Annotated in this window: 428 protein-coding genes, 2 pseudogenes, 1 riboswitch and 3 other annotated features (1 of these 434 only partly in view); of the genes and pseudogenes, 349 read left to right on the plus strand and 81 right to left on the minus strand. The window is 44.7% G+C overall.

Going from position 1 to position 461,373, the window contains the following annotated elements; genetic code table 11:
- From dnaA to IGI73_RS00070, 14 genes are all read left to right on the plus strand, one after another.
- On the plus strand, nucleotides 1-1,338 hold the full coding sequence (gene dnaA, locus IGI73_RS00005; RefSeq protein ID WP_015508676.1) for a chromosomal replication initiator protein DnaA: 1,338 nt from the start codon (nucleotides 1-3) through the stop codon (nucleotides 1,336-1,338).
- Between the two features lie 159 nt (nucleotides 1,339-1,497).
- On the plus strand, nucleotides 1,498-2,628 hold the full coding sequence (dnaN, locus tag IGI73_RS00010) for a DNA polymerase III subunit beta (RefSeq protein WP_142973396.1): 1,131 nt from the start codon (nucleotides 1,498-1,500) through the stop codon (nucleotides 2,626-2,628).
- 222 nt (nucleotides 2,629-2,850) lie between these two features.
- Complete coding sequence (gene yaaA / locus IGI73_RS00015) at nucleotides 2,851-3,090, plus strand: S4 domain-containing protein YaaA (RefSeq protein WP_008376781.1); 240 nt, start codon at nucleotides 2,851-2,853, stop codon at nucleotides 3,088-3,090.
- Entirely contained in the window at nucleotides 3,077-4,189 is a 1,113-nt protein-coding gene (gene recF, locus IGI73_RS00020) for a DNA replication/repair protein RecF (RefSeq protein WP_010748471.1), read from the plus strand. The genes yaaA and recF overlap by 14 nt, the downstream gene beginning before the upstream one ends.
- Before the next feature lie 5 nt (nucleotides 4,190-4,194).
- Nucleotides 4,195-6,144 (plus strand): DNA topoisomerase (ATP-hydrolyzing) subunit B, encoded by a 1,950-nt coding sequence (gene gyrB / locus IGI73_RS00025; protein ID WP_438758999.1) that lies wholly within the window; start codon nucleotides 4,195-4,197, stop codon nucleotides 6,142-6,144.
- Nucleotides 6,145-6,167: 23 nt separating this feature from the next.
- A complete protein-coding gene (gene gyrA, locus IGI73_RS00030; protein ID WP_010748472.1) occupies nucleotides 6,168-8,693 on the plus strand; it encodes a DNA gyrase subunit A in 2,526 nt (841 codons plus the stop codon).
- A gap of 264 nt (nucleotides 8,694-8,957) precedes the next feature.
- Nucleotides 8,958-9,257: a 30S ribosomal protein S6 gene (gene rpsF / locus IGI73_RS00035; RefSeq protein ID WP_005226363.1), complete on the plus strand. Its 300-nt coding sequence runs from the start codon at nucleotides 8,958-8,960 to the stop codon at nucleotides 9,255-9,257.
- Nucleotides 9,258-9,300: 43 nt separating this feature from the next.
- Nucleotides 9,301-9,825: a single-stranded DNA-binding protein gene (ssb, locus tag IGI73_RS00040; protein ID WP_005226365.1), complete on the plus strand. Its 525-nt coding sequence runs from the start codon at nucleotides 9,301-9,303 to the stop codon at nucleotides 9,823-9,825.
- Between the two features lie 23 nt (nucleotides 9,826-9,848).
- Nucleotides 9,849-10,085, plus strand: coding sequence for a 30S ribosomal protein S18 (gene rpsR / locus IGI73_RS00045; protein ID WP_005226367.1), 237 nt, complete (start codon nucleotides 9,849-9,851; stop codon nucleotides 10,083-10,085).
- A 240-nt stretch (nucleotides 10,086-10,325) separates the two neighbouring features.
- Entirely contained in the window at nucleotides 10,326-11,774 is a 1,449-nt protein-coding gene (locus tag IGI73_RS00050) for a DHH family phosphoesterase (RefSeq protein ID WP_015508681.1), read from the plus strand.
- A 15-nt stretch (nucleotides 11,775-11,789) separates the two neighbouring features.
- The gene (rplI, locus tag IGI73_RS00055) at nucleotides 11,790-12,242 is read left to right on the plus strand and encodes a 50S ribosomal protein L9 (RefSeq protein ID WP_005226371.1); all 453 of its coding nucleotides are present in this window, start codon (nucleotides 11,790-11,792) and stop codon (nucleotides 12,240-12,242) included.
- Between the two features lie 108 nt (nucleotides 12,243-12,350).
- On the plus strand, nucleotides 12,351-13,721 hold the full coding sequence (dnaB, locus tag IGI73_RS00060) for a replicative DNA helicase (RefSeq protein WP_005226374.1): 1,371 nt from the start codon (nucleotides 12,351-12,353) through the stop codon (nucleotides 13,719-13,721).
- Nucleotides 13,722-13,968: 247 nt separating this feature from the next.
- Nucleotides 13,969-15,261 (plus strand): adenylosuccinate synthase, encoded by a 1,293-nt coding sequence (locus tag IGI73_RS00065; RefSeq protein ID WP_005232916.1) that lies wholly within the window; start codon nucleotides 13,969-13,971, stop codon nucleotides 15,259-15,261.
- 140 nt (nucleotides 15,262-15,401) lie between these two features.
- Nucleotides 15,402-16,277 (plus strand): DegV family protein, encoded by an 876-nt coding sequence (locus IGI73_RS00070; protein WP_005226378.1) that lies wholly within the window; start codon nucleotides 15,402-15,404, stop codon nucleotides 16,275-16,277.
- A 100-nt stretch (nucleotides 16,278-16,377) separates the two neighbouring features.
- Here IGI73_RS00070 and IGI73_RS00075 read toward each other — a convergent pair whose 3' ends face one another.
- Entirely contained in the window at nucleotides 16,378-18,000 is a 1,623-nt protein-coding gene (locus tag IGI73_RS00075) for an ABC-F family ATP-binding cassette domain-containing protein (RefSeq protein WP_005226380.1), read from the minus strand.
- A gap of 208 nt (nucleotides 18,001-18,208) precedes the next feature.
- Between IGI73_RS00075 and IGI73_RS00080 the strand changes: the two genes are divergently transcribed.
- Nucleotides 18,209-19,027, plus strand: coding sequence for a ZIP family metal transporter (locus IGI73_RS00080; protein WP_016608938.1), 819 nt, complete (start codon nucleotides 18,209-18,211; stop codon nucleotides 19,025-19,027).
- Nucleotides 19,028-19,082: 55 nt separating this feature from the next.
- Here IGI73_RS00080 and IGI73_RS00085 read toward each other — a convergent pair whose 3' ends face one another.
- Complete coding sequence (locus tag IGI73_RS00085; RefSeq protein ID WP_010748476.1) at nucleotides 19,083-19,286, minus strand: hypothetical protein; 204 nt, start codon at nucleotides 19,284-19,286, stop codon at nucleotides 19,083-19,085.
- A 150-nt stretch (nucleotides 19,287-19,436) separates the two neighbouring features.
- Between IGI73_RS00085 and IGI73_RS00090 the strand changes: the two genes are divergently transcribed.
- Nucleotides 19,437-19,838, plus strand: a complete 402-nt coding sequence (locus IGI73_RS00090; protein ID WP_010748477.1) for a DUF4809 family protein — start codon at nucleotides 19,437-19,439, stop codon at nucleotides 19,836-19,838.
- 103 nt (nucleotides 19,839-19,941) lie between these two features.
- Here IGI73_RS00090 and IGI73_RS00095 read toward each other — a convergent pair whose 3' ends face one another.
- A complete protein-coding gene (locus IGI73_RS00095; protein ID WP_005226389.1) occupies nucleotides 19,942-21,186 on the minus strand; it encodes a glutamate-5-semialdehyde dehydrogenase in 1,245 nt (414 codons plus the stop codon).
- Nucleotides 21,183-21,998 (minus strand): glutamate 5-kinase, encoded by an 816-nt coding sequence (gene proB / locus IGI73_RS00100; protein ID WP_005226390.1) that lies wholly within the window; start codon nucleotides 21,996-21,998, stop codon nucleotides 21,183-21,185. The genes IGI73_RS00095 and proB overlap by 4 nt, the downstream gene beginning before the upstream one ends.
- Nucleotides 21,999-22,187: 189 nt before the next feature.
- On the opposite strand from proB, the gene IGI73_RS00105 reads away from it, so the two are divergent.
- The 12 genes from IGI73_RS00105 (at nucleotide 22,188) to IGI73_RS00160 (ending at nucleotide 32,481) form a co-directional block, all read left to right on the plus strand.
- Entirely contained in the window at nucleotides 22,188-22,697 is a 510-nt protein-coding gene (locus tag IGI73_RS00105; protein WP_010748479.1) for a hypothetical protein, read from the plus strand.
- A 44-nt stretch (nucleotides 22,698-22,741) separates the two neighbouring features.
- A complete protein-coding gene (gene radA / locus IGI73_RS00110) occupies nucleotides 22,742-24,112 on the plus strand; it encodes a DNA repair protein RadA (protein WP_005226394.1) in 1,371 nt (456 codons plus the stop codon).
- Between the two features lie 155 nt (nucleotides 24,113-24,267).
- Entirely contained in the window at nucleotides 24,268-25,407 is a 1,140-nt protein-coding gene (locus IGI73_RS00115) for a PIN/TRAM domain-containing protein (protein WP_428207044.1), read from the plus strand.
- 169 nt (nucleotides 25,408-25,576) lie between these two features.
- Nucleotides 25,577-27,034 carry a glutamate--tRNA ligase gene (gene gltX / locus IGI73_RS00120; RefSeq protein ID WP_016608945.1) on the plus strand — a complete coding sequence of 486 codons (1,458 nt, stop codon included), beginning with the start codon at nucleotides 25,577-25,579 and terminating at the stop codon, nucleotides 27,032-27,034.
- Nucleotides 27,031-27,229: a binding site (T-box leader), on the plus strand. It overlaps the preceding gene by 4 nt.
- A gap of 65 nt (nucleotides 27,230-27,294) precedes the next feature.
- A complete protein-coding gene (epsC, locus tag IGI73_RS00125; protein WP_026008130.1) occupies nucleotides 27,295-27,831 on the plus strand; it encodes a serine O-acetyltransferase EpsC in 537 nt (178 codons plus the stop codon).
- On the plus strand, nucleotides 27,824-29,236 hold the full coding sequence (gene cysS, locus IGI73_RS00130) for a cysteine--tRNA ligase (protein ID WP_128488539.1): 1,413 nt from the start codon (nucleotides 27,824-27,826) through the stop codon (nucleotides 29,234-29,236). The genes epsC and cysS overlap by 8 nt, the downstream gene beginning before the upstream one ends.
- Nucleotides 29,233-29,655 (plus strand): Mini-ribonuclease 3, encoded by a 423-nt coding sequence (locus IGI73_RS00135; RefSeq protein ID WP_428207043.1) that lies wholly within the window; start codon nucleotides 29,233-29,235, stop codon nucleotides 29,653-29,655. Before cysS ends, IGI73_RS00135 begins: the two co-directional genes overlap by 4 nt.
- Nucleotides 29,621-30,460 (plus strand): 23S rRNA (guanosine(2251)-2'-O)-methyltransferase RlmB, encoded by an 840-nt coding sequence (gene rlmB / locus IGI73_RS00140; RefSeq protein WP_081116706.1) that lies wholly within the window; start codon nucleotides 29,621-29,623, stop codon nucleotides 30,458-30,460. The genes IGI73_RS00135 and rlmB overlap by 35 nt, the downstream gene beginning before the upstream one ends.
- Nucleotides 30,457-30,975, plus strand: a complete 519-nt coding sequence (locus IGI73_RS00145; protein WP_010748486.1) for an NYN domain-containing protein — start codon at nucleotides 30,457-30,459, stop codon at nucleotides 30,973-30,975. Before rlmB ends, IGI73_RS00145 begins: the two co-directional genes overlap by 4 nt.
- A 95-nt stretch (nucleotides 30,976-31,070) precedes the next feature.
- The gene (locus IGI73_RS00150; RefSeq protein WP_015508689.1) at nucleotides 31,071-31,634 is read left to right on the plus strand and encodes a sigma-70 family RNA polymerase sigma factor; all 564 of its coding nucleotides are present in this window, start codon (nucleotides 31,071-31,073) and stop codon (nucleotides 31,632-31,634) included.
- An 87-nt stretch (nucleotides 31,635-31,721) separates the two neighbouring features.
- Nucleotides 31,722-31,967, plus strand: a complete 246-nt coding sequence (locus tag IGI73_RS00155) for a Veg family protein (protein WP_005226417.1) — start codon at nucleotides 31,722-31,724, stop codon at nucleotides 31,965-31,967.
- Nucleotides 31,968-32,028: 61 nt separating this feature from the next.
- Nucleotides 32,029-32,481, plus strand: a complete 453-nt coding sequence (locus IGI73_RS00160) for a GNAT family N-acetyltransferase (protein ID WP_010748489.1) — start codon at nucleotides 32,029-32,031, stop codon at nucleotides 32,479-32,481.
- A 95-nt stretch (nucleotides 32,482-32,576) separates the two neighbouring features.
- On the opposite strand, the gene mscL is transcribed toward IGI73_RS00160, so the two are convergent.
- Entirely contained in the window at nucleotides 32,577-33,023 is a 447-nt protein-coding gene (mscL, locus tag IGI73_RS00165; RefSeq protein ID WP_005226421.1) for a large conductance mechanosensitive channel protein MscL, read from the minus strand.
- A gap of 161 nt (nucleotides 33,024-33,184) precedes the next feature.
- Between mscL and yfmF the strand changes: the two genes are divergently transcribed.
- The 7 genes from yfmF to rny all read left to right on the plus strand — a co-directional run bounded on the left by yfmF (nucleotide 33,185) and on the right by rny (nucleotide 42,154).
- Nucleotides 33,185-34,453 carry an EF-P 5-aminopentanol modification-associated protein YfmF gene (gene yfmF, locus IGI73_RS00170; RefSeq protein WP_438759000.1) on the plus strand — a complete coding sequence of 423 codons (1,269 nt, stop codon included), beginning with the start codon at nucleotides 33,185-33,187 and terminating at the stop codon, nucleotides 34,451-34,453.
- Nucleotides 34,446-35,744, plus strand: coding sequence for an EF-P 5-aminopentanol modification-associated protein YfmH (gene yfmH / locus IGI73_RS00175; RefSeq protein WP_428207041.1), 1,299 nt, complete (start codon nucleotides 34,446-34,448; stop codon nucleotides 35,742-35,744). Before yfmF ends, yfmH begins: the two co-directional genes overlap by 8 nt.
- Before the next feature lie 463 nt (nucleotides 35,745-36,207).
- Nucleotides 36,208-37,110 (plus strand): helix-turn-helix domain-containing protein, encoded by a 903-nt coding sequence (locus IGI73_RS00180; RefSeq protein ID WP_142973402.1) that lies wholly within the window; start codon nucleotides 36,208-36,210, stop codon nucleotides 37,108-37,110.
- 132 nt (nucleotides 37,111-37,242) lie between these two features.
- Nucleotides 37,243-37,824, plus strand: coding sequence for a CDP-diacylglycerol--glycerol-3-phosphate 3-phosphatidyltransferase (gene pgsA / locus IGI73_RS00185; protein WP_005226440.1), 582 nt, complete (start codon nucleotides 37,243-37,245; stop codon nucleotides 37,822-37,824).
- A 127-nt stretch (nucleotides 37,825-37,951) separates the two neighbouring features.
- Complete coding sequence (locus IGI73_RS00190) at nucleotides 37,952-39,190, plus strand: competence/damage-inducible protein A (RefSeq protein WP_428207040.1); 1,239 nt, start codon at nucleotides 37,952-37,954, stop codon at nucleotides 39,188-39,190.
- 102 nt (nucleotides 39,191-39,292) lie between these two features.
- Nucleotides 39,293-40,336 (plus strand): recombinase RecA, encoded by a 1,044-nt coding sequence (gene recA / locus IGI73_RS00195; RefSeq protein WP_005226448.1) that lies wholly within the window; start codon nucleotides 39,293-39,295, stop codon nucleotides 40,334-40,336.
- Between the two features lie 243 nt (nucleotides 40,337-40,579).
- A complete protein-coding gene (gene rny, locus IGI73_RS00200) occupies nucleotides 40,580-42,154 on the plus strand; it encodes a ribonuclease Y (protein WP_005232891.1) in 1,575 nt (524 codons plus the stop codon).
- Nucleotides 42,155-42,451: 297 nt separating this feature from the next.
- Here rny and treR read toward each other — a convergent pair whose 3' ends face one another.
- From treR to IGI73_RS00215, 3 genes are read right to left on the minus strand one after another with little or no spacing between them, the layout of a single operon-like run.
- Nucleotides 42,452-43,168: a trehalose operon repressor gene (treR, locus tag IGI73_RS00205; protein WP_005226457.1), complete on the minus strand. Its 717-nt coding sequence runs from the start codon at nucleotides 43,166-43,168 to the stop codon at nucleotides 42,452-42,454.
- Between the two features lie 54 nt (nucleotides 43,169-43,222).
- The gene (pgmB, locus tag IGI73_RS00210) at nucleotides 43,223-43,873 is read right to left on the minus strand and encodes a beta-phosphoglucomutase (RefSeq protein ID WP_005232889.1); all 651 of its coding nucleotides are present in this window, start codon (nucleotides 43,871-43,873) and stop codon (nucleotides 43,223-43,225) included.
- A gap of 14 nt (nucleotides 43,874-43,887) precedes the next feature.
- A complete protein-coding gene (locus IGI73_RS00215; RefSeq protein WP_128488535.1) occupies nucleotides 43,888-46,515 on the minus strand; it encodes a glycoside hydrolase family 65 protein in 2,628 nt (875 codons plus the stop codon).
- A gap of 336 nt (nucleotides 46,516-46,851) precedes the next feature.
- Here IGI73_RS00215 and treP point away from each other — a divergent pair, with 336 nt between their 5' ends.
- On the plus strand, nucleotides 46,852-48,831 hold the full coding sequence (gene treP / locus IGI73_RS00220) for a PTS system trehalose-specific EIIBC component (RefSeq protein ID WP_016608959.1): 1,980 nt from the start codon (nucleotides 46,852-46,854) through the stop codon (nucleotides 48,829-48,831).
- Between the two features lie 120 nt (nucleotides 48,832-48,951).
- Here the strand turns inward: treP and IGI73_RS00225 are convergent, their stop codons facing one another.
- Nucleotides 48,952-50,325, minus strand: coding sequence for an MFS transporter (locus IGI73_RS00225; protein ID WP_428207039.1), 1,374 nt, complete (start codon nucleotides 50,323-50,325; stop codon nucleotides 48,952-48,954).
- A gap of 258 nt (nucleotides 50,326-50,583) precedes the next feature.
- On the opposite strand from IGI73_RS00225, the gene IGI73_RS00230 reads away from it, so the two are divergent.
- A complete protein-coding gene (locus tag IGI73_RS00230) occupies nucleotides 50,584-51,069 on the plus strand; it encodes a hypothetical protein (protein ID WP_005226468.1) in 486 nt (161 codons plus the stop codon).
- A gap of 292 nt (nucleotides 51,070-51,361) precedes the next feature.
- Here the strand turns inward: IGI73_RS00230 and IGI73_RS00235 are convergent, their stop codons facing one another.
- Genes IGI73_RS00235 through IGI73_RS00245 form a run of 3 tightly spaced genes read right to left on the minus strand, consistent with a single transcriptional unit; the run spans nucleotide 51,362 to nucleotide 52,426 of the window.
- Nucleotides 51,362-51,526, minus strand: a complete 165-nt coding sequence (locus IGI73_RS00235; protein WP_005226470.1) for a hypothetical protein — start codon at nucleotides 51,524-51,526, stop codon at nucleotides 51,362-51,364.
- Complete coding sequence (locus tag IGI73_RS00240; RefSeq protein ID WP_010748498.1) at nucleotides 51,523-52,113, minus strand: DUF1700 domain-containing protein; 591 nt, start codon at nucleotides 52,111-52,113, stop codon at nucleotides 51,523-51,525. Before IGI73_RS00240 ends, IGI73_RS00235 begins: the two co-directional genes overlap by 4 nt.
- The gene (locus tag IGI73_RS00245; protein ID WP_005226473.1) at nucleotides 52,100-52,426 is read right to left on the minus strand and encodes a PadR family transcriptional regulator; all 327 of its coding nucleotides are present in this window, start codon (nucleotides 52,424-52,426) and stop codon (nucleotides 52,100-52,102) included. Before IGI73_RS00245 ends, IGI73_RS00240 begins: the two co-directional genes overlap by 14 nt.
- 319 nt (nucleotides 52,427-52,745) lie before the next feature.
- Here IGI73_RS00245 and IGI73_RS00250 point away from each other — a divergent pair, with 319 nt between their 5' ends.
- On the plus strand, nucleotides 52,746-53,360 hold the full coding sequence (locus tag IGI73_RS00250; RefSeq protein ID WP_271809320.1) for a TetR/AcrR family transcriptional regulator: 615 nt from the start codon (nucleotides 52,746-52,748) through the stop codon (nucleotides 53,358-53,360).
- Between the two features lie 63 nt (nucleotides 53,361-53,423).
- Here the strand turns inward: IGI73_RS00250 and IGI73_RS00255 are convergent, their stop codons facing one another.
- Together IGI73_RS00255 and IGI73_RS00260 are read right to left on the minus strand one after the other, a co-directional pair.
- Entirely contained in the window at nucleotides 53,424-55,139 is a 1,716-nt protein-coding gene (locus IGI73_RS00255; RefSeq protein ID WP_123833473.1) for a sensor histidine kinase, read from the minus strand.
- A complete protein-coding gene (locus IGI73_RS00260) occupies nucleotides 55,133-56,638 on the minus strand; it encodes a response regulator transcription factor (RefSeq protein WP_428207038.1) in 1,506 nt (501 codons plus the stop codon). Before IGI73_RS00260 ends, IGI73_RS00255 begins: the two co-directional genes overlap by 7 nt.
- A gap of 204 nt (nucleotides 56,639-56,842) precedes the next feature.
- Between IGI73_RS00260 and IGI73_RS00265 the strand changes: the two genes are divergently transcribed.
- The 16 genes from IGI73_RS00265 (at nucleotide 56,843) to IGI73_RS00340 (ending at nucleotide 76,417) form a co-directional block, all read left to right on the plus strand.
- Entirely contained in the window at nucleotides 56,843-58,513 is a 1,671-nt protein-coding gene (locus IGI73_RS00265) for an extracellular solute-binding protein (RefSeq protein ID WP_015508703.1), read from the plus strand.
- Nucleotides 58,514-58,661: 148 nt separating this feature from the next.
- Complete coding sequence (locus IGI73_RS00270; protein ID WP_428207037.1) at nucleotides 58,662-59,594, plus strand: ABC transporter permease; 933 nt, start codon at nucleotides 58,662-58,664, stop codon at nucleotides 59,592-59,594.
- A 16-nt stretch (nucleotides 59,595-59,610) separates the two neighbouring features.
- Nucleotides 59,611-60,498: a carbohydrate ABC transporter permease gene (locus IGI73_RS00275; protein WP_015508704.1), complete on the plus strand. Its 888-nt coding sequence runs from the start codon at nucleotides 59,611-59,613 to the stop codon at nucleotides 60,496-60,498.
- A 6-nt stretch (nucleotides 60,499-60,504) separates the two neighbouring features.
- Nucleotides 60,505-61,143, plus strand: a complete 639-nt coding sequence (locus IGI73_RS00280) for a DUF624 domain-containing protein (RefSeq protein ID WP_428207036.1) — start codon at nucleotides 60,505-60,507, stop codon at nucleotides 61,141-61,143.
- A 40-nt stretch (nucleotides 61,144-61,183) separates the two neighbouring features.
- Nucleotides 61,184-63,205 (plus strand): type I pullulanase, encoded by a 2,022-nt coding sequence (gene pulA, locus IGI73_RS00285; RefSeq protein WP_428207035.1) that lies wholly within the window; start codon nucleotides 61,184-61,186, stop codon nucleotides 63,203-63,205.
- A gap of 117 nt (nucleotides 63,206-63,322) precedes the next feature.
- On the plus strand, nucleotides 63,323-64,330 hold the full coding sequence (locus tag IGI73_RS00290; protein ID WP_428207034.1) for a LacI family DNA-binding transcriptional regulator: 1,008 nt from the start codon (nucleotides 63,323-63,325) through the stop codon (nucleotides 64,328-64,330).
- A gap of 169 nt (nucleotides 64,331-64,499) precedes the next feature.
- Entirely contained in the window at nucleotides 64,500-64,787 is a 288-nt protein-coding gene (locus IGI73_RS00295; RefSeq protein ID WP_428207033.1) for a PTS cellbiose transporter subunit IIB, read from the plus strand.
- Between the two features lie 31 nt (nucleotides 64,788-64,818).
- Nucleotides 64,819-66,237 (plus strand): L-fucose/L-arabinose isomerase family protein, encoded by a 1,419-nt coding sequence (locus tag IGI73_RS00300; RefSeq protein WP_010748503.1) that lies wholly within the window; start codon nucleotides 64,819-64,821, stop codon nucleotides 66,235-66,237.
- A complete protein-coding gene (locus IGI73_RS00305; RefSeq protein ID WP_428207031.1) occupies nucleotides 66,228-67,064 on the plus strand; it encodes a transketolase in 837 nt (278 codons plus the stop codon). The genes IGI73_RS00300 and IGI73_RS00305 overlap by 10 nt, the downstream gene beginning before the upstream one ends.
- Nucleotides 67,051-67,992 (plus strand): transketolase family protein, encoded by a 942-nt coding sequence (locus IGI73_RS00310; protein WP_123833481.1) that lies wholly within the window; start codon nucleotides 67,051-67,053, stop codon nucleotides 67,990-67,992. The genes IGI73_RS00305 and IGI73_RS00310 overlap by 14 nt, the downstream gene beginning before the upstream one ends.
- A 1-nt stretch (nucleotide 67,993) precedes the next feature.
- The gene (locus IGI73_RS00315; RefSeq protein ID WP_438759001.1) at nucleotides 67,994-69,442 is read left to right on the plus strand and encodes an FGGY-family carbohydrate kinase; all 1,449 of its coding nucleotides are present in this window, start codon (nucleotides 67,994-67,996) and stop codon (nucleotides 69,440-69,442) included.
- A 12-nt stretch (nucleotides 69,443-69,454) separates the two neighbouring features.
- Nucleotides 69,455-70,312, plus strand: coding sequence for an alpha/beta hydrolase (locus IGI73_RS00320; RefSeq protein WP_428207029.1), 858 nt, complete (start codon nucleotides 69,455-69,457; stop codon nucleotides 70,310-70,312).
- Between the two features lie 46 nt (nucleotides 70,313-70,358).
- Nucleotides 70,359-71,639, plus strand: a complete 1,281-nt coding sequence (locus tag IGI73_RS00325; RefSeq protein WP_010748509.1) for an apiosidase-like domain-containing protein — start codon at nucleotides 70,359-70,361, stop codon at nucleotides 71,637-71,639.
- 7 nt (nucleotides 71,640-71,646) lie between these two features.
- On the plus strand, nucleotides 71,647-72,960 hold the full coding sequence (locus tag IGI73_RS00330; protein ID WP_086338869.1) for a PTS sugar transporter subunit IIC: 1,314 nt from the start codon (nucleotides 71,647-71,649) through the stop codon (nucleotides 72,958-72,960).
- 326 nt (nucleotides 72,961-73,286) lie between these two features.
- Nucleotides 73,287-74,594 carry a PTS sugar transporter subunit IIC gene (locus tag IGI73_RS00335; RefSeq protein WP_123833485.1) on the plus strand — a complete coding sequence of 436 codons (1,308 nt, stop codon included), beginning with the start codon at nucleotides 73,287-73,289 and terminating at the stop codon, nucleotides 74,592-74,594.
- 380 nt (nucleotides 74,595-74,974) lie between these two features.
- Complete coding sequence (locus IGI73_RS00340; protein ID WP_428207027.1) at nucleotides 74,975-76,417, plus strand: glycoside hydrolase family 1 protein; 1,443 nt, start codon at nucleotides 74,975-74,977, stop codon at nucleotides 76,415-76,417.
- A gap of 108 nt (nucleotides 76,418-76,525) precedes the next feature.
- Here the strand turns inward: IGI73_RS00340 and IGI73_RS00345 are convergent, their stop codons facing one another.
- Genes IGI73_RS00345 through IGI73_RS00355 form a run of 3 tightly spaced genes read right to left on the minus strand, consistent with a single transcriptional unit; the run spans nucleotide 76,526 to nucleotide 78,633 of the window.
- Nucleotides 76,526-76,882: an MmcQ/YjbR family DNA-binding protein gene (locus IGI73_RS00345; RefSeq protein WP_115231505.1), complete on the minus strand. Its 357-nt coding sequence runs from the start codon at nucleotides 76,880-76,882 to the stop codon at nucleotides 76,526-76,528.
- A 60-nt stretch (nucleotides 76,883-76,942) separates the two neighbouring features.
- Nucleotides 76,943-77,695 carry an ABC transporter permease gene (locus IGI73_RS00350; protein WP_142973414.1) on the minus strand — a complete coding sequence of 251 codons (753 nt, stop codon included), beginning with the start codon at nucleotides 77,693-77,695 and terminating at the stop codon, nucleotides 76,943-76,945.
- Nucleotides 77,692-78,633 (minus strand): ABC transporter ATP-binding protein, encoded by a 942-nt coding sequence (locus IGI73_RS00355; protein ID WP_081117629.1) that lies wholly within the window; start codon nucleotides 78,631-78,633, stop codon nucleotides 77,692-77,694. The genes IGI73_RS00350 and IGI73_RS00355 overlap by 4 nt, the downstream gene beginning before the upstream one ends.
- Nucleotides 78,634-78,728: 95 nt before the next feature.
- Here IGI73_RS00355 and IGI73_RS00360 point away from each other — a divergent pair, with 95 nt between their 5' ends.
- The 5 genes from IGI73_RS00360 to cydC all read left to right on the plus strand — a co-directional run bounded on the left by IGI73_RS00360 (nucleotide 78,729) and on the right by cydC (nucleotide 85,790).
- Nucleotides 78,729-79,688, plus strand: coding sequence for a helix-turn-helix domain-containing protein (locus IGI73_RS00360; RefSeq protein ID WP_428207026.1), 960 nt, complete (start codon nucleotides 78,729-78,731; stop codon nucleotides 79,686-79,688).
- A 187-nt stretch (nucleotides 79,689-79,875) separates the two neighbouring features.
- Nucleotides 79,876-81,306, plus strand: coding sequence for a cytochrome ubiquinol oxidase subunit I (locus tag IGI73_RS00365; RefSeq protein WP_015508715.1), 1,431 nt, complete (start codon nucleotides 79,876-79,878; stop codon nucleotides 81,304-81,306).
- Nucleotides 81,303-82,322, plus strand: a complete 1,020-nt coding sequence (gene cydB, locus IGI73_RS00370; protein WP_005226530.1) for a cytochrome d ubiquinol oxidase subunit II — start codon at nucleotides 81,303-81,305, stop codon at nucleotides 82,320-82,322. Before IGI73_RS00365 ends, cydB begins: the two co-directional genes overlap by 4 nt.
- Nucleotides 82,319-84,040, plus strand: a complete 1,722-nt coding sequence (gene cydD / locus IGI73_RS00375; protein ID WP_015508716.1) for a thiol reductant ABC exporter subunit CydD — start codon at nucleotides 82,319-82,321, stop codon at nucleotides 84,038-84,040. The genes cydB and cydD overlap by 4 nt, the downstream gene beginning before the upstream one ends.
- A complete protein-coding gene (gene cydC / locus IGI73_RS00380; RefSeq protein WP_010748518.1) occupies nucleotides 84,033-85,790 on the plus strand; it encodes a thiol reductant ABC exporter subunit CydC in 1,758 nt (585 codons plus the stop codon). Before cydD ends, cydC begins: the two co-directional genes overlap by 8 nt.
- Before the next feature lie 54 nt (nucleotides 85,791-85,844).
- On the opposite strand, the gene IGI73_RS00385 is transcribed toward cydC, so the two are convergent.
- Nucleotides 85,845-86,825 carry a polyprenyl synthetase family protein gene (locus IGI73_RS00385; RefSeq protein WP_005226544.1) on the minus strand — a complete coding sequence of 327 codons (981 nt, stop codon included), beginning with the start codon at nucleotides 86,823-86,825 and terminating at the stop codon, nucleotides 85,845-85,847.
- A 93-nt stretch (nucleotides 86,826-86,918) separates the two neighbouring features.
- On the opposite strand from IGI73_RS00385, the gene IGI73_RS00390 reads away from it, so the two are divergent.
- The 3 genes from IGI73_RS00390 (at nucleotide 86,919) to IGI73_RS00400 (ending at nucleotide 90,139) form a co-directional block, all read left to right on the plus strand.
- A complete protein-coding gene (locus IGI73_RS00390; RefSeq protein ID WP_005226546.1) occupies nucleotides 86,919-87,821 on the plus strand; it encodes a prenyltransferase in 903 nt (300 codons plus the stop codon).
- Between the two features lie 31 nt (nucleotides 87,822-87,852).
- Nucleotides 87,853-89,061: an NAD(P)/FAD-dependent oxidoreductase gene (locus IGI73_RS00395; protein WP_015508719.1), complete on the plus strand. Its 1,209-nt coding sequence runs from the start codon at nucleotides 87,853-87,855 to the stop codon at nucleotides 89,059-89,061.
- A gap of 136 nt (nucleotides 89,062-89,197) precedes the next feature.
- The gene (locus IGI73_RS00400; RefSeq protein ID WP_428207022.1) at nucleotides 89,198-90,139 is read left to right on the plus strand and encodes an FAD:protein FMN transferase; all 942 of its coding nucleotides are present in this window, start codon (nucleotides 89,198-89,200) and stop codon (nucleotides 90,137-90,139) included.
- Nucleotides 90,140-90,201: 62 nt separating this feature from the next.
- Here IGI73_RS00400 and IGI73_RS00405 read toward each other — a convergent pair whose 3' ends face one another.
- Nucleotides 90,202-91,116 carry a LysR family transcriptional regulator gene (locus IGI73_RS00405; protein ID WP_428207021.1) on the minus strand — a complete coding sequence of 305 codons (915 nt, stop codon included), beginning with the start codon at nucleotides 91,114-91,116 and terminating at the stop codon, nucleotides 90,202-90,204.
- Between the two features lie 263 nt (nucleotides 91,117-91,379).
- On the opposite strand from IGI73_RS00405, the gene IGI73_RS00410 reads away from it, so the two are divergent.
- The 7 genes from IGI73_RS00410 (at nucleotide 91,380) to IGI73_RS00440 (ending at nucleotide 100,358) form a co-directional block, all read left to right on the plus strand.
- A complete protein-coding gene (locus IGI73_RS00410; protein WP_005226550.1) occupies nucleotides 91,380-91,985 on the plus strand; it encodes an NADPH-dependent FMN reductase in 606 nt (201 codons plus the stop codon).
- A gap of 18 nt (nucleotides 91,986-92,003) precedes the next feature.
- A complete protein-coding gene (locus IGI73_RS00415) occupies nucleotides 92,004-94,430 on the plus strand; it encodes a flavocytochrome c (protein ID WP_086338876.1) in 2,427 nt (808 codons plus the stop codon).
- 90 nt (nucleotides 94,431-94,520) lie between these two features.
- Entirely contained in the window at nucleotides 94,521-95,750 is a 1,230-nt protein-coding gene (locus IGI73_RS00420) for an L-lactate MFS transporter (protein ID WP_428207020.1), read from the plus strand.
- A 221-nt stretch (nucleotides 95,751-95,971) separates the two neighbouring features.
- Entirely contained in the window at nucleotides 95,972-98,074 is a 2,103-nt protein-coding gene (locus IGI73_RS00425; RefSeq protein WP_074934316.1) for an SH3 domain-containing protein, read from the plus strand.
- A gap of 241 nt (nucleotides 98,075-98,315) precedes the next feature.
- On the plus strand, nucleotides 98,316-98,819 hold the full coding sequence (locus IGI73_RS00430; RefSeq protein WP_005226556.1) for a general stress protein: 504 nt from the start codon (nucleotides 98,316-98,318) through the stop codon (nucleotides 98,817-98,819).
- Between the two features lie 268 nt (nucleotides 98,820-99,087).
- Entirely contained in the window at nucleotides 99,088-99,654 is a 567-nt protein-coding gene (locus IGI73_RS00435) for a hypothetical protein (protein ID WP_015508723.1), read from the plus strand.
- A gap of 290 nt (nucleotides 99,655-99,944) precedes the next feature.
- Entirely contained in the window at nucleotides 99,945-100,358 is a 414-nt protein-coding gene (locus tag IGI73_RS00440; protein ID WP_010748527.1) for a phosphate-starvation-inducible PsiE family protein, read from the plus strand.
- Nucleotides 100,359-100,391: 33 nt separating this feature from the next.
- On the opposite strand, the gene IGI73_RS00445 is transcribed toward IGI73_RS00440, so the two are convergent.
- Genes IGI73_RS00445 through IGI73_RS00455 form a run of 3 tightly spaced genes read right to left on the minus strand, consistent with a single transcriptional unit; the run spans nucleotide 100,392 to nucleotide 103,719 of the window.
- The gene (locus IGI73_RS00445; protein ID WP_428207019.1) at nucleotides 100,392-102,263 is read right to left on the minus strand and encodes a fructose-1,6-bisphosphatase; all 1,872 of its coding nucleotides are present in this window, start codon (nucleotides 102,261-102,263) and stop codon (nucleotides 100,392-100,394) included.
- Nucleotides 102,253-103,071, minus strand: coding sequence for a pyruvate, water dikinase regulatory protein (locus IGI73_RS00450; protein ID WP_325816154.1), 819 nt, complete (start codon nucleotides 103,069-103,071; stop codon nucleotides 102,253-102,255). Before IGI73_RS00450 ends, IGI73_RS00445 begins: the two co-directional genes overlap by 11 nt.
- A 12-nt stretch (nucleotides 103,072-103,083) precedes the next feature.
- Nucleotides 103,084-103,719 carry a helix-turn-helix transcriptional regulator gene (locus tag IGI73_RS00455; protein ID WP_005232817.1) on the minus strand — a complete coding sequence of 212 codons (636 nt, stop codon included), beginning with the start codon at nucleotides 103,717-103,719 and terminating at the stop codon, nucleotides 103,084-103,086.
- Nucleotides 103,720-103,909: 190 nt separating this feature from the next.
- Between IGI73_RS00455 and ppdK the strand changes: the two genes are divergently transcribed.
- Complete coding sequence (ppdK, locus tag IGI73_RS00460; RefSeq protein ID WP_428207018.1) at nucleotides 103,910-106,543, plus strand: pyruvate, phosphate dikinase; 2,634 nt, start codon at nucleotides 103,910-103,912, stop codon at nucleotides 106,541-106,543.
- A gap of 82 nt (nucleotides 106,544-106,625) precedes the next feature.
- Here the strand turns inward: ppdK and IGI73_RS00465 are convergent, their stop codons facing one another.
- On the minus strand, nucleotides 106,626-107,018 hold the full coding sequence (locus IGI73_RS00465; RefSeq protein ID WP_005226569.1) for a YbaN family protein: 393 nt from the start codon (nucleotides 107,016-107,018) through the stop codon (nucleotides 106,626-106,628).
- 173 nt (nucleotides 107,019-107,191) lie between these two features.
- Between IGI73_RS00465 and IGI73_RS00470 the strand changes: the two genes are divergently transcribed.
- From IGI73_RS00470 to IGI73_RS00480, 3 genes are all read left to right on the plus strand, one after another.
- Complete coding sequence (locus IGI73_RS00470) at nucleotides 107,192-108,001, plus strand: aldo/keto reductase family protein (RefSeq protein ID WP_428207017.1); 810 nt, start codon at nucleotides 107,192-107,194, stop codon at nucleotides 107,999-108,001.
- 285 nt (nucleotides 108,002-108,286) lie between these two features.
- Complete coding sequence (locus IGI73_RS00475) at nucleotides 108,287-110,332, plus strand: methyl-accepting chemotaxis protein (RefSeq protein ID WP_438759002.1); 2,046 nt, start codon at nucleotides 108,287-108,289, stop codon at nucleotides 110,330-110,332.
- Between the two features lie 272 nt (nucleotides 110,333-110,604).
- Nucleotides 110,605-110,814, plus strand: a complete 210-nt coding sequence (locus tag IGI73_RS00480) for a hypothetical protein (protein WP_005226572.1) — start codon at nucleotides 110,605-110,607, stop codon at nucleotides 110,812-110,814.
- 33 nt (nucleotides 110,815-110,847) lie between these two features.
- On the opposite strand, the gene IGI73_RS00485 is transcribed toward IGI73_RS00480, so the two are convergent.
- Together IGI73_RS00485 and motA are read right to left on the minus strand one after the other, a co-directional pair.
- Nucleotides 110,848-111,618 (minus strand): OmpA family protein, encoded by a 771-nt coding sequence (locus tag IGI73_RS00485; protein ID WP_428207016.1) that lies wholly within the window; start codon nucleotides 111,616-111,618, stop codon nucleotides 110,848-110,850.
- A gap of 13 nt (nucleotides 111,619-111,631) precedes the next feature.
- Nucleotides 111,632-112,396, minus strand: a complete 765-nt coding sequence (gene motA, locus IGI73_RS00490; protein ID WP_005232810.1) for a flagellar motor stator protein MotA — start codon at nucleotides 112,394-112,396, stop codon at nucleotides 111,632-111,634.
- 620 nt (nucleotides 112,397-113,016) lie between these two features.
- Here motA and flgB point away from each other — a divergent pair.
- From flgB to IGI73_RS00740, 50 genes are all read left to right on the plus strand, one after another.
- The gene (gene flgB, locus IGI73_RS00495) at nucleotides 113,017-113,376 is read left to right on the plus strand and encodes a flagellar basal body rod protein FlgB (RefSeq protein ID WP_017144455.1); all 360 of its coding nucleotides are present in this window, start codon (nucleotides 113,017-113,019) and stop codon (nucleotides 113,374-113,376) included.
- A 21-nt stretch (nucleotides 113,377-113,397) separates the two neighbouring features.
- Nucleotides 113,398-113,814 (plus strand): flagellar basal body rod protein FlgC, encoded by a 417-nt coding sequence (gene flgC / locus IGI73_RS00500; protein WP_003129038.1) that lies wholly within the window; start codon nucleotides 113,398-113,400, stop codon nucleotides 113,812-113,814.
- Between the two features lie 7 nt (nucleotides 113,815-113,821).
- Nucleotides 113,822-114,145: a flagellar hook-basal body complex protein FliE gene (fliE, locus tag IGI73_RS00505; RefSeq protein ID WP_016608997.1), complete on the plus strand. Its 324-nt coding sequence runs from the start codon at nucleotides 113,822-113,824 to the stop codon at nucleotides 114,143-114,145.
- Nucleotides 114,146-114,172: 27 nt separating this feature from the next.
- A complete protein-coding gene (gene fliF, locus IGI73_RS00510; RefSeq protein ID WP_373192323.1) occupies nucleotides 114,173-115,795 on the plus strand; it encodes a flagellar basal-body MS-ring/collar protein FliF in 1,623 nt (540 codons plus the stop codon).
- Between the two features lie 10 nt (nucleotides 115,796-115,805).
- A complete protein-coding gene (gene fliG, locus IGI73_RS00515) occupies nucleotides 115,806-116,810 on the plus strand; it encodes a flagellar motor switch protein FliG (protein ID WP_005226586.1) in 1,005 nt (334 codons plus the stop codon).
- Nucleotides 116,794-117,552, plus strand: coding sequence for a FliH/SctL family protein (locus IGI73_RS00520; protein WP_413159071.1), 759 nt, complete (start codon nucleotides 116,794-116,796; stop codon nucleotides 117,550-117,552). Before fliG ends, IGI73_RS00520 begins: the two co-directional genes overlap by 17 nt.
- Entirely contained in the window at nucleotides 117,549-118,901 is a 1,353-nt protein-coding gene (gene fliI, locus IGI73_RS00525) for a flagellar protein export ATPase FliI (RefSeq protein WP_086294347.1), read from the plus strand. Before IGI73_RS00520 ends, fliI begins: the two co-directional genes overlap by 4 nt.
- Before the next feature lie 22 nt (nucleotides 118,902-118,923).
- A complete protein-coding gene (gene fliJ, locus IGI73_RS00530; RefSeq protein WP_428207015.1) occupies nucleotides 118,924-119,343 on the plus strand; it encodes a flagellar export protein FliJ in 420 nt (139 codons plus the stop codon).
- A gap of 65 nt (nucleotides 119,344-119,408) precedes the next feature.
- Complete coding sequence (locus IGI73_RS00535; RefSeq protein ID WP_428207013.1) at nucleotides 119,409-120,782, plus strand: flagellar hook-length control protein FliK; 1,374 nt, start codon at nucleotides 119,409-119,411, stop codon at nucleotides 120,780-120,782.
- A 12-nt stretch (nucleotides 120,783-120,794) separates the two neighbouring features.
- Nucleotides 120,795-121,226: a flagellar hook capping FlgD N-terminal domain-containing protein gene (locus IGI73_RS00540; protein ID WP_003129052.1), complete on the plus strand. Its 432-nt coding sequence runs from the start codon at nucleotides 120,795-120,797 to the stop codon at nucleotides 121,224-121,226.
- On the plus strand, nucleotides 121,223-121,585 hold the full coding sequence (locus IGI73_RS00545) for a flagellar protein (protein ID WP_015508733.1): 363 nt from the start codon (nucleotides 121,223-121,225) through the stop codon (nucleotides 121,583-121,585). The genes IGI73_RS00540 and IGI73_RS00545 overlap by 4 nt, the downstream gene beginning before the upstream one ends.
- 78 nt (nucleotides 121,586-121,663) lie before the next feature.
- On the plus strand, nucleotides 121,664-122,560 hold the full coding sequence (locus tag IGI73_RS00550) for a flagellar hook-basal body complex protein (protein ID WP_010748537.1): 897 nt from the start codon (nucleotides 121,664-121,666) through the stop codon (nucleotides 122,558-122,560).
- A 35-nt stretch (nucleotides 122,561-122,595) separates the two neighbouring features.
- Entirely contained in the window at nucleotides 122,596-122,793 is a 198-nt protein-coding gene (locus IGI73_RS00555; RefSeq protein WP_005226609.1) for a flagellar FlbD family protein, read from the plus strand.
- 11 nt (nucleotides 122,794-122,804) lie between these two features.
- Entirely contained in the window at nucleotides 122,805-123,308 is a 504-nt protein-coding gene (locus IGI73_RS00560; protein ID WP_438759003.1) for a flagellar basal body-associated FliL family protein, read from the plus strand.
- Nucleotides 123,309-123,322: 14 nt separating this feature from the next.
- On the plus strand, nucleotides 123,323-123,688 hold the full coding sequence (locus IGI73_RS00565) for a flagellar biosynthetic protein FliO (protein ID WP_015508734.1): 366 nt from the start codon (nucleotides 123,323-123,325) through the stop codon (nucleotides 123,686-123,688).
- Nucleotides 123,685-124,449, plus strand: a complete 765-nt coding sequence (fliP, locus tag IGI73_RS00570) for a flagellar type III secretion system pore protein FliP (protein WP_005232783.1) — start codon at nucleotides 123,685-123,687, stop codon at nucleotides 124,447-124,449. The genes IGI73_RS00565 and fliP overlap by 4 nt, the downstream gene beginning before the upstream one ends.
- Before the next feature lie 25 nt (nucleotides 124,450-124,474).
- Nucleotides 124,475-124,738, plus strand: coding sequence for a flagellar biosynthesis protein FliQ (gene fliQ / locus IGI73_RS00575; protein WP_005226613.1), 264 nt, complete (start codon nucleotides 124,475-124,477; stop codon nucleotides 124,736-124,738).
- Between the two features lie 12 nt (nucleotides 124,739-124,750).
- Nucleotides 124,751-125,500: a flagellar biosynthetic protein FliR gene (fliR, locus tag IGI73_RS00580; protein WP_005232781.1), complete on the plus strand. Its 750-nt coding sequence runs from the start codon at nucleotides 124,751-124,753 to the stop codon at nucleotides 125,498-125,500.
- Between the two features lie 30 nt (nucleotides 125,501-125,530).
- Nucleotides 125,531-126,598: an EscU/YscU/HrcU family type III secretion system export apparatus switch protein gene (locus tag IGI73_RS00585; RefSeq protein WP_428207008.1), complete on the plus strand. Its 1,068-nt coding sequence runs from the start codon at nucleotides 125,531-125,533 to the stop codon at nucleotides 126,596-126,598.
- Between the two features lie 19 nt (nucleotides 126,599-126,617).
- Nucleotides 126,618-128,693: a flagellar biosynthesis protein FlhA gene (gene flhA / locus IGI73_RS00590; RefSeq protein WP_005232779.1), complete on the plus strand. Its 2,076-nt coding sequence runs from the start codon at nucleotides 126,618-126,620 to the stop codon at nucleotides 128,691-128,693.
- 30 nt (nucleotides 128,694-128,723) lie between these two features.
- On the plus strand, nucleotides 128,724-129,431 hold the full coding sequence (locus tag IGI73_RS00595; protein WP_015508736.1) for a sigma-70 family RNA polymerase sigma factor: 708 nt from the start codon (nucleotides 128,724-128,726) through the stop codon (nucleotides 129,429-129,431).
- Nucleotides 129,428-130,129 (plus strand): flagellar hook-basal body protein, encoded by a 702-nt coding sequence (locus IGI73_RS00600; RefSeq protein ID WP_061053556.1) that lies wholly within the window; start codon nucleotides 129,428-129,430, stop codon nucleotides 130,127-130,129. The genes IGI73_RS00595 and IGI73_RS00600 overlap by 4 nt, the downstream gene beginning before the upstream one ends.
- Before the next feature lie 10 nt (nucleotides 130,130-130,139).
- A complete protein-coding gene (locus IGI73_RS00605) occupies nucleotides 130,140-130,922 on the plus strand; it encodes a flagellar hook-basal body protein (RefSeq protein WP_015508738.1) in 783 nt (260 codons plus the stop codon).
- A gap of 12 nt (nucleotides 130,923-130,934) precedes the next feature.
- Nucleotides 130,935-131,645 carry a cell division ATP-binding protein FtsE gene (locus tag IGI73_RS00610; protein ID WP_428207004.1) on the plus strand — a complete coding sequence of 237 codons (711 nt, stop codon included), beginning with the start codon at nucleotides 130,935-130,937 and terminating at the stop codon, nucleotides 131,643-131,645.
- Nucleotides 131,646-131,799: 154 nt separating this feature from the next.
- Complete coding sequence (locus IGI73_RS00615) at nucleotides 131,800-133,095, plus strand: methyl-accepting chemotaxis protein (RefSeq protein ID WP_005226627.1); 1,296 nt, start codon at nucleotides 131,800-131,802, stop codon at nucleotides 133,093-133,095.
- Between the two features lie 18 nt (nucleotides 133,096-133,113).
- The gene (locus IGI73_RS00620; RefSeq protein WP_074535612.1) at nucleotides 133,114-133,617 is read left to right on the plus strand and encodes a chemotaxis protein CheW; all 504 of its coding nucleotides are present in this window, start codon (nucleotides 133,114-133,116) and stop codon (nucleotides 133,615-133,617) included.
- A complete protein-coding gene (locus IGI73_RS00625; protein ID WP_005226629.1) occupies nucleotides 133,589-134,098 on the plus strand; it encodes a chemotaxis protein CheD in 510 nt (169 codons plus the stop codon). The genes IGI73_RS00620 and IGI73_RS00625 overlap by 29 nt, the downstream gene beginning before the upstream one ends.
- Nucleotides 134,099-134,113: 15 nt before the next feature.
- On the plus strand, nucleotides 134,114-135,124 hold the full coding sequence (locus IGI73_RS00630; RefSeq protein ID WP_016609024.1) for a protein-glutamate methylesterase/protein-glutamine glutaminase: 1,011 nt from the start codon (nucleotides 134,114-134,116) through the stop codon (nucleotides 135,122-135,124).
- Between the two features lie 5 nt (nucleotides 135,125-135,129).
- Nucleotides 135,130-135,903, plus strand: coding sequence for a CheR family methyltransferase (locus IGI73_RS00635; protein WP_128488763.1), 774 nt, complete (start codon nucleotides 135,130-135,132; stop codon nucleotides 135,901-135,903).
- Between the two features lie 21 nt (nucleotides 135,904-135,924).
- Nucleotides 135,925-137,976: a chemotaxis protein CheA gene (locus IGI73_RS00640; protein WP_010748546.1), complete on the plus strand. Its 2,052-nt coding sequence runs from the start codon at nucleotides 135,925-135,927 to the stop codon at nucleotides 137,974-137,976.
- A complete protein-coding gene (locus IGI73_RS00645) occupies nucleotides 137,973-138,560 on the plus strand; it encodes a chemotaxis protein CheC (RefSeq protein WP_005226634.1) in 588 nt (195 codons plus the stop codon). The genes IGI73_RS00640 and IGI73_RS00645 overlap by 4 nt, the downstream gene beginning before the upstream one ends.
- Before the next feature lie 14 nt (nucleotides 138,561-138,574).
- Complete coding sequence (locus IGI73_RS00650; RefSeq protein ID WP_003129084.1) at nucleotides 138,575-138,937, plus strand: response regulator; 363 nt, start codon at nucleotides 138,575-138,577, stop codon at nucleotides 138,935-138,937.
- A 19-nt stretch (nucleotides 138,938-138,956) separates the two neighbouring features.
- The gene (locus IGI73_RS00655) at nucleotides 138,957-139,346 is read left to right on the plus strand and encodes a chemotaxis protein CheW (protein ID WP_005226635.1); all 390 of its coding nucleotides are present in this window, start codon (nucleotides 138,957-138,959) and stop codon (nucleotides 139,344-139,346) included.
- Nucleotides 139,347-139,363: 17 nt separating this feature from the next.
- On the plus strand, nucleotides 139,364-140,374 hold the full coding sequence (gene fliM / locus IGI73_RS00660; protein ID WP_005232756.1) for a flagellar motor switch protein FliM: 1,011 nt from the start codon (nucleotides 139,364-139,366) through the stop codon (nucleotides 140,372-140,374).
- Nucleotides 140,371-141,429 (plus strand): flagellar motor switch phosphatase FliY, encoded by a 1,059-nt coding sequence (fliY, locus tag IGI73_RS00665; RefSeq protein WP_005226637.1) that lies wholly within the window; start codon nucleotides 140,371-140,373, stop codon nucleotides 141,427-141,429. Before fliM ends, fliY begins: the two co-directional genes overlap by 4 nt.
- 95 nt (nucleotides 141,430-141,524) lie before the next feature.
- Nucleotides 141,525-141,800, plus strand: a complete 276-nt coding sequence (gene flgM / locus IGI73_RS00670; RefSeq protein ID WP_005226638.1) for a flagellar biosynthesis anti-sigma factor FlgM — start codon at nucleotides 141,525-141,527, stop codon at nucleotides 141,798-141,800.
- Nucleotides 141,801-142,157, plus strand: coding sequence for a hypothetical protein (locus tag IGI73_RS00675; protein WP_005232752.1), 357 nt, complete (start codon nucleotides 141,801-141,803; stop codon nucleotides 142,155-142,157). It begins immediately after the preceding gene.
- A gap of 11 nt (nucleotides 142,158-142,168) precedes the next feature.
- On the plus strand, nucleotides 142,169-143,692 hold the full coding sequence (gene flgK / locus IGI73_RS00680; RefSeq protein WP_438759004.1) for a flagellar hook-associated protein FlgK: 1,524 nt from the start codon (nucleotides 142,169-142,171) through the stop codon (nucleotides 143,690-143,692).
- 3 nt (nucleotides 143,693-143,695) lie between these two features.
- Nucleotides 143,696-144,616 (plus strand): flagellar hook-associated protein FlgL, encoded by a 921-nt coding sequence (gene flgL / locus IGI73_RS00685; protein ID WP_428206998.1) that lies wholly within the window; start codon nucleotides 143,696-143,698, stop codon nucleotides 144,614-144,616.
- 136 nt (nucleotides 144,617-144,752) lie between these two features.
- On the plus strand, nucleotides 144,753-145,835 hold the full coding sequence (locus IGI73_RS00690) for a flagellin (protein ID WP_428206996.1): 1,083 nt from the start codon (nucleotides 144,753-144,755) through the stop codon (nucleotides 145,833-145,835).
- Nucleotides 145,836-145,937: 102 nt separating this feature from the next.
- Nucleotides 145,938-146,351: a flagellar protein FlaG gene (locus IGI73_RS00695; RefSeq protein ID WP_438759005.1), complete on the plus strand. Its 414-nt coding sequence runs from the start codon at nucleotides 145,938-145,940 to the stop codon at nucleotides 146,349-146,351.
- Nucleotides 146,352-146,355: 4 nt separating this feature from the next.
- Entirely contained in the window at nucleotides 146,356-147,777 is a 1,422-nt protein-coding gene (gene fliD / locus IGI73_RS00700) for a flagellar filament capping protein FliD (protein ID WP_195961410.1), read from the plus strand.
- Nucleotides 147,778-147,850: 73 nt separating this feature from the next.
- Nucleotides 147,851-148,180: a hypothetical protein gene (locus IGI73_RS00705; RefSeq protein WP_005232745.1), complete on the plus strand. Its 330-nt coding sequence runs from the start codon at nucleotides 147,851-147,853 to the stop codon at nucleotides 148,178-148,180.
- Nucleotides 148,181-148,193: 13 nt separating this feature from the next.
- A complete protein-coding gene (fliS, locus tag IGI73_RS00710; protein ID WP_008376567.1) occupies nucleotides 148,194-148,562 on the plus strand; it encodes a flagellar export chaperone FliS in 369 nt (122 codons plus the stop codon).
- Between the two features lie 165 nt (nucleotides 148,563-148,727).
- A complete protein-coding gene (locus IGI73_RS00715) occupies nucleotides 148,728-150,479 on the plus strand; it encodes a hypothetical protein (protein ID WP_428206993.1) in 1,752 nt (583 codons plus the stop codon).
- A gap of 166 nt (nucleotides 150,480-150,645) precedes the next feature.
- Entirely contained in the window at nucleotides 150,646-151,086 is a 441-nt protein-coding gene (locus IGI73_RS00720; protein WP_010748552.1) for a MarR family winged helix-turn-helix transcriptional regulator, read from the plus strand.
- Nucleotides 151,083-152,825 (plus strand): ABC transporter ATP-binding protein, encoded by a 1,743-nt coding sequence (locus tag IGI73_RS00725; RefSeq protein ID WP_005226665.1) that lies wholly within the window; start codon nucleotides 151,083-151,085, stop codon nucleotides 152,823-152,825. The genes IGI73_RS00720 and IGI73_RS00725 overlap by 4 nt, the downstream gene beginning before the upstream one ends.
- The gene (locus tag IGI73_RS00730) at nucleotides 152,791-154,557 is read left to right on the plus strand and encodes an ABC transporter ATP-binding protein (RefSeq protein ID WP_428206991.1); all 1,767 of its coding nucleotides are present in this window, start codon (nucleotides 152,791-152,793) and stop codon (nucleotides 154,555-154,557) included. The genes IGI73_RS00725 and IGI73_RS00730 overlap by 35 nt, the downstream gene beginning before the upstream one ends.
- A 167-nt stretch (nucleotides 154,558-154,724) precedes the next feature.
- Nucleotides 154,725-156,161, plus strand: coding sequence for a glycoside hydrolase family 1 protein (locus IGI73_RS00735; RefSeq protein WP_005226667.1), 1,437 nt, complete (start codon nucleotides 154,725-154,727; stop codon nucleotides 156,159-156,161).
- Between the two features lie 262 nt (nucleotides 156,162-156,423).
- On the plus strand, nucleotides 156,424-158,886 hold the full coding sequence (locus IGI73_RS00740; RefSeq protein WP_438759006.1) for a heavy metal translocating P-type ATPase: 2,463 nt from the start codon (nucleotides 156,424-156,426) through the stop codon (nucleotides 158,884-158,886).
- Nucleotides 158,887-158,959: 73 nt separating this feature from the next.
- On the opposite strand, the gene IGI73_RS00745 is transcribed toward IGI73_RS00740, so the two are convergent.
- A complete protein-coding gene (locus IGI73_RS00745) occupies nucleotides 158,960-159,676 on the minus strand; it encodes a GntR family transcriptional regulator (protein WP_005226669.1) in 717 nt (238 codons plus the stop codon).
- 108 nt (nucleotides 159,677-159,784) lie between these two features.
- Complete coding sequence (celB, locus tag IGI73_RS00750) at nucleotides 159,785-161,056, minus strand: PTS cellobiose transporter subunit IIC (RefSeq protein ID WP_005226670.1); 1,272 nt, start codon at nucleotides 161,054-161,056, stop codon at nucleotides 159,785-159,787.
- A 159-nt stretch (nucleotides 161,057-161,215) separates the two neighbouring features.
- On the opposite strand from celB, the gene IGI73_RS00755 reads away from it, so the two are divergent.
- The 3 genes from IGI73_RS00755 (at nucleotide 161,216) to IGI73_RS00765 (ending at nucleotide 165,064) form a co-directional block, all read left to right on the plus strand.
- Nucleotides 161,216-162,604, plus strand: coding sequence for a glycoside hydrolase family 1 protein (locus tag IGI73_RS00755; RefSeq protein WP_428206989.1), 1,389 nt, complete (start codon nucleotides 161,216-161,218; stop codon nucleotides 162,602-162,604).
- A 247-nt stretch (nucleotides 162,605-162,851) separates the two neighbouring features.
- A complete protein-coding gene (locus IGI73_RS00760) occupies nucleotides 162,852-164,132 on the plus strand; it encodes a PTS sugar transporter subunit IIC (protein WP_005232725.1) in 1,281 nt (426 codons plus the stop codon).
- Between the two features lie 191 nt (nucleotides 164,133-164,323).
- Nucleotides 164,324-165,064 carry a GntR family transcriptional regulator gene (locus IGI73_RS00765; RefSeq protein WP_008376546.1) on the plus strand — a complete coding sequence of 247 codons (741 nt, stop codon included), beginning with the start codon at nucleotides 164,324-164,326 and terminating at the stop codon, nucleotides 165,062-165,064.
- A 74-nt stretch (nucleotides 165,065-165,138) separates the two neighbouring features.
- Here the strand turns inward: IGI73_RS00765 and uvrC are convergent, their stop codons facing one another.
- Both uvrC and IGI73_RS00775 read right to left on the minus strand, forming a co-directional pair.
- Nucleotides 165,139-166,929, minus strand: coding sequence for an excinuclease ABC subunit UvrC (gene uvrC, locus IGI73_RS00770; protein WP_005226686.1), 1,791 nt, complete (start codon nucleotides 166,927-166,929; stop codon nucleotides 165,139-165,141).
- Between the two features lie 231 nt (nucleotides 166,930-167,160).
- Nucleotides 167,161-168,012, minus strand: a complete 852-nt coding sequence (locus IGI73_RS00775; protein ID WP_428206986.1) for a LysR substrate-binding domain-containing protein — start codon at nucleotides 168,010-168,012, stop codon at nucleotides 167,161-167,163.
- Nucleotides 168,013-168,077: 65 nt separating this feature from the next.
- On the opposite strand from IGI73_RS00775, the gene IGI73_RS00780 reads away from it, so the two are divergent.
- On the plus strand, nucleotides 168,078-169,100 hold the full coding sequence (locus tag IGI73_RS00780; protein ID WP_428206985.1) for a YeiH family protein: 1,023 nt from the start codon (nucleotides 168,078-168,080) through the stop codon (nucleotides 169,098-169,100).
- On the opposite strand, the gene IGI73_RS00785 is transcribed toward IGI73_RS00780, so the two are convergent.
- The 6 genes from IGI73_RS00785 to IGI73_RS00810 all read right to left on the minus strand — a co-directional run bounded on the left by IGI73_RS00785 (nucleotide 169,026) and on the right by IGI73_RS00810 (nucleotide 175,101).
- Nucleotides 169,026-169,583 carry a GNAT family N-acetyltransferase gene (locus tag IGI73_RS00785; RefSeq protein WP_428206983.1) on the minus strand — a complete coding sequence of 186 codons (558 nt, stop codon included), beginning with the start codon at nucleotides 169,581-169,583 and terminating at the stop codon, nucleotides 169,026-169,028. The two genes, IGI73_RS00780 and IGI73_RS00785, sit on opposite strands and share 75 nt — an antisense overlap.
- Before the next feature lie 206 nt (nucleotides 169,584-169,789).
- The gene (locus IGI73_RS00790) at nucleotides 169,790-171,229 is read right to left on the minus strand and encodes a 6-phospho-beta-glucosidase (RefSeq protein WP_140965211.1); all 1,440 of its coding nucleotides are present in this window, start codon (nucleotides 171,227-171,229) and stop codon (nucleotides 169,790-169,792) included.
- Nucleotides 171,230-171,261: 32 nt separating this feature from the next.
- The gene (locus tag IGI73_RS00795) at nucleotides 171,262-172,572 is read right to left on the minus strand and encodes a PTS sugar transporter subunit IIC (RefSeq protein WP_008376519.1); all 1,311 of its coding nucleotides are present in this window, start codon (nucleotides 172,570-172,572) and stop codon (nucleotides 171,262-171,264) included.
- A gap of 159 nt (nucleotides 172,573-172,731) precedes the next feature.
- Nucleotides 172,732-173,490, minus strand: a complete 759-nt coding sequence (locus tag IGI73_RS00800; RefSeq protein ID WP_428206981.1) for a MurR/RpiR family transcriptional regulator — start codon at nucleotides 173,488-173,490, stop codon at nucleotides 172,732-172,734.
- Nucleotides 173,491-173,547: 57 nt separating this feature from the next.
- Nucleotides 173,548-174,474: an ROK family protein gene (locus IGI73_RS00805; RefSeq protein ID WP_074535622.1), complete on the minus strand. Its 927-nt coding sequence runs from the start codon at nucleotides 174,472-174,474 to the stop codon at nucleotides 173,548-173,550.
- 75 nt (nucleotides 174,475-174,549) lie between these two features.
- Entirely contained in the window at nucleotides 174,550-175,101 is a 552-nt protein-coding gene (locus tag IGI73_RS00810) for a GNAT family N-acetyltransferase (protein WP_428206979.1), read from the minus strand.
- Between the two features lie 335 nt (nucleotides 175,102-175,436).
- Between IGI73_RS00810 and IGI73_RS00815 the strand changes: the two genes are divergently transcribed.
- Nucleotides 175,437-176,717, plus strand: a complete 1,281-nt coding sequence (locus IGI73_RS00815) for a PTS sugar transporter subunit IIC (RefSeq protein ID WP_016609065.1) — start codon at nucleotides 175,437-175,439, stop codon at nucleotides 176,715-176,717.
- Between the two features lie 43 nt (nucleotides 176,718-176,760).
- Here IGI73_RS00815 and IGI73_RS00820 read toward each other — a convergent pair whose 3' ends face one another.
- Nucleotides 176,761-177,807: an AraC family transcriptional regulator gene (locus IGI73_RS00820; protein WP_142973444.1), complete on the minus strand. Its 1,047-nt coding sequence runs from the start codon at nucleotides 177,805-177,807 to the stop codon at nucleotides 176,761-176,763.
- Between the two features lie 38 nt (nucleotides 177,808-177,845).
- Here IGI73_RS00820 and IGI73_RS00825 point away from each other — a divergent pair, with 38 nt between their 5' ends.
- The 5 genes from IGI73_RS00825 (at nucleotide 177,846) to IGI73_RS00845 (ending at nucleotide 184,318) form a co-directional block, all read left to right on the plus strand.
- Nucleotides 177,846-180,644 carry a family 78 glycoside hydrolase catalytic domain gene (locus tag IGI73_RS00825; protein WP_428206977.1) on the plus strand — a complete coding sequence of 933 codons (2,799 nt, stop codon included), beginning with the start codon at nucleotides 177,846-177,848 and terminating at the stop codon, nucleotides 180,642-180,644.
- 385 nt (nucleotides 180,645-181,029) lie between these two features.
- Nucleotides 181,030-181,398: a YxeA family protein gene (locus IGI73_RS00830; protein ID WP_016609076.1), complete on the plus strand. Its 369-nt coding sequence runs from the start codon at nucleotides 181,030-181,032 to the stop codon at nucleotides 181,396-181,398.
- Between the two features lie 326 nt (nucleotides 181,399-181,724).
- Nucleotides 181,725-183,041, plus strand: a complete 1,317-nt coding sequence (locus IGI73_RS00835; RefSeq protein WP_428206976.1) for an amino acid permease — start codon at nucleotides 181,725-181,727, stop codon at nucleotides 183,039-183,041.
- 107 nt (nucleotides 183,042-183,148) lie between these two features.
- Nucleotides 183,149-183,577 carry a DUF1761 domain-containing protein gene (locus tag IGI73_RS00840; RefSeq protein ID WP_005226702.1) on the plus strand — a complete coding sequence of 143 codons (429 nt, stop codon included), beginning with the start codon at nucleotides 183,149-183,151 and terminating at the stop codon, nucleotides 183,575-183,577.
- Nucleotides 183,578-183,817: 240 nt separating this feature from the next.
- Complete coding sequence (locus tag IGI73_RS00845; protein ID WP_428206975.1) at nucleotides 183,818-184,318, plus strand: hypothetical protein; 501 nt, start codon at nucleotides 183,818-183,820, stop codon at nucleotides 184,316-184,318.
- A gap of 109 nt (nucleotides 184,319-184,427) precedes the next feature.
- Here IGI73_RS00845 and IGI73_RS00850 read toward each other — a convergent pair whose 3' ends face one another.
- Nucleotides 184,428-185,564, minus strand: coding sequence for a serine protease (locus IGI73_RS00850; RefSeq protein WP_428206974.1), 1,137 nt, complete (start codon nucleotides 185,562-185,564; stop codon nucleotides 184,428-184,430).
- Between the two features lie 425 nt (nucleotides 185,565-185,989).
- On the opposite strand from IGI73_RS00850, the gene IGI73_RS00855 reads away from it, so the two are divergent.
- Genes IGI73_RS00855 through IGI73_RS00865 form a run of 3 tightly spaced genes read left to right on the plus strand, consistent with a single transcriptional unit; the run spans nucleotide 185,990 to nucleotide 189,503 of the window.
- On the plus strand, nucleotides 185,990-187,294 hold the full coding sequence (locus tag IGI73_RS00855) for a hypothetical protein (RefSeq protein WP_428206973.1): 1,305 nt from the start codon (nucleotides 185,990-185,992) through the stop codon (nucleotides 187,292-187,294).
- Nucleotides 187,295-187,339: 45 nt separating this feature from the next.
- Entirely contained in the window at nucleotides 187,340-188,725 is a 1,386-nt protein-coding gene (locus IGI73_RS00860; protein ID WP_428206972.1) for a hypothetical protein, read from the plus strand.
- Nucleotides 188,726-188,729: 4 nt separating this feature from the next.
- Nucleotides 188,730-189,503 (plus strand): hypothetical protein, encoded by a 774-nt coding sequence (locus IGI73_RS00865; protein ID WP_428206971.1) that lies wholly within the window; start codon nucleotides 188,730-188,732, stop codon nucleotides 189,501-189,503.
- Between the two features lie 90 nt (nucleotides 189,504-189,593).
- Here IGI73_RS00865 and IGI73_RS00870 read toward each other — a convergent pair whose 3' ends face one another.
- On the minus strand, nucleotides 189,594-190,523 hold the full coding sequence (locus IGI73_RS00870; RefSeq protein ID WP_086338913.1) for a methyl-accepting chemotaxis protein: 930 nt from the start codon (nucleotides 190,521-190,523) through the stop codon (nucleotides 189,594-189,596).
- 218 nt (nucleotides 190,524-190,741) lie between these two features.
- Between IGI73_RS00870 and IGI73_RS00875 the strand changes: the two genes are divergently transcribed.
- The 5 genes from IGI73_RS00875 (at nucleotide 190,742) to IGI73_RS00895 (ending at nucleotide 196,355) form a co-directional block, all read left to right on the plus strand.
- Nucleotides 190,742-191,701: an alpha/beta hydrolase gene (locus IGI73_RS00875; RefSeq protein ID WP_151195398.1), complete on the plus strand. Its 960-nt coding sequence runs from the start codon at nucleotides 190,742-190,744 to the stop codon at nucleotides 191,699-191,701.
- 254 nt (nucleotides 191,702-191,955) lie between these two features.
- The gene (gene alsS / locus IGI73_RS00880; protein ID WP_081116132.1) at nucleotides 191,956-193,608 is read left to right on the plus strand and encodes an acetolactate synthase AlsS; all 1,653 of its coding nucleotides are present in this window, start codon (nucleotides 191,956-191,958) and stop codon (nucleotides 193,606-193,608) included.
- An 18-nt stretch (nucleotides 193,609-193,626) separates the two neighbouring features.
- Entirely contained in the window at nucleotides 193,627-194,343 is a 717-nt protein-coding gene (gene budA, locus IGI73_RS00885) for an acetolactate decarboxylase (RefSeq protein WP_153883965.1), read from the plus strand.
- A 301-nt stretch (nucleotides 194,344-194,644) separates the two neighbouring features.
- The gene (locus tag IGI73_RS00890; protein ID WP_325844818.1) at nucleotides 194,645-196,075 is read left to right on the plus strand and encodes a catalase; all 1,431 of its coding nucleotides are present in this window, start codon (nucleotides 194,645-194,647) and stop codon (nucleotides 196,073-196,075) included.
- 16 nt (nucleotides 196,076-196,091) lie between these two features.
- The gene (locus tag IGI73_RS00895) at nucleotides 196,092-196,355 is read left to right on the plus strand and encodes a hypothetical protein (RefSeq protein ID WP_194193598.1); all 264 of its coding nucleotides are present in this window, start codon (nucleotides 196,092-196,094) and stop codon (nucleotides 196,353-196,355) included.
- Between the two features lie 169 nt (nucleotides 196,356-196,524).
- Here IGI73_RS00895 and IGI73_RS00900 read toward each other — a convergent pair whose 3' ends face one another.
- A complete protein-coding gene (locus IGI73_RS00900; protein WP_325844816.1) occupies nucleotides 196,525-198,018 on the minus strand; it encodes a helix-turn-helix domain-containing protein in 1,494 nt (497 codons plus the stop codon).
- A gap of 211 nt (nucleotides 198,019-198,229) precedes the next feature.
- Between IGI73_RS00900 and IGI73_RS00905 the strand changes: the two genes are divergently transcribed.
- From IGI73_RS00905 to IGI73_RS00940, 8 genes are all read left to right on the plus strand, one after another.
- The gene (locus IGI73_RS00905; RefSeq protein WP_428206969.1) at nucleotides 198,230-198,658 is read left to right on the plus strand and encodes a hypothetical protein; all 429 of its coding nucleotides are present in this window, start codon (nucleotides 198,230-198,232) and stop codon (nucleotides 198,656-198,658) included.
- Nucleotides 198,636-200,075, plus strand: coding sequence for a helix-turn-helix domain-containing protein (locus IGI73_RS00910; RefSeq protein ID WP_428206968.1), 1,440 nt, complete (start codon nucleotides 198,636-198,638; stop codon nucleotides 200,073-200,075). Before IGI73_RS00905 ends, IGI73_RS00910 begins: the two co-directional genes overlap by 23 nt.
- A gap of 371 nt (nucleotides 200,076-200,446) precedes the next feature.
- On the plus strand, nucleotides 200,447-201,979 hold the full coding sequence (locus IGI73_RS00915) for a peptidoglycan DD-metalloendopeptidase family protein (protein ID WP_438759007.1): 1,533 nt from the start codon (nucleotides 200,447-200,449) through the stop codon (nucleotides 201,977-201,979).
- 386 nt (nucleotides 201,980-202,365) lie between these two features.
- Nucleotides 202,366-206,895, plus strand: coding sequence for a hypothetical protein (locus IGI73_RS00920; protein ID WP_438759008.1), 4,530 nt, complete (start codon nucleotides 202,366-202,368; stop codon nucleotides 206,893-206,895).
- An 18-nt stretch (nucleotides 206,896-206,913) separates the two neighbouring features.
- Entirely contained in the window at nucleotides 206,914-207,420 is a 507-nt protein-coding gene (locus tag IGI73_RS00925; RefSeq protein WP_428206961.1) for a hypothetical protein, read from the plus strand.
- 24 nt (nucleotides 207,421-207,444) lie between these two features.
- A complete protein-coding gene (locus tag IGI73_RS00930; protein ID WP_325844810.1) occupies nucleotides 207,445-207,999 on the plus strand; it encodes a hypothetical protein in 555 nt (184 codons plus the stop codon).
- Nucleotides 208,000-208,028: 29 nt separating this feature from the next.
- Nucleotides 208,029-208,376 carry an LPXTG cell wall anchor domain-containing protein gene (locus IGI73_RS00935; RefSeq protein ID WP_428206960.1) on the plus strand — a complete coding sequence of 116 codons (348 nt, stop codon included), beginning with the start codon at nucleotides 208,029-208,031 and terminating at the stop codon, nucleotides 208,374-208,376.
- 449 nt (nucleotides 208,377-208,825) lie between these two features.
- Nucleotides 208,826-210,319: a helix-turn-helix domain-containing protein gene (locus tag IGI73_RS00940; protein ID WP_428206959.1), complete on the plus strand. Its 1,494-nt coding sequence runs from the start codon at nucleotides 208,826-208,828 to the stop codon at nucleotides 210,317-210,319.
- 232 nt (nucleotides 210,320-210,551) lie between these two features.
- Here the strand turns inward: IGI73_RS00940 and IGI73_RS00945 are convergent, their stop codons facing one another.
- Entirely contained in the window at nucleotides 210,552-210,929 is a 378-nt protein-coding gene (locus IGI73_RS00945) for a DUF7006 family protein (RefSeq protein ID WP_015508783.1), read from the minus strand.
- 555 nt (nucleotides 210,930-211,484) lie between these two features.
- Here IGI73_RS00945 and IGI73_RS00950 point away from each other — a divergent pair.
- The 21 genes from IGI73_RS00950 to IGI73_RS01050 all read left to right on the plus strand — a co-directional run bounded on the left by IGI73_RS00950 (nucleotide 211,485) and on the right by IGI73_RS01050 (nucleotide 233,094).
- A complete protein-coding gene (locus IGI73_RS00950; protein WP_016609100.1) occupies nucleotides 211,485-212,972 on the plus strand; it encodes a phytoene desaturase family protein in 1,488 nt (495 codons plus the stop codon).
- Between the two features lie 11 nt (nucleotides 212,973-212,983).
- Nucleotides 212,984-214,090 carry a glycosyltransferase gene (locus IGI73_RS00955; protein ID WP_428206956.1) on the plus strand — a complete coding sequence of 369 codons (1,107 nt, stop codon included), beginning with the start codon at nucleotides 212,984-212,986 and terminating at the stop codon, nucleotides 214,088-214,090.
- A gap of 12 nt (nucleotides 214,091-214,102) precedes the next feature.
- Nucleotides 214,103-214,615 carry a glycosyl-4,4'-diaponeurosporenoate acyltransferase gene (locus IGI73_RS00960; RefSeq protein WP_236550361.1) on the plus strand — a complete coding sequence of 171 codons (513 nt, stop codon included), beginning with the start codon at nucleotides 214,103-214,105 and terminating at the stop codon, nucleotides 214,613-214,615.
- Between the two features lie 295 nt (nucleotides 214,616-214,910).
- Complete coding sequence (locus tag IGI73_RS00965; protein ID WP_074934350.1) at nucleotides 214,911-215,975, plus strand: bifunctional transcriptional activator/DNA repair enzyme AdaA; 1,065 nt, start codon at nucleotides 214,911-214,913, stop codon at nucleotides 215,973-215,975.
- A 298-nt stretch (nucleotides 215,976-216,273) separates the two neighbouring features.
- On the plus strand, nucleotides 216,274-216,702 hold the full coding sequence (locus IGI73_RS00970; RefSeq protein WP_010748593.1) for a MarR family winged helix-turn-helix transcriptional regulator: 429 nt from the start codon (nucleotides 216,274-216,276) through the stop codon (nucleotides 216,700-216,702).
- 10 nt (nucleotides 216,703-216,712) lie between these two features.
- Nucleotides 216,713-217,675, plus strand: a complete 963-nt coding sequence (locus IGI73_RS00975; RefSeq protein ID WP_428206953.1) for a ring-cleaving dioxygenase — start codon at nucleotides 216,713-216,715, stop codon at nucleotides 217,673-217,675.
- 13 nt (nucleotides 217,676-217,688) lie between these two features.
- A complete protein-coding gene (locus tag IGI73_RS00980) occupies nucleotides 217,689-218,582 on the plus strand; it encodes a VOC family protein (RefSeq protein ID WP_438759009.1) in 894 nt (297 codons plus the stop codon).
- A gap of 15 nt (nucleotides 218,583-218,597) precedes the next feature.
- Nucleotides 218,598-219,206, plus strand: a complete 609-nt coding sequence (locus IGI73_RS00985) for a flavin reductase family protein (RefSeq protein WP_159161122.1) — start codon at nucleotides 218,598-218,600, stop codon at nucleotides 219,204-219,206.
- A gap of 13 nt (nucleotides 219,207-219,219) precedes the next feature.
- On the plus strand, nucleotides 219,220-219,816 hold the full coding sequence (locus IGI73_RS00990) for an alpha/beta hydrolase (RefSeq protein ID WP_428206951.1): 597 nt from the start codon (nucleotides 219,220-219,222) through the stop codon (nucleotides 219,814-219,816).
- Nucleotides 219,817-220,463: 647 nt separating this feature from the next.
- A complete protein-coding gene (locus tag IGI73_RS00995; RefSeq protein WP_115231572.1) occupies nucleotides 220,464-220,895 on the plus strand; it encodes a PTS sugar transporter subunit IIA in 432 nt (143 codons plus the stop codon).
- A gap of 2 nt (nucleotides 220,896-220,897) precedes the next feature.
- Nucleotides 220,898-221,173 (plus strand): preprotein translocase subunit YajC, encoded by a 276-nt coding sequence (gene yajC / locus IGI73_RS01000; protein WP_413153926.1) that lies wholly within the window; start codon nucleotides 220,898-220,900, stop codon nucleotides 221,171-221,173.
- 19 nt (nucleotides 221,174-221,192) lie between these two features.
- A complete protein-coding gene (gene agaV / locus IGI73_RS01005) occupies nucleotides 221,193-221,675 on the plus strand; it encodes a PTS N-acetylgalactosamine transporter subunit IIB (RefSeq protein ID WP_005226769.1) in 483 nt (160 codons plus the stop codon).
- Between the two features lie 26 nt (nucleotides 221,676-221,701).
- Entirely contained in the window at nucleotides 221,702-222,508 is an 807-nt protein-coding gene (locus tag IGI73_RS01010; protein WP_128488841.1) for a PTS mannose/fructose/sorbose/N-acetylgalactosamine transporter subunit IIC, read from the plus strand.
- The gene (locus IGI73_RS01015) at nucleotides 222,498-223,526 is read left to right on the plus strand and encodes a PTS system mannose/fructose/sorbose family transporter subunit IID (protein WP_005226771.1); all 1,029 of its coding nucleotides are present in this window, start codon (nucleotides 222,498-222,500) and stop codon (nucleotides 223,524-223,526) included. The genes IGI73_RS01010 and IGI73_RS01015 overlap by 11 nt, the downstream gene beginning before the upstream one ends.
- A 214-nt stretch (nucleotides 223,527-223,740) precedes the next feature.
- Nucleotides 223,741-224,475, plus strand: coding sequence for a GntR family transcriptional regulator (locus IGI73_RS01020; protein WP_005226773.1), 735 nt, complete (start codon nucleotides 223,741-223,743; stop codon nucleotides 224,473-224,475).
- A gap of 179 nt (nucleotides 224,476-224,654) precedes the next feature.
- On the plus strand, nucleotides 224,655-225,824 hold the full coding sequence (locus IGI73_RS01025; RefSeq protein WP_074536648.1) for an SIS domain-containing protein: 1,170 nt from the start codon (nucleotides 224,655-224,657) through the stop codon (nucleotides 225,822-225,824).
- A 185-nt stretch (nucleotides 225,825-226,009) separates the two neighbouring features.
- The gene (lacD, locus tag IGI73_RS01030; protein WP_428206947.1) at nucleotides 226,010-227,005 is read left to right on the plus strand and encodes a tagatose-bisphosphate aldolase; all 996 of its coding nucleotides are present in this window, start codon (nucleotides 226,010-226,012) and stop codon (nucleotides 227,003-227,005) included.
- 417 nt (nucleotides 227,006-227,422) lie between these two features.
- Nucleotides 227,423-229,189: a DUF2264 domain-containing protein gene (locus tag IGI73_RS01035; protein WP_428206946.1), complete on the plus strand. Its 1,767-nt coding sequence runs from the start codon at nucleotides 227,423-227,425 to the stop codon at nucleotides 229,187-229,189.
- Nucleotides 229,164-229,991, plus strand: a complete 828-nt coding sequence (locus tag IGI73_RS01040; RefSeq protein WP_087626764.1) for a DUF7402 domain-containing protein — start codon at nucleotides 229,164-229,166, stop codon at nucleotides 229,989-229,991. Before IGI73_RS01035 ends, IGI73_RS01040 begins: the two co-directional genes overlap by 26 nt.
- A 150-nt stretch (nucleotides 229,992-230,141) precedes the next feature.
- The gene (locus IGI73_RS01045) at nucleotides 230,142-231,305 is read left to right on the plus strand and encodes a glycoside hydrolase family 88 protein (protein ID WP_428206945.1); all 1,164 of its coding nucleotides are present in this window, start codon (nucleotides 230,142-230,144) and stop codon (nucleotides 231,303-231,305) included.
- A gap of 13 nt (nucleotides 231,306-231,318) precedes the next feature.
- Nucleotides 231,319-233,094 (plus strand): glycoside hydrolase family 35 protein, encoded by a 1,776-nt coding sequence (locus IGI73_RS01050; protein WP_438759010.1) that lies wholly within the window; start codon nucleotides 231,319-231,321, stop codon nucleotides 233,092-233,094.
- A gap of 24 nt (nucleotides 233,095-233,118) precedes the next feature.
- Here IGI73_RS01050 and IGI73_RS01055 read toward each other — a convergent pair whose 3' ends face one another.
- Nucleotides 233,119-233,826: a GntR family transcriptional regulator gene (locus IGI73_RS01055; RefSeq protein WP_060791605.1), complete on the minus strand. Its 708-nt coding sequence runs from the start codon at nucleotides 233,824-233,826 to the stop codon at nucleotides 233,119-233,121.
- A 190-nt stretch (nucleotides 233,827-234,016) separates the two neighbouring features.
- Between IGI73_RS01055 and IGI73_RS01060 the strand changes: the two genes are divergently transcribed.
- From IGI73_RS01060 to IGI73_RS01075, 4 genes are all read left to right on the plus strand, one after another.
- Nucleotides 234,017-234,979: a PTS mannose/fructose/sorbose transporter subunit IIAB gene (locus IGI73_RS01060; protein WP_010748603.1), complete on the plus strand. Its 963-nt coding sequence runs from the start codon at nucleotides 234,017-234,019 to the stop codon at nucleotides 234,977-234,979.
- 140 nt (nucleotides 234,980-235,119) lie between these two features.
- A complete protein-coding gene (locus IGI73_RS01065; protein ID WP_005226797.1) occupies nucleotides 235,120-235,908 on the plus strand; it encodes a PTS mannose/fructose/sorbose/N-acetylgalactosamine transporter subunit IIC in 789 nt (262 codons plus the stop codon).
- Nucleotides 235,892-236,701: a PTS system mannose/fructose/sorbose family transporter subunit IID gene (locus IGI73_RS01070; protein WP_428206943.1), complete on the plus strand. Its 810-nt coding sequence runs from the start codon at nucleotides 235,892-235,894 to the stop codon at nucleotides 236,699-236,701. The genes IGI73_RS01065 and IGI73_RS01070 overlap by 17 nt, the downstream gene beginning before the upstream one ends.
- A gap of 354 nt (nucleotides 236,702-237,055) precedes the next feature.
- Entirely contained in the window at nucleotides 237,056-237,565 is a 510-nt protein-coding gene (locus IGI73_RS01075; protein ID WP_428206942.1) for a class I SAM-dependent methyltransferase, read from the plus strand.
- Nucleotides 237,566-237,724: 159 nt separating this feature from the next.
- Here IGI73_RS01075 and IGI73_RS01080 read toward each other — a convergent pair whose 3' ends face one another.
- Nucleotides 237,725-237,886, minus strand: a complete 162-nt coding sequence (locus IGI73_RS01080; protein WP_428206941.1) for a hypothetical protein — start codon at nucleotides 237,884-237,886, stop codon at nucleotides 237,725-237,727.
- 53 nt (nucleotides 237,887-237,939) lie between these two features.
- Between IGI73_RS01080 and IGI73_RS01085 the strand changes: the two are divergent.
- Nucleotides 237,940-238,092 (plus strand): annotated as a pseudogene (locus IGI73_RS01085) (helix-turn-helix domain-containing protein); the annotation flags it as partial.
- 37 nt (nucleotides 238,093-238,129) lie between these two features.
- On the opposite strand, the gene IGI73_RS01090 reads toward IGI73_RS01085, so the two are convergent.
- On the minus strand, nucleotides 238,130-238,999 hold the full coding sequence (locus IGI73_RS01090; protein WP_428206940.1) for a bacteriophage abortive infection AbiH family protein: 870 nt from the start codon (nucleotides 238,997-238,999) through the stop codon (nucleotides 238,130-238,132).
- Nucleotides 239,000-239,246: 247 nt separating this feature from the next.
- Here IGI73_RS01090 and IGI73_RS01095 point away from each other — a divergent pair, with 247 nt between their 5' ends.
- Nucleotides 239,247-240,608 (plus strand): SIR2 family protein, encoded by a 1,362-nt coding sequence (locus IGI73_RS01095; protein WP_428206938.1) that lies wholly within the window; start codon nucleotides 239,247-239,249, stop codon nucleotides 240,606-240,608.
- A 75-nt stretch (nucleotides 240,609-240,683) separates the two neighbouring features.
- Here the strand turns inward: IGI73_RS01095 and guaA are convergent, their stop codons facing one another.
- Together guaA and coaA are read right to left on the minus strand one after the other, a co-directional pair.
- Nucleotides 240,684-242,249, minus strand: coding sequence for a glutamine-hydrolyzing GMP synthase (guaA, locus tag IGI73_RS01100; protein WP_008376418.1), 1,566 nt, complete (start codon nucleotides 242,247-242,249; stop codon nucleotides 240,684-240,686).
- 80 nt (nucleotides 242,250-242,329) lie between these two features.
- The gene (coaA, locus tag IGI73_RS01105) at nucleotides 242,330-243,253 is read right to left on the minus strand and encodes a type I pantothenate kinase (protein WP_005226828.1); all 924 of its coding nucleotides are present in this window, start codon (nucleotides 243,251-243,253) and stop codon (nucleotides 242,330-242,332) included.
- Between the two features lie 336 nt (nucleotides 243,254-243,589).
- On the opposite strand from coaA, the gene IGI73_RS01110 reads away from it, so the two are divergent.
- From IGI73_RS01110 to IGI73_RS01170, 13 genes are all read left to right on the plus strand, one after another.
- Complete coding sequence (locus IGI73_RS01110) at nucleotides 243,590-244,195, plus strand: class I SAM-dependent methyltransferase (RefSeq protein WP_272016913.1); 606 nt, start codon at nucleotides 243,590-243,592, stop codon at nucleotides 244,193-244,195.
- 250 nt (nucleotides 244,196-244,445) lie between these two features.
- Nucleotides 244,446-245,465, plus strand: coding sequence for a LacI family DNA-binding transcriptional regulator (locus IGI73_RS01115; protein ID WP_428206935.1), 1,020 nt, complete (start codon nucleotides 244,446-244,448; stop codon nucleotides 245,463-245,465).
- 123 nt (nucleotides 245,466-245,588) lie between these two features.
- Nucleotides 245,589-246,890 (plus strand): pyrimidine-nucleoside phosphorylase, encoded by a 1,302-nt coding sequence (locus IGI73_RS01120; RefSeq protein ID WP_005226834.1) that lies wholly within the window; start codon nucleotides 245,589-245,591, stop codon nucleotides 246,888-246,890.
- Between the two features lie 13 nt (nucleotides 246,891-246,903).
- Complete coding sequence (gene deoC, locus IGI73_RS01125) at nucleotides 246,904-247,566, plus strand: deoxyribose-phosphate aldolase (RefSeq protein WP_005226835.1); 663 nt, start codon at nucleotides 246,904-246,906, stop codon at nucleotides 247,564-247,566.
- A gap of 46 nt (nucleotides 247,567-247,612) precedes the next feature.
- The gene (locus tag IGI73_RS01130; protein WP_005226837.1) at nucleotides 247,613-248,011 is read left to right on the plus strand and encodes a cytidine deaminase; all 399 of its coding nucleotides are present in this window, start codon (nucleotides 247,613-247,615) and stop codon (nucleotides 248,009-248,011) included.
- Nucleotides 248,012-248,074: 63 nt separating this feature from the next.
- Nucleotides 248,075-249,193, plus strand: coding sequence for a BMP family lipoprotein (locus tag IGI73_RS01135; protein WP_015508805.1), 1,119 nt, complete (start codon nucleotides 248,075-248,077; stop codon nucleotides 249,191-249,193).
- A 137-nt stretch (nucleotides 249,194-249,330) separates the two neighbouring features.
- Nucleotides 249,331-250,941: an ABC transporter ATP-binding protein gene (locus tag IGI73_RS01140; RefSeq protein ID WP_005232559.1), complete on the plus strand. Its 1,611-nt coding sequence runs from the start codon at nucleotides 249,331-249,333 to the stop codon at nucleotides 250,939-250,941.
- Nucleotides 250,934-252,085 carry an ABC transporter permease gene (locus tag IGI73_RS01145; protein WP_005226844.1) on the plus strand — a complete coding sequence of 384 codons (1,152 nt, stop codon included), beginning with the start codon at nucleotides 250,934-250,936 and terminating at the stop codon, nucleotides 252,083-252,085. The genes IGI73_RS01140 and IGI73_RS01145 overlap by 8 nt, the downstream gene beginning before the upstream one ends.
- Nucleotides 252,085-253,038, plus strand: a complete 954-nt coding sequence (locus IGI73_RS01150) for an ABC transporter permease (RefSeq protein ID WP_005232556.1) — start codon at nucleotides 252,085-252,087, stop codon at nucleotides 253,036-253,038. Before IGI73_RS01145 ends, IGI73_RS01150 begins: the two co-directional genes overlap by 1 nt.
- A 194-nt stretch (nucleotides 253,039-253,232) precedes the next feature.
- Nucleotides 253,233-254,399, plus strand: coding sequence for a phosphopentomutase (gene deoB / locus IGI73_RS01155; RefSeq protein WP_081116110.1), 1,167 nt, complete (start codon nucleotides 253,233-253,235; stop codon nucleotides 254,397-254,399).
- 10 nt (nucleotides 254,400-254,409) lie between these two features.
- Entirely contained in the window at nucleotides 254,410-255,228 is an 819-nt protein-coding gene (locus IGI73_RS01160; RefSeq protein ID WP_005226849.1) for a purine-nucleoside phosphorylase, read from the plus strand.
- Between the two features lie 25 nt (nucleotides 255,229-255,253).
- Entirely contained in the window at nucleotides 255,254-255,958 is a 705-nt protein-coding gene (gene deoD, locus IGI73_RS01165) for a purine-nucleoside phosphorylase (protein WP_428206932.1), read from the plus strand.
- Nucleotides 255,959-256,156: 198 nt separating this feature from the next.
- Nucleotides 256,157-257,344 carry an iron-containing alcohol dehydrogenase gene (locus IGI73_RS01170; RefSeq protein WP_010748609.1) on the plus strand — a complete coding sequence of 396 codons (1,188 nt, stop codon included), beginning with the start codon at nucleotides 256,157-256,159 and terminating at the stop codon, nucleotides 257,342-257,344.
- A gap of 52 nt (nucleotides 257,345-257,396) precedes the next feature.
- Here the strand turns inward: IGI73_RS01170 and IGI73_RS01175 are convergent, their stop codons facing one another.
- The 4 genes from IGI73_RS01175 to rpiA form a co-directional block, all read right to left on the minus strand.
- Nucleotides 257,397-258,044: an SGNH/GDSL hydrolase family protein gene (locus tag IGI73_RS01175; RefSeq protein ID WP_428206930.1), complete on the minus strand. Its 648-nt coding sequence runs from the start codon at nucleotides 258,042-258,044 to the stop codon at nucleotides 257,397-257,399.
- A 101-nt stretch (nucleotides 258,045-258,145) separates the two neighbouring features.
- Nucleotides 258,146-258,832: a 2,3-diphosphoglycerate-dependent phosphoglycerate mutase gene (gene gpmA / locus IGI73_RS01180; RefSeq protein ID WP_005226871.1), complete on the minus strand. Its 687-nt coding sequence runs from the start codon at nucleotides 258,830-258,832 to the stop codon at nucleotides 258,146-258,148.
- Nucleotides 258,833-259,026: 194 nt separating this feature from the next.
- Nucleotides 259,027-259,608, minus strand: coding sequence for a recombinase family protein (locus IGI73_RS01185; protein WP_005226873.1), 582 nt, complete (start codon nucleotides 259,606-259,608; stop codon nucleotides 259,027-259,029).
- Between the two features lie 150 nt (nucleotides 259,609-259,758).
- A complete protein-coding gene (gene rpiA, locus IGI73_RS01190; RefSeq protein ID WP_428206928.1) occupies nucleotides 259,759-260,433 on the minus strand; it encodes a ribose-5-phosphate isomerase RpiA in 675 nt (224 codons plus the stop codon).
- A gap of 304 nt (nucleotides 260,434-260,737) precedes the next feature.
- Between rpiA and rpsL the strand changes: the two genes are divergently transcribed.
- The 4 genes from rpsL to tuf all read left to right on the plus strand — a co-directional run bounded on the left by rpsL (nucleotide 260,738) and on the right by tuf (nucleotide 265,193).
- Nucleotides 260,738-261,151 (plus strand): 30S ribosomal protein S12, encoded by a 414-nt coding sequence (gene rpsL, locus IGI73_RS01195; RefSeq protein ID WP_003127956.1) that lies wholly within the window; start codon nucleotides 260,738-260,740, stop codon nucleotides 261,149-261,151.
- 70 nt (nucleotides 261,152-261,221) lie between these two features.
- The gene (gene rpsG, locus IGI73_RS01200; protein ID WP_003127957.1) at nucleotides 261,222-261,692 is read left to right on the plus strand and encodes a 30S ribosomal protein S7; all 471 of its coding nucleotides are present in this window, start codon (nucleotides 261,222-261,224) and stop codon (nucleotides 261,690-261,692) included.
- Nucleotides 261,693-261,772: 80 nt separating this feature from the next.
- The gene (gene fusA, locus IGI73_RS01205; protein ID WP_005226900.1) at nucleotides 261,773-263,857 is read left to right on the plus strand and encodes an elongation factor G; all 2,085 of its coding nucleotides are present in this window, start codon (nucleotides 261,773-261,775) and stop codon (nucleotides 263,855-263,857) included.
- A 148-nt stretch (nucleotides 263,858-264,005) separates the two neighbouring features.
- Nucleotides 264,006-265,193, plus strand: coding sequence for an elongation factor Tu (gene tuf, locus IGI73_RS01210; protein ID WP_005226902.1), 1,188 nt, complete (start codon nucleotides 264,006-264,008; stop codon nucleotides 265,191-265,193).
- A 128-nt stretch (nucleotides 265,194-265,321) separates the two neighbouring features.
- Here tuf and IGI73_RS01215 read toward each other — a convergent pair whose 3' ends face one another.
- Nucleotides 265,322-266,047, minus strand: coding sequence for a nitroreductase family protein (locus IGI73_RS01215; RefSeq protein ID WP_015508810.1), 726 nt, complete (start codon nucleotides 266,045-266,047; stop codon nucleotides 265,322-265,324).
- On the minus strand, nucleotides 266,031-267,476 hold the full coding sequence (locus IGI73_RS01220) for a PLP-dependent aminotransferase family protein (protein WP_428206926.1): 1,446 nt from the start codon (nucleotides 267,474-267,476) through the stop codon (nucleotides 266,031-266,033). The genes IGI73_RS01215 and IGI73_RS01220 overlap by 17 nt, the downstream gene beginning before the upstream one ends.
- Before the next feature lie 107 nt (nucleotides 267,477-267,583).
- Here IGI73_RS01220 and thiD point away from each other — a divergent pair, with 107 nt between their 5' ends.
- From thiD to truA, 34 genes are all read left to right on the plus strand, one after another.
- Entirely contained in the window at nucleotides 267,584-268,414 is an 831-nt protein-coding gene (thiD, locus tag IGI73_RS01225) for a bifunctional hydroxymethylpyrimidine kinase/phosphomethylpyrimidine kinase (protein ID WP_428206924.1), read from the plus strand.
- Nucleotides 268,415-268,754: 340 nt separating this feature from the next.
- Nucleotides 268,755-269,063: a 30S ribosomal protein S10 gene (rpsJ, locus tag IGI73_RS01230; RefSeq protein WP_003127966.1), complete on the plus strand. Its 309-nt coding sequence runs from the start codon at nucleotides 268,755-268,757 to the stop codon at nucleotides 269,061-269,063.
- 22 nt (nucleotides 269,064-269,085) lie between these two features.
- Entirely contained in the window at nucleotides 269,086-269,715 is a 630-nt protein-coding gene (rplC, locus tag IGI73_RS01235; protein ID WP_003127967.1) for a 50S ribosomal protein L3, read from the plus strand.
- Nucleotides 269,716-269,744: 29 nt separating this feature from the next.
- Nucleotides 269,745-270,368: a 50S ribosomal protein L4 gene (gene rplD, locus IGI73_RS01240; protein WP_428206923.1), complete on the plus strand. Its 624-nt coding sequence runs from the start codon at nucleotides 269,745-269,747 to the stop codon at nucleotides 270,366-270,368.
- The gene (locus tag IGI73_RS01245; protein WP_005226911.1) at nucleotides 270,368-270,661 is read left to right on the plus strand and encodes a 50S ribosomal protein L23; all 294 of its coding nucleotides are present in this window, start codon (nucleotides 270,368-270,370) and stop codon (nucleotides 270,659-270,661) included. Before rplD ends, IGI73_RS01245 begins: the two co-directional genes overlap by 1 nt.
- Before the next feature lie 39 nt (nucleotides 270,662-270,700).
- Nucleotides 270,701-271,534 carry a 50S ribosomal protein L2 gene (gene rplB, locus IGI73_RS01250; RefSeq protein WP_005226912.1) on the plus strand — a complete coding sequence of 278 codons (834 nt, stop codon included), beginning with the start codon at nucleotides 270,701-270,703 and terminating at the stop codon, nucleotides 271,532-271,534.
- Nucleotides 271,535-271,576: 42 nt separating this feature from the next.
- On the plus strand, nucleotides 271,577-271,855 hold the full coding sequence (gene rpsS / locus IGI73_RS01255) for a 30S ribosomal protein S19 (RefSeq protein WP_005226914.1): 279 nt from the start codon (nucleotides 271,577-271,579) through the stop codon (nucleotides 271,853-271,855).
- Between the two features lie 23 nt (nucleotides 271,856-271,878).
- Complete coding sequence (gene rplV / locus IGI73_RS01260) at nucleotides 271,879-272,226, plus strand: 50S ribosomal protein L22 (protein WP_003127973.1); 348 nt, start codon at nucleotides 271,879-271,881, stop codon at nucleotides 272,224-272,226.
- 13 nt (nucleotides 272,227-272,239) lie between these two features.
- Nucleotides 272,240-272,896 carry a 30S ribosomal protein S3 gene (gene rpsC, locus IGI73_RS01265; RefSeq protein WP_005226916.1) on the plus strand — a complete coding sequence of 219 codons (657 nt, stop codon included), beginning with the start codon at nucleotides 272,240-272,242 and terminating at the stop codon, nucleotides 272,894-272,896.
- Between the two features lie 2 nt (nucleotides 272,897-272,898).
- Complete coding sequence (rplP, locus tag IGI73_RS01270) at nucleotides 272,899-273,333, plus strand: 50S ribosomal protein L16 (protein WP_005226918.1); 435 nt, start codon at nucleotides 272,899-272,901, stop codon at nucleotides 273,331-273,333.
- Nucleotides 273,323-273,511, plus strand: coding sequence for a 50S ribosomal protein L29 (gene rpmC, locus IGI73_RS01275; RefSeq protein WP_002288664.1), 189 nt, complete (start codon nucleotides 273,323-273,325; stop codon nucleotides 273,509-273,511). Before rplP ends, rpmC begins: the two co-directional genes overlap by 11 nt.
- Before the next feature lie 24 nt (nucleotides 273,512-273,535).
- Nucleotides 273,536-273,802, plus strand: coding sequence for a 30S ribosomal protein S17 (gene rpsQ, locus IGI73_RS01280; protein WP_003128005.1), 267 nt, complete (start codon nucleotides 273,536-273,538; stop codon nucleotides 273,800-273,802).
- 60 nt (nucleotides 273,803-273,862) lie between these two features.
- Entirely contained in the window at nucleotides 273,863-274,231 is a 369-nt protein-coding gene (gene rplN, locus IGI73_RS01285) for a 50S ribosomal protein L14 (RefSeq protein WP_003128006.1), read from the plus strand.
- 35 nt (nucleotides 274,232-274,266) lie between these two features.
- Nucleotides 274,267-274,578 (plus strand): 50S ribosomal protein L24, encoded by a 312-nt coding sequence (gene rplX / locus IGI73_RS01290; RefSeq protein ID WP_003128007.1) that lies wholly within the window; start codon nucleotides 274,267-274,269, stop codon nucleotides 274,576-274,578.
- 27 nt (nucleotides 274,579-274,605) lie between these two features.
- Complete coding sequence (gene rplE, locus IGI73_RS01295; RefSeq protein ID WP_005227088.1) at nucleotides 274,606-275,145, plus strand: 50S ribosomal protein L5; 540 nt, start codon at nucleotides 274,606-274,608, stop codon at nucleotides 275,143-275,145.
- 18 nt (nucleotides 275,146-275,163) lie between these two features.
- Nucleotides 275,164-275,349, plus strand: coding sequence for a type Z 30S ribosomal protein S14 (locus tag IGI73_RS01300; RefSeq protein WP_003128010.1), 186 nt, complete (start codon nucleotides 275,164-275,166; stop codon nucleotides 275,347-275,349).
- 32 nt (nucleotides 275,350-275,381) lie between these two features.
- On the plus strand, nucleotides 275,382-275,780 hold the full coding sequence (gene rpsH, locus IGI73_RS01305) for a 30S ribosomal protein S8 (protein WP_005227093.1): 399 nt from the start codon (nucleotides 275,382-275,384) through the stop codon (nucleotides 275,778-275,780).
- 31 nt (nucleotides 275,781-275,811) lie between these two features.
- Nucleotides 275,812-276,348 (plus strand): 50S ribosomal protein L6, encoded by a 537-nt coding sequence (rplF, locus tag IGI73_RS01310; protein ID WP_005227095.1) that lies wholly within the window; start codon nucleotides 275,812-275,814, stop codon nucleotides 276,346-276,348.
- A gap of 57 nt (nucleotides 276,349-276,405) precedes the next feature.
- Nucleotides 276,406-276,762: a 50S ribosomal protein L18 gene (gene rplR, locus IGI73_RS01315; protein ID WP_005227097.1), complete on the plus strand. Its 357-nt coding sequence runs from the start codon at nucleotides 276,406-276,408 to the stop codon at nucleotides 276,760-276,762.
- Nucleotides 276,763-276,782: 20 nt separating this feature from the next.
- Nucleotides 276,783-277,283, plus strand: coding sequence for a 30S ribosomal protein S5 (gene rpsE, locus IGI73_RS01320; RefSeq protein WP_003128014.1), 501 nt, complete (start codon nucleotides 276,783-276,785; stop codon nucleotides 277,281-277,283).
- A gap of 13 nt (nucleotides 277,284-277,296) precedes the next feature.
- On the plus strand, nucleotides 277,297-277,476 hold the full coding sequence (rpmD, locus tag IGI73_RS01325) for a 50S ribosomal protein L30 (RefSeq protein ID WP_003128015.1): 180 nt from the start codon (nucleotides 277,297-277,299) through the stop codon (nucleotides 277,474-277,476).
- A 40-nt stretch (nucleotides 277,477-277,516) separates the two neighbouring features.
- Nucleotides 277,517-277,957, plus strand: a complete 441-nt coding sequence (gene rplO, locus IGI73_RS01330; protein WP_003128016.1) for a 50S ribosomal protein L15 — start codon at nucleotides 277,517-277,519, stop codon at nucleotides 277,955-277,957.
- Complete coding sequence (gene secY, locus IGI73_RS01335) at nucleotides 277,957-279,252, plus strand: preprotein translocase subunit SecY (protein WP_428206920.1); 1,296 nt, start codon at nucleotides 277,957-277,959, stop codon at nucleotides 279,250-279,252. The genes rplO and secY overlap by 1 nt, the downstream gene beginning before the upstream one ends.
- A 60-nt stretch (nucleotides 279,253-279,312) precedes the next feature.
- Nucleotides 279,313-279,957 carry an adenylate kinase gene (locus IGI73_RS01340; protein WP_005227100.1) on the plus strand — a complete coding sequence of 215 codons (645 nt, stop codon included), beginning with the start codon at nucleotides 279,313-279,315 and terminating at the stop codon, nucleotides 279,955-279,957.
- A 188-nt stretch (nucleotides 279,958-280,145) separates the two neighbouring features.
- Nucleotides 280,146-280,364: a translation initiation factor IF-1 gene (gene infA / locus IGI73_RS01345; RefSeq protein WP_002288695.1), complete on the plus strand. Its 219-nt coding sequence runs from the start codon at nucleotides 280,146-280,148 to the stop codon at nucleotides 280,362-280,364.
- Between the two features lie 32 nt (nucleotides 280,365-280,396).
- Nucleotides 280,397-280,513 (plus strand): 50S ribosomal protein L36, encoded by a 117-nt coding sequence (rpmJ, locus tag IGI73_RS01350; RefSeq protein ID WP_002288710.1) that lies wholly within the window; start codon nucleotides 280,397-280,399, stop codon nucleotides 280,511-280,513.
- Nucleotides 280,514-280,530: 17 nt separating this feature from the next.
- Nucleotides 280,531-280,896: a 30S ribosomal protein S13 gene (gene rpsM / locus IGI73_RS01355; protein WP_005227102.1), complete on the plus strand. Its 366-nt coding sequence runs from the start codon at nucleotides 280,531-280,533 to the stop codon at nucleotides 280,894-280,896.
- A 27-nt stretch (nucleotides 280,897-280,923) separates the two neighbouring features.
- Nucleotides 280,924-281,313, plus strand: a complete 390-nt coding sequence (gene rpsK, locus IGI73_RS01360) for a 30S ribosomal protein S11 (protein WP_005227104.1) — start codon at nucleotides 280,924-280,926, stop codon at nucleotides 281,311-281,313.
- A gap of 79 nt (nucleotides 281,314-281,392) precedes the next feature.
- On the plus strand, nucleotides 281,393-282,331 hold the full coding sequence (locus IGI73_RS01365) for a DNA-directed RNA polymerase subunit alpha (protein ID WP_008376367.1): 939 nt from the start codon (nucleotides 281,393-281,395) through the stop codon (nucleotides 282,329-282,331).
- Between the two features lie 70 nt (nucleotides 282,332-282,401).
- Nucleotides 282,402-282,782 carry a 50S ribosomal protein L17 gene (rplQ, locus tag IGI73_RS01370; protein ID WP_003128038.1) on the plus strand — a complete coding sequence of 127 codons (381 nt, stop codon included), beginning with the start codon at nucleotides 282,402-282,404 and terminating at the stop codon, nucleotides 282,780-282,782.
- A 271-nt stretch (nucleotides 282,783-283,053) separates the two neighbouring features.
- The gene (locus IGI73_RS01375; protein ID WP_005227109.1) at nucleotides 283,054-283,890 is read left to right on the plus strand and encodes an energy-coupling factor ABC transporter ATP-binding protein; all 837 of its coding nucleotides are present in this window, start codon (nucleotides 283,054-283,056) and stop codon (nucleotides 283,888-283,890) included.
- The gene (locus tag IGI73_RS01380) at nucleotides 283,866-284,732 is read left to right on the plus strand and encodes an energy-coupling factor ABC transporter ATP-binding protein (protein ID WP_005232516.1); all 867 of its coding nucleotides are present in this window, start codon (nucleotides 283,866-283,868) and stop codon (nucleotides 284,730-284,732) included. The genes IGI73_RS01375 and IGI73_RS01380 overlap by 25 nt, the downstream gene beginning before the upstream one ends.
- On the plus strand, nucleotides 284,722-285,519 hold the full coding sequence (locus tag IGI73_RS01385; protein WP_005227113.1) for an energy-coupling factor transporter transmembrane component T family protein: 798 nt from the start codon (nucleotides 284,722-284,724) through the stop codon (nucleotides 285,517-285,519). Before IGI73_RS01380 ends, IGI73_RS01385 begins: the two co-directional genes overlap by 11 nt.
- A gap of 154 nt (nucleotides 285,520-285,673) precedes the next feature.
- Nucleotides 285,674-286,420: a tRNA pseudouridine(38-40) synthase TruA gene (gene truA / locus IGI73_RS01390; protein WP_428206919.1), complete on the plus strand. Its 747-nt coding sequence runs from the start codon at nucleotides 285,674-285,676 to the stop codon at nucleotides 286,418-286,420.
- 57 nt (nucleotides 286,421-286,477) lie between these two features.
- On the opposite strand, the gene IGI73_RS01395 is transcribed toward truA, so the two are convergent.
- Nucleotides 286,478-287,791 (minus strand): MFS transporter, encoded by a 1,314-nt coding sequence (locus IGI73_RS01395; protein WP_142973162.1) that lies wholly within the window; start codon nucleotides 287,789-287,791, stop codon nucleotides 286,478-286,480.
- 299 nt (nucleotides 287,792-288,090) lie between these two features.
- Here IGI73_RS01395 and IGI73_RS01400 point away from each other — a divergent pair, with 299 nt between their 5' ends.
- Entirely contained in the window at nucleotides 288,091-289,077 is a 987-nt protein-coding gene (locus IGI73_RS01400) for an Rgg/GadR/MutR family transcriptional regulator (protein ID WP_015508815.1), read from the plus strand.
- Nucleotides 289,078-289,283: 206 nt separating this feature from the next.
- On the opposite strand, the gene IGI73_RS01405 is transcribed toward IGI73_RS01400, so the two are convergent.
- Both IGI73_RS01405 and rpmB read right to left on the minus strand, forming a co-directional pair.
- A complete protein-coding gene (locus tag IGI73_RS01405; protein ID WP_428206917.1) occupies nucleotides 289,284-291,932 on the minus strand; it encodes a YfhO family protein in 2,649 nt (882 codons plus the stop codon).
- A gap of 162 nt (nucleotides 291,933-292,094) precedes the next feature.
- Entirely contained in the window at nucleotides 292,095-292,283 is a 189-nt protein-coding gene (gene rpmB, locus IGI73_RS01410; RefSeq protein WP_003128045.1) for a 50S ribosomal protein L28, read from the minus strand.
- A gap of 266 nt (nucleotides 292,284-292,549) precedes the next feature.
- Here rpmB and IGI73_RS01415 point away from each other — a divergent pair, with 266 nt between their 5' ends.
- From IGI73_RS01415 to ftsY, 14 genes are all read left to right on the plus strand, one after another.
- Nucleotides 292,550-292,912 (plus strand): Asp23/Gls24 family envelope stress response protein, encoded by a 363-nt coding sequence (locus IGI73_RS01415; RefSeq protein ID WP_005227125.1) that lies wholly within the window; start codon nucleotides 292,550-292,552, stop codon nucleotides 292,910-292,912.
- Nucleotides 292,913-292,958: 46 nt separating this feature from the next.
- On the plus strand, nucleotides 292,959-294,641 hold the full coding sequence (locus IGI73_RS01420; protein ID WP_005227126.1) for a DAK2 domain-containing protein: 1,683 nt from the start codon (nucleotides 292,959-292,961) through the stop codon (nucleotides 294,639-294,641).
- Between the two features lie 111 nt (nucleotides 294,642-294,752).
- Entirely contained in the window at nucleotides 294,753-296,783 is a 2,031-nt protein-coding gene (recG, locus tag IGI73_RS01425) for an ATP-dependent DNA helicase RecG (protein WP_428206916.1), read from the plus strand.
- A gap of 45 nt (nucleotides 296,784-296,828) precedes the next feature.
- Nucleotides 296,829-297,848, plus strand: a complete 1,020-nt coding sequence (gene plsX, locus IGI73_RS01430) for a phosphate acyltransferase PlsX (RefSeq protein ID WP_016609182.1) — start codon at nucleotides 296,829-296,831, stop codon at nucleotides 297,846-297,848.
- Between the two features lie 110 nt (nucleotides 297,849-297,958).
- Nucleotides 297,959-298,201 carry an acyl carrier protein gene (acpP, locus tag IGI73_RS01435; RefSeq protein ID WP_005227129.1) on the plus strand — a complete coding sequence of 81 codons (243 nt, stop codon included), beginning with the start codon at nucleotides 297,959-297,961 and terminating at the stop codon, nucleotides 298,199-298,201.
- Between the two features lie 324 nt (nucleotides 298,202-298,525).
- Nucleotides 298,526-299,533 (plus strand): ABC transporter ATP-binding protein, encoded by a 1,008-nt coding sequence (locus IGI73_RS01440; protein WP_005227130.1) that lies wholly within the window; start codon nucleotides 298,526-298,528, stop codon nucleotides 299,531-299,533.
- The gene (locus IGI73_RS01445) at nucleotides 299,534-300,478 is read left to right on the plus strand and encodes an ABC transporter ATP-binding protein (protein WP_005227131.1); all 945 of its coding nucleotides are present in this window, start codon (nucleotides 299,534-299,536) and stop codon (nucleotides 300,476-300,478) included.
- The gene (gene opp4B / locus IGI73_RS01450; protein ID WP_005227132.1) at nucleotides 300,478-301,434 is read left to right on the plus strand and encodes an oligopeptide ABC transporter permease; all 957 of its coding nucleotides are present in this window, start codon (nucleotides 300,478-300,480) and stop codon (nucleotides 301,432-301,434) included. The genes IGI73_RS01445 and opp4B overlap by 1 nt, the downstream gene beginning before the upstream one ends.
- Before the next feature lie 63 nt (nucleotides 301,435-301,497).
- Nucleotides 301,498-302,367 carry an ABC transporter permease gene (locus IGI73_RS01455; protein WP_153883525.1) on the plus strand — a complete coding sequence of 290 codons (870 nt, stop codon included), beginning with the start codon at nucleotides 301,498-301,500 and terminating at the stop codon, nucleotides 302,365-302,367.
- A 16-nt stretch (nucleotides 302,368-302,383) separates the two neighbouring features.
- Nucleotides 302,384-304,171: an oligopeptide ABC transporter substrate-binding protein gene (locus tag IGI73_RS01460; protein WP_016611487.1), complete on the plus strand. Its 1,788-nt coding sequence runs from the start codon at nucleotides 302,384-302,386 to the stop codon at nucleotides 304,169-304,171.
- Nucleotides 304,172-304,384: 213 nt separating this feature from the next.
- Nucleotides 304,385-305,077 (plus strand): ribonuclease III, encoded by a 693-nt coding sequence (rnc, locus tag IGI73_RS01465; protein ID WP_005227136.1) that lies wholly within the window; start codon nucleotides 304,385-304,387, stop codon nucleotides 305,075-305,077.
- Nucleotides 305,078-305,092: 15 nt separating this feature from the next.
- Nucleotides 305,093-308,671, plus strand: coding sequence for a chromosome segregation protein SMC (gene smc, locus IGI73_RS01470; RefSeq protein WP_438759015.1), 3,579 nt, complete (start codon nucleotides 305,093-305,095; stop codon nucleotides 308,669-308,671).
- 12 nt (nucleotides 308,672-308,683) lie between these two features.
- Nucleotides 308,684-309,502 (plus strand): Cof-type HAD-IIB family hydrolase, encoded by an 819-nt coding sequence (locus tag IGI73_RS01475; protein ID WP_015508820.1) that lies wholly within the window; start codon nucleotides 308,684-308,686, stop codon nucleotides 309,500-309,502.
- A 1-nt stretch (nucleotide 309,503) separates the two neighbouring features.
- Nucleotides 309,504-310,796, plus strand: coding sequence for a signal recognition particle-docking protein FtsY (gene ftsY, locus IGI73_RS01480; RefSeq protein WP_015508821.1), 1,293 nt, complete (start codon nucleotides 309,504-309,506; stop codon nucleotides 310,794-310,796).
- 282 nt (nucleotides 310,797-311,078) lie between these two features.
- Here ftsY and IGI73_RS01485 read toward each other — a convergent pair whose 3' ends face one another.
- Nucleotides 311,079-311,447, minus strand: coding sequence for a BlaI/MecI/CopY family transcriptional regulator (locus IGI73_RS01485; RefSeq protein ID WP_005227140.1), 369 nt, complete (start codon nucleotides 311,445-311,447; stop codon nucleotides 311,079-311,081).
- A gap of 246 nt (nucleotides 311,448-311,693) precedes the next feature.
- On the opposite strand from IGI73_RS01485, the gene gshAB reads away from it, so the two are divergent.
- The gene (gshAB, locus tag IGI73_RS01490; protein WP_428206912.1) at nucleotides 311,694-313,958 is read left to right on the plus strand and encodes a bifunctional glutamate--cysteine ligase GshA/glutathione synthetase GshB; all 2,265 of its coding nucleotides are present in this window, start codon (nucleotides 311,694-311,696) and stop codon (nucleotides 313,956-313,958) included.
- A 71-nt stretch (nucleotides 313,959-314,029) separates the two neighbouring features.
- On the opposite strand, the gene IGI73_RS01495 is transcribed toward gshAB, so the two are convergent.
- Both IGI73_RS01495 and IGI73_RS01500 read right to left on the minus strand, forming a co-directional pair.
- The gene (locus IGI73_RS01495; RefSeq protein ID WP_005227142.1) at nucleotides 314,030-314,449 is read right to left on the minus strand and encodes a hypothetical protein; all 420 of its coding nucleotides are present in this window, start codon (nucleotides 314,447-314,449) and stop codon (nucleotides 314,030-314,032) included.
- Nucleotides 314,450-314,463: 14 nt separating this feature from the next.
- Nucleotides 314,464-314,916 (minus strand): YueI family protein, encoded by a 453-nt coding sequence (locus tag IGI73_RS01500; RefSeq protein ID WP_010748630.1) that lies wholly within the window; start codon nucleotides 314,914-314,916, stop codon nucleotides 314,464-314,466.
- Nucleotides 314,917-315,023: 107 nt separating this feature from the next.
- Here IGI73_RS01500 and IGI73_RS01505 point away from each other — a divergent pair, with 107 nt between their 5' ends.
- From IGI73_RS01505 to IGI73_RS01530, 6 genes are all read left to right on the plus strand, one after another.
- Complete coding sequence (locus IGI73_RS01505) at nucleotides 315,024-315,593, plus strand: GNAT family N-acetyltransferase (protein WP_005227144.1); 570 nt, start codon at nucleotides 315,024-315,026, stop codon at nucleotides 315,591-315,593.
- Nucleotides 315,594-315,608: 15 nt separating this feature from the next.
- Complete coding sequence (locus IGI73_RS01510) at nucleotides 315,609-315,986, plus strand: iron-sulfur cluster biosynthesis family protein (RefSeq protein ID WP_005227145.1); 378 nt, start codon at nucleotides 315,609-315,611, stop codon at nucleotides 315,984-315,986.
- A gap of 1 nt (nucleotide 315,987) precedes the next feature.
- Complete coding sequence (locus IGI73_RS01515; protein ID WP_151195762.1) at nucleotides 315,988-316,881, plus strand: metallophosphoesterase; 894 nt, start codon at nucleotides 315,988-315,990, stop codon at nucleotides 316,879-316,881.
- Nucleotides 316,882-316,966: 85 nt separating this feature from the next.
- Nucleotides 316,967-317,188: a DUF2829 domain-containing protein gene (locus IGI73_RS01520; protein WP_005227147.1), complete on the plus strand. Its 222-nt coding sequence runs from the start codon at nucleotides 316,967-316,969 to the stop codon at nucleotides 317,186-317,188.
- The gene (locus IGI73_RS01525; RefSeq protein WP_151195761.1) at nucleotides 317,185-317,934 is read left to right on the plus strand and encodes a 3-oxoacyl-ACP reductase; all 750 of its coding nucleotides are present in this window, start codon (nucleotides 317,185-317,187) and stop codon (nucleotides 317,932-317,934) included. The genes IGI73_RS01520 and IGI73_RS01525 overlap by 4 nt, the downstream gene beginning before the upstream one ends.
- Nucleotides 317,935-317,964: 30 nt before the next feature.
- The gene (locus tag IGI73_RS01530) at nucleotides 317,965-318,531 is read left to right on the plus strand and encodes a nucleotidyltransferase family protein (protein ID WP_159161093.1); all 567 of its coding nucleotides are present in this window, start codon (nucleotides 317,965-317,967) and stop codon (nucleotides 318,529-318,531) included.
- Between the two features lie 90 nt (nucleotides 318,532-318,621).
- Here the strand turns inward: IGI73_RS01530 and IGI73_RS01535 are convergent, their stop codons facing one another.
- The 4 genes from IGI73_RS01535 to acnA form a co-directional block, all read right to left on the minus strand.
- A complete protein-coding gene (locus IGI73_RS01535; RefSeq protein WP_428206911.1) occupies nucleotides 318,622-319,161 on the minus strand; it encodes a biotin transporter BioY in 540 nt (179 codons plus the stop codon).
- A gap of 105 nt (nucleotides 319,162-319,266) precedes the next feature.
- Nucleotides 319,267-320,121, minus strand: coding sequence for a helix-turn-helix domain-containing protein (locus IGI73_RS01540; protein WP_428206910.1), 855 nt, complete (start codon nucleotides 320,119-320,121; stop codon nucleotides 319,267-319,269).
- A gap of 104 nt (nucleotides 320,122-320,225) precedes the next feature.
- Complete coding sequence (gene icd, locus IGI73_RS01545) at nucleotides 320,226-321,476, minus strand: NADP-dependent isocitrate dehydrogenase (protein WP_428206909.1); 1,251 nt, start codon at nucleotides 321,474-321,476, stop codon at nucleotides 320,226-320,228.
- Nucleotides 321,469-324,165 carry an aconitate hydratase AcnA gene (gene acnA / locus IGI73_RS01550; protein ID WP_413157028.1) on the minus strand — a complete coding sequence of 899 codons (2,697 nt, stop codon included), beginning with the start codon at nucleotides 324,163-324,165 and terminating at the stop codon, nucleotides 321,469-321,471. Before acnA ends, icd begins: the two co-directional genes overlap by 8 nt.
- A 235-nt stretch (nucleotides 324,166-324,400) precedes the next feature.
- Here acnA and IGI73_RS01555 point away from each other — a divergent pair, with 235 nt between their 5' ends.
- From IGI73_RS01555 to spx, 10 genes are all read left to right on the plus strand, one after another.
- Complete coding sequence (locus IGI73_RS01555) at nucleotides 324,401-325,762, plus strand: citrate/2-methylcitrate synthase (protein ID WP_428206907.1); 1,362 nt, start codon at nucleotides 324,401-324,403, stop codon at nucleotides 325,760-325,762.
- Between the two features lie 315 nt (nucleotides 325,763-326,077).
- Nucleotides 326,078-327,037 (plus strand): ABC transporter permease, encoded by a 960-nt coding sequence (locus IGI73_RS01560; RefSeq protein WP_087626793.1) that lies wholly within the window; start codon nucleotides 326,078-326,080, stop codon nucleotides 327,035-327,037.
- Nucleotides 327,038-327,046: 9 nt separating this feature from the next.
- Nucleotides 327,047-327,934, plus strand: coding sequence for a carbohydrate ABC transporter permease (locus IGI73_RS01565; protein ID WP_016609205.1), 888 nt, complete (start codon nucleotides 327,047-327,049; stop codon nucleotides 327,932-327,934).
- A gap of 11 nt (nucleotides 327,935-327,945) precedes the next feature.
- Entirely contained in the window at nucleotides 327,946-329,511 is a 1,566-nt protein-coding gene (locus tag IGI73_RS01570; protein WP_428206906.1) for a sugar ABC transporter substrate-binding protein, read from the plus strand.
- A gap of 62 nt (nucleotides 329,512-329,573) precedes the next feature.
- A complete protein-coding gene (locus IGI73_RS01575) occupies nucleotides 329,574-330,221 on the plus strand; it encodes a DUF624 domain-containing protein (protein WP_087626795.1) in 648 nt (215 codons plus the stop codon).
- 219 nt (nucleotides 330,222-330,440) lie between these two features.
- The gene (locus IGI73_RS01580) at nucleotides 330,441-331,454 is read left to right on the plus strand and encodes a LacI family DNA-binding transcriptional regulator (protein WP_016609209.1); all 1,014 of its coding nucleotides are present in this window, start codon (nucleotides 330,441-330,443) and stop codon (nucleotides 331,452-331,454) included.
- A 13-nt stretch (nucleotides 331,455-331,467) separates the two neighbouring features.
- Nucleotides 331,468-333,762 carry a glycoside hydrolase family 65 protein gene (locus IGI73_RS01585; RefSeq protein WP_428206905.1) on the plus strand — a complete coding sequence of 765 codons (2,295 nt, stop codon included), beginning with the start codon at nucleotides 331,468-331,470 and terminating at the stop codon, nucleotides 333,760-333,762.
- 223 nt (nucleotides 333,763-333,985) lie between these two features.
- Nucleotides 333,986-335,461, plus strand: coding sequence for a peptidoglycan DD-metalloendopeptidase family protein (locus tag IGI73_RS01590; protein WP_438759016.1), 1,476 nt, complete (start codon nucleotides 333,986-333,988; stop codon nucleotides 335,459-335,461).
- A 286-nt stretch (nucleotides 335,462-335,747) separates the two neighbouring features.
- On the plus strand, nucleotides 335,748-336,149 hold the full coding sequence (locus IGI73_RS01595; RefSeq protein WP_005227156.1) for an Asp23/Gls24 family envelope stress response protein: 402 nt from the start codon (nucleotides 335,748-335,750) through the stop codon (nucleotides 336,147-336,149).
- Between the two features lie 50 nt (nucleotides 336,150-336,199).
- A complete protein-coding gene (spx, locus tag IGI73_RS01600) occupies nucleotides 336,200-336,649 on the plus strand; it encodes a transcriptional regulator Spx (protein WP_010748641.1) in 450 nt (149 codons plus the stop codon).
- Between the two features lie 148 nt (nucleotides 336,650-336,797).
- On the opposite strand, the gene rpsD is transcribed toward spx, so the two are convergent.
- Entirely contained in the window at nucleotides 336,798-337,409 is a 612-nt protein-coding gene (gene rpsD / locus IGI73_RS01605; protein WP_005227158.1) for a 30S ribosomal protein S4, read from the minus strand.
- Nucleotides 337,410-337,776: 367 nt separating this feature from the next.
- On the opposite strand from rpsD, the gene IGI73_RS01610 reads away from it, so the two are divergent.
- The 34 genes from IGI73_RS01610 to IGI73_RS01775 all read left to right on the plus strand — a co-directional run bounded on the left by IGI73_RS01610 (nucleotide 337,777) and on the right by IGI73_RS01775 (nucleotide 377,501).
- The gene (locus tag IGI73_RS01610; protein ID WP_005227159.1) at nucleotides 337,777-338,574 is read left to right on the plus strand and encodes a formate/nitrite transporter family protein; all 798 of its coding nucleotides are present in this window, start codon (nucleotides 337,777-337,779) and stop codon (nucleotides 338,572-338,574) included.
- A gap of 217 nt (nucleotides 338,575-338,791) precedes the next feature.
- A complete protein-coding gene (locus IGI73_RS01615) occupies nucleotides 338,792-339,568 on the plus strand; it encodes a Cof-type HAD-IIB family hydrolase (RefSeq protein WP_005227160.1) in 777 nt (258 codons plus the stop codon).
- Nucleotides 339,569-339,686: 118 nt separating this feature from the next.
- A complete protein-coding gene (locus tag IGI73_RS01620) occupies nucleotides 339,687-340,109 on the plus strand; it encodes a methylglyoxal synthase (protein ID WP_008376307.1) in 423 nt (140 codons plus the stop codon).
- Between the two features lie 37 nt (nucleotides 340,110-340,146).
- A complete protein-coding gene (gene pepT / locus IGI73_RS01625; RefSeq protein ID WP_428206902.1) occupies nucleotides 340,147-341,382 on the plus strand; it encodes a peptidase T in 1,236 nt (411 codons plus the stop codon).
- A gap of 150 nt (nucleotides 341,383-341,532) precedes the next feature.
- Entirely contained in the window at nucleotides 341,533-342,330 is a 798-nt protein-coding gene (locus tag IGI73_RS01630; RefSeq protein ID WP_010748642.1) for a TIGR00282 family metallophosphoesterase, read from the plus strand.
- A 7-nt stretch (nucleotides 342,331-342,337) separates the two neighbouring features.
- Nucleotides 342,338-342,727 carry a YlbF family regulator gene (locus IGI73_RS01635; protein ID WP_010748643.1) on the plus strand — a complete coding sequence of 130 codons (390 nt, stop codon included), beginning with the start codon at nucleotides 342,338-342,340 and terminating at the stop codon, nucleotides 342,725-342,727.
- The gene (gene mutS / locus IGI73_RS01640; protein WP_332281823.1) at nucleotides 342,711-345,263 is read left to right on the plus strand and encodes a DNA mismatch repair protein MutS; all 2,553 of its coding nucleotides are present in this window, start codon (nucleotides 342,711-342,713) and stop codon (nucleotides 345,261-345,263) included. The genes IGI73_RS01635 and mutS overlap by 17 nt, the downstream gene beginning before the upstream one ends.
- A gap of 15 nt (nucleotides 345,264-345,278) precedes the next feature.
- Complete coding sequence (mutL, locus tag IGI73_RS01645; protein ID WP_428206899.1) at nucleotides 345,279-347,387, plus strand: DNA mismatch repair endonuclease MutL; 2,109 nt, start codon at nucleotides 345,279-345,281, stop codon at nucleotides 347,385-347,387.
- On the plus strand, nucleotides 347,384-347,944 hold the full coding sequence (locus tag IGI73_RS01650) for a Maf family protein (RefSeq protein ID WP_015508832.1): 561 nt from the start codon (nucleotides 347,384-347,386) through the stop codon (nucleotides 347,942-347,944). Before mutL ends, IGI73_RS01650 begins: the two co-directional genes overlap by 4 nt.
- A gap of 2 nt (nucleotides 347,945-347,946) precedes the next feature.
- Nucleotides 347,947-348,345 (plus strand): GFA family protein, encoded by a 399-nt coding sequence (locus IGI73_RS01655; protein ID WP_270287894.1) that lies wholly within the window; start codon nucleotides 347,947-347,949, stop codon nucleotides 348,343-348,345.
- 88 nt (nucleotides 348,346-348,433) lie between these two features.
- Nucleotides 348,434-348,865: a peptide-methionine (R)-S-oxide reductase MsrB gene (gene msrB, locus IGI73_RS01660; RefSeq protein ID WP_008376288.1), complete on the plus strand. Its 432-nt coding sequence runs from the start codon at nucleotides 348,434-348,436 to the stop codon at nucleotides 348,863-348,865.
- A gap of 181 nt (nucleotides 348,866-349,046) precedes the next feature.
- The gene (gene ruvA, locus IGI73_RS01665) at nucleotides 349,047-349,637 is read left to right on the plus strand and encodes a Holliday junction branch migration protein RuvA (RefSeq protein ID WP_005232405.1); all 591 of its coding nucleotides are present in this window, start codon (nucleotides 349,047-349,049) and stop codon (nucleotides 349,635-349,637) included.
- A 14-nt stretch (nucleotides 349,638-349,651) separates the two neighbouring features.
- Nucleotides 349,652-350,653 (plus strand): Holliday junction branch migration DNA helicase RuvB, encoded by a 1,002-nt coding sequence (gene ruvB, locus IGI73_RS01670; protein WP_142966933.1) that lies wholly within the window; start codon nucleotides 349,652-349,654, stop codon nucleotides 350,651-350,653.
- Between the two features lie 352 nt (nucleotides 350,654-351,005).
- Nucleotides 351,006-351,917, plus strand: coding sequence for an ABC transporter permease (locus IGI73_RS01675; RefSeq protein WP_005232388.1), 912 nt, complete (start codon nucleotides 351,006-351,008; stop codon nucleotides 351,915-351,917).
- A gap of 11 nt (nucleotides 351,918-351,928) precedes the next feature.
- Nucleotides 351,929-352,810 (plus strand): carbohydrate ABC transporter permease, encoded by an 882-nt coding sequence (locus IGI73_RS01680; RefSeq protein WP_005227173.1) that lies wholly within the window; start codon nucleotides 351,929-351,931, stop codon nucleotides 352,808-352,810.
- 14 nt (nucleotides 352,811-352,824) lie between these two features.
- Nucleotides 352,825-354,426: a sugar ABC transporter substrate-binding protein gene (locus IGI73_RS01685; RefSeq protein ID WP_005227174.1), complete on the plus strand. Its 1,602-nt coding sequence runs from the start codon at nucleotides 352,825-352,827 to the stop codon at nucleotides 354,424-354,426.
- A 607-nt stretch (nucleotides 354,427-355,033) separates the two neighbouring features.
- A complete protein-coding gene (locus IGI73_RS01690) occupies nucleotides 355,034-355,636 on the plus strand; it encodes a DUF624 domain-containing protein (protein ID WP_015508834.1) in 603 nt (200 codons plus the stop codon).
- On the plus strand, nucleotides 355,629-356,549 hold the full coding sequence (locus tag IGI73_RS01695) for an acetylxylan esterase (protein ID WP_428206897.1): 921 nt from the start codon (nucleotides 355,629-355,631) through the stop codon (nucleotides 356,547-356,549). Before IGI73_RS01690 ends, IGI73_RS01695 begins: the two co-directional genes overlap by 8 nt.
- Nucleotides 356,540-357,319, plus strand: coding sequence for an endonuclease/exonuclease/phosphatase family protein (locus tag IGI73_RS01700; protein WP_142424761.1), 780 nt, complete (start codon nucleotides 356,540-356,542; stop codon nucleotides 357,317-357,319). Before IGI73_RS01695 ends, IGI73_RS01700 begins: the two co-directional genes overlap by 10 nt.
- A 6-nt stretch (nucleotides 357,320-357,325) precedes the next feature.
- On the plus strand, nucleotides 357,326-359,476 hold the full coding sequence (locus tag IGI73_RS01705; RefSeq protein ID WP_373192408.1) for a glycoside hydrolase family 3 N-terminal domain-containing protein: 2,151 nt from the start codon (nucleotides 357,326-357,328) through the stop codon (nucleotides 359,474-359,476).
- A 15-nt stretch (nucleotides 359,477-359,491) separates the two neighbouring features.
- Nucleotides 359,492-362,782 carry a GH36-type glycosyl hydrolase domain-containing protein gene (locus IGI73_RS01710; RefSeq protein ID WP_428206896.1) on the plus strand — a complete coding sequence of 1,097 codons (3,291 nt, stop codon included), beginning with the start codon at nucleotides 359,492-359,494 and terminating at the stop codon, nucleotides 362,780-362,782.
- Between the two features lie 13 nt (nucleotides 362,783-362,795).
- A complete protein-coding gene (locus IGI73_RS01715) occupies nucleotides 362,796-363,755 on the plus strand; it encodes a LacI family DNA-binding transcriptional regulator (protein ID WP_428206895.1) in 960 nt (319 codons plus the stop codon).
- Between the two features lie 634 nt (nucleotides 363,756-364,389).
- A complete protein-coding gene (locus tag IGI73_RS01720) occupies nucleotides 364,390-369,258 on the plus strand; it encodes a hypothetical protein (protein WP_438759018.1) in 4,869 nt (1,622 codons plus the stop codon).
- Between the two features lie 14 nt (nucleotides 369,259-369,272).
- A complete protein-coding gene (locus tag IGI73_RS01725; RefSeq protein WP_010748658.1) occupies nucleotides 369,273-369,641 on the plus strand; it encodes an LPXTG cell wall anchor domain-containing protein in 369 nt (122 codons plus the stop codon).
- Nucleotides 369,574-370,287, plus strand: coding sequence for a WxL domain-containing protein (locus IGI73_RS01730; protein ID WP_016609549.1), 714 nt, complete (start codon nucleotides 369,574-369,576; stop codon nucleotides 370,285-370,287). Before IGI73_RS01725 ends, IGI73_RS01730 begins: the two co-directional genes overlap by 68 nt.
- 45 nt (nucleotides 370,288-370,332) lie before the next feature.
- Entirely contained in the window at nucleotides 370,333-371,133 is an 801-nt protein-coding gene (locus tag IGI73_RS01735; protein ID WP_428206893.1) for a WxL domain-containing protein, read from the plus strand.
- Between the two features lie 11 nt (nucleotides 371,134-371,144).
- Nucleotides 371,145-371,885, plus strand: a complete 741-nt coding sequence (locus tag IGI73_RS01740; RefSeq protein WP_060792398.1) for a WxL domain-containing protein — start codon at nucleotides 371,145-371,147, stop codon at nucleotides 371,883-371,885.
- Nucleotides 371,886-371,952: 67 nt separating this feature from the next.
- On the plus strand, nucleotides 371,953-373,035 hold the full coding sequence (locus IGI73_RS01745; RefSeq protein WP_016609552.1) for a DUF916 and DUF3324 domain-containing protein: 1,083 nt from the start codon (nucleotides 371,953-371,955) through the stop codon (nucleotides 373,033-373,035).
- Complete coding sequence (locus tag IGI73_RS01750) at nucleotides 373,025-373,825, plus strand: class A sortase (RefSeq protein ID WP_428207051.1); 801 nt, start codon at nucleotides 373,025-373,027, stop codon at nucleotides 373,823-373,825. Before IGI73_RS01745 ends, IGI73_RS01750 begins: the two co-directional genes overlap by 11 nt.
- Nucleotides 373,826-373,869: 44 nt before the next feature.
- Entirely contained in the window at nucleotides 373,870-374,361 is a 492-nt protein-coding gene (locus IGI73_RS01755; RefSeq protein ID WP_015508844.1) for a hypothetical protein, read from the plus strand.
- A complete protein-coding gene (locus IGI73_RS01760) occupies nucleotides 374,339-375,799 on the plus strand; it encodes a helix-turn-helix domain-containing protein (protein WP_438759019.1) in 1,461 nt (486 codons plus the stop codon). The genes IGI73_RS01755 and IGI73_RS01760 overlap by 23 nt, the downstream gene beginning before the upstream one ends.
- Before the next feature lie 208 nt (nucleotides 375,800-376,007).
- Nucleotides 376,008-376,577, plus strand: coding sequence for a TetR/AcrR family transcriptional regulator (locus tag IGI73_RS01765; RefSeq protein ID WP_005227190.1), 570 nt, complete (start codon nucleotides 376,008-376,010; stop codon nucleotides 376,575-376,577).
- Nucleotides 376,578-376,580: 3 nt separating this feature from the next.
- Complete coding sequence (locus IGI73_RS01770) at nucleotides 376,581-377,039, plus strand: low molecular weight protein-tyrosine-phosphatase (RefSeq protein ID WP_015508845.1); 459 nt, start codon at nucleotides 376,581-376,583, stop codon at nucleotides 377,037-377,039.
- Nucleotides 377,040-377,147: 108 nt separating this feature from the next.
- Nucleotides 377,148-377,501, plus strand: coding sequence for a hypothetical protein (locus IGI73_RS01775; protein ID WP_005227192.1), 354 nt, complete (start codon nucleotides 377,148-377,150; stop codon nucleotides 377,499-377,501).
- Between the two features lie 63 nt (nucleotides 377,502-377,564).
- Here the strand turns inward: IGI73_RS01775 and IGI73_RS01780 are convergent, their stop codons facing one another.
- The 6 genes from IGI73_RS01780 to IGI73_RS01805 form a co-directional block, all read right to left on the minus strand.
- Nucleotides 377,565-377,924 carry an iron chaperone gene (locus IGI73_RS01780; protein ID WP_074934419.1) on the minus strand — a complete coding sequence of 120 codons (360 nt, stop codon included), beginning with the start codon at nucleotides 377,922-377,924 and terminating at the stop codon, nucleotides 377,565-377,567.
- A 360-nt stretch (nucleotides 377,925-378,284) separates the two neighbouring features.
- Nucleotides 378,285-379,790, minus strand: a complete 1,506-nt coding sequence (locus tag IGI73_RS01785) for a helix-turn-helix domain-containing protein (protein WP_005227194.1) — start codon at nucleotides 379,788-379,790, stop codon at nucleotides 378,285-378,287.
- A 118-nt stretch (nucleotides 379,791-379,908) separates the two neighbouring features.
- Complete coding sequence (gene brnQ, locus IGI73_RS01790; protein ID WP_086338985.1) at nucleotides 379,909-381,261, minus strand: branched-chain amino acid transport system II carrier protein; 1,353 nt, start codon at nucleotides 381,259-381,261, stop codon at nucleotides 379,909-379,911.
- Nucleotides 381,262-381,465: 204 nt separating this feature from the next.
- Nucleotides 381,466-382,200, minus strand: coding sequence for an amino acid ABC transporter ATP-binding protein (locus tag IGI73_RS01795; RefSeq protein WP_005227196.1), 735 nt, complete (start codon nucleotides 382,198-382,200; stop codon nucleotides 381,466-381,468).
- A gap of 11 nt (nucleotides 382,201-382,211) precedes the next feature.
- On the minus strand, nucleotides 382,212-383,801 hold the full coding sequence (locus tag IGI73_RS01800) for an ABC transporter permease subunit (RefSeq protein ID WP_016609561.1): 1,590 nt from the start codon (nucleotides 383,799-383,801) through the stop codon (nucleotides 382,212-382,214).
- 115 nt (nucleotides 383,802-383,916) lie between these two features.
- Nucleotides 383,917-384,090, minus strand: a riboswitch (Lysine riboswitch).
- A 147-nt stretch (nucleotides 384,091-384,237) separates the two neighbouring features.
- Nucleotides 384,238-384,540, minus strand: coding sequence for a hypothetical protein (locus IGI73_RS01805; protein WP_005227198.1), 303 nt, complete (start codon nucleotides 384,538-384,540; stop codon nucleotides 384,238-384,240).
- Between the two features lie 315 nt (nucleotides 384,541-384,855).
- On the opposite strand from IGI73_RS01805, the pseudogene IGI73_RS01810 reads away from it, so the two are divergent.
- Together IGI73_RS01810 and IGI73_RS01815 are read left to right on the plus strand one after the other, a co-directional pair.
- Nucleotides 384,856-385,773 (plus strand): annotated as a pseudogene (locus tag IGI73_RS01810) (ABC transporter ATP-binding protein).
- A 1-nt stretch (nucleotide 385,774) separates the two neighbouring features.
- Nucleotides 385,775-386,536: an ABC transporter permease gene (locus IGI73_RS01815; RefSeq protein ID WP_010748673.1), complete on the plus strand. Its 762-nt coding sequence runs from the start codon at nucleotides 385,775-385,777 to the stop codon at nucleotides 386,534-386,536.
- Nucleotides 386,537-386,611: 75 nt separating this feature from the next.
- Here the strand turns inward: IGI73_RS01815 and IGI73_RS01820 are convergent, their stop codons facing one another.
- Entirely contained in the window at nucleotides 386,612-387,517 is a 906-nt protein-coding gene (locus tag IGI73_RS01820; RefSeq protein ID WP_375819098.1) for a sensor histidine kinase, read from the minus strand.
- A 14-nt stretch (nucleotides 387,518-387,531) separates the two neighbouring features.
- Entirely contained in the window at nucleotides 387,532-388,200 is a 669-nt protein-coding gene (locus IGI73_RS01825; RefSeq protein WP_015508850.1) for a response regulator transcription factor, read from the minus strand.
- A gap of 157 nt (nucleotides 388,201-388,357) precedes the next feature.
- On the opposite strand from IGI73_RS01825, the gene IGI73_RS01830 reads away from it, so the two are divergent.
- From IGI73_RS01830 to IGI73_RS01865, 8 genes are all read left to right on the plus strand, one after another.
- Entirely contained in the window at nucleotides 388,358-389,050 is a 693-nt protein-coding gene (locus tag IGI73_RS01830) for an NAD-dependent protein deacylase (RefSeq protein WP_428206887.1), read from the plus strand.
- Nucleotides 389,051-389,063: 13 nt separating this feature from the next.
- Entirely contained in the window at nucleotides 389,064-389,912 is an 849-nt protein-coding gene (locus IGI73_RS01835) for a chorismate mutase (RefSeq protein WP_005227205.1), read from the plus strand.
- Nucleotides 389,909-390,433: a transcription repressor NadR gene (locus IGI73_RS01840; RefSeq protein ID WP_428206884.1), complete on the plus strand. Its 525-nt coding sequence runs from the start codon at nucleotides 389,909-389,911 to the stop codon at nucleotides 390,431-390,433. The genes IGI73_RS01835 and IGI73_RS01840 overlap by 4 nt, the downstream gene beginning before the upstream one ends.
- A gap of 11 nt (nucleotides 390,434-390,444) precedes the next feature.
- Nucleotides 390,445-390,963, plus strand: a complete 519-nt coding sequence (locus IGI73_RS01845) for a cysteine hydrolase family protein (RefSeq protein WP_086293862.1) — start codon at nucleotides 390,445-390,447, stop codon at nucleotides 390,961-390,963.
- A gap of 53 nt (nucleotides 390,964-391,016) precedes the next feature.
- Nucleotides 391,017-391,255 (plus strand) — a binding site (T-box leader).
- Nucleotides 391,256-391,614: 359 nt separating this feature from the next.
- The gene (locus IGI73_RS01850) at nucleotides 391,615-392,691 is read left to right on the plus strand and encodes a methionine ABC transporter ATP-binding protein (RefSeq protein WP_010748679.1); all 1,077 of its coding nucleotides are present in this window, start codon (nucleotides 391,615-391,617) and stop codon (nucleotides 392,689-392,691) included.
- The gene (locus tag IGI73_RS01855) at nucleotides 392,692-393,372 is read left to right on the plus strand and encodes a methionine ABC transporter permease (RefSeq protein ID WP_438759020.1); all 681 of its coding nucleotides are present in this window, start codon (nucleotides 392,692-392,694) and stop codon (nucleotides 393,370-393,372) included.
- Between the two features lie 52 nt (nucleotides 393,373-393,424).
- On the plus strand, nucleotides 393,425-394,264 hold the full coding sequence (locus tag IGI73_RS01860) for a MetQ/NlpA family ABC transporter substrate-binding protein (RefSeq protein ID WP_005227209.1): 840 nt from the start codon (nucleotides 393,425-393,427) through the stop codon (nucleotides 394,262-394,264).
- 59 nt (nucleotides 394,265-394,323) lie between these two features.
- A complete protein-coding gene (locus IGI73_RS01865) occupies nucleotides 394,324-395,532 on the plus strand; it encodes a M20 family metallopeptidase (RefSeq protein ID WP_015508853.1) in 1,209 nt (402 codons plus the stop codon).
- Between the two features lie 79 nt (nucleotides 395,533-395,611).
- Here IGI73_RS01865 and def read toward each other — a convergent pair whose 3' ends face one another.
- Nucleotides 395,612-396,175 (minus strand): peptide deformylase, encoded by a 564-nt coding sequence (def, locus tag IGI73_RS01870; protein ID WP_005227211.1) that lies wholly within the window; start codon nucleotides 396,173-396,175, stop codon nucleotides 395,612-395,614.
- A gap of 246 nt (nucleotides 396,176-396,421) precedes the next feature.
- Between def and IGI73_RS01875 the strand changes: the two genes are divergently transcribed.
- The 21 genes from IGI73_RS01875 to IGI73_RS01975 all read left to right on the plus strand — a co-directional run bounded on the left by IGI73_RS01875 (nucleotide 396,422) and on the right by IGI73_RS01975 (nucleotide 418,858).
- Entirely contained in the window at nucleotides 396,422-397,486 is a 1,065-nt protein-coding gene (locus tag IGI73_RS01875) for a DUF871 domain-containing protein (protein ID WP_428206882.1), read from the plus strand.
- Nucleotides 397,479-398,387 (plus strand): N-acetylmuramic acid 6-phosphate etherase, encoded by a 909-nt coding sequence (gene murQ / locus IGI73_RS01880; protein ID WP_005227213.1) that lies wholly within the window; start codon nucleotides 397,479-397,481, stop codon nucleotides 398,385-398,387. The genes IGI73_RS01875 and murQ overlap by 8 nt, the downstream gene beginning before the upstream one ends.
- Nucleotides 398,387-400,399 (plus strand): glucose PTS transporter subunit IIA, encoded by a 2,013-nt coding sequence (locus IGI73_RS01885; protein ID WP_086339051.1) that lies wholly within the window; start codon nucleotides 398,387-398,389, stop codon nucleotides 400,397-400,399. The genes murQ and IGI73_RS01885 overlap by 1 nt, the downstream gene beginning before the upstream one ends.
- Nucleotides 400,400-400,527: 128 nt before the next feature.
- A complete protein-coding gene (locus tag IGI73_RS01890; RefSeq protein ID WP_086294464.1) occupies nucleotides 400,528-401,559 on the plus strand; it encodes an LPXTG cell wall anchor domain-containing protein in 1,032 nt (343 codons plus the stop codon).
- Between the two features lie 267 nt (nucleotides 401,560-401,826).
- Complete coding sequence (locus tag IGI73_RS01895; protein WP_005227217.1) at nucleotides 401,827-402,495, plus strand: TetR/AcrR family transcriptional regulator; 669 nt, start codon at nucleotides 401,827-401,829, stop codon at nucleotides 402,493-402,495.
- Nucleotides 402,488-404,215, plus strand: coding sequence for an ABC transporter ATP-binding protein (locus tag IGI73_RS01900; protein ID WP_428206881.1), 1,728 nt, complete (start codon nucleotides 402,488-402,490; stop codon nucleotides 404,213-404,215). The genes IGI73_RS01895 and IGI73_RS01900 overlap by 8 nt, the downstream gene beginning before the upstream one ends.
- Entirely contained in the window at nucleotides 404,212-406,092 is a 1,881-nt protein-coding gene (locus IGI73_RS01905; protein WP_428206879.1) for an ABC transporter ATP-binding protein, read from the plus strand. The genes IGI73_RS01900 and IGI73_RS01905 overlap by 4 nt, the downstream gene beginning before the upstream one ends.
- A 204-nt stretch (nucleotides 406,093-406,296) precedes the next feature.
- A complete protein-coding gene (locus IGI73_RS01910) occupies nucleotides 406,297-407,442 on the plus strand; it encodes an acetylornithine transaminase (protein ID WP_428206878.1) in 1,146 nt (381 codons plus the stop codon).
- A 146-nt stretch (nucleotides 407,443-407,588) separates the two neighbouring features.
- Nucleotides 407,589-408,611, plus strand: a complete 1,023-nt coding sequence (gene argC, locus IGI73_RS01915) for an N-acetyl-gamma-glutamyl-phosphate reductase (RefSeq protein ID WP_016609579.1) — start codon at nucleotides 407,589-407,591, stop codon at nucleotides 408,609-408,611.
- Between the two features lie 78 nt (nucleotides 408,612-408,689).
- A complete protein-coding gene (gene argJ, locus IGI73_RS01920; RefSeq protein WP_034857838.1) occupies nucleotides 408,690-409,880 on the plus strand; it encodes a bifunctional glutamate N-acetyltransferase/amino-acid acetyltransferase ArgJ in 1,191 nt (396 codons plus the stop codon).
- A 35-nt stretch (nucleotides 409,881-409,915) separates the two neighbouring features.
- Nucleotides 409,916-410,677 (plus strand): acetylglutamate kinase, encoded by a 762-nt coding sequence (gene argB / locus IGI73_RS01925; protein ID WP_015508861.1) that lies wholly within the window; start codon nucleotides 409,916-409,918, stop codon nucleotides 410,675-410,677.
- A 175-nt stretch (nucleotides 410,678-410,852) separates the two neighbouring features.
- Nucleotides 410,853-411,674: a VOC family protein gene (locus IGI73_RS01930; RefSeq protein WP_428206877.1), complete on the plus strand. Its 822-nt coding sequence runs from the start codon at nucleotides 410,853-410,855 to the stop codon at nucleotides 411,672-411,674.
- A gap of 199 nt (nucleotides 411,675-411,873) precedes the next feature.
- A complete protein-coding gene (locus tag IGI73_RS01935) occupies nucleotides 411,874-412,890 on the plus strand; it encodes a serine hydrolase domain-containing protein (protein ID WP_438759022.1) in 1,017 nt (338 codons plus the stop codon).
- 45 nt (nucleotides 412,891-412,935) lie between these two features.
- Nucleotides 412,936-413,889, plus strand: coding sequence for a mannose-6-phosphate isomerase, class I (manA, locus tag IGI73_RS01940; protein WP_170920124.1), 954 nt, complete (start codon nucleotides 412,936-412,938; stop codon nucleotides 413,887-413,889).
- Between the two features lie 199 nt (nucleotides 413,890-414,088).
- Entirely contained in the window at nucleotides 414,089-415,228 is a 1,140-nt protein-coding gene (locus IGI73_RS01945) for a cysteine desulfurase family protein (protein ID WP_015508865.1), read from the plus strand.
- Nucleotides 415,229-415,296: 68 nt separating this feature from the next.
- Entirely contained in the window at nucleotides 415,297-415,638 is a 342-nt protein-coding gene (locus IGI73_RS01950; RefSeq protein WP_005232263.1) for a DUF1831 domain-containing protein, read from the plus strand.
- Between the two features lie 177 nt (nucleotides 415,639-415,815).
- Nucleotides 415,816-416,661 (plus strand): aldo/keto reductase, encoded by an 846-nt coding sequence (locus tag IGI73_RS01955; protein ID WP_086294474.1) that lies wholly within the window; start codon nucleotides 415,816-415,818, stop codon nucleotides 416,659-416,661.
- A 41-nt stretch (nucleotides 416,662-416,702) separates the two neighbouring features.
- Entirely contained in the window at nucleotides 416,703-417,308 is a 606-nt protein-coding gene (locus tag IGI73_RS01960) for a metallophosphoesterase (RefSeq protein WP_142966922.1), read from the plus strand.
- 205 nt (nucleotides 417,309-417,513) lie between these two features.
- Nucleotides 417,514-418,077 carry an alkaline shock response membrane anchor protein AmaP gene (gene amaP, locus IGI73_RS01965; RefSeq protein ID WP_060792382.1) on the plus strand — a complete coding sequence of 188 codons (564 nt, stop codon included), beginning with the start codon at nucleotides 417,514-417,516 and terminating at the stop codon, nucleotides 418,075-418,077.
- A gap of 11 nt (nucleotides 418,078-418,088) precedes the next feature.
- The gene (locus IGI73_RS01970) at nucleotides 418,089-418,283 is read left to right on the plus strand and encodes a DUF2273 domain-containing protein (protein WP_005227236.1); all 195 of its coding nucleotides are present in this window, start codon (nucleotides 418,089-418,091) and stop codon (nucleotides 418,281-418,283) included.
- A 56-nt stretch (nucleotides 418,284-418,339) separates the two neighbouring features.
- Nucleotides 418,340-418,858 (plus strand): Asp23/Gls24 family envelope stress response protein, encoded by a 519-nt coding sequence (locus IGI73_RS01975; RefSeq protein WP_005227237.1) that lies wholly within the window; start codon nucleotides 418,340-418,342, stop codon nucleotides 418,856-418,858.
- Between the two features lie 86 nt (nucleotides 418,859-418,944).
- Here the strand turns inward: IGI73_RS01975 and IGI73_RS01980 are convergent, their stop codons facing one another.
- Nucleotides 418,945-419,658 carry a C39 family peptidase gene (locus IGI73_RS01980; protein ID WP_060792381.1) on the minus strand — a complete coding sequence of 238 codons (714 nt, stop codon included), beginning with the start codon at nucleotides 419,656-419,658 and terminating at the stop codon, nucleotides 418,945-418,947.
- A gap of 412 nt (nucleotides 419,659-420,070) precedes the next feature.
- Here IGI73_RS01980 and mnmA point away from each other — a divergent pair, with 412 nt between their 5' ends.
- On the plus strand, nucleotides 420,071-421,189 hold the full coding sequence (gene mnmA, locus IGI73_RS01985) for a tRNA 2-thiouridine(34) synthase MnmA (RefSeq protein WP_026008140.1): 1,119 nt from the start codon (nucleotides 420,071-420,073) through the stop codon (nucleotides 421,187-421,189).
- Between the two features lie 198 nt (nucleotides 421,190-421,387).
- The gene (locus IGI73_RS01990) at nucleotides 421,388-421,678 is read left to right on the plus strand and encodes a hypothetical protein (RefSeq protein ID WP_258317235.1); all 291 of its coding nucleotides are present in this window, start codon (nucleotides 421,388-421,390) and stop codon (nucleotides 421,676-421,678) included.
- 58 nt (nucleotides 421,679-421,736) lie between these two features.
- On the opposite strand, the gene IGI73_RS01995 is transcribed toward IGI73_RS01990, so the two are convergent.
- Nucleotides 421,737-422,597 (minus strand): AAA family ATPase, encoded by an 861-nt coding sequence (locus IGI73_RS01995; protein WP_142968007.1) that lies wholly within the window; start codon nucleotides 422,595-422,597, stop codon nucleotides 421,737-421,739.
- Nucleotides 422,598-422,908: 311 nt separating this feature from the next.
- Here IGI73_RS01995 and IGI73_RS02000 point away from each other — a divergent pair, with 311 nt between their 5' ends.
- Entirely contained in the window at nucleotides 422,909-423,286 is a 378-nt protein-coding gene (locus tag IGI73_RS02000) for a DUF1033 family protein (protein WP_005227251.1), read from the plus strand.
- On the plus strand, nucleotides 423,219-425,291 hold the full coding sequence (locus tag IGI73_RS02005; RefSeq protein ID WP_005227252.1) for a DNA topoisomerase III: 2,073 nt from the start codon (nucleotides 423,219-423,221) through the stop codon (nucleotides 425,289-425,291). The genes IGI73_RS02000 and IGI73_RS02005 overlap by 68 nt, the downstream gene beginning before the upstream one ends.
- Nucleotides 425,292-425,368: 77 nt before the next feature.
- Here the strand turns inward: IGI73_RS02005 and IGI73_RS02010 are convergent, their stop codons facing one another.
- Genes IGI73_RS02010 through IGI73_RS02020 form a run of 3 tightly spaced genes read right to left on the minus strand, consistent with a single transcriptional unit; the run spans nucleotide 425,369 to nucleotide 429,363 of the window.
- Nucleotides 425,369-426,922 (minus strand): response regulator, encoded by a 1,554-nt coding sequence (locus IGI73_RS02010; RefSeq protein ID WP_060792376.1) that lies wholly within the window; start codon nucleotides 426,920-426,922, stop codon nucleotides 425,369-425,371.
- Nucleotides 426,900-428,348, minus strand: coding sequence for a sensor histidine kinase (locus tag IGI73_RS02015; RefSeq protein WP_428206874.1), 1,449 nt, complete (start codon nucleotides 428,346-428,348; stop codon nucleotides 426,900-426,902). The genes IGI73_RS02010 and IGI73_RS02015 overlap by 23 nt, the downstream gene beginning before the upstream one ends.
- Nucleotides 428,349-428,358: 10 nt before the next feature.
- Nucleotides 428,359-429,363, minus strand: coding sequence for an ABC transporter substrate-binding protein (locus tag IGI73_RS02020; RefSeq protein ID WP_428206872.1), 1,005 nt, complete (start codon nucleotides 429,361-429,363; stop codon nucleotides 428,359-428,361).
- 232 nt (nucleotides 429,364-429,595) lie between these two features.
- Between IGI73_RS02020 and chvE the strand changes: the two genes are divergently transcribed.
- The 4 genes from chvE to IGI73_RS02040 all read left to right on the plus strand — a co-directional run bounded on the left by chvE (nucleotide 429,596) and on the right by IGI73_RS02040 (nucleotide 433,918).
- Nucleotides 429,596-430,696 (plus strand): multiple monosaccharide ABC transporter substrate-binding protein, encoded by a 1,101-nt coding sequence (gene chvE / locus IGI73_RS02025; protein ID WP_005231478.1) that lies wholly within the window; start codon nucleotides 429,596-429,598, stop codon nucleotides 430,694-430,696.
- Nucleotides 430,697-430,842: 146 nt separating this feature from the next.
- The gene (mmsA, locus tag IGI73_RS02030; protein WP_005231476.1) at nucleotides 430,843-432,372 is read left to right on the plus strand and encodes a multiple monosaccharide ABC transporter ATP-binding protein; all 1,530 of its coding nucleotides are present in this window, start codon (nucleotides 430,843-430,845) and stop codon (nucleotides 432,370-432,372) included.
- A gap of 1 nt (nucleotide 432,373) precedes the next feature.
- A complete protein-coding gene (gene mmsB / locus IGI73_RS02035; protein WP_005227258.1) occupies nucleotides 432,374-433,570 on the plus strand; it encodes a multiple monosaccharide ABC transporter permease in 1,197 nt (398 codons plus the stop codon).
- Nucleotides 433,571-433,582: 12 nt separating this feature from the next.
- Nucleotides 433,583-433,918 (plus strand): PTS sugar transporter subunit IIB, encoded by a 336-nt coding sequence (locus tag IGI73_RS02040; protein WP_010748708.1) that lies wholly within the window; start codon nucleotides 433,583-433,585, stop codon nucleotides 433,916-433,918.
- Nucleotides 433,919-434,430: 512 nt separating this feature from the next.
- Here the strand turns inward: IGI73_RS02040 and IGI73_RS02045 are convergent.
- From IGI73_RS02045 to IGI73_RS02055, 3 genes are all read right to left on the minus strand, one after another.
- Nucleotides 434,431-435,540, minus strand: a complete 1,110-nt coding sequence (locus IGI73_RS02045) for an ABC transporter ATP-binding protein (protein ID WP_005227260.1) — start codon at nucleotides 435,538-435,540, stop codon at nucleotides 434,431-434,433.
- Nucleotides 435,541-435,647: 107 nt separating this feature from the next.
- On the minus strand, nucleotides 435,648-436,478 hold the full coding sequence (locus tag IGI73_RS02050) for a helix-turn-helix domain-containing protein (protein WP_074934403.1): 831 nt from the start codon (nucleotides 436,476-436,478) through the stop codon (nucleotides 435,648-435,650).
- A gap of 205 nt (nucleotides 436,479-436,683) precedes the next feature.
- Nucleotides 436,684-437,550 carry an SHOCT domain-containing protein gene (locus tag IGI73_RS02055; protein WP_438759023.1) on the minus strand — a complete coding sequence of 289 codons (867 nt, stop codon included), beginning with the start codon at nucleotides 437,548-437,550 and terminating at the stop codon, nucleotides 436,684-436,686.
- A gap of 148 nt (nucleotides 437,551-437,698) precedes the next feature.
- Here IGI73_RS02055 and IGI73_RS02060 point away from each other — a divergent pair, with 148 nt between their 5' ends.
- The 5 genes from IGI73_RS02060 (at nucleotide 437,699) to IGI73_RS02080 (ending at nucleotide 445,128) form a co-directional block, all read left to right on the plus strand.
- Nucleotides 437,699-438,805 carry a GntR family transcriptional regulator gene (locus IGI73_RS02060; protein ID WP_081091733.1) on the plus strand — a complete coding sequence of 369 codons (1,107 nt, stop codon included), beginning with the start codon at nucleotides 437,699-437,701 and terminating at the stop codon, nucleotides 438,803-438,805.
- A 4-nt stretch (nucleotides 438,806-438,809) separates the two neighbouring features.
- Nucleotides 438,810-440,405, plus strand: coding sequence for a xylulokinase (locus IGI73_RS02065; RefSeq protein WP_428206870.1), 1,596 nt, complete (start codon nucleotides 438,810-438,812; stop codon nucleotides 440,403-440,405).
- 19 nt (nucleotides 440,406-440,424) lie between these two features.
- Nucleotides 440,425-441,120, plus strand: a complete 696-nt coding sequence (locus IGI73_RS02070) for an L-ribulose-5-phosphate 4-epimerase (RefSeq protein ID WP_010748713.1) — start codon at nucleotides 440,425-440,427, stop codon at nucleotides 441,118-441,120.
- Between the two features lie 19 nt (nucleotides 441,121-441,139).
- Nucleotides 441,140-442,564, plus strand: coding sequence for an L-arabinose isomerase (gene araA / locus IGI73_RS02075; protein WP_005227266.1), 1,425 nt, complete (start codon nucleotides 441,140-441,142; stop codon nucleotides 442,562-442,564).
- Between the two features lie 197 nt (nucleotides 442,565-442,761).
- Nucleotides 442,762-445,128 carry a phosphoketolase family protein gene (locus IGI73_RS02080; protein ID WP_428206868.1) on the plus strand — a complete coding sequence of 789 codons (2,367 nt, stop codon included), beginning with the start codon at nucleotides 442,762-442,764 and terminating at the stop codon, nucleotides 445,126-445,128.
- Nucleotides 445,129-445,257: 129 nt separating this feature from the next.
- Here IGI73_RS02080 and IGI73_RS02085 read toward each other — a convergent pair whose 3' ends face one another.
- On the minus strand, nucleotides 445,258-446,178 hold the full coding sequence (locus tag IGI73_RS02085; protein WP_005227268.1) for a LysR family transcriptional regulator: 921 nt from the start codon (nucleotides 446,176-446,178) through the stop codon (nucleotides 445,258-445,260).
- 126 nt (nucleotides 446,179-446,304) lie between these two features.
- On the opposite strand from IGI73_RS02085, the gene IGI73_RS02090 reads away from it, so the two are divergent.
- The 12 genes from IGI73_RS02090 to IGI73_RS02145 all read left to right on the plus strand — a co-directional run bounded on the left by IGI73_RS02090 (nucleotide 446,305) and on the right by IGI73_RS02145 (nucleotide 461,104).
- Nucleotides 446,305-447,459, plus strand: a complete 1,155-nt coding sequence (locus IGI73_RS02090; RefSeq protein WP_179190613.1) for a cobalamin-independent methionine synthase II family protein — start codon at nucleotides 446,305-446,307, stop codon at nucleotides 447,457-447,459.
- Nucleotides 447,460-447,585: 126 nt separating this feature from the next.
- Nucleotides 447,586-447,820 (plus strand) — a binding site (T-box leader).
- Nucleotides 447,821-448,128: 308 nt separating this feature from the next.
- On the plus strand, nucleotides 448,129-448,773 hold the full coding sequence (locus IGI73_RS02095) for an amino acid ABC transporter permease (RefSeq protein WP_010748717.1): 645 nt from the start codon (nucleotides 448,129-448,131) through the stop codon (nucleotides 448,771-448,773).
- 12 nt (nucleotides 448,774-448,785) lie between these two features.
- Nucleotides 448,786-449,418 carry an amino acid ABC transporter ATP-binding protein gene (locus IGI73_RS02100; RefSeq protein ID WP_016611403.1) on the plus strand — a complete coding sequence of 211 codons (633 nt, stop codon included), beginning with the start codon at nucleotides 448,786-448,788 and terminating at the stop codon, nucleotides 449,416-449,418.
- A gap of 13 nt (nucleotides 449,419-449,431) precedes the next feature.
- A complete protein-coding gene (locus IGI73_RS02105; RefSeq protein ID WP_005227273.1) occupies nucleotides 449,432-450,235 on the plus strand; it encodes an amino acid ABC transporter substrate-binding protein in 804 nt (267 codons plus the stop codon).
- Nucleotides 450,236-450,409: 174 nt separating this feature from the next.
- Entirely contained in the window at nucleotides 450,410-450,727 is a 318-nt protein-coding gene (locus IGI73_RS02110; RefSeq protein ID WP_015508880.1) for an AbrB/MazE/SpoVT family DNA-binding domain-containing protein, read from the plus strand.
- A gap of 7 nt (nucleotides 450,728-450,734) precedes the next feature.
- The gene (locus IGI73_RS02115) at nucleotides 450,735-451,172 is read left to right on the plus strand and encodes a PIN domain-containing protein (RefSeq protein ID WP_086294490.1); all 438 of its coding nucleotides are present in this window, start codon (nucleotides 450,735-450,737) and stop codon (nucleotides 451,170-451,172) included.
- Between the two features lie 130 nt (nucleotides 451,173-451,302).
- A complete protein-coding gene (locus IGI73_RS02120; RefSeq protein ID WP_005231469.1) occupies nucleotides 451,303-453,741 on the plus strand; it encodes an FtsK/SpoIIIE family DNA translocase in 2,439 nt (812 codons plus the stop codon).
- 41 nt (nucleotides 453,742-453,782) lie between these two features.
- Nucleotides 453,783-454,484 carry a GntR family transcriptional regulator gene (locus IGI73_RS02125; protein ID WP_005232219.1) on the plus strand — a complete coding sequence of 234 codons (702 nt, stop codon included), beginning with the start codon at nucleotides 453,783-453,785 and terminating at the stop codon, nucleotides 454,482-454,484.
- A 61-nt stretch (nucleotides 454,485-454,545) separates the two neighbouring features.
- Nucleotides 454,546-455,346 (plus strand): pyrroline-5-carboxylate reductase, encoded by an 801-nt coding sequence (proC, locus tag IGI73_RS02130; protein WP_438759024.1) that lies wholly within the window; start codon nucleotides 454,546-454,548, stop codon nucleotides 455,344-455,346.
- Between the two features lie 46 nt (nucleotides 455,347-455,392).
- The gene (locus IGI73_RS02135; protein WP_159161055.1) at nucleotides 455,393-456,067 is read left to right on the plus strand and encodes an HAD family hydrolase; all 675 of its coding nucleotides are present in this window, start codon (nucleotides 455,393-455,395) and stop codon (nucleotides 456,065-456,067) included.
- A gap of 287 nt (nucleotides 456,068-456,354) precedes the next feature.
- Nucleotides 456,355-459,063, plus strand: a complete 2,709-nt coding sequence (locus IGI73_RS02140) for a YhgE/Pip family protein (RefSeq protein WP_428206863.1) — start codon at nucleotides 456,355-456,357, stop codon at nucleotides 459,061-459,063.
- Between the two features lie 217 nt (nucleotides 459,064-459,280).
- Complete coding sequence (locus IGI73_RS02145) at nucleotides 459,281-461,104, plus strand: APC family permease (protein ID WP_005227281.1); 1,824 nt, start codon at nucleotides 459,281-459,283, stop codon at nucleotides 461,102-461,104.
- A 73-nt stretch (nucleotides 461,105-461,177) separates the two neighbouring features.
- Here IGI73_RS02145 and IGI73_RS02150 read toward each other — a convergent pair whose 3' ends face one another.
- Nucleotides 461,178-461,373: the 3' end of an ArsR/SmtB family transcription factor gene (locus IGI73_RS02150; protein WP_005227282.1), read on the minus strand. The gene runs 695 nt beyond the window's last position; 196 of the gene's 891 nt are visible here — the last part of the coding sequence; its start codon lies beyond the right edge, outside the window; the stop codon is at nucleotides 461,178-461,180.

The following is a 461,373-nucleotide window of genomic DNA, read 5'->3' on the forward strand; positions in this document are numbered from 1 at the left end:
ATGCCATCTGCTGATTCTATTTGGCAAGATCTTCAACGTTCCTTTAAAGAAGAGCTGAATCCGGCCAGTTATAGTGCTTGGATCGAGACTGCCAATGTCTTGTCGTTTGAAAAAAATCAGCTGCTGATCGAAGTACCCAGCGATCTTCATAAATCTTATTGGGAAAAAAATCTAGCTGCCAAAATTGTTGAAATGGGATTTATGAAAACTGGTGAAGAATTGATTCCTAGTTTTGTGACTGTCGAAGAAGCAGAAGCTTTAAAAACAGCCCCTTCTACTATTCAAACAGCTGCAGAAGAAAACGAGCGGCCGCCGAAATCGATCTTAAATGAAAAATACACATTTGATACCTTTGTCATCGGGAAAGGCAATCAGATGGCCCACGCTGCTGCTTTAGTTGTTGCAGAAGATCCTGGGTCTATTTATAATCCGCTGTTCTTCTATGGTGGCGTTGGTTTAGGGAAAACCCACTTGATGCACGCGATCGGTCATCAAATGTTGCTGAAACGTCCCAATGCCAAAATCAAGTATGTTAGTAGTGAAAATTTCACCAATGATTTCATTACTTCTATTCAAAAGAACAAAATGGAAGATTTTCGAAACGAATACCGCAATGTTGATCTTTTGCTGGTGGATGATATTCAATTCTTAGTCAATAAAGAAGGAACCCAAGAAGAATTCTTTAATACCTTCGAAGAACTGTATCGCAATAATAAACAGATCGTCCTGACAAGTGATCGTTTGCCAAATGAGATCCCGACTTTGCCGGAACGTTTGGTTTCCCGTTTTGCTTGGGGCTTATCCGTTGATATCACCCCGCCGGATCTAGAGACGCGGACTGCAATTTTGCGGAAAAAAGCCGAAGCCGAACGCTTGGAGATCCCCGACGATACCTTAAGTTATATCGCTGGGCAGATCGATTCGAATATCCGAGAACTTGAAGGAGCACTCGTGCGGGTGCAAGCTTTTGCTACGATGCAAAACTCAGACATTACAACGAGCTTGGCAGCTGAAGCCATCAAAGCCTTGAAATCAAGCCATGGCTCGACCCAAGTTTCGATTTTGCAGATCCAAGAGGAAGTCGCAAAATACTATCACATTCATGTCAATGATCTAAAAGGGAAAAAACGGGTCAAAGGCATCGTTGTCCCACGCCAGATCGCGATGTATCTCTCTCGAGAATTGACCGATAGTTCTTTACCAAAAATCGGCGGCGAATTTGGCGGCAAAGACCATACAACGGTCATTCATGCCCATGAAAAAATTCAGCACTTAGTCGAAACAGATCCCACGATCAAAAATGAGATCGCTGAAATCAAACAAATCCTCTTCAGCTGATCTGTGGATAATAAATAAAAAACCAAAAAAGTTGTCCACAAGTTATTCACAGGCATTTTCGTTAGTCTAATCACTCTTTTCTCGAGTTATCCACATTACTAACAAGCCTATTACTACTATTACTTTTATTTAATAACTATAAATTAAAGGAGTATCGCTATGAAGCTAACTTTAAACCGAACAGAGTTCATGCAAGAATTACAAACTGTCCAACGGGCGATTTCAACCAAAACCACCATCCCGATCTTAACTGGAGTAAAATTGTCCCTTTCAGAAAAAGGATTGACCATGACTGGGAGCAACGCCGATATTTCCATTGAAACTTTTTTAAGTGTGGAAAACGAAAAAGCGCAAATGCAAATCGAAAAAGCAGGAGCGATCGTGTTACAAGCACGTTTCTTCAGCGAAATTGTTCGTCGTTTGCCTGAAAGTACCTTAACGTTAGAAGTTTTAGACAATAATCAAGTAGCGATCACTTCTGGAAAAGCCAACTTTACCGTCAACGGCTTGGATGCCGATAGTTATCCACATTTACCAGTTGTCGAAAGTCAAGATTCGATCGAGATTCCAGCGCACGTATTAAATAAGGTCGTTAGTGAAACAGTCTTTGCGGTTTCGCAACACGAAAGCCGTCCGATCTTGACTGGGGTCCACTTTGTCTTAGAAAATCAAAGATTATTAGCTGTTGCGACCGACTCACACCGTCTGAGCCAACGGGTGATTCCATTGGAAAGCGGAGAAACAGCCTTCAACATCGTAATTCCTGGCAAAAGCTTAACGGAACTTTCTCGTTCCTTAACAGATGAAGAAGAAGCGATCCAAATCAGCATTATGGATAACCAAGTGTTGTTCCAAACGAAAACCATGAAATTCTATTCTCGTTTATTGGAAGGAACTTACCCAGATACCAACCGTCTGATTCCTTCAAGCTTCAATACTGAGATTGAATTTTCTGTCCCAGAATTGTTACAAGCCATCGAACGGGCGTCATTGCTTTCTCATGAAGGCCGTAACAACATCGTTCGTTTGGCAATCTCCGAGGAAGCCGTTGTCTTATATGGAAACTCACCAGAAATCGGGAAAGTGGAAGAAGATCTTTCTTTTGAAAAAGTGACCGGCGACCCACTAGAGATCTCTTTCAACCCTGACTATATGAAAGCAGCCCTACGAGCATTTGGTGACACCAGCATCGTGATCCGCTTTATCTCAGCGATCCGTCCATTTACGTTGGAGCCAACAGAGAGCAAAGGCAGCTTTATCCAGCTGATCACACCGGTGCGAACCAACTAGTTTTTCATGTCTTTTGAAAAAAGTTGAAACAATCATCTGAAAATGAATAAATGAGTTAAAAGGGCTTAAAATCGTTTTTAAGCCCTTTTTTCTATTTTGGCTTCTTTTTTGTCTAAAAGCAGTAAGTCTTCTGAGAATGAAAAATATGCCGATGAATTTGTTTTCTTGGCAAAAAAAGAGTATAATAGAGCTAAACGCTCTTTGATAGAATTGAGGGGAATTATGAAAATGCAAATACCGTTAGAAACGGAATACATGACACTTGGACAAATGCTCAAAGAAGTCAGTGTGATCAGCAGCGGCGGCCAAGCGAAATGGTACCTTGCAGAGCACACCGTTTTTGTCGACGGCGAGCCAGAAAATCGACGAGGGCGCAAATTGTATGCGGGAATGCGTGTTGAGCTACCTGATGAAGGTACTTTTTTTATGGTGAAGAAGGAAGACGCCGATGCGGCTGAATGAGTTGCATTTAAGCAATTATCGGAACTATGATTCGCTGACACTGACTTTTGAGAAAGGTCTGGTCATTTTTTTAGGCGAAAACGCGCAAGGAAAAACCAATATTTTAGAAAGCATCTATGTATTGGCGATGACCAAAAGCCACCGCACCTCCAGCGAGCAAGAGCTTATCCGCTGGGACACAGAAGGGGCGCGGATCTCTGGCAGTGTCAGTCGGGGACGCTCAACGATCCCGTTAGAACTGTTTTTGTCAAAAAAAGGACGAAAAACGAAAGTAAACCACATTGAGCAAAAAAAGCTCAGTAGTTACATAGGGCAGTTGAATGTCATTTTATTTGCTCCAGAAGACCTCTCCCTTGTAAAAGGAAGTCCCCAAGTCCGCCGCAAATTTCTCGATATGGAAATAGGGCAGATCGATCCAATCTATCTTTATGATCTCGTTCAATACCAATCCGTTTTGAAACAGCGCAATCAATACTTAAAACAGCTGAATGAAAAAAAACAGACCGATGAGATCTATTTAGATGTTTTAACAGAACAGCTGGTGGCTTTCGGCAGTAAAATCATTTTAGCCAGACAACGGTTTGTTCAGCGCTTGGCGTATTGGGCAAATCAGCTGCACCAAAAGATCAGCCAAGGAAAAGAAACCTTGCAGATCGACTACTTATCGAATGTGCCCGGTGAGGCGAGTACGCTGGAGGAGATCCAACAGCAATTTGTCAAAGCCTTGGCACTAGTCAAAGACCGTGAACGATTTCGGCAAGTCACGTTGGCAGGTCCGCATCGAGACGATCTGGATTTTTTGATCAATGAGAAAAATGTTCAGACCTTTGGTTCGCAAGGACAGCAGCGAACGACCGCCTTAAGTGTTAAATTGGCAGAAATCGATTTGATGAAAGAAGAAACGGGGGAATATCCCGTCCTTTTATTAGATGACGTCATGAGTGAGCTGGATGATTCCCGACAACTGCATTTATTGGAGACCATTGAAGGAAAAGTTCAGACCTTTCTGACAACGACGACATTAGAACATGTGAAAGACAAAATGTCTGTGGAAGCAGAGATTTTTTATGTAGAGCAAGGACATATTAAAGGAGAATAGACTGAATGACAGAAGAAGAAAAAAGCTTAGTTGAACGTGCGAAAGCCTATGATGCCAGTCAGATCCAAGTGTTGGAAGGACTAGAAGCCGTCCGCAAACGACCTGGGATGTACATTGGTTCTACCAGTTCAGAAGGTTTGCACCACTTAGTATGGGAAATCGTCGATAACTCGATCGATGAAGCACTAGCAGGCTTTGCCTCAAGTATTCAAGTGATCATTGAACCAGATAATAGTATTACGGTCGTCGATGACGGTCGGGGGATCCCCGTTGATATCCAAGCCAAGACAGGCCGTCCAGCGGTAGAAACCGTCTTTACGATCCTGCATGCCGGCGGGAAATTCGGCGGTGGCGGCTACAAAGTATCTGGTGGACTGCACGGGGTAGGTTCCTCCGTCGTTAATGCGTTATCCACGACTTTAGACGTAAAAGTCTATAAAGAAGGCAAAGTGTATTATCAAGAATACCATCGTGGGGCAGTCGTTGATGACTTGAAAGTGATCGATGAAACCGACCGCCACGGAACGACCGTCCACTTTGTTCCAGATCCAAAGATCTTTACGGAAACAACCGTATTCAATTTTGATAAATTAGCGACACGGGTTCGGGAATTAGCCTTCTTGAACCGTGGCTTAAAAATCTCGATCGAAGACAAACGGGAAGAAAAACCCGTCTTGAAAGAATATCATTACGATGGCGGGATCAAGAGCTATGTGGAGCATTTGAATGCAAGTAAGACAGTGATTTTCCCAGATCCGATCTACTTAGAAGGAGAACAACAAGGAATCACGGTTGAAGTTTCCATGCAATATACCGATAGCTACCACAGCAACCTGTTGAGTTTTGCCAACAACATCCATACCTATGAAGGCGGAACCCATGAATTCGGGTTTAAGACTGCCTTGACACGGGTGATCAACGATTACGCCCGCAAGTCAAAATTGATGAAAGAAAACGACGAAAACCTGACCGGAGAAGATGTTCGGGAAGGATTGACGGCAGTTATCTCTATCAAGCATCCAGATCCTCAGTTTGAGGGACAAACGAAAACCAAATTAGGAAATTCGGAAGTGCGGACAGTCACTGATCGTCTCTTTTCCGAACATTTCACGAAATTCTTGATGGAAAACCCGAATGTGGGTCGTCAAGTCGTGGAAAAAGGACTTTTGGCATCAAAAGCCCGTCAAGCAGCCAAACGTGCCCGAGAAATGACTCGCCGAAAAGGTGCGTTAGAAATCAGTAACTTACCTGGGAAATTAGCCGACTGTTCCAGTAATGATCCAGAAAAATGCGAATTGTTTATCGTCGAAGGAGATTCTGCCGGCGGTTCAGCAAAACAAGGCCGCAGTCGCGAATTCCAAGCGATCTTACCGATCCGTGGGAAAATTTTAAATGTCGAAAAAGCCAGCATGGACAAAATCTTAGCAAACGAAGAGATCCGTTCATTGTTTACGGCAATGGGAACTGGGTTTGGTGCTGATTTTGATGTAGCAAAAGCCCGTTACCACAAGCTAGTTATCATGACCGATGCCGATGTCGATGGTGCCCATATCCGGACCCTACTTTTGACGTTGTTCTATCGTTATATGCGTCCAATCGTTGAAGCTGGTTATGTCTATATCGCACAACCGCCATTGTACGGTGTCAAACAAGGGAAAAATATCCACTATATCCAACCCGGCAAGAATGCCGAACAAGATTTGAAAAATACGATTGAATCACTGCCTGCGACACCAAAACCAACGGTTCAACGCTACAAAGGTCTAGGGGAAATGGATGACCACCAGTTATGGGAAACCACGATGGACCCTGAAAACCGGATGATGCTGCGGGTCAGCGTAGATGATGCCATAGAAGCCGATCAAATTTTTGAAATGCTGATGGGGGATCGCGTCGAACCAAGACGGGCCTTTATCGAAGAAAACGCGCACTACGTGAAAAATCTTGACATCTAGCCAATCGTAGAGGAGGAAACAGCTTGAGTGAAGAAGCAAAACAAAATATTCATGACGTCAATCTGACCAGTGAAATGCGCGAGTCCTTTATCGATTATGCAATGAGTGTAATTGTTGCTAGGGCTTTACCAGATGTGCGGGATGGCTTAAAGCCGGTTCACCGCCGAATTTTATATGGAATGAATGAATTAGGGGTCACACCAGACAAGCCCCATAAAAAATCAGCCCGGATCGTCGGCGATGTCATGGGGAAATACCATCCCCATGGTGACAGTGCGATCTATGAATCAATGGTGCGGATGGCACAGCCCTTTAGCTATCGCTACATGCTAGTCGATGGCCACGGAAACTTTGGTTCAGTCGATGGTGACGGTGCCGCTGCGATGCGGTATACCGAAGCCCGCATGAGTAAACTGGCGATGGAGATGCTGCGGGACATCAACAAAGATACCGTTGATTTCCAAAGCAACTATGATGATACAGAACGAGAACCAGCGGTATTACCTGCCCGCTTCCCGAACCTTTTGGTCAACGGGACGACTGGGATCGCTGTTGGGATGGCGACCAATATCCCGCCTCATAACTTGAATGAAGTCATTGCCGCCATCGATCTATTGATGGAAAATCCAGAAGTCACAACGAGTGAATTGATGGAAGTCCTACCAGGACCAGACTTCCCAACTGGCGGGATCGTGATGGGAAAATCCGGTATTCGCCGTGCCTATGAAACAGGGAAAGGGTCGATCACTGTTCGCGGAAAAGTCGAAGTGACTGAAATGCCCAACGGCAAAGAACGGATCTTAGTGACTGAATTGCCATATATGGTCAATAAAGCGAAGTTGATCGAACGGATCTCTGAGCTGCACCGTGACAAGCGGATCGAAGGAATCACCGATCTGCGGGATGAATCATCTCGTGAAGGCATGCGGATCGTGATCGACGTTCGTCGCGACGTCAGTGCGTCGGTGATCTTAAACAATCTCTACAAAATGACTGCACTGCAATCTTCTTTTGGCTTTAATATGTTAGCCATTGAAAAAGGCGTGCCGAAGATTTTGAGCTTGAAACGAATTTTAGAAAACTACATCGAGCACCAACAAGAAGTGGTGACTCGTCGGACACAGTTTGATAAAAACAAAGCAGAAGCTCGTGCCCACATCTTGGAAGGATTACGGATCGCATTGGATCATATCGATGAGATCATTGCTTTGATCCGGGCATCAAATTCTGATGATGAAGCGAAAAATAGCATGATGGAGCGCTTCAAATTGTCCGATCGCCAAGCGCAAGCGATTTTAGATATGCGTTTGCGTCGCTTGACTGGTTTGGAACGTGACAAGATCGAAAACGAGTACCAAGGCTTGTTAGAATTTATCGCTGATTTGACAGACATTTTAGCAAATCCACAACGAGTCCTAGAGATCATCCAAACGGAGTTGCAAGAATTAGGCCAACGCTTTGGTGATGATCGCCGGACTGAATTATTGGTTGGGGAAGTCTTAAGTCTTGAAGATGAAGATTTGATCGAAGAAGAAGAAATCGTCATTACCTTGACGAACAATGGGTACATCAAACGAGTAGCTAAGTCTGAATTCCGTGCACAACGCCGCGGCGGACGTGGCGTTCAAGGAATGGGGATCCACGATGAAGACTTCGTGAAGACGTTGGTTTCTTGTTCGACTCATGACACATTACTGTTCTTCACCAATAAAGGGAAAGTTTATAAAGCCAAAGGCTATGAAATTCCTGAGTATGGTCGGGCAGCCAAAGGGATCCCTGTGATCAATCTCCTAGGGATCGATTCTAGCGAACGGATCGAAGCGATCATTTCGGCTTCTGGTGGGCCTCAAGAAGGACGCTACTTGTTCTTCACGACGCGTCTAGGTGTGGTCAAACGGACCTCAGTGACGGCCTTTTCAAATATCCGTGCCAATGGTCTGATTGCGATCGGTCTTCGGGAAAATGATGAGTTGGTCAACGTGATCGAAACCCATGGCGAAGATGTCGTGATCATTGGAACCCACGATGGCTACTCTGTGACCTTCAAAGAAGCGCTTGTGCGGGATATGGGTCGGACAGCTGCTGGTGTGCGAGGCATTCGTCTAAGAGACGGAGACTACGTGGTAGGCGCTGCAGTGATCACAGAAGACAGTGAAGTCTTGGTCATCACTGAGAACGGCTATGGCAAGCGTACCAAAGGCTCTGAATACCCAATCAAAGGTCGGGGCGGAAAAGGGATCAAAACAGCCAACATTACGGCGAAAAACGGTCCATTAGCCGGCTTGACGACGGTCAGCGGTGAGGAAGACATCATGGTGATCACCGATAAAGGCGTCTTGATTCGTTTCAATGTAGCGACTGTTTCCCAAACTGGTCGGGCAACCTTAGGGGTTCGTTTGATGAAGATGGAAAACAATGCCAAAGTAGTGACGATGGCAACGGTTGAACCAGAAGTCGAAGAAGAACTAGCGACTGCTGAAGAAACAGCGGTACAAGACGTACCAGTTGTGGAAGAAGCAACGGAAGACACCACGGATACACAAGAATAAGCAATACGTTTTTCTAGGAAGACAGCAAGCTGCGAACCTGCAGCTTGCTGTCTTCTTACTCTTTTTCAAAAAATCGGCAGCAGCTGACGTATTTATCAGTGTAAGCGATTGTTTGCGGTGATGGGTAGATGCAGGGACGCAAAAAAACAGCTTGCAGTAAGGACGAAAAAAGTGTATAATAATTATTTGTGAGTAGTCTAATTAGACCACTCTCTCTGCTCCTAGAAAACTAGGGGCCAAAGTCCACAGGGAGGTGAAAAATCAATGGAAAACACGAAATATGAGATTTTATATATCATTCGTCCAAACATTGATGAAGAAGCAAAAGCCGCATTGATCGCTCGTTTTGACTCAATCTTAACTGATAACGGCGCTGAAGTTATCGAATCAAAAGATTGGCAAAAACGCCGTCTAGCGTATGAAATGGATGGATTCCGTGAGGGTATCTATCACATCGTTAAAGTTTCTTCTTCAACAACTGCAAGTGCAATCAACGAGTTTGACCGTCTTGCGAAAATCAATGATGACATTATCCGTCACATGATTGTCAAAGAAGAAGCATAATATTGTTTCACATGAAACAAAAGCGATGAGGAGATGATGAACTTTGATTAATAATGTTGTACTAGTAGGAAGACTAACCAAAGATCCTGATTTACGTTACACTTCTAATGGCACTGGTGTCGCAACCTTTACCTTGGCGGTAAACCGCAATTTTACCAACCAAAGTGGAGAGCGCGAAGCTGATTTCATCAACTGTGTTATTTGGAGAAAACCAGCGGAAACATTAGCAAACTATGCACGCAAAGGAACTTTATTAGGGGTTACTGGACGTATTCAAACCCGTTCATACGACAACCAACAAGGCCAACGTGTTTATGTAACAGAAGTCGTTGCTGACAACTTCCAATTATTAGAGTCGCGGAATGCTTCCGAGCAAAGACGCACAACTGATAGCGGATCTGGCAGTAACAATACGTATAACTCAAACAGTTCTTCTGGATTTGGTAACAATAACTCAAATCAAACTCAATCCTCTCAACCATCAGGAATGCCTAATTTTGATCGAGACAACTCCGATCCATTCGGAAACTCATCAATCGACATTTCAGACGATGATTTACCATTCTAAGAAATTGATAGGAGGGAAATAGGATGGCACAACAAAGAAGAGGCGGACGCAAACGTCGTAAAGTAGACTACATTGCTGCAAACCATATTGAACATATCGATTATAAAGATATTGAATTACTAAAACGTTTCATTTCAGAACGCGGTAAAATCTTACCACGTCGTGTAACTGGTACTGGTGCGAAAAACCAACGCAAACTTACCATTGCAATCAAACGTGCGCGTATCATGGGATTACTTCCATTCGTAGGCGAAGAATAAATCGAATGATTTTCATTGACAAGTTTCTTTTGAAGCTTGTCAATTTTTTTATCCAGCGAAGAGTAACTTGTTATTTTATATATAGATAGAATAACGAATGATAGAAATTTTTTCCTGGTTGGTTCACCAAAAAAGTTTCACGTGGAACTTTTTTGCATCAATCGCCTATTTGATTGTTTTGTGGTAAAATAAGGAACAAAGCTTCAAAAAAATGGGATGATACATTGAGGGGTAAAAAAGATGGCAGCAATTGGGTTGATTTCAATTGATAATTACGATGATTTGATTGAGAAAAAAGACGACAAACAAGTTTCTTATTTGAACTCGCTGATCACGACATTGATTTCTGATTGGGCAAGTGAGAATCATGTTTTTTACAAACGAATCAATTCCGAGCGGTTTCTTTTCGTCGCGAAGTATTCAGATATTGAGCGGATGAAGGAAGAAAAATTCCAATTTTTGACTAGAGTACGGCAAGTTGCGGAAAAAAATGATCTGCCATTAACGATCAGTATGGGGATCTCCTATGGGGAAGAGTCTTTTGAAGAGATCGGGGAAGTGGCACAAAACAATCTCGACATTGCGTTAGTTCGCGGCGGTGATCAAGTCGTTTTAAAAGAAGCCAAAGAAGAAGCGAAACCGCAATTCTTTGGTGGCAATACAGACGGCACACCCAAGAGAACGCGTGTTCGTTCTCGTGCCATGAGTACGGCGTTGAGAAAGATTTTTGCTGAAAACCAGCGGATCTTTATCATGGGTCATCGTTACCCAGACATGGATGCCTTAGGTTCGGCTTTTGGGGTGGCTTACATGGCGATGATGAGCGACAAAGAATGCTACATCATTTTAAATCCAAAAGAGATCACCGCAGACATTCAACGGGCGTTGGAAGAATTGAAAAAATACCCCGAGCTGGAACGATTTGTGATCACTGGGGAAGAAGCAGTTAATTTATCAAATGAAGAAAGTGTGCTAGTGATGGTAGATTACCATAAGCCGTCGATGTCGATCTCGCAAGCGGTCTATGATGAATTTGACAAAATCGCAGTGATCGATCACCATCGTCGCGGGGATGAGTTTCCCGATAAGCCACTATTGACGTATATTGAATCTTCCGCGTCTTCGGCATCGGAACTGGTAGCAGAATTGATCCAGTATCGTGCTTCTCGCAGATCGCAAGTCCCGAAATTTATTACGACTTCCTTATTAGCGGGCATCTACGTGGATACGAAGAACTTCACGGTGCGAACCACTGGTCGGACCTTTGATATTGCTGGCTATTTGAAAAACCAAGGCGCAGATACGTCATTGGTTCAATACATGTTGAGTACGGATCTCGATTCCTATTTGATGATCAGTGAACTGGTTTCTCGCAGCCAGCATTTCCGAGAAGATATCGTGATTGCTGCAGCGGATGAAGATCGGGTGTACGATAGTGTCACCGTTGCGAAAGCGGCCGATACTCTGCTATCGATCAACGGGATCCATGCCGCATTTGTCATTACGAAACAACCAGGAGATTTGATCGGTATCAGTGCTAGAAGCACTGGTAAAGTCAATGTACAAACCTTGATGGAGGCATTAGGCGGCGGCGGACATTTTACCAACGCAGCCACGCAAATAAAGAACAGCAGCATTGGTGATGTAGAAAACCAGCTGCGAGCGGAATTAACGAAAAATGAACAATAACAAGGAGTGACCAAGATGAAAGTTATTTTCTTACAAGATGTCAAAGGCAAAGGCAAAAAAGGCGATATTAAGGAAGTCCCTAATGGCTACGCACAAAACTTTCTGATCAAAAACAACTTAGCCAAACCTGCCAACAATGAAAGCATGGCAGAATTAAAAGGCAAACAAAAAGCCAAAGAAAAACAAGACGCAGAAGTCTTAGCAGAAGCGAAAGAGTTAAAAGCACTTCTTGAAAAGGAAGAAACCGTTGTGAAGATCAATGCCAAAGCAGGGGAAGATGGCCGCTTGTTCGGTTCGATCCCATCAAAACAAATCGCAGATGCCTTGAACAAGCAATACAAAATCAAGATCGACAAACGCAAAATCGAATTGGATCAGCCGATCCGTGCATTAGGCTTTACACAAGTACCTGTAAAATTGCACCCACAAGTAACAGCAACGATCAATGTTCATACCATCCAAGAATAAGCATTACTCCCAACAGTCACATGTTGGGGTTTTTTTCGGCAAACGTCCAAGCAATCTTGTACTTTGGATGGGAATCTTGTAGAATGAATGGACGAAGGAGCGAATGGCATGAATGAAGTTTGGCAAAATCAAGTTCCCCCACAAGATATTGAAGCGGAACAAGCGGTCCTAGGGGCAGTCTTTTTAGATGCCGATGCGATCATCGATGCAATGGAAGTAATCGCCCCAGAAGATTTTTATCGCCGCAGCCATCAAATAATTTTTCAAGCAATGATCCAGTTGAACGACCGTAGTGAATCGATCGACTTGATTACGTTGAAAGCAGAAATTGAAAAAAGCAACAGTCTTGAAGATGTTGGCGGCCTGACGTATCTGACTGAACTGAGTCAAGCTTCACCATCAGCAGCAAGTATTGCTTATTATGCGAAGATCGTTGACGACAAAGCCACGTTACGCAATCTGATCCAAACAGCGAGCCGCATCGTAACCAAAGGTTTTGAACAAGATGAAGATGTGCAGTCGATCATTGATCAAGCAGAAAAAAGTATTTTAGAAGTATCCGAAAAGCGCAATAGCAATGGCTTCCAATCGATAGCGGAAGTCTTGAATCGGACGATCGAAACGATCGATCAGTTGGCGCAAAACAATGAAGAAATCACCGGATTACCTACGGGTTATGCGGCTTTAGACAAAATGACGGCGGGGCTGCAAAAAGAAGAGCTGATTATTCTCGCTGCCCGCCCCGCGGTAGGGAAAACCGCGTTTGCCTTGAATATCGCGCAAAATGTCGGAACGAAAACCGATCGTTCCGTAGCAATCTTTAGTCTGGAAATGGGGGCTGAATCATTGGTCAACCGGATGCTTTGTGCGGAAGGCTCGATTGAGGCCAGTCACTTGCGGACGGGGCAGCTCTCAGAAGAAGAGTGGCGCAATTTGATCGTTGCCATGGGCAGTCTTTCTAACGCCAATATCTATATCGATGATACCCCTGGGATCAAGATCTCTGAGATTCGGGCACGTTGTCGGAAACTGGCGCAAGAAAAAGGCAATCTCGGCTTGATTTTGATCGACTATTTGCAGCTGATTGAAGGAACGGGTCGCGAAAACCGCCAACAAGAAGTCTCTGAGATCTCTCGCCAATTAAAGAAACTGGCGAAGGAATTAAAAGTGCCAGTGATCGCACTGTCTCAGCTTTCTCGGGGTGTGGAACAACGACAAGACAAGCGTCCTGTTTTAAGTGATATTCGGGAATCAGGATCGATCGAGCAGGATGCCGATATCGTTGCTTTCTTGTACCGAGATGACTACTACCGCAGCGAAGGCGACGATGACGATGAACCAGAAGAACAACAAAACAACAATGTGATCGAAGTCATTATCGAGAAAAACCGGAGTGGTGCCCGAGGGACCGTCGAACTTCTATTTATCAAAGAATACAATAAGTTCTCCTCGGTCTCGCCGCGAGAAGAGTTCGGGTAAGACACCAACGATGTGAGAAACCAAGGCTCCTGCTGCCGTCTGCATTGCGCTGATGGCAGCAGGGCTTTTTTTATGTGCTGACTTTATTCGTTTTTACGTGTATAAATAATTATTGAGAAGAAAATAGTTCGTTTTTTACCCCTGAAAAATGAGAATTTAAAACGATTATTCGATTTTAGATTGAAAGAGCTTGCGAATCTTGTTACAATACTTAAGGAATGCACTAATTAAAGAAAGAGGTCATTATATGTCATCTGTAGTAGTAGTAGGTACACAATGGGGCGATGAAGGTAAAGGAAAGATTACGGACTTTTTGAGTGAAAACGCGGAAGTCATTGCACGTTATCAAGGTGGAGACAATGCCGGCCATACGATTAAATTTGACGGTGTGACCTATAAACTGCATTTGATTCCTTCTGGGATCTTTTATGCAGATAAAATCAGTGTCATTGGAAACGGGGTCGTTGTGAACCCGAAATCATTAGTTAAAGAATTAGCATACTTGAAAGAAAACAATATAATAACAGAAAACTTAAAGATTTCTGATCGTGCACATGTTATTTTACCTTACCATATCCATTTGGATCAGCTGCAAGAAGATGCCAAAGGTGACAACAAGATCGGTACCACGATCAAAGGGATCGGACCAGCCTATATGGATAAAGCTGCCAGAGTCGGCATTCGGATCGCTGATCTTTTAGACAAAGAAATTTTTGAAGAACGTCTGCGTATCAACTTAGAAGAAAAAAATCGTCAATTCGTGAAAATGTTTGACGCAGAGCCAATCGCTTTTGAAGACATTTTTGAAGAGTATTACGAATATGGCCAACAAATCAAAAAATATGTGACGGATACTTCGGTGATCCTTAACGATGCCTTAGATGAAGGCAAACGGGTTTTATTTGAAGGGGCACAAGGCGTGATGCTGGATATCGACCAAGGAACCTATCCTTTCGTGACATCATCCAACCCCGTTGCTGGAGGTGTCACCATCGGTAGTGGTGTGGGTCCTTCAAAAATCAACAAAGTCGTTGGTGTCTGCAAAGCTTACACCTCTCGGGTAGGAGATGGTCCTTTCCCAACGGAACTGTTTGATGAAACAGGTGAACAAATTCGTAAGATCGGTCGTGAATACGGAACAACGACAGGACGTCCTCGCCGTGTGGGCTGGTTTGATACCGTCGTGATGCGCCATTCAAAACGTGTTTCAGGGATCACGAACCTATCCCTTAACTCGATCGATGTCTTGAGCGGCTTAGAAACCGTGAAGATCTGTACGGCTTATGAACTAGACGGCGAATTGATCTATCATTACCCAGCAAGCTTGAAAGAGTTGAACCGCTGCAAACCAGTCTACGAAGAACTTCCTGGCTGGTCTGAAGACATTACTGGCTGCAAAACATTAGCAGATCTGCCAGAAAATGCACGCAATTACGTTCACCGCATCTCTGAATTAGTCGGTGTCCGCATTTCGACCTTCTCGGTAGGACCAGACCGCAGCCAAACCAACATTTTAGAAAGTGTTTGGGCGCAAATCTAATCTGACGCAAAAGCTTCAGAACAAGACGAAGAACTCCTGTGTCAAAAGCAGTCAACGATAAGTTTGGCTGCTTTTGATGAGAATTTCTTCTGTCTTGTTCTTTTTTTGCTATAATAGGGGGTAACGAGAGGGGTGAAACCATGTTTCAAATCATGACAGATTCCTGCTGTGATTTACCAGCAGCAAGATTAGCGGAGCTAGATGTTGCGTATATTCCGATGCTGATCGAATTAGACGGCAAAGAATATATCGATGATATGGGCAAAGAATTTGATACGGAATGGTTTTTAGGAAAACTAAAAGAACATGCGCAGCCGACAACTTCTCAAATCAATGTCGGACGTTATATGGAGTATTTTCGGCCGTATGTCGAAGCGGGCACACCGGTCCTTTATTTAGGTTTTTCTTCAGGAATGAGCGGCTCATTCCAAAGTGCCGTCCAAGCCGTAGCCTTACTAAAAGAAGAATACAAAGAAGTTGCGATCACCTTGATCGATACGCGCTCTGCGAGTTTAGGCGAAGGCTTCTTAGTGGCTGAAGCAGCCCAACAAAAAGCCCAAGGACGTTCGTTGCTAGAAGTCAGCCAATGGGTAGAAGAAAACAAACTGCGTTTAGATTCATGGGTCACCGTCGACGATTTAAAACAATTGGAACGCGGCGGCAGAATCTCTAAAACGGCGGCAGCGATCGGCGGATTGCTGAACGTGAAACCAATCATTACCGTCGATACTGCGGGAAAATTACGCAGCGTTGATCGAGTGCGGGGACGCAACAAAGCGATCCAAAAAATCGTGGATCAAACCATCGCCAATCTTCACGAATCAAAAACCAATACGGTTTATTTTGCCAATGCTGGCGATGCCGAAGCGGCGGAGAAAGTCATCAAACGTTTGACCGAAAAAATTCCTGACATTATTATTCATCATTATCCATTAGGTCCAACGATCTCCAGTCATACCGGCTACGGCTGCTTGGCGCTGTTTTCATTCGGCAAAGCCCGTTTAGAACAAGCGTAACCTGCCAAAAATACCCGAAGCACCTAGGAAAAATAAAAGAAACGCTCCAGTTGCAGCCTTGGTGGCGGGCAACTGGAGCGTTCTTTTTTTCAAAAGCAGCTTATTGATTCATTTCTGCTACGCGTTTTTGGACATCTTTGTTTTCTAAGAATTCATCGTAGGTCGTTTCGGCACGATCCACCACGCCTTTGCTAGAGACCGCAATGATACGGTTCGCAAGGGTTTGAATAAATTGGTGGTCATGAGAAGCAAACAACAATGAGCCGGTGAAGGCCATCAAGCCATCGTTTAATGCGGTGATCGATTCTAAGTCCAAGTGATTGGTTGGATCATCCAATACCAATACGTTGGCTTTTGAAAGCATCATTTTCGACAACATGCAGCGAACTTTTTCGCCCCCGGAAAGAACATTGACGGGTTTTAATACTTCGTCACCAGAGAATAACATGCGACCTAGGAAGCTGCGCAAGAAGGTATTGTCGTCTTCTTCTTTGCTTGCGTATTGACGCAACCAATCAACGATCGGGGTATCCGTATCAAATTCGCTGGTCGTATCTTTTGGCAAGTAGGCATGCTGCGTGGTCACGCCCCAACGAACACTACCTGTATCAGGAGTGATTTCCCCCATGATGACTTTGAATAGCGTCGTGGTGGTGATATCGCTATTGGCAACAAAAGCGACTTTGTCGTCTTTATTCAAGGTGAAAGAGATATTGTCTAAAATCTTTTTGCCGTCGATCGTCACACTGACATTGTCGACTTGCAGCAAGTCATTCCCGATTTCACGTTCTGGTTTAAAACCGACAAACGGGTAACGGCGAGACGAAGGTTGAATATCATCAAGAGTGATTTTATCCAACATTTTTTTCCGAGATGTTGCTTGTTTGGATTTTGATGCATTGGCACTAAAGCGTGCGATAAAGTCTTGCAGTTCTTTGATCTGCTCTTCTTTTTTGGCATTTGATTGGGATTGTAATTTCGCAGCTAATTGGCTTGATTCCAACCAGAAATCATAGTTGCCGACAAACAATTTGATTTTGCCGAAGTCTAGATCGGCCATATGGGTACAAACTTTATTTAAGAAGTGGCGGTCATGGGAAACAACGATGACGGTGTTGTCAAAGTTGATCAGAAACTCTTCTAACCAGTTGATAGATTGGATATCCAATCCGTTGGTAGGCTCATCTAGGAGCAAGACGTCTGGCTTACCGAAAAGGGCTTGTGCCAGTAAGACTTTCACCCGTTGACCAGCAGTTAGATCTTTCATCAAGACATGATGCAATTCATCGGGAATGTTCAAGCCTTGCAAAAGAACAGCTGCTTCGGGCTCTGCTTCCCAGCCATCAAGTTCCGCAAATTCGCCTTCTAGTTCGGCGGCACGAATCCCATCTTCATCAGAAAAGTCTTCCTTCATGTAGATCGCGTCTTTTTCTTTCATCACTTCGTAGAGACGTTTATGGCCCATGATGACCGTTTCGATCACTGGAAACTCTTCGTAATCATAGTGGTTCTGCTTCAAGACAGCCATCCGTTCATCAGGACCTAAAGACACATTCCCGGTTGAAGGTTGGATCTCACCAGATAAAATTTTTAAAAAAGTTGATTTACCAGCACCATTTGCACCAATCAAACCATAACAATTACCAGGCGTAAACTTAATATTAACATCATCAAACAGTTTGCGGTCTGAAAAATGCAAACTTACATCACTTACTGTAATCAATTCTTTTCCTCACTTTATATAAATTGACATGGAGTCTCCTAGCATTATAGCGATGAATGTTGAAACTTTCAAGTAAAGCCGAGGATTTCATCAGGAAAGGCTTAGGGCTGGTGAAAGAAAAATTTTGGCTGCTGCTGCCTTCCTAGTAGAACCTGACGGCTTCCTATGCTAGAGTATTGGTAGAATAGTTAGACAAAGGAGCAGACGAATGGTGGATTGGTTGGTTGGATTGTCGCCATGGCAGCAAGCGTTGGCGGGGACGATCTTTACGTATGGTATGACGGCGCTTGGGGCAGCGCTAGTCTTTTTCTTCAAAGAAATCAATAAAAATGTCCTGAATACGATGCTGGGGTTTGCCTCTGGCGTGATGATCGCTGCTAGTTTCTGGTCGTTATTAGATCCTGCGATCGCACGAGCCGAAGAAAATGGCGACATTCCGTGGCTTGTGGTCAGCATCGGGTTTGGTTTGGGTGGTTTGTTTCTATATGCAGCAGATAAGACGCTCCCGCATATGCATTTTGGTCCGAATCATGAAACAGAAGGTTTGCCCAGTCATTTGAAGCGAACGATCTTGCTGGTCTTTTCCATCACGCTGCATAATATCCCAGAAGGCTTGGCGGTAGGGGTAGCGTTTGGGGCGGCGGCTAGTGCCGATGATCCGCGAGCAGCGATCTTAGCGGCGCTTTCGGTAGCGATCGGGATCGGGATCCAAAATTTTCCAGAAGGCGCAGCCGTTTCGATCCCCTTGCGCCAAGAAGGGTTAAGCCGAACCAAAGCCTTTATGTACGGGCAAGCGTCAGGGATCGTAGAACCGATCGCCGGTGTGATCGGAGCTTTGCTAGTAACGAGTATGTCCGCTGTCTTGCCGTATGCGTTGGCTTTTGCAGCGGGTGCTATGATCTATGTAGTGGTGGAAGAATTGATTCCAGAAGCGCAGCAAACCTTGTCTAGTCGCCGCCATTTTGCGGTCTTTGGCGTCATGCTAGGCTTTATCTTAATGATGGTTTTAGATGTAGCATTAGGCTGATCGATAAAAAAACACCTGACTTTCCAAACGTCAGGTGTTTTTGATTTACTTGTAATTAACGATAATATTTTCTTGGCTTTTGGCGAATCGATGTTAACCAGCGAACGATCAAAACGGCTAGCAGCAAAGGAATCCCGAAACGGAAGACCAATCCGATCAACCCACCAATAATGCCTAATACAACGGATAAAACAAGGGATGCTGCGATTAAAACTGCCACGACAGTAACGATTCTTCCTAATAAACTTTCTGTATTCATTGTGACTCCTCCTAGACTTTTTTTCTTATCCCTAGCATAACAAGAAAGAAAAAGAAACACATCCAACTTAAGACGGAATAATTGCTCCGCCGTGCGCCATAGGTTTGTGATAAACTAAACATGAATGAATCATGAAAGGAGTCAAAAAGAATGAATGCAGAAATTCTCACGAGCCAAGTCATCACAGAAGGAGGGTGCAATGCCTGTTTGCCTTATGAACTCAATACCTTCACGCTGCAGCTGCCGGATGGTCGTAGTTTTTCGTTAGAAAACTTGGATGCTGCTGCATTGGTGATGCCAATTGCCCAGATCAATCAGTGGCAGACGCGCTTATTATTAGAAGAAGACGAAGGATTGATCTATCAAAAAGGAACGCAAGAAGTAATTTTCGTAGAGGGCAGCCGTCAGGATACGTTTTCCAGCAAAGGACAGACGATTTCTTGTCCGAAAAAGAGTTGCGAAGCTGACGTCTTTGCCACAACCAATCGAGTGCTGACAGAATTGTTTGGCATCGAACCGATTTCCTTCGTTCTGCGGGCTGCACAAGCATAAGAGGACGAAAAAAAGCCGCTTGCGCATGTACCGACCTTTTAAAGTTAGCTTTTTAGTCTAACTATTGGAAGTCATGACAGCAAGTGGCTGTTTTTTCGTATCGTTACTTACGGATCTGGCCTTCGCCATAAATAATGTATTTGGTAGAAGTCAGTGCTTCTAACCCCATTGGCCCACGGGCATGGAGTTTTTGCGTCGAGATGCCGATCTCGGCACCAAAGCCAAACATAAAGCCATCGGTGAAACGGGTCGAGGCATTGACGTAAACCGCCGCCGCATCAACTTCTTTCAAGAAGCGTTGGGAAGCGAAATAATCATCGGTGATGATCGCTTCGGAGTGCTTCGTATTGTAGCGATTGATGTGAGCAATGGCTTCTTCTAGCGAAGCCACCACTTTGATCGCTAAGATATAGTCTAAAAACTCGGTTGCCCAGTCCTCTTCAGTGGCAAGCTGTGCATTGTTCAAAAACGCCAATGCTTTTTGATCCCCTCGCAATTCGACTTGATCGGCAAACTGCTTTTCTACCATAGGCAAAAACTCCGCTGCCACTGCTTCATGGACGAGGATCGTTTCGATGGCATTGCAGACAGAAGGGCGTTGAGTCTTTGCATTCGTGACGATCGCCAGTGCCATCGGCAGCTGGGCTGCTTGGTCGATGTAGATATGATTGTTGCCGGTGCCGGTTTCGATCACTGGCACCGTGGCGGTCTCTTTGACACGACGAATCAAGCCGGCGCCTCCCCGAGGGATCAAAACATCCAAGTAATCTGTCAGCCGCATCAGCTCAGCCGCTGTTTCGTGGCTCGTGTCTTCGATAAACTGGATCGCATGGCGGGAGTGTCCATTGGCAGCTAAAGCCTCTTGTAAAATAGTCACGAGGACTTGATTGGAGTGGAAGGCTTCCTTTCCACCACGCAAAATCACGGCATTTCCTGATTTGAAACACAGACTAGCTGCGTCAGTGGTGACATTAGGGCGGGCTTCGTAGATGATGCCGATGACCCCTAAAGGCACTCGTTGTTGACCAATCAAAAGATCGTCAGCATTGCGCCACATTTTATCCACGGCACCGATTGGGTCGGGCAATTGGGCGACTTCTCGGATGCCGTTAGCCATCTCGGTGATCCGTTGTTCTGTCAGCAACAGTCGATCCAGCATCGTCTGGCTGGTTCCTTTGGCTTTTGCGGCGGCTAGATCTTGTTGATTAGCAGCTAAAATCGTCTCGGCAGCTTTTTCTAAAGCATCGGCCATCGCTGCCAGTAGGTGGTTTTTTTCACTGGCACTCAGTAAGCTTAATGTCTGGGCGCTTGCTTGAGCTTGTTGACCGATCGTTTGCAAGTTGCTCATTGCTCATCCTCCGTTCGTTGATAAAAGTGGGTGCCGACAGGTTCCCCTGCGAGCAAGTCAAAAATAATTTTCGGCTGCTTGCCGTTAGCCAGCAGCATGTGACTGTTCAAGTCTAAGATACGTTGGGCGGCTTTTAGTTTACTGGTCATACCGCCGGTTCCATAAGGACTGCCTTTTCCCGTAGCTTGTTCTAAAAGTTCTGGGGTGATTTCATTGATCTCGGAATACAAAACGGCCTCAGGATCATTCAGCGGATTGGCGGAATAAAAGCCGTCGATATCAGAAAGCATGATCAAAAGCTCGGCTTTCGTCAACTGAGCGACGATCGCTGACAGCTGGTCATTGTCGCCGAATTTGGTGAGATGATCCAATTCATCCACTGCTACCGTGTCGTTTTCATTAATGATCGGGATGATCCCCATCGTAAGTAATTGCTCTAAGGTGTTGCTAACGTTTTGACGGCTTTGGGGAAATTCGATGATGTCTCTGGTCAGCAGGATCTGTGCAGTCTGCTGGCTATAGCTTTGAAAACGCTGGTTGTAGATCGTCATCAGTTCCGATTGGCCAACGGCGGCCACGGCTTGCTGCTGCGGGATCTCCACGGGTCGTTCTTTCAAATTCAACTTGTTCATGCCAACACCGATCGCACCAGAAGAAACTAAGATGATTTCTTTGCCTTGGTTTTGCAAAGCTGCTAAGACAAAGGCTAATTCATCGATGCCAGCTAGATTGATGGCACCATTGGGATAAATCAACGAGCTGGTGCCGATTTTTACAACGATTCGGTTTTTGTTTGAAAGATCTGCGCGCATATGCCACCGCCTATTTTTTGATATTTTTTCTATTGTACTCGCAAACGGGCGTTTCGTCATGTCCTTTTTTCTTTTTGGTCTATTTTTAAACGAAGAAATTGTAAAGACTTTTCGATAATTGTGTTTTCCATGAAGAAAATAGTTCTTCCTATGCTAAAATAGCTATATGTTTTATTATTGGAGGAACCCATGAAATTACGAGGATTTGAAATTATTACAGCATATAAAGAAAAAAGCATCACCTTGCCTCAACGTGCCACCCATCATGCGGCTGGTTACGACTTTGAAGCAGCGGAAGAAATCGTGGTGCCAAGCATTTGGAAAGCGGGCGTGATCGACGGGGTCAAAGCGCTTTTTGCGAAAGAGACCGCAAAACAGTTGAAGCCAACCTTGATTCCCACGGGGATCAAAGCCTATATGGGGGAAGACGAGTATTTGCAGCTGACAAATCGTTCCAGCAATCCTTTGAAACGTTTCTTAGTCTTGACGAATGGTGTCGGCGTCATCGACAGCGATTACTATGACAATCCAGATAATGAAGGGCATATCATGTTTCAGTTTACCAATTTCGGCCCCACAGATGTCGTCATTAAAAAAGGCGAACGGATCGGCCAAGGAATTTTCTTGCCGTTCTTAAAAGCTGATCAAGATACAACCACTGCCAGCCGAACCGGCGGCTTTGGCTCCTCGAATCAGTAAATCCTGCCTGGGGGTCTGTTTGATAGAAGTAGTGGAGGAGATCAATGGCAAAAAAAGCAAAAAGTCAATTTGTCTGTCAAAATTGTGGGTATAGTTCCCCTAAATATTTAGGGAAATGCCCCAATTGCGGCAGCTGGAATTCAATGGTGGAAGAAGTGATCCAAGAAACCGCCGATCGTCGAGTGCGTACGACATTGACGGGGCAAAAGATGCAGCCGACGAAAATCGCCGATGTCGTACCGAAAAAAGAACCGCGAGTCCAAACGAAACTCGCTGAGTTGAATCGCGTCTTAGGCGGCGGCGTGGTCCCAGGCTCCTTGATTTTGATCGGTGGGGATCCAGGGATCGGAAAATCGACGCTGCTCTTGCAAGTTTCCCAGCAATTAGCAGCGATCGGCGGGACGGTCTTGTATGTGTCAGGAGAAGAAAGTGCCGAACAAATCAAAATGCGGGCGCAGCGCTTAGGCGCCATCGACACAGAATTTTATCTCTATGGGGAAACGGACATGTCAGAGATCAGTAAAGCGATCGAAAACATCCGCCCAGATTATGTGATCATCGATTCGATCCAAACCATGACCCAACCGGATATCACCAGCGTGGCAGGCAGTGTCAGCCAAGTGCGAGAAACGACCGCAGAATTGCTGAAAATCGCCAAAACCAATGGCATCGCCATCTTTATCGTTGGCCACGTGACGAAGGAAGGCTCGATCGCAGGACCGCGGATGTTGGAGCATATGGTGGATACCGTCTTGTATTTCGAAGGCGAAAAGCACCACAGTTTTCGAATTTTGCGAGCCGTCAAAAACCGCTTTGGGTCCACCAATGAGATCGGGATTTTTGAAATGGAAGAAGGCGGGTTGAAAGAAGTCGCCAATCCGTCACAAGTCTTTTTGGAAGAACGCTTAGAAGGCGCAACTGGATCGGCGATCGTAGTGGCAATGGAAGGCAGTCGGCCAATCTTGGTGGAGATCCAAGCACTGGTCACGCCAACGATGTTCGGCAATGCCAAACGCACGACGACGGGGCTAGACTTCAACCGCGTCTCACTGATCATGGCGGTTTTAGAAAAACGGGCAGGCTTGCTGCTGCAAAATCAAGATGCCTACTTAAAAGCAGCCGGCGGGGTCAAATTAAATGAACCTGCGATCGATCTAGCGATCGCTGTTAGTATCGCGTCTAGCTACAAAGAAAAAGGCACCAGCCCGACGGAGTGTTTTATCGGTGAAATTGGCTTGACGGGTGAGATTCGCCGAGTCAACGCGATCGAGCAACGGGTCAAAGAGGTGCAAAAACTAGGTTTTACGAAAGTTTATTTGCCGAAAAATAATCTGACTGGCTGGCAGCCGCCCAAAGGCATCGAAGTCGAAGGCGTGTCTACCTTAGCCGAAACCTTGCGGAAAGTCTTCCGTTAAAGTGGAGTCAATGCAAGAGCAAGGGGCAATCGCCTCTCCTCGTGCCCTGACGCTGCTGATTCATTCGTTTGAACCAACCGACCGACAGCCGTTGACTGGCGGAAGGAGCCGGATTTTTGAACAAAAGAAACTTACTGGAGTATGGAGGAACATGTATGCAGAAACGAGTCATTACCGCACTAATGGTACTTGCCGGAGCAAGTCTGGGGATCTCACTGATGCCTATCGCATGGCAAGCCATTGGGCAAACCCAAAATGAATGGCTGAATAATAACATCACTAATAGTTTGCTTGGAGCCCTTATTTTCTTTTTATTATCTTTACTATTAGCGAAATATATTGCAGCCGGTATTCGCAAAATTGAAGAAAAACTAAGTGAATTGAGCTTAACGTATCTCTTGTTTGGCGCAATTGGTTCGATCATCGGTCTGATGATCGGTGTGATCGTGTCGATTCCTTTTTACAATTGGGATATTCCTTTTATCAACGGGATCGCCCCAATCTTAGTGATGGTCCTGTTAGGGTATCTCGGTTTTCAGATCGGGACGACACGGATCGATGAATGGAAAAAAGTCTTTGCCCCGAAAAACAAAAAGGCAGAGCTCCAAGAGCAAGATGAACAGCAGATGCTGGAAAGAAAGATCGCGGACCACTTCCACAAATACAAAATTTTGGATACCAGCGTGATCATTGATGGTCGGATCTATGACATTGCTAAAACAGGCTTTTTAGAAGGCGTCTTGCTGATCCCGAATTTTGTCTTGTACGAATTGCAATACATCGCAGATTCTGGCGATAGTTTGAAACGGGTTCGGGGCCGCCGCGGCTTGGATATTTTGAATGCTTTGCAAAAAGAAGAAGGCATCGCAGTTGAGATGTATGAAGGCGATTTTGAAGACATTTCCGAAGTTGATAGCAAGCTGATCAAGTTAGCGAAGATGCTGGATGGTGTCGTCGTGACCAATGATTACAATCTAAACAAAGTTTCTGAATTTCAAAATGTGCCTGTCTTGAATATCAATGCGTTGGCCAATGCGGTCAAACCAGTGGTGATTCCAGGAGAAAGCATGCACGTCTTAGTGGTGAAAGCTGGCACGGAGCGCCAGCAAGGGGTCGCTTATCTAGATGACGGGACGATGGTCGTGGTGGAAGATGGCCAGCATTACATGAATGAACACATCGAAGTGATCGTCACCAGCGCCTTGCAAACGGCAGCTGGGCGGATGATTTTTGCCAAACCAGCCCATTCTGGTCGCGGCATCGACAACAAAGAAGGATCGAAATCAGAGAAATAATCCTAGGCAGCTGGCGTAAAATATGCCAGCTGCCTTTACTAATTGGGTTATTGATTGTACAATTCAACTTGAGGGTTCTGTTTTTTACGCGGGTCTTTCCCACTAAACTGAACAATAAGCCCCAAGCAGCTTGGCTGGCTTGGAAATCAGATGAAGGAAGAGGAAAACAATGACAAAAGTACGTGTACGTTACGCGCCAAGTCCAACAGGACATTTACACATCGGGAATGCTCGGACGGCTTTATTCAATTATTTGTTTGCTCGTCATAATGACGGTGAATTTATTATCCGAATCGAAGACACCGATCAAAAAAGAAACATTGAAGATGGTGAAAAAAGCCAGCTTGAAAACTTGCAATGGTTAGGAATGGATTGGGACGAATCACCTGAAAATCCAGGAGAATACGGTCCGTATCGTCAATCAGAACGCGGCGATATCTACCAACCACTGATCGATCAATTGCTTGCAAGCAATCGTGCGTATAAGTGTTATTGTACGGAAGAAGAATTGGAAGCCGAACGTGAAGGCCAAAGAGCTCGTGGCGAAATGCCCCATTATGCAGGGAAATGTGCCAACTTAACACCAGAAGAGCAAGCCGAAAAAGAAGCACAAGGCTTGAAACCAGTGATTCGTTTCCGTGTCTCTCGCAATACTGAATACAAATTCCACGACATGGTCAAAGGCGAGATCGTTTTTGAATCAGATAATGTCGGTGGCGATTTTGTCATCCAAAAACGTGACGGTATGCCGACTTACAACTTTGCAGTAGCAGTCGATGACCATCATATGAAAATCACCCATGTGCTGCGTGGAGATGACCACATCGCCAACACACCAAAACAGTTGATGATCTATGAAGCATTTGGCTGGCAAGCACCAGAATTCGGGCATATGACGTTGATCATCAATAGCGAAACCGGGAAAAAATTAAGCAAACGGGACGAATCGATTCTCCAATTCATCGAGCAATATCGTGAGTTGGGTTATCTACCAGACGCTATGTTCAACTTCATTGCACTTTTAGGCTGGTCACCAGTAGGGGAAGAAGAAATCTTCTCTCAAGAAGAATTGATCAAAATCTTTGATCCTGAACGGTTGAGCAAATCACCAGCTGCCTTCGATGCCAAGAAGTTGGAATGGGTCAATAACCAATACATGAAACAAATGGATCTGGATGAATTGACGGCAATGTGCGTCCCTTACTTGGTAAAAGCCGGTCGTATCGAAGAAACATTGACCGAAGAAAAAGCTGCCTGGTTGAAAAAAATCGTTTCCTTGTATCAACCGCAAATGAGTTTTGCGGCACAAATCGTCGACCTTTCGGAATTGTTCTTCGAAGAACACCCTGAATTAGATGATGCAGCCAAAGAAGTCTTAGCAGGAGAAACTGTACCGACGGTTTTAACAGCCTTTAAAGAAAAATTACAGGCGATGCCAGTCGTTGAGGCTGCGGCAGTCAAAGCAGCCATCAAAGAGATCCAAAAAGAAACAGGCATCAAAGGCAAGAATTTATTCATGCCGATCCGCGTGGCGGTCTCAGGCCAAACCCACGGACCAGAACTACCAGATACCGTTGAATTATTAGGGAAAGAAAAAGCCCTTGATCATTTGAATAACGTGTTATAAACACAGCGAATAGACGAAGTACTAGCCGATTTTTTTCAGAGAGACCACGGAAGGTGAGAGTGGTCAAAAAAGGCTAGGAAATGCACCTAGGAGTGGCTTTGGCGCAAGTCAAAGACGAAGCAGCGGACGTTACCCGCTTGAAGGCAGTGCCGAACTGCGAACAAAAGTGGGACCACGCAAAAAAGCGTCTTTTGAATAAGGAAACTTATTTGAAAGACGCTTTTTTCGTATCAAGAAGTTTGGATAAAGTAGGTGAGAAGATGACTTGGTTCAAAAAAGCAATTGCGGCAACAAAAAAACATGATCCATCGGTACGATCAACGTTGGAGATCATCATCACATACCCAGGATTTCATGCCTTGTTTTGGCATCGTTGGTCGCATTTTTTGTTTCAGCATCGCTGGTATTTTTTGGCAAAACTGACGGCCCAGTTTTGGCGTTTCTTGACTGGGATCGAGATTCATCCTGGTGCGCAGATCGGCCAAGGGGTCTTTATCGATCATGGGATGGGCGTCGTGATCGGGGAAACGGCGATCATTGAAGATGATGTCGTCTTGTTTCACGGGGTCACCTTAGGGGGAACCGGTAAAGAGCGGGGCAAGCGTCATCCCACGGTCAAAACCGGTGCGTTTCTCTCAGCCCATGCGCAGATCTTAGGCCCTGTCACGATCGGTGAGCGTGCAAAGATCGGCGCCAATGCAGTGGTTTTGAAGGATATCCCCGCAGAAGCAACTGCTGTCGGAATCCCAGCAAAGATCGTTCGAATCAAAGGAAAGAAGGTTACCCACGATGATTAAAATCTATAATACGCTGACACGAGAAAAAGAAGTGTTTCAGCCATTAGAAGAAAAAAAAGTAAAAATGTACGTTTGCGGACCCACCGTCTATAACTACATCCATATCGGGAATGGCCGCAGTACTGTGTCGTTTGATACCGTACGCCGTTATTTTGAATACCGCGGCTATACAGTGGACTATTTGATGAATTTTACCGATGTCGATGATAAAATCATTCGTGCGGCAAAAGAATTAGGCACGACGGCCCCAGAAGTGGCAGAGCGTTTTATCAACGCCTTCAATGAAGATACCGCAGCGCTGAACGTCAAACCTGCTACGATGAATCCTCGTGTGATGGATCATATCGAAGACATCATTGCCTTTATTGCTGCTCTTGTAGAAAAAGGCTATGCCTATCCAGTCAATGGCGATGTTTATTACCGTACCCGCAAATTTGCTCACTATGGGCAATTAAGCGACCAATCCATCGATGAGCTGGAAGTCGGCGCAAGCCAGCGGACCGGTGAAGAACAAAAAATCAAGGAAGATCCGTTGGATTTTGCTTTGTGGAAAGCGGCAAAAGGCGATGAGATCGCTTGGGAATCTCCTTGGGGAGCCGGTCGTCCTGGCTGGCATATCGAATGCTCGGTGATGGCGACCAAACACCTAGGCGAGACCATCGATATTCATGGAGGCGGACAAGACTTGACCTTCCCGCATCATGAAAATGAGATCGCCCAAAGCGAGGCGAAAACTGGCAAGACCTTTGCCAACTATTGGATGCATAACGGCTATGTGACGATCGGTGAAGACGAAGAAAAAATGAGTAAGTCACTGGGCAACTTCGTCACGGTGCATGAGATGGTCAAAAAAGTTGATCCGCAGGTGCTGCGTTTCTTTTTGGCAACGACCCAATATCGCCGACCAATCAAATACAGTGAGACTACCTTGCATGAAGCACAAACCAACCTGCAAAAATTGCGGACGACCTATGAAAATGCCAAATTCCGCTTGAATAGCAGTCATTATCAAGCCAGCGATGAGGAAGTCCATGCAGCGGTTCTGGAAAAATTTGAAGAACGTTTCGTCAAAGAAATGGACGACGATTTCAACGCGGCTAACGGGATCACTGTGGTCTATGAATTGGCGAAGTGGCTGAACTTAGCTAGCGAAGACCCAGAAACAGATTTGGCTTTATTAGCGGCTGGATTAGCCAAATTCAGCGAATGGCTGACGATTTTCGGGATTTATTTTGTATCCGAAGAATTGCTGGATGAAGAAATCGAACAGCTGATCAATGAACGGATCGCCGCCCGCAAAGCCAAAGATTTTGCCCGCAGCGACCAAATCCGTGATGAGTTGAAAGAACAAGGGATCATCTTAGAAGATACCCCGCAAGGAACCCGATGGAGACGAGAAGCATGAGAGATTATAAACAATTGAATGGTTTGGCATTGGCCTATGTGGGGGATGCGGTCTATGAAGTCTATATTCGCGATTATTTAGTCGCCCAAGGCCAAACCCGCCCGAACCAACTGCACCATATGGCGACCCACTATGTGTCGGCCAAAGCCCAAGCGGCATTGATCCAAAAGATGTTGGATGAAGAGATCCTGTCCGAAGAAGAACATAATTTTTACCGCCGCGGCCGCAATAGTAAAAGCCATACGGGCGCCAAAAATGCCGATGTCACGACGTATCGTATCGCTACTGGCTTTGAATCGCTGATCGGGTATTTGCACCTCACGCAGCAAAAAGAACGCTTAGACGAGCTAATAGACTGGTGTATAAAGAAAGTAGGAGAAGAAGATGCGAGAAAAACCGCAAAGAAAGCGTCCAAATAAAAAAACAGCTGGCCGATCAGAAGCCAGACAAGAAAATAGACCGGATCGCCGCAAAGAAGCCGCTGGAGAAGCCATCGAAGATAATTTTGTCTTCGGCTATCATGCGGTTGCTGAAGCCTTGAAAGAAGGGCGAGGCAACAAGCTGTTTCTTTCCGAAGAAGCACGGGGAGAAAAAATCGATCGTTTGAAAGAAATGGCGCGGGAACAGGCAGTTCCAGTCAAATGGGTGCCAAAACAAAAGCTGGATACGATGAGTGACCAAGGGGTCCATCAAGGCATGATCTTGGCGATCACCCCTTATCAGTATTTGACCTTGGATGAATTGTTGGCCCAAACGAAAGAACAGCCGCTGTATCTGATTTTAGATAATCTAGAAGATCCCCATAATTTCGGCTCCATCATGCGAACCGCTGATGCCAGCGGCGTAGACGGGATCATCATTCCAAAACACCGTGCGGTGGGGATCACGCCGATCGTGGTGAAAACGTCGACCGGCGCAGTGGAACATATCCCTGTGGCCCGCGTGACCAACTTGACCCAAGCAGTCCAGCAGCTGAAAAAAGCTGGTTTTTGGATCTTCGGTACTGATATGAGTGGCAGTGATTACCGCACATGGAATGCCAAAGGGGCGGTCGGTTTGATCATCGGCAACGAAGGTCGCGGCATGGGGGAAGGTTTGAAAAAAGAAGTGGATCAAATGCTGACGATCCCAATGACCGGGCACGTGCAGAGCTTAAATGCCAGTGTGGCGGCAGGATTGTTGATGTATCAGGCCTTTACTAGCCGAAATGGGGCGTCCCAATGAAAACCCCTTTGCTGATCGTGGATGGCTACAATATGATTGGCGCTTGGCCGGAGCTGGTTCTTTTGAAAAATCAGGACCGTTTAGAAGATGCCCGAGAAGCCTTACTGAATCGGCTGTCGAATTATGCAAAATATGAAGGGTTGAAAATCATCGTTGTTTTTGATGCCCAACTGGTGCCTGGTGTGACCCAAAGTTACACCAAATATCAGCTGGAAGTTATTTTTACCGAAGAAGGAGAGACCGCCGACAGCTACATCGAACGAATCGCTGGTGAATTAAACAATCGATTGACCCAAGTCACCGTCGCTACCAGCGATTTAGCCGAACAGTGGGTGATCTTCTCTCAAGGTGCTTTGCGAACTTCGGCACGGGAATTGTACAAAAGCGTGGAAAAAACGGAAAAAGACATCCACGAGCATCAAACCGACTTGCGGTTTGAAAATTTCCGACGCAATTCCCCTTGGTCACCTGAACAATTAGCCGAACTTGAAAAGAAATTGCAAGACCTTAGTTAGGGACAAAGTTGGTCTGGTAAATTAGAAGATGTCCCAGCCATTTATGATACGCTCCTTTTGTAGCAAATGAACCAAAAACAAAAGGAGTGATCTCGATGCGCACAAAGGAAAGACAAGTATCGCACCGTTCAGATAGATTTGAAGAGTTGTTCAGAAAATATCGACCGATCGTTGAGATTTTGCATAAAAAATATTATCTGCGGGATTATGACTTAGACGATTGGCTGCAAGAAGGCAGGATCGTTTTTAATAAGTGTCTAAAGACTTACGATAAGGACAAAGGAACGACCATCGGTATCTTGTTTAAGCGTTCCTTTGAGAACCGTATCTGCAGCCTGTTGCGGGCGCAACATGCCCAAAAACGCAAAGCCCAAGTCGATGCCTGCTCGCTGGAAGAAAAGCTTTTACAAGAAGGCAATCGGTTTTTGACCGATCATAATCGCTGTGCGGAAACTGCAGAGACCTACTTGTTCGTTAATGAATCGTTGGCAGAGTATCCGAAAAGTTTATCGTCTTTAGAACGAATGGTTATAATGAATTATTTAAAAGGATTAGAACTTGATCAGATTGCCGCTCAAGAAAAGCTGCCTTATGAAAAAATAAAAAGCGCTTTCAGTCGCGGTCGGACAAAGTTGATAGCGCTTATCAAGGGTGTTTAACAAAAATCTTATTGAAAGTAGAATTATTTTATGGTAAACTTGAAATTTTCTGCTTTTCGTGGTATGATGATGCTCGAGGTGAATGCGATGCCAACAACTTTAGCTACGATCAAGAAAGATTTAGAAGGCCGTATCGGTAGTGAGATTATGCTAGTTGCTCAGACTGGACGTAAGCGTCAAACTGAACGTCGCGGCGTTTTGACAGAAACTTATCCTTCAGTTTTTGTTGTAGATTTGGATCCAAATGAGAATTCATTCGAGCGGGTTTCTTATAGTTATTCAGATATTTTAACTAGAACTGTTGAGATTGAATTTTTATCAGAAGCTGTTTGAAACAAGAAGAGTTGACACTTTGTTGACTCTTTTTTGGTTCAATAAGATAAGGAGTGATGGGATGGCGTTTTTTCTAAAAGAGTTAGGGGAAATGACTGGGGTGGAGTTTTATCAGCTTGCCCGTTTGCGTACAGCGGTTTTTGTGGTGGAACAAGCGTGTGCGTATCAAGAGATCGATGCGATCGATGCACAAGCCAAACATTTATGGGCCCTTGATGAGGAAGGGCAGATCGTTTCGTACGCCCGTATTTTCCAGCAGGAACAAACGGTGCATTTTGGTCGGGTCATTGTGGCACCAGCATACCGGGGGCAAAAAGAAGGCCATCGTCTGATCAAAGAAGTTTTGCATCGCATTGAGCAGTGTTATCCAGCTTTGCCTATTGAGATCGAAGCACAAGCCCACTTAGAAAAATTCTACGGCCAGTATGGCTTTAAAACCATTACACCGCCTTTTTATGAAGACGGGATCCTGCATGTCGGGATGAAAAAAGAAGCAAGCACAGCGACTCTCTAGCGAGGTTCGCGTGCTTGCTTCTTTTAGCGCTATGATTGATGGATCGGATGAATCCGAATCGCTTCTTTCGACCTTATTGACTAAGAGCCGTTTTTTTATCGGATCGTATCATCCAATGATGTTGGACGTGGATCCACAGTGTTGGCAGGAGGCGTTTGCGCTTTTAGAAGGTCACGAATCTCTTCTAAATAATCCTCTGCAGTGACTTCTGGTACTTCTTCTTCCTCAGGTTGTTGTTTCAGATTGCGTAGTTTGTTGACTGCTTTGACAATCAAGAACAAGACAAATGCGGTAATCAAGAACGTAATAATGGCAGTAATTACGCGGCCGAAATCAAAGACCACATTTTTGGCTGGTTCAAAGACCAAGCCAGAAAAGGCATCTGCGTTACCAAAGAGTGATAAGATCCATGAAACCAATGGTGTCAGCAATCCTTCAACTAAACTAGTGACGATTGCGGTGAAGGCACTCCCGATCACGACCCCGATCGCCAAGTCAATGACGTTTCCTCGTAAAATAAATTCTTTAAATTCTTTAATCATCCTGTATCCTCCCTTCTAAATCTTACTGACAGTATAGCGAAAAACGCGGGATTTATAAAAAAAAACGCTCGCTGCAACAGGTTTGATCAGCGAGCCGAGGAGAAAGTTTGTCAGCTATGCTATAATTGAAGAGATAATTTTGCTTCTAGAAGGGGTGTCACATGTCTATTGAATTAAAAAAAGGTGTTCGGTTAACGGTGCTACCGACCAAAAAGTATAAAACGATCCGTTTTTTCGTTCGATTTACTGCACCATTGCAGGCTGAAATGACCGCCAAACGGACCTTATTGACCAGTTTATTAGAAACGACTAGTTTGGCTTATCCGACACAGACCGCATTTAGCAGTCAGCTGGCAGAGCTTTACGGTGCCAGCTTTGGTATGAATGTCAACAAACGGGGCAATCTGCATCAAATCAATGCAGCGATGTCCTTTGTCAACGGGAAGTACGTGTCAGATGAAGCAGTATTGCCGCAAGCAGCTGCTTTTTTAGCAGAAGTTTTGTTCCATCCGAATGCCCACGAGGAGCAATTTGAAGAAAAGAACTTCACCATCGAAAAGCACAACTTGATCGCCTATATGAACAGCGTGGCAGAAGATAAGCAAGCATTGGCTTCTTTAGGACTGCAAGAGTTGTATTTCGAAAACGATCAGAATCAGAAGTATCCGAGCTTTGGCCGTCCCCAAGACTTAGAAGCTGTGACCGAAAAAGAGCTTTACCAAACCTATCGCTCAATGATGGACAATGATCAAATCGATATTTTCGTGATCGGCGATGTGGTTGAAGCAGAAGTTGCGGCGCTCTTCCAAAACATGGCCTTTACCGATCGGCCAGACCAAGCAATGCCAATCTTTTATCAGCAAGCGGCGGAAAACATCATTCGCGAGAAAATCTTGCGAGAACCAATCATCCAAGCCAAATTGAACTTAGGCTATCATACTGGCGTGTATTATGACCAAGCCGAGCGGATCGCCTTTATGGTCTTCAACGGGTTGTTTGGCGGATTCCCTCATTCAAAACTGTTTATGAATGTCCGAGAGAAAGAAAGTTTGGCGTATTATGCTTCCAGCAGTATCGATACGTTTCGTGGGTATTTGTCGGTCCAAACGGGGATCGATGGCAAAAACCGCGACAAGGTTTTCAAATTGATCGAACAGCAGTTGCAAAGCTTGCAGCGTGGTGAAGTCACCGCGGAAGAACTGGCACAAACAAAAGCGATGTTGAAAAACCAGTACTTGCTTTCATTGGATAACCCACAAGCACTGATCGAAACAGCCTATCTGAATCAGTGGGTACCGAATACGAAAATGACGGAAGATGAATTTATGCAGAAATTGGCACAAGTGACCGTGGCAGATGTCCAAGCATTGGCTCAAAACGTGTCCTTGCAAGCTGTATTCTTCCTGGATAAGGAGACGACCCATGAATAAAAAAGTCTATCAGCAAATCAATGAGACCCTTTATGAAGAAGTATTGCCAAACGGCTTGAAAGTTTATTTGCTGCCAAAAGCCGATTTCCACAAAACTTACGGACTTTTCAGTACGAACTATGGCTCTGTCGACAATCATTTTGGGTTTTCACCCGAAGCATTGCATCGAGTCCCTGATGGCATTGCCCATTTTCTAGAGCACAAACTGTTTGAAAAAGAAGACGGCGATGTCTTTCAAACCTTTGGTCAGCAGGGGGCGTCTGCCAATGCCTTTACTAGTTTCACGAAAACCAGCTACCTTTTTTCGGCAACCGATCAAATCAAGCTGAACCTTGAAACGTTGATCGATTTCGTTCAAGCCCCGTATTTCACAGAAGAAACCGTCGAAAAAGAAAAAGGGATCATTGGTCAAGAAATCCAAATGTATGATGACGATCCAAACTGGCAGCAGTTTTTTGGCATCATCAAAAATCTGTATCCGAAGCACCCCTTGCATATCGATATCGCTGGTACGGTGGAAAGCATTGCGCAGATCACCGCAGAAGACTTGTATCTTTGCTACAATACCTTCTATCACCCAAGCAACATGACGCTTTTTGTGGTAGGCAATATCGATCCTGAAGAAACGATGGCGTGGATTCGGACCAATCAAGCGGCCAAGACCTTTCCAGAAACGCAGGCGATCATTCGTCAGTTTCCTGAAGAAACCTTTGCCGATATTCAAGCAGAATCAAGTCTTACCATGCCAGTAACACGTGCCAAAGGCGTATTAGGGATCAAAGGAGACTTGAACAAACTGCCGAAATCAGGAAGAGAGCTCTTGCGCTTCAAAAATGCGTTGAATCTTTTCTGCCAATTGGTTTTAGGCAATACTTCCGCCAATTATTTGCGTTTGTATGATCAAGGCATCATCGACGACACATTTGGGTTTGAAGTGAACTTGGATCGCGGCTTTTACTTTGCCGACTTCTCGGGGGATTCTGAAGAGCCAGAAAAAATGTTGGCAGAGATCGAAGCGATCGTAATGAATTTCCAGCAAGATCCAGAGATCAATGAAGAAAACTTGACGCTATTGAAGAAGAAAATGCTAGGGAAATATTTCCAATCACTGAACTCATTGGAGTTTATCGCAAACCAGTTTACCCAAAGTTTATTCGGTGAAACGACGCTCTTTGATCTGCCAGAGGTGATCCAATCGATCACTTTGGAAGATGTCCAGCAAGCGGCTCGTTCCTTTATCGATCCCAAAGCGTTTAGTCGTTTTTACATGTATCCAACGGAAAAAGCCTAAGCGAAGGCTAGTTTTGTCAAGCAGCTGTCATCTAAGCGACACTGACTGATTCAAGGAGGAACGCCCAACAGAACAAGGGCTGGCCAACTCCTGAGTCATTCAGTGTTTTCTTTTTGCGTCAAAAGGTGGTTTTTTCTTGCAATTTGATGCCAATTTGGCGAAAAGTATTAAAATTTGTTTGCGAGTTGTGGTTAGGCTATCCTCAGACTTTTTCTTTTATGGTATTCTTTAATTATTGAAGCAAAATCTTTTTTTGTTTTTTTACAAAAAATCACGGAAAAAATGTTATATTTAGTAGACGGCGCGCTCAGATGGCAATCGGCGTGACGGAGTTTTTTTTATTGACGTATACAGGGAACCCTTTTTTAAAATGATAGAGCAGCTTTGCTGACCTTACGACAAGCAGCGAAGCGATTTTAGGGCTTTTTTTAAAGATGAATAAAAGACTGGAGTAGATGATCGAGTGGCCAACGAAACAACGATTGGAGCAAAATTACGGCAAGCCCGTTTAGATAAAAACATTTCATTGATTGAATTACAACAAATGACAAAGATCCAAAAACGCTATTTAGAAGCAATTGAAGCAGAGCGTTTTGATCAATTGCCAGGCACTTTTTATGTCCGTGCGTTTATTCGCCAATATGCAGCAGCGGTTGGAGAAGACGGCGACAAATTGGTAGCCGTTTTTGATGGCAAAGATACGTTAGACGCCCCCTTACCAAAAAGACCGCAGCCTGAAACCGTCAGCGGCTCACGAAAAGCACAGCACGTAGAAGAAAAAAGCGGCTCATTTGTCGTCCGCTATTTGCCGATGATTCTATTAGGCCTGGTGGCCATTACGATCGTGAGTATCGTGGGCTACATGGCTTGGCAAGACCGGAATACAACGCCGATGATCCAAGGAAGCTCTTCTCTTGTGGTAGAAAATTCAGCGTCTACCGCTTCCACCACGTCAAGTACGGAAGAAACCAGTACTTCGAGTGAAGCGACTGAGTCTTCAAGTACGACGGAATCCAGCGAAGCGAAAATGACGATGACTGCCAGTGATTCGACGCAATCGTCGATCACGATCACGATGAAAGATGCGGAAAATCCTATTGAATTAGCATTTACTGGGCTAGATGCTTCTTGTTGGGTCGGTGTACAAGTCGACAACGCTTATGTGTACCAATACACTGTTCAAGCGGGGGAAACGCAATCGATGACGTTGCCAGAAGGCGCCACGAATGCGACTTTGACCCTGGGCGCAAGCCAAAATATCTCCATCACTGCCAATGGTCAGGACGTGGACTTTTCTGATCCGCAATTTGAATTGTTACAAAAGACAGTCCGCCTCGTGATTGAATACCAAGACGATGCGGCATAAATCTGACAAATGCGCCTTATTGAGGTATCATTAGCTAAAAAGTTATCTGTTGCATCCGACCATTGAAAAGCAGAAGTAGTGGCATGATTTGCCGTTATTTCGTACAATAGTCGGCAGAGAGGAGTCTATTTCGTGAATTTACCCAATCAATTAACTGTATTACGGATCATTATGATCCCCATCTTTATTTTGGTCTTGGTTTTGCCAATCGATCTTGGCACGCTGACCGTTGGTACGACACAATTAGAAAACACGCACCTTATTGCAGCGATCCTTTTTGCGGCGGCCAGCATTACAGACTGGCTAGATGGCAAGATCGCTCGTTCCAGAGGCCTTGTTACCAACTTCGGGAAGTTTGCTGACCCGTTAGCAGATAAAATGCTCGTCATGACGGCTTTTATCATGCTGGTTGAATTAGACAAAGCCCCAGGCTGGGTAGTTTCGATCATCGTTTGCCGCGAGTTGGCAGTGACAGGTTTACGCTTGTTGTTAGTGGAACAAAGCGGGGAAGTCATGGCTGCTGCGTGGCCAGGAAAAATCAAAACCGCGACACAAATGGTTGCGATCATTTTCTTGTTCTTGAACAACATTCCCTTTTCAATGATCGGTTTGCCTATCGATCAAATCATGTTGTATCTATGTTTGATCTTCACGATCTATTCCGGGGTCGATTATTTCATAAAAAATACGAATGTTTTTAAAGATTCTATGTAAAATTTCTAGATCTAGATAAAGAAGCGATAAAAACAAGGATACAAGTCACGAAAGTTCAGAAGTTTTCTGGACTTTTTTTGTCAATATGAAAGACTTTTACGTATCTGATAAATGAAGGAGTAAACGAATGAAAGCAGAAATTATTGCAGTCGGGACCGAATTACTTTTAGGACAGGTGGTGAATACAAACGCGACCTTCTTGTCAGAAGAACTGGCAAGTCTTGGGATCGATGTTTTTTATCATAGTGTTGTCGGGGACAACCCCAATCGCTTAGAAGAATTGCTGACGATCGCCGACAAACGCAGCGACTTGATCGTATTGTGTGGCGGCTTAGGGCCCACCGACGATGACTTGACGAAACAAGTCACTGCCCGTCATGTGAGACAAGAGTTAGTCAGAGATGAACCAGGTTATCACCAATTGAAAGCCTTCTTTGAAAACAGTCAACGGAGGATGACGGAAAACAATTTGCGGCAGACCCTCGTTTTTAAGGACGGTGTGTCTTTGCCAAATCCCAATGGACTAGCGATCGGGATCTTTTATCAGACAGCCGCTACCAGTTATTTGCTGCTGCCAGGACCACCAAGTGAACTACAGGCGATGTTTCTTACCCACGCAAAACCACTTCTGTTAGAGCAGTTTCCCCAAGAAGAGGTCTTGCTGTCTCGCGTTTTGCGCTATTACGGGATCGGGGAATCGGCATTGGTCACAGAATTGGCCGATTTGATCGAGAATCAAGTCAATCCCACCATCGCTCCTTATGCCAAACCCAATGAGGTCACGCTGCGTCTGACGGTCAAAACCGCAGACGAGGCGCAAGGGATCAAACAATTGGATGCGTTAGAAGAAACCGTCCAAGCACGGGTCGGTGCGTATTTCTATGGGTATGGGGAACAAAATTCGCTGGCAGAAACAGTCGTCGAGCGACTGATCGAGAAAAAGAAAACCGTCACCGCAGCGGAAAGTTTGACCGCTGGTTTGTTCCAAGCGACCCTAGGAGGGATTCCTGGCGTCTCTGAGGTGTTTCCCGGTGGGTTCGTGACATATTCTGCTGCAACAAAAAGCAAGCTCTTAGGCATCGATCCAGGGCTTTTGGAAAGTTATGGAACTGTTAGCCAGGAATGTGCAGAAGCAATGGCCGTCTATGCCCGCAAACAAGCCGAGACTGATTATGCGGTGGCGTTTACTGGTGTTGCTGGTCCAGACGAGTTAGAAGGTCAGCCTAAAGGCACCGTTTGGATCGCCTTAGCTTCTGACAAAGGCGTCTCGAGCCAGCTGTATCACTTCAACCGCGACCGCGCCTATATTCGGCATAGTGCCGTCATGGCGGGCTTAAATCAAATACGTAAGGAATTATTAAATTAATGCGAATGTTTGTTCGTTTTTTCTTGCAATTTCCCGTCAGAAGGACTATTATTATCTTATGAACGACACACGAAAGTGATGAATATAAGGAGGATTATCCGTTTGGCAGATGATCGTAAAGCAGCCTTAGATGCTGCACTAAAGAAGATTGAAAAGAACTATGGTAAAGGTGCCATCATGAAGCTTGGCGAAAAAGTTGATCAACAAATTTCAACGATCCCAAGTGGTTCATTGGCCTTGGATGTTGCATTAGGTGTAGGTGGTTACCCACGAGGACGGATCGTAGAAGTTTACGGCCCAGAAAGTTCTGGTAAAACGACAGTTGCTTTACATGCCATTGCGGAAGTCCAAAAAAATGGCGGAACAGCAGCATTTATCGATGCCGAACATGCGTTAGATCCTCAATATGCGCAAAAATTAGGTGTAAATATCGATGATCTTTTGTTATCACAACCAGATACAGGGGAACAAGGATTAGAGATCGCTGACGCCTTAGTTTCAAGTGGTGCGGTTGATATCGTGGTCATTGACTCGGTAGCAGCTTTAGTCCCACGGGCGGAGATCGACGGTGAAATGGGTGATACCCACGTTGGTTTGCAAGCACGTTTGATGTCACAAGCATTACGGAAACTTTCTGGTTCCATCAACAAAACGAAAACGATCGCGATCTTTATCAACCAAATTCGGGAAAAAGTTGGGATCATGTTCGGGAATCCAGAAACGACGCCTGGTGGCCGTGCGTTGAAATTCTATTCAACCATCCGTTTGGAAGTACGTCGTGCTGAGCAATTGAAATCCGGTACAGATATCATCGGGAACCGCACGAAGATCAAAGTAGTCAAAAACAAAGTAGCGCCACCATTTAAAGTAGCAGAAGTCGACATGATGTATGGTCAAGGGATTTCCCAAGAAGGCGAATTGCTGGATATGGCCGTGGAACAAGACATCGTCGATAAAAGCGGTGCGTGGTATGCCTATAAAGGGGATCGTATCGGTCAAGGTCGTGAAAACGCCAAAAACTACATGCGTGAACACCAAGAAATGATGTTAGAAGTTTCTGCTCGCGTCCGCGATGCTTACGGGATTGGAACAGGAGAGACCGTAACCCTTGAGGAAGCGCAAGAAGAATTACCATTAGACGACTAAGTCTTGAAAAAGCCAAACAACCTCGTTGTTTGGCTTTTTTGTGGCTTTTTGCTAGATTCGTCCATTGTTGAAAAAACATCCGTAAAAAGGAAGGGTTGCGAAAGTTTACTTTATTATTTAAAGTTGACACTCTTGGGTTCAAACATTAGAATAAACGTATGTGGATTTCCACATAAGAAGTAGCGAATTGATAATTTTGTTATCCTTTGTTAATCAAAATTACAAAATATTTAAAAAGATAGTATGGAGGTGGATTCATTGGAACTACTTTACATTCTCCTCGCTATCATCGGTTTAATTGTCGGTCTTGGATTAGGAGTTTATGTGACGAAATCTCGTCATGAGAAAGAAATCAACGGCGCCCAAAATTCTGCAGCTGGAATTATCGAAAGCGCTAAGAAAGAAGCAGAAACTCTTAAAAAAGAAGCATTGTTAGAAGCTAAGGAAGAAAATCAGAAGTATCGGTCAGAGATTGAAAGTGAGTTGAAAGAAAGCAAACTTGATTTAAAATCACAAGAAAATCGTTTACTCCAAAGAGAACAAGTTCTTGATCGTAAGGACGATTCTTTGGAAAAACGAGAACGCTCACTTGAAGATAAAGAAGGCAGACTTAGTGAGAAACAACAATTAATTGACGAGCGAGAAAAAGAAGTAGAAAACTTAATCGATGGACAACAGAAAGAATTAGAGCGCATCGCTGCGCTGTCTAGAGATGAAGCAAAAGAGTTGATCATGAAATCAACGGAAGAGGAATTGAACCATGAATTAACGATCATGGTCAAAGAATCTGAACAGCGTGCGAAGGAAGAAGCAGATCGAAAAGCAAAAAATCTCTTGTCCCTAGCAATCCAACGTTGTGCCGCAGACCAAGTGTCTGAAACCACGGTATCGGTCGTATCATTACCAAACGATGAGATGAAAGGTCGAATCATCGGAAGAGAAGGTCGGAACATTCGCACCCTTGAAACATTGACAGGGATCGATTTGATCATTGATGACACGCCAGAAGCAGTCGTCTTATCAGGATTTGATCCGATTCGCCGTGAAATTGCTCGTATGACCCTTGAAAAACTGATTCAAGACGGTCGGATCCATCCAGCTCGAATTGAAGAAATGGTCGAAAAATCTCGGAAAGAAATGGATGAGCATATTCGTGAATATGGGGAACAAGCAGCCTTTGAAGTCGGCGCCCACACCCTTCATCCAGACTTGATCAAGATTTTAGGTCGTTTGCGTTTCCGTACCAGCTACGGACAAAACGTCTTGAACCACTCGATCGAAGTCGCAAAACTAACCGGTGTTCTTGCCGCAGAATTAGGCGAAGATATCCAGTTAGCCAAACGTGCTGGACTCTTGCATGATATCGGGAAAGCCCTTGACCATGAAATTGAAGGCTCTCACGTTGAGATCGGGGCTGAGTTAGCTGCCAAATACAAAGAAAATGGTGTGGTGATCAATGCGATCGCTTCTCACCATGGAGATGTTGAAGCAACATCGGTTATCTCTGTTTTAGTTGCAGCCGCAGATGCCTTGTCAGCAGCCCGTCCAGGTGCCCGCAGCGAATCATTGGAAAATTATATTCGCCGCTTGCAAAACCTAGAAAATATCGCCAACGGCTTCAAAGGGGTCGATTCCAGTTTTGCAGTCCAAGCCGGACGTGAAGTCCGTGTAATGGTCAAACCAGAAGAGATTTCTGATTTGGATGCTGTACGATTGGTTCGCGACATCCGCAAGAAGATCGAAGACGATTTGGATTACCCAGGTCATATCAAAGTAACCGTTATTCGCGAGACCCGCGCAACGGATTACGCCAAATAGCAAGCAAAAGCAGTATCCTCTCAGAGGGTACTGCTTTTTGTGTAGCTGATTGTCAATAAGGACGGCTGAGTTGTGCAAAATCGACTCTATTTCATCAGTCCCATAAATGATCGTGCCTTTTTTATTCGTCGGCAACAGAACAACGAACAAGCAAAAGGATGGCTCGATAGCGACAGAGGCGAAAAATGGGAGGATCGATCCAGTATTATCGATTGGGGGGCTATTGAAAAACAAAACAGACCCAGACTTCTCGGGGAAGTCCAGGTCTGATTCATGTGTTTCACGTCTATACGTCCATCAAATCTTGCGTCGGCGGGCAAAGTCCACAAAGCGGAATTTATCCAGTCGGTGGATCGATTCGGTGTATTCAAAACAGCGCGTGTCTTCTAGATACACGAGGCTGCGAACCGTAACGACATGCTGATCTTCAGGACGCAGATCCATTAGATCCCGCAATTCTTTGTTGACGGGGTCAACAGTGATTTCTTTTTGTGCATAAGCGATCTCAAGGCCAAGATCATTTTCAAAGTAATCAAAGATCGATACTTTCGCTCGGTTTTCTGGCAACTCTTCGATGATAGAAGCATCAAGGTAATCTTTATCCAAAATCACCACTTCTCCATCGATTCTCCGCTGACGGATCAGTTTCCATGCCTCAGAGGCGACAGGCCAACCAGTAGTCTCGTGCAGCTTTGGCGAAACGGCGATCTTACGGATCTCGACAACCTTAGTTTCACTAGGAATGCGTTGGGTATCTTGCAGCTCTCGAAAACTCGTCAAGCCAGAAATCGGGAAATCAAAGCGATTCAAGTCTAAAACGATCGAACCTTTCCCTTGTTTCTTTTGGATATAACCAGCATCCCGCAATAAATTCAATGCCTTACGGACAGTCTCGCGGGAGACACCATAAGTTTTGATCAATTGGTTTTCGCTAGGCAGCAAAGAATGCGGAGGGTATTCGTTTGCTAGAATTTTTTGTTCTAAATCTAAAAATATTTCTTTGAACTTGTTCATCGGATTGCCCCCTCTTTGGCTATTATAGCGAGGCCAATTTGGAAATGCAATCGACTATTTCGCCAAAAGTTCGTCAATGTTTAGGTCCGTCAATTTTTCAACGATCACATCTGCACCGTGTAATTCTTCTCCTGAATAAACGCCTACCGCATACATACCAGCAGCTTTGATGCCGTCGATCCCTGCTTGAGCATCTTCAAAGCCAACTGCTTCTGCCGGTTCAATGCCTAGTGCCAGCGCTGCTTGGATAAAGATTTCTGGATCTGGTTTGCCTTTTTTCAAGGTTGCTGGGTCAACGATCGTATCAAAGTCTTGCATGACCCCAAGTTTGTCCAAAATAAACGGTGCATTTTTGGATGCCGAAGCGATCGCACAAGGAATGTTTTTTGCTTTGGCTTCATCAAGGAATGTCTTCACCCCTGGCAATAGATCATCAGGAGTCAAGCTTTGTAACAATTGTACATAGTGGGTATTTTTCTTCGTCGCTAACGCTTCTTTTTCGACTTCTGTGTAGGCATCATTTTTGTTGCCTAGGGTTAAGATTCGCTCTAAAGAGTCCATGCGGCTGATGCCTTTTAACTGCTCGTTGAACTTCAAATCGATCTCGATCCCGATCTCCGCAGCTAATTCTTTCCATGCAATGTAGTGGTATTTGGCCGTATCCGTGATAACGCCGTCTAAATCAAAAACAAATCCTTTTTTCATGTGTAACACTCCTTTTAGTAAGTAATCGTTGCTTCTTTCTTTGCTTCTAGAGAAACTTGTTGCCCATTCACTAAGATCGTGACTGGCTGATCAGCGGTAATCGTCAATGTTTCATGTGTAACATTCATTGCAAAGCGGGTGCCGCGAACTTCTAGCTGAAAGGCTAAGCTGTCCCAAGCTTTCGGCAAGTTTGGCGTGATCTGCAGCTGCTCTTCTCGAATATCGATCCCAGCAAAAGTGGTTAATGGAATAAACAACGTAGCAGCCATGACACCGGCGTGAATGCCTTCTGCTGTAGTCCCGCCTTGGATATCACGGTAATCAGAAGAGAGGGCTTCTTGGTATAATGACCAAGCCAACTCCTGATCATCTACCATTGCCGCCAACTGGGCATGAACGATGCGTGACAACGTCGAGCCGTGGGAGGTACGAGCCAAGTAATAATGGAGATTTTTTTCAATATAGTCTGTTGGCAGCTGGTAAGAAAGATCTGCCAAAATCTGATTGACTTGCTCTTTTGAGAAATTGTAGAAAATCATCAAACTATCCGCTTGTTTCGCGACTTTGTAGCTGTCAGCACTCTTGCCTTCAGCGTTCAAGATGCGGTCCATCCGATAGATGTTGCCATATTTCTCTTTGTAGTGAGCCCAATCCAGATCTTCCAGCTGGAAGTACCCTTCAAATTGTGCAATGATGCCTTCTGGATCGATCTCTAAGCCCAGCTTGGTACGAATATCTGCCATAGCAGCAATATCTGCAGGGGTTAAAGCCGTTTTCTCTAATACCGCTTGGAAGCTCTCTGCTGAAAGTTGTTGTTGAAGGTTCTCGATCTCTTCAAACAACCATACTACCATCATATTGGTATAGGCGTTGTTTTTCAAGCCGCCTTGTTCACTATTTGGGTAGCTTTCATGAAATTCATCTGGTCCCATGACTTTATCGATAAAGTAACGTTGAGCAGCATCATCCCAGGTAGCAGCACTTTGCCAGAAATGAGCGACTTCTAACATCAATTCTAACCCATATTGTTCCATGAAGACTCGATCTTGCGTGTTGTGCCAGTATTGCCAAATGTTATAAGCGATCGCTAAGGAGACATGGCGTTGCAAGCGACTGTGATCTTCTTTCCATTCACCGCTGATAGGGTTCAAATGCAGTTCTTGGGATTGCTCACTGCCATCCAATCCTGATTGCCATGGGAACATGGCGCCTTGGTAACCAGCTTTTTGGGCATCTTTTTTGGCAGCAGCTAAGCGGCGGTAGCGATACAGCAAAATTTCTTTGGCGGTGTCAGGAAAATGTAGAATGTAAAACGGTAAGATAAACAGTTCATCCCAGAAAATATGACCGCGATAGGCTTCACCATGTAGGCCACGGGCAGTGATACTGGCATCTAAGGACTCCTGATAAGCATTCGGTGCTGCGGAGACCAGCAGATGATACGTATGCAGGTTCAGCATTTTTTGCGACATCAAGTCACCAGTGACTTCGATGGCCGCTTTTGCCCATAATTCAGCCCAGGCTTGTTTTGAGGCGGTATACATCGTCGCAAAATCAGGTAATGCTAAGGAAGAAAACGTAAATGCCGGTTGCGGCTCTTCTTGGCGATAAGCGGCAACAGTAACTGATTTTTCGACCCGATAAGTTTGTCCTTCCGTCACCTCAAGGGTTACTTGCTGACGGACGAGCTGGTCGTTTGTTTCAGCTTGCAGCTCAGCCAATGGCAGGTCCTGTGAAAACAGTTCAGAGGATTGGACAACGGTAATCTGTGATTGGTTAGTGGTGACCACTAAATGCGCTTTGTTTTGTTCAGCTGCTGCCTCTTTCACGGTCAAGTGCTGGTTGGTTAAACTACGGTAACGAGCGACGTTATAGTTATAGACCGATCCGTCGGCTTCACTGACGAAGGTAACGACGCCAGAAAAGTTCAGCGGGGTAAACTGATAGACCAAGCTGTATTGGTGAACGTCTTGCATATTGGCGATTTTCTTCGTTTCGATTCGCAGACGCTTTTGTTTTTTGGTTTCAATTTCTGCCACTGATTGGAACAAGCCGGTCTTCAAATCCAATGTCCGTTTAAAGGAGAGGAGCTGATTGTTGGCGATATCGATCACTTCATCATCGATCTTTACGTACATTTTTTGCAGATTCGGTGCATTGACGAAGTCTTCATTGCTGATGGTATGACCAGAAACATCCGATTCCACCGTATTGTAAAGACTTGCTAAATACAGTCCTGGATAGTTCGCTTCACAAATGGTCATCTCAGGCGTTGTGCCTCGCAGGCCTAAATAGCCGTTACCGACGGTTAAAAGTGACTCCACCGAGTATTCATCTTTACCAGGGGTGTAGCCATAGTATTCGAGGCGCCAAGGAATTTCAGTACTTTTTTCTTCATACTGTTCTTTCGTAGTGCAAACAAAGGGACGATTTAATTTTTCTGTCAACCATTGGTCCAGTGAAAAAGTCCCTTCTTCATTCGTAAACACCAGCGATTCAGAGACGATCCCGCCACCTTCCATTTGCTGCAGCTGCGCGGTCAGTGCGGCAACGCGTTCACTGTCAGTCCCAGAAAACGGATAGGTCGTACCAGTTTGATCCGTTAACAGCCATTGTTCCTTAGACAATATAATCGTATTCACAGTAGTTGTCCTCCTTTAAACTTGTCTATACATGCAAAATGATTATAACGTAAATTGTAAGCTATTTCAATTTATCTAGCCTGTTTTTTTATTCTTTTTTGTCAAATAAACTGTAAATAAAGTTGTTGGCAATATTATTTTATATTAATGAAACATTTTAAAAAACGTTTATTTATCAAGGTTTTTATATGGTACCTTTGCTATTTGCTTGTATTGTTTATAGAAAAAGTGAAAAAAAATGGTTTGAAACGCTTGCAATATCAAAATTATCAAGTTATGATTAGTGCGTAATCAAAACATATATATACAAGTGGATATGAAAGGGGTTTATTAATTATGGGAAAGTATCGTGATGATGCTGAGAAGCTGCTGGAATATGTTGGCGGCAAAGAAAATATCGCTGCAGTAACACATTGCGCGACACGGATGCGTTTTGTTTTGAACGATCAGTCAAAAGCAAACGAAAAGGCAATTGAAGAAATTCCAAGTGTCAAAGGAATGTTTACCAATGCGGGACAATTCCAAGTCATTATCGGCAATGATGTCTCAACGTTTTACAATGATTTTACCGATGTATCAGGAATAGAAGGTGTTTCTAAAGAACAAAGTAAAGCGATTGCAAAAAACAATCAAAATATCGTGCAACGAGCGATCGCTACGTTAGCTGAGATCTTTACCCCGTTATTACCAGCGATTATTGTCGGTGGTTTGATGCTAGGGCTGAGAAATTTCTTAGAAGGTGTACCGCTAGAAGCTCTAGGTGGACAAACCATTACACAAGCTTCTACTTTTTGGAACGGTGTCAACGGCTTTTTATGGCTGCCCTGTGAAGCCATCTTTCACTTTCTACCAGTAGGGATTACTTGGAGTATTACACGTAAGATGGGAACCACGCAAATATTAGGGATTGTTTTAGGGATTACATTGGTTTCACCGCAATTATTAAATGCTTATTCAGTAAGTTCAACTTCTGCTGCAGAAATTGCTCAAAATTATACGTGGGACTTCGGGTTCTTCACTATTGATAAAATTGGGTATCAAGCACAAGTGATCCCAGCAATGCTGGCAGGTTTCTTATTGGTTTATCTTGAAAGATTCTTCCGGAAATGGATTCCAGAAGCGGTTTCAATGATCTTCGTTCCATTGTTCTCATTGCTGCCAACTATTTTAGCAGCCCACATGGTGTTAGGTCCAATCGGTTGGCAAATCGGATCAGGCATTTCTTGGGTCGTAAATGCTGGCTTGACCTCACCATTAAACTGGTTATTTGGTTTCATTTTCGGTGGCTTGTATGCGCCTTTGGTTATTACCGGATTGCATCATACAACGCTAGCGATCGACTCTCAATTAGTAGCGGATTTTGGGACAACCAACCTTTGGCCAATGATCATGCTGTCAAATATTGCGCAAGGTACGGCAGTATTGGCGATTTGGTTCCTTCACCGTGGCAATAAAAAAGAAGAACAAGTCTCTGTTCCAGCAACGATTTCTGCTTACATGGGGGTTACTGAACCAGCGATGTTCGGGATCAATTTGAAATATGTTTACCCATTTGTCGCAGCAATGGTAGGTTCTGCCTTTGGTGGTATGCTGATCACTGCAACGAATACCCGTGCATTAGGTATTGGTGTAGGGGGACTACCTGGCTTCTTATCATTTAAAATTGAAAACTATCCAATGGTCTTCATCTCAATGGCGGTGACGATTGCGATCACGTTTGTTTGCACCATCATCTTTAGAAAAGTTACCTTCTTAAATAAATTAGAACCGCAATTGGCTGCTGATACAGCTGCAGCAGCGGCTGTTGCACCAACGACGGCTGCACCGACAACTGCAGCCCCAGAAGCGGCACAAGTTTCAGAGGAAACCCTTTATGCTCCAGCTGATGGGAAAGTAGTTGCCATCACTGAAGTTTCTGATCCTGTCTTTTCTCAAAAAATGATGGGTGACGGCTTTGCTGTTCAGCCAACGAATGGAACGATTTATGCTCCTGTTGCAGGTACGATCTCTAGCATTTTTGAAACAAAGCATGCAATTGGGATTTTAACGCCTGGTGGCGCGGAAGTTCTTGTTCATATGGGCTTAGATACTGTGGAATTAAAAGGTGCGCCATTTGAGGTCCTTGTTTCTGAAGGTGACACGGTCACACCAGAAACGAAGATTGCAGTGATGGATCTAGACGCAGTGACCGCAGCTGGCAAACAGACAGATGTTTTGACGGTCATCACGAATGCCGAAAAAGTGCGTCAGCTTTCATTGACGACTACAGGCACAGTGACAGCCAAAACAGCGGTTGGTTCCGCTGAATTAAACTAAAAAAATAATCCGTTTCCGAGAGCACCCTTTGACTAAGAAGGGGGATCGGAAGCGGATTTTTTTATGGCCGCCCTCAAGGGAGAGCGGCTTTTTCTTGGTTTTCAATGGGTAAAGCCGCAGTTAGCTGACGGCTTTTTTGTCGGTGCTTTTGCGGAAGTAGTTGATCGTTAATAGGAAAGTCAGTAAGACTAAGGCCCACAAAAAGAATAAGGCGATTTGAGAGCCGATGACCGTCCCTAGGGTGTAATCGGTCGCCGCATTTTGTGCCAAATTGATAATGGTCGCCACCACAGCCGTCGCCACTGCACCAGAAAATTGCTGCAGCGTATTAAAGATCGCATTACCGTCCGCGTACAACGCAGGAGTCAGCTTGTTTAAGCCGGTGGTCATCATATTGCTGTAGGCTAAGCCGATCCCGATCATGTAAAAGACATGTCCAGCAACTAGGCTCCAAATGAAAGGCGAACGCAAAACGAGGGCTAAGGCAAGCCAACCGATGGCAATCAACGTCAAACCAGACAGGATCGGTTTTTTCGGTCCAACTTTATCCAGCAACCGACCAGAGATCGGCGCAAGGATCGCCCCGATCGCCGCCCCAGGAAGCATAACTAATCCTGCAGTAAAGGCATCTTTTCCCAAGACGAGTTGGACAAAGTTCGGCAAGACAAAGGAAATGCCCAGTAAAAGGAACTGACAAACAAGAAAGCCAAACAGAAACAAACTGAAGCTGCGGTTTTTCAAAACAGCCAAACGAATCAAAGGGTTCGGGCCTTTTGAGCGTTGATAAAACAAGCCAGCACCAATGAAACCGAAAATCAGCGGCAGTAGACTCGCTAAGGTGCCTACTTGATTCAAGAACAATAAGAAGCCGCTGAACATCAAGACGATTCCTAATACACTCAGTAAATCCAGGGAAGTGTCTTTTGCCCCAGCCGTTTTAGGGATCGAGTAAAGGCCGAGTACTAGGGAGATCAGCAAGACTGGGATCAAGAAAAGAAAGATCGCATTCCAAGACCAATGGGCGGTCAATAAGCCCCCATATGTCGGTCCGATCGCTGGAGCGATGGAAGTGGTCAAATTCCCTAAGCCGATTGCCGCTCCCCGTTTTTCAAAGGGGGAGTAAGTCAAAATGATGTGGAACATCAAAGGCAGTGCGATCCCTGTGCTGGCACCTTGGAAAAAGCGGCCAATCAGCAAAATGGCAAACGTCGGCGATAAAAAGTCGATCACCAAGCCAACAAGGAAAAAGGCGTTGGCAGCTAGAAACAAGGTTCTCAATGAGAAGCGTTTCAAAAGGTAGGTCGATATTGGGACAATGATGGAGATGACCAGTAAGTAGATGGTCGTCACCCATTGAACATCGGATGTTGAAAGCGTAAATTGATCGATCAATGTCGGAAACGTTACATTCATGGCTGTTTCAATCAGCACACCTGCAAATGACATCAATCCGGTTGCGAGGATCGCCCCCACGAGTTTTTTGTTGTTTTCCATATTCTCACCTCTAAAAATTCGCAAAAAAAGAGACCGTTTCTATTCTCATAGAAACCGCCTCTCTCTCGACAAGCGAACCCGCTTGTTATCTGTACGATTTAATCTATCGCTATTCTACTGACTTCATAAGAAAGTGTCAAGAGAAGTGGATAAAAAAATAGCAAAAAACTTTTTTGAAAGTTTTCAAACTTTTACTTACACGAAAAATTTTCTTCTGCTAGAATAGTCGAGTACGAAAAAGAGAAAGGAAGTTGTTACATGCCCATCAATAAAAAAGAAAGTTTGATCTATACGACACTTATGTGTATTTTCATGGTGTATTTTATGAGTGTTTATAACCTCATGTTTCAAGTCGGTGTTTCGGCATTGGCATTCCAATTGGCGTGGAATGAATTGCCATTAGCCCTTTGTGTCGCCTTTATTTTGGATTGGTTCATTGTTTCTGGTCCGGCAAAAGGTTTGGCGTTTCGATTTTTGGACCATCAATCAGCTACTTGGAAAAAAATCGGTTTGATTTCTTCATTGATGATCGCCGGCATGGTGATCTGTATGTCACTCTTTGGTGCGTTGATGCACCCAAACCCTGATCACTCGGTGTTCGTCAATTGGCTAAGCAACATTGGGAAAAATGTGATCGTCGCATTGCCGTTGCAATTGTTCATTGCAGGTCCAATCGTTCGCCGAGTGTTTCGCGCCTTGTTTCCTATTGGCACTGTGCAAGAACAGCCAGTACTAGGGGAATAATCGATCATTAGAAAAAACGTACTGCAGACAGGTTCTGCCAAGGTTAGCTAAAACAGCTGGCTTGGCGATACCTGGACTTGCGGCACGTTTTTTTGCTTTTATAGACAGCAAAAAAACCCATAGGATGGTATGGGTTTTTCTGGTTACCCTATGAAATAGGATACAGGATGTACCTATATAGTAATATGGTTCCGTCAAAAAGAGAAGTTCAATTTTTTCACCGATACATGAAATTAATGCAAATTGCTAGTTTTTCTGACGAAAAAATCAACTTATAATTATTTTCCGTCTGTTATTCCGTATAGAAACCAACGAGTTGATACCAGCGGCGATGCTCAATATGGTAGGCATCAGGTGAGTAGCCTGACATTGAAAAACCGATAAAGGTGATGACCAGTCCGAGAATAATAAACAACAGACTGAGAAAAACGAAAAAGCGCTTATTGATTTTGATCATAGGACTGCCTTCTTTCGATAGTTTTGAACAAATGATTTCGGCCAAACGACAAGGGAGTGGGTAAGACGTGAAAAAGGTCGGCTCATACTATAAGTGGCGATCAGGCAAAGCAGTCCTAAACCAAATAAGAAAATCCCCATGCCTAATTGACTTAAAAAGAGATAGAAACCATCCGCCATCAGCATGGGACTTAAGACAACGCTGGCGATCCCACCGATAAACGTAGTGACACCAATCATGCCAGTGGTGAAAGGCACACACCAGATGATTATTAAAAAGCTTAGGATCAGCAAAGCGGCACTTAACAAGAGGCTGCCCCACAATGGGAAGCCCAGTACTAAAATCAAGAGCAAGAAGGGATGAAAGCGGCGGGGAATCTCTACTACGACCTCTTCCGTTTCGGTGACTGCTTGGATCAGTTCTTTTGGGGAGCCAAGGCGTGCCACGGCTTCTTCTTCGGTGTATCCTTCTTCCATCAAATCTTCGATCATCTCGTCATAATAGTTGATCAGCTGATGAATCTCGCTAGGTCTGACTTTTTCAGATAATTCCGCAGCCAATGCCTTGATAAAATCAACTCTGTTCATCTAATGTTCCTCCTTTAATAAATCGCTGGATCAATGTCAATTGGGGCCAGTCGTTGGTTAAAAAATCGTCGATCCGCTGTTTTCCGATTTTGGTCAAGCGGTAATATTTTCGGGTCCGTCCTTGATGGCTTTTATTATAAGTCTCAACCGCTCGGCTGGCTTCTAAGCGCTTCAAGATAGGATAGAGCGTTGATTCTGAGATTGGCAGTAAAGGAGATATGTTTTTGACTAATTCATAGCCGTAAGAGTCACCATGCTGCAAATAAGCCAAAACACAAATTTCCAATAATCCTTTCTTTAATTGGGCATCCAAAGGCTCTCCTCCTGTTCATACTCATACTATACATTACATAGTATCATTCCACAAGCAGCACCAGTCAAAATCAGCCTTAAGTCTGAGCACCATAAGATAACAAGAGTTTCTTTAATAAAATGGTCAAAAATAAAAAATAAAATTAAGAAAATCGGCGGAAAGTATAGGTTAACGTGCTCTTTTTTGTTAAAGTAGAAGTATAAAGATTACTTTCAGTAAGAAAATGGGCGTTGGTTGTGCTTCTAAAAGCTGCAAGTAGTCAAAGTGAATGAGACGAACATCAGCAAGAATTGGTGACGTCCAGAAAGGAAGGGGTATTATGAGAAAAGCAACGATTACGAAAAAATATTTGATCAATTGCTTAAAAAAATATCTGGTGGAATATCTTTATCGACCAATCACTGTCCGCGACATTGCTAAATATGCACGAACATCGACCCAACCGATCTATTTAAATTTTTCAAACATGCAAAATTATAAACAGGCGATGGTTGATGATGTGTTTCGCGACATTCACGAAACAAAAAAAGAGTCAGAAGAGACACTCGATTCCTTATACAGCTTTTGGCAGGACTATTACGTATTTGCCAGCCGCAATCGCAACCTCTTTTTCGCACTTTTTTTAAATGATATTGGCTGTGGTCCTTACATAAAAGAGCGTTCTTTTGCTTATTTTCAAGAAGCAATTGCTGAATCAGCTGTTTTTCAAGGTGCGCATAAAAGCGATCTGAGAAAATATCATGAAGAAGCCTTGATCTTTTTTAGTGGGTTGGTATTGCTGTTTATTCGTGAAGGGTGTAGTGACAGCAAGAATGATTTTATGAAAGATACCATTGAGTATTGGGAACGAATGTTAAAGGAACCAAAAAGCGCGCCACGTGATCGGGGACCGCAAGCATTGTTAGAGGCTGGTGCGTTTGCTGTAGAAGAATAGGTACTTGAAATCAAGCATTAAAACAAATATCTGAATATTTCGACACCAAAAAACCGTTAGTGATCAAACATTCTTCACTAACGGTTTTTTTTGAGGAGGCAAGTCTTGCGGTATGAGTAGAACAATTGTGGTTTTTTCACCTTTTACTGATTGAATCGCTAAGGAAGCTTGCGTGCCATAGTATAATGCTAGCCGCTGGCGTACATTGTTGATACCATAATGTTGATCAGAAGGTTGCTCCAGTTGTTTTAGCTGTTCAGGATCAATCCCGGGACCATTGTCTTGAATCTCAAACCGCAGCCATTGTCCTTCTTTGAGGCAGCGGATCGTCAATACACCTCTGCGGTCATCTTCAATATGATCCAGCCCATGAAAGACGGCATTTTCGACAAACGGCTGCAAGAGTAGATTGATCATCGGATATTCATCGATATTTGAGTCAATTTCGAGGACTAAATCAAAGGAATGGTGATGCATTTTTTGCTGAATTTTAGCATAGGTGATCGTCAGATCGAGTTCTTTGCTGACGGATAACCGATTGGATCCTTGGTTTAGGCTGAGACGGTAGAATCGAGACAGCAGCTGAGCCATCTCACGGATTTCGTGATTGCCGTTTAGTGTGGCAGTATTGCTGATCAATGCTAAGGAATTATAAAAGAAATGCGGATTGATCTGGGCTTGCAGAACCCGCAATTCGTATTCTTTTTGTTTCAGTTCGGCTTCATATACTTCATTGATCAGCTCAGCGATTTTATCTAGCATTTTTTGAAAATTGGTGTATAACTGTCCAACTTCATCTTCTGAAGAATAACTATGCTCGATTTTGAATTGATCCATTGATAAAGAAGCCATTTGCTGGGCCAAAGAATTGATCGGCTGTACCACTGTTTTTGCTAGCCACCAGCTGGATAAAACCAATATCACTAATACAAAACCAAAGATAATGAGTGCCGCACCAACTAGATACAGTAGACTGCTGAAAAATGACTGTGCGGTTTTAACAAAAACGATTTGCCAATGATTATCCAGCAGTACAGGGGCTTCTTCAATAACTGCGCTTCCAACCAACCACTGTTTTTGAGTACGCTGCTGCTTCGTCAAATAATCAATGCGGTAAAGCGTCTGCCCGGTCTCTGACTGGATCGTCAAATCGTAAGGTTCCTCAGTGACTGCATCAAGATTCGTGAACAATGCTGCTCGATCGATGGTCAAAACGATGTAGTTTAGGGAATCTGCGGTATGGCCTTTTAAAAAAAGGTTGGTATAAAAAGAAAGTTCCTCCCGTTCTTTGTCAAAATACGTGCGAATTTCAGTCGAGGGTTTCTCTTTGAGAAAAGGTAGCGCCGTGTCAGCAGTAATTTTTTTGACATATTGCCCATGATCATAAAGATCGATCGTGGTGTATAGTGTGATGCCTTTAATATCTGCTTGCGGAAAACGAACACTGTGAAACAAAGGCACGATCGTATTTTGAAAGAGATTGTATTGATCAAAGTTTGAGAAGCGTTGACTAGAAAGTTCTTGCGTCAAGGCGGTATTGTTGGCTAAGAAAAGCAGGCTGTCCCGATAGGTATGGATCTTGCTTTCTAACTGATAGCTGATACTTTTGAGATTATCGGAGTAAGCACTTTTTTCCTGCTGTTGGATAAAGGCTCGGATGATAGATACCCCGACAAAGGTCAAAACGATCAGAGGAACAATGCTTGAAAGAATCGAAATAAGGGCGATCTTTTTTTGAAAACGAAAATTTTTAAAACAATCGTGGACTTTTCTTAACAAGAGGGACCTCTCTTTCTATAGGCATCCGGCGTCATTCCGACAATTTCTCGGAACGTTTTGCAAAAATAGGAATAATGATTAAAGCCAACTTGTTTGGAGATAGTTCGAATGCTGCAGTTCGAGTTCTTTAAACGCTTCTGAGCCTGTTTGATACGGTAAGACTTGATGTATTTGGTGATACCCATGCCTTCAGAAGTACTGAATAATTCGCTTAGGTAGTTAGGATTGATATTGACTTCCTTTGCTAAGCGCTCCAAGCTCAACTCTTGGTGAAAATGAGCGAATATATAGGATTTTACTTGGCACACATAGTCATTTGACTGACTCCCGTTGATTTGAAGCAGTGCATCATGGATATAACGGAAGAGGGCATCAAAAATATCCGCAATTAATTGTAGACTTGGCGCTTCCAGTATTTTTCCGATCTGATTAGCGCCATGCTCCGCATCAAAGGCGATCGTGCACTGATCGATGATGGTTTGATAAAAGGTCGCAAAATAAAATTTGGTATTGGTTGGTTCCTCACGTCCATTTGTTTCAAAGCAGTCGAAAACTGTTTTCACAAGCGCGTGTGCTTTTTTACTTTCGTATTGATTCACATACGAAACGGTTTTTTCAAAAAGAGCTTTCTTGACGATGTAGTGATCTCCCGGAAGCAGCTGGCAGATTTTCCCTTTGTTTTGCTGATAAAAAGACCGCTGACTGGTCTTTAGTAAGTCATGATAGGTGCCGTACACCCCGGAATGATGGGGAACTGGTCCGCTGTCAAAAAGTGTTATTTTTTGCTGAAACTGCTCGGAAAAATAGGTAGTCAAGTTGTTTTTTCGCTCCTCGATTTCCCTTTTTGGCAAAGGTTCGTTAAAAAAGAGCAGTTGTGCTGGAGCTAAAAATAAACTGAACATTTCAGGAAATGCAGCAGACAGTGAAGGGACGAAATCCGGCGCATTCCAAGAATCCAGCGGCCAAGTAACGAGAAAAAAAGAGGGATGAGTCTTAAAAAAATCTTGTGCAACCGATTGCTCTTCCTTCGGTAGTGAATGCCAAGGATAGCCATAAAAAAGTTTACTCAAAATCTCTTTCAAATAATGGGTTTGTGCGATTGTTTTTGTGTAAGAGCGCTGCTTTTGTTGATCGATAAAAAGAATGATTTTATTTATTTGTTCATAAAAATCATCAGGGTCGATTGGTTTTAAGAGGTAGTCAACCGCTTGTAACTGTATGGCTTTTTTTACATAATGAAAATCTTCAAAGCCGCTGATAAACATCACAGGAATTTCAGGAACTGCTTCTTTGATTCTCGCTACGAGGGCATGTCCATCCATAAAGGGCATCTTTACGTCGGTAATTATCAAGTCAAAGGGCTGTTTCTGAAAAAGTTGCCAGGCTTCGCGGCCATTTTTGGCTTCTTCGATCCGCCATTCTTTTTCATGCTGACTCAAGAAGTATTTGATCACTTCTCTTTGATCGTAGCTGTCATCAGCAAGCAGCAGTCGGTACATGGTTTTCGCCGTCCTTTCGTATAGAGAAAATTACACAGTCGCTTCTTCTTTCTATAGTAAGCGATAAACAAAAAAAGCAACAGAGCAAATTTGTAAACGTTTTATTTTCTGGAAATCGTGCTATAAATCTGAAAAAAGTGCTATATTTTCTATGGAAGCGATTGCGTATAATAAGGATATCAAAAAAGTTTGAGGAGGAAAACAATGAAATTCAGGCGGGGAACAGCAATTTTAACAGCCATGGCTTCAGCACTTATTATGACAGGATGCAGTTCAGAAGAAGCAAAGACCAATGAAAATGGGGATACCGTGATTACGATCGGACGCCAAACCGCACCGAACTCAAAACTGCCGGAGGGGGACTCTTACAGCAACAACGCGTATACTCGATTGATTCAAGAACGCTTGGGCATCGAACTGGAGAGTGCCTTTGAAGCTCACGGGGAAGATTACGATCGGCAAGTATCGCTAGCGATCGCTTCAGGGGAACTACCGGATACAATGATCGTCGGATCAAGAGATGAATTGGAAGAATTAGTTAACAATGATTTAGTGGAAGACTTGACCGAAGTATTTGAGGAGCATGCCGACGATTTTCTAAAAGACATCTATGATTCGTTTGATGGGATTCAGTTAGAAGCAGCTACGTTTGATGATCGCTTGATGGCGATCCCATCTACTAGCGATGACTTCGGGCCCAATCTTGTCTGGTTGCGCCAGGACTGGCTAGATGAGCTGGGGATTGAACTGGATAAAGATGGCAATCGCTCAATTACATTGGATGAGTTGAAGGAAACAGCGATTGCTTTTCAAGAAAATGATTTAGCCAACACCGGAAAAGCGGTTGGTTTGCCATTGGCCTTCTGGTTGTCCTCGCCAAATCATGGCGGCACGGCATATACAGGGACAGCCATTATGAATGCGTTTGGAGCCTACCCAAAATCGTATCTCCAAGATGAGAATGGACAGATGTTTTATGGATCCAATACGCCAGAAATGAAAGAAGCACTAACGCTGCTGAAGGAATGGCAAGATGAAGGGTTCATGGATCCGCAATTTGGTACCCGGACGTATGACGATATCCATGCCATGATGGTTAATGGAGAAACGGGCATCGCTTTTGGTCCTTGGCACATGCCTGACTGGGGGTTAGTACAAGCTAAACAAAATGATCCGAATGCTGAATTTGTTCCTTATGCGCTTGAAAATGCTAACGGCGATGGCGAGGTCAATGCCGTGGCTAACCGTGGCACTGGGCAATACATCGTGGTGCGCAAAGGTTTTTCTGAGCCGGAAAAAATCATGGAGATGATCAATCTGATTTATGGTGAAGTTGCCAACTCGGAAGATATTGAAACCGAGTTTCCGGAAATTTATGACTATGCGAAAGTGGATGTCGATGGGACGGTTCGTCCATGGAATGTTGTTTTCTTAAAAGCCTATAGTGAGATTGATGATGCTGTAGAAGCTTCCAAGGCGGCGGTTGGTGAAACATCTATCGATGATATCTCTAACTTCTTCATCAAAGAAAATGCCGAAAAAATCAAGCAATATCTGGATAGCCCTGAAGAAACCGATCCGGTGGACTGGACCCGCTATGCTTCCCGCTATTTAGCCGTCAATAATGTGATGGGCGGTATCAGAGAGCAAGGACGTTTGAATGAAGTGAAACCACCGCGTTTTGATTCGATCAAAGCCAATGAACGAAACGGCGCACAAGTAGGGAAACTGGAGGAAGAGACCTTCATTAAGTTTATCACTGGAGAAGAACCCCTGGAAAACTTCGACAACTATGTTGAGACCTGGAATAGCCAAGGTGGGACAGCCATACTTGAAGAAATGCAAGAAGTAGTAGATCAGCGAGCAGATAATTAAGCGGCCACTCCAGCGGTTCTGACACTCATCTTTCGAACAAAGAAAAGCAAGGTTGTATGCAGGAAAATCGACTGCAGGTGCCTTTTCTTTGTTCGAATTTTTTCATCAAGCGGCTGGTGAGGCAAAAATTTTATGGAGGAGTAAGTAAATGGAACTTTCTGTTGAAAAAGAAAGCAAAAAAGAAAAGAAAAAGTGGTTTTCTCGAGACCAGCTTTTCTTTTTAGGGATGATTTTACCAGGCATCATTTTTATTTTGATTTTTTCTTATGGTCCTATGTTTGGGCTGTTGATGGCATTTCAAGATTATGTGCCAGCGAAAGGTGTATTAGGTTCTGAATTTGTGGGATTCGAGCACTTTCGTTATTTGTTCAGTTTACCGGATATTTTCTTAGTGACTAAAAACACGATTTTTATCGCTTTTTGGAAAATTATCTTTAATACGATCGTACCGATTCTTTTTGCGATTCTATTAAATGAAGTACGTATAAAGTGGATGAAACGCTCCATTCAGACCATCGTTTATTTGCCCCATTTTCTTTCATGGGTCATACTGGCTTCAGTAGTGGTCAATTTATTCAGCCTTGATGGAACGGTGAATCAGATTTTACAAAACTTTGGTGTAGAACCATTAAACTTTTTGGGTAGTAATCAGCTATTTCCGCGTTTGCTGATCGGGACCGATGTTTGGAAAAGTTTCGGTTACAGTTCGATCGTGTACCTTGCTGCCATTACCTCGATTGATCCAGGGTTATATGAAGCAGCAACGATGGATGGTGCTTCTTGGTCAAAAAAAGTCTGGCACGTAACCCTGCCGGGGATGATGCCTTTTATTTTGCTGATGACGATTTTGTCGCTGCCTAATATCTTAAATGCCGGCTTCGACCAAATTTATAACCTGTATTCTCCGGTTGTGTATCAAAGCGGTGATATTATCGATACCTATGTCTACCGAATCGGTCTGATCGGTAGAGACTACAGCTTAGGGACTGCCGTTGGTCTGGTCAAATCGGTGATTGGTCTATTCTTGATTTGGTCTTCCAACAAAATTGCGGAGAAGAAGACTGACAGAGTGATGTTTTAAGGAAAGGAAAAAAGAGATGAAAGAAAAATTTAGTATACGGCATGCAGTAATTTATTTGATCGTCATTGTTTTAGCTCTTTCTTGTTTAGTACCGATGTTGAATGTCGTGGCACTTTCTTTAAGCAGCAGCAGTGCGGTCGCGGCAAATGCTGTGGGGCTATGGCCAGTGGATCTGACCTTAGCAGCTTATGAGCGCATCATGAGCGATCAGCAATTTTGGCGTTCCTTTGGGATCTCGGTCATTCGTGTGATCGTTTCGCTGCTGTTGAACCTCTTGATGATCGTAACGATGGCTTACCCGCTGTCTAAATCAAAAAAAGTATTTCGAACGAGAAAATTATTCATGGGCGTGATGGTTTTTGCTATGCTCTTCAGCGGCGGCATGATCCCAACGTATTTAGTCGTTCGCAATCTAGGGTTATTGAATACGATTTGGTCCCTGATTTTACCTAGTGCAGTCCCTATCGGCAGTGTGATCTTGGTGATGAATTTCTTTCGGGGAATCCCCAAATCATTGGAAGAATCTGCTCGGATCGATGGTGCCAACCCACTGCAGATTTTGGGACGAATCTATATCCCAATGTCATTGCCTTGTTTGGCAACAGTTTCTCTATTCAGTATTGTCGGCAGTTGGAATGATTTTTTCAGTGGACTGATCTATATGACCAAGACTGAAAACTATCCTTTAATGACCTATATCCAAACACTATCAGTCAACATTGCTGAAACAATGCAACAAGCCGGAAATTTGACTTCCGAGCAGCTACAAAGTCTACTAGCGGTCTCTGATCGAAACTTGAATGCAGCGAAGATCGTGGTGGCAGTGGTGCCGTTATTGATTATTTATCCGCTTCTACAAAAATATTTCGTTCAAGGAATCGTTGTCGGATCAGTAAAGGAGTAAACCCACATGATACACTTTTTTCATTCAGAAAACTTCTTCGCACGAATCGCTTGGAAATTCAGCCAGTTGCTCCTATTGAATGTACTGCTCTTGTTTTTTAGTTTGCCGCTCTTCACGATCGGCGCAGCCATCACTGCGGGTTCTAAAGTGGCGACTGATCTGACAGAAGGAAAAGCACCGACTGTTGTTCAGCAGTTTTGGTCGGTCTTTTGCCAAAGCTTTCGAAAGAGCACTCTCATCTGGCTTAGTCTACTTTTTTCTTTGTGGCTTTTGACTGCTGATTGGTTGTATTATTTCCAACTAAAAGGGACTCCTGATCTTTTTACCGTAGGCTTAGTAATTTGTACGTTCATGTGGCTTCAGTTTTTCCAAGTTCCGTTTTTCTTACTCGCACGTTACGATAGCGAAATCAAAACGATCCTTTTGAACAGCATCAAAGTCGCTGCAAAGCACCCTTTTAAAATACTTAGTCTTCATCTTCTGACTGCAGCCCCTATTGTCATCATGCTTCTTTCACCCTATGCGCTGGTTTTCAGCATGTACATTGCCTGCTTTTTTGGTCTTAGCTGTTTTTTGTATGTACGCTGTCAGTTATTGTTGGCAATTTTCAAGAAATATGAGAAGGTAGAAATAGCAGAAAAGTAACTGGGTTTTATAGTTAGCAACGTTGAATGGAGGAATTTTGATGGGACAAAACACGCAGTATGGAGAAAAAAAGATTGCGATCGATCGCAGGATCGGTTTTTTAGAAGAACATACGTACCACGGGAATGATCTTGGTGTGACTTTTCAAGGACAGCAAACCACGTTCAAATGCTGGTCACCAGAAGCAGAGGCCGTTTCAGTATTGATTTATCAAAGCGGTGTCGCTGGGACTGACGATCGCCTGCTGACACTGCCAATGGTCCAAGAAGACAACTGTTGGCAAGTCACGACGGAAGAAACCGTCAAAGAGCTGTTTTATACGTTTGAATTTCAACGAGACGGTCAAAAAGTCGAAGCGGTGGATCTTTATGCCAAGGCAGTAGGGATCAACGGGAACCGTGGGGCCATCATTGATTTAAAGGAAACAGATCCTGAAGGCTGGCAGGAGACTCACGGCGTCGGTCAGCAATCGATCACAGATGCCTATATTTGGGAATTGCATGTCGAAGATTTCAGTGGCGCCGAAAACAGCGGGATTTCACCAGAAAATCGCGGGAAATATTTAGCCTTTACTGAAAAAAAGACCCATCTGGTGGGGGATGAAAGTCAACCAACTGGCATGGCTTATTTAAAAGAGCTGGGGATCAATTATGTTCATCTGCTGCCGATCTTCGATTTTGACAATGATGAAACTTCGTCTGCCTACAACTGGGGCTATGATCCGAAAAATTACAATGTCCCTGAAGGACGATACGCTTCTGATCCTAGTGATCCCAAGGCGCGGATTCGTGAATGCAAGCAAATGATCCAATCGCTGCATGAAGAAGCCATCGGCGTTGTAATGGATGTGGTCTTCAATCACACTGCGATCACAGAAGAATCATGGTTTAATTTGACGGTGCCTGATTATTACTACCGCCAAGATGATGCGGGGAATTTTGCGGACGGTTCTGCTTGCGGCAATGAAGTGGCTTCTGAACGGAAAATGATGCGCAAATTTATCATTGATTCAGTTTTATATTGGGCGCAAGAATACAAAATCGACGGCTTTCGTTTTGATTTGATGGGCTTGATCGATGTGGAAACCATGAACCAGTTGCGGCAACGCCTAGATGATGCCGGCTTCAGCCATGTGATTTTATACGGCGAGCCATGGGATGCCGGCAGCAATCAAATTATTCAGCCGAATATCCCAGCGAACAAAAGCAATGTTTGGGCACTGTCAGAAGGCGTTGCGGTTTTTAGCAATGATTTAAGAGACAGTATCAAAGGCGATGTCTTTGAAGAAACAGACGGCGCGTTTATTCAAGGAATGAATGGTCAACCGCAAGTCAAGCAAACCTTTTATGCAGCAAATTTGGCAACGGCGATTCAAGGAAATACGAAAGTTGCTGGGCAAGAAGGCGCCGAGCGTTGGGCAAAATCGCCCCGCCAAGTGATCGCCTATGCGTCAGTCCATGATAATTTGACCTTATGGGACAAACTGGTGGCAACCATGCAGGCTTCAGCGAAGGAAAGAAATTATGATTTTGATCCTGAGCTTTTAGCCCGTAACAAACTAGCAGCAGCCATTTTGTTTACTAGCCAAGGAGCCGTGCTAACCCAAGCTGGGGAAGAATTTGGCCGTACCAAAGAAGGCGATGAAAACTCCTTCCGTTCGCCACTGACAGTCAATCAGCTGGATTGGGCACGTGCCAAAACCTTCAAAGAATTGCGTGAGCTGTATCGGGGCTTGTGGGCATTGCGGCAGTCCTATGCACCATTGAGAGATGCCACGACCCAAACGGCTGAAAGCATGGTCTTTTATGAGACAAAGGATGAAAATCGCTTGGCGTATCAAGTACCCAATCGTGACGAACAGCATCCATGGCGTTCCTTGTTCGTTTTACTCAACAGCACGGAAGAAAGCTGGTCCTTTGGCTTACCGACGGCAACAGAAAATACTTCTTGGCACCTCGTTGCTGACCCCAAAGGAGCTGGGATCGCTTCTCGCGGCGTAGCAGCGCCAAGGATAACCATCGACCCATTGTCCTTCTACATTTTGGCAGAACAAAGTAACTAATCAAAGTAGAAGCTAAAACAAACTAAAAATTTTAGTTTGTTTTAGCTTTTTTGGTAGTAAAAAAACAATTCTTTTGCTATACTTTTAACAGAATGAGAAGCAGAAAGCGGTGAGCAAATGAAAGTTGTGATCTCTGATATTGCCCGAAAAGCTGGCGTTTCCAGCGGAACAGTCTCTAATGCGATCAACAATCGTAAGGGGATCAGTGAACAAAAACGGCAAGCGATCTTGAAGATCGCTCGTGAGATGGGGTATTTTGATCAGCGAGAAATTAAAAAAACGGAAAGCCAAAAAATCAAATTTGTCGTAATGAACAAACAAGGAAATGTCGTAGGGGATACGCCTTTCTTTTCTGAATTGATCCGAGGAATCGAAATGGAGTGCAGTGCGTTAGGCTATGAACTGGTCATTTCCCATATCACACTGGCACCAGAAGAAGACCCGATCGAAAAGATCCGTCCAGAATTAGCAGATGGTTTGCTATTGTTAGGAACGGAATTGGAAAAACAAGATTTAGCAGTCTTTCGCCATTTGGAAGTACCGTTAGTGATTTTAGATACGGTGTTTAATTCGCAGGACTTTGATTTTGTCGCCATCAATAATCGTGACAGTGCCTATGAGATCGTTGAAAAGATGATCGAAAAAGGCCACCGTGACATCGGCATCATCAATTCAACCTTTCAAATCAACAACTTCCGTGAACGCAAGCAAGGGTTCATCCAATCGATCCAAGAGCATGATCTGATCCATTATGAAGAGACGGAAGCCTTAGTAGAACCCACCTTGGAAGGCTCCTATCAAGACATGAAGGTCTATTTGGAATCCTTGCGTGCCGATCAGCGACCGTTACCAAGCGCTTTTTTTGCGGTCAATGACAATATCGCCATCGGTGCCATGAAAGCCATTCGCGAAGTGTTTCCCGATCATCCGTTGACCATTGTTGGGTTCGATGATATTCCTTTGGCGGAATTTTGCAACCCACCACTGACCACCGTAAAAGTAGATAAAGTGTACCTTGGTCGCCAAGCCGTGCGACGCTTGATCGAGAAAATCACGAGTGAAGATGAAAACCATCTGAAAATGCTGGTCGCCACGACGATCGTCGAACGCGAAAGCATCAATTAAGAATAAAAATAATATGAAAAATAAGAAGAAGGACAAAACGTTTAGCAAGCGTTTTGCCCTTTTTTAGTTATTTAACAAAAATATTTATCTAAAACTATTGCAAAATATTTAGCTTGTGCTATATTTAAGGTGTAAAAAGTAAGGGGTTACATTTTGAGGAAGTGAATAGATGACACAGATCGGTCTCTTTTGTGCCACTGGGCTCTCCAGCGCACTGCTCGTCAAAGCGATTAAAGAACAACTAGCGGATGATCAGCATTACCAAGTCAATTCCGCGCCTTTTTCAGAAATATTTATGGTGGGGAATGACTATGATTTTTTGATTTTAGCTCCTCAAACCCGCTTCAATCAAGCGAAAGTCGCAGCAGCCTTTCCTGATAAAAAAATCGTTTTACTGACGGATGAGGAATTTCTAAGTAAAAATGTAGCACGAATCGTCGGAGAAATAAAAATTTAGCTAAATATACTAAAACGCAAAGGGTGGTTTTATGGATAAAGTAACCATCGGGTTCGCCCCGACTAGAAGAAATTTGTTTAGTGCAGAAGCAGCCATTGAGTACGCCAATCTGACACGACAAAAAATGGACGAACTCGCCATTGATTATGTAGATATTTTAGATATCAACGAAGACGGCTTACTATACGATGATGAAGGGGTTGAAAAAATCGCCGAAAAATTCAAAGCAGCAAAAATCGACGGTCTTTTTCTAGCCAATGAAAACTTTGGTACGGAATATGCCTGTGCTCGTCTAGCCAAAAAACTAGACGTCCCCGTCTTACTATGGGGACCCAAAGACGAGACACCAGCCGCCGACGGTTCACGTTTGCGGGATACGCAATGCGGTCTTTTCGCTATCGGGAAAGTCTTGCGCCGTTTCAAGGTACCTTTCACCTATGTCAAAAATTCTGATATTGATTCACCAGAATTTGCCCGCGGCTTGCAAGACTTTATCAAAGTCTGCAATGTCGTCAAGACCTTCAAACAAACACGAATCTTGCAAGTTGGCCCACGCCCCTTTGATTTTTGGACCGTGATCTGCAACGAAGGCGAACTATTGGAGCGTTTCAATATTTCGCTATCACCAGTACCGATCCAAGAAGTAGTGCAAGAAATCAAGAAAGTCAAAGAACAGCAGCCAGATAAAGTGCAAGCAGTCATTGATTATTTTGAAACCAATACGGAAGTCCAAATTTCGGCGAAAGATTTGGAGATGGTGGCAGCCCTTAAAGTGGCTTTGCAAAACTTATGTGAAAGCTACGGCTGCAATGCAGGAGTCATCCAGTGTTGGACGGCCTTACAAGACGAAATCGGTATTTTACCGTATGCCTCCTTGTCGCTGCTACAAGAAGAAGGCTTGCCTTTTGTCTGTGAGACGGATGTCCATGGGGCGATCTCGGAACTGTTGGTCGAAGCCGCTTCGTTGGGGGAACACCGTGCGATCTTTGCGGATGTCAACTGCCGCCATCCAGAAAACGAGAATGGCGAATTGCTGCAGCACTTAGGAGTTTTTGCTTATTCCACCGCAGAGACCAAACCGATCTTGCCGCAACGACATTTTGTTTTTGACTATCCAGGATCAGTCGCTTTTCGGGCAATCAAAGACGAGTATACGCTGTGTCGCTTTGATGGGGACAACGGCGAGTACTCCCTACTGATGGGTACTGGTAAAGGGATCGATGGCCCATACAATCAAGGGACCTATCTCTATCTGGAATTTGCGAATTTGAATCGCTTGGAATTCAAACTCGTTGAGGGCCCTTATATTCATCATGTTGCGGCGGTCAGAAAAAATGTGGTGCCGATCTTGTACGAAGCGTGCAAATACATCGGCGTGCAGCCAGATTTTTATGATCCAATCGAAGAAGACGTCAAAGCATACTTGAGAGGGGATCAATCATGGAAATAAACGAGCTGGAGATGAAGGCTTTAACGATTCGAAAATCCGTGTTAGAGCTGATCTATCAAGCAAAAACGGGTCATACTGGTTCGGATCTTTCTTGTACCGATATTTTAGTGGCCTTGTATTATCGGATAATGAATGTCGATGCGAAAGATCCTCAAAAGCAAGATCGTGACCAGTATATCCAAAGTAAAGGACATGCGGCAGAAGTATTATGGGCCGTTTTAGCGGACAAAGGTTTTTTGCCGAAAGAAGAATTAGCCACCTTTTCGCAATTTGGTTCAAGACTGATCGGTCATCCAAACAATAAAGTAGCTGGTGTTGAGATGAATACTGGTTCACTAGGTCACGGTTTACCTGTCGCAGTAGGGATCGCTTTGGCAGGCAAACTGGATCACCGCACGTATCAAACCTATACGTTGTTGGGAGATGGCGAATTAGCAGAAGGCTCGGTATGGGAAGGAGCCATGGCGGCTGCCAACTACCAGCTGGACAATTTGACCGCCATCATTGATCGCAACGGCTTGCAGATCACTGGAGCCTCGGAAGATGTGATGGCAGTGGAGCCGCTAGATGAAAAATGGAGTGCCTTTGGTTGGGATGTGCATATCGTTGATGGCAATGATATGGCTGCCTTGGTGGCTGCATTAGAAAAACCGCATCAGCCCAATCAACCGAAGCTGATCATTGCCAAAACCATCAAAGGCAAAGGCTATTCTGCAGCCGAAAATCAAGCGCAATGGCATCATAAAGTGCCAACGGCAGAAGAGCTTGCACAAGCCATTGCCGAACTTGATCAGCAAATGGAGGTTTTGACTCATGGGAAAAAATAATATTGCCAATCGCCAAGCAATGTGCGACGTATTGATTGAAGAAGGAAAAAAGAATCCTGCGATCACGGTGTTGACCAGTGATTCTCGTGGTTCCGCTTCGTTAGCACCTTTTGCCAAGGAATTACCGACACAATTGGTGGAAGTAGGGATCGCAGAGCAAAACATCGTCAGTATTGCGGCTGGCTTAGCCCATATGGGCAAACGCCCTTTCGTTGCCTCTCCAGCTTGTTTTCTCAGCATGCGCAGTATCGAGCAGATCAAAGTCGATGTCGCGTATTCGAATAAGAATGTCAAACTCGTAGGCATCAGCGGTGGTGTCAGTTATGGGGCATTAGGCATGAGTCATCATTCCTTGCAAGACATCGCAGTGGCACGAGCGATCCCTAATTTGCAAGTGCTGTTGCCAGCAGATCGCTTTGAAACGATCCAAATGTTTAAAGCCTTAGCGGCATCAAATGAACCAGCCTATATCCGTCTCGGTCGCAATCCTGTTGAAGATTGTTATGATTCTGCAGATTATCCTTTTGAGATCGGCAAAGCCATTGAGCTGAGAAGCGGCCAAGATGTCGCATTGATCGCCACCGGCGAAACCGTGCGCCAAGCGTTGGATGCTGCGGAGCTATTGGAAAAACAAGGTATCACTGCTACCGTTTTAAATGTTCATTCCTTGAAGCCCTTTGATTCAGAAACGGTCAAACGAGTGGCGAAAGAAACAGGCACCGTGATCACTGTGGAAGAACACAGCCAATACAACGGCTTAGGAGCTGCCGTGGCGGAAACACTGACAGAAGAAACGGACATTCGACAAAAAATCATTGCTTTTCCGGATGAAGCCTTGATTACTGGTTCTTCGTCAGAACTGTTTGCCCATTATGGCTTAGACGGTGCCTCCATAGCGAAAACAGCGGTTGCGTTTCTAGGAGCTTAAGATGGACAAGACCTATCAGCTGGTTTTAGATCAGAGTACATCCGGTACCAAGCTCTTACTGTTTCAAGAAGGGAAAATCCTGCAACGTTACGATAAAAAACACCGCCAAATTTATCCAAAAGTCGGGTGGGTCGAACATGATCCCCTCGAGATTTGGCAAAATGTCCAAGAATTGCTGGCACAAGTGTTTCAAGAACAAGCGATCACTGCAGATCAAATCGTTTCCTTGTCATTGACCAATCAGCGAGAAACGATCGTTGCATGGGACCGATTGACTGGCAATCCCTTGTACAATGCGATCGTGTGGCAATGCAACCGCAGCGCCGCGATTTGTGAAGAATTGACGGCACAAGGCTGGGAAAGGACGATCAATCAAAAGACCGGTTTACGCTTAGACCCGTATTTTTCTGGCACCAAAGTGAAATGGCTGGCACAAGAATTATCGGCCATCAAGGAAAAGTCGGGAACTGGCGAGTTGGCGATCGGTACGATGGACAGCTGGCTGTTGTGGAATTTAACGCAAGGGACAGTATTTGCGACCGAAGCCAGCAACGCTTGCCGAACATTGTTTTACAATATTGAAGAGGGCCGTTGGGATGCAGAGCTCGTCAAACTTTTTGGCATCCATCTAGCAGACTTGCCAGCGATCAAACCTGCTGATACGGTTTTCGGTAACTATCACGGAATCCCTATCAAAGGAATCTTAGCCGATTCACAAGCGGCATTATTCGGGGAAGGTTGTCAAAGCCTTGGGGATGTAAAAATCACGATGGGTACCGGTTGTTCGATCATGATGCAAGTGCAGCAGGAGCAGACGTTGCGAGATCGCCGCATTTTGACGACGGTCGGCTGGCAAACTAGCCAGAAAACAGCGTTTGCGCTAGAAGGCATCATCCGTTCCTGTGGTGACGCCATCAACTGGTTCAGTGAGCAAGTGGCTCCGCTGCCAGATGTAGCTGAGATCTGTCAAGAAGTGCTGACCAATGACAGTCAAGAAGACATCTATTTTATCCCAGCATTGCAAGGAATGGGTGCCCCTTTTTGGGATAATACGATGACTGCCAGCTTTGTCGGCATGAAACGCACGACGACGACTCATGAGCTGTTGAAAGCCGTTTTAGAAAGCATCATTTTTCAAATCAAAGCAGTGATCGATGTGATGGAAGAAGTCGCTGAACGACTGATCAATCAGGTAATGATCGATGGCGGTGTTTCGAAAAACCGCGCCTTGATGAGCTTATTAGCGACTTTGATCAATAAACCCGTCATCGTCAGCGAAGTCGAAGAATTTTCAGCCATCGGCACGATGCTTGTTGCCAATCCAACCATGAATGAACCAGCTATTCAGCAAACCACGATCGTTCCGCAAGCCGAACAGGCCGTGATCCGTTTGAAATATGAAAAATGGAAACGGTTCATTGAGAAATCAGCTGCTTTTAGTGAAGGATAAAGGAGGAACTATATGGAGACCCAACGAATCCAATTGAATCAAACGGCTTACGTGGATACCTATTTATTGCACCAATCCAAAGAGTACAATATCGGCAAGAAACGACCGCTAGTGATCGTCTGTCCAGGCGGCGGCTACGCATTTACCAGTGATCGAGAGGCGGAAGTCATTGCCTTGAAATTCAATAGTATCGGGCTAAATAGTGTTGTTTTATGGTACACCACCGGTGACCAAGTGAAAAACGTTCCCCACAATGCCTTGATGGAAGCCGCCCAAACCGTCAAAACCATTCGTGCGCATGCTCAAGAATGGTTGGTGGATGAGGAGCAAATCATCGTTTGCGGTTTTTCAGCAGGCGGACATCTAGCGTTGCAGTTAGCGACGCGCTGGCACGATGCTGAGCTGGCAGAAGCGTTGGGCGTTAGCAGTGACTTACTGAAAGTGAATTTGGCGATCGCCGGCTACCCATTGGTTTATCAAGAGCATGCCTTCCCAATCGATGAGCTAGGCTTTGCTGCTAGTCTGATCGAAAAATCTTTAACTGCCAACGAACGCTTTTTTGGGAGTAAACAACCGACGGAAGAAGCCATTCAATCCATGAACATTTTGCATCATGTCGATCAGTGGACACCTCCGATGTTTCTCTGGCATACGACGGAAGACGTCTTAGTCGATGTGGCGCACTCGTTGAAGCTGGCGGTCAAATTAAGAGAAGCCGAGATTCCATTCGAACTGCATATTTTTGAAAAAGGCGAACACGGACTGGCATTAGCGAATCGAACAACGGCACGCAAGCCAAGTCACCACAATGCCCATGTCGCTAAATGGTTTGAGCTGTGCGAAGGCTGGCTCAGTAGTTATATTGATTAAAAAACCGTCGGTGCACAACTTGTGCCGATGAAAGGAGAGCACCACTGTGAAAATCACCGTAAGCCAAAACAAACGCACCTTATTGCGAGACGGACAGCATTTCTTTTATTTAGCTGACACTTGTTGGAGTGCCTTTACTAGTATTCAAGAAAATGACTGGATCACTTACTTAGACAAACGCAAAGAGCAGGGCTTCAATACCCTTCAAATCAATGTGTTACCGCAATGGGATCGCAGCCGTGGTCAATTTGACTGCTTGCCGTTTCCTCTTGATGCGGGCGTCTTTGATTTTACTGTTTGGGAGGATGCCTATTTCGAACGGGCTCAGCGTCTTTGTAAAATTGCCGACGAGAAAGGCTTTACTTTAGCGTTGGTCGTCTTGTGGTCAAACTATGTCGCAGGCACGTGGGCTAGCCAGTTGGACAAAGAACGCAACGTGTTGCCGGAGGATTGCCGCCAGGCCTACTATCAAAAAGTGATTGCGACTTTTGATGCCTTCCATCCGATCTACTTTATTGGTGGCGATACGGATTTCCCAACACAGCCAACCATCGATACGTATCTAGAAGCCTTTGCTTTCTTTGAAAAGCATTCGCCCAATACTCTGAAAACGATTCATATCAAGGGACGTTTTGAAGAGATTCCCGCAACGATCGTCGAACATTTGGACTTATTTTTATACCAATCAGGTCATAACAGCGCCTTTTTGAATATGCCTTATTATTTGGCAGAGCGTTTTTATCAAAGACAACCGCAGCTGCCGATCATCAACTCAGAACCTTGCTATGAACAAATGGGCTATGCCCGTCACGTATACGGCCGATTTGGTCAAAAGGATGTCCGCAAAGCGGCATGGCAATCACTGTTAGCCGGCGGCGCGGCTGGGATCACGTACGGTGCCCACGGCATCTGGAGTTGGCAAACCCCGACGGCGACTTTTGCGGAAGAAATCGGGGAAGCGTTTGATCGTCCGATGATTTGGCCAGAAGCTTTATCTTTTCCTGGGGCAGATGACTATGGCTTTATCAAGCAATTATTCGAATTATTAAATATTCAGGAGCTTGTGCCTTGCCAAGAGCGCTTGATCGATGCAGATGAACAGATTCGTATGGCAGCCATCGCAGGATCGAAGGATGCGTTGCTTTACTTGCCAAGCAATACAACAGTTCGTCTGCAAGGAGATCTTTCTACAGCGACCGTCACATTGATCGATTTGAATACCAATCGTTTCTTGAAACCAAAACTGACAGTTACCGATGGTATCACTGTTTTCCATCCCCACAATTGTCATGAAGATGTATTGTTTGTCATCCAAATAAAGGAGTGAAAAGAAAATGGATAAGTATATGGATAAGGTGTTAGTATTTGCAGATAAAATCTCCAACAATCGGTATTTAAAGGCAATTTCAAACGGGTTGATGGCGACGCTGCCGATCAACATTATTGGTTCGATCGCCTTATTGTTAGCAGTTTTGCCGATTCAAGGATGGACAGACTTTATCAATTCGATCAATATTGGCGGCTATTTTTCCGTCGGTTACAGTATGACCGTCGGGGTTATCTCAGTGTACGCTTCCTTTCTGGTCGGTCACCGTTTAGCGACAGAATTTAAGCAATCGGCGGTTCCTGCCGGCATCGTTTCACTGTTTGCCTTTTTGATGATGACGCCAATGGTTACCTTAGAGGAAACAACGACCCTCGACATGAGCAAACTCGGTGCTCAAGGCTTGTTTACCGCTATGATCTGTGGCTTAGTCTTTGCTCGTTTGTACTGCTTTATTTTAGAAAAAAATATCGCCATCAAAATGCCAGCAGGCGTGCCGCAATTTGTGACGGATACCTTCGCCGGTTTGATTCCAGCAATTATTTCTGGGTTTACCGCGATCGTCATTAGCTGGGCATTCAGTTTTACTTCTTATGGCTCATTCTCAGATTTCATCTATCAAATCTTGGCAATGCCGCTGCAAAGCTTGTCTTCTAGTGTAGGTTCGTTGTTATTTATTGTACTGATCCAAATGGTGCTATGGTTCTTCGGTATCCATGGTTCGTTGGTGGTGGGTAGCTTTGTCACCGCTTTGTACTTACCAATGGATGTGGAAAATATGGATGCTTTAGCTAGCGGCGTTGCGCGTTCCGAGCTGCCGAATATTTTGAGCAAGTCGTTTTATGATTTGTTTGCTGGTATTGGTGGGGCTGGAGGAACATTGTCATTGATTATCGTTATTTTGCTGTTGGCGAAATCCAAACAATCACGGACAGTCGCTAACCTGAGTGCCGTTCCTGGATTGTTCACCATTAATGAGCCGGTGATTTTTGGCTTACCGCTGATTTTGAATCCAATCATGGCGATTCCGTTCATATTAACACCATTGGTTCAAGTGCTTGTGGCGTACCTAGCGATCTGGAGTGGGATCGTCCCACGACTTAGTGGCGTACAAGTTCCCTTTGGCACACCGATTTTTCTAAATGGGTTTCTAGCTGGAGGCTGGCAGGTCGCAGTTCTACAAGTCGTTTGCGTTTTGGCAGGCTGCTTGCTGTACATTCCTTTTGTCAAAATATTAGATAAAGGAAAATTAAAAACAGAAGCAGAAGCAGCGCAAGCAGAGGTTCAAACTGAAAGTATCGATCCAGCTGGAGAAACCGTCTGACTTCAGGGGAACAATGCGTAAAAGGCAGGACCTTGTTCTTCTTCAACAAGGGACAAGGTGAATTTTTGCACACTTGATTTCTTAAGACGGTGAATCCAGTCAATGATCGGCCATTCCCGAAAGCAGATAGGCTTTGATTGATCTACTTAGTAATCGAATGGTTCGGGGAAACGCCGATGATCCTAATGCAAATGTGACACAAATAGATTTTCTGATTTTTGATTTTACTCAGTGTGGGTCTTTTTAAAAAAGATACTAGCTGCTCCCCCACAATTGCTATCAAGACGTTTTGTTTCTCGGACAAAGATCAAAAAGGAGTGTATTATATGACTTTCGCAGAGAAGTTCACCGAAAAAGGCCAGTACTACGCAAGTAAGATTCAGCAAAATAAGTATATGCAAGCAATCTCTAATGGATTGATGTCGCTATTGCCGATCATGATCATCGGCGCATTCAGTACACTGTTGTCTTCCATGCAAATCGAAGTCTATCAATCAATGATTGCCCCGTTTCGCGATATTATCGCCTTACCGGCTCAATTTACGACAAATGCATTGGCTATTTATGCCGCTTTTTCCATCGCTTACAAATTGGCAGGCTTGTATGGAAAAGAAGGCTTGATCCCTGGTTTTGTTTCCTTGTTCTCCTTTTTAGTCTTAACACCAATCAGTGTTTTTGAAGATGGAGAGCTTGTGATCAATGCCTTGACCTTTGACTGGCTGGGGGCTAGAGGGTTGTTTGCGGCGATGATCGTGGGTGTCTTAACTGCCCGTTTGTATGTGTTTTTTGTCGATAAAAACTTGGTTATCACGATGCCGGAGGGTGTACCACCAACGATTGCCAAAACATTTTCGGGACTGGTTCCAGCAGTGTTAGTAGCAGTCTTATTTACGATAACAGCCGGTTTGTGGAAGATGACGGAATTCGGTAGTTTCCATCAATTTGTATACACGATTCTACAAATTCCACTGCAAAGTCTTGGAGGTTCGATTTGGTCGATTTGTATCGCCTTATTGATCATGCAGTTGTTGTGGGTCTTTGGGATTCACGGAGCAATCGTTGTATTAGCGGTTATTCGTCCAATAATGACTGCTCTGGATCTTGAGAATTTGGCTGCTTATCAAGCAGGAGAACCGATGCCTAACTTAGTGACTGGTTCTTTTTGGAGTATTTATGCTAATTTTTCCGCCATGCTTGGTCTAGTAGTAGTTTTACTCTTTTTATCAAAGAGTAAACAATTCAAAATTATCGGGAAGCTGGGAGCACCAGGAGCACTTTTCGGGATTCATGAACCGCTGATCTTCGGATTACCGATCGTAATGAACCCGATTCTGGCGATTCCCTACATTTTAAGCCCAGTTGTTTGCGTGGTGATTGGCTATATCTTAACCATCACGAATATTTTACCAATTCCTATCGGGATGCAAGTGCCTTTTGGTGCCCCGATCGTTCTCTCAGGTATTCTGCAAGGAAGTTGGAAACTCGGGGTAGCTCAATTACTGATGATTCCTTTGTGTGCCTTGATCTATTACCCATTTGTCCGCATTTTGGATAAGAAAAATGCCGAACAAGAATTGGCGCAAGAAACGCAAGAAAAAGCAGCAGAACAAAGCATGGATCGAGTGATTTCTTGATGGTTGAAGATCAAAGGGAGTTGCTTAAACGTATAGAAAGGGTCAACAGTAATTGTTAGGAAATTGTTTAATGGCTACTCATAAAAAACTCTTTAAAAGAAGCTAATTTGACAGGGTTTACTGGTTAAATTTCCCCTTTTTTCAAAAGATCGCTGGTTAAAAGAAACCGATTTTATGATGACAAGCCAACGAGTTAGTGCTATAGTTAAAGAAAGAAAACCCACGTGGATTGTTACTGACTCGATCAGGCAAGACCTAAATAAGAAAGCGCTCTTCTCGTTTTAGCAGCGGCTCTTATTTAGGTTTTTTGTTTTTATCGGGGATTTTTCAGTAACCAGCTAGGTAGGTTTATCAAAAGAAAACAAAAGGAGAACGAGCAAATGGCAAAATTTCCAGAAAATTTCTTATGGGGCGGCGCGACCGCAGCGAATCAATTAGAAGGGGCGTTCGATCGCGATGGCAAAGGCTTGTCAGTGGCGGATGCAATGCCTGGCGGCAAACAGCGTTTAGCGATTTTAGGCAGTGATACATTTGATTGGACGATCGATGAGGACAAATACACCTACCCAAATCATCGCGGGATCGACCATTATGACCGTTTCAAAGAAGACATTGCGTTGTTTGCAGAAATGGGCTTCAAGAGCTATCGTTTTTCCATCGCATGGACACGTATCTTTCCAAAAGGCGATGAAACGACACCAAACGAAGCTGGACTGGCATTTTACGATGCGCTGATCGATGAATGTTTGAAATACGGGATCGAGCCAGTGGTTACGATCTCTCACTATGAAATGCCCTTGCATTTAGCCAAAGAATACGGTGGCTGGAAAAATCGAGCATTGATCGATTTCTATGAACGTTTTGCAAAAGTTGTCTTGGAACGGTTCCACAGCAAAGTCAAATACTGGATGACCTTCAATGAGATCAACTCTGCTTTCCATTTCTCCGCATTGAGTCAAGGGATGGTCAACAGCACGGGTGCCAGCGACTTTACAAACGTGATCCAAGCGTGGCACAACCAATTTGTTGCCAGCAGTAAAGCTGTCAAAATCGGCCATGAATTAAACCCAGAGTTACAGATCGGTTGTATGATCATTTATGCAACGACTTACAGCATTGATGCGAACCCAGTCAACCAAGTGGCGACGATGATCCATAATCAAGCCTTCAACTACTACTGTGCCGACGTGCAAGTACGTGGAAAATACCCATCCTTTACGGATCGTTTGTACAAAGAACACGGCGTCAATAAAGAGGATCTTGAGATTACCGAAGAAGACTTAGCCTTGATCGCTGAACATACTGTTGACTATGTTGGCTTCAGCTACTACATGTCTTCTGCCGTGGATATGACCACAGAAGAAGCCGATGAAGTACAAGGAAACTTGTTGGGCGGCGTCCGCAATCCATTCTTAGAAGCAAGTGAATGGGGCTGGCAAATCGACCCAGAAGGGCTGCGCATCGCGTTGAATGAACTGTATGATCGTTACCAAAAACCGTTGTTTATCGTGGAAAACGGCTTAGGAGCCATTGATACCTTTAACGAAGAAGGAAAGATCGAAGACGATTATCGTATCGATTACTTGCGCCGCCACATTGAAGCAATGGGGGAAGCGATCGCTGATGGCGTAGACTTGATCGGTTACACCCCATGGGGCTGTATCGACCTTGTCAGTGCTTCAACAGGCGAAATGAGCAAACGCTATGGCTTTATCTATGTTGACTTTGATGACGAAGGCAACGGCACGATGGATCGTTCTAAGAAAAAATCCTTCGATTGGTACAAACAAGTCATTGCAACAAACGGAGAAGAGTTGGCCTAAGTGTTTCGTTAGACTCACGGATGACACAGGATCCGTTATAAAAGAAAACCGATCAACGGTGCTCCTATAGAGGCGCATCGTTGATCGGTTTTTTGGTGATATTTGGGTTTAACGGGTACGTTCATAGCTGTCTCGTAACAAAGATTGGAGTTGTTTTTCTGATACAGAGCCATCTAGTAATGCGGTGAGCCAATGGTTTTTATTCATGTGATAAGCGGGTAAATAGCCGCGGCTTTGATTGATGATCGAAACCATTTCGGGCGCTGCTTTGACATCTAAAATTCCGATCATTTCCGTTCCTTCCAAGCCTAATTTTTGCTTTTCTACAGTCATCAGCAAGCCAAACCATTTGCCGCTTTTACGGTGCCGCAAGACTTGGTACTCGGGAAACTTTGCAAATGGATGGTCGACCTGAACATCATTGAAGGTCTGAGCGAAGGCGATCAGACGGTTTTTAAGATCCATGGGTATCCCTGCCTTTTTATAATAGAAAACTACTTATATTATACCACTGATTCCTTTTACCTAGCGTAACCGTTTCTGATAAAGCATTCGTGCCAAGAACCAGCTCACCACTACGATACCGCCGCACCAGCTAAAGGCACTGATCAAGGTGGTATCTTTCAAGTTTAACAAAAGCCCTCGCAAAGAATGGATGATCGGCGACATTGGTTGGTATTCAGCAAAAATGGCTAACGGACGCGGCATGGTTTCCGTAGGGACGAAACCAGAGCTTAAGTAGGGCAAAAGGGTGATCAAGACAGTAAACAAGGTCGCTGTCTCGGGGCTTTTGGCGATGAGACCAACCAGAACGGAGACCCAAGTAAAGGCGAAGGTGAAGCAAAAGATCAATAGGAAAGCGAGTCCCCAGCCAGCAACTGTGGCTTGGGGGCGAAAACCGATGATCATGGCGACGATCAACACGACCAAGGTGCTGATCAAGCTCCGAAGGGTCGCGGCGAAGACATGGCCGTTTAAAAAGGCTGAGTTAGAGATGTTCAAGGTCATCAGCCGTTCCACCATGCCGGATTTCAAATCTTCCGTCACCGTTACCCCAACGGAGGAGGCGCTTTGGGCGATACATTGGACGAGAACACCAGGAACGACAAAATCGACATAAGAGGTATCGCCGACGTTCATGGCTCCCCCAAAAACATAGACGAAGAGGATCATTAAAATCGCTGGGGTCAAAATCCCACTTAGCAAAGTCTCCATACTGCGAATCGATAGCAAGAGATTGCGTTTGAATAAGGTGTTGGTTTCTATAATTGCTTTCATTGGTTTCCTCCTTGGACAAGTGTTAGAAAAATATCTTCTAACGAAGCATTCTTTTGATTAAAACTGGTGATGGTGATCGGTAGTTGATTGAGTTCCTGCAACAGCGTGAAGGAATGCTGGAAGTCTTGACTGACGGGAAATGCCAGAGAGAGACTGGACTCATTGACTTGCAGCGGAAAGTCAGACAGATGCTGTCGCACGGTCTGCAAGTGTTCTTTCGTCAATACGCTGATTTCCATCGTTTGTGAAGGATGCAGTGCTTTGACTTCCGTTGGTGTTCCTTGCAAGATGATTTTCCCTTCATGCAAGATGGCGACTTGGTCTGCTAAAAATTCAGCTTCTTCGAGGTATTGAGTCGTCAGGAAAATCGTTCGTCCTTGAGCGGCGATCTCTTTGATCATGTGCCATGTGGCTAAGCGGTTTTGCGGGTCTAACCCGGTCGTTGGTTCATCCAAAAAGAGCAGGTCAGGTTCGCCGATAAAACTCATGGCGATGTCTAAGCGTCGTCGCATGCCACCAGAATAATTTTTGACTAGTCGGTTGCTGGCATCCACCAAATCAAAACGCTCTAACAAATGTTGGACGATAAACTGTTTGTTTTTGACATGGCGCAAGGCAGCAATCATCAGCAAGTTTTCTCGTCCGGTCAGTTCTTGATCGACGGCGGAAAATTGCCCTGTCAGACTGATTTTTTCGCGAATCGCTGCTGGATCTTTGGTCAAGTCGATCCCATCGATCCGCGCGGTTCCTTGGTCAAAAGGTAGGATAGTGGACAAAATTTTGACTAAAGTGGTTTTTCCAGCGCCGTTTGATCCTAGTAAGACAAATACTTCGCCAGGAGTGACGTCAAAAGTGACCTCTTTCAAAACGGTTTTGTCTTTGAAGCTTTTTTGTAAATGTTTCACGTGAAGCATTTTCTTTTTTATATGGGTATCCATAGCTTTTCCCTCGTTTCTATAAGATAATTCAACTATAAAGGCTCTTCGGGAAAAGCAACTGCTTATTTCAATATATTGAAAAAGAAGGTGAAAAAATGAACAATTATGGTGCGACAGTGAAAGAGCTTCGCAAAAGCAAAGGCTTGTTGTTGAAGGAATTAGTGGATGAACAATTGTCGATGTCTTTGTTATCGCAATTTGAAAATGGCAAAACGACGATTTCCTGCGAACGATTTCATCGTTTGCTAGATAAACTAGAAGTGAGTTTTTCCGAATTTCAGCTGCTACATACGGGGGAGCATCATTCGGAGGCTCAAAAGCTAATGGTTGACTATGTCCGTTCGATGGGGATCGAATCCATTGATGAAGTACCTAAATTAAAAAAGAAATATCAAAAGCTGACCACGTACTTTCAACAGCATTACTCCTTGGAGCTGGACCACTTCTTACAACTGATCCGTTTTGACTACTTGATGAAAGAGGAGCTTTTTAAAGGGGTGCCCATCGAGGAGGCTTACCTGAAACACAATTACTGTTTGGACTCTGCCAAGCATTACTTGCTGAATACCGATACATGGGGTGTTTATGAGCTGCGGCTGTTTGCCCGCGTAGCAATTTCGATGGAGCCAGCTTTGCTTTGGCGCTGCTTGACGATCGCCATCAAAAAGAGTCAGCGCTTTGCAAAAATTCCTGGCAATGAAGATATTTTGTACAACACGTTTGAGACGGTATTTTCTGTCTTTGCTGTTTTCGACGAGGCGAATTATGCGGAAAAGACCTTTCATTTATGGCGAGATCATGTTTATGAAAAAGAGCACATTGAACAAGCGATCTTTATGCCGTTTTTTGAAGGCTGGACGCATCTATTAAAACAAAATAAGGCACAAGCAGCGGACTTGATGCAGCAAACGTTAGATCAGCTGGAAAGATTAGGGATGAAGACCACGTTTGCTATGTATCAATTATTAAGCACATCTGTATTGAAAGAAGAGTTTCCAGGGATTTTATTGAGTGATCCATTGCTTTCTGAAGGAACCCGTTTTGGCTGGGACTAGCTAGAATAAGCTGTATTCCGCCGATGAAAGCGCCTTATGTTTAAGAATCGGAGAGGAAGTGATTAAAAAACAGTAAATGCAAGCAATTTGCTTCTTTTTTACTGATTAGAGGAGTATATTCGAAGTTGGAATTTTTCTTTATTTAGAATTATTTTAATGTACTTTTTATGAAATAGGAGGATGTAGGATGGATATTGTGACACTAGCGCGAATCCAGTTTGCGATGACGACGATTTTTCACTTTTTCTTTGTACCGTTTTCGATCGGAACTGGTGTCGTCGTTGCAATTATGGAGACACTTTATGTGATCAAAAAAGATGAAAAATATCGCCGGATGACGAAGTTTTGGGGGAATATTTTTCTATTGAGTTTTGCTGTCGGGGTCGTGACAGGGATCATTCAAGAATTTCAATTTGGAATGAACTGGTCTGACTATTCTCGTTTTGTCGGGGATATTTTTGGTGCGCCCTTGGCTTTAGAAGCTTTGTTGGCGTTCTTCTTAGAGTCGACGTTCTTAGGACTGTGGATCTTTACATGGGATCGGGTCAGTCCCAAGCTGCACGCCACCTTTTTCTGGTTGGTGACGCTAGGTTCGATGCTATCGGCGTTTTGGATCTTAGCTGCCAATAGTTTTATGCAGCATCCAGTGGGGTATACCTTGAACAATGGCCGGGCAGAAATGACTGACTTCGGTGCATTATTGGCAAATCCACAGGTGTGGTATGAGTTTTTACACGTGATCACCGCTGCCATCACGATGGGTGGGATCATTGTTGCTGGTTTATCTGCCTTTCGTCTATTGAAGAAAGACAAAGACATTGAACGTGATTTCTTCAAAAAATCAATGCGGATCGGTTTTGCGGTGGCATTGTTCGGTTCATTCACCGTCTTGCTAGCTGGGGATGAACAAATGAAATACTTGGTTGAAGAACAACCAATGAAATTTGCCGCAATGGAAGGGGCGTATGAAGATACTGGGAGTCCTGCGGCTTGGACCGTCGTTGCTTGGGCGAATGAAGCAGAACATCACCAAGTCTTCGGTGTTTCGATTCCCTATATGTTGAGTATCTTAGCCTTCAATGAACCCTTCGGCTCCATCGACGGGATGGATACGGTCAATCAGCAATTGATTGAAACCTACGGCGATCGTAATTACTACCCGCCGGTCAACACACTCTTTTGGAGCTTCCGGATCATGGCTGGTTTTGGTGCCTTGATGCTGTTGGTTTCTGGTCTGGGGTTGTATTTTACGCGTAAGAAGAAACCGTGGCTCTTTGAAAAACGCTGGCTGCTTTGGGTAGTGGCGATCACTTTGTTCACCCCATTTATTGCCAATACAGCTGGTTGGCTGATCACGGAGTTAGGACGTTACCCATGGACGGTTTACGGCTTGTTTACGATCGAAGATAGTGTGTCACCAAACGTTTCCGTGACCTCACTCTTGATCTCAAACATCGTTTACTTCCTCTTGTTCTCTGGCTTAGGCGGAACGATGGTCTATCTGGTGAAACGGGAAATGGATCATGGACCTGAAAAAGAAGCCTTCGGCGAAATCAGCCAAGGAGACAACCAAGAAGGGTACGAAGACCCATTTGATAAGGAGGCGTTTGAAGGATGACCGGTCTGCAATTACTATGGTTCACGTTGATTGGGCTTTTATTTTCTGGCTTCTTCTTCTTAGAAGGGTTTGACTTTGGTGTGGGGATGTCTGTGCAGACATTGGCCCACAATGAAGAGGAAAAAGACCAGATCGTTAAAACGATCGGGCCTGTCTGGGATGGCAATGAAGTGTGGCTATTGACCGCTGGCGGAGCGATGTTCGCCTCGTTTCCATACTGGTATGCTTCTTTGTTCAGCGGTTTTTATTTGATTTTGTTATTGATCTTAGTCGGGTTGATCATTCGCGGTGTTTCCTTTGAGTTTCGAGCAAACTTCCCGAAAGAACACAAAAACATTTGGAACTGGACGTTGACGATCGGCAGTACGATCGTACCGTTTTTCTTCGGTCTGATGTTTGTCAGCATGATCCAAGGAATGCCTTTGGGTGAAGATGGCAACATGACGGCAACCTTTACGGATTACGTCAATCCCTTTTCAATCGTTGGCGGGATCGCGTTGACTTTGTTGTGCTACTTGCACGGATTAAACTATATCGCTTTGAAAACGGAAGGTCCGATTCGGGCACGGGCACGCAACTATGCAAGTATTTTTTATGGCATCTTATATGCAGGCTTAGTCGTCTTTGCTGTGATGCTTTACTTCCAAACGGATTTCTTCGAAAATCATTTTGCGACAACGCTTGGTTTGTTGCTCGTGATCGTTGTACTGACACTGATTGCAAATATCGGCGTCTTTAAAGGCAAAGAAATGATGGCTTTCATTGCGAGCGGCTTGACGTTGATCGCTTTGGTGGCATTGATCTTCACAGGGTTATTCCCAAGAGTCTTGATCAGTTCGATCGATTCAAGCTATGACCTGTTGATCGCTGATGCGTCTTCAAGCCGCTACACATTGAAGATCATGAGTTATCTTTCACTGACGATCTTGCCTTTCGTCTTGGCCTATACGGCTTGGAGTTACTATATCTTCCGTAAACGGATCAGTCATACGGAGGCGTTGGAGGGGTATAAATGATTGATAAACAAATCATGAAGCTCCCAGGAATGAAACAACTTTTAGGGCTGCTTGCGGGACTTTCGTTCCTGCAGGCGCTCTTCATTATTGGGCAGGCGTATGGATTGGCACGTGCCATCACTGGCTTATGGGAAGGACGACCATTAGAGGAACAGTGGGGCTGGATTCTGCTGTTCTTTTGTTCGTTTATCGCCCGACAAGCCGTTATCTATTTCCGTTCCAAAAGACTTGATGATTACAGTTACCAGCAAGCCGCCGATCTGCGGGATCAATTGTTGGAGAAATTGTTTCGGGTCGGTCCTCAGATCGCACAACAGCAAGGGACGGGGAATGTAACAACGATGGTCTTGGAAGGGATCAACCAAGTCGAAAACTACTTGAAATTGATTCTTGCCAAAATCATGAATATGTCGATCATTCCTTGGGTCATTTTGGCACTCGTTTTTTATCTGGATTGGGAGTCGGGCTTGGTCTTGCTGTTGGTGTTCCCCTTGATCATCATTTTTATGATCATCTTGGGCTATGCCGCGCAAAGCAAAGCGGAAAAACAATACCGAACGTTTCAATTACTGTCCAATCATTTCATCGACTCCCTGCGAGGGATCGACACGCTGAAATTGTTTGGGGTCAGTAAAAAATATGGCAAGAGTATCTTTGCTTCCAGCGAACGGTTTCGGAAAGCGACGATGGCTTCATTAAAAGTCGGTATTTTATCGACCTTCGCCTTAGACTTTTTCACGACCTTATCGATTGCCGTCGTGGCAGTCTTGCTGGGCTTGCGGCTGATCAATGAAGGAATCTTGCTGTTTCCAGCGTTAACCATCTTGATTTTAGCACCAGAATACTTCTTGCCGATCCGCGACTTTTCCAGTGATTACCATGCAACCTTAGACGGAAAAAATGCGATGACTGCGGTGACGGAGATCTTGCATCAGCCCGAAGCCCAAGTACCGGCAGTAACGGTGCCTCGTTGGCAGGAAGACGCCCAGTTAACGATCGATCAGCTGGCGTTTTCCTACGAGGAAAAAGCGGCTTTGACGGATATCAACTTGAACGTGACTGGCTTCAAAAAGATCGGGATCATCGGTTTGAGCGGTTCTGGCAAGTCTACCTTGATCAATACCTTGAGTGGCTTTCTCGTGCCAGACAGTGGCGAGATTTCTCTTGGAGGGGCGAAGACCACGGCCTTTCGCCAAGCAAGCTGGCAAGAACAGCTGATCTATATTCCGCAAAATCCTTATATCTATCGGTTGACCTTGCAGGAAAATGTCGCGTTTTATCAGCCGACAGCTACCAAAGAAGCCGTACTGAAAGCCATTGAAGTGGCAGGCTTGACTGAGCTTTTAGCAGAGCTGCCGCAAGGGTTGGACACGATGTTAGGAGAAGGGGAACGGCATCTAAGTGGCGGACAAGCCCAACGGATCGCTCTAGCCCGTGCCTTTTTAGACCAGCAACGAAAGATTCTTTTGTTTGATGAACCAACGGCTCATTTGGATATTGAAACCGAAGTTGCTTTAAAGGAACGGATGCTACCGCTGATGGAAAACCGTTTAGTCTTTTTTGCAACCCATCGCTTGCACTGGATGGAAGAAATGGATGAAATCATCGTGATGGATCAAGGAAGAATCGTGGAACAAGGAACCTTGGCACAACTGCAGCAAAAGCAAGGTGCTTTTACAGAACTAGTCAATGGAATGAGGAGGGAACAGCTTGAATAAAATCGGCTTATTGCGCTCATTGAAAACTGATACGTGGGTCAAGCCTTTCTTGTCAAAATACAAAAACGTTTTGGCGCTGGCCTTATTCCTAGGCTTCTTGACCTTTTTCTGTGGTGGGGCACTGATGTTTAATTCTGGGTACCTGATCAGCCGCTCGGCATCGATCCCAGAAAACATTCTATTGGTTTACATCCCCATCGTACTGACCCGAGCGTTTGGGATCGGCCGTCCAGTCTTTCGCTATTTGGAACGGTTGACCAGTCATAGCTGGGTCTTGCGCATGACCTCTAATTTGCGATTGAAATTGTACAACGTAGTAGAAAAAGATGCGATCTTCTTTAAGCAAGCGCATCGCACGGGGGATATCTTGGGCTTATTGGCAGAAGATATCAACCATATTCAAAACCTGTATTTGCGGACGATCTTTCCTACCGTGATCGCTTGGATCTTGTATGCGTTCTTGATCATTGGACTCGGCTATTTTTCTTGGTGGTTTGCTTTGGTGATGCTGCTGCTATTAGGGATCATCGTCTTTGTCTTGCCGCTTTGGTCGGTGATCATCAACGGCGCGCGGCAAGAAAAGCAAAAACACATGAAAAACAACTTGTATACGACACTGACGGATAATGTATTAGGGGTTTCTGATTGGGTCTTCTCTCAAAGAGGCAGCGAGTACGTGGCTGCCCATAAGGAACTGGAAACGCAGTTGCGGGCGGTGGATGAACAGATGCTGTCCTTTGATCGCCGGCGTGATTTTCTTTTACAAAGCATCTTTGGAGTGATCGCTGTCGCATTGCTGCTTTGGACCAGCATTCGCTTTCCAGGTAACCACGGAGGAGCAGCCAACTGGATCGCTGCCTTTGTCCTGTGTGTCTTTCCTTTAGTTGATGCATTTGCGCCATTACCGTCAGCTGCTCAAGAAACCAATCGCTACAAAGACTCCATCGATCGCTTCAATGCACTGCCAGAAGAAAATCGCCAAGTCTCCATGGAGCAACCGTCAGTACCTGAAGTGACGGGCCTCGTGTCGATCACAGTCAAGGACTTGCATTTTCAGTATCCTGAAGGCAAAGAAGTGCTTCATGGGTTGGATCTAACGATTCCTGCGCATCAAAAACTAGCGATCCTTGGTCGCAGCGGTTCTGGGAAAAGTACATTTGCCTCCTTGTTGCGAGGCGATCTGCAACCGACGCAAGGGTCGATCACCTTAAACGACGTGCCTGTGACGGCATTGAGTGAGTCGATCAGTGACTTGATCGGTGTCATCAATCAAAGTCCCTATCTTTTCCATACGACCGTCTTGAATAATATTCGGCTAGGCAATGAGTCGGCTTCGGAAGAAGAAGTCTGGCGCGTACTGGAGCAAGTCGGGTTGAAAGAAATGGTGGCAGCTTTGCCTAACGGCTTGGCGACGATGGTGGATGAAGCCGGCTTGCGTTTTTCTGGTGGAGAACGGCATCGTTTGGCCTTGGCGCGGATCTTGCTAAAAGATACTCCGATCATCTTATTGGATGAGCCAACCGTCGGCTTAGATCCGATCACGGAGCAAGGCGTACTTGAAACCTTTTTCCAAGTGCTGGAGAACAAAACGATCATTTGGATCACCCACCACTTGCAAGGAATTTCGATGATGGACCGTGTGCTCTTTATTGAAGATGGTCAGTTGACCATGAGCGGAACACCTGCCGAATTGGCAGCAGAAAACAAACATTTTCAACACTTATTGGCCATTGACCAAGGACGACGATAAAAAAGAGCGTCCATCAAACAGTGATGGACGATTTTCTTCTCATTGCTCTATGGGTCAGTAATTGCGCTGCAAGAGCAGTTCAGTTAATGAACGAATTTTGGCTTTGCTAGGTGCTTCGGGCAGCAGATCGATGTCGTCTAAGGCTTTTTGCGTGTAGGTGACCGCGAAAGCGCGCGCTTTTTCAACACCGCCGTAACGGACGACAAGATCCGCAACTTCTTGGGCTTCTGCCAAGGAGAGTGCTGCTTTTTTATTCAAATAAGGAGCGAATGCTGCAGGTGCCTGTTCTTTGGCAAATAGCAGCGGTAAGGTATAGACTCCTTGTGCCAAATCTTCTAGAATCGGTTTTTTCAAAGTGCCGCTATCAGAGGTGTAGTCGAGAATATCGTCGAATACTTGAAAGGCGATCCCGATGTTGCGACCGATCTCACCCGCCCGCTCTTGGTTTTCTGTGTCGAGGCCGCCAAAATGAGCGCCTTCGAGACAAGCGAGCCAAAACAGTTCAGCGGTTTTGCCGTTGATGCTTTGCAGATAGTCGTCAATCGATTCATGGATGTTGTAGCGAGTGTGCATTTGATCAAGTTCACCTAAAAGGAGTCGTTTCATGGCTTGTGCGTTGGTTTTTAAAAACGGGGAGCCATTCATACTTTCGATCAAAAGCTCAAAAAATTGGGTGAACAAAAGATCACCCGTGTAGACCGCGATATCCTTGCCGTATTTGGCTTGAACAGTGACTTGACTGCGCCGCAGCGGCGAATCGTCAATGATGTCGTCGTGGATCAAAGTGGCCATGTGTAAAATTTCTAGAGAAGCAGCAATTTTTGTTAATTGGTCGGTTTTTTTATAATGGGGATCGCCTAAGTCAGCAAACAAAAAAAAGAGCGCTGGCCGCAGCATTTTTCCACCTGAATAAGTAAAGTCGATCAAAACATCTTGTATCTCTTTGTTACGAACAGTAACGTGTTCTTCAATGATGGAACATACGGTTTTCAATCGTTGTTCGATCGTCGGATAATCGATCCAAAAGTCAAACATAGTATAACCCTTTCTAACAGTCATTCAGCCCTTATTCTAGCGTAAAGGGGCGTGATTGACTAGTTTAATGCACTCACTAAAGGAGGTGAAGTTGTGACGCTACCTGTATTTTTAGAACTTGTCGAATTTAAAGCAAAAACCGCCAGTATTTTGCCATTTTTCATTGGTGTCTGCTACAGCTGGTACAATTATCAAACGATTCATCTTGGCTATGTCCTATTGTATTTCATTGCCATGCTGATCTTCAATATGGCGGTGGATATTTTAGATAACTACAACGATTACCATCATGCCACAGAAGGGCATGATTACAAAGAAAAGACCAATATCATTGGTCGGGAACAGTTGTCTGTCAAATTGGTTTTTTGGTTGATGGTCTCCATGATCATCGTTTCCGCCGCCATGGGAATCGCCTTGGCAATGGTGGTTGGTTGGCCGCTCTTTTGGATGGGACTGTATTGTTACCTAGTCGGGATCTTTTATTCCTCTGGTCCACGGCCGCTTTCTAGTTTGCCTTTAGGCGAGTTCTTTTCTGGCTTTACGATGGGCTTTATGATCTCACTGATCTGTGTCTACCTTAATGCCTATCAAACCTTTGAATGGAACATTGCCACGATTGGCAGTATTTTCTTGATCTCATTACCCAACACATTATGGATCGCCAACTTGATGCTGGCAAACAACATTTGTGATCTGGAAGAGGATGAAAAAAATGAGCGCTATACGCTGGTGCATTACCTTGGTAAAGCCCGTGCGTTGAAATTATTTATCACAATGAACGTCTTGGCGTTTGTTGCGATCATTGCCTCAGTTGCCCTCAACATTGCGCCTTGGTCACTGGTTCTGACCTTTTTCGCGGCGCCCTTTGTCTGGCAACAGACAAAACGATTTATGCAAAAACAAATCAAAAGAGAGACCTTCATTTGTGCCGTTCGGATCCTTGCGGTCGGAGCATGCGTACAAGTGCTGAGTTTTGCGATTGGTTTGATTTTATAATTTTTACAGCAAAGAAAGGAAGTAAGGAAACATGAAGGAAGTTGTCATTTTAGGAGCAGGGTATGCTGGATTGCGAGCATTGCACGTATTGCAAGGAGCAAAAGAAGCGTTTCACATCACATTGATCGACAAAAACGATTATCATTATGAGGCAACCGATCTTCATGAAGTTGCGGCCGGTACGCAACCAAGAGACCGCATTTGCTATCCCATCAATGATGTCGTTCGTCCCCAAAAGACGAGCTTTGTTCAAAAGGAAGTGGCGTCGATCGATCGTAACCAGCAAGTGATCGTTTTTAAAGATCAATCCACGTGCACCTATGATTATTTGATCGTGGCATTAGGCTTTGAATCAGAATCATTTGGGATCCCTGGTGTCGAGGAGCATGCGTTGGAAATGGTGGATGTCGACTCCGCAGAAAACATCTATCATCATTTGTTGAAACAAATGAAGGCATACAAAGAAACACAAAATCCTGACTACCTAAAAATCGTTGTCTGCGGTGCTGGTTTCACTGGAATCGAATTGCTAGGTTCATTGGTGGAAAACCGTAAAACCTTTGCGAAAGCAGCAGGTGTCAAACCAGAAGACATCAAACTGTACTGTGTCGAAGCAGTGACTCGTTTATTACCGATGTTTGATGAAAAACTATCGGATTACGGGATCAAAAATCTCGTTAAATGGGGCGTAAACTTCCTGACTGGTAAACCCATCAAAGCAATCAAACCAGGTGTCGTTGTCTATCAAAATGATGCCGATACAGGAGCAACAGCAGAATTATCAGCCAAAACCATCGTTTGGACCACAGGCGTCAGCGGCAGCCATGTGATGGCTGAATCAGACTTTTCTGCTCGTCGTGGTCGCGTGATGGTCAATCAAGACCTAACAGACCCTGATCATAGTAACGTCTATGTTGTCGGTGATGTTTCAGCAGTCATGGACCCAGCGACCAATCGCCCGTATCCAACAACGGCTCAAATCGCTTTGAAGATGGGGCAGCATGCGGGTAAAAACATCTTACGTCAAATGAACGGGGAAAAACCAGCAGATTTCCACTTTGAATCATTAGGTTCAGTGGCATCGATCGGCAATACCCATGCCTTTGGCTTAGTAGGGAAAATGGGCATCAAAGGCTATCCCGCTTCCGTGGTGAAAAAAGCCATTATGGACCGTTCCTTGTACCAAACCGGTGGGGTCAAAGAAGTATTGGCGAAAGGCCGCTTCGACTTTTATCATTGAGCAATAGAAACAGGAGACTGCGAGGGTGACCTCGCAGTTTTTTTTCAAAAAAAGCAGCAGCGGTATCCCGCAGACTACTTTTTTCTCCCAGAAACTGCTATGATAGCCAAAAGAACAGAACAAAGGAGCAAGGACAATGCCAGAAGGCCAACGAGTGTTACAGGGAATGGGAACGGTGATCACGATTTGGGTGCAGCATGAAACCCCAGAAGCGATCTTAGAGGAAGCAGCCAAAAGAGCTGCGGCCTTTGAACAGCGTTTTAGTGCCAATGACCCGACGTCTGAGTTGATGCAGATCAATCAGCAGGCAGGACAAGGAGCGATCGCTGCCACACAGGAATTGTTTGAATTGATCGCACTAGGGAAAGCCCATAGCGTACCCAAAGATAGCTACTTAAATATTGCCATCGGTCCTTTGGTGCAGGAATGGCGGATCGGGTTCCAAGATGCTCATCTACCAACGCCTGAGAAAATCGCGGAGCTGCTGCCAAAGACTGATCCTGCCAAGATCATTTTGGATGAAACGCTGCAGACCGTCGGGTTAGCTGCTGGCATGAAGCTTGATCTAGGGGCTGTGGCAAAAGGATATTTTGCTGATTTGTTGATGACCTATTTCAAACAGGTTGGTGTCACAGCCGCTTTGATCGATCTTGGAGGCAATGTGGTGACTTACGGCGATGCCCCGAGCCATCAAGATGGCTATTGGCGGATCGGGATCCAAAACCCTTTCTTACCAAGAGGGAATTTTGTCGCAGCGTTGAAGGTTCGTAATCAATCAGTCGTTACATCAGGGATCTATGAACGAACCTATCAGGTAGCGGGCAAGACCTATCATCATATTTTTGATCGAGATACGGGCTATCCGTTAGAGTCAGCCATTGCCAGTGTCACGATTCTCTCCGACCAATCGGTTGATGGAGAGATTTGGACGACCCGCTTGTTCGGCAAAGAGCCACAAGCCATCTTGCAGGAGCTGGCGCCGTTAGAAGGAATCACTGGGTTAGTCATTACCAAACATGGAGAGTTGATCTATCCGCAAGAATTAGCCCGTTTGATCGAAACGCCAACAGCAGAATGAAAACAAGCAGCGATCACCTAGGAATATAGGTGGTGGCTGCTTGTTTTTTTGTAAAAAGAAAGCTAGACGTGTTGCAAAAAGGTCTCGATCAAGTCGGCTTCGCTGTTTGACAATGCCCGTTCGGCTTGATGGGCAATAAAATAGGTGAGGGACAAGAGTTCCTCTGGCATCGGATAAAGATTAAAAGGAGTCGCAGTCGCTGCTTGCAGCACGCTTTCGGGTACGATCGCAATCCCAAGGTTGTTTTCTGCCAATGCTGCTGCTGTATAAATATTGCTGCTTTCTATGAGCACGGTCGCCTCTACTTTGTATTTTTGCAGCAATTGATCGATTTGGCGCCGAATCGCCGAGCCGCTGGCAGTCAAAATCAACGGACTTTGCAGCAAGTCTTTGACGGCCAATGAATCAGGTACTAAATACCGCTTCTCTGGTTGATATAGGGGAGAACAAGGCGGAATGATCGCTAGATACCGTTCTTGATTGGTACTGTGGACTGTTAGATTCGGTGCGATCGTCTCAGGATTTTGTCCGATAAAAAAGTCCAGCTGCCCATTCAACAGTCGTTTTTCATTGTGTTTGGGCAGGTCTTCCCGCAAGAAAAAGTGCACGTTGGGATAGTGTTCATAATATGCAGGCAAAAAGAGTGGCAGCAGATAGGAACCAAGGCTGGGCAAGATGCCTAAGCGCAAAGAACGCTTCTCGGTCGCGGTATACCAAGACAGCCGACTTTTCAATTTGGCAGACTCTGTTTCCAAGGTTTCCAGATATTGATAATAGATTTTACCAGCTTCCGTCAGTTGAAAATGACCCGGCTGCCGATTGATGATGGGGGTCCCTAGCTCTTGTTCGGCACGTTTTACGGTTTGTGTCAAGTAAGGCTGTGAGATGTAGAGGTCTTTGGCGGCTTTGGTATAGTTGCTATGCTTTAACAAGGTATCGAGGTATTGCAGCATCAGATGGGAATCTTTAAGTGCCATTGCGTGGTCCTCCTAGTCATTTTTTTCATTATAACAAATTTGTTATCGATAGATAGTTAAATAAATATTTCACAAATAAAGAATTCAGTCGTACACTAAATGGGTACTTGGGGAAGATTTTTTTGTTTAGGAAGAAGCCTTTCATCTCAGTAGGTCTTAAAAACCAACTTGAGAAACGATTGAAAAAAGAAATCAAAGCCAATGGTCAAAAACTTTTTATTTATTGTTAAATGTTAAATTATTCACAATTAGGAGAGATGATAATGAAATTGATTGGAATCGTAGGAACCAACTCGACGCGTTCGACCAACCGTCGCTTACTGCAATTTATTCAAAGCCATTTTAGTGACCAAGCGGAGATCGAACTTTGCGAAATCAGTGATCTGCCAGCATTTAATGAACCAGAAGATCGGACGGCACCAGCGGCAGTTCAAGCCTTGTCAGAGAAGATCGAAGCAGCCGATGGGGTGATCATCAGTACACCAGAATACGATCACTCGATCCCAGCGGTGCTAAAAAGCATGATTGAATGGCTTTCTTATACGACGCGGCCTTTGATCGATAAACCAGTGATGATCACGGGTGCTTCTCTTGGTGCATTAGGTTCATCGAGAGCCCAAGCCCATTTGCGTCAGATCTTAGATGCACCAGAAGTAAAAGCTCGAATCATGCCGAGTGCGGAATTTTTATTAGGGCACTCCATGCAAGCCTTCGATGAACAAGGAAACTTGATCGATAGCGAAAAAGTTGCCGAACTAGAAGATTGTTTCAATGAATTTGTCTTGTTTGTCGAAATCACGAACCGTCTGGTCAGTGAATATTCAACGGCTAAAGAACGAGCAAAGAAATTTTCGTGGGAACAAGCATAAGAAAGAGAGGAACCAGTCATGAAATTTGTCGGCCTAATCGGAACGAACGCCAAAAAATCCACCAATCGCCAATTAGTGGCGTTTATGCAGCGAGAATTTGCTGCCCTAGCAGAAATTGAACTACTGGAAATCAAGGATGTTCCAATGTTCAATGAAACACAAGATCAAACCAATAGTGAAGTGATTCAACGGTTAAATAGCAAGATTTTAGCAGCCGATGGGGTGATCATTGCGACACCAGAGCATAACCATTCGATTCCTTCCGCATTGAAAAGCGTCTTGGAATGGCTCTCCTTCAATCTCCATCCCTTTGATGGCAAACCAGTGATGATCGTCGGTGCATCCTACGATGTACAAGGCTCTTCGCGAGCACAGCTTCATTTGCGCCAAATCCTTGATGCACCGGGTGTCAATGCGACAGTCATGCCAGGAAATGAGTTCTTGTTGGGACGTGCGCATCAAGCCTTTGATGAACAAGGCAATTTAAAAGATCAACGAACGGTCGATTTTTTGGAAAGCTGTTTCCGCAAGTTTGTTCGGTTTACGGAAGTCGCTAATTTGTTGAACGTACCAGAAGAAGTCGTTTATGAGCCTGGCGAATACACCGTCACAGCACCAGGACATAACGGGGATCTACCAATGGTCGTCAAATTGAGTGAAGAACGGATCGAAGCTATCGATATCGATACTTCTGGTGAATCCGAAGGGATCGCTGATGTCGTTTTCGTACGGATTCCTCAAGAGATCATTGAAGGGCAAACCTTAAATGTCGATGCGATCTCTGGTGCTTCGGTTACTAGTAACGGTGTCGTTGATGGCGTAGCAAAAGCCGTGAAAATGGCTGGTGCGAACCCAGATGTCTTGCGCAAACGGCCAAAAGCCGCCAGTGCTTTGCAAACAGAAGATGAAACGTATACCACCGATGTCGTTGTCGTAGGTGGTGGCGGCGCGGGTCTGAGTGCGGCTGCCAGTGTGCTGCAAGCCAATAAAGACGTGATCTTAGTAGAAAAATTCCCAGCGATCGGTGGCAATACTGTACGTACTGGCGGACCGATGAATGCCGCGGATCCAAAATGGCAAAACGGCTTTTCCGCATTGCCTGGCGAACGCAGTGCTTTAGAAGAAGTGCTGACGATCGATGAGCAAGAGATCGATGCAGAATACTTACCAGACTTCAAAGCTTTGAAGGCACAAATCACTGCGTATCTTTCAGAAACGACGCCAGAAAAAGAATACTTGTTTGATTCTGCTTTGTGGCATCGAATTCAAACCTATTTAGGCGGAAAACGCAAAGATTTGAATGGTCAACCGATCTATGGGAAATACGAGCTAGTGAAGATCTTGACGGATCAAGCATTGGACTCAGTGAAATGGCTAGAAGAAATCGGCGTAGAATTTGATATGAACAATGTCGATATGCCAGTAGGAGCGAAATGGCGCCGAGGACATAAACCAGTCAAAAACGAAGGGTATGCCTTTGTCTCTGCTTTGCATCAATTCGTGAAAGAACATGGGGGAACGATCTTAACCGATACGCCTGTCAAAGAATTATTGATCGAAGATGGCAAGGTTACTGGAATCATCGGGGAAGGCCGTAACGGTCAAAAAGTCACGATCCATGCCAAAGCAGTGATTTTAGCTTCTGGTGGGTTCGGAGCGAATACGAAAATGTTGAAACAATACAATACCTATTGGACAGAGATCGAAGACGATATCAAAACGTCAAATTCACCAGCGATCACTGGTGACGGGATCAAACTAGGGGAAAGTGCTGGCGCGGACCTTGTTGGCATGGGCTTTTCGCAAATGATGCCCGTATCTGATCCAAACACAGGGGCTTTGTTCAGTGGCCTGCAAGTGCCACCTGCTAACTTTGTGATGGTCAATCAAAAGGGTGAACGCTTTGTCAATGAATACGAAAGCCGCGATGTATTGACCCAAGCGGCGATCGATAATGGCGGATTGTTCTATTTGATCGCGGATGAAGAGATCAAGAAAACCGCTTATAACACGAGCCAAGAAAAAATCGATAAGCAAGTAGCTGCTGGTACGCTGTTCCGCAGTGAGACCTTGGCTGGCCTGGCAGAGCAGATCAATGTTGATCCAGCCGTCTTAGAGGCGACCGTTGCGAAATACAACAGCTATGTGGATGCTGGGAAGGACCCAGAGTTTGGCAAAGATGTCTTCGACTTGAAAGTGGAAAAAGCACCTTTCTATGCCACACCAAGAAAACCAGCGGTTCACCACACGATGGGGGGATTGAAGATCGATCCGCAAACCCATGTGTTGACGAAGGAAGATCAAATCATTGAAGGGCTGTATGCAGCGGGGGAAGTTGCTGGGGGGATTCATGCTGGCAATCGCTTAGGCGGCAACTCGTTGACAGACATCTTTACTTTTGGCCGAATTGCTGGAAAAACAGCAGTCGCAGAACATCTCGAATAAAAAGCCTTGCGCGTTGTGTCTCGACACGCGCGCTAGCTTTTGAAAAAACATGTGAATAAAGTAACATGCTTAAAGCAAAGGAGAGAAAAAATGGAAACAAAAATCAATCGCTGGCTGATTCTGATCGCTTCGACCGCGGTATTGCTGTGTACGGGCGCCGTTTACGCCTTTAGTGTTTTTGCAGGACCTCTTAGTCAATTAAAAGGCTGGTCCATGGAAGAGATCATGTTAGCCTTTACCATCAATGCCGCAGTTGGCCCGATTACCATGATTTTGGGTGGTTTGCTGACAGACCGAGGAGCCGCTAGATGGGTCATCGCTGGTGGAGGCGTGTTGTTCGGAGCGGGCTTCTTCCTGACGGGATTGGTCAACTCACCCGCCATGCTTTACCTGACTTATGGAGTCTTTGCTGGTTTAGGGCAAGGCTTTGCCTATTCGGCTTGTTTAAGCAATACGATTCGGCTATTCCCAGATAAACGGGGACTGGCTTCTGGCTTGATCACAGCAGGTATGGGTGGGGCAGCGATTATTGCCGCACCGATTGCGAATCGTTTGATCGAATCACAAGATGTACTAGCAGCGTTTCGGACTTTAGGGATCGCCTATATCGTGATCGTCTTAGTGGCTAGTCTGTTTATTCGCAAGGCACCAGAAGATTATCGCCCAGCAGGTTGGCAACCAGCGGCGCAAGGAAAAAATGGCCCACAAATCAATCTGAATTGGTTGGACATGCTAAAGACACCAACCTTCTACTTGATTATCGTTATGTTAGGTGCAGGGGCTTTCTCAGGTTTGATGATTGCTTCTAACGCATCAGTGATCGGGCAAAGTATGTTCGGTTTGACGGCAGCCGCCGCTGCTTTTTATGTCAGCTTGTACTCATTGAGCAACTGTTTTGGTCGTGTCCTTTGGGGCACCGTTTCTGATAAAATTGGTCGAACGAATACGTTGATGATCATCTATGGCGTGGTGGCATTGTCCTTATTCTTATTAACGCTTGGTCAAACAACCGTGATCTTCACTGTCGGGATCATCGGTTTAGGACTGTGCTTCGGGGGCGTGATGGGGGTTTTCCCATCGATCGTTATGGAAAATTACGGACCGATCAATCAAGGAGTCAACTATGGAATCGTCTTTATTGGTTATTCTACGGCGGCATTCTTTGGGCCTAGAGTGGCAGCAGCAATCGCTGAAAGCAACCAAGGAGATTATACAAAAGCCTTTTATACGGCAATTTTCTTGGCGGTTTTTGGGCTCGTTCTCAACATTGGCTATGCGATGCTGAAAAAAGCCAAAAAGCCTGCACCTGTTATTAAATAACAATTCAACCAAAGCAGTCTTTTTGATAAAGGCTGCTTTTTTGGTGCCAAAACCACTCTTTTTTCTTTTTTTAAAACAGAGGATTGGCGGATGAAGCAAAAGAGAGAACTGTTTCATAGCAAGAAATTATCTCGTTGATTTCACTGTTTTTTCATCTTAACCCCCCATTTTTTAATAAATCGTGTTACAATAAAAAAAGGCTAATACGACGGAGGGATTAAATGACAATTCGTAAAGAACGACGCCGCTTAGAAAAGCGCTTGAAGCGCACACAATATACCCAAAAAAGTATTACGATGGCTACTACTTTAGTAGCGGGATCAACGTTTATCCCGACCTTAGGGCATGCGGCTGAAACGGCAACGACAGAAACTAGCAATGACCTCAAGGTCGTTGAACAAACAACAAACACTACACCAGAAACCGACAGCACACCGGTTGAGGAAACGACAGCATCGACGACAGCACCTGTTGTGACCGAAGAAACTTCGGAAACGACGGAGGAGTCAGGGACTAAAGCAGTCACTGAGGGATCAGAAACAGCGACGACAGAAAGCACAACAGTCGCTAGTGATGAAGTCTTAGAAGCAGATGAAGTACCATCAGCCCTTTCGGATTTGACCAGTCGGGCATTATTTTCACGGGCAACGATCGATCCGGCTGCCTTTATCAGTCAGATTTGCGGCTATGCAACGGAAGTAGCGGCAGCAAACGATCTGTATGCCTCTGTTATGATGGCACAAGCGATTTTGGAATCTGGCTGGGGCGCATCAACTTTGACGACCACGGCCAACAATATGTTTGGGATCAAAGGTAGCTATAATGGCCAATACGTGACAATGGATACGTATGAAGATGATGGTTCAGGCAATTATTATTTGATCAGCGCCAAGTTTCGGAAATACCCATCATTAAAAGAGTCTTTTGAAGACAATGCGTATGTGTTGCGCAACACGAGTTTTTCTAGCGGCAACTACTATTACAGCGGTGCGTGGAAAAGCAATACGACCTCTTACACGCAAGCGACCGCTTGGCTGCAAGGGCGGTATGCAACCGATACTTCTTATGCCAGCAAATTAAACAATTTGATCAGTACGTATAATTTAACGCAATATGACACTGGCAGCTCAAATGCAGGCGGCGGCAATAGCAATGAAACGATCGTCAGTGATGAAACAGCGATCAATCAGCAAATGAAAACCACGTCATCCATGAATATTCGTTCGGATGCCTCCACCAGTGCCTCTATTACTGGTTCGTTAGCAGCCAATACGACGTTTACGGCAACGGCGACCAAAACGGGCACCAGCGTCAACGGCAACACCACGTGGTATAAAATTTCTGGCAAAGGCTGGGTCAGCGGTGCATATTTGACGAAGGTTTCGACCGATTCTTCAAATAACAATAGCGGATCAGGCAACACCGGTTCTGACAATAGCAATTCTGGCACGACGATCAACAAAAAAATGAAGACGACGGAAGCGATGAATATTCGTTCCAGCGCTTCTACTAGCGGATCAGTGGTAGGATCACTTAGCAAAGGCACGACCTTTACAGCCACTTCTATGAAAACCGGCACATCAGTCAACGGCAACAAAAATTGGTACTATGTCTCTGGCAAAGGTTGGGTCAGCGGTGCCTACCTTACTGAAGTGACCAACAATAATGCTTCTGAAGCAGAAAAAGAAGACAACAGTTCAAGCATCAATCAAAAAATGAAGACGACGGCCGCATTGAATGTCCGCTCGGATGCTTCTACCAGCAGCCGTGTCGTGACGACGCTTGGTCAAGGGGTGACCGTTACCGTGACAGCGAAAAAGAACGGTACTTCAGTGGAAGGCAATAAAACGTGGTACTACGTTTCTGGCAAAGGTTGGGTCAGTGGTGCCTACTTGACAACAACCAGCAGCTCTTCCAATAACAGCGGTTCAACGACGACAAATCAGAAAATGAAAACCACCGAGATTTTAAATGTTCGTTCCGATGCTTCTACCAGCAGCAGTATTACTGGTTCTTTAAGTAAAGGGGCAACCGTCACGGTTACCGCAACAAAAACCGGGACGACCGTCAATGGCACGAACAAATGGTATTATGTTTCTGGCAAAGGCTGGGTCAGCGGTGCCTACTTGACAGCTGCTAGCAGTGGGTCTTCTAATACGAATACCAGCAGTAGTTCAACGAAGACGCACACGGTGAAATCAGGTGACAGCCTATGGTCACTGGCACAAAAATACAATACCAGCATCAGCCAAATCGCATCATGGAACAAGATCAACAGCAGCTATACGATCTATGTCGGGCAAAAGTTGATCGTTTCCAAATAATAAGCAAAAGCAACCGCGTGTATGCCATTGGCTCACGCGGTTTTTTATGCTGGATCAAGCGTTCACTAAGCTGCTGGCGGTTTATCAAGAAACTACTTGTTTTTCGTAAGCGCAATCAAACTATTTGGTTAATCAGGGAACCCTGCGTTAGAATGAAAGAAGCAATAGAAATTGCTAGTTTTAAAAGAATTGCTTCAGAACCAGAACAATCGAAGCGTACACAAAATAAGGAGGATTTCACATGCACAACAGAAACCTAACGATTATTGGCAGTTACGACACTCGAACAGAAGTATTACCGGTTATTGAGCAATTGACAAACGAAGGCTATGGCAAAGACGATATCGTGCTGTATGCGAATCAAACAGTCATCGATCAATTTGGGTTAGAATCCATCGATGATGTGGAAGTGGAGCATGCTGCTAGTGAAGACGAAGATCGTTCGCTTTGGGAAAAAATCAAAGATGCGTTTTCTTTTGGCGATTCAGATCACAGAGACGATGAACATGATCCATTATACGGCTACCGAGATGACATCGAACGAGACAAACTCGTTGTCGGCGTCTACGATTATCAGCCGATGGACAAAATAACGGATCGTGATGCAGATACTGAGCCAATCATCGATCAACCGTTACCAGGTGAAACAGCGATGCCCGATGAGTCCGTTCATCCAACACCGCGCATGGGAGACAGTGATATTGAAGCACCGATCCATGACCCGAATCATCTGCGAAACTTATAAGTAAAAGAATTTCTTAAGTAAAGGAACTATTAAAGCCAGAGGAACGAGCATCCGTCGCACCTGCCAACCCTTAGTGAAGGGATGGGCCCGCAGGTGATCGACCGTCGCCCTCGGGCTTTTTTTGTTGCGCAACGGGCATTCATGTCTTTGTCATCTTTGAAAATAAAACTTAATTTGTTGACGATTGCTTTTTTTTGTATAATATAAGAATGAGATAGATCATTGACGGAAGGTCCAACCATATTTTTGGGAAAGGATGGGGAGTGCGATGAAATTCAAGTTCAATATGCAGTCGGCATTAGTCAGTTGTTTTGTTGCGGTTTTTTTGAGTGTGGCGATCAATCAAGATGCCAATGCCTTTGTTGCCGCGCCCTTTGTTCGAGATTCTTCCAGTAGTTCCTCCGAGCCACCTTACCAGACCGCAAGCAGCAGTATCGAAGAAACCTCTGATTCCAGTCAGATTTTTTATGAAGCCAGTGTTAGTTCGTATACACCGTCTTCAACGACTAGTCGCTCGATCGAAGCGTCGACAAATGAAGGCACGTCTGTTTCTGTAAGCGAAGTAGAGACAGAGCCTAGCGTCAGTACTTCTGCAAGTAGCGAAAGCAGTTCGAGTACCGCGCCGAGTGGCGGCTCAACGACCACCAGCGATACCTCCAGCAGTAGCGCTAGCAGCAGTTCTTCAAGCTCTTCGTCTACGAGTTCGACCAGTACTACAACAAGCAGCTCCAGCAGTGAAACGACTGAACCGTCTTCGGAAACCTCCAATAGCGATGACGAAGCTGCGGAAGATACGAGTGAAAACGTTGATCTAACAGTCGAAGGGGTCAACTGATCCCAGTTTATAAGGAAAACCAGTCCAATCCAAAGGCACCATTTCAGCTAGGCTTTATGCCTAGCTTTTTTATTTGCTTGTGTGAAGGAGTCACGCCTGGCCATTGCCATAAACAGGCTTTTTCGTGGCTGCGTCCCCATAAAGCAGCTATCCCTTTTGACTAGTGAAAAAAGCGACTACCCTCAGTCCTGCGTGTTTATTTCCTTCCTTCCTAAAAAAAGCTGCACTTGCAAGCATATCGTAAAGTGATTTTGAACAGTTTCGCTATAATAAGTGCGAGGAGGGGTGTTATGGGAAAGTATTTTAAGCACTTCGAAAAAATGATTAGTGTGATTGTTGATATTATGTTAGGACTGTTGGTTCTGTTGGTTTTGGTGGTGATGGCGGAAGCGATCTACAAAATCGTTGTCCATGTGATCCCGCTGCATGAAGTCAGTGATCTTTCCTTATTGATCGAAGAGATCGCGACATTGTTTATTTTACTGGAAATTATTTTGATGTTATTGCGTTACGTAAAAGAAGGTCACCATATTCCGGTGCGTTACTTGATTTTGATCAGTATTACAGCAATTTTAAGAGAGCTGCTTTTGGCACAAGGAAAAGGGTTAGAAACGCTCTTTTTGGCCTTAGCGATCTTGGTCTTGATCATTGTGCTGCAGGCGTTGGAAAAACTCAAAGCCTTTCATAGTTCTAAAGGACTGTAAAAAAAATCATCCGATTGGTTGACGAATGACTCGTCAAGGGATCGGATGATTTTTTAATTCTTCAAAAAGCACTCGGCTTTCTTGCTGCAGCCGCTTGCCGATATCTGTTTGCCCTACCGTTGTTCTTTCCGTTTGCCGCACGACGATTTTTTTCTGAGTGACGATGTCACGTCGCTGCTGGATGGCTTGCTGGCGATCTGTAAAGGGTTGATGGGCTGCTAAGGTCATGCCGAAGGAATTTGACAACAGCGTGTAACCAGCAATGCCTGTGACGGATTGATAGGAGCGAGAGAGTCCGCCATCGATCACCAATAAACGACCATTTGCCTTGATGGGCGTCTCGCCTTTACGCACTTTCACAGGGGTATGGCCATTGATGATGTGACCTGTCGGCGGCAGACCGAAGGCAGCTAGGACACGGCAGCAGAAGTCTTCGTTTTCCCTTAAAGAATAATAGGCATTTTTTTGTTCCGTATGGGTGTTGCGATCTGCTATAAAGTAGCGCTCAAAGGTTTTCATGGCTTTTTTGCCGAAGAGGGAAGAGCCTTCGCCGCACCAAAGATACCAGATCATATCGGTGGCAAGGTCTGTTTGCTTTTCTGGTTGGGCAAAGCTTTCCTGCAAACATTGCTGAAAAAAGTCCATCAACGCTTTGCCTGCTAAGGGCTGCTGCTGGAAAGTAAAGGCCAGGAAATCGCCGTTTTCCTGACAAGGCAGGCAGCCGTGATACAGCAGGTTGTCGTTGAAGCGCTGGTACAATGTGCCATGCTCAACTAAAAAGCGCATATGCGCAGCTAAGCGGGGCGAGCGTTGAAATTGGCTCAGCAAATCTTGCAGTACCTCATGTTCTTCTGCTGTCAAACGGTAAGGATCATCGGGAGCTACTAGTTGAAAACAGCCGTTGATCAAAGGATAGGTCTGGTCTAGCTGGATTTGTTGCCGATCTTGAGACAAGCGATGCAACAAGCAGCGCTCTGCCATCGCAAATGCTGGTCGCCGCTGGATCACGGCTGCTTCGACTTTGAATTGGATGATGGCAAACGCCTGTTGCAAAAGCATGGCTGCTTTTTTTTGCTGGTTTGATAAAGGGTCCACTGTTTTTTGCGGATAAAAGCCTTCATTTTCTGTGTAATATTTTTGGCTAAAAGCCAGTGCTTTTGATAGATCGATGCCATAACCATCTTGTAATAATGCCAGATTGCCGTAGCGTGCAGCGATGCGGATCGTATTGGCCAAACAGGGCAGCGAGCCGCAAAAGCTGCCGATCCACAAAATATCATGGTTGCCTAGCTGAATATCCAGTGAGGGCAAAGTCATCAAGCGATCGACGATTTTGTCTGGCGCTGGTCCGCGATCATAAATATCGCCTAAGACGTGGAGATGATCCACTACGAAGCGCTGAATCAAGTACGCCAGTTCTTGGCAAAAAAGCGGGGCTGCCTCTAATTCAATGATCTTATCAAAAATCGCCCGATAGTAAGCTTCTTTATTGAAGTCAGCATCATATTGGTACAACAGTTCTTCTAAGATATAAGCAAAAGAAGACGGCAGTGCTTTGCGTACCTTGGAGCGTGTGTATTTACTGGAAGTAAAGCGGGCAACTTTTACTAGCTGTGCCATCTTTAAGCGCCAATCGGCAGGGGTCCAGGCCTGTTCTTGTAATAGCTCCTCTGGATAATAAATGACAAAACAAAGTTCAGTCTGTTCTTCTTTCGTCAAGACGCCAGTATACAAAATCTCGACTTTTTCTCGGATACTGCCAGAACCATTCCGCAAAATATGGTCAAAGGCATCGTATTCGCCATGCAGATCGCTGACAAAGTGCTCGGTGGCTTTCGGCAGCTGCTGGATGGCTTCCAAGTTGATGATCTCGGTCAGGTTTGCCAAGGTGTCTTTATTGAACATGGGCCTGTTCTTTGGCTTGTTCTTCAATCAGCATCGCGCTTTCTTCAATGGAACGTTTGCTGACATCGATCACCGGAATGTTCAGCTTTTTGAACCATTCATTCGCGTAAGCTAATTCTGCTTCGATTCGTTCACAATTGGTGTAATGGGTCTCTTCTTTTAAGCCCAATGAATGCATTCGGGATCGCCGAATCTCGGTCAGAGATTCTGGATTCGTGGTCAAACCGACCATTTTTCGCGGGTCGACTTGGTGCACTTCGGCTGGCAAAGCAACTTCAGGAATCAAAGGCAGATTTGCCACTTTGTAGCCGCGGTTTGCCATGTATAAACTCAATGGTGTCTTCGAGGTTCGCGAAACCCCTAAGAGGACAAAGTCTGCATCGAGAAATCCCCGTGGGTCTTTGCCGTCGTCGTATTTCACCGCAAATTCCATCGCTGCCACCCGGCTGAAATATGCTTGGTTCAAGCGATGCAAGGCACCAGGCTCTTGGACGGCTTCTACACCGAATGTTTTTTCCAGCATCGTGGTCAAGGGCGACATAAAGTCGACATACTGCAAACCAGTCCGCTTGGCAAAGGTATCAACAAAGGCGACTAACTCTTTATTGACTAAGGTGGTAACGACGATCGATTTGTCTAGCAAGGCATCTTTGAGGATCTCGCCTAAGCTCTCTTCATCATTAGTAAAGGGAAAGAGCTGGATGTCTGAAAGGTCGATCGTGGGAAACTGCGCGGAAACGGCTGCGATCAGCTTTTGTGCCGTTTCGCCTACGGAATCTGAAATCAAATATATTCGAACGTTCTTCATTGTTTTTGCCCCCTAAAAGTGTGTGTTGTCACTGTCATTGCCTGCTTGAATAAAGTAATTCATCAGCCGTGTCTTCGTGATTTTGCCGATGACTTTTTTTGGTTCCTGCGGATCGACCACAGGCAAGGTATCGACTTCATGTCGCCCTAACAACGTACCAGCCGTCAAAATCGTTTCTTCGGGTGTGATGGTCACGATGTTTGGCATGCGAGTCATGATCATCGCTACAGGTGTTTTTTCTGGTGCGGCATTGCTGATCGCAAAGCGCAGTAGGTCTTTGCGGGAGAGGACCCCAATCAGCTCGTCTTGGTCATTTTTGACATAGAGGGAACCGACATCGTACATAAACAAAGTCGTGACCGCTTCATAAACGGAGACCGTTTGTGAGATCAGCAACGGCGGGATCATGACTTCTGCAACTTTGGTATGATAGAGTTTTTCGAAAAGCAAAGGCTCAACGGTTTGTCCTGTATAGAAATAGCCGACTTTCGGTCGGGCGTCTAATAAACCGGTCATGGTCAAAATCGATAAGTCATTCCGCAAGGTTGCGCGGCTCAAGCCCAACTGCTTCGCAATGGTCTCCCCACTGATCGGCTGATGCTCTTTGACGATCTCAATGATTTTCATTTGTCTTTGGCTTAATTCCAATGTGTCACCTTCTTTCTTTTATGTGCTATGCTATTGATTATATGATTTTCCGAATAAAAAGGCAATCCTTCTCTTTTAAAAAGGATAAATCCCTTAAAAGTTTTCTTTTTTCAGCTTGACGATTAAATGTGTCATACTATATACTGCTAATTAATCGAAATAGTATATAACATTTAAAAGGAGGAACATGATGGAAAAAGCAGTCGTATGGTTTTCAGAAGGCACAAAAGAGCAAAAAGCACTATTAGGCGGGAAAGGGGCAAATCTTGCGGAGATGACCAATTTGGGTTTGCCTGTTCCCCAGGGATTTATCGTCCCTGCGACTATTTGCCTGACCTATTTAGAAGAACAGGTTCTTCCTGAGGCGATCATCAAGCAAGTCAAAGCTGCCATCGAAGAATTGGCAGTCCGCAGGAACAAAACATTTGGCGGACTGCAGTCGCCGTTGTTGGTTTCTGTCCGCAGTGGGGCTAAGTTTTCCATGCCAGGGATGATGGATACGATCTTAAACCTTGGGTTGAATGATGAAACCGTCCAAGGCTTGGCTCAGCAGACGGGGGACCCCGTTTTTGCTTATGATTGTTACCGCCGCTTGATCCAGATGTATGGGGATGTGGTGAAAGGTGTAGCAAAAGAGCACTTTGAAGCCTACTTGACAGATTATAAGAAACAGCAGAATTATGCGTCAGACCAAATGATGACCGGCAATGATTGGCAAATGATCTGCCGCGTGTTTCAAAGTATTTATATGGAACATACTCAAGAAGCGTTTCCGCAAGACCCGTTTCAGCAATTGTTGGCAGCCATCACGGCGGTTTTTCGCTCATGGAACAACCCACGGGCAAAGACCTACCGATCTCTCCATCGCATCCCTGACGATCTAGGGACTGCCGTAACGATTCAAGAAATGGTTTTTGGTAACAGCGGGATAAATAGCGGGACGGGTGTCGCCTTCACCCGCAATCCAGCAACCGGGGAACCGGGACTTTTCGGCGAATTTTTAGTGTGTGCCCAAGGGGAAGATGTGGTTGCAGGGATTCGTACACCGCAACCGATCCAAGCGTTGGCACAGCAGCATCCCATGATCTATCAGGAATTAAAGCAACTGGCTGAGCGTTTGGAGGATCACTATCAAGACATGCAAGACATTGAGTTTACCATCGATGACGGCCAGCTGTTTGTCTTGCAAACGAGAAACGGCAAACGAACCGCCGCTGCCGCAGCGCAAATCGCAACGGATATGGTCGCAGAAGGTCGGATCACTATCAGGCAAGCACTAGATCGCATCACACCAGAAATGATCGATCAATTGCTGCACCCGTTATTTGCCCCCGAAGCCTTACAGCAAGCCAAAGCCTTTGCGCAGGGCTTGCCGGCTAGTCCAGGAGCAGCTTCAGGACATGTCTATTTCACTGCAGAGGCGGCGGAAAAAGCCAGCCGCGCAGGAGAAAAAGTCCTGCTGCTGCGGCAGGAAACCTCACCTGAAGATATTGAAGGCATGGTGGTGAGTGAAGCGATCATTACCGCTCGTGGGGGGATGACTTCGCATGCGGCGGTGGTCGCCCGTGGTCTGGGGGTCTGCTGTGTGGTAGGGTGCGAGGCATTAAGTGTCGATGTATTTTTGAAGCAGGCTCGCTGCGGCGAGCTGCTGATTGAAGAAGGTGACGTGCTTTCGGTAGACGGCAGCACTGGCAAACTGTATCAAGGGCAGCTGCCTATGACCAGTGTCCAGGAGCGGGTCTTGCTGGATCAGCTTTTGACGTGGGCACAAGCCCAGGCAGATCTAAAGGTTTACGCAAATGCGGAAACGAAAAATGACATTGAGGCTGCGCTGGCCTTTGGGGCAGCGGGCATCGGTCTGGCACGGACGGAGCATATGTTTTTTGGGGAAGAGCGTTTGTGGAAAATGCGGGAAGTCATTTTGGCGGAAACGAAGGCGGAACGATTGAAGGCGTTGGCTGAGATCAAGGCTTATCAAAAAGCCGATTTCCAAGAAATGCTGCAGGCCGCGCAAGGAAAGAAGTGTACGATTCGTTTATTAGATCCACCACTTCATGAATTTTTGCCCCATGAGCATGAACGCCTTGAAATGGCTCGCCGTAGTCAAAAATCATTGGCAGTGATCGAGCGGCGAATTGACGAGCTGCAAGAGGTCAATCCCATGATGGGGCATCGCGGCAGCCGTTTAGGACTGAGCTATCCAGAAATTTATGAAATGCAAACAGCGGCGATTTGTGAAGCGGCTGTGGAATTGCGGCAGCAAGGAGTCGAGGTAGAGGCGGCGATCTTATTGCCCCTGATCAGTTTGCCCGCAGAGCTGCAGGTGTTGAAAGCGACGTTGACACAGGTGATCGCTCAAGCAGAAGCAACCCTGCAGCAACCATTGCACATCGAGATCGGCATGATGATCGAGACACCTAGAGCGTGCTTGATCGCTGGGGAGTGTGCTGAAGATGCTGCGTTCTTTAGTTTTGGTACCAATGACTTGACCCAAATGACGTTTGGCTTTTCGCGGGATGATGCAGGCAGCTTTATTCAAGCCTATTTGCAGTCGGGGATCTTACAAGAAGATCCTTACCAGCACTTAGATCAGGCGGGTGTTGGCACCTTGATGCGCCAAGCGATCACTGGCGTAAGAGATCGTCAGCCAGAGCACTCGATCGGTGTTTGTGGCGAAGTCGGCAGCGATCCCTATTCCATTGCATTTTTGCGAGAGATCGGCATCGACTATGTTTCTTGCTCCCCATACCGAATCCCTGCTGCCTGGTTAGCGATCGCCCAATCCGCCCCCATCATCGAAGAGGCGTCAGTGGGCGATCGCTAAAATAGGAGAAAAAAATACACCGCAGTCCACTAGCAAGGCTCGCCTGCTTGGTGGATTACGGTGTGTTCGTGCAGCGTCGTTCTTACAGGGGCTGATCCGTTTTTTGAATCGCGGGTTTGCGTCCTTTTAAATACCAAGTGATCCCAATAACATGGGCGAGGTAGATGGCAGCGAGGACGAAACGTACCAGCAGATTAGGGATCAATAGTGCAGGAATTGCAAAGACTACCAGCATCATGGCAAACATCCGAACCATTCCCTTGGTACTCAGCTGTTTTTGTACGAGTGGTTTTTCAATGTATTTTTGATAATTTTCTGATTGAACCAAGCGTTGATAATAGGTATCGGAACTCCGCAGCCAGAAATAAGCCGTCAGCAAGTAAAAGACCGTTGTGGGTAAGAAAGGTAAAAAGATTCCTAAAGTACCTAGACCGAATGTCAGTGATCCACAAAGAAAAAATAGTGTTTTTTTCAAAAGTAACCCTCCTTATTTGGGTGTTTCGTGTCTTACCCTCAGTATAATGGAGGAGGGGCAGCTTGAACATGCGTTTTGTGTTTTTCCCCGTTTTTTAGCGACAATAAGAGTTTTTCTTCCCCATACTCCTGCTTTTTTGATAGACTAGAAACAACACAAAGGGGGGAAGCAGCATGGAAACGATTGAATTGAATACCGGCATTCAGATTCCAGTGATCGGCAGTGGGACGAATACATTTGGGAAAGAAAACCGAGAATACCAAGGTGCGATCAATGATGATACGACAGAGCTGTTGACTGCCATCAAGCTTGGGTATCGGCATTTTGATACGGCGATTTCTTACCGCAACGAAGCCGTGGTAGGCAAAGCCATCAAGGAAAGCGGGATCGACCGCAGCGAATTTTTCCTGACTTCTAAGATTCCTGGCAAACCAGAGCATACGCAAGATGCAGCTGCCGTGAAAGTGTCTGTCGAAGCGAGTTTAGCAGCCTTGCAGACGGAATCGATCGATCTTTATTTGATCCATCATCCGTGGGACAACTTGGCAGAGATCGCCGCTGTCTGGGCGGTTCTTGAGGCTTATGTCGATAAAGGAGTCTTAAAAGCGATCGGGGTGTCCAATTTCCAAGAAGAAGAACTTAGCTATTTATTGGCAAACAGTCGGATCAAACCAGCGGTCAATCAAATCGAATCGCATCCAGGCAAGTGGAACGATGCGATCATCGCCTATTCCTTAGCCAATCAGGTAGTTCCAGAAGCCTGGGGGCCACTTTCACGGATTTCAGAAGCGGCTCGGGAAACCTTGACCCAAATCGGTGAAGCGTATCAAAAAACCTGGAGCCAAGTGGTCTTGCGTTACCAAATCGAGCGTGGGGTGATCGTGATTCCGAAATCCCATTCAGAAAAACATCAAGCCGAAAATTTAGCGCTCTTTGATTTCGCTTTGACTGCGGAAGAAAAAGCCGTCATCAAAGAATTATAGGCAATAAAAAGCAGTCCCATTAAAGGGGCCCCTACAGCCAGTGCGGAAACTTCCGTGCTGGCTATTTTTATGCAGTCGCAACGCTCCTTCATGACTGAGGAGCTTTTCTATTCGTTAGATCAGCAACCGTAAGCCTTAGCAAAAAAGAAAATGCGCTTGCAGCCGTTTCTACCAATGAACCCTCTTAATCATTCAAAGAAATAACCGATTATCCTTACTAAGGGTCGTCTACGGACGAGTCTTCATTGGATCGTGTGAAATTGGAAATGAAGGAGTGGCACAGTTGTGAAAAAAAGAAAAAAGACGATAGGAATTTATGTGATGATCACCTTGATGCTGGTTGCGGGGATCCCGATCATTGTCATGCTGACAAGTTCCTATTTAACCACCAAGAACTTATTGATTGAACGAAATGATTTGAACAAAGAAAGTGCCGTCAATTTGATCTTGGCGGAAGAAAAGAGTTTGCGCCGATCGACGGAAAGCAAATTGAAATCAATGGCTGAACTGCCAGCGATGAAAACAGAATTCAGCATGGGACGCATCCGTTCAGATCTTTCTTTAGCGATTGCTGGAAGCAACAGCTTCTTAGCGGTGACTTTTGGAACAGAAGATGATGAATATGTAACCTTCAATCCCTTACCAGATGATTATAAGCCTACGATTCGGCCATGGTACAAAGGGGCCGTAAAAGCCGAAGGAGAAGTGTATTGGACAGCACCTTATTTAGATACAGTGTCGAATCAATTTGTGACGTCGGCTTCGATCAGGGTCAAAAATTCCCATAATCAAGTGGGGGTTTTAAGCGTCGATGTTTCCTATGAAAGCATTCAAAACATCTTGTCTTCCTTTACCGTAGGGCGGACTGGGAATGTCACCTTAGTTTCAGAATCTGGGGTCATCGTGACCTCAAAAAACACCAAACAAATCGGTAAGAATATCAAAGAAGAAGAAGTATTCCAAAAAATCAAAGAAGCTAAAAACCCGACAGGCATGGTTGGTTTAGGCGACTCGAATAAAGTCAACGATGTGTTGTATGACAAGTCTGCTAATTCCAATGTTTGGGCGTACTCCGAAGTCAAAGCTAGTGATCTAGACAAAGAGTTAGGGGCGTTAGTCCGCACCACCATTATCGTTACGATCTTGATGCTGCTCTTTGTAGGACTGGTTTCTTATGCCGCGATCAAAGTAGTCGCAGCAATCATCGATTGCTTCAATCGTTACTTTAGAAAAGTCGGTGAAGGCAAACTAGAGAAGATGAGCAAAACCAAAAGAGCCAAAGGCGAAAAATGGACATGGGAGCAATTGGCACGCCGAGTTGTATATCCAGACAAAGCAGGCAATGAGATCCAGCAAATGGCGGACAATTACAATGTGATGATCGAAGGCACGGGTGCATTGATCCAAAAAGTACAAAAAGAAAGCAACAGTGTCGCAGGAATGTCGGATTCTTTATTAGAATTGTCAAAACAAACCAATATTGCGACAGAAGAAGTCTCTCAAACCATTACGGGTATTGCTGAAGTGACCGGTGCGCAAGCCCAAGAAACAGAATACAGCGTGTCACAAATGCAAAATCTGTCGCAAGTCGTGAAAGAATTACGAGAAAATGTTGGCGGCATGAGCAGCAAGTCACAAGAATCTACGAAGATCAATCAAGAAAACTTAACGATCATGGATCAAGTCGATGACAGCTGGCGACAAGAGTTGGCACAGATGGAGCGTTTGATGTCGAACATGACGGGAATGAATGATAGTATCCAAAACATCAACTCGATCATTGGGGTCATCAACGATATTTCTTACCAAACCAACTTGCTAGCCTTGAATGCATCGATCGAAGCCGCAAGTGCAGGTGAGTCGGGCAAAGGCTTTGCCGTCGTGGCTGCTGAGATCCGTAAATTGGCGGAACAAAGCAAGGCTTCTACCAAAGAGATCGAAGCGATCATTGAAGAAATTCGTGAGCAGTCTAGTCAAATGGTCAAACAAACGTCGGCGTCTGTCAAAGGCGGCGTTCGCCAAACCAACTTGATCAAAGAAGCGATCTCGTCTTCAAAAGAAGTTTTCCAACGCAGCAGCTATATGATCGAAGGCATCCATCATATTGAAGCAGCCAGTGCCCGTATCGAAAACATTCAAAACAGTGTACTGGAAAACTTAGAAAACATTTCCGCATCAACGGAAGAAAATGCCGCTGGTACACAAGAAGTTTCCGCAAATGCAGAAGAAGTCTTGGCAACCATGGATGAATTTACCAACCATGTGGCCGATCTCAGAGACATTGCAGAAGAGTTGAAGCGATTGACCAATCGGTTTGAAGTGGAAAAATAAATGATTGACTAGCGAAAGCTGATCATCCCCCCATTCCCAATAAATTCGTTGGTAATGGGGGTTTTTTGATGTGTATGGTTAAATCAGAATTGTCCAACTGCAAAAAAAGAAGGTCAGTTAGGAAACCGTAGGGTGAGGCATGAAGCATCTGTTATAATGAGAAGAAGCAACCAATGGCTGTCGACTTTTGCCAAGCAGCAACATCAGACAGGTGAACTGTGATTGCTCATTAAGAAAGCGTACACTTTAAGTTGAGAAAAGGAGGGGTACGGTTGCTGAAGATTTTTGGAAAAGAATACCAATTGATTCGTCTCGCCTCTTGGCTGATGCTAGTTATGGGTATCATCATTTTAGGCTTAAAAGGGTTGCTTTTTATGGTTTTTGAGATTCCTTTTATTGACCGTTCCACATTGGTGGGCATTGTCATCATTTGTTACGGCTACTACAATTTATTTATAGATAAAAAAAACGATCGCCTTTGAAAGGGGATCGTTTTTTTAATTGGAAAAGGTTATTTATTGAGCAGCTGCCGTTTCAGTCCGCTGAATGATCATCTCCACGCGGCGGTTTTCCGAGCGGCCTTGGGGGGTGTTGTTATCGGCCTTCGGTTCGGTATCGGCAAAGGCTTGGATGGCAGCATTTTTTTCTAAAACGGCGCCTTTGCTGATGAAGTACTCCATAACGGTAATGGCCCGAGCGGAACTAAGATCCCAGTTAGATTGGTAGCGGCCATTGCCTTTTTCAGGTACGTTATCGGTATGCCCAGCGATCACGATTTTGTTGGTTTTTAATTTTTTCAGTGAGTCCGATAGCAGATCCAGTGACTGACGAGTGGTGTCCGTGATCTCGGCGCTGCCAGAGGCAAACAAGATGCTGCTGGCAAGCGTGATATGCAAGCCATCGGATTCCAAGCGGACTTCTGTCTGCTCTTTTAAGCCAGAAGCTGCCAGCTCTTGTGCCAGCTGGTCGCTCATTTTTTCTAGTTGCTGATTTTCCAGTTGGGTCCGAACCGCTGCTTCTTGCGCTTGTGCTTCGGCAGAAGTGGCGGCTTTTTTTCGCGGCGTGGTCTCGCCCATATCGATCACCGACCCAATCACAGATGAATTGCTGTGGTGGCTGGAAAGGATGGTGCCAAATTCGCTTTTGATTTCTTGGAACTTCTCATCATCGACTTTCGCCATGGCAAACATGACGATGAACAAAGCCAGCAGCAAGGTCAACATATCCGAGTAAGGCAAAAGCCACGCTTCGTCTACATGTTCTTCATGTTTCTTTTTTCGCTTCATGTCGCTTCACCCTTTATAATTGTTCTTGCCGTTTTTTCGGATCGATCAAGCTGTATAATTTTTTCTCAATGCTTTTCGGCGATTGCCCGGCTTGGATCGCTAAGACCCCTTCCACGATGATCGACATCATTTGGACCTCTTGCTCCGATTTCAAGGTCAGGCGTGAGCTAAAGGGAATGAACAGGACATAGCCGAAGAAAATACCATAAAGGGTCGCCACGAAGGCCGCCGAGATCATGTGCCCCAGTGCCTCTACATCCTCTAAATTACCTAGCGCCCCAATCAGCCCGATCACGGCTCCTAACACCCCTAAGGTCGGGGAACTCGTGCCGGCGGTTTTAAAAATAGCCGAGCCGATGCGATGCCGTTCTTCGATCCCATAGATCTCATTCTCCATGATTTCTTGGATCTGTTCGGCAGCGATGCCATCAACCACCATTTCCAAGCCCTTTTTTAAAAAAGGATCTTCTAAGTTTTGGATGGCACCTTCAAGAGATAACAAACCGTCGCGCCGGGCTTGGTTGGCTAATTCAACGATGGTATTGATGGTTGTTTTTAAGTCGTATTCTTTATTTTTCAGCAGAACGCCGAAGATCTTCGGGATTTTTTTGATATCACTGCTGGGAAATGAATTGATAACGGCTGCGATCACACCAACGAAAATGATGATCGCGGCTGCCGGATTGATCAAAACGGCCACATTGGCACCTTTTACAATCATCCCAACCACCACAGATATCAATCCTAAAATAATACCGATCAGCAAGAAAAAATCCATTTGTTGCGTCCTCCTAAATTCTATTTCCAGGTTTTAAACCCTCATTTATTTTATCGGTGAATTAAAATCATTCTTAATAGCAAAAAAAAATAATCCTAAAAATAACTAAAATAAATTTTCAGCTTCTTCTTTTTTTGTTGTTTTTTGGGCAAGTGGCGGCAAATTTTTGAAATGGTACAGCTTGCAATTTTTGTGAATATTTATAGATGGTACCGTTTTTTTTAGTGAAGCGTTTCTCAGGGTTTGTCATGTCATTCATCACAAATGAAAATGTTTTAATCAATTTTTCGAATAATGCTTGTTTTTTTATCAAAAATCATCTTTTGATCAAAAAGCATAGATATGCTTGTAAAACGCTTTATATCGATCGTTTACTTTTTATAACTGGGGACGAAATTGCGATGAAACAGTGTTTAACAAATAACATAACATGGTTGTAACTTAAATGTCATATCCGTAAAGTTGCAAAAATCAAATTGTAAAATAAAAATAATTCTACTATAATGACATCACGTCTTCTTGTTTTTTTAATCTATAACAAAAAAATAAATAAATATATTTGTTTCTGTTCCATCGCTGAAAAAAACGTTTGGTACAGAAGGTGGAAGGAGCAATTATTGTTGGATACCTATGATTTATTAAAAACAGCCATGAACGTTTCTGCCCAACGCGCAGAATTGATTTCGTCTAATATCGCCAATGTCAACACGGATGGGTACAAAGCCAAACGCATCGTGTTTGAAAGCGAATTAAAGCAGGCACTCGCTTCATCAGGGACGGACGCTGCAACCGAAGCGTCAGTTTCTCAAGTAAAACCGAAAATCACTGAAAATGCAACTACCAGCATCAAAGACAACGGCAATAACGTGGATCTTGAAGTGGAGATGTTGGATCAAGCAGCCAATGGGTTATATTACAGTGCATTGACCGCACAAGTCAACGGTCGCTTGCAAATGATGAACCTTGTATTGAGTAATTGATAGAAAGCGCAGGAAAAACAAATGGGTATGTTTAATGGACTAACGATCAACGCCAGCGGCCTAGCATTGGAACGGTTAAAACTAGATACGATCTCCAGCAATATCGCAAATGTAAATACGAATCAAACACAAACAACCGCGGCTTATCAAAAAAAGAGTATTCTTTTTTCAGAAAATTTAAAAAATAGTCGCGAAGGAACGCCGGCTACATACGGTGTCAAAGTGACGGGGATCGCTGCCGATGAAACGGAAAAACTGACCTATGATCCTACGAATCCCGCTGCCAACGATGAGGGATATGTCGGTCAATCAAATGTGGATATTGCCGATGAAATGGTGGCAATGTTGCAAGCGGTTCGAACGTACGAAGCCAATGTTTCTGCTTCAGAAATGAATAAAACGATCTTGAAAAAAGCATTAGAAATATCAAAGGGGTAACGAGAAAATGGATGGACTTTTAACGACAGGATTAACGGACTACCAAAACGTTTTGCGGACACTAGGCACGGGGGCTGCTTCAAACGAGACCAGTGTTGCAGGCGCCGAGGAAAATCAGTTTTCTTCTTACTTGACCCATGCGGTCGATCAGTTGAATCAAAAAACGGCGGTCATGGATCAAGATACTGTAAATTTGATCACCGGCGATGAAAGCGATCTAGGGAATGTGATGATTCGCATGACGGAGGCGCAATTGGCGCTACAAACAGCCGTTCAAGTACGAAACAAGTGTTTAGAAGCTTACAATGACGTGAAAAATATGCAGTTTTAGCAGTGGGTGAGGGAATAAGGATAAATGATGGATAAAGTGAAAGAATGGACAGAACAACTCAAAGACCGTTGGCAAATGCAAAGCTCTTTAAAGAAAATGATCGTTGTTCTTTCCGTTATCAGCGTTCTCGGAATCACAGCAGCTGTGTATTATTTAAATACGCGAATTGAATACGGTATCTTGTTTACGGATCTAAGCGATGCCGATGCGGGAACGATTAGCAAGGATTTGGAGGAACAGCAGATCGCCTACAAATTAGCCGACAATGGGACGACTATTTTGATCGACAAGGACCAAGTCGATGAATACCGCATCAATCTTGCCGTGGACAATAAATTACCAAATACCAGTACAGGCTTTGAATTATTTGATGATGCCAACATGATGACAACCGACGAAGACCGCAAGATCATGTATCAGCGAGCAGTAACGGGCGAACTGCAACGGGCGATCGAGTCGATCGATGCGGTCAAATCCGCCAAAGTTTTACTCGTGATGCCAGAAGAAAGTGTCTTTTCTTCTGAGGAAAGTGCGCCAACTGCTTCTATCGTGTTGACCTTAAAAAATCAGCAGATTGCAGACGAGTCCGTGCAAGGGATCGTTACCTTGACTTCAGGGGCAGTGGAAAAGCTGAAGCCAGAAAATGTAAAAGTCGTTGATAGTGCGGGCAATACCTTGACGAGAACCGAAGATGAAGCCAGTCAATTAAGTGGACTGAACAATAAATACATTGCCATCAAAGATTCCTATGAAAAAACGCTAGAAGAAAAAGTAGCGAAGTTGCTGACACCGATCTATGGTGCAGACAAATTCCAAGTGTCGATCAATTTAGACTTGAATTTTGACTCGATCGAGCGGAAGAAAGTTACTTATGATGACCCAGAGATCAAGAGTGAGACAGTGCAGGCTGCTGGTTCGCAAGGGACCGTCCAGGAAGCCCAAACAGGGACGGTGGATGACAATGTCTCCAATGTGACGGGTACGGATGGAGAGGGAAACAATTCCTATAGCCGTTCGGTGGAAAACGAATTGGATACCGAGACCACCACGACCATTACGGCCCCTGGCATGATCGAACGAATGACCAGCTCGATCGTGATCAATGCGAACCTTTCGCAAGCGGATCAAGCAGAATTGCAGCAGTTGATTGCTAGTGCCGTCGGCTATGACAATGACCGTGGTGATCAAATCGCGATCCAAGGATTTGACTTTGCCCAAGCAGAGGTTGATCCAGCCGTTGATCCGCAAGGGAATGAACCGATTGCAGCTGCCAAAGGTTATCTCAAGTATGCCATCATCGGCGGCATCGTGTTGACCTTGTTCTTAGTGATTTTAATGATCGTTGGCGTGATCCGACGTCGTCGTAAAGAAGACGAGCTGGAAGTCGATGTGACGGAGGAAATGGTCACTTTTGCACAACCGTCCGCAGTTAGCACTGGAGCAAGTCCGTCAGTTGCACAAGAAGTCGTTTTTGGCGGTGTCGGCAATCGGTCTGCTGAAACGAAACCAGCGGTGCCAGAAGCATCCACACAAGAAGCCGCAGCAGAACATTCAGGAGAACCAACATTGGATCAAACGGCTAGAAATTATGCCGAAAGCAATCCTGAAGTAGCGGCGGAATTGATCAAAGCTTGGATGAAAGAAAAATAAGGGGGCAGCCATGGATACAATAGACGGGGTAAAAAAAGCAGCGATTCTTCTGATCTCTCTAGGATCAGATACCTCTGCAAAGATCATGAAGCTGCTGCCAGAATCATTTATACAAAAAGTGAGCTATGAGATCGCCAACATCGACTTTGTCAGTCCCGAAGAGCGGGATCAAGTATTGGAGGAATTTTCTCATACCGCAACGGCCCGCAAATATGTCTTAGACGGCGGGATCGATTATGCCAAAAATTTGCTGAACCAAGCATTAGGCCCTCAAAAAGCCAAAGAAGTCATTGACGTATTGACTCAGATCCAGCTGCGGGAACGGCCCTTTAATATCGCTCGCAAAGCCGATGTTCAACAGTTGACCAATCTGTTGATCGGTGAACATCCGCAAACGGTAGCGTTGATTTTGTGCTACATGCAGCCGGACAAAGCGGCCAGCGTCTTGTCGCAGTTTCCCGATCATTTGCAAGTGGAGATCGCTGAACGGATCGGGACGATATCCAGTACGTCGCCTTTGGTGATCGAACGGATCGAAAAAGTGATCGAGAACAAATTCTCGAATTACATTGAGAACGATACGGAAAATGTCGGTGGTGTGCACACACTGGTAGAAATCTTGAACTCAGTCAGTCGCAGCACCGAAAAGAACATTTTGAACGACTTAGAAAAGCGGCAACCGGAACTATCCAACGAAGTGAAATCCAGCTTGTTTACTTTCGAGGATATCGTGACCCTCGATCGCTTGGATGTTCAAAAAGTCTTGCGAGATGTTCAAAACGATGTCTTAGTCTTAGCGCTTAAAGGCACGACCGATGACATCAAGAACTTTATTTTCTCCAACCTCTCATCACGGGCGGTGGAAAATCTGCAAGAAGAAATTCAATTTATGGGTCCTACCCGCTTGTCTGCTGTAGAAGAAGCCCAACAAAGTGTGGTGGCTGTGATTCGACGGCTAGATGAAACCGGTGAGATCTACATCGGAAGGGGCGACCAAGATGCAGTGGTCAAATAGCAGTTTATTGAAGCAGCAGGCGGTCAAAACGACCGAAGCTGCGCGCAGTATTTTGACGGATACGACCATCAAAGCGCCGATTGAGAAACCAAGCTTAGACCCAGAACTGCAAGCGGCTAGACGTGCACGCCAGTTGGAGCAGGAACGGCATCTGCAGCAAATGGAAGCCTTGAAGCAGCAGATTTTGACCGATGCACAAGAACAAGCGGCGCAAATTCTAGCAGAAGCGAGAACGGAAGGCTTTCAAGCAGGACAAGCAGACGGCTTTCAACAAGGCTATCAAGAAGGACTCAATGCCAGCAAAGAAGCCGCGCAAGCATTGATGGCCCAAGCCCAAGCCAATGTCGCTGAAGTCGTTTCTGAGATCAACACCTTTCGCTCAGAGAAAAAGCAAGAGATGATCGCTTACGGCACGGCAATCGCTGAAGCCTTGATTAATCAACGTTTTACAGATGAGCAAGCAGGCTTCCTGCCTTTTGTGGAGTCTGTGCTATGGCAATTTGAACAACCCGATCAATTTGTGACTGTTCGCAGCCAAGAGCAGCATCTTGCAGGGGTGCGAGAATTGTTGGAAACCAAAAAGCAGACGATCAGCGGGTTTCGCTATTTACTCATGGCAGATGACAGCTTGGCGGAACACGATTTTTGTATCGAATCTGAAAATGCCTTGGTGGTTTTTGAATTGAGGAAAGAAATCGCTCGATTTTTGAGCCAATTTCTAGAAAGCAGTGTGAAGGAATGACGTTTGAATTACCGATCACAGAGCTGCGCAAAACGGCGCAAGCACAGCCGTTTTTTACCACCTACGGCAAAGTCAGCGAAGTCGTAGGTCTGCTGATCAAAGTCGAAGGGCTGGCGGTTTTCATAGGGGAAATCTGTGAAGTCGCATTGCAAAACAAGACACATACAGCCTTAGCTGAAGTCGTAGGCTTTGTGAAAAAAACCGTGCTCCTGATGCCCCTTGATCAGCTAGAAGGCATCGGACCGGGCTGTTTGGTGCGGCCAACTGGCAAATCGTTGACGGTAAAAATCGATGATACGCTGCTAGGGCACACCTTAGATGGACTAGGGCGACCGTTAGATATGGCGCTGGAGCTGGAAAGTGCGCCAGAATATCCCGTTAGTCAAGATTCTCCTGACCCCTTTCGCCGTCAAAAAATCGCTGAGATCATGCCGACAGGTGTCCGGGCGATCGATGGTCTTTTGACCGTCGGCCTTGGCCAACGGATCGGCATTTTTGCCGGCAGCGGGGTCGGTAAGAGTACCTTATTGGGGATGTTGGCTCGTTATTGCGAAGCCGATGTCATCGTGATCGGCTTGATCGGCGAGCGGGGACGAGAAGTCAAAGAATTTATTGAAAATGATCTAGGCCCAGAAGGTTACCGCAAGTCGGTCGTTGTCTGTGCTACCTCCGATATGCCGCCTCTCGTACGATTAAAAGGGGCTCATGTGGCAACAGCGATCGCTGAGTATTACCGCGATCAAGGTAAGAAAGTCGTATTGATGATGGATTCGGTGACCCGTTTTGCGATGGCGCAGCGGGAGATCGGTCTATCGACAGGCGAGCCGCCGACGACCAAAGGTTATACCCCTTCTGTGTTTACAGCTTTACCGAAGTTGTTAGAACGCAGTGGGATGTCGGACAAAGGCTCGATCACGGCCTTTTATACTGTCTTGGTAGAAGGGGATGACATGAATGAACCGATCGCTGATGCGGTGCGGGGAATTCTTGATGGACATATTCTGTTGTCCCGAAAAATCGCCGCTCAAAATCATTATCCTGCCATCGATATTCAAAACAGCCTCAGCCGCTTGATGAAGACCCTTGTTTCTGAGGAACAGCATAAACATGCGGGGGAACTAAAAGAAAACATGGCCGTTTATGCAGAGGCCAAGGATTTGATCGATATCGGTGCCTACAAAAGCGGCAGCAATGCGTTGACCGACCAAGCGATCGCGCTGCATCACCCCATCCTGCGGTTTTTACAGCAAAAAGTGGATGAGCGGATCCCATTTGAACAAACGATTTTTGAACTGGCGCATTTGTTCAGTGAAGAAGCGCTGATCGAGCGCCAGCGTTCGACCATGTAAAACAGATCATAAAGGAGCAGCTATGCAAGCATTTCACTTTTCCTTAGAAAAAGTATTGGATCACCGAAAAACCATTGAGCAAGAAGCCAAACGCGCTTACGCCCAAAAACAACAGTTGTTGATTCAGCAAGAACAGCACCTGAATACGCTGACACAGGAAAAAGCCCAGCTTTTTGATGTCAATGAGATGACCATTGGGCGGATGCAAGTGCAACAACGCTATTTGCTTGCGTTGAATGCCACCATCGATGAGGTTCAGAACAAAATGTTTCACGTGAAGCAAGAATTGGCAGAGTCTTTATCGGTGGTGGTAGAAGCGCAGCAGGAACGCAAGATCGTGGAAAAGCTGCGAGAAAAACAATTTGCTGAATACACCTATGAACAGCACTTGGAAGAGCAAAAACAATTGGATGAGTTCGGCAATCGCGCCTTATTTTCTTAAAGCACTAATGGTTTTAGTGATGAGACGACCTTGGTTTCAAAGCATCAGCTGAGAGGAGGTGAACAATGAAAGAGATCACAACAAGCGCCGCAACCGCTGTACCTATCGGTAGCAAATCAAAAAAGACGGAGGCGTCACCAGAAGTCTTCAGTTTGCTGATGCAACAGCTGACAGAACAGACAGCAAGCAATCTGCCAGCATCCTTCGAACCATCAGGTATGACGGAGCAAACCGCCACCGCACCAGAAATGGGGATTGCCAGCAGTATGGAACATCTGCCGCAGGAGCCAGAAATCACTCCAGCAGTCGAACAACCTGCAACGACACAAGCGCCAGAAATGAGCCAGATCAGCCAGGCACCTTTTGCAGGCTTGGTTCAAGAAGCGCCACAGGCATCAATGGCAACGACGGAGCAGAACCAAACGAGCGCCACAGCAGCTTCTCTCGACAGTGTTTCAGCAGCTTTTCCAGCACCAATAGACGTAGCCACCACAGTCGTCAACCCCTCCGAGCCTGCGCTTGAAGGTCTAGCTTTGATGACAAATGACAGAAGTGAAGCCGCAGCAACAACGCTTGAAACACCTTTGCCAGAAGACTTAGTAGGCGAGGAGCAGACCACGGCAAAAGAAATCGCTCCTTTCAAGGAAATCAAGGAAGTCGATTCAGTAACACAAGCCGCGATTGCGCAAACGACAGAAGCACAGCTGAAACAGTCCACCGAAGGGACCGCGCAATTGGGCCAAACGGGACCATTAAATCAAGTGTCGCCAGTGACCAACCAAGCGACGGATACGACTAGCACCTTGCAACGCACGAATGAAACAGTCGCCAAAAAAGCGGAAGCTGTTTCTGCACAAGCCATTGCTTCTTCAGCAGCAACCGACAATGAAATAGCGGCACCAGCACTGCAGCTACTTGATGTTTCTCCCCTTTTGACCAAGCAAGGACTAACGCCAACAAAAGCGAGTATGGAGCAAGCGGTCCTGCCCTTAGCAAAAGCGACTGCCCAACTCGTCCAAACGAGCAGCACGGCAAGCGAGAAAAAAATCACGCTGCAATTCGTTCCCGAAAAATTAGGCACGATCCAGCTTTCCCTAGAAACGAATGCCCAAGGCAGCCGCTTAGAACTGACCGTTCAGCAGCCACAAGCCAAAGAATTATTGCTGTCCATCAAGCATGAGCTAGAGCAAGTTTTGCAAAAGCAAGAGCAGCCGATCCTAGCGATCAAAGAACCTACGTTAGCTTCTGTCCAGCAGGCTAGTCCGCTGGCAAATCAATCCTTTGCCGGCAGTATGATGGCAAGTGACAGTCAGTTAAGCCAACAGCGGTTTTTACAGGCTCAAAAAGGACAAAGCAAAAAGCCATTTCATCAAAGCAATACGGCTGAGGAAGAGCCGCAATTAGCACCGATCGATCATGCGATCAGTATTTTAGTGTAAAGGAGGAGACCTATGGCAGATGAAATTACAGCAGCTGCGGCCGGTATTGCCAATACATCGGCATTAACGCAAACAAAAAAATCTTCAGATATCTCCATGGATGATTTTTTGAAGATCTTAGCCGCATCTATGAGCAACCCATCGATGGGAGGCAGCGATTCTTCTGGTGGTGGTAGCACCGACTATATCTCGCAACTGGTTCAATTTACGACCTTAGAGAGCTTGAATGAATTGAGCGAAACGTTGACGACCTCGGTGATTTTACAGCAACAGCAGCAAGCCTTTAGCTTGATCAATAAACAAGTCACTCTGATGGACGGCACAGAAACATTGTCAGGAACCATCGAAAAGGTCCGCTTTGCCAATGGCTACGCCACGATCGTCGTAAATGGCAAAGAATACAGTATGAGTGCGATCCAAGAGATTGGTGGCGAAGCAAAATGAGTTTGACGATTCAACAGGGGCTGCAAAAAGTTGCCGGGGAGCCTTATCAACATCCCCGCAAAGGCGTGGACAAACAAGCCTTTTCTGCAATGCTTGAACAAAAACAAAGCGACATCAAAGTCTCCCATCATGCGCAAAAGCGTTTGACCGCAAGAGAATTGACCTTACAAGACGATGATTATCAATCCCTTTCAACGGCGCTTAGTGAGCTCGCGGAAAAAGGCAGCAAAGAATCACTGCTCGTGTACAAAGATATGGGCTTGATCGCCGATGTCCATTCACGAACCATCATTACGGCGATGGGGATGAATGAGCTTCACACCGTCACCAATATTGACAGCGCCACATTTATCAAATAGCAGCTGGACTGAAAAGGGGCTGCAAGTATTTTCTGAATGACAGAGGAAAATACGCCAACCATAAGGAGGAAAACAAGCATGTTACGATCATTATATTCAGGTGTCAGTGGAATGAAAAATCTTCAAACGAAAATGGACGTGGTTTCCAATAATATCGCCAACGTCAATACGGTTGGATTCAAATCAAGTCGAGTACTTTTCCAAGACATGATGAGCCAAACGATGTCCAACGCAACTGCGCCAGGCAATGGCTTAGGCGGGATCAACGCAACGCAGATCGGTTTAGGGGTTCAGACGGGCTCCATCGATACTATCAATACAGTCGGTGCCCCGCAATCGACAGGTCGCAGCATGGATTTTTATATCAGCGGACAGGGCTACTTTATGGTGCAAGGACCAGGAGCAAATGGCGAAACCTATTACACACGAGATGGCGCATTCGTGCGCGACAGCAACGGAACCTTGACCAATAGTGATGGGATGCAAGTCTTAGGTCGTTCAGTCAATGGCGGTCAACCAGTTGTCTATGATGACAACTTTGATGAAAACACGGCATTGAGCGGACAAGATGCGGTATCTCCCTTGTCGATCCCAAGCACACTGACCGTCAATGGGGAAACCTTGACCTATAACTCCATGGCGATCGATGCCAATGGCTTAGTGTTGGCAAAATACGGTAATCAAACCTTTGTGATGGGAAAAGTCGGTGTCGCAACCTTCAATAACCCAGAAGGCTTAGAAAAAGTCGGCGGCAACAACTATATCCAAACCAGCAACTCAGGGAATCCGATCGTTGCAGGACCTGGCAACAATGGCGCAGGAACGCTGCAAGCAGGTGCCTTGGAAATGTCCAATGTCGATCTTTCGACAGAATTTACCGAAATGATCATTGCGAGCCGTGCCTATCAAGCAAATTCAAGAAGTATTACGACTTCTGATGAAATGCTGCAAGAATTATTGAATCTAAAACGTTAAGAACGTGACGCTTCATCATTGAGAGGAGTTTGACCATGATTCTAGTGACAGCATTGAATGGCAAGCCATTCTATTTAAATCCAACATTGATTTATCGGATCGAAGAAATGCCGGATACATTGATCACACTGACAGACGGCAAAACATTAGTGGTGACGGAAGCTGCGCAAGAAGTTGCGCAGCGGGTGATCGAGTATCATACGGTGATCCATTCGAACCAAGTGAAAACGTAAGGGTGGGAAAGATGGCAAAAGAAGAAAAAGCACCAAAAGCAGAAAAAGAGAAAAAAGGCTTGAGTATGGTTGTTTTACTGCCGATCCTCTTGATCGTGGTAGTCGGCGGCAGTATCGGCGGGACCTTAGTGACGAATCACTTTTTGACGGGGGAAAAAACAGCAGCTGCTGAAACAGCAAAAGACAGCAGCAAAATCTCCTCAGACGAAGCGATCGTGGCATTGGATGAATTTTTAGTCAATCTGGCCAAAGAAGACAACCAAGAGCAGCAATACATGAAGGTCAATTTTTCGATTTTAGTGGCAGATGAGGAAAAAAGCGCGGAAGCCACGAAAAATGTGGCCGTCATTCGTGACAGCGTCGTAAATTTATTGCGCCAACAAAAGGCCAGCGGTATTTTGAGCTCCGCCGAAAGTGTACCGAATTTAAAAAAAGCATTGAAAGAAACAATTAATCAGGAATACGGATCAGAAATCGCCAAGGATGTTTATGTGACGGATTTAGTGATCCAATAGAAAGAGGCATGTTGATGGAAACATTTTTATCGCTGGTCAAAATGATTGGGTTTTTGCTGCTTATTCTTTATTTGATCAACATCAGTTTGAAATATTTGAATCGTTACACGAACCAGCACAATCACCAGCTGCGTATTTTGCAAAAAATCGCCGTCAGCAAGTCGTCTTCGATCGGGATCGTCCAAATCATGGACAAATGTTATGTCATGAGCTTTTCTGAACAGCAAAACCAAATCATCAAAGAGTTGACGCCAGAAGAAACGGCCACTTTTTTACAGCAAAGCCTAGAAAGCACCCAAGTGCAAGCTGGTAAAGACTTTTCTGAATGGCTCAACAAAGCCAAGGCGGAAATTGCTGGAAAACGAGGCAAGCAAAAATGAAGATCAAAGGCAGAGATATCAAGATCATGGCTGCGGTCCTTTTCAGCAGTCTGATGCTTCCGCAGACGGCATTTGCGCTAGACACGGAAGACGTCAGTTCCACCATCAACAATTTATTGTCGAATGGGAATGGCTCAAGTGATACGATCAATACTTTCTTGTTGCTGACGCTGCTTTCCCTTTTACCAGTCTTGCTGATCATGATGACTTCTTTTACTCGTATCATTATGGTTTTATCCTTTGTGCGCAGTTCGTTAGGTACACAGCAAAACCCGCCCAATCAAGTGTTGATCGGGTTGGCCTTATTCTTGACATTTTTTATTATGAAACCTGTGTATACCGACGTCTACCAGCAAGCGATCGAACCGTTTGATCGACAAGAGATCAGCCAAGCCGAAGCCTTTGACCGCTCAGAAAAACGGATCAAGGCCTTTATGATGGTACAGACACGGGAAAAAGACATTGCCTTGTTTGCGGAAGCTGATGGGGAGACCGAAAAGTATCATTCTTCTGACGATGTTCCTCTGACCGTTATGGTACCGGCGTTTATTATCAGTGAGTTACGAACGGCTTTCAGTATCGGCTTTTTGATTTTTATCCCCTTTTTGATCATTGATCTGGTCGTCTCCAGTATCTTGATGTCGATGGGGATGATGATGCTGTCGCCGATCATGATCTCACTGCCCTTCAAGATCTTACTATTTGTTTTAGTGGATGGCTGGTATCTGATCGTGGAGTCGCTGATCAAGAGCTTTCAATAGCCGCTAAGAAAGGAGCCAAGAGGAAATGACAGTAGAAATGGTACTTGATGTGCTAAGGGAGGCCTTTCTTCGAATTTTAGCGATATCTGGCCCTGCCTTATTGGTCGGCATGCTCGTTGGATTGGTGATCAGTATTTTTCAAGCCACTACCCAAATCCAAGAACAAACGTTGAGCTTTGTGCCGAAACTATTAGCGATTTTTTTGACCTTGATCTTGGCGGGGAATTTTATGCTGAATCTCTTGTTGAATTTTACCAAAATGATCTTCAAGATGATTGCGGCAATGTAAGGAGGAAACCTGATGGCGCCGATTCAAGCGACGGTGTTGATTTTTTGTCGAATATTGGCGTTTGTCGTCCTTTGTCCGATCTTCTCACAGCAAAATTTTCCGTCACTGGCAAAAATCGTGATCGGCATGGCGTTGACGGTCCTATGTCTGCCGACGGCACCTGCGATTCCCGAGCTTTCCCTCTTTATGCTGACGGTTTTCGTCATCAAGGAAGTACTGTTTGGGATGGCGATGGGCTATTTGAGTCAGCTGGTCTTTACTGGTGTGGAAATTGCGGGTCAACTGATCGACTTTCAAGTAGGCTTTTCGATGGCGCAAGCCTATGATCCGACGTTGCAAATCGCCTCTTCCCAGTATGGCAAAACGTACTATTGGCTGACGATCGCTGTGTTTTTTGGACTTGATCTGCATCATCGACTGATCACAGCACTGCTGTTGTCTTTTCGGATCGTGCCCTTAGGCTCTGTGGTGATCCAAGGAACGACGGTTGAAGGCATCGTCAAACTTTTCAGCCAAATGATGGTGATGGCAGTCAATCTTGCGGCACCAATGATCATTGCGCTGCTGTTGGTGGACCTGGTGCTAGGTGTGATTTCTCGGTCGATTCCCCAGATCAATATTTTGATGATGAGTCTTTCGATGAAAACCGCCATCAGTTTTGTGGTGTTTCTCTTGCTACTACCCAATGTTCTTTCGTACTTAGGCAAACACTTGCCAGATACGGTCCGCTATTTGCAGGAGTTTATCGAGTCCTTTCAATAAAGTAACAGGTAGCCAGCAGGAGGTGAGAAGATGGCAGAAAAAGATGGCAAAACCGAACTACCTAGTGCCAAGCGGCTGCGGGATGCCCGCAAACGCGGGGAGGTCCCTAAAACCCAGGAATTAGCAGCAGCTGTTTCGCTATTGGTCTTCTCGTTTTTGATCCTGTCTTTATGGCAGTTTTTCGCAGCTTCTTTTTTGCCTTATTTTTCCCGAAGTTTGGCGCAGCTGGCTGATTATCAAACCAGTTTGGCGGATCTGCCGAAACTGGGGGTGCAGAGTATCTTGCTGCTGCTTTTGTTGTGTGCGCCCGTCTTTCTGGTCGCGCTCGGAGTCGGGCTTATCACGAATTATGCCCAAGTTGGTCTGTTGTTTTCTGGCAAGACCGTCAAGCCAGACTTTAAAAAGCTGAACCCCATCAGCGGGATCAAGCAGCAATTCAGTTTGCGCTCGTTGATGAATTTAGGCAAAACATTGGCGAAATTCGGCGTGATCGTCTACTTGTGCTACCAACAATTTTTAGCCGCCGTCCCTGTTTTACTGGGTTTGAGTGAAGTCGGGTTGGAAAAAACGATCCTGTTCATGCTGCTGCGGGCCAAAGAATTGTTTTTACAGATCTCGATTTTCTTGATCATTTTGGCCGTAGTCGACTACGGCTACCAACGCTATAGCCATCGTAAGAACTTGATGATGAGCAAGCAGGAAGTCAAAGAAGAGTTCAAGCAAATGGAAGGTGATCCGCAAGTCAAAGCACAGCGCAAAGCGAAGTACCGTGCGATGACCCAAAATGCCATCGCCAACGTCAAAGAAGCGACGGTTTTGATCACCAATCCGACCCATTTCGCCATTGCGATTCGTTACGATGCCAGTAGTGAAGGGGTGCCGCGGGTCCTGGCCAAAGGGGCAGATCAGCTGGCGCAGCGGATGAAAGCAGAAGCACTGAAAGAAAATATTCCACAGATCGAAAACCGTGAAGTGGCACGAGCCCTTTATCGCCAAGTAGAACCCGGGGATCTGATCCCGGTTGAGATGTATGAAGCCATTGCCGAAATCATCGCTTTGGTCTATCAGTTAGAAGAAAGCCAACGCGGCAAGATTTAAGGAAACAGGAGGAACAAAAATGAATGAGGCTGCCTCAAAACCGAAAAAAGGCATTGGTCTGGCGGATATCTTAATCTCGGTGATCGTCCTAGCTATTATTGGTTTGATTATTATTCCATTACCGAGTGCACTATTAGATATTCTGATCATTATCAATTTGACGATCGCGATCAACATTTTACTGATCACCCTGTTTACCAAATCAGTGTTGGAATTCACTACGTTTCCAACCTTGCTGCTGATCACAACGATGTTTCGTTTAGGTTTGAACCTATCTTCCACACGGTTGATCTTGACCCAAGGAAATGGTGGACACGTGATCGATGCCTTCGCCAATGTCGTTGCCGGCAGCAATTACATCGTGGGGATCATTTTGTTCGTGATCATCATGGTGGTTCAGCTAGTCGTCGTGACCAATGGTGCAGGGCGTGTCTCAGAAGTGACTGCTCGCTTCACATTGGATGCGATGCCCGGCAAGCAAATGGCGATCGATTCCGACCTAAATGCCGGTTTGATCACGGAAGCGGATGCCCGCAAACGACGAAAAGATCTGCAGCGAGAAGCTGATTTCTTTGGTTCGATGGATGGTGCCAGCAAGTTTGTCAAAGGGGATGCGATCGCAGGGATCTTGATCACTGTTATCAATTTAGTCGGCGGGGCGATCATTTTCTCCATGGGGGGACAAATGACCGTCATGGAAGCCTTCGCCCAATTCGGGAAACTGGCGATCGGGGATGGCTTGGTCAGCTCGATTCCCTCTTTATTGATTTCGATTGCTTCTGGGGTGATCGTGACTCGTTCCGATAACGATAGTTCCTTTGGTTTGGATATTGCGGCAGATGTGATGCGTAATCCCCAACTGTTTCGGATCGTGGGGGCGATTCTCTTCGTCTTAGCCTTAGTTCCTGGGTTTCCGTTTGTGCCTTTTGTGTTGATTGGTTTAGGCCTTTTTGCAGCCAGCTTTCTGGTGACGCAAAAAGAAGAAAAGCAGCGAGTGGAACAAAAACAATGGGAACAAAAATTGGCACTGGAACGCAAAAAAGAAGCACAGGAAGAAGACGATTCCGTGGCTTCCTTCCAAGTGGAACCAATCTCAGTGGAAATCGGTTATGGTCTGATCCCTATCGTGGATAGTTCGATCGACAACAGCTTGATGAACCGCATCGTGGCGATCCGTAAACAGAGTGCTAGAGAATTAGGGATCTTAGTCAGTCCCGTTCGTATTCGCGACAACCTCTACTTGGATGCCAATGATTACGTGATCAAGATCCGCGGCAACGAAGTCGGCCGCGGCGATATTTACCCGAATAAAGTCATGGTGATCAGTCCGAATGAAGAGCCGTTTCCTTTTCAAGGAATCGCAACAAAAGAACCAGCCTTTCATCTGGATGCTATGTGGATTGATGAATCCGATAAGGAGATGGCGGATCTGCAAGGGTTTACGATTATCGAGCCGTTGACCGTGATCGCAACACACTTAAAAGAAATCATCTATGCCCATGCACCAGAGCTGTTAGGTCGCCAAGAAGTCAAGAAATTATTGGAGGGCATCAAAGAGCAGTACAATGTCGTGATCGATGAATTGATCCCCGATATTTTACGGCTCGGCGAGGTCCAAAAAGTTTTACAAAATTTATTGGATGAGCAAATTCCCATCAATGACTTAGCAACGATCTTAGAAACTTTAGCCGATTACGGCGTTGTCACGAAAGACGTAGAAGTTTTGACAGAATATGTCCGCCAAGCATTGAAACGGACGATCGCTGCCAAGTATGCTAATGAGAACCACGAGCTGCAAGTGGCGGTGATCCAGCCGAAACTAGAAGAAATCATCGCTCAAAGTATCCAAAAAACCGCAACTGGCTCGTACCCGGTCTTAAAACCAGATACCGTGACCAAGCTGTTGGATTCCATCAGTGGGATCCAACATGCGGCGATCGCTCAAAATATCAATTTCGTGATTCTGGCATCGCCTAAGATCCGGTTAGCATTCAAAAAAATGATCGTTTTTAATTTTCCAGATATCGCCGTTCTTTCTCTAAATGAGATTCCCAATGAAATTGCGATCGAAACGGTGGGCAGTATTGACATTTAAGCAGAATTTTCTTAGGAAGGGGCATCGCCGATGTATGAAGTCGATCGAGAAGCGGAGATCATCAAGTATCTGCCGCTAGTGGAACGGGTGGTTCAGCGCCTGTCTATCAAAACCGCCGATTATGAATCAGGCGATCTCTATAATATTGGGGTGATTGGGCTGATGGATGCCTTGCGGAAATTCGATCCCTCAAAAAAAGTTCCTTTTGAAAGCTATGCAGCGATTCGCATCAAAGGGGCAATTATTGATGAAGTACGCAAGCACGCCAAAATCTCCCGATACAAAATGGCGGCAGTCAATCAGTTTTATCAAGCACGGCAAGAGTTGGAGCAAAGCCTCAAAAGAGAAGCGACCGACACCGAGATCTGCAAACAGCTGGGAATCAACCAAAGTCAACTAGCGGATATTTATGAGAGTCTGCACTACTTAGCCAGCGTCTCTTTGGAAGATACCTTGTTTGCTTACCAAGAAGAAGGCATGACCTTAAAAGATATGGTTCGGGATCCAGCCGAAAATGTCGAAGATACCTTGGTCGCTGAAGAAAAACGCACCGCCTTGGTGGCGTGCATCAAAAAATTAGGGGAACGGGAACAATTGATTTTAAGTTTGTACTATACCGAAGAACTGACGTTAAAAGAAATCGCTGAAATCTTAGAAGTCTCGATTCCGCGAGTTTCACAAATTCATGGCAAAACGATTGCCAAATTGCGCACATTGATTGAGGAGGAACTGGCATGATTCGAGGATTGGATGTCTTATCACGGAACATTTCATTATTACAAAAGCGACAAGAGACGACGAGCGGCAATATTGCCAATGTCAATACAACAGGGTATCAAGCAAAAACTTTGTTCCAGTCGGCGCTAGATGAAGTCGCATTGCATAATTACCAAAGCGGGCCCAATGCGGATACCCGCCGTGATATCGGTGGATTGTCTTTAGGGACCCAATTGGCAGGCAGTACCATCAGTCAAGACCAAGGCGCCGTCAAACAGACGGGACAAGCCAGCGATTTTGCACTGCTTTCCGAAGGATACTTTGTCGTTCAAAACAATGCGGGGCAGCGGTTGTATACGAGAAATGGCGACTTTACCGTCAATCAGCAGAATCAATACGTGACACAAGAAGGCTATCTTGTCTTGGGTGCCAATGGACAAGCAGTCAGCGCCTTGGGACCAGCGAACTTTCAGATCCAAACATTCCCCCCAGAAGCATTGACTACAGCTGGTCAAAACTATGTGACTAGCAACGCAGCAGGAACCACGGTGAATGCACCCGTGATCCAGCAAGGTGCCTTAGAACAAGCCAATGTAGCGGTTGCCGATGAAATGGTGGCGATGATCCAGACTTCTCGCGAATTTGAAGCCAATCAGAAAGCCTTGAGTTCAACGAATCAGACATTGCAAAAAGCGGTCAACGAATTAGGAAAGATTTGAGGATGAGTCAATGAATATCAGTGGATTATTAGGAATCAGCCGTTCTGGGTTGAATCATTTGCAGACAAACTTAGACACGACAGCCAACAACATCGCCAACGTCAATACCAATGGCTACCAAGCACAAACGACCCATTTTCAAGCATTGATGGAAAATGCCATCGGTGCAGAAGAAACGCTATTTAATGGCAACGCCGCCCAATATGGTGCGTCAATGGGGGCAAAAGCGACTACGACTACCAGTTTTGCCCAAGGCAATCTGGCGGGCACCACTCAGCCATTAGATCTCGCGATCCAAGGCAATGGCTTTTTCGGGGTCCGGGACCAAACTGGTCAATTGCTGCTGAGTCGAGCAGGCAATTTTCATTTAAGTGAGAACAAGCAATTAGTCAATAGTGAAGGGTACCCTGTGGCAATGACCACAAACGTACCGACCCCTCAGTGGCCAGATGCGCAGCAAATCGCAATAGATGCCAGCGGTCAGCTGACGACGGAAGAAAATGGTCAGACTCGCGTGTTGGGACAGCTGACCCTTTATCAGCCGACGAATACAGAAAACATCACGCCAGTGGGCAACCAACTGTATCGTGCCGGTGATCAAGCGTTGCTTACTTCGCAAACCAATCCAGCAGCCTTTGGCAGCGTCTTGCAAGGACAGTTAGAACAGTCGACAGTGGATCTAGCGACGTCCATGACAGACTTGTTAACGACCCAGCGTGCGTATGGATTGAACACGAAAGCCATGCAGACAGCCGATGAGATGTGGTCCGTGATCAATCGTTTTACAGATTAGAGGAGAAAGAACATGATTCGCTTAACCAAGGTCAGTAAAAAATTCAGCAATGGCACGTTGGCATTGGCCGATATTTCTGTTGCGATCCCTCAAGGAGAATTTATCTATGTGGTGGGTCCCAGCGGTGCGGGCAAATCGACCTTATTCAAATTACTCTTGAAAGAAGAAGAGCTTTCGGCTGGTTCTATCCAAGTCGGCAATGTCTTGTTGGAACAACTCAAAGACCGTCATCTCTATATGGTTCGACGACAAGTCGGTATCGTCGGACAAGAAGACCTTTTGCTTCCTTATCTGACGGTTGCCAAAAACGTCGATTATGCGCTGCAAGTACTAGGCACTCCCCGCAAGCTGCGTCAGGAAAAAACCGCCAAAGCACTGCAACTGGTGGGCATGTTTCTTCAAAAGGATCACTATCCTGAAGAGCTTTCCGTGGGACAGCGCAAAAAAGTAGCGATTGCGCGGGCGATCGTCACAGAGCCAGCAGTCTTGATCGCCGATGAGCCCACCGCCAATCTGGATGCGAAATCAGCCGTTGAAGTCATGAAACTGCTCTTGCGGATCAATCAAGTCGGTGCCACGATCCTCTTGGCGACTCACGACAGCACGATGGTCAATACGGTCCGTAATCGGGTGGTCGAGCTGCAAAACGGTCGCTTGGTTCGTGATGAATATCAAGGCGGCTATACGCGCTTTGCTGATCCAAAAGATACATATGTCTGGTGAAGATGCTTAACTTTTCTAGCAAAAGATCCGATTAAAGAACTAGAAGATTGTTTTCATAATCGGATAAAGAAGGAGTGACCCAACGATTATCAAGTGAAGAGCGAATCTTGATAAACAGCACGACTGATCATTTTGCATAGGAAAGGATACTGTTATGAAGAAGAAGGTACAAGCTATCATCAAAAAAATCCGCTTGGCGGCGTTGATTCCGCTAGGATTTACCCTGATCGTATTATTAGGATGCTATTTCTTCGTGATCCGCACCCACGGAGACGGACAAGCAGCAAAAAGTTTTTTTATTTTTTCAGTAATCGTACTGCTGCTAGAAATCGCAGTGTTAGTAGGAATGACCTATTTGGTAAAAAAAGAGACCCATTCGGGCATGGATACGTTATTGACAGAACTAGAAGCAGTCGGTTCTGGCGATCTGTCGCATATCGATGAGATCGGCAGCAGCGACCAGACTTCTCTTTTTGGGCAAGTTCAAAATCGTTTTCAAGGGGTTTTAAACACCTTCAAAGCGGTGATCGTTGGCATGCACGAAGAAAGCAGCCGAATGGAAAAAATGGTAGGCGGCCTAACGACAACCTCAAAAAATGCCAAAAATTCAATTGAAAATGTGCGTCAGACGATGAATGCCATCGCAGATGCCACTAGTTCACAAGCCTCCGAAGCGGAACAAACCTCCTTTGATATGGACGAGCTAGCCTTAAGTATCGAAGAGATCCACAAAGAGATCGAATTGATGAACGGCTATGTCGGTCAATCCCAAAGCAGCAATGTCCACAATTCAGAAATGATGTTCCATGTGTTTGAAAGCTGGGAGATCGAACGGCAAAACCAAGCAGAATTAGTAGAAAGCATGAACGACATGAACGAAGATGTCCAAAGCATCGGTAAGATCGTTCAGCTGATCAATGACATTTCTGATCAGACCAACTTACTGGCATTGAATGCATCCATTGAAGCAGCTCGAGCTGGAGAAGCGGGCCGAGGGTTTGCCATCGTTGCGGAAGAAGTCCGCAGCTTGGCGGAACAAAGCAGTCAATCAACGAAAAGCATTCGTTCGATCATTGAAACGATCCGCAAAAAATCGGAAAAAGTGGTCTCTGCAGTGACGGATTCCTTTGAAAGCGGCGAAAAACAAACCAACAATATCAACAAAGCGATCGAGTCAGCCAATGAGATCTCTGATATTGTCGAAAAATTGGTTTCAAGTATTCAAGCCGTGGAAGCCCATATTACGGGGATCGTTGAGAAAAAAGACATGGTTCAAGTTTCCGTCAGCAACATTTCGGCTGCTGTTTCGGAAACCTCTGCCGGCACCCAAGAAGTAACGGCAAACTTAGAAGACTTCTACTTAGTCATCGAAGACTTTGAACGGAATGTGCAAGAGATCGAAACGATCGCCACTATCCTTAAATTCCAAGTGGATAGTTTCAAATTCTAAAAAGGAGCAGTGACGCCAATGGAACAATACGTTGTATTTAAAAGTCATCAACAACTCTTTGCCTTGCGTATCGACTATGTGGTACGGGTCATTGAGGCTGCTTCTTTTACACAGCTGCCGGAAGTGGCGGATTTCGTGCTGGGGATCCAGCCTTTTGAAGAGGCAATGGTGCCGATCATTGACATCCGCAAAAAGCTGTTTGATGAATTTACACCGGAAACTGGGCAAAATGTGGTCTTGTTGTGTCACTGGCAAGAGCAGGCGATCGGCCTTTACGTGGAAGAGATCGTCGGCATTTTACCGCTAGTTGAAAGTCCTAGCAATGCGGAACTAAATACATCAGGACTCAAGCAAAACTATATCGAAGCCTTTCTGAAAAAAGACGATGAACTTGTGCTGGCATTGGAGCTGCCGTTTCTCTTCAGCTATGAACAAGCCGCTGAGATGACGGCGGAGTTAGACGCCTATCAGACAGAGGAATTGGCAGCCGTCAATGACCATGACAATGATGACCGTGAATGAGGAACTGCATGTGGGGATCTCGGAGTATAAGATCGCCCAAGCGCCGACGCGTTTGATCACGGTGGGTTTAGGTTCTTGCATCGGCACGATCATTTACGATGAAGCCAGTCATATCGGCGGCTTGAGTCATATTATGCTGCCAGATAGTCAGCCTTTTTTGCACAAGCGGGAAATCAAGCCCGAGAAGTTTGCGGACTTGGCATTGCCAGCGATGGTGGCTGAGCTGGAACAAAAGATCCGTCGGCCTCGCTTTCAAGCGAAAATCGTTGGCGGCGCCAATATGTTTCAGTTCCAGACGCTTAACGCTGCCAGCAATATTGGCCAGCGCAATATTGAAGCCGTCGAGGAAGTCTTGGCTCGGCTAAACATTCCGATCGTAGCCAAACATGTTGGCGGCAGCGCTGGTCGAACGATGATCGTAGATCTTCAGGATTTCAAGACCATGGTTCGGCAAGTCAAACAAGAAATCGTTTATTTGTAAAAGGAGTACAGGGACATGAAAAAAGTAATGATCGTCGATGATTCGGCATTCATGCGGAAAGTAGTGACAGATTTATTGAATCAGCTGCCTGATATCGAGGTGACCGTCGCTGCCCGCAATGGCAAACAAGCATTGGACTATCTGACCAAAGAAGCGATCGATTTGGTAGTAATGGATGTGGAGATGCCAGTGATGAACGGATTAGAGACCTTGCGGAGGATGAAACAGCAATCAGCCATTCCCGTCATCATGCTTAGTTCATTAACCAATCAAGAAACCACGATTGAGGCATTGGCGCTTGGCGCCCGAGATTTTGTGGAAAAACCCGTCAGTCTATCGATGATCGAAAAAGAATGGATCGCTGAATTTCATCAAAAGATTTTGGCGATGGATCATGAAGTTGGTACGGTTCACCCGCCAGTACCAACGATTGCCCAGCCCACTAAGCTGACACAAAACAGCTTGCCGGTATCACTTGATGCGCTAGTCATTGGTGCTTCAACAGGCGGACCCCGTGCTTTGCTGGGAATTATTCGCCGTCTGCCTGCACGTTTGCGTTGCCCGATTTTGATCGTTCAGCATATGCCAGCGGGCTTCACGGCTTCCTTTGCAAAACGCTTAGACACAGAGACAACCGTCCGAGTACAAGAAGCAGTCGACGGCATGCGGATCGAAAATCAAGTGTATCTTTGTCCAGGGGATTACCACATGACGGTCCAACAAGGGCACCTGCAGCTGGACCAGCGAGAAAAACGGCATGGGACGCGGCCAACCGTCGATTATCTTTTTTCCTCAGCAGCTGACTACTATGGCCCGCAACTAGCGGCAGTGGTTTTGACGGGGATGGGAAAAGACGGCACCGCTGGCTTACGACAGATCCAAGCGGCTGGGGGCTATACGATCGTTCAAGACAAAGAAACGTGTACAGTCTTTGGGATGCCGCGGTATGCCATTGAACAAGGAGTCGTAGATGAAGTCCTGCCATTGCAGGGCATTGAAGCAAAAATTGCACAGATGGTCAGGTGAAGAAGATGGAAGAAGAATTTGCCTTATTTAATGCGTGGGTGGATCGCCGATTAGGGATTCCCTTAGCCGCATACAAAGAAAATCAAATGCAGCGCCGCATTCTTACGATCATGGAAAACAGCGGGGCAAAAACGTTGAGGGAGTACCAGCAATTGATCGAAGGCGATGACGGGGTGCGGGCGGCTTTTTTAGCCCATATCACCATTAACGTAACGGAATTTTATCGCAACAAAGAACTGTTTGACGCCTTTGAACGCGTCTTGAAAACCATTGTTCTCCCGAAAACCACGCTGCCCAAAATTTGGAGTGCCGCATGTTCGATTGGGGCAGAACCCTATACGATCGCGATGCTGCTAGAAAAAAACCAAATTGCCGCAGCCAATGTCTTGGCTACCGATATCGATACGCAAATTTTGGCAAAAGCCAAGCAAGGACTCTATCGAGACCATGAATTGCGGAATGTCTCAGCGGCAGAACGTACCCGTTTTTTTGATGCAAAAGAAAAGAACCAGTATCAGATCAAAGCGGAAATCAAACGGCGGGTTCATTTTAAGCAACACGATCTTTTGAAAGACCCGTACAATGGGCCTTTTGATGTGATCGTTTGCCGCAATGTGACGATTTATTTCAAAAGCGATGCTCGGGATGCCGTCTATCAAAAATTCAGCGATGCATTGGTCCCAGGGGGCATTTTGTTTACGGGAGCGACAGAAACGATCAATTTTGCGGAACAATTCGGTCTCAAGAAAATCGATTCGTTTATCTATCAAAAAGTATAATTTTGTAAAGGAGGGACCCATTTGGATGACAATAGTGTCTATCGTACCCTTTTCTTTGAAGAAACAGACGATCATTTAGCGCAGTTGAATGATCATGTCTTGCAATTGGAAAACGATCCAAAAGATAGCGCCTTGCTGAATGATATTTTCCGTTCTGCCCATACCCTTAAAGGGATGGCGGCAACGATGGGCTATGACGTCATGACGCAGCTGACCCATAAAATGGAAAATATTTTTGAGTTATTTAAAACTGGGACCTTGCAAGTGACCCAGCAATCGATCTCATTGATTTTCAAATGTCTGGATCGTCTGTCAGAACTTGTGGAGGACTTGCGGGAAGAACGCGACCTGCAGCCAGCTCAAATTGCCGATTTATTGGCCGAACTTGACCAAACGGAACATTCTGGCGGTATATCAACCGAGACAGAAGCAAGCCAAAACCCCACCGCAGTGGGCGCGTTAACCCCACAGCTTCAACAGATCGATCCTTCTGATCTGTATGTGATCGAGCAAGCGGCTGGAGATGGCTATCAAGCGGTCCAAATTGCTGTTCGCTTAGATGCCCAATCCATGTTAAAAGGTGCTCGTGCCTTCTTGATCATGGAAAAGCTTGGCCAAGCAGGGGATGTTCTCTATACAGAACCAGATGCCCAAACACTTGAAGAAGGCACCTTTGAATCAGATTTTTCACTGCTGTATTTGACGCAGCAAACACTGGCTGATGTCGAGCAAAACATCGCCAGCAACAGTGAGATCGAAGCCTTCGTGGTGGCACCGTTTGATCCTTCAGCTGCTGTGTTGGAGGAGGCAGAAGAGCTGCTTCAACCAGTGCCGACCCCAGAGTCAGAGACTTCTGCTCTTCAGCAAGCGACAACAGAAACGAAAGAAAAATCGCCGGCGCCCGCGCATCATGCGTCCGCCCAAAATCAATCGATCCGAGTCGACTTGAATCGCTTAGATTCATTCTTGGATCTCGTGTCCGAATTGGTGGTCTATCGCAATCAATTGGAAGATGTCAGTGAGCGGGAAAACATCGAAGCAGTCAAAGACCCCTTAGAGCAAGTTTCGCGATTGACCTCTGAGCTGCAAGATTTGGTCTTGCGGATCCGCATGCAGCAAGTCAATGTCGTCTTTAGTCGCTTTCCACGAATGGTTCGGGACTTATCCAATGAACTGCAAAAGGAAATGGAACTTGTCATTTTTGGGGAAGAAACGGAATTGGATAAAACAGTGGTTTCTGAGTTGAGCGAACCTCTGGTCCATCTGTTACGTAATTCTGTCGATCACGGCATCGAAGCACCCGATGTTCGGGAAAAACTGGGCAAACCGCGCAAGGGCACGATTCGCTTGGCGGCCTATCAAGAAGGCAATCGCGTGATCATTACTTTAGAGGATGATGGCAAAGGCCTTGATCCGCAAGTAATCAAAGCAAGTGCTGAAAAGAAAGGCTTAGCAACGGAAGGTCTTTCCGATGAAGCGTTGCAGCAGCTGATTTTCCATCCTGGTTTTTCAACGGCGCAAGAAGTGACTAACATTTCTGGGCGCGGTGTCGGGATGGATGCCGTGCAATCGAAGATCACCCAACTAGGGGGCACGATCGAAATGAAGAGCCAGCCGAATAAAGGCACGCAGTTTGTGATCAAATTGCCATTGACTCTATCGATCATTCAAGCGTTGATGGTTCGCGTCGGAGCAGAAACCTTTGCGATCCCATTAAATCTCGTCGAACGCGTGGTGATGGTCAAAGAAGAAGAGATCATCCAGACGGTCTCAGATGAGGTCTATCGTTTTCAAGAGGAGTTGATTCCCTTGGTTCGGACCGATCAACTCTTAGCGATCGAAGGCGATCCATCTGAGAAAAAATTCGCCATCATCGTCAACAATGACCAGCAATTTCACGGCATTTTGGCAGATGAGCTGATCGGCCAGCAAGAAATCGTCATCAAGAAAATCGATCCGCTGCTGCAAAAGCTGAATCGCTATCAAGGGGCAACGATTATGGGCAACGGCTCGATCGCACTGATCCTAGACATTCATGCCATCTGTCAGGAAAAAAAGGATGACCGCTTATGAGCTATACAGCGCTGCAAATCGATGGCCTAAAAGAACTGATCAATATCGGCGGTGGTCACGCTGCGACTAGTTTATCAAAGCTCGTCCAACAACCGATCGATATGCGGGTACCGGAAGTCGAGATTCTAGCGTATGAGGACCTGTATCAGCAGATCATGGCGGAAGACAAAGAAGTTCATGTGGTGATGAGCCAGATCGAAGGGGCATTTCGAGGGATCTTCTTGTTTGTCTTAACGGATGAATCCGCCGCAAAATTGCGTCAGTTGATGATCCAAGAAAGCGATCCGTCTGAAGAATTGAAGCAATCGGTCATCAACGAGTTGACCAACATCCTTACCAATTCTTTTTTGATCGCGATCGGGCAACTGTTGGAAACCCAGCTGAGTGCGTCTTTACCAAGCGCCAGCTATGATTTCTTTGGCGCAGCGATCAGCTCCATCTATTTGGCGATGGCCCAGTATGATGAGCAGGTGATGGTGATCCGTAATGAGTTCGTCTACGCCAAAGAAACATTAGAGGCATCGTTATTTTTGATTCCAGAAATCGGTGTACTAGAAAACATATTTGATTCATTAGGAATTTGAAAGGGGCAAATACAATGTCAAAAAAAGTATTGATCGTGGATGATGCGGTATTTATGCGCATGAAATTAAAGGATATTTTAGAAAAAAACGGCTATGAAGTCGTGGGGGAAGCCCAAAATGGCCAAGAGGCTTTTGAAAAATACCAAGCAACGACACCAGACTTAGTGACCATGGATATCACGATGCCAGAAGTGGATGGCTTAGAGGCATTAAAAATGATCCGCACGTTTGATGCGCAGGCCAAAGTCGTAATGTGCAGTGCCATGGGACAACAAGGAATGGTGATGGATGCGATTCGCGCCGGTGCGGTGGACTTTATCGTGAAGCCCTTTGACACGGACCGCGTAATCACTGCCATCGACAAAGCCTTTGCCTAATGCCTAGGAGGATAGCGACATGCAGATGATTCTTTTCAAAATGGCTCAGCAGTACTATTTGATCTCGGCGGACTCGGTGGACGAGGTCATTGATGCCCCTTCTTTTACGAAGGTGCCCTTAGCACCAGAGTGGGTGGAAGGGTTGATCAATCTGCGGGGGTCTGTCGTAACGGTGATTCGTTTGGCAAAATTGATTCCCATCATGGAACCAGCCTACGAAAAAAACATATTGATCATGAAGAAGCAAGAGGAGACCAAAGGGGTCCTCGTAGAAGAAGTAATTGAAGTTCTTGATATCACCGAAGACGATATCCAACTAAGCAATCAAGAGACAGAACATGCCGTTGGGGTCGTGACGATCGGTGAAAAAGTAGCCAGTGTGATTCAAATCGATCACATGATTTTTTAAAAAAATGGGGGATTAGTGTGGATCAGGTATTGACGCAGCAAGAGATTGATTTATTGTTGAATGCGATGAGCAGCGGAGAGATCGATCAAGAAATTATTGAGATAGAAGACAAACAAGCCAAAGTGAAAGCCTACGATTTTCGCCGACCAACAAAGCTGTCGAAAGAATACGTCAATACCCTGCACATGATCTTCGAGGATTTCTCGAAGATGAGCAGTAGCATGCTTTCTACCCAACTGCGGACCAATGTTTCTTTGCAGTTGGCAGCTATCGAACAAGTCAGTTATGACGAATTTATCCATTCGATACCAAAATTTACTTTGTTGGGGCTCTTTCATTCGCAGCCTTTGAGCGGGATTCAAATGATCGAGATGAACCCACAACTGTGTATGATGTTGGTGGAGTTGTTGTGCGGCGGCTTGGATGTCTATCAAAACAAGCCGATCGAAATGGATTTTAGCGAGAAAAAAAGTTTTACTGATATTGAAACAGCAATCTTGGAAGAAGTGGTGGCACAATTTGTACGGGTCTACCAAAATGTTTGGAAGGACATCGTTGCCTTGGATTCGGTTTTGGATGGAATCGATACGAATCCGCAATTGATGCAAAACATGTCGCCCAACGAACCCGTCGTGTTAGTGACCTTTACTATCAAAATTTTTGAAGTGAAACATTTTATCAATCTATGTATCCCTTATGTCTTCTTTGAAGGGATCATTGATAAATTAAGTTTCCGCAATTGGTTTGATAGCAATCAGCCAGTCAACCAAGACGATAGCCGCGAGTTGCAAAAAAGTTTGAATGGCGTCGGTTTGAATTTAGAAGTTCTGCTGGGCCATGCTCAAATGAGTCTTTCTGAGTTTCTCCACTTAGAAGAAGGCGATGTCATCAAACTAGACAAAAAAATTACTGAACCATTGGAGACTTTCATCGATGGAAAACCTTACTTCCGAGCAAAACCTGGGAAGCAAGAGGACCGTTTAGCCATTGAATTATTAGACAAGTTAGAAGAGGAGCAAGAACTATGAGTGAACGTTTATCCCAAGCAGAAATCGATGCATTGTTGAATCAAAGTGCCCCAGCCCAGCCACAAGGATTAGAAGAGCAAGTCAAAGTCGACATTATCGGCGAAGTTGGCAATATCTCCATGTCGCAAGCGGCGACGACGTTGTCTTCCATTCTTGATCGTCGGGTCAGCATCACGACTCCCCGGGTGTCTAAAATCAAATTTGGTGAGATCTTAAACGACCTCGTTGCACCAAAAGTAGCGACGACAGTTGAATTTAAAGAAGGCCTTTTAGGCAGTAATTTGATGCTATTAGAAGTCAAAGATGCCATCGTGATCGCCGATTTGATGATGGGTGGAACTGGTGAAACCAGCAACACTCAATTTACGGAATTAGAGCTAAGTGCTGTGGCAGAAGCTATGAACCAAATGATTGGGACTGCCTCGACTTCGATGGCAACGATGATCAGCCGCAAAGTGGATATCTTGCCGCCGATCGTCAAACTATGGGAGACACCAGAAAACATTGAGTATAGCGGGATCGAGGCAGAGGAAGAGATTTACTGTATCTCATTTTCTTTGCGCGTCGAAGGTTTGATCGAAAGCAAAATCATGCAGATCTTTACGGATCCTGTGGTCAACGATATCGCCAGTGCGATGCTCTCAGACGAAGCGACTGTCGTTACTCGGGAAACACCAACACCGCAGCCAACGGCACCCGTTGCTGCGCCTACGCCAGAACCAGCGGCTGCATCAAAGCCCGTGGAAGTCAGCAAACCTGCGTTTCAAACATTAGCCTCCAGCGGTGTGAGCGATGGGGATAATTTGGACTTGATTCTTGATGTGCCATTGGATCTAAGTGTCGTGTTAGGCCGCAGCAAAAAAACTATTAAGGACATTTTATCTTTCAATACGGGGTCCGTCATCGAGCTGGAAAAACTGACGGATGAACCGCTAGAGATTTTGTTGAACGGCAAGCTGATCGCCACTGGGGAAGTCGTGGTCATCAATGAAAACTTCGGTGTGCGGATCACCAACATTCTTTCGCAAAAACAACGCATCCATAATTTGCATTAATTTGAAGAAATCGCAAAAAGTTAAACATATGGGTTTAACTTTTTTGTGATTTGACCGATAGTAGAGGGTAGAAGAATGAGAACGGAGGAGAACCTATGAAAATCGAAAGAGGTTACGCAGAATACAGCGACAAGGCCATCAAACGTGAAGCGGTCAAACAAGAAAAGCCATCTGCTGCTCAGACAGAAAAAACCGTCGATGTTCAATTGTCCGAAACAGCTCAAGCCATTCAAAAGAGTGCCAATCAAACAGCCAGTCGCAGTGAGCGAGTGGCAGAATTGAAACGAGCGATCAAAGAAGGCACCTACCAAGTATCTGCCGAAACGATCGCAGATAAAATGCTGCAACAAGATGAAAAGCAGGTCGACTAGATGACAGAACGGGAATTTGAGCGTCAGCTTCAGCAGTTCTTGCGGTTGCTGCAAAAAGAAAAGACCTGCTTGATCAAAAATCAAGCAGAAAAATTACCAGAACTCGTCGAGAAAAAAACCGCCTTCGTACCCGTTTTTTCCACGTATGAAGGAACTCTTTCAGTGACGATCAAAGAACTCATCCGCCAGATCCAAGTGCAGCAAGCCGAAAATCTCCTGCTGACGGAGCAAGCCATTAGTTTCCAAACTGTTTTGATGGATGCAGTCAAAGAAAATATCAAGACACCGGCAAATACGTATTCGAAATACCAAGAAAAACAAGCTGTCTCAACAGCGATCATCGATCAAAAAATGTAAGGAGTACTTCTATGACAGGACTATTTGGTTCATTAGGCACCGCAACCCGGGGCATGACCGCCAATCAAGCAGCGTTGCAAACCAGCAGCCATAACATTGCAAATACCAATACAGACGGCTACTCAAGACAACGAGTCAACTTGCAAGCCGAAGCGTCTTATCATTTAGCGGGTGTCGGCAGCATCGGTATGGGTGTGAAAGTCGGCAGTGTCGAACGGATCGTCGATGATTTTGTCATTGGACAAGTACGCAATGCCAATTCTACCTATACATATTATGAACAAAAAGCAGACATATTAGGACAGCTGGAAAGTTTAATGAATGAGCCTTCTGACAATGGACTGTCCAAACAGCTGGCAACGATGTTTGATTCTTGGACCGCATTAGCCAACAATCCTGAACTGGATACGTCTAAGACCCTTGTGCTGGAAAACAGCAGTACGTTTGCCGATACCATCAACCAAATGGGCAAACAAATGACGCAGCTGCAAAGCGATACGCTGGATACCATCGAAAAATCCGCGCTGGACTTCAATGAGAAGGTCAAACAGCTGCAATCCTTGAATGAACAGATCTATGGGTTGACGACGAGTGGTGAGACACCCAATGATCTTTTAGATCGTCGAGACAGTCTGTTGAAAGATCTCTCGGGTCTAGCAGGGATCGAAACCAAGACCGATCAGTATGGCCGTGGGTTTGTATCTATGAGCGGACAGACGATTTTAAGTGCGGAGGAACGCAATACCCTTAGTGTGGTGGTGGGACAAAGCGACACAGGCGCCTTGGTTTCCAAAGACGGCAACGCCTTGAATCCTGCCGAAACCATTACAGGGTCTTATCCAGCTGGAACCGTCTTGTTGACGAAAACCACCGACAATGGCGAAACCGCCTATACAGAATTGCCGATCAAAGAAGGCGCGATTGGTGGCCTGCAAGCATCATCTAGTGAAATCGGCAGCCGCTTGACGGAATTGAACAACTTTACGACGACGATCGCGCAAGCCATGAACATGGTCTTTACCGGCGGCGCTTCTCGCACAAGCGGACTATTTGAGATCGGCCAAGATGATACCGGCACAGCGACGACGATTCGGGTCAGCCAAGCACTGTTAGATAACCCAAGTCTGGTGACCGGCGGAACGAGCAATGCAGCAGGAGATGGTTCAAGAGCTGCTGCAATGGCGAAACTCAGCAGTGCCAAATTGGATTTCCCGTTGTCAGAAAAGACGATCGCTTCTTTTGATTCTGAGACATTGACGTTTGCTAGTGCAGCATCGGGCATGAGTGTCAGCAGTTATTTTAACAGCATCGTCACCAAAAACGGAATCTCAAAACAGCAAGCCGACAATACGGTCAGTGCCCAATTGTCGCTGCTGAATCAACTAGAATACAAAAATCAATCGGTGTCTGGGGTTTCATTAAATGAAGAAATGTCAGATGTGATTCGTTTCCAACAAGGATTTCAGGCCAATGCCCGCATATTATCGGTCGTTTCTGAAATGTTAGACACATTGATCAATCGAACAGGAGTGTAGACCATGCGTATTTCCAATTCAATCACCTACAATGATTTTTTACGAAATCTAGGAACCAACGCCTCCAAAGTCCAATCCACGTTGAATCAGCTATCGAGCTTAAAAGAAGTCAGCAAGTCCTCGGATAATCCGCTGCTGGTTTCAAAAATCATGGATCTCAATGTGTCGTTAAATCAAAACAAAACTTACAACAATACGATCAAAGACAGTATTTCTTGGACAAAAGCCCAAGATTCTGCTTTAGAAAGCGTCAGTACTTCGATGCTGCGGATTCGCTCGTTGGTTCAATCTTCTGCCAATGCGACAGCTGGCAGTGAGGAATTAGGGGCAAATCGTTCAGAGATCGAGCAAGAGATCGAAGGCATCGTTGAATCATTAAACACCAACTTTGATGGCCGCTATCTATTTAGCGGAACGAATACGACGACGGCGCCTTTTGAGATCGTCAAAGAAAATGACGCCATCGTCGGTATCAAATACAATGGCACCAGCGAAGACTTGCCGCGAGAAATCGCAAATGGGGTCTCAGTGGATCTGTTAGCCAGCGGTGATCGTCTGATGAACGAGACGGGCACCACTGCGGATCCCCAAAATTTAAGCACCTATTTCAATGATTTGTTGTCTGCATTGCGCAGTGATGATAAAGATGCCTTAGGGGGCGAGCTTTTAACCGCTCATGACCAGCATGCCACTAATGTGGTGAATGTACGGGCGCAGATCGGCACCCTCTACAATCGCTTGGAGGCGGCAGCTGATCGAAATGAGACGGAAAAGCTGAACTTGACCGAAACACTGTCCAACAAACAAGACGTCGATATTGCGGAAAAGTATATGGAATATCAAAATCAAATGACTGCCTACCGTTCAACATTAGCGATGGGAACAAAGATCATGCAGATGTCCATTCTAGATTATTTAAATTAACCCAAAAACTTTTGTTCTTTGCTGAGAGCAAAAGTTTTTTATTTTTTTTAGAAAAAAGGCTTAACCCTGAACGGTTTCTTCCGATAAATAGTAGCAGAGGGAAACCTTAGCGAATAAAAATTAGGAGGAACTACACATGAGAATCAATACAAACGTTTCAGCATTGAATACTTACTCACGCCTAACGGCAGCAAATGCTTCTAAAAGCAATTCTTTGTCTAAATTATCTTCAGGCTTACGCATCAACAAAGCTGGGGACGACGCAGCTGGCTTAGCAATTTCTGAAAAAATGAAAGGCCAAATCGGCGGTTTGTCACAAGCAAAAAGCAACGCACAAGATGGTATTTCATTGATCCAAACAGCAGAAGGTGCATTAAATGAAACCCACAGCATCTTAGGCCGTATGCGTGATCTTGCGGTTCAAAGTTCAAATGGTACGTTAAGTGATGACGACCGCAGTGCGATCAACAAAGAATACACCGCATTGTCTGATGAAATCGACCGTATCAGCAATACCACTGAATTCAATACAAAAAGCTTGTTAACTGGTGAAGGCGACGATGCGAAATCATTCACTTTCCAAATCGGTGCCAACGCAAACCAAACAATGAGCGTTTCGATCAACAACATGAGCTCATCTGCCTTGAAAGTAAAAGGCTTAGATTTAACACAAGCCATTGATACAAGCGATGCCAAAGCTGTTGCTGCAGCAAAAGATAAAGCAGTAGCGACTGCCTTCGAAGCAGATACTACAACAAAATATGCAGCGGACGGCACAGTTGATGCGGCAGCTGGTAAAACAGTTGCTGAATTAAAAACAGCCATCGAATCAGAGACGGATGATACAGAAAAAGCAAAGGCTCAAAAAACATACGATGATGCTTTAGCAACATTTACCGCTTCTGATGAAGGCAAAGCAGCAGCGGCAACTGTCAGCGTTGAAAACAACCCAATTACGAAAATCGATGAAGCGATCAAAGCAGTTTCTGCACAACGTGCGGATCTTGGTGCGGCGCAAAACCGTCTAGAACACACAATCAACAACTTAGGTACAACGCAAGAAAACCTATCTGAAGCAAACTCACGTATCCGTGACGTTGATATGGCGCAAGAAATGATGAGCTTTACGAAGAGCAACATCCTTTCTCAAGCAGCAACTTCAATGTTGGCACAAGCAAACTCAATGCCTAACAGCGTATTGAGCTTGTTACAAGGATAATTTTTGATCAAGTGAACCACTGACACAAGGACTGCCTAGGGGAAGCGCAGTTCTTGTGTTTTACATAGCAGCACAAAAACGCTTAGAAATGAGGAAGCTCTGATGGATATTCAGCCAATGTCAGGAATACACCCGATCGAAGCCGTTGCATCGGTCGCTAAAGCACGTCCGATCGAATCCCTAGATCAAGAGAACGCCAACCTTCAGCCGCAACACCAAGAGGGGAAACTGGCGGAGAAAAAGGAACAGACAGTGGCCACTGAACCGCCGATCCACTATTTTTCAGTAGCCGATCAGCACAAGATCGCAGCCTCCGTGGAGGAAGTGAATCAGCGACTACTTGGCAAAGATATGAAATTGGCTTATGAAGTACATGCGCGCACAGGGCGTACGATGGTGCGTTTAGTGGATATGCAGACCAACGAAGTGATCAAAGAGATCCCGCCCGCCAACATGCTAGACGTGATTGGGAAAATATGGGATGACATGGGCATCGCGGTCGATCGAAAGGGATGAAAACATGGCAAGTGTAACCAGCAGTTCAGGAATCAGTACAACGCTAGGGAGTTATTCTGGCGTGACTTCAGAAGATATTGAAAAATTATTGGCGGCAGATGCGATCAACAAGACCCGCGCTGAGAATAAAATCACGTCGCTTAAAGCACAAAAAACGGCGTGGAGTGATATCAGCACTCGCTTGACTAACTTTTTGTCAAAAGTCGATGCATTACAAAAAGATGATGCTTATCAAACGAAAAAAGCGACGACCACCAATAGCAGCATCGCTTCAATTGCAGGAACAACGGAAGCTCCAGAAGGCACCTATGATCTAAAAGTCAACCAACTAGCAACAGCCACGAAGGTGACGGGGAGTCAAGTAGCTCAAAGCAGCAAAACGGCCCTAAATGTCAGTGGTCAGCTGTCATTGACCAGTTCGGAAGTCGATGAAGATGGCAAACCGATCACCGCTTCGATCGAGATCACGGCCGAAGACAGCTTAAAAGATGTGGCAGCCAAGATCAATAGCCAAAGCAAGTCGACTTTCGTCGCGGCGAGCATCGTGGATAACCGTTTGATTTTAACGAACACCAAAATGGGCGACAAAAATTTCTTGATCGACGGCAATGCTGCCGAAGGGTTAGGGATCGGTTCAACTGCGACAACGACGCAAGGCCAACCGGCTATTTTTGAGCTAGACGGCATGAAGATCACTCGCGACAGCAACAGTGTGACGGATGTTATCGATGGTGTCACGCTGACGTTAGCGAAAAAAAGCGAGGAGCATGTGACGCTTTCTTTAGCCAATGATACCTCGAAAGTCGTTGATGCAGTGCAAGGATTAGTGGATCAATACAATAGCTTGATGAGTTTTATCGGCGACAATTTGACCGTGGGAGATCCTAGTAGTGAAAACAACAAGACGGGGACCTTGGTGGGAGACAGTGCATTGACCCGTCTACAGACCCAATTGCGAAATTTGATCACCATTCCAGCCGTCAGCGGCTCAAAGCTGACCGCCAATAAGCTAGGCATCTCCACAGTCGATAATGATGGTACATTGGGATTGGATACGACAAAGTTAAAAGAAGCCTTAGCGGAAGATCCCGCTGCTGTGAAGTCTTTCTTTTATGCAAGTACGAAAACCAAAGAAGCTGATGGCACTGCGAGCACGAAAGAGACTGGCTATACACTAGCCCTAAAAGAATTAGCCAACAGCTATGTCGTCAATACTTCAGCCAATAAAGGGATCATTGCCACCAAATCTGCGACCTATGACAGTACCATCAAGGATTTAAACAAGCAGATCACACGGTTTGATGATATTTTAGCAATGAAAAAAGAGCGTTACATCACAATGTTTACCAAGTTAGACTCCGTGATGATGGAGGCTGAAAATCAGCTGAGCTACCTAAGCAATCAGTTTGCCAATACGTCAAACTAGGCAGGATAGCCGATTAAAGCAGTCATTTTTCATTCGCATAAGAAACCCTCGTCAACATGAAAGGAAACAACCTATGGAGCCACACGTATCATTAGATGAACGTTTGAATCAGATTTTAACTGGTTTTGCCCAATGGCGCGGCGACAGCGAAGAAGCCAGTCGTTTGATGGCAGCCAATGCAGCGGTCATAGCAGCCATGCAAGCAGAAGCACAGAGCCATAGTCCACAAACCAGTGCATTGGCGCAACAAGTGATCCAAGCGTATCAAGCGTTCTTAGACCAGGTCAAAGCCCAGCAGCAAGAGATCAAACAAGAATTGGGGCGTTTGAACCGCAAAAACAATCTTGTCAAAACGTATTTGCAGCAAGAAGACAGTGCTGCCTTCGTCGAATTTGATTTATAGTGAGGAAAAAAAGATGAATTATCAAAAAATGCAAAACAACTATTTGCAGAACCAAGTAATGAGTGCTTCCCCCAACAAACTGATTGAAATGCTGTTGCAAGCAGCGATCAAAAATATCAAATTAGCAGTGATCGCATTGGAAAAAGAAGAGTTGAGCCAAGCTCATCAGCAATTTGTCAAGGCGCAGAATATTTTATTGGAATTACGGGTCTCTTTAGACCGTGAGCAAGGTGGCGCTATTGCAGAAGATCTCGATCAGCTGTATGGCTATATGTACGATCAGCTAGTCAGTGCCAATGTCCAAAAAGAGGCAGCCCCTGCAGAAACGGTCGTCCCGCTTTTAAGCGAACTACTGGAAAGCTGGCAAACGATCACCCAATAAATTTGAGAAAAAGCACAGAAACGACCACCTAAAACCTAGAAAAGTTTAGTAATTGGTTAAATTTTTACCATGTATCCCTTTTCACTAAGCTTTCTTTTTCCCCTCCTCGTCCCTATCTGGTACTCTTTTTATGAGCGTACCGAAAAGGTGCAAGGAGGTTTTTTTTTGAAACAAAAAATAGTACAAAAGCCGCTTTTCTGGCAAGTGGTGATTCTGATTGCAATGAGTGGTGTTTTTTTATTGCCGCAGATCTTAGGCCAAGGCATGATTTTGGGCTCTGATGTGGTCTTTCACTTCAATCGTTTTTATGAGACCAGCCAGCAGATCAAAGAGGGCAATTTTCAATATTTTCTTTCTATCTACGGGTTTCAGCAATCTGCTCGTATCGTCAATGCATTATACGGGCCCTTTTTTGCCTATTTCCAAGGATTGCTGGTCTTGCTGAGTCCTTCGTGGTTTTCCTACCAGCTGCTCGCCAACGGGCTGCTCTATTTGTTAGCAGGGTTTTCGATGTTTGGCTTATTAAAGAAATTACGAGTCAATGGTTGGCTGTCAGTGGGGATGAGCGTCCTGTTTATGGCGACCTATTCTGTCCAGTATTGGATTGAGCGACAGGGCTTTTCTGCTTGGGGGGCGGCTGTGCTGCCGCTGTGCCTGATTCCACTGATCGCACTAGGGGAACATAAACGGTTACGGCCTTTTGCGGTAGGGGTTTCCGTGGCGGTCTTATTTCAAATCCATGTGTTTTCAAGCATCTTGTTAGTGTTCTTATACGTGCCCTTTTTCTTACGCGCCTTTTTTGTTGGGACTTCTGGCGAAGAAAAACGACAATTGGTGCTGCGCTTAGCAGGAGCGATCGGGATCTTCTTGCTACTGACCGCCAATATTTGGTTAGGGATGTTGGATCTTTATACGAGTAACACGTTGATCGCGCCTTTTGTGAATCGCAACATGCAGAACAATACCATTACTGGAACCAGCAGCTATTGGTGGACGACTCCGTACCTGCTGCCCATCTTATGTGCTTTGTTCTTTTGCGGTGCGATCCGTGTGTGGCCGCGTCTATCTGGCGGCTTCAAATTAATGACGGCAGCTGCAGCAGTCTTTTTCGTTTTATCATCGAACGCTGTTCCTTGGCAATGGCTAGGCAGTCTGGACAATGGTGTAATCAATTTACTGCAATTTCCTTTTCGGTTCTTTGTTCCTGCCACGATTTTGATCTTAGTCGGTTTGTGCCTGCTAGTTCCTTATTATCGGGGCAAGCCATTGGCAAATCCGCGTTGGTTTGTCCTCATTTTAGTCTTGAGTGTTGGTCAAATCCTGATCCAAAACACGGTCAAGATGCAGGACTGGCACTCCGATGAAGCTGCGGTTTCACTGCGAAACCACACCTATCTGTCGGCGGAATCTGAAGCGCAATTGAAGGAAGCCTATTTTAGTAAAGACAAGTCCTTAGCATTAGCGCTGTATCAACGTTCTACGCCAGATTATCTGCCCCTCTATCAAGAGACCAAGAAGAACAAGTACAATTTGTACGGGGAAGAAATCATTGAAAAGAATGATACCGTGGCAAAAACCGTAGAAAACGGGAAGCTTACTTTACGTTGGCAAGGTGATCAAGAGACGTGGAAGGCGTTACCGATCATCAATTACCGATATACTGAATTGACCCTCAATCAGCAGCCACTAACTGAAAAAGATGTCTCTTTGAGTGCCATTGGTGCTGTTTCTGTCCAACAGCAAGCAGGGGAGAATGTCTTAGTCGTTGATTACGATGCGCCTTGGTTTTTCGACGGAGCTTTATGGCTGACGATCGTTTCTTGGCTCGCTTTACTCATCGGCTTTATCAGCTGGAAAACAAGACAGCTGTACCGTCGTCGTAAGGTCGTACAAGCTTTATTGAAAGAATCTGAATAAAATGAATCAGAAAAGAACTTCAGCGAGAGGGCTGAAGTTCTTTTTTTGCTGATCAACAACAGTGGACCTGTTGCTTTTCGTCAGAAACAATAATCGTTGCGCACGCAACGATTATTCCTTATAATAGATTAGACACTTTGAAGAACGAAGAAAGGCAGGAGTGCTCATGGAAGCCATTATCCGCTCAATCAATCATATTGCCCGTCTCGCCACCCTTTATCGGGAAAAAGAACTGAAAAAATTTGGTTTAGGCGGGATGCATCATACCTATATCTTAAACATTTGCCGCCAACCGGGGATCAGTCAAGAAGCCTTAGCCAAGAAGATTTTTGTGAATAAAAGCAATGTTGCCCGTCAACTAGCAATCCTAGAAGAACGAGGATTTGTCACTAGAACCAGCAGTCCCACCGACAAACGACAATTACTGGTTTATCCAACCGAAAAAGCACTCGCCGTCCAACCAGCGATCCAACAGCTGCTTCAAAGCTGGAATGAACAAGTCGTAGCAGGTTTTTCTGCTGCCCAACAGCAGCAGTTGATCGCCGATCTGGAAATCGTCAAAGAAAATTCCCAGCGGCTTTTAGCGAAAGATGAGGCGATGGAATGAATCTTTTGACTCAATATTTAAAACCCTATATCGGCCGCATCTCCCTTGGCGTCAGTATCAAATTCTTCGGCTCCCTGATGGACTTGCTATTGCCTTGGATTTTGGCGTACATCATCGATTCTGTGATCCCCACGAAGCAGGTATCTGCGATTTTTGCTTGGGGTGGGGCGATGGTGGTCTGCTCCATCATCGCAGTCGTCACCAATATCATCGCCAACCGGATGGCCTCCAGTGTTGCTCGCGATACCACCGGTAGTATACGCCATGATTTATTTGAAAAAGTTTCCTATCTGTCGATTCCGCAAGTCGAAGAAGTCGGGATCCCTTCTTTGGTGTCTCGCTTAACGACAGACACTTACAACATCCATCAAACGGTAGGCATGATCCAACGGATGGGGATTCGTGCCCCGATTCTGTTATTAGGGGGGATCATGATCACTGCCACATTAGATCCCGTGTTGACGCTGGTCTTAGTAGGCGTCTTGCCCTTCACTTTAGTGGCGGCAGTCACGATCTCGAAACGGGGGATCCCCTTGTTTGCTTCATTACAAAAGCAAGTGGATGTGTTGGTGCGAACTGTCCGTGAAAATGTGACTGGGGCTCGGGTGATCAAGGCCTTGTCCAAAGCAGATTACGAGAAAAAGCGCTTTGACCACGTCAACCAAGACGTAGTAGCTGCGGAAACCACCGCTAATCGAACGATGGCTGCAACACCGCCCCTGATGGACCTATTTTTGAATATCGGACTGACGCTAGTGATCGTCGTCAGTGCCTTTCGCGTCAATCAAGGATTGACGCAACCAGGCGTCATCATCGCCTTTTTGACCTATTTTACGATCATTTTGAATGCCATGCTCAGTATCACGCGCATCTTTGTGATCGTGTCGAAGGGGCTGGCTTCTGCCGATCGGATCCAATCCGTCTTGCGCCTGCCGCAAAATATGCAAGTCATTGAGGCGCCTGTCAAAGAAGAGTCTGCGCATATCGTTTTTGAAAAAGTTTCCTTCACCTATCCTAACGGTACCCAGGTGCTGAAAGACATCGATTTTTCCTTGCAGCCGGGAGAAACTTTAGGGATCATCGGTGCGACTGGTAGTGGAAAATCAACGATCGTCAAACTACTGCTGCGGCTCTATGACCCAACGAAGGGCATGATTCGCATCGCTGGTCGCGACATTCGCTCCATCGATCCGACGGAGCTGCATCAGTTATTCGGTGTCGTCTTACAAAAAGACGTGCTTTTTGCGGAAACGATCGAAGAAAATATCGCCTTTGGCCGGCGGTTTTCCAAAGAGCAGATCGAAGAAGCGGCGGCTCGCGCCCAAGCCAAGGAGTTTATCAATCAACTACCCAAGCGCTTAGCTCATCCACTGCATGCTAAAGGCAGCAATTTAAGCGGAGGTCAAAAGCAACGGGTCTTGTTATCGCGGGCCTTGGCGGGGGATCCAGAGATTTTGATTTTGGATGATTCTGCCAGTGCGCTGGATTATCGGACCGACGCTCAGTTGCGCAAGGTCCTGAGACAGCAGTTTCAACAGACGACGACGGTCTTGATCGCGCAGCGGATCAGCTCGATCCAGCATGCCGACAAAATTTTGGTACTGGAAAACGGGCAAATGAACGGCTTTGGCAGTCACCAAGAATTACTAGCAGAAAATGCGATCTACCAAGCCATTTATCAAGGTCAGACAGGAGGTGCCGACGATGCCGAAGAAAAAAACGGAAAAACCGCAGGATAGTAAGAAAACACTACGGCGTTTGTGGGGCTATCTTTACGAGTACAAAGGTCTCCTGCTGGCAGCCGCTGTATTGATGATGGCCAGCAACATTTTCGCCTTGGTGGGCCCGTTGCTTTCAGGGTACGCCATTGATGCCATTCAACCGGGTCCCGGCAAGGTCATTTTTGACCGAGTCTTCTTTTATTGTGGGCTGATGCTGCTGTTTTATCTTGCGTCTTCCCTTCTTAGTTATCTGATTTCGCTCATGATGATTCGCTTGAGTCAGCGGGTGGTGGCAGCGATGCGCAAGGCGATTTTTGATAAAATCACCGAACTGCCGGTGGGGTATTTTGACCGAGTCGCCACTGGGGATATCATCAGCCGCATCAGTTATGATGTCGATACCATCAATACGTCATTGGCCAGCGATGCCATTCAAGTCCTCAGCAGTCTTGTGACGATCATTGGTTCGTTTGTGATGATGGTTTTGATTTCGCCGCTGCTGGTGCTGATTTTTGTCGTAACGGTTCCCGCTTCGATCTTTTTGACCCGCTTTTTGATGAGCAAATTTCAACCATTGTTTCGCCGTCGTTCTCGCAAATTAGGCGAACTGAACGGCTTTGTGGAAGAGATTATTTCTGGTCAGCAAACGATCAAGCTGTATAACCAAGAAGAAGCGATCATCAGCCGTTTTGACGAAAAAAACCAAGAAGCGGTGGATGCCTATTACAATGCTGAGTACTACGGCAGTATGACTGGTCCTTCCATCAACTTTATCAACAATCTGTCGTTGTCCTTGATCAGTATGTTTGGCGCTTTGCTGTTTTTGTTCGGTCATCTGACATTAGGGAATGTTTCTTCCTTTGTTCTTTACTCCAGAAAATTCTCAGGACCAATCAATGAGTTAGCCAACATCTTCAGCGATTTGCAATCAGCATTGGCGGCGGCAGAACGGATCTTCCGTTTGCTGGATGAAGAACCTGAAGTTTCTGATGTTCCTGGAGCCTACGAATACCACGAGGTGTCTGGTGATGTCGCCTTTGACCATGTGACCTTCGGCTATCAAGCACAGCAACCCATCATCAAAGACCTTTCGCTACAAGTACCAGCTGGCAGCTTGGTCGCGATCGTCGGACCGACGGGAGCGGGGAAAACCACCATCGTGAACCTCTTGATGCGGTTTTATGACCCTGACCAAGGAGCGATTCGGTTAGACGGTAAAAATATCCGCCAAGCGACACGCCGCAGCTTACGGCAAAGCTATGCGATGGTGCTGCAAGATACCTGGTTGTTCACGGGAACGGTTTTCGACAATTTGGCCTACGGCAAGGCGAATGCGACGTTGGCAGAAGTCCAAGCTGCTGCACAAGCCGCCCATATCCATGACTTTATTATGAGCCTGCCAAAAGGCTATGATACTTTGATCTCTGAAGACGGAACCGGTATCTCACAAGGGCAAAAACAGCTGTTGACGATTGCACGAGCAATGCTGTTGGATGCCGATCTGTTGATTCTTGATGAAGCCACATCGAATGTCGACACGCAAACAGAGCTGTTGATCCAAGCAGCGATGACCAAATTGATGAAAAGCAAAACCTCCTTTGTGATCGCCCATCGCTTGTCCACGATTCGACATGCCGATACGATCCTCGTGGTGGAACAGGGGAATATCGTAGAGCAAGGGACCCACGAAGAGTTATTAGCCAAAGAGGGGCGTTACGCCGCACTCTATCAGGCACAATTTGATGCATGATCCATAGCTAGTCCACATCCTTGCAAGGAGAACGCCACTGCTTGCAAGGATGTTTTTTGCGTGCCATCGACTTTCTTGGCATAGGTACAAAATCTTCTTATGACAAATCAGGCAATTATCGGTATACTTAAGAAAGGGGTATCATCAAACAGAAAGAAGGGAAACAATTGGATCATAAACAACTAAAAGAATTCCCCAATGATTTTTTATGGGGTTCAGCATCAGCAGCCTATCAAGTAGAAGGCGCATGGCAAGAAGACGGCAAAGGCGCTTCGGTTTGGGACGATTTTGTCCGCATTCCCGGAAAAACCTTTAAAGCAACTAACGGAGATGTCGCGGTCGACCATTACCACCGCTTCAAAGAAGATGTTGCCTTGATGAAAGAACAAGGATTGAAAACCTATCGTTTTTCCATTGCTTGGACACGGATTTTTCCAGAAGGACGAGGAGAAGTCAATCAAGCAGGGTTAGACTTTTATTTAGCATTGATCGATGAACTGATAAAAGCAGGGATCGAACCGATGGTGACCTTGTACCATTGGGATCTGCCACGAGCTTTGCAAGAAGAATACGGTGGCTGGGAATCTCGCAAAATCATTGAAGATTTCACCAACTATGCAGCTGTATTGTTTGAAGCCTTTCGCGGCAAAGTCCACTATTGGGTCAGCTTGAATGAACAAAATATCTTTACTTCGTTAGGCTATCTTTTAGCTGCCCATCCACCAGGAGTGACCGATCCTAAACGGATGTATGAAGTCAATCATATCGCTAACTTGGCGAATGCTTCGGTGATCAACAAGTTCCATGAGATGAAAATCCCAGGGAAAATCGGACCAAGTTTCGCCTACTCACCAAACTACCCAATCAACAGCGACCCGAAAAATATTTTGGCAGCTGAAAACGCGGAAGACTTGATGGCGCATTATTGGTTAGACGTCTATCTATGGGGCGAATACCCGATTGCGGCAATGAATTACTTGAAAGAGCAAGGGATCGCACCAACGATCGAACCAGGAGATATGGACTTGCTGCGTTCAGCAAAACCAGATTTCTTAGGGATCAACTATTACCAAACAGCAACAAATGCCTACAATCCATTAGATGGTGTCGGTGCGGGGAAAATGAACACCACTGGGAAAAAAGGCAGCTCCGAAGAAACCGGGACACCAGGAATGTTCAAAAAAGCCGAAAATCCATTTGTGGAACGGACGAATTGGGATTGGGAGATCGATCCTCAAGGGCTGCGGATCGCTTTACGACGAATCACTAGCCGTTATCGGGTGCCTGTGATCATTACGGAAAACGGACTTGGTGAATACGACAAACTAACCGACGATCATCAAATCCATGACCAATACCGCATCGATTATTTAGCAGGGCATGTCCATGCCATCAAAGAAGCGATCAGCGACGGCGCGGAAGTTCTTGGCTATTGCACCTGGTCCTTCACTGATTTGCTAAGCTGGTTGAACGGCTACCAAAAACGCTATGGCTTTGTCTATGTCGACCAAGATGAAACGCAAGAAGGATCTTTGGCACGCTACAAGAAAGACAGCTTCTACTGGTACCAAGAGCTGATCAAAACCAACGGGCAAGAGTGCTAGCCTCCTAAAACCAATACCTGAATAAGCGAAACGACCCCTGCAACGGCAGTGATCGTTTCTTAGAAAAAAGTACGTTCCACCGGTAGCGATCGCCCAAAGGTAGACCAAAAGTCTCGCGTTTTGGGCCGCTTCAAAGGAGAACGTCCTTTTTTTGAGTATTATCGTTGACAAGTGTAAACGATAATTGTAAAGTAGAAGAAGATTACAACTGTAAACATAAAAGGTTAATGGGTTTGCATAGCAAGCAAGGAGGAAGGAAACAATGATCGAAAAGAATTATGGGGTAAAAGGGATGACCTGTGCGTCTTGTTCCCAGACCGTCGAAAAAACAGTCAGCAAGCTGGCGGGGGTCGACCAAGCAGCTGTCAATTTGGCTACTGAAAAATTACATATTCGTTATGATGAGCAGCAGCTCACCGAAGAAACACTCGCTGCGGCCATCAAAGCAGCGGGCTATCAACTGATCGGCTCCCAAAGACAAGAGACCTTTGCCATCTCGGGCATGACCTGTGCGTCTTGTGCCCAAACAGTAGAAAAAGCTGTCCGAAAATTAGCGGGTGTGGAGCAAGCCTCCGTCAATCTGGCAACAGAAAAACTGACGGTCAGCTATCAACAAGATCAAGTGACCGCCGCGAAGATCGCAGCTGCCGTGAAAGAGGCGGGCTATGATGCACAGCTGCCGACCGCTTCTGCCGACAAGGTGGATTCAAAACAGGCAGAGATTCGTGCTTTATGGCAACGGTTTTGGCTTTCAGCGCTCTTTACGATCCCCTTGTTCTATTTGACGATGGGGGAAATGATCGGTTTGCCGATCCCTGGCTTTTTAGATCCGATGGCCTATCCAGTCAATTTCGTTACCACTCAATTGCTTTTGGTCTTACCGGTGATGGTCCTCGGTCGCGCCTTTTACATTGCTGGTTTCAAAGCGCTTTGGAAAGGCCATCCCAACATGGATTCCCTCGTCGCATTGGGAACCAGTGCTGCCTTCTTTTATAGTATTTATGGAACCGTGATGGTCTACCTGGGCACGACCCACTATGCGATGCACTTGTACTATGAAACGGCCGCCGTTATTTTGGCATTAGTTACTTTAGGAAAATACCTTGAGTCGGTCTCGAAGGGCAAAACCTCCGAAGCCATCAAGAAGTTGTTGGATCTCGCACCGAAAAAAGCCCGCGTGCTTCGTGGCAGCGGGAATCAAGCCGAAGAAGTCGAAGTGGGTATTGAAGAAGTCGCAGCTGGCGATATCTTAGTCGTACGACCTGGTGAGAAGATTCCTGTGGATGGGATCGTTACCCAAGGGCGCTCTGCCATCGATGAATCAATGATCACTGGAGAAAGCTTACCTATCGAAAAACAAGTCGGTGATCGGGTGATCGGCGCCAGCATCAACAAAAACGGCTCCTTTCAATATGAAGCCACCAATGTGGGAGAAGATTCAACGTTAGCGCAAATCATTCAGTTAGTAGAAAATGCCCAAGGCTCCAAAGCGCCGATTGCCCGCATGGCTGACAAAGTTTCGGGTGTGTTTGTCCCGATCGTCATGGTCTTGGCGGTTTTTGCAGGACTTGCCTGGTTTTTCTTAGGACAAGAAACCTGGATCTTCTCATTGACCATTACGATCTCTGTATTAGTGATTGCCTGTCCGTGTGCCTTAGGATTAGCGACACCGACCGCCATCATGGTGGGTGCGGGCAAAGGGGCAGAAAATGGCGTCTTGATCAAAAGCGGCGATGCGTTAGAAACAGCTAGAAATGTGACGACGATCGTTTTTGATAAAACCGGCACGATCACAGAAGGCAAACCAGTCGTAACCGATCTCCTACCTGCAGGCAATCACACGCCGACGGAATTGCTGCAGCTGGCGGCTTCTGTTGAAAAAGGCTCAGAACATCCATTAGGCGAAGCCATTGTGATCGAAGCCCGCACGCAAGCTCTCGCCCTACAAGAAGTTGACGGGTTTGAAGCGATCCCAGGGCATGGGATTCAAGGAACGAGCGCTGGCAGTCCAGTCCTATTAGGCAACCAGAAATGGTTGGAAAAACAAAACGTTGCCATCGATGGCCTGATCGAGCAAGCCCAACAATTGGCTCACGAAGGGAAAACACCGATGTATGTTGCCAAAGACGGCGAAGCGATCGGGATCATCGCTGTGGCAGATACTATCAAAGAAAGCAGTCGAAAAGCCATTGAACGGTTGCATCAAATGGGCTTGTACGTAGCAATGATCACGGGCGACAATGCCCGAACGGCCCAAGCCATCGCCAAACAAGTCGGTATCGATGAAGTGATCAGTGACGTCTTGCCAGAAGATAAAGCCGCCAAAGTAGCTGGCCTGCAAGCCAAAGGCCAAAAGGTTGCGATGGTAGGTGACGGGATCAATGATGCGCCCGCGTTAGCCCAAGCCGATGTAGGGATCGCGATCGGCTCTGGTACCGATGTCGCCATCGAATCGGCAGACATCGTACTGATGCGCAGCGATCTGATGGACGTCCCATCAGCGATCGAGTTAAGTCGGGCAACCATCAAAAACATCAAAGAAAATCTTTTCTGGGCTTTTGCTTATAACGTCTTAGGCATCCCTGTCGCAATGGGTGTGCTGCATCTTTTCGGTGGCCCCTTGCTCAATCCAATGATCGCTGGGGCGGCCATGAGCTTCAGCTCGGTATCCGTTTTATTAAATGCCTTGCGGCTGAAACGATTCCAACCCTCAGCGAAAAAGTAAACGAAGCAACGAATGCACCAACAAAAAGACCTACCCACGGTTTCTGATGGAAGAAAACCGTGGGCAGGTCTTTTTAGTGCTGGACATCTAAATAAGAGTAGGCCCGCACGTCATAACGGTTGCGACTACGGGAAAATTCGATAGGTGAGCCATTTTTCTGATAGACGATCTGTTCGATCTCTAAGACCGGATCATCGGCTTTACAGTCCAAATACTGTTGATCGTATGCGGTACTTTTATCAGCGGCAATGGTGCGGTAAGCGCCGGCAAACTGGACCCCTAGTTCCTCTTTGACATAACGGTAGATAGAACTTTCTAAATGGCCACGAGTTAAATTGGGCACCAAATGGACGGGCATATAGGTATATTCTAAAATAAACGGTTGGTCTTCAAGAATCCGCAAGCGGACAATACTATAGATCGGCTGTTCTTCCGTTAACATCAACTTTTCTTGGATCGTTTGGTCAGGAAATTCGACTTGAAAATCGATGACCTGACTGACTAGCTTGCGGCCAGCTTTGCCCATTTCCGTTGACAAGCCTTCATAGACCGTTAAAGCAGTGGTGTCTTTTTTTAAGAATGGGTGGTTCAATATTTTTGTTCCAGCGCCCCGCTGAGAATAAACCAGTCCTTCCATGGCTAAAATACCGATGGCTTTTTTGACGGTCATCCGGCTGACTCCGAATTCCTCGACTAAATCAGTTTGATTCGGCAGTAAGCTGTCAGGCGGATACGTTTTGTTTTTGATACGTGTGCGTAAAATATTGGCAATTTCTTGGTATTTTGGCATCTGATCACCTCGCAAGAAGTATAGCTGAAAAAAGCGGTTTCGACAATCAAACCTTGGTTTTTTTATAAAAAGAACGGCTGACTGAAAAAATTCAGCCAGCCGTTGCGCTTAATCGATTGATGGTTCTGCTTGACGATCTAACACACGTAAGAATGGATACCAGATTAAGCCGACGATCACCACGTCAATGACTTGCAGCAAACCACCTAACCAAGAGTTGGTTGCTAAGACACCACTGAAGACCACTGGAACGGTCCAAGGAACAGAAACACCAGTTGGTGCAGGAACAAGTCCAGCCGCCATCACTAAGTAGTTGAAGGTCGTTACCACAAGAGGTGCTACGACCCAAGGAATCAGGATCGTCGCATTCAAGACGATCGGCATACCGAAGATGGCTGGTTCGTTAACGTTAAAGATCCCTGGTGCTAAAGCCAAACGACCCACATCGCGGTATTGTTTTTTCTTCAATACGAAAGCCATCAAGATAACAACGGCTAACGTCATACCAGAACCGCCTAATCCAACAGTAAAGGTTTCCATAAATGGTTTTGTGACGATATGCGGCAGTGCATCCCCATTTTGATACGCTTCTAAGTTGTCTAACATCAATGTATTCCAAATCGGGTCCATCACAGAGTTGACGATGATTTGACCATGTAGACCGAAGAACCAAAGGAATTGAACAAAGAACAAAGCCAATAGAGTTGCTGGCAAGCTGCTGCCTAGTCCAGTCAATGGTTTTTGGATCAATTCATAAACCAGGTCATGCAAGTTGGCATTGAAGACACCCGTCATGATGGCATTGATCACTAAGAATACCGTTAAGGTGATAATTGCTGGAATCAAAGCGGCAAAAGATTTAGAAACTGCTGGTGGTACCCCATCAGGCATTTTGATCTGCCAGCCGCGTTTTGTGATGCGGCAATAGATTTCAGCTGCCAAAAATGCTGCGATCATCCCGATAAACATCCCTTTTGCGCCAAGACGATCAAGAGACAGCACACCGGAGATCGTTTCGCCAGATTCAGTAGTCATAAAGAAAGGAGTCAAGATCAAAAAGCTGGCAAACGAAACGGCACCACCAAAAATCCCTTCCACATCATATGATTTTGATAAATAATAGCCAATACCGAAAGTAACGAAAACAGTCATGATACTCATTGTTGCATTTTGCCCATTGCCAAACAGTGTTCCTAATGTTCCTTTAGTGGCATCACTGAAGAAGGGCAGGTTGTTTAAAACGACCACGATCGATCCAAACATAGTGATTGGGAACGAAAGCATAAACGCGTCCCGCAAGACGGTCAGGTAGCGATTTTGTCCTAAGGCATTCGCCAAGGGCAAAATCTTTTCAGATAACTTGTCCATAAAACCATTCATTATTATTTCACTCCTTAAATTTCTTTTTGCAATCGATTACATTGATAATGTATCATGTTTTATTTTAAATGTCTATACATTTATTTTAAAAAAGATTGATTTTTGTAACTGCTTCCTTTATGATTAGGGCAGCAAAGAAAAAATGAGGAGTGAATGAAGATGGATTATCAATTTCCAGCAGGCTTTTGGTGGGGGTCAGCCGCTAGTGGCCCACAAACAGAAGGTGTATTTGAAGGCGATGGCAAAGGGGCAAGCATCTGGGATTACTGGTATCAGCAAGAACCAGAGAAATTTTTCAATGAGGTAGGTCCTGAAAAAACCTCGCAAGTCTATACACGCTATCAAGAAGATATTCAACTAATGAAAGAAACCGGCCATACGACGTTTCGGACGTCGATCCAATGGAGTCGTCTCTTCCCGCAAGGCAAAGGAGAAGTCAATAAAAAAGCCGTTGATTTTTACAATGCCTACATTGATGAGTTGATCGCCAACGGGATCGAACCTTTCATGAACCTTTACCACTTCGATATGCCGATGGCGCTGCAAGAAAAAGGCGGCTGGTTGAACCGAGAGACCGTGGATGCCTATGTCGCATTTGCGCAAACCTGCTTTACATTATTTGGTGATCGTGTCAAGAAATGGTTCACTCATAATGAACCGATCGTCCCTGTTGAAGGCGGCTATCTTTACCAATTCCATTATCCAAATGAGATCAACATGAAACATGCAGTCCAAGTTGGGTTCCACGAAACGTTGGCGAGTGCTAAAGCCATCAAAGTCTATCATGAGATGAACCTTGATGGGGAGATCGGCATCATCTTGAACTTGACGCCAAGCTATCCAAGAGATGAGAACGATCCAGAGGATGTCAAAGCAGCGCAAATCGCGGATGCCTTCTTTAATCGTTCTTTCTTAGACCCTGCGGTCAAAGGCACGTTCCCAGAAGAATTAGTGACCATCGTCAAGGAATTGGATATGGTACCAGCGATGGAAGCCGATGATTTACAAACGATTCGCGAAAACACGATCGACTTGTTGGGGATCAATTATTACCAACCTCGTCGTATCATGAAGAAAGAATCACCGATCGATGAAGCGAAAAGTCCAATGCCTGATGATTACTTTGATAACTATGATATGCCGAACAAGAAAATGAACCCGTATCGTGGATGGGAAATCTATGAAAAAGGGATCTATGATATTTTGACGAACACGCGAGAAAACTATGGCAATATCAAGTGCTACATTTCTGAAAATGGCATGGGTGTCGAAGGAGAAGAACGTTTCGTCAATGCTGATGGCGTGATCGAAGATGATTACCGCATCGAATTTGTCTCTGACCACTTGAAGTACGTCCACCAAGCGATCCAAGAAGGAACCAATTGTGTTGGCTACCATATGTGGACCTGCATGGACAACTGGTCATGGACCAATGCTTACAAGAACCGTTACGGATTTATCTCCGTTGACTTAGCAAATGATGCTAAACGAACGGTGAAAAAATCAGGTCGTTGGTTTAAAGAAGTTTCAGATAATAACGGCTTTTAATAACAATGAAAAAAGCAATGCTGTAGGAATCAGCATTGCTTTTTTTGTGTAAAATCGCGGATTTCTTCTGGCTAATTTCAAAGGGGGGATTCTATTAAAAAACCACCTGTTTTTGCAAATGATAAGCTGGGTTAAATAAAAGCACAGTTTTGATAAAGAAAAGACTAGACATGGAAACGTTCTCGTGGTATTCTTTAGTAGAAATCGGTTTCATTATTTTGTTTAGGGTTTGAAAGGAGAAAAAACAATGGATAAATTTATTGGATTTATGGAGAAGCACTTTATTCCGATCGCTTCTAAAATAGGCTCTCAAAGACATCTAGTGGCCATTCGTGACGGATTTATCGTAACGATGCCGTTGATGATCTTAGGCTCTTTTGGGGTATTGATCAACAACTTACCGATCCCTGCCTATATTGATTTTATGAATGGCATTTTTGGTGAAGGAACATGGCAAGCCTTTGGGAACAACTTGTCAGCAGGTACTTTTTCAATACTTGGTCTGTTAATCGCTTTCACAGTAGCGTATAATTTAGCTAAAAGCTACAATCAAGACGCATTAGGTGCTGGGGCGATCTCAGTTGCAAGTTTCTTCGCATTAGGTGCTATGGCGACAGGCCCAGATGGTTTGTTAACAGCTGCCGGACTTGGTTCTCAAGGATTATTTTTAGCATTAATCGTATCGATCATTTCTACTGAGATCTTCCGTCGTCTAGCTGGCAACCCACGCTTAGTCATCAACATGCCTGATGGAGTACCACCAGCAGTCTCACGTTCATTTGCTGCATTATTCCCAGCAATGATCACCGTATCGATCTTTGCTTTGTTTACAGCAATTTTCCAAGCATTTGGTGTGACAAGTATCGTATTGTCCTTCTATGAATTGGTGCAACAACCATTCATGGGCTTGGCAAACTCTTATCCAGCTGCTTTGCTATTAGGTTTTATCTCTGCATTCTTATGGTTCTTTGGTTTACATGGTGCCAACATCATCGACCCGTTCATGCAAACAATCAATGTGCCAGCGATCGAAGCAAACGCACGAGCATTAGAAGCAGGAACAGATTTGCCTTATATCGTGAACAAACCATTCTTTGATTCTTTCGTGAACATCGGCGGAACAGGTGCGACACTAGGTCTTTTGATTGCGATCTTTTTAGTTGCTCGTCATCATAAAGCGTATATGACTGTCGCAAAACTATCTGTTGCACCAGGTGTGTTCATGATCAATGAACCAGTGATGTTTGGGTTACCAGTTGTCTTGAACCCAATCTTGTTCATCCCATATGTGTTGACCCCACTTGTTTTAGTAACGACTGCTTATTTTGCAACCGCAACTGGCTTAGTTCCTGCAAGTACCGTCATCGCACCATGGACGACGCCACCAATCATCGGCGGTATTTTGTCGACACAAAGTATTGCTGGCGGAATCTTGGCAGCTGTTAACTTGATCTTGTCAATCGTTATCTACTTGCCGTTCGTGAAAATGGCGCAAATTCAAGAAACACGCCGTTTAAAAAATGCGTAATGTCTGATCGAGTCGATTAGAAACAAGCGCCAAACGTAATAGACCTTATCCGGCCGCGATCAGAGTGCAATACCCCTTATCACACTGCTTCATTGGAAGGTGCAGTGGTGTGATGACACTCTTTTCGTTTGGCCGGTTCTTTTATCGTTTTTCAATCAATACAATACAACACACGTTTTGGAGGTGGCAAAATGCCCAAATATATGGAGATCGCAGATGTTCTGCGTAAAAGAATCAAGGACGGAACTTATCCGAAAGACAGTCTTTTACCTTATCAAACAGAGTTAGTGGAAGAGTTTGGCGTCAGCCGAATGACGATTAAAAATGCGGTGAATATCCTGATTATGGAAGGCTTGCTGCTGACAAAGCGCGGCTTAGGGACCAAAGTTTTGAATCATTCCTTTTGGGGCAAAGATACCTCATCGGTGACAGAATACAAAGGCCTGAGCTATCAGATGAAACAAGAAAAACGGACATTGACTAGCCAAGTCATCACCTTTGAAGTCTGTTTTCCTACAACAAGAATTCAAGAGATGCTTCAGATCACTGCCGAACAACCAATCTATCATGTGATCCGTTTGCGGATCTTAGAAGGCAATCCATACATACTCGAGCATTCCTATATGCCGTTGGATCTGGTCAGCGGTTTGACGAAAGAAATCTTGGAAGAATCCGTCTATGACTATCTACTGCAAGATTTAGGCTACAAATTTGCTGGTGCTTATCGGACCTTTCAGGCTGCCAAAAGCGATGAATACGATCAAACCTATTTAGCGTGCCAAGCAGATGACCCAGTATTGGAATTAGAACAGATCATCTATTTAGAATCGGGACGTCCAGTGGACTATTCCTGCAGCCGCAATCGGTATGATGTTCGTGGCTATTCCATGTTAGACATGAAGCCTGACCTGTTACAGCACCGCAAAAAGTAACGGCTTACAAAATGCTTCTTCAACGAAAAAACGCTTCATAGCTACTGTTGGCTATGGAGCGTTTTTGTTTTGACTTAAGAAGTGGGTTGGTTTTGATCACCTAGTTTGGCTAAGATAGTTTCCGCAACGGCTTTGGGGATGCCAGCTTGCTGGATCTCTTCCACGGAAGCTGCTTGGATGTTTTTTAACGACTTGAAGGTTTTCATCAGCTGTTGCTTGCGTTTTGGTCCTAAGCCAGGAATTTCATCCAGTTTGGAAGAAAAGCTGTTTTTACTGCGCAGTTGGCGATGGAAGGTGATCGCAAAACGATGGACCTCATCTTGGATCCGTTGCAGCAAAAAGAATTCCACAGAATTGCGTTCCAGCTGGATCGGATCTAAAAATTCCCCGAAAATCAACTCGCTGGTTTTGTGTTTGTTGTTCTTCACTAAACCGGCAACGGGAATATCTAAACCTAGCTGGTTATACAGCACTTCTTGGGCGGCACCGACTTGGGCTTTCCCACCATCGATGATGATCAGATCAGGAAAAGGCAGGTTTTCTTTTAGGACACGAGAGTATCGGCGGTAGATGACTTCTTGCATAGAGCCATAATCGTCGCCGCCTTGTGCAGTACGAATCTTATATTTCCGATAATCATCTTTAAACGGCTTCCCGTCGACAAAAACCACCATTGCAGACACTGGGTCGGTCCCCATGATGTGGGAGTTATCGAAGGCTTCGATCCGATAAGGTGTCGCGATCCCCATGGCTTCGCCTAGACGATCCACTGCACCGATCGTCCGTTCTTCAGTACGCTCGATCAACGCAAATTTTTGTGCCAAGGCAATGCGGGCATTTTTATTGGCCAAATCGACCAATTTCTTTTTGTCGCCTCGTTGGGGCTGCAGGACTTTGGTTTCCAGCAGCGCTTCTAATGGGGCAGCATCGACATTTTGCGGAACAAAGACTTCTTTGGGAATGAAGTGCTCATTCTTTTGGTAAAACTGGCCGACGAAGGTCAAGAAATCCTCATCCGCTTCATTGTAGAAAGGAAACAAAGAGACTTCTCGTTCGATCAGCTTTCCTTGACGGATAAAAAAGACTTGGACACACATCCAGCCTTTGTCGACACTGTAGCCAAAGACATCACGGTCCATCAGATCTGTCAGAGTCATTTTTTGTCGCGTCATGACGGTATCGATTGCTTGGATCTGATCCCGCAGCTCAGCCGCTCGTTCAAACTCTAACGTTTCAATGGCTTCGCCCATCTTCTCTTTCAGGTCTTTCAAAATATCGACGTGACCGCCGTGGAAAAAGTGTTTGACTTGATCAACGATCTTCTGATAATCCTTGGGATCTACATTGTTGACATAAGGACAGACGCATTGACCCAAATGATAATAAAGACAAGGCCGCTTTTGAGAAGGACCGCATTTTCGCAATGGAAAGAGGCGATCCAGCACCCGTTTGGTTTCGTTGGCTGCTCGTGCATCAGGATAAGGGCCAAAATATAAAGCCCCGTCTTTTAAAACTTTACGAGTGATGATCAGACGCGGATAGCGCTCTTTGGTCACTTTAATAAAAGGATACGACTTGTCGTCCTTTAGCATGATATTGTATTTCGGTTTGTTTTTTTGAATCAAATTGATTTCCAGCAATAAGGCTTCCGTATTTGATTCGGTAACGACGTACTCAAAATCATTGATTTCTTGAACGAGCCGTTCGGTTTTCGTATCGTGACTGCCGGTAAAGTACGAACGGACACGATTTTTTAAAATTTTGGCTTTCCCAACATAGATGATTTTGTTATTTTTATCTTTCATTAAATAACAACCGGGTTGGTCAGGAAGCAGCGCTAGTTTGTTCTTGATTTGTTCGTTCATTTCAAGATCCTTTCTTACTGGTTTGCTCACGAACTGCAAAAGTAGTCAAAGGGCGGTCTAAGATCCACCGAAAAGGGGAACATTAGAGCCCATAGCCAGTACTCTTCATTTTAGCACAAATTTCTTAAGAAACAATCAAACGGGCCAGATCGGCAGCGAGGAAGCGTAATCGTAAGAAAAGGTTAAGAAATCCCACGAGGCGGTGGTTTCCTCCCTTAAAAACAAGTGAATTTAGTTGCTTTCTGCTTGCAAGGAATCCTCTTGCGACCACTCCTGAATGAAGGTCCGCAAACCCTCGATGGCTGGTTCTGTGACGGCTTTGCGCTGGATGAGGTAAAATTGCCGCTCAAAATTTTTATCCAGCAGTTGATAGCCAATGCCGTGGGCGGCTCGCTTGGAAAGGATCGAACAGCCGAAGCCTTGTTTCAGTAAAGCGACGATCAATTCATTGCTGGCGATCTCAATGATCGGTCCTTGAATATTTTGTTCCTCTAGATAGCGCTTAGTGTAATAGTAGACACCAGAACTCGCTTCTCGGACGAGCCAAGGACCGACTTGGGGATCACCAGCTAAGACGAGCTGATCTTTCAAAATCGGGAAACGCAAAATACTTGGTGCAGATAAGGGTTTTTCAATGATCCCTAAATCTAGTTGATGTTGCTCAAGCGCTGTTAAGACTTCAGCGGAGTTCATCATCGATACCCGAAAACGCACCGTGGGAAAGGCGTTGTATAAAGCAATCATCAAGTCAGGCATCAAGGCCATCGCATAGGTATGAGAGATGCCTAGGGCACAGTGGCTTTGATGCTGCGTGTTGGTATGGATCTCGCTGGCGATCGTCGACCACTCATCCAATAAATTCAGTGCCTTTTCGTAAAGGTACTCTGCTTGGGGCGTGGCGATCACGTTTTTGCGACCATTGCGTAAAAAAAGCGGTGTATCCAGGTCTTGTTCCAACTGCTTGATCTGAGCAGAAACCGTGGGCTGCGAAATAAACAGCAATTCGGCAGCTTTCGAAAAATTTTTCGTTTCATAGACCATCTTGAAGGTCTCCAGTAATTTTAACATTGCAATCCCTTCCATTAGAAAATTCAATCATAACTATTATACCAATAAATCCTACTGATCGGTCAATCTGTGTATAATGGATGTTATATGAAAGGATGAAAGCAATGAAGCAACGACAAACAGCTTTGATACTTCCCGGTTTGTTCCTATCCTTTTCGGTAGCCGTCATCGCCCGAATCATGGCTTTGGCTGTGCCAAAATTAGGGGGAGCAACCCTTGCTATTTTATTAGGAATCATTTTAGGAAATACACTGTTCAAGCAAGAACGCTACCAAGTCGGAACGAAGGTTGCGGAAAGTCGGCTCTTGGAATATTCGGTGGTTTTGCTGGGCTTTACCGTCACTTTCCAGACCATCAGTGAAATGGGCCTTCGGGGCTTTCTCTTTATATTGCTGATGATGAGTTTGGTCATTACCGCTGCTTATTTGATAGGGAAAAAAATGGGCTTTAATCAAAAGATGAGCCTGATGATGGCAGGCGGCAACGCTGTCTGCGGGTCCTCTGCGATTGCGGCGATCGCACCAGCCATTGATGCCGATGATGAAGAAAAAGGGCAGATCATCACCTTGGTCAATCTTTTAGGAACAGTGATGATGCTGACGCTGCCGTTTTTAGGATTGGCCTTATACGGCGATGATCTGTTGCAAAAAAGCGCCTTACTTGGTGGCACGCTGCAATCCGTCGGACAAGTCGTGGCGGGGGCTAGTTTGATTGATGCCGACACCGTCAAATACGCGATGCTCTTTAAAATCGCGCGCATCATCATGTTGGCAGTCGTCGTCATTGTTTTTGAACGAATGACGACAAAGACCCCCACCAAAACCAAAGCCAAAGGCAAGCTGCGGCTGCCGATCCCTTGGTATGTGTTGGGCTTCTTGACCATCTGTATCTTGAACAGCTTCTTGCCGCTGCCTAGCTGGTTGAATGAGGGCGCTCATTTTATCAGTACGTGGTTTGAAACGACGGCGTTGGCAGCCATTGGTTTGCGCTTGGATTTCCGCAAGTTTTTAAAAGAAGGCCCGCGCTTTTTATTCTATGGTCTTTCCGCTGGCGCCGTCCAAACCGTGGGTGCTGTTGCATTGATTTGGTTGCTGCGGCTCTAATGTTTTCACATAAAAGCGATCCATCGTGGTATGCTGTGCTGCCAATAGTGGCTGGCACAATGCGCGATAGCCGGCTTTTTGATAGACATGCAAGGCTGCTTCTAGAGAATGATGGGATTCTAAATAGAGTTGCCGATAACCTAGTTCAACAGCTTTGGCCTCGATCTTCGCCAGCAAGGGATAGCTGAGGCGCTGCCCTTTGGCAGCATCACTGAGATAAAATTTTTGCAGCTCGGCGATTTTCCCTTCTGAATCATAAGCGGCAAGACCACCGCCGCCTAAAAGGGTACCCGATTCATTAGTGACGACAAAATAATGGCGGCTAGCAGGATCTGCTGCATAAAATTCACTTAAGTGGTCTAACTCGGGATCAAAATAGGCAGTCCCTGGAACCGCCAACTGGTGGTCGGTCAAGCTTTTGCGAATGATAGCGGCTAAGGGCGCATCATCTTGAGATTGGATCGAACGAAATATCGGCTTCATGCAGCTCCTCCTTAAAGTGAAAGTAAATGAATAGCTATAGTGTACCACAGCATTGAGGTAGTGTTTAGTGATGATAAGAAAAGCCATCCTCGCAATGGCGCCCCTCTTTAATAAGAAAACCGCCCCTCGTTGCCGGGCTCCTAATGTGAAAAGGAGTATGGCGCAACGAGGGGGCGGTTTTTGTGCGTTAGTCATGGAAGCAGTAATTAGAGCGTTTCACCATTGGAGGCGATCACTTGCTGGTACCACGCAAAGGAATCTTTTTTCAAACGATTCAAGGTTCCTTTCCCGGTATTATCTTTGTCGACATAGATCATGCCATAGCGTTTCTCCATTTCGCCGCTGCCGAAGCTGACGATATCAATGATCCCCCAAGGCGTATAGCCTAATAACGGTACACCATCTTCAACTACCGCTTTTTCCATCTGTTCGATGTGCTCTTTCAGGTAAGTGATGCGGTAGTCATCATGGACTTGCTGCTCATCGGTTAGTTGATCGTAAGCACCAAAGCCATTTTCCACGATAAATAGCGGCAAGTCATAGCGTTGATAGATGGTATTTAACACATAACGCAACCCGACTGGGTCAATAGGCCAGCCCCAATCAGAAGCACTGATATAAGGATTCCTCACGATTTTTGCTCCTGGGATATCCTCAGTTGGTGTGCCAGCCACTTCATCAAGGGTTGAGATCGTTCCTGACATGTAATAGCTGAACCCAATATAATCAACGGTTCCCGCTTTTAATAGCGCTTGTTCCTCGGGCGTGATCTCAATCGTGATGCCTTTTTTCGCCCAATATTTTTGCACATAGGTTGGGATCTTGCCTCGTACATGGACATCGCTGTAAAAATAGCGCCGTTCATTGGCTTTGACGGATGCCATCAAATCAGCTGGCGCACAAGAGTAGGGGTAGACCGGAACATAGGCCATCATACAACCAATCTGAAACTCTGGATTGATTTTTTTGCCTTCGATCACGGCTGCCGCACTGGCAATCAACTCATTGACGCCCGCTTGAAAGACGAGTGCTTCTTTTTGACTGTCATCCTCGATGATCATGGCAGAATTGGTCCAAACGTGCAGCGGCTCTTGCCCATCTGCTTGATTATTGATCTCATTGAAGGTCATCCAATACGTTACTTTGTCACGATACCGTTGAAAAACGGTCTTAGCGAATTTGACAAAGAGGGGAATCACTTCTTTGTTAGCAAACCCACCAAATTCTTCATAGAGGGCATAAGGCATTTCAAAGTGGGACAAAGTGATCACGGGTTCGATGCCGTTTGCCTGCAATTCGTCGAAAAGATCATCGTAGTATTGGAGACCGGCTTCATTTGGTTCTTCTTCTGTTCCAGTTGGATAGATCCGACTCCAAGAAATCGATGTCCGTAGACATTTCAAGCCCAGCTCTTTGAATAACTGGATATCTTCTTTGTACCGGTGATAAAAGTCAATGGCTTCATGGTTCGGGTAATACTCTCCTTCAATGACGCCTTTGGTGATTTTACGGGGAATACCGTTGCCACCGGCCGTCATAACATCAGCGGTACTCATTCCACGGCCAGCAACATTCCAAGCGCCTTCCGCTTGATGGGCAGCGATCGCGCCGCCCCATAAAAAATCTTTTGGCATTTTTGCGGACATAAATTTCATTCCTCCTCGACTCATTCGTTTGCTTATAATTCCACTTTTTGGGAACGGTTAGAGGCGATCACGAATGGCAAATAGATCAAGACCGAAATCGCAAGACAAACGACACCGACAACTGCAGCGATCGCATTTCCTCCAGTTCCTAAAAAGAGATTAATGATTCCTGGGGTCGTCCATGGTACCCCAATCGCTGGGGTCGGCATGATCGGCCAGACAACAGTGACAAAATAACCCACCAAAATATTGACCATTGGCGTCAAAATAAACGGAATGATCATGATTGGGTTCAAGACGATCGGTAGACCGAAGATCATCGGCTCATTGATTTGGAAAATTCCTGGAACTAAAGACATCTTAGCGATCTCACGTTGTTCTGGACGTTTTGAAGCGATGAAGATCGCAATGATCAAGCCCAATGTCATACCAGTTCCGCCCATATTTGCGAACATATCATTTAAAACGCCCCAAGTTTCTTTGTAAGGAACGTCCCACAAGGAGCCGCCTTGGTTGATAAAGTCTAGGTTAGCTAGGTCCTGTTCGGTAAAAATCGCTGAACGAACCGCATTCAAAGTATTTGGTCCATGGATCCCGATCGCAAACAACGTAGTTTGCAAGAACGCCAAGATCAAGACACCGACGACATTGCCCCCCAGATCCCGCAATGGACTTTGGATCCCATTATAAATCAGTTCATTGATGCCTTCTGGTGCGATCATCAAAACTAAGAAATTGATCAAAGCAGTGACTGCCACGATGATCACGATCGGAATCATGCCAGAAAAGGAACGAGAAACTGCTGGCGGTACCATTTCAGGCATTTTGATCTGCAGTCGTTTGACTTTGAAAAGCTTCGGCAAGAATTCACCGACCAAACAAGCCACGATCATAGCTACAAACAACCCTTGGGCGCCTAAATATTGTGTAGAGATCACATTGACATCATCTACTGCAAAGGAGGTCGGGTACAAGATCATAAAGGCAGCGACACTTGTCAAACCAACTAGCGTAGCATCTGCTTGGAAATGCTTGGCTAAAAGCTGAGCAACAAGAAACGCAATAAATAAACTCATAATGTTGATGGTCCCGTTCGCCACGGAAGCTAGGACTTGCTGAGCACTTTCCAGATTTGGGAAAAGTCGATTCAGTTGAAATAATTGCACGATGAAACTCTCATTGGAAAATAAAATATTGTTGACCAAAATAACGAGAGAAGAAGCGATGGTCAGTGGGAAAATCAGCATGAACGCATCTCGAATCGCTGCTACGTGGCGTTGATTGTTCAACTTTGTTGCGATTGGTACCAACGAGCGGTCTAACAGGTCATTGAATTTTTGCATAATAATAACACCTTTCATTAATTGATGCCATCATTATAGCGAATGAAAACGACTAAAAGTAAGCGGATACGGATTCCGTACATATCTCTCAAGAAATGAAAAAAATTCCGCAGCTGGAACACAGTGTTACAAAAAAAGATGGTTCAATAAACTGAACCATCAAGAATGGGTACGATAATCTTGCAAATAGCCGATCAGCGTTTCTAAAATCGCTACTGAAGGCAATTGACTAGTCAAATCAAGAAAGATGTCTTTGCGTTCCTCTTTGATCGCATACTCGATCGAATAATCGCACAGGCGTGCCAACGTACTTTCCCGATTTGGGGTAATGCAGTACTTCTGCACGATCGCCTGATTGTCTAAACCGGTAATGACTTCGATCAGTTCTTTGGTTTCACCAGAGACACTCAAAAAAACCAAAACATTCTTTTGATCTTTTCGTAAAAAGCTTTTGATTGGGTAGGTCAGTTCATCAATGCTGATGCTAAAGTAACCGAGGCTGGCTAGTTTGCGGGCAACGTATTGCGCGATCGCACCAGATGCTCCCATGCCCATAAATAAGATCAAATCGGCATCCCGCATCGCTTCGGCGAGTTTTCGTATTTGGTATTCCGCATCAGGGTGGAAGATCTGCATATTCAAGCCTTTGATGCGCGCTTCTAAACCTAAGTGTTCAGGGTGCGCATCAAAATGGGTTTTTTCTAAATGATTTTTGATATAGAAGCGAAATTCTGGAAACGACTGAAAGCCGACTTTTTGAATAAAACGAAAGACCGAAGTCGAAGAGACATGAGCATCATCGGCAATGTCGCGCACACGCATATACGGGATCTTTTCTAAGTGATTGACGATAAAACGGTAGATTTCTTGTTCTACCGCAGAGAGCTTGTTCAAGTTTAATTGTTCAAAAAGCGCCATGCTGGTTCCTCGCTGTCCTAGATAATCAATTTACACCAGTATAGCATATCCGAACTTTTAACGGTGCAGCTGTTGATGGATCTGATAGACTGCGCCGATCAAGCCGGCGTCGTTTTTCAGCTTCGCTGGACGCACAGGTGCGATGGTTTGTCCGCGCAAATAATTGATCGCTTCATGCCGTGTTTCCGTGATCGTCAAGCGAGCCTGCAGTCGTTCCCAGAAATAAGGATTGGCACTGATGCCGCCGCCGATCAATACCAATTCTGGGTCAAAGCAGCTGATCAAATTGATCAGCCCTACAGACAGATCCGTCAGAAATTGGTCCGTCAGCTTCAGCGCCAACGCTTCGCCTTGCTGTGCGCGGTCAAAAATCTCTTTGGCGTCTTGGGTGGGTTCAAAGCCAGGAACTGCTGCCCCCGCTAAATTGTAGAGGCGAATCAAGCCGCCTACGACGGCAGTTTTTTTATTGATGGAACTTTCCTCGATATTGCCTTCTTCTGGCAGCTGATCGATCACCATCCAGCCAAATTCACCCGCCATGCCATGAGCACCTCGGTAAACTTGATTATTGATCACGATCCCACCGCCTACACCAGTGCCTAGGACAAGACACAAATAGTTGGCAGCCTCTTGCGCATTGCCGATCCATTTTTCAGCGATCGCTGCTGCATTGGCATCATTTTCCACTGCCACAGGCAACCCTGTACGCGCTTCCAAGACTGCTTTGAAATTTTCGCCATATAACGATTTGATGGCGCCCGCAGTTAACATAAAGCCGTCTTTTTGAACGATCCCCGGGGCGCTGATCCCAATGCCATCAATCGTGTGGCGGTTCTGGGCATCTTCGATGATCGTGAGTAGATCCTGATAAAACTGGGCTGGTTCATAGCTAGTAGGGATCGCTGATTTTTCAAGGATCACTCCGCTTTCATCTAAAACACCATATTTAATACTTGTTCCGCCAATATCAAATCCTACGTACATTCTTCTTCCTCACCTTCTAAAACATTGTTGCCTTAAGTGTACCATCTGGCAGGAGGAATTTTTTTCTTTTTTTAGCTAATTTTTGCCTGCCGTTTCCGCTGCATCCAAATAAAACAAAATGTCACTTTTGCCTTCCTGATTGGTTCCTTTGTACACTTCCGTATCCAGACCTCCGATACGAAAGCCTGCTCGCAAGTAGAACAGACAGGCAGAAGGATTGTTGTCCTGTGCTTGCGTGTAGATGCCGCGATAACCTCTGGCAAGGGCCGCTTTCAGTGCCTGGTGGATCAGTAGTTGACCGATTCCTTGCTTACGGTAGTCTGTGTTGACCTTTAAGTCATAGAGGTACAGATACTTGAAAAAAGCGTCTTGAACGATCGCTAAGCCGATGCATTTTCCATCATCATAAGCACCGATAAACAGACTGTTTCGGCTCATTTCATCATAGCAATAATTTTCATCTGGGAAACGCATCGTCTGAATGTCTTCGGATGCAAATTTACAGATCGTGTACTGCCAGCTGCCCTCATTATAAGACGGCAGCATTTTCCCCCATAAGGAGAAGGGTTCGTTTTTTAAGCGGATATCAGCTTGATGTTTTTGATCGATCAGTTTGATTTCTAGCATGGGGCACCTCGATTTTCTATAGATTCTCTTAATTATTAATGACTGGATAAGCGCCATTGTTTTTTCTAGTTTCCTACGATCTGTTGAATTCGATGCATTTGCTTCATCACAATAATGGATTTTTATTGGTCATCTCATGGTATTCTTCATGAGAAGACCATCGAATGTTTTTGGCTTCCTAAAAAACGCGGATCAATGCGCAACATTCTATTCAAAATTAAGAGCATCTAATTCTTTGATTTGGTTAGTATTTTTTCTTTCATAGGTCATTGGAGCGCGACATGAAATAGGGTTTAATGGTGTTGTTAGCGTTATCATAAAAAGGAGGATGTAACATGAATGGATTTACAGAACGAATAGAGAAAATCGTTTCCCCTGCCGCTTCTTGGCTAAACAACAACAAAGTGATCCAAGCCATCTCAAAAGGGTTAATGATGTCTATGCCTATCATCATGGTAGGCGCAATTGCTTCGATTTTTCAAAATTTTCCCTTGGCAGCGTATCAATCTTTTCTTTCCGATTCTTACTTTGGTCAATTATTGACAACGATCGTCAATGTGACCACGAATATGTTAGCGGTTTATGTGGTGGCAGCGATCAGTTATACCTATTGTAAAATTTTAGGAAATTCTGATGGATTTATTTGTTCCTTATTAGCTTTGATGAACTTTTTCTTATTGACACCCATGATCGTTATTGGTGAAGGATTTGCTGCAACAACGAATCTACCGATTGAATGGTTAGGGGCAAAGGGACTGTTTACGGCAATGCTCGTTGCCATTTTGACAACCAGATTATTTGATCTCAGTGTCAAGAAAAATTGGACGATCAAACTGCCTGAGTCAGTACCTCCCTTTGTATCAAAAGCATTTGCAGCTATTGTTCCTGGTTTTTTGATGGTGATTCTTTTTGGATTGATTGCATTTCTATTTTCATTGACACCATACAATGATGTCCATCATACCATTTATTCACTGATTCAAGAACCACTAGGCAATATCGGAAATAATGTTTGGACAGCGGCGCTTATTTATTTTCTCTCTGGTTTGTGTTGGTTCTTTGGTATCCATGGGATTGCAGTGATTGGGGTAGTGATGCCAATCTGGATCGCAGCCGATGCAGCGAATATTTCTGCGCTGGCTGCAGGAGAGGCAGCGCCTAATATTATTACCTTCTCATGGATCAACATTGTTTCTTCACCAGGAGGCGGGGGCGCAACGATTGGGTTAATTGTATTAGCGACCTTTTTCAGCAAAAGTCAGCGTTATCGATCCATGGGAAAGATTGCGTTTGTCCCCTCTTTATTTAATATAAACGAGCCAGTCATTTTTGGTTTTCCAATGGTATTGAATGGCTTGATGGCGATTCCGTTTATTTTTACCCCGGTAATCAATATTTTGTTAGGTTATGCCCTAACAGTCATGGAGATTCTCCCACCGTCAAACGGTGCTGGTTCCATGGGGATGCCTATCTTCTTAAATGCACTTCTTAATGGCGGTTGGCGTCTATTGGCCTTTCAGATCGTAGCGACCCTGTTATCGATTGCGATCTATTATCCGTTCTTTAGAATATTGGATCAAAAAGAATACCAACTAGAAAATCCCGATCCAAAATAGTTCATAAGATACCCACAATCCACGCTCATGGGTTGAGGGTATCTTATTGATCGCTATGAGGGGACATCGTTTCTAGCCGTTGCTGACTTGCCAAGCGATAATCTCGAGGTGTCATCTGCGTTTGAGCATAAAATTTTTTATAAAAAAAACTGAGATTATGGTAGCCAACCTCTTCAGCGATGTTCTGAATCGTTTCATCTGTATAGGACAATAGATACTTGGCTTTTTTGATCTTTTGCGCCACGACCAACTCTTGGTAGCTACTGCCCGTGTGATCTTTTAACAATTTAGAGATGTAATTCGGATGATAGCCAAAAAGATCTGCAATGCGTTGCAGCGTACAGTCCGCAGCATGATCGGCGATATATTTTAAGATCGGTAAGATGATCGTATGATCGGATCGGTCAAAACGTTCATTCGTAGTCACGTGATCTAATCGGCGAATCAAGGTAGTTAAGAATAAAAAGAGGTACGATTTCAACATTTCCGCAGTATAGCTATCATTTCGAAAATATTCGATCAACATTTGTTCCATCAAGCCGTGAAGCTCTTGCGGAACGATGGAGCGAAAAAGCAAAAAATTTTCCTGTTGGTTTTCTGATAGCGCTTGAATGATGAATTGTGACAAGATACTATGCTCCGATAAGCGATTTAAAAAAGAATCAGTGAAGAACTGTTTTTGCAAAACGATATTGATGATGATGTCTTCTTCTTCGACCTCATAAAGCGTGTGGACGATGTTGGAGTCTAAAAGACAAAAATCTCCTTCCGTTAATTCATACGTTTTATCCGTAAAGACTTGTTTACAACTTCCACGATAAACATAGGTCATTTCAAGATGATCATGCTTATGCAGGGGAGGATTACTAAAACGCGTATGTTGGACAAACTCGATCGTACTATTTTTAAAAAGGCTGCGCTTGTCATTCGCAAAAAATTTATTGTTATGACCGGCATTCATCAAGTTAAACGTAGGGATCTCTTCATCAAAGCGTTGGAAAAACGGGGCACTCTTTTTCGGCTGTTGTTGATAATTCAATTCACTTTCCGTCATGGAAAAAAGCAATTCGCGCAACTGCTGTATATTCATATACACAACTCCAATTTTTAGTAAAAGGCGATGATAACATGGAAATCAATCAAATGACAATCAATTATTACACTGAACCGCTCGGCTATGATCTAAGCGATCCTGTCTTTCGGTATCAAGTAACGGACCAATCAAAAGCAGTCTTTCATGCCTTAGAAGTGGCGCTAGATGCTGATTTTCAAGCAATCGTTAGCCAAGTACCGAAACAAAAGCTCGCTGCGTATCGCTTTTCCTGCACCTTTCCAATGCAACCTCGACAGCGCTATTTCTGGCGTGTCACGATCTGGGATGCAGCAGGTGATCGCTATCAAAAGACGAGCTGGTTTGAAACAGGGAAGCTGCAAGAAGCGTGGCAGGGGAAGTGGATCACGCCTGTGACAACGCCACTTGAATCAGCGATCTTTTCTTATCAAGGAGACTTCGCTAAACCGATTAAGCAAGCCCGTTTGTATATTTGTGGGCTAGGTTTGTACGAAGCATACTTGAATGAGCAAAAAATTGGAGACGAGTTTTTTACTCCCGGTTACACTAATTATCACGAATGGCTCCAATATCAAACCTATGATGTGACTGATGATCTAGTTGATTCACAGTATACAATAAAGGTTCTCGTGGGAAAAGGCTGGTATCAAGGAAATTTTGGGTTTCATGGCGGAAAAGAAAACATCTATGGCGATGCCTTTTTATTAAGGGCAGAGCTGCATCTAGAATACGTGGATGGCACACAAGAGATCCATGGAACCAATCAGGAATGGCAGGTTCGCACCGGTTCGATTGGGAAAAACAGCATCTATTATGGCGAAGATATCGATGAAACGATTCCTCACCAGTCTATTCAAGGGGTGAAGGAACACCAAGGCCCACAAGGGAAGCTAACTGAACGATTTAGCCTGCCTGTAAAAATAAAAGAAGAGCGCCCAGCGATTGCTTGTTGGCAAGAAGAGGGGGATTGGGTGTTGGACTTTGGTCAAAATATGGTCGGTTGGGTCACGTTTTATGATCAGTTACCTCCTGGCGCCCAAATCAAACTCGAACATGCCGAGCTATTGGTCAATGGCAAGTTTTATCGGGAAAATTTACGAGCCGCCCGAGCAGCATTTACGTATCGTTCCAATGGCAACCGACAGTGGGTTCGTCCGCACTTCTCATTCTTTGGGTTTCGTTATGTTCGGATCAGTGGCTGGCCGTTAGAGTGTCCCTTTGCTAAAGACGCCTTTATCGGACAGGTGATCTATTCGGATCTAGAAACGACAGGGGATTTTCGAACGAGTAATGAAAAAGTGAATCGATTGTACCAGAATATTTTATGGTCACAAAAAGGCAACTTCTTTGATGTGCCGATGGATTGTCCTCAACGCGATGAGCGCATGGGGTGGACAGGAGATGCACAGCTCTTTTCCCAGACAGCGATGTATACGATGGACACGTATGCGTTCTTTCGGAAATATTTACATGATTTAGCTAGCGAACAACCACGTTTTGATGGTGCGCCACCAATGACTGTGCCGCATGTTCCGACAGATATCCAGCAGTCTGGGGCAGCAGTGGGGGTTTGGGGAGATGCCGCCACGATCATTCCTTGGCATTTATACCGCTATTATGGTGAACCACAAATTCTCAAACAACAATTTTCTAGCATGCAAGCGTGGGTCGAACACATTGGCCGTAAGACGCATATCAACGGTTTATGGGATAAACAATTTCAATTTGGGGACTGGTTAGCTTTAGATGGTGATGATCCAGCTTCTCCGATTGGAGGAACCGAAGCAAAGTTTGTTGCGAATATTTTTTACTGGCATTCCTTGAAAATCGTTGCGCAGGCTGCAGCAATTTTAGGGTATACTTCTGAAGCTAAGCAATACGATCAGCGTCAAAGAATGCTCAAACAAGCCTTGCGAGCAGAATATTTCACGACGAATGGGCGCCTTGCACTCGATACGCAAACGGCTTATGTGTTAACACTGGCATTTGATTTGGCTGCCGATCATGAAGTTGCGGGGATCGTGCAGAAGTTAAAAGAGAGACTAAAACGAGATGACTATCATTTGAAAACAGGTTTTGTTGGAACGCCTTTTTTAAATTTAGTTCTTAGTAATTATGGATTAAACGAGATAGCCTACACGCTCCTGTTAAATAATGATTATCCCAGCTGGCTTTATGCGATCGATTTAGGCGCAACGACGATTTGGGAACGCTGGAATTCGCTGTTACCAGATGGATCGATCAATCCTCAAGGCATGAATTCGTTCAATCATTATGCTTATGGAGCAATTGGCCAGTGGTTCTTTGAAGGTGTTTTAGGCATTCAACAAGCATCATCCAGCAGCGGTTTTCGGCACGTCCACATACAGCCCCAGATCCATTGGAGTATCAATCATGCCTCCGGCGGCATCGCCACACCGAATGGACGGATTGAGGTCGCTTGGGCTTACGTTGCCAAAGATATCGTGAAATTAGACGTTACCTTACCGACACTTACGCAGGCAATCCTTCATCTACCGGAAGTGGAGATTTACACCGATGAAGCGCTGACTGACCGCTGGTCTGAAGAAACACCCTTAAAAGCAGGGCAAAATCATTTTTATTTAAAAGCCACAGCCTATCAAAAACCAATCATTTCTGCTGAAACTACGTTAGGGGAGATCCAACAAACCCCCTTGATGTATGTGCGAGCAAAGCAACGATTTGCTGAGTCAAAATTATTTTCCAGCAGCAACGTAAGGGACCATCAAAAGCGATCACTAGCTTATTTTGTCAATCAAGAAGTGATTTCTGAGACGCAGTTGGCTGGTTTTATCGATGAAATGACGGCATTGATCAAAGGAGACAAGAACTGAGCCCGTTATACGAAGAACTGACTGGTCACAAGTCAAAGTGGTATCTATCGCTGAAGAAAAAAGCAGACGGATAATCTTTCCGTCTTAACGCAAAACCTATACCGATGCGTATCATTATTTGCGGACGATTGGTGTCGCGCAAGAGACCCTCGTTCATTTGCAAAGCAAGCTGATCGATGTGGCAGTGACGGTTTAAGGGTCACGAACAAACGGAACATCTAAGTGAGGGACTACTGCTTCTTTTGAAAAAGTGGTCCCTTTTTGTCTTAGTCACAATGACCGACGGAAAAATACGCCTTAAGTTTGATTATATTTATCGCTTGTTTTTTTATACTGAAGGTAGATAGAAAAAACGGAGGACAATCACTTGAAGAAAGCAATTAGTATGATCCTGCTCGTGTTAACGATCGGGACCGTCACATTGGTTACATGGTCTTATTTTACGAAAGATGATTCCAGCGAACTGGTTCAGCTGGTGGATCGTTTCAATCCGTTCGTACCGGAGAAAAAGGTCTATGTCAAAACATCCGACGAGTATGGCGTGTTGCAAGAACACGATTCCTACGAATATACACAAGAAGGGGTCAATGAAGATGGGCAAAAGATCAAAATCACGTTTTGGGCACCACAAAAGCTAAAAGAAAATGCCTACCTAGAGCTTGATGCAAAGGGCAAACATGTGGAGTCATATCAAGAGGTGACCGAGCAAGATCTCCCTGACGCCGTCAAAGACGAGTTGGTTACGACTCATTGATCATCAAGCCTGCTTGAAAAAAAGGACAGGAAGTCATTTCCCGCAAGTTGGGAGATGGCTTTTTTCGTGCATTCACTTAGATAAAAGCTCGCCAAGATTTGATTTAGGTGAAAAAGATTAGAGGATGATAGAATTTTCAGAAAAAATAGATAATTTTTTTAATTCTTAGTTGCAATAGCAGAAGCGTCTGGTATTCTCTATGAGGTAGTTAAAAAAAATCATTCATATAATTAAAAATAGCAACAGTGAGAGAATCACCTTTTATGGAGGATCAACGGTTTTCAAGGAGGAACCTATGACAGAAAAAAATCAAATAAAAAAAGCAGATGAAAACCAGACATATCACTATGTTGGCACTAGGTGGCGCCATCGGCGCTGGCCTATTCAAGGGCAGCGGTGAAGCGATCCAGTTAGCGGGGCCTGCGGTCTTGCTGGCGTTTATTTTTTGCGGGCTGATCTTATTTGTCGTCATGACAGGACTGGGACAGTTGGTCTTATCTGACCAAAAACAACATGGCCTTTCGGGCTTAGTCCAGCCATATCTTGGCGTGCATACAGCCGATTTCATCGACTGGATCTACTGGTCGATGTGGATGATCAACATCATCGCCGAAGCAGTTGCTGCCGCAAGCTTTTTGCAGTTGTGGTTTCCCAATATTCCAGCTTGGATCTTTGTGTTGATTTTGGCACTACTCACGACCATCATCAATTTGTTTTCGGTTCGCTTGTTTGCGGAAACGGAATATTGGCTTTCCTGGGCCAAAATCAGTGTGGTGATTGCGTTGATCTTGGTGGGTCTCTATCTGGTTGCCACGCAAGTCTTTGATTTGGGCTTTTTCCCGACGATGAGACAAATGACAGACTATGGTGGTTTTGCCCCCCATGGTCTCAAAGGATTTATCAATTCGTTATTGGTCGTAATCTATTCGTACGGCGGTTCTGAATTAGTAGCCATTACGATCAGTGAAGCGGAAAATCCCAAAAAAGCGATCCCGCAAGCAATCAAAGGAGTGATGACTCGGATTGCCGCTTTTTACATCATTCCCTTGTTTCTTTTACTGATCATTTATCCGTGGAATCAATTAGCCGATCCAAATGTCAGTCCTTTTGTGATGGTGTTTCAAAAAATCCATGTCCCATTTGCCTCCGACATCGTCAATTTAGTGATTATTTTGGCTTTGTTTTCGTCAATCAATTCTGGGGTCTATGCTTCTTCAAGAACGTTGTTTTTCCGATTAAGCAACAATGGCCAGAAAAAAAGCCGCTTTACGATGCTGAATAAAAACAGCGTGCCCCAACGAGCGATCATGTTTTGCAGCGGTACTTTATATCTTGGGGTCGTTCTTTCTTACTTTTTAGGCGACAAACTCTTCAATTATCTAGCAGGCTCCCTGTCTTATACTGTATTGCTGATCTGGTTGCTGATCAGTGCGGCGGCGTTTGTTTTGGTACGCAAGCAGAAGAAAATGGGCTATACGATTTTCTTGAGTGGGGCGATCCTTGCACTGATTTTGCTGTTTGTCGGTATTTTGGTCACTAACCCATTGGCGGTCACTGGCTTCACCGCATTATTGTATACGATCATTTTTCTTAGTTTTTATTGGAACCATCGAAAAATAGGGGAAACCAGTGAAAAAAGTTGAAGAAACGTCCCTTAAGACATAAACTGATGGGGAAGGAACCCTGCGTTCGGTTGTTTCTTCGGTTCTCAGGAATGTGACGATAAAATAAAGTGTAGGAGAAAACGAAAATGGTTAATTTTTGGACATTGATTTTCGGCACCCTCAGCTGGGTCGTGGTGGAAAGTCTGCTTTACAATCCGATGCATAAGTGGGGCAAGTTTTGGGCGAAAGAATCAGGAATGGCAGAGAAGATGGCTGATCAGCAGATGACGACCGGTGACATGCTCTTTACCTTTGGCGGCACGATCGTTGGTGGGATTCTCTTATCAGCAGCGACCTATCAAGTCGTCTATTGGTTTGCAACATTCGATCATGATGGTTGGCTGATGACCTCCTTGCAAGTCGCTTGCTTATTGTGGCTAGGGGTTTATGGGGTCGCCACCTTCGTGATGGCTGTTTACTCGGGACAGTCCCGCAAATTAGTCGGGCTGCACCTTGTGAACGGGTTTCTAGGAGTGATCGTTTTAGGACTTGTTGTCGGCTTGATTGGACAGTAAGCAACGATCATACCCCAGCGAGAGCGTTCAAAGGTCTCAACGAATCAATCCTAAAGAAAGCCGATCTTGTTTCAACAAGGTTGGTTTTTTTGTGCGTAAAATTAATCTTACTATAAAAAATAGCTATAAAAGCAAATAATTTATGCTATACTAAAAGCACTTTAATCTGTAGGAAACCAAATCCGCGGATTGCGGAAAAATCATCAAAGAAACAAAATTAGGGGCAACGAGGAGGAAAAAATGAAAACGAAAAGCATGTTAGGTAGAGGAATATTTGCTGCCGTTTGTTTAGCGACACTATTTTTCTTGACAAGCTGCAGTAGCTCAGGGGTTGGCTCTGCAGCTGCGAATCAAGTATTGACCAATAGCAACAGTCATCAACAAAATGCCTTGTACGTTTTGGAAGATGGAAAGCTCACCGTTAATAAAACGCTGAGTTTTTTGGTCGATCCGAATCAGGAACCTGCGGACTTGGTAAAAGAACAAGAGACGCAATTAGTGCAGATCAACGAAACACTGCAAGCAGAGTTTCCCAAAAGCAAAGCACTGACTGCGGCAGACATCGGTCCTATGCACACCTTTGAAGTGACAAATGCCCAAGTGATCATTGATCAAGAGAAAAAGGAAGTGCGCATGACTGGCGATGATTTTGAGAAAGTATTCAAAATGGCGGACAACAATGACAAGCGTCTGATCGATGACGAACAAAACGAGTACGAGTTTTCGTATGAGGAAAACTAGCAAGTGACAAAAAAACGGCTGCCTCCGACGAGACAACCGCTTCAGACAGTAGACAAACCTTAGACAAAACTGAGGTTTGTCTTTTTTTCGTTGCAAAATTTAGTGGCTATTACGGAAAACATTTTGCGCAAGGAGTAAGTCCGCGACTTTGCGCTTCTGCTAAAGTTGCAGGCGTGTAGGTACCGTTGCCGCATTTTCTCGTATGGTATTTCGAACCTGTTGGTGTAACGAGGACCGACGTTTGGGCTTGATTGCTAGCAGCGGCTGGCTGGTTTTCTTCTGGCACAGCTGCCGCTGCTTGTCGTTCTTCCTCCGTCTTGGCTTGGGCGGCTGCTTGTTCGTTGGCAGTGATCGTTTGCGCCACTGTTTTCGTTCGAGCAGCTAATTCCTCATCGGGGGTCTTGAGACGAGCGACAGCATCTTCTGCACGAGCAAGGGTATCTTTTGTCGGCTCCGCCTCTGCTGCTTCCACCGCTTGGACAGCTTCTGCAACGAGGGCTTCTGCTTCTTTCTCAGAAATCTTGGTTTCTACAGTGGATAACCGACTTTCAAACGTTTCCTTGTTCAAAACCGCTTGTGCGACCAATTCTTTTGCCTGATCGAAATCACTGCGTTCAAGAGAAGCTTCAGCAGTATCAAGGGCTTTGCCGATGGCAAGATGGTCTTCAACTACCGCGAGCCGAGTAGCGAGATCTTCGTAGGTTTTACTTAAAGCATGAATCAGCGTCACGGCTTCGTCGTAATTCTTTTGGTTTGGTTGGGTTTCGGCAAGAGCCAGTGCCGTCTCGGCTTTTACCAGTGCTTCTTGTTCTTGTTTTTCAGCTTGCAAACTCACTAGAAATGCGCGAGAAGGTTTGACGGTGACGACCTCTTCTTTAGTGATTCCACCCATGGAGGCTTGGAGAGTAAATTCCTGTTCCTCTTCATCTTCCAGTTGGACAGCATAAGAAAATGTTTCGTCCGCCAGCGAAAACTCCACCCCGTTGATCGTCAGTTGCGCTTCTGGGTTGGTTCGCCCAGTGATCGCCGCTTCGCCTTGCTCATTCGTAACCAGTTCTGCTTCATCTACGTGAAGCTCCGGTGTTGCTGCAGGAGTCAATAGTGCCCCGCCAATCAATAAGAGAAAACCACCCATAAAAATAACGATTTTGTTGCGAAGCGGCTTTTTCTTGATCAATCCAAGAATAAAAAAGATTCCGCTTACAACCATTGTCAAAAAACCAATAACAAAAATAAACATCCCCATAACTTTTTCCAATTCCTTTCTTGTGAATATTTTAATTATAACATTTTTATTAACGTATCCGCCATCAATAACCGACTAGTAAGGGTTGCTGAGCGTACGGAGGGAGTTTAATTAGTAAATCATCAGATATTTTTATCAATAATAAATAGATTTAAGGTATTTTTTATTATAAAATGATATAGAAAAGACTTGTTTTTCGTTTGCGGTTGTTTTTTTGCTAAACAGCTCTTGGTACAAATACACTTGTTTGCTTCATCACTGGAAAAAATGTTTCGAACAAACGGATGAGAGCGAGCAACTACCTGCAAACAAGCAGCTTTCCTTCGCTGCTTCCCCCAACTAACACCTTAAAAAAGATATTCCCCCTCACTTGCAACCAAGCCGCTTCATTGATAAGAAAATCAGTATGTGCAAAAGGAGAAGCAATGAAAATCACACAAATCCAATGTCCCAGCTGCTTGGGTCAGTTAACCGTTGACTGGGAGACAGGAAAAGCAGTCTGCCAGTATTGCTTAACTAAGTCAGTCCTACATTCGCCGCCAAAACAAACGCAAGAAGCTTCGAATGAACAAGCTCCCGTAGTTTTTCAAGAAGTCAAAGAAGGGTTTTATTCGTTTACCTTTAATGAAGACGAGGTAGCAAATGCCTTGAAAAAATGGCTGATCCAACAGGAATCAGTTCCTGAGGACATTGTCGTTCATCTTGAAGTCAGCGAGGTAAAACGATATTTTATTCCGATTTATGAATTTCAGGTGACCTATACGATGCACTGGGAGGGGGCCTTTGGCTACGATACCCATTCCATTGCTTGGGAGGGCTCGCATACGACCACGTGGGAAAAGAAGCGCGGCGACCATCCAGATGAGACGGTCATACTCTATCAATGCGGCAGTTCGGAGGTGATCGAGCAAGAAATTCCTCAGAGCTTCGAGGTCAATAATGAAATGAAAAGAAAACCGCACTTTAGTACCGATCAAAAGGAATTTCAACAGCTAATCTCAGCACATGCTATTCATGTTTTTCCCTTTGATATTGAGCAAGAGCAGGCGCTCTTTGGTTCTGAAAAACAAGCGGAACTGAGAGCCCATGCGAATGCCGTGATCCAGAAGAAAGAATCTGCCGATCATCTAAAAGAGCTGCACCTAGATCTTTCCCTGATCAGCTGTGCTACAGAAAAGCTCTACTTTCCCCTGTATATGGGCACCTTCAAGTACCAAGAGCAATCCTTTGAATTTGCGATCGATGGCAAAGATCCTGACCGAATGAAGCTGCCGATTATCCCACAATGCCAAGAAACCTTACAAACGGTTGCGAATTTTTCAAAAGCTCGCAAGGTTTTTGGCTGGTCCTCCGTACTCTTTTTTACGTTAGGTGTGCTCCTGCTGTTCTTTGCACTATTCATTTCTGAATGGCTCCCTCTAGGAAGAGTGTTCAGAGCTGTCATAGGGGGGATTGTCATGAGTTCCCTGCCAACTGCCGTCTATTGGGTAGTATCGGGGATAGTGTTGCACTTTCTAAAAGAACAGTATCTCAAAACAGTCCAAAAATTTAGAGATGAGCTTAAAAGAGAATTATTAGGTAAGAAAACGGCCGGGGCAGCTTTGTTAGCAAACTATGAGAAGCGTGGGAAGCACCTTGCAAGAATCAGGAAACTTTCTGAATGGCTCGATACGCTCGCTTATGTGGTCGTGGTCGCTACCCTTATTTGGAACATTCGTCGGTTTTTTTGATAAGCCATCTTGTTGAAAAAAATGATTCATAAAAAAGGAGAAAAAATGAAAATCACACAAATCCAATGCCCCAGCTGCTTAGGGCGTCTAGAAGTTGATTGGGACTCAGGAAAAGCAGTCTGTCAGTATTGCTTGAATGAGTTGTTGATCAAACCGGAACAAAAAAAACAGGAACAAACAAAGCAAGTCGTCTCGCTGAAAGAGTTGCCACGCATTCAAGGGACCGTCAAAGAAGGATTTTATCCGTTTGCCTATGATGAAAAGGCATGTGAAGCTGCGTTGAAAAATAAACTAGCCTGGCAAGAGACCATCTCGGAAAGTATCTTTTTTGAACTAGAGATGGTTCATCTAAAACGTGTATTCATCCCGATGTATTATTTTCAAATTGCTTATGATGCGCAAGTGAGAGGGAGCTATGTCCACGAGGAACAGCAGAGGGGGCGTGGGCGCATTACTGCCGACATTTCTTTACATAACAGCGGAAACACAACGGTTTTCAATGAATATTTTCCTACGGATACCCAAAAAGAAGCAGATTACAGCATCAATGGCAAGCTGCCGTTGCATCTTCAAAAAGGTGCCGCCTATTGCACGGATATGCAGCAGTTTTCGGCACTTAGCCAAGACGTTCAGGTGCTGCCCTTTGATATTTCCAGAGAAGCAGCACTTGCTGATACCCATCTATTGGAAGTCTTTGAAGCAAAAGCCAAAGACCATTTGGTGGGAGCAGAGGTTGCAAATGAGGTTCAACTGACTCTTTTTCCGAAACAATGTGATACGGAAAAACTATATTTTCCTTATTACATTGGCGAATTCAAGTACGGAAACCAAATCTATTCTTTCGTGGCTGATGGCACCGATGCTGAACGTCTTTTTCCAACCCAGCTTCCTGAATGTGAACAGCTCGTGCAAGTGAAAAAAAGTTTTTCCAAAACCAGCAGTGTCCTATGGCAGTTCTGCTATACCTTTTTTTCATTCGGAATAATTTCAGGGACCCTTTTTAATTTTCTTTTTGGTGGCTTTTTAATGCCTGCTGTTGCCTTTAGTCTGCTCGCTTCAGCGGTCATCCTGCTGATTGCTTGTCTTGCGACGTGGTATTTCTTGCTCGTACCAGAGGTCAAGTTTTTCTCAGAGTACGGCAAATTCAAAGCAGAACTTTCTCAGGCATTGAGTCAATCGGATGCATCAGCAACTGCAGTGAAGAAAGCTTTTGAAACGCGTAGGAAGAAACTCGTCCGACAGACAGTATTTTACAGCAGTCTGGAAAACATGGCGTATGAATTTGCCTTGATCCTTTTTTTAACATTCCTTATTTGGTATTTCGGTTTTTATGGCATATCGCTTCTAGTGCTGCTGGCGTTTGTCAGCTGGAATACGATCCGTATCTTTACCACGGATAGCTCCGATACCTGTATCGAAACGAAAGGATGATTCAATGGATATTATTCCGATTCAATGCCCCCACTGCCTAGGAGAACTAGAAGTCAATTGGGAAGCTGGCACGGCGATTTGTCTGTATTGTCGTGGGAAAATGGTGATCAAACGGTCCTTCGATCCTACCAAAAGCCCGCATGCCAATCCTATGACAGCAAAACAGCTTTCGTTGACGCATCTTGCTTTTTTACTGAAGAAAATCAGTCAGTCAGCTGCTGCCAACCAAACGATGGATCCTCTTCCCTTGGGAAACTCCTCAGCGTCAGGGGGTTCAAGTGATCACAAGCAGTCAAAGCAAGTGGCAATGAATCAGACGTCTTTGATTCAGCGGGCGCCAGGTGATCCTAGCAAGGAGCGACAAACTCGTTTGAATGCTTTTTTGCAAGAGCAAGATTTTTTGTTCTATTTTTCTGGAGAAAGACAAGTGCTGCCACGGCAATGGCAAAGACAAGTCCTTACCAGTTTTCAAGTGCCTGAAACGGAGACGCCTCTGGCACTGCTAACGGCACAGATGACTGGCAAGAAAGCGAATGCGGGGCTACTTTTTGGTATCGAGCGAGTGTATTTGTGCACGTACGAAAAGAAAGAAAAACGAATAGCCAGTTTTTCGTGGAGTATTTGGAAAAACCTCACCTTTGAGGTCCAACATAAAATCTTTGGCAGTTTTTTGGTGGTTCAACAGGAATATCGTGTTCCTCTTCAAGCATTGGGCTTTGCGACCCAATCATTTTTGCAAGAATTACAGCAGTTGTTGCAAGAGTGGGAGGCTGGCTAGTGCTGAGTATCAATAAAATCAAATACAGGATCAATTTATTGGTCAAAAAAACAAAGAGAGCGTCGCAAACAGCGGCGCTCTTTTTTCACTTTATGTGGTTTCCAACTCAGCGTCGTTGGTTTCTGATAAATACTCGGCTTCATCGTTTAAAAGACTGGCCGTCGTTCGCAGCGTGTCGTAAGAATGCAAAACGGCAGCGAGGCTTTTTTGCGAATCACTGATTTTCATGGTCGTCGAATCGGCACTATCTAACACGACTAAGGCTTGTTGGTTGATGGCTTGCATGGTTGCGGCAATGGTTTGGGTCAACTGCTTGGTCTGTTCGGCTAATTTTTGCATTTCATCCGCAACCACCCGAAAGCCAGCTGCCTGTTCGCCGATCCGTGCCGTTTCGATGGAAGCATTGAAGGACAGCAGTTTGGTTTGTTGCGCAATGCGGTCGATGTCATGCAGCACCGCTGTCACCTGTTGGCTATCCATTTCTAAGGCATGGGTCGTTGCTTGATTTTGATCAGACAGCTGTTTGACTTGCGCCAAGTTCTCTGACAAATGATCGACTTGCTGGTGTCCGTTGGCAGAAAGTCGTGTCAGGGAAGCAGCACTTTCTTGCACTTTTTTGATAGTGACCGCTAAGGCTTGTTCTCTTTGGGTAATGTCAAAAGCGATTTTGACGACGTTAACGACTTCTTGCTGCTCATCGAGGACGGGGAAGTAAATCCCTTCTAAAATCAGTTTTTCTCCTTGTTTGTTTTTCCGAATGATTTTGTCTTGAAACCGTTGCTTTGAGTAAAGCAGTTGATTCCAGAAAGCTTGGTAATCCGTACTGGCAGCATAATGGTCAAAACAAAAGGTCCGATGCGGCAAGCCAATGATTTCTTCTTGGCTATAACCTAGGATATCCGTCATGTTGGCATTGGCGAAAACAACTTCTTTTTGCGGATCAAAGACTATGACAGCGAGTTCTTGAAAAATAGCAGCGAGCAGACGGTTATTTTGTGTTTCATCTAATGTGAATTTCATACGTACTTACCTACGCCTTTCAGTTTTTTGGGAAGTTTACACAGCGAGTGTCTTACAGTTATCGGTGATGAAGGCAAGGCAGTTAAGAGTGCAAAAACCACCTTTTTTGTCGAGCGAAATGCCTGGAAGCAGAAGGAAGCAAGATTCTTTGCATCAGAATGACTTGGTGGTACCCTTAAGGTCAACACGAACGATTTCAAACAAAAGGAGAGAATCGTATGACAGATAGAATTTCGTTGGAAAAAGCAGCCGTTGAATTTAGTGAGGCAAATGCACCGCACCCACGGATCTATGAATTACCGCCAGAAGAAGGGCGCGCACTATTGGAACAAGTCCAAGAGTCACCCGTCAATAAATTGGCGGTTGAGATAGAAGATCAGACCGTAGATACAGGCGAATGGGGGACCATCAATGTTCGTTTTGTTCGTCCTGAAGGAAATCATGCGATTCTCCCTGTCATTTATTATCTCCATGGCGCGGGCTGGGTCTTCGGCAGTGCCGCGACTCATGATAAATTGATCCGTGAATTGGCGGTACGAACCAACTCGATCGTCATTTTTCCTGAATATAGTCGTTCACCAGAAGCAAAATACCCAACGGCGATCGAACAAAATTATGCGGTCTTGCAGCAATTACCGGGATTTGTCGATGTCAAAGGCTTAGACCTTAGCCGTTTGACCGTGGCTGGCGATTCCGTAGGTGGGAACATGGCGACGGTTATGACCTTGTTGACGAAAGTCCGTGGCGGCATTCCGATCGCACAGCAATTATTGTTCTATCCTGTGACAGATGCTCGCTTTGATACGCCTTCGTATGAAGCATTCGGTGAAAATTATTTTCTGACCAAAGAAGGGATGCAATGGTTCTGGGATCAATACACGACGGATGAGACACAGCGGGATCAAATGACCGCTTCTCCACTACGCGCGACCAAAGAGGAGTTAGCCGATCTGCCGCCAGCGTTGATCATTACAGGCGAAGCAGATGTCTTGCGGGATGAAGGGGAAGCCTATGCGCAGCATTTACGAGCAGCTGGCGTGGAAGTCACCCAAGCACGGATGCAAGGGATCATCCATGATTTTGTGATGGTCAATGCGATGGATCAGACCCAAGCCGCACGAGCGGCCATGACACTGGCTGTCGGATGGCTGACGGAAAAAAATGTCCCCGCAGAATAAGAAACCGACGAAAGCAGCTTCTTTTTTTGCGGTGTTCTGATACAGAAAAGGATGTATGGAGTGGAGCGATCCACTCCTTTTTTTGTCGGAAAAATTGAAAGACGTACACCTGCAGTCTGAAGCAGATGCAAACGCTCTCTAAAAAATCACGCTTTTATAATACAGATTTTAATAAGTGTTTTTCGTTGATAAATAAATGAAAAGTGCTATTATATGTATTGTGATTAATACAGTTTTTGAAAAGAGGTAATACAGTGAGTGCAAGAGGATCAGAAATCATTGTTGAAAGTTTAGAAAATCATCGGGTGCCTTATATTTTTGGGATTCCCGGTGCAAAAATCGATGGCGTGTTTGACGTGTTGAGTGATCGGGGACCAGAGTTGATCTTGGCACGACATGAACAAAACGCGGCCTTTATGGCACAAGCAATCGGTCGCCTGACAGGAGAGCCAGGAGTCGTCATTGCAACAAGTGGACCAGGAGCCAGTAATTTAGCGACTGGGTTGGTCACGGCAACTGCCGAAGGTGATCCCGTCTTGGCACTAGCAGGCCAAGTGAAGCGTTCTGACCTTTCAAAATTGACCCACCAAAGCATGAATAATGCGGCGTTGTTTGCGCCGATCACGAAATTCAGCAGTGAAGTCCAAGATCCTGAAACCCTTTCTGAAAGTATTGCCAACGCCTTTCGCATCGCAAAAACAGCGAAAAAAGGGGCGAGCTTTTTATCCATTCCTCAAGATGTGACAGACGGAACCGTTCAAGGGGCAGCGATCAAACCTCTATCTTCGCCTAAATTAGGCAGTGCCGATGCAGAAGATATCCAGGCACTCGTCGATCGGATCAAAGAAGCCAAACTGCCTGTCTTACTCTTAGGGATGCGGGCTTCAGGCGTGAAAGAAACACAAGCGATTCGTCAGTTAGTTGCAAAAACTGGGTTGCCTGTCGTAGAGACCTTCCAAGGTGCTGGAATCATTTCTCGTGAATTAGAAGAGCATTTCTTTGGCCGCGTCGGCTTATTCCGCAATCAGCCTGGTGATATGTTGTTGAAACGCAGCGACTTAGTGATCGCTGTAGGGTACGACCCGATCGAATACGAAGCCCGCAACTGGAATGCGGAAAAAGATGCCCGCGTGATCGTTATCGATGAAGTACCGATGGAGATCGATCCATTTATGCAGCCAGAAGTTGAACTGATGGGCAGTATCGCGAAAATTATTGAACAACTATCAAAAGCCATCGATCAGTATCACTTGAGCGAAGACGCCCAAAACTATTTAACGACGCTGCAAACCAAACTCAATGAAAAACCAGCGGATGTCGAAGGCAGTAACAATACCTTGCATCCCTTGGAAATCATCGATGCTTTGCAACAAGAAGTGACCGACGATATGACGGTAACGGTGGATGTCGGCAGCCATTACATTTGGATGGCCCGTCATTTCCGTAGTTATGAGCCACGGCATCTGCTCTTTAGTAATGGCATGCAGACCTTAGGAGTCGCTTTGCCATGGGCGATCGCTGCAGCGCTCGTGCGACCAAATACTCAAGTGATCTCTGTATCTGGCGATGGCGGCTTCTTGTTTTCTGCCCAAGAGTTAGAAACAGCTGTCCGTTTGAAACAAAACATCATTCACTTGATTTGGAATGACGGTACCTACAATATGGTGAAATTCCAAGAAGAAATGAAATATGATCGTGCTTCTGGGGTTGATTTTGGACCCGTTGATTTCGTAAAATATGCCGAAGCGTTTGGTGCCAAAGGCCTACGGGCAACCACTAAACAAGAATTGATGGCAGCCATCGAAGAAGGCTTTGCAACGGATGGTCCAGTGATCATTGATATCCCTGTGGATTATTCAGATAATGCCGATCTGGGCAAAACGATCCTACCTGATCAATTTTATTAAGACCAAAGGAGCAGCAAGATGAAAGTGAAAAGCAAAAGTTATTTATATCAGCATGGCACCCTAGGTGGGTTGATGCAGGATTTAATGGATGGCACGGAGCAAATCGGCAAAATGCTTGAATATGGCAATTTTGGGATTGGTACGTTGGCTGGCTCCAATGGTGAAGTGATTATTTTAGATGGTGAAATCTACCATGTAGACGAGTCGGGCAAGGTGCAAGTGCTCCAAGGCAATGAAGGAACCCCCTATGCGGCAGTCGTTGATTTTTCTGCAGCGAAGCACCTACAGGTCAGCCAAGAAATGACCGATGAAGAAGTGAAAAACCACGTCCTGACAGAAGTCAGCCCGAATTTGTTTTCCGCTGTCAAAATCCATGGGGTATTTACCAAGATGCACGTCCGCGTTGCCCCAAAGCAAGAAAAACCATATCCAAAATTCATTGAGATCATCCAGCATCAGCCCGAATTTCAGTCAGAAAATATCAGCGGAACGATCGTCGGATTCTTTACCCCGCTGTTGTTCCACGGTGCTGCGGCTGCTGGTTTCCACCTGCATTTTATTAGTGATGATCGGACATTTGCTGGCCATGTCTTAGACTTTGAAGTGGCAGCTGGTGAAGTCGAATTGATGGAACTAGCCGAATTTCGTCAGCATTTTCCTATCGACAACCAAGACTACTTGCAGCGGGAGATCGATGTCGCAAAAATCGCCAAAGATATTGAAGCTGCCGAATAAGCAGCAGGCAGCAAAAATAATTGATCGCCAGTAGAGTGGTCTTGAATCGAATGGAATGCAAAAAAGCAGTGAAGCCAACGCTTCGCTGCTTTTTTGCGCTTTCTTCTATTCATGCGGATTGCTGCAAAACCTGGATGCTTCGATAGAAAAGCTGGAAAATAGTCAAAAATCTGAAATAATTCTTACTTATAAGCAAATTAATTGATATATTTGAAGAATAATGATAATTTTTGTACTAATTAGAAGTATTTTGTTGAGAGTAATTGCACTTGACTGATTTTATAGAGAAAAGAGGAAGGATATGAAAAACGATTTGACGACTGCGCAAGGAGCCAGTGTAGCGGATAACCAGAATTCTTTGACGGCGGGGCGCCGTGGACCAGTGTTGATCCAAGATGTCCATTTGCTAGAAAAACTGGCACATTTTAATCGTGAGCGGATTCCCGAACGAGTCGTTCATGCGAAAGGTGCGGGGGCTCATGGTGTCTTCCGAGTAACAAACGACGTAACGATGTACACGAAAGCGGCTTTTCTTTCAGCCATCGGTAAAGAAACGGACCTGTTTATTCGCTTTTCAACGGTTGCCGGAGAACTGGGGTCTGCGGATACATTGCGCGATCCTCGGGGGTTTGCGGTTAAATTTTACACGGAAGCGGGGAATTATGACCTCGTGGGCAATAATACCCCGATTTTCTTTATTCGTGATCCGTTGAAATTTCCTGATTTTATCCATACCCAAAAAAGAGATCCGCGAACGCACTTGAAAAATCCAGAAGCGGTGTGGGATTTTTGGTCCCATTCACCAGAGTCTCTCCATCAAGTCAGCCTGTTGATGGGGGATCGCGGCTTACCGGCAACCTTTCGCCATATGCATGGGTATGGGAGTCATACATTTGCTTGGATCAACGCAGAGGGGGAACGCTTTTGGGTGAAATATCATTTTCGGACGGATCAAGGCATTATGAACATGAGTGCGGCGCTTGCAACAGAACTTGCGGGAAGCAATCCTGATTATCATATTGAAGATCTATACAAAGCGATCGAGGCAAAAGAGTATCCTTCTTGGACACTCTATGTTCAAATCATTCCCTTTGAAGAAGGCTGGTCAGCTGCTGTCAATCTTTTTGATGTGACCAAAACAGTCTCACAAAAAGACTATCCGCTGATTGAAGTGGGACGCATGACCTTGAATCGCAATCCAGAGAACTATTTCAACGAAGTCGAGCAAGTCACTTTTTCACCGGGCAATATCGTTCCAGGGATTGATTTTTCACCGGACAAACTATTGCAAGGTCGGCTGTTTGCTTATGGTGATGCGCATCGTTATCGAGTTGGCCCCAATAGCAGCCAGTTGCCGATCAATGCGCCGAAAGCGCCCGTCCACAATCACCAACAAGATGGCTTCATGAATACCAAAACGAATTCTTCAGGGATCAATTATGAACCGAACAGTTTTGATGGCGTCAAGGAAAACCCGCATGCCAAGGGCATCCACTATTCGTTAGAAGGAGAGATCGGTTCCTTTGAATACGACGAAGACTATTATAGCCAAGCAGGTGATTTTTATCGTTTGCTCTCAGAAGAAGAACGAACACGCTTGATTCAAACGATCGCGGGGAGTTTGGGACAGGTTCAAAATCAACAGATCAAAGAACGGCAGGTCATGCATTTTTACCGTGCGGACCCAGATTATGGCAGACGAATCGCTGAAGCAATCGATGTGAACATTTAAGAATGGAGGAAAAAGAATGTTACTGTTACATGTAGTTTTTGGCCTTTTATCTTTTGTCGGAGCAATGATGCTGGGGGTGGCCTTCAAAGGGCAGCTGCGAGAGCTTTCAAGGCTCCAGCAATGGGCAGTCGGTTTGAGTTATACGGGCACGCTGTTGACGGCGATTTTGGGGATCTTGTCTGCATCCTCTCATCCAATCATCGTGCTCGTGACCCTCGTAGGCGCATTGGCTTTTACGAAACGGACATTTTTGAGTGCCGATCAATCAAAAGAGCAATAATCGCAGATCGCAGCCACGTAGAAGGAAAAAGCGTGCGGCAATAAGTGAAAAAGTCCCTTGTAACGCTGCGTTCTCTAAATGGAGAACAGCCTTACAAGGGATGATTCGTAAGGGGCGACTGAAAGCTGAAAAAAAGCTTTTAAGAAGCGGCACTCAATGGTTGGTATCGTCATGTATTATCAAGTACAACTAATCGCAAAATCCTTGGATTGATCCGATTCAAGAGATGATTCCAATCGGCAGCATCAGGTATCGATTTTAATAAGACGCTTTCGACATCCAGCAAATACTCCGTCGCATATTCAGGGTAGTTAGTGATCAGCAAGTTGATATTTTTTTCCTTTAAGTACTCATGGGAAAGTTCGTTTGAATCAGGGTAGTACATTTCATGATAAAACCCTAGATATTTTCGGATAATGCTTTCGGCATGCTCGCAAACATATTCATTGCCTTCAAAAATAACAGCAATGATTCGCGGCTTACCCCAATTTTCTTCAATAATTGCTTCCATATGGAACGTGAGGCTTGTACAAAAATCATCCAAATGATCGAGAGAATAGAGATTTTTTACAAGCGGGTGGGAAAGGAGAAACTGGCGATTTTTCGCAAATTCTGCGGCAAACTTTTCTTGGACAAAGTCATTGAGGTCGTCAATATTGATATTCATCGTTGGCGATAACAATTCACGGAGTTTGACAACGATGAAAAAAGATTCTAGCCAAAGCAAGTCTTTTTGTTCATCCAAACTATGCCCGCGATTTTGTGCGTAAAAATCTGCAGTGATCTGTTTGATCTCTGGCCATTGGTTGTAATTGCGGCAAAACGCTTCGCTGGCTGCTAGGTCGGTGTTGATTTTGCGGCGACAAATGATACACGTCAAAAGGTAGACGGCTTCTTCTTGAGGGAATTCATAATGAAAATAACGCCGAATGATTGTTTTTAGCGCCTCATAATCAAACAGCAGATCATTTTTTTTGATCAGCTCCTTGAGTTGAGGGGAGGGGGCAGCAAGTAAACCACGTTTGCTGCGCTCCACGCTAATATAAAGGATATAAGCAAAATAAGAAAACGAAGAGCTCTGTAAGGCCTTCGTTTCCAAAAGATCAGTGATTTCCATCACCGCATCTTGGACATGGATCGAAGGGAATAGCGTGTGGACATTAATGTCAGACTCGTAGTAAAAAAGACAGAAAAATTTCCGAATATCGATCTCCGAACCTGCCAAAGAGACGGGGTCAGTTTTGATTTTTAAACCGAAAGGGGATAAAAAAGGCTGTATTTTTCGGAAATAGCTGATCAGCGCTTGTTCAGAAATATTAAGCGTTAAGCTCCAATCAAAGAGTGACTGCTGCTCATTATAAAAAGTACTTTCTAAAATTTGGAAAATCGGTTCATCTTTTACCAACTCTTGCTTTTGCTTTCGATACCTATCCTGATCGATTACTTCAAAAAGGTACCCGATTTTTGCTGTATGGATCGCAATCGTCCCGTTAAAGTGCTCTCGCAGGCTAGCGATGTCAGTAATCAACGTACGGGTACTGCTTTCGGTCACTTCAGCAAGTTCTCCCAATGTACGGGTGGGACTTTTCTCAAATTCATTTAACAATTGCAGCCAGCGAATCAACGTGCGGTTTCGCATGAATTTTAATTGAAATGTTTTCATGTCAGCCTCCAACAAAATAAGTTTAAATAATTATAGCATAATCATTTGCACAGAGAATGAAACCCTCAACTGATCGGCGTTTTTGGTCATAGTCCCTTGAAGACTCTGACTGCCAGCAGAAAACTTCTAAGAATATCAATTCTTCAGAGTAATTATAGCAAGGACCTGAGAAACCAATTGCCAAAAATCATACATAAAGGAGGAAAAAGGAATGGACCGTCGCATTGTTTTTTTAGCAAGTACCTATGTTGTATTGGGGATGGTGAAGATTCCGCTGGCTTTTCCTCATACAGGACATTCTTTTGAACCCCAAGTCAAGATAGTAAAAAACATGCCTGATGTTACTGATCGATCTGCCGATGCTGCTGCTTTGATTGCTGGAATGCTTCCTGGACATGAACATGGCTTTTCCGTAAAAAAAGCTAGACCATCCGCCGAAGCCTTACAGCCAATCATGCTAGAGGAGGTCTTTGGGAAGGAAGCGAGAACATCAGCTTTTCAAAAGGAGTCCCATCAGGTGATGCAAAGCAACTACCCGACGACGTATCATGGCCAGCTCAGCATGATGTTATCTGGAATCGCTCTTTATGGTCAGCGAAGGGAGGAGGCATCCATTTGTGTTTCCAACGTTTTTGAATAAAAAAGATCAGCGTAAGCTGAATGTATACAAAGAATTGGAGCATGCGCCCTTCATGACAAGATCAAGGGAGCAATTAATGGATCGTTTCGGCATGTCTCCATTTTTAGTAGGCAAAATAGTGGAAGAATTAGCTGCTGATTTCGTTCAGTTTGGCTTACAAAAAGAAGTAGCACTCAGCTGGGACGGGGAATCAATTGAACTGCACACGAATGGTCGATTTACTTCTGAGCTCCTCTTTTCTTATTACGCTGAGGAATCGATCAAATTTTCACTGTTTACGGCCATTTTTTGTGAACAGCTGCATTCCATCAACAGCTTTGCTTTGGACCACTTTTTAAGCCATACAACCGTCTACAATGAATTTAAGGAGCTGAAAAAAGCGCTGCAGGCATTTGCGATCGACATCAATAAAGAGTTTAAGTTAGTAGGGGATGAATGGCGCATCCGAGAAGTTGCTTTGCTTTTTTTTAGTATGAAGAAGCGCTTAGACCCATTATGGACCCCTCAGAATGCGAAAGAAATCAATCATTTTGCTCAGCTCTTTTTCGGGTCAGCTTTTTCTTGTAGCTATTCTTCCTATATGGATTTACGGTTGAAAATCTATTTAGGGATCGTGACTGTCCGTATTCGAAATCAGTCGTATTTGACGAAGCGATCACATGATGCTTTAGCAAAACGACCAGCAAACCAAAAATTCAAAGCGATACAAAGGTGGCTGCGCAGTGGAAAGACCATGGATGCAGAAATCGTCAGATCCGAGAGTCTGGGCTTACTAAGCTATTTGCTTGTGGAAGGTTGGCTTGAGGAGGAAGGGTTCATGCAAGACTCGTGCCCAGAGATTCTTCGCTTCAATCAGCTGTTTATGGATTTTTTGAGGAAACGACTGAAAGAGAACAGTCGCCAATACGAGGCTCGACTAAAAGAACAACTAATGAGGATCCACTATGAGTTGGTTCATTTTCCTTTGTACGTGAAATACAAATATACGATGACAGAGGTGACGTACTTCTTCGAAGCGTATCCTGAATATGTGGCATGGTGTCGAACATTTTTGGAAAAGAATAAAAAGGAGCAGGTACTATGGGAAGCAAAGGAATTTCTATTTTATCGCTATTTGCTCTTATTAGTAACTACGATTCCAATGAATGAAATTATTGAACCATTGTATGTCTGCGTCGACTTTTCATTCGGGGAAGCCTACAATCGCTTTATTAAAGAATCGATTTCCCGTATCGTCAATCTGAATATTTTATTCCAGCGTAGCCCTACGCCACAAACCGATTTGATACTTTCGGATATTGTTTTAGCAGAAAACAGCGGCATCGATCAAGTTTGTTGGTTAACACCGCCAAGGCCAGCAGATTGGGCGATTCTCACAGAAAAAATCCTCGACTTGCGAAAGATGAAGCACGAATAGAAAGGGTTCCAGCGCTCGATGAAAGGCCAATGGAGCAAGAAGAGACAATTGAAACACTGTTGTTCAACGGGCAGCCGCCCATTTGAACAACAGTGTTTTTTTCTGATGACGCCAGAGGATCTTAGGCAACAGAAAAAAACTGCTGAAGCCGAGGATCGACAATGCGTTGGATGCAAAACCTGATCTTTTACCAGTAGACCCATTCTCCAAAAGCTCGTTCTCTTTCGCTAGGGCGGGAGTCATTTGCTTGAGTCGAAAAAACGAAGCGTAGTATAATAAAAGAGAATTGATATTTATTTACTAATTGGATGGCAAGATGTTTTTTCAATAGAGGTTGTTAAGAGGAAAAAGAAAGAGAAAGGATTTCGCCTATGAAGCATTCGCAAAAAGGGGTAGCGCTTCTTTTGGTTTGCGGACAACTTTTAGCTGGTGTGCCAGTTTCAGCTGCGGTTGTTGCATCGGAAAGTACGACCGTTACCCAAACATCAGAAACAGCTGCACAAGCAAGTGACAGCAGCACAGCAGGGACGATCGAAGAAACCGCTCCAGCAGTGGAAGGACAAGTGCCCGATTCTGAGCAAGGATCGGTACCTGTAGAAAGTGTACCAGAAGGATCTGAGACAGCGCCGGAGGGAACAGAGCAAACCGAAGAACCAACCCCAGTTCCCCAACCGACCCCAGAACCAGAACCAGAGCCAGAGCCAGAGCCAGAGCCAGAGCCAGAACCAGAGCTACCGAGTAAGCCAGAGCCTTCTCAGCCAGAAGAACCAACGCCAGCACCGAAACCAGAAAAACCAACACAGCCTGAAGCACCCAAACCTGAGACGCAGCCAGAGAAGCCCAAACCGTCAAAACCTGTAGAAACAAAACCGACACCAGAAGCAAACAGTGATGCAAGTCAAGAAACACCTGCGGCTGTGTCACCGATCATGCCACCAAGTACCCAAGCACCAAGCGCGCCAAGTCAATCCGATCCGACACCGCAGCAAGGTAGCGAAACGACCTTGACGGTCACACCAGTAAAAGAAGTGTGGGATTTTATCCAAGAAATTGGTGAAGATGCCCGAGAAATCGGCTTGAAAAATGATTTGTACGCTTCTGTCATGATTGCACAGGCTATTTTAGAGTCAGGTGGCGGGCAAAGCAGACTGAGTCAGGCGCCGTACTTTAATCTCTTTGGTATCAAAGGAACCTATCAAGGACAGGGTGTCGCTTTTCGGACACAAGAAGATGATGGTTCGGGAAATCACTATACGATCACGGCAACGTTCCGCCAATATACTGGCTACAAAGAGTCATTGATGGACTATGCTCGCTTGTTGAAAGAGGGGGTCGGGCAGCAGTCTGATTTTTATAAAGGCGTATGGAAATCAGAAGCGGCTTCTTATCAAGAGGCTGCCCGTTATTTGACTGGTCGGTATGCCACAGATACGACTTATGATCAAAAGCTGACAGCTTTGATCGAAGCCTATGCGTTGACCCGTTATGATCAGAAAAAACCTGATGTGGCCGCAAGTGAGACGTATCTTTTTCCTGTTGAAAAAGCCGTTGTCACTTCTACTTTTGGCCCACGTTGGGGAAGCTTTCATCGGGGCGTTGACTTTGCTGCAGCGTTTGGGACCCCAATCCTGGCGAGTCAATCTGGAACGGTCATTCGCTCAGAGGTTCATCCTTCTTGGGGGAATTATGTAGCGATTCTCCATGAGGACGGGATGACGACGCTCTATGCCCACAATCAACAGAACCTTGTGAAGGTTGGTCAACAAGTGGAACAAGGAGAAACGATTGCCCTCATGGGTAGTACGGGCAATAGCACAGGCGCACACCTGCACTTTGAAGTCAGTGCATCGCCTAGCTTGAGCCAAGCGCAATTGGTCGATCCAATCGCTTTTTTAACAAAATAAGAATAGTCAAAAAAGAGAGTATCATGGATGCTTTCTTTTTTTTTTGTCTTTTTCTAGTCATTGTTAGAATCGCCACTTTTTAAAATTTTTTTCACAAAAATAAAAAAAATATTTAAAAAAGGCGTAAGCGGATTCTTTATAATTTTTCACATAACAAGAACAGTTGCTAGGCCATGCTCTTTCAGATGGCCGGCAGTTGGGCTTGTTATCAATGAATTGAGAGAGGAGGATGAGCTATTGCTTCGAAAAAATTAAAGAAGAGCATTATTTTTAGTTTTTGCCTGACTGCACTACTGCATCCCTTACTGACTACGTCAACTCTCCAAGCCTATGAAGGCGAAACAGAAGTCTTAAGTGAGCAGATCGACCCGCAAGTAGCACAAACGGTGGATTCGGAAAGCTGGCTGCCTAGCAGTGAAACGGATGATACCGCCAGTGACGATCAGTCGGAGCAGGAATGGCAGCCAGAGACACAAGAAAGCAGCCAAACCAATGATGCAAGCAATCAACAAGCACCCGAAAATGAAGCGGATGAGTTTTCTCAGCTGCCGTCAGAACTAGAAAATGATGAGCCAGAGAAGGTAGAGACTACCGATTCACGGGAAGAACTAGAAGATTCGGAAGAACCCGAGCTTTTTTCCGAAAATGAAGCTGTTTTGTCCCTTACTATTGAAAACCAGGAGCATCTTCGAGCCGTCTTATTAGGAGAAGTTTACACGTTAGTAAACGGCAGTAGTCAAAATTACGGCTCAATCAGTGATGATACCCATCTTGTATTGACGTTCTTTCAAAGCTTGCAATTGACGGAACCGATCAGCGGGATCGCCAGAAAAGTCATTACGTTTGCTGGTGGCAGCGAAGGAATCACCTTTTCCCAAGCAGCCCCGCAAAACAACATTGAAAATACGATGACCTTTCTGGATGCCCAACGACTGACATTTGAGAATTTGACCTTTTCAAATATCATGAGCGCCGGTGGACTTGTGCAAACGCAAGGATCGGTGAACCTGTGGTTTACGAACGTGAATTTTGTGAGCAGCAATGCGACTGGTCGATTCAGTAGCAATAATCAAGCGATGATCACCTTTACGGGAAATAATCGCTTAACGACGGGCACGACAGGGATCCCTGTGTTTTTTACCGCCAATCGAATCACGATCAATGATCATTTTCACGCAACGATTGCTGGTAGCGGATCGAATCCGCTTTTCGAAGCCAACCAAGTTGCTTTTGCAGAGGAAGCCGATTTTCGCTTAGAAAAGAGCAACAATGCCAACACCGGTGCAGGTGTACGCTTAACAGGCAGCGGGCCTATGATGACGCTGGAACAAGCCAGTCACGTCTATGTCCGGCAAACAGGAATGTTTGTCACTGTATCGAACACCACCCAAGACAGTATCGTTCGGCTAGAAAATGGTGCGCACTTCGATGGTGGGTTAGGTCAAGGATTTTCGGGGAATACCACAGCAACGATTGGCGAGCTGCACTTAGCCAGCCGCAGTAAACTGACCTTCAGTGAATTCGGCACGGTGGCTGCGTTTCCAGCAATCAATGTCGGTCGATTATTTAAAACTGAAGCAGCCTCATCAGAAGAGCAAGGAGTCATCATTGAGGGGAGTCGATCTGGAGGAACCACCGGGGCGTTTATTCATCTGCGAAGTGCCAACTCGATTGCTGAACTAGGCAGCTACACGAAAACGAGGATTCAACAGCAAGGACCTATGTTTACGGGGGTTGCCACCAGTACGATTACCATCGGCGATCATGCCGTAATCGATAATACCCATAGCTTTGGCTTCAATGGAAATACCAATATCAATGCGATCGATATTGGCAATCATGTGTCACTGAGCATTCAAGAACCGACCAATGCAGCGACTAGTTCGTACTACAATACCTTTTTTGCTAGAAGCCGCTTTACGGTTGGGGAGCACAGCAGCATTGTTGTACCTCGTAGAAGAACGATCAATACCTCAGCCCTTAATGCGGTGATCCGGTTAAACGTTACTGGCGGCAGGGTCGTCTTTGGCAAGCACAGTACGCTGGAAGCAAACCATCGTGGTGCCTTGATCCATGCACAGCTAGGCGAAGTGGTGTTTGAGGAAAACAGTCGGGTCGAAGCGGTCTTGAGCAGAGGGGTCACCAATGGGTTTGCAGTCAGAAACTTCACCATGAAACAAGGAGCGGAAATGGTGATTTCTGAACACACGGCCAATCAGCAAGCGGTGGCAAGATTCAATGTACAAAGCACGTTTTTGATGGAGCGAGGAGCCAAACTGACTTCAACCCGCAGTTCTACCGGAACTCAAGGAATGGTGCAGTTTGCTGCGGCAAATGCCCGTTTCGTGACAGAAGAAGAGGCGCAGATCCATTTAACACAAAGAGGTGCCTTGGTCGTGGGGAATACCTCTTCTGACGCCTTTATTGGGGCACGATCAGAACTAACACTCAATACGACGAGCGGCTTTACTGGCAACACCATGATGCGCCGTTTAGACGTCGGACCGGGCGCAAAGATCAATGTGACTGAACCAAGTACCAATGCGCTGAATCTGCAATATTTCACCTTTACGACAGAAATTTTGATTCGCGAAGAAGCGGAAGTGACTGTCACACGGACCAGCAATGTAAATGGTCCAGCCTTTCGCTTGACTGGATCAGGTTCACGTTTTACGACACTAGAGGGTAGTAAATTGTCGGTCAGCCAGTTAGGGATGGCGTTGCGTGGGGTAACAACGACCGATGTATCCCTTGGGAAGCGTTCCATCAATACGATCCAAACGGGTTGGGGCTTTACCGCTAATTATACGATTCGTTCGTTCGTCTTAGAAGATCAAGGAACGTATCGTTACACACAGCCAACCAGCGGTAGTACCGCGCCGGCGGTAGGGACCAATTACGCTTCTATTCGAGTCGCACAGCGTTTTGTCCTTGGAGAAGAGGCAGCGTTTCAAGCGACGAGAGCGAGAACAACCGCAGATTCACGATTTATTTTATTGAATTCAGCGAATTCCACGGTCTTTCTTGGCAAAAATTCTACATTTGACATCAGCCAATCAGGTGGCATCTTCCAAGTGCAGACTACCTCGACCTTGACTTTGGATGAGGGTGCCAAACTCAACGTATTGACGGAACGCGGATTGAATACAGCGAATGGTGGTGCTGGTGGTTTCAATCTAACCAATGCCTTTGGGACGATCAACGTTGGGAAAAACGCGGAGTTTATTGTCAGAGATGGCTATCAAAACCAACGAACAACGGCAGAATTTACGAATCGTCCGTTAGTAAATGTTGGTCGTACCTTTAACGTCGACGAAGATGCCACCGTGCTGATTGAAACGACGATCAATAAATCGCTATCAAGTGCGGTGCTGTTTTTCCGACAGGCAAATGCCCAGTTGAATCTATCAAACGTAAAATCCTTTGAATTAGCGCATCCAAGTGCAGTTTCTGGGGGGAGCAACGGCAACCTGCAACGGCTGATTCGTTCTCAAGCGAATTTCTTGGCAAATGGTCTGCGGATCAATGTGACGCATCAGAAGCTCACCCTATGGCAGGGAGCAAATCAGACAGCTACCTCGCCACCAACTGAAGAGTTCATTAATTTGTCTGGGGTGTTCCGCATCAACAGAAATAACGGCACGAATGCCAATGGGTTGCCAGCAGGCGTCTGGTCAGGAACAATGAATGCTGTTTCGCAGGCTTTTCTGATGACCGCTGAATCAGTCACGGGGTCAGTGACCTCCACTGGCAATCAGACACCGATCGAAACGGCGATCGCTCGCAACAATTTCAGTCGGTTACGCTTTTCTGAACCAGAAGGCTTAATGGCTCGGATCGATCCTTTAAGTGACCAATCGACGGAGATCACGGGGTTTATGTATGAGGATGCTCAATCACGGATCACGTATGAGAATACTGAGGGGGAAACGGTGATCATCACCAATGAAACGGTCACTGAGAGTGGCGAGCGCATGATCCAATGGGGAGATTATCGTGACGAAAACCGAATCTATCGCTACTTTACGATCAAATTAGCAGAAAATGAACGATTAGAAACGGGTAGCAAGCTGAATGTCTTTCTTACCAAACCGGATCACGATTTTTACATTGATATCGATGTGGAGGTAACGGTCATCCAAGGGATAGAATACCAGGCATTCAACATCACCCTCGATCGTCAGACAATCAATCAACTGGCCACGGAAGAAGAATTGCACAAATTGATCATCAAAGAAAGTGACGCATCGGCGCGAGATGTATTAAGCAATGCAGATTTGACCGAGGAAATTCGTCTGGCTGAAACCAATTTAACTACAGATGTGACAGAAGACGGCACGTATTTTGCCGTATTAGAAGTCGGCAGCAAAACCTATGAGTTTACCGTAGGGATCGACGTTACAAGCAGCTTGGATCAATTATCCGTACGGATACCGACCCGCATGCTTTTTGAATCAATGTACGACAGTCAAGAAAGCAATCGTGACTTCACGAGCCCTGAATACGAAATCAGGAACAACTCGTATGTGGGGGTAGCTGTCAAAGTCAATCGACTAATCGTTGAAGATTCTGCTGGGATCGTCCTTCTAAAAGAGGGGGAAGATCCGTTGGATTATGCTGAACCAGATCCAGAATCGGAAGAAGAAGACCCAATCTTAACGGAAGAAGACATTTCGCAACCGTTGTTGGCATTGAATGTCATGACCGAACAAGCGACGGTTCGCCTATACGATCAGATGCCTGAAGCGGACTTGGTTTCTATGCCTGCTCGCAACCAATCCGCATTGACGCTAGGCGGCACATTTTATGGCAACTACCCTCTATGGATCGTTGATTCGGAATACGAGGAGGGCGGTTACTACGAGGACAATCTGCGCCCGCAATATCGCTTTGTCTTAAGATTCGTTCCTAAATAACACGAAGGAGTGGTTGTAATGACAGTGGAAAACCAAAAGAACAAAAAACTGTTTTTCCTTTTGTTGCTGCTCTCCTTTTTGGGTGGTATCGGCTTTTATTACTGGAATCAGCAACAAGTGAATGTTCCTGTGATCAGTGCCGATCTTTTACCAGAAATCGGCGATGCTTCCGATCGTGAAGTCGCTGAAAGAGCGCAAGAGGTAGCAGATGCGAATTATTTTACGCTGACAATCAATCCTTCTGCGGTTTTTGAAGCTGGCGATCGCGAAGGGTCCATTGAGATCATCAATCCGGCAACCAATGTTTATCCGATTGCAGTCGACATTCATTTAAATGAAACCGAGGAAATGATTTATTCTTCGGGTGCCATCTATCCAAATCAGCAAATTTTGACCGCTAAGCTTGCTCGTCCCTTAGAAAAAGGTGAATATGCAGCCACGGCGACGGTGAACATTTATGACCCCGAGACACATGAAAAGCAAGGGGTCACAGAAGCAGCAATGACGATAAAGATTCATAATTAATTGACAGGAAAAGGAGAAAACAGAATGAAAAAAATTAGCTCAATCGTATCAGCAAGTATTGCAGCACTGACTTTATTGGCTGGAGGTGTGACCGCAGCAGCGACGACACAATCCATCAATGCAGAAACCAGTGGGGATGTCCAAATCAACGGGATCATCGGCAGCTTTGACAACACAACCCCTGGACCAAACCCAGGTGACCTTAATGAATGGATCAATGTAACGATTCCGACGACTGCTTTGTTCTATACGACGCAAGAATCAGGCCATCAAGAAATCGTTTCGCCTACGTATACGATCACTAATAATTCTGCAAAAGGAGTGATCGCTACAGTAGCGGATGTCATTGACCCAGTAACGATCGAACCAATCAATCAATTAGCAGTCAATGACATTGACTTGATTACCGAAGGAGTCGTAGATGTTGTGGAAACCGACCTGTTTGAATTAGGATCAAATCAAACCAACGCAAATGTGGGTGAGTTTGTTTTTTCTGGAACAGCGACACCTCAACAAGATGCAAAAGAGATCAATCCAAGCTTTAAATTGGTTCTAAACTTTGCCCCAGTAGTTGAGTAAAACAAACGAAAACGCGAGGAGGGAACTGTGTGAGACATGTTCAAGGGAAATACGTACTAATCGTCCTCCTGTTTGTTTTGTTTGTGACACCCAGCCAAAGCTATGCACAAACTGCGAGCGGGAATGCAGCCACTCGCTCTGTGCAAGTCCAAGGGCGTATCGGAGAAACTGACGACAAGCTGGATGAAGAACAGCTAGATTCGGATGCCGTTGGAGACGATGGGAGAACCAAAATCGTTGCAGATGTTTCGGCTATTAACAAAGGCTCATTACCGAAAACCGGCAGTGAGCAAGCAAAAATAGCCTCTATTGCAGGGGTATTCCTTTTAGGCATTAGTTTTTATTTGCTTAGCAACAGGCAGCTAAAAAAGAACTGAAATAAAGAGGACTATCCGAAATCAAAAAGAAGCAGTAGCTCGAACCAAACTGCTTCTTTTTTTTCGGTACAAACGAAGCGAAAGCGACAAGCGATAAGTGAAACGACAGAGGAGAAGAACATCAGGCACATTTAGACAAATAAAGAAAACATAGTCGATTTTTCACGCAGCAACTTTTTCACGCAGCAGCTTTTTCAAGCATGAAGCAAGACGCGCATCCGCCCTAGGTGGTCTCTGAGGAAAGCAAAAGCGAAATCCTTGCACTATTTTCAATAGCCGATAAAATAATTGTTATACAACAGTAGTCTGGAATCCACGCTTTTTTTCATCAGGCTATGAAAAAACCGATTTTTTATGTAGGATGAAAACCGATATAATGAGACTGCTTAGGCGCCTTTCATGCGTAATTTAGCCGCAAAAAAAGAAATTTTTTAGTAAGGAGCTTATGTTTGAAAAATTTTCAATTGAGTTTTGTCACAAGCAAATCGACCGTCCGATGGCTGCAAATTCTAAGTGAATTTGAAAAAAATGAAATTTGCAGTGCTAGTCAATTGGCTGAAGTAACAACTAGTACCACCAGGACGATTGGCAAAGACATCAGTCAGATCAACGAGTATTTCTGTGGGCTGATCCTGATCACTTCCACCAATCAAGGCTATTCGTTTGAACTATTTGATTATTCACAGTATGAAAAGAAAAAAGCCTCGCTTTTAGCGAATGAACCGCTCTTTATTTTATTGGAAAATATTTTTATTGGAGAGTTAAAGACGATCGATGAGTGGGCGGACTGCTTGTTTTTATCTAAGAGTACCTTATCGAAGTACTTGCAGCGCATTCATGAACAACTGGCACGTTTTGATCTCCAGCTAGCATTAGATCCTGTGAATATCGTTGGGGAAGAAGCAGATATCCGCAATTTCTTCTGTACCTTTTTTTATGAAACGGACAGCACCCCCCACACTGTATTTCCGCCAGCTGCGGTCCAGCAGGCAGTAACGGAAATCGGCAGGATGTTTGACAAAAATAGTTACCACACCGTTTCATTTTCACAATACACGTATCTGCTCTATATTTCGCTTGAGCGATTTATGCAAGGTAAGACTGTGCAAATCAACACCGAATTGTACCACGCCTTGCGACACAGTATTCAGTTGATGCATTTTCAACGAATCAATGGGGTCATTGAAAAGTACTTTCAATGTCGATTGACGAACGATGAACTTATCTTCTTATTTGTTAGTATTATCACAAAGAAAAAACTGCAAAATGTGATCGTCGAACAAAAGTTTTGTCTTTCGTATAATCATTGGACAGAGATCCGCACGTTGACCAACGATTTTTATCAGATGTTGAATGTATCGTCGAAAAAGCCCAAAGAGGATCAGATTCTGATTGAATCCTTTTTTACCTCTGCTAAATTGAAGGAGTGCTTATCCACGTCTGCCAATCGCAATATCTATGATGTGAATGCGTTTATTAAGAAAACCTTTCCTAAGGAGTTTGCTGCTTACCGAGAGTTTTTAGAAAATAGTCGCGAGTACCACAACCTTTATTCTGAGGAGTATCTGACGGATTTTTGTGCAAACTTAGTGATTTATATCGAGTCTGTTCGAGAACGTCATTGGTTTCCCCGAAAAAATATCGCCTTTATCTTCGAAGGAAATAACAATATCGTTCAGTACATTGAAGGCTGGTCTAACCGCTATTTTAGCCGATCCCATCAAGTCTTTTATCCTGACTCAGGGGAAGTCAATGCTCAGTATTTAGAACAAAACGCCATCGATTTGCTAGTGACGAACTATGCCGAGCATGCGACCGAATTTCGAGATATCGTTGAATGCATCGTCTTCAAAACGATTCCTTCTTCTTCTGACTGGAATCGACTGCTTGAACGGATCAATCCTAACGTCACCCGCCAATTTGCCTTAAAAGACCTCTTCTAGTTTCCCATTATGTTTTGACCTAAAGAGCTGCTAGAAAGGGCCTTTTACATGAAAAGAAAGCATTTTTCCTTCACTGCTTAAACAGTGAGAAGGAAAGATGCTTTCTTTTTTAATGGCTTGACTCTCCGCAGCTGTGCAGGAGTGTGGGGAGGGGAAGTGGGGAGTGCATCAGGTACGGATGCAAGCCTTTGGAACCAGCGGTTTTCAATTCAATCGATCGATGTGGGCGAACTCATTGGGCTTCACTTAAGTAAATCAAACTCCAAGGCGCCTTTTGGTTTAGCTGAAGGCCGGTCAATTCCCGATAGAAACAGGTTTTGTCTTTGACCGTCAGCTGAATGATCTCTTCTTCCGCATACTCATTTAAAGAAGAAATTTTTAAAACATAAAGTTCTTTTAGTATTTGCAGCTGTGCGTCGATATCTAGTAGCAACGACATTTTTTCGAAAAAAGTACCCTCTTCTTGTTCATAGATCGCCAAAAATCGTTGGCGCAAAGAGAGATAAAAATTAAAGATTTTCGGATGAGTATAAGAACAGGGCGAGTGGATAAATTCTTCGTCAAAAAAGTTTAAATATTCTTCGGCTGATTGGATCGTTTTTAAGTTCATATCAATACTCCTTATAAGTGTTAGGAAAAAGCGACAATACGTGTCATTATCAAAAACAGTCACTGTTAAGCAATGTCTTACTGAGAAGGTCCGTTTGTTTTTTTAAAATGATTGGGGGAAGGACTTTCGCTACATTCAATGTACAGGATATTCCAAATTGGCTCAAACGCGTTTTTTCGTAACCATACGAAGATTTGTTTTTCGCTGGTATTAACGTCAAAAATGTTCAAATATTCTGATAATTGTTGTTATAAAAAGAATATTTCCGAATTGGGCGAAATTGCTGGGTTTCCATTCTTTGCCAGCAGGTTGTTTTTTCATTTGCTGAAATCATGGACGAGGACAAAGCAGCATCAGTTGACCGATAGGCTCATCCCCGTCATTTTTTCAAAGGTGTGATACTATAGAATTATCTAGAAAAACGATCCTTTGATTCAAGTGGTCAATGCCAAAACAGTGCCAAGACACGCAGTTGCAGTGAGACGCAACCGTCTGTTTTGACGAGAAGGTTTGGCTAAATAGGGTCGTTCATTAAAGCAAACGAGGAGCAATTCAATGAAAGAGAAAAAAACAGTTGTAGTGATCGGCGGCGGACTTGGTGGTCTATCAGCGGCGGTCTCATTAGCCCAAAATGGCTTTGATGTATCATTATATGAAAAAAATCAACACTTAGGCGGCAAGTTGAACCGACTGGAAACAAACGGCTTCGGCTTTGACTTAGGTCCTTCAATTTTGACGATGCCGCAGATTTTCGAAAAATTATTTACTGGCAGCAATCGCGATATGGCGGATTATGTTGCGATTCGCCGATTGCCATTGGAATGGCGCTCCTTTTTTCCTGACGGCACCAAGATCGATCTCTATGGCGATCTTGCACGTATGGCAAAGGAAAACCCGCACTTGTCGGAAAAAGACATGGCAGAGTACCAAGACTTTTTGGACTATGCGCAAAAGATTTATGAAATCACAGAAAAAGGCTATTTTGAGAAAGGCTTAGATACCACGAAAGAAATCTTGAAGTATCATGGCGTGATCAAAGCACTGAAAGGGTTTGATTATTTCTCTTCGATGCATGATGCTATTCAAAAACGTGTCAGCAATCCGCAGCTGCAAGACATGCTGAGCTATTTTATCAAGTATGTCGGCTCATCTCCTTATGACGCTCCAGCCGTCTTGAACATGATGATCTATATGCAGCATGCCCAAGGTGTCTGGTACGTGCCAGGCGGGATGCATCGTTTAGCCGAAGGCATCGTTCGCTTAGCAAAAGAGATCGGTGTGACCTTCCACACGGGACACAAAGTGGAAAAATTGATCGTTGAACAGGAACAGATCCGTGCCGCTCGTTTGGATGATGGCACGTTGATCGAAGCCGACTATTTTGTTTCCAACATGGAAGTGATCCCGGCCTATGAAGAGCTGTTAGAAGAAGCGCCGACCTTTACTCAAAAACTGGAAGAAAAATTTGAACCAGCAAGTTCTGGTTTTGTCTTGCACTTAGGGGTCAAAACCTCCTATCCGCAATTGGCCCATCACAACTTTTTCTTTTCAAATGCCTCAAAAGAAAACTTTGATCAAAATTTCCATCAGCATCAGCTGCCAGAAGATCCAACAATCTATTTGGTCAATGCCAACAAAACCGATCCTTCGCAAACAGTGGCAGGGCATGAGAACATCAAAATCTTGCCTCATATCCCTTATTTGCAGGATAAACCCTTTACGGAAGCGGAATACGATGCCTTTCGTGAACGGATCTTGATCAAGCTGGAAAACATGGGTTTAACAGATCTACGTAAGCACATCGTGTATGAAGACCGCTGGACACCCGAAGATATCCAAAAGAATTATTTGTCACATCGTGGCGCCATCTACGGCACGGTCTCTAATCGCAAGAAAAATCATGGCTTTAAACACCCGAAACACAGCGAACGCTACGACAATCTATACTTCGTTGGCGGTACGGTCAATCCAGGTGCCGGCATGCCGATGGTGACCCTCAGTGGCCAGCAAGTCAGTGAGATGATCACCAAAAGAGAACACTAAGACAAGAAAGGATGATGACTGTGTACCTGCTGCTCGCTGGTATTTGCGCTGCTTGGCTGGCAGGCTGGCTGATTTTTTTCCGCCTGCCGACGATACCCACCCGCAAGGAGACAGCCGCATCCAAAGACTTGACGGAGAGGGGAGAACTGTCGATCATCATCCCCGCCCGCAATGAAGCAGAAAATTTGCCGCAATTGTTGGCGTCCTTGCAGCAGCAAACCCTTCATCCTGTGGAGATTTTGGTGGTTGATGACGGATCGGAAGACGAGACGATCGCCTGTGCCAAGGGCTTCGGTGCGACGGTCTTGCAAACCACTGCTGATTCTGCTGGGAAAGCGGCGGCTTGTTGGTTAGGCGCCTCACAAGCGGTGGGCAAGTATCTATTATTTTTGGATGCCGATACCTTCTTTCTAGCAGAAGATGGCTTAGAGCGTCTTTTCGCTGTGTATGAGGAGCGATCGGGACAAGGACTGCTCTCGGTGCAGCCCTATCATCAAACGAAGCGCCTGTATGAACAACTGTCTGCCGTCTTTAATGTCGTCTTACCTGTCGGGTTGAACCGCTTTTCTATCGTAGGCGAAAAACTCTCAGCTGGCGGCGCCTTTGGTCCGTGTATTTTGTGCAGCAAAACTGCGTACCTTCAAGCCAATGGACATCAGGACATGCCACAAGGAATCTTAGATGATCTAGCATTAGCGAGACGCTTTAAGAAAAAACGCTTGCCGATCGCCTTGTATGGTGGAAAAGACTTGGTGGCCTTTCGGATGTATCCAGCGGGTGTTCGTCAACTTGTTCAAGGCTGGACTAAGGACTTTGCCACTGCTTCGCAATCCACTCACCCTTTGATTATGGCGGGCGTCATCTTGTGGATCAGCGGCGGCATTGGGGTACTGGCGGCACCATTTCTGATGGAACCGCTTTGGCTAGGACTGCTTTTTTATGCTGCTTATTTTGGACAAACTCTGTGCTTTGCCCGCCGTGTCGGCAACTTCAACCGAATCCTGTTGCTTTTTTTCCCATGTTACTTTCTTTTTTTCCTAGGCTTATTTGGTTGGTCGTGGATCCAAACCCATTTGTTGAAATCCGTGAACTGGAAAGGACGCAAAATCAATTTATAGGAGGCGATGCACATGCCGCTGATCACCTTATCCCCACTGCTCTTGCTCATTACAGACAGCTTGGCTTGGCTGCTGTTACATCTAGGCATCTCCTTTGGCTTGCGCAAAGTCAGTGATGCCTTTTTTGAACGTCATGCCAACTGGTTCCGTTCTTTTGCCTTTGAAAAAGGCGGTAGGATCTGGTCGGAGGTGTTTCGTATTCGTCAGTGGAAAGACAAATTGCCCGACGGCACTGTGATTGCCAAAAAAGGCTTTGACAAATCCCGCTTGGCTCAACAGCAAAAGGACTATCTGGAAAAATTCGTCATCGAGACACGCCGAGCAGAGCTGACCCATTGGCTGCTGATGGTTCCAGCACCGTTCTTTTTCCTCTGGAATCCTGCGTGGGCGGGCTGGGTGATGATCGTCTATGCGCTATTGGCTAACTGCCCATTTATCATGATCCAACGCTACAATCGCCCCCGTTTGGAACGAGTCTTGCGGAAAAAAAGTGCCCTGCAAGTCAAGCAGAAGGCGACGGTCTAGGTTCCTGTAGGTGCCGCTTTAAGATTCGCTGAAAAACAGGCAAATTGGAAATCAAAAGGATCGGAGGGCAACTGCCTTCGATCCTTTTTAAAAAATTGGTGTTAATTTTTATGGGATGTGCCAAGTCCATTTTTTGTACACTAAGGTCATTCAGAGGAAAGGGTGATCGTATGTCATCAGAAGGATGTGGGCAAATTTTCGAACTGCCATTGCAGACTGCTACATTGGTTGATCGTGTGTTTGGACAGGCACGAAGTATTTTTGTAAGTGTAGAAAAGAGGGAGGGATGCGCAAGATGATTGAAGATAGCCGACAACGGGACCACTATTACGACATGCTGATTGAAAAAAATTCCCAATATGAAGGGATTTTTTACGTTGGGGTAAAAACCACCGGCGTCTTTTGCCGTCCCACCTGCCCAGCGAAAAAACCGCTCAAAAAAAATTGCGAGTTTTTTCAGACGGCACAAGAAGCGCTGCTGGCGGCGTATCGTCCCTGCAAACGATGTCGCCCGCTCAGCTCACCTAGCCACTTATCCCCTGACGTGAAAAGCCTGGTGGAAGCCGTGGAGAGTAACCCAGAGAAAAAGTGGACCGACAAAGATTTTGAAGCACTAGCGATCCATCCCAATACCGCACGCCGACAATTCAAAAAATATTTTGGCATGACCTTTATCGAATACTCCCGTGCACGCCGCTTAGGATTAGCGTTTAAGCAGATTCGTGAAGGAGAACCGCTGATCCAAGCGCAATTAGAAGCCGGTTTCGATTCTGGCAACGGCTTTCGAGATGCGTTTTCTCGGATTATGGGGGAGTTGCCTTCCAACAGCCGCGAAAAAACGATTCTTTCTTCTGCTTGGCTTGAGACCAAGCTGGGGTCGATGTTGGCGATCAGCGACCAGCAGCAGCTTTACTTGTTAGAATTCGTGGATCGCAGAGGGCTAGAAACGGAGATTGCTGTTTTGAGAAGCCGTTTGAATGCAGTGATCATTCCCCAGCAAACAGCAATCATTCAGCAACTCAAACAAGAACTGACGGAATATTTTGCAGGGAATCGAACTGCCTTCACGGTACCCATCGCATTGATCGGCTCTGATTTTCAAAAAGCCGTCTGGCAGCAGCTGTTGGCAATGAAGATTGGAGAAACATACTCGTACAAACAATTGGCACAGCGAATCGGCAATGAAAAAGCCACCCGAGCTGTTGCCAATGCCAACGGAAAAAATCAATTGGCGTTGATCGTTCCATGCCACCGCGTCATCAATAGCGATGGCAGCATCGGCGGCTATGGTGGCGGGATCGAACGCAAAAAGTGGCTGCTGGCTTTGGAAAAGCAGGTGCAGCCGACCACAATGATTTAAAAAGGACAAGTATGCGTCTGAATCAGCGCTTCATTGATCGGTACATGGAATGGATCGAATCCTCTTCAGTAAAATATATATTTAGCGGAACTTATGGAACCTTTCATGAGTTCCGCTTTTTTTCTTAGATGTGGCGGGTTCATAGAAAAAAGGCGGGACCTTCGTTAGTGTCTAAGTGTTCTTTATCTCTAAAAAATAAGCATTGAATGATTTTCTTAAATAACCAAAGCATATCCTTTTACAACTTACAAAAAGTAAGTTATGATTATCTCGAATTCGAAATAAAGAGGTGAGGAAAATGGCGCATCAAGAAGAAGCGCTCAAAGCATACATCGGTTTGCTGCGTACGGCGAGTCGTTTGGAACAAGTGGCAAAAAAGGATGTCCGTTGTTATGGCTTAAATATCACAGAGTTTTCCGTACTGGAGTTGCTTTACCATAAAGGCACCCATACGACGCAAGCCATCAAGGAAAAAATCTTGATCGCCAGCAGCTCCACAACCTACGTGGTCGATCAATTAGTCAAAAAAGGCTGCGTGCAACGGGAACCTAGCCAAGAAGATCAACGGGTAACATACGTCAGTATTACGGAAGCAGGCAGGGCGTTGATGGAGAAAATTTTTCCCAGTCATGCACAAAAGATTGCGGCGAGTTTTTCCGAACTCAGCAGTGAAGAATTGCAACAATTAAAAACAATTTTACGAAAAATAACTTACGATCAGAAATGAGGAAAAGAAAATGAGAAAACAAGACCAATTATTAGGGGTACACCATGTGACGGCTATGACAAGTGATGTGGAACGGAATTACCATTTCTTTACAGATGTGTTAGGGATGCGTTTAGTGAAAAAAACCGTCAATCAAGATGACATTTATACGTATCATACTTACTTTGCGGATGATTTAGGGACACCGGGAACGACCATGACGTTCTTTGATTTTCCCAATACCGCTCGTGGTAGCAAAGGAACCAATTCGATCACCCGCACCAGTTTTCGAGTACCCAGTGATGCAGCCCTTGATTATTATGCCGCACGCTTTGATGAATGTGAGGTAAAACACGAGGCAATCACCACCGAATTTGGGAAAAAAGTGTTGCGCTTTTGGGATTTTGATACGCAAGCCTATCAACTGATCTCTGATGAACACAATACTGGCGTGAAAGCTGGTACTCCTTGGGAAAAAGGACCCGTTCCTACTGAGTTTGCGATTTATGGCTTAGGTCCTGTTGAAATGTCTGTTTCTTATTTGGCAGATTTCAAAGGGCTGCTGGAATCCGTCTTTGATTTCAAAACCATTGATCAAGTAGACAATCGCTATTTGCTAGAAGTCGGTGAAGGCGGCAATGGCGCCCAAATCGTTTTAGTGGAAGATACCACGAGCCCACAAGCACAACAAGGGGACGGCGAAGTGCATCATGTCGCTTTTCGTTTAGCCCACCATGACTCATTAGCAGTCTGGCAAGAAGTCTTTGATAACTTGGGATTGGCCAACTCTGGCTATGTCGATCGCTACTATTTTGAGTCGTTGTATGTGCGCATCGGCCATATTCTTTTTGAACTAGCGACAGATGAACCAGGGTTTATGGGGGATGAGCCGTATGAAACATTGGGTGAATCCTTATCATTGGCACCATTTTTAGAAAATCGCCGTGAATACATCGAAGGAGTCATCAAACCCTTCAATACAAAACGCGCCTAAGGAGGCACATAGTATGCAACCCATTCAACAGATCCACCATATTTCAGCCATCGTAGGCGATCCGCAAACGAACGTTGCCTTTTACCGTGACGTGTTGGGGTTGCGCCTCGTCAAACAAACCGTCAATTTTGATGATCCCTACACGTATCATCTTTATTACAGCAATCAAGCGTTAGAAAATGGGACCATCATCACTTTCTTCCCTTGGGCAAATGCCCATCCTGGACGAGTAGGAAGCGGACAAGTCGGCACGATCGCCTTTCGTATTCCTAAAGGTAGCAGTGACTATTGGCAAGAACATTTGGCGAAACATCAAGTAACTGTCCAAGAAAGTACATTGTTTGACCGGCCAACTTTAGAACTTCATGATCAGCATGACCTGTCTTTGGCGTTAGTCGAAGCCGAAGAATCGGCGGAAACACCAGCGATTGTAGGCTTTCATGGGGCCGTCTTGCTTTCGGCACAACCAGAAGCGACCATTCAAACGCTGGCAGATGATCTAGGACTGAACATTTTTAACAAAACAGAGAAAAGCACCCATCTTCATACCGCAGGCACCCTCGCTCATGAGATCGTCGTGCCCCATGAAGCACTGCCAGCAGGGCGCTGGGGTGTCGGCACCGTCCATCACATCGCGTGGTCTATGCCAACGGAAGCAGTGCAAAAAGAGTGGCAAGAGTACTTGTACGATCAAAGATACGGAGTCACTGAAATCAAAGACCGCAATTATTTCAAAGCCGTCTATTTCCAAGAGCGGGGCAACATCGTCTTTGAGATCGCAACAGAAACCCCAGGCTTTTTCGTTGATGAACCATTAGAAACGCTGGGACAGCAGTTGATGCTGCCAGCCCAATTTGAAAGCCGCCGTGTAGAGATCGAGGATCGCTTGCCAGATTTATCGGTTTAGAAAAGGAGACGCTGTATGCACTATTTAGATCCCAAGGATTTGACCCAACGAGAAAATTATAAACTACTGATTGGCTCCATCATTCCACGGCCAGTGGCAGTGGTCAGTACGCAATCAGCCGATGGTATCGTCAACATCGCCCCATTCAGTTTTTTTAACATCGTCAGCTCAGAACCCGTGATCCTCTCGTTGGCTATCCAGCGCAAAGAAGGGGAACTGAAAGACACCGCCCGCAATCTGTTGGCGACGAAAGAAGCCGTTGTGCATATTTTGGATCAAACAAATGTCCAAGAGGCCAATAAAACCGCGGCATTATTGCCCGCAGACCAAAGCGAGTTGACGGTTTCTGGATTTACCACAACGACATCGAAAATGATTGCCGTTCCTGGCTTGAACGAAGCCAGTGTCCGCTTAGAAACGATTCTGCATCAGCACGTACCCATCAAAAAAGACCAGCAGACCACTGCCGATCTCTTATTGTTGGAAGTCGTCGGCTACCAGATTGCAGAGGATGTCTATCAAGACGGCAAGATCGATCCCCGTGCCTTACAAGCAGTCAGCCGGCTAGCGGGAAATTCTTACGCAACGATTGGGGAGATTTTCGATATCAAACGACCAAGTTAAAGGAGGAACTTCGATGAAAGCAATCTACCAACAAGGAGCAGCCGACGCACCAGTTTTGGTGCTGCTCCACGGCACTGGTGGCGACGAACAGTCGTTGCTGGAAGTAGGCAAAGCCCTTGATCCCCAAGCATCACTATTAGGTATTCGCGGGAACGTTTTAGAAAACGGCATGCCCCGTTACTTCAAACGCCTGGCTGAAGGGGTGTATGATGAAGCCGACTTAGCACTTCGCGGCGACGAATTAGCCGATTTCATTCGGCAAGCCGCCAAAGAACACCACTTTTCGTTAGCGCAAGTGGTACTGGTGGGTTATTCCAATGGCGCCAACATTGCCATTCGCTTATTACTAAATGATAGCGACCACTTCAAAAAAGCGATCCTCTACCACGCCATGTATCCAGTCGAGAATGTACCGACGAATTCCTTGCCTGACACTCATGTGTTTCTGAGTTTTGGCAGAAACGACCCGATCGTTTCCCTAGCTGACAGTGCTTACGTCCAAGAGATCTTCACCTCACGGGGCGCAGTCCTTTCAACCGTTTGGACCCCAAGTCATCAGTTAACGTATGAAGAAGTCGAACACTCGCGCACGTGGTTGACCGAACAATAAAGCAGTGCCTCTTTCCTAATCAAACAGCGATCCTGCTGGTTGGTTAGGTTTTTTTGTTTCACGTGAAAACAGTGTATTTAGAGTAAATCGGCTCCACCAAGATAAGCTTTATATGAGATCTGTTAGTATGGGTGGTTTTTATATTCTTAAAGTTTCAGGATTATAAGGCAACATGTTATTTCTAACCTGTTTAAGTTAATAACATGAATTATTCTTAAAAAAATGGCAATACAATTTAATAAAACGCATAATGGAAAATGAGTTTGGCGATGATCAAAACCAGTTAGGGATTATACCTAACTGTTTTTTTTATTAATGCAGCAAATTTGCTAATAGTTCCTTTATTTAACAACGTTGATTGTTGTATCGATGAATGGTGGAGTGACTCCTGGTTCTTTAGATACCAGGACACAAAAACCAGTGGATTTATTAGTTAAAAATAACATTATTGTCGTGCTGTTGATGAATTTAAATACCTTTATCAAGTAGTTTATTGTTTTACAATCATTGTTTTGGCGCTCTTTTTCGTATTTAAAGATAACAAAGACATTTTTATATAAAAACAAAAATTTTATTGACAGACAAAATGAAAGCGTTTATATTGGATATGTGGTTACTACCAGTTGAGAATAAGGGGAGGACATAAGATGCTTGGTTTGGTTTTAACAGGTCATGGAGGATTTGCGCAAGGGATGGAAAATGCGCTTGCGATGATTGCAGGGCCGCAAGAACAGTTTCTAGCAGTGCCGTTTTTAGAGGAAAATCCGTTAGCTGGCTTTGAAAAAGAGTTGCAAGGAGCTATCGATCAATTAAAGGAAACCTGTGATGGGGTCGTGATTTGTGCAGACCTTGTGGGCGGAACCCCTTTTAATGTTGCGATGACCGCTGCCAATGAGGACCCGCAAGTCGAGGTCATCGGCGGCAGCAATCTACTGATGCTAGTGGAAGGTTCGTTGACTAGATATACAGCAGCTGATCCAGAGCGTTTTTGCCAAGAGCTGGCAGAGATTGGCAAGACCGGTATTTTTCACGGAAAGATCAAAGGCCATGAGGAAATCAATGAGGAAGAAGGAATTTAAACATGTGGGAAATGATCTTAGCAGCCTCAATCGTGGTGCTTGTTTTTCTCTTTCTCTTTTTGGCAGTCTCATCTTTCTTGAATGGGAAACATCTGAAAAAGCAAAAAGGCTATCTCGCTGAATTGCAGCAGTCCTTGAAAAAGGGGCAGAAAATCAAATTATACGGCGGCATTATTGGGGAGATTCAAGCACTTGGGAAAGAGACAGTGGATCTAAGGGTGAAATCGGGAACGGTGATTGAAGTAGAACGTAGTGCGGTTGCAGAAATCATGCAGTAAATAGAAGGAGGACATATTTATGGGAGAACCAAATATTTTATTGACGCGAATCGACAATCGGTTGATTCATGGGCAAGTTGCCACACAGTGGAACGGTACGTTGGGGGCAAATCTAATTTTAGTGGCAAATGATAAGGTCGCCAAAGACAAAGTCAGACAAGGGTTGATGGATATGGCGGCGCCAGCTGGCGTCCAAACGAGGTATTTCTCGCTTCAAAAAACCATCGAGATCATTCATAAAGCATCACCAAAACAAAAAATTTTCATGGTGGTTGAAAATCCGCAAGATGCGTTGAAATTAGCTGAAGGTGGGGTGCCGATCAAGAAACTGAACATTGGGAATATGCATATGTCAGAAGGGAAAAGACAGGTTGCTACGACAGTTGCCGTCGATGAAGCAGATGTCGATGCCTTTAAAAAACTGAAGGAAATGGGGGTGCAATTAGTGATCCAGCGGGTTCCAACGACACCTGTTGAAGATGAAAAGAAATTGTTTCAGTAATGCAGAGGTAAGGAAGGAGAAAGAAAATGGATTACACGATTTTTCAAATCATTTTAGTCTTCATAGTCACATTCATTGCCGCGATCGATCAATATAGTTTTTTAGAATCATTGTACCAACCCATTGTTACTGGGATGGTTATCGGACTTATTCTTGGAGATCTTCAAACCGGCTTGATCGTTGGCGGAACGTATCAGTTAATGACGATCGGCAATATGCCGGTGGGCGGTGCGCAACCGCCAAATGCGGTGATTGGCGGAATTATGGCAGCAATCTTAGCGATCACGCTGCAGCTGGAACCCACAGTAGCGGTTGCTACGGCGATTCCGTTTTCTTTGCTGGGGCAATATGGGGTGACGATTATCTTCTCACTAATGTCGCCAGTGATGTCAAAAGCCGACAGCTACGCCCATGATGCCAATACGAAGGGGATTGATCGAATCAATTATTTAGCGATGGCGGGTCTTGGTACGATCTTCGGCTTGATCGTGGTCTTATTCTTTATCGGCGGTGCTGCTTTCGGGAATCAGGCGGTCGCAGCGATCCCTCAATGGTTGATGGGTGGGCTCGGCGCAGCTGGGGGCATGATGCGGTATGTCGGTTTTGCGATTTTACTAAAAGTGATGGTTTCCAAAGAAATGTGGGGCTTCTTCTTTATGGGGTTTGGTTTAGCCACGATCGTAATGGCGGCACCTTCCTTGCAAGGACCAGCCTTGATCATTCTAGCCTTTATCGGTTTTGCATTAGCCTTTTGGGATTATCAAATCCAGTCCAAGTTTAAAGTAGCAGCAGCCAATACCTATGATTTCGGAGGCGATGAAGATGGCATATAATATTCCCGATTCTTATAGCGAACAAGCGCCCGCAGAACAACTGGATAAAAAGACCTTGAACAATATGGTCTGGCGTTCCTTATTTCTACAAGCCTCTTTCAACTATGAGCGAATGCAGGCAGGAGGCTGGTTATTCAGTATTTTACCGGGCTTGAAAAAGATCCATAAAAATGAAAAGGACTTGGCTGCTTCAATGAGCCATAACTTAGAGTTTTTCAATACCCATCCATTTTTGGTGAACTTTGTGATGGGGATCATTTTATCGATGGAACAAAACAAAGCCGATATTCCCATGATTCGGGCAGTGCGAGTCGCCGCGATGGGACCGTTAGGCGGGATCGGTGATGCGTTGTTCTGGTTTACCTTGGTACCAATCACGGCGGGTATCACAGCCAATATGGCGATCAGCGGCAATATCGCTGCACCGTTTATATTCTTACTGGTATTCAATGCGGCCCAATTTGGTTTGCGGTACTTCTTGATGCACTGGTCCTATCGTTTAGGGACAGATGCAATTGGCATCTTAACGGAAAATGCCAAAGAGTTTACCCGAGCAGCGAGTATTTTAGGGATTTTTGTTGTTGGCTCCTTGACCTGCGTGTATGGAGCGACGTCTTTGGATATTCAGATCCCTAATGGCACTACCAATGAAGTGACGCAAGCGACGACGATCGTGGATGATCAAGCAGCCATTGCCGCTTACGAAGACATGCTGTATACCACGGATGAGAATGGTCAATTGACTGACACATTGCAAGAAAATGCGGCGGTCAACGAACTGGCTAACGGCAAATATGAATTGACGTTTAACAAAGTCAACGAAGTGCCTGTGACGATCGATATTCAAAAAATCCTCGATGGGATCTTGCCGCAAGTGATTCCATTGACCATCACATTGATGCTGTATTTCTTCTTATCAAAACGCGGCTGGACGCCGTTGAAATGTATCGCTTTGCTGCTAGTGATCGGCTTGATCGGTTCTGGCTTTGGCCTGTATCCATCCATTTGGCCGCAATAAGCAAGCTAGCAGAAGAAACGGCGCAACACGTAGGAGGAGTTTTGCTAAGCAAGCAACAGCTGACTTTTCAGCTTAGCTCGTGCTGGCAATTGGTTCATTTTCCTGCGTGAAAAGACACAAATTCAGGAAACAGAGCCCCTGTAGACGATTGTTTGACACGCCTATCGGGAAATAGTACACTCGTTATGTGGTAGTAACCAGTTTGGAGGGGCTTATGAATATCAATAAAAATCGACAACCATTATACGATCAATTGTTAAATTTACTGATTGAAAAAATCGAAAATGAAATGGAAGCAGACACAATGCTTCCCTCAGAAAGAGAGCTGTCAAAGCGCTACGGATTAAGTCGGACCACCGTTCGCTTGGCTCTACAGGAGTTAGAAAAATTAGGCTATATTTATCGCCAACATGGCAAAGGCACCTTTGTCTCGGATATCCGCAAGCAGGCAACCAATTTATCAGGTTCGTATAGTTTTACCGAACAGATGAAAGCACTAGGAAAACAACCAGAAACTAGAGTATTGGCATTCAAAAAAATGGAAGCGACAAAATATTTTGCCACTCAGTTGCAAGTTTCCATCGGCGAGCCGATCTACAAGTTAAAACGATTGCGTCTTGCTGATGGCCAACCGATGATGATCGAGCGTTCTTATCTGCCGGTCAAACGCTTCATGCATTTAACGAGTGAGATGATCGAGCAAAAACCATTGTACGACATCTTCCATGAAGATTTTCATCAAGTGATCCGCCTCGCGGACGAAGAATTTTTTGCCAGCATTGCCAGTGCGAAAGATGCGGCATTGCTGAAAATCCACGAAGGTGCGCCAGTGTTGAACCTGGTACGCAGCACGTTCAATATTGAAAATGAAGTGATCGAATACACCTTGAGTGTTGCCCGAGCAGACCAATTTAGATACAAAGTCCGCCACTTGCGTAACGACGAGTAGCGCATTTCCTAGACAGTCTGAAATGATCCACTCGAGCAAAGAAAAGGCGTGTATTCAAAACCAGTGAGGTCGGGGAAGTTTGCCCTTTGGGTGATCGCTAAGCATTCATCCAAGACAAGCGCTCCTCGCACCGTCACTGGGAATACATACTGGAAAAACAGTAGCTAGGAGGAAGAAAGATGTTTCAACTGTCAACAAAGGAATTAGCAGAATTAGGTGCGGAGATTACAACAAGAGAAATCAAACAACAGCCAGAACTTTGGCAAGAAACCTTGACGATCTATCAAGAAAAGCAAGAGGCGATCGCGACTTTCTTACGTACCATCAAGCAAAAGACGGATAAACGCATTCGGGTGGTCTTCACGGGAGCGGGGACGTCGCAATATGTTGGAGATACGATCGTTCCTTACTTGAATAAGACGGGCGCAACTGCGGATTATCTTTTTGAAAGTATTGCTACGACGGATATTGTCGCAGCTCCAGAACAAGTTTTATTTGCGGATGAACCAACACTGCTCGTTTCTTTTGCTAGAAGCGGCAATTCACCAGAAAGTTTAGCAGCGGTCAAAATCGTCGATCAATTCGTTGCCGACAGTTATCATTTGACGATCACTTGTGCAGCCGACGGATCTTTGGCACAACAAGCTGCCGCTGATGAAACGAGCTATCTGTTATTGATGCCTGAGAGGTCAAATGATGCTGGCTTTGCAATGACGGGAAGTTTTTCTTGCATGGCTCTTTCCGCACTGCTGATTTTTGACCAGACGCCTCTGACAGAAAAGAGGCATTATGTTGAAACCCTTAGCCGATTGGGGCAAGAAGTGATCGACAGAGAAACAGAACTCCAAGTACTGACGGACCGTTCCTTTAAGCGGATCGTTTACCTTGGGTCAGGCACGTTGTCGGGGTTGACCAGGGAAGCACAGCTAAAAGTATTGGAACTGACTGCGGGAAAAATCGCCACCGTGTTCGATTCTTCGATGGGCTTCCGTCATGGACCGAAATCATTCGTAGATGATCAAACCCTCGTCTTTGTCTTTGTCAGCAATACGTCCTACACGCGGCAGTATGATCTTGATATGTTGGAAGAATTAAAGAGCGACGGCATCGCCGCCGCAGTGACTGCTATCGGACAGCCGACAGCTGTGAATTTCTCAGGAACAAACTTTTTCTTTCCAGATGACACATCATTGCCAGACGGTTATCTTGCCTTAGCAGATATTGTCTTTGCACAAACGATCGCACTGCTGGCATCGATCAAAGTCGGGAATACACCCGACACACCTTCGCCAACGCGTACCGTCAATCGGGTGGTCAAAGGCGTGACGATTCATCCGTATAACAACTAACGATGACTGAGAAAGCCCACCACGAGCACGTATCTTTTCGTGTACGAAGTCGATACGTGCGGTGGTCAATCAGTCGAACGGCTTCATCAATAGACATTTTTATACGTGCTGACAACCGTTTCGCCAACGCTGAAAAAAGTGAAAGCGGTTGATTCTTTGGCATGGACAAAAAAGGAGGAATTTTAATGAAAGCAACCGTAACGAAAGCCAAAAAAGCAGCGATGGATCGCCTGTCAACGAAAGAAGGAGTGATCGCAGCTTTAGCGATCGACCAACGAGGTGCCTTGAAAAAAATGATGGCAGCACTTGGCGTGGAGGCTGATGCAGAGAAAATCAGCCAGTTTAAAACGCTAGTCTCACAAGAATTGACCCCTTACGCGTCTTCTATTTTATTAGATCCAGAATATGGGTTGGCAGCTGCGCAAAGCCGTGATCCAGAGGCGGGGCTTTTGCTGGCGTATGAAAAAACCGGCTATGATGCGACTACGCCGGGGCGTTTGCCTGATTTATTAGGGCAATGGTCGGTTGAGCGATTAAAAGCAGCTGGCGCAGATGCTATCAAATTTTTGCTTTACTATGATGTAGATGAAGATGCCCAGATCAATCAGTTGAAACATGTCTTTGTGGAACGACTCGGCAGTGAATGCCAAGCGGCTGATCTGCCCTTCTTTTTAGAAGTCCTTTCCTATGATGCTAAGCTGCCTGAAGTCGACTCAAAAGCATATGCGCAACGCAAACCAGAAAAAGTCATCGGATTGATGAAGGAATTTTCAAAACCGCAGTACAAAGTCGATGTGTTAAAAGTGGAAGTACCAGTCAACATGAATTATGTGGCAGGTTTTGCTAAGGAAGAAGCCGTGTATACCAAGGAAGAAGCTGCCGCGTATTTCAAAGCGCAAAGCGACGCGACGCATCTGCCGTTTATTTTTCTCAGTGCAGGGGTATCGGCTAGCTTATTCCAAGAAACGCTGGTTTTTGCCAAAGAAGCTGGCTCCACCTTCAATGGCGTCTTGTGCGGCCGGGCAACGTGGAAAGATGGTGTTGAACCCTTTGTAAAACAAGGAACAGAAGCAGCCAAAGAATGGCTAGCAAGTACTGGAAAACAGCACATCGAAGACTTGAATGAAGTGATCCAAAAGACCGCCACTTCTTGGTGGGACAAAGTCGCGGTCGAAGAATAGTTTTTTCGCTGTTTGACAAGAGAAATGGCCAGTAATCAGACATCTTAAGGGCTTTTGAGAAGAAGTGGTAGGCTTCTGACTTAAGGCTTTAGGGTGTCTTTTTCTAGTGAAAAAAGGTTGATAGTATAACTGACGCTGCCCTCATCTAGACAAAAAAGGGTTAGCAAAAAATTATGAAAAAAAGTCAGAGCACTATGGATGATTTATCATAATTTTTTCATATAGACTAAGTTAACTTTGCTAGTTAAAAGAAAAAGAAGGGAAGAGAATCAATCCTAAAAGATTTGTTAACAGGTTAAGTCAAAAATCCCTCGAAATCTTTTCTCATTTTTCAGCAGTATTGCCAGTAGAAGATCGCTTGATAAAAAAGCCGTTGCTTGCTATTCTGTTCTGTAAATTGACAGAAGGAGATGGCGTATGAAGCAAATGGCAATCAAAGAGAATTCATTTTTGACGCGTCTGGATTATCAGCGGGCATTGGAAGATATGATCGCTCCTTTGCGAGAAGCGATCTTGGCAGATGACTATCCAGGATTGAATCTAGGTAGCAGTGGGGCCGTGTATGACCGAACACGGGCTGAGATGGAAGCGCTTGTGCGTCCTTTGTGGGGGCTGGCGCCTTATTGGAGGGTTTGCCCAGATGATCCGTTACGAGCAGCTTATGTGGAAAAAGTGATAGCGGGGACAGATCCTGAACACGCATTTTACTGGGGAAGGATCACGGATTATGATCAATACATCGTGGAAGCAGCCGCATTGTCATTGACCCTATTGTTGCAAAAGGACGCTTTTTGGACATCGTTGCCGCAGAAGAACCAGCGAAAGCTAGTGGCTTGGCTTTCCCAAGCACTTGAGTGCAAGATTCCTAAGAACAACTGGACATTCTTCAAAGTGTTGATACGCGTTGCCTTGTTTCACTGTGGGGAACCGTTGGCAAAAGACGCATTGTCCCAAGAGTTGGCATTGATCGATTCCATGTACGTTGGCGATGGTTGGTACGTAGACGGGAAAACGACGCAGCGAGATTACTACATTCCTTTTGCGTTTCATTATTACGGCTTGATTTACGCTACATTTATGCAAGACGAAGATCCAGAATGGGCGCAGCGTTTTAAAGAGCGAGCCACGCTATTTGCGCAAGACTTCGTCTATTATTTTGATGAAGATGGCGAAGCCTTGCCCTATGGCCGCAGCCTGACTTATCGGTTTGCGCAAGGGGCGTTTTTCTCGGCACTGGTTTTCGCAGACGTCGAAGCGATCCCATGGGGACAGGTGCGAGGACTACTGGCGAAGCACTTGCGCAATTGGATGGCACAAGAAATTTTCACTTTCGATGGTCGCTTGTCCATCGGGTACCACTATGAAAATCATGTAATGGCAGAAGGGTATAATGCACTAGGCTCGCCTTATTGGGGGCTGAAGACCTTTTTGCTTTTAGCGGTCGCAGAAACGCATCCTTTTTGGCGGGCTGAACCTGAGCCAATCAAAAGAGAGCCGCAAAAACGGATTGAAAAAGGCAATATGTTGCTGGTGCACAATGAAAAAAGCCATCATCTGTTGGGGTATCCTGCAGGCTTGATGCTTGAACAGCAAGCCCATGCTCAAGCAAAATACAGCAAATTCGTCTATTCGAGCAAACTTGGTTTCAGTGTCCCGAAAGCTGGCGTCACGTATGCCGAAGGCGCCTTCGATAGCACATTAGCTATTGCTCGAGATGGCAGCTATTTTCGCACGAAGGGCGCAGTCAGGGATTATCGGGTGACGGAAAAAGGGGTCTTTTACCAATGGGCACCCTTTGAGGAGGTAGTGATTGAAACTGAGATTTATCCCTTTGGTCAGTGGCATGTGCGCGTGCACGAGTTGACGACGACGATTTCGTTGGACCTCCGTGAGGGCGGGTTTAGTGTACCGCTAATCGGACGGTTGCCTCAGGCCCAAACAGGACCGACCTGGAGTCGAGTCAGTGAAGAAGGCTTTTGTTCTCAAATCATCAACATCGAAGGCTATCAACAAGCCAGTATTGTTCAGCCAGAAGCCAATACCTCCGTCTTTTTTCCAAGAACTAGTTTTCCATACTTAGCACAGCATATCCTGCCAGGGAAGCACCGTTTGATTTGTTTAGTCGGTGGTATCGTAGAAAAAGAAAGGAGCGATCCAAATGATTACGCTAGCAATAAAAAATAAGCAGGACCAGGTGATTGTTGGTCGCATCGACCATGAAAAAGAACCCGCGCCGTTTCAAGTTTCTGGTGATGATTTGGCCGTATTAGCCATTAAAAACTATCTCTATGAGGAAGGAGATAAAATCGTCGTTGAGGTGACAGGGGAAAATCCGTATTATGTCCTTCAGCTTGATGAAACCTTAGCACCATCACTGATCTATCTTTCCCAATCCACTTGGGAATATCAGATCCCTTGGACGGAATCTCATCGAAAGTCCTCGGTGGAAACGGCCTTTGCCTCGCAGCGCCATCACCTGATGGTGCGCAAAGCCCAGGCGTTTGAGATCACGAATTATCAAAATTTATCTTTCAATGCCCATGATCAAAAGTCAGCGACAGGGGCGTATCCTCATGCTTCAGCGAATGTGGAGACGCGAGATGATTCCGTCTTTTTTGCCAAGAATGCGATCGATGGAAAATATGGCAACCGATCCCACGGTTCGTATCCGTTTGCTTCTTGGGGCATCAATCAGCAAGCCGATGCTGCATTGACCATTGATTTTGGTCGTCCTGTCTTGATCGATCGGGTTCGTTTTCTATTACGGGCAGATTATCCCCATGATAGCTATTGGACCAAAGGGACCTTGGTCTTTGCTGATGGAGAAGAGCTGGTGGTGGAAACGACAAATACGGCGTCATTTCAAGAAGTTCGTTTTCCGAAAAAAGAAACGACTAAGCTAACCTATAAAGAGCTACAAAAAGCAGAGGATGATTCCCCGTTTCCAGCTCTTACACAAATCGAAGTATTTGGTTGGAACTGTTAAAAAAAAGAGGACAAGAGCATGACAGGTCTGCATTTGTGGGCAGTTGTCATGCTCTTTTTTTAGGAATCAATGAAGGAAGGTCGCTTTTTTTGTTCGTTTACGTTATAATGATTTCAGTTAATATGTTAACAAGTTAAGAGGAGGGTAAACATGCGTCTGCAAGAGAACAAACAACGCTTGATCCTGTTAGGAGAAAAAGTGACCGATGTGTGGTTAGCGGATAAAATCACCGCGTGCATCCAACAGATCGAAAAAAATAGTCAGCGCTTTGGCACACAGTTTCCTTCAGCCTGTGCCACCAATGGCAAATATCGGCTGAAAGGCAACGATGATTGGACCAATGGCTTTTGGACGGGGATGTTGTGGCTCGCCTATGAGTGGACCAAAGAGAAGAACTTTTTGACTCGAGCAATGGAGAATATCGACAGTTTTCAAACGCGCTTAGACGACCATTTTGTATTAGATCATCATGATATTGGTTTTTTATATAGCTTATCTGCCGGTGCGGGCTACAAGATCACTGGCGATGAACACTGCAAGCAAGAAGTCATTCAAGCAGCAGATGTTTTGTTGGCACGTTTTCAAGAAAAGGGGGAATTTATTCAAGCTTGGGGCACTTATGGCGACCCACAAGAATACCGCTTGATTATTGATTCGCTACTGAACTTGCCGCTTTTATTTGCAGCAACCCAATTATCGGGAGAGACTCGTTACGCAGAGGCCGCGAGTAAGCATTATCAGACAGTGCGAAAGACTGTCATCAAAAATGACGCCACCACCTTTCATACGTATTATTTCGATCCTGAAACGGGGCAGCCAAGTCACGGGGCGACGCATCAAGGAAACAGCGACCAATCGATTTGGGCACGAGGGCAAAGCTGGGCGATTTTAGGGCTTCCTTTGAATGAAAGCTACTTGCATAGCCAGCCTTTTCCAGAAAATTATCCGCAGATCGTGGAGGTGTTTTTGGCTCATTTACCCGCAGATCTCGTGCCGTATTGGGACTTTGATTTTAACGACCAACATCCTGCTGAAAAAGACAGCTCAGCTTTAGCGATCGCGGCTTGTGGCTTGTTGGAAGCAGAGAAAATGGAGGCATATCCTGATGCCCAAAAAATCGCTAAAGGGATGCTTTACCAATTAGGCGAGCAGTATGCAGCGAGCCAAGTGCCAGAAAATGAGGGCTTATTGCTGCATGGTGTGTATGCTCATGCGGAAGGCAAAGGCATCGATGAACCCAATCTTTGGGGTGATTATTTCTATTTAGAAGCATTGATCCGATTGGCATTGCCTAATTGGCGAAGATACTGGTAAAGGGGAAGACGACATGCGAACGTTTGAGATAAAAGAAGATTTTTTGTTAGATGGAAAACCAATCAAATTGATCAGCGGAGCGATCCATTATTTCCGCATGACACCGGCGCAATGGACAGATAGCCTCTACAATCTAAAAGCACTGGGAGCCAACACAGTTGAGACCTACATTCCTTGGAATCTCCACGAACCTCGTGAAGGAGTCTACGACTTTGAAGGAATGAAAGACATCTGTGCTTTTGTAAAGCAAGCCCAAGCGCTAGGCTTGATGGTCATTTTGCGGCCTTCCGTCTACATTTGTGCTGAATGGGAATTTGGCGGGCTGCCAGCTTGGCTGTTAAACGAACCGATGCGGTTGCGCTCAACCGACCCACGCTTCATGGCAAAGGTACGTAACTATTTCCAGGTCTTGCTGCCAAAGCTTGTGCCGTTGCAAATCACCCATGGGGGACCAGTGATCATGATGCAGGTGGAAAATGAGTACGGCTCTTATGGAATGGAAAAAGCGTATTTGCGCCAGACCAAAGAGTTGATGGAAGAATGCGGCATCGATGTACCCTTGTTTACTTCAGATGGGGCATGGGAAGAAGTCTTGGACGCTGGGACATTGATTGAAGACGACGTCTTTGTCACAGGCAATTTCGGCAGTCGTTCCAAGGAAAATGCGGCTGTGATGAAAGAGTTTATGGCAAAACATGGCAAAAACTGGCCCATCATGTGCATGGAATATTGGGATGGCTGGTTCAACCGCTGGGGCGAGCCAATCATCAAGCGAGACGGTCAAGACTTAGCCAATGAAGTCAAAGAGATGTTAGCAGTCGGCTCCTTGAATCTTTACATGTTCCATGGTGGCACGAACTTTGGCTTTTACAACGGCTGTTCCGCTCGGGGATCGCTGGATCTACCACAAGTGTCCAGCTATGATTACGATGCTTTACTGACAGAAGCAGGAGAACCTACCGACAAATACTATCAGGTACAAAAAGCCATAAAAGAAGCCTGTCCTGAAGTGTGGCAAGCCAACCCACGGACCAAGCAATTAGCGGCGTTAGGAACCTTTCCCATCGAAAACAGTGTCTCGTTATTGGCCATCAAAGACCAGCTGATGGCACCGCAAGAAAGCATGTATCCACTAACAATGGAAGCTGCCAGTACAGGCTACGGCTATTTGCTCTATTCGGTTCAGTTAAAAAACTATCATCGAGAAAACAAATTAAAAGTGGTAGAAGCTAGCGATCGGTTGCATATTTTTACCGACGGCCAATTACAGGCGATCCAATACCAAGAAACGCTAGGTGAGGAGCTGTTGATCCAAGGGACACCAGATAAAGAAACCATCGAGCTAGATGTCTTAGTAGAAAACTTAGGGCGCGTGAACTACGGCTTTAAATTGAATGGGCCTACACAAGCCAAAGGCATCCGTGGGGGCATCATGCAAGATATTCATTTCCATCAAGGCTATCGTCATTACCCATTGACGCTTTCCGCAGAGCAGCTACAAGCCATCGATTATCAAGCAGGAAAAAATCCGACACACCCCTCCTTTTATCAAACGACCTTCACGCTGACAGAGGTAGGAGATACGTTCATCGATTGCCGTGGGTATGGCAAAGGCGTCGTTATCGTCAACGGCACCAATCTTGGTCGCTATTGGCAACGTGGCCCCGTGCATTCCTTATACTGTCCGAAAGAATTTTTGAAAAAAGGCAGCAACGAAGTCGTGGTATTTGAAACCGATGGCGTGGAGATCAAGGAACTCGTTTTCTGTGATCAACCTGTCGTGGAATAAAAAAATAGAAGTAGAGACCCAAATTTACGCGGGCTCTACTTCTATTTTTGTTTTGAAATATTTCCAATGCTTGTAGCTGACGATGTATTCAGCGACACTTCCATCTGCTAAATAGGAGTGCTTGACTTGTTTGACCGCAGGCTCTCGGAAGCTCAGTTGCAATAAGTTCAACAATTCAGCGTCATCAGGAAAGACGATTTCGTTGGTTTCAACAGAAGCCAATGAGAAAAGATCGATCGCAAAGTCTTTTCGGACCCGCTCATAAACACTGGCATACCGGTTGAGGTTTTTGGCGATCGGTTCTTTCATCAGCTTCTTCGGCAGATGAGTGATGTGAACCAAGAAAGGAACATCGCCAAAATAGCGGACCCGTTTGATTCGGTAGTAGGAAGCACTGGCAGCCAAGCCTAATTCTTTCAAAATCTCAGGATCATTTCCTTCTTCCACCGCAAGAACCTTGACCTTTTCTTGGTCCAGTGAATGCAGCTCGATGTCGGAAAACTTCACACTCTGAGATACTTTTGCTTTTGAAACAAAGGTCCCTTTGCCTTGGATGCGATACAGATAGCCAGCACTCGTCAATTCATTCAACGCTTTGACTGCCGTGATCGAACTAACAGAATACATTCGCTTGATATCCGCCTCTGAATAAAACTTATCGCCGGGAATGAATTTATGGTCTTTGATTTCTTGTAAAAGATCTTGCTTGATCTGCTCATACTTTGGCAACACAGTGGTTTCCCTCCATTCCATATGAATACAACAAGCATAACATGTTAAATACTTTCCTGCCACTTAATTATTGTAGAAAATATGTTGTTTTCCAGTCTGTACATGCCTTAAAAATAAAATTCAATATGTTAAGATATTAGGTTTACGGATGGCTTGCCATGTGGTATAGTATGCTTATAAGGAACATAACATGTTAAGTAGGGCGACCTACGGAGTAGGAGGGAAATTAGTGGAAAACATTGTATTGATCAGTCATGGAGGCATGGCGGAAGGGGTCAAAAGCAGTCTGGAGATGATCGTAGGCCAGCAAGCAAACGTTCACACCGTTTCATTACGACCAGATAGTGACAATCTGCAGTTTGAAAAAGAATTGAACGAGAAAATGAAAGCCCTTAACGGTTCAACATTGATTATTGCGGATCTATTAGGAGGAACCCCGTGCAACGTTGCAGTCAAGAATTATTTAGAGGATGACGAAGTGGCGATTTTCGCTGGAATGACATTGTCCGTAGTGATCGAGGCAGTCGTCAATCAACGAGCGACGATCAACGAGCTGCTTTGCTTAGCCAAAGAAAACATCGTTGATGTCAAAGCAGGGATGAACCAGGCAGAACAAGAAATTTTAGAAGAAAAGCAAGAGGAACTAGGGGATTACAGTGCGTATGCTGGACAAGAAAATATTGTCAATAGTCGGATCGATGAGCGCTTGATCCATGGACAAGTTGCTGGTATCTGGTCCACCAGTTTAAACACGCAACGGATCATCGTGGCCAATGATGAAGCCGCCGCAGACCCATTACAAAAATCTTCTTTACGAATGGCAGCGCCAACTTCGATGCGACTTTCCGTCCTTCCAGTGGCAACTGCAGCCAAGAATATTCGCGCTGGTCGTTACGGCAAGCAACGGTTGTTTTTACTTTTCAAAAATCCCCAAGATGTTTTGCGTTATATTGAAGCAGATGGACCGATCAAAGCGATCAACGTCGGCAACATGAGCTACAAAGAAGGCGCACGGGAAGTGACCAAAAGCATTCAAGTGCTGCCAGAAGAAGAGCCGATCTTTGAAGCGATCGCCGCAAAAGGAATCACCGTCACGGCACAGCTTGTACCCAATGAACCATCGATCGACTTTATGAAGAAATTACGAGGATAAATCAGGCAGCGCTTCGATCGAGGAGAATATGTAGCGGAAGATTTGTCAAAAAACGAGTGTTTTTCACGATTTATCTGAGGCGACACAACGATCGATAACCAGTCAGTTAAGACTCGTTCATACAATTAGGAGGAAAATTCATGCATTTAGCAGCGTATCAAATCATTCTTATTACTGTTTATGCTTTTATTGCTATTAATGATTCACTTATTTCCAATACGTTGACCCAACCAGCGATCGCCGGAATGATTTCTGGAATGATCATGGGGGACTTGAAGACCGGTTTGATGGTCGGCGGTACCTTGCAGTTGATGCGTTTAGGGATCGCCGCATTTGGTGGTGCATCCGTCCCAGATTATTTTACCGGCGCAGTACTGGGAACGGCGTTTGCCGTGATCTCAGGAAACGGCGCGGAATACGGCATTGGCTTAGCAGTTCCAGTGTCCTTACTGATGCTGCAACTGGACGTCGTGGCTCGTTTTTGTAACGTATTTCTACTACACCGAATCGATAGAGCCATCGACAACATGCAAGTCAAACGAATCCCACGGTTAGTTTTATCGGGTTCTTTCTTATGGGGATTGTCACGGGCGATTCCGATTTTATTGATGCTTTTAGCTGGAGATGCAGTCGTTACGACGATTACCGATAACACGCCAGAATGGCTGATGACTGGACTAAAAACCGCTGGTGGCGTCTTGCCAGTCGTCGGGGTAGCGATCTTATTGCGCTACTTGCCAACAAAGCACTACATTCCTTATTTGTTATTAGGCTTCTTTTTAGCTGCGTATCTGCAAGTCCCAATGCTCGGCGTTTCCATCATTGGGCTCGTAGCAGCAATGTTAGTCTTTAAACGAGATAGCGAAAAAGGCACCGTTGCAACGGCAGCTGCTGGAGATTTTGAAGGAGGATATGATGGCGATGAGTGATCAAAAACTGACAAAAAAAGAGTTGAATACCATTAGCTGGCGCTATATTTTGGCAAGCCAATTAAACTGGAACTATGAGCGAATGATGAGTTCAGGTTACCTTTACGGCATCCTGCCCGTCTTGAAAAAATTCTATGGCCACGATGAAACCCAGCTGCAAGATATGCTGCGGACCCACAATCAATTTTTCAATACCAATGCGATCTTTGGGAACTTGATCATGGGAATCGATGTCGCGATTGAAGAACAAGATGGACACAAAGCCAAAGAAACGATCATCGCCTTGAAAACGGCCTTGATGGGTTCCTTGGCCGGTGTCGGTGACTCCTTGTTCCACGTGATTTGGGGAACAATCTTTGGCTCTGTTGCTGGCACATTAGCGCAAAATGGTTCCGTCGTTGGTTGTGTCCTCTGGATCATCGCCAACATCACGTTACTTTTCGGTCGGGCAGCGTTGCTTCCCCTTGGTTACAAACAAGGGGTCAAATTAGTGACGACCTTGAAAGACAAATTATCTGCCTTCACCAATGCCGCAACCGTTTTAGGGGTTACAGTGATTGGTGCCTTGATTCCCTCTGTGGTCAAAGCAACTGTTCCTTTTGTCTATAAAAAAGATGGCGTCGAATTGGTGATCCAAGACACGTTGGATGCCATCTTGCCATCCCTTGTACCTATCTTGCTCGTCTTGCTGACCTACTGGATGTTAGGCCAAAAGAAACTAAATTCCACTCGAGTAATTTGGATCATCTTGATCTTATCGATCGTTTTGAGTGCGTTTGGTATTTTGGGTTAGGATTAGCAGTAATAACTGATAGATAAGAATATGTAAATAGAAAAAGAGTGTGGAATATTTTTCCGCACTCTTTTTTTATAAAATAATTTTCTTATTTATACTCATAAATAATTTGATTTTAACAAAAAACCGTTATATTTACTCCTATAAATCAAATATTTTAATTATTTTTATTATATAATGATTGAAAAGCTGTCTTTTGTTTGGGCAGTGGACTAGAAAAATGAGGATCTTTGGCTTGGTAATTAATTGACCAATTCACAAGGGTCTTACGGTGATTATGGTGATAATCTACTATTAGTGATAAAGCTGCCACCAATTAATTCATAAAACAGCCAAAGGAGTGGGTATGATTTGCTTGCAGTCAGATATGATGAACTATCATTAGGGTTTGAAACAAATGAAAGCGTATTTTCCCCAAAAGGGTTAGATGTAGGAACGAAAGCGATGTTAAAAGAAGCAGTTATCAATGACCAGGATAGAATTTTGGATCTGGGATGCGGTTATGGGTTTGTAGGGATTTATCTGGCAAAAAAGTATCCTGACACAACAGTTACAATGACAGACATTTCAGTAAATGCCATCGACTTGACTACAAAAAATGCGCAACGAAATGACGTAGCACCAGAGATCGTCTTAAGTGAAGGTTTTAGAGAAATCAGCGACAAAACGTTTGATGTTATTCTGTCTAATCCGCCGTACCATGTAGATTTTTCTGTGCCAAAGGAATTTATCGAGCAAGCCTATCGTCAACTGGCACTCAACGGAAAGCTATACATGGTGACCAAGCGCCGAAAATGGTATGAGAACAAGATTCGCTCCGTTTTCGGTTACGTGAAAGTCACGGAAATTGACGACTATTAAGTATTTTACGCTGAAAAGCGGGCGAAAAAGCCGTTAGTAAAAAAGAAAGAAAAAAAGATGTCAAAGAAGCTGCAACGGAAATATGGGAAGAGATAAAGGTGCCTTCAGCTGAAGGGCACCTAATATCGGGTATTTCACCAAAGTGTTAAATCCTCTCGTTTATTTTCTCCCAACCAGCTGAATCAGCGTAATAACAATACTAGCTACGATCGTAATCAAAATAATATTTTGGATGCCACTATTGGCAATAACGATCGCAGCTAGGCTACCACCAACAGCTCTACCAAATTGATTGGCAGCACTATTCAGGCTGATTATCACATTTGATTTGTTCTGAGTTACTTGAGTAATACCGGTATTTAACTGCAGCTCGAGAAGGAAATATCACGAATGCCGCTAATTTTTTACATGTGACCCAAATGATGATTTCAAGACAATTGAAAAATTTAGAAGAGTTGGAGAAAAAACTATCGGTACAAAAAAGAGGATTGATAATTGAGAGCGCCGATAAAATCGGTTGGAGTTGAATCTTAATTCATCATTATAAATATTTTTTTCGAAACATTAGAGAGTATCCCAACTTATATACTCTATCTTTTTTATACCTAATTGATTAGCAGCTTCAGCAAAATAATCAATATCATTAGTATTGTAGTAGGTAATATGCCAAAATACATTTTCGCTCGTTAGCTCAAAAATTTTTTGGAAATATGGTCTGTCTATTACATTCATTGAGTGTCCTAATACATAAATATCTGTAACTTCTTCTAAGTTTTGCCTTTCAAAGAAGTTGTGATTTCTATTAATAATACTAAAAGTTTTTTTTGCAGTTCTCTTAAAATATTTTTTCACATATTTTTCATTCACTAAGTTAACGCCAAAATCGTTTCCTTGCACGTTATATTCTTCATCATGACCCATAATCAATTTTTTCGGGGGTGAGCCGTGTATATGGAGAACATTGGGTATGCCATAAAGCGTTTCCAAAGTTGACGTGTAATTGAAAGATAGAAATTTATCTTTTTTACAAATAAGCTTGTCTATCTTCTCTATTTTTTCCATACTTTTAAGATTATGGCTAACTTCTTTTATCCACGAAGACAGATAGATGCTCGTTTTCATGCCAAATTCTAACATTGTTTCAATTTCTTTATTGGGACCTCCAGTATAATCATCTGGTGAGTTCCAATCCCTGTGTTCCTCAACAAGCTCTAAAGGTTCCAGGCTACCTATTATATTTTCCAATTCTGCCCAGTTATAATCTTCATTTGTTACATCTATCGTAAAATAAGTGACAGAATAATTTCTTATAACTTTGATTAGACCATCATACACTTCTCTATAGTTTTGTTTTAAAAATAAAACAAATTGACTATAATTCGTAGGGAGACCATGATGTAGATCAAAACCATTTCCAATTATAAATAGCTTCACTAATTACACACCTTCCCATCATCTTTTTCATTAAATGGATTAGATATAATATTTTATCTACTCCTTCAAATAATACAGATTGACTATTTTTTTATAAAAACGTATATGCTGTTATATTACCATGAGGATAATACACATTGTTACATTTTTCTATATAAAAAGGAAATAGAAAATTTACAGGCATAATTCTTTTTCTATGATATATTGTTTAAAACGAGAAATTTTCAAACTCAAGGAGCTATTAATTATGAAAAAAGTAATAGGTGCATTTAATTGTGAATGTTTTATGTGCAAAAATAATAATAGTTTTGATATGCCTAATGAAATTATTGAATCAGTTAAAAAGAAAGAATTAGTGTTATTTTGTGGAGCAGGGATAAGTACAGAATCAAAAGCGGTTTTACCTACATCTTTTTACATGGATACATTGACTTTCTTAAATAGCGAACATAACTTAAATTTAGATACAGATATTGCTTTTTCAGAATTGATGAGTAAATTTTGTAGTATCGTTCCTAATGGTAGGAAACAGTTAATAAGAAAAATAAATGAACGCTTTGATAGGGTTCAGTCATTTCCAGAACTATATAATTCTGCTACCAGATTTCATAAAGAGGTTTCGAAAATTCCTCAGATCAAAACTATTGTAACTACTAATTGGGATGATTACTTTGAAAAAGAATGTTTAGCCACTTCTATTGTAGATAATAAGGATGTAGCATTATGGAATGCTTTTGACCGAAGAGTATTTAAGGTTCATGGATCAATAAATAATATTGGATCGATTGTGGCTACAACTAATGACTATGATAAATGCTATGAAAGATTATCAAGTGAGCCAATAGGCGATCGTTTAAAGACTCTACTAGGAAGTAATTGTGTAGTTTTTATAGGTTTTTCTTTTGGTGATGAAGACTTAAATAAAATTATTGATATACTTTCTGAAAGATTGGATGATTTTGCTAATCAGTTTTATTTAGTGACAGTTGACAAATCATGGGAAAAGAATAGAGACTCTCGCATTATTCCAATAATAACTGATGGACAGTTTTTTATTCATTCATTACGAAATATCCTCATAGAAGAAGGACACCTTGTAGCAAATGACATCTATGATTTTGCAAGATACGCAAGCCAAGTTGCTTCAGATTTTCATACAGATTGGCTTAATGAAGTTGATAATTTTAATGAAAAACTTGCTTCTTTTCCAGAGATAATACTATCGATAGCGTATCAAGATGGAGTGATACATGCGTATCAAAGATGTTATGCAAATAGAAAAAAAGGTGATTACTTGATTCCAGGTTATTTAAGTAAAATAGTAGCTTCATATCACAGTTTAGTAGGCCAACATGAAAAGAATAAAAATTATTTGCAAATGTATTACGATTTAGGTTATCAGGATGGATTGATTAATTTAGAAATATTTTTGGAAACAAATAATCACTTGATGCCACCTTTGTTTATATATGAAAGTGAAAATTTTGCTACAGAAAAAGAATTATTGGATTTTATAGTAGCTAATAGAAACTCTGAAATGTACCAGTTTTTGAAAGAGATAAGAGTACCTAATGATACAATTCCTCATTTTTATCCTTGGTATTGTTAAGGTTGGCTGCAAAATGGTAGCACTAACAAAAAAACCGTGAATCCCTTGATATTCAAAGGATTCACGGTTTTTTTATTATTCCCACTCCACAGTAGCAGGTGGTTTGCTCGTAATATCGTACACGATCCGGTTGACGTGTGCGACTTCGTTGACGATGCGGACGCTGATTTTTTGTAGGACTTCCCATGGGATGCGGGCAAAGTCAGCGGTCATGCCATCGATCGAAGTGACTGCACGAATGCCGACGGTATAATCGTAGGTCCGACCATCACCCATGACACCGACGGAGCGGATGCCTGGTAAGACGGTGAAGTATTGCCAAATGTCGCGGTCTAAGCCGGCATTTGCGATTTCTTCCCGCAAGATGGCGTCCGAGTCGCGGACGATCGTTAGTTTTTCTTCTGTTAATTCGCCAAGGACACGAATGCCTAGACCTGGTCCAGGGAATGGTTGGCGCCATACGATGCTGTCTGGCATACCAAGTTGAGTCCCTAATTCACGGACTTCGTCTTTGAACAAGGTGTTCAATGGTTCGATCAATTTGAATTGCATGTCTTCAGGTAAACCACCCACATTGTGGTGAGATTTGATGGTTTGCGCAGTTTCGGTTCCTGATTCGATGACGTCGGTATAAAGGGTTCCTTGGGCAAGGAAAGAAACGCCTTCTTCGCCAGCTAGTTTGGTTGCTTCATCATCGAAGACGTACACGAATTCATTTCCGATGATCTTGCGTTTTTCTTCAGGATCAGAAACCCCCGCAAGTTTTGATAGGAAACGTTCTTTGGCATCAACTTTGATGATGTTCAAGCCGAATTTGCCGCCTAAGCTTTCCATTACTTGCTCGGCTTCGCCTTTACGCAAGAGGCCGTGGTCAACAAAAATACAAGTCAGTTGATCGCCGATCGCTTTTTGTAAAAGAACACCAACGACAGAAGAATCGACCCCGCCTGAAAGACCAAGCAAGACTTTTTTGTCGCCCACTTGTTCGCGGATTTTTGCGATTTCCATATCGATGAAGTTGTCCATTGTCCAATCACCTGTACATTGACAAACGTCAATGGCAAAGTGACGCAATAAGTCGTTGCCGTATTCTGAATGGCGAACTTCTGCGTGGAATTGGATGCCGTACATTTTGCGCTCGGCATCTTGGATAGAAGCGATCGGGCAATCTTTGCTCGTCGCCACAACATCAAAGCCTGCAGGTGCTTGAGTGACCAAGTCTCCGTGGCTCATCCACACGGTTTGTGTTGCGGGCGTGTTTTGGAAAAGGGCCGCTGCATCAGAAGTGACTTCCAATTCTGCTTTGCCGTATTCACGGTTTTTGGCAGGTTCAACTTTTCCGCCTAATTTATAAGTAATCAACTGCATGCCGTAACAGATCCCTAAAACTGGGATGCCTAACTCAAAAATTTTCTCGTCGATGCCGAAAGAGTTCTCGTCGTAGACGCTGTTTGGTCCGCCAGATAAGATGATCCCTTTTGGGTTCATCGCTTTTACTTCTTCAGCGGTAATGCGGTGGCTCAATAATTCTGAGAAAACACCGAACTCACGAATACGGCGTGTAATCAGCTGGTTGTACTGACTACCGTAATCAAGTACGATAATTTTTTCGACGTTTGGCAAAGTGTCAACGTTTGTCACAATAAATTACCTCAATTCTTTTAGTTTTTATTGAAAAAAGGCTGGGCCTTTTCAACAGCATAATCATAAAAATGAAGCGGTCAATACTTGCGCAAGAACACTTCATCGATCAAATGGTGCTTTGTTTTATGAAGAATTATATCGGCTCTGCTGCGTGTAGGCAAGATATACTCGTGTAAATTCTTTAAATTCACATTTTTCCATACTTCTTTTGCCATTTTAATCGCTTCCTTGCGATCCCCGATCGCATATTGGTAATAATAATTGCTGGGATCTTGAAAGGCAGTGTCTAGTAATGATTCAAATCGTTCCAAATACCATTTTTCGATCAGTGCTGGTTGGGCATCCACGAAAATTGAAAAATCAAAAAAGTCGCTGATATAGATTTGTTGGTTGGCAGGCAGTTGCAGGGTATTGATGCCTTCCACGATCAAGATATCTGGTTGACTGATCGTTTCATACGTATCAGGAATAATATTGTAGACTTCATGGGAGTAGACGGGGATCTGAATGTCTGGTTCTCCTGATTTGACCGCATTCAAAAAGTTGATCAAGGCTTCCATGTCATAACTTTCTGGAAATCCTTTGCGATTCAAGCTGCCGCGTTCTTCCAATACTTCGTTCGGGTACAAAAAGCCGTCAGTGGTGATCAGTTGGACGGTTCTACGGGGAAACAAACGGGCCAACAAATTTTGGACGAGCCGTGCGGTGGTGCTTTTGCCGACGGCGACACTTCCAGCGATGCCGATGATAAAAGGCGGCATTTTGACGTAGCGGTGTAAAAAGAGTCCCTTGCTGAGGGTCAATGATTCAAACTCTTTCATATAAAGATGGATCAGATGGCACAAAGGCACGTAAACATCTTCCACATCTTGGACCGAGATCCGGTCGTTCAAACTTTTAATATTATCCAATTCTTCTTGAGTGAAAGGCATCATGCCGTTCGTATAAAACCCTTGCCATTGCTCACGAGGAATTTGATAAAAATTCATGGTTTCTTGCATAGTAGGCTCCTTTTTTGCGGCATCATCGGTTTCTATTAGAAGCGATAGGCCACTGTTCGAAAGTATTTTACCATAGAAACTTGCGGAACTTGGAAAAAAGACATGATTTCCTTTGCAGAAACAACAAAAAACTGTTTTTTCGTTGTTTTTTTTGCTGGGCGTTTACTTCTGGCTGTTTTTCGGTATGATTAGAAAGAAGCAGCAGACAAATCTTGCAGGGCTTTTTTACTGGTGATTTCACTATGTTCACTTGTTCGAATAGAAGAAACAAGGAAAAACTAGTAGAAACCAGTAGAAAAAACAAGCGAAGAGGAAATAGAAGAAAGGAGCATAACCATGAGTAATCATTACTATACAGAAAATCCTGATACGGCCCATGATTTTGAGCAGTGGTCGTTTGAATTAAGAGGAAAGAACTTTCATTTTGTGACAGATAGCGGGGTGTTTTCCCGTGACACGGTGGACTATGGCTCGCGGGTGCTGATCGATGCGTTTGAGTGGGGGGAGCTGCCAGAAGGAAGTCTGCTGGACGTTGGGTGCGGCTATGGACCTGTTGGTTTAGCGTTAGCTCATGCGAGTCAACGACCTGTCGAGATGATCGATATCAATCAGCGGGCAGTGGATTTGGCAAAAGGCAATGCCCAGCGTAACGGCATTGAACAGGTAGATATCCATCAATCCAATATCTATGCCCAATTAAATCAACCTGCTTATGCGGCGATCCTCAGCAATCCACCGATTCGGGCAGGAAAAGAAGTCGTTCATGAGATTTTGACGGGGGCGTTTCCTTTGCTTAAAGCAGGCGGGACTTTAACGATCGTGATCCAAAAGAAACAAGGGGCGCCGAGTGCTCAAAAGAAAATGCAAGAGACCTTTGGCAATGCCGAAATCATCAAAAAAGACAAAGGCTATTACATCATTCAAAGCGTAAAAGAAGCGTAGCTGCTCCTTGATTCTCAACAGATCAAAGGCATCGCCAAGACAAGCACTGGTTAGCGGCAACTGGACCAGTTGGTTTTTCAAAAAGCCTGTTGTCATCAGCCTTTGGAGCAATCGCAGCTCCGCTAAAAGAGCTGTCTGTATCATCGGGCCATTTTTGATCAACGAAAAAGAAAGTCGCACACTTGTTGAAAGTGTGCTATTTTTTTTGAGAAAAATTTGCTACACTTTAGGCAAGAGAGGAGAGAAGCAGATGAAATTGACGATTAAACAGATTGCTGAAATGGCTGGCGTCTCTGTCACGACCGTGTCGCAGATCCTAAACAATAAAGGCAGCCGTTTTAGTGAAGAAACCCGAAAGCGGGTCTTAGATATCGTAAATAAATATCACTATAAGCCGGATTTTTTTGCTTCGAATCTTATCAACCGCCATTCAAAAACGATCGGAATGATCGTGCCTGATGTGACGGATTTCTTTTTCTCTAAAGTCATTGAAGGGGCGGAAAGTTATTTCAATCCACTAGGTTACATGCTGGTGTTATGCAATTCGCGCCACAGCCAAGAAAAAGAGGTTCAATATTTGAATGAACTGTCTCATCGTTCGGTAGATGGCATCTTATTAGCGACGCCGCATTTGCTGCCAGAGGATTATTCCTTGAAGAGCGGGTTCTTTGATGACCGACCAATTATTTTAGTCGATCGTGGGATCAATCAGCGGGACAATGGTCGTTTGATCGTGAAAGAATACGAAGGCGCCTACCAAGCTGTTAGCTATTTGATCAAAAATGGTCACCGCAACATTGCGATGCTCAAAGAAATCACCGGCTACTATCAATTAGAGGAACGGTTCAATGGCTATCGCCATGCCTTAAAGGATCATCAGATCCCTTTTAAAGGCCGATATGTAGAAAATGCTGAATTAACGGTTACCGGCGGGTACGAAGCAACGAAGGAATTATTGAAGTACAAAGAGATCACAGCGTTCTTCTGTGGCAACGATGCTATGGCGATCGGCTGTTATCAAGCGATTTATGAGGCGGGCAAAAAAGTACCAGAAAACTACTCGGTGATCGGCTTTGATGCCTTGAAATTATCGGAATACATCACACCACCGCTTACCACGGTCATGCAGCCGACTTTTGAGATCGGGTTTACCGCAGCGAAGTTTTTAGTGGACGCCATTGAGTTTCCGACACGGCGAATTCCAAATAAGATTTTTGATACAAAATTAATTATTCGTGAGAGCGTGAAGACATTGACAAGCGAGAAATAATGCGGTATATTTCTTCTTGTAAGTGTTTTCATAGTTTTGCGATATTTAGTAAACTGTTTTACTAAAGTGGTTTACCCTACGAAAAATTATTGTATAATGTTAAAGGAAGCGAGGGTCATTTCGATGCGAATGGTGGATTTAATTGAAAAGAAACGTGACGGCAAGTCATTGACGAAGGAAGAAATTGACTACATTGTAACTGCGTATACTGAAGGAAGTATTCCAGATTATCAAATGAGTGCCTTGTTGATGGCTATTTTTTATGTAGATATGACAGATGAAGAGATCACGAACTTAACGCTAGCAATGGCAAATTCTGGTGAAGTGATCGACCTATCCTCAATTGAAGGAATCAAAGTCGATAAGCATTCGACTGGCGGTGTTGGTGATACGACCACATTGATCTTAGCGCCCTTAGTGGCTAGTGTTGGCGTACCAGTTGCGAAAATGTCTGGGCGCGGCTTAGGCTATACTGGTGGGACGTTAGACAAGCTTGAAGCGATCCCTGGATTTAAAATCGAGCTTTCTGAAGCCGACTTTATCCGATTAGTCAACGAAAGCAAAGTGGCCGTGATCGGTCAATCAGGAGATTTAGCTCCTGCAGACAAAAAACTGTATGCCTTACGAGATGTGACGGCAACGGTTAGTTCGATCCCATTGATCGCCAGCTCGATCATGAGTAAAAAAATCGCGGCAGGTGCCGATGCGATCGTGTTAGATGTAACCACAGGCGATGGCGCCTTTATGAAAAACTTGGAGGATGCCAAACGCTTAGCCCAAACGATGGTCCGCATCGGAAAATTGGCAAATCGCCAAACGATGGCAGTCATTTCTGATATGTCACAGCCTTTAGGGGAAGCGATCGGCAACAGTTTGGAAGTGGTGGAAGCCATTGAGACGCTGCAAGGAAAAGGACCGAAAGACTTGGAAGAAATGTGCTATGCACTGGGCAGCCAAATGGTCGTTTTAGCGAAAAAAGCTGATTCATTGGAAGAAGCACGCCAACTGTTGGAAGAAGCCCTGCATTCAGGCAAAGCGTTAGAAAAATTCAGACAGATGATCACAGACCAAGGCGGAGACGCTACAGTGATCGATGACCCGAGCAAGATTTTGACAGCGAAATATGAAGTGGAAGTCCCAGCGAAAACGAGCGGCGTGGTGACGAAATTAGTTGCCAATGAGCTAGGGATCGCGGCGATGATGTTAGGGGCAGGTCGTAAGACCAAAGACGAAGACATCGACCATGCAGTGGGCATCAAATTGCATAAGAAAGTTGGCGAATCCGTAAGCAAAGGGGAATCGTTATTGACGATCTATAGTAATACCGAAGCAATCGAGGATGTCAAAGCATTGATCGACCAAAATATTGAAATTGGGGAAGATGGCGCAGAACCGCCATTGATCCATGACATTATTACAGAATAAGGAGCGAATAAAAATGGAATTGAATCGCATGATCGACCACACGATTTTGAAAGCAGACGCAACGGAGGAAGATGTTTTACGAATCATCGAAGAGGCAAAAACCTATCACTTCTATTCTGTCTGCATCAATCCAACGTGGGTTTCATTAGCAGCAGAAAAATTACAAGGCGAACCAACGGCTGTTTGTACCGTGATCGGTTTTCCTTTAGGAGCAAACACATCTGAGGTCAAAGCTTATGAAACAACAGATGCGATCAAAAACGGCGCAGATGAAGTCGATATGGTAATCAACGTAGGTGCCTTGAAGTCAAAACAATACAAAAAAGTTCAAGCAGACATCGAAGCAGTCGTTGAAGCAGCCAAAGACAAAGCGCTTGTCAAAGTAATCATTGAAACAGCGTTATTAGACAACGAAGAAATCGTCAAAGCCTGTGAATTAGCCAAAGCAGCTGGTGCAGATTTCGTGAAAACCTCAACTGGCTTTTCAACTGGTGGGGCAGTCGTTGAAGATGTTCGCTTGATGCGTGAAACAGTAGGACCAGAAATGGGTGTCAAAGCTTCTGGTGGTATCCACAACGAAGCAGAAGCTGCAGCTATGGTCGAAGCGGGCGCAAACCGCTTAGGAACAAGCGCAAGTGTTGCTATCGTGACTGGCTCAACAGGTGCTGGCTACTAAGCCTAGCATCAAGTAGCAAAAAATAAAAATAAGAGCGGGGAAGACAATGACAATAGCGAAAAAAGAGTGGATCGACACCGCCGTTTCCGCCTTAGATAAAGCGTATGTGCCGTACTCTAAGTTTCCGGTCGGTGCTTGTCTCGTTGCCAAAAATGGTACGATATATCAAGGGATCAACATTGAAAATGCCTCATATGGCTTAACAAATTGCGCAGAACGAACCGCTTTTTTCAAAGCCGTTTCTGAAGGCGAAAAAGAGTTTCAACATTTGGTTGTGGCGGGTCATACGCCAGAACCGATCTCTCCTTGCGGTGCTTGCCGCCAGGTCATGGTGGAATTTTGTGCGCCAGATATGCCGGTGACCTTAGTCGGCGATGATGGTGTCATCAAAGAAACCACGGTAGAAGGCCTATTGCCTTATTACTTCACGAACAAAGATTTATAAACCATGTTCATTCAGTCGATGCGGCTGTTGAAAAAAACTATATTTTTAGGGGGCTTTACAGCAATGAAAAAAGCAAAATTATTTAGTTTAGGTATTGTTGCAGTAGCTGGGTTGACTTTACTTGGTGCTTGTGGCGGAGGAAATTCAGGTTCAACTGATTCAACTGGCGGCGGTTCTGCAGACGGTACGACTGATGCAGCGCATAGTGTCGCAATCGTTACCGATATCGGTGGGGTGGATGACCGTTCATTCAACCAATCAGCGTGGGAAGGCTTAGAAGCATGGGGTGAGGAACACGGGATCGCTCGCGGTGCTGGTGGTTATGACTACGTGCAATCAAATGAAGCTTCAGAATACACAACCAACGTAAATGGTGCCGTTCAAAATGGTTTCAAAACAGTTTTCGGTGTGGGTTACTTATTGAAAGATTCAATCGCAGCAGCAGCTGACCAAAACCCTGATACACAATTCGGGATCATCGATGATGTGATCGAAGGCAAAGACAACGTTGTTTCAGCAACATTTAAAGATAACGAAGCAGCTTACTTAGCTGGTTTTGCCGCAGCGTATACAACCAAAACAAACAAAGTCGGCTTCATCGGTGGTGAAGAAGGCGTCGTTATCGACCGTTTCGAAGCTGGTTTCATGAAGGGCGTTCAAGACGCAGCTGAAAAATTAGGCAAAGAAATCACGGTTGATCCTCAATATGCAGCATCATTTGGTGATCCTGCTAAAGGGAAAGCATTGGCAGCTTCAATGTACCAAAGTGGCGTTGACGTAATCTTCCACGCATCTGGTGGTACTGGTGCAGGTGTCTTCCAAGAAGCAAAAGCAATCAATGAACAATTGAACGAAGCAGACCTAGAAGATAAAAAAGTTTGGGTCATCGGTGTAGATAGCGATCAACAAGACGAAGGAAAATACACAACTGCTGATGGCAAAGAAGATAACTTCACATTGGCTTCAACATTGAAAGGTGTTGGCGCAGCGGTACAAGATATCTCAACTCGTGCGTTAGAAGACAACTTCCCTGGCGGCGAACACATTGTTTACGGCTTGAAAGATGGCGGTGTAGACATTACTGAAGGGTTCCTTTCAGATGATGCCAAAGCAGCGATCGAAACAGCGAAACAAGACGTGATCGACGGCAAAGTAGAAGTACCAGAAACACCTGAAAAATAAAGTTGTTCTTTTCGGTTATCTTGCCCTAGTTTAGGGCAAGATGATCGTCATTGGATTACTATGTTGATGAAAGCTACGGGTTTTCATGAGGATAGTAATCATCCTAAGCAATAGCAATTATTTTTTTGACATGACGAATGGTTTGTATAAGCGAATTAGAAAGTAAGGATGTGAGTAATTTGGCTGAGGAAAAATATGTTGTAGAAATGCGTCATATCACCAAAGAGTTTGGAACGTTCAAAGCCAATGACGATGTCAACTTGCAAGTAAGGCCAGGAGAAATCCACGCATTGCTTGGTGAAAATGGAGCGGGCAAGTCGACCTTGATGAATATGCTGTCAGGATTATTGGAACCAACATCTGGTGAAATCTGGATGAATGGTGAAAAAGTGAATATCACGAGTCCGACCGCAGCAAACAAATTGGGGATCGGTATGGTGCATCAGCATTTCATGCTGGTAGACGCCTTTACTGTAACAGAAAATATCATTTTGGGGAGCGAACCCCATCATCTCGGTGTGTTAGATCGCAAGAAAGCCCGCAAAGAAATCAAAAAAGTTTCTGAGCAATATGGTTTATCGGTTGATCCAGATGCCTATGTGCGTGACATCTCTGTCGGGATGGAACAACGGGTAGAGATCTTGAAGACTCTTTACCGCGGCGCAGATGTACTGATTTTTGATGAACCAACGGCAGTTTTGACACCGCAAGAAATCGAAGAGCTGATCGAGATCATGCGCGGATTGGTGCGTGAAGGCAAATCGATCATCTTGATCACCCACAAACTGGATGAGATCAAAGCGGTGGCAGACCGTTGTACAGTTATCCGTCGGGGACAAGGGATCGGCACCGTCAATGTCAAAGACGTCAGCTCGCAACAGTTGGCCGATATGATGGTTGGTCGTTCTGTGTCCTTCAAGACACCGAAGAAAGAAGCGTCACCAAAAGAAGTCGTGCTTTCTGTTGAAAACTTAGTTGTAAAAGAAAACCGTGGCTTAGAAGCAGTCAAAAACTTAAGCTTAGAAGTACGTGCAGGTGAAGTATTGGGGATTGCTGGGATCGATGGCAATGGACAATCAGAGCTGTTACAAGCCATCACTGGTTTACGGAAAGTCGAAAGCGGCAAGGTCTTGCTGAATGGTGATGACATCACTAACTTCAAGCCTCGGAAAGTCACCGAAGCCGGCGTTGGTCATGTGCCAGAAGACCGCCATAAATACGGACTTGTCTTGGATATGATGTTATCAGAAAACATCGCCTTGCAAACCTACTACAAAAAACCTTTGAGTAATGCAGGTGTCTTGGATTACGGAGAGATCAACGAGTTTGCTCGTGATTTGATTCAAGAATTTGACGTACGAACAGTCAACGAGATCGTACCAGCACGGGCATTGTCCGGCGGGAATCAACAAAAAGCGATCATCGCACGAGAAATCAGCCGCGATCCTGATCTATTGATCGTTGCCAATCCGACCCGTGGGTTGGATGTTGGAGCGATCGAATTTATCCACAAACGCTTGATTGAACAGCGGGATAAGTTCAAAGCGGTATTGTTAGTCAGCTTTGAATTAGATGAAATTTTGAATGTATCAGACCGCATTGCTGTTATTCATGCTGGTGAGATCGTTGGGGTCGTTGATCCGAAAGAAACATCAGAGAAAGAGCTTGGCTTGTTGATGGCAGGGTACTCCTTGGAGGAAGCAAGACGAGAGCTGCAAATGGAGGAAGTAGGTGGTTCGGTTGAATAACCGCAAAGAAAAGATCCGCAATATATTAGTGCCGATCATCGCTGTCTTGTTAGGATTCGTCCTTGGCGGGATCATCATGGCGGCCTTCGGCTACAGCCCAATCACAGGGTATACACAAATGTTTCGGACCGTTTTTATCAACGGACAAACAGGTGGGTTAAATGCCCGCAACATTGGTGAGATTTTTGTTACAGCAGGACCATTGATCTTTACCGCTCTGGGGTTTGCCGTTGCAAATTCAGCCGGATTCTTCAATATCGGTCTTTCTGGTCAAGCGCTAGCAGGTTGGGTTGCTAGTATCTGGGTCGCACTAGCGATGCCAGATGCGCCTCGGTTGGTGGTCTTGCCATTAGCCGTGATCGTAGGGGCTTTATGCGGGGCGATCGCAGCTGCGATTCCTGGTTTCCTACGGGCATTCTTTGGAACAAGTGAAGTCATCGTGACGATCATGATGAACTATATCTTGCTTTATACGGGGAACCATTTAGTCAATAATGTGATGAGCGAATCCATGATCACGACAAAAGGGGTCACAAAAATGGTGGGGGAAAATGCCTCCATGCAGACGCCGTTTCTAGCAAGCATCACGAGCAACTCTCGCTTGAACTTAGGGATCTTCTTAGCCTTGATCTTCTTAGTTTTGGTTTGGTTCTTGATGAAAAAAACCACTCTTGGTTATGAAATCCGCGCGGTGGGCTTGAACCCAAGCGCTTCTGAATATGCGGGGATGAGCAGCAAACGGACGATCATTATCTCCATGATCATCTCTGGAACGCTTGCTGGATTAGGTGGAGTCGTTCAAGGACTAGGAACGTTTGAAAACTTCTTCGTTCAAGGGTCATCATTGAGCATCGGTTTTGACGGTATGGCTGTATCCTTGTTAGGAAGCGGCTCATCGATCGGAATCTTGCTTTCAGCCCTCTTGTTCAGTATTTTGAAATTAGGTGGACAAGGCATGCAGTTTGCAGGTATTCCATCTGAATTAGTCGATGTCAATATCGCAATTATTATTTTCTTCGTAGCGATCAGCTTTGTGATTCGTTTCTTGTTGGCAAAAATCTTTGACGGCAAAAAAGAAGCGCTGGTCGTACAGGAGATTGAAGCCCAACCAAACGATCAAGATCAGGAAGGAGGAACCATCTAATGGATATTAGTTTAATTTCTTCGATTGTCACTCAAACATTGATTTATGCGTCTCCTCTGATTTTGACGGCGCTAGGTGGCGTGTTCTCAGAGCGCAGCGGGATCGTTAACGTGGGTCTTGAAGGAATCATGGTTATGGGTGCTTTTAGCTCGATTGTTTTCAATATTGAATTTGCGTCACAATTTGGTGCGTGGACACCATGGTTAGGGATGCTCGTCGGCGGACTTGTCGGTGTGGTTTTCTCCTTGCTGCATGCGGTGGCAACCATCAACTTCCGTGCCGACCACATCATCAGTGGTACGGTGATGAACTTGATGGCACCAGCTTTGGCTGTGTTCTTAGTCAAAGCGATCTACAACAAAGGGCAAACGGATAACATCCAACGGACATTGGGGTATTTCAATTTCCCGATTCTTAAAGATATTCCTATCATTGGCCCGATTTTCTTTAATCAAACATTCTTACCGGCGTACTTCGCTATTTTGATCTCAGTGATCGCGTGGTTCGTGATTTTCAAAACACGCTTTGGGTTGCGTCTTCGTTCTGTCGGTGAGCATCCACAAGCAGCGGATACCTTAGGGATCAATGTTTACGTGATGCGCTACTCAGGTGTCTTGATCTCTGGTTTCCTTGGCGGGATGGGCGGTGCCTTGTTTGCTCAATCGATCGCGGGTCGCTTTGCTGTGACAACGATCGCCGGTCAAGGGTTTATCTCGATGGCTGCGATGATCTTTGGTAAATGGAATCCACTTGGTGCAATGGGAGCTGCGATTTTCTTCGGTTTTGCGCAAAACATCAGTATCGTAGGTGGCCAACTGCCAATCATCTCTTCCATTCCAGCGGTTTACTTACAAGCTGCGCCTTATGCCTTGACGATCATCGTGCTCGTTCTTTTCCTTGGAAAAGCCGCTGGTCCGAAAGCTAACGGGAAGAACTACATTAAATCTAAATAATTTTTTCAGTATGAAAGGGTGGGGCTATGGGACATGAATGTGTTGCTGTGTCCTGCCCTTTTTCTATCCTCTGGGTGAAAGGAACGCATCAGGAAATTTCCAAAGCAACCCAGCGCAATTTTTGCTTAAGTTTAGTATGATAGAGGTAGTAGATCCGCTTGTAAAAGCATAAAATAAAGAAAGTAGGGAATAGAATGTTTAAACGTGTACACTTGATCGTGATGGATTCAGTCGGAATTGGTGAAGCACCTGATGCGGCAGCTTTTGGTGATGTCGGCTCAGATACGTTAGGCCATATTGCAAAAGAAGCAGGCTTGACGATCCCTCACTTGGAACAATTAGGCCTAGGGACGATCCGTCCTTTAGAAGGCGTGAAGGCGGTAGCTGACCATGATGGGTATGCAACCAAATTGGAAGAAGTTTCCGTTGGGAAAGATACGATGACGGGGCACTGGGAGATCATGGGCTTGAATATCCAAAAACCTTTCCGCGTATTTCCCGATGGGTTTCCCGATGAATTGTTGCAACAGATCGAAACGTTCTCAGGACGTAAAATCGTCTGCAATGCGCCGTATTCAGGGACAGCAGTCATTGATGATTTCGGCGAACATCAAATGAAGACTGGCGATCTGATCGTTTACACCTCGGCTGACCCAGTGTTGCAGATCGCTGCCCATGAGGAAATCATTCCATTAGAAGAATTGTATCGTATTTGTCAGTACGTTCGGGATATCACGAAAGATGAGCCATATATGATCGGCCGCATCATCGCGCGTCCGTATGTCGGTGAGCCTGGAAACTTTACTCGTACGAGCAATCGTCATGACTACGCACTCGATCCATTTGGCCATACAGTGTTAGATTCCTTGAAAGAAGCTGGAAAAGACGTGATCGCCGTTGGGAAGATCAATGATATCTTCAACGGACAAGGAATCACCGATTCTGTACGGACGAAGAGCAATATGGACGGTGTGGATCAGTTACTGAAGGTGATGAAACAAGACTTTACGGGTCTAAGCTTTACGAACTTGGTCGACTTCGATGCGCTTTATGGTCACCGTCGCGATGTCGTAGGGTATGCCCATGCCATTGAAGATTTTGATTTGCGTATTCCAGAACTTTTAGAAGCAATGGGAGACGAGGATCTGTTGTTGATCACAGCTGACCACGGCAATGACCCAACCTTTACGGGAACGGATCACACGAGAGAATATGTGCCATTATTAGCGTACAGCAAGAAATTCCAAGGCCAAGGCAAATTGCCACAAGGCTACTATGCGGATATTTCCGCAACGATCGCTGAAAACTTTGGTGTTTCAGCTACAGAAAACGGAACAAGCTTTTTACAACATTTAAACTAGAGGTGATGAGATGACAACGTTACATGAGAAATTACAAGAAACAACGGCATTTATCCAAGAAAGCGGCGTCGGTGAAGTGGAATTTGGGTTGATCTTAGGATCTGGCTTAGGTGAATTAGCCGATGAGATCGAAAACCCAATCGTGTTGCCTTACAACGATATCCCGCATTTTCCTGTTTCGACAGTGGTCGGTCATGCAGGACAATTGGTCTATGGAACATTAGCTGGGAAAAAAGTCTTAGCGATGCAAGGACGATTCCATTATTATGAAGGCCATTCGATGCAGACGGTCACTTACCCCGTCCGTGTGATGGCGGCATTAAAAGCTCACTCTTTAGTCGTGACCAATGCCTGTGGCGGCGTAAACGAAAGCTTCCAGCCGGGAGACTTGATGTTGATCACCGATCAAATCAACTTTATGGGGGACAACCCACTGATTGGTGAAAACGAAGAAGAAATGGGGCCACGTTTCCCAGATATGAGCCAAGCCTACCATTTGCCTTATCGGGAAGCGGCACAAAAAGTTGGTGCATCAAAAGGATTGCACTTAAAAGAAGGCGTTTATATGGGCTTCTCAGGTCCTACGTATGAAACGCCAGCAGAGATCCGCTTTGCTCGGACGATCGGTGCCGATGCTGTCGGTATGTCGACTGTCCCGGAAGTGATCGTTGCTGTTCACAGTGGCTTGAAAGTCTTAGGTGTTTCTTGTATCACAAACTTGGCTGCTGGTATGCAAGCGAGCTTGAATCATGAAGAAGTCGTGGAAACGACGGAACGGGTCAAGGCAGAATTTAAAGCGTTGATCAAAGAAACGTTAGCAGTACTATAAAAAGCAGACCAAAGGAGAAAAACGAATGAGCGTTCATATCGAAGCAAAAGCAGGCGAGATCGCAGACAAAATCTTGTTACCAGGTGATCCACTGCGGGCAAAATATATTGCTGAAACATTTTTAGAAGACCCGATCTGTTACAACAACGTTCGGGGGATGTTGGGCTATACAGGCGTTTATAAGGGCGAGCGGGTCTCTGTCCAAGGAACCGGCATGGGCATGCCTTCAGCGAGTATCTATGCCCATGAATTGATCAACTCTTACGGCGTGAAGAAATTGATTCGGGTCGGTACGTGTGGTGCCATCTCAAAAGATGTCCACGTGCGTGATCTTGTGATTGCCCAAGCGGCAGCAACAAGTTCATCGATGGTAGCAAAAAACTTCCAAAGTTTCCATTTCCCACCAATCGCTGACTTTGCACTGTTGCGTAAAGCCTATGATACAGCGATTGAATCAGGATTTACGACTCACGTCGGTAACATCTTATCTGAAGATACCTTCTACAAAGATGACATGACGGAAACGTTACAGTTGGCAGACCTTGGGGTGATGGGTGTTGAGATGGAAGCCGCAGCCTTATACTATTTAGGAGCGAAATTCCACGTTCAAACTTTAGCGATCTGTACCGTCAGCGACCACATCATCACTGGAGAAGAAACAACGCCAGAAGAAAGACAAACGACATTTAACGACATGATCAAAGTTGGCTTAGAAGCAGCGATCGCGTAAAAAAGATACCGCAGGATCGGTGCATGAACGATGCGAAGGCTGCTTGCTTTTGATAGAGCAAGCAGCCAAATCGTATTGGTTTGCATGCAACCGAGAATGTGTTATCTTTTTTTGTTGGCAAAAAGCCACGAAGAAGCGTTGCACTTTTGCCAGAAAATGGTTTAATGAAAAGAAAAGGTGTAAAAAGGAGATGAGACAATGAATAATTTTACGTTTCATGTAACGACGGACATTCGTTTTGGGAAAGACCGTCTGAACGAGCTGCCAGAAGTACTGAATACATTTGGAAAAAACGTCTTGCTAGTCTATGGTGGCGGCAGTATCAAGAAAAACGGCTTGTACGATGCAGTCATGGCGCAATTGACTGCCAACGGCAATCAAGTCACTGAATTGACTGGTGTCGATCCAAATCCACGAATCGAAACCGTTCGTCAAGGAGCCGCTCTTTGTCGTTCAGAAAAGATCGACGTCATTTTAGCTGTTGGCGGCGGTTCTGTAATTGATTGCAGCAAAGTGATCGCTGGGGCGGCTTGCAGTGAGCAAGAGCCTTGGGACTTAGTTCTTTCCAGAAGCTATCAAGGACCAGCGATTCCATTAGTAACGATCTTGACCCTTGCGGCTACTGGCAGTGAAATGAATCGCGGTGCGGTGATCTCTAATCTAGAAACGAAACAAAAACTTGGTGTTCACGGACCCGAATTTTTACCGAAAGTATCTTTTTTAGATCCAACAACGACCTTTAGTGTCAGTCGCTATCAAACGGCTGCCGGTTCAGCGGATATCATGAGCCATCTGATTGAAAATTATTTCAGTAAAACAGAAGGAACAGATGTCCAAGACGGTGTAGCAGAAGGATTGCTAAAAGCAGTCATTAAAAATCTGCCCATCGCATTAAATGACCCCACAGACTATGATGCGCGGGCGAATTTGATGTGGGCGAGCACCTTAGCCTTAAATGGTTTGACTGGAAGCGGCAAGGGTGGTGCTTGGTCTTGTCATGCGATGGAGCATGAGTTGAGTGCGTTTTATGACATTACCCATGGCATCGGCTTAGCGATTCTGACCCCACGCTGGATGCTTCATGTATTGAATGAAGAAACGGCGCCGAAATTTGCGCGGTTTGCCAGAGAAGTCTTTGGTGTCCAAGAAGCAGTGCCAGAATTAGCTGCCCGAATGGGGATTCAAAAACTGTATGACTTTTTTGCTTCTTGCGATATTCCAATGACTTTGCCAGAAGTAGGGATCGCCGATGACACCCATTTTGCTGAAATGGCGGCTCAAGCAGTTCAATTTAGCTCTATTGCAACAAATGCGTATGTACCGCTGCAAGAAGAAGACGTGATCGCAATCTACCAAGATTCCTTGACTCCTTCAACCTATCTTTAATCATAAAAAAGACCGTTCCTGCGACTTGGTTGTCGCGGAGCGGTCTGTTTATTTACCCTTCAGAAGAAAAAGCCAAACGGGCCATTAGCTGATTCGCAATCAAGGCGTGTCCAGCAGGAGTGGGGTGCACCCCGTCATCGCCTGTCAGTGCCTGCGGGGAGCTAGCAACGGCTGCTTCGGCAAACAAGCCATCCAGCGGCAGCAGCTGACAATGAAAGGCGGTAGCTAAGCGACGAACGATTTGGATTTTCGGATCAAGATCGATCCGCCAGGTTTGACGATCTTCAGGATATGGCAAAACAAAAGGTTCCAGCAAGAAAATACGCGTGATCCCCTGTTGGGTCACTTGTTCCAGAATTTGACGGTAGGTTGCCTCAAAGGACGTTGCGGCCTCTTCTGAACCAAAATCGGGACCACCGGCATTGTGCCACGTGTCGTTGATCCCAATCATAAAGACCAAGACGTCAGGCGCTAATTGAAGGCAATCTTCTTGGAGACGGGCTAAGACATCGGCAGCTTTATTGCCGCCGATCCCGCGGTTATAAAAGGTAAAGTCCGCAGTGGGGAATTTCTCTGCCAGCTGATCGGCAACGAGACGGGCAAACCCATGTCCTAAATCGTGGGGATCTTGGCGATCACGATCGCAATCTGTGATGCTGTCACCTAAAAATAAAACGGTATCATTTTTGACTAGTTTCATAATAAGCTCCTTTCGAGTACGCCCTCAATTATAAAAGAGGGGGGAGGAAATGCCAATAAAAAAACTGCCCTTTTTTAAAAAAGGGCAGCGATAAGCGAGGCTTATAAGTAGTATTTTTTCGCAACAGTCAAATCATCGTTCAATTCATAAACAAGTGGTTGACCAGTTGGGATCTCAAGATCCATGATATCTTCGTCAGAAATACCTTCGATATGTTTTGCTAATGCACGTAGAGAGTTTCCGTGAGCCGCAACTAAGACAGTTTTGTCGTCTTTTAATGCTGGGGCGATTTCATCTTGCCAGAAAGGCAATGCACGTTCTAAAGTAACTTTTAAGTTTTCTCCACCAGGTACGTCGCGAGGGTCAAGCATTGCATAACGACGGTCGTTTGCAGCAGAACCTTCATCTGAAGCTTCCATCAATGGAGGTAAAACATCGTAAGAACGACGCCAGATGTGTACTTGTTCGTCACCGTATTTTTCAGCAGTTTCTTTTTTATTTAAACCTTGTAATTTACCGTAATGACGTTCGTTTAAGCGCCATGATTTGATCGTTGGTACCCAAAGTTGATCAGAATATTCTAAAATGTAATTACAAGTTTTGATGGCACGAGTTAAAACAGATGTGTAAGCAACGTCAAATTCGATGCCTGCTTCTTTGATTTTACGTCCGCCTTCGATTGCTTCTTCGACACCTTCTGGCGCTAGATCAACATCAGCCCAACCGGTAAACTGGTTTAATTTGTTCCATTCGCTTAGTCCATGACGAGAAAATACTAATTTTGGCATGTAAAACTCTCCTTTAGATATTCGATATTTTTCTGAAATTTTCAATTCCGTATTTATTGTACACTCTTTCTCAAAGAATTTCCATGGTTTTGGAGGAAAAGCTGGGGGAAAACGCCATTCTTAAGGAAAAACAAAAGGGGATCATTAAAAAGAGGACCGCTTTTGTTTCATGCTGTTCTAGGGGGAGTCGACAACTATGAACGTAACTTGTTCCATTCTTCTTCGGATAATTTTATGTATTTATAGCATGTACCTACAGAAACACCGCATTTTTCAGAAATATATTGAATCGTTTCTTTTTTCTCGTAGTACAATTGACGGATTTTTTTGATCGTTTTCGGATCGATTTTTGGACGACCGCCAATTTTGCCTTTTTTGCGGGCTTTATTTAAGCCGACCAGCGTGCGCTCTTTGATGAGTGAGCGTTCCATGATCGCAAGTCCTTCCATTAAATTGAAGTAAACCTGTCCCATCGGACCGCGGGTATCGATTTGTTCTGCCAGTGAAACCAGATGAAGCTCTCGCTGTTTTAATAGATCAGTGAGATCGGTCAGCTGTCTGGTGGTTTTCCCTAAACGATGCAGTTCCGTAACGACTAAGGTGTCGCCGGGCTGCATTTGTGCCACCACTGACTCCAATGAATGATTTTCTTCACTTTCTTCCACGCTAAATGTCTCATGGAAAAATTCATGACACCCAAATTCTTCGAGCTTGTTTAATTGTTCACTTGTTGAGTTGTCGGTGATCGTTGAACGAGCATAGCCTATGATTTTCATAAACCCTCCTACCTTTCCCTTTTTATTGAATGTATCATAATTATTTCTTAAATGATAGGGTAATTTGCACAAAAAATAATAAAAATTAAGTCGATTGAAGAAAAATAACGAAAAAAAGAGAAGCGATATCGCTCCTCTTTTTTGTTTCCTTTATCTAACGTGCTTGGTACTCGGGCCTTCAGGCAATCCGACAATGATCGTGTGGACCATATCCAAAAACAGACCGTGTTCAACCACGCCCACTGTAGCATCTAATTCCTGTGCCAACTCAGTAGGGGCGGTGATCGTTTCTAGATGAAGATCGATGATGTAATTGCTACAATCGGTTTTTAACGGTTCGTCTTCTTCATTCAGACGCAGTTTTGGATGGTAGTTTTTCTTCTCGAACAGACGCAACAGCTGTTGGCTGCCGTAAGGGATCACTTCCACTGGCAACGGGAAGGCACCAAGTGTTTCGACCATTTTCGATTCATCAACGATCCACAAGACTTTTTTGGAGTTAGACGCCACAATTTTTTCGAATAAAAGGGCTGCACCGCCGCCTTTGATGCCATGATAATCCTGGCTGATCTCATCTGCACCGTCGATCGTAAGATCCACAGCGTCCACTTCATCGATGGTGCGAATCGGGATACCTAATCCTTCTGCTTGTTTTTTCGATGCCCAAGAAGTTGGGACACCCGTGATCGATAGACCTTCTTCTTTTACCCGTCGACCCAGTTCTTCAATCATGTAGTAGGCTGTTGAGCCAGTGCCCAAGCCAACCACCATGCCATCTTTTACATAACTAGCCGCTTCAATGCCGACCATTTCTTTTAGGTTCATTTTCTTCCCGCCTTTTTTAAATAAATGCTTTGTCTCTATTATATAGGAAGAAGCGTAAAATTTGCGGATTTTTTCGTAACAGATTTCTTTTGAAAAAAGCTTAGGGGGATACTTGACAGGTAAGAATAAGCATGATATTCTATCAAAGGTGCTTTATCTACAGGTCTCTCGTTGGAGACGTGCTGACTGTCTATCAAAGCATAGTTGATATGAATGCAGAGAATGCATTATTTTTTATCGCAAAAAAAGAACCACCTGGATGTGTGGGACTATAAAGCGAATCAAGGAAGGAGGACAACTAGGGATGCCTACAATTAATCAATTAGTACGTAAACCTCGTAAATCCAAGGTTGAAAAATCAAATTCACCAGCATTGAACAAAGGATATAACAGTTTCAAGAAAGCTCAAACGAATGTTAACTCACCTCAAAAGCGTGGGGTAGCTACTCGTGTGGGAACTATGACACCGAAAAAACCGAACTCAGCTCTACGTAAATATGCGCGTGTTCGTTTGTCAAACTTGATTGAAGTGACAGCTTATATTCCAGGTATCGGACACAACTTACAAGAACACAGCGTGGTCTTGTTACGTGGTGGACGTGTAAAAGACTTACCAGGGGTACGTTACCATATCGTTCGTGGTGCATTGGATACTGCCGGTGTTAACGATCGTAAACAATCTCGTTCTAAATATGGTACAAAACGTCCTAAAGCTTAATCTTTAAGACAAACAGATCAAATGAATCTTATTTAAATCAGAACTGATATCTCGGAAGGAGGAGTTACGGATGCCTCGTAAAGGTCCTGTTGCAAAACGTGATGTTTTACCAGATCCTATTTATAACTCAAAATTAGTAACTCGTTTGATCAACCGTGTAATGGTTGATGGTAAACGCGGTGTTGCTGCAAATATTATCTACAATGCTTTTGGCATTATCAAAGAATCTACAGGAAATGATCCATTGGAAGTTTTCGAACAAGCAATGAAAAACATTATGCCTGTATTGGAAGTTAAAGCTCGCCGTGTCGGTGGTTCTAACTATCAAGTACCAGTAGAAGTACGTCCTGAACGTCGTACAACTCTAGGTCTTCGTTGGGTGGTAAACTACGCTCGTTTGCGTGGCGAACACACAATGGAAGAACGTCTTGCAAAAGAAATCATGGATGCAGCGAACAACACTGGTGCTTCTGTGAAAAAACGCGAAGACACACACAAAATGGCGGAAGCCAACCGCGCATTTGCTCACTATCGTTGGTAAGATCCTCACTGCTTTTTATTGGAAGGTACTGAGACAACCTTAGCTTAAGTTAAGTAAGAATGAGAGGGGAACAACCTAGAATGGCAAGAGAATTTTCGCTAGAAAAAACTCGTAATATCGGGATCATGGCCCACGTTGACGCTGGTAAAACAACGACAACTGAACGTATCCTTTATTACACAGGTAAAATCCATAAAATTGGTGAAACACATGAAGGTGCTTCTCAAATGGACTGGATGGAACAAGAACAAGAACGTGGGATCACAATCACTTCTGCTGCGACAACTGCGCAATGGAAAGAAAACCGCGTAAATATCATCGACACACCAGGACACGTGGACTTCACAATCGAAGTGCAACGTTCATTGCGTGTACTTGATGGTGCTGTAACTGTGTTGGACTCACAATCAGGTGTAGAACCTCAAACAGAAACAGTTTGGCGTCAAGCGACAGATTACCGCGTACCGCGTGTTGTATTCTGTAACAAAATGGACAAAATTGGTGCAGACTTCTTATACTCTGTATCAACTTTACATGATCGTTTACAAGCAAATGCTCACCCAATCCAATTACCAATTGGTGCGGAAGATGACTTTACTGGTATTATCGACTTAGTAAAAATGAAAGCTGAAATCTACACAAATGACTTAGGAACTGAAATCCAAGAGACTGAAATTCCTGAAGAATACGTAGAATTAGCTGAAGAATGGCGCGAAAAATTAATCGAAGCTGTTGCTGATACTGATGAAGAACTAATGATGAAATTCTTGGAAGGTGAAGAAATCACTGAAGAAGAATTGAAAGCTGGTATTCGTCAAGCAACATTGACTGTTGACTTTTTCCCTGTTCTTTGCGGATCTGCCTTTAAAAACAAAGGGGTTCAATTGATGTTGGATGCAGTCATCGACTACTTGCCTTCACCACTTGATGTTCCTGCGATTAAAGGGATCAATCCTAAAACAGACGAAGAAACTGATCGTCCGGCTGACGATGAAGCACCATTTGCTTCATTAGCATTTAAAGTAATGACTGACCCATTCGTAGGCCGTTTGACATTCTTCCGTGTGTATTCAGGTATCTTGAACTCTGGATCATACGTATTGAATGCTTCAAAAGGCAAACGCGAACGTATCGGTCGTATCCTACAAATGCACGCCAACACTCGTGCTGAAATCCAAACAGTATACTCAGGCGATATCGCCGCTGCTGTTGGTTTGAAAGACACAACAACTGGGGATACACTATGTGATGAAAAATCACCAGTAATCCTTGAATCAATCGAATTCCCAGAACCAGTTATCGAAGTCGCTGTTGAGCCTAAATCAAAAGCTGACCAAGATAAAATGGGGGTTGCTTTACAAAAACTTGCTGAAGAAGATCCATCATTCCGTGTGGAAACAAACGCTGAAACAGGCGAAACTGTTATCGCTGGTATGGGAGAACTTCACTTGGACGTCTTAGTTGACCGTATGCGTCGCGAATTTAAAGTTGAAGCAAACGTAGGTGCGCCTCAAGTTTCTTATCGTGAAACATTCCGTGCAGCAACACAAGCGGAAGGTAAATTTGTACGTCAGTCTGGTGGTAAAGGTCAATACGGTCACGTATGGGTCGAATTTACACCAAACGAAGAAGGTAAAGGCTTCGAATTCGAAAACGCGATTGTCGGTGGTGTGGTTCCTCGTGAATACATCCCAGCAGTTGAAAAAGGACTTGAAGACTCAATGGCGAACGGTGTCTTAGCCGGTTACCCATTAGTAGACATCAAAGCAAAACTTTATGATGGTTCATACCATGATGTCGATTCAAGTGAAACTGCCTTCCGTGTTGCAGCTTCTATGGCTTTACGTGCTGCAGCGAAGAAAGCAAACCCAGTAATTCTTGAACCAATGATGAAAGTAGTTATCACTGTACCAGAAGATTACTTAGGTGATGTTATGGGCCACGTAACTGCTCGTCGTGGACGCGTAGAAGGAATGGAAGCACACGGTAACTCACAAATCGTGAACGCAATCGTGCCATTAGCTGAAATGTTCGGTTACGCAACAACACTTCGTTCATCAACACAAGGTCGCGGTACGTTCATGATGACATTTGATCACTATGAAGATGTACCTAAATCTGTTCAAGAAGAAATCATCAAGAAAAACGGCGGCAAAGCTGAATAATTGATGGAAGTATAGGAAATTAAGTAAAAAGCTATATTTTTTTCTGAGTTTCGTGTACAATATTATCGATGATAAGGGATGGGGAGCTGCGGCTCCCTACCTATCAAATATAAAAAATAAACTGCATTTTTAGGAGGAACATTTTAAAATGGCAAAAGAAAAATTTGACCGTTCTAAACCCCACGTAAACATTGGTACGATCGGACACGTTGACCATGGTAAAACTACACTTACAGCTGCTATCACAACTGTATTATCTAAAAAAGGTTTGGCTCAAGCTTCAGCTTACGACCAAATCGATGGCGCTCCAGAAGAACGCGAACGCGGAATCACTATCTCAACTGCTCACGTTGAGTACGAAACTGAAGCACGTCACTATGCTCACGTTGACTGCCCAGGACACGCGGACTACGTTAAAAACATGATCACTGGTGCTGCTCAAATGGACGGCGCGATCTTAGTAGTATCTGCTGCTGATGGTCCTATGCCTCAAACACGTGAACACATCTTGTTATCACGTAACGTTGGTGTACCATACATCGTTGTTTTCTTAAACAAAATGGATATGGTTGATGACGAAGAATTACTAGAATTAGTTGAAATGGAAGTTCGTGACTTATTGTCAGAATATGACTTCCCAGGCGACGATGTTCCTGTAATCGCTGGTTCTGCTTTGAAAGCTCTTGAAGGCGATGCTTCATACGAAGAAAAAATCATGGAATTAATGGCTGCAGTTGACGAATACGTTCCAACTCCAGAACGTGACACTGACAAACCGTTCATGATGCCAGTCGAAGACGTATTCTCAATCACTGGACGTGGTACTGTTGCTACAGGCCGTGTTGAACGTGGACAAGTTCGCGTTGGTGACGAAGTTGAAATCGTTGGTATTGCTGAAGAAACTGCTAAAACAACTGTAACTGGTGTTGAAATGTTCCGTAAATTGTTAGACTATGCTGAAGCAGGGGATAACATTGGTGCATTGCTACGTGGTGTTGCTCGTGAAGACATCCAACGTGGACAAGTATTGGCTAAAGCTGGTACAATCACACCTCATACAAAATTTAAAGCTGAAGTTTACGTTTTAACAAAAGAAGAAGGTGGACGTCACACACCATTCTTCACTAACTACCGTCCTCAGTTCTACTTCCGTACAACTGACGTAACTGGTGTTGTTGAATTACCAGAAGGAACTGAAATGGTTATGCCTGGTGATAACGTAACAATCGACGTTGAATTGATCCACCCAATCGCTATCGAAGACGGAACTCGTTTCTCAATTCGTGAAGGCGGACGTACTGTTGGTTCAGGCGTTGTAACTTCAATCCAAGCTTAATTTGATTGATCGAAGAGCAAAAGCGTACGCGCTTTTGCTCTTTTTTTGACTCTTGTAGAAAAAAAGCCGCTCTCTCTAGCGTGGATGAATCCGTTACGGTTCATCGAAGCTAAAGAGAGCGGTGCTTTTTATTTTATTAGATTTTGCTTCTTCAAGAAGGCGTCAAATCCTTGGTCAGGACGATTGCTGTAAAAGCCAGCGAATTTTTCTGACCATGGTTTGGTCTCGCGGGCTTCTCCAAAAGCAGTCATCGTTTGATCGTACGCTTCGATCGCCTCATAAGAATAGTCCTGATAATGGTTGTAATGAATGACCGCTTCTTCTGGCAAGCGAGGTTTGACCTTCATTTCTACGATTGGTTTACCGATGCTCAAGCCAGCCACAGGATAGACATATTCTGGTAAGTGCAACAATTCAGCGATTTTGGCGCTGTCTTTGCGGACACTGCCAGAAATGACGGTGCCTAAGCCTAGTGATTCAGCAGCGATCGCACCAGATTGCAAAGCGATGCTGGCATCAGTGGTGGCGATCAATAATGGCTGATAGCCCTCATCGATTGGATAGGGAGTCTGTTTTTCGTCAGCAACTTTTTTGGTTCGATTTAAATCAGCTAAAAATAGCAGAAAGAGTGAACTTGCTGCGATATGAGGATTGCCAGGATTCCATTCGACCATTTGTTGGCGGATCTGCGGGTCGTCGATCACTAAGATCGAATAGGCTTGCCCGTTCATCCAGCTAGGTGCTTGACGAGCCGCAGTCAAAATCGCGGTTACTTGCTCTTGGCTCAAGCGGTAGTCAGGGTCAAATTGTCGGTAAGTGCGGTGATTGTGCAAAAGCTCAATGGTTTCGTTCATAGGTTTGCTCCTTTAACTGTTGGGTGATTTTTGTGAATCGTTCTTGAAATAGCGGTAAATCATCTTTGGCTAAGCGGGTATAGTTCAAACGCAAGCCATTCGTATCGTTACTGAAAAGAAACGCGGGTGCTACTAAGCAATCGTTCGCCAAAAAGAGTGCCCAATCTTTGCGAGTCAATGTGCGGTGACGCCAAGTCAACCACAGGTAAAGACCACCTTTCGTCGGCTGCCATTGCCAATCCTCCTGAAATGCCTGCAAGAGTTGGAGTAAGTCTTGCTGACGCTGGGCCATTTCTTCAAGCAGTGTCCGCTGTTGCTGGTGGTAATCAAAGGAGCGTAAGGCGATGTTGGCAAGGACTTGCGGGAAGATCGTGGTATCGATCGCCATCCGTTTTTTCGCTTGGGCAAATTGGTCGGCTAACGCTTCTGGCACCAAAAGCCAGCCGATTTTGATGGATGATCCTAGTAATTTGGAAAGCGAGCCTAAATAAATGACGGTTTCGGGAGCCATGGATTTTAGCTTGGGCGGTACTTTCTCAAAAGCCAACTCGCTAAAAACATCGTCTTCTATGATCGGTACTTGATAGGTCTGGCAAAGGCGGATGATCGCTTGGCGCCGATGGTCACTCATAGTATGACCCGTTGGATTTTGGAAGGTGGGATTCAGATAAACAAATTTGATCTTCTTTTCCTTCAACACTTTTTCCAATGCCGCAGGCCGCATCCCTTCGCTATCTTGCTTGATCCCGATCAGCTGGACATTCATCGTGGAAAACAAGGGGAGAGAGAACAAGAAAGAAGGGTCCTCTGTCGCGATACAATCCCCCGCATGCAATAAGACTTGCATTAGCAAGGTGATTCCTTGTGTCGATCCAGCAGTGATCACTAGTTTTTGTCCGTTGGTGGGCAAATTGAAGGAATCAGCAAGGTGCTGCAATAAGATTTCTTGCAAAGGTTCATAACCCGTCGGTAATACTTTGGTGCTTTCTTTGCGAATCTCTTCCCAGGTAAAGGCAGGAAACGTGAAATCGGGGATCAGATCGGCAGGTAGATCACCTGTGTACAGATCCAGCACATCCTTCTCGGTGCGCAAATGCTGAATCTGTTGAACGTAAGGGTCTTGCTGCAGATAAGGGCTGCTTAAAGACGAGCGCAAATAAGAAAGCGGCGTTTGGCGGTTCCCCCAACGACCTTCCAATACACGAGAGCCGCTGCCTTGTTTTCGTTCGATCCATCCTAAGCTTTTCAATTCATCTAACGCTTTGACGACGGTGGAACGATTGACGCCAAAAGTCTGAGCAAGGCTGCGCTCTGGTGGCAAACGATCCCCAGGTCCATAGATTCCCGCTTGGATCTCTTCGATAAAATGAGTCACGATCTGCTGGTAAATCGGTTGTTTCTTCTGTTTGTCGATACTTGATGAAGCCATCCTGCACCACCTTTTTCAATTGGATGGTTTAAAAATAAGCCAAATGGCTCTTTTCGTCAAGGGGAAGATTGACTATACTTAGCAAAAAGCACAAGGAGATGAGGAAGATGGAAAAAGTCCTATCAATTGCTGGGTCGGATTCAACCGGAGGTGCCGGTATCGAAGCAGATTTAAAAACATTTCAGGAATATGGTGTCTTTGGTTTTGCCACGATCGCTTCGATCGTCACGATGGACCCACAAGCAGGTTGGAGCCATGAAGTAACGGCGATGGAAACAGCGCTTGTCGAAAAACAAATGATCTCTGCTTTTGCAGGTGATCCGATGGATGCTCTAAAAACGGGCATGTTAGGCAATGAAGACAATATTGTCCAAGCTGCGCAGATGATCCAACAGCAGCAAGTCAAAAATGTGGTGATCGATCCTGTCATTGCTTGCAAAGGGACTGCAGAAATCTTACAGCCAAAAAGCGTCGATGCCATCATCACGCATTTGTTGCCGTTAGCAGATGTTGTCACCCCCAATTTAGTAGAAGCGGGGATTCTTTCAGGTTTGGGTGATTTGACGAGTGTGGAGGCCATGAAGCAAGCTGCTGAAAAAATCCATGAATTAGGTGCTAAATACGTCGTGATCAAAGGGGGGCATCGCTTGCCAGGAGCAAAAGCCGTTGACCTCGTTTATGATGGGCAATCCTTCCTCTTGTTAGAAAGTGAAAAAATCGCTACCGATTTCAATCACGGGGCAGGCTGCACCTTTTCAGCAGCGATCGCTGCGGGTCTTGCAAAAGGCAAACCCATCGTGGAAAGCGTTCGGTTAGCGAAAGCCTTTGTCACAGCGGCAATCAAAGAAGGAGTGGTGATCAATCCTTATGTCGGTCATGTGTGGCATGGTGCCTATACCCAGGCCCAAGACCGTATGCAGGAGGAAGCGCCGCAATAGCAGGTTTTCTTCTATAATAAATAGGAAATGAAGAAGTGCTTAAAAGAAGCGGTCAACGCTTCTTTTTTTGTGTTACGAAACCAAAAGAAATTTTCTGAAAGAAATGCAAAAGAATCCCGGTTTTTCCATAAAAAAAGCTTGCAATCAATGTTTATCCGTAATATAATCATAAAGGTGCTGTTTACGTAAATACGTAAGTCACACTGGCAGCAAAGAAATTTTCTGCCGGCTACGAAACGAGAGGTTGCGACACGCCCGGACGCTTTGCCATGGACGAGCGTGACGGAAAATTTTCGTGGAGCTATGTCTACTTTTCAAAATAGGCGAAGGAGGGAAAACAATGGCAAAACAAAAAATTCGTATCCGTTTAAAAGCGTATGAACATCGTATTTTAGATCAATCAGCGGATAAAATCGTAGAAACTGCAAAGAGAACTGGAGCTGGCGTATCTGGTCCAATTCCATTACCAACTGAACGCAGCTTGTACACGATCATCCGTGCGACGCACAAATACAAAGATTCACGCGAACAATTCGAAATGCGTACACACAAACGTCTAATCGACATTGTGAATCCAACACCAAAAACTGTTGATGCTTTAATGAAGCTAGACTTGCCAAGCGGTGTTAATATCGAAATCAAACTATAATAATTAAGATGGAGGTGTAATCATGACCAAAGGAATCTTAGGGAAAAAAGTGGGAATGACTCAAATCTTCACTGAATCTGGCGAATTGATTCCAGTAACTGTAGTAGAAGCTACACCAAACGTAGTGCTACAAGTGAAAACAATCGAAAATGACGGCTACGAAGCAATTCAAGTCGGCTACCAAGATATGCGTGAAGTTTTGTCTAACAAACCTGCGAAAGGTCATGTTGCAAAAGCAAACACGGCTCCTAAGCGCTTCATTCGCGAATTCAAGAATGTAGAGCTAGAGGGCTTAGAAGTAGGATCAGAAATCAAAGTTGATATTTTTGAAGCAGGAGACATCATCGATGTAACCGGCACTTCGAAAGGTAAAGGATTCCAAGGCGTTATCAAACGTCACGGACAAAGCCGCGGACCAATGGCTCACGGTTCTCGTTACCACCGTCGTCCTGGATCAATGGGTCCAGTTGCACCTAACCGTGTATTCAAAAACAAACGTCTTGCTGGACGTATGGGCGGAAATCGCATCACGATCCAAAACTTGGAAATCGTACGCGTAGACGCAGAACGCAACGTTATCTTGATCAAAGGTAATGTACCTGGCGCGAAAAAATCATTGATTACAATCAAATCAGCTGTGAAAGCTAAATAAGTAGATAGGAAGAAAGGAGGAACTAAGGAATGCCGAATGTAGCATTATTCAAACAAGATGGAAGCCAAAATGGCGAAATTACATTGAACGAAGAAATCTTCGGAATCGAACCAAATGAATCAGTTGTCTATGATGCAATCATCATGCAACGCGCTTCATTAAGACAAGGAACACACGCTGTGAAAAACCGCAGTGCCGTTCGTGGCGGTGGCCGTAAACCATGGCGCCAAAAAGGAACTGGACGTGCCCGTCAAGGTTCAATCCGTTCACCACAATGGCGTGGAGGTGGCGTAGTCTTCGGACCAACACCACGTTCATACAGCTACAAACTTCCTAAAAAAGTTCGTCGCTTAGCAATGAAATCTGTATTGTCAGAAAAAGTTGCTTCAAATAACTTGGTAGCAGTAGAGGGATTAAGCTTTGATGCTCCAAAAACAAAAGAATTCAAACAAGTTTTAGCTAACTTGACAATTGACTCTAAAGTATTGGTAGTTTTAGAATCTGAAAACGACTTTGCCGCTTTATCTGCGCGCAACTTGCCAAAAGTTTCTGTAGTTACTGCTGATAACGTTAGTGTTTTAGACATCGTTTCTAACGACAAAATGTTAGTGACACAAACTGCTCTTACTCAGATCGAGGAGGTGCTTGCATAATGAACTTACTAGACGTTATTAAACGCCCAGTGATCACTGAAAAATCAATGCTTGCCATGGATGACAAGAAATACACTTTTGAAGTGGACACAAAAGCTAACAAAACTTTAGTAAAACAAGCTGTAGAAGCTGCCTTTGACGGAGTGAAAGTGGCAAACGTGAACATCATCAACGTTCGTCCGAAATTCAAACGCATGGGTAAATATGCAGGATATACAAAAAAACGTCGCAAAGCTGTTGTGACTTTAACTGAAGATTCTAAAGAAATCCAAATTTTCGAAGCTGCTGAATAAGCAACTCACGCATAAACTTTACATGGGAGGGAAAAAGACGTGGCGATTAAAAAGTACAAACCTACCACGAACGGCCGTCGTAATATGACAAGTTCTGATTTCGCTGAAATCACAACTTCAACACCAGAAAAAACATTGTTAGCTCCTTTGAAAAACAATGCTGGTCGTAACAACAACGGACGTATCACGGTTCGTCATCAAGGTGGCGGTCACAAACGTCAATACCGTTTGATCGATTTCAAACGTAACAAAGACAACGTCGTTGCTACGGTTAAAACGATTGAATATGATCCAAACCGTTCTGCTAACATTGCGTTAGTACATTACGAGGATGGAGTAAAAGCATACATCTTAGCACCTAAAGGATTAGAAGTTGGCATGACTGTCGTTTCTGGTCCAGATGCAGATATTAAAGTAGGGAATGCATTACCACTAGAAAACATTCCAGTCGGTACTGTTATCCACAACATCGAAATGAAACCTGGTAAAGGTGGACAATTGATTCGTTCAGCTGGAACAAGTGCTCAAGTACTTGGTAAAGAAGGCAAATACGTATTGATCCGCTTGAACTCTGGTGAAGTACGGATGATCTTAGCATCATGTCGTGCAACAATCGGTTCTGTTGGTAATGAACAACACGAATTGATCAACATCGGTAAAGCCGGTCGTTCTCGTTGGATGCGCAAACGCCCAACTGTACGTGGTAGCGTAATGAACCCTAATGATCACCCACACGGTGGTGGTGAAGGTAAAGCACCAATCGGACGTAAAGCACCAGTTTCTCCTTGGGGACAACCTGCACTTGGTTACAAAACACGTAACAAAAAAGCAAAATCAGACAAACTTATCGTTCGTCGTCGTAAAACTAAGTAATATACTTGACCGTGTGTCGCACATTTTGAGAGGAGGTACACCATGGGTCGTAGTTTGAAAAAAGGACCTTTTGTCGATGACCATTTGATGAAAAAGGTCGAAGCACAAGAAGGCGCTGAAAAGAAAAAAGTGATCAAAACTTGGTCACGTCGTTCTACAATTTTCCCTAATTTTATCGGATTTACAATTGCTGTGTATGATGGACGGAAACATGTACCAGTTTACATCCAAGAAGACATGGTAGGACACAAATTAGGTGAATTTGCACCAACAAGAACTTATCGCGGACATGCTGCCGATGATAAGAAAACAAGACGCTAATTTTGAGGGGAGGATATCCAAAAATGGCAGAACAAATCACATCAGCGAAAGCAACTGCTAAAACAGTCCGCGTTTCTCCTCGTAAATCTCGTCTAGTTATTGACTTAATCAGAGGGAAAAGCGTTGCTGAAGCAATCGCGATCTTAAAGTTCACACCAAACAAAGCAGCTGGAATCATCGAGAAAGTCTTGATGTCAGCTATTGCCAATGCAGAAAATAATTTTGACTTAGATGTTGAAAACTTGATTGTTTCTGAAGCATTCGTAAACGAAGGACCAACGATGAAACGTTTCCGTCCACGTGCGAAAGGTTCAGCTTCACCGATCAACAAACGTACAAGTCATATTACTGTAGTCGTATCAGAAAAATAAGGAGGGACAATCAGTGGGTCAAAAAGTACATCCAATTGGAATGCGTGTAGGCATCATCCGTGACTGGGATGCTAAATGGTATGCTGAAAAAGAGTATGCTGAATTTCTACATGAAGATTTGAAAATCCGTAAATTTATCGCATCTAAACTTGCTGATGCCGCTGTGTCTACAGTTGAGATCGAGCGTGCAGCAAACCGCGTGAATATTTCAATCCACACAGCTAAACCAGGTATGGTTATCGGTAAAGGCGGATCTGAAGTCGAAAACCTAAGAAAAGAATTAAATAGCCTAACTGGCAAACGAGTTCACATCAACATCGTTGAAATCAAAAAACCAGATTTAGATGCTAAATTAGTAGGCGAAGGAATCGCACGTCAATTAGAAAACCGTGTTGCTTTCCGTCGTGCTCAAAAACAAGCGATCCAACGCACAATGCGTTCTGGCGCTAAAGGAATCAAAACACAAGTTTCTGGCCGTCTAAATGGTGCAGATATCGCTCGTTCAGAAGGTTACTCAGAAGGAACCGTTCCACTTCATACATTACGTGCGGACATTGATTACGCATGGGAAGAAGCAGATACAACATACGGAAAACTAGGAGTTAAAGTGTGGATTTATCGTGGAGAAGTTCTTCCAACTAAAAAGAACACTGAGAAAGGAGGGAAATAAACATGTTAGTACCTAAACGTGTAAAACACCGTCGTGAGTTCCGCGGAAAAATGCGTGGCGAAGCGAAAGGCGGAAAAGAAGTAGCATTCGGTGAATACGGCTTACAAGCTGTTGAATCACACTGGATCACAAACCGTCAAATCGAAGCTGCCCGTATCGCAATGACTCGTTATATGAAACGTGGCGGGAAAGTATGGATCAAAATTTTCCCTCACAAATCTTATACTGCCAAAGCTATCGGGGTACGTATGGGTTCTGGTAAAGGGGCTCCTGAAGGATGGGTATCACCAGTTAAACGTGGTAAAATCATGTTTGAAATTGCCGGTGTACCTGAAGAAGTTGCGCGCGAAGCGCTACGTCTTGCTTCTCACAAATTACCAGTGAAAACGAAGATCGTAAAACGTGAGGAAATGGGTGGTGAATCGAATGAAGGTTAAAGAAATCAGAGAATTAACCACTGCCGAAATGCTAGATCAAGAAAAACAATTGAAAGAAGAATTGTTCAATCTTAGATTCCAATTAGCAACAGGTCAATTAGAAAACACTGCACGTATCAAAGAAGTACGTAAATCGATTGCACGCATTAAAACAGTATTGCGTGAACAAGCTAAGTAATAGTGGAAGGAGGCCATTTAGCGTATGACTGAAGAAAGAAATCAACGCAAAGTTTACCAAGGTCGCGTGGTATCAGACAAAATGGATAAAACTATCACTGTTGTCGTTGAAACAAAGAAAAACCACCCTATCTACGGCAAACGTCTGAACTATTCTAAGAAATACAAAGCACACGATGAAAACAACGAAGCAAAAGTTGGCGATATCGTGAAAATTATGGAAACTCGTCCATTATCAGCTACGAAACGTTTCCGTCTAGTAGAGATTGTTGAAAAGGCAGTGATTATCTAATCACACGAGATTTTCCTATATAGATTGTGAATTGCAAAATCTGAAAGGAGGATACACATCGTGATCCAAGCAGAAAGCCGATTAAGAGTGGCGGACAACTCAGGTGCCCGTGAAATTCTAACGATCAAAGTCCTTGGCGGATCTGGTCGTAAAACTGCCAATATTGGTGACGTGATTGTTGCTACGGTTAAACAAGCAACGCCAGGTGGGGTTGTCAAAAAAGGTGACGTCGTTAAAGCCGTTATCGTTCGTACTAAATCAGGAGCTCGTCGTACAGACGGTTCATACATCAAATTCGATGAAAATGCTGCGGTTATTATCCGTGACGATAAGAGCCCTCGTGGAACTCGTATCTTTGGCCCAGTTGCCCGCGAATTGCGTGAAGGCAACTTTATGAAGATCGTTTCCCTAGCACCAGAAGTATTGTAATAGTGATTCTTATCTAAAGGAGGTGCGAAACAAACATGTTTGTTAAAAAAGGCGATAAAGTTAAAGTTATCACTGGTAAAGACAAAAACAAAGAAGGCGTTGTGCTAGCAGCGTTTCCTAAAAAAGACAAAGTCGTTGTTGAAGGTGTCAATGTTGTCAAAAAACACCAAAAACCTTCTCAAACTGCTCCTCAAGGCGGAATCGTTGAAATGGAAGCACCAATTCATGTTTCTAACGTGATGGTGGTTGATCCATCGAACGGTGAAGCTACGCGTGTCGGTTACAAAGAAGTTGACGGCAAAAAAGTCCGCGTTTCTAAGAAAACCGGAGAAGTTCTTGATAAATAATCTGATGAAGGAAGGAGGGGCTAACAGATGAACCGCCTTAAAGAAAAATATTCAAAAGAAGTTGTCCCATCATTAATGGACAAATTTAACTACAGCTCAATCATGGAAGCACCAAAAGTTGATAAAATCGTTATCAACATGGGTGTCGGTGACGCTGTTTCTAATGCTAAAAACTTAGACAAAGCTGTTGAAGAATTACAATTGATCTCAGGTCAAAAACCATTGATCACAAAAGCGAAAAAATCTATCGCAGGATTCCGTTTACGTGAAGGAATGCCAATCGGTGCGAAAGTAACACTACGCGGCGAAAGAATGTATGAATTCTTAGATAAACTAGTAAGTGTGTCATTGCCACGTGTCCGTGACTTCCACGGTGTGAGCAAAAAAGCGTTCGACGGACGCGGAAACTACACTTTAGGTATCAAAGAACAATTGATTTTCCCTGAAGTAGATTATGATTTGATCGACAAAGTACGTGGTATGGATATCGTGATTGTAACAACAGCAAACACAGATGAAGAATCTCGTGAATTGTTGACACAATTAGGCATGCCATTCCAAAAATAAAAAAAGGAGGCGAACTACGTGGCTAAAAAATCAATGATTGCTAAAAACAAACGCCCTGCTAAATTCTCAACGCAAGAATACACTCGTTGTGAACGTTGCGGACGTCCACATTCAGTTTATCGTAAATTTCATCTTTGCCGTATTTGCTTCCGCGAACTTGCCTATAAAGGACAAATTCCCGGCGTGAAGAAAGCTAGCTGGTAAACTATACTCGCATAAAGGAGGTAAATTATCCCATGGTCATGACAGATCCAATTGCAGATTTTCTAACGCGCGTGCGTAACGCAAACATGGTTAAACACGAAAGCCTAGAAGTACCTGCTTCAAAAATCAAACGTGATATCGCTGAAATCTTGAAACGTGAAGGTTTCGTCCGCGATGTTGAATACATTGAAGATGACAAACAAGGCGTGATCCGCGTATTTCTTAAATACGGTAAAAACGGTGAACGTGTTATCACAAACTTAAAACGTATCTCTAAACCAGGCTTGCGTGCTTATGTCAAAGCTGACGAAGTACCAAAAGTATTGAATGGTCTAGGAATCGCGATTATCTCAACTTCTGACGGTGTAATCACTGACAAAGAAGCTAGAGCAAAAAATGTTGGCGGCGAAGTAGTCGCTTATGTATGGTAATTTAAAATATTCCACAAGGAGGTGCCTCTAAGTGAGTCGTATCGGTAATAAGATCGTCGTTCTTCCTGCTGGTGTTGAAATCAAGCAAAACGGAAACGACATTACAGTTAAAGGACCTAAAGGTGAATTAACACGTACTTTCTCTTCTGATATCACAATGAATATCGAAGGAAACGAAGTAACATTCACTCGTCCAAATGATAGTAAAGAAATGAAAACTATCCACGGAACTACCCGTGCAAACTTCAACAACATGGTTGTTGGTGTTTCTGAAGGTTTCCAAAAAGCGTTAGAATTAATCGGGGTTGGGTACCGTGCTCAATTACAAGGGAAAAAACTTGTATTGAACGTTGGTTACTCTCATCCAGTTGAAATCGAAGCGCCAGCTGGAATCGAAATCGAAGTTCCTTCAAACACTTCTGTGATCGTTAAAGGATCAGATAAAGAAGTCGTTGGCGAATTGGCTGCCAATATCCGTGGCGTTCGTCCTCCAGAACCTTATAAAGGCAAAGGAATTCGTTATGTTGGCGAATTTGTACGCCGTAAAGAAGGTAAAACTGGTAAATAGTCGTAATTCTTTACGACTAGCAGCTTAGGCTAGCAAAATTAAAAGAGGTGACAAATTGTGATTACAAAACCAGATAAAAACAAGACACGTCAGAAAAGACATCGTCGTGTACGTAACAAAATCTCTGGTACTGCTGAGTGCCCACGCTTAAACGTGTTCCGTTCGAACAAAAACATCTACGCACAAGTAATTGATGACGTAGCGGGTGTGACGCTAGCAAGTGCCTCTGCCTTAGACAAAGAAGTTTCAGGTGCAACAAAAACTGAACAAGCACAAGCTGTCGGTAAATTAGTCGCAGAACGTGCAGCAGCAAAAGGTATTAAAGTAGTAGTCTTTGACCGTGGTGGATACCTTTACCATGGCCGTGTAGCAGCTTTAGCTGAAGCAGCTCGCGAAAATGGACTGGAATTTTAAGAGAAGGAGGAACACCATTCATGGTTTATATTGATCCAAAACATTTGGAATTAGAAGACCGCGTTGTTGCGATCAACCGTGTAACTAAAGTTGTTAAAGGTGGACGTCGTCTACGTTTTGCTGCATTAGTTGTTGTCGGTGACAAAAACGGACACGTAGGTTTCGGTACTGGTAAAGCACAAGAAGTACCAGAAGCAATCCGTAAAGCAATCGAAGACGCGAAGAAAAACTTGGTGGAAGTACCAATGGTTGGTTCTACAATCCCTCACGAAGTTATCGGTGTATTCGGCGGCGGACGCATCCTTATGAAACCTGCTGTAGAAGGTTCTGGGGTAGCTGCTGGTGGACCAGTTCGTGCCGTATTGGAATTAGCTGGGGTAGCTGATATCACATCTAAATCTTTAGGTTCTAACACACCAATCAACGTTGTTCGCGCAACAGTTGAAGGTTTAAAACAATTAAAACGCGCTGAAGAAGTGGCAGCACTTCGCGGCAAATCAGTAGAAGAATTAATCGGTTAAGGAGGACACTATAATGGCTGAATTGAAAATTACTTTAAAACGCAGTATTATCGGACGTCCCCAAAACCAACGTGATACTGTAAAAGCGTTAGGTCTTACAAAGTTGAATTCAACAGTTGTAAAACCTGCTAATGATGCAATCAAAGGCATGGTTAACACTGTTTCTCACTTAGTGGACGTTGAAGAGGTCTAAGGATCAGCAGATCTAGTTTGATTAAGGAGGTGCCAAACCTATGAAACTTCATGAATTAAAACCATCAGAAGGCTCACGCCAAGTACGTAACCGTGTCGGTCGAGGAACTTCATCTGGTAACGGTAAAACAGCTGGACGTGGACAAAAAGGTCAAAAAGCTCGTTCAGGCGGCGGAGTACGTCTAGGATTCGAAGGTGGACAAACACCATTGTTCCGTCGTTTACCAAAACGTGGCTTTACAAATGTGAACCGCAAAGAATATGCAGTCATCAATCTTGATGTCTTGAACCGCTTTGAAGACGGTGCTGAAGTAACACCTGTTGCTTTACACGAAGCTGGAATCGTCAAAGACGAAAAAGCTGGAATCAAAGTATTAGCTAACGGAGAATTAACGAAGAAATTGACTGTGAAAGCAGCTAAATTCTCAAAAGCAGCTGAAGAAGCAATCGTTGCTGCTGGTGGATCAATCGAGGTGATCTAATGATCAGACTATTGAAGGATGCCTTTAAGGTTAAGGATATTAGATCCAGAATGTTGTTCACCGTCTTAATCTTGTTTGTCTTTCGTCTGGGAACACATATTACTGTGCCAGGCGTAGACGCAAGTCGCCTAAATACCATCGCGGATCTACCATTTTTAAACATGTTAAACTTGGTAAGTGGTGGCGCCATGCAACAATTTTCGATTTTCTCGATGGGGGTTTCGCCTTACATCACTGCCTCAATTGTTATTCAGTTGTTGCAGATGGATATCGTCCCTAAATTTGTTGAATGGTCGAAGCAAGGTGAAGTGGGTCGTAAGAAACTAAATCAGGCAACACGTTACTTGACGTTGGTATTGGGCTTTGTCCAATCCATGACATTAACGGCTGGATTTAACTATTACACTCAACTCGGGTTTGTAAACAATCCTAATATGGCAACCTATATCGTGATCGGTCTGATTTTAACAGCCGGAACGATGTTAGTCACTTGGTTAGGAGAGCAGATCACCGAGCGTGGTATCGGAAACGGTGTGTCAATGATCATCTTTGCAGGGATCATTTCACGCTTACCAGCAAGCATCAAAGAATTGATTGAAGATTACTTCATTAACGTGGATCAATCGGATATCTGGCTAAATGCTATCTTTATGGCGCTGCTTGTGATCGCTGTGTTGATCGTCATTACTTTAGTAACGTATGTTCAACAAGCAGAACGCAAGATTCCGATCCAATATACAAAACGGGTAGCAGGAGCGCCTACCAGCAGTTACCTTCCTTTGAAAGTAAATGCTGCCGGGGTTATCCCAGTTATCTTTGCCAGTTCTTTTATTACAACACCAAATGCGATCATTCAAGCATTAGGTAGTTCATATAGAGGAGAAACTTGGTACGAAGTGGTGCAAACGATCTTTAGTTACAACACTGTACCGGGTGCGATCATCTATACTGTCTTGATCGTTGCGTTTACTTTCTTCTACGCATTTGTTCAAGTGAACCCTGAGAAATTAGCGGAAAACTTGCAAAAACAAGGAAGTTACATTCCGAGTGTGCGTCCTGGTAAAGGAACCGAAGAATATGTATCACGTTTGTTGATGCGATTAAGCACGGTTGGATCGATCTTTTTAGGATTGGTTGCTTTACTTCCAATCATCGCTCAGATGGCTTGGAATCTACCGCAATCGATCGGTCTAGGTGGAACGAGTCTATTGATCATTATCGGTGTGGCACTTGATACTGCCAAGCAGTTAGAAGGGCTTATGCTGAAACGGAAATATACTGGTTTCATCAATTAAAGTTATTGAAGTGTTGAGGATTTCCTCAACACTATTCAAAAACTTACAGGAGGAATTAGAATGAACTTCATTTTAATGGGATTACCTGGTGCTGGAAAAGGTACTCAGGCAGAACGTATCGTTGCTGAATACGGTCTTCCTCATATTTCAACAGGCGATATGTTTCGGGCTGCGATGGCGAACGAAACAGAACTAGGCCTTAAAGCAAAATCATACATGGATCAAGGCGCATTAGTTCCTGATGAGGTTACAAATGGGATCGTTAAAGAACGTTTAGCTGAACCTGATACCGAGAAAGGTTTCTTATTAGATGGTTTTCCTCGTACATTGGATCAAGCAAAAGCGTTAGATGAGATGCTAGCTGACCTTAACAAAAAACTTGATGCCGTTATTGATATTCATGTTCCTGAAGAAGTTCTTGTAGAACGTTTAGCCGGCCGCTTCATGTGCCGCAATTGTGGGGCAACTTATCATAAATTGTTCAATCCTCCAAAAGAGGAAGGAACATGTGATCGTTGTGGAAGTCATGACTTCTACCAACGTGAAGATGATAAGCCTGAGACGGTCAAAAATCGTCTAGCTGTCAATATCAAAAGCAGTGAACCAATTTTGACTTATTACAAAGACAAAGGGTTATTGCAATCGATTGATGGGGATCGCGACATCGACGCTGTATTCGAAGATGTTCAAAAGATCATTGACTAATCATAGATTGCCCGAGTCCAACTTGCAGCTTAAAACTTTCTCTTGAAATCTTTGACAGGATATGATAGAATATGTCAGTCCGACTTCTACTTTTTATTAAGTAGGAGCATAGTTTGAGAATATCAGGTGGGAACCGAGTTTCCGCCATTTTATCGTGTGAAAATCACAAGTACAAGGAGGTACTGTGCGTGGCAAAAGAAGATATGATTGAAGTCGAAGGTACAGTCGTCGAAACTTTGCCGAATGCAATGTTTAAAGTAGAATTGGAAAACGGACACCAAGTTCTAGCGACCGTTTCTGGTAAGATCCGGATGCACTACATTCGTATTTTACCTGGAGACAAAGTGACGGTGGAATTATCCCCGTATGATCTGAACCGTGGCCGCATTACTTATCGCTTTAAATAATTGTACTCCGTAAAACCACAGGAGGTATTATCATGAAAGTAAGACCATCAGTAAAACCAATGTGCGAACATTGTAAAGTAATTCGTCGTAAAGGACGCGTTATGGTGATTTGCCCAGCAAATCCAAAACATAAACAACGTCAAGGATAATCGGAGGTGTAACAAATATGGCTCGTATTGCAGGAGTAGATATTCCTCGTGATAAACGTGTGGTCGTTTCACTTACTTATATCTATGGTATTGGTAACACGACTGCAAAACAAATTTTAGCTGACGCTGGCGTGTCTGAAGAAGTTCGCGTTCGTGATTTAACGAATGAACAAACAGATGCTATCCGTGCGGAAGTTGATAAATTAAAAGTTGAAGGTGACCTTCGTCGTGAAGTGAACTTAAACATCAAACGATTGATGGAAATCGGTTCTTACCGTGGAATCCGTCATCGCCGTGGATTGCCAGTTCGTGGACAAAACACGAAAAACAATGCACGTACTCGTAAAGGCCCGTCTAAAACAGTCGCAGGCAAGAAAAAATAATTCCTAAGTGAAGGAGGTTAAAACTTCATGGCAGCAAAAAAAGTGAGTCGTAAACGCCGTGTGAAAAAGAATATTGAAGCGGGTATTGCACATATTCACTCAACATTCAATAATACAATCGTAATGATCACTGATACTCATGGTAATGCATTAGCATGGTCATCAGCTGGTTCATTAGGTTTCAAAGGAAGCAAAAAATCTACTCCTTTTGCCGCTCAAATGGCAGCAGAAACAGCTACCAAAGCAGCAATGGAACACGGATTAAGAACTGTTGAAGTAACAGTTAAAGGACCTGGTTCTGGACGTGAAGCAGCAATTCGTTCATTACAAGCAGCAGGTTTGGAAGTGAGTGCGATCCGTGACGTGACTCCAGTCCCTCATAATGGATGCCGCCCTCCAAAACGCCGTCGTGTTTAATGAGTGCTGCTCATTTTGAGTGTAACAAATACGTCATTGAACAAGACACTTTTCGTTTTGAAAGGGGTAATAGATAAGAATGATTGAATTCGAAAAACCAAGAATCGCAAAGATTGATGAAGACAAAGATTATGGCAAGTTCATCGTGGAACCTCTTGAAAGAGGCTACGGAACTACACTAGGAAATTCCCTACGTCGTATTTTATTATCTTCTTTACCTGGTGCGGCAATCACCAATATTCAAATCGATGGAGTTTTACACGAATTCTCAACTGTTAAGGGTGTTCGGGAAGACGTTGCTCAAATCATCTTGAATATTAAAGGTCTTGCATTGAAAATGTACGGGGATGAAGAAAAGACCCTTGAAATTGATATTTCAGGACCTGCTACAGTAACTGCTGGCGATATCATCGTTGATAGTGATGTAGAAATCCTTAACAAAGATATGTATATCTGTACCGTTTCTGAAGGTGCTACGTTCCATGCTCGCTTAACAGTGAAACCTGGCCGCGGCTACGTTCAAGCGGACGAAAACAAAAAAGAAGACATGCCGATCGGCGTTCTTCCAGTCGATTCAATCTATACACCAGTACGTCGTGTCAACTACCAAGTAGAAAACACACGTGTCGGTCGTCGGGATGATTTCGACAAATTAACGATGGAAATATGGACTGATGGCTCAATCGAACCATTGGAAGCAATGAGTTTGTCTGCGAAGATCATGACTGAACATTTAGACATCTTTGTTAACCTAACGGATGAAGCGAAAAACGCTGAAATCATGGTTGAGAAAGAAGAAACACAAAAAGAAAAAATGTTGGAAATGACGATCGAAGAATTAGACTTATCTGTTCGTTCATACAACTGTCTAAAACGTGCAGGAATCAATACTGTACAAGAATTGACAAACAAATCTGAACCAGAAATGATCAAAGTAAGAAACTTAGGCCGTAAATCTCTTGAAGAGGTCAAAGTGAAATTACATGATTTAGGTTTAGGACTACGTAAAGACGATTAAACCGTTTTCGATTACGTTAGTTCGGTTCGTCTGACCGATACAACATTCGAAAGTGAAGGAGGGAAACCACGTGAGTTATCGTAAACTAGGACGCACATCTAGCCAACGTAAAGCGATGTTGCGTGATTTGACAACTGATTTATTCATTAACGAACGTATCGTTACGACTGAAGCTCGTGCGAAAGAAGTTCGTTCAACTGCAGAAAAAATGATCACTTTAGGTAAACGTGGTGATTTGCATGCACGTCGTCAAGCAGCAGCATTCGTTCGTAATGAAGTTGCAAGTGTACGTGAAGAAAACGAAGAAGTAGTTATTGAATCAGCATTACAAAAATTATTCAATGATATCGCTCCTCGTTACACAGATCGCCAAGGTGGATATACTCGTATCTTGAAAACAGAACCAAGACGCGGAGATGCTGCACCAATGGTTATCCTAGAACTTGTTTAAAATCACACTTATCATCACTTTATAGATGTTTACTAAGAGTGTTATGATGTTGGAAGAAACTTTCCGAGTCTAGCTCAGCGCCTACACCTCGATGTATTTCGAGGTGTACGCACTCATCATAAAGTGCTTTTTTTTTACTTTCGATTACCTGTCAAGACAGGTAATGGCAAGTGAAAAAAAGATCTGGAGACAAATCGTGCGTGAATCATTGAAAAACGTGCACTTTTTTGGTAGTGTTAGAAAGAATTAATCGCAAATGAAGGAGTCTATCATGAAGCCAATCATTGAATTGAATGCTATTACTGTGCGTTATAGCGAAGAAGAGCGTGCCGCGTTAAATAACGTATCCTTTTCCATCAACAAAGGGGAGTGGGTGGCGTTGATCGGCCATAACGGCTCTGGTAAATCAACTTTAGCAAAAACCATCAATGGCTTGATCTTGCCGCAAGAAGGCAGTGTTTCTGTCGGCGAATTGCCTTTGAATGAAGAAAATATCTGGAATATTCGAAAAATGGTCGGTATGGTCTTTCAAAACCCTGACAATCAATTCGTTGGTTCGACGGTGGAAGATGATGTGGCTTTCGGTTTGGAAAATCAAGGAATCCCACGTGAAGAAATGCTGGTTCGTGTCAAAGACGCTCTGGAACAAGTACGGATGAGCGAGTTTGCGACCCGGGAACCCGCGCGTCTTTCTGGTGGTCAAAAACAGCGGGTAGCCATTGCTGGCGTCGTTGCATTGCGCCCAGATATCATCATTCTTGATGAAGCCACTAGTATGCTAGATCCAGAAGGCCGTGAAGAAGTGATCGCAACAATCAAAAAAATCAAAGAGAAAAACAATTTGACCGTGTTATCGATCACCCATGATATCGATGAAGCAGCCAATGCCAATCGGGTGCTGGTGATGCGTCAAGGAGAGCTCGTCCGCGAAGGGACACCCGCAGAGATTTTTTCTGCAGGTCCAGAACTGATTGAGCTAGGCTTAGATCTGCCATTTCCTGAAAAATTAAAGGCGGCACTAAAACAGCGGGGCGTCACGGTACCGCAAGCGTACTTAACTGAAGAAGGGATGGTGGATTGGCTATGGACATCCGTTTTGAACAAGTAGGATTCACCTACCAACCGCATTCTCCGTTTGAACAGCGGGTTTTGTTCGATATCGATTTAGAGATCAAAGAAGGCTCTTATACCGCCTTAGTCGGTCATACAGGGAGCGGAAAATCTACGTTGTTGCAGCACTTGAATGCATTATTAAAACCAACGACTGGCACGGTCACGATCGGTGAGCGAGTCATCAAACCCGAGACAGATAACAAAAATCTAAAACCGTTACGTAAAAAAGTCGGGATCGTTTTTCAATTTCCTGAATCCCAATTATTTGAAGAAACCGTTGCGAGAGATATCGCTTTTGGACCGAAAAACTTTGGGGTCTCCGAAGAAGCAGCCAAAGGTTTAGCCCAAGAATACATTCAATTGGTAGGTTTAGATGAAAGTTTTCTGGAACGTTCACCATTTGACCTTTCAGGGGGCCAAATGCGCCGTGTAGCGATTGCAGGGGTCTTGGCTATGGAACCAGAAGTTTTGGTCTTAGACGAGCCGACAGCTGGCTTAGATCCACAAGGACGCAAAGAGATGATGGAAATGTTTGATCGCCTGCATCGGGAAAAGAACATGACGATCATTTTAGTGACCCACTTGATGGATGATGTGGCAAACTATGCTGATTATGTCTATGTGTTAGAAAAAGGCCGTCTCGTCAAAGCAGGCACGCCGTCTGTTGTGTTTCAAGACACTGCCTGGCTGCAAGAAAAGCAGTTGGGGGTGCCGACAGCAACCGCATTTGCGGAGCAACTACAAGCCAGAGGATTGGCATTTGAGCAGTTGCCGCTAACAGCTGATGAGCTGGCAGATGTTTTAGTAGCAAAGGGGGCGACTGCCCATGATGAATAAACTGATTTTCGGTCGTTTTATTCCTGGGGACTCCTTGATCCACCGTTTAGATCCACGAGTCAAATTGATTGCTAGTTTTTATTTTATCGCGATTATCTTTTTGGCGAATAATTGGCAAAGCTATTTATTAGCGGGTGCTTTTACGCTCTTTTGTATCTCCTTTTCAAAAATCGATTTTGGCTTCTTTATTCGAGGCGTGCGACCTTTGATTTGGCTGATTTTGTTTACCGTGGCGTTACAGATTTTGTTTACTACCGGCGGCGACGTCTACTGGTCTTGGTGGATCTTTAACATCACAGAATTTGGTGTCCAAAACGGGATTTTTATTTTTTGCCGTTTTGTTTTGATCATTTTCATGTCGACCTTGTTGACGTTAACGACGCCTCCATTAGAGCTTTCAGATGCGATCGAATACATTTTGCGTCCTTTAAAAGCGATCCGTTTCCCTGTCCATGAAATCTCACTGATGCTGTCGATCGCGTTGCGCTTTGTGCCAACCTTGATGGATGAAACAGAAAAAATTATGAATGCTCAGCGTGCCCGCGGGGTCGATTTCGGCGAAGGGGGACTGTTGCAGAAGATGAAGGCGATCGTTCCTTTATTGATTCCTTTATTTGTCAGCAGCTTTAACCGTGCGGAAGATCTAGCTACCGCTATGGAAGCCAGAGGCTATCAAGGCGGCGAAGGGCGTACGAAGTATCGGATTTTGCACTGGCATCAACGGGACACATTGGTTGTCATCGTTTTTGCGCTCTTTACAGTAGCGTTAGTGTTCTTAAGAGGATAATCGAAGACCTATGATTGAAGTCAACCCACGAAAGGTTCTTAACGAAGCAACGAGGCTGCTGGCGATCCCAGCGGCTGGTTCGAAAAGGCCTGTCGATCGATCAGACTTTTCTCATAGGCTTTTTTTGAAAAAATAGAAAGAAACAGGTGATTCAATGGTCCGCTATAAAGCGACGATCGCTTATGATGGCACGAATTTTCAAGGATTTCAGCGTCAACCCAATGGACGAACGGTTCAAGAAGAGATTGAAAAGACATTAACGAAGATGAACAATGGTCAGCCGATTCAGATTCATGGCTCTGGACGCACCGATGCGGGGGTCCATGCGCAGGGGCAAGTGATCCACTTCGATTTCCCTCAAAAGCGCCCACTGGAAAAAATGCGCTTTGGTTTAGATACCCAAACGCCAGAAGATGTTGCGGTAAAATCGGTGGAGATCGTTGACGATACCTTCCATGCCCGCTACTTAGTCGTTGAAAAAACCTACCAGTTTCGAGTGGACATTGGGAAACCTCGCAGTCCTTTCCGCCGTCATTATGCCAGCTATTATCCGTATCCGCTAGATTTGGAAAAAATCCAACGAGCGTTGCCAGATTTTTTAGGCACCCATGACTTTACCAGTTTTTGCGCGACGGGCAGTTCCGTCGATGACAAAACGCGGACGATCCATGAAGCGTCCATGGCGGTCAATGACGCTGGAGATGAGTTGATTTTCAGCTTTCGCGGCGATGGATTTTTGTACAAGATGATCCGAATCATGGTGGGCACATTGTTGAAAATCGGCAATGGACGACTCGCACCTGACAGTATTCCTGCGATCATTGCGCAAAAAGACCGAAATGCGGCAGGACCCACAGCTCATCCAGAAGGATTGTATTTGGTTCACGTTGCCTATGAATAAGAAAAAACACAAGCTTCGCTGCTCTTGTCCAAAAAGAGAAAGCGAAAGCTTGTGTTTTTATTTTTTCTCAGGCAAAACAGGGGCAGTTTCTTGCCAATCTTCAGTCCTTTCCGCAGCGGTTTTAGACGCAGCAGTGGTGGGTGTTTTTTCTAAGGTACTGGCAGCGACTAAGGCGGCGATGGCTACCAAAAATGCGAAAAGCAAGTAAAGCAGCCAGCTCCAAGCAACGTGGTAGCGATTGCCGATGCCTAAAAAGACCATTTGACCGACGGGTCCCCCTAGCATCACAATGGTGGAAAAGATCCCGCTGCTGATGGCGAGATGTTCTTCATCGATCTCACGAATCAGATGTGCCGAAAAGCGGGGATTGATTTTTCCAATCAAATAGCCTTCAGCAAAGAGCAGCACAATCATGAGCCAACGATTATGCAGGAAGAGAAAATTCAAGGTCAATAGACATAAAACGAAAGAGGTATACGCAATCAAGCGAACCAGACCGGTATTCTTGAACCAGTCGGCAGCAAACAAGGCGCCGGCGACCATGCCGATGGAAGTGGCGATGCCTGCCATCGCAACGGTGTTGCCATAAGTGGCAAACCAAAGCGCAAGGTCATCCAACAGCTGGAGATTTAGTAGACCGCTCGTGCTAGCAGCTAAGGTATTGATCAGTAAGGCAAAGAGGATCATCTTTTTAAGAAAAGCTGTACCAGTCAATAATTTAAAGGTTTCCGAGAAATTCTGAAAGAGTGGTGTTGGTGCTTGATTGATTTTCCCTGGCACCGCATAAAAGAGCGAGCGGTTCCAGAAGATCACGATGGCGGCTAAGAAAAACGTCACGGCATTGATCAAACCAAAAGCGGCAAAATTATTATTCAGTAAAATGATCCCCCAAGCACCGATCCCTTGAAAGACGATTTGAACGGTGGTTTGACACGCCATTTGAAAGCCCATGGCACTGTCTAAGGCGTCAGCAGGCACAAGACGGCGAACATAGGGCAGCTGCAACCCAGAACAATAAGCGCCCAAACAATCAGATACAATGTTGATGCCTAGCAAAAGGAAGAAAGACCATAAACTAGGCGGCAGTTGGATCAAAAAAGCGAGTGCTACAAAAAGGACTCCTTGTAATAGTCGACTGCTGATCATCCATTGCACTTTGTTTTTGGTACGATCGGCTAGATAGCCAGTCAGGATCCGTAAGAGATCAGGGACCAGCAGTGCCATGGAGGCTAAGGAAACAGCAAGGGCATTAAAGGGTAATGTACTGGCGTAAACCACGAACACGATATTAAATAAACTCATGCCGATGCCGCTGAGTAAGGCGGCGTTGACTAAGGCACGATAGCCTTTGTTTTGTTGATATTCTTTCATCGAAATCATCCTTTCACGTTCTACGTTGTAAAACCAGTATAGGATGCTTTATACTAAGAAGAGAAAATAATCCACTATAGTGGAATTTAAATGTACCAGGAGCGTACCAGAGGTTACTGTCACGAGTGGCTAACAGCTAAAAGAGTGGTATGTAAATAGGGGATCGTAGATTTTGTTCCTCAACATTTTATAAGGTTGAATCTAGATTTGAATCTAAAATAGTAGCATTTAATGGCAGAGCTTCATTCGTAAAGCAAGTTTGGTTTGGCGTTTGCAGACTGATCGCTAGGAGGATGGTTATGGAAGAAGGAAAACTGTACCGACAATTGCGCAAAGAGCGCGGCTATACGATCGCTCAAGTGGCGGATGAACAAAACAGTCGCTCGTTTATCAGTAAATTTGAGCAAGGTGCTTCAAGTATCAGTATTCATCGATTGGAGCGCTTATTAGAAAATATCCATGTTACGGTAGAGGAGTTTTATTATTTACGTGCGCAGCAAAAAGGCATAAAAAGTCACGACAACCTGATGAGCTTCCCCAGCTATATGACGAGCGAATTTATGGATTTACTGGATCGAATTTTAGGGATCAACAAAGAAGCTTTCTTGAGTAACGCCCACGCCCAGCGAAGCAAAGAAGGGCTGGAGGAAATGCGCAGCGAACTGATCGCCGCTTCCAAACAGCATTCTTTTGTTTTTCTGTACCTTGAGATCACAAAGGAGATACATGAAATCAATCTCTCAGGTCTTAAACCCAATCACTCTTCTGGTGACTATATGGAAAAGCTGCGCACCAAAACTCGCCCCGTCATTTCCTACCTTACGAAAGTAGACAACTGGGGCGTTTATGAGATTTTGCTGTTTCGGTATTTTCAATTCTTGTTTCCTGTCGAAACCTCCTATCACTTACTGCAGATCGCTATTTCCCGCACAAAAAAAGAGCAAGGCTTGTCCTTGATGCGAGAAATTCAAATGGATTTGATTTTTAGTTGTTTTACGACGTTTGTCAATTTTCGCCGCCTGGAGTGGGCAAAAGAGGTGTTGACCATTGCAGAGGAATTATTGGCAGATCGCGGAGACATGCTAAACAGCACGCATCTTCTTTGCTATCAAGGGTGGTACTGGTATATTTATGGCGATCAAGAAAAAGGACTGTTGAAAATCGACCAAGGGCTTTCGATCTTTCGCGTCTTGAAACAAACCAAAATGGTTAACTTATGGGAGCGATCGTTGCACTCCATCAAGAAAAATGCGGAAGAACCTAACAGTTATCTTATGTTTCGCTAAACGCTCTAAGGGCTAACGGGCTAGGCATTTGGCCCCGCATCGAAGGGGATCTAGTCGGTAGTGGAGGCTAAGGCCACTAGAGCGAACAACTGCGGAACGCCAGCACAAAAAGAACCAAACTCACCGATCATTGAGCGACACCCATAAGTCAGCGTTTGCTCTAACTTATGGGGAGCGCCTCAAAAGACGAGTTGGTTCTTTTTCGATTAGGTTTCTGGTGGTTGATCCATGAGTTGACGTTGGTCGTCTAAAACTTGCTTTTTGGCTACTTGTTTCTGGTAAAACCAAGCAAACAGGATAAACAATGCGATGCAGCCGAAGAACAAGCAAACACCGATAACAAAGCCTTGCGGCAAGAAGGACAGTTCCAAGTGATGGGTGCCACTTGGGATCGTCACACTGATAAAGCCGTCTTGAAAGGCGGTGATTGGAACTTCTTTGCCGTCAAGCGTAGCAGTCCAGCCCTTGTCATAAGGGATGGTCGTTACAAGCTGCTGCTCTTTTTCAGTCGTGATATCGGCTTTGGCACTGCGTTTGCCGACCGTCATAGCGACCCCTCGATCTTGGATCGCATCAATTGCTTGTTGGTAGGCGTTGGTATCCAAGGTCACGACTTGCGGGTTTTGGAAGGAGATTTCAGGCGTTCCGTAGAAGCTGACGGTGAATTGAACCGTCGTATCGGTCTCATAGTGCCCTAAGTCGTAGTATTGACCGTTGATACTGATTTGCGTTTCTCGCTGCTGACCGTTGACTGTCACGGTGGCAGATGAGCTTTCCAATTCCCCAAAGTTGGCAGGGAAAAGACTCAAGTATGCTTGCGAGTTCGCTGGAACCTCCACTTGCCAAGTCACTTCTTTTGCGACATTGCTTTCTTGCTCGGTAAATTTCATATACATGCCGTCATTGGTGATATCTGTATTTTTACTATGGATCACCGTGATCGGCTGAAAGGCAAAATACTCTAAATTTAAATCGGCCAAGCCATTGAAAAGATTTTTCTGGCTCGTCAAGTTGTCGTTTTGCGGCTGTTCAATCGATTCAATGGTTGGTTCAGCCAAGAAACCTAGCGGTAACGCATTTTGATTCTCATAAAGCTTGTATTCACCAGATTCCCCCACACGTTGAAAGCCGTATTTGGTGAGATTTGGCTTGGAGATATTGTATTTGATCCCTGTAAAAGCATCCATCAGCAAGGTATTATTCGGATAGCGGATATTTAAATTGGTGCCGCGGGACCGAAAGCCCAGCTTATCCAGGTAGCTTGAGGAATTGCGGTTACGGATCGAAGAAAACATGCTGACACCGCTGTAGCCATAATTGATACTGTCGTTGGAAGAAACAGGATCAAGGTTTTCTAATCGGAAAAAGGTATCATTGTCTTCGTTGGCTTGAGTGACTAGTTTTTTGATGTCCGGATAAGGTTCTGTATACAAACTGCGAGAAGCATAGTTCCAATCATTCAAAATTCCGCGAACCATGCCGCTCGTATTGACGGCCATTTCTCCGCAGACGAAGATCAGCATCAAGATCGTCACTCGTTTTTGTGTTAAAAGACCTAATTGCCCGAACCCAATACATAACAAGTAAAGAACAAAGAATACGATCGTTAGCGCAAAAGAAGTAGCGGAAACATATTCATAGGTTCCAGGTCCTTTCAATGCGTAGGAGAGGGCAAACACCACGATCGTAGAAAGACCAATAATGAGAAACAATCCGCGATCTTTTTGCTGCAGCTTCTCCCACCCGTATCCCGCCAGCATGATCACTAAGAAGGAGAACAAATAGGCATAACGGAAAAGGAACATATTTGGAGCATGCATCCCGTGCCAAAAAAGATTCATCGGCACGATATAAAAACTGGCGATCAAAACAGCAAACATGCCAGCGTATAAGAATTTATCCTTCAAGCGGATTTTCTTCGAAACAAAATATAAAATACACAACAGCAGCGGCAATAAGCCGATATAGATGAAGGGAATGGAGCCGTATTTTGTCGTATCGTAAACACCGATCATGTTTTTCATCACGAGGTCAAAGACATCGGTGGCTTCGGTTTTAAAGGAAGAAATCGTTGTTAATTCTTCCCCGTTTGAGCGCAAATCCAATAAGGCAGGTAAGATGATCACCATTGAGGCGCCACCAGCTAACAAGGAGGTGATGCCGTAAGGAATGATCGCCCCCCGAGCTTGCTTCCAGTTGCGCCCCAACTGAACCAAGAAATACATCACGGAAAAGAGACCGATCATAAAGCCCATGTAAAAACTGGATAAAAATAACAGCAGATAACTGATAAATAACACGACTGGTCTTTTCTTTTTCACTAAACGGTCAATACCTAAAATCACTAGCGGTAGATAGATCATGGCATCAAGCCACATGATCAGTTCCGAATGGGCGGTGATGAAGGACATCAAGGCATAACAGACGGCTAAGGTCACATGCTGCCAACGTTGGATCTTAAAGGTTTGGCTGGCATAAAACCAAAACGCCAAGCCCGCACTGCCGATCTTGATCAAGGTCAAGAAGTACAACGCATCTGGCATCAGCTGATTTGGGAAAAACAAGACCAGAGGAGTGAAGATCCCGCCTAAGTAATAGGAGATCAGTGCCAGATAATTCAAGCCTAAAGAGGCATTCCATGTATAAAAGATACTTTGCTTGCCTAAGAGCATATTGCGAAAGCTGGCATGAAAGTTTGAGAATTGCGAAAAGGCATCACTGGCTAAGACACTGCGGCTGCTGCCAGGGTAGATGCCGATAGTCAAATAGATTACTGCCATGATAAGAAACGGCAAGAAGAAACTAGCAAGCATATAAGGCCAATGTTGTTTGGCAAATGTTTTTATTTTCGTCACAAGAAGTCACCTGTTCTTTATCAATTTTTTCTTAGTTTACCACAGGTGAATCGATTAAAAAAACAAAGACCTGTTTTCTTTAATGAAAACCTAAGTGAAAGCGCACCAAAGAAAAAAGGGTACAAAAAAAGCCGTTCAAAACGAACGGCCGAAAAGGTCTAATTATACGCGCTCAACTTTTCCAGATTTCAAAGCACGAGTTGACACCCAAACTTTTTTAGGTTTTCCGTCAATCATAACGCGAACTTTTTGCAAGTTAGGTTTCACAGTACGTTTTGTCGCATTCATTGCGTGAGAACGATTGTTTCCACTTGTAGTTTTACGTCCAGTAAAGTAACAAACTTTAGCCATGTGGTTATTTCCTCCTTTGCCTTGATGTTGGAGCGCTATTTCAGCTCATACCATCTGAATTTATCACAGAAAGGTGAAAAAAGCAAGAGTAATTTTCAAGAAACATTGACTTTTCCCGGTAAACATTGTAAATTAAACAAGGTCGAAATGCAAGACGTTTGGTCAGAAAGCCCCTTTTCATATGTCTCATCCTTTTATTTGCGGTACAGCTATGATAAAATATGTAAGAAGAAAGATGGGTCATGCCCATTGAAGGAGGCTATAAAATGGCTGTAAAAATTCAAACCTCATCAGGTATTATTGAAATCAGCAATGAAGTCATTGCAACAGTGGTCGGAGGCGCAGCAACAGATGTGTTCGGCATTGTTGGTATGGCTAGCAAGAAACAAATCAAAGATAACATCAATGAAATTTTACGAAAAGAAAATTATTCTCGCGGTGTCGTTGTCCGCCAAGAAGAAAACGGCATTGCAGTGGATGTATACACGATCGTCAGCTATGGAACAAAGATTTCCGAAGTTTCCCGCAACGTGCAGGAAAAAGTGAAATACAACTTAGAAACGATGCTAGGTGTATCTGCGAACTCGGTAAATGTATTTGTTCAAGGCGTACGTGTACTGCCAGATTAGGCAAGGGATCCGTTCATGGCGGATGATTTTAAGGAGGACTATCTAAGTGAAGGTAACGAATATCAGCGCAAGTCAGTTTCAAGAAATGGTGCAGGCAGGCGCGGCTCGTCTACAAGTTAATGCAGAGTTTGTCAACTCATTGAATGTGTTTCCTGTTCCAGATGGAGACACTGGGACAAACATGAATCTATCCATGACCAGTGGAGCAAAAGCGGTCGCAGATGCGACTTCAGAAAACGTCGGCGATCTTGCCGCTACACTTTCAAAAGGACTATTGATGGGCGCACGTGGGAATTCTGGCGTCATTTTATCTCAATTATTCCGCGGTTTTTCTAAAGCTATCCCGACCGCAGAAACACTCACTGCACCAGAATTGGCTCAAGCCTTTACTCATGGAGTAGAAACCGCCTATAAAGCAGTCATGAAACCTGTGGAAGGAACCATCTTGACTGTGGCACGCATCGCAGCTGAATATGGCGAGAAAAAAGCACAAACTACCGATGATTGTATCGAAGTGATGAAAGCCGTGGTTCACGGTGCAAAACGTTCATTGGCGAAAACCCCAGATCTATTGCCCGTCTTAAAAGAAGTCGGCGTGGTAGATAGCGGCGGTCAAGGATTGTTGTTCATTTATGAAGGCTTCTTAAATGCGTTGACGGGTGAATACCCAGCCGATGAAATCTTCGAACCTTCCCCAGCGGCTATGGATGAAATGGTCAATGCCGAACATCATCGCAGCGTTCAAGGACACTTAGCGACAGAAGATATCACCTTTGGTTACTGTACAGAAATCATGGTGAAGATCGGTGAAGGTCCGACTGTAGATAGTGAATTTGATTATGAAACATTCCGTAATTACTTAAATGAGTTAGGGGATTCCTTATTAGTGGTCAACGACGATGAGATCATCAAAGTCCATGTCCATACGGAACATCCTGGCGAAGTCATGAATTATGGTCAAAAATTCGGCTCATTGGTGAAAATCAAAGTCGACAACATGCGTCTTCAGCATGAAACGATTTTGGAACACGACCAGCAAGGTGCAAAACCTGCACCAGTGAAACGTCCACGGACACCATTTGCGATCATCGCGATCGCGGCTGGCGAAGGCTTGAAAGAGTTGTTCACTAGCCTGGGTGCTTCATATGTCATCAGTGGCGGCCAAACGATGAACCCAAGTACGGAAGACATTTTGTTGGCGATCAATGAAGTTAATGCCGACCAAGTGATCGTTCTACCAAATAACAAAAATATCTTTATGGCTGCACAGCAAGCAGCGGAAGTTTCCGAGATTCCAGTAGCGGTTGTTGAAACACGGACGATCTCACAAGGGATGACAGCGATGCTGGCATTCCACGAGCAATCCACACTAGCTGAAAATCAGCAAGCTATGACCGATGTCTTAGCAAGTGTTGTCAGCGGATCAGTGACTCATGCGATCCGTAATACATCAATTGATGGCATCGAAATTACAGAAGGCGACTTCTTAGGAATGGTCGACGGCAAAATCGTTGTTTCTGTTCCGGATCGTTTCTCTGCTTCCATGACTACCTTAGAAAAAATGATCACAGAAGATACTGAGATCGTCACCATCATTATCGGTGAAGAAGGCAAAGCCAAAGAAGCAGCGAAAATCGAAGAAGCGATCGTTGAACTGCATCCTGAGATCGAAGTAGAGATCCATCAAGGCGATCAGCCAGTTTATCCGTATCTTTTCTCAGCAGAATAAACAAATTAGGCGGCGGGGGCAAAAATCGTAGATGATTTTTGGCTCCGTCTTTTTCTATGAATGCAGGAATCTCTGCAATAAACAAAATCACTTTGGAAAAGGAGGGTACCTATGCTGAATCAGCCACTTACGGTATTAAAGGGTGTCGGAGAAAAACGCGCCCAAGACTTGGCGAGTTTAGGGATCGAAACCATTGAAGACCTGCTGAAGTATTATCCGTTTCGTTATGAAGACATTCAAGAACGGCAATTAGCGGAGATTCAAGACCAAGAAAAAGTAACGATCAAGGGGATCGTCGTTTCCCCGCCGGTCGTCAATCGCTTTGGCTATAAGAAAAGTCGGTTGCAATTTCGCATGATGCAAGACCACGATGTCTTTAATGTCTCCTTTTTCAATCAGCCTTATTTGAAGGATAAAGTAGAGGTTTCAGAAGAGATCGCCGTCTATGGCAAATGGGACGCCAAACGCAAAGGACTGACGGGGATGAAAATTCTCGGCAGCAAGAGCGCAGAAGACTTTGCCCCCATTTATCATGTCAATAAAGCCGTGCGTCAAAGTGTGTTGATCGAACTGATCAAACAGGCATTCCTTGATTTTGGTGATCAAATCACAGAGATCTTGCCTTTGTCATTGATCGAAAAATATCGCTTGTTGGATCGGAAATCCGCGATGTTTGCGATGCACTTTCCTAAAGATCCCCAAGAGAGTCATCAAGCGAAGCGTCGGGTGATTTTTGAAGAGTTCTTTTTGTTCCAAATGCAGATCCAAGGACTGAAGAAAAGCGAAAAAGCCGAGAAAAACGGCTTGGCGATCGATTATGATGTGCAACGCTTGAAAGAGTTTACTCGTAAACTGCCCTTTGAATTGACGAATGCGCAAAAGCGCGTGACCAATGAAATCTGCCATGACCTGAAAAGTCCGCAGCACATGCAGCGACTCTTGCAAGGAGATGTAGGAAGCGGAAAAACAGTCGTGGCGGCGATCGCCCTTTATGCCACGATGACGGCTGGCTTTCAAGGCGCGCTGATGGTGCCGACTGAGATTTTGGCCCAGCAGCACCTAGAAAGCTTGAATCAACTCTTTGACCCCTTAGAAGTGACCACCGCTCTTTTGACAGGCTCGACCAAACCAAAAGAACGGCGAGTCATCTTAGAACAATTAGCAGCCGGGGAGATCGACATCATCGTTGGGACCCATGCGCTGATTCAAGAAGGCGTGGACTTTGCACATCTTGGCTTAGTCATCACCGATGAACAACACCGTTTTGGGGTCAATCAGCGAAAAGTCTTACGGGAAAAAGGCTATCTGCCCGATGTGCTCTTTATGACCGCCACACCGATCCCTCGTACGTTAGCGATCACGGCTTATGGCGAAATGGATGTTTCGGTGATCGATGAAATGCCAGCAGGACGGATTCCTGTAGAGACTCGCTGGGTCCGTCCGCCGCAGTTTGAATCGATCTTAGAGTGGGCGCAAAAAGAATTGGCACAAGGGCATCAGATGTATGTCATCTGTCCTTTGATTGAAGAATCCGAAATGCTGGATGTCAAGAATGCCACGGAGATTTATGAGCAGCTGCAAAGTTACTTTTCTCCTACTTATCAAGTGGGGATGCTGCATGGGAAAATGAAGAATCAAGAAAAAGACAGCATTATGGAAGCTTTCAAAGAAAATCAACTGCAGATCTTGGTTTCCACGACGGTCATCGAAGTAGGGGTCAATGTCCCCAATGCTACAGTGATGCTGATCATTGACGCCGATCGCTTCGGGTTAGCCCAGCTTCATCAATTGCGTGGACGGGTAGGGCGCGGCGCCGATGCTTCTTACTGTATATTGATCGCAAACCCGAAGAATGAAACAGGGGTCGAGCGAATGAAGATCATGACAGAAACCACCAACGGCTTTGTAGTCAGCGAAAAAGATTTGCAGTTGCGAGGACCAGGAGAAGTCTTCGGCAATCGACAATCGGGCTTGCCAGAGTTTGCGGCTGCCGATTTGGTCGCAGATGCCCATATTCTAGAAGTGGCACAAGTCGAAGCTGCCCAGCTTTGGCAAAATAATGGCTGGCAGCTGTTGCCAGAATTTTCGGCATTGGCGAACTATTTAGCAGCAAAAAAAGCAGACAAACAATTTTTTGATTAAAGAATATGCTATACTGATTGGGAAAATGAAGGGAGTGGCAGCGAGATGCGGATTGCTGTTGATGCAATGGGCGGAGACAACGCCCCAAAAGCGATCGTAGAAGGAGTCATGCTGGCAAAAAAAGACTTTCCAGAGATTGAATTCCTCCTTTACGGAAAAGAAAATGAAATCAAAAAATACATGACGGATGATAAAAATGTCACCATTATCCACACGGATGAAAAAATCAATAGTGATGATGAGCCTGTCAAAGCGATCAGACGAAAAAAAACCGCCTCAATGGTCTTGGCAGCACAAGCGGTCAAAAATGGTGAGGCAGATGCGATTTTTTCAGCTGGAAATACTGGTGCCTTATTAGCGGCTGGTTTGTTTATCGTCGGTCGGATCAAAGGGATCGACCGTCCCGGATTGATGTCCACAATGCCAGTGATCGGCAAAGATGCTGGCTTTGATATGCTGGATCTAGGTGCCAATGCCGACAATAAACCAGAACATTTGGCAAACTATGCCGTCTTAGGGTCCTTTTATGCCCAAAAAGTTCGCGGGATCAATCGACCACGGGTCGGCTTGTTAAATAACGGAACGGAAGAAACCAAAGGCAGTGAATTAACGAAAAAAGCCTTTGAACTGCTTTCGCAAGACCCGACGATCCACTTTATCGGCAATGTCGAGGCTCGGGAATTATTGGATGGTGCAGCTGACGTCGTCGTGACAGATGGCTTTACTGGAAATGCTGTTTTGAAATCGATCGAAGGAACCGCCTTGAATTTGATGGCGCTGTTGAAACAATCGATTCTCGATTCCGGTGCCAAAGGGAAATTAGGCGCATTATTATTAAAAGATGCGTTGCGGAAAGTGAAAAATGAAATGGATTATGCGAAACACGGCGGTGCCGTATTGTTTGGGTTGAAAGCCCCAGTCATCAAAACCCATGGTGCGACAGGACCAGAAGCGGTGGCGTACACCATCAAGCAGATCCATACGATGTTAGCGACAGATGTCGTGGCACAATTGGTCGCCCATTTTGAAGAAATGCCGACTGACAAAGACGAAACGCAATCATAATGCAATGATTGTAATGAAATTGCAAAAATATCTAGACAAAAAGCATAGAAAGCAGTACAATGTTTGTTAGCCATTCTATGTTTTGTGCAAACGCGTGGAGGTGAAGCCAGTTGACACGAGATGAAGTATTCAAGAAAGTTGCGGTCGTGATCGCCAATCATTTTGAAATTGACGCAGAGAACGTAACGGATACGATGAGCATTAAAGACGACTTGAACGCTGATTCGATCAGTGTGATGGAATTCGTCCTTGAACTAGAAGATGAATTTGGTACCGAGATTTCTGATGAAGATGCCGAGCAGATCGAAACAGTCGGTGGAGCGGTTGATTATATTTCAAGCCATCTTGCTTAAGACAGACATAAGAGCTAAGTCCTAGATGACTTAGCTCTTTCTTTCTCATAATTGATCCGCAGTGATTTTGAGCGGCTTTTCTTTGGTAGCGGAATCTAAAAAACGGTCGTTAAACCTGACATGACGGCGTTGAAAGCATAATGTAAATTTTCTGAAAATTCAGTGTATTAACTTTTCTGGGACTTGCATTATTGGTGGCATTTCTATATAATTATTAAGAATATATTATACAATGTTAAGAAAGCTTTTGGAAATGAAATGCATGTTCCTTCTTTTTTTACATTAAATTGCAAGACATCTTAGAAAGTAGAGAGGGGTATTCGATTGTCCAGAGATAATCAATTACTAGATGTTCAAAACCTTCACACAGGTTTTCGTATTAAAGACGATTACTATGACGCAGTAGATGGTATTTCTTTTACACTGGATCGCAATGAGATCTTAGCGATCGTAGGAGAATCTGGTTGCGGCAAGAGTACGTTAGCTACAACGATCATGGGGCTGCATGACCCAAACAACACGAAAATCACCGGAGAAATCTTATATAAAGATTTAAACTTGTCAAACTTAAACGAAACGCTGTACAACAAAATTCGCGGAAATGATATTGGGATGATTTTCCAAGATCCATTGTCTGCACTGAATCCTTTGATGCGGATCGAAGATCAAATCAAAGAAGGGTTATCCTACCATACGGATATGACCGCCGAACAGCGTCAAGCACGAGCATTAGAATTATTAGAACAAGTGGGGATTCCCAATCCACCGCGAGTAGGACGTCAATACCCTCATGAATTGTCTGGTGGGATGCGTCAGCGGGTCATCATTGCGATCGCAATTGCTTGTAAACCACCAATCATTATTGCGGATGAACCAACGACCGCGTTGGATGTGACGATCCAAGCACAGATCCTTGATCTACTAAAAGATTTGCAAGAAGAAACACAGACGGGGATCATTTTGATCACCCACGATTTAGGTGTCGTAGCAGAGATGGCCGACCGAGTAGCCGTGATGTACGGGGGGCAGTTTGTGGAAGTCGCAACAGCCGAAGAGTTGTTTGCCAATCCGAAACATCCATACACCCGCTCATTGCTTAACTCGATCCCTCAAGAAAATTCACAAGACAGTGAACTGCACGTGATCGAAGGCGTAGTTCCTTCATTGAAAAATATGCCACGGACGGGTTGTCGGTTTGCCGCACGGATTCCTTGGATTCCTGAAAGCGACCACGAAGCAAACCCAGTCTTGCATGAAGTAGCACCTGATCATTTGGTCCGTTGCACATGCTACAAGCATTTTCATTTTAGAGACGAAGAAGGAGAAGTGTAGATGACAGAATTAATTACAATTAAAGATCTGAAAGTCCACTATCCTATTCGCAGCGGATTTTTCAACCGCGTCACAGACCATGTGTATGCCGTTGACGGTGTGGACTTCATCATAGAAAAAGGAAAAACCTACGGATTGGTTGGTGAGTCTGGTTCTGGTAAATCCACGACGGGGAAAGCCATCGTTGGATTAGAAAAAATCACCAGTGGCGAAATCATTTATGATGGGCAAGACGTGACCAAACGTTCCGTCCGCAAAAAAATGAACTACAACAAAGATGTCCAAATGATTTTCCAAGATTCAATGTCCAGCTTGAATCCTAAAAAACGCGTGGTAGACATTATCGCCGAACCATTACGCAACTTTGAACGCTTAAGCGATCAAGAAGAGAAAAAACGAGTGAAAAGCCTTCTGGATATCGTTGGGATGCCAGAAGATGCCCTATACAAATATCCTCACGAGTTCTCTGGTGGTCAACGTCAGCGGTTAGGGGTTGCCCGCGCGGTAGCATCCAATCCAAAACTGATCGTCGCCGATGAGCCGGTTTCAGCCCTTGACTTATCCGTTCAAGCGCAGGTGCTAAACTTTATGAAACGGATCCAGCAAGAATTTGGCTTAAGTTTCTTATTTATCTCTCATGACTTAGGGGTCGTAAAACACATGTGTGACAATATCGCCATCATGTACAAAGGCCGCTTCGTTGAGATCGGGACACGGGAAGACATCTATCAAGACCCGCGTCACATCTATACAAAACGTTTATTATCAGCGATTCCTCAAATCGACGTAAAAAATCGCGATGCTCACAAAGAAAACCGCCGCAAGGTCGAGTTGGAATATGTGACCCATCAAAAAGATTACTACGACGAAACTGGCAGAGTGTATGACTTGCGTAAAATCACCGAGTCGCACCAAGTCGCATTGAAAAACGGGGGTGCTGAATAATGTGGAAAACAATTCTACGTCGTTTGTTGTTGATGATCCCGCAAGTCATTATTTTGAGTATCTTGATTTTCTTGATCGCACAAGCAATGCCTGGGGATCCATTTACCGGTTTGATCAATCCAAACCAAGATCCAGCTGTTATTGAGCGGATGCGTGAAGCCGCTGGTTTGAATGACCCATGGTATACCCAGTATTTCCGTTGGATCGGAAATGCCTTAAAAGGGGACTTTGGTCAAAGTTTCATCTTTAAATTACCTGTTTCAACGTTATTAGCAGGACGTATCAGCAACACATTGTGGTTATCTTTATTGACGGTCATTTTGACTTACGTGATTGCCATTCCTTTAGGGATGTGGGCAGGACGTTACCAAAATTCATTGCTTGATAAAGTCGTCGTTGTTTACAACTTCTTCAGTTTCGCCGTACCGTTGTTTATCTTTGCGTTGATCGCATTGTTCATCTTCGGTTACCGATTGGCTTGGTTCCCAACGGGTGGTTCCGTTGCTCCGGGGGTCAGTGGCATGGCTGAGTTTTGGAGTCGCTTGTATCACCTACTATTACCGGCGATCACTTCTGCATTATTAGGAACAGCAGTGACGATCCAATACTTGCGAAGTGAAGTCATTGATTCGAAATCATTGGATTTCGTTCGTACCGCTCGTTCAAAAGGGGTACCAACGAATAAAGTCTTCTCACGTCACGTTTTCCGTAATGCATCGTTGCCGATCGCATCACAAATGGGCTACGAGATCACTTCATTGATCGCAGGTTCTGTGGTTATTGAAAAAATCTTCGCTTACCCAGGTGTCGGAAAACTGTTTATCGATAGTATCGTCCAACGGGACTATGCCGTGATCACTTCACTGACATTGATCTTAGGACTAGCGACCTTGATCGGTACGCTGCTATCAGATATCATCATGAGTATTGTCGATCCAAGAATCAGAATCCAGTAATAGGAGGGGATAAATGTGTCTGAAAAGAAAGAAAAAGTACTAAAACAAGAGAGCATCCCGCCTATGGGATTAAAAATGATTTTTCGCGAATTCTTAAAAGATAAAATGGCGATCTTTTCATTAGTGTTGTTAGTCGCAGTTTTATTGTTCGTGTTTATCGGCTCAGCAGTTATCGACCAATCACAAGTGATGCGTGTCAGCATCCTTGATAAATACGCTGTACCCGGCGCGATTTCGCCAAACGGCGGCACCTACCTTTTAGGGGCGGATGAAGGTGGCCGTGATGTTTGGGGACAATTGATCATCGGTGCGCGTAACTCAATCTTGATTGGTTTTTCAATCACGATCATTACGTCGATCGTTGGGGTCGGACTAGGGATCATCTCAGGTTACTATGGTGGCATCATTGATAACATTTTGATGCGTATCGTTGACTTTGTTATGATTTTGCCGATCATGTTGATCATTATCGTTATCGTATCGATCGTACCTCGTTATAACGTTTGGACCTTTATATGGGTCATGAGTGCCTTTTACTGGGTCGGAAAAGCAAGGCTCTTCCGAAGTAAGACCCTTTCAGAAGGCCGTCGCGACTATGTTAGTGCATCGAAAACCCTCGGAACCAATGACTTCGTCATCATGTTCCGCGAAATCATGCCGAACCTTAGCTCATTGATCATCACCAACTTAACAATGAACTTTGCAGCGAATATCGGTATTGAAACGACACTAACATTCTTAGGTTTTGGTCTGCCGACCAATGTTCCAAGTTTAGGAACGCTGATCGGATATGCCAGCAGCGGTGATGTGCTGGTCAACAGACAGTGGATCTGGTTACCCGCATCAATTCTAATTTTAGTCTTGATGTTGAGTATCAATTACGTTGGTCAAGCATTTAAGCGTTCAGCGGATGCGCGTCAACGACTAGGATAAACAAGGAGGATACAGGATGAAGAAAAATATTTTTGGTATGGTCACTCTTTTGTCAGTGTTAGCATTGGCAGCTTGTGGCAGCAACGGCGGCGGAACCGATTCTTCTGGTGGCGGCAGCAATGCAGCAAACGATACGGAAGATGTAAGCAACTTCCCAATCGAAGTTAGCAATGATGCAGAGGCAATCGAAGGTGGTACTTTGGATGTTGCAGTAGTGATGGATACGCAATTCCAAGGGTTGTTCCAAACAGAATTTTATCAAGATAACTATGATGCACAATTTATGTTGCCAAGTAATGAAAGTTTATTCGTCAATGACGCTGATTTCAAAATTGTTGACGGCGGGGCTGCAAACCTTGAGCTAGATGAAGACAACAACGCAGCAACAATTACTTTACGCGACAACCTGAAATGGTCTGATGGCGAAGATGTTACGGCAGATGATATCATCTTCACTTACGAAGTAATTGGTAACAAAGATTATACTGGTATTCGTTATGATAGTAACTTTACTAACATTGTTGGTATGGAAGATTACCATGATGGTAAAGCTGATACTATTTCTGGTATCACCAAAGAAAGTGACAAAGTCGTTAAAATTCAATACAAAGAAGTTCACCCTGGTATGATGCAAGCAGGTGGTGGTATTTGGGCTTCAGCATTACCAAAACACGCCTTTGAAGGAATCGAAGTCAAAGATATGGAATCAAGCGATCAAGTTCGTAAAAATCCAATCGTCTTCGGACCTTATGTAATGTCAAATATCGTAGCTGGTGAATCCGTAGAGTACGTTCCAAACGAATACTATTATGGAGATAAGCCAAAACTAGATAAATTATCATTTAAAGCAGTTCCAACTTCATCTATTGTTGAAGCGATGAACGCAAAACAATATGATATGGCTTTATCAATGCCGACAGATACGTATCCTACTTATAAAGATACTGACGGTTATCAAATCTTAGGCCGAACAGATACTGCTTACACTTATTTAGGTTTCAAATTAGGTAAATGGAATGCCGATGAAGGAAAAGTTGAATACAATCCTGATTCAAAAATGGCTGACAAGTCATTGCGTCAAGCAATGGGTTATGCATTAGATAATGATGCTGTCGGAAGCCGTTTCTACAATGGCTTGCGTACAAATGCAACGACATTGATCCCACCAGTATTTGGCTCATTACACAATACAGATGTTGAAGGTTATACTTTAAACATCGACAAAGCAAATCAATTACTTGATGATGCTGGCTACAAAGATGTCGATGGCGACGGTATGCGTGAAGACAAAAATGGTGAGAAATTAACCATTAACTTTGCTTCAATGTCAGGTGGCGAAACAGCACAACCATTAGCAGATTACTACATCCAACAATGGAATGAAATCGGACTTGATGTACAATACACAACAGGTCGCTTGATCGACTTCCAAGCATTCTATGACAAATTGGAAAATGATGATCCTGAGATTGATGTTTACCAAGGTGCATGGAATACTGGTTATGACCCATCACCAATGGGCTTGTATGGACCTAACTCTGCGTTCAACTACACTCGTTTTGAATCAGAAGAAAATACGAAATTGCTAGAAGCAATCGATTCAAAAGATTCGTTTGACGAAGCAAAACGTAAAGAAGCATTTGATGCATGGCAAGAATATGCTGCTGATGAAGCGTTTGTTATCCCAACACTTTACCGTAGTGCGGTGTTACCTGTATCAAATCGCGTCAAAGACTTCACATGGGCTTATGATGTGAATTACAATCCTTGGGCAACAATTTCAGTTACAGCTGAATCTCGTTAATCAATGATCGATGAAAAGACGTCCTTTCCAGGACGTCTTTTTTTTCTGTTTTTTTGCGGGTATCTGAGGAAAACAGGCTTTTTTATACAGGAGAAGATTAAGTAAATAAAATTATATTACAGTCTTTCCAAGAATTTGGAGGAAACATTTCATAATTCAGCAAAAACCAGTATAATAGGGAAGTGTCGATAAACTAATGAAGGAATGTGACAAATGAATACACAATTAACGAAAGAACTAAAAGAAAAGTTTGATATTGTGTTCCATGATGTAGATCTGCTTGAACAAGCGTTTACGCATTCATCTTATGTGAATGAGCACCGCAACTTGCACTTGTCAGATAACGAACGTTTAGAGTTTTTGGGCGATGCTGTCTTAGAGTTGATCGTTTCACGGTATTTGTATCGTGAATTGCCAGATCTGCCCGAAGGTAAGCTGACGAAGCTACGGGCGGCAATCGTTCGCGAAGACAGTTTATCCATGTTTGCCAAAGATTGCCGATTCGATGAATACATTCGTCTAGGCAAAGGGGAAGAAAACTCTGGCGGTCGTAAACGACCTTCTTTGCTTTGTGATCTATTTGAAGCCTTTTTAGGTGCGTTATACTTGGACCAAGGATTGGAAAGTGTCAGCGGCTTTTTGACGAAAGTTGTCTTTCCAAAAGTAAAAGCAGGTGCTTTTTCCCATGAGATGGATCACAAGACCCGCTTGCAAGAAGTCTTGCAGCGTGGCGGCGATGTTTCCATCAATTATCGTTTGATCAAAGAAGCAGGCCCCGCCCATGAACGGATTTTTTGGACGGAAGTCTATTGCGATGATACCTTGATCGGAAAAGGACAAGGGAAATCGAAGAAATTATCAGAACAGGACGCCGCTGCGAATGCCTTGGCGGATCTTGAACAGTAAGAGAGGACTGGCGGAGTGTATTTAAAACGAATAGAGATTGCCGGCTTTAAATCCTTTGCCGACCGCACAGTCATTGATTTCGAACATCGAGTGACTGCAGTCGTCGGACCAAATGGCAGCGGCAAGAGCAATATTACCGAAGCGATTCGTTGGGTTTTAGGAGAACAATCTGCCAAAAATCTACGTGGTGGCAAAATGCCTGATGTTATTTTTGCAGGTTCTGACACCCGCAGAGCGCTAAATATAGCGGAAGTGACGATCGTTTTAGACAATAGCGATCATTACTTGCCGATGGATTACAGTGAGATCAGCGTGACTCGCCGCTTGAGAAGAACCGGCGAAAGCGACTTTTTCTTAAATAAACAAGCTTGCCGCTTAAAGGATATCCAAGAGCTGTTTATGGACTCTGGGTTGGGGAAAGAATCATTTTCGATCATTTCCCAAGGCAAGGTAGAAGCAATTTTCAGCAGCAAACCAGAAGACCGTCGTGGGATTTTTGAAGAAGCGGCGGGGGTATTGAAATACAAACAGCGGAAAAAGAAAGCCGAGCAAAAATTGTTTGAAACGGAAGACAATTTAAGCCGTCTACAAGATATCATTTATGAACTAGAAGATCAGTTGGTGCCTCTGGCAGCCCAAAGTGAAGCAGCCAACCGCTTTTTAGCGTTAAAAGAAAAATTGACGACGGTCGATGTGGCCTATGCGGTCTTAGAGATCACGAAAGCAAAAGAAGCGTGGGAGACAGCCAAAGCTCAACTGAGTACCTTTAACCAAGAACTGGCGCAGATTTCCGAAAAGATCAACCAAGGGGAACTGTCGTTACATTCTTTGCGGCAACAACGTACTGCTTTTGATGAAACGTTGGAGCGTTTGAATCAGCAGCTTTTAGAGGTCACCGAAGGACTGAAGCAAGCCGAAGGGCAAAAAGAAGTCTTGGATGAACGTTCAAAGCATACGCAAAAAAGCTCTGCCGAATACCAAGAAACTTTAGAGGAAGTCACAGAGCGGGTCACACTTTTAAATGAAGAAAAAACGGAACTGATCGGCTTGCTTTCACAAAAGAATCGTAGTGTGCAGGAAGTTGAAGCAGCGATGCTGGCGTGTCAGCAAGAGCAGGAAAAGTACCAACGTTCAGCAAAAGAAATCATTGAAGAGTTGCGTAGCCAATATGTCGAAGCCATGCAGGAGCAGGCAACGATTGGAAACGAATTGAAATACTTGGAGCGTCAATACCAACAAGAAGCCGCGAAAAATCAAACGGCGCTAAGCAAGCAGACGCAAATGAATACGTCGTTGAAAGAAAAGACGACGGAAACGCAATTCGTGGAAGAGCAGCTGACGCAGGCTAAGGCGATTTTAGAAGAACAACGCAAGCAATACATTCATCTTCAAGAAAAAGCTCAGACCAACAAAAAACGCTTTGATGAAGAACAAAAGAAAATGTATCAGTTAATGAGTCAAGTGCAGCAGGTACGAGCGAAACAGCGCAGTCTGCAAGACATTCAAGAAAATTATAGCGGCTTTTATCAAGGCGTTCGCTTGATTTTGAAAAACAAACAGCAGATCAGCGGTATCGTTGGCGCAGTAGCGGAGTTGATCGATGTGCCGCAAGACTATACCGTGGCGATCGAGACCGCATTAGGCGCCGCTGCACAGCATGTCGTCGTTGAAAATGAACGGGATGCGCGAGCAGCCATCACGTATTTGAAAGAAAATCGAGGGGGGCGTGCAACCTTCCTACCGCTGACGACCATCAAAGCCCGTCATTTGCCAGATTATGCCCGCAATCAGGCCAAGCAAGTGTCTGGATTTATCGGCGTTGCCAGCGAATTGGTCCAGTCGCCCGAACACGTCCAAACCATTACGGATAACTTGTTAGGCAGTATCTTGATTGCCGAAGACTTGCAAAGTGCCAATGCGTTAGCACGGGCATTGAACTATAGCTATCGGGTCGTTTCTTTAGAAGGGGATGTCATGAATGCTGGCGGTTCCATGACGGGTGGCGCAACGAAGAAAAATGCCGGTAGTTTGTTTAGTCAAAGCAACGAGCTGCAACAATTGACGGCACAAGCGGCGCAACTGGATGAGCGGCTTTTAAAAACGGAAAAGCAAGTCCAGCATTTTGAAGCAGCGACCAAAGAAGCACAAGCAGCATTAGAAGAATTGCGGACGCAAGGAGAACAGGCTCGCATGACGGAGCATGAGCTGCAAAGCCGCTTACAAAATCTTGAGAATGACCTGATCCGCTTGAAGCAAGAGCAGCAAGTGTTTGATTTTGAACATCGCGAAGTGCAAGCCTTCTTTGAGGAATATGATGAGAAGAAGACGAGCTTAGAAGAACAGCAAAAGAATATTGCGGCGCAATTGGCGAAAATCGACCAAGATATTCATCAAATGAATGCCGAAGAAGACTTGATCGAGGAAAAACGCCAAACCTTAGCACAAGAAAGTGCGCGCTTGCAGGCAGCTTTCGCAGTTCAAAAAGAACAAGTGGCCCATTTGCAGCAAAAAATTGCCGCTACGAATCAAGCATTAGAAGAAAACGAAGCGCGTCAACTCTCCTTAGAACGGCAGTTAGCTGCCTTGACAAGCAACGTCAGCGATCATGAGTTTTCAGAAGAAAGCATTCTTCAGCGAATTGAAACCTTCACAAAAACCAAGCAGCAGGTAACAGCGGAATTGACGGTGATTCGTGAACAACGTCAAGTCGTTCAACAAGAAATCGGCACATTAGACGAAGCCCTGAGTGCTGAAAACTTAACGCAAAAAGAAAAGCTGTCAGAAAAAACCGAAGTTGAGATCGAAAAAAATCGCGCAGAATTGGTGATGGATAATCGTTTGTTGTATTTACAAGAAGAATACAATCTCACCTTTGAAAAGGCAGCGCAAGATTTCCCTGAAATCGAGGATGCAGAACAAGCCAAAGTCGACATTCAGGAACTAAAACAAGCGATCGAGCAAATTGGTCCAGTCAATTTAAATGCGATCGAACAATATGAGCAAGTCAATCAACGGCATTTGTTCTTGACGAGTCAGCGAGACGATCTGCTGTCGGCTAAAGCACAGCTATTTGATACGATGTCTGAAATGGATGAAGAAGTCAAAACCCGTTTCGGCGAAGTCTTCGATGCGATCCGTTTGCAATTCAAACAAGTATTTCCTAATATGTTTGGCGGCGGTCATGCGGAATTAGTCTTAACAGATCCGAAAGATTTATTGAACACTGGGATCGAGATCGAAGCCCAACCACCGGGCAAGAAATTGCAAAACCTCAGCTTGCTATCAGGGGGCGAACGGGCACTGACTGCGATTGCGTTATTGTTTTCCATTATTCAAGTTCGTCCAGTACCGTTTTGTGTGCTTGACGAAGTGGAAGCAGCATTGGATGAAGCCAATGTCTCTCGTTTCGGTCATTACTTGAGTGCTTTCCAAAATGATACACAGTTTATCGTCGTAACTCACCGTAAAGGAACGATGGAGGCAGCAGATGTGTTGTATGGTGTGACCATGCAAGAATCTGGAGTGTCGAAGACCGTGTCCGTGCGCTTAGAAGAAGTGCGTGAAGGCGGTAGTTTTGCAGCAGATCAAGCATAGAGGAGGAATGATATGATTAAACTGATTGCGATCGATTTAGACGGAACGTTATTGAATGACAAAAAAGAAGTGACTCCTCGCAACAAAGAGGTACTTGCTCGTGCCAAAGCACAAGGCGTAAAAATCGTCATTTGTACGGGACGTCCATTACGGGCGATCCGTCCGTACTTAGAAGAATTATCGCTGAAAGAACCCGGCGACTATAGCATCACCTTTAACGGCGGTTTGGTTCAAAAAAATGAGACTGGCGAGATCATTGAAAAAGCAGCGATGCAGCTGGCAGATATCCATGAATTGGTTTCAGTGGCGGAAGACTTGAATTTGCCTCTAGACGTGGTATCTGAAGAGATCGTCTTGAGTTTACCCACTTCAGCAGCGCATCCATCGATTTATGGCTCGTTGAATCCTTTATTGGATTGTCGTCCTTTTGCCGTAGCTGATCTTGATGAATCGATGCTCTATAATAAAGCGGTGATCGCCTACCATCAGGAAGTCTTGGATCCTAAGATCCCTGAGATTTCCTCAGAGATCCGCGAGAAGTATGAAATCATCAAAAGCCGGAATAACCTGTTGGAATTTATGCCTAAAGGAATCACCAAAGCCTATGGTATCAGCCTATTGGCGCAAGATTTAGGGATCAAGCAAGAAGAAGTGATGGCGATCGGTGATGAAGAAAATGACTTGCCGATGATTCGCTATGCTGGGATTGGCGTAGCGATGGCCAATGCCGTGCCAATCATTAAAGAGGCGGCTGACGTTGTCACCGTTTCAAACCAAGAAGACGGTGTGGCAGCAGTGATTGAAGAATATGTCTTAAAAGGAGGTGTGTAAGATGGGATTTTTTGACAAAATCAAAAAAGCGCTGATTGGAGAAACCAAAGAAGCAGAGCAAGAAACCGACAAACCGTTAGTCGATGCTGACTCACCAGAGGCACAGCGTTCAGAAGAAAGCCAGCCAGCACAAACTCCTGCTGAACAAGGCGCTTCAGAACCAGTGGCACCTGCAGAAGCCGCCGACTCCAGTGATTTGGAGGCAGAGCAAGAAACTGCTGAAGTGTCCCCGCAGCAAGAAGCAACGACAGCGAATAAAGGAGAAGAAGCACCAAGTATTCCAGAAGAAGTGGCTAAGGATACACCATCAGAGGAAACTCCAGCGGCTACACCAATCCTTCAACCAGCGCCAGAAACGGAAAGTGTGCAGGATAAATACACCAAAGGATTGACGAAATCACGGAAAACCTTTGGGCAACGGATGAACGAATTGTTTGCCAACTTCCGTACGGTGGACGAAGACTTCTTCGAAGAAGTGGAAGAAACGCTGATCGGCGCAGACGTCGGCTTTGATGCGGCGATGAAGATCGCGGATGCATTGAGACAAGAAGTCAAACTACGTAATGTGAAGAAAACGGCAGATGTCCAAAATGTCATCATCGAAAAATTGGTTGACCTATATGGGGAAGCAGGTGTCGGTGAAGTCAACGAGTTGAATATGCAGTCGGGGTTGACCGTCATTTTATTTGTTGGCGTGAACGGTGTTGGAAAAACCACCAGTATCGGGAAATTAGCCCACCAATTCAAAGCCGAAGGCAAGAAAGTCTTATTGGCTGCAGCGGATACTTTCCGTGCCGGTGCCATCGATCAATTAGTGGTCTGGGGTGAACGGGCTGGTGTTGAAGTCGTTCGTGGCAATGCAGGAGGCGATCCAGCAGCAGTCGTGTTTGATGCGATGGAGCGCGCAAAACGAGAAAATGCTGACGTTTTATTAGTAGATACAGCGGGTCGTTTGCAAAACAAAGTCAATTTGATGAACGAACTAGAAAAAATCAAACGGATCATTCAACGAGTGGACCCAACGGCCCCTCATGAAGTCCTGCTCGTGTTGGATGCAACAACAGGTCAAAACGCGATGAATCAAGCAAAACAATTTAAAGAAACGACGGATGTTTCTGGTCTCGTCTTAACCAAACTTGATGGAACAGCCAAAGGGGGGATCGTCTTGGCGATCCGTAACGAGCTGCGGCTGCCTGTCAAATTAGTGGGACTCGGAGAAGGTATCAATGATTTAGAACCATTTGATCCAAATGAATTTGTCGTTGGCTTATTCAAAGGCTTGATCAAAGAATAAAAAAACAGAGCCCTGTGTTAGGTGATACACCTACACATGGCTCTCCTTTATTGTTGCTTTTGTGAGATCAAAGGGAAGAGAAAACGGGTCGTCGTCTCTTTCCACGAGCTTGACTTGTGACGTAAAGCTGAGAACACTTGGCTTGGCAAATGTGGGTACAGCGATGCACGACTTTGCCAAAAAATCAGGAAAAGCAGTTTGAAGGCTTCGTTTTCTTCTGCACTGTCTAAAAACTTTGGGAAGTATCAGGCAGAATACAACGAGTTGAACGATGGGGAAAGATTATTTCTTAAGTTCCCCTTGGCGCTCAGTGATCATTTTTTCCAAGTTGTTCAATGTATCGATATCTTTATTGGTTTCGATAAAGTTCGTAATCAAATTCAATAAAGATTGATCAGACAATTCTGCTGCTAAGAAGTCTTCTTGGGTCACATTCGGAGAATACAACCGAGTCAAAACAGTACCGCTGTAGCCGATATCCGCTACTTTCAATAAGTCGTGGTTTTTTAGTTTACGTACGACTGCTTGAATGGTATTCTTGCTTAGATCTTGCTGTTGGACAGCAATGTCATTTGCAGAAAGAGGTTTGTCTGAATTCCAAAAGATATTCATGATTTGACGTTCGCGTTTGGTAAGATTAAGTGGCTTCATTCACTATTCTTCCTTTCAAAAAAGAGTAATATGGACATAATAATTTACTGTTCTATAAGCAGTATACTTTATTTTGAAGGTAAATATCAAATTTATTCAAGTATTTTATAAATTCTTGGTAATTTTAGTAAGAGATATTACAAGTGAGGAGCAAATTTCTGCATTTTTCACCAGTTTTCACTATAATAGATGGAAAGAAATAGCATTTGAGAAAAAATTTAGTAGAAGAACATAGAGGGCAGTCGAATGAAAATAAAAACATTGTTATCACATAAAGAGCTTTTTCCCTATTTATTGAAAGGACGCTACGGGATTGAGCGTGAAGCGCAGCGGGTGCGGCTCGATGGGACGTTTGCAGGTACCGATCATCCTAAAACGTTAGGCAATCGACGCTTCCATCCGTATATCCAAACGGATTTTTCCGAAAACCAACTGGAACTGATTACGCCCGTTGCTGATTCCGTGGATGAATTGTTCCGTTTTTTAGGGGCTATTCATGATGTGGTGTATCGTTCGATGTCAGCAGAAGAAATGCTCTGGCCATTGAGTATGCCACCGGCTTTACCAGAAAAAGAAGAAGACATCGTCATTGCTAAATTAGACCAATTTGAAGATGTGCTCTACCGCCGCTATTTAGCCAAAACATATGGTCGCCGCAAGCAAATGGTCAGTGGGATTCATTTCAATTTCGAATTTGCGGAAGACTTTTTGCAGCAGCTGTATGCTTTGTCTGAAACGAAGGAAAGCTTCCAGACGTTTAAAACGGCACTTTATTTGAAAGTAACTCGCAATTATTTGCACTATCGCTGGTTTTTGACGTATTTCTTTGGGGCGACTCCTGCTTCAGAAGCCAATTATTTTACGACAGAAAACGGACCGCAAGAACCAGTCCGTAGTATTCGCAATAGCCGCTATGGGTACACGAATCACGAAGACGTCAAGGTATCTTACGCTTCGTTAGAGACCTATCTTGCAGATATTGCCAAATTAGTGGAGACGGGAAAGCTTTCAGAAGAAAAAGAATTTTATGCGCCAGTGCGTCTACGTGGGGGAAAACGGGTCGCAGATTTAGCCTCAGCGGGTATCCGTTATATTGAGTTAAGAAATATTGACATCGATCCCTTTGCCCGCTATGGGATTTCCAAAGAGCAAGTCGCATTCTTGCATTTCTTCTTATTGTTTTTAAGTACAAAAGAAGAAGGCAGCGATGCGGATGCGTGGATCGAAGAGGGCAATCAGAAAAATGATCAGGTCGCATTAGAACATCCGCTTGCACCTTTGACTTATCAGCAAGAAGCGCAAGCGCTGATTACTGAAATGATGGACTTTGCCCAAGCCCTTGAGCTGCCGCATCCACCATTTTTGGATCAGCTCTCAGAAATGCTGGCTGAACCAGAAAGAACCTTCGCGGGACGTCTTTTCTCAGCAAGTCAAGCAACCAGTCAAGCCCAGACAGCAACAGTGCTGGGACAAAAGTATCATCAAGCTGCTTGGGAAAAACCGTATCAATTAGCTGGCTTTCGAGCAATGGAATTGTCGACCCAGATTCTCTTGTTCGATGCGATCCAAAAAGGAATCGAAGTGACGGTACTGGATGAAACGGATCAATTCTTGAAATTAGCCGTGAAAGACCACATCGAATATGTTAAAAATGCCAATATGACCAGTAAGGATCAGTACATCGTCCCATTGATCATGGCGAATAAAACGGTCACTAAAAAAATCTTAGCCGAAAATGGCTTTCATGTACCAAGTGGCGCTGAGTTCGCTTCGGCAGAAGAAGCGATCGCGTTTTATCCTCAGATTGCCCACAGCGGGTTTGTGGTAAAACCAAAAACCACCAACTATGGGATCGGTATCTCGATTTTCAAAGAAGGTGCCTCTTTAGCGGATTATCAAGCGGCGGTCGCCATTGCCTTTGCGGAAGATGATTCGATCCTCGTTGAGACTTTTTTGTCAGGGACGGAATATCGGTTCTTCGTGATCGATGGGCGAGTCGATGCGATTTTACTACGTATCCCTGCCAATGTCGTGGGTGACGGCAAGCGCACGATCACGGAACTCGTCGCAGAGAAAAATCTCGATCCATTGCGCGGCACCCATCATCGGACCCCATTAGAGCTGATCCAATTAGGGGAACTGGAACAACTGATGTTAAAAGAGCAAGGGTATCAAGTGGATTCAGTACCCGAAGAGGGGCAGATCGTTTATTTGCGAGAAAACTCGAATATCAGTACTGGCGGTGATTCTATCGATGTGACGGATGACTTCAACGATGATTACAAACAAGTAGCAGTCGATGCGGTAGCCGCATTACAAGCATCTATCAGCGGAATCGATCTGATTATTCCAGATAAAACCAAGCCAGCCAATGAACCGGGGGCTTATGGAATCATTGAAGCCAATTTCAACCCAGCGATGCATATGCACGTTTATCCATACAGCGGGAAAGGCCGACGCTTAACTATGTCTGTTTTACGCCTGTTGTTCCCTGAAGTTTTCGAGAGCTGATGGAAGTACAAAAAGCAAAGAACTGCACACTTTGGAAGGAGAGTTCCTTTCAAAGTGTGCAGTTCTTTTTATTAGGATTCAAAAGCAGCGATCTCAATCGTTTGTTTTGTTTCTTCCACCTTGAGACCCGTTCGGGCTTCCCACCATTGTTTCATTTCTTTTTCATACGTGGTAGGAAAACGTTGGATCAAGGTTAATAACGGTACGCCTTGAATCGAGGCGTAGGGAAAGTTTAAAACCAGATTGTACTTCAGTTCCGACAGGAGGCTATAATATTGAAACATCATAAAGTTCATTTCATTCTTATCCTCCAGCAGGAGTACTTTCGGAGCGCGATCCAGCATAAAACCCAAGCTGCGCATCATGAACAATACGCCATCTAGATGGCTGGATTCGATCGTGGGTGCCGTTTTTAACAAATCGATATGCAGATCCAAAGCATCAAGCAGTTCTTTCTTTAATGAAAGGTAGGGCGGTGTTGATTGTTCCATGATAGTTCCTCCTTTTAATGGAAAAGACGTTTCCAAAATGACGTTTTCTCTGGTTGTTCCTGCTCTTTATCCGATGGAGCAGCAGCTGCAGGGAATTTTTTTTCGATATCGATGACGTCTTCATTGACGGCTTCTTTCCCAGCAATCAGCAAGCCGATACTGTCTGGACCGGCATCTTGGGCATCGGAGACGATCCGAAATTCCATCTGTTGCTTGGTCAGTAAAGTGATGTAATCGGTCTGGATCGATTCTGGCAATTTTCCATTAAGCAGCACGAGCGCTCCTTGATAATCTGGTAAGGCGTTCAAGAGCGTTTTCTGGTTGTCCTTCTTCTTCATTTCTGTTACTGTCATACTAAGATAACACCGTTCACGAAACGTGCCTAAATACTTGCGCTGTTCATCTGGGTTGACGCGAGGCGTCCCATACATTCCTGTATCAAGGCGTTTTTCTAATTCGTCTGACATTGAAGTATCCTCCTCAAAGCGTTTACTTATGCTTATTATAGCATATCCAGCAAATAGCAAAAGAGGGGTGCGATCGTGAGAGAGTATTGACAGAAAGTAGGGATCCTATGACAACAAAAGAACGACATTTGCTATTGTTAGCAGAAAATCAACGGTTGGAGACACCGAGGCTGCTCTTGCGTCCTGTTTCCTTGGCAGATGCAGCGGACATGTTTGCCTATGCAAATGATGAAGAAACGACGACCTTCGTCTTTGCTAGACATGGGTCGGTTGAAGAAACAAAACTGCGCATCGCCGAGTATTTTGTTGCTGCACCCTTAGGAAAATTTGCGATCGAAGAAAAAGACTCAGGAAAAATGATCGGGACCATCGATTTGCGGGTAGAATCAGAAAAAGAGATCGCTGAACTCGGTTATACATTAAGTCGCGATTATTGGGGGCAAGGGATCATGCCAGAAGCGGCAATGGCATTGCTGCATTTCGGTTTTGAAACACTCGAATTGATTCGAATTTTTGCTCGACATGATGCCCGAAATCCCAAGTCTGGACGGGTCATGGAGAAAATTGGGATGAAATTGGAAGCAACGATCCCAGCTGCCCGCAAATCGGGTGAAGAAATCATCGATGAAGTCACGCGCGGCATCACCCTGGAGGAATGGAAAAAACGTATCATGTAAAGGAGGGCTCTCGTCATGGAACTGAACATTGAGCCAGCAGCAATTGAAAAAATAACCCCTTATGTGCAGCCAGATGATCGTCTCTATTTGGATTTTGAAGACGGCGTCGGTCCGTTTCCTGCAACGGAGATCACCTGCCGTTTGGACATCCATTTTCGCCTGATCATCGTGCCGCAAAGCTATCCAGAAGAAGGATTGGCGATCTACGACACCCCTTTAACGACACCCTTAGGCACGATTTGGTTGAAGCAAGGGGCTCAGGTGTATTTAGAAGAACAGACTCGGATGCAGGTGGAACCGACCTATCAACGGTTGCAATTGGTGGGAAATAGCGGGATCTTAGCTAACGATGTCCAATTGTTACGGATCGAAAAGCAGACGGCGGGCCGCTGAGATGGGCACGCTGGCGGTTATTAGCGACTTGCACGTCGATATCAACCAATTATTTGATCCCCATCTGCAGCTGATCGCTGATTATTTGCAGCAAAATCAGGTGACCCATCTGCATCTGGCAGGAGATGTGGCGAATAAAAAACAACGGCTATTAGACGTGGTCGCATTTTTTCAAAGTCGACAGGTGCCAACGACCTTTCACTGGGGCAATCATGAAATGGTGGACTTGACGGAACAAGAGATCGAGGCTTTCGATGATCCCGCCTTTCTTAATTTTCAGACGTATCGCTTATCAGAAAAAACACAGCTGTTGGGAATCAATGGCTGGTATGACTACCAATATTCTGATCTGACCAGTGAAGCTGAGATCTTGCGGCTGAAAAATTTGTTTTGGTATGACCGCATGATTCAACGAAAGGGATCGGATAAGGAGATCAGCCAAGCCATCAATGAGCGTTTAGCGGAAACATTGGCCCATTTGCCGCAAGACCAAGAAATTCTTCTTTCTACGCATTTTGTGCCCCAAGAAGCGTTTATTGTGCGGCAGACCGGCAAGTACGCCCGCTGGAACCACCTAAATGCTTTTTTGGGGTCGCCTGATTTTGGCGCAGTGATCGATCAGTACGCCAATGTGCGGGCAGTCGTCTTTGGGCATACCCATCGACGCTTTGAGAAAAAAGAACTTGCGGGAACCAGCTACTATTGCCGTCCCTTCGGCTACTATTATGAATGGCAGTTGACCCGACGCTTCGTTTTGGAAAATCACTTAGCAGAAGCATATTCTCCAACGAAAGTTCGGACGTTGCTGCGAAACCATCATGAGGCATTTGAGGACTATAAAACGGCGCATCTTTTAGAGGAATTGGCGCAAGCGATCACGCTGCTGCCGTATTAGCGCAGCAAACGAGTCCTGCTTGTTTTCGTGATTGAATTTCCAAGCAATTTAAACCATTAGAAGAAACACGCAAAGGAGAAAAATCATGACATTTGAAGAAATCTTACCAGAATTAAAAGCCGGCAAAAAAATCATTCGTGAAGGTTGGGGCGGCTTTGAACTTTATGTGACATTCGTTGAAGGCGAAGTCTACGACAATGCCCCAGTCACCCCTTACTTTTTGATCAAAACAGCAGATGAGGGATTCTCGAGTTTCGCACCGACTGTTTGCGACATTCTTGCGGAAGATTGGAAAATCGTGGAATGACGGCAGCGTGGATCGATGGCAAAACGATTGTGTTTGTCACAGGGGCTGCTTCAGGCATCGGTAAAGCGCAAGCAGAGGCGTTTCTTGCAGAAGGCGCTCAAGTATTTGGTGTTGACTGCCAATCGTTTCCTGATTCGCTTTTAGCCCAGCCCCGCTTTTTCGGCACATGTTGTGACTTAGCGGTGAAAGAAAATTGTCTTGCAGCGGTCCAAGCTTGTGTGACGCACTTTGGCGGTATCACGGTCTTGTTAAATACAGCAGGAAAGCTTGACGGCTATCGTACGATCGCTGAGACGACGTCAATGGAGTGGGAGGAGATATTTCAAACCAATGTCTCCAGCATGTTTTATTTAACGAAAGAAATTTTGCCGCTGATGCAAGCCAATGGCGGCGGAACGATCATCAATATGGCGTCCATCGCTGGAATGGTCGCAGGTGGGGGCGGGATCGCCTATACAACCGCAAAACACGCGATCGTCGGGTTTACCAAGCAGTTGGCATTGGATGTTGCAGATCAAGGGATCTCGGTGAAGGGCATCGCGCCCGGTGCGATTCAAACGCCGATGAATGCGGCTGATTTTGCCGGTGACGGGAAAATGGCGCAATGGGTAGCAGAGGAGACGCCGGTCAAGCGTTGGGCGCAACCAGAAGAAGTTGCAGCGCTGACTCTTTTTCTTGCCAGTCCGCAAGCTAGTTACTTGCAGGGGGCGATCGTGCCCATCGACGGTGGTTGGACCTTGAAATAACTAGCCTGAGCCCATTAGAGGAGGACGCCAATGAAGGAACAAGCGATCCAGAACTTGTTTGCAAAAAATCGTGAATGTCGACAACTGCTTACGATCATTGAAGCGTTGCAGCTGTCGGATTGCTGGCTGTGTGCTGGGTACCTGCGGAATTATTTATGGGGGTTTCTCAGTGGAAAAATAGCGGAGGTGCCAATAACCGATATTGATGTCGTGTTTTATGATCCGACTGTAAGCATAGAAGAAACAGCAGCGATCGAAGCGCAACTGCGCCGCTCGTTTCCCGAATTTCCTTGGGAGGTTCGAAACCAAGCGTTGATGCACCAACATAATTTTGCCGAGGAGCCGCCTTATACAAGTACCTTCGATGCTTTAACGAAGTTTCCAGAGCGTTGTACAGCGGTAGCGGCACGAATGAATCAAGGCAAGCTTGAATTGATGGCGCCTTTTGGTTGGCAGGATATTTGCAGTTTTCGGGTGCGTCCAACACCGCATTTTGCCCAAAATGAACAGTATCTTGCGGTTTATCGACAACGCCAAGCGATGAAGCAGTGGCAGAAAATTTGGCCGCAGCTCTCGATTGAAGAGGGTGAGAAATAAAAAAGAACACTCGCGTGATGCGGCGATTTCCAGAAGTTAGACGAAGAATCTAACTGATGGGAATCGCTGCATATGACGCGAGTGTTTTTATTAACGTAAAGCCAATGGTTGCGCCAAGCGGTTTCTTAAAAAGATACCTAGATAAGCTGCGGCAACGGCTTTGATGATCCCAGGGATAATAAACAGAACAAAGCCACCGTTAAAGGCAGCCGGCCATGCCATGCCCGTGCTCCATTTCAGCCATAATGTACCAAACAACAAAGTTGCCAGCGCACCGACAATATTGCCGATCACTGCTCCTGTGTAGTGAAACGCTCTTTTTTCTACGATCAATCCAGTAAGCAATCCATTAAAGAGGAAGCCAACTAAATAGCCGCCAGTTGGTCCTAACAAAACACCGACACCGCTGGAAAAACCAGCGAAAACGGGCAAACCGATCAATCCTAACAGCAAGTAGATGACGATCGCCATCGTTCCAGTTCGCGTGCCGAGGAAAGTCACCGCCAGCCCGATCGCAAAGGTTTGTCCTGTCAATGGGATCAAACCTAATGGAATCGTCAGTTGGGAAAGACCAGCAATAATGATCGCAAATAAAGCGGCATGGATTTGTTCACGTAATGATAATTTCATCGAATCCTTCTCTCTAATAATAATTTCGTTAACCTGAAATTAATTTATTTGGTTAACGAAATTATAAACGGTGGTTTACCAAAAGTAAAGAAGAATCTTGTTTTTTTAGTGTCCTTTTTTAAAAAGGACAATCAAGTTCTTTGAGGAGAGGAAAGGGGCGATCTCTTCCAGCTCATCTGTTGAGAAGGGCAGTGCTTGAACGAGCCGGCAGATCGTTGCTTCTGTCAGAAACGGCAGCAGTTCTTCGATTTCATCATAAGCCAAGCGTTCTGCTGCGGCAACGTTTGGCTGTTCCAGGGCGGTCAGCAGGAGTTCATCCAGATACGGCGCAGGTAAAAAGGGCAGCAGTTCTTCAATCTCAGAAAAGCGGAAGTCAGGATTTTCAAGCCAGCCTTTGATTTCTCCCGCCAAAAAGTTGGGGGGTAAAAAGGGCGCCGCCTCTTCCCAAAAAGCCATGGAATAGTGCTTACCTTTCAGGAGCTCTTCTACTTGGGGCTTTTTCAAAAAAGGCAGGAGTTCTTCCAGTACCTCTTCTGGGATATTCTCGGCACCATTTAGCAGGTGCTGCAAGTCTGCGCTGGTCAAATGAGGTGCTAGCCTAGGCAATAAGTCTAAATCTAAAGAAGTTTCTTGAAACGGTTCTTCTTGAATCAACGCTGACAATTCTTGTGGTTTGATCAGCGGAGCTAGTTCGGCGATTTCTTCTGGCTGTGCGGTTCCTGCTTGATAATGTTGCACCGCAGCTGCTGGCTTCCCTAACAGCTCATCGATGGATTGGTCTAAAATCGCTGCTAGCTGCGGCAATTTTTCAATGTCCGGCAGTGAGTTGCCCCGCTCCCAATTACTGACCGCCTGATAGCTGACAAGTAACTGGTCGGCCAAGTTGCTTTGGGTCAGATTTTTTTCTTTGCGTTTGGCAGCGATCTGCTGACCGATTTTTCTCATGTTGAATTCACTCATAAATGAATTCCCCCTTTCATGCTCTAAGTATAGTTTCTCAAAAGGTGAAAACGCAATCAAGCTGTGATTGAGCAGGCAAATGCCGACTCAATCACAGCTTGAGTTTACGAATGGATCAACTGAAGGAGGTGTTCACCAAACGCTTGTGTCGTTAAACAGACCGCTTCTGGCATCAACTGCGCGAAGTCGGCAGTGACGTGTTGACTTTGCAAGGCTTGTTCAATGGCTTGTGTTAGGATTTGAGCTGCTTCTGGCCAGTTCAAATGTTCTAAAAGCATGCACGCTGACAGCAGCAGCGAACAGGGATTGGCTTTGCCAAGTCCTGCGATATCCGGTGCTGTTCCGTGGGTAGCTTCAAAGATGGCTGCCCCAGTAGTGTAGTTGATATTGGCACCGGGGGCGATCCCGATGCCGCCGACTTGTGCAGCAAGTGCATCAGAAATGTAGTCGCCGTTCAAATTACAAGTGGCAATGACGTCGAATTTTTCTGGATACAAAAGGATCTGTTGTAAAAAGTTGTCTGCGATCACGTCGTTAACAACGATTTTCCCAGCCGCTTTTGCCGAGGCAAGGGCGGCTTCGGCTGCCTTTGAGCCGTTTTCTGCTTTGATTTTGTTGTATTGATTCATTGTAAAACACTGGTCGGCGTATGTGGTCTCTGCAAGCTGATAGCCCCAGTTTTTAAAGCCGCCTTCTGTAAATTTCATGATATTGCCTTTATGCACCAGTGTCACCGTGGGCCGCTTTTGAGCGATCGCATACTCAATGGCAGCAGCGATCAAGCGCTGACTGCCTTCTAAAGAGATCGGCTTGATGCCGATAGCGGCAGTTTTAGGAAAACGAATCGCCTTGACAGCAAAGTCTGCTTGCAATGTCTGGATCAGACGCTGCGTTGCGTCGTCGTCTTTGGCAAATTCGATACCAGCATAAACATCTTCAGTATTTTCTCGAAAGATCACCATATCGGTTTTTTCTGGCTGCTTTAAAGGCGAAGGGACCCCTGTAAAATAGCGAACAGGTCTGACACAGGCATAAAGATCCAGCGTTTGCCGCAAGGTGACATTCAAGGAGCGAAAGCCCTCGCCAATTGGGGTAGTCAACGGTCCTTTTAAGGCGTATTGTTGAGCCTTGATCGTATCGATGGTTGCTTGCGGCAACCATTCCCCCGTCTGTTCAAAGGCGGCTTCTCCAGCTAAAACTTCCAGCCATTCGATGCGGCGTTGATTGTCATAGGCTTTATTTACAGCGGCATCAATCACAGGTTGCGCAGCCTGCCAAATCTCGGCACCGATGCCGTCTCCTGCAATGTAAGGAATGGTGATCGTCGTTGCTTCATGGGTTGTTTGGTTAGGCATGGGCAGTTCCTCCTAATTCAGCTTTTTTTCGAATGACCATCGGTAAAATTCCTTGATGCTTCCAATAGCGAATATCTGCAGGGGCATCAAAGCGCAGGCGGGTCATAAAGGAGACAGTCCCTCCGTCGATCCGTTGCGCAGTGACTTCGATCAGCTGCTTGACCACTGGCTCTTCTGGCAAAGCGATCGAGAATGTTTCGCTGCCGTCCAAATCAAACGATGCGGCACTTTCACCAGCAAGATATTCAAGCGGAATGATCCCCATCATGACCAAGTTGCTGCGATGGATTCGTTCGAAGCTTTCTGCTAAGACGACTTTAACGCCTAACAATTGTGTTCCTTTGGCGGCCCAGTCGCGAGAAGAACCCATGCCATAATCTTTACCAGCTAAAATGATACAGCTTTGACCAGCTTTTTGGTAATTCATAGCTGCGTCAAATATCGACAGGGTTTCCCCAGTTGGAAAATAATGCGTGACACTGCCAGTACTGCCAGGCACTAGCTGGTTTTGCAGACGGATGTTGCCGAAAGTCCCCCGCATCATAATCTGATGATTACCGCGTCGCGAACCAAAGGAGTTGAATTCACGATACGGAACTTCTTTTTCTTGTAAAAATTTTCCAGCTGCAGAATCCATACTGATGCTGCCAGCAGGAGAAATATGGTCAGTGGTGACGGAATCACCCAATTTTGCCAAGACTTTCAGATCAGCTAAGACATCTGGTTTAGGCAACTCTTTGGTCAATGTTTCAAAGTAGGGCGGATGAGCGATGTAGGTGGATTGTTCCTCCCATTCATAACATGCGCTCGTGGTGGTTTCGATCGCATTCCAGCGTTCATTGGCATCAAAAAGATGCTCATAGGCAGCGCGAAATGCTTCTGGTCCGACGTACTCTTGAACGTAAGCATTGACTTCTTCATTGCTTGGCCAAATATCAGACAAATACACCGGCTCGTCATTGACGATAGCTAACGGTTCTTTTGTGAGATCTTTGCGAATGCTGCCAGCGATGGCATAGGCAACAACTAATGGAGGTGAAGCCAAATAATTGGCTTTGATCTGTGGATGGATTCTTCCTTCAAAATTTCGATTGCCTGACAGAACCGATGCCACCAGTAGATTTTCTGCCTCAATTGCTTCAGCGACCTGCGCTTCTAAAGGACCTGAATTTCCGATACAGGTGGTACAACCGTAGCCCACCAAATAAAAGCCGAGTTGCTCTAAATACGGCAGCAAACCACTGTTTTGCAAATAGGTGGTCACGATCTGGGAGCCCGGTGCAAGGGAGGTTTTGACCGTACGAGAGACGGTCAGACCTTTTTCAATGGCTTTTTTAGCCAATAAGCCTGCCGAGAGCATGACGAAGGGATTGCTCGTATTCGTACAGCTAGTGATCGCCGCCAAGACGATATCGCCGGTCACTAATTTGTCAGGTGCAGCATCTGGCCAGGTAACGCTGGCTTCTTTTTGCCATTCGTCCTCTGAAAGACCAAAGCCCTTGGGACCGACGGCAGCCGTGACCGATTGTTCAAAATCCTGACGGACTGCTGGAAGCAAAATCCGATCTTGCGGGCGCTTAGGGCCTGCTAATGCTGGCTGAACTTCTGCTAGATCGATGGTGATCGTCTTAGTATAGGTTGGCACGATCGCTTCATCATAAAAGAAATGGTTGGCTTTGGCGTAAGCGGCAACGAGTTCGATCAGCTCGCTGGAGCGACCGGTCGTTGCTAAGTAGTTCAAGGTCTCTTGATCAATCGGACAAAAACCGCAAGTCGCACCATATTCGGGAGCCATGTTTGCTAACGTTGCTCGATCAGCTAAACTTAAATGACGATAGCCAGGACCGAAGTATTCGACAAATTTTCCGACCACTTTTTCGATCCGCAGCACTTCAGTTACTTTTAGTGCTAAATCGGTGGCGGTGGTACCTGCAGGCATCTCGTTGATAAATTTCACCCCGATGACTTCAGGCGTAGGGAAGAAAGAAGGTTCGCCAAGAATCGCAGCTTCCGCTTCAATACCGCCAACCCCCCAACCGAGAACCCCCAAGCCGTTGATCATCGTGGTGTGAGAATCGGTTCCTTGCAATGTATCAGGAAACAGCAGTCGTTGATCTTCGTGTGTTTTTTGCAAGATCACATCAGACAACGATTCGATGTTGACTTGATGAATGATCCCTGTTTCAGGCGGTACGACTTCGAAATTGTCGAAAGAACCTTGCGCCCATTTCAAGAATTGATAGCGTTCTGCATTGCGTTCAAATTCCCGCTCCGTATTAAAAGCGATCGCCCCAGGAGTACCGGCTTGATCGACTTGCACAGAGTGGTCGACGACGAGTGTGACGGGGATCTCAGGATTGATGTCTTCTGCGGCACCGCCTAAAGCGACCATCGCATCCCGCATGGCAGCCAAATCAACGACTGCGGGTACCCCAGTAAAGTCTTGCAAAACGACCCGCTCTGGTTTGAATGGCACGACACCAGTAGGGGTTTCTGCCTGCCAGTTCGCTAAAAATGGTAAATAATCCTCTGTAATTTCCTCGTCTTGATGACGAGCAACACTTTCCAATAAAACTCGAATGGAGTAGGGCAAGCGAGATAAATCAGCCCCTAAGTCTTGGGTGATTTTCGCTAAGTCAATATACGTGTATTGCGTATCATTGACGGTGAGTTGAGATTGCCACTTCATAAGAATCCTCCTTTTTACGAAGATAAACGTACTTATTAGGAATAATTATACGTTGATAATTTAAAAAATCAATTAAATTTATGAAAAATATTTCATTTTCTCAACATCGTGCTATAATGTGTGAAAGTTTGTTAAAAAGCAACGATTTTATAGGATGACTATTTTAACGATGTTTGTATACGGTTAAATAACATTGTAATCGATAGTTTGTAGAAAGATTGGAGGTAACATCACCGTGGAAAAATTAGAAAAGAAAGAGAAGATGTCCTATCTTGCATCGCAATGTCAGAAATACAATTTGATAGATGTGAATCTTTATTCAGAATATGATGTGAAACGTGGACTGAGGGATTTAAATGGCACGGGGGTCTTAGCAGGGCTTACGACGATCTCAACCATTTATCCTGAAAAAATCATTGCTGGCAAGCCAATTGAAGCTTGTGGCGAGCTGCGTTATCGCGGAATTGACATCAACGAGTTAGTTGCAGGGTTCGTCAATGAAAAACGCTTTGGTTTTGAAGAGATTGCATATTTATTACTTTTCGGCGAACTGCCAAACAAAACAGAACTTGCGGCCTTTCATTGCCTATTAGCAGAAAAACGTACATTGCCGACCAATTTTGTTCGTGACGTCATTATGAAAGCACCTTCTTCTGATATCATGAATAGCTTATCTCGCAGTATCTTGACACTGGCAAGTTACGATCCACAAGCAGATGACATCAGCATTGAAAATGTATTGGAACAAAGTCTGATGCTGATCAGTGTCTTTCCGCTCTTGGCAATCTACGGCTATCATGCCTACAATCATTACAATCAAGGGGAGAGTATGTATATCCACCGTCCGACCGAAGAGTTGAGTACAGCTGAAACGATTTTGACTATGCTACGTCCAACGAAAGAATATAGCTTCCAAGAAGCCCAAACATTGGATATGGCACTGGTTTTGCATATGGAACATGGCGGCGGGAATAATTCGACCTTTACGACACGAGTCGTTACCTCCAGTGGGACGGATACCTATTCAACGATTGCTGCAGCGCTAGGTTCTTTGAAAGGGCCTAAACATGGTGGTGCTAATATCAAAGTGACGGAAATGATGGGAGATTTGAAGCGCAACGTTGCTGATCTTACCGATGAACAGGCGATCCGCAGCTATTTGGAAGCAGTCTTAGATAAAGAAGCGTTTGACCGTAAAGGATTGATTTATGGCATGGGCCACGCGGTATACAGCGACAACGATCCCCGTGCGGCGATTTTTAAAAATTATGTGGCAAAATTGGCCCAAGAAAAAGGATCAGAAGCTTGGCAAGAATATCAATTGTATACGATGGTCGAACGTATTGCTCCTCAAGTCATCAATGAAAAGCGCAAAATCTACAAAGGAGTCAGTGCCAATATCGACTTTTTCAGCGGGTTTGTTTATAACATGTTGGATCTGCCAGAAGAACTGTATACACCAATGTTTGCTATCGCGCGGATCGTCGGCTGGTCCGCCCATCGGATCGAAGAGCTGGTCAACGCACAAAAAATCATGCGTCCCGCCTACAAAGAAGTGTCAAACGATCGGGAATATATCGATATAGAGTCAAGATAGATCAAAACAGCAGGGAGTAAGCTCGCTGCTGTTTTTGTTTTGTTCAAAATCCTAGTGCTTATACGACCATCCAATTACTCAGAAGAAGTTTGTTGTTTTTTATTAATGAAAGCGTTGACAACGAATAAGTTTAACGTTAAACTTTGTCTTATAGTTTAACGTTAAACCTTCAAGAGACAGACTAAAAAATTGATTCACTTCTAAGTAAAAAACAATCAGGATGCGTGGCCAATGATTGTTTTACATTCGTTCTATAGTAGACGAAAGGCTATTTGGAGGAGTAGTTACTTTTTTCCTATCTCTACCGTAAAAAAAATGAAAAGAATGATTTTCTTTGTAGGAGGGTTACATGTGCAAAAAAAAAGCAACGCAAGTTTTCACAAGAATAAAATGAAAAATAGTCTTTCTTTGTACGTCTTATTAGCGCCGGCTTTGATTTTATTAGTCATATTCACTTATATTCCAATGTATGGTTTAGTAATTGCATTTAAAGATTACACCCCATCACTGGGTATTTTTGGAAGTCCGTGGGTTGGTTTTAAGCATTTTTCTCAATTTTTTAATTCGTTCCAATTTGGAGTAACCCTTAGAAATACGCTAACTATTTCCCTCTACAGTATGATTGTCGGCTTTCCATTGCCAATTGCATTAGCAATTCTTTGCAATCAAATTCGTGTAGAAAAATTCAAGAAGTTTTTCCAAGTCACCACCTATTTACCTCACTTCATTTCTACAATGGTTATGTGCGGGATGTTGATCTTGTTTCTATCACCTACCAATGGTTTGATTGTCAACCTCATGCGGCTTGTTGGCATAGAATTGCCTTCCTTGCTTTCTCAGCCAGGAAGTTTTGCAAGCGTATACGTTTGGAGTGATGTCTGGCAACATGTTGGGTGGGACAGCATTATTTATCTAGCGGCTTTATCAGCGATCGATCCCACTTACTACGAAGCTGCGACTATGGATGGTGCCACAAGACTACAAAAAATCAAGCACATTGATTTACCACTGATTCTTCCCACCGCAATGATCTTGCTTATATTAAGAGCAGGTAGTTTATTGAGTGTTGGGTTTGAAAAAGTGTTGCTGTTACAAAATGCCTTGAATTTAGCAGGAAGTGAAATTATCTCCACATATGTTTATAAAGTAGGGTTAATAAACTTTCAATATAGTTATTCAACTGCTATCGGCTTATTTAATACAGTGATCAATATAATCATATTGATCTTAGTGAATGCATTGTCGAGGCGCTTGACGAAAACTGGGCTGTTTTAGGAGGAGATTATGAAAAAAAGTAAAAAAACTGGTTCTGAAAGGATATTCGATTTCTTTGTTTATGGGGTAGCCATTTTGTTGATCCTTCTAATCATTTATCCGCTTTGGTTTGTGATCATTGCTTCCTTTAGTGATCCAGCGGATGTCGGGAATGGAAATGTTTGGTTGTGGCCAAATGAATGGCGATTAGATGGGTATATCCGCTTGTTTGAGCAGAGCTTATTCTGGCGAGGCTACTTGAATACCATTTTATATACCATCGTAGGAACCGCTGTCGCATTATTCGTTAATATCCCCGCGGGTTATGCCTTATCTAGAAAAGATTTGCATGGTAGGAAATGGCTGGCTTTATTGTTTATTATTCCCATGTTCGTTTCGGGCGGCTTGATCCCGATTTACTTAACGATCAAGAATGTTGGTCTCTTAGATACGTTTTGGGTAATGGTCATTCCTTTTGCAGTATCTAGTTACAATATCATCGTAGCTAGAACATTCTTCAACAATAGTATTCCTGCTGGTTTATGGGAAGCAGCTCAAATTGATGGTTGTGGAACGATCCGTTATTTCTTTAGCATGGTATTACCACTTTCAAAAGCGATATTGGCTGTTATCGGTTTATGGACAGCAGTTGGTATTTGGAACTCGTGGTTCAATGCATTGATTTATTTGACCAATGACAATCTACAACCACTGCAATTGATACTTAGACGATTACTAATAAGTAATCAATTACTACAAACACAAGCAACCGGAGAACTTGCATCTGAGCTAAGAGCAACGGCAGACATGATGAAATATGCAGCAATTGTCGTATCAACAGCACCAATTATGATGTTATACCCGTTTTTACAAAAGTATTTTAATCAAGGTGTCATGATCGGCGCGTTGAAAGAATAAAAAATGGAGGAATGATGATGAAACAGTTTAAATGGAGGTATTTGTTTTGTTCTTTAGGAATTTTAGGGATGATGACTGGCTGTGGAAATGAAGGAGCCGTAGAGGAGCAAGGAAGTGACACGAATCAATTTAAAATCACCACTGTTCGCTGGTCAGACTGGGGAGATGATTTTACAAAAGGCTTTTTAGAAGAAGCAGAAGAAAATGCAGGGATTCAAATCGAATGGGATATTCATCTTTCAGCAGATTGGGGTGAGAGAAAGTCTGTTTTGATGGCTGGAGGCGATTTGCCTGATGCCTTTTTAGGGTCAATCACCTTTAATGATGCCGAAATAGCCCAAAATCAAGATGTGTTTATCCCTTTAGAAGACTTGATTGCAGAAAACATGCCTAATCTTACTCGCATTATGTCGGAAGATCCGAAAATTAAAGCAATGATCACCTCTCCAGACGGGCATATCTATAGCTTGCCGAAAAAACTACCGATGCGTCCACTCATTGCGAACCAACTATTTATCAATCAAACATGGCTTGATAATCTTGGCTTGGAGATGCCTGATACGTATGAAGATTTTATTGATGTCTTAACAGCTTTTAAAGAAGAGGACGCCAATGGAAATGGAGATGCAACGGATGAGATTCCGTATGGTGTCGGAAACTTTAGTGAAACCTTCTCATTCATTTTACCGTTTAACAATCGGCTTGGAGCTGACAATACGTACGAAATGTCAATGAAGGATGGAAAACCAATCTACTTACGCATGGAAGAAACCTATCGTGATGGCATTGCTTGGATGAGTGAGGTGTATCAAGCTGGGTTAATTGATCCAGAATTGTTTACCCAAGATACATCCATGAGTGATGCGAAACGAATGAATAAAGATACCGCTCTTGTAGGGGTGGCTGCTGGATGGACGGCGGATGCAACGTTTGGCTTACATGCTGAGGAGTATGTTGCACTACCACCATTGAAAGGACCAGATGGACAACGCTATGTCATATCCGATCCAGATCATTATAACTACGGTCGGAATGAGTTTATGATAACAACGAGTTGTGAAAATCCTGCTGCGCTCTTAAAGTGGGCTGATCAATTCTATACAGATGATGCAAGCATTCAAACCTTTTATGGCTCATTTGGTGTTGGTGTTGAGAAAAACGGGGACCAGTATACAGTTTTACCACCACAGGATGGGAAATCAGCGGATGAATGGGCTTGGATCAATTCATTGCGCGATTTTGGACCAAAATATGTGGATGATCAATTTAATGAGCGTGTGACGATTGATGAAACACAAGGGGATGGATTGAAATTGATTCTTGATAGTGAAATCAATCAATACGTCCAACCTGCATTTCCGAATGTGATTTACTCGCAAGAAGAATTGGCTCGGTTGTCAGCACTTTATGTAGATATTAGTTCTTATGCTTCGCAAATGGCTGCCAAATGGGTAGTAGAAGGCGGAATTGAAGAAGAATGGGAGAGCTATCTGGAACAATTGAACGCAATGGGGATCGAAGAGTTTATGGGGATCCAAAATGATGCCTTTGATCGATACTCAGCAATTATAAATTAGATCGTGTGGGCTGAAGTAGAAATACTGCTTCAGCCTTCCTATTCTAGGTGAAAGGAGTATACATGAAAACTTTGTTTCGATTTGATACGCCATTGATGAAAGGATTAACAAGGATTACCGATATATGCTTGCTTAATGGCTTATTTCTTCTTACTAGTCTGCCGATCCTTACAATCGGCGTCTCTTTGACAGCCATGAACACTTGTTGGCAAAAAATACTGGCGGGGCAAGAAGAAGGGCTTGTGCGACACTACTTTTCTACGATAAAAAGGGATTTTTTTGAAGCAACAATTATTTGGTTAGGTATTCTTTTTTTTACAACGATCTTTTCACTCAATTTCTATTTGTTTACCCTTCAAGCTATAGTCTTTAGGGTGATTGGCTTAGCCATTTTATTCCCTTTCATCGTCTGTCTCTTATTATTGTTTGTCATGCTATTTTCTTATATTGGTAGATATGAAGATGGTGTGTGGCGTAGTATCAAGAACTGTTTGCTGATAGCGATTCAAAATGGGAAGCAAGCGGGTTTGCTGTTGCTCTTTAATAGTATGATGATGTATTTTAGCTTGAGTAGTCCCGAAAGATTGTTGACTGCTATTTACGTTTATACGTTTGGTGGGTTCGCCATGACTTCATTGATCAATAATCTGCTCTTAAAAAAAATGTATCAAAAGACTGAGCGAACCATCGCTGAACCCCAAGAAATTTGATGAGTTCGTAGTTAGCTAGAGACCTTGATCCATGTGCTGTGCCCCTTTGTCCTACAAAATAGAGAGCGTAAGAAGAACTCAAGGAGGAAAGAGTCCACTTTCTTAAATTGTCATAGTTCTAATAAAGGGTACCCGTTCTTGTCGGCTATCCTTTGATTGATGCTTCTCGACAATGCGGTATAATAAGGAAAAACAAGTACTATCGAAAGGACAAAGCGCATGAGGATTACAATTAAAAAAATTGCAGAAGAAGCAGGGGTCAGTGTGACGACAGTCTCGAATGTTATAAATAAAAAAGCGCACCGTGTGTCCCAAGATAAGATAGAAATGATCGAAGGGATCATAAAAAAATATAATTATTCACCAAATATGAATGCACGAGCGTTAGTCAAATCTTCTTCTCGCTTAATTGGGGTACTGTATTTTTCAGATCAAAAAAATTTGGACTTTGCGGACCCTTTTGTGACAGAAGTTCTAGATGGCATACAGCGAGTGACAAAAGAGCACAGCTTTTTTACACTCGTCCATAGCGTGACCAAAACAGATGATATTGGAGAATTACAGAAAAATTGGAAATTTGATGGGTTTATTGCAGTAGGATTTAGTCAAGAATTATTTGAAGAAGTCAATCGGATTGTCCAGGTCCCAATCGTTTTCATTGATACACATCTAGAAGATGAAGTGTTCAATCGAATCACGGACTATCCGAATAGTTTTTTTATCAATACGAATGATCAAAAAGCGGCATATGAAGCGACTGCCTTTTTACTTGAAAAGGGTCTGACTAAGATCGGCTTTTTGTCCTATGAATTTGATCAATCAAAGACATCGGTTATTCAACAAAGGTATCTAGGCTATCATCAGGCTTTGCAGGATTTTGGTATAAAGCCTGATGAGGGATTAGAGTATACAGAAGAACAACAAGCAACAATGATCAGCAGCATAGACAAGTTTCAAGCAGTGCTCGTTACAGCAGACTACTTAGCGATCAAGTTTATTCATAAATTAAAACAAGAAGCTATTTTTTATGAAAAGAAACTGTCGATCATCAGTTTTGATGATATCCGTTATGCAGCTTTAAATGATCCTCCGTTAACTACGATCAGATTAGATCAGATTAAAAAAGGGGAAGCAGCCATGACTACCTTGGTCAATATCATTGATAACCATTCGAATGAACCGCAAATCACATTACTCAATGGGAAATTGATTGTAAGAAAAACAACATACTAGAAAGGAACGTGTTATGGGGAAGATTGCAGATAGATACTATACGGTTGATCCGTGGAGTGTTTCAGAAGAAGGGTTTGATAAAGAACGAAGTGAAGTGTCCGAATCGATCTTTTCTTTGGCAAATGAATATATGGGCATCCGTGGTTATTTTGAAGAAGGATATTCGGGAGAACGATTGCTAGGTAGCTACTTCAATGGAATCTACGAAAATAGCCCTAAGGAAAACCGCGTAAAGTATAAGGGGATCATTTCGAGGAGTCATTTTATGGTCAATGCGGTCGATTGGCTATATACCAGAATTTGGTGTGGTGAGGTGTTACTAGATTTAGCTTATTCAGATATCGAATCTTTTCAACGACGACTTGATCTTAGAACAGGTATCTTGACTCGTAGTTTTTATTGGAAACCTGAGAAGGATATCAAATTAAAGGTGACTTTTGTACGTTCACTAGATAGAGAAACGGTATCATTAGGGTATCAGCAGATCTCGTTAAAAGTCATTGAAGGTAGTCCATCCATCTCAATTTTGATGGGGATTGACTTTGCCACGAGCCATCTATCTGAAGGTCAAAATTTTTGGGTGGAACGAGAAAAAGAATCTTCAAATAGGCATGCGTTTTTAGCAGCAGAAACAAGAAGCACCAAGCAAACCATTTATGCTGGCTTTTCTTTATCCGCCACTGAGTCCCTCGACACGCAACTTGTGGAAAGGGATAAATTTATTGGTCGCAAGTTTAACGTTAAACTAGAAGAAGGGATGAACTTTCAAGTAAACCGAAATGCGGTAAATATTGCCGATAAAACCGGACTTGATTTAAATCAACTAAAACACCATTGTCTCACCGATCTGGAAAAAAGTCTTTCCTTTGATGAGATGGAACGAAAGAGTCGCACCTATTGGCAAAATGTTTGGGCTAAGGAAGACATCCAAATCGATGGTGATCCAAGTAATCAACAAGGGATTCGCTACTGCATCTTTCAGTTACATCAAACATACCATGGTCAAGATCCTAGTCATAATATTGGTGCGAAAGGGCTCACTGGTGAAGCATACGGTGGACATGCTTTTTGGGATACGGAAACTTCCTGCCTTCCTTTTTACTTATTGACAAATCTTGATGCTGCAAAAAATTTATTAGAATTTCGCTATCATACTTTGGCGGAAGCAAAAAAACGAGCACGCCAGCTTGATTGCCAAGGAGCTTGTTATCCCATCGCTACATTGAATGGGAACGAAGCCAGCGATCTTTGGCAGCATGCCAGCCTTCAGTTTCAGCCAAGCACGGCTGTTGCTTATGGTATCTGGCACTACATGCAGGTAGCAAAAGATACTGAATTTTTGTATGGACACGGAATCGAAATGTTGATTGAAATTTCACGCTTTTTAGCTTCTAGAGGTGATTGGTCTCCAGAAGGTGAATTTGGCTTTTTTGGGGTGATGGGACCAGATGAATTTCAGATGATGGTAAATCACAACACGTATACAAATTATATGGCGAAAAGAACATTCGATTATACTGTAGAGGTATTGAAAAAATTGAAAACGAGTGACGAAACTAGATATAGTACCCTTCTATCAGCGCATGGTTTAAGTGAAAAGGAGATTGGCTACTGGCAAATTTGTAGCAAAGAAATGCTTATTTTAAAAACGGAGTATGGTTTGTTTGAACAACATGATGGTTTTTTCAAATTGCCTCATGTGGATATCCGCTCGATTCCCGTCGAAGAGTTCCCGCTTTATGATCATTGGTCCTACGATCGAATCTATCGTAACAATATGATCAAACAACCAGATGTCTTAATGTTTCTTTTCTTGTATAACCAATCTTTTCCGAAAGCGGAAAAGCAAATCAACTATGATTATTATGAACCAAGGACGATTCACGAATCCTCGCTGTCACCTTCGATTCATTCTATTTTGGCGGCAGAATTGGGCATGGAAAATGAAGCTTATCATTTTTTTGAATTTGCCACTAGAATGGATCTAGATAATTTCAATCGTAATACTCGTGAAGGATTGCATATGACTTCGATTGCTGCAGCTTGGATGAATATCGTCTATGGATTTGGTGGCGTGAGAACTGATGGAGAAGGAATAAAAATAGCCCCCACAATTCCAGCAGACTGGAAAAAATATACATTCAAAATTACGTATAACCAATGTTTGATTGACGTGTCAGTCAACCATCAGTCAATCAAAATTTCGCTAATAAAGGGTAGTGGTATTCAACTACAAGTCTATCAAAAGAAACTGACGCTTACTCAAAACCCCATCGTCATTGAGCGAGCAACGAAAAGAATCGTCTGAATTTCTTAGCGCTCATTCGCATAAAAAACAACGGTGAAGAACAGCACCGTTGTTTTTTGTTTTTTTGCAAGCAAGAGGAACTTCTTGTGCGTAATTAAAGATAGGGAAGAGTAGCGAAAAATCAAGTTTTTCTCGTTTTTCATATAGGAATGCAAAAATTGATTACAAAGTTTCTTGCATTTTTTGTATGATAGAGGGAGGAATAAAGGAGGAAAGTTCACGAATGAAAATAAAAAAATGGATGGCGATTGCCATTATTACCAGTCAATTTTCAACAATGCTGCCAGTATCGGCTGCGGCATCTGTTTTGACGAACGAGTCTACTGCAGGTCAAAATACAGCTGAGTCAACGGTTCCGGGAGTGAACGGGCCAACCATGGGCTTGGTCCCTGAAGATGCCGCAACGGTACCAGGAGAAAACGGCGAAGTAGTTCCAGGAGAGTCAACACCTGCTCCTGAACAGCCAACACCAGAACCTTTGCCAGAACCAGAACCAACCCCGACACCCGAACCAACACCAGAACCAGAAGAGCCGACACCAAATCCTGATCCTGAGCCGAATCCAGAACCAGAACCAGAACCAGAACCAGAACCAGAACCAGAACCAGAACCAACACCTGAGCCGGTGCCAGAACCAGAAGAACCAGAACCAAATCCAGAACCAAATCCAGAACCAGAGACAACACCAAATCCAGAGCCAGAATCAACACCAAGCCAGCCTTCGCCTGACATCAAAGAAGTACCGAATGTACCAGAGTTGACGGTAACGCCGCCGCAAGAAGATGAGCCAGCAAAATTTGAAGTCACGCCAGTCAAAGAAACGTGGGACTTTATTATGGAGATTGGAGAAGATGCTCGTAAAGTTGGACAAGAAGAAGATCTTTACGCATCGGTCATGATTGCCCAAGCGATTTTAGAGTCTGGCAGCGGAAGAAGCCGTCTGAGCCAGGAGCCTTTTTATAACTTATTTGGTATTAAGGGACTTTATGAAGGGAATGGGATTTCCTTCCAAACGCAAGAAGACGATGGTTCTGGTAATTTATACACAGTTCATGCCACTTTTCGCCAATATGACAGCATCGAATCTTCTTTGAAAGATTATGCGAAATTGTTGAAAGAAGGATTGGACCACAATCCGAATTTTTATAAAGGTGTTTGGAAATCAGAAACGGAATCTTATGAAGACGCCACGGAATATCTGACCGGACGTTATGCATCAGATACACAATACAATGAGAAGCTGAATGCGCTGATCGAAGCGTATGCCCTGACGAGTTATGACAAAGAGAAACCAGAATTACCGACAGGCAGCGAAAAGATGATCTATCCTGTCAGCAATCCAGTTGTCTCCTCTGTCTTTGGTCCACGAGGCAATGGGTTTCATCGTGGAGTGGACTTCGCCGCACCGCAAGGAACGCCAATCATGGCTAGTCTTTCAGGAACAGTGATCCGCTCAGAATATCATTCTTCATGGGGAAATTATGTTGCCATCGAGCACAAAGATGGGCTGACGACATTGTATGCCCACAATCATCGCAATTTAGTGGAAGTCGGTCAAACGGTCGAACAAGGCGAGGTGATTGCTTCTATGGGAAGTACGGGGAACAGTACAGGCCCGCACTTGCATTTTGAAGTCAGTCTTTCACCAAGTTTAGCGCGACACCAACTGATTGATCCGTTGGAAGTTTTGTCAAAATAACACGAAAAAAAGAGAGCGTTGTATATGCTTTCTTTTTTTTTGTCAAGAAAAACGAATCATTTCAGGAAAATTATGCTTTGAGATTTTTTTAGCGCATTCATTTTATCTTGCACGATAAATTTATTCCGAAAACAAGTGTTTTTCTTTGTAAAAAAAACAAAAAGAATTTATGCTAGAAAGGTAGGGAAAAAAATTCCCAAGAGGAATGTCCACTTTAGACAAGGTCGTGTATGCGACTTTGCGATGTCTCTAGTATCCTTTCTTATTTAACCAAGGAGTGTGAAAAATGACTGACGATCAGCAAACAACGAATGTGTCTAATGAAGCAGCGCAAGCAAGTCCACTGTCCTTTGAAGAGAAAGTCATTGAAACAATTGTTGGTGTCGCTTTGCAGTCAATTGATGGCTTGATTAGTGTAAATGGCAGATTTCTTTCAGATATGACCGAAAACCTTGAAGAACAGCCGCAAGTCGCTTCTGGCATTGATGTGGAAGTTGGCAAAGAAGAGGTTGCAGTTGATTTGGAAGTAATCGTGGCTTACGGCAAAGATATCCCCAAACTCTTTGCGCAAGTCCAAGAAGTGGTCTTAGAAGAAATTAGCCGCTTGACTTCTTTGAAAGTCAAAGAGATCAATATTCGAATCGCCGATATCGTCAAACAGGAAACGATCGATCAAATCGAAGGATGAGCACCAAACAAAAAATCGAAGTACATCAAAGAGAAAGGAAGAATGAACAAATGATATCACTATATACAACACCCAGCTGTACGTCATGTCGTAAAGCCCGTGCATGGTTGACCGAAAATGAACTGCCATTTAAAGAGAGAAACATTTTTAGCGATCCATTAAATAGTGATGAACTAATGGAGATTCTTTCTTTAACGAAAAATGGAACGGAAGACATTATATCTACTCGTTCAAAAGTGTACCAAAAGCTAGACATTGATTTAGAAGAGTTGAAGCTAGAAGAGTTGCTTTCATTGATCGAAAAATACCCGAACTTATTGAAACGACCAATTATCTTAGATGAGAACAAGCTCCAAGTGGGGTACAATGAAGAAGACATTCGTAAATTTGTGCCACGAAACTTACGAAAGATCATTTTCAAACGACGCCAAACAGAGCTGCTCATGTTTAATTATCGCCAAAAGCAAGAAGAAGGCGAATCTGTTGCGAACTTTATCTAAAATAGGAACAAAACCGGCAAATGAATACAGCGATGTATCATTGTCGGTTTTTTTGGTATTTTTTTAAGGGTCTTCTTAAAGGGATCCGTAAATCCGTTGAGTCCACAAAAAAACACGATTCCCAAAAGGAATCGTGTCGGTTGAAATCTTAAAGTTTTTGGTTGTAGAATTCAACGACTAGTGCTTCGTCAACTTCTGCAGACAATTCATCACGCTCAGGTAAACGAGTTAATGAACCTTCTAATTTTTCGCTATCAAAGCTTACAAATGACGCGCGGCCAGCTGTTGCTTCAACTGCTTCTTTGATTGTTGAGATGTTTTGTGATTTTTCACGAACGCTGATGACTTGTCCAACTTCAACGTGGTATGAAGGGATATCAACGCGTTTGCCATCAACTAAAACGTGACCGTGGTTTACTAATTGACGTGCTTGACGACGAGTAGTTGCTAAACCTAGACGGTAAACAACGTTATCTAAGCGTTGTTCTAGCAAGATCATGAAGTTAACACCGTGTTTACCTTCTTTGATTTTGCTTGCTTTGATAAACAATGTACGGAATTGACGTTCGTTCATGCCATACATATGACGCAATTTTTGTTTTTCAGTTAATTGCATGCCGTATTCTGATTTTTTGCCACGGCTGTTTGGTCCGTGTTGACCTGGAGCGTAAGGGCGACGTGCCAATTCTTTTCCAGTTTCTGATAAAGAAATTCCTAAACGACGAGAAATTTTCCATGATGGTCCTGTATAACGAGACATAATTTAGTTCCTCCAATAAAATAGTTTGGAGTAAAATAATCCGTTGAAAAACTCACATTCGTGCAGTTCGTTCTTCAATCTTCACCTTTGCAGCCGCGGTTACGCAATTGCACCCGAGGGGCAACGAACTGGTGACGAGCTGTTATTTTCCTGCTGCATTATTTTACACAAGGAATAGTATACGACAAACTAGGGGCAAAAGTCAAGATGGAGCTGGCTTTGGATTTGATGAAAACAAAGCTTGAAATTTTTCATTAATTACTTATATTTTCAAATATCTCTTTACAAATCAGCATTTCGTCATTAGAATATGGAAGTATTGTGCAAATTATAACGAAGTAAAATTTTTCATAAAAGGAGTAGAAAAATGAATCCAGTATCCCCATTATTTGAGAAGATCGATTCATCCATAGAAAAGAAAATCGATTTGATCAAGAGTAGTTATTTGCGTTACGCTGTACGTGCGATGATGGCTTGTTTATTCTTGACCCTCGGAACAGCTATTGCTTTTGCGATCGCTATGAAAGGTGAATCAATGGTTCACGGGTTAGGAAAAATTTTGTATGCATTTATGTTTAGCTGGTCTTTAGTCATGATTCTTTATATGAACGCAGAATTAGGAACATCGAATATGTTGTATATGACTGTTGGGGTTTACCGTAAACGTCTAAGTATTCCTTTGGCATTGAAAATTTTGCTTACGTGTGTCTTGTTCAACTTGATCGGCGGGGTGATCTTCGGCTCGATCGTTGCGCTAACGGGACCTTTTCAAGGGCTGACCGCAGACAACTTTATGCTGACCTCGATCACTGCAAAATTAGAAAAATCCACTATCCAAATTTTAGTGGAAGCGATGTTCGCTAATATCGTGGTAAACACAGCCGTGTTGGTAAGCATGCGGATGAAAGACGATGCTGGAAAAGTCGCAGCAATCATTTTCATCATCTTTATCTTTGCTTTCTTAGGCTTCGAACACGTCATCGCTAACTTCCCAGCGTTTACCTTAGCTTTCTGGGCTTCAGGCGGACACTTGGCAGGCATGACTGTCGGCAGTGTGATCCATAATTTAGTTTTTGCCTTTATCGGTAATTATATCGGCGGTGGCTTGGTCATGGGACTTGGCTATGCATGGTTGAACAACTCAAAATCGACCTATGTCGACTAATCAGAACCTACAAAAAGAAGCAGCGATGCTTCTTTTTTTCTTTTCTCTAACATTTCTCTAGGAAGAAGCTATCATCCCTTAACGGAGCGTTGAAATCAGCGGTCATTTGTGTTAAGAATAAGTATGTACGGTTTTTCTTGCTGTTTTTTGTAAAAATGACCGCAACCAAGACCAAAATCTTAGTTACTTCTTAATAGAAAGCGAGCCTTAACCTTTTATGAATCGGAAATTCTTTGCCTTTGATATTGATGGAACCTTGCTTGACTCGAACAAACAGCCACTAGACAGTACGCTAAAAGCCCTTGATCTTCTGCGAGATGCTGGCCATTTCGTGACCGTTGCCACTGGGCGCAGTCGTTTTCACGCCCAAGACATTATTCGTTCGTTGTCCTTTGATAATTACATTTTATGTAATGGGGCAGCCGCCTTTCTTTCGCATCAGCAGGTGTATAAAAACTTGCTCGATGAAACGCAATTGGCTGCTTTCGTGGCAGAAGCCCAAGAGCTTGGGATCGATACGGCCTTTGTCGGGATGGATACAGCGAAACGAGCGTCTTCGTTGGATATTGCTAAAATGGAAGCAGCGATGCATTCCTTTGGTGCCCAACTTCCTGAGTTGGACATGGACTTTCCTGAAGAAAAAGAAGTCTATCAAGCATTGGCTTTTTACGGAAAAGAGTATGAGCATTTCTTTGACGAGAAATACAGCAAACTGCGTTTTGTACGTTGGCATGAAAACAGTGTGGATGTCGTTCCAAAAGAAGGCTCCAAAGCAGCAACGATCCTGTGTGTCGCAGAACAATTAGGGATAGCGCAAGAAGATGTGATCTGTTTTGGTGATGGCCAAAACGATCGTGAAATGCTGACTGCCGCAGGTGTCGGTGTGGCAATGGGCAATGCGGTCCCTGAGATCCAACAAGTCGCAGATATGGTGACCGCTAGCAATGATGAAGATGGTATCTGGTTAGCCTTGAAAGAATTACAACTGATTTAAAAAGGAATCCTTTAGACATAGCACAGTCGATTTGCGGCATCTGTGCTATGTTTTTTTGTTTTTTCTCGGTCGCAAAGAAAATAAATTGGTACAATAGAAAAAAGGGGGAATGCAGCAAATGAAAATCGCATTGATTGCTCATGATCGAAAAAAGGATGTAATGGTAAAATTAGTGACTGCCTATCGAGAAATTTTAGCGCAGCATGAACTTTTCGCAACAGGAACTACGGGGAAGAGGATCGAAGAAGCAACCCAGTTGCCTGTCCACCGCTACAAATCAGGGCCGCTGGGAGGAGACCAGCAAATTGGCGCCATGATTTCGCAAGATGACTTGGACATGGTGATCTTTTTGCGCGATCCTTTAGCCGCACAACCCCATGAACCAGATGTAACGGCATTGATTCGCTTGTCAGACGTGTACGAGATTCCTTTAGCCACCAATATGGGAACGGCAGAGATCTTGCTGCGCGGGTTAGCAGCTGGCTTTGCTGATTTTCGACAAGTGATCCACGAAACGGACAATCGTCCCCTGTCGTTATAAAGATAGTAGAAGAATTGAAGAAAAAGGACGTGCAGAATTGAAAGCAATCTTAAAGGATTTTTTGACCTATGCAAAAATGAATACTCGCTCGGATGCCACGAGTCAGACCATCCCAACGACGCAGGGACAAGTTGAGTTGGCTCTTTTATTGAAAGATCAGTTGATCGAGATGGGATTAGCGGATGTTGCTTACTATGAAAAGAATAGTTTTGTGATCGGACGTCTACCTGGTAATCCTGAAAAAACGGCGATCGGCTTTATTGCCCATGTAGATACGGCAGATTTCGAAGCTGAAAATATTCAACCGCAGATCCATGAAAATTACGATGGCAAGGATGTTTGTTTAAATAAAGAAAAAGCTATTTATATGACAACTGCTGAATTTCCTAATCTCAAAGACTATGTCGGCGAAACGTTGATCACAACGGATGGAACGACCCTGCTGGGTGCAGATGATAAAGCTGGTATCGCAGAGATCATTGATGCGCTGCGGATCTTACAAACGATGGATGCGCATAAGCGTGGCGATGTCTGGGTCGCTTTTGGTCCTGACGAAGAGATCGGGACTGGCGCTGATCGCTTTGATGCGGCGGATTTTCCAGTAGCATTTGCTTACACGATGGACAGTGGTCGCGTGGGCCATATGGAGTATGAAACCTTTAATGCGGCTCGTATCGATATAACGATCGACGGTACGAGTGTGCATCCTGGGACTGCCTATGGTCGTTTGTTCAACGCCTTGAAAATCGCGCATCAAATCGATGATGCCTTACCAGCAGAGGAAGTTCCTGAACGCACCCGCGGGTATGAAGGCTTCTACCTGCTGCACAATTTGACGGGACATATTGGTCGAGCAGAAGTTTCTTATATCATTCGTGATCACGATCATACGCTTTTTGAACAGCGAAAAGCCAACATCGTGGGGATCATTGATGAACTGAACACAGCCTATGGGCAAGAACGTATCACCTATACGCTGTATGACCAATATTACAATATGGGGGATTTGATCAAGAAAGATCCCCGCAGTATCGAAGCTGCCCGAGCAGGGATGCAAGCGATTGGCGTGACGCCGATCGAAGCACCGTTTCGTGGCGGGACCGACGGCTCGAAAATCACCTATAAAGGGATCCCAACACCGAACTTATTTGTCGGCGGTGAAAACTTCCATGGCCAGTATGAATTTATTACCGTGGAAGCGATGGAAAAAGCCCGTGATTTGATCGTGGCGATCGTAGAACACGTAGGACAAGAGGACACCACTGTTTCCTAAGAGAATTAAGCGACACGCTAGACTGATGCGAAAGAGTCTAGCGTGTTTTTTTGTCCTGCTGCAGGGAAGAACCGCAAGTGAAAGAACCTTTTTTTTCTGGACCAAAACCCTTATAATAGAAAAGAAGCTAAAAGAGAAGAGGAAAAATGTGTGCGGGTATTATTCATTGGAGATGTAGTTGGTTCATTAGGAAGAGAAACGATCACGGAGTACCTTCCAAAATTAAAAAAGGCGTATCGACCACAGGTGACGATCGCAAACGGCGAGAATGCGGCGGCGGGTCGTGGGATCACTGGTAAAATCTATAAGAAATTTTTGCAAGATGGTGTCGATGTCGTGACACTAGGCAATCATACATGGGACAACCGTGACATTTTTGAATTTATTGGCGATGCGAAGAAAATGATTCGTCCAGCCAATTTTCCAGAGGGAACACCGGGCGTCGGCATGGTATTTGTGAAAGTCAACACCATTGAATTAGCGGTAATCAACATGCAAGCTCGCTCGTTCATGGTAGACCTTGATGATCCGTTTCGCAAAATGGATGAACTGGTTGCGATTGCCCGCAAACGTACACCGTTTATCTTTGTGGATTTTCATGGGGAGACCACCAGCGAAAAACAAGCGATGGGCTGGTATTTGGATGGCCGTGTTTCGGCAGTCGTCGGCACGCATACCCACGTCCAGACCAATGATGCGCGGATTTTGCCCCAAGGAACAGCTTATTTGTCAGATGTCGGCATGACTGGTCCTTATGATGGGATCTTGGGGATGAAACGCGAACCAGTCATTGAAAAATTTTTGACGGCGTTGCCGCAACGGTTTGAAGTGATTGAAAAAGGCCGCAGTATTTTGTCGGCTTGCTTGCTTGAGATTGATGAAGCCACTGGTAAAGCAAAATCGATCCGTCCGATCCAAATCAGTGAAGATCGCCCGTTTACAGAATAGGAGAAGCATGGAAGAGCAATTAGCCAAGGAACCACACGTTGCCCAAGAGCTGGCTGCTTTGCAAAGGCTCTTGTCTGATCATCCGATCGTTCAAGAATTTCAAGAAATTCAAGCACGAGCCTTGCAAAACCAAGGGCTATTGGAGCTGGAAGAAGCGCTGAAGCAAGCGCAAAAAGAGATCGTTCAATTTGAGCATTATGAGAAACCCGAAGCAAAAAAAGCTGCCGAGCAGCGTTATGCGTCATTGACAAACGAATACGAGCAGCATCCTTTAGTGGTTGCTTATCGCCAAGCGTTACTGCAAGCAGATGAATTGCTGCAATATGTCACGACGGAGATCCAAAAGAAAATGAATAAAGCCATCGAGGAGGATGAAACCAATGCCTCAAAAAACTAAAAATACCCCGATGATGGAACAGTATTTAAGCATCAAGGCTCAGTACCAAGATGCTTTTTTATTCTATCGTTTAGGGGATTTCTATGAATTATTTAATGAGGATGCTGTCAAGGCAGCACAAATTTTAGAACTGACGTTAACCAGCCGCAACAAAAATGCGGAGGAACCGATCCCTATGTGTGGGGTGCCTTACCACGCTGCCAGCAATTACATCGACACCTTGATCGAGCAAGGCTACAAAGTAGCGATCTGTGAGCAAGTGGAAGATCCAAAAACCACCAAAGGAATGGTCAAACGCGAAGTCGTTCAACTGATCACGCCGGGAACGGTGATGGACAGCAAAGGCCTATCCGCCAAAGAAAACAACTTTTTGACAGCTGTTTTGCAGCAAGGGGAGCGTTTTGGCTTTGCTTATGTCGATCTAAGTACCGGTGAATTAAAAGCAGCGCAATTGGAAGATGAAGAAGCTGTCGTCAATGAGGCCGCCGCTCTGCAAACGAAAGAAGTCGTTTTGTGCAGCGAGATCCCTGAGTCATTGCAAACAACACTGACCAATCGCTTGAATGTCGTGTTTTCTAAGCAAGAAACGTTGGAAGAAAATGCCGAATTTCAATTTTTAACAGAACCTCTCTCCCAAGAGTTAGAAAAAGTAGTCACAGGGAAGTTGCTAAGTTATTTGGCGATCACCCAAAAACGCAGTTTAGCGCATATTCAACAAGCCGTGGAATATCAGCCCAATCATGCCTTGAAAATGGATCATTATTCCAAATTCAACTTAGAGTTGACGCAGTCGATTCGAACTGGCAAAAAACAAGGGACTCTTTTGTGGTTGTTGGACGAGACAAAAACCGCAATGGGTGGCCGTTTGTTAAAGCAATGGTTAGACCGTCCCTTGATCCAGCCAAAGAAAATCACTGCCCGCCAAGAAATGGTCCAATCGTTACTGGACAGTTTCTTTGAGCGAGCAGATCTGCAAGAAGCGTTGACGAAAGTCTATGACATGGAACGCTTAGTCGGACGGGTCGCCTTCGGAAATGTCAATGGCCGCGATTTGCTGCAGTTGAAATCTTCTTTGGAGCAAGTGCCTTTGATCGCGCAATTGCTGCAAGGCATCAACCGTGGCGAGTGGAATGACTTGCTGCTGGAATTAACGCCCTTAGATGATTTGGTTGCACTGATCGAAGCTGCGATCGATGAAGATGCCCCGTTACAGATCACGGAAGGCAACATTATAAAAGACGGGTTCCATCAACAATTAGATGAATACCGTACAGCGATGCGTAACGGCAAGCAATGGTTGGCGGAATTAGAAGCCAACGAACGCCAAGCGACGGGAGTCAAAAACCTGAAAGTTGGGTTCAACCGCGTCTTTGGCTATTACATTGAGATCACGAAAGCCAATCTAGTGAATTTAGATACCTCTCGCTACGAGCGCAAGCAAACGTTAGCCAATGCGGAACGGTTTATTTCCCCCGAGTTGAAAAAACTGGAGACTTTGATTTTAGAAGCCGAAGAGAAATCGGTGGATTTGGAATACCGCCTGTTTCTTGACGTCCGTGAAGAAGTGAAAAAGAGTATCACCCGTCTACAAAAGTTAGCCAAAGCCGTCAGTGCGGTCGATGTCTTACAAAGTTTCGCCACAGTTTCGGAACGCTACCAATACGTGCGACCGACAGTAGCGAAAAAACGAGCGGTATCGATCATCGACGGCCGTCATCCTGTAGTGGAAAAAGTCCTTGGTCACCAAGAGTACATTCCGAATAGTATCGTGATGGATGAAGAAACAGAGATCTTGTTGATCACAGGCCCAAATATGTCTGGGAAAAGTACGTACATGCGGCAGTTTGCCTTGCTAGTCATTATGGCGCAGATCGGCTGTTTCGTACCCGCACAATCTGCAGAGATGCCGATTTTTGATCGGATCTTTACTCGCATCGGTGCCAGCGATGACCTGATCGCCGGTCAAAGCACGTTTATGGTGGAGATGATGGAAGCCAACCAAGCGCTGCGTCATGCAACGCCTAACAGCTTGATTTTGTTTGATGAGTTAGGGCGTGGGACTGCGACCTATGATGGGATGGCATTGGCACAAGCCATCATTGAATATATCCACAAAGAAGTTCATGCCAAAACACTTTTCTCCACCCATTATCATGAGCTGACGGTTTTAGATGAGGAATTGGCGCACTTGCGCAATGTCCATGTTGGTGCCGTTGAAAAAGAAGGCGAAGTCGTCTTCTTGCATAAGATGATGGAAGGGCCCGCAGATAAAAGCTATGGGATCCATGTAGCCAAAATCGCTGGACTGCCAAGTGCACTCTTACAGCGCGCAGCCACGATCTTAAAAGCGCTGGAAGAACATGAACCGACGGTACAGCCAAAACCCGTCGTCGAAGAAAGTCAGCAGTTGTCGTTGTTTAGTGAAGTATCTACGGAAGAAATCGGCGTCATCGATCAATTGAAGAAATTGAATCTGTTGGAAATGACCCCGATGGATGCTCTGAATACATTGTACGAGCTGCAAAAACGAATTTAGAAAGAAGGTCAGCAGATGGGAAAGATCCAAGAGTTATCCGAACGTCTGGCGAACCAAATCGCGGCAGGAGAAGTCGTTGAGCGACCGGCTTCTGTCGTCAAAGAATTAGTTGAAAACGCCGTGGATGCCGGCAGTACCCAAATCGATATTTTTATTGAAGAAGCGGGCTTGCGTAAAATCCAAGTCATCGATAATGGCGAAGGAATTGCAGAAGAGGATGTCTTGAATGCCTTTAAACGCCACGCCACCAGTAAAATCCACAATCGGGATGACTTGTTTCGAATACGTACCCTCGGGTTTCGCGGGGAAGCTTTGCCTAGTATCGCTTCGGTTTCAATCCTCTCGATTGAAACGGCAGTCAAAGGCGCCCAACAAGGCTCCTTTGTGCGCTTAAAAGGCGGCGCTGTTGAAGAGCATCTGCCTGCCAACTTGCGGCAAGGAACCAAGATCACTGTGGAAAACCTCTTTTACAATACACCGGCACGTTTGAAATATGTCAAGACGCTGCAAACGGAACTAGCGAACATCGGCGATATCGTCAATCGGATCGCCCTGAGCCACCCAGAAGTGGCTTTTCGTCTCGTTCATGAAGGCAATAAGATGTTGAGCACCACTGGAAGTGGGCAGTTAAAACAAACCATCGCAGGGATCTACGGGGTGGAAACCGCCAAAAAAATGATCGCGATCGATACTGAGGACCTCGACTTTAAAGTCACTGGCTTTGTGTCACTGCCAGAAGTCACCCGAGCCAGCCGCAACTATTTATCCACGATCATCAATGGTCGTTATATTCGCAACTTCGCTTTGAATAAAGCGATCGTTGCTGGTTACGGATCAAAATTGATGGTCGGTCGTTTTCCATTAGCTGTCCTTGAAATCAAAATGGACCCCTTATTAGTCGATGTCAACGTTCATCCGACTAAGCAAGAAGTTCGTTTGTCAAAAGAAGAAGAATTGACCAAGCTAATCAGTAAAGCCATCAATGAGGCGCTGCGGGAAATCAATTTGATTCCTAACGCGGCTGACAATCTGCGTTTTAAGAAAAAAGTTGCCGATCAGCCAAAAGCCCAGCAGCTTGGCTTGGAACTGGAGTCAGCAGGAAATTCGACTTCTGGGTTGTCTTATAATCGCGAAACAGGGAAATTTGAGGTGCAGAGCAACACTTATCAACAGACTGTGGATAAGTCTGTGGAAAAACCTGTGGAGGAAGGTGGAAAACTTCCAGAAATGCCACAGGAATCTAGCGACAACCTGTTGGAAGAAACCGAGGAAACCTTTCGCAGTTTGGAAGAGACGCTGCCAAATAAGCCTGTCCGAAAACCATTTGTGGAAGGCCAGACGGAAACAAAAGCGTCGCTGCCAGAAGCGCCAGTCTTTCTCCCAGATGAGACGCCAGAGCTTACGGCGCAGGATCTGCAAAGTCAAGCGACTCTGCATCCTGAAATGCATGGGGATGACCGCAACTACCTAAAAACGGTCGAACGGTTGCTGGAAGAAGAACCAGCGAAGGAGCGTTTTCCCCAATTGGATTATTTTGGGCAGATGCATGGGACCTATTTGTTTGCCCAAAGCGAGGCGGGGCTATATATCGTCGACCAGCATGCGGCGCAAGAACGAATCAAATACGAGTATTACCGCGAAAAAATCGGCGAAGTGACCAATGACCTGCAAGAATTGTTGGTGCCGATCGTTTTGGATTATCCCAACAGCGATGCACTGCAATTACAAGAACAAAGCGACAAGCTGGCAGAAGTCGGGATCCATCTGGAATCTTTTGGGACCAATAGTTTCATCGTCCGAGCGCACCCGACGTGGTACCCTAGCGGTGAAGAAGAAGCCATCATCCGCGAAATGATCGATATGTTATTGACGACAGGAAGTGTCAGTGTCAAAAAGTTTCGTGAAGCAACCGCGATCATGATGAGCTGCAAACGATCCATCAAAGCCAATCACTATTTGAATGAAGCACAAGCTAGGATCTTGTTGCAAGATTTAGCGAAATGCGAGAATCCCTTCAACTGTCCCCATGGTCGTCCGGTGCTGATCCATTTCACCAACAGCGACATGGAGCGGATGTTCAAACGGATTCAAGATCCTCATCGAGCAAGGAGTGGCATGGAATGATTATTTTGGCTTCACAGTCGCCGCGGCGCAAAGAATTATTAGCAGAGTTAGTCTCGGAATTTGCGGTCATACCAGCAGATATCGACGAATCGGTCCGACCAAACGAAGCTGCGATCCCTTATGTCCAACGGATGGCAGCAGAAAAAGCGGCGGCTATTGCACAAACCAATCCTGAAGATCTGGTGATCGCGAGCGATACGACGGTCGTGGTGGATGAAGAAATCTTAGGAAAGCCAGTCGACCGTAAAGATGCTCGGTCGATGTTGCGAAAAATGAGCGGACGTACCCATTGGGTGCATACCGCCGTCGTTTTGCAAAAAGGCAAACAGCAACGCCAAGCAGTGGTTTCGACGGAAGTTGTGTTTCGTCCTTTGACGGATCAAGAGATCGACAAGTATCTTGCCTTAGATGAGTACCAAGACAAAGCGGGCGCCTATGGGATCCAAGGGGCAGCCAAAATATTTGTCTCATCGATAAACGGCGATTTTTATACGATCGTAGGATTTCCTGTCGCTACGGTCTATCAGTTGTTGCAAGAGTTTACGGAGGAGGAATAAGGATGGATGTTTCTGGTAGTTGTCTTTGCGGCAAAGTCACGATCGACTTGACGGGAGTTGCGAAAGAAATCACGGTTTGTCATTGTAGTCTCTGCCAGAAATTTCATGGCGGACCGATGTTTGCTCTTGCGCCATGCGCTGAGGACCAGATGACTCTTCAAGGAGCGAAGTGGCTGCGACGTTACGATTCTTCTGAGTGGGCACAGCGAGGATTCTGCAGTCAATGCGGCTCGAGCCTGTTCTTTTACCTCAAAGAAGCACACACCTATTTTTTTGCGGCTGGGTTGTTTGGCAACTTGCCAGAAGCTGTCTTAATCGAAGAAATCTATACAAAAGACCAACCGCATTTCTACCATTTTGCGGAACCAACGACTCGTTGGCAAAAGCTGCAAAACCCTTAAGCAATTTGAGCAAGTCATTTTACATTCGCTAAGAAAAAAGGCATGATAGAGCATACAGGATGAGTCTAGAGGAAAAGCAGGTGAAAAAATGACAGATAAAAAAGAATTAAAAGAAAAGTTGTCGCCGATCGAATATGCGGTGACCCAAGAAAATGCAACCGAACGCCCCTTTACTGGCGAGTATGATGATTTTTATGAAAAAGGGATCTATGTTGATATCGTCAACGGAGAACCATTGTTTGCTTCTACTGATAAATATGACGCAGGTTGTGGCTGGCCGTCCTTTTCGAAACCGATCAGTCGCCAAGATATTCAAGAAAAAGCCGATTTTTCTCACGGCATGCATCGGGTAGAAGTCCGCAGCAAAGAAGCTGACTCTCATTTAGGACATGTTTTTTCAGACGGTCCTCAGGACAAAGGCGGTTTGCGCTATTGTATCAACTCGGCAGCATTGAAGTTCATCCCTTTAGCAGAAATGGATGAAAAAGGCTATGGCGAATTCAAATCACTCGTTGAGTAAGTATTAGGAACTGTGTGCGAAAAAAAGACGCAGCAGCATGTCTCGTTTGAAAAAATGCGACTGAAACAACGGTTTTTCCTCCGTTTGTTTCCTGCTAAGCCTTTTCCTTCGTTCACAGTCCTTTTTTTGCCCTCTCGTCTGTGCTACAATAAAGGGAACATATGTACAGAAAGGAAATCACATGTACGAATATATCATAGGAAAAGTAACGGATATCTTTCCGGCGTATATCGTCGTTGAGACCCATGGCATCGGCTATCAGATCGCTTTTGGCAATCCGTATTCATTTAGCGGCAAGTTGAACCAAGAAGTAAAAATCTATCTGCACCAAGTGATTCGTGAAGATGCTCATAGTCTCTACGGCTTTGCCACGATCGAAGGCAAGCAGTTGTTTTTAAAATTGATCAGTGTCTCAGGTATTGGACCAAAGAGTGCGTTAGCAATCATGGCCAATGAAGACCATACAGGGTTGATCACGGCAGTCGAAAATGGGGACGTCAATTATTTGACTAAGTTCCCAGGTGTCGGTAAAAAGACGGCGCAGCAAATGATCCTAGACTTGAAAGGCAAAGTGGCTGAACTGGTTGGAGAAGAAGCGATCGTTCCTCTAAGCGTAGCAACGACTGCTTTAGATGAAGCGATGGAAGCCTTGAAAGCATTGGGTTATAGCGAAAAAGAAGTCAAGAAAGCCGAAAAACAATTAGCGGCGAATACCACAAAATCGACGGATGAGTACTTGCGGGAAGCTCTCCGATTGATGATGAAAAAGTAAGGAGCAAGTAGACGATGGATGAACGAATTGTTTCGCCAGAAAGCACAGAACAAGAAGAGATCATCGAAAAATCCTTGCGTCCGCAAACCCTTGCCCAATATATCGGACAAGACAAAGTCAAGCAGGAGCTTTCGATTTATATCCAAGCGGCGAAAAATCGAGAAGAGGCGTTGGATCATGTCCTCTTATATGGTCCGCCAGGCTTAGGGAAAACAACGATGGCAATGGTGATCGCCAACGAGATGCAGGTCCAAATCAAGACGACCAGCGGTCCTGCGATCGAAAAACCAGGGGATTTGATTGCGATCTTGAATGAGCTGCAGCCGGGGGATGTTCTGTTTATCGATGAGATCCATCGCTTGCCTCGTGTCGCCGAAGAAATGCTTTATTCGGCAATGGAAGATTTTTATGTGGATATCATGGTGGGGCAAGGGACAACGGCTCACCCAGTTCATTTTCCGCTCCCGCCATTTACCTTAGTCGGCGCAACGACGCGGGCGGGGATGCTCTCGGCGCCACTACGGGATCGCTTCGGGATCATTTCTCATATGCAATATTATGAAGACCATGATTTAAAAGAGATCGTGCAGCGGACTGCGTCGATCTTTGAAACGGATATCGTGGAAGAAGGGGCGATCGAAATCGCCCGCAGATCCCGAGGCACTCCACGGATCGCCAACCGGTTGCTTAAACGAGTTCGCGATTATGCGCAAGTGCAAGCGGATGGGTTGATCGATCGCACCGTTGCTGACCAGGCATTGGCGCTTTTGGCAGTCGATCATGCTGGCTTGGATTATATCGATCAGAAATTGATCCGCACGATGATCGAATTGTATCAAGGCGGCCCGGTGGGATTAAGTACGATCGCTGTCAATATCGGGGAAGAAACCGAAACAGTGGAAGATATGTACGAACCGTTTTTGATCCAAAAAGGATTTTTGAAACGCACCTCGCGTGGGCGGATCGCAACACCGTTAGCCTATGACCATTTTGGCTATCCCAAAAGAAGTGAATAGAACGAAGCAGCAATCAACGATGATTGCTGCTTTTTTGTGCTTTTGGTGAAACGTTTCTTTTTATTTTTTAATGATTTCTGTGAATTAATCGATGTTGAAAAAATACAATATTTGTGAAATTTGATTAAAAGGAAATGTTTGTAAAAAGGATTTATTCTGAAAAAGCTGATATGAAAGCTTTTTCATTTGTGAGGAACCCAACGAAATTTGTGAAAAAAGAAAAGCTGAAAAAAATAATTGGAAAGGCTTGCATTTTCGATTGGCAGCGGATATAATCTTTTTGTAGAAACGTTTCACCAAAATGTGGAGATATACGTAGTGTTGCGAGGATAGAAAGAAGGAGATTTTGTGTATGAGTAAACTGCAAAAGTTTTATAGTCAACGGCAGCTTCACTGGATGGTTTTTCCCGGCGTGGCATTTATGATCGTATTTAATTATATTCCGATCTACGGAATTATAATCGCTTTCAAAAACTATACGGTGATTGACACGATTTCATCAGCACCATGGGTCGGGTTAGAGAATTTCCGTATCATTATGAATGACAGTTTTTTCTGGGAAGCGGTTAGAAATACGTTAGCCATCAGCTTATTGAAATTAGGTTTAGGTTTTGCGATCCCGATTGTGTTAGCCATTATGATTTTTGAAATGCAAGATGGCCGCTTGAAGAAATTTATTCAAACGGTTTCATACATTCCCCATTTTTTCTCATGGATCGTGCTAGGTGGGATGATGATTTCTTGGCTGTCAACGAACGGCTTTATCAACCAAGTGCTGATGTCCGTAGGATTGATGGACAAAGGGGTCAATCATCTATTGGATCCAAGCAAATATTGGTGGATCGCGGTCCTTTCGGATCTATGGAAAGAAGTCGGCTGGGGAACGATCCTTTACTTGGCAGGTATGTCGCGGATCGATCCAACGTTTTATGAAGCCGCACGAATCGATGGTGCCAGCAAGCTAAGACAGATTCGTTCGATCACATTGCCATTACTGACACCGATCATCTCCTTAAACTTGATTCTGAATGTGAGCGGTATCTTAGGGTCAAACCTAGATCAAACATTAGTTTTAATGAATTCACAGAACCAAAACCGTTCAGAAGTCATCAACTCCTTCGTTTATAAAATGGGGTTGACGCAAGGTGATTTCTCTTATGCAACTGCTGTCGGCTTGGGGATCGCGGTCATTTCCGTCATCTTATTGGTGATCACGGATCGAGTGACCCGCAAGTTGAACAACGGCAATTCAGTTATCTTATAGGAGGAAAAAACATGATCAAAAGAAAAGCAAAAGAAAACACGTGGTTTTACTTCTTCAATACCGTGATCTTGATTTTATTCTCATTGATGATCATCGTACCGATTTGGAATATCTTGGTTTCCTCCGTGTCTTCTAGTTCTGGATTAGCGGGCAACGGCCTCGTGTTATGGCCCAAAGGCTTTACCTGGGAAAACTATCGGAAAGTTTTTTCCGACGCAAGTATCCCCCGTGCCTTCTTGATCTCAGTGTTAAAAACGGTTCTTGGGGCTGCGACCCATACCTTGTTTTGTGCGATCGTGGCTTACGGATTGAGTAAATCACGCTTGGTCGGCCGCAACATCTATACAACGATGGGGGTCATCACCATGTACTTCAGTGGTGGGATGATTCCAACGTACTTGCTGATTCGCTCGCTAGGATTACTGGATTCTTTCTGGGTCTACATTATTCCAGCCTTGTTCAGCTACTATGATGTCGTGATTTTAATGAACTTTTTCCGTGAGATTCCGCCTTCACTCGAAGAATCTGCGAAGATCGACGGTGCAAGTGAATTCCAAATCTTCTATAAAATCTTCTTACCATTAACGAAACCGGCCTTGGCAACCATCATCTTGTTCAACGGGGTTGGCCAATGGAACGATTTTATGACGACAAAACTGTATATCACAAAAGAGTATCTCTATCCACTGCAAATGAAGATTTATGAAATCATCGTCCAATCCAACTTGAGTACGATGACTGAAAGCGGTAGTACCGACTTTATCGTCCAAGCAACGACCCGTGGGGTTCAGTTGGCTACGATCGTCATCACGACAGTGCCAATTTTAATTATATATCCATTGCTTCAAAAACACTTTATCGGCGGTATGATGGCCGGTGCAGTAAAAGAATAGAAAGAGGGATAGACATGAAAAAAGTAGTAGGCGGTTTATTGGCAGCATCAGCATTACTCAGCTTAGCAGCATGTGGCGGCAGCTCAGACAATGCCAGCAGTTCGGATTTTTCTATCAAAGATCGGTATGAGTTAGATGAAAAGACACCAGCATGGAAACTCGATACCAAAGAAGAACCAACCAAGATCACATGGTACATCAATTCAGACTGGACAGCTTTGCCATTTGGTGAAGATGTGACGACAGCCCAAATCAAAAAAGATTTGAACATTGATATTGAATTTATTTCAGGGGATGATTCGAAATTAAACGCTTTGATTTCAAGTGGTGATATGCCTGATATCGTGACGTTGATGGATAAAACCAGCCAAGCAGCCACAAAAGCTGATAGCTGGGCATACTCATTGAACGATTTAGCGGAACAATACGATCCGTATTTGATGAATGTCGTGACCGAAGATACCTTCAAATGGTTTGCTTTAGATGATGGCAAAACTTATGGCTATCCAAACTATTCCAACACAGCAGCAGACTACGAAAGCGGCAATATTCCCGTCAACGACAACTTTGTGATCCGTGAAGATGTCTATGAAGCATTAGGCAAACCAGATGTTTCGACGCCAGAAAACTATGTGAAAGTCATGAAAGAAATCAGCGAGAAATTCCCTGATTTGACACCAATGGGCTTCACAACGATCGGCGAAACAGCAGGACCATTCTTAGATAAATTGCAAGATTTCTTAGGTGTTCCATTAGAAGATGAAGATGGTGCGTTCTACGACCGTAATTTAGATGAAGAATATATCTCATGGTTGAAAACCTTCAATCAAGTGTATCGTGACGGCAACATCAGTGATGACAGCTTTACCGATGACGGTCCAACCTATGATGAAAAAGTAAAACAAGGGGACTATGCAACGATCTTAGTCGCAGGAACGAGCGGACAAGGTGGGAACTTCACTGAATTCATGAAAAACTCTGACACACGCTACATCGCAATCGATGGCCCTGCCAGCACGTCTGGTCGTGAAGCAACCTTGAACCAAACAGGAATCTCTGGCTGGTTGATCAACTACATCACAAAAGATGCGGCGGATCCAGCAAAAGTAACCCAACTCTTCACGTACTTGATCGATGAACCAGGACAAATTTTGACAAAATTCGGTGTTGAAGGCGTGACGTATGAATACAACGATGAAGGCAAAATCGATTACTTGCCAGAAATCAAAGAAATGGAACAAACCGACAACGAAGGCTACAACAAAAAATATGGTATCAGCCGTTTCAACTACTTTAACAATGACCGTGTCAATGCACTGAAAGTCAAAACCGAAAATGCGTTGACTCAAATGCAAGAGTGGGGCGAAGGCAAATTGTATCCACACTTTGTGATCGAAAATACGGATCCAGATGCTGGAACTGCTGAAGCACGTTCAAACACAGCCATCAAAACCAAAATCAACAGCACGATCATCTCACTGATCCGTTCAAAAGATGAAGGAACATTTGACAGCACACTAACCGACTTTGAAAGCTTCTTAGATTCAAACAACTGGGATGCAATCAAAGACATTAAAACTGAAAAAATGGCCGAAAACCGCGAACGACTAAAATAACCCCCATAGGAGAGGAAAGGAAGCCAAAAAAAAGACCTTTCCTCTCCTTTGCTTTGAAACACAGGTTTTGCGCGCACTTTGCGTAAAATCTGATGTTTCAAAGTACTAGGCGACTGTAAGGAGCGTAGTGACCAACCAAAGAAACACAGGATTTGCGCGTACTTTGCGCAAAATCTGATGTTTCAAAGTACTAGGCGACCGCAGGGAGCGTAGTGTCCATACAAAGAATCACTGCGATTGGCTCACGTAGTGAGACATGCAAGCTGCACTTAGTGTGTTTTGCTTAGTGCAACTGTAGGCGAAGCGAAAGCGGAGACGAGCAGATGATGAAAAGTACTAGGCGACTGTAAGGAGCGTAGTGACCAACCAAAGAAACACAGGTTTTGCGCGCACTTTGCGCAAAATCTGATGTTTCAAAGTACTAGGCGACCGCAGGGAGCGTAGTGTCCATACAAAGAATCACTGCGATTGGCTCACGTAGTGAGACGTGCAACCTGCAACCCAGAAAACTGTACGTGGAGAAGCGACCCAAATTCACAAGAAGGCAAGAAACAAGTTTACGTAGCACCCGCAGCACAAATCAGCAAGTTTTGATTGGAGGATCATAATGAATCGACTATTTTCTTATGAAGGATGGTACTATCGGGTCTTTGCTTTTTTAGCAGATATGATCATTGTTAGTTTTCTCTTTATGATTCCAGCAATGACGCTGATCCTCGCAGGACCAGCATTGATCGCGCTGTATCAGACGATCGATCAATTGTACAAGGAACGGGATGTCCCGATTTGGCAGCGATACAAGCAAGCATTCTTAAGCAACCTCAAACGTGGGCTCTTCTTAGAAGGTCTTATTATTGCGTATGTCGCAGTCTTTGCTGGGTTGATCTATTCCTTGATGATGATTACACCTTACTTTGGCGTTTTAGCCGTGATCCTCGTCAGCTTGGCTGCGCTGTATCTCGTCGTGTTCGTTCTCTTGTACAGCTTGTTTGCCCAATCATTGCAAGAAACAGCAAAAGAAACGGCCTATGCGGTTCTTAGCAGTACGGCGAATGCGATCATTTTATTGGTGATCCCCATTCTTGTCTTTGTATTGTGCAGCAAAGTGAACCTATTCTTATTTGTTTGTTTAGGGATCTCAGGCTCAGCCTTTGTCCAAGTGTTGTTTTTCAATAAAGTATTAGCGAAGGGGGAAGAGACAAATGACTGAATCCACAGCGAAGGATCGATCCTATTTTTGGGCTTCGGTCCAACAAGAACTTGACACCCTTCCGCTAGCCTTTGAAAGAACCAAACAAGCGCCTTTGCTGAAAGGGATCGATTGTTTTACGATTTCTTTTCAAAGTCTTGGTAATGAAACGATCTATGGGCATCTGTTGCTGCCAGAACAAGCGGCAGATTGTCCAATCGTGATTGATTTTTTAGGCTATATGAATCATGTGCAAGAACCGGTCCAATTTGCTCATTGGTTATTGATCGGCTGCGGCTGTCTTGTCATCGACAATCGCGGACAAGGGGGACGCACGCAAGATCAGGTTCCCTATGAAACCACGCAGCATGAAGCACCTTTTGGACGCGGCATCTTGAAAAAAGAAGATTTTTATATGAAGCGATTGGTCGCAGATAGTTTGCGCACACTAGAAGTCCTTCAACAGATACCGGAAATCGATCCGCAGCGCATTATTTTAAGAGGCGGCTCACAAGGAGGCGGCATCGCCTTATTGGTCAACGCATTAACGAACGTCCCGATTTTTGCGACGTTTGCCGATGTGCCAAGCCACTCCAATCTTGTCCATCGGATCGAACAAAAAACAGGAAGTTACCAGGTGATTCAAGAGTATATCGAACAATTTCCAGAAACGCGGGAAACGATCTATCAAGTCATGAGTTATTTTGATTTGAAGTATTTTGCTCATCAGATAACTGGTCCTGTTTATACATCGGTCGGCAGTGCTGATCCCATCTGTCCCATGGAAGATTTCTTCGTTTCCTATAAAAAGATTCCTGGACCGAAAGAATTGCGTATTTACTTAAATAAAGGGCATGGCGGCGGCGAAGCGAAACAAATCCGTCGTGAGATGCAGCAAATCACAAAATTACTCAAAGGAAATGAATGCAGATGAAAGCAGCAACCTATAATCTACGAGTCGATACTGACTATGACCAAGAATGGCAATGGCACTATCGATCGGAGGCGGTCTGCTCCTTGATCGATTACTACGACTGGGATGTTCTGGCGATCCAAGAAGCTCGTCCCAGCCAATTTGCAGATTTAGCAAAGTTAGCGCAGTATGCTTCCGTCACGGCTGAACGTGACGGGGATGGCTTAGGCGAAGGCATCGGACTGTATTATCAAAAAGAGGCTTTCGAGTTATTAAATTCAGGTTCGTTTTGGTTGTCATTGACACCGACTGAACCAAGTATTCATCCAGAAGCTGCGTATTCACGCTTATGTGTTTGGGCAGTCTTGCAGGAAAAAAAGAATCCGCCTTTTCTTGCTATCACGACTCATTTAGATAATATTTCAGAAATGGCTCGTTTTGAAGGGATGAAAGTGATCCTTGAGCAGCTGGCAGATCAAATCGAACGCTATCCTGTATTGCTGATGGGCGACTTGAATGCGGAGCCAACGGAGCGGGTGCATCGGTACTTAGAGCAGCATTTTCAAAATGCCAAAGAACATGGACAAAAGCCCCATCATGGGCCAAAAGGCTCCTATCAAAATTTTATTTATACGTTACCATGGCAAGAACTAGAAGAAATTGATTATATCTATACGAAAGGCTTCACGGTGGTCAAAACCGCCTGTCTAACGGATTCTTATGATCGTCGTTTTCCCTCCGATCATTTCCCTTTAGAAGCAGAAGTCCAATTTGAAGAAAGCAAAGGATGAATAAAAATGGAACAGCAGAAATTAACCGAACTACTTTCAGAAATGACCTTAGATGAAAAAATCGATCAGTTGCTGCAACTGGCAGCGGCTTTTTATTCAGATAAAGCAGAAGAGAAAACAGGTCCGATGGGCGACTTAGGACTGACACAAGAAAACATCAACAATGCGGGAACAACGCTAGGTGTTTCTGGTGCAAAAGAAGCGATCCGCGTCCAAAAAGAGTATATCGCCAATAACCGCTTGAATATCCCGACGATATTGATGGCGGACATCATTCACGGCTTTCGGACGATTTTCCCGATTCCATTAGGATTAGGTAGTTCATGGGATTTGGCAGCAGCGGAGAAAATGGCGGAAGTATCTGCCAAAGAAGCAGCTGTTTCTGGCTTGCATGTGACCTTTTCACCGATGGTGGACTTAGTAAGAGACCCACGCTGGGGCCGTGTCATGGAATCGACGGGGGAAGATCCTTACTTGAACAGTCGCTTCGCTGAAGCCTTCGTCAAAGGCTATCAAGGGGATGATCTGCGAACGGATTTCAACCGCGTGGCTGCTTGCGTCAAACATTTTGCGGCTTACGGTGCGGCTATCGGTGGTCGCGATTACAACACGGTCAATATGTCAGAACGCCAACTGCGAGAAAGTTATTTGCCAGGCTATAAAGCAGCCCTTGATGCTGGTGCCAAGCTGGTGATGACCTCCTTTAATACGGTAGACGGCATTCCAGCAACGGCTAATCGCTGGCTTTTCCGCGATGTTTTGCGAGAAGAATTCGGGTTTGAAGGCGTTGTGATCTCTGACTGGGCAGCAATCAAAGAAGTGATCGCTCATGGCGTAGCGGAGGATGAAAAACATGCCGCTGAACTAGCCATCAAAGCTGGGGTCGATATCGAGATGATGACGACTTGCTACACCGATAACTTGAAAGAGTTGATCGCAGAAGGCACCGTTGAGGAAGCCTTAGTCGATGAAGCGGTGCTAAGAATCTTGACCTTGAAAAATGAGCTGGGGCTATTTGAAAATCCATACCGCGGCGCTGATGAAGCCGCTGAAGCAGCCACTGTTTTGTCTCAAGAACACCGAGAGATCGCCAGCGATATCGCAAAGAAATCAATGGTGTTGTTGAAAAATGAAGGTGTTCTGCCGTTGCAGAAAACCGAAAAAGTCGCGATCGTGGGCCCAGGTGCTCACTCCCGTGATCTATTAGGTGCTTGGTCCTGGCAAGGAAAACAAGAAGAAGTAGTGACATTAGTGGAGGGTGCTCAAGCCTTGGGTGCGGATCTGTTGATCGGTCAAGAGCCCTTTGATTATTTTGCACCGTCTGAAGCGGCGATCCAAGAAGCGATCGAATTAGTGAAGGCAGCGGATAAAGTGGTCCTAGCGCTAGGAGAGCAGGAATGGATGAGCGGTGAAGCTGCCAGCCGCAGCGACATTCGTTTGCCGCAAGCCCAATTGTCCTTGGTTGAAACCTTAAAAGAATACAACGAGCAATTGATCGTAACTCTTTATAACGGTCGTCCTCTTGATTTGCAAGGTGTGGATGCAGCCAAAGCGATCGTCGAGGCTTGGTTCCCTGGAACCGAAGGCGGAAACGCACTTGCTCAGATCCTGTGGGGAGAATACAATCCAAGCGGTCGCTTGAGCATGTCATTCCCAGAAACCGTTGGACAAGTTCCTGTGTATTACAACGTTGACAATACCGGTCGTCCTTATGAAAGTGCACCGGATGAAAAATATGTCTCGAAATATTTGGATGTCTCCAATTATGCCAAATATCCATTTGGGTTTGGCTTGAGTTATAGCCCAGTTGCGTATTCTGCGGTGACGTTGGATCAGCCGACTATGACCAAAGATCAAACGGTCACGGCTTCCATCACTGTTACGAACCAAGGAACAGCAGCGGTCTGGGAAACGGTCCAATGCTACATTCGCGATTTAGTCGGTGAAGTGGTTCGCCCAGTGAAAGAACTGAAAGGCTTTAAGAAAATTTGGCTAGAGGCTGGCGAATCAGCAACCGTTCAATTTGAGATCACGGAAGAACTGCTGCGCTATGTCCACAGCAACCAACAATTAAGCAGTGATCCAGGGAAATTCCACATCATGATTGGTGGGAACAGCCGAGACACCCAACAAACAACCCTGCAATTAGTTAGGTAAGATAGGAAGGTTTCTATGACGAAAAAAATAGTGATGAATAACGCAAATACGACCGTGACGTTTTTACCAAACGGTGATTTATATGAGATCCAAAGTCACGGTGTGATGATCAATCAGTTGAACGGAAATGCGCTAGATGGTAGTTTGAATCAAATCTATCTACGTCTGCGTGAGGCGGGGGAGTTGTCCTTTATTCCCTTGATCGGTTCAAATGCTAACAGTGCCTTTGCCTACTCAGACAAACAGCTGACTTGGACTGGGACGTACCAGTCCATCGATTACCAAGTTGATTTCCAATTGGCACAAGATTGCTGGTTCTGGCGGGTTCAATTGAGTGGTTCTGGGGAAGCGGAACTAGTTTACGGACAAGATCTTGGTAATGCCGCCAAAGGTGCTGTTCAATCCAATGAAGCCTATGTTTCGCAATATATCGACCATCATGTTAGCCATGATAAGAGTCGCATCGTGCTTTCTTCGCGCCAAAATCAACCACAAAATGGTCAATTTCCATTAGTGGAACAGGGCAGCTTCCAAGCCTTAAAAGGCTTCTCGACGGATGGCTATCAATTTTTCGGTCGCAGCTACAAAGAAACGAATCAACCAGCTGCACTTAGCCAAGAAACGTTAGCCAATGAAGTGTATCAATACGAATTTGCCTATACGGCACTGCAAACGCAATGGTTGACGGTAAGTGAGACGCCTACAGAAATCGTTTTTTACGCAGCGGTCAAAGCCAATCAAGCGACGGCAGTCAATGAACCGCAGTTTGCACTTGAAACGCTGAAAGAAACGTATCAAGCCTTGTCCTTTGACTCGTTGCAAGCAACGGCGCAGCCACGAAAAAACTTCGGTCGACCGCTCACAGGGCTGACATTTTCCACAGAAGAAATCAACGAACGGTTCCCGCAGCAAGAAGCAGTGGAAATCGTTGATAAGCAGCTTTATTCCTTTTTTACCCCTGACTATCACCATGTCGTGTTGAAGGAAAAAGAAGCACAGATGGAACGCTCCCATGGGCATATTTTGATGAGCGGACAAGAGTTGATCGTCGATCACCCCATTTTGAGCACGACTGTTTACATGACGGGGATGTTTAACTCCCAAATCGTATTAGGCAATACGAACATGAACAAATTGTTGAGTAATAGCCGCAACTCATTGAATCTGTTCAAACGTTCTGGTCAGCGGATCTATCTGAAAGACGGCGATCAATGGCGGATTTTAACGATGCCAACTGCTTTTGAAATGGGCTTGAATTCGGCGACGTGGTACTACAAAACAGCGGATGATGTCATTCAAGTAACGACCTTCACGAAAGCAAACGGACGCACGATCGCAACCACCATCACCAGTGAAGCAGGACGTGCCTACACCTGGGCCATCACTAATCAATTTGTGATGGGGATCGATGAAGCCGCACCGACTGCTACTGTTACGCAAGACCAGCAATTGCTCACCATCAAAGGAACAGCGGATTCACCGATTGCGGAAACTTATCCAGAATTGACGTATTATCTCCATGCAGCTCAACCTTTTGAACTGACCGATGAAGCAATCTTCAATGTGGCCGCTGCTGATAGCACGACCGTATTGACCTTTGCAGAACAGGCGACGGTTTCCTTCGTGATCCAAGGCACACTGACTGGTGAACCCTTTGTTTCCGAAACGTTAGATCGCCAGCAAGAAGACACTGCCTATACGGCCTTTGTCGATGATTTGTTGAATCAGTTTGAATTGAAACATTCGCAGGCGGACGTTACATCCTTCAATCACTTGGCACGTTGGTACACCCACAATATGCTTGTTCATTACCTGTCTCCTCATGGTCTTGAACAGTACGGTGGTGCTGCTTGGGGGACTCGAGACGTTTCCCAAGGACCGACTGAGTATTTCTTAGCACTTAATCGTCCTGAAATGGTGGCGTCCATCATCGAGCATTTGTTTGAAAATCAATTTGCAGATGACGGCAACTGGCCACAATGGTTTATGTTTGATCGCTATGAGAAACAAAAAGCCGATGAGAGCCACGGAGATGTGATCGTCTGGCCAATGAAAGTCGTTAGTGACTATCTCGAAAAAACCAAAGATTTCGCGATTTTGGAAAAAGAACTGCCTTATACGGATCGCGCAACCTTCCTGAAAACCAAGGCCAAAGCTTCGTTGTTTGATCATTTGAAAAAAGAAGTGGCGTATATCGAAGCGAACTTCTTGGAAGGAACGTACCTGTCTTGTTATGGCGATGGCGATTGGGATGACACCTTGCAGCCAAATAACAGTAAGTTGAAGAAACAAATGGCCAGCAGCTGGACCGTTGCCTTGACCTATGAAGTATTGAAAAAATTAGCCAGCCAGTTGCAGGCATTTGACCCAGAGTATGCCAAACATTTAACAGAACTGTCTAAGGGCATCAAACACGACTTTGAAAAATACATGTTAGCTGATGGCACTTTGCCAGGATTTGTCTATATGGAAGATAGCGAGCACGTGGAACTGATGGTCCATCCGACTGACAAGAAAACTGGTATCCAATACCGCTTGCTGCCGATGCAACAAAGCATGATCGGTGAGCTGTTATCTCCCGAACAAGCCGATCATCATGTGGCGATCATTAAGGAGCATTTGCAATTTCCAGATGGGGTGCGCTTGATGAATCGTCCAGCGACTTATGCGGGTGGTGTCAGCACCAATTTCAAGCGAGCAGAACAAGCAGCCAACTTTGGACGAGAAATCGGTTTGCAGTACGTTCACGCCCACATCCGCTTTACCGAAGCGATGGCGAAATTAGGTCGAGAAGAAGAGACTTGGCAAGCGCTTGGGGTCATCAATCCGATCCAGATCGCTCAACGGGTCGAAAACGCGGAGATTCGTCAAGCAAATGCGTATTTCAGCAGTTCTGATGGCGATTTCAAAACAAGGGTTGAAGCCCAAGAAAATTTTGGTAAACTTAAGGAGGCAGCAGTCGGCGTCAAAGGCGGCTGGCGCATCTATTCTAGTGGTCCAGGGATCTATATGAATCAGTTGATCAGCAATGTGTTAGGCATTCGTACCTTTGTTGATCACGTTGAACTTGATCCCGTCTTGCCAGCGGAGCTAGCAGGGTTGACACTGACGTATCGACTCTTTGATCGGCCGGTCGAAATCGTCTATCATTCGGCAAGTACGCCGAAAGTATTGATCAACGGGGAAGAAATGTCCACTGAGTTTGCGGAAAATCGCTACCGTCAAGGTGCGCTTGTCCTGAAGAAAGCAGCACTTTGCGCCAAATTAAACGAAAACCAAACCAATACGATCGATATTTATCGTTAAGAAAGGAGAAGCCATGGTAGGAATCAAAGATATTGCCCAAAAAGCGGGTGTCTCCATATCCACCGTTTCGTATGCATTGAATGGCAGTCCAAAAGTGACCGAGGAAACCCGCGCGCGGATTCAAGCGATCGCAAACGAATTGAACTATGTTCCGAACATGGCTGCTCGCACACTGAAACGCAGACAAACCAACATCATCGGTGTTTATCTCGCCGATTATGCCGGAAGTTTTTATGGGGAATTGCTAGATGGTATCAAGAAAGGGCTGGAACTTTTCGGCTATGAAATGATCGTCTGCAGCGGCAAGAAGTCACACTTGTTTATTCCTGAGCGGATGGTGGATGGTGCCATCATTTTGGATTGGACGTTTCCAGCAAAGGAGATCGAGCAATACGCCCAACGAGGGCATCAAATCGTCGTGTTAGACCGTGTCTTGTCTCATGAAAACATCCATCAAGTCTTGTTAGACAATAAAGGAGGGGCTGCGCTGGCAATCGATCGCTTGATCGCTGGACAAAGTCAAAAAGTCTTCCTCTTAGCAGGACCAGAAAAAGGCTACGACAGTCGGGAGCGCTTGGAAGCCAGTACGAAAGAATTGACGCGCTTTGGTATTCCTTATGAAGTCATTCCTGGTGACTTCACGGAACCTTCTGGTTATCGAGCGGCAAAACAGCTCTTAGCAAATGATCCCCAGTTTCCCATTGATATCTTTGCCTTCAATGATGAAATGGCGATCGGGGTCTACAAATATGTCCGCGAGACCGACTATCGCATCGGAAAAGAGATCCGCATCATCGGGTTTGATAATACGGAATTAGGCGCTTTTGTGCAGCCGCGCTTAGCGACGATCTCCTATTCGAAACATCGATGGGGCATGGTGGCAGCTGAGAAAATCGTACAATCGATCCAAGGGGATTCAGTGGCGGACGAGCATATTTATACCACTTTTGTGGATGGCGGATCATTTATTTAATTGATCCATTAAAGGAAAAATAGTTGAAAAAGCCTCAAACAGAGAACGCTGTTTGAGGCTTTTTTTGCGTTATTTCAAAAATAACTTTACTTATTTTATCAAAATCAGTGATTTATAAAAAAAATAATAATTTTTATTTTGTTATTTTATATGCAATGGAATTTTTAAATAACGTTTTTTATTCATTTTTGATTATAACATTATCATTATCTACAGTCAGAAGATAGGAAGCGTTCTTTTAACTTATTATTTTAGGTCGTTAGAAAAGAGTTTTGTGCCGCTGAATTTTGTCAAATATTCTAACTTTTTATTTATTTTTCTCATCTTAATTTAATTATGAGTGTTGATTTATCCCTCGTTTTTTGTATGATTTATGAAAGAGAAAAGCAGTTTTTTGAAAAGAATCGATGATTCATCCTGATAATTTACGCTTTTTTTCAATCGACGAGTCACAGATAGCTCTAAGATGTGGAAGTTACAAAAATCAGAATTATGAAAAACCAATTATAATCATAATTTTGAATGGAAGAAAAAAAGAATTATAATTCTCTTTCGCCAACTCGCTAAACTAAGAGTTGTAACACAGGGCGTGCACTGCGCGATACGTTTATTTTTTTTAGATAGGAGGGATAAAGTGAAACGGTTTTTAACAACTTTACTTGTTTTTCTACTAACATCAGGTCCGTGTTTTTCATATGCAATGGTAGTGGCACAAGCCGAAAGTGTTACAAAAACAAGTGAAGAACAAAGTATGTCTTCTTCTGACCCTGTCGTTTCATCGATCGACAGTCTGGAAGAGACGAACGAAACTGAAGTGCAAGCATCTAGTGAACCTGCTTCGACAGATTCGTCTACAGGAGCCACTGACACAGCTTCATCTGAAACAGAAGCTTCATCGGAAGCTGCAGAAGAAGTACAGGTGACCTTTCTGACAGACACGGAGCATCTATTTGCTACCGGGGAAACCCGCACTCAGATCAGCAAAAACAAAGGGGAAGCACTAAAAGAAAGTGAGTTGCCAGTTTTTGAAGATGATACTGCTTTTGAAGGCTGGTCGTTAGATGGCACGGTCTATACAAGTCAAGCGTTGACCGAATTGATTCTCACGGAGAACCAAACCTTAACTGCTGTTTTTAAACCGACGGTGAAGGCAAGAGCGGCGGACATCTCGTTGGCAGAGCAATCGATCAAAGAGATCATTGCAGAAGCCGATAAAACGAAAGTGATCGCTGTACCAAGCCCAGCTGGAGATGGATCAGCATATGCCGAATACACCAATAGTGCTGAAGGCATTCGTCAAGCGTTGTTTGATATGTATCAAAACGGCAATGGCCAAGAATTTGCTTTGTATGTTGGCTCGGGTGGATCGCTATCACTGCCAACGAATCTGACTTCAAAGACGATTCCAGCCACAGTCGATAATACGAACATGACTTTTTATGCGCTACAAGGAAAAGTCAGCCGCTTGATCATCACAGGGCATAGTGATGATCCCATCACAGATGCAACAACGTTGACCACTGGGAGTCGCACGGTTGCACTTGGCACGGACATTTACTTCGGTTCTGATGTAGTGATTCGAAACCTCAACTATAGTGGTACGAGGATGTACATGAATGGGTATAGCCTTTCGTTGAACGGTGGGTCCACCGGGAATGGTCTTGCGATTTATGGGGGAAGCAACAATGGCGACCTTTCGGGAAACCCAACGATCACATTGAATGCGACAGGTTCAGGAACTTGGAACATTTATGGGGGGAATCAAAACGGTGGTACATTGACCGGGAATACAGCAATTGTCGTAAATAATACAGTAGGTAATATCAGTACGATCGCTGGAGGTGCCAATATCGGTACGATTGATGGGAATACCAGTGTCACGATCAATCGTTTGAATGGGACCTTAAGTAATTATTATGGCGGTGGTTTTGGAACAAACGCTTCCAATACAGCCAATGTGACAGGCAATGTTGAAACGACGATTCAAACCACCAATGCAAGCTTCCGTTTAAGTACTTTTGCTGGTGGCGTTCAATATGGCAACATCAATGGAACGATCCGCAGTACGATCTCGGGTGCAGGCGGTTGGTCAGGGATATCCAATCGGTTTGTAGGCGGTTCATTTTATGGAAACATCGGCTCTGACCGTTCTAAGGATGCCATCGTGACCAACCTTGATGCCAGCAGCTATTCCACTGGACGGAGTGAATTTGAAGGTGGCAATCGGAATACTGGTACCATCACAGGAAACATCGTCAACACCGTGAAAGCGGGACCGAGTGCCAGCGTCGGCGGAATTGGTGATTTTAACGGCGGTGGGGGAAACAACGTTAGTACCTTGACTCAAAGTTCAATGGGGGCTTCGAATACGACGACGTATGACAATTATACTCCTGAGCAACGAGCAGCACTGGCAGAAGCAGCGGCAAGTTTTAAAGTTTATGGCGATATCACTTCTCATCTAGTCAGCGGTTCCTTTTCAAACGGTGCGATTTATTCGACGGCAGCTGGTCGAGGCGGCTATGTTGAGGGAAATACGACGATTGAAGTTGGTACGATCACTTCGGATGGTAGTCCTGGGGGAGATGGGATTGCTTACACAGGAACCAGACCGACAAATCTAGATTACTCAACGAGCAATAAAACGAGAGGCTATTCATCTGGATGGGATATCGTTGGTGGCGGCGGTTATCCAGGAACAGCTTGGGATATCTATATTAAAGGGAATACCAAAACGATCTTGAATAACACGGTTGCTCGCTGGACCTACGGTGGTTCCTTCTCAGGTGTCATTGAGGGAAATTCTTCCAATACTTTGAACTCTGGGATCGTCGATACGCTAGAAGGAACAGGCTATACTGGACGCCGTGTTTACGGAGATGGACGAACGACAGTAAATAATGGGCAAGTAGACTGGTTTTTATCTGGTGGCGGCTGGGATGACTTATTAGTGACCGGCAATGTCGCAGTAACGGTTTATGATGGGGTGATCAATGCCTCACTCGGTGCCTCTTATGGTGTCGCTTCTTCCCACACCATTAACGGAAACTCAGATAATCGAGTGTTTGACGGAAACTTCTCAGGTACTCCGCGTACAGGGTCTAATGGTTTTTCAGGCGGTGTTACGAACAATGGACGGTTATTAGGAAATGCCAGTTTGACATTGGATTTGAGAAATTACGATGGTGAGTTTGCCCTTCCTTCTGGAACGAACATCTCAGGCGGTAATCCGTTTAACAGTACAAATATCGTTGGGACCGACAGCTCCAATACGATTACATTGAACATTTACACAAAGCCGGGGTCAGATGCGCTGAATGGGGCAACGATCTATGGTGATGGCGGACGGACTGCTAGCAATACGAGAAGCGGCAAAATTTATATGAATATCCAGGCGGAAGGATCAAGTATCGGGAATTTATACACCACGTATTATTCCAATATTTCTTCCAATCAAATTTTAAGAGATGTCGAGATGCGACTTCAAGGAGCCAAAAGTATCAATGGGATCTCAGGCGGAAACGCGTCAGATAACTTTACGAACACGATCGTAGCCAACAGCAGTAATCAAGTGAAGATGAACTTTGGTGAAAATGTCGATGGGACAGCTTCTTATCAAACTGATCCAATCGCTGTGACGGGTCTGGGGATCGTCAACTTTACCGAATTGAATGTGACAAACGGCATCAAGCTGATGGCCAATGGGGGAGACATCAAAAATGGCCGTTCAGCGACTGCTGCCAATCACGCAACGACCTATCATCAGTTCGGTGACATCCATCTTTCAAAGGATGCTGGTATCGGGATTTCTTCCGCAACGAATTTGATTTCAGGGGCGAAGTTAACGGTAGAAGACAAAGGGACGATCGAGTCGCCGCCGGGAACGGGGCGAATCAATCTCTCGGATTTCGCCACACCAGATACGGATAAAGATCATTTAACGTGGCTGAAAACGACGACCAATGATGCAGGTTCTCGAGTCAACAGTCAAGGAACGTGGTTTGGGGCGGTTAGTGCCTATCAAGTACTGACCATAAATCCAACTGCTGCTAATGCTGCAGCAATCACGCCAATCAATTTCAGCGGGATCGAAAAAGCGACTGGGAAAACCTTCATCGGGGACAACGATGTGACCAATGCAGCCAATGGGTACGGTATTGCAATACCAGGCTCGATCATTAACTACGAAGTCGAAACACCAGGAGTCGCGAATGGGATCGGTGCCATTAGTCACAATGTAACGGCAGTCAAAGAGAACAATACGCCGCTGACTTTGCAAGCATGGGGAACTGAGCAGGCGGGGACACAGGTGCAAAAAGGGCGTTTATTGATTCCTTACACGGTAGCGGAATTGCCAACATTGACGTTCACACCAGAAACCCAAACGTCCGGTTCATGGGTCTATGCGGGTCAAATCAAATCCAGCAAGCTGGATAGCACGGATCAGCAGTTGACGGAACAACCAGATTCAGAGCCAGTTGATTGGACGAGTCCTGATGGGGAGTATAGTTACGATATCAGTGTCCGCTACTCAAATAAGGCGGAAGTCCAAGCCCGCAATGTGATCCTTACAGAGCAGGAGGCACAATCGCTGACAAAAGAACAAGCCGTGACTTATCTCGAAGCCAGCGGGCGTCCTTTCTTTAAGGATACGCTGACAGATGAGGTCTTAGCTGCGATTCAAGAACCGTTAGAAACAGCGGTCTACCGCAAACAAGCGGTCACTTTTTCCGTAGGGGAAAACGATCAGAATCAGGCAGAAACTACCGTGAATCTGGTGGTGGTCAAAAATGAAAGTGTCATTTCTGCTGATCGGCAATTTGCCGTCTATGCAAAAGATGTCCGTTTGACCTTACCAGAAGCAACGGCACTGACAGATGAAGCCGCTTTGGCAGACTATACCCAAGCAACCACGATTTTTGCAGATAATCGGGCAAATGTACCACCGACTGTCGATCCACAAGCTTTTGCCGCGATCCAGCAAGCAACGGAAGCTGAGCTGTTGAAAAATGTGTCAACGGCTTACCATTATGAAGCAGGCAGTCAACGGGCAGAAAAAGTCGTCAATGTCGCAGTTGCCGGCGAGCTTATTTTAAGCAGTGTGCCAACAGACTTTGATTTTGGGCAGCAGAAAGTTGCTACAGAAACACAAGATTATTGGCCAACGATTATAGGCGAGCTAGCAGTGAAAGATACGAGAGGGTCCGAACGGAGTCCATGGCGCTTGACGGTCAAAGAGCAACAGCCATTAACGGATGGGACAGATCAATTAACCGATGTCTTCCGCTTTGTGACAAACGGTCAAGAACAGATGATAACCAATGGGGAAATGATCATCGAGGAAACGGAATTGACAGAAAATGGCACATACGTCGTGAATCAGCACTGGGGCGAAAGTCAGAATGAAGGAATCAAGCTTACCGTTCCAGTCGAACAGCAAAAAGTCGGGGACTATCAAGGAACCTTGAGCTGGCAGCTAGTTTCGGCACCTGGCAACCCATAAAGGAAGGAAAATAAATGAAAAAAATCATGATCGGTATTATTGCTGGCTGTCTATTAATGTTTCCTCAGCTCGTTTCAGCAGCCGAAGCAGGTGCCTATGACAGCAATGGCATTACTTCCTTTTTCGGTGTCTATGAAGAACCAGTTGAGGAGCCAGAAGAGCCCGTAAAAGAACAGCCAGGGAATAAACAAGTAAATCAAAAAGGCAACAACATTCTGCCGGCAACAGGGTCGGATCACTTTAATAGCTATCAAAGCAGTGGTCTTGTCGTTTTGTTGGCAGCAGGAATCATTTTAATCAAAAGGAGAACAAAAAATGAAAAAACTTTTCTTGACGGCAGGCATTCTATTGATGAGCACTGCTCTGTTACCAACAACCGTTAATGCCGCTGAATACACCTCAAATGGAGCAATCACTTTTGAAGCGGACCCGAATCCAACCAATCCAGTTGATCCGACCGATCCAGAAAAACCAGTGGATCCCGTCGATCCAACCGATCCAGATGGACCAAACCCTGGAACAGCTGGACCATTATCGATCGATTTTGCTTCAAGCTTTCAATTTGGCAACCAACTGATCACTTCCGAAACAAAAGATTATTACGCACAGCTGCAAGAGTTCACAGCTGGCGCTGCTGGACCAAACTATGTGCAAGTAACAGATAAACGAGGAACACAAGAAGGCTGGTCATTGAGCGTTGTGCAAAACGGACAATTCAAAACGGCTGATGACGAAGAACTAGTCGGGGCTTCATTATCGATCGCCTCAGGTGCAGCAACTTCGGTCACCGATATGCAGTATGCACCAACGGTTACGGCAAGTCATACCTTTGTACCCGATAGTGAAATCACATTGGTCAACGCACCTGTCGGAAAAGGAATGGGCACTTGGATCTACAAGTTTGGGAACGATGCAACGGAAGGGTCAACGGCAGTAAAATTAAATGTACCAGGCAGTTCCGTAAAATTAGCCAAAGAGTATCGGACGACATTGACTTGGAATTTAAAGAATGTCCCTGAAAGCAATTAAAATCACTGATTTTCAGTAAAACAGATAAAGGAGTGTCAAATAGAAATGAAAAAAACAGCATGGATCTTTTTAAGTCTTGCCGTATTGGCAGCAGCGAGTGCAGCAACTGAGGTTTCAGCAGCTGAAGCGGCTTCTTACACCTCAAATGGGGCGGTTGATTTTATTCCAAATACCGATCCGACGAACCCAGTCAATCCAGAAAATCCAGATCCAGAAAACCCAGTCAATCCTGTGGATCCAACCGATCCAGATGGACCAAACCCTGGAACGAATGGACCATTATCGATCGATTATGCCTCTAGCTTAGATTTTGGCGTCAATAAAATCTCCAATAAAAACGAAGTCTATTATGCACGAGCACAAGGGTACTTGAATGACGATGACACAGTTTCTACATTAAAAACTGCCAATTATGTTCAAGTAACGGATAATCGCGGTAGTAATGCTGGTTGGCGGTTGTCTGTGAAGCAAAATGGTCAATTCAAAAACGAATCGACGTTGAATCAAGAATTGACTGGTTCTGTCATTACCCTAACAAGTCCTGCCGTTAAATCAAATGCGATCGGCGTTACTGCTCCAGTGGCAGAAGCGACGATCACATTGGATGCAGCAGGTGCTGAATCAGTGGTGATGACCGCAGCAAATCAAACGGGTGCTGGAACATGGGTCAACGCTTGGGGAAGCGTTGAGACGGTCACTGAAATAGATAAGGATGGCCAAGAAGTACAAGCAGATGTTACCAAAGCAGTCGCACTTTCTGTACCCGGCAGCACACCAAAAGATGCCGTTAGCTACACGACTACACTAACTTGGGTATTATCAGATACACCAGGAACGGAAGGATAAGGAGTATAGACATGAAAAAAACACTAGCATTTCTCTCAGTATTAGGGCTAAGCTTCGCTGCTCCTGTGCTGGCACAAGCAGCGGACAGCGCAGAATACAATTCAAACGGACAGATCACTTTTGAACCAAATACAGACCCAACCAATCCAATCAGTCCAACAGACCCAGATCCAGAAAATCCGATCAAACCAGTTGACCCAACGGACCCAGATGGACCAAATCCAGGAACCAACGGACCGTTATCGATTGATTTTGCTTCAAGCCTTTACTTTGGTACGCAAAAAATCACCTCAAAAACAGAGATCTACCATGCGGAAACCCAAAAATACGTAGATTCAGCAAATGTGAATCAAGAAGGACCAAATTTTGTCCAAGTGACAGACAATCGGGGAACAGAGAGCGGTTGGACATTGAATGTTCGCCAAAATGGTCAGTTCAAAACAGCAGAAGATCAAGAATTGACCGCCGCGCAAATTCGCTTGACGAAGGGAACTGTAGTAACACCTTCCTTGTCACCAAAACCATCAAATGTGAGTTCAACGATCACATTGAATCCAAATGGTGCCCAATCCTTAGTGATGAGTGCCCAAGATGGCGAAGGGGCAGGGACCTATCTAATGAGCTGGGGCGATAGTTTAGCTGCAGCTATGGATAGCATTGAGTTGGAAGTTCCAGGCTCAACGACAAAATATGCCAGCCAATACAACACCACGTTTACTTGGTTACTGACAGACACACCAACAAACCCATAAGTACCAGCTTTCTCCTTGAACCCTTTCGAGGTTTAAGGAGAATACATAGAAAGAAGGGACATCCATCATGAAAAAAATCAACCAGCTTTTGGCGCTCCTATTCGCAAGTATTTTCTTTTTTGTACCAACGATAGGAACCGCTTCTGAATTTAACTTTGCCGTCAATCCCGTAATTCCAGAAAATCAAATCGATAAAGAAAAAACTTATTTTGACTTGAAAATGGCGCCGGGTACGGTACAAACCGTTGAAGTTCAATTGCGTAATGACACCGATCAAGAGGTCGTCATCGCGCCAGTGATCGCTTCAGCTACCACAAACTTAAACGGAGTCGTGGAATATGGCGAAAATGACATCGAAGCGGACGAAACCTTGCCTTATGATATGGCTGATTTGATTGAAGTGGATGAAGAGATCACGATCCCCAAACAATCCCAAATCACCTTGCCCTTAAAGATCACCATGCCTTCAGAATCCTTTGAAGGGGTCATCGCAGGCGGATTGACCTTAAAAGAGACGACAGAGGAAGCCGATACTGCTGACAGTGAAGAAGAGCAAGGGTTAGCTATCAAGAATGAGTATGCCTATGTCGTTGCGATTTTACTGCGACAAAACACAACAGAAGTTTCACCGGATCTAAAACTGCTGGATGTTGGACCAGGTCAAGTCAACGCCCGAAATACTATCAATGTCACCCTTCAAAATCCTGAAGCAGCTTACTTGAATTCATTACGCCTGATCAATGAAGTGAAGAAAAAAGGTGATAGCGACGTCTTGTATTCTTCGGATACCTCACGAATGCAAATGGCACCTAATTCCAACTTCTCGTACCCAATCTCTTTAGAAGGACAACGTTTAGAAGCAGGGACCTACGTGTTGACTTCCGTTGCTTATGGTGGAAAAAGCGATGAAGGGCAATACAAAATTGAAAATGAAGAAGGCGAAGAAGAAAGCTATCTCTATAAATGGACCTTCGAAAAAGAATTTACAGTGACGGGAGAGGTCGCACGTGATCTTAATAAGAAGGATGTGACGATCGAAACAGATTACACATGGCTTTATTTCTTGATCGGCGGACTGTTGCTACTACTCGCCTTGCTGCTGCTTTTATGGTACCGACGAAAGAAAAAAAATGAAACGGATGAAGCGTGAGCTCCTTGAGAAATGCTTGATCGATGGGTTGATCATCGTAGGTATCCTTTTGCTGGCACTGCCTTTTCTAAAAGAAAGCATCGTCAGTTGGCAATTACGCACCACGCAATTGACGATAGCCACCCAACTGCCGGCAACGATCCCAGAAGAAGAAACGATCCAAATGCCAGCTCTGTCAGATGTATTGGCGCCTCAGCCGACAACGATCACTGGGTACGGCTTTGTCGCAATCGAGGCGATCGATTTCCAGCAGCCGCTGTTGGTGGGACTAACGAATCAACAGCTGCTGAGAGGCGGCGTCGTGATGTTTCCCGAACGTTCGTTGAAAAATAGCAATTTTGTCGTTTTAGGGCATCATCTTGGCAGACAAAGTTTGTTATTTGGTCAATTGCTAGAAGCACAGGTGGGGATGGAAGTATCAGTGACCTATCTCGAGGAGAGTCAACAGTATATCATTACGGATAAAAAAATCGTAGACGAATCGGACTTGTCGGTGCTAGAGGAAGAACAGACACCAAAATTGACCTTGATCACTTGTCCTACGCCTACTCGAACAGAAGAACGGTACGTGCTGACAGCAATTCCTGTTGAGCAGGCAACTGCCGATCACCCACAAAAACCAGCGGCGACAATCAGCACGCCGAAAGCAGCAAAAGTGATGGTTGAAAAACAAGAAACGGTATGGAAACAACAATCAATGAAAAATTGGTTTCTTTTATTTGTTATTTTATTTATAATTAGTGGATGTCTGCTGGGCGCCCATAAGTTGTTGGACCGTTCAGCGTCGTAGAAACATCATCAGAAGATGCGCTGATGATAAGGAGGGTGAATAAAATGAAACGCAGATTTGGCTTTGTCATTGGTGCGTGCATGATTATCGGAATGATCGATCTTGTTACAGAACAAGTCGTTTTTGCGACCATTTATAATCCGCTGGACCCCTCAGAAGAAATCGTCCCCACGGACCCACCAGAAGAAATACCAGAAAAAGTGGAGGAACCGCCAACTGAAATGGAAGAATCCAAAGAACAACCCGCGCCTGAACCAGAAACCGTTCCGAAAAAAGAGCCGGAGCGATCCTCACTGTCAGAAAGCAGTTTTTTGGAAAAGCAAAAACATTTTGCCCAACGAGTCATGCTGGAGGATGTCTTTGCGCCGGATCGTTTGAACGTCGATCTAGCACTGCCAGGAAATAATACAGATGGTGATGGCGATGATAAGCCTTCTTATCTTGCCAGCTTGTGCTACTTATTTTCAGGAAACGTCCTTTATGGCCAAAAAAACAATGGAGGCTTGAAAACGCATGTTTGTGACATTTTTGAATAAGGCGGACAAACGAAAACTGGTGATGCTGCAATATTTGGAAAACGCAGTCGCTCTTTCGGAAACGAAGGAAACATTGATGGATCAATTGACCATGTCGGAATTTTTGATCAACAAAACCGTTCAAGAATTGAATCTTGATTTTTATGAACTTGGATTGAACGAGGAATTTGAGATCGTGACCGATGGGACGGTCATTAAACTGAATGCCTCGGGGCTGGCAACTTCCGATACACTGCTGACCTATTATTTGGATCAAGCGTTGAAATTTTCCATGTTGAAAGAATGTTTTTTTGAGCAATTGTCTTCTTTATACGAATTTGCCACCAATCACTATTTAAGCCATAATCCCGTCTATAAAGAATTTAAACAGTTCAAACTGATCTTGAAAGAATATGATATTGAAGTGACGAAAGAATTTCAGCTGGTTGGGGAGGAAAGTGAGATCAGGGAATTTATTTTTCTCTTTTTTATGAAGGAATACTATCTGAATCATTCGCCTTTTCCAAAAGAAATCCTAGAAAAAGAAAAGACCTTTGATCGTTTTAATGAAAGCACCTGGCTTAAACCAGAACAGTCTGCTCGCATGCGGATTCGCAAGAAACATTATCTAGGAATCGTTTTGGCACGGATGACGAATGGTCATTACCTGCAAAACAGCGTGGAAAATGATTTAGTCTTGCTCAAACATCTCGTGATCATTGAGGAATTGAAACGCTGGCTGCAGGAGATTTTGACGATCACCGATCAAGAAGTGCTAGAGCGTGAAGCTCGAGATATTTTGCGCTTTTTGATCGTTGAGGGCTGGCTGATCGACAACAATAGCTACATCGATCAAGAACAAACCTATATCCAACAATTAAACGAGCATTTTATTCAGGCCGTCCAACAGCAGTTTTCCTTAACCGCAGATACGTTGGCACTTCTTCATGCTGAAACGACAACGATCCATTATCAGCTCTTGTCGTTTTCCTTTAGTTCTCGCTATGAATACCAATATATGGATGTGACGTATTTTCTTGAAACCTATCCAGAATATGCTGCCTTTTGCCGTAACTATCTGGAAGAAAGCCGCAACCGGCCGATCTTATGGAACAATAAAGAGTTTTTGTTTTTCAGGTACCTGATTCTGTTGATTTCCACGATTCCGCTAAAAGAGATTTTGGTTCCCTTGTATGTCTGCGTGGACTTTTCATTTGGCGATTCCTACAATCAGATGATCCAAAAGAATATCGAAAAAATCCTCGATTTAAATGTCCAATTCCAAAGTTACCCAGATGATCATACGCATCTGATTCTTTCAAACTTACCCTTTTATGGTGCATTGGGGATCGACCATATCTTATGGCTGGCACCACCTAGACCCATCGACTGGGCCAATTTCACTGAAAAAGTCAGTGTGATTCGAAGAGAACAGTTTCAAACCAAAATGGCACAATGAGCAACCTGCCGTTTGACTATCGAAAGCAACGTCTGCCTCAAATGGAGGCAGGCGTTTTTTGTAGAAACCTGTCCTATTTAAAAAGCGCCCAGGAATCTATTGCTCTGATGAAGGTTTCGGGGAAGGTCTGTGAAAAAGGACCATTTGATAGGATTTTTTTTTGCAGGAAAATTTGGTATGATAGAAAGAGAAGAAAAAGAGGTGCCCTATGATGGATGGGAAACAAACGAAGGCTGTGATTGGCCAGACATTGATCACCCTTTGTGAGACCAAAGAAGTGAATAAAATCAGCGTACAGGAGATCGCCGAAAAGGCGCAAGTCAATCGGCAGACGTTTTACTACCATTTTCCTGATAAAAAAGCTTTGATCCAATGGATCTATCGGCAAGATGCCCTGATTTTTTTGACGACAGAAGATGTCTCCCTTGATAACTGGGAAGAAGCCGCCTTGCGCATGCTGAAAGCAATGAAACAAGCGCCGGCCTTTTACCGCAAATCACTGGCTTATGACCGCGAAATCTTAATGAACGGATTTCTACAGATCACAGAACCGCTTTTTCAGCGCTTGTTCTTGGAGGTCGATCAAGAGCAACAATTGACGAAACAAGACATTCTATTTTATAGCCGGTTCTTTTCCTACGGCTGCGGAGGCATTTTGGAAAATTGGATTCACAACGACTTTCCAGAGACCCCTTTAGAGATTGCAACGCAATTGTTTCGTTTGGCGAAGGATGTGGAATTTTTTGGCCACCAAATCTATGAAAAAGAGGAGCAGTGAGCGATGACGAAAGTTTTATTTGTTTGTTTAGGTAATATTTGCCGTTCCCCCATGGCAGAAGCTATTTATAAAGCAGAAATAGCAAAACGCAATTTGGATTGGCAGATCGATTCGGCAGCGACCAGCTCATGGGAAGTCGGACATTCTGCTCATCCCGGAACCAAAAAAAGATTGCGTCAAGCAGACTTATCCAGCGAGGGACTCATTTCACGGCAGATCACAGAAGCAGACTTTGCCAAATTTGACTGGATCATCGGCATGGATCAAAGCAATGTTGAAACACTTCAAGCGCTGGCACCTGCCGATACCACCGCAAAGATCCGTTCGTATTTGAGTGTTGTTCCTGGTAAAGAAACCGCGGAAGTACCAGATCCTTATTATACAGGAGATTTCGAAGAGACCTATCAACTGCTACAAGAAGGAATTCCTTTTTGGCTAGAGGTTATTTCTTCTGAAAAATAAGGCGTGTTCGCTTGTATTTTACCAAAAATTTGCTAAAATAGAACCATGGAAATGCGAACGTATGTGTGGTTTTTATAAACTGCTGCAACGCGCAGAAAGGAATGTCCAATGGAAAAGAAACCATCGCCCATCAAACAATTGGGCAAACTCATTGTGATGACATCCACAACGTTGCTGGATACCTTTTTCAGTGATGATGCTGACAAGAAGAATCAGTCTGAAAAAGTCAAAGAAATCCAGCGAACGCTGCAAGAGGCAGCCGCTGCCAAGCACCTGGTCGTGCTGCAAGTAAAAACAGAGAAATTGGGTGGTTTTGAAACCGTTACCGGCTGGATCGTCGGCAAAACGGTAGCAAAAGAACAAGTTGTCTTGAAATTACAAAGCGACCGTCAGCAGCTGCGGATTATTCCCCTGCATCATGTGCTGAAAGTTAGCACCTTGAATACAAAACCTGGCTTGTAAACAAGCCTGTGCATAGCAAAAAAACCGCTGCGTCATTAGACACAGCGGTTTTTTTATTGCTGGTTAAGCGTGCTTGTTTTTGACTTCTGCGAGTCGCCAAGCGGTCATCACAGCGATCAGTTCGTAAGGGATCGGCTGTGCAAAAGGAAACTGAACCGCCCCTTTACTGGTTTTGTAGGGTTGTAGGTCTTCTTGGAAGGCCGTGATCGCAGAAGGCGTGGGATAAAAGCCAAGATGCTGTTTGGCGCAGGCAAAATGCACGATATTTTCTCCCTGATGATAGGTAGGCATTTGATAACTGATTTTTTCAACCGCTTCAGGTAAAACGGCTTTGATGGTTTGACGGACCTTTTTTAAAGTCGCTTGTCGTTCTGCTGGAGCTGCTGCAATGTATTGGTCAACTGTCGTAATGGCTTTTGTCATAGGACACCTCCTGGCTTTAGTATACGGCAAACCCCGTAAGAAAAAAAGGAGCCTGTCAGTGGGTAGCTGACAGGCAAGGAGTAAAAATGAAAAGTGTTAGTTAGGGTTGTTTGTTGGGTTATGTATACTATACTGTCCAAATATGAATTTTTTGTGGAGAAAAGATTGGAAAGTGTTTAAGTTTGCTGGCTGCGAAAAGAAGCAAAAAAAGACCCGTCGGTGGGTGGCCGACGGGAAGGAGTTAAAAATGAAAAAGTGTTAGTTAGGGTTGTTTGTTGGTATACATAGAGTATACGAGATAAATATGAATATTTTGTGACAAATCTTTTCGGAAGTTCTTAAGAAACCGTAACGGTTTGATTACAGAGAAAGGTTCTTTTCATCAAAACGGTTTTTCAAGGTACGATACAAATCAATGTATTGCCGATCATCTGCCGCATAATCCCAAATATAACTCATTTTTTCTGGTTTGAGTTTTTTCATCAACTGATTGGAACTAACGATGACATCATAGTTTTCTTGCTGGTTTAGATCATAAGGTTCTGCTGCTACGAAGGTCAAGTCATGTAAGAATTGATTCAATCCTTGAACGACTAAGAAATTGTCTTCTAACGCAACCCCTACCCGTAAACGATTCGAATAACGGATTTGATCATAAAACGGCAGCAGGGCGTGGGTATACATCGTTGCCATCTGCTCTTGGTTTTCATCGTTGATATAGTCCACTGCGGATTCTTCGCGATAACTCGTTAAGAATTCATCGATTTTTTGCTGCAGCTGCTCTTCAGCAGACCCGCGATTGATCGATGGCGTCAGCAAGCGATAGATATTTGGAAACGGCTGACGGAAAACGTAGTTGCCGAAAGTCACATTGATTAAATTACCCACGACCAATGGCTCATCTAACAGGCCAGGTTGTGAAGCAAAGAAGGTTGCTTTCATCTCTGCTAACAAGTCTGCGACTAATGGATAAACTGGGTTTTGTTTGCTTGAAAAGAATTGCAAGGTTTGTTGCAACGCTTCTTCTTCAGGACTCAAATAGAATGGGAAGATTTGCGCCATCAAGTAAATAAACCCTGATTCGCCTTTTAATTGTTTGTCTGTCATTGAAACTTCAGGATCAACGACTTGTGTCAAACGCTCAAAATCGAAATATGGATTATTTTTCATTAGGAAATTGTACCGCTTGTCGTATTTGGCAAAATTTCCTTTTTTGATTCGTAAAAGAATCAAGGCGGCGAAATACTTCAACTCTAATCGGCCAAGATAAGAATGAGTCATTGGGAAGTACTCCGTGAATCGATCCACCATTTTTTCTGTCTCACTCTCAGCGATCGCAAATGGCCATTCTATTCCACGAGTACCTAACCAAATGATATTGAATAGGGAGAGCCGCACAAGACGCTCATCGCCCACCAAGTTTGATTCAGTGTACGTAAAGCGAAGCTGAAATTGCTTCAAATGTTTTTTTAGATGTTCAAATTTGCGAGACACCGTTGAACGACTGACATCGTATTTTGCACAAAAATCCGTGATCGTAGGATGGTCTTCATTCAGCATGTAAAGAACATATAAGAACGGAACGCTTTTATTCAATAAATAGAAGCGGTATTCATCGATCGTTACCGCGATATTCTGAGGCTGTAATTTACCGCCACGACCGAGTATCGACATATGATCCGGAGTTAACTCAGTTAGATCTTGGTCGATCTCAGTCAACTCTATAAAAGCTTGTTGGTAGCTTAACTCCATTTCCTTTGCCAATTGTGCGATTGGGTGGCTAGGGTTTTGCAGAGTCAGCATACGCCGGAATATTTTAAATTTAATTAATGTTTGCGGGTCCATCATAAGTTCTTCATAAAACATAGGTATCCTCCTTTGTGGCTCTATTGTATCTTTTTTTTACGAAACTGTCAGTCTTTTTAATCAAAAAAATAGCCTACCCTTTAAAAAAAGGTAGGTTATTTTCATCTTTTTAACTAATTTAGGCTGAAACAGGGTCTTTTTTGAACCACGACCATAGCAAACCGATCAAAAATCCGATCGCAGCCGGTACGACCCACCCCATCCCGATTTGGAAGAAGGGCAGATATTCTGACGCAAAAGACAAGATTCCTTGCACGAAAGCGTTGTTGGTAATCAGTGCAGGACTTGCATTTAAACCGTCGATGATTGCAGCGATCAATGTGAAGTATGTCGTCATTCGATAGACACTGGCACGATGATGAAACAAGGGACTGATGATCGCCAACAAAATCAACGTGATCGCCAGTGGATAGATAAACATCAAGACTGGAATAGAAAACTCGATGATATTGGTCAAGCCGACATTGGCGAAGATCGCTGGCAAGATACTTGTCAAAGCGATAAAGAACCCGTAGCTTTGCTTGGGAAACAATCCAGCAAAGGTTTCGGAAAAAGCCGTGATCAAACCAATGGCAGTTTTTAAACAAGCGGAGATAACGATCAAAGCCAACAGCAGACTGCCGACAGTGCCAAGGTAATGGTTGGCGATTTGTGCTAAAGCGATCCCCCCGTTTTCGCTGATAGGAAATTGCCCTAGACTTTTGGTTCCCATATAAGAAAGTAAGGTATAGATGATCCCCATCAACACGATGCTGACAGAACCAGAAAGGATCGTGTCTTTTGCGACCGTCGTAGGTTTTTCAACCCCCATATTGCGAATCGTCGAGACGATGATGATCCCGAAGGCTAAAGATGCCAGCGCATCAAGGGTATTGTAACCGTTGGTGAAACCAGTAAAGAAAGCATCGCTTTGATAGCTAGGATAGATCGGCGCATCGCTGATGGTTCCTAGAGGTTGCCAAAAAGCAAAAAACAGCAAAACGCCTAGTAAGACCAGAAATAATGGATTCAAAAATTTCCCTACATAATCTAAGATTTTGCTTGGTTTACGAGAAAACCACCAGGCAGCGCCAAAGAAGAGGGCAGAAAACAACGCCAATAACCAAGTTTGCATGTCAGATGAAACATGGGGAGCGATCCCGATCTCATAAGAAGTGGTAGCCAAACGGGGCAAAGCAAAGAACGGCCCGATCACTAAATAAAGCAAAATCGTAAAAATAAGTGCGTAGCGTCGATTGATTCGAGAAGCTAATTCAAAAACACCGCTGCTCTGGGAAACCCCAATGGCGATCACCCCTAAAAACGGTAAGCCGATCCCTGTTACTAAAAAGCCAAGATTGGCCAAGCCGACATTCGCACCGGCTTCTTGTCCCATGTGGACTGGGAAAATCAGATTTCCCGCACCAAAGAAAAGACCAAAAAGCATTGATCCAACATACATATAATCCTTAAACTGTAACTTTTTTTCCATAAATGAAAGCTCCTATAATTCCTTAGTTTTAAAAAAAATAACAAAGTTTCTAACAAATAGCAATGGTTTTTTGTGATTTTTTGATAAATTCTGACAATTGTCGTTTAGAGAATAAAAAAACACTTAGCATTAAATTCTTCCAAGCGTACTGAAAAAGGACGAAAAAGCTCGGAAGAAGACCGCTAAGTGTTTCAAGACAGAAAATTAATTCAACACACGGGAAAGGAATTCTTTGGTGCGCTGTTCTTTTGGATGAATAAAGATATCTTCAGGTGTCCCTTGTTCGGCAATGACACCTTGATCCATAAAGATGACCCGATCAGATACTTCTTTGGCAAAGCCCATTTCGTGGGTAACGATCACCATCGTCAAGCCAGTATGAGCTAACGTATTCATGGTCTTCAACACTTCACCGACCATTTCTGGATCCAGTGCAGAAGTCGGCTCATCAAACAACATGACATCTGGATTCATCGATAAGGCACGGGCAATGGCTACCCGTTGTTTTTGTCCGCCTGAAAGCTGGGAAGGCTTGGCGTTGGCATATTGAGCCATACCGACTTGCTCCAGATTTTCTTTGGCAGTCGCTTCTGCTTCTTTGCGATCACGTTTCAAAACAGTGACTTGTCCCGTCACGCAGTTTTCTAATACATTCATATTGTTGAATAGGTTAAAGGATTGGAAAACCATTCCTAGATGCGTACGGTATTTCGGCAAGTCATAGCCTTTTTCCAGCACATTTTCACCTAAGTAGATGATTTGCCCACTGGTTGGTTTTTCTAACAAGTTGATGCAGCGAAGAAGTGTGGATTTTCCTGAACCAGAAGAACCGATGATCGTGACAACTTCTCCTTTATTAACAGACAAACTGATGTCTTTTAAGACTTCGTTGTCGCCAAAACTCTTTTTTAAATGGTCAATTTCAATGATTGCTGACATGTTCTTCCTCCTTATTCGTTCGGGTTGATGTCTTCTAATTTGACATACGCACTGGGACCATCCATTTTGCGTTCAACAAAGCGCAAGATCTGGGTGGCACTGATGGTCAAGACTAAGTAGATCACACCGATGATCGCAAATGTTTGGAAGTATTGGAAGTTCGTTCCAGCGGCTGATGTACCTTGGAAGAAGAGGTCCGCAACACTGATGACACTTAAGACAGCAGTATCTTTGATATTGATAATGATCTCATTTCCGGTAGCTGGTAAAATATTGCGCATTACTTGCGGCAACACGACTTTGATCATGGTTTGCCAATGGGTCATTCCGATGGCTTGAGCTGCTTCAAATTGACCGTCATCTACAGCAAAAATCCCTCCACGAACGATTTCAGACATGTAGGCACCCGTATTGATAGAAACGATCAGCACAGCTGCCAGCGTGCGATTCATGGAGACACCAAAGGCTAGAGCCGTTCCGTAGAAAATAACCATTGCCTGAACCATCATTGGGGTACCGCGGAAAACTTCGATATAGATGGTCAGCAGGCCGTTGACGATTCGTTGGAAGAAACGTCCTACTGGATTTTCTGAAAGCGGCAGTGTCCGGAAGATACCGACTAAAAGACCGATGATTAATCCGATGATCGTTGAAAGGATCGCGATGAATAAGGTCAAGCCAGCGCCTCGTAAAAAGAGCATGCCGTAATCATCAATGATTTTTTTGAAATCAGCGATCAGACCTTGATCCGCCGTTTCTCCGCTGGCATCTGCAGGCTGATCTAAGACTGCTTGATCCATCAGGGAAACCCGTTCTTCTTCAGAGATTCCTGCAAGGATCTCATTGACTTTTTCAACATCGGGATCGCCTTTGCGCATCCCGACTGCTACTTGGACGTCTTCTGGATTGGTTTCAAAACCTGCTCCTTCATCGAACTCGACCATCTTCAAATCAGGATTTGCTCCGACGGCAGTGACGCCTTCTGGTCGTTCGCTGACGTAGCCGTCAATGATGCCCGAAGCTAAAGCAACGCGCATGGAGGAGAAGTCCCGCATGGCTTGTTCTTTTTGGACCTCAGGGATTTGATCAATGACCGTATAATGGAAGGTATTCAGCTGAGCAGTGATTTTTGCCCCCGAAAGATCGGCGAGGCTTTTGGCATCGGCGAATGCTCCATCTTTACGTACTACGACCACCAAGTCGGATTCATAGTAAGGATCGGTAAAATCAATTTGCTCGCGGCGTTCGGCCGTTGGTGACATACCAGCGATGACGGCATCGATAGTCCCCGCCTGTAAAGCTGGCGGCAGACCGTCCCATTGGGTTTTAACGATCACTAATTCCTTGCCTAAACCTTCAGCGATTCGTTTGGCGATCTGGACATCGTAACCGCCGGCAAACGCCGAGCCTTCTTCCCCAGAAATCGGCACGGCACCATTGGCGTCCGTCGTTTGCGTCCAGTTGAAGGGGGCATAGCCTGCCTCCATACCGACACGGAATTGTTCCGCAGGCGTTTGGTCATCCGCTTGCACGGTTAGGGGCAGCTGAATGAGGGTTAGACAGAGGGCGAAGACCGCCCAGATCCAATTATTTTTTTTCATTTTATCTCTTTCCTTTCACGAGTTGGACAAGCAGGTAAGGATGAAAAAGCAAAAAAACAGCCGTACTCCATGATTGGAAAACGGCTGTTGACAGGTCATCGTCGACAAACCTTTCACAAAACATAGCGCAACTTAGACAAGCTAAGACAGTCCGCAAATTGTTCATTTGCGGCCCAACAAAATCGATGCAAGCAAAACCGATCTTGTTTCGGCGATGTTCCCTAGCTCTGCTGTAAACGTGTTGCTTCACTCAGCAGGATTAATGAACCTCGCGACCTCTACCTAAATGTTAAAGGGTACTCGTATTTAATTTGATTCTTCTCAGAGTTTAGAAGAAAAGCACCCAAATGTCAATTCTTTTTAACAAAAAAACGACCATTTCCCTATTTTTATCAAAGAGAAAGCGGATCGTTTTTACGAGTGTCTATTGGAACCCTTAAGCGACTTTCGCTTTTGGTTCACGGCCTAAAACAGCTTGGATGACTGTCAAGCCAAGCAATAAGCCAAGTGCTAGATAGATGAGGCTTGAGTATTGTGTAACGCCCCAATCTTGTCCTAAGGTACGGTAAACCACAAGGACGATGGCTTGAATGATTGCTGTGATGACATTTAAAAAGCCAAATGCCCATAAATTGCCATTTTCTTTACGTGCTAAATAGAAGATAGAGAAATATAAGCTGACTGCCAACCAACCGAAACTGATAATGATCATTGCCCAATAAATAATAGCTGCTACCAATGTATTTCACCTCACTTTGATTCGTGACTAGTTTACCACGTTTTTTGTTCCTTGTCATGAAGGAATCTCTTTCTTTGTGAGGCAAAAAACAAAGCGCAAAAGCTGCAGCAAAAAGATCGTCTTCTATATTTATTGCTAGAGGGGTTGCTGCCAAAGAGAGATTTTCTTCGAAAGGTGCATTTTCAGCTGTGTATAATAGAAATAAGTTGTTTTTTGCAAAAAAATACGAGTTAAGAATCAATTAATAATTAGTTAATAGCTGATTTAGATCTGCTTGCTAGAATGATCACAGAAGCAAGCAAGGAGGAAGTAGAAATGGAAAATGTTCTTAAAATCAAAGGATTAAACAAGCGTTACGGCAAACAGCTGGCGCTGCATGATGTCGATCTAACGATCGCCAAAGGAGATATTTATGGATTGGTAGGGAGAAATGGTGCTGGGAAGACGACCTTACTAAAAGCGATCGTGCAGTTGATCCAACCCACCAGTGGCAGTCTGCAGTTGTTTGGTGTTGAAGGCGGCAAAGCGTACATCCAGATGCTGAAACGGGTCGGTAATGTGATTGAGACCCCAGTCGCATACGACCAATTGACCGCAGAACAAAATTTGAACTATTATTGCAAAATCAGCGGGGTGGTGGAACCTGATGCCGTTAGTAAAGCACTGGCGTTTGTTGGTTTGACCAATGTCGGCAACAAGAAATACCGTGATTTTTCTTTAGGGATGAAACAAAAACTGGGCTTAGCGATTGCTTTGTTGAATCAGCCAGATTTTCTAATTTTAGATGAACCGATCAATGGCTTGGATCCTGTCGCGATCGTTGAATTTTGAGAGTTGCTTTTACGATTGAATCAAGAACGCGGCATGACGATTTTGATCTCCAGCCATATTTTAGAAGAGTTGTACTTAGTGGCTACACGCTTTGGGGTCATTAGTGAGGGGCGTCTGATCAAAGAGATGACCAAACACGAATTCGATCTGATGGCGAAACGGTTTATTCAATTAGAAGTCGATGATGTAGCCACAGCTAGCCGCTTACTGGACAGTCAGCTGATTTCTGAATATAAAGTTGTCAGTGACCACAAGATCCACATCTACCAAGAAAATGTATTGATTCGTGATCTAATCCGTCAATTGGTTTATGAAGGGATCGCTATCGACCAGATTTCTTTTGAAGGGGAAAACCTAGAGTCGTATTTCAAAGAGTTAGTGACAAGTGAAGGGGGAAATTAAGATGTTGAATTTTATTCGGGCAGATTTGTATCGTTTATCTAAAAGTAAAAGTTTTTGGATCACAGAAGGAATTATTTTATTGTTGGTGATTTTAGCGGTTGTTTCAAATGGTGACGTGGGAGTCACCCTGGGAGATAGTACGCAAACCACAGGCAGCCTTGCCGAAATGACGGGCTTTCTTGCGATCCAGACCAGCCTGTCTTCCATGTTGTTGTATTATTCACTGCCGTTAGTGATGCAAGTTTTAGGGAGTGAGTACACGAAAGGGACGATGAAGAATATCATTACCGTCGGTGTTTCTAAACCCGCCTATCTTTTTGGAAAATTCTTGGTGTATGCGTTGGTACTTGTCTTGCAAATTTTGGCTATTTGCTTAGTGAGCTTTGTTGCGGGAACGATCATTGGCGGTACCGGCTTTGAAGACATCTCTCAGCTAGAAAACTTAGTGTATTATTTCGCTGGCTTTGTATTGATCTTACTGGCTACCTCATCTTTTGCCTTGTTGGTGTTGTATTTGACCAAAAATACAGCAGTCAGCGTATTGGCGACGATCTTTATTCCAATGGGCTTTGCGATTGCACGTTTTTCTTTGCCAACCTGGAAATTCTTAGAATACTTGGATTTCCAAGGCGGATTAGAGATGGTGACTATGACCACTTTCAAAACGTGGGAAATGGTTCAACCAATTTTTGTTGGGAGTCTGATTAGTTTGTTGCTTTGTCTTTTGGCTGCACATCTGGTGTTTAAGAGACAAGAATTATAAAGAAAAGAAAAACGTCCAACAGGACCGACCGCAAAAGGTCAGACTGTTGGGCGTTTTTGTCCATGTAGCCAGTGTTTAATGGGACTTAGCAGACTGCTGCCAAGCCAAAGTCAAACGAAACGTCTCTTCGGTTGTATCCAGTTGAATCTCGCCAGCTAATGCATGAGTCAATGCCGCGATGATATACAGACCAAGTCCAGCTTGCTGTTTGTGCCGTGAAAGGTCTTCCGTATAAAAGCGGTGAGTCAATTTTTCTGGGTGCTGGATCGGTGTCCTCAGCTGATTTTCCTGTTGGAAAACGATGCGATCTCCTTGTTGTTTCAAGCGGATCGTTCCCGTTTCATTGCCATGTTCCAGCAGATTACCAAGGACATTTTGAAAAATACGCTGCCAACTTTTTTTATCTGAAATGATCATGATATTGGGTTGGATCGCAACCGTCAGTGATAAATGGTTTTCCTCAAAAGAAGGATAGAGCTGGAGCAGTTCCTCCTCCAGCAAACGAGAAAGATCGAATTCTTCTAAGATCAAAGCCAGTTGATTGTCTTTGAGGCGCTGATAGGTCAATAACTGTTCCAGATGATTTTCGACTTTTTCTAGGTTACTGCTGACTTTTTCCAACAGTTGCAGCTGTTGGTTGTCGAGGGTCGTATCGGCTTGCAGCAGTTGTGTGTAGCCGCTGGCGACCGTTAAAGGGGTGCGCAAGTCGTGAGAGATATTTTGAATGGCTTGTTCCAATTGCTGGTTTTCTTGCAGCATTTGATAGTGTTGCTGCTTATTTTTTCTAAGTATCTGATTGTTTAACAAGGCGATCGCTTTTAAAGCGGGCACTCGGGTCTGCAAATGGATCTCTTGATTTGTTTCGATTTCGCTGATTCTTGCTAATTGTTGGTGGTACTTTTTCAGATCATACAGTAAAAATAGCCAGTAACCGATCAATAAAGCAACGATCAAGGCAGCGAAAAACTGAAGTATATGCATGGGGTTCCTCCTTTTTAAGCTAGCTTGATGCCGATGCCCCAGACAGTATCGATATACGCTTCCTCTGGATCGAGTGTTTTGATTTTGCTGCGTAAATGGCTGATATGGACATTGATCGTGTTTTCTTCACCGTAATAGGGTTCTTGCCAAACAGCTTCATAGAGCATTTCTTTCGTATAAACTTTTTTGGGGTTGGCTAAGAGCAGGGAAAAAATCTCAAACTCCTTTTTCTTCAACTGAACCGTTGCTTCTCCTCGTTGCAGCTGAAACGAGTCAGGCAACAGTTGAATGTTTTTATACGAGAGGCTGCTGGCAACAGGAGGGGCTTGTTTATTTGTGCGCAACTGAACAATGATACGGGCTTTTAATTCTTCGACATTGAAGGGTTTCGTTAAGTAATCATTGGCACCCGCCAGCAAAAGGGTGGAAACATCGGCTGGTTCATCTAAGGCAGTCAAGATAATGACGGGGACCGTGGAGGTTTGGCGAATCTCTTGCAAGACTTGTGTCCCATCTTTACCAGGGAGCATTCGATCTAGCAAAATCAAGTCGAAAGCATCTTGCTGAAAAAGTAGCAGACCTTCCGTACCTGAATAGGCTTGCTGGACAGTATAGTCAGCTGCTAAAATAGTAGCCAACATTTCGCTGATCTCATTGTTGTCTTCGATAATCAAAATTTTCATTTGGTTTTCCCATTCTCCTTGCATTTGTTGCATCTATTATAAGCAATTCCGCACGAAAAAGCATTAGTTGCTTTTAAAAAAGAAAATGGCTGATTTTTCGCAAAAACGGTTCTTTTTCGGTTAGAATAAGAGAAAAGCCATAAAGGAAGTTAGAACGATGAAGGTATCTATTGAGCAAGCAATCGCAGCGGTCACCGCCGCATCATCCGTGACCTTTTTGACGGGGGCTGGTGTTTCGACCCCATCGGGCATCCCTGATTATCGTTCCTTAAAAGGGGTCTATCAAGGAGTGGCACAGCCAGAGTATTTGTTAAGCCATGACTGTTTAGAAAACGAACCGGAAACATTTTATCAATTCGTCAAGCACCTCTACCATCCTCAAGCACAGCCTAATATCATTCATCAAAAAATGGCTGAGCTGCAAGCGAAGAAAACCGTCTGGGTCGTTTCGCAAAACATCGATGGCTTGCATGAAAAAGCAGGCAGTCACCAAAGAATCGATTTTCACGGCTCCTTGTACAACTGTTATTGCCGAAAATGCGGCAATTCGGTACCTTGGCAAGCGTATTTACAAGATTGGCACCATGCAGGGTGCGGTGGTCAGATTCGGCCAGCGATCGTGCTTTACGGGGAAGGATTTACTGATGAAACCATTGAAGGAGCCATTCAAGCCGTTGCTCAAGCCGACCTGACGGTGGTCGTGGGGACTTCGCTGCAAGTCTATCCTTTTGCAGGGCTAGTCGATTACAGCCAGCAGGTGTTGGTCATCAATAAGGAACCATTGGCGATCCTGAATGAATATGGCATGTTGACCGCAGCAGCCGAAACGTTTTTCCAGAAAATTGAATGAAGGAGTTTATGATATGACACAACGTACCGAAAAAGAGAAAATGATTGCTGGCGAATTGTACTTTTCCCCAGATCCAGAATTGGTGGCAGATCGAAAATATGCCCGTGAACAAATGAACCTGATCAACCAAGAAACTGATACAAAAATCAAAGAGCAGTTACTAAAAGAAACTTTCGGCTCTGTGACTGGTCGAATCTATATCGAACCGAATGTCCGCTTTGATTATGGCTACAATATTTCTGTCGGCAAAAACTTCTATGCTAACTACGACTGTGTGCTATTAGATGTTTGCCCGATTACCTTTGGCGACAATTGTATGCTGGCACCCAATGTTCGGTTGTTTACGGCGACTCATCCATTACATCCGGTCAAACGAAACAGCGGCTTAGAATTAGGGGCACCGATCGTGATTGGCGACAACGCATGGATCGGTGGTGCGGCCACGATTTTGCCAGGGGTCCGCTTAGGCAACAATGTCGTGGTAGGCGCTGGCAGTGTCGTTACCAAATCATTCCCAGACAATGTTGTGTTGGCGGGAAATCCAGCACGGGTCATCAAGACGATCGATTTAGAAGAAGAAAACAACCAGCAAGATCCCTTGGCTGTTCAGCGGGCAGCGATCGATGACATTGATTGGCAACTCACGCATCTTTTGGAAAAACGTATGAGCACGGTCAACGAAATCGTACAATTGAAGAAAAGCAGTCAATTGCCAGTATTAGATGAAAATCGTGAAGAGAAAGTGCTGGAAAACATTCGGCAGGCGATTTCTAATCAAGCCTATGAAGAAACGATTTTGGCTATGTTTCAATCAATTATGAACCACTCAAAAACCTATCAAGAGAATCAATTGGAGGAATGAGTATGGATGGAGGAACACGTCGAGAAAACATTTTAGCGGCATTGAAGCAAGCGGACAAAGCGATCAGTGCCAGCAAACTGGCAGAATCCCTCGGAGTCAGCCGTCAAATCATCGTTGGGGACATTGCCTTATTGCGAGCAGCTGGTGAAGCAATTGTGGCTACGGCTCGCGGCTATCGTCTGCAAGCGCTGTTGGATGAGGCAGTGCATGTAAGTAAGCTAGCGGTGCAGCATCGACCTGAACAAACGGAAGAAGAATTGCGCATCTTTGTCGCTTGTGGTGTGGAAGTGGTCGATGTCATCGTTGAGCATGAGATCTATGGAGAGATCACTGGCAATTTGCAGATCCAAACAGACCAAGACGTGACTGATTTCATCAACAAAACCAAACATGCAGAAGCCCGCTTGCTCTCAGATTTAACCAATGGGGTACACTTGCATACGTTGCGTTACACCGATCCTGCGGCTCTGGAAAAAGCCAAACAACAGTTAGCAGAAAAAGGCATGCTCTACCAAAATTGAGGAGTGAAGTGATGCAAGATGTCTTATTGATCATTGACTTGCAAAATGGGGTCTGTCAAACAAATGACCAAACAATTGACCATTTGTCGGAATTATTGCTGTTCGTCAACCAACGAATCCAACGATATCGTAAAGAAGAAAAACCAGTTATTTTTGTTCAGCATGAAGAGGAGACGTTGCCCTACGGTAGCAAAGCATGGCAACTGCACCCAGCATTGGCCTATGAACCAACGGATCGTTTGATTCGAAAAAAACACGCCAATAGTTTTTTTCAAACAGATCTACAAGCGGTCTTACAGACAAACCAAGTGCGTAGTATCGAATTTGCTGGTGCTCAGACGGAATATTGCCTTGATGGCACGATCAAATTCGCGCATGGTCTGGGTTATCAAAACGTCGTGTATGCCCAAGCCACAACGACGTATCCAAGCCGAGGACGATCAGCAGCTGAAATCATTGATTGGTACGAAATGATCTGGCAAGGACGCTTTGCGGAAGTCTTGGCAAATCCTCAGATGAAAAAATTGTGATTTTTTGTTGACAAGGCGTTCATTTTCCAGTAAAGTACTCTTCAACAAGAATAATGAATCTATTGAGAAGGAAAGTAACCGCGGATACTTCAAAGAGAGACTCTGGTTGGTGGAAAGAGTCAAGTCAGAAGCGATGAAAAATGGCCTTGGAGGATTGATTGTCGATAAGTAGGCAATCACGGATGCGCACTACCGTTACAAAGTGCACCAATCTCTAGCACGACTAGACGTTGGGTTGAGGGAAGGGAAACCTTCTAAACAAAAGGTGGTAACACGAGTATTCGTCCTTTTACTAGCAAATGCTGGTAAAAGGACTTTTTTTATACCCAAAATCAAATAGCACCACACACGAAGAATTGGTAAGTACAAAAGCACGTTTTTTCAACAGAGAGCTTCGGTAGCTGAAAAGAAGCATCAAACGACTTTTAGAAAATGGCCAAGGAGTGATTCGTTCCGAGCAGTAGTTTGCAAGGCGACGACGGTAGCGACCGTTATCTGGCTAGAGTATGATCGTACTCGAAAAGGAGCTGTATGCGAGTGCAGCTTAAACTGAGGTGGTAACACGCAAAAAGGCGTCCTCAAACAAGTCACAGGTGACTTGTTTGAGGATGCCTTTTTTTATTGAAAAAGACAAGAACTAGGGGGAAGACGATGATTTCATTAAAAGACATATCAGTAACATTCAATCAACCAAAGAAACCCGCGATCCAAGCGGTCAAAAACGTATCGATCGAGATCGACAAAGGGGACGTTTACGGCATCGTGGGCTACTCAGGCGCCGGGAAAAGTACACTCGTCCGTGTGATCAACTTATTGCAGCGCCCAAGTAGCGGCAGCGTCGTCGTCAATGGTACCGAGCTGACCACGCTTTCTGCGAAAGCCCTGCGAGAAAAACGGAAAACGATCGGAATGATCTTTCAGCACTTCAACTTGATGGACAGCCGCAATGTTTTTGATAACGTGGATTTCTCCTTAAAATATGGGGGACGGTCCAAACAGGAACGTCATCAAAAAGTAACCGAGCTGTTAGCATTGGTGGGATTGGAAGAAAAAGCCCAAGCGTTTCCTAGCCAACTATCTGGAGGACAAAAACAGCGGGTCGCGATTGCCAGAGCGTTAGCGAATGATCCAGAGATCTTGCTTTGTGATGAAGCAACCAGCGCCCTTGATCCGAAAACGACCTTACAGATATTGGCTTTGTTGAAAAAATTAAATCGAACCCTCGGCTTGACCATCGTGATCATTACTCATGAGATGCAAGTCGTCAAAGAAATCTGCAACAAAGTGGCAGTGATGGAAGACGGCGAAGTCATCGAGCAAGGTTCAAGCGTTCAGATTTTCAGTCAACCAGAAAAACCATTGACCAAAGATTTCATCCGAACGGCGACGCACATCGACCAAGCCTTAGAAACGATCCTTGGCAGTTCGAAGTTTTCTTCCTTGGCACCAAATGAATGGCTGGTGGAGCTGTCCTACGTTGGCGATCAAACCAATGAACCACTGATCGCCCAATTGTACAGCCGCTACAAAGTGACCACCAATATTCTTTACGGCAACGTGGAGATCTTGCAAGAAGTGCCGATCGGCAGCTTAGTCGTTAGCTTATCTGGCGAATATCATCAGCGTAAACATGCCTTAGAATACTTGAAGGCTCAAGGAGTTTACACCAATATTTTAAAAGAAAATCATGCAGAACCATTAAACAATGTGATTAAAGGAGGATTTTAGATGGCTGCCTTATTAGAAAGATATTTTCCCAATGTTGTTGCGATCCAAGATGAATTTGTGACAGCAACGATCCAAACCTTGTATATGGTTTTTTGGACCTCTTTGATTGCGGGCATCTTAGGTATCTTGTTAGGGATCGTCTTGGTAGTAACTCGACCGAATGGGATTTTAGAAAATCGACCGCTCTTTGAATTACTCGATAAAGTCATCAATGTGGTCCGCTCGATCCCCTTTATTATCTTATTGACGTTACTAGGAACCTTTACCCGATTCCTTGTTGGAACGACCATCGGCGAAACAGCAGCATTGGTTCCTCTGATTGCTGGGATCATCCCCTTCTTTGCTCGGCAGATCGAGATCGCCTTGCTAGAAGTTGACCCCGGTGTCGTAGAAGCAGCTGAAGCGATGGGCACCAGTCCTTTCGGTATCATTTTTCGGGTCTATTTACCAGAAGGCGTGGCGGGAATCATTCGGGTCTCTGCATTGACCGTGATCAATGTGATCGGATTGACCGCCATGGCAGGAGCTGTTGGCGCTGGTGGTTTAGGCAACTTAGCCATCACCCGCGGGTACAACCGATTCCAGACCGATGTCACGATCATGGCGACCTTGATCATCTTGGTATTCGTTTTTATCAGTCAATTTGTCAGCAACCTACTCATTAAACGAGTATCACACTGACCACCACTTACGTACAAATAAAAAATCAAGCAAGTCTATGGAGGAAGCAAAAATGAAAAAAATCGTACAATCAATCGTCTTAGGGGCAGCATTATTATTTATTACAGGATGCGGAAACAATGGCAGTGCCGCAGCCAATGACCAAGAAGAAGTGACGGTGAAATTAGGGGTGATCGGGGCGGACACCGACGTTTGGGATGATGTCAAGGATCGTTTGAAAGACGAAGGCATCAATTTAGAATATGTCCAATTCTCTGATTACAATCAACCCAATGCAGCTTTAGCTGATGGTTCCATCGACCTTAATTCATTCCAACACCAATTTTTCTTGGACAACTATAATGAAGAATTTGGTACTGATCTCGTATCGATCGGCAATACAGTCAATGCGCCATTAGGCATTTATTCCGACAAAGTGACGGATGTCAACGATTTGGCGGAAGGAGCTAAAGTTGCGATCCCTAATGATGTGACCAATGGTGGTCGGGCATTGCTTTTATTACAATCAGCTGGATTGATCAAAGTGGATGAAGCAGCCGGACAAACACCAACGGTCGCGGATATTACAGAAAACCGTTTGAACTTAGAAATTTCAGAACTTGATGCAGCGCAAACCGCCCGGGCACTTTCGGATGTCGATGTTTCGGTCATCAATAGCGGCATGGCGGTGGATGCAGGATTTGTACCAACCGAAGATGCGATCTTTTTAGAGCCTGTTGATGAAACGGCCCGTCCTTACGTCAACATCATTGCCGCCCGTAAAGAAGAGGAAGACAATGAAGTTTACCAAAAAGTGGTCGCTGCTTACCAAACAGAGGATACGAAAAAAGTCATCGAGGAAACGTCAAAAGGATCAAGCGTTCCTGCTTGGGAAACCTTTGGGGCAAAATAAGCACCATGTAATTTGATAAAAAAACTGAAAAAGCATGTATAAAAAGGAGAGATTTGATTATGACAACAGCAACTATTACGAAAGCAGCCATCAAACCATTTATCCAAGAGCGTTTAGCCGCTTATCAAGCCTTGGCATTAGATATCCACAATCACCCAGAAGTCAGCAACTATGAGTTTTATTCAGCCGATGCCCTGATCGCCCAATTAGAAAAAGAAGGCTTTGCTGTTAAAAAGGATGTGGCAGGCCATCGCACCGGCTTTGATGCCCGCTATGTCAGTGGGAAACCGGGTCCGACGATTGCCTTTTTAGCCGAGTATGATGCGTTACCTGGCATCGGTCATGCCTGCGGACACAATCTCTTCGGGACTTATTCCGTCTTAGCTGCCAGTGCTCTGCAACCTTTCATCGATGAGCTAGGCGGGGAGATTCGAGTCTATGGGACGCCAGGAGAAGAAGGTGGAGAAAATGGTTCCGCTAAAGGCAGTTTTGTCCGTGAAGGGTTCTTCGATGATGTCGATGCCGCTCTTTGTGTCCATCCAGCCCATCGCTATGGCAAAACGACGGCTTCATTAGCCAATGATCCAGTGGATATCAAGTTCTATGGTCGGGCTTCCCATGCGGCAGCTGCACCAGAAAAAGGCATCAACGCGTTAGAAGCATTGCTGCAAGTCTTTAACGGGATCAATGGGTTGCGCCTGCATTTACCAAAAGATGTCAATATTCATGGTGTGATCACCGATGGCGGCGTGGCAGCCAATGTCGTGCCAGAATATGCAGCCGGTCGTTTTTATTTACGAGCTGCCAATCGAGCAACCTTGAATGATGTCTACGAGAAAGTCGAAAACATCGTAAAAGGAGCCGCTTTAGCTACGGGAGCGACCTATGAATTTGGTTTGTTCCAAAACTCCGTCGACGATGTGATCGTGACACCAAGTTTTGATGAGATCTTCTTCGCCCATGCCCAAGAAGCGGGCGTACCTGCCGATGAGATCGATACGGAAGCCAAAACAAGCCTTGGTTCGTCTGATGTCGGCAATGTCAGTCAAGTGATCCCGACGATCCAACCCACCGTTTCGATTTCAGATGACTACATTGCGGGTCATTCGGAAGAATTCAAAGCCGCTGCCAAGAGTGAAAAAGGTTTGCAATCGATCGCCATCGCGGCGGAACTTTTAGCGCTGACGGCATTAGACCTTTTTGAGCAGCCAGCGTTATTAGAAAAAATCAAAGCCGATCATCAAGAAAGCCTAGCGAAAGGCAATTAATGCCAAAACCGTGAAGGAAGATAGTCAATAGTATAGAAAAAAAAGTCTCTGCCGCAAAATGTCGGTAGAGACTTTTTAGTTAGTCGATGACTAAAATGCCTTCTTTCAATGAAAAAGGATTTTGTTGATTGATATGATCGTAGAACATGACCCCGTTCAAATGATCGATCTCATGCTGAACGACGATCGCAGGATAGTTTTTCAAACGAACTTTTTTCTTTTTGCCGTTGATGTCGTAATAGCTGATCGTGATTCGGGCATGGCGCACCACGTAGCCAGGGACTTCACGGTCCACGGACAGACAGCCTTCGCCTTCACCCAAACAAGCTTCTTGCACGGAATGACTTAGAATTTTGGGATTGTATAGAACATCTTTAAAATCAGGTTCAGTTTTTTCTGGGTCGCTGCTAGGGACGAGGACCGCTGTGATTCGTTTTGAAATATCTAATTGAGGAGCTGCTAGACCAACGCCGCCTCTTAATTCAAGTTCTTCTGCCTTGACTGGGTCTTGGCTGTTTTCTAAAAAGGTCATCATTTCTTTTCCCAGTGCGATATCTTCTTCGCTCAAAGGAAAAGGTACTTCTTTTGCTACTTCACGCAAGGTTGGATTGCCTTCGCGAATAATATCATCCATTGTAATCATTGATGATGTGATTCCTCCTACTATGTAAAAATGACGAAAGCAAGTTTCGTTCCTAATAAAGTGTACCATAAGTGTAGAAAGAAGGGCATAAGAAAGTTTAAACGGTAAAGCTTTCTTATTAAATGAAACGATATTTCTATATTAACGATTTAATTATGAAATATAGTTGCGAATGGGAAAAGAATCAGTTATAATGCTTTTATAGAAAACGGTATCACGAAAGTGACCCATCAAGGAGGCAAAGAGATGTTCGGCTTTTCTGTATTTATGAACGAAGACTTGACGGCAGCAGAACTTGAGCAGATGACTGCGATGGCATCAGGCTTTAAAGGGATTTTCACCTCCATGCACATACCAGAAGATGATCGCAGTACTTATCGGCAGCGTTTGACGGACTTGGGAGGTTTCGCAAAAGACCATCAGCTGTCTTTAATGGTAGATATTTCTGGAAACGCATTAGCAGAAGCGGGCTTTTCCATCGACAATCTGGCGGAACTAAGGGAGATCGGTGTCACTGGTTTACGAATAGATTATGCGATCGACAATCAGCAAATCGCAGCTTTTTCAAAAGAAATGACCATCAGTTTGAATGCCAGTACATTGACGGAAAAAGACATTCGAGAGCTGCAGGCGTATGGATCCGATTTTACTCGTTTGGAAGCTTGGCACAATTATTACCCCCGACCAGAAACGGGACTGGATGTTGGCTGGTTTCAGGAGAAGAACCGCTGGTTGAAAGCACAAGGCTTTTTCGTCCAAGCCTTTGTTCCAGGGGATGCCAAGAAACGCGGACCGTTATTTCAAGGATTACCCACACTGGAAAGACACCGCAACTGGTCGCCTTTTGCCGCAGCGATCGACTTATTGGCAACTGGCTCAGTCGATGCTGTTTACATTGGCGATGGCATGGTTTCTGAAAAAAGTGCCCAGCAGTTTGCGACGTATCTGCAAGAAGCGCGGATCGTTTTGCGGGTCAAAGATCTTGGTTCCACTTACTTTGAACACGTCTTAGGGAATCACCAAAATCGTTACGATGAAGCTCGGGATGTCTTGCGCAGCGCCGATGCCCGTTTCAATGCCATTCCAGAAGTCAAACCTGAACTTAGTCAAGAGCGGCCAGTGGGGGCTGTGACGATCGATAACCAAGAGTACTTGCGCTATATGGGAGAGATCCAGGTGTGCAAACGACCTTTGCCGGCAGACCCAAAAGTCAACCTCGCCGCTCAGGTGATACCAGCCGATCTGCCGTTGATCCAACAAATCAAAGCAGGGATGCGATTTAAATTAGAAAGAGATGATTCCGATGAATAAAATCAATTTAGACAAATTAACGACCGAACGACGCAACAGTGAAACGAGCAATTTAGATGAAATGACGATTTTAGAAGCGTGTCAAAAAATGAACCAAGAAGATCAAAAAGTTGCCTATGCGGTGGAAAAAGAAATTCCTAGTATTGAAAAAGTGATTGAACAAACCATCGTCGCTTTTAAAAAGGGCGGACGCTTGATTTATCTTGGCGCTGGGACGAGTGGTCGATTAGGCGTCTTGGATGCGGCCGAATGTGTCCCAACCTTTGGGGTATCACCTGAGATGGTGGTCGGTTTGATCGCCGGTGGCGAAGAAGCGATGACGGTCGCTGTCGAAGGAGCAGAAGACTCCTTAACGCTAGGCAAACAAGACCTTATCGATTTGAAGTTGAACCAAAATGATATGGTGATCGGGATCGCTGCCAGTGGCAGAACCCCTTACGTGATCGGGGCGCTTGACTATGCCAATGAGCTCGGTGCCACAACGGCTACGATCGCTTGTAATAAAGATGCGGAGATCTCTCAGCATGCCAGCTTTCCAATCGAGGTCGATTGTGGACCAGAATTTCTGACAGGTTCGACTCGTTTGAAATCTGGGACTGCCCAAAAACTGATTTTGAATATGATCTCGACGTTATCGATGGTAGGGATCGGCAAAGTCTACAATAATTTGATGGTCGACGTGAAAGCGACCAACGAAAAATTGGTGGAACGCTCAAAACGGATCATCATGCAGGCGACTGAAGCTGATTATGAAACAGCCGCCGCGGCATTTGAAGAAGCAGATCAGAATGTCAAATTAGCGATCGTGATGCTGTTGACTGATAGCACGAAAGACGAAGCACAAGCAAAACTTGCCACGGCACAAGGGTTTGTCAAAACGGCGTTAGGAGGAGAAAAGTAATGGCAAAAGAAACACTGACGGTAGAAGAGTTAGCGGAGAAGATTTTTCAAGAAGCCGGCGGAATGGACAACGTAGAAACAGTCAATCACTGTATGACTCGCGTACGAATGACCGTCCGCGACCACGACAAGGTCGATCAACAAGGGTTAAAAGAGATTCCCGGTGTGATGGGTGTGGTCAATGATGAGCAGCTGCAAGTCATTATCGGACCAGGGAAAGTCAACAAAGTAGCCAATGCAATGGTGGCAAAAGCTGGTGTTGATTTAGGGCAAGAGATCCCACCGCAAAAATCAGGCAAAGAGGCGTTATCAGAAAAAACGGCAGAGATGAAAGCAGCCCAAAAAGCCAAACAAAAATCATCGCCATTAAAGTCGCTGCTGAAAGATATTTCTAATATCTTTGTTCCAATGATTCCAGCCTTCGTTGGTGCAGGACTCGTCGCAGGGATCGCTTCTGTTCTGACCAACATGATCACGGCTGGCCGATTAGATGGAGATACTTGGAATTATTATGTCATGATTTTAAACGTCCTCAGAAATGGGATGTTCACCTATTTAGCGATCTTTACTGGGGTCAATGCAGCGCAGGTCTTTAAAGCCAATCCAACCCTTGGTGGCGTGATCGGTTCGATCATCTTGCTGACAGGTATGAACCCAGAAGCCCCGATCCAAAACTTGTTCACTGGCGAAGCTTTAGCTGCCAACCAAGGAGGGATCATCGGTGTGATCTTCGCAGTATGGCTTTTGGCGAAATTAGAGGCAGTGCTGCATCGAGTGATTCCTGAAGCGATCGATATTATCGTGACCCCGACGTTGTGTTTGCTGATCATCGGTTTGACGGAGATTTTCTTGATCATGCCATTGGCAGGTCTGATCTCTGACAGCTTAGTCGGTTCGATCACTTGGGTCTTGAACGTGGGCGGTGCTTTCTCTGGGTTTGTCTTAGGGGCGGCCTTCCTACCAATGGTCATGTTTGGTTTGCATCAAATTTTGACCCCGATCCACATTCAAATGATCGAAGCAACAGGCAGCACGCAATTACTACCGATCTTAGCCATGGCTGGTGCTGGTCAAGTCGGTGCAGCTTTAGCCTTATGGGTACGACTACGTAAAGACAAAGAGCTTTCTGAAATGATCAAAGGCGCATTGCCAGTTGGGATCTTAGGCATCGGCGAACCATTGATCTACGGAGTGACGTTGCCATTAGGTCGACCATTTATCACTGCTTGTATTGGTGGTGGGATCGGTGGTGCGGTCATTGGCGCTTTGACAAATATCGGCGCAACGGCGATTGGACCATCAGGGCTAGCTTTGATCCCCTTGATTGCCAACGGCCGTTGGATGGGCTATATTTTCGGCTTGTTAGCAGGCTATGCTGGCGGCTTCGTTGCCACCTACTTCTTTGGGATTCCGAAGGATCGCTTAGAAGCAGTCAAAGAAAGCGAGGCAGAAGAAGCAAAACCAGCTGCAACCGTTACTGTGCAACCGCAACCAAAACAAACGAGTGAAACGGCTGCAAAGGAAACGACAGCAAATCCATCAAAAGAAACGATCGATACCCCTTTATACGCAGTAGCCACAGGCACGACAAAAGTGATCAGTGCATCAAGTGATCCGGTATTTTCGCAAAAAATGATGGGCGACGGGTATTTCGTCTTGCCAGACAATGGTGCGATCTATGCACCAGCAGCAGGAACCGTCACGACGATTTTTCCCACGAAACATGCATTGGGGATCAAGACTGCCAGCGGGCTAGAGATTCTGCTGCACATGGGTGTTGACACCGTCGAATTGCAAGGAGCACCTTTTGAGATCCTGGTGGAGGAAGGCCAAGCCGTGACACCAGCTACCCAAGTTGCCCAAGTCGATTTGGCACAGTTGACGGCTAAAGGCAAAGCTTCTGAGATGCTCGTGATCATCACCAATATGGAGCAAGTAGCCAATATCGAAGGGTTACCAGGAACAGAAACAAAAGCGGGTCAAGCCGTCATGCATGTGGCAACGATAAAATAATGTTAAAACCTCTATCGGATAAAGATAGAGGTTTTTTTTAAGAAGTTACTAAATAGATTGCGAAAAATTTTCCTTTATGTTACAGTTTCGTTACAAAGGGAGTGATCCCATTCGAGGAGGCAATGAGGATGAAAAAAATAATTTGGTTCGGACTAATGACGCTGGCTTTTTCACCACTGATGGTTCATGCAGATGAAACAGCTACGAGTGAAAGTGGCAATCAGGCTGCCGTTAGCGAGACGCTTTCATCAGAGGAGCAATCAGGAACGGATCAGACACAAGCTGCTGTCCAAGAAAGTACAGTAGAAAATCAAGAGACGGATCAATCCGCTGCTTCAGAAACTACGACTACCGAGAATCAAGAACCAGTCGATTCCGAAGCTGTTATTGCCTCGATCCAAGCAGAGACGGGGACGCAAGATGTCAGTGAGATCAACACGTTAGCCGATGAACCTAGTTCGCTGCGTAGCGCCTTAACCCAAGGGATCACTGAAGGAAGTGTGACCGCATTTACCCAAGAACAGTTGGACCAGTTGACAGATGAAGAATTGACCAATGGCAATCGTCTGGCGCTACGTTATTCCAGTGATGCGATGGGCTTTGATATTGCTTACTTAGCAAAAATCATCGGTGCCTTGTTTGTCGATCAGACGTTATCCTGGGAAGCCATTGAGCCGCAACTGGCTTTTGATGCAAATAGCTACGCCAGTTTTGCTGACTTGATTCCTGTTGTGGATCAGCTGCAGGAATATTTACGGGTCGTCTATCCAGCAGACGGAGTCTTTTTACATTTGAATCAAGCCGTTTCCAACGAATGGATGATCTCAATTTTGACCAATTTAAATCAGATGGAACAAGAGATGCAAGTCGATCCAGGTGCCTTTGTCCCAGGACGGATCTCGTATATCATTCAAGCGGCAAATGATTCCATGTATCTGCCTACAGGCACGCAAACGAGTACGACTGAAGAAGCGACCGCAACATCGACGAGTGCTCAAGAAACAGCGACAACGACTTCTTCGAAAGAGGCCAACGCTACTGCCGATGGTGAAAAAACATTACCTAAAACCAATGAAGCGCCAAGCTATACCTTACTGATCGCAGGTGTTATCCTGCTACTGATCGTTTTCTTGATTCTATGGCGCCGCAAGAAAAAATGATTGTTATTTATAATCGTCAGAATGAAAAAATAGCAACCTTCGTTTTCCATCAGGGAAACGAAGGTTTTTTTGTTTTCAGAAATTTCATTGGTTATTTCTTTTCAAATAACGCCCTTTATAAAAAGACCAGAATCGATTCCTTCATAAAAAAGTCAAATTTAAATTCTTGCATTCTCTGGTGAGGGGTGTATAATGACACAGTGTCATATGACAACGTGTCATATCGAGAGCTGTGATTTATTTTAAATTAGAAAGGAGTTGCTTGTGATGCCGACCGATACATTTTTTCACTTGCCGCCAGAAAAACAAAAGCGCATCTTAAATGCGGCGAAAAAAGAATTCTCAAGACTGCCGCTGAAAGACGCCTCGATCGCCAACATCATCAAAGATGCCGAGATTCCTCGCGGGAGTTTTTACCAATACTTCGAAAACAAAGAAGATCTTTATTACTATTATTTCCATACGTTGAAAAAAAATAGTCAGCGAGATCTGCTGAAATCGATCCAACATGAAAACGGGGATCTGTTTGCGGGGTTCGAATGGTACTTTTCACGGATGATCGCCGAGGTTTTCAAAGGCAAAAACGCAAACTTTTACCGCAATTTATTTATGAGTATGGATTATCGTTCCTTCCATAAAGTCGTGCCAGAGATGCAGCACAAGATGCATCAAGAAAACAAAGCCGATCGGCAGAAGCAGCAAGCCATCTTTTTGTCAGAGGTCGACAAAGATTTATTGAAAGTCAAAGACGACCATGAGTTGAAAATGCTGATCCAGCTGCTGATGCATACCGTTTTTTCGACGATTGCCGAAGCCTATCGCCAATCAGCGTTTGATCCAGACTATGATCCTGCCGAAGCGATCGCTGATTTCAACAGTAAAGTCCGCTGGTTAAGAGAGGGCGCAAAAAAAGAAAGAGGGGAAACCTATGATTAAGCTGATAAAACGCGTATCCGTCATTTCCATAATCATGGCAGTGGTGTTTATGGTGATCCAAGTCGTTTCTGATTTGTATCTACCGACATTGACTTCCAATATTATCAACAATGGGGTGGCGACAGGCGACATTGATTACATTTGGAAAACCGGCTTTTACATGATCGGCTTTTCATTGATCAGTATCATCGCCGCTTTAGGAAATACGTATTTCGCAACAAGAGAATCACAAAAATTAGGACAAAAACTACGTTCGGACATTTACCAAAAAGTTGAGAATTTTTCTTCTCGATCTTTTGATAAATTTGGGACCGCATCATTGATTACAAGAACCACCAACGACGTCAACCAAATTCAAATGGTGACGCAAATGTTTTTACGTATGATGATCAATGCACCGATCACACTGATTGGGGCGAGTTTCTTGGCCTATCAAAAAGATGCCCAATTAACCCGAATCTTTTTAGTCGTTATTCCTATCATGCTGGTATTGGTCGGCGGTATTATGTATTTTGCCGTTCCTTTATTCAAAAGTATGCAAAAGAAAACCGACCGTTTGAACTTAGTCTTTCGTGAAGGCTTGACGGGGGTCCGCGTTATTCGGGCATTTGACAAGACGGATTATGAAGCGAATCGCTTTGATGAAGCCAACAAAGATTACACCCACACCGCGATTAAAGTAAACACCATCGTCGCATTGATGATGCCATTGATGACGTTGATCATGAGTGGGACGAACATTGCCATCACATGGTTTGGGGGTCATTATATTGCCGAAATGACTTTAGAAGTCGGAAACTTGATTGCGTTTATGACCTATGCAATGCAAATTTTGATCAGCTTTATGATGCTGTCCATGATCTTCGTGATGGTGCCAAGAGCCCAAGCATCAGCTGATCGGATCAACGAAGTCTTAAATGAAGAAGATGAAATTCTCGATCCAAAAACACCAGCGACATTGAGCTTACAAGGGGACCAAGTAACCTTGGCCTTTGACCATGTGGCGTATCGCTACCAAGGCGCTGAGAAATTGGCGTTGGAAGATATCGATTTTCAAGCAAAATCTGGTGATTTTGTTGCCATCATCGGTGGGACGGGCTCAGGGAAAACGACCTTAGTCAATCTCTTGCCTCGTTTGTACGATGTGGAGTCTGGTGCAATCAAAATCAATGGGGTCAATATTGCAGAAGTCACCCAGCACAATCTACGAGAAGTCGTGGGCTTTGTTCCGCAAAAAGCGGTACTGTTTTCTGGTACCATTCGTGAAAATATGAAATACGGAAAACCCGATGCATCAGATGAAGAAATCTGGCAAGCCTTAGAGATCGCCCAAGCCAAAGATTTTGTCTCCGAACTGGCAGATGGCTTAGATAGCCGTGTAGAACAAGGCGGCGGCAACTTCTCTGGTGGACAACGTCAACGTTTAGCGATCGCTCGTGCGTTAGTGAAACAAGCAGATGTCTATGTCTTTGATGATTCCTTCTCCGCACTGGACTTCAAAACCGATGCTAACTTACGAGCAGCGCTGAAACGCGACATGCAAGACAGCATTATGGTCGTGGTTGCCCAACGGGTCAGCACCGTCATGGATGCCGATACGATCTTAGTATTGGATGAAGGAAAACTCGTAGGAAAAGGGACCCATGAATCATTAATGGCAGACAATGAAACCTACCAAGAAATCGTTTCTTCACAATTGAGAGAGGAGGATCTTGCATGAGTGAAAAGAAAACAACAACACAACACCGTGGCGGACCAATGGGCGGCGGTCCAGGCCGTAACATCGGTGCCAAAGGACCAAAACCAAAAAACTTTTGGGGGACGGTCAAACGGCTTTTCGGGTACATGTCGAAACGCTCCATCGCTATCATTGCCGTCTTCGTTTTAGCGATCGCAGCCGTGATCTTCCAAATCCAAACACCGAAAATTTTAGGGGAAGCGACCACTGAAATTTTTAAAGGTGTCATGATCGGTGCGCAGCAGATGCAAGCCGGCCAACAGATAACAGAATTTCCTATCGATTTTGAGAAAGTTGGTCAAATCATTTTGATCGCGATCGGCATGTATGTGATTTCAGCCGTCTTCAACTTTCTACAACAGTTTATTATGACCCGTGTCTCGCAACGGACGGTTTATGAGCTGCGTCGTGACTTAGATGAAAAAATGAACCGCTTGCCGATCTCTTACTATGATACTCACTCAAATGGGGATATCATGTCACGGGCGATCAATGATATGGATAATATCGCAAGTACCCTGCAACAAAACTTGACCCAATTTATTACGAGTGTCGTGACCTTTATCGGGGTTTTGTGGATGATGTTGACGATCAGTTGGCAACTGACTTTGGTTGCTTTAGCAACGGTTCCTTTAAGCTTGATCGTCGTGATGATCGTCGCACCAAAATCGCAAAAATTCTTTGCGGCACAACAAAAAAGTTTAGGATTGCTCAATGACCAAGTCGAAGAAACTTACGGCGGTCATACCGTTGTCAAAACCTTCAACCATGAAGCCGCCGATCAAGTCGTTTTTGAAGAAGAAAATGACCGTCTGTATTCCGCTGGTTGGAAAGCCCAATTTATTTCAGCGATCATTATGCCCTTGATGAACTTCATTAAAAACTTAGGCTATGTCTTCGTGGCTGTCCTTGGTGGGATCAAAGTGGCGAATGGGAACATGACGTTAGGGGATGTGCAAGCATTCTTGCAATACACCAATCAATTCTCTCAACCAATCACTCAAATCGCTAGCTTACTAAACACCATCCAATCAACCGTTGCATCTGCCGAACGGGTCTTTGAAGTCTTGGATGAAGAAGAAATGACTGATGAGCCTTCTGGATTGCCAGTGGAAGACAGTGAATACAAAGTTCGTTTCGATCATGTTCAATTTGGTTATGCGCCAGACAAATTATTGATGACCGATTTTAATCTGGATGTTAAAGCTGGTGAGATGGTGGCTATCGTAGGACCTACCGGCGCTGGGAAAACCACGCTGATCAATCTCTTGGAACGTTTTTATGATGTTTCTGGCGGTAGCATTCGTTACGATGGCAAAGATACCCGAGACTTGACTCGTGATGAGTTGCGTAGTAATATCTCGATGGTGCTGCAAGATACGTGGTTGTTTACTGGTTCCATCTATGACAACATTCATTATGGAAATGAAAAAGCAACCAAAGAGCAAGTGATCGCTGCGGCGAAAGCTGCCCATGTGGATGATTTTGTTCGCAAATTGCCAGAAGGCTATGATACGGTCTTGAATGAAGAAGCCAGCAACATCTCCCAAGGTCAACGTCAGCTGATCACGATCGCCCGCGCCTTCTTAGCGGATCCCGACGTTTTGATTTTGGATGAAGCAACTTCTAGTGTCGATACGCGGACGGAAATCTTGATCCAAAAAGCAATGGGTCGTTTGTTAGAAAATCGGACCAGCTTTGTGGTTGCTCACCGTCTCTCTACGATTCGTGATGCTGACAATATCATCGTGATGAATCACGGGTCCATTGTTGAGACTGGAAATCATGAGGAATTGATGGCACAAAACGGTTTCTATGCAGACCTGTATAACAGTCAATTTTCAGAAGAAGTGGCGTGATCCACTGTTTGTAATGAAAGAAATTCTTCCCCAAATGATGATAAACAGACCGCCAAAGGTTGACTGAAAGAAAGCAGTGATTGTCACTGCTTTCTTTTTTTTATGAATTTTTATCGCTTTAATTTAAATATTTATTGCAATTAACTGGATTAAAATGTATATTAATACATAATTTCGAATAATCCAAGACAAGGAGTGAAACCAATGAGTCATCTTTTTCCTAATTACAGCCGTTTACCCATCGATATCCAGCAAGGCAACGGCAGCTATGTGGTAGATTCGCAAGGCAACCAATATTTAGATTTAACAAGCGGCATCGGGGTCGTTAATCTCGGTTATGGGCATCCCAAAGTGCAAGCCGCATTGATGACACAAGCAGAGCAGATTTGGCATGTGCCGAATTTGTATGACAGCCAGTTGCAAGAAGAAGTTGCCCAAAAGCTGACCCAAAATCAAAAGAGCGCTTCAGACGAGCCGTATCTGGCTTATTTTTGCAATAGTGGCGCTGAGGCGAACGAAGCTGCTTTAAAGTTGGCTCGCAAAGCGACTGGCCGCAGCAAAGTCATTAGTTTTGAACAATCTTTCCATGGTCGGACCTTTGGGGCGATGTCTTTGACTGGGCAAAGTAGTATCCATGATGGGTTTGGACCGTTAGTACCAGAGATGGTGTATGTACCCTTTAATGACCTTGAGGCATTGCAAGCCGTTTTAGATGAGCAGACGGCAGCCGTGTTTTTAGAATTGATCCAAGGCGAAGGCGGTGTGATCCCTGCTGAGGTGGCGTGGGTCCAAGCGGTGGCAGCCCTTTGTCAGGAGTTGGGGGTACTACTGGTGGTGGATGAGATCCAAACCGGGATGGGACGGACAGGAACACTGTTTGCTTTTGAAGGATATGGCATTGAACCTGATCTTTTTACCGTAGCAAAAGGGCTTGGTAACGGGATCCCTGTCGGAGCGATGCTAGGCAAAAGCCATTTGCAAACGGCTTTTGGACCCGGTAGTCACGGTTCGACCTTTGGTGGCAATAAATTAGCGATGGCCGCTGCTAGTGCCGTTTGCAGTGTGTTGCAAGAAGGGGACATTCAAGTCAATGTTCAATTGCGCCAGCAGCAGTTTCTCGACGGATTGCAAGGACTATCTAAGGTGCAGGCGATTCGTTGGAAAGGATTGATGATCGGTATCGAATTAGCCGATTCGGAAAGCTTGCAATCCGTGTTGACCCAACTGCGGAACCAAGGCCTCCTCGCATTAAAAGCGGGAACCAAGGTTTTGCGCTTGCTGCCGCCTTTAACGATCTCGCAAGAGGAAACGACAGCAGCCTTGGCGATTTTGCAAGCTGTCTTAGCATAATTGCATAAAAATAGATTTTTCGGGCTTTCTTTCTTATAAAAACCGAATAATAGCGAATTTATTTTGAATAGTTTTATAAATAATCATTGACAGAGCGATGGGAGTTTCTTATAATCTTAAGTAAATTCTTTTGAGGAGTGACGTGTTTGAAGGCAGCAATCGTTGGTGTAACAGGGTATACCGGAATTGAATTGATTCGTTTGATCCAGCAACATCCCCAATTGGAGGTGGGCACCTTGCATAGTCATTCTATGCATGAAAATTCATCAGTTTTGTATCCTCATTTAATTGGACTGACAGAGCGGCTGATCGAACCTTTTGATGCAGAAAAAATCCAAAAGGAAAATCAACTCGTGTTTTTTGCGACTCCTGCTGGAATCAGCAAAGAACTCGCAGCGACTCTTGTCGCAAATGACTTTCCAGTGATTGACCTTTCTGGTGATCTGCGATTGAAGGATCGGGATAGCTATCAAAAATGGTATCACCAAGAAGCTGCACCTGCCGAGTTGTTGGCACAAGCGACCTATTCGCTGCCTGAGTTTGCAACGACTCCTGGCAATTTGATCGCCAATCCAGGCTGTTATGCGACTGCTGCCATTTTAGCTGCTGCGCCGTTGGTTCAGCAAAAACTATTCAGCGGTACGTTGATTTTTGATGGCAAGTCGGGTTTGTCGGGTGCTGGTAAGAAATTGACGGACAGCAGTCACTTTGCAACCGCTGCGGATAACATGACGATGTATAAGCCAAATCAGCATCAGCATATTCCTGAGATCATGCAGCAGTTTCAGCAATGGGATCAGGCAATGCCGCCGATCCAATTTTCTACCAGCTTACTGCCTGTCAAAAGAGGGATCTTTATGACGCTTTATGCGCCTATCAAAGACGCGATTTCGCAAGAGGACATCTATGAGCAGTACGTAAAAACGTATCAAGACCATCCGTTTGTCCGAGTGCAACCGTTAGGAAAGCTGCCCGAGCTGCGGCAAGTGACGGGAACGAATTTTTGTGACATTGGCATATGTTTCAATCCGCTGACCCAAGTGTTGACCGTTGTCGCAGTGATCGATAATTTAGGCAAAGGGGCTGCTGGCCAAGCGATCCAAAACTTCAATCGATGGGCAAAGATACCAGAAACGACTGGTCTTATGCAAGCACCGTTATATCCATAAAATAGCCAACAGACGCGTGAGGATACTCGTGTCAGCCAGTGGACAATCCGCAAAAAGGTGGCAGTAGGAGGAAAGAAAATGAAAGAAATCGAAGGAACGATCGCAACCCCCAAAGGTTTTTTTGCCGACGGTCTGCATTGCGGTCTGAAGAAAGAGAAAGTCGATCTTGGTTGGATCGTCTCTGAAGTGCCAGCCAGTGCTGCGGCAGTCTTTACCACCAATCAAGTACAAGCGGCACCCATTCTCGTTACAAAGGAAAAAATGCAAGCAGGCACCTTGCAAGGCGTGATCGTCAATGCGGGCAATGCCAATGCTTGTACCGGGGAGCAAGGTTTAAAAGATGCACAAGAGATGGCAGAATTGGCAGCAGCCCAGCTGCATACGAGTCCCGAAGCCTTTGCGGTAGCCTCCACCGGGATCATTGGTAAGAGCTTACCGATGGAAAAAATCACTGCAGGGATTCAGCAACTAAACAGGCAAGGGGATGCCCACCGATTTCAAAGAGCGATTTTGACGACGGATCTGACTGAAAAAAGCAGTGTCATCCAATCAACGATCGCTGACAAAACGGTGACTGTTGCGGGCTGTGCCAAAGGGTCTGGTATGATCCATCCCAATATGGCTACGATGCTGGCCTTTGTTACGACGGATGCGGCGATCGCTCCAGCACTCTTGCAAGCACTGCTGAAAGAATTAACCGACGTTACCTTCAATCAAATCACGGTCGATGGCGATACATCCACCAATGATATGGTGTTAGTTTTAGCCAACGGGTTAGCCAAAAATCCAACGATTGAAGCTGACACGCCAGCTTATCATGAGTTTAAAGGGATGCTCAAAGCAGTTCTGACCGCACTAGCCAAAGCAGTTGCAAAGGACGGAGAAGGCGCCAGCAAATTGATCGAAGCTCACACGAGTGGAGCTGTGACCGATGAAGCAGCCCGAATGATCAGCAAAACCATCGTTGGTTCGCCACTGGTCAAAACAGCCCTCTTTGGCAAAGACCCGAACTGGGGGCGTATCTTATGTGCAGTGGGCTATAGTGGGCAGCCGATCGACCCAGCAACGGTATCGATTGCATTAGCCGACATTCCCGTCTTTGTCCAAGGGACACCGGTAGCTTTTGACGAAACCATCATGCAAGAACAATTGGCGGAAAATGAAGTCAAAGTCGTTGTCGAGCTGAAAGAAGGGGCAGGTGTTGGCACCGCTTGGGGCTGTGATCTGACGTATGACTATGTGAAAATCAACGCACTATATCATACCTGAAAGAAATCAGGTACTAGACAAAAAGGAGCGAGTAGATGGAAACGATCGTAGTAAAAATCGGCGGTGTCGCCTCAGACAATTTAACCCCGTCATTCTTTGAGACGATAGCAGACTGGCAAGCTGCGGGCAAAAAAGTAGTCATCGTCCATGGCGGTGGTCACTACATCTCAGAAATGATGGAGAAAATGGCGTTGACAGTCACGATCAAAGACGGCCTGCGGGTGACCGACCCCCAGACGCTTGAAGTAACTAGAATGGTCCTTTTGGGACAAGTTCAACCGCTGATCACGACCGCTTTCCAGCAAGCTGGGTTCCATGCCGTAGGACTGAATGCTGGCTGTGATCAACTGATTCAAGGAGAAGTCATTGATGAAGAAAAATTAGGACAGGTGGGGAAGGTTCAACAAATCAACGCTGCTTTCCTGAAGCTCTTGACAGAGAAAAAACATGTCCCGATCCTGGCACCGCTAGGAATTACCCCAGAGGGGCAATGGCTGAACATCAATGCCGATGAAGTAGCGTGTCAGGTTGCTGCTAGTTTACAAGCCGAAAAACTATATTTGTTGACGGATGTCCCTGGGATCAAGCAAGAAAGCCAGTGGTTATCAGCTGTTTCTTTTGAAGAGATCCCCCGTTTGATCACCGAAGAAGTAGTCACAGGCGGCATGCTGCCAAAACTAAAAAGTGCGCAGAAAGCCTTGAAAGCAGGGGTAGCTGCCGTTTGTATCACCGATCGAATCGATCGTTTAGGAACCCAGATCCTCGCGGCAAGTCCAGCCGCAGCTGTCTGTAGCTGAAGCCATTAGCAACACCCAAATGCCTCTTCTCTACTCATAAAAATGCAAAATTCTGACTTTTCTGTGCTTTTCTTCTTATTTTCTCTAAAAAAAGAATAAAATAGGTAGGGATTTCATTTGCTAGAATTTCGTTTTATCAGTACAATGAGTACATATGTAAGTAGGGGGAGAAACAATGACAGATTTCTTATTGGGGAGCAGTACGAAGTTGCTGACTGTTGCAATCCGGGTAAAAGACCGCGATCAAGCGATTGCCTTTTATCGGGATGTACTTGGTTTTGAGTTGAAAAGAGAAGAAAATGAATTGGCCATCTTTGGTCTAAAAGGATTAGATAGAGAAGTTTTATGGTTGGAAGAAAGCCCGCGTGCCAACGATCACTTCGGCGAGATCAAAAAAATGCAGCGCATCGTCTTAGCCGTATCCTCATTAGAAGAAGCGGCAACTATCGCGAGCAATGCCCAACAAAAAGCGATTGCTTTCGAAGAAGCTCGTTATGAAGCGAATCAATTAGGCTTTATTATAGCTGATCCAGAAGGGAACAAAATTGAAGTCTTATTTACAGCACCCGCAGGAACTGCGGTACCAAAAGACGAAGCAGAATTGATCAAAGCGGCACCTGCAAAAGCGGCTGGCTTATCAAAAGAAGCTCATTTTGGCAAGCTGTATTTAAACGTCAGTGATCTAGCCAAAGAGCAGCTTTTCTTAGAAGAAAGCTTAGGCTTGAAAACAAAAGAAGCCGAAACGAAGGAATTTATCCTCAATGATGGTGACTTCCAAGTCGGCTTGGCTGAAGCACAAGGTGGTACGATCGATTTGCCGACCCATGAGGTGCTTGGCTTAGACTTCTTGAAAATCTCCATCAGTCAAGAAGATATCGATACATTGGAAAAGCACTTGTCTGAGAAGAACCAAGAGTTCTTCATCGACAAAAAACGGAAGTTGTTGACGACCTACGATGCGATCGGTATCGAATGGTGGTTTATCGTTAAAAAATAAATCTAAATAGATAAGAAAAAACATCGGAAACTCTTTTGAGTAGTCGATGTTTTTTGATGACTAAGAAACCAAGCAAGCGAATCGACTAGCTGATCGAGTCGGATAGTTGGAGGAAAAAAGGGGATAACGAGTTTTGTTTGCTGCTAAAAAGTGCTAAAGTTAGAAGCAAGACAAGCCTGAAAGGAGCGAGTATGGAACGATGACAATGTACCCAAAAACAATACAGCTCATTCAAGAAAAAATGCCGACCGTTTTCCCAGGAGCGGTGCTGCGTTTTATCGCTGGTGAAACCCAAGAGACCCATGTATTCGGACAGGCAGCGCTTCTTCCGAAAACCGAACCTATGACGAAAGATCTTTTGTTTGATTTAGCCTCATTGACTAAAGTCGTTTGTACAACGAGTGTTCTGTTAAAATTATGGGATCAAGGAAAAATCGAGATGGAGGCGCCGCTTACTCGTTGGCTGCCAGCGTTTAAAGACGATCGGGTAACGATCAAGCACTTGCTGACGCATACGGCAGCCATCAACACGTGGATTCCTCATCGAGACCAGTTGGATGCTGCTGCCTTGCGCAAGGCGTATTTGCAGCTTGAAAGCAGTGATACGATCGGTCAAACGGTCAACTATACGGATACTGGGACGATTTTGCTGGGCTTTTTATTGGAGGAGCTGTATCAAAAACCAGTGACCGAGATTTTTCAAGAAGAAGTCTTGACGCCTTTAGGCATGAAGAACAGCGGCTTTCCGCCTTTTCCTCCCTCACAGCTGCCAATGATCGTGCCTACCCAGCAGCAGCCAGACGGCAGCATCCTTAGAGGAATCACCCACGATCCTAAGGCACGGGTGTTGGGAAACCATGCCGGCAACGCAGGGTTGTTTTCTACCGTGGATGACTTGACGCTTTTCGTTCAACTGTTACTGGCAAATGGTCAGCAGCAAGGAGCGCCGTTTTTCTCAGAAAAAGTCATGCAGGCGCTGGCTCACAGGCAGACACCTGAAAGCACAAAGCCTCGCACCTATGGTTGGGACTTGTTAGGTGCACCGTATCAATTATTTCATACAGGCTATACAGGCACGTTTCTCGCAGTAGATATCCCTAACAAAAAAGCGTTTATTTTCTTATCGAATCGGGTCCATCCAGTGGATCATCGAGAAAGCTATTTGGGTCATCGTGACGAAATCCTGCAATGTTACTTAAAAGAAACTGCCGAATAAGCGGATTCATGCTATAATATGCACGAACAACTAGAGAGGGGAACAATTATGGAACCATTGTTTATGAAACCTGTTTTTCAAGAAAAAATTTGGGGCGGTAGTCGCCTGCATTCTGTTTTTGGTTTTGATTTACCGAGCGACAAGATCGGTGAAGATTGGGCGATCAGTGCGCATCCTCATGGGGTGAGCGTCATTGAAAATGGTCCGTTTAAAGGCAAAACATTGGCGGATCTTTGGCAAGACCATCAAGAACTATTTGGTCATTCAGACGAACCAGTCTTTCCATTATTAATTAAAATTTTAGACGCGGAAGATGATCTATCCGTTCAAGTCCATCCTGATGACACGTATGGGTTAGCCCATGAAGGGGAATTAGGGAAAACGGAATGCTGGTACATCATTGATGCCGAACCAGGTGCGGAAATCATTTATGGCCACCATGCCCAAACCAAAGAAGAACTTGCGGAAATGATCGAAGCGGGTCGTTGGGATGATTTGTTAACAAAAGTCCCTGTGAAAAAAGGCGATTTCTTCTATGTGCCAAGCGGAACGATCCATGCCATTGGAAAAGGGATCATGATCTTGGAAACCCAGCAGAGCTCGGATACGACTTATCGGGTGTACGACTATGATCGTACCGATGATCAAGGACAAACTCGGGAGCTGCATATCCAACAATCGATCGATGTGACGACGATTCCTGCACGGACGCCAGAATTATCGATCCGTGAGGTCAAACAAGGACAATCAGCAGTCGTTACCTATCTTGAAACGCCATTTTTCAATGTGTATGAGTGGGAAGTACGTGGAAAATTATCGTTGGCACAAAAGGCCGATTATACCTTGATGACCGTGATCGATGGGTATGGGCATTTGATGATCGACGGTCATTCCTATGAACTAAAAATGGGCACGAGCTGCATTTTGCCAAACCCGATCAAGAAATGGGAATTGGTTGGTGAATTGACTGTCATTGCCTCTGAACCTGGAAAAAAATAAAACGATCAGTAAGTGACGTGAGCCGCACGAGCAAAACAGCACACGTTCCTGATTTTTCGTAAGGCTGAACTCGTTCAGCTGCCTGTCATCATTGGCGATTTTTCCGCTTTTGACTGACAGGTTTTTTCGTATGGACACTCACGATAGACGTCTGAGGAAGATTTGTTATAATGGCAGTAATGAAGGATAGGTGAAAAGAATGGTTTACTTAGATCATGCAGCAACGACACCGCTGCATCCAGAAGTGATCAAAGTGATGAGTGAAACGATGCAGACATTTTTTGGCAATCCATCAAGCATTCATCATTATGGTCGAGACGCCCACACCCAATTAGAATTGGCTCGTCAAGCGATCGCTCAGCAGCTAGGAGTCAAAGAACATGAGATCATTTTTAATAGTGGTGGTACCGAAAGTGATAATACAGCAATCATCGGTACAGCCCTTAGCAAACAAGCACAAGGCAAACATATCATTACGACCCAGATCGAACATCCGGCGGTCATTGAGAGTATGCGCTATTTAGAAGGCTTAGGCTTTGAGGTGACCTATTTGCCCGTAGATCAAAAGGGGCAATTGGCCGTCAGTGAAGTTGAGGCTGCCTTACGTCCCGATACGATTTTAGTATCCATAATGACGGCAAACAATGAAACGGGCAATTTGCTGCCGATTGCAGAAATTGGGGCCCTTTTACGGGAGCATCCCGCCGTGTTTCATACCGATGCCGTGCAAGCTTATGGCAAGATCCCGCTTGAAATCAATGAAAACAGTATTGATCTTCTAAGCATTTCTGCTCACAAAATCAACGGACCAAAAGGGATCGGCTTTTTGTATAAACGAGATGGCTTGTCGCTGCCTGCGCTACTCCATGGCGGCGAGCAAGAAGAAAAACGGCGAGCAGGGACGGAAAACTTAGCAGCCATCATGGGAATGGCCAAAGCAGCTTCTTTGCATACCCCCGAAGCGCAGCAAGCAGCGGCGGAACAATATCAAACGTTTGCCGATGTGCTGATGGAGACCTTAGCAGCACAAGGCGTCGATGTTCAGTTGAATGGTGATCCAGCACACAAATTGCCGCATATTTTGAATCTGCGTTTCCCAGGTGTCAGCAGTGACTTGCTGCTGATGAAATTGGACTTAAAAGGGGCTGCGATCTCGACAGGCAGCGCTTGTACGGCGGGCAATGTGGAGCCCTCCCATGTGCTCGAAGCGATGGTGGGCAAAGAGCATCCAGCTATTCGGGAATCGGTCAGAGTCAGCTTTGGCTATGGTAACACATTGGCGGAAATCGAAGCATTTGCTCAGCTATTAGCAGAAACTGTCTTAGCCACGAAAAAGTAGGAGAACAGCTAGCAATCTCGCTGAAAACTATTTATAATGAAAGAAATGATGTTAAAGAGGTGAAGAACATGGCATTTGAAACAACAGCAACCGTTTTAGGCGCAGCAACCCAATACCGCATTGCTCCTGAAGCAAAAAAATATACGTTGCGGGACAATGGCTTTACAGAAACGAACGGCGGCAACTTCCAATTGATTCGCGGCCTTGAAGCAACACCCCAAAGCAAAGAAGGCTTTAAATTAAAAATCACTGTTGCAAAAGATCTGCAAACCTTCAAGATGTCCATCACGACAGCCAATGGGTTAAAAGCAGTCAACATTTTCAAAGATGAACAGCACAAAATGCTGCAAGAAAAATTTTACTTTTTAATGGATGGTTTTATCAGCCGCGGGTTGTTTGTCAAAGCGTAAGCTTTTGCCAAAAGCAGCTATATCATTCAAAGGGCAAGAAGTGTGTCACTCCGCCAAGCAGGCATGGGATTGATACACTTCTTTTGTATCTTTGGCGGTTTCTTTTTATACTATAGAAAACAAACCCTAGGTGTTCGCAGGAACAGGATGAGTTAAGACGAGAAAGAGGGAATCAAGATGAAACGAACCTTAAACAAGCAATCAGTGCTAGCCGTCGGCATGGGGACTTGGCATATGGGGGATGACCCAGCCAAGGAAAAAGCCGAGATCGATGCGTTGCAAGCGGGCATCAAAGCTGGAGCGGCTGTCATCGATACCGCAGAAATGTACGGCGAGGGAAACGCAGAAACGCTAGTTGGCAAGGCGATCCAGCCCTTTACACGAGGGGATCTTTATTTGATTTCAAAAGTCTATCCTTGGAATGCCTCCGCAGATGAACTGCCGAAAGCTTTAGACCGCAGCTTAGCGCGTTTAGGCACCGACTATCTTGATCTGTATCTGCTCCACTGGCGAGGAGATGTGCCGTTAGCAGAAACAGTTGACGCACTAGAAGCTGCCAAAGCCTCTGGAAAGATTCGTGCATGGGGCGTCTCTAATTTTGACGTGGCAGATATGGAGGAGCTGTTGCGGTTAGAAAACGGCGATCAATGTGCCGCCAACCAAGTACTCTATAATTTAGGTGCCCGGGGGATCGAATACGATCTTTTTCCTTGGCAGGCAGAGGCTGAGATTCCTGTGATTGCCTACTCACCCATTGCTCAAGGCGATCGGCTAGGGCACCACTTCAAAAATGATGAAGTGTTGAAAGAGCTGGCAGAAGCCAAAGGCTGCACGATCTTTCAGCTGCTTTTGGCATGGACCCTTCGACAACCCCACGTCTTAGCGATCCCCCAAACCAGTGACTCGCTGCATATGCTGCAGAACATTGAAGCTTGCAAAATCGTTTTTTCCCAAAGCGAATTGGCAGCAATCGATGCGCGGTTTCCTGCACCGACGAAAAAGCAGCCGTTAGCGATGATTTAAAGACGCTGATCACAGAAAAAGCACCAAGGTAAGGAGCGACTATGAAATTTTTTACGTCTGATACCCACTATTTTCATGCAGCCTTGCTCGGGGACAATGACTTTGCCCCACGCCCCTTTGAGACAGTGACGCAAATGCATGAAACGATGATCACCAGCTGGAATGAGGTCGTTGCGGATAAAGATGTCGTCTATCATTTAGGGGATGTCGCGATGCACCCTGACTACGAAGCGGGCTTTCCAGAAATTGCTGCGCTGTTAGCACAGCTGCAGGGCAAAATCGTTTTTATCAAAGGCAATCATGATACCAGAGCTTTCTTTGCGTACTTGCGCAAGCATGATCCTGGTTGTTTGGGAGCCGAAAAGTATGCGTTTGAAGATGTCGGTGTCTTGCTGAAGTTTGCTCATCAGCAATTTATACTGACCCATTATCCTATGCTGCTGGGGATCACCAAAAACAGCCGCAATCTGCATGGGCACATTCATCATCACAGTGTACCGATCGCTGAGAATCTCAACGTAGGAGTCGATGCACCAGAATTGGCGTTTCTGCCACAGCCGCGTCCTTTTGGTCGGCCAGTTTCCGAAAATGAACTGGCGGTGTTGTATCATGCAAAACAACAAGAACTTACTAAGCTGGCTCGTTAACAGATAACAAAAAAAGCAAGCGTCCAAACAGATTTGGGCGGCTTGCTTTTTTTGTGATGACTTTGACAGCAAGCTTTGATTAAGGAAATTTTTTTGATAAAAATAAACTTTATATGTAAAAAATAATCGATTCCAAGAGTTATTATTTGATGGATATTTAAGAAATGTGTATGCTTTAAGTAGAAAGCAGTAAAGGAGGTTGCCAATGCGTAAGATTTCTAAAGTGATTTTTATCATCGGATTGCTTTTACTCTTACTTGTCTTTTATTTTGGGATCATCGCCAATCAGCAAGCGGCTTCATTGCCTGTTTACTTGATTCCTTTGGATGAATATCCTTGGGTCGGATCTTCCATGAGTATGCTGCTCTTTTGGTTATCTGTTGGCTTTGCCATTTTTACCGTGATCGCGCTCTTTGTCGTTTTGTTTTATCCAAAACGTTCGGACCGCTTGATCATTTCCCATAAGACAGGCGATTTAGTGATTCAGAAGAAGGCGTTAGAGCATTTTGTGCTTGAACGGGTGAAACAAGCAGATTTCATCCATCAGCCATCCGTAAAAATCAAAATCGTCAAGAATAAAGTATCCGTAAAAATCGATGGAGAAATGAAACAAACAGCAGCCATCCCGCAAAAACAAGAAGCATTGGTTGGTGAGATCAGCAGCAGTCTGCAGCAGCTTTTCGGTATCGAAAGCAATATCCAAACGGAAGTTGTCTTAAAAGATACGCAAGAAACGCCAGCAGCCCATGACCAGCCGCGTGTAGTTTAGGAGGAACAGGTATGAGTGAATGGTTCTACCACTATAAGATCCCGCTTATCTTTGCAGGTTTCGGTTTGATCCTAGCGATCCTGTTTCTAACGATCGGCTTTTTGAAAACCATACTGCTGGTGCTGTTTACGGCACTAGGTATGTATCTGGGATTTTATCTCAAAGAAGTCGGATTCTTTGAACAATTTCAAAGACCGCGCCGTTAACTTTGGTAACATTATTAGTTTAATTTATATCAAGATTATAGTAGGAGGAATGTACGATGGAAAACCAAACAAAACCAACAACAGGTGTTAAAGGAGAATTAACTTACGAAGATAAAGTGATTCAAAAAATCGTAGGCATTGCATTAGAATCTGTAGACGGACTCTTAACAGTCGATGGCGGTTTCTTCTCAAATATTGCAGGTAAATTAGTCAACACCGATGATGTGACTTCAGGGATCAACGTTGAAGTTGGGAAAAAACAAGTGGCAGTCGATCTTGATATCGTTGCAGAATACGGCAGCGACATGACCACGATCTACGACCAAATCAAAGAGGTTGTTTCAACACAAGTCAACAAAATGACGAATTTAGACGTCATCGAAGTAAACGTGAACGTAGCAGATGTCAAAACACGTGAACAATTCGAAAAAGACTCTGAAACAGTTCAAGACAAAGTAAGCAGTGCGGCAGAAACAACTGGCGACTTTGCGTCAAAACAAACACGTAAAGCCAAAGGTGCCTTCAACCGAACAACGACGCGTATTCAAGAAAACAACGAACCACGCGTTCAATAATAGTAAGATAAGCAAAAGACTAGCTTCGGCTAGTCTTTTTTTGTCGCAAAAATGGTGTGTTTTTGCAGCTTCAGCCGATCAGAACATCAAAGCCAAAAGCTCCAATAATGGATTCCTTCTGCTTGAAAGACATCGTTAGGATAGCTTTTCTCATAATGGGCTTTTTCGGGGGAATCATTAGGATCGAATACTTGAATCGCTCCTTCTTTGTTCAAAGCCAATACCATGATATGTCCTGAGGTCGTAAAGGTTCCTGCTTGAACCGAGACCACAACGGGGATGCCTTGTGTCATTTTCTCATAGGCAGCCGCAAAGGAACTTCCTAAATCGGCAAATTGGTAACCAAAAGCTTCGGCAAACTGAGGAAAGATTTGCCAACTCGTTCCTTGTTTGGGAAGATAAAATTGATCGCCAGCCCACTTTAATAGTTTGTCAGGATTCGACGGATGATCCGTCCAAAAAGAATCGATCATCGCTAAAGAAGCAATAGCGCACCCGTTTGCTGCAAACGTATTTTGCGTTTCTCCATATCCATATGTGTCATTGCCCCAGCGTTGATCGGCTTGTACAATCAACGGCACTTGCTGCGTGTCTGCCATCGCTTGTTGAATCGCTTGATTGGCTTGGTGAGTGAACTCTTTTGAGACAAGCGCTGTCTGATCAAACGCAGCATCCCTGACCTGATCAATCACGTAATGAATGACAAAAATACCACCGATGAGAAAAAGTAGTAGCGCAAGGCTCTTTCTTTTCTTTCCGTCGTTTCTCCTAGTTTTCGATATCCCTGTGTGTGATCTCATGAAATGCCCCTCCTCGTAAAGTAGTATCTAAAAGAAGTATAGTCTTTTTCTGATAGCGGCATTTCTACATTTCCTGAAGAATTCCATACGATTTTATGACAAACGACCGTTTAAAAGGTAAAATGCGGCTTCTTAGCATTCACTTATCTAGTTGTCTTTGAACAATGGGAGTCGTTTGGACGGCTGTCGATAAGATACACAAAAAGCAGCGCTTCTTCTATTGGGCTGAATGGGGGGAGAACGGACAGCGGGTATCCTCCAGATGACTTTTCTAAAAAAGGAATTTATAAGAAAAGACAGCAAACAGTGAACTTTTTTGTGTTTTGTTGTATAATGCAAATTACTGAAAAGTTGCGACCTTCAAATCGTAGATGATTTCAGAATCTATAATTGAAATGATGGTGAAACGATCATGTCTAACGAAAACACCCGTGTGGTGGTTGGAATGAGTGGCGGGGTAGACTCGTCAGTAACAGCACTTTTGCTGAAAGAACAAGGGTATGATGTTGTCGGGATCTTTATGAAAAATTGGGATGATACCGATGAAAACGGTGTTTGTACCGCAACAGAAGACTACAAAGACGTAGCCAAAGTGGCTGCGCAAATCGGGATTCCTTATTATTCAGTGAATTTCGAAAAAGAATATTGGGACCGTGTATTTGAATATTTCCTTGCAGAATACCGTGCCGGACGGACACCTAATCCAGATGTCATGTGTAACAAGGAAATCAAGTTCAAAGCCTTTTTGGATTATGCGATGGATCTTGGTGCCGACTATGTAGCAACTGGCCATTATGCGCAAGTGACTGTTGATGAAAACGGCGTAACTCATATGTTGCGAGGCGTGGATAACAACAAAGATCAAACGTATTTCTTAAGCCAATTGTCACAAGAACAATTGAGCAAAACCATGTTCCCACTAGGCGGCATGGAAAAATCAGAAGTACGAGCGATCGCTGAACGGGCAGGTCTAGCAACAGCCAAGAAAAAAGATTCCACGGGTGTCTGCTTTATCGGAGAAAAGAATTTCAAACAATTTTTGAGTAATTACTTGCCAGCGAAAAAAGGCAATATGGTTACATTAGATGGCGAAGTCAAAGGACAACACGATGGCTTGATGTACTACACCATCGGACAACGTCAAGGCTTAGGCATTGGCGGCGGCGGTGCCACTCAAGAACCATGGTTTGTCGTAGGAAAAGACTTAGCGACCAACACTTTGTATGTGGGACAAGGATTCCATCACCCCGCTTTGTATGCAGATCGCTTGGAAGCAAGCCAAATCCACTTTACTACAGAACAAGACCGCGGCACGGAATTTTCATGCACAGCAAAATTCCGCTACCGTCAACAAGATGTACCGGTAACGGTGCGTCTATTAGATGGAGATCGAGCAGAAGTGATTTTTGACGAACCAGTACGCGCCATCACTCCTGGACAAGCAGTCGTTTTTTATGACGGGATGGAATGCTTGGGCGGCGGTTTGATCGATGCAGCCTACAAAGAAGCCAAAGAATTACAATATGTTTAACCACTAACACAATCAGTCCTAGCTAAGAACACTGAACCAATCAGTTGCACTTAGCTAGGGCTTTTTATAAATCAATTCGAAAATCCGAATAGAGCGAGCGCTTTCCATTTTAAAAAAAATAGTCAAATTATGCTATAATTTAGATAGAAAATGAATGTTTTTGATGCATTGGCATTTTTAAAAGAAAGGAGGAGGATCATGAATCGTACAAAAGCCAATCTCATGAAATCGGGGTTTGTCGTTAGTGTCGTAGGGGTGGTGATGCTTCATCAGACTCAGGTCATTTCAAGTCAAATCAACCATCTTGCCTTAGCCGTACTATTGGGTTTAGCCGGGTATTTGCTTGTTTTTAAAAAGTTCTACTTTTTGTCCTCTCAAATTGCGGGGCATTCCGATCAGTATAATCAAGCAGAAGTCAAGTGGGGCAAAATTGCGGGAGTGGTCGCCTTCTTTATTGCGCTGATCAATTTGATTTTGGTCTTTGTGTGAGTGTGGCGGAAAAAAAAGCCGCCAAAAGAAATCTTTGGCGAAAAATGGTTTACTTTGCTCATGACCGATCATCAAATTCGGCTTGGTGTGCTTGAAAAAAGCGGTAATACTGCTGGACACTGGCTAACTGGGTCCACTGCCGAACATCGACGGGCGTTTGATCCAAATCATAGATTTTGGCTTCCTTTAAAGATAAAACGAAAGGACTATGGGTAGCAATGATGAATTGGCACTGCTCATAGCGGACAAAATCTTCTAGTAACTGCACCAGTTCCAGCTGACGCTCAGCAGAAAGAGAATTTTCTGGTTCATCTAATAAGTAAAGGCTGTTGGGACGAATCTTTTCTTGAAAGAAGCGAAAGGCACTTTCACCATTGGAATATTCTCGGACATTGTCGATCAAGTGCTTGCGGGTGAATTTGGACTGTGTGTTGGATCGTGCAAGATTGATTTTCTTCAATTCATGGTAATCGTCAAAACCCGTGAAACGAAAGTCTGCATACTTTGCTTGGTAGTATTCTTGGAATACTTCTTCTCGGCGATGATCGATCCCTTGATTCAAATTTCGAATAGCCAGCATGTAATCAAAGACATCATCGCTGGTCAAAAGTACTTTTTCTTGCGGTTCGTCGATGCTGCCAGTAGTACAGTAGGCTAAGTAGTCCTCGAAAAAATTCGAGCGATTATACGCAGCAAAGCGCTGCGCGTGGATCTTTTCGGCAATCACGTTCAATGCGGTGGTTTTGCCAGAACCATTGCCGCCATATAAGATCGTGACCGGCTCAAAATCGATCTGCTGAAAAAGGCGGGCACTGAGAATCTGAAAAGGGTAGTAAGAATCATAAACGGTTCGTTTGATGGAAAGGAAAAAATCAAACTCGGTCTCTTGATCGGGAAAAGTGATTTGTTCGAGATACATGGGGCACCTCCTGGCAATTTCGTGATTGTCATTATTGTAGCATATCCATCGCAGACAAATTTTTTTTACGAGGTTAAAATAAATCTTGTTTGATATTTTTTTAATCTTTTGATGTTATATTCACAACAGGAAACATCTGTGCTAGACTATAGGGGCATAGAAATGATGTAATCTTAAACAACCGATAAATCGTACAAAAAAACGAGGGTTTAATGAATTTTTAAAGCAATGTCTAAATGCTGAAACTTATTCCTTGCAAGTTTAAGTAAAAGTGACTAATATGAGGAAGGAATCGTGAAAGGAGCAATGGAATGTATCAAGTAGTAGTCATGTATGGGGACAATGAACCGTGGTGGTTTTTTGAGGGATGGCAGTCAGATATTCAAGAGGCGTTCACATTTGCAACTTTCAGCGAGGCGCAGTCATTTTATGAACAAAAATGGCAAGAAATCAGAGAAGAGTATTCGTACATAAATGCAAAATCAAACTTTATGACGGCTTTTTGGAATGAAGAAGACGAACGCTGGTGCGAAGAATGCGACGATTACCTCCAACAATATATTGGACTGGCATTGCTTAAAGAATATCAGCAAGTCGTCGATGAAAGCAGGAAAGATTTTTATGAAACAACTAATTCTAGCGGAAAAGCCAAGCGTTGCCAAAGACCTCAGCAAAGTTTTGGGCTGTGAGCAAAAACATAAAAATTATTACGAAGGACCCAAGGCGATCGTTACTTGGGCCCTTGGTCATTTATTGGGCTTGAAAATGCCTGAAGATTTAAACAAAGACTGGGCATCATGGCAGATGGAAACGTTACCGATGATCCCTAAGTCCATCGGGATCAAGCCGTTACCAAAAACCGGTCATCAACTAAAAGCCATCAAACAACTGGCTCAAAGAAAAGATGTCGGGGAAGTCGTGATCGCTACCGATGCGGGAAGAGAAGGGGAGCTAGTCGCTCGCTGGATTTTGGAGTGGGTTCGTTTTGACAAACCAGTCAAACGTTTGTGGATTTCTTCGCAAACCCCTAAAGCCATCAAAGAAGGCTTTGCAAAATTGCAGTCAGCCAAGCACTACGACAATCTTTACTACTCCGCCCTTGCGCGGGCAAAAGCCGACTGGCTGGTAGGGTTGAATGTCACCCGGGCATTGACGGTCAAATATCAAGACAATCTTAGTGCGGGTCGGGTCCAAACCCCTACCTTAGCTTTGGTGCGCAGTCAGGAAATGCAAATCGAGAGTTTCCGTCCGCAAACCTATCATGTGATTACCCTAAACGTAGGCGATGCCAAGGCCCGCCTGCAGCAAAAAAATCCCTATCAACTAAAAGAACGCAGCGACGCCGAAGCATTGGTCAAGCAAATGAGTCAACAAAATGGTCGCGTGACAGCGATCGAAGAAAAGGTCAAAACAGAAAGTGCACCATTGCCCTACGATTTGACCGAGATCCAACGAGAAGCCAATCAGCGTTATGGATTTTCAGCCAAGAAGACCTTGTCGCTTGTTCAAAGCTTGTATGAAACCCATAAAATCGTCACTTACCCAAGGACGGATTCCAAGTATTTGACCAATGATATGAAGGCAACCATGAAGGAACGCCTGCAGGCAGTTGCGGATTTTGCCCCAGAAGTCAAAGGATACTTGAAAAATGGCGGACAAGTGGTGCAGCAAGCTGTCTTCAATGATAAAAAAGTTACCGATCACCATGCCCTATTGCCAACGGAACAGCGGGCACGTTATGAAAAATTAACTACCGATGAACAACGGATCTATCAAATGATCGTTAGTCGTTTCTTAATGCTCTTTGCGAAACCCCATAAAAAGCAGCAGCAGAAAGTGACCGTGACCTTTGGTTCAGAAACCTTTGTATTCAACCGCAATACCGTGTTAGAAGCGGGATGGAAAACGACTTCTGAAGAAGAAACCAGTGATGTGGCTTGGCAAAAAGGCAGTACCGTCAAGCCTGAGTTTACCATCCAGAAAGAGTTGACTACACCACCGAAACCGTTGAATGAAGGAACTCTTTTAGGCAAAATGGAAAAACACAGTCTTGGTACGCCGGCAACCCGTGCGGAGATCATTGAAAAGCTGATCAAATCTGAGCTGATGGAGCGGACCCCAAGCGGCTTGCAAGTATCGCCAAAAGGCAAGCAGCTGTTAGTCTTAGTCAATCCATCCTTGGTGACACCAGAATTGACGGAAAAATGGGAGAAGGAACTGGAAGCCATTGCGAAAGGCACCTATTCTGCCCAAACCTTCCTCGCACAAATCGAAGCAGACACAAAACAACTGGTCAAAGAAATCAAGCAAAGCGAAAGCAAGTACCAAGATTTCTCATTGACCCAAAAACGGTGTCCCGAATGCGGCGAACCCTTGCGGGAGAAAAATACCCGTGATGGCAAGATCTATGTTTGCTCCAGTGGCACCTGCAAGTACCGTCGTCGGAAAGACCCGAAAGTTTCAAACCGACGCTGCCCGCAATGCCACCGAAAGATGGAGATCATCGAAGGCAAAAACGGCGCCTATTTCCGCTGTAAATTCGATGGGACCACCGAAAAAATGGCGGATAAAAAGGAACGCAGCAAAAAGCTGTCGAAACACGAAGAACGCCGCTTGATGAACAAAATCAATCAAGAAGAACCGCAAGAAAGCCCATTAGCAGCTGCTTTAAAAGCTGCGATGGAGAAGAAATAACTGCATGAGGTAGAAAATGAAAAAGAGTGAGGACGATTTTGCTGTCCCTCACTCTTTTTTTGCATCCCTTCACTCATTTAGGCATTTTTTTGACGGTATTCTTTCGGTGAGATTTTTTCTTTCTTCTTGAACAAAAAGGAAAAATAATTTGGGTCATTGTAGCCAACATCAAAGGCGATCTCAGATAGCCGTAGATTGGTCGTTAACAGCAGTTCCTTAGCCAAGGTCAACCGTTGCTCGGTCAAGTATTCGATAAACGTAGAATCAGTGGCTTGCGAGAAGATGGTGCTGAAATGTGCTGGACTCAAATGAACTTTTTCAGCAACTACATTTAAGGAAATATTGGGATCAGAAAAGTGCTCACTGATAAAGGCTTTGGCTTGATTGATGACGCTTTGATATTTCGCCATTGCAGGATTGATGGGTTGTTGGGTCAATAATGGCAACAGTTCTGCCAGAGTCGTTTGATAGTTCTCTGGCTCATGGGTCAATGCCGCTAGATAGTCTAAGTCATGGGCGTGTTGAACGATCTGGGGCAGCGAATGACTGTCTTTTTTCTTCAACAATGCCAGCAGTTCGACTAAGACGAACAAACGGTACATTTGCGTTCGCTCAACGGTTCCTTGAGGCGCCATCAATTCAGCGATCAGCTCAGGGATCGTCTGTTTCCCAGCATTTGCCAGCCGTGAAGCAAGGTCGGTTTTGAAAGGATTGGTGGGGGATAGTTCCCCTTCGCGAATGTCGTCTTCATAGCTGATGATTTTTTCCTTGCGGATGCTGCCATAGGTTTTTAGCATGTCACGAGCTTTCTGATAAGAAAGAGAGATACCCGAGAAGCGATCTGCTACCGGTCCGATCGCCACTGCTACTTCTTCCCCAGAACCATGAACGAGGCTTTGAGCGATCTGATAGGCTTTTTCTAAAACTTGTTCTCGGTCATGGTCAAAAAGCAAAAACTTGATGAAGCGGCTGGAAACACTGGAGAACAAGACGGCATCGTCTTGTTCATAGGCTTTGGTCAGCTGCTGGCTAAAGCGAGTGTAGTCAGAAAAGCTTTGATTGAAGGGGGTTTTTGCTAATAGCACACAAAACTGTTTACCTGAAAAGCGCCGGCCCAGTTCTTCTGCTTGCAAAAAGGCTTCTGAGATCGTGATCTTTTGTTTAAAGAGGTGATTCAGAAAGTGATTCTTTTTGATTTCCATTTCGAATAAATCGTCTTCTTTGGATAATTGCTGATGAGTGGCTTGTTGTTCATCTAAGTGTTGAACGACGGTTTTGATGGCTTGTTCTAATTCTTCGTTTTTGATGGGCTTGAGCAAGTAATCGTCTGCTTGCAGCTGCAGTGCCGTTTTTGCATAGTCAAAATCATCAAAGCCGCTAACGAAAATAATGCGAACTTGCGGCAATAATTTCTTGGCTTCTTTCGCAAAGACCAAGCCGTCCATAAACGGCATTTTGATATCACTGATAATAATATCAGGACGCAGATCAAGGATCGAAGCCAGCGCCAATTCGCCATCTGCGGCTTCATCGCTATAAACGATCGGATATTGTTTGGCAAGAGTCATGATTTGGTGGCGCAAACTATCGCGGATCAGATGTTCATCTTCAACTATAAACACTTTGTACATGGTTGGGTTCCTCCCTTTTTGGTACTGTGACGTTAATCGTGGTGCCTTCTTGGTATTGACTGTGGATCATCAGTTGCGCTTCGCTGCCGTAGTTCAGCTGGAGACGGCGATAGACGTTATATAGGCCATAGCCGCTCTCAGAGGCGGGATCAGTGGTTTCTTTAAGGTTACGACGAATCTCCTGCAAACGCTCAGGGTCGATCCCAACGCCGTTGTCACTGATGGTCATTTGAATCTGGTGAGGCAATTCTGACACTGTGATTCGAATCATGCCGACACGACGGACAAACTTGGTGCCATGATATACGGCGTTTTCAACAAGGGGCTGCAGGACCATTTTCAAAACCTGTAGTTCTGGACTGACGGTCTGATCTTCAATGGTGTAAGACAGCATCCTGCCATAGCGGATCTGCAAAATCTTCAAGTAATCGTCCACATGCCGCAATTCTTTTTCCAGCGGAATCCAGTCTTGCCCTTTGCTTAAGGAAATGCGGAAAAAATCTGACAGCGCATAGGTCATTTCGGTTGCTTGCTCGTAACGGGCAGCTTCAATCAAAGAAACGATCGCATCTAAACTATTATAGATGAAATGTGGAGTGATCTGGGCTTGTAAGACCCGCACCTCACTTTGGGCTAAGTGATACTGCTTCAAGGCATTTTCTTCCAAGAGCCGAGTCAAGTCATCTGCCATTCGATTCAAGCTACTCGTCAGAGTCCGCAGCTCTGGGGTTTCGGGCAGTTCTGCTCGGTAGCTCAAATGTCCTTGGGATAGTTCATTGGAAAGGTCTAACAACCGATCCAGCGGGTATTGCAGATTGTCACGAACAAAGCGGCGGTTTTTATTGATGATCGCAAAGATGATCAAAAGCAACACGACCTGAAAAAGGATCAGCAGCAACACGGATTGGACCAGTTCGTGATTGGTTTGGCTGGCTAAGCTGATCTCTACCCCGACAAACTGCTGCAAAATATCGGATAGCAAATCGATCACCGAATCCACTTGGATCATGACGTATTGGTTTTGTTCCACCGGTTCATCGTTGAGAATATTATCGATCAACTGTTGCTGATAGGTTTCTAAAGAATCGAGCGTCCGAAAGGCGACTGCTAAAATATTGAGCTCTTTGGCAGTGCTGGTATTTTCTTGAATGTGCTGTAGATCGCTCCTTAGTTCATCGATCACATTGGTTTCTTGGACTTGTGCGACGGTTTTTTGACCAAAGACTAAATCCCACATTTCTTCCAAGACAATGGCATCGACTTTTTCCGATAATTGATTGGCTTCTTCAATATTGTTGATGGTGTTTTGGTAAATAAAAATCTGCCGCGAGTAAAAGACACTGCTTACTACGAGGGGGATAAAGGCGACGAGGATCATCAGTTTGTTGGTCTGCTGAAAGATGCCCTTGATACTTTTTGTTTTCATCTTCATCTCCTCAATAATTTCTCGGTGGAATCTGATCAAAGTCCATATCACTGGAAAAAACTGTTTCATGGACATAGATTTCACGAGGAATAGCATCGGCGCCGCGAGCCAAGTAGCGCGAGATGGCATTTTTGACGAACACACCAGCATCTGGGTTGCATTCAACGACACAATTGACGATCCCTTGCTTCAATTTGTCGATCATTTCTTTTTGGGCATCGATCGATACGATCACCAAATCCTTCCCTGGCTCAATATCGGTTTTTTCGAGGGCTTCAAGAGCGCCAAGAGTCATCTCGTCATTGTGACTGAACAAGACATCGATCTGCTCCATTTTGCCTTCTGCGATGTATTGTTCAATGACTTCTTTGCCTTTGCGGCGAATGAAGTCACCATTTAGCTCATCTTTGACTTGGATCGTTACATTGTTGTGGGCATAATCACGCTTGATGGTTTCTCGGAACCCTTCTGAGCGCAAATACGTCGGAGAAGTAGCATCCAGTCCCGTCAATTCTAAAACATTGATCGTTTCATTTTGATGTTCTTTATAATAATTGCTGACGTAGAGACCTGCACGATTGCCCTCGGCTTTGAAGCTTGGCCCGATATGAGTCAGAAACAAGGAGGGATCGCTGACGTTGACATGACGGTCCACCACGAAAACGGGAATCCCCGCTTGCGCAGCTTCTTCCAAAATCGGTTCCCAATTGTTTTCCTGAATCGGGGTAAAGACGATGGCATCGACTTGATACACGATAAAACTGCGGATATCTTGAATCTGACGTTCTTGATTCATATAGCCGTTACGATAGAGCACTTCATAGCCTTCCTTCTCTAATTCAGTGCGAATCGATTCGGTGTGGCGCTTGCGCCAGCTGCTTTCTGTTCCCGATTGAGAAAAACCGATCACGATACTTTCTTCCGATGTTTCAGCGGTCGTTTCTCTGACTGCTTGGCAACCAGCCAAGAAAGACAAACACAAACAAAGGAGTAACCCAATTTTTATATTCCTCATTTTTTTCACCTCTATGGTCTATTCTACTAAAAAATACGGAAGCGCTTTACACAAAATATCAAATCAAATAAAAACCAAGGGAATCTTAAAAAATCCAAGATTACGAAAAGAAATGGGGGCAACTGAGTCGTTTTTTCTCAAGAAATCCAAGAAACCTCGAAAAAATCTAAATGTAAGCGATTCCTTAACTGGCTATACTGAGAATGTAAGAAAAAGACATGGAGGGATCACAATGAAAGGTACTTTTGGTAAATTGGTCGTCCTAGCATCCACCTTATTGGTTGGCGGATTGTTAGCAGCTTGTGGGAATGGATCAGACAGCGGGGCAAACGGTGACGGAGACAAAGGATTTGTTGGGATCGCGATGCCGACCAAATCGGCAGAACGGTGGATCGCAGATGGCGACAACATGGTAGAAGAATTAGAGAAGCTCGGCTATAAAACTGACCTGCAATATGGAGAAGACAAAGTAGAAAACCAAGTGGCACAAATTGAGAATATGATCACCAAAGGCGTTGATACTTTAGTGATCGCCTCGATCGATGGTTCGGCACTGACAGACGTGTTGGAAAAAGCCCATAACGAAGACATCACAGTCATCGCCTATGACCGTTTACTGATGAACTCGGAATACGTCGATTATTATGCCACCTTTGATAATTTTGGAGTCGGCGTGCTGCAAGCGTCTTATATTGAAGACAAATTGGGTCTCAAAGACGGTGAAGGACCATTTAACATTGAATTATTCGGCGGCTCTCCAGATGATAACAATGCACTGATCAATTATAATGGGGTCCTTTCGGTCTTCCAACAATACTTTGACAGCGGACAGCTAGTCGTTCCTTCTGGTCAAACCAACTTCAACCAAATCGCTACTTTGCGTTGGGATGGTTCAACTGCGCAAGCTCGGATGGACAACTTGTTGAGTGCCAACTATACGGATCAAACATTGGATGCCGTTCTTTCACCTTATGATCCAATCAGCCTAGGAATCATTTCATCGCTTAAAGGCGTTGGCTATGGTTCTTCCGATAAACCACTACCTGTGATTACCGGTCAAGATGCGACGGTGGCAGGGGTGAAATCGATCATCGCGGGCGAACAGACCCAAACGATTTTCAAAGATACACGGGTGTTGGCGAAAAACACGATCGAAATGATCGAAGCCATCACCAATGGCGAGGAAGTGCCAGTCAACGATACGGAAACCTATGACAATGGCGTCAAAGTCGTACCAACCTACTTGTCAAATCCCGTTTCTGTGGATAGCGACAACTACAAAGAAGAACTGATCGATACCGATTACTATACAGAAGAAGAGCTAGGCATTTAAGCAAGAAGCGCTGATCCAGCGAGAAAAGATACTAGTTTCCCCGAAAGCAGTAGGGAAGAACGAATCATCCCCACTATTCGTTCTTTCCGCTTTTCTTACAAAGGCAGCGCACCACTTTTACATAAAAAGGAAAAGGGTGAAAGAACATGGCAGATAATATTTTGATGATGAAAGGCATCGTCAAAGAGTTTTCAGGGGTTCGCGCCCTTGATAACGTCAACCTCTCGATCGAGCGAGGAGAGATCCACGCACTGTGTGGAGAAAATGGCGCTGGCAAGTCCACGCTGATGAATGTCTTAAGCGGACTCTATCCTTACGGCAGCTATGACGGAGAGATCTATTATGAAGGGGAGTTATGCAAGTTCAAAGATTTGCGGGACAGTGAGGACAAAGGAATCGTTATTATTCATCAAGAGTTAGCATTAAGTCCTTACCTGTCGATCAAAGAAAATATCTTTCTAGGAAACGAACAAGCCAAACACGGCATCATTGATTGGGATCTGACCGAAAAGAAAACAGACAACCTCTTAAAGATCGTTGGCTTGAAATTAGACCCGAATACGCTGGTTTCACAAATCGGTGTCGGGCATCAACAGCTGGTGGAAATTGCCAAAGCATTTTCAAAATCCGTCCGATTGTTGATTTTAGATGAGCCAACCGCGGCGTTGAATGAAGAAGAAAGCGCCAATCTGTTAGAGCTGATCAAAGAGTTTCGCAACCAAGGAATCACCTCGATCATCATCTCCCACAAGTTGAATGAAATCGTCAATGTGGCGGATCGCATCACGATTTTACGAGACGGGCAAACGATCGAGACGCTGAGTGGTGCCGAAATCTCTGAAGAGCGCATCATTCGCGGCATGGTTGGGCGAGATTTGACCAATCGCTACCCAGAGCGGAACCCCACTATTGGTGAACCGTTTTTTGAAGTCAAAAATTGGACGGTCCATCATCCAATCGATCATACCCGTGTGGTGAATGAGAATTTGAACTTGATGATCCGCAAAGGAGAGATCATCGGCATCGCCGGTTTGATGGGTGCGGGACGGACAGAGTTTGCCATGAGTGTCTTCGGTCATTCCTACGGCAGTTCGATTTCGGGGGAAGTCTATAAAGACGGCCAACCGATTTCTGTCAAAGACGTGCCAACCGCCATCAAAAATGGGTTAGCCTATGTGTCGGAAGATCGAAAAGCGCTGGGCTTGAATCTGCTGATGGATATTCGCGAGAACACCACCATTGCTAGTCTTGCCAAAATCAGCCGCCAAGGGGTCATCGATAAAGAAAAAGAAGTCACGATGGCAGAAGAATTCCGCAAAAAAATGCGGACGAAAACCAATTCGATCTATCAAAACGTCGGCAGCTTGAGCGGCGGGAATCAGCAAAAGGTCGTTTTGGCAAAATGGCTGATGACCACACCAGACATCTTATTTTTAGATGAACCGACCCGTGGGATCGATGTCGGAGCGAAATACGAAATCTATACGATCATCGAAGAGATGGCAGCAGCTGGCAAAGCCATTTGCATCATCTCCTCGGAGCTGCCAGAACTATTAGGCATGTGTGACCGAATCTATACGATGAACGAAGGCCGCTTCACTGGCGAGGTCCTGCGGGAAGAGGCGGATCAAGAACGATTGATGAATCTAATGACATTAGAAGAGAGTGGGGTTTGAGATGGAAACAACCAATAAATTAAAAAAAGAACGCAGCCATTCGCTGAAAGAAAAGGCACTGGAAATCTTTAGCAAATACAGTATGATCATTATCTTAGCAGTGCTGCTGGTGGCCTTTCAGCTCATGACCGACGGGATTTTCTGGCGGCCGCTGAATATCACCAACCTCGTGTTGCAAAACAGTCATATTCTCGTTTTGGCAGCTGGTATGCTTTTGGTCGTCTTGTTAGGACACGTTGATTTATCCGTAGGGTCCGTGATGGCGTTTGTCGGTGCGATTGCAGGCGTCTTAATGGTCAATAACGGCATCAGTCCTTGGCTGGCAGTGCCTCTTTGCTTACTGATGGGCGCAGTGATCGGTGCCTGGCAAGGTTTCTGGGTCGCGTATGTCGGTATCCCAGCATTTATCGTGACCTTGTCTGGTTTACTGATGTTTCGAGGACTGACCCAAGTCGTCTTAGGGGGTCAATCATTGGCGCCGTTTCCCAAGGCATTCCAACAAATTTCTACTGGGTATTTGCCAGATATTGCAGGCGGTCAGATCCATTTACTTTCCATGATTTTAGGTGTAGTGATCACGGGCATCCTGATTTTAGGCCAATGGCGGACCCGTGAGCGTCGCAAAAAAAATCTTTTTGAAGTGGAATCAATGGCAGCCTTTGCCTTTAAAGCCGTCTTTACTGCGGTCGTATTTCTCGGCGCTACCTATATCTTTGCCTCTTATCAAGGGTATCCGATCATTTTGATCGTCTTAGGGGTGATCGTGGCTGCTTATGGCTTTTTGACTAACAAAACCGTTGCCGGTCGTCAAATCTATGCAACCGGCGGCAACAAAAAAGCAGCCGAACTTTCTGGGATCAAGACGAAGAAAATCACCTTCTGGGTCTTCGTGAACATGGGGATGATGGCAGCTTTGGCGGGCTTGGTTTTAGCCGCTCGGTTGAACGCAGCCACCCCGCAAGCAGGAACGTCAATGGAATTAGATGCAATGGCCGCAGTGTATTTCGGCGGTGCTTCCACCTCAGGCGGTATTGGTACTGTGATGGGTGCGATCGTTGGTGGGCTCGTGATGGGTGTCTTAAACAATGGGATGTCGATCTTAGGAGTCGGTGTCGATTGGCAGCAAGCCATCAAAGGGTTGATTTTGCTGCTGGCCGTCGTGTTGGATATCTACAATAAGAAAAAGAAAATATCGTAGGAGGGCCTGTTTATGGAGGAACAAGCACAAAAGACGATTTTATTGATTTGTACCGCAGGTATCACTACGGGTCTCTTAGTGAAAAATATGCAGCGGGCTGCAGATGAAAAAGGATTAGCCGTGCATATCTATTCGGCACCAGCCATCATTGCTGAACAGATCCTGCAGCAGCAGACTGTCGATGCCTTGCTGATCGGTCCGCAGTCGAAGTACGAAGTCAATCGATTGAAAGACTTTCTCATGGTCAAAGCGGTACCTTATAAATTGATCAAAGAAACAGATTACGAGTTGTTAGATGGCGAAGCTGTCCTTGCAGACAGCCTGACCCTCTTGCAAAACGATCGCTAACCAGCAGCTTGGCAAAAAGCTAGGTGGTCAGCAGTTGAATAGGCTCCCCAGAGTAGTGCTTGTCATCCCCTACAAGCACTACTCTTTTTGTGGTGCTTTTCTGCCTACACTAGCCAAGAAAGCCACTATTAAGCAGCAATGCGTGGCAAGCCCGTTGGTTCGTTTTCTCGTGTTTAGGACATCGCATCATAGACAAACAAAAGAGAAGTTGAGGGGGAAGAGGACGAAGCTGACACCACGCGTATGTTGTCTAAAGGCAAGTGATGGGCGAGTGTTTCACGTACTTAAAGCATCGAGGCTGTGGGCGGTAGAAGGGGGGGGATGAGCTGCTTACACCGCTTCTGGTTTCTCGTTCGTAACTAAGCGTTTCGTAGGAAACACAACGAAACCCAAAAACAGACAGTCTGCTGACTGTCTGTTTTTAGGGGATACAAATAAGGAATAAAAGTGGATATTAGTTAAATGCGACTGCCTAGGGGGCAAATCCGAGAACAGTGCATGGTAACTACAAATTAAGGAAGTGTGATGACATTTTCTGAATCTTTGTCGAAGAAGTGTGCTTTGTTGATGTTGAAAGCCAAATCAACTGTTTCACCTGGACGGTGGAAGTCACGAGCATCAACTTTCGAGATAAATTCAGTCGCACCTACGCGTGTATAAAGCATCGTTTCTGCACCTAATAATTCAGATACGACTACTTCGGCACGTACAGTTGCTTCAGGAGAAGCTTCCAATGCGATTTGTTCACTGTGAATATCTTCTGGACGAATACCAAAGACTAATTGTTTGCCTTCGTACCCTTTTTCCACAAGAATCTTGTTCTTGCCTTCAGGAATACGTAAGTTCAAGCTTTGTCCATCAGAGATCATACCGTTTTTCAACGTAACATTGAAGAAGTTCATTGCTGGTGAACCGATAAAGCCGGCAACGAAAATGTTTTTCGGTGTGTTGTAGACTTCTTTTGGTGAACCGATTTGTTGAATGAAGCCATCTTTCATGATAACGATCCGGTCAGCCATGGTCATCGCTTCTGTTTGGTCATGGGTTACATAGATCGTCGTTGTTTCTAAACGTTGGTGTAATTTTGCGATTTCCGCACGCATGGCAACCCGCAATTTCGCATCTAAGTTTGACAACGGCTCATCCATCAAGAAGACTTTGGCATCACGGACGATGGCACGGCCTAGGGCAACCCGTTGACGCTGACCACCTGAAAGGGCAGCAGGTTTACGATCTAAGTATTCTGTCAATCCTAAGATCTCAGCGGCATTTTCTACCCGTTTTTTAATTTCTTCTTTGTCGTATTTACGCAATTTCAAACCAAATGCCATGTTGTTGAAAACAGTCATATGGGGATACAATGCGTAGTTCTGGAAAACCATCGCGATGTCGCGGTCTTTTGGTGCCACATCGTTCATTACTTTTCCACCGATGCTCAATTCGCCTTCAGAAATATCTTCTAAACCAGCGATCATTCGAAGCGTTGTTGATTTTCCGCAACCAGAAGGTCCAACGAAAACGATGAATTCGCGATCTGCGATATCTAAATTAAAATCAGTTACCGAATACGCATCATTATTATCATATTTTTTGTGGATATTTTTTAAGGCCATTTCTACCATTGGGATTACCTCTTTCCATTTAGTTTACATGAACATCATAAATGAAAACGCTTCGAAGGTGCAACGGAAACATGCACAAGAAAAAAACGTTTTCTTGTGCATGTTGTTTAATTGCTCTGATGGGTGAACTGATCGATCAATAAATAGCAAAGCAGCAGATCATCCATATTTTTTAAATTTAAGCGCGTCAGTGTTTGAAACTTATCGATCTTATATAGGAGAGAATTCCGATGCATGAACAGTTCTTTGGCTGTGGAGCTTGCATTGCCTTGATTGCGCCACAGGGATTGAATGATCGTTTCGGTCTCTTCTTCAAACCAATCTAGATACAAGGTACGAAACAAGGAAATATACTCGGAAAAGCCGTTGCGAAAAAGAGAAAAGACCACTTTGGGCAGATCCATACTTTTACTGGTGGTTTTCGTTTTTAACTCATTTTTGAACAGGCTAGACTCACTTGCCCATAAGGCAGTGAAATCGTGGCGTGGATGATGGAAGGGACCGACGAACAGCTGGGAATAGCAGTCGAAATCCATATCCAAAGCGACGAATAAGCCGTCGAGATCTTCGATGGGCAAATTGGCACCATCTTGTTTTTCTACGATCACTGCATGGTCTTCGGTGAGGAAAAAAAGATCCACCACGCTAGGGAGCATTTGCTGAATCTCTGCGAGCCATTCGGATTGCAAAGAGTCGATGGTTCGGGTGAAATGAACTTGCAGCAAGCGAATCCACTCTGGCTCTTGAACGGGCTGATGTTCAAATAAAATCGGATACCATGGATGGTTTCGGTTATCGATTTCTGGTTGCAAAGAGCCGTTTCCCAGTTGGATCAGCAATTTTTCACTGTCACTTAATTGGTCAGTTGGCAGCCAAATATATTTTTTGCCGAAGGCGATGGATTCGATATCCTTCGTTGTGGCAACTTTGTCATGCAACGTTGCCTGGGGGAAACGTGCTTTGATGTCATTAAAAGAAAAAATGAGAAAGACCTCCTTTGAGATACTCTACGTATTCTTCAATTAGTATAGCATGTTCTAAAAAAACCGTTCAAAATTTTCCCAGGAAAAAAGCACAGCCCTTCACCGAAAGCTCTGTCTTCTCATGGCAGGAGGGCGGCTTTTTTCTCCGAAGCGATTGCTTCTATAATCCTAACAGTTGTTTTTTCTTGAATGCAAATTCTTCTTCAGTCAAAATTCCTTCGTCGACCAACACTTTTAGTTCGCGTAGTTCAGCAATGAGCGCTTCCGTCGGCTTCGCAGCTGGTGGTGGCGATGGGTTCGTTAACGGGACCGACCGCTCCCGAGGGAAGTTGGTGAGGTAGCGCTGTATGATCCGAGCAATCACCAGGTCTTTTTCGGCAAAGCAAAGGGAGTGATTCGGTTCCATTCGTCTGAAGGAATGGGTTTCTCTGATCGCTCCGCCGCCAATATACAATTCTAAAAAGCCATTGCCTTTCCAAAGACCTGATTCAGCAACTTCTTTCAAATTGACACTGGTAATTTGGGGAATCTGCAGAACCTGTTTCGCTTTCTTCTTGTAATCGATGATTGTAAGGGTATCTTCTGAAATGACCCAAGCATCACGATAATGATAGGAAAGTAATTTGATTTTTCCAGCCTCTTCATCCACGTAACTTTTGGCTGATTGCCCACCAAGTGCTGCCGAATGATCCGTTAAAAACTCATAGGCTTTTTGGGCATCGATTCGATTGGTGAAATAGAGCAATTGAGAATTACCTGGTACCTGCAGTCGGAGGTAGTCCACTAAGAGACCTTTGCCTATATGTAATTCCACATCGGCAATTTTTGCCATGGGAATCTTTTCATCTGGGATTTTTGGATGGGTGTTGTTTATCCAGACGCCTTTTTTTGTAATAAGCCAACGACAGCTGGCATCATGTCTGCGATTTTCTCGATATTTTTTTGAATACAAAATAATGGGTTCCTCGTAGGTTTCATTAGGTGTTCTCGTCAAAATACTTACCTCCTTAAACGTAATAAGCAACATTTTATTCAATTATACAACAAATAGTGTTTTGATTCGTTTTATTCTGATGAAAATAAGGGTAATTTATCATTTGCCTTCTTTTCGTTAGGTTTTTTTAGAAAAAAGCCATAGCAGCAATTGACACGGAAGCGGTTTCTTGGTATCTTAGATGTACGGACAACTTTTGAAAGATGGGATTAAAATGGCGAATAAGTACGAACAACTTGCGGATATCTTAAGAGAAAAGATCCGCTTAGGCACCTATCAAGAAGGCGATGCGATCCCTTCAGAAGCAACCTTACAGGAAGAATTTCATTATAGCCGTCACACGGTGCGCCAAGCGATCGCTGTTTTGGTCAATGAAGGCTATTTAAGAAAAGAACGGGGCTCAGGCACCTACGTTTCAAAACCTGAGACTGTCAATCATAAAAACCGCAAAACGATTGGGATCATCATGACCTATTTGTCTGATTATATTTTCCCTTCGATCATGCGCGGCGTGGAGCAGACATTGCGGGAGCAAGGCTATTCACTGCTTCTAGGATCAACCAACAATGACCATGAGCAAGAAAGAGCGTGCTTGCAGCAAATGATGGATCAAGGGGTAGACGGGTTGATCGTTGAGCCAACGAAGAGCAGCCAGTACAACCCAAATCTTGCTTATTATGTCGCCCTCCAAGAAGCCGGGATTCCTCTCGTCATGATCAATGCCTATTACGAAGAACTAGACTTGCCGCATATTTGTGTCAACGATACACGTTCTGGTTTTTTAGCAACCAATTATTTATTAGAACAACAGCATCAGCAGTTGATGATGATCACGAAAATCGATGACTTACAAGGGAAATATCGGATGAAAGGGTTTGTCAAAGCCTTGACCCAAGCCAAGCGGACGTTTGCAGCAGAAGACGTCTTGACGTATACGACCGAGACGAAAGAAGCCGTTATTGAACAAGCGATCCAGCGCTTGACGGCTGCCGATAATCAAGTCACAGGCATCGTTTGTTACAACGATGAGATCGCGCATCGCTTGATTCAAGCATTGACGGCTGCTGGGAAGAACGTTCCTACTGATTTTTCGATCGTGGGTAACGATGACTCGCCTCTTAGCACCTTGTCCACACCGACGATCACCACACTGACTCACCCGAAAGAAGCGATGGGGGAATTGGCGGCAGAATGGATCACTACAGGTAAGGCAACAGAAGCGCAACGCTTTTATTTTGAACCGGAGCTGATCGTTCGCGGTTCAGTCAATAACCAAAAAGGAGAATAAGAAGATGACGCAACAAGTAAGGCAAGCAATTATTGACGGGCGCACGTCTCTTGGGATCGAGCTAGGCTCGACACGGATCAAAGCTGTCTTGATCGATGAGCAGTTTCAGACGATCGCTTCAGGTAGCTTTGAATGGGAAAATCAATTGGAGCAAGGGATTTGGACCTACTCACTAGAGGCGATTTGGCAAGGACTGCAAGCCAGCTACCAAGAGTTGGCGCACAACATCCAACAGCAATTCGAGGTACCTTTGACGACGATCGGCAGTATCGGTTTTTCTGCAATGATGCACGGCTATATGGCTTTTGATCAGCAAGGCACGCTGTTGGTACCTTTTCGGACATGGCGCAATGCGATCACAGAAGAAGCAGAAAAAGCCTTGACGGCATTGTTCCAATACAACATCCCGCAGCGTTGGAGTATCGCGCATTTGTATCAAGCGATTTTGAATCAAGAAGCCCACGTCCCAGAGGTTGCTTTTTTCACTACCTTAGCCGGCTACGTCCATTGGCAGCTGACAGGGGAAAAAGTTATCGGAATCGGCGATGCATCAGGGATGTTCCCAATCGACAGTACGACAAAAAACTATGATGCGAATATGCTTCAGCAATTTGATGCACAAATCAGCAGTCAGGGGTATCCTTGGCAGATCAAAGACCTTTTGCCGCAAGTGTTGACAGCAGGCGAACCAGCCGGCACATTGACGGCAGAAGGGGCAAAAAAACTCGACCCAACTGGTACTTTGCAAGCTGGCATCCCGTTATGTCCGCCAGAAGGCGATGCGGGCACTGGCATGGTTGCCACGAATAGTGTGGCACAGCGAAGCGGGAATGTTTCAGCCGGGACGTCTGCTTTTGCCATGATCGTCTTAGAAGAACCCTTAACTAAAGTGTATCCAGAGATCGATTTGGTCACGACGCCTTCTGGTGATTTGGTGGGGATGGTCCATACGAATAACTGTACCTCGGAGATCAATGCATGGGTCAAACTTTTCCGCGAATTTGCCGATGCAGCTGGAATGAAACTTTCCACGGAAGAATTGTTTGCGACCTTATTCAACGAAGCATTGAAAGGGGATTCAGACTGTGGCGGGATGCTTTCTTATGGCTATTATTCTGGTGAAAATATCACTAAGATCCCTGAAGGACGGCCGCTTTTCGTCCGATCGCCAGAGAGTTCTTTTACTTTAGCAAATTTCATGCGCTTACATCTGTTTAGTGCCTTTGGTGCGATGAAGATCGGGATTAAGATTCTGGAAGCCGAAGACGTCGCTATTGATCGAATCGTTGGTCACGGTGGGATCTTCAAAACGCCAGAAGTTGCCCAACGTGTCTTGGCAGCTGTCATGGAAGCCCCAGTCACGGTCATGGAAACGGCTGGTGAAGGCGGCGCCTGGGGGATCGCCCTTTTAGCAGCGTACCTTCGCCGTCATACGCCAGAACAATCCTTGGCAGCATTCTTAGCAGATCAAGTGTTTAAAAATGACCACGGCGTGACCTTAGCCCCGACAGAAGCCGACATTCAGGGGTTCACCGTCTTTACCCAACGTTACCAAGCAGGGTTGCCGATCGAGCAAGCGGCAATCGATGCGTTGATTTAAAAAGAAAGAAGGGAATTTTGTGTTAGAAGGATTAAAAGAAGAAGTCTTTCAGGCCAATTTGGCATTGCCGAAGCAAGGATTGATCAAATACACCTGGGGCAATGTGTCAGCAGTGGATCGCCAACAGCAATTGTTTGTCATCAAACCTAGCGGTGTTGACTATGAAACCATGCAAGCCAGTGATATGGTGGTTTGTGATTTTGAGGGCAACGTAGTGGAAGGAGCGAAAAATCCTTCCTCCGATACGCCAACGCATGCCGTTTTATACAAAGCATTTCCAGAAATTGGTGGAATCGTCCATACCCATTCTACATGGGCGACGAGCTGGGCTCAGGCAGGACTCGATCTGCCAGCGATGGGCACGACCCATGCCGATACGTTTTATGGGGCTGTCCCATGTGCCCGCTTTTTGACGCAAACCGAGATCGATGAAGGTTATGAAGCACAAACAGGACAGGTGATCGTCGAAACCTTTAAGGAACGCGGCATCACGCCAGAAGAAATTCCTGGTGTCTTGCTTCACGGTCATGGACCGTTTACCTGGGGCAAAACGGCGGATGCGGCGGTGATGAACGCAGTGGTCTTAGAAGAAGTTGCTAAGATGAATTTTATCACGCGTCAGCTGAACAGTTACGCACCCGAATTGCCGCAGCGGGTCTTAGACAAACATTATTTACGCAAACATGGAGAAAATGCCTATTACGGGCAAAAATAACGAAAAAGGAGCAAGTAGAATGTTAGAAATCGGGAAAAAAGAATTTTGGTTCGTCGTAGGATCACAGCACTTATACGGAGAAGAAGCATTACAAGAAGTACGGGACCATGCAGAAGAAATGGTCAAAAGCTTAAATGACAGCTCAAAGCTGCCTTATCCAGTCGTTTTACAAGAACTCGCTGTTACTGCCGATACGATTACGAAAATCATGAAAGAAGTCAACTATCGGGATGAAGTCGCTGGGGTGATCACCTGGATGCATACCTTCTCACCAGCAAAAATGTGGATTCGCGGCACGAAATTATTACAAAAACCATTGCTGCACCTTGCCACTCAATACAATGAACAAATTCCATGGGAAACCATCGATATGGACTTCATGAACTTGAACCAAGCGGCTCATGGTGACCGAGAATATGGATTTATCAATGCCCGTTTGAAAAAGCAAAACAAAATCGTTGTCGGCTATTGGAAAAATGAAGCCATCCAAAAAGAAATCGCTGCTTGGATGGACGTGGCAGTCGGCTACAATGAAAGCTTCCAAATCAAAGTCGCTCGTTTTGGCGACAACATGCGTAACGTTGGGGTGACCGAAGGCGATAAAGTCGAAGCACAGATCCAATTTGGCTGGACCGTTGATTATTTTGGGATCGGCGATTTGGTTCAAGTCGTCGATGCGGTGACTGACGAAGAAGTCGATGCACTCTTTGAAGAATACAGCCAGCTGTATGATTTCGATTATGGCGATTACGACAAAGAAGAATGGGCACGTCATGTAAAAGCCCAGGCCAAACAAGAAATCGGTCTGCGCCGCTTCCTTGAAGCAGGCGGCTATACGGCATTTACCACGAACTTTGAAGACCTATATGGTATGCAGCAGTTGCCTGGTTTAGCTGTACAACGTTTGATGGCAGAAGGCTATGGGTTTGCTGGTGAAGGGGACTGGAAAACCGCCGCTATTGACCGCTTGATGAAAATCATGGCCCACAATAAAGCGACTGGCTTTATGGAAGACTATACCTATGAGCTGACACCAGGAAAAGAAGCCATCTTGCAATCCCACATGATGGAAGTCGATCCAGTATTAGCAGCCAACAAACCAAAAATCGTGGTTTCGCCATTGTCGATGGGGGATCGTGAAGACCCAGCCCGACTCGTCTTTGACGGCCAAGGCGGCGAAGGTGTCGTGGTTTCGATGGCCGACTTTGGCACCCACTACAAATTATTGATCAATGAAGTCGATGCCTTTGAGCCAACTGAAGAAGCACCAAAACTACCGGTTGCACGAGTAATGTGGACACCAAAACCAAATTTCCACGATGGCGTCAAACAGTGGATCGAAACAGGCGGTGGCCATCACACCGTTGTCTCACTTGTCCTAAATTCTGATCAGATCGAAACATGGGCGAAGCTTGTGGGATTAGAATACGTAACGATCAAATAAGTACCCAATCACAAAAGAAACCGTTGGCGATGGTCGGCGGTTTCTTTGCGTTTTTCTTAAGCTTTCTTGCCTTCTAGCTGCAAAGTGCGGATAAGCAGACCCCTGAAAGCACCAGCAATCAGCAAAATTGACTTTTAAATATAGGGGGCATAGACTTTTATGTAAGAGTGGAACAATGGACTAAAAGGAGGAGCACAATGAAGACAACCTACGATACACCAGAGTATTATCAGAAAATGAACGCTTGGTGGCGAGCAGCCAACTACCTTTCCGTTGGTCAGATTTATTTGAAAGACGATCCCTTATTGCGCCGCCCCATCGAAGAAAAAGATTTGAAAGTGAATCCGATTGGTCACTGGGGAACGATCGCAGGGCAAAATTTTATTTACACCCATCTCAATCGCGTCATCAATAAGTACGACTTAAACATGTTTTATATCGAAGGACCAGGCCATGGCGGACAAGTCATGGTTGCGAATGCTTATTTAGACGGCAGCTACAGCGAGATCTATCCAAAAGCCACCCAAGACGAAGCAGGGATGAAACATCTATTCAAAACCTTCTCTTTCCCAGGTGGGATCGCTTCTCATGCGGCACCTGAAACGCCAGGTTCGATCCATGAAGGCGGCGAGCTAGGCTATTCCATCGCCCACGCTACCGGAGCTATTTTAGACAATCCCGATGTCATTGCAGCAGTAGTGGTCGGTGATGGCGAAGCCGAAACTGGACCATTAGCGGGCAGCTGGTTTTCAAATACCTTTATCAATCCAGTCAATGATGGCGCAATTTTGCCTATCTTGCATTTAAATGGCGCCAAAATTGCCAATCCAACGATCTTGGCTCGTAAAAGTGACCAAGATCTCACGAAATATTTTGAAGGCATGGGTTGGACCCCTTATTTCGTAGAAGGGGACGATCCAGAAGCCGTTCATCCGCAATTGGCACAGAAAATGGATCAAGCCATTGAACAGATCCACGCGATCCAAGCAGAAGCCCGCAAAGGTTCTGCGGAAGAAGCCGCTATGCCTCATTGGCCTGTTTTGATCGTTCGCACACCGAAAGGGTGGACTGGACCGAAAGTCTGGGATGGCGAGCCGATTGAAGGGGGCTTCCGTGCCCACCAAGTACCGATCCCTGTCAATGCGAAACATATGGAACACGTGGATGCTTTGACGGATTGGCTGCAGTCATATCGTCCAGAAGAGCTTTTTGACGAAAACGGCCGCATCAAAGCTGAGATTCAAGAATTGGCACCAAAAGGAGAGCAGCGGATGGCGGTCAACCCAATCACCAATGGGGGGATCGATCCGCAACCGCTACGCTTGCCAGATTGGCAAGCACATGCCATTGCGATCGAGACACCAGGGGAAACGACTGCCCAAGATATGATGGTCTTTGGGAAATTTGCCCGTGACATCATCAAAGAAAATCCCGACAACTTCCGCATCTTTGGCCCAGATGAAGCCAAATCCAATCGGTTGAACCATGTGTTTGAAGTCACGGACCGCCAATGGTTGGAGCCAAAACATCCTGATTATGATGAATGGCTGTCTTCAGTGGGCCGTGTGATTGATTCACAATTATCAGAACATCAAGCAGAAGGCTTCTTGGAAGGCTATGTGCTGACGGGTCGTCATGGCTTCTTTGCCAGCTACGAGTCATTCTTAAGAGTCGTTGATTCTATGATCACGCAGCACTTCAAATGGTTACGAAAAGCTCATGATCTTGACTGGCGCAACCCGTACCCCTCATTGAATTTGATTGCTTCATCAACGGTCTTCCAACAAGACCATAATGGGTACACCCACCAAGATCCAGGGATCATGACCCATATTGCAGAGAAAAAAGCCGACTTTGTGCGGGTCTACTTGCCAGCCGATGCCAATAGCTTGATGGCTGTCATGGCAGAAACACTCGCTTCTGAAGAAAAGATCAATCTAGTGGTCTCTTCAAAACACCCACGTCCGCAGTTTTACTCGGCGGATGAAGCGAAAGTGCTTGTCAAAGATGGCTTGAAAGTCATCGACTGGGCATCGACAGATGAAGGACAAGAACCCGATATTGTGATCGCAGCTGCTGGGACGGAACCGAATTTGGAAGCTTTAGCCGCTGTTTCCTTGCTGATTGAAGCCTTCCCAGAGTTGAAAGTCCGCTTCATCAATGTGGTCGATCTATTGAAATTGCGTCGTCCAGAAGTCGATCCTCGTGGGTTAAGCGATGAAGCATTCGAAGCCTACTTTACGAAAGACAAACCGATCGTGTTTGCTTTCCACGGGTATGAAGGACTGATTCGCGATATCTTCTTTGGCCGTCGCAACCAACAGCTTCATATTCATGGGTACCGAGAAAATGGCGACATCACGACACCGTTTGATATGCGGATCCTTTCTGAATTGGATCGCTTCCACTTAGCCAAAGACGCCGCCGAATGGGTCTATGGAGAAAAAGCAACGGACTTTGCCCAAAAAATGGCAGACACCGTTGCGTATCACCATGACTTTATTCGAGAAAACGGCTATGATATCGCCGAAGTCGAAGAGTGGGAATGGAAACCATTGCGTTGATTTATTCTCCACAACGCCAACGTAAGACAGTTTAAGAACAAAAAAAGCACAAAAGAAACAAAACGATCCGCAACAGGGTCGGGACACCTTACTAAGGTAGCCCGACCGACTGTCTGCGGATCGTTTTTTTTAAAAGACGTCGAAACCGTAGTTTTTGATATGCTGCTTCAACAAGGCGAGATAGTCCAAAGCCATCTCACTCAGTTCCATTTTCTTGTGTTTGAGGTAACCTAGGGTCATCGCATCATCGACTTCCAAAGGGATCGCAACGATTTTTTCATCATTCAGCTCACTGCTGATGATCCCAGAGCTGATGGTATAGCCGTTGAGACCCACCATCAAATTGAAGATCGTGGCACGATCGCTGATGCGGATGTGTTTTTTGCGCTGTAAAGTGCTTAAGATCTCTTCAGAAAAGTAGAAGGAATTGGTTTCCCCTTGTTCGTACGACAAATAGGTATATGGTTCCAAATCAGCTAATGTGATGCTTTTTTTCTGAGTCAGGGGATTTTCTCGGCCGATGAAGACGTGGGGTTTGGCTTCAAATAAAGGAATGAATTGCAGGTCTTTTTCGTGGATCAAACGGGTGAGGACCGTCGTGTTGAAATCATTCAGATAAATGACCCCCAATTCGCTCTTAAACGTCTGGATATCATCCAGTACATTTTGTGTCTGGGTCTCCCGCAAGGTGAATTGAAATTCATCTTCCCCTAACTGTTTGACCAGCTCCACGAAGGCGTGGACGACGAAGGCATAGTGTTGTGCGGAAACACTGAAAACATGCTTGCGATGGCTGTCTTTGCGAAAGCGTTCGTCCAAGAGATTGACTTGGTCTAAAACATTTCGAGCATAGTTGAGAAAGGAACGGCCATCATCGGTCAAGGTCACCCCTAATTTACTGCGGTAAAACAGCTGCAGATCATACTCTTTTTCCAACTCTTTCATGGCTTGAGAGAGGGAGGGCTGACTGATGAAAAGCTGTTTGGCGGCTTCATTGAAAGAGCCAGTTTCTACGATTTTTTCCAAATATTCAAGCTGCTGGATACGCATGGGATGCAACCTCCTTTTTATGTTATAGGTATTGCCTATGGAATATATAAGTTTATAAGTATTATCTATAGTATAAGATGTTTGCTAGAATAAATCTAACAATTTTGAAAACTTTGTATAGGAGGAATGGATATGGCAACAGACAAATTTCAGCTTGTGGGGTCATTGTTACGACCACAAGATTTATTGGACTACAAAAATCAAATCGAGCATCGGGAGGACATCCGCTACCCGTTTTATGATGCGTTTCCTGGCTACCAAGAAACGGAAGCAAAAGCGATCGCTGAAATCATTGCAGCGCAAAAAGAACACGGCATCACAGTCATCACAGACGGCGAACACGGCCGCTCAATGTGGCACCTGGATTTTCTCTGGGGATTAAAAGGCGTTGAGCGCTATATCTCCGATCATGGGTATGCCTTTGAAGATTTGGACGGTGGACATTTTGAGACACGTAAAGACATCGGCATCCGAATCACAGAACCATTATCTGGCAAAAACCATCATTACTTGACGTTGTTTAAAGAAACCAAACGCCAAGCTGGCGACCTGCCAGTCAAAATCACCGTCTGGGGGGCTGCCCACGCCTTTACCGAGCTGACTGTCTTTAACGACCTCGTTGGTGAAGGTCAGGTGTATCCAACGAAAGAAGCCTTGCGGGAAGGGCTGCTTAACGCCTACAAAGAATTCTTGCAGGAATACCGAGAAGCAGGTGGTGAAATCGTTCAGTTCGATGATTGTTTATGGGAATTATTCGCCGAAGACAATGACAAGAGCTTCTTCACCCAAGGCAATGACGGCTTAGAAGCGTTAGCCGATGAATTCGTGGCGATCAACAACGAAGTCGCTGACTACGCCCACGAATTAGGATTAAAAGTCTGGACCCACAATTGTCGCGGCAATTACCAAAGCCGCGCGGCAGCCAGCGGTACTTACAAAGCGATCGCCGAAAAATTCTTGCGTGATCAGCATTATGACCGCTTTTTCCTAGAGTGGGACGATGACCGTGCTGGTGATATCTCGGCTTTAGAAGCGCTGAAAGATCGTCCAGAAGTGGAAGTTGTCTTAGGCTTATTATCCAGCAAAACCGCCACATTAGACGATGAAGAGCGAGTGATCGCTTTATTAGATAAAGCTAGTCAAATCATTCCTAAGGAGCGGCTTTATCTTTCTCATCAATGCGGCTTTGCCTCTTGTGACTGCGGCAATGAGCTTTCGACTGAGCAGCAATGGGCAAAAATCAAGCAAGGGCAAGCCTTAGCTGAAGCATACTTCGGTTAAGCAGTTGCGTCTTCTTTTCCCTGAATCTTCCCCTCGAAACCGGTACATTTGACAAAGTTTCGAAAATTTCAGAAAAAATGTTTGACATTTTCTTTAAGAGCGAGTAAAGTAAGACACAACTTAATGAAACAGACATCGAAAAGAAGAGTAGCAAGGCTTGCTGTTTGAAGAGAGTCTCTGGTTGGTGCAAAGAGATAACGCATGGTTGTGAAACACATCTTGGAGTCGTTTTTCCGAAAGAAAAGTAGGAAAGACCGGGTTTGCCCGTTACAGCAGCAGTCATTGATTGATGACTTTCTGAGTTCAGTTGCTGTGAAGCACTGATAAACAAAGGTGGAACCGCGTTGATAACGTCCTTTAGCTGTAATGGCTAGGGGACGTTTTTTTTCTCTTTTTTTGCGGCTCACCGAAAACCGAAAGTGGAAGGATCACAAGGACTGCACGAGGCCTTTTCCTGTGAAGGAAAGGCAAATTGAGGTGGAACCACGTATCAAGCGTCCTCTGGCAAATGCCAGTGTGCGCTTTTTTTGTTTTTCTTTGTTAGAAAAATGAAACTTGCCAGTTGCCCCTCACCAGCCAACGTATAGCGTCACATAAGCGTCGGAGCAAACCGTCGCTAAGCTGTATCGCTGCTAATCGAAATTGAAACCTATCAAGGAGGAAGTCATCATGTTTGAGTATTTAGTCAATGTTATGCCCCAACTGATTTCAGGAACTGGAATCACCGTTAAATTGTTCGCACTGACCTTAATCGGGTCCATTCCCTTAGGCATCTTGTTGGCCTTTGTTTTAGCCAGTCGCCTGCGTATTTTGAAATTGATCGTGCAAGTCTACGTATGGTTGATGCGAGGAACGCCTTTATTGCTACAGCTGATCTTCGTATTCTACGGTCTGCCGATCTTAGGGATCGTCTTTGACCGCTTTGAAGCAGCCTTGATCGCCTTTATTATCAATTACGCTGCTTATTTTGCCGAGATTTTCCGTGGAGGGATCCAATCGATTCCAGCAGGACAATACGAAGCCGCGAAAGTCTTGCGTTTGTCCCCGATCCAAACGATCCAAAAAATTATCATCCCACAAGTCGTCAAGATCACCCTGCCATCTGTCGGCAATGAAGTCATCAATCTTGTCAAAGACACATCCCTCGTCTACATCTTAGGATTGTCAGACGTGATGCGAATCGGGAAAATCGCCATGGAGCGAGACAGTACCTTGCTTCCGTTAGTCGGGGTCGGCTTGATCTACTTGGTGATGACAGGCGTCTTTACGTTATTGTTAAAACAAATCGAGACCAAACTGGACTATTACCGTTAGGAGGAACCACATATGTTAGAACTAAAACAAGTATCAAAGTCATTTGGCGCTAAAAAAGTCATCGATCAGCTAGACTTGACGATCGAAGACGGCAGTATCTTAGCGGTGGTCGGTCCTTCCGGTGGTGGGAAAACTACCTTGCTTCGGACACTGGCTGGTTTAGAAACGATCGATTCTGGAAGCTTTTTACTGGATGGCAAAGCCTTTGATCCCACCGACACAAAAGAACAAGAACAAGTCGTCGGTGTCGTCTTCCAAGACTTCCAATTGTTTCCGCACTTGTCAGTTTTTGAAAACATCACTTTGGCGCCAAAAATGGTGCTAAAACAAGACAAGGCCACGTATACAGCAAAAGCCGAACAGTTGGCAGAAAAACTAGGATTAAGTGACCTACTAGCCCAATATCCCTTCCAATTGTCCGGGGGGCAGCGGCAACGGGTGGCTATCGCACGAGCGATGGCGATGAATCCCAAAGTGTTGGCCTATGACGAGCCTACCAGCGCCTTAGATCCAGGCTTGAGACAGCAAGTCGAACAGCTGATCTTGGATCTGAAAAAAGAAGGAGTGACCCAGATCGTGGTGACCCATGATTTGGTTTTTGCCGAAAATATCGGTGATCAATTATTAAAAGTAGCAGGAGAATAAGGGGGAGAACAAAATGAAAAAATTACTATTGACGGGAATCGCAGCAGCAAGTGTATTTTTATTAGGGGCGTGTGGCAGCAGCAATGACACCACAACCAGTGCCGCTGACAAAGAAGAAGTGATCGTCGGCCTAGACGATACTTTTGTACCGATGGGCTTTAAAGACGACCAAGGCAACATCGTTGGGTTTGATGTGGATTTAGCCACAGCGATTTTGGATCTAACAGGAACCAAAGTCAAATTTCAACCAATCGATTGGTCCATGAAAGAAACCGAACTAAGCAATGGCACCATCGATATGATCTGGAACGGGTATACCAAAACCGCAGCTCGTGAAGAAAAAGTATTGTTTACAGATACTTATATGGAAAACAAACAAGTCTTAGTCACAGCAAAAGCCAGCGGCATTACTAGCTTTGATGATATGGAGGGCAAAGTCTTAGGTGCCCAAGAAGGTTCCTCTGGTTATGAGACCTTCAATAACCAACCGGAAGTTTTGAAGGATCTCGTAGACGGCAATGACGCAACCTTGTATGCCAGCTTTAATGAAGCCTTTATCGATCTAGAAAACGGTCGGATCGACGGTCTTTTGATCGACCGCGTCTACGCAGAATATTATTTGACTCAAACAGGCAAAACCGATGACTTCAACGAAATCGAAAGCCCCTTTGAAGCAGAAGATTTTGCTGTAGGTGTGCGTAAAGACGATCAAGCCATGGCAGATAAAATCAATGATGGCTTGAAAGAATTGCAAGACAATGGCACCTTTGCTGAAATCTCTGAAAAGTGGTTTGGTGAAGATGTCACACCAAACTAAAACAAGACAACAAGAGGCACTGGCTGCTTAGAAGCTGGTGTTTTTTTTATATTCATTTCTTTTGCGTATTTAAGGAAAGAAGGAACGATTGAAGTATATACTTGTGTATACATAGGCGTGCTCATGTTATAATGATAGGTAGTAAGGAAAATCCGATAAAGAGGGGGGAGCCGAGTGGAACATTATAAAGAGACCGCTCATTTGATTAAGTGGGGCAACGGACAGGGGGTTCGCTTGTCTAAGAAAATGATTCGGAAATTGGATCTCCAGGTAGGTTCTGAACTAGAAATGGAACTGGCAGAAGAAGTCAATGGCAAAAAACAGTTAGTTATTACAGAAAAGCAGTCAGTAGGAGCGTTGTCCCCAGAGGAGAAACTTCGTTTAGTCGATTCTTTGCAAGGCATTTTAGCAGATTCATTTGAAACACCTGACGTTGTGGACATCAAAAAAGTAAGAAACGAACGGCGTAGGAAAAAATATCTGGGAGAATAAAATAAGCATGACCAAATACAAAGCCAAACGAGTCGTGATTGACACCAATGTGATCCTTGACTATTTATTAGGAAGAGGGTCTAAAAGCCATCAAGAAGCCATCAAACAGATATACAACAGTTCCATTTATGGACTTTGCGAGGGCGTGATTACGGCAAGTACCTTAACGGATCTTTTCTATATTCTCGATGGAGCAGCAGGAGTCGATGCTCGGAGGGAAGTCAAAAAACTGATCCAAGTGCATACCGTCTTAACAGTTACGGAAGCAGATTGCCTTCAGGCGCTTGATTCAACAATGACCGATTTTGAGGATGCTGTTTTAGCAGCTTGTGCGAAGCGAAATCAAATCGACAGTCTAGTAACGACCAATACAGCTGATTTTGAATCATCGGGACTGATTGTCTATACAGTCGCTGAATTTGTTGACCAGCTAGAAAGAGGATGATCACTGCTATATCTGGCAGACATCCTCTTTTTTCCTTAAATTCCAACAGCTAACCAAAATTTCTCACAGGAAAACTTTTGTTCGCCTTCTTTTTTCGTTATAATAGGGAAAGATGAAAAGAGGGATAGAAATGGCGCAAAAAAAACGCGCAAAGAAACGCAAAACAAAAAAACAACAAAAACAGCAAGAGAAATTAATGCTGGTCGGCGTCGGCCTGCTCTTTGTCTTGTTTTCGATATTTGGCTTTTTCCATTTAGGTTTTTTAGGAACCTTGATTGCCAACGGGTTTCGGATCGTTGGCGGAAACACGTACCAATTTTTGAGTGTTGCCCTAGCCGCTTATGGTGTCTGGTTAGCGATCAAAACGACCGATGCTCGCTTTAAGAGTATTCGGCGAGTGATTGGCTGTGTATTGGTGTATTTTGGTTTACTGATCATCCTCCATGCGCAAATCTTTAGTAATGTGGTGGGAGAACAAGCCAATATCTTCCAAACGACGTGGATGACGCTGTTAGGCGATATTCGGCGCAGCCAAGTGACCCAAAATGTCGGGGGCGGAATGATTGGCGCCATGCTCTATGGGGCGACCTATTTTCTTGTTTCCCAGATCGGCAGCTACATCATCGCTGTTTTACTCATGATGATTGGGGCGTTCTTGTTCAGCCAAATGAGCAGCCACGAGTTAGTCGAGCACCTGCAAGCAGCTGGTGACAAGCTGCAGCGGTTGTTAGAAGGCTCTCCAGAAAAGCAAGCCGAACGAGAAGCCCGCAAAGCGGAACGAGCAGCAGAGAAACAAGCTGCGAAAGAAGCCAAAAAAGAAGCCGAACGAGCAGCAGTCATGGCGGAGATCAAAGAAAAGAATCAAGTCCGACCAATGACAGAAGACGAAAAATCAGCAAAAGAACAACAGATGCAAGCGCCAGCTGATTTTGAACCAGAGCAGCTGAGCTTTGTACCCATCGACCACTTCCAGGAATTGCCGCAAGCGGCGGGACCAGAGGCCGCTCAAGCACCACATCCAGCAGGAAACAAACCGGGACCAAGCAAAAAGGTCAATGAAGACGGAGAGATCCTTGATGATGATGGTGAAGTATTGGAATTTGAGATTTCGGAAGAAGCTGAAAATCGTGATTATGAATTGCCTTCAGCGCAATTACTCGATTCGATCCCTTCAACGGATCAAAGCAGCGAGTACAAAAAGATCGAACAAAATATCGGTGTGTTAGAAACCACCTTCCAAAGCTTCGGTGTTGATGCAAAAGTCGTCAAAGCCAGCTTAGGACCAGCAGTAACCAAATTCGAAGTTCAACCAGCAGTAGGGGTCAAAGTCAGCAAAATCGTCGGGTTGACCGACGATATCGCCTTGGCCTTAGCTGCCAAAGATGTGCGGATGGAAGCGCCGATCCCAGGGAAATCATTGATTGGGATCGAAGTTCCAAACAGTGCAGTCAGCATGGTTTCATTCCGAGAAGTGATCGAAGCCCAACCGGATCATCCAGATAAACTATTAGAAGTACCTTTAGGACGCGATATTTCTGGCCGTGTCCAAACGGCAGACTTAACGAAAATGCCCCATCTCTTGATTGCCGGATCGACCGGGAGCGGGAAGTCCGTAGCCATCAACGGCATCATCACCAGTATTTTGATGCGGGCAAAACCCCATGAAGTCAAACTGATGATGATCGACCCGAAAATGGTTGAATTAAATGTTTATAATGGGATTCCCCATCTCTTGACACCTGTCGTGACCAATCCCCGCAAAGCGGCGCAAGCGTTGCAAAAAGTGGTCAAGGAAATGGAAGAGCGCTACGAAAAATTTGCGGCAACTGGGGTCCGAAACATTACTGGCTACAACGATTTAGTGATCAATAAGAATTTAGAAGACGGCGAAAATCGTCCGATCTTGCCATTCATTGTAGTGATCGTCGATGAGTTAGCCGACTTGATGATGGTTGCCAGCAACGAAGTCGAAGATGCCATCATTCGTTTGGCGCAAATGGCACGGGCAGCAGGTATCCATATGATCCTAGCAACGCAACGACCAAGTGTGGATGTCATTACAGGGATCATCAAAGCCAATGTTCCATCACGGATGGCCTTTGCGGTTTCCAGCGGTGTCGATTCGCGGACCATCATTGATGGGAACGGAGCCGAAAAACTGCTGGGACGCGGCGATATGCTGTATCTGCCGATGGGTGAGAACAAACCGATTCGGGTCCAAGGGGCCTTTATCTCCGACCAAGAAGTCGAACGAGTGGTTGAATTCGTGACCGATCAGCAAGAAGCCAATTATGAAGAAAAAATGATGGTCACTGAGGAAGAAACGAGTACCGGCAGCAGCGGACAACCGCAAGATGAGCTATTCGAAGATGCCAAAGCCCTTGTGGTGGAAATGCAGACCGCCAGCGTTTCTCTCTTGCAGCGACGTTTTCGCATCGGCTATAACCGAGCGGCTCGGTTAGTGGATGAATTAGAAGATCAAGGCGTCGTTGGCCCTTCTGAAGGCAGCAAGCCGCGGAAAGTCTTGATCGAGCCGCAACCAGAAGACATTCCCACCTTTGATGAATAAGGAGAACAAGACCAATCCAATGAGAGAAAGGCGAGATAGCAATGAAACGCAAACACATTCTTTACCGTGATGTTGCCGATAAGCTCAAAGAAGACATCATGTCGGGTCGCTACCCGATTGGTTCATTTTTACCGACGGAAACAGAATTGGAAGCCACCTTCAATGTCAGCAAGATCACTGTCCGCAAAGCCATCGAATTGTTAGCGGCAGATGAGTATGTGGAAAAACGCAGCGGACGTGGGACGACGGTTTTAAGCAATCGCCCTTATAACAAGCTGTCAAAAGGCACGACGTTTAGCCAATTGCTTGAAAAGACTGGCAAGGAATACACGAAGAAAAACCTCAGCTATGAATTAGTCGAACTTGCGCCTGAGCACCCCGCGTATTCTTTGATGGGCAAAGAAGTCATGCGTTTACGTCGCATGTATTATTTTGACCACCAACCCTTTATTTACTATGAGTACCATTTGCCAAAGCAGCTAAAGGGTACCTCCATCGAGGTCTTTGAAGAAAAATCATTGTATCGCCTATTGGATGAACATCGAATGATCATCGATCGCTTTCAAGATGCGTTCGTGGCAACGACCTTGACCGAAGAGCAACAGAAGTTTATGATCACGCCAGAGGTCGCTGCCTTGAAACGAACCCGTTATTCATATGATCTACAAGGAGAAGTGGTAGAATATACAGAAGGGATCTATAACACCGCCTTGCATCCGTATATGATCGAGTTTGAAGCCTAGTCATTGATTAGGCTTTTTTAGCAAAAAGTGGTACCAAAATCAGAAGTGGAGCGTGAAAACTATGAGAAAAATCGCCTTTTTAGGAGCCGGTAACATGGCAAAAGCTATCATCAACGGCTTGATTGCAGCAAACCTGTATGAACCAGCAGAGATCCTGGTTTATAACCATCGCTACGAGCCGACTTTGGCACAATTAGAAAAAGAAACTGGGATCACTGGGACAACTAAGCTAGCAGATGTCACCGAAAAAGCGGAGATCCTCGTCTTAGCAGTTAAACCTTTTGTCTTTCCCCGCTTGCTTGCTGATTTAAAAGACGGCTTGACCAAGGAGCATTTGCTAGTATCTATTGCCGCGGGTGTGACGATCGCGCAAATGGAAGAAATCATCGGTGCGCACAAAATCGTGCGGGTCATGCCAAATACCCCTGCACTGGTGGGGGAAGGGATGTCTTCTATCAGTCCCAACGGTCAAGTGACGGAAGCCGAAGCCAACGAAGTCAAACAGTTTTTTGAAAGCCTGGGCAAAGCCGAGCAAGTACCAGAAAGCATGATTGATGCAGTCATTGGTGTCAGCGGTTCTTCACCAGCCTACACGTATTTGTTCATCGAAGCTTTAGCAGATGGAGCAGTGGCTGAAGGAATGCCGCGGCCGATGGCGTATGAATTTGCTGCTCAAGCGGTATTAGGCGCAGCGAAGATGGTACTAGAGACGAAGGAACACCCAGGTGTCTTAAAGGATCGTGTCAGCTCACCAGGGGGCACAACGATCCAAGCAGTTAAAACCTTAGAGGAAAATGGCTTTCGTGCGGCTGTCATCAAAGCAGTGCAAGCAGCTGCTGACAAAAGTCGGGAGATGTCTTGATCCCCAGTGAGTGAGGAAAAAATCTTAGCAAAACGAAGGAGCGTTTATGAAAGAACTTTTGATTTTTGATTTTGATGGATTGTTAGTCGATACTGAAAAAGTCTATTTTGATGGGTGGTTGGCGCTATTTAAAAAGTATGAGCTTCCGATTACAGCCGCTGATATTTTTGGTTGGCGTGGTCAAAGTTGGCAACAGACTGCCACTAAATTAGCCGACCTCGTAGGCGGTCAGCAGCGGGTGCAGGAATTACGAGCAGAACGAGAAGTCTATATTGCCCAGCAAATAACCGATGGCACCTTCAAAACCAAACCCTATGCGAAAGAAACTATCGCCTTGGCTCGTGAGAAAGGCTTCCAAACGGCATTAGCCACCTCGACGATGAAAAAAAGAGCCTCTGAACTGTTGACGCATTTCGATTTGTTGCAGGCCTTTGACTATCAGACCTTTGGCGATGACGTCTCCGCCCATAAGCCTGATCCAGCACCTTACTTGCTGACTTTAGAAAAAGCGCAAGTCGCAGCAGAAAAAGCTTTAGTCATGGAAGATTCTCTTGTGGGAGCAACAGCCGCGACGCGTGCGGGCATCGATGTCGTGCTGATTCCCGATCAAAGCTTTGATCAAGTCTATTCCCCAGAGGAAAAAGCAGATCTTCAGTTATATGGCGAAGCTACCTCATTGAAGTATGTGTATGAGTTATTGGCAAAGGATCAACTGAAATAATGCCTAAAAAAGCTTCCTTTTTCGTTGCAGAAAAAGGAAGCTTTTTTTGTATAGGAAAGGCCTGTAAAAAAACAGATCAAAGGATATGAGTGGTGTGTTTTTCGCCATCATGGTAAAGTTAAAGAAAGTTTAACAATAAGCGAAAAAAAACAAAAAGTAAAGGGGTTTCATTTTGACAAAAACGTCCATTTGTCAAAAGGACTTTTCTTGGTCGATCCTAGCCGTTGGCGGCAGGGGAAAAACATGGTAAATTATCCTTCGACGAAGAACTAGTGGGGGAAGAAAAAATGAATAAACTAAAGAATGTTTTCTATTTATATAAACTGGACTGGAAACGAATTTTCAGCAATCCAATCTCTGCATTTTTGATCATTGCCTTAATGATTTTACCCTCGCTTTATGCGTGGTTCAATATCAAAGCCCTCTGGGACCCATACGGCAACACCAGTGAATTGCCGATCGCCGTTTACAGTGCGGATAAAGGGGCAGAATTTCAAGACAAGCACATCGATATCGGTGATGAAGTCATCGACACCCTCCATAAAAACAAGCAGTTGGGCTGGCGCTTCTTGGATTCAAAAGAGGACTTAGTAGAAGGGGTCAAGTCAGGAAAGTATTACGCGGGTATTTACCTACCAGCGGATTTTTCAGATGATCTGATCAGCTTTACCAGTGGGAAAATCGAAAAACCGACCATCGAGTATTACAGCAACCAAAAAATCAATGCCATCGCACCAAAAATCACCGATAAAGGAGCCAGCAGCCTTCAAGAAGAGATCTCACAAAACTTTATTGAAACCGCCAGCTCCACGTTGATAAAAGTCTTCAATGAAATCGGCTATGACATTGATTCCAACTTAGTCAGCATCAACAAAGTCAAATCGATGATCTTAGACACCGATGACAATTTGGCTACGATCGATGGCTATACGAAAGAGATCGTCACCTTGCACGATAAGTTTCCAGAAATCAAAGAAAAGATCGCAAAAGCCGAAGAATTCACCGATTATATCCCACAAGTGGATGACATGGGGGAAAAACTGATCGGCTTAAACGATAAGCTGCCTGCATTGAAGAAAGAAGCCAGCATCATTTTGACCTTGCAAGAAAAGATCCCAGAAATCCAAAATGCTGGCAAACAATTGAAGATGATCGACGATGATTTCGATGACATTGCCAGCACCATGACGGACGGCATCGACACCGCCAAGCAAGGACTGCAAGTCATTGAACAAGTGCAAGCCGCGTTACCACAGATCGAACAACTAGGCGACCAAGCCGCCAGCTTCGCCACCGCGACCAAAGATGGGGCGCAACAATTGCAAGATGCCCTGCCAAGTATTTCTAGCAGTGTGAAGGTGACGATTGAGTCGATTCGTCAAGTGGCAACAACCACAGCAAAGTGGTCGCAAGCACTGAATGATTCAATCGATCAAGTTCAGTTGGACCAAGATCGAGAATCAATTTTACAAACGATTGATGGGTTGCAGCAAAGTATTCAGCAACAACAAAGTATGCTAGATGCCTTAATTGCATTTTTAGAAAATATTGAAGGCTCAGCTGAAAATGCCCAAATTCAAGGCGTGATTGGGCAGTTAACTGACATAAAAGGGCACTTGACGAATGTATCTGGATTGTTAACTAAGGTTAGAAGCGCTGTGCAAAGCGGTGATGTTAAGGCAGCTAAGCAATATCTTAGTGAAGTCACCGCAGCTGCTCAAAATGTTGCTAATCTTCTGGATCCTAATAGTTTTAATGTTGATGCCATTACTAAAACCATCAACGACATTCTAACCAAACTAATCGAAACCATCACCACCGCCGAAGATGTCTTGAAAAAAGCCCAAGAGATCGATTTTGACTCGTTGCTGTCTTCCACCAAATCAGTGGTCAGCAATGCCGTGACGATTTTGGAAAAATACCAAAAAGAATTGCCTGCCATCAAGCAAGAATTGCACGATGCCAATACGATGCTGAATGGTCACATGGATGAAATCGTCAATGCCATCAACAAAGGAGCCGACCTGTACAACAACGAATTGCCAGTGGTCGAAGAAAAATTAGGGTTGGCCGTAAACTTCTTGCAAAACGATTGGCCAACTATCAAATCAGAAATCAGCTCTACGATGGCAATGGTGGATGAAAAACTACCAGAAGTTGAAAAAGCCTTGGATGCGGCCGTTGATTTGATCAACAACGATTGGCCGAGCATCAAAGCTGGCATCCACAAAGCCGCTGATGCGATCCGAGCAGGAGAAAATGAAGTCGATCTTGGGGAAGTCATCAAATTATTGAAACTTGATGCCACCGATGAAGCCGACTTCTTCAAACAACCAGTGGAATTAAAAAGCAATGAAATCTATCCAATCGCCAACAATGGTTCAGCTAGCACACCGTTTTATACCGCATTGTGTTTGTGGGTAGGGGCATTATTGTTGTCAAGTGTCGCTACAACGGAGTATCATTTAGAGAAGAAAGACAAAAAACGCTTTACCCAACGTGAAACCTTTGTGGCACGAATGCTGACGTTCTTGACGATGGCAGTCGCCCAAAGTTTGATCGTGACCCTAGGAAATATGTTTTTATTAGGCGTTGATGTCCACAATCCAGTGTACAGTGTCTTCTTCGCATTACTCGTCGGACTCGCCTTTATGATGATCGTTTACGTACTGGCAGGACTGTTCGGCAACCTCGGGAAAGGGATCGCCATCATCATTTTGGTTCTCTCCATCTCAGGTGGGGGAGGAAACTACCCGATCCAAGTTTCTGGGAAGTTCTTCCAATTCATTAATCCGCTGCTGCCATTTACCCATGCAGTCAATCTGTTAAGAGAATCAGCTGGCGGGATCTATTGGCCAAATGCCGTACCACAATTGGTTATTTTAACGATTTTGTTCCTGGTCTTTGGGATCGTCGGTACCTACGCGTATCCTTATCTAGTCAACTCTACGAAGAAATTAAGCGACATTTCAAAAGAAAGTCATTTCTTCCACTAACATCGAAAAGCAGAAAGAGCATTTGTTCTTTCTGCTTTTGTGCCATCACGTGAAATTTCTAATAATCAAAAGAGGGAAAAAGGGCCGTTTTTTCATCTGATTTTCATTGACTTTTCGCGGTTACAAGAGTAGCATACAGTCTTGATAATTCAATATTTGTGAGGATATCGTTACAAGTTTAACGAAGGATTTTTTCATGAAAAGGAGTGTAGAAAAAGTGGAGTATTTGAAACGTTTGTTGGTCGGACGTCCATTGAAATCCGCAGAGAATGATGAACAAAAACTGAGCCGGACGGCGGCCCTTGCGTTGCTATCTTCTGATGCTTTGTCTTCGATTGCTTATGGGACAGAGCAGATCGTTGTCGTATTAGTGGCACTTTCCGCTGCTGCTATCTGGTATTCATTACCGATCGCTGCTTTTGTTATTATTCTTTTGATTTCATTGACCTTGTCTTACCGTCAGATCATTCATGCATACCCTCACGGTGGTGGGGCGTATGTAGTAAGTAGTGAAAATTTAGGGAAAAATGCGGGCCTGATTGCCGGCGGCTCACTGTTGATCGATTATATGCTGACAGTAGCAGTATCCGTCTCAGCAGGGGCGGAAGCCATCACTTCTGCTGTGCCAGCGTTGTTCGGCCATCAAGTGGCCATTTCTGTCGTGATCGTACTCTTGATCATGATGATGAATCTGCGAGGGCTGCGAGAATCAGCTAGCTTCTTGATGATTCCTGTCTACACCTTTATCGCAGTGATCACAGTCTTGATCGTGGTCGGCTTGTACAACATCGTAACTGGTGCGCAACCGTTGAATGCAACCGCACTGCCGGGAGCTGTGGTGCCTGGGGTATCCGTAGCCTTGATCTTACGGGCTTTCTCATCAGGTTCCTCTTCTTTGACGGGGGTCGAAGCGATCAGTAACGCGGTGCCATTTTTCAAAAAACCACGGGCGAAAAATGCAGCTGCGACCTTGACGATCATGGCTGCGATCTTAGGGTTCTTCTTCGTCGGTATCACTTTTATCAACTATTGGTACGGTATCGTACCAGAAGCAGAAGTGACCGTCCTATCTCAAATCGGCTCTGCTGTTTTTGGTCATGGGTTTATGTACTACGTTTTGCAATTTGCCACAGCGCTGATTTTAGCAGTTGCCGCAAATACTGGATTTTCCGCCTTCCCCGTGTTGGCGTATAACTTAGCCAAAGACAAATATATGCCACACATGTATCAAGACCGTGGGGATCGTCTCGGCTACTCAAACGGGATCATCACCTTAGCTGCTGGTTCCATCGTCCTATTGTTTATCTTCCAAGGATCGACCGAGCGTTTGATTCCGTTGTATTCCATCGGGGTATTCATTCCTTTTGCACTATCCCAAAGCGGAATGGTCGTCAAATGGAAAAAAGAAGGCAAAGGCTGGTTCTTTAAATCGATCGCCAACATCATTGGGGCTTTGATTTCTTTTGCGATCATTGCCATCTTGTTCGTGTATCGCTTAGGCGATATTTGGCCATTTTTCATTATCATGCCGATCCTCTTGTATATCTTTTACAAGATCCATGATCATTATAAAAAAGTCGCAGAACAGCTGCGATTGGAAAAACAAGAAGCACTGCATGTCTATGAAGGAAATACCGTGATCGTTCTCGTCGGAAATGTTACCCGAGTAAATATCGGCGCATTGAACTATGCCCAATCGATTGGTGATTATGTCGTGGCGATGCACGTCTCGTTGGATGAAGATGTGAAGAAAGAAAAAGAGATCGAACAAGAATTTAAGCAAAAATTCCCAGACGTGCGTTTCTCCGTCGTTCATTCTTCGTATCGTTCGATTGAAAATCCCATCTTGCGTTATGTGGATCTAGTCAGCCGCAATGCAGCCAAACACAATTACACAACGACCGTCATCATTCCACAGTTTGTCCCAAGACGTCGCTGGCAAAATATTTTGCACAACCAAACAAGCCTGCGCTTGCGTTTCAGACTCTCTTGGCGTGAGAACATCATTGTAAGTACGTACAGTTACCATTTGAAGAAATAACAAAAACGCTAGTTTAGCGACCTGATTCCCAAAAGAAATGTTTGGGTCAGCCGCTAAGACTAGCGTTTTTTTTTTAGCTATAAAACATTTTCAGTTTGATATCCTGATCGTAATTCCCAAACCCCTTGCCAAAGAGGGTACAACCGCCGACATGCTCGGCATCTTCTTTGACTTCCACTTTTAAGTGCCACGTATCTTCGTAGGCAGGTATATCCTTGATCGTAATGTCGGAAAGAGGAACACCTTCCATGTAGGTTCCGTGATCCATG

This window comes from Enterococcus sp. DIV0755f (assembly GCF_051713725.1).
In the GTDB taxonomy this organism is placed as follows: Bacteria; Bacillota; Bacilli; order Lactobacillales; family Enterococcaceae; genus Enterococcus_D; species Enterococcus_D casseliflavus.

Coding starts and splice junctions, on each gene's coding strand:
- dnaA (WP_015508676.1), top strand. CDS start 1: ATGCCATCTGCTGATTCTATTTGGCAAGATCTTCAACGTTCCTTTAAA.
- dnaN (WP_142973396.1), top strand. CDS start 1,498: ATGAAGCTAACTTTAAACCGAACAGAGTTCATGCAAGAATTACAAACT.
- yaaA (WP_008376781.1), top strand. CDS start 2,851: ATGAAAATGCAAATACCGTTAGAAACGGAATACATGACACTTGGACAA.
- recF (WP_010748471.1), top strand. CDS start 3,077: ATGCGGCTGAATGAGTTGCATTTAAGCAATTATCGGAACTATGATTCG.
- gyrB (WP_438758999.1), top strand. CDS start 4,195: ATGACAGAAGAAGAAAAAAGCTTAGTTGAACGTGCGAAAGCCTATGAT.
- rpsF (WP_005226363.1), top strand. CDS start 8,958: ATGGAAAACACGAAATATGAGATTTTATATATCATTCGTCCAAACATT.
- rpsR (WP_005226367.1), top strand. CDS start 9,849: ATGGCACAACAAAGAAGAGGCGGACGCAAACGTCGTAAAGTAGACTAC.
- IGI73_RS00050 (WP_015508681.1), top strand. CDS start 10,326: ATGGCAGCAATTGGGTTGATTTCAATTGATAATTACGATGATTTGATT.
- rplI (WP_005226371.1), top strand. CDS start 11,790: ATGAAAGTTATTTTCTTACAAGATGTCAAAGGCAAAGGCAAAAAAGGC.
- dnaB (WP_005226374.1), top strand. CDS start 12,351: ATGAATGAAGTTTGGCAAAATCAAGTTCCCCCACAAGATATTGAAGCG.
- IGI73_RS00065 (WP_005232916.1), top strand. CDS start 13,969: ATGTCATCTGTAGTAGTAGTAGGTACACAATGGGGCGATGAAGGTAAA.
- IGI73_RS00070 (WP_005226378.1), top strand. CDS start 15,402: ATGTTTCAAATCATGACAGATTCCTGCTGTGATTTACCAGCAGCAAGA.
- IGI73_RS00080 (WP_016608938.1), top strand. CDS start 18,209: ATGGTGGATTGGTTGGTTGGATTGTCGCCATGGCAGCAAGCGTTGGCG.
- IGI73_RS00085 (WP_010748476.1), bottom strand. CDS start 19,286: ATGAATACAGAAAGTTTATTAGGAAGAATCGTTACTGTCGTGGCAGTT.
- IGI73_RS00090 (WP_010748477.1), top strand. CDS start 19,437: ATGAATGCAGAAATTCTCACGAGCCAAGTCATCACAGAAGGAGGGTGC.
- IGI73_RS00095 (WP_005226389.1), bottom strand. CDS start 21,186: ATGAGCAACTTGCAAACGATCGGTCAACAAGCTCAAGCAAGCGCCCAG.
- proB (WP_005226390.1), bottom strand. CDS start 21,998: ATGCGCGCAGATCTTTCAAACAAAAACCGAATCGTTGTAAAAATCGGC.
- IGI73_RS00105 (WP_010748479.1), top strand. CDS start 22,188: ATGAAATTACGAGGATTTGAAATTATTACAGCATATAAAGAAAAAAGC.
- radA (WP_005226394.1), top strand. CDS start 22,742: ATGGCAAAAAAAGCAAAAAGTCAATTTGTCTGTCAAAATTGTGGGTAT.
- IGI73_RS00115 (WP_428207044.1), top strand. CDS start 24,268: ATGCAGAAACGAGTCATTACCGCACTAATGGTACTTGCCGGAGCAAGT.
- gltX (WP_016608945.1), top strand. CDS start 25,577: ATGACAAAAGTACGTGTACGTTACGCGCCAAGTCCAACAGGACATTTA.
- epsC (WP_026008130.1), top strand. CDS start 27,295: ATGACTTGGTTCAAAAAAGCAATTGCGGCAACAAAAAAACATGATCCA.
- cysS (WP_128488539.1), top strand. CDS start 27,824: ATGATTAAAATCTATAATACGCTGACACGAGAAAAAGAAGTGTTTCAG.
- IGI73_RS00135 (WP_428207043.1), top strand. CDS start 29,233: ATGAGAGATTATAAACAATTGAATGGTTTGGCATTGGCCTATGTGGGG.
- rlmB (WP_081116706.1), top strand. CDS start 29,621: ATGCGAGAAAAACCGCAAAGAAAGCGTCCAAATAAAAAAACAGCTGGC.
- IGI73_RS00145 (WP_010748486.1), top strand. CDS start 30,457: ATGAAAACCCCTTTGCTGATCGTGGATGGCTACAATATGATTGGCGCT.
- IGI73_RS00150 (WP_015508689.1), top strand. CDS start 31,071: ATGCGCACAAAGGAAAGACAAGTATCGCACCGTTCAGATAGATTTGAA.
- IGI73_RS00155 (WP_005226417.1), top strand. CDS start 31,722: ATGCCAACAACTTTAGCTACGATCAAGAAAGATTTAGAAGGCCGTATC.
- IGI73_RS00160 (WP_010748489.1), top strand. CDS start 32,029: ATGGCGTTTTTTCTAAAAGAGTTAGGGGAAATGACTGGGGTGGAGTTT.
- mscL (WP_005226421.1), bottom strand. CDS start 33,023: ATGATTAAAGAATTTAAAGAATTTATTTTACGAGGAAACGTCATTGAC.
- yfmF (WP_438759000.1), top strand. CDS start 33,185: ATGTCTATTGAATTAAAAAAAGGTGTTCGGTTAACGGTGCTACCGACC.
- yfmH (WP_428207041.1), top strand. CDS start 34,446: ATGAATAAAAAAGTCTATCAGCAAATCAATGAGACCCTTTATGAAGAA.
- IGI73_RS00190 (WP_428207040.1), top strand. CDS start 37,952: ATGAAAGCAGAAATTATTGCAGTCGGGACCGAATTACTTTTAGGACAG.
- rny (WP_005232891.1), top strand. CDS start 40,580: ATGGAGGTGGATTCATTGGAACTACTTTACATTCTCCTCGCTATCATC.
- treR (WP_005226457.1), bottom strand. CDS start 43,168: ATGAACAAGTTCAAAGAAATATTTTTAGATTTAGAACAAAAAATTCTA.
- pgmB (WP_005232889.1), bottom strand. CDS start 43,873: ATGAAAAAAGGATTTGTTTTTGATTTAGACGGCGTTATCACGGATACG.
- treP (WP_016608959.1), top strand. CDS start 46,852: ATGGGAAAGTATCGTGATGATGCTGAGAAGCTGCTGGAATATGTTGGC.
- IGI73_RS00225 (WP_428207039.1), bottom strand. CDS start 50,325: ATGGAAAACAACAAAAAACTCGTGGGGGCGATCCTCGCAACCGGATTG.
- IGI73_RS00230 (WP_005226468.1), top strand. CDS start 50,584: ATGCCCATCAATAAAAAAGAAAGTTTGATCTATACGACACTTATGTGT.
- IGI73_RS00235 (WP_005226470.1), bottom strand. CDS start 51,526: ATGATCAAAATCAATAAGCGCTTTTTCGTTTTTCTCAGTCTGTTGTTT.
- IGI73_RS00240 (WP_010748498.1), bottom strand. CDS start 52,113: ATGAACAGAGTTGATTTTATCAAGGCATTGGCTGCGGAATTATCTGAA.
- IGI73_RS00250 (WP_271809320.1), top strand. CDS start 52,746: ATGAGAAAAGCAACGATTACGAAAAAATATTTGATCAATTGCTTAAAA.
- IGI73_RS00260 (WP_428207038.1), bottom strand. CDS start 56,638: ATGTACCGACTGCTGCTTGCTGATGACAGCTACGATCAAAGAGAAGTG.
- IGI73_RS00265 (WP_015508703.1), top strand. CDS start 56,843: ATGAAATTCAGGCGGGGAACAGCAATTTTAACAGCCATGGCTTCAGCA.
- IGI73_RS00270 (WP_428207037.1), top strand. CDS start 58,662: ATGGAACTTTCTGTTGAAAAAGAAAGCAAAAAAGAAAAGAAAAAGTGG.
- IGI73_RS00275 (WP_015508704.1), top strand. CDS start 59,611: ATGAAAGAAAAATTTAGTATACGGCATGCAGTAATTTATTTGATCGTC.
- IGI73_RS00280 (WP_428207036.1), top strand. CDS start 60,505: ATGATACACTTTTTTCATTCAGAAAACTTCTTCGCACGAATCGCTTGG.
- pulA (WP_428207035.1), top strand. CDS start 61,184: ATGGGACAAAACACGCAGTATGGAGAAAAAAAGATTGCGATCGATCGC.
- IGI73_RS00290 (WP_428207034.1), top strand. CDS start 63,323: ATGAAAGTTGTGATCTCTGATATTGCCCGAAAAGCTGGCGTTTCCAGC.
- IGI73_RS00295 (WP_428207033.1), top strand. CDS start 64,500: ATGACACAGATCGGTCTCTTTTGTGCCACTGGGCTCTCCAGCGCACTG.
- IGI73_RS00300 (WP_010748503.1), top strand. CDS start 64,819: ATGGATAAAGTAACCATCGGGTTCGCCCCGACTAGAAGAAATTTGTTT.
- IGI73_RS00305 (WP_428207031.1), top strand. CDS start 66,228: ATGGAAATAAACGAGCTGGAGATGAAGGCTTTAACGATTCGAAAATCC.
- IGI73_RS00310 (WP_123833481.1), top strand. CDS start 67,051: ATGGGAAAAAATAATATTGCCAATCGCCAAGCAATGTGCGACGTATTG.
- IGI73_RS00315 (WP_438759001.1), top strand. CDS start 67,994: ATGGACAAGACCTATCAGCTGGTTTTAGATCAGAGTACATCCGGTACC.
- IGI73_RS00320 (WP_428207029.1), top strand. CDS start 69,455: ATGGAGACCCAACGAATCCAATTGAATCAAACGGCTTACGTGGATACC.
- IGI73_RS00330 (WP_086338869.1), top strand. CDS start 71,647: ATGGATAAGTATATGGATAAGGTGTTAGTATTTGCAGATAAAATCTCC.
- IGI73_RS00335 (WP_123833485.1), top strand. CDS start 73,287: ATGACTTTCGCAGAGAAGTTCACCGAAAAAGGCCAGTACTACGCAAGT.
- IGI73_RS00340 (WP_428207027.1), top strand. CDS start 74,975: ATGGCAAAATTTCCAGAAAATTTCTTATGGGGCGGCGCGACCGCAGCG.
- IGI73_RS00345 (WP_115231505.1), bottom strand. CDS start 76,882: ATGGATCTTAAAAACCGTCTGATCGCCTTCGCTCAGACCTTCAATGAT.
- IGI73_RS00350 (WP_142973414.1), bottom strand. CDS start 77,695: ATGAAAGCAATTATAGAAACCAACACCTTATTCAAACGCAATCTCTTG.
- IGI73_RS00355 (WP_081117629.1), bottom strand. CDS start 78,633: ATGGATACCCATATAAAAAAGAAAATGCTTCACGTGAAACATTTACAA.
- IGI73_RS00360 (WP_428207026.1), top strand. CDS start 78,729: ATGAACAATTATGGTGCGACAGTGAAAGAGCTTCGCAAAAGCAAAGGC.
- IGI73_RS00365 (WP_015508715.1), top strand. CDS start 79,876: ATGGATATTGTGACACTAGCGCGAATCCAGTTTGCGATGACGACGATT.
- cydB (WP_005226530.1), top strand. CDS start 81,303: ATGACCGGTCTGCAATTACTATGGTTCACGTTGATTGGGCTTTTATTT.
- cydD (WP_015508716.1), top strand. CDS start 82,319: ATGATTGATAAACAAATCATGAAGCTCCCAGGAATGAAACAACTTTTA.
- IGI73_RS00385 (WP_005226544.1), bottom strand. CDS start 86,825: ATGTTTGACTTTTGGATCGATTATCCGACGATCGAACAACGATTGAAA.
- IGI73_RS00395 (WP_015508719.1), top strand. CDS start 87,853: ATGAAGGAAGTTGTCATTTTAGGAGCAGGGTATGCTGGATTGCGAGCA.
- IGI73_RS00400 (WP_428207022.1), top strand. CDS start 89,198: ATGCCAGAAGGCCAACGAGTGTTACAGGGAATGGGAACGGTGATCACG.
- IGI73_RS00405 (WP_428207021.1), bottom strand. CDS start 91,116: ATGGCACTTAAAGATTCCCATCTGATGCTGCAATACCTCGATACCTTG.
- IGI73_RS00410 (WP_005226550.1), top strand. CDS start 91,380: ATGAAATTGATTGGAATCGTAGGAACCAACTCGACGCGTTCGACCAAC.
- IGI73_RS00415 (WP_086338876.1), top strand. CDS start 92,004: ATGAAATTTGTCGGCCTAATCGGAACGAACGCCAAAAAATCCACCAAT.
- IGI73_RS00420 (WP_428207020.1), top strand. CDS start 94,521: ATGGAAACAAAAATCAATCGCTGGCTGATTCTGATCGCTTCGACCGCG.
- IGI73_RS00425 (WP_074934316.1), top strand. CDS start 95,972: ATGACAATTCGTAAAGAACGACGCCGCTTAGAAAAGCGCTTGAAGCGC.
- IGI73_RS00430 (WP_005226556.1), top strand. CDS start 98,316: ATGCACAACAGAAACCTAACGATTATTGGCAGTTACGACACTCGAACA.
- IGI73_RS00435 (WP_015508723.1), top strand. CDS start 99,088: ATGAAATTCAAGTTCAATATGCAGTCGGCATTAGTCAGTTGTTTTGTT.
- IGI73_RS00440 (WP_010748527.1), top strand. CDS start 99,945: ATGGGAAAGTATTTTAAGCACTTCGAAAAAATGATTAGTGTGATTGTT.
- IGI73_RS00445 (WP_428207019.1), bottom strand. CDS start 102,263: ATGTTCAATAAAGACACCTTGGCAAACCTGACCGAGATCATCAACTTG.
- IGI73_RS00450 (WP_325816154.1), bottom strand. CDS start 103,071: ATGAAGAACGTTCGAATATATTTGATTTCAGATTCCGTAGGCGAAACG.
- ppdK (WP_428207018.1), top strand. CDS start 103,910: ATGGAAAAAGCAGTCGTATGGTTTTCAGAAGGCACAAAAGAGCAAAAA.
- IGI73_RS00470 (WP_428207017.1), top strand. CDS start 107,192: ATGGAAACGATTGAATTGAATACCGGCATTCAGATTCCAGTGATCGGC.
- IGI73_RS00485 (WP_428207016.1), bottom strand. CDS start 111,618: ATGAAGCGAAAAAAGAAACATGAAGAACATGTAGACGAAGCGTGGCTT.
- motA (WP_005232810.1), bottom strand. CDS start 112,396: ATGGATTTTTTCTTGCTGATCGGTATTATTTTAGGATTGATATCTGTG.
- flgC (WP_003129038.1), top strand. CDS start 113,398: ATGGGTATGTTTAATGGACTAACGATCAACGCCAGCGGCCTAGCATTG.
- fliE (WP_016608997.1), top strand. CDS start 113,822: ATGGATGGACTTTTAACGACAGGATTAACGGACTACCAAAACGTTTTG.
- fliF (WP_373192323.1), top strand. CDS start 114,173: ATGGATAAAGTGAAAGAATGGACAGAACAACTCAAAGACCGTTGGCAA.
- fliG (WP_005226586.1), top strand. CDS start 115,806: ATGGATACAATAGACGGGGTAAAAAAAGCAGCGATTCTTCTGATCTCT.
- IGI73_RS00520 (WP_413159071.1), top strand. CDS start 116,794: ATGCAGTGGTCAAATAGCAGTTTATTGAAGCAGCAGGCGGTCAAAACG.
- fliI (WP_086294347.1), top strand. CDS start 117,549: ATGACGTTTGAATTACCGATCACAGAGCTGCGCAAAACGGCGCAAGCA.
- fliJ (WP_428207015.1), top strand. CDS start 118,924: ATGCAAGCATTTCACTTTTCCTTAGAAAAAGTATTGGATCACCGAAAA.
- IGI73_RS00535 (WP_428207013.1), top strand. CDS start 119,409: ATGAAAGAGATCACAACAAGCGCCGCAACCGCTGTACCTATCGGTAGC.
- IGI73_RS00540 (WP_003129052.1), top strand. CDS start 120,795: ATGGCAGATGAAATTACAGCAGCTGCGGCCGGTATTGCCAATACATCG.
- IGI73_RS00545 (WP_015508733.1), top strand. CDS start 121,223: ATGAGTTTGACGATTCAACAGGGGCTGCAAAAAGTTGCCGGGGAGCCT.
- IGI73_RS00550 (WP_010748537.1), top strand. CDS start 121,664: ATGTTACGATCATTATATTCAGGTGTCAGTGGAATGAAAAATCTTCAA.
- IGI73_RS00555 (WP_005226609.1), top strand. CDS start 122,596: ATGATTCTAGTGACAGCATTGAATGGCAAGCCATTCTATTTAAATCCA.
- IGI73_RS00560 (WP_438759003.1), top strand. CDS start 122,805: ATGGCAAAAGAAGAAAAAGCACCAAAAGCAGAAAAAGAGAAAAAAGGC.
- IGI73_RS00565 (WP_015508734.1), top strand. CDS start 123,323: ATGGAAACATTTTTATCGCTGGTCAAAATGATTGGGTTTTTGCTGCTT.
- fliP (WP_005232783.1), top strand. CDS start 123,685: ATGAAGATCAAAGGCAGAGATATCAAGATCATGGCTGCGGTCCTTTTC.
- fliQ (WP_005226613.1), top strand. CDS start 124,475: ATGACAGTAGAAATGGTACTTGATGTGCTAAGGGAGGCCTTTCTTCGA.
- fliR (WP_005232781.1), top strand. CDS start 124,751: ATGGCGCCGATTCAAGCGACGGTGTTGATTTTTTGTCGAATATTGGCG.
- IGI73_RS00585 (WP_428207008.1), top strand. CDS start 125,531: ATGGCAGAAAAAGATGGCAAAACCGAACTACCTAGTGCCAAGCGGCTG.
- flhA (WP_005232779.1), top strand. CDS start 126,618: ATGAATGAGGCTGCCTCAAAACCGAAAAAAGGCATTGGTCTGGCGGAT.
- IGI73_RS00595 (WP_015508736.1), top strand. CDS start 128,724: ATGTATGAAGTCGATCGAGAAGCGGAGATCATCAAGTATCTGCCGCTA.
- IGI73_RS00600 (WP_061053556.1), top strand. CDS start 129,428: ATGATTCGAGGATTGGATGTCTTATCACGGAACATTTCATTATTACAA.
- IGI73_RS00605 (WP_015508738.1), top strand. CDS start 130,140: ATGAATATCAGTGGATTATTAGGAATCAGCCGTTCTGGGTTGAATCAT.
- IGI73_RS00610 (WP_428207004.1), top strand. CDS start 130,935: ATGATTCGCTTAACCAAGGTCAGTAAAAAATTCAGCAATGGCACGTTG.
- IGI73_RS00615 (WP_005226627.1), top strand. CDS start 131,800: ATGAAGAAGAAGGTACAAGCTATCATCAAAAAAATCCGCTTGGCGGCG.
- IGI73_RS00620 (WP_074535612.1), top strand. CDS start 133,114: ATGGAACAATACGTTGTATTTAAAAGTCATCAACAACTCTTTGCCTTG.
- IGI73_RS00625 (WP_005226629.1), top strand. CDS start 133,589: ATGACCATGACAATGATGACCGTGAATGAGGAACTGCATGTGGGGATC.
- IGI73_RS00630 (WP_016609024.1), top strand. CDS start 134,114: ATGAAAAAAGTAATGATCGTCGATGATTCGGCATTCATGCGGAAAGTA.
- IGI73_RS00635 (WP_128488763.1), top strand. CDS start 135,130: ATGGAAGAAGAATTTGCCTTATTTAATGCGTGGGTGGATCGCCGATTA.
- IGI73_RS00645 (WP_005226634.1), top strand. CDS start 137,973: ATGAGCTATACAGCGCTGCAAATCGATGGCCTAAAAGAACTGATCAAT.
- IGI73_RS00650 (WP_003129084.1), top strand. CDS start 138,575: ATGTCAAAAAAAGTATTGATCGTGGATGATGCGGTATTTATGCGCATG.
- IGI73_RS00655 (WP_005226635.1), top strand. CDS start 138,957: ATGCAGATGATTCTTTTCAAAATGGCTCAGCAGTACTATTTGATCTCG.
- fliY (WP_005226637.1), top strand. CDS start 140,371: ATGAGTGAACGTTTATCCCAAGCAGAAATCGATGCATTGTTGAATCAA.
- flgM (WP_005226638.1), top strand. CDS start 141,525: ATGAAAATCGAAAGAGGTTACGCAGAATACAGCGACAAGGCCATCAAA.
- IGI73_RS00675 (WP_005232752.1), top strand. CDS start 141,801: ATGACAGAACGGGAATTTGAGCGTCAGCTTCAGCAGTTCTTGCGGTTG.
- flgK (WP_438759004.1), top strand. CDS start 142,169: ATGACAGGACTATTTGGTTCATTAGGCACCGCAACCCGGGGCATGACC.
- flgL (WP_428206998.1), top strand. CDS start 143,696: ATGCGTATTTCCAATTCAATCACCTACAATGATTTTTTACGAAATCTA.
- IGI73_RS00690 (WP_428206996.1), top strand. CDS start 144,753: ATGAGAATCAATACAAACGTTTCAGCATTGAATACTTACTCACGCCTA.
- IGI73_RS00695 (WP_438759005.1), top strand. CDS start 145,938: ATGGATATTCAGCCAATGTCAGGAATACACCCGATCGAAGCCGTTGCA.
- fliD (WP_195961410.1), top strand. CDS start 146,356: ATGGCAAGTGTAACCAGCAGTTCAGGAATCAGTACAACGCTAGGGAGT.
- IGI73_RS00705 (WP_005232745.1), top strand. CDS start 147,851: ATGGAGCCACACGTATCATTAGATGAACGTTTGAATCAGATTTTAACT.
- fliS (WP_008376567.1), top strand. CDS start 148,194: ATGAATTATCAAAAAATGCAAAACAACTATTTGCAGAACCAAGTAATG.
- IGI73_RS00720 (WP_010748552.1), top strand. CDS start 150,646: ATGGAAGCCATTATCCGCTCAATCAATCATATTGCCCGTCTCGCCACC.
- IGI73_RS00725 (WP_005226665.1), top strand. CDS start 151,083: ATGAATCTTTTGACTCAATATTTAAAACCCTATATCGGCCGCATCTCC.
- IGI73_RS00730 (WP_428206991.1), top strand. CDS start 152,791: ATGCCGAAGAAAAAAACGGAAAAACCGCAGGATAGTAAGAAAACACTA.
- IGI73_RS00740 (WP_438759006.1), top strand. CDS start 156,424: ATGATCGAAAAGAATTATGGGGTAAAAGGGATGACCTGTGCGTCTTGT.
- IGI73_RS00745 (WP_005226669.1), bottom strand. CDS start 159,676: ATGCCAAAATACCAAGAAATTGCCAATATTTTACGCACACGTATCAAA.
- celB (WP_005226670.1), bottom strand. CDS start 161,056: ATGAATGGTTTTATGGACAAGTTATCTGAAAAGATTTTGCCCTTGGCG.
- IGI73_RS00755 (WP_428206989.1), top strand. CDS start 161,216: ATGGATTATCAATTTCCAGCAGGCTTTTGGTGGGGGTCAGCCGCTAGT.
- IGI73_RS00760 (WP_005232725.1), top strand. CDS start 162,852: ATGGATAAATTTATTGGATTTATGGAGAAGCACTTTATTCCGATCGCT.
- IGI73_RS00765 (WP_008376546.1), top strand. CDS start 164,324: ATGCCCAAATATATGGAGATCGCAGATGTTCTGCGTAAAAGAATCAAG.
- uvrC (WP_005226686.1), bottom strand. CDS start 166,929: ATGAACGAACAAATCAAGAACAAACTAGCGCTGCTTCCTGACCAACCC.
- IGI73_RS00775 (WP_428206986.1), bottom strand. CDS start 168,012: ATGGAAGGGATTGCAATGTTAAAATTACTGGAGACCTTCAAGATGGTC.
- IGI73_RS00780 (WP_428206985.1), top strand. CDS start 168,078: ATGTTATATGAAAGGATGAAAGCAATGAAGCAACGACAAACAGCTTTG.
- IGI73_RS00785 (WP_428206983.1), bottom strand. CDS start 169,583: ATGAAGCCGATATTTCGTTCGATCCAATCTCAAGATGATGCGCCCTTA.
- IGI73_RS00790 (WP_140965211.1), bottom strand. CDS start 171,229: ATGTCCGCAAAAATGCCAAAAGATTTTTTATGGGGCGGCGCGATCGCT.
- IGI73_RS00795 (WP_008376519.1), bottom strand. CDS start 172,572: ATGCAAAAATTCAATGACCTGTTAGACCGCTCGTTGGTACCAATCGCA.
- IGI73_RS00800 (WP_428206981.1), bottom strand. CDS start 173,490: ATGGCGCTTTTTGAACAATTAAACTTGAACAAGCTCTCTGCGGTAGAA.
- IGI73_RS00805 (WP_074535622.1), bottom strand. CDS start 174,474: ATGTACGTAGGATTTGATATTGGCGGAACAAGTATTAAATATGGTGTT.
- IGI73_RS00810 (WP_428206979.1), bottom strand. CDS start 175,101: ATGCTAGAAATCAAACTGATCGATCAAAAACATCAAGCTGATATCCGC.
- IGI73_RS00815 (WP_016609065.1), top strand. CDS start 175,437: ATGAATGGATTTACAGAACGAATAGAGAAAATCGTTTCCCCTGCCGCT.
- IGI73_RS00820 (WP_142973444.1), bottom strand. CDS start 177,807: ATGAATATACAGCAGTTGCGCGAATTGCTTTTTTCCATGACGGAAAGT.
- IGI73_RS00825 (WP_428206977.1), top strand. CDS start 177,846: ATGGAAATCAATCAAATGACAATCAATTATTACACTGAACCGCTCGGC.
- IGI73_RS00830 (WP_016609076.1), top strand. CDS start 181,030: ATGATCCTGCTCGTGTTAACGATCGGGACCGTCACATTGGTTACATGG.
- IGI73_RS00835 (WP_428206976.1), top strand. CDS start 181,725: ATGAAAACCAGACATATCACTATGTTGGCACTAGGTGGCGCCATCGGC.
- IGI73_RS00840 (WP_005226702.1), top strand. CDS start 183,149: ATGGTTAATTTTTGGACATTGATTTTCGGCACCCTCAGCTGGGTCGTG.
- IGI73_RS00845 (WP_428206975.1), top strand. CDS start 183,818: ATGAAAACGAAAAGCATGTTAGGTAGAGGAATATTTGCTGCCGTTTGT.
- IGI73_RS00850 (WP_428206974.1), bottom strand. CDS start 185,564: ATGGGGATGTTTATTTTTGTTATTGGTTTTTTGACAATGGTTGTAAGC.
- IGI73_RS00855 (WP_428206973.1), top strand. CDS start 185,990: ATGAAAATCACACAAATCCAATGTCCCAGCTGCTTGGGTCAGTTAACC.
- IGI73_RS00860 (WP_428206972.1), top strand. CDS start 187,340: ATGAAAATCACACAAATCCAATGCCCCAGCTGCTTAGGGCGTCTAGAA.
- IGI73_RS00865 (WP_428206971.1), top strand. CDS start 188,730: ATGGATATTATTCCGATTCAATGCCCCCACTGCCTAGGAGAACTAGAA.
- IGI73_RS00870 (WP_086338913.1), bottom strand. CDS start 190,523: ATGAAATTCACATTAGATGAAACACAAAATAACCGTCTGCTCGCTGCT.
- IGI73_RS00875 (WP_151195398.1), top strand. CDS start 190,742: ATGACAGATAGAATTTCGTTGGAAAAAGCAGCCGTTGAATTTAGTGAG.
- budA (WP_153883965.1), top strand. CDS start 193,627: ATGAAAGTGAAAAGCAAAAGTTATTTATATCAGCATGGCACCCTAGGT.
- IGI73_RS00890 (WP_325844818.1), top strand. CDS start 194,645: ATGAAAAACGATTTGACGACTGCGCAAGGAGCCAGTGTAGCGGATAAC.
- IGI73_RS00895 (WP_194193598.1), top strand. CDS start 196,092: ATGTTACTGTTACATGTAGTTTTTGGCCTTTTATCTTTTGTCGGAGCA.
- IGI73_RS00900 (WP_325844816.1), bottom strand. CDS start 198,018: ATGAAAACATTTCAATTAAAATTCATGCGAAACCGCACGTTGATTCGC.
- IGI73_RS00905 (WP_428206969.1), top strand. CDS start 198,230: ATGGACCGTCGCATTGTTTTTTTAGCAAGTACCTATGTTGTATTGGGG.
- IGI73_RS00915 (WP_438759007.1), top strand. CDS start 200,447: ATGAAGCATTCGCAAAAAGGGGTAGCGCTTCTTTTGGTTTGCGGACAA.
- IGI73_RS00925 (WP_428206961.1), top strand. CDS start 206,914: ATGACAGTGGAAAACCAAAAGAACAAAAAACTGTTTTTCCTTTTGTTG.
- IGI73_RS00930 (WP_325844810.1), top strand. CDS start 207,445: ATGAAAAAAATTAGCTCAATCGTATCAGCAAGTATTGCAGCACTGACT.
- IGI73_RS00945 (WP_015508783.1), bottom strand. CDS start 210,929: ATGAACTTAAAAACGATCCAATCAGCCGAAGAATATTTAAACTTTTTT.
- IGI73_RS00950 (WP_016609100.1), top strand. CDS start 211,485: ATGAAAGAGAAAAAAACAGTTGTAGTGATCGGCGGCGGACTTGGTGGT.
- IGI73_RS00955 (WP_428206956.1), top strand. CDS start 212,984: ATGATGACTGTGTACCTGCTGCTCGCTGGTATTTGCGCTGCTTGGCTG.
- IGI73_RS00960 (WP_236550361.1), top strand. CDS start 214,103: ATGCCGCTGATCACCTTATCCCCACTGCTCTTGCTCATTACAGACAGC.
- IGI73_RS00965 (WP_074934350.1), top strand. CDS start 214,911: ATGATTGAAGATAGCCGACAACGGGACCACTATTACGACATGCTGATT.
- IGI73_RS00970 (WP_010748593.1), top strand. CDS start 216,274: ATGGCGCATCAAGAAGAAGCGCTCAAAGCATACATCGGTTTGCTGCGT.
- IGI73_RS00975 (WP_428206953.1), top strand. CDS start 216,713: ATGAGAAAACAAGACCAATTATTAGGGGTACACCATGTGACGGCTATG.
- IGI73_RS00980 (WP_438759009.1), top strand. CDS start 217,689: ATGCAACCCATTCAACAGATCCACCATATTTCAGCCATCGTAGGCGAT.
- IGI73_RS00985 (WP_159161122.1), top strand. CDS start 218,598: ATGCACTATTTAGATCCCAAGGATTTGACCCAACGAGAAAATTATAAA.
- IGI73_RS00990 (WP_428206951.1), top strand. CDS start 219,220: ATGAAAGCAATCTACCAACAAGGAGCAGCCGACGCACCAGTTTTGGTG.
- IGI73_RS00995 (WP_115231572.1), top strand. CDS start 220,464: ATGCTTGGTTTGGTTTTAACAGGTCATGGAGGATTTGCGCAAGGGATG.
- yajC (WP_413153926.1), top strand. CDS start 220,898: ATGTGGGAAATGATCTTAGCAGCCTCAATCGTGGTGCTTGTTTTTCTC.
- agaV (WP_005226769.1), top strand. CDS start 221,193: ATGGGAGAACCAAATATTTTATTGACGCGAATCGACAATCGGTTGATT.
- IGI73_RS01010 (WP_128488841.1), top strand. CDS start 221,702: ATGGATTACACGATTTTTCAAATCATTTTAGTCTTCATAGTCACATTC.
- IGI73_RS01015 (WP_005226771.1), top strand. CDS start 222,498: ATGGCATATAATATTCCCGATTCTTATAGCGAACAAGCGCCCGCAGAA.
- IGI73_RS01020 (WP_005226773.1), top strand. CDS start 223,741: ATGAATATCAATAAAAATCGACAACCATTATACGATCAATTGTTAAAT.
- IGI73_RS01025 (WP_074536648.1), top strand. CDS start 224,655: ATGTTTCAACTGTCAACAAAGGAATTAGCAGAATTAGGTGCGGAGATT.
- lacD (WP_428206947.1), top strand. CDS start 226,010: ATGAAAGCAACCGTAACGAAAGCCAAAAAAGCAGCGATGGATCGCCTG.
- IGI73_RS01035 (WP_428206946.1), top strand. CDS start 227,423: ATGAAGCAAATGGCAATCAAAGAGAATTCATTTTTGACGCGTCTGGAT.
- IGI73_RS01040 (WP_087626764.1), top strand. CDS start 229,164: ATGATTACGCTAGCAATAAAAAATAAGCAGGACCAGGTGATTGTTGGT.
- IGI73_RS01045 (WP_428206945.1), top strand. CDS start 230,142: ATGCGTCTGCAAGAGAACAAACAACGCTTGATCCTGTTAGGAGAAAAA.
- IGI73_RS01050 (WP_438759010.1), top strand. CDS start 231,319: ATGCGAACGTTTGAGATAAAAGAAGATTTTTTGTTAGATGGAAAACCA.
- IGI73_RS01060 (WP_010748603.1), top strand. CDS start 234,017: ATGTTAAGTAGGGCGACCTACGGAGTAGGAGGGAAATTAGTGGAAAAC.
- IGI73_RS01065 (WP_005226797.1), top strand. CDS start 235,120: ATGCATTTAGCAGCGTATCAAATCATTCTTATTACTGTTTATGCTTTT.
- IGI73_RS01070 (WP_428206943.1), top strand. CDS start 235,892: ATGATGGCGATGAGTGATCAAAAACTGACAAAAAAAGAGTTGAATACC.
- IGI73_RS01095 (WP_428206938.1), top strand. CDS start 239,247: ATGAAAAAAGTAATAGGTGCATTTAATTGTGAATGTTTTATGTGCAAA.
- coaA (WP_005226828.1), bottom strand. CDS start 243,253: ATGCAAGAAACCATGAATTTTTATCAAATTCCTCGTGAGCAATGGCAA.
- IGI73_RS01110 (WP_272016913.1), top strand. CDS start 243,590: ATGAGTAATCATTACTATACAGAAAATCCTGATACGGCCCATGATTTT.
- IGI73_RS01115 (WP_428206935.1), top strand. CDS start 244,446: ATGAAATTGACGATTAAACAGATTGCTGAAATGGCTGGCGTCTCTGTC.
- IGI73_RS01120 (WP_005226834.1), top strand. CDS start 245,589: ATGCGAATGGTGGATTTAATTGAAAAGAAACGTGACGGCAAGTCATTG.
- deoC (WP_005226835.1), top strand. CDS start 246,904: ATGGAATTGAATCGCATGATCGACCACACGATTTTGAAAGCAGACGCA.
- IGI73_RS01130 (WP_005226837.1), top strand. CDS start 247,613: ATGACAATAGCGAAAAAAGAGTGGATCGACACCGCCGTTTCCGCCTTA.
- IGI73_RS01135 (WP_015508805.1), top strand. CDS start 248,075: ATGAAAAAAGCAAAATTATTTAGTTTAGGTATTGTTGCAGTAGCTGGG.
- IGI73_RS01140 (WP_005232559.1), top strand. CDS start 249,331: ATGGTTTGTATAAGCGAATTAGAAAGTAAGGATGTGAGTAATTTGGCT.
- IGI73_RS01150 (WP_005232556.1), top strand. CDS start 252,085: ATGGATATTAGTTTAATTTCTTCGATTGTCACTCAAACATTGATTTAT.
- deoB (WP_081116110.1), top strand. CDS start 253,233: ATGTTTAAACGTGTACACTTGATCGTGATGGATTCAGTCGGAATTGGT.
- IGI73_RS01160 (WP_005226849.1), top strand. CDS start 254,410: ATGACAACGTTACATGAGAAATTACAAGAAACAACGGCATTTATCCAA.
- deoD (WP_428206932.1), top strand. CDS start 255,254: ATGAGCGTTCATATCGAAGCAAAAGCAGGCGAGATCGCAGACAAAATC.
- IGI73_RS01170 (WP_010748609.1), top strand. CDS start 256,157: ATGAATAATTTTACGTTTCATGTAACGACGGACATTCGTTTTGGGAAA.
- IGI73_RS01175 (WP_428206930.1), bottom strand. CDS start 258,044: ATGAAACTAGTCAAAAATGATACCGTTTTATTTTTAGGTGACAGCATC.
- gpmA (WP_005226871.1), bottom strand. CDS start 258,832: ATGCCAAAATTAGTATTTTCTCGTCATGGACTAAGCGAATGGAACAAA.
- IGI73_RS01185 (WP_005226873.1), bottom strand. CDS start 259,608: ATGAAAATCATAGGCTATGCTCGTTCAACGATCACCGACAACTCAACA.
- rpiA (WP_428206928.1), bottom strand. CDS start 260,433: ATGAACCTAAAAGAAATGGTCGGCATTGAAGCGGCTAGTTATGTAAAA.
- rpsL (WP_003127956.1), top strand. CDS start 260,738: ATGCCTACAATTAATCAATTAGTACGTAAACCTCGTAAATCCAAGGTT.
- rpsG (WP_003127957.1), top strand. CDS start 261,222: ATGCCTCGTAAAGGTCCTGTTGCAAAACGTGATGTTTTACCAGATCCT.
- fusA (WP_005226900.1), top strand. CDS start 261,773: ATGGCAAGAGAATTTTCGCTAGAAAAAACTCGTAATATCGGGATCATG.
- tuf (WP_005226902.1), top strand. CDS start 264,006: ATGGCAAAAGAAAAATTTGACCGTTCTAAACCCCACGTAAACATTGGT.
- IGI73_RS01215 (WP_015508810.1), bottom strand. CDS start 266,047: ATGAACGAAACCATTGAGCTTTTGCACAATCACCGCACTTACCGACAA.
- IGI73_RS01220 (WP_428206926.1), bottom strand. CDS start 267,476: ATGGCTTCATCAAGTATCGACAAACAGAAGAAACAACCGATTTACCAG.
- thiD (WP_428206924.1), top strand. CDS start 267,584: ATGGAAAAAGTCCTATCAATTGCTGGGTCGGATTCAACCGGAGGTGCC.
- rpsJ (WP_003127966.1), top strand. CDS start 268,755: ATGGCAAAACAAAAAATTCGTATCCGTTTAAAAGCGTATGAACATCGT.
- rplC (WP_003127967.1), top strand. CDS start 269,086: ATGACCAAAGGAATCTTAGGGAAAAAAGTGGGAATGACTCAAATCTTC.
- rplD (WP_428206923.1), top strand. CDS start 269,745: ATGCCGAATGTAGCATTATTCAAACAAGATGGAAGCCAAAATGGCGAA.
- IGI73_RS01245 (WP_005226911.1), top strand. CDS start 270,368: ATGAACTTACTAGACGTTATTAAACGCCCAGTGATCACTGAAAAATCA.
- rpsS (WP_005226914.1), top strand. CDS start 271,577: ATGGGTCGTAGTTTGAAAAAAGGACCTTTTGTCGATGACCATTTGATG.
- rplV (WP_003127973.1), top strand. CDS start 271,879: ATGGCAGAACAAATCACATCAGCGAAAGCAACTGCTAAAACAGTCCGC.
- rplP (WP_005226918.1), top strand. CDS start 272,899: ATGTTAGTACCTAAACGTGTAAAACACCGTCGTGAGTTCCGCGGAAAA.
- rpmC (WP_002288664.1), top strand. CDS start 273,323: ATGAAGGTTAAAGAAATCAGAGAATTAACCACTGCCGAAATGCTAGAT.
- rpsQ (WP_003128005.1), top strand. CDS start 273,536: ATGACTGAAGAAAGAAATCAACGCAAAGTTTACCAAGGTCGCGTGGTA.
- rplX (WP_003128007.1), top strand. CDS start 274,267: ATGTTTGTTAAAAAAGGCGATAAAGTTAAAGTTATCACTGGTAAAGAC.
- rplE (WP_005227088.1), top strand. CDS start 274,606: ATGAACCGCCTTAAAGAAAAATATTCAAAAGAAGTTGTCCCATCATTA.
- rpsH (WP_005227093.1), top strand. CDS start 275,382: ATGGTCATGACAGATCCAATTGCAGATTTTCTAACGCGCGTGCGTAAC.
- rpsE (WP_003128014.1), top strand. CDS start 276,783: ATGGTTTATATTGATCCAAAACATTTGGAATTAGAAGACCGCGTTGTT.
- rpmD (WP_003128015.1), top strand. CDS start 277,297: ATGGCTGAATTGAAAATTACTTTAAAACGCAGTATTATCGGACGTCCC.
- rplO (WP_003128016.1), top strand. CDS start 277,517: ATGAAACTTCATGAATTAAAACCATCAGAAGGCTCACGCCAAGTACGT.
- secY (WP_428206920.1), top strand. CDS start 277,957: ATGATCAGACTATTGAAGGATGCCTTTAAGGTTAAGGATATTAGATCC.
- IGI73_RS01340 (WP_005227100.1), top strand. CDS start 279,313: ATGAACTTCATTTTAATGGGATTACCTGGTGCTGGAAAAGGTACTCAG.
- rpmJ (WP_002288710.1), top strand. CDS start 280,397: ATGAAAGTAAGACCATCAGTAAAACCAATGTGCGAACATTGTAAAGTA.
- rpsM (WP_005227102.1), top strand. CDS start 280,531: ATGGCTCGTATTGCAGGAGTAGATATTCCTCGTGATAAACGTGTGGTC.
- rpsK (WP_005227104.1), top strand. CDS start 280,924: ATGGCAGCAAAAAAAGTGAGTCGTAAACGCCGTGTGAAAAAGAATATT.
- IGI73_RS01365 (WP_008376367.1), top strand. CDS start 281,393: ATGATTGAATTCGAAAAACCAAGAATCGCAAAGATTGATGAAGACAAA.
- IGI73_RS01375 (WP_005227109.1), top strand. CDS start 283,054: ATGAAGCCAATCATTGAATTGAATGCTATTACTGTGCGTTATAGCGAA.
- IGI73_RS01380 (WP_005232516.1), top strand. CDS start 283,866: ATGGACATCCGTTTTGAACAAGTAGGATTCACCTACCAACCGCATTCT.
- IGI73_RS01385 (WP_005227113.1), top strand. CDS start 284,722: ATGATGAATAAACTGATTTTCGGTCGTTTTATTCCTGGGGACTCCTTG.
- truA (WP_428206919.1), top strand. CDS start 285,674: ATGGTCCGCTATAAAGCGACGATCGCTTATGATGGCACGAATTTTCAA.
- IGI73_RS01395 (WP_142973162.1), bottom strand. CDS start 287,791: ATGAAAGAATATCAACAAAACAAAGGCTATCGTGCCTTAGTCAACGCC.
- IGI73_RS01400 (WP_015508815.1), top strand. CDS start 288,091: ATGGAAGAAGGAAAACTGTACCGACAATTGCGCAAAGAGCGCGGCTAT.
- rpmB (WP_003128045.1), bottom strand. CDS start 292,283: ATGGCTAAAGTTTGTTACTTTACTGGACGTAAAACTACAAGTGGAAAC.
- IGI73_RS01415 (WP_005227125.1), top strand. CDS start 292,550: ATGGCTGTAAAAATTCAAACCTCATCAGGTATTATTGAAATCAGCAAT.
- recG (WP_428206916.1), top strand. CDS start 294,753: ATGCTGAATCAGCCACTTACGGTATTAAAGGGTGTCGGAGAAAAACGC.
- plsX (WP_016609182.1), top strand. CDS start 296,829: ATGCGGATTGCTGTTGATGCAATGGGCGGAGACAACGCCCCAAAAGCG.
- IGI73_RS01445 (WP_005227131.1), top strand. CDS start 299,534: ATGACAGAATTAATTACAATTAAAGATCTGAAAGTCCACTATCCTATT.
- opp4B (WP_005227132.1), top strand. CDS start 300,478: ATGTGGAAAACAATTCTACGTCGTTTGTTGTTGATGATCCCGCAAGTC.
- IGI73_RS01455 (WP_153883525.1), top strand. CDS start 301,498: ATGGGATTAAAAATGATTTTTCGCGAATTCTTAAAAGATAAAATGGCG.
- IGI73_RS01460 (WP_016611487.1), top strand. CDS start 302,384: ATGAAGAAAAATATTTTTGGTATGGTCACTCTTTTGTCAGTGTTAGCA.
- rnc (WP_005227136.1), top strand. CDS start 304,385: ATGAATACACAATTAACGAAAGAACTAAAAGAAAAGTTTGATATTGTG.
- IGI73_RS01475 (WP_015508820.1), top strand. CDS start 308,684: ATGATTAAACTGATTGCGATCGATTTAGACGGAACGTTATTGAATGAC.
- ftsY (WP_015508821.1), top strand. CDS start 309,504: ATGGGATTTTTTGACAAAATCAAAAAAGCGCTGATTGGAGAAACCAAA.
- IGI73_RS01485 (WP_005227140.1), bottom strand. CDS start 311,447: ATGAAGCCACTTAATCTTACCAAACGCGAACGTCAAATCATGAATATC.
- gshAB (WP_428206912.1), top strand. CDS start 311,694: ATGAAAATAAAAACATTGTTATCACATAAAGAGCTTTTTCCCTATTTA.
- IGI73_RS01495 (WP_005227142.1), bottom strand. CDS start 314,449: ATGGAACAATCAACACCGCCCTACCTTTCATTAAAGAAAGAACTGCTT.
- IGI73_RS01500 (WP_010748630.1), bottom strand. CDS start 314,916: ATGTCAGACGAATTAGAAAAACGCCTTGATACAGGAATGTATGGGACG.
- IGI73_RS01505 (WP_005227144.1), top strand. CDS start 315,024: ATGACAACAAAAGAACGACATTTGCTATTGTTAGCAGAAAATCAACGG.
- IGI73_RS01510 (WP_005227145.1), top strand. CDS start 315,609: ATGGAACTGAACATTGAGCCAGCAGCAATTGAAAAAATAACCCCTTAT.
- IGI73_RS01515 (WP_151195762.1), top strand. CDS start 315,988: ATGGGCACGCTGGCGGTTATTAGCGACTTGCACGTCGATATCAACCAA.
- IGI73_RS01520 (WP_005227147.1), top strand. CDS start 316,967: ATGACATTTGAAGAAATCTTACCAGAATTAAAAGCCGGCAAAAAAATC.
- IGI73_RS01525 (WP_151195761.1), top strand. CDS start 317,185: ATGACGGCAGCGTGGATCGATGGCAAAACGATTGTGTTTGTCACAGGG.
- IGI73_RS01530 (WP_159161093.1), top strand. CDS start 317,965: ATGAAGGAACAAGCGATCCAGAACTTGTTTGCAAAAAATCGTGAATGT.
- IGI73_RS01535 (WP_428206911.1), bottom strand. CDS start 319,161: ATGAAATTATCATTACGTGAACAAATCCATGCCGCTTTATTTGCGATC.
- IGI73_RS01540 (WP_428206910.1), bottom strand. CDS start 320,121: ATGAGTGAATTCAACATGAGAAAAATCGGTCAGCAGATCGCTGCCAAA.
- icd (WP_428206909.1), bottom strand. CDS start 321,476: ATGCCTAACCAAACAACCCATGAAGCAACGACGATCACCATTCCTTAC.
- acnA (WP_413157028.1), bottom strand. CDS start 324,165: ATGAAGTGGCAATCTCAACTCACCGTCAATGATACGCAATACACGTAT.
- IGI73_RS01560 (WP_087626793.1), top strand. CDS start 326,078: ATGAAAAGAATGATTTTCTTTGTAGGAGGGTTACATGTGCAAAAAAAA.
- IGI73_RS01565 (WP_016609205.1), top strand. CDS start 327,047: ATGAAAAAAAGTAAAAAAACTGGTTCTGAAAGGATATTCGATTTCTTT.
- IGI73_RS01570 (WP_428206906.1), top strand. CDS start 327,946: ATGATGATGAAACAGTTTAAATGGAGGTATTTGTTTTGTTCTTTAGGA.
- IGI73_RS01575 (WP_087626795.1), top strand. CDS start 329,574: ATGAAAACTTTGTTTCGATTTGATACGCCATTGATGAAAGGATTAACA.
- IGI73_RS01580 (WP_016609209.1), top strand. CDS start 330,441: ATGAGGATTACAATTAAAAAAATTGCAGAAGAAGCAGGGGTCAGTGTG.
- IGI73_RS01585 (WP_428206905.1), top strand. CDS start 331,468: ATGGGGAAGATTGCAGATAGATACTATACGGTTGATCCGTGGAGTGTT.
- IGI73_RS01590 (WP_438759016.1), top strand. CDS start 333,986: ATGAAAATAAAAAAATGGATGGCGATTGCCATTATTACCAGTCAATTT.
- IGI73_RS01595 (WP_005227156.1), top strand. CDS start 335,748: ATGACTGACGATCAGCAAACAACGAATGTGTCTAATGAAGCAGCGCAA.
- spx (WP_010748641.1), top strand. CDS start 336,200: ATGATATCACTATATACAACACCCAGCTGTACGTCATGTCGTAAAGCC.
- rpsD (WP_005227158.1), bottom strand. CDS start 337,409: ATGTCTCGTTATACAGGACCATCATGGAAAATTTCTCGTCGTTTAGGA.
- IGI73_RS01610 (WP_005227159.1), top strand. CDS start 337,777: ATGAATCCAGTATCCCCATTATTTGAGAAGATCGATTCATCCATAGAA.
- IGI73_RS01615 (WP_005227160.1), top strand. CDS start 338,792: ATGAATCGGAAATTCTTTGCCTTTGATATTGATGGAACCTTGCTTGAC.
- IGI73_RS01620 (WP_008376307.1), top strand. CDS start 339,687: ATGAAAATCGCATTGATTGCTCATGATCGAAAAAAGGATGTAATGGTA.
- IGI73_RS01635 (WP_010748643.1), top strand. CDS start 342,338: ATGGAAGAGCAATTAGCCAAGGAACCACACGTTGCCCAAGAGCTGGCT.
- mutS (WP_332281823.1), top strand. CDS start 342,711: ATGCCTCAAAAAACTAAAAATACCCCGATGATGGAACAGTATTTAAGC.
- mutL (WP_428206899.1), top strand. CDS start 345,279: ATGGGAAAGATCCAAGAGTTATCCGAACGTCTGGCGAACCAAATCGCG.
- IGI73_RS01650 (WP_015508832.1), top strand. CDS start 347,384: ATGATTATTTTGGCTTCACAGTCGCCGCGGCGCAAAGAATTATTAGCA.
- IGI73_RS01655 (WP_270287894.1), top strand. CDS start 347,947: ATGGATGTTTCTGGTAGTTGTCTTTGCGGCAAAGTCACGATCGACTTG.
- msrB (WP_008376288.1), top strand. CDS start 348,434: ATGACAGATAAAAAAGAATTAAAAGAAAAGTTGTCGCCGATCGAATAT.
- ruvA (WP_005232405.1), top strand. CDS start 349,047: ATGTACGAATATATCATAGGAAAAGTAACGGATATCTTTCCGGCGTAT.
- ruvB (WP_142966933.1), top strand. CDS start 349,652: ATGGATGAACGAATTGTTTCGCCAGAAAGCACAGAACAAGAAGAGATC.
- IGI73_RS01675 (WP_005232388.1), top strand. CDS start 351,006: ATGAGTAAACTGCAAAAGTTTTATAGTCAACGGCAGCTTCACTGGATG.
- IGI73_RS01680 (WP_005227173.1), top strand. CDS start 351,929: ATGATCAAAAGAAAAGCAAAAGAAAACACGTGGTTTTACTTCTTCAAT.
- IGI73_RS01685 (WP_005227174.1), top strand. CDS start 352,825: ATGAAAAAAGTAGTAGGCGGTTTATTGGCAGCATCAGCATTACTCAGC.
- IGI73_RS01690 (WP_015508834.1), top strand. CDS start 355,034: ATGAATCGACTATTTTCTTATGAAGGATGGTACTATCGGGTCTTTGCT.
- IGI73_RS01695 (WP_428206897.1), top strand. CDS start 355,629: ATGACTGAATCCACAGCGAAGGATCGATCCTATTTTTGGGCTTCGGTC.
- IGI73_RS01700 (WP_142424761.1), top strand. CDS start 356,540: ATGCAGATGAAAGCAGCAACCTATAATCTACGAGTCGATACTGACTAT.
- IGI73_RS01705 (WP_373192408.1), top strand. CDS start 357,326: ATGGAACAGCAGAAATTAACCGAACTACTTTCAGAAATGACCTTAGAT.
- IGI73_RS01710 (WP_428206896.1), top strand. CDS start 359,492: ATGACGAAAAAAATAGTGATGAATAACGCAAATACGACCGTGACGTTT.
- IGI73_RS01715 (WP_428206895.1), top strand. CDS start 362,796: ATGGTAGGAATCAAAGATATTGCCCAAAAAGCGGGTGTCTCCATATCC.
- IGI73_RS01725 (WP_010748658.1), top strand. CDS start 369,273: ATGAAAAAAATCATGATCGGTATTATTGCTGGCTGTCTATTAATGTTT.
- IGI73_RS01730 (WP_016609549.1), top strand. CDS start 369,574: ATGAAAAAACTTTTCTTGACGGCAGGCATTCTATTGATGAGCACTGCT.
- IGI73_RS01735 (WP_428206893.1), top strand. CDS start 370,333: ATGAAAAAAACAGCATGGATCTTTTTAAGTCTTGCCGTATTGGCAGCA.
- IGI73_RS01740 (WP_060792398.1), top strand. CDS start 371,145: ATGAAAAAAACACTAGCATTTCTCTCAGTATTAGGGCTAAGCTTCGCT.
- IGI73_RS01745 (WP_016609552.1), top strand. CDS start 371,953: ATGAAAAAAATCAACCAGCTTTTGGCGCTCCTATTCGCAAGTATTTTC.
- IGI73_RS01750 (WP_428207051.1), top strand. CDS start 373,025: ATGAAGCGTGAGCTCCTTGAGAAATGCTTGATCGATGGGTTGATCATC.
- IGI73_RS01755 (WP_015508844.1), top strand. CDS start 373,870: ATGAAACGCAGATTTGGCTTTGTCATTGGTGCGTGCATGATTATCGGA.
- IGI73_RS01760 (WP_438759019.1), top strand. CDS start 374,339: ATGTTTGTGACATTTTTGAATAAGGCGGACAAACGAAAACTGGTGATG.
- IGI73_RS01765 (WP_005227190.1), top strand. CDS start 376,008: ATGATGGATGGGAAACAAACGAAGGCTGTGATTGGCCAGACATTGATC.
- IGI73_RS01770 (WP_015508845.1), top strand. CDS start 376,581: ATGACGAAAGTTTTATTTGTTTGTTTAGGTAATATTTGCCGTTCCCCC.
- IGI73_RS01775 (WP_005227192.1), top strand. CDS start 377,148: ATGGAAAAGAAACCATCGCCCATCAAACAATTGGGCAAACTCATTGTG.
- IGI73_RS01780 (WP_074934419.1), bottom strand. CDS start 377,924: ATGACAAAAGCCATTACGACAGTTGACCAATACATTGCAGCAGCTCCA.
- IGI73_RS01785 (WP_005227194.1), bottom strand. CDS start 379,790: ATGTTTTATGAAGAACTTATGATGGACCCGCAAACATTAATTAAATTT.
- brnQ (WP_086338985.1), bottom strand. CDS start 381,261: ATGGAAAAAAAGTTACAGTTTAAGGATTATATGTATGTTGGATCAATG.
- IGI73_RS01795 (WP_005227196.1), bottom strand. CDS start 382,200: ATGTCAGCAATCATTGAAATTGACCATTTAAAAAAGAGTTTTGGCGAC.
- IGI73_RS01800 (WP_016609561.1), bottom strand. CDS start 383,801: ATGAAAAAAAATAATTGGATCTGGGCGGTCTTCGCCCTCTGTCTAACC.
- IGI73_RS01815 (WP_010748673.1), top strand. CDS start 385,775: ATGTTGAATTTTATTCGGGCAGATTTGTATCGTTTATCTAAAAGTAAA.
- IGI73_RS01820 (WP_375819098.1), bottom strand. CDS start 387,517: ATGCATATACTTCAGTTTTTCGCTGCCTTGATCGTTGCTTTATTGATC.
- IGI73_RS01825 (WP_015508850.1), bottom strand. CDS start 388,200: ATGAAAATTTTGATTATCGAAGACAACAATGAGATCAGCGAAATGTTG.
- IGI73_RS01830 (WP_428206887.1), top strand. CDS start 388,358: ATGAAGGTATCTATTGAGCAAGCAATCGCAGCGGTCACCGCCGCATCA.
- IGI73_RS01835 (WP_005227205.1), top strand. CDS start 389,064: ATGACACAACGTACCGAAAAAGAGAAAATGATTGCTGGCGAATTGTAC.
- IGI73_RS01840 (WP_428206884.1), top strand. CDS start 389,909: ATGAGTATGGATGGAGGAACACGTCGAGAAAACATTTTAGCGGCATTG.
- IGI73_RS01845 (WP_086293862.1), top strand. CDS start 390,445: ATGCAAGATGTCTTATTGATCATTGACTTGCAAAATGGGGTCTGTCAA.
- IGI73_RS01850 (WP_010748679.1), top strand. CDS start 391,615: ATGATTTCATTAAAAGACATATCAGTAACATTCAATCAACCAAAGAAA.
- IGI73_RS01855 (WP_438759020.1), top strand. CDS start 392,692: ATGGCTGCCTTATTAGAAAGATATTTTCCCAATGTTGTTGCGATCCAA.
- IGI73_RS01860 (WP_005227209.1), top strand. CDS start 393,425: ATGAAAAAAATCGTACAATCAATCGTCTTAGGGGCAGCATTATTATTT.
- IGI73_RS01865 (WP_015508853.1), top strand. CDS start 394,324: ATGACAACAGCAACTATTACGAAAGCAGCCATCAAACCATTTATCCAA.
- def (WP_005227211.1), bottom strand. CDS start 396,175: ATGATTACAATGGATGATATTATTCGCGAAGGCAATCCAACCTTGCGT.
- IGI73_RS01875 (WP_428206882.1), top strand. CDS start 396,422: ATGTTCGGCTTTTCTGTATTTATGAACGAAGACTTGACGGCAGCAGAA.
- murQ (WP_005227213.1), top strand. CDS start 397,479: ATGAATAAAATCAATTTAGACAAATTAACGACCGAACGACGCAACAGT.
- IGI73_RS01885 (WP_086339051.1), top strand. CDS start 398,387: ATGGCAAAAGAAACACTGACGGTAGAAGAGTTAGCGGAGAAGATTTTT.
- IGI73_RS01890 (WP_086294464.1), top strand. CDS start 400,528: ATGAAAAAAATAATTTGGTTCGGACTAATGACGCTGGCTTTTTCACCA.
- IGI73_RS01895 (WP_005227217.1), top strand. CDS start 401,827: ATGCCGACCGATACATTTTTTCACTTGCCGCCAGAAAAACAAAAGCGC.
- IGI73_RS01900 (WP_428206881.1), top strand. CDS start 402,488: ATGATTAAGCTGATAAAACGCGTATCCGTCATTTCCATAATCATGGCA.
- IGI73_RS01905 (WP_428206879.1), top strand. CDS start 404,212: ATGAGTGAAAAGAAAACAACAACACAACACCGTGGCGGACCAATGGGC.
- IGI73_RS01910 (WP_428206878.1), top strand. CDS start 406,297: ATGAGTCATCTTTTTCCTAATTACAGCCGTTTACCCATCGATATCCAG.
- argJ (WP_034857838.1), top strand. CDS start 408,690: ATGAAAGAAATCGAAGGAACGATCGCAACCCCCAAAGGTTTTTTTGCC.
- argB (WP_015508861.1), top strand. CDS start 409,916: ATGGAAACGATCGTAGTAAAAATCGGCGGTGTCGCCTCAGACAATTTA.
- IGI73_RS01930 (WP_428206877.1), top strand. CDS start 410,853: ATGACAGATTTCTTATTGGGGAGCAGTACGAAGTTGCTGACTGTTGCA.
- IGI73_RS01935 (WP_438759022.1), top strand. CDS start 411,874: ATGACAATGTACCCAAAAACAATACAGCTCATTCAAGAAAAAATGCCG.
- IGI73_RS01945 (WP_015508865.1), top strand. CDS start 414,089: ATGGTTTACTTAGATCATGCAGCAACGACACCGCTGCATCCAGAAGTG.
- IGI73_RS01950 (WP_005232263.1), top strand. CDS start 415,297: ATGGCATTTGAAACAACAGCAACCGTTTTAGGCGCAGCAACCCAATAC.
- IGI73_RS01955 (WP_086294474.1), top strand. CDS start 415,816: ATGAAACGAACCTTAAACAAGCAATCAGTGCTAGCCGTCGGCATGGGG.
- IGI73_RS01960 (WP_142966922.1), top strand. CDS start 416,703: ATGAAATTTTTTACGTCTGATACCCACTATTTTCATGCAGCCTTGCTC.
- amaP (WP_060792382.1), top strand. CDS start 417,514: ATGCGTAAGATTTCTAAAGTGATTTTTATCATCGGATTGCTTTTACTC.
- IGI73_RS01970 (WP_005227236.1), top strand. CDS start 418,089: ATGAGTGAATGGTTCTACCACTATAAGATCCCGCTTATCTTTGCAGGT.
- IGI73_RS01975 (WP_005227237.1), top strand. CDS start 418,340: ATGGAAAACCAAACAAAACCAACAACAGGTGTTAAAGGAGAATTAACT.
- IGI73_RS01980 (WP_060792381.1), bottom strand. CDS start 419,658: ATGAGATCACACACAGGGATATCGAAAACTAGGAGAAACGACGGAAAG.
- mnmA (WP_026008140.1), top strand. CDS start 420,071: ATGTCTAACGAAAACACCCGTGTGGTGGTTGGAATGAGTGGCGGGGTA.
- IGI73_RS01990 (WP_258317235.1), top strand. CDS start 421,388: ATGAATCGTACAAAAGCCAATCTCATGAAATCGGGGTTTGTCGTTAGT.
- IGI73_RS01995 (WP_142968007.1), bottom strand. CDS start 422,597: ATGTATCTCGAACAAATCACTTTTCCCGATCAAGAGACCGAGTTTGAT.
- IGI73_RS02000 (WP_005227251.1), top strand. CDS start 422,909: ATGTATCAAGTAGTAGTCATGTATGGGGACAATGAACCGTGGTGGTTT.
- IGI73_RS02005 (WP_005227252.1), top strand. CDS start 423,219: ATGAAACAACTAATTCTAGCGGAAAAGCCAAGCGTTGCCAAAGACCTC.
- IGI73_RS02010 (WP_060792376.1), bottom strand. CDS start 426,922: ATGTACAAAGTGTTTATAGTTGAAGATGAACATCTGATCCGCGATAGT.
- IGI73_RS02015 (WP_428206874.1), bottom strand. CDS start 428,348: ATGAAAACAAAAAGTATCAAGGGCATCTTTCAGCAGACCAACAAACTG.
- IGI73_RS02020 (WP_428206872.1), bottom strand. CDS start 429,363: ATGAGGAATATAAAAATTGGGTTACTCCTTTGTTTGTGTTTGTCTTTC.
- chvE (WP_005231478.1), top strand. CDS start 429,596: ATGAAAGGTACTTTTGGTAAATTGGTCGTCCTAGCATCCACCTTATTG.
- mmsA (WP_005231476.1), top strand. CDS start 430,843: ATGGCAGATAATATTTTGATGATGAAAGGCATCGTCAAAGAGTTTTCA.
- mmsB (WP_005227258.1), top strand. CDS start 432,374: ATGGAAACAACCAATAAATTAAAAAAAGAACGCAGCCATTCGCTGAAA.
- IGI73_RS02040 (WP_010748708.1), top strand. CDS start 433,583: ATGGAGGAACAAGCACAAAAGACGATTTTATTGATTTGTACCGCAGGT.
- IGI73_RS02045 (WP_005227260.1), bottom strand. CDS start 435,540: ATGGTAGAAATGGCCTTAAAAAATATCCACAAAAAATATGATAATAAT.
- IGI73_RS02055 (WP_438759023.1), bottom strand. CDS start 437,550: ATGTTGCTTATTACGTTTAAGGAGGTAAGTATTTTGACGAGAACACCT.
- IGI73_RS02060 (WP_081091733.1), top strand. CDS start 437,699: ATGTACGGACAACTTTTGAAAGATGGGATTAAAATGGCGAATAAGTAC.
- IGI73_RS02065 (WP_428206870.1), top strand. CDS start 438,810: ATGACGCAACAAGTAAGGCAAGCAATTATTGACGGGCGCACGTCTCTT.
- araA (WP_005227266.1), top strand. CDS start 441,140: ATGTTAGAAATCGGGAAAAAAGAATTTTGGTTCGTCGTAGGATCACAG.
- IGI73_RS02080 (WP_428206868.1), top strand. CDS start 442,762: ATGAAGACAACCTACGATACACCAGAGTATTATCAGAAAATGAACGCT.
- IGI73_RS02085 (WP_005227268.1), bottom strand. CDS start 446,178: ATGCGTATCCAGCAGCTTGAATATTTGGAAAAAATCGTAGAAACTGGC.
- IGI73_RS02090 (WP_179190613.1), top strand. CDS start 446,305: ATGGATATGGCAACAGACAAATTTCAGCTTGTGGGGTCATTGTTACGA.
- IGI73_RS02095 (WP_010748717.1), top strand. CDS start 448,129: ATGTTTGAGTATTTAGTCAATGTTATGCCCCAACTGATTTCAGGAACT.
- IGI73_RS02100 (WP_016611403.1), top strand. CDS start 448,786: ATGTTAGAACTAAAACAAGTATCAAAGTCATTTGGCGCTAAAAAAGTC.
- IGI73_RS02105 (WP_005227273.1), top strand. CDS start 449,432: ATGAAAAAATTACTATTGACGGGAATCGCAGCAGCAAGTGTATTTTTA.
- IGI73_RS02115 (WP_086294490.1), top strand. CDS start 450,735: ATGACCAAATACAAAGCCAAACGAGTCGTGATTGACACCAATGTGATC.
- IGI73_RS02120 (WP_005231469.1), top strand. CDS start 451,303: ATGGCGCAAAAAAAACGCGCAAAGAAACGCAAAACAAAAAAACAACAA.
- IGI73_RS02125 (WP_005232219.1), top strand. CDS start 453,783: ATGAAACGCAAACACATTCTTTACCGTGATGTTGCCGATAAGCTCAAA.
- proC (WP_438759024.1), top strand. CDS start 454,546: ATGAGAAAAATCGCCTTTTTAGGAGCCGGTAACATGGCAAAAGCTATC.
- IGI73_RS02135 (WP_159161055.1), top strand. CDS start 455,393: ATGAAAGAACTTTTGATTTTTGATTTTGATGGATTGTTAGTCGATACT.
- IGI73_RS02140 (WP_428206863.1), top strand. CDS start 456,355: ATGAATAAACTAAAGAATGTTTTCTATTTATATAAACTGGACTGGAAA.